Raw genomic sequence first — 450,045 nt, 5'->3', positions numbered from 1 at the left:
CCCGCTGTACCTACGCGAACCGGAAGACTTTACGCTCCGGTGACCTCAGGTCTGGTTCGGTCAGTGACCACACGGCTACGGTCGGTCCATGGGAGCGAACGCCATCCTGAAGAGCCGGATGGAGGAACTCGGGCTCACTCAGGAAGAATTAGCCGGTCGGATGAACGCTGCGCTGGCAGAGATCACCGGCAGGCCCGGTGACGTCTCCGACCGCACAGTCCGCAACCTCCTCAACGGGACCTGCCGCCGCCCCATCGGACGTACCTGTGTGGCACTGGAGAGGGTGTTCGAGTGCCCTGTCGAGGACTTAGGGTTCACGGCGCCACGCACCATGCAGCATCCGCAGGAGGACCCCGTGCGGCGCCGCTCCTTCATCGCCTCTGCCACCGGAACCGCAGCCGCGGCGGTTCCCTTGATGGCGCAACGCCGTACGGTCGGCATGTCGGACGTGGCACGGGTCGCTGCCGGAATGAACGCCCTAGTCGAAGCTGACGACCGCCAGGGCGGGCATACCGAACTGGAAAGGGCTGCCGTCCAGGGCCGCGACGGCGCGCTGGAGCTACAACAGCGGAACGCCAGTGAACGCGTCCGCCGAGCCCTGTACGCCTTGGCCTCCGAATACACCGCCATAGCCGCCTGGTCCTGCGTCGACGCCCGTAACCTGGACCAGGCGCAGAGGTACCTGAACGAATCCGCCACCTACGCCGGGCTCTCTCAGGACGGCCCCACGGAGGCGCGGGTATGGGTCACCATGTCGATGCTCGCCTCCCAGCGTCGCAACTGGCCCGAAGCCCTCGCGGCAGCGCAGGTTGCACAAGCCTCCTCGGCCGCTCGTAGAGATCCGTTCTTCGACTCGCTGGGGCGGGTTCGAGCCGCGCTGGCGTACGCGGCCCTCGGCGAGGGGCGTGACGCCCTGCGGCATCTCGGGTCCGCCCAGGACACCTTCGCCAGGGCGCCCGCATACGAGCGCCCCCGCTGGACGGCCTTCTACGGGCAGGCCGAACTCGACCACCTCGGTGCGATCGTCCACAACCGCAGTGGACGCCATGCCCACGCAGAGGCGATGGCGCACCGTGCACTGGCCAGGATTCCGCCCGTCTTCCGCCGCAACCGGGCGTTGGCGACCGCTCAACTCGCCTTAGCGCAACTCCACCAAGGAGATATCGAACAGGCCACGGCCACCGCTGCCGCAGTCTTCTCCATCATGGACGGCGCCCCCCTCCCCGGACGTATGCGCACGCTCATCGGCGACTTCCACCGCGACCTGCTCGTCCTGGCCCCCTCCACCACGTACGCACGCGAATGGGCAGACCGCCTACGTGCCGATTGGAGCTGAACGTGATCGACCTGCGTCACTTCCAGCACGGAAACCTCCCCGAGAGCTTTCGGCAACTGCTCATCGACATACACGATGACGCCTACGCCGACGCCATGGACGACCCTTTCAACCAACGTTTCCCCTGGTTCGTCGACCACTGGTCAGGCATGGAGGGCTTCACATGCGTCGTGGCGTACGACGGAGATGAGCCGACCGGCTTCGCCTACGGCGGCCCGCTCACCCCCGGCCGCGAGTGGTGGCGATCCACCGACTACGAGCCGAACAACGGCTACACCTCCACCTACGCGGTGTCCGAGCTCATGGTGCGGCCTCATTGGCGCAAAAAGGGCGTCTCCGAACGCCTCCACGAAGCACTGCTGAAGGAACGCACAGAGGACCTCGCTGTACTCCTGGTCGACGTGACCCACCCCAAGGTGCAGGCGCTCTACGAATCGTGGGGATACACCAAGGTCGGCGAGCAGCGGCCATTCGCCGACGCTCCACTGCTCGCCGTCATGATCAAGGACCTCCGAAGCTGACCGCTCTCCGTGGCCACCACCAAGGCCGCCCAGACTTCGGGGTCATCCAGGGTCACGGCGACGACGAGGACTCCGAAGGAGGCCGGGGCACATGGAGCTGGGTGGGGGTGGCCCGTCGTCATTGTCCTCCTCGGCTTCCTCACGCGCGGGCGGTCCCCGTCATGCCCCCTCGGCGGTGAGGCGGCCGATGGCTCGGATGACCTGGCGGCGGGTGGCCAGGCGGCGGGCGAGGAAGGCCATCACCCGGTTCATGCGGCCCGCGATGACGCTGGGCGGCGGGTTCCTGCGGTCCAGGGCGGTCAGCGCGGTGCGGACGACGTCGACGGGTGAGGCGAGCCTGGTCCCTCCGGCGGCCTGTGGGGTGCCCACGACGTCGAAGAACTCGGTCCGGGTCGCGCCGGGGGACAGGGCCAGCACCCGCAGACCGGTACCGCGCGACTCCTCCCACAGCGCCTCGGTGAGGCTGAGCACGAACGCCTTGGTCGCCCCGTAGAGCGCCATGCGCGGGTTGGGCTGGTAGGCGGCCATGCTCGCCACGTTGACCAGTACCCCGCGGCCCGCGGTGCGCAGTGGGTCGATGAAGGCGCGGCTGATGTCGGCGACCGCGGTCACGTCGACCGCGATCTCCCGGCGCAGCCGGTCCGGGTCGGCCTGGTGGAAGGGGCCGAAGGTGGCGAACCCGGCGTTGTTGACCAGGCTCGTGACGTGCTGGCCGAGCTGGGCCACCCGCGCGGCCAGCGCCTGCCCGGGGTGTTCCGTGGCCAGGTCCATCTCGATCACGTGCACCTGGATGCGGTGCTGTGGGCGCAGTTCGGTGGCCAGCTCCTCCAGGCGGTCCCTGCGGCGGGCGACCAGCACCAGGTCGGAGCCGCGGGCGGCGAGCTGGCGGGCGAACTCGGCGCCGAGGCCCGCGCTGGCCCCGGTGATGAGGGTGGTCTGTCCGTGGTAGTCGACGGCGGGCATATTGATCCTTCTTTCAGTCGCTGCCTTCCTGGCAGTTAATGCCAAGTAGGCGGTCGCTGTCCAGAGGGGTAGCCTGATGTCCATGACGACCTTGTGGGACCGTTCGCGGCAGGTCGCCGTCCAGGCGATCCTGGATACAGCGGTACGCCTGTTCGCCGAGCAGGGCTACGAGCGGACGACGATCGCGCAGATCGCGCGGGAGGCGGGGATCTCGCAGCGCTCCCTGTTCCGCTACTTCGGGACGAAGGAGGACCTGGTCTGCGGCGACCAGGAGGCGCTGGGCGAACTGCTGAAACGGACCGTCGAGCGGCAACCGGCCGACGTGTCCGCCTGGGACGCCCTGCGCACCGGCTTCGAGGCCATCCTCACCGCCAACCACCCCCCTGAGCGTGCGCTGGAGCTGTCCCGCCTCATCTTCGCCACGCCCTCGCTGCACGCCCGCTACATCGAGAAACGACTGCGCTGGCAGGCCGAACTCGTCCCCGTCGTCCGGGCGCGACTGGGCCACGATCCCGGCCACCCGGCCTCCGAGACGCAGGCCAGGGCGATCGTCGCGACGGTCTTCGCCTGCGTCGACACGGCAACCGGACTCTGGGCCGAACACGACGGACGACTCGACCTGGCGGACCTCTACGACCAGTGCCTCACGGCGGTGCGGGGTCCCGAACCCCAGTGACCGCCCTTTGCGACCAGCCGGGTGCGGTTGCGAACGTTCCCGACCACGCCCGGGCCCGTGGCGAGGTAGACCGTGCCAGCTTCGGGGCTCCGATCAGACCGGCGAACCGGTGGACGACGTCCGGATCTCCCGGTTCAGGTAGATGGTGATTCTGTGCTCCAACTCCCCAGCAGCGTGCGGCGGGTGAACCAGGTGCGTGGTCGCCGCACTCGTCGCCCCCGCGTGGCCCGGGCGACCGCCCGCCCCACCCCGGGCAGACTGTCCGCCAACGCGCCCGCCCCGCCCGACCGGCGGGCCGCAAGGAGGGAGTCCACCGCCATGCCCACCGCCATGCCCACCACCGTGCCCGCACCGACCGGCGTGACCATCGCCCCGATGACCGACGCGCACGCCGACGAGGTGCTGGCGATCTACCAGGCCAGTATCGACGAGGGCGACGCCACCTTCGAGACGTCCGTCCCGACCTGGCGGGCGTTCGACGCGGCCAAGCTGCCCGACCACCGCTTCGTCGCCCTGGACGCGGGGGGCGCCGTCCTCGGCTGGGTGGCCGCGACCCCGGTCTCCGACCGGTGCGCGTACGCCGGTGTCGTCGAGCACTCCGTGTACGTCCATCCCGGCGCCCGCGGTCGCGGCGTGGCGTCCGCCCTGCTCGCGGCGTTGATCGAGTCGACGGAGGCGGCCGGGATCTGGACCGTGCAGTCCGGTGTCTTCCCGGAGAACGCCGCCAGCCTCGCCGTACACCGGCGCGCGGGCTTCCGCGTCATCGGCACCCGGGAGCGCATCGGCCGCCACCACGGGCGCTGGCGGGACGTGGTGCTCGTGGAACGCCGCAGCGGCACGATCGACTGACCAGTGACGCCGTAGCGGCACACCTCCCACTGACCGTGACGCCGCGGCGGCACACCTCCCACTGACCGTGACGCCGCGGCGGCACACCTCCCACTGACCGTGATGCCGCGGCGGCACACCATCCACCGCCCCCGACGCCGGACCGGACCCCTCACCCCGCCCGGCGCCCCACCGTGAACCCGAGCACCGACCCCCCGCCCTCCCGCCGGTAGGCGAACGGCCCGCCGCCGTGCGCCAGGGCCACCTCCCGCACGATGGACAGCCCGAGGCCGGAACCGGGCAGGGAGCGGGCGTCGGCGGCGCGGTAGAAGCGGTCGAAGACGCGGGTCAGATCGTCGGCGGCGATCCCGGGCCCTCGGTCGAGCACCTCGACGCGCACGGGTCCCGCACCCGCCGCCCCGTCCGGCCCGCACACGCTGATCTCGATCGGCCCGGTGCCGCCCGCGTCGAACTTGGCCGCGTTCTCCACGAGGTTCGTCAGCGCCCGCGTCAGCATCACCGGCCGCCCCTGCGTCACCGTCTCCCCGCCCGCCCGCACCAGGACGCGCCGCCCGGTACGGCGCCGGGCCAGCACGGCGACGTCCTCGGCGAGGTCGGCGAGGTCCACCCGCTGCGGCGGCTCGGTGTCCGACTGCCCGGCGGCGAGGTCGACCAGCTCGTTGACCAGGTCGGTCAGCTCCCGGGCCTCCTGCCCGAGGTCCGCGACCAGTTCCTCCCGGGCGTCGGGCGGCAGCTCGTCGATGCGGCTCAGCAGGGAGATGTTGGTCCGCAGCGAGGTCAGCGGCGTCCGCAGCTCGTGCCCGGCGTCCTGCACCAGGCGCCGCTGGTCCTCCTCCGACTGGGCGAGGCGCCCCAGCATCCGGTCGAAGGCCCGGCCAAGGCGTCCCACCTCGTCGTACCCGGTCACCGGCACCTGGATGCCGAGCCGCCGGGTCCGCGCGACGGCCTCCGCGGCGTCGGTGAGGACGACCAGCCGCCGGGTGATCCGCCGCGCCAGCCACCAGCCGAACAGCCCCGCCGCGACCACCACCGCCCCCATCAGCACCCAGGTGCGCTGCTGGAGGGTGCGCAGCAGGTCCTCGGTGTCGCTGAACTCCTGCGCCACCTGCACCGCGCCCCGCCCGGCGCCGAGCGCGACGGTGGCGACCCGGTACACGTCGCTGCCGACGTCGACGCCCTGGTGCTGCACCACCGTCCCGGCCGCCGCCGCCCCCGCCACCTCCCGGTCGGCGCCGGTCACCGGCAGCCCCGGGCTGCCCGGGTCGACGACGTCACCGTCGGGACCGAGCACCTGCACGTCCGTACGGGCCGGGCGGACGAAGTCATGACCGGGCCCGGAGGAGAAGTCCCCCGGCTCCATCCGGTTGGCCCGCACCTCCGCCCGCAGGTCCTGCACGACCTCCGCGAACACCGACTGCTGGTCCACCCGCACCAGCCGCGCCGCCGCGTTGTACGACAGGATGCCGACGATCACCGTGACGGCGGCCGTCACCGCCGCGAACGACACCGCGAACGTGGTCCGCAGCGACAGCAGCCGCAGCCGACGGCCACGGCCCATCACTGCTCCCGCAGGACGTAGCCCACGCCCCGCACGGTGTGGATCAGTTGCGGCGCGCCCGGCTCGTCGAGCTTGCGGCGCAGGTAGCCGACGTACACGGCGAGGTTCTTGGAGCCTGGCCCGAAGTCGTAGCCCCAGATGCGGTCGTAGATGGTGGCGTGGTCGAGGACGGTGCCCGCGTTGCGCACCAGCAGTTCGAGCAGCTCGAACTCGGTGCGGGTCAGCTCCAGTTCCCGGGCGCCGCGCCAGGCGCGTCGGGCGCGCGGGTCCATGCGGATTCCGGCGGCCCCGATGAGCCGCGGGCCGGACAGCGGCGCCCGTCCGGCGGTGTCCGGCGCGTCGCTGGTCAGGGGACCGCCGTCGGCGCTGGTGCGGCGCAGCAGGGCGCGCAGCCGGGCGAAGACCTCGTCGACGTCGAACGGCTTGACGACGTAGTCGTCCGCGCCCGCGTCCAGACCGGCGATCCGGTCCTGGGTCTCCACCAGCGCGGTCAGCATCAGGATGGGGGTGCGGTCGCCCTCGGCGCGCAGCACCCGGCAGACCTGGAGCCCGTCTATGCCGGGCATCATCACGTCCAGGACGAGCACGTCGGGCGGGGTGCGGTGGGCGCTGGCGAGGGCTTCGACGCCGTCGGCGACCGCGGTGACGTCGTAGCCCTCCAGCGTCAGGGCGCGCTCCAGGGCGTGCCGGATCGCGCGGTCGTCCTCGGCGAGCAGAACAGTGGGGGCCACGCGTCCAGTGTGGCAAAGCGCCCCGACCGTACGACCGGGGGTGTGACGTACGACCGGGCTTCTTACCGCCGTCTCACCGCCGTCTCACCCGGTGGGCCGGAGCGCGGCGAGCTGCTGCTCGAAGGGGACGACGTCGGGCTCGGCGGCCTGGTCGGCCGCGGGGGCGGCGCTGGCGGCCAGCCCGGTCATCAGCCGGGCCAGCTCCCCGGCCGCCCGCTCGATCCGGCCGTCCAGGCCCTCGGCGCCCCAGTCCTCGGAGGCGGCGTACACCCCGGTCGGCACGACCACGGCGTGCAGGTAGGCGAAGAGCGGACGCAGCGCGTGTTCGAGCACCAGCGAGTGCCGCGCGGTCCCGCCGGTCGCGGCGATCAGCACCGGCTTCCCGGCGAGCGCGTCGGGTTCGATCACGTCGAAGAACGACTTGAACAGCCCGCTGTACGACGCCGAGAACACCGGCGTGACGACGATCAGCCCGTCCGCCCCGGTCACCGCCTCGATGGCGGCGGCCAGCGACGGCCCGGCGAACCCGTTGGTGAAGTGGTGCGCGATCTCCACGGCCAGCTCGCGCAGCTCCACGACCCGTACCTCGGCGGCCGGGGCCCGCGCGCTGGTGGCGGCGGCCAGCCGGTCGGCGAGCAGCCGGGTGGACGAGGGCACGCTCAGCCCCGCGGACACGACGACGAGCTTCACAGGGCGGCTCCTTCCTTTTCCTTGGCGGCGAGCAGGGACGCGTGGGTCGGCGCGTCCGGCACGCTCGCGGGCCGCCCGGCGGCGAACTCCTTGCGCAGCACCGGCACGACCTCCTCACCGAGGATGTCGAGCTGCTCCAAAACGGTCTTCAGCGGCAGCCCGGCGTGGTCCATCAGGAACAACTGGCGCTGGTAGTCACCGGCGTACTCCCTGAAGCCGAGCGTCTTCTCGATGACCTGCTGCGGGGAGCCCACGGTCAGCGGCGTCTGCGCGGTGAAGTCCTCCAGGGAGGGCCCGTGCCCGTACACCGGCGCGTTGTCGAAGTACGGCCGGAACTCGCGCACGGCGTCCTGCGAGTTGCGCCGCATGAACACCTGCCCACCGAGACCGACGATGGCCTGCTCGGCGGTGCCGTGCCCGTAGTGGGCGTAGCGGGTGCGGTACAGCTCGACCCTGCGCTTGGTGTGGTCGGCGGGCCAGAAGATGTTGTTGTGGAAGAAGCCGTCACCGTAGTAGGCGGCCTGCTCGGCGATCTCCGGCGACCGGATGGAGCCGTGCCAGACGAACGGCGGTACGCCGTCCAGCGGCCGGGGCGTCGAGGTGAAGCCCTGCAACGGTGTGCGGAACTTGCCCTCCCAGTTGACGACGTCCTCGCGCCAGAGCCGGTGCAGCAGGGCGTAGTTCTCGATGGCGAGGTTGATGCCCTGCCGGATGTCCTGCCCGAACCAGGGGTAGACCGGGCCGGTGTTGCCGCGGCCCATCATGAGGTCCACCCGGCCGTCGGCCAGGTGCTGGAGCATCGCGTAGTCCTCGGCGATCTTCACCGGGTCGTTGGTGGTGATGAGCGTGGTCGAGGTGGAGAGGACCAGCCGCTCGGTGCGCGCGGCGACGTACCCGAGCATGGTGGTGGGCGAGGAGGGCACGAACGGCGGGTTGTGGTGCTCACCCGTGGCGAACACATCAAGGCCCACCTCCTCCGCCTTGAGCGCGATGGCGACCATCGCCTTGATCCGCTCACGCTCGGTGGGCGTCCGGCCCGTCGTGGGGTCCGGGGTGACGTCCCCGACGCTGAAGATCCCGAACTGCGTGGACTGCATGGCCGCTCACCCTCCAAGTGGTTGACCGTTCAACTATACGGCCAAACGGACCGGCGCCACCCGTTATTCCACCCAGCCCCCCGTGCGAAGCTGCCCCATGCTCATCCTCCGCTCCGCCGCCCTCTTCGTCCTCGCCGCCCTCTTCGAGATCGGCGGCGCCTGGCTGGTCTGGCAGGGCGTGCGCGAACACCGCGGCTGGCTGTGGATCGGCGCCGGGGTGCTGGCCCTCGGCGCCTACGGCTTCGCCGCCACGCTCCAGCCGGACGCCCACTTCGGCCGCATCCTCGCCGCGTACGGCGGCGTGTTCGTCGCGGGCTCGCTGGCCTGGGGCGCGGTGGCGGACGGCTACCGCCCGGACCGCTGGGACATCGCGGGCGCGCTGGTCTGCCTGGCGGGCATGGCCCTGATCATGTGGGCCCCCCGCGACGCCTCCTGATCATGTGGGCCCCGCGACGCCTGACGCCTGAGGCCGCACCCCGCCCACCTATCCTGACGGGGTCTGCTTTCGCCCGCCGTCCGAGGAGCACGCCATGGCCCCCGCCGCCCCGCCCGCCGCCTCCCGCATCGCCGTCGTCACCGGTGCGAGCAGCGGCATCGGCGCCGCCACCGCACGGCAGCTCGCCGCGGCGGGCTACCGGGTCGTCCTGACCGCCCGCCGCAAGGACCGCATCGAGGCGCTCGCGGAGGAGATCAACGCGGCGGGCCACTCGGCGGCGGCCTACCAGCTCGACGTCACCGACCGCGCCGCGGTCGACGAGTTCGCGACCGCCTTCCAGACCATCGGCGTGCTGGTCAACAACGCGGGCGGCGCGCTCGGCGCCGACCCGGTGGCCACCGGCGACCCGGCCGACTGGCGCACGATGTACGAGACCAACGTCCTCGGCACCCTCAACGTCACCCAGGCCCTCCTGCCCAAGCTGGAGGCCAGCGGCGACGGCACGGTGGTCGTCCTCTCCTCCACCGCGGGCCACGGCACCTACGAGGGCGGCGCGGGCTACGTCGCCGCCAAGCACGGCGCCCACGTCCTCGCCGAGACCCTCCGCCTGGAGATCGTCGGCCGCCCGGTGCGCGTCATCGAGATCGCGCCCGGCATGGTCAAGACCGACGAGTTCGCCCTCACCCGCTTCGGCGGCGACACGGAGAAGGCGGCCAAGGTCTACGAGGGCGTCGCCGAGCCCCTGACCGCCGACGACGTCGCCGACACCATCACCTGGGCGGTCACCCGCCCCTCCCACGTCAACATCGACCTCCTGATCGTCCGCCCCCGAGCCCAGGCGTCGAACACGAAGGTGCACCGCGAGCGCTGAGCCGCGCCGGGCGGCTCAGCCCTTCACACAGACGACCTGCTTCAGCTTCGCCACCACCGCGACGAGGTCCCGCTGCTGGTCGATGACCTGCTCGATCGGCTTGTAGGCGCCGGGGATCTCGTCGACGACCCCGGAGTCCTTGCGGCACTCCACCCCGCGCGTCTGCTCCTCCAGGTCCTTGGTGGAGAAGCGGCGCTTGGCGGCGTTGCGGCTCATCCGCCGACCCGCGCCGTGCGAGGCGGAGTTGAAGGACTTCTCGTTGCCGAGGCCCTTCACGATGTACGAGCCGGTACCCATGGACCCGGGGATGATGCCGTACTCCCCGGAGCCCGCCCGGATCGCGCCCTTGCGGGTCACGAGCAGGTCCATGCCGTCGTACCGCTCCTCCGCCACGTAGTTGTGGTGGCAGGAGATCTCCGGCTCGAAGGTCGGCTTCGCCTTCTTGAACTCCTTGCGGACGACGTCCTTCAGCAGCGCCATCATGATCGTGCGGTTGTGCCTGGCGTACTCCTGCGCCCAGAACAGGTCGTTGCGGTACGCCGCCATCTGCGGGGTGTCCGCGACGAAGACGGCGAGGTCGCGGTCGACGAGGCCCTGGTTGTGCGGCAGCTTCTGCGCGATGCCGATGTGGTGCTCGGCCAGCTCCTTGCCGATGTTCCGGGACCCGGAGTGCAGCATGAGCCACACCGAACCGGACATATCGACACAAACTTCCACAAAATGGTTGCCGCCGCCAAGCGTCCCCATCTGGTGGGTCGCCCGGTCCTGACGGAACCTCACCGCCTCCGCCACCCCACCGAACCGCCCCCAGAAGTCGTCCCACCCCGCCGTGGCCAGCCCGTGCAGGCGTCCGGGATCGACCGGGGTGTCATGCATCCCCCGCCCCACCGGAATGGCCTGCTCGATGCGCGAGCGCAGTCGGGACAGGTCGCCGGGCAGGTCGTTGGCGGTCAGGGAGGTGCGGACCGCCGACATCCCGCACCCGATGTCCACACCCACCGCCGCCGGACACACCGCGCCCCGCATCGCGATCACGGAGCCGACCGTCGCGCCCTTGCCGTAGTGCACGTCCGGCATCACGGCCAGGCCCTCGATCCAGGGCAGCGTGGACACGTTCCGCAGTTGCTGGAGCGCGCCCTCCTCCACCGACGCCGGGTCGGTCCACATCCGGATCGGCACCTTCGCGCCCGGCATCTCCACGTACGACATAGAGCCCCATCCCCCAAAGCCACAGGAAAAGCAACAAACACCAGTAGAAGTCAGGAACCGCAAAACCGGCGCCAAGGTCAACGAAAGGGACAGCAGACCGGCGTCCACGGCAGCGCGTGCGATACACATTGTCTTCTGGACACACCCCCGCCCGGCAACCCATTAACCAGCGGGGACACACCGAGAGGAGCCTGACCGTGCAGCGGAAGGCGTACGTATCCGGCGTCGCCGCGCTCCTCGCGGCCCTGCTCGCGGGCTGCACCGGCGCCTCCGACTCCGGCGGCCCGGCCGACGGCTCCAACCCCGAGGACGCCGGTACCACCAGAACCACCGCCCAGCCCGGCCGCTACCGCACCCTCCCCGAACCCTGCGGCGCGGTCAGCGAGGACACCCTCGACTCCCTGCTCCCCGGCATCACCCAGCTCACCGACGAGGACCAGCGCGAGAAGGCGTACGCGGGCGAGGCCACCCTCACCTACGACAACGACCGCAAGGTCGGCTGCCGCTGGAAGGTCGAGTCCAGCACCGCCACCGACCGCCTGCACATCGACCTCGAACGCGTGGTGTCGTACGACGACACGGTCAGCGACGACAGCCAGGCCGAGCAGCTCTTCGCCACGCTGCGGGACACGGCGGACCTCCCCGCCCCCACCACGACGGAAACGGAGACGGAGACGGACACGGATACGGAGACGGAGGGGACCGGAGCCAGGGAGACGGCCACGGCCTCCGCCTCCCCGAGCCCCTCCGCCTCCACCACCACCGCCCCCGACCTCCAGCCCCGCCTCCTCGACGACCTCGGCGACGAGGCGTTCCTCGACGACGAGCTGAGCAGCGCCGGTTCCACGGCCCAGCAGCGCACGGTGACTGTGGCGTTCCGCACGTCGAACGTCATCGTGACCATCGAGTACGAGGAGCAGGCGGCGGCCGTCGGAGTCGTACCGGACAGCGAGGAAATGCAGGACAGGGCACGGAAACTGGCCTCCCGACTGGCCGACTCCCTCTCCGGATAAGGCCGTACGGCCACCCCCCGCGCCCCTCCACCGCCCCTCCACAAAGACGCCGAAGCCCGTTCGCGCCCACCCCGCACCGCGTACCGTGGCCCCTCGGACCCGATCCGACCGCAGGGAATCACGAAGCGTCATGAGTGAAGGAACCATGCAGCGACGAGCACAGCGAGCCGAGGACCAGCGTGACCAGCGTGCGGGGCGGTCGTCCCGTCTGAGCCGTGCCCTCGTCGGCGCGGCCACCGTGCCCGTGCTGCTGGTCGCCGCGGGCTGCTCCTCGGACTCCGGCTCCGGCGACGACGCCAAAAGGGCCTCCGAGAGCGCCGCGAGCACCTCCGCGAGCCCCTCCCCCACCGTCCAGGCGGCGGTGTACGAGACGCTGCCCGAGCCGTGCGCGATGCTGGCGAAGAAGACCCTGGAGGACCTGGTGCCCAAGGGCACCAAGGGCAAGGAGGGCAGCTCCGACGACACCTCCACCCGCGCCAACTGCTCCTGGGACAGCCTGGACAACAACGGCGTCAAGGGCTCCCAGTTCCGCTGGCTGAACGTCGCCCTGCTCCGCTTCGACTCCGACGTCAGCCGCGGCGCGGGCGACGAGCGCGCCCAGCAGTACTACGCCAAGCAGGTCGCGGACGCGCAGGCGGCGGAAGGCGCCAAGAACACCAGGACGGAGCAGCTCAGCGGCACCGGCGAGGAGGCGACCCTGATCCGCTACGACCTGAGGAAGAAGGAGGGCACCTTCCGCCAGCAGACGGTCGTCACCCGGATCGAGAACGTCGTCATCACCCTCGACTACAACGGCGCGGGCCTCGCGGGCGACAAGACCCCCGACGCCGACGACCTGGCGAAGGCGGCGACGAAGGCGGCGAAGGAGGCGGCGACGGCCCTGACGGCGACGAAGGACACCGCAGACACCACGGACGCGGAGAGCCCCACCGCGTCCGCGTCAAAGTCGGCGTCTCCTGCCAAGAAGGACTGAGAGCCGTACCGGCCACTCGTCCCCCGCACACATGTGCCACTCTGTTGGGCGCGCAACAACACGCAGTGGGAGGGGAGTACGGGTGGCCGCGCCACTTCAGCTGACACGGATGCACCGCGTCCTCATAGGCGTGGTCGTCTTCGGTGCCCTCATCATCGCGGGCATCGGCTTCGCGGGGTCGTACGCAGCCGTACGCGAACTCGCCATCGAGAAGGGCTTCGGGAACTTCTCCTACGTCTTCCCGATCGGCATCGACGCGGGCATCTGCGTCCTGCTCGCCCTGGACCTGCTCCTCACCTGGATCAGAATCCCCTTCCCGCTGCTGCGCCAGACGGCCTGGCTGCTGACCGCGGCGACGATCGCGTTCAACGGCGCCGCCGCCTGGCCGGACCCGCTGGGCGTCGGGATGCACGGCGTGATCCCGATCCTGTTCGTGGTCTCCGTCGAGGCCGCCCGGCACGCCATCGGCCGCATCGCCGACATCACCGCCGACAAGCACATGGAGGGCGTCCGCCTCACCCGCTGGCTGCTCTCCCCCGTCCCCACCTTCCTCCTGTGGCGCCGGATGAAGCTGTGGGAACTGCGCTCCTACGAGCAGGTCATCAAGCTGGAGCAGGAACGTCTCGTCTACCAGGCCCGCCTGCGCTCCCGCTTCGGCCGCGCCTGGCGCCGCAAGGCCCCGGTGGAGTCCCTGATGCCACTGCGCCTGGCCCGCTACGGCGTCCCCCTCGCGGAAACGGCCCCCGCGGGCCTGGCAGCGGCGGGAATCGAACCGGCCCTGCTGCCTCCGGCCCCGGCCCCCTCCCCGGCCCCGGAGGTGCCCGCGTTCACCGAGCAGCGCCCGCAGCTCACCGGCACCCCGGACCCCGCACCGCGGCAGCAGCCCTCCCGCCCCGAACCCGAGCCCTTCCCTGAGGAGCCGCAGAACCCCTGGCTGCACGCCCGAGACCCCCGGGCCACCGAGTACCACGGCGGCTACGACCCCACCTACGACCCGGACGCCGCCTACGCCCAGTGGTACGAGGAGCAGCAGCAGGCCGAGGAGTACGGCGCCCAGTACGAGGAGCCCTACGAGGAGTCGTACGAGGCACCGCCGTCGATGGAGGACACCGGCAGCTTCCCCATCCCGGTGGGCCCCAACCGCACCCGGGAACTGGGCGAGGGCGGCGGGACGCCGACGCCGGAGCCGGACGAGGAAGCCCTCTACCTGGTCTTCAAGCAGTCCATTAGCGGCAGCGGCTACCCGACGCCGCGCGAGTTCAGCGACAACGTCGAGGCGACGTACGGGGTCCCGGTCCCCGACGCCGAGGCCAAGCGCATGGTCATGCGCTTCACCAACCGCCACAACGCGGAACTGGAAGCCGACCACATCGCCTGACCGGCGGGCGGTACGAGGATGAGGGGCACCCTCGTCCTCGTACCACCGGAGCCGGTCCGCACTACTCCCCGAGCAGCCTCCGCACCCTCTCCTGCCCCACCGCCATCAGCAGCGTGGGCAGCCGGGGCCCGGTGTCCCGCCCGACGAGCAGGTGGTACAGCAGCGCGAAGAACGTCCGCTGGGCCGTCTTGATCTCCGGCGGCAGCTCCTTGGGCGTGGCGTCCGCGGAGAACCCGGCCTGCACCTTGGGCACGCCGTAGACGAGGTGGGTCAGCCCGTCCAGCGACCAGTGGTCCGCGAGGCCGTCGAGGAGCAGCCGCAGCGAGCCCTGGGCCTGCTCGTCCAGGGACTTCAGCAGCTCGGCGTCGGGCTCGTCGCGCACGATGGTCCGCTGGTCGGCGGGGACCTGGGTGTTGATCCACGCCTCGGCCTTGTCGAGCCGGGGCCGCACCTCGTCGAGCGAGCGCACGGGCCGCTCGGGGTCCAGCTCGCTCAGGATGCGCAGCGCCTGGTCCTCGTGCCCGGCGGTGATGTCGGCGACGGACGCGAGCGTCCGGTACGGCATCGGCCGCGGCGTGCGCGGCAGCTCACCGGCGGCGGTGCGGACGGCACGGGAGTGCGCGGCCACGTCGGCCGGGAGGGCCGAGCCGTCGGCGACCTTGGCGTCCAGGCGGTCCCACTCGTCGTAGAGCCGCTGGATCTCCTGGTCGAAGGCGACCTTGAAGGACTGGTTGGGGCGACGGCGGGCGTACAGCCAGCGCAGGAGCTGCGGCTCCATGATCTTCAGCGCGTCGGCGGGGGTGGGCACGCCGCCCTTGGAGGACGACATCTTGGCCATCCCGCTGATGCCGACGAAGGCGTACATGGGCCCGATGGGCTGCTGCCCCCCGAAGATGCCCACGATCTGCCCCCCGACCTGGAAGGACGACCCGGGAGAGGAGTGGTCGACCCCGCTGGGCTCGAACACGACACCTTCGTACGCCCACCGCATGGGCCAGTCGACCTTCCAGACCAGCTTGCCCCGGTTGAACTCGCTCAGCCGGACGGTCTCGGAGAAGCCGCACGCCGTGCAGGCGTAGGTCAGCTCGGTGGTCTCGTCGTCGTAGCCGGTGACGGTGGTGAGGTCCTTCTCGCAGTTGCCGCAGTACGGCTTGTACGGGAAGTACCCGGCGGTACCGGAGCTGCCGTCGTCCTCGCTGGCCGCGCCGGACCCCTCGGCGGCCTCCAGCTCGGCCTCGTCGACGGGCTTCTGCGACGCCTTCTTGGCCGGGGCCTTCTTCGTCCGGTACTGGTCGAGGATGGCGTCGATGTCCCCGCGGTGCCGCATCGCGTGCAGGATCTGCTCGCGGTAGACACCGGAGGTGTACTGCTCGGTCTGGCTGATCCCGTCGAACTCGACGCCCAGCTCGGCCAGCGACTCGACCATGGCCGCCTTGAAGTGCTCGGCCCAGTTCGGGTACGGGGACCCCTCGGGCGCGGGCACGGAGGTCAGCGGCTTGCCGATGTGCGCGGCCCAGGACCCGTCGACTCCCGGCACGCCCGCGGGCACCTTGCGGTACCGGTCGTAGTCGTCCCAGGAGATCAGGTGGCGGACCTGGTACCCCCGGCGGCGGATCTCGTCGGCGACGAGGTGCGGGGTCATGACCTCGCGGAGGTTCCCCAGGTGGATGGGCCCGGACGGCGACAGCCCGGACGCGACGACGACCGGTTTGCCCGGGGCCCGACGCTCCGACTCGGCGATGACCTCATCCGCGAAACGGGAGACCCAGTCGGTGGTCTCGGCACTCTGAGCCACGATCGGCACGTCCTCTTTGTCCAGGAGTTTCCACAACCCAGCCGCGACATCCCACGACTGCCACCGCCATTCTCCCAGCTCCCCCCGCTACGAAGAAAACGCGTTACGCCCCACCCCCTTAGCTGCGGGCAGTCGTGCCGCCGGGGCGGCGCCCGTCCCACAGAGAGCGGCACCCCGCACACCGGAAAACCCCTTTCACCCCCGTGGGATACTGGCCACATCCACCCGCACCCACGAGGAGAACGGCACCCACCCCATGGCCCCGGTCACGTCCCTCACCGCCACCGTCCACCAGCACCTCGCCGCCGCCCTCACTTCCGCCCTCCCGGAAGCCGACGGAGTCGACCCGCTGCTGCGACGTAGCGACCGGGCCGACTTCCAGGCCAACGGCATCCTCGCGCTGGCGAAGAAGGCCAAGGCTAACCCCCGCGAGCTCGCGACCCAGGTCGTCGCGCAGGTCACCACCGGCGACGTGATCAAGGACATCGAGGTCTCGGGCCCCGGCTTCCTCAACATCACCGTCACCGACCGGGCGATCACCGACAACCTGGCCGCCCGCGCCACCGACCCGGACGCCCGCCTCGGCGTGCCCACCACCGCCGCCCCCGGCACCACGGTCATCGACTACGCCCAGCCGAACGTGGCGAAGGAGATGCACGTCGGCCACCTCCGTTCGGCGGTGATCGGGGACTCGGTCGTCCAGCTCCTTGAGTTCACCGGCGAGAACGTGATCCGCCGCCACCACATCGGCGACTGGGGCACGCAGTTCGGCATGTTGATCCAGTACCTGGACGAGCACCCGCACGAGCTGGACCACAAGGACACCGAGGTCACCGGCGAGGAGGCGATGTCGAACCTGGACCGCCTCTACAAGGCGGCCCGCAGGCTGTTCGACTCGGACGACGCGTTCAAGACGCGGGCCCGCCGCAGGGTGGTCGACCTCCAGGCGGGCGACCCGCACACGCTCGCGACCTGGCAGAAGTTCGTCGACGAGTCGAAGATCTACTTCTTCTCGGTCTTCGAGAAGCTGGACATGGAGGTCCGGGACCCGGACATCGTCGGGGAGTCCGGCTACAACGACATGCTCGCGGAGACCTGCCGCCTGCTGGAGGAGTCGGGCGTGGCGGTCCGCTCGGAGGGCGCGCTGTGCGTGTTCTTCGACGACGTCAAGGGCCCGGACGGCAACCCGGTCCCGCTGATCGTGCAGAAGTCGGACGGCGGCTACGGCTACGCGGCCACGGACCTCTCCGCGATCCGCGACCGGGTCTTCAACCTGAAGGCGAACACGCTGCTCTACGTCGTGGACGCCCGCCAGTCCCTGCACTTCAAGATGGTGTTCGAGACGGCCCGCAGGGCGGGCTGGCTGAACGAGGACGTGAAGGCGCACCAGCTCGCCTTCGGCACGGTCCTCGGCAAGGACGGCAAGCCGTTCAAGACGCGTGAGGGCGAGACGGTGCGCCTGGTGGACCTCCTCGACGAGGCGATCGACCGCGCGACGGCGGTGGTCCGCGAGAAGGACACCCAGCACCAGCTCACGGACGCCGACATCACGGACCGCGGCACCCAGGTCGGCATCGGCGCGGTGAAGTACGCCGACCTGTCGACGTCCGCGAACCGCGACTACAAGTTCGACCTGGACCAGATGGTCTCGCTGAACGGCGACACGTCCGTGTACCTCCAGTACGCGTACGCCCGTATCCAGTCCATCCTGCGCAAGGCGGGCGAGGTCCGCCCGGCCCCGCACCCGGAGCTGGCCCTGCACGAGGCGGAACGCGCCCTGGGCCTGCACATCGACGCGTTCGCGGAGACGGTCGGGGAGGCGGCGGCGGAGTACGCCCCGCACAAGATGGCGGCGTACCTGTACCAGCTCGCCTCGCTGTACACGTCGTTCTACGACAAGTGCCCGGTCCTGAAGGCGGAGACCTCCGCCCAGGTGGAGAACCGCCTGTTCCTCTGCGACATCACGGCCCGCACCCTCCAGCAGGGCATGGCCCTCCTGGGCATCCGCACCCCCGAGCGCCTGTAAGGACGTACGCCGCCGCGCCCGGGGGAGTTCAGCGTCCCTCAGGCGCGACGGCGGCCGAGCAGCTTCCGCGCCCGGCGCCGCAGTGCCGGGCCCAGGCGGACCAGGGCGCGCTTCTCGATGCCGTTGATCCGGCGTTCCAGGGCGGCGAGTTGCTCGCGGGTGGTGTCGAGGCGGTGGGCCGTTTCCGTGGCCCGCCGCTCGGCGGCGCTGAGCTTGGCCCGCAGTTCCCTGTTCTCCTTGGCCCGCTGGTCCAGCCGCGCGTCGGCGCTGGCGAGCCGTTCCCGCAGCCGGGCGACGCGGTACCGCATGTGGCCGTCGTCGGAGCCGTCCCACACGGGCAGGGAGGCGGGCAGGTCGAGCGTGGCGAGGCGGGCGTCGAAGGCGGCGCCGCCGTCGCCGTGGGTGTAGGTGTTCTGCAGGCCGTTGCGGTCGAGGAAGGCGACGACCCGCTCGAAGCGCTCGCCGTGCCCCTTGCGCAGGGCGGAGAAGTCGGCGCCCTCGTACAGCTCCCGCGGGTCGGTGTCGGCGGGCAGCCCGGTCAGGTCGCGGTACGGCAGGTCGAAGTACCGGCACAGTTCGAGGGTGCGCGAGTCATGGCTGAGCAGGACCGCGGGCGTCCCGGCGAGCAGGGCGGCGATGGTGCCGTGCAGGCGGGTGCCGTAGGCGAAGTCGTAGCCGCGCAGCTCGTCGATCCAGGTGGCCGGGTCGAGCGGCATCCGCACCTTGTTCTCGCGCAGCAGGGCGTGGCTGAGCTGGAGCGGGAAGGGGTCCTCGTACCCGGACTCGGGGGTGGTGTCGCCCCACAGCAGCAGTTCCGCGTCGGTGAGGTTCTGCGCGTAGTAGGTGAGGTGGGGGTAGCGCTCCCAGGCGGTGCGGGCGAGGCCGGAGACGTCCCCCACGGGCACGGCGTCCGGGGAGAGGCTGAGGGCGATCCGGGAGTCCCCGGTCAGCTCGGCCCGGCGGATCTCCGGGAACGTGCCGCCGTACAGGAACATCGACGGGCAGCCGATGATGTCGATCCGGTCGGCGGGGAAGCCCAGGTCGCGGAGGTAGGCGGCGGTCAGTTCGCCGCGCACGCCGATGGACGCGGACCGCTCCAGCACGGCGGAGACGAAACGCTTCGCGGAGTCCTCCATCGGCTTCAGCCACCCGGTGTCGTAGTCGTCGGGTGCCTGCGCTCCGACGCCGAAGACGACGACCGGGATGGTGAGTTGCTCGATCAGCGTGGAGAGCCGGTCGAGCGAGGCGTGGAAGCTGGGCCGGAAGGCGTTGGCGAGGGGGACGACGAAGACGTCGTACCGCTCGTTGATCTCCGCGGCGCGCCGGGCGGACGGGTCGGTGCGGATGCCGTTGGAGGTGACCTCGGTGTCCGGGGCCGACAGCATCTTGTGGGCGGAGTCGCTGAAGAGGAGGTTGCCGGTGTTGGTCCCGATCAGGTCCTGGTGGATGAACTCAGTCGGGGTCGCGACGCGGAAGGGGCTCTTCCCGGACCGGATCAGGATGCGCTTCACGCGACGACACCCTACAGACCGGTAAAGGTTGGGTGAAGGATGGCCGCCCGGCCGGTATCCGGCGGGGCGGCCTCACTCCCGGCCGTCGTCTCGTCTGGTCTGGTCTCGTCTCAGACGAAGGCCGGGATCTCCTTGGGGTTGGGCCCGTGCTTGTTCACGCCGGGCTGGCTGTCCAGGCAGCTGAACACCAGCAGCACGATGTCGCCGACGATCGGGATCACTCCGACCAGCAGCCACCAGCCGGTGCGGCCGATGTCGTGCAGACGGCGTACCGCCACAGCCAGCCCGGGGACCAGCATGGCGATGCCGAAGATGCCGGGGATCCAGACCGCCTCGGCGCCCCCGACCGCGAGTCCCACCACGATCAGCACGACGTAGATGAGGGCGGCGATCAGCATGAACATCCAGTACTCCTTGCGGCGCGCGCGCCCACTGAACTCGGCGTACTTCTTGAGCGCCGCGATGAACCACTGCATGGCTTTTCCCCAGAGATCGACGTGAGACCTGACCGAGAAGATCAGGCCAGACGCAGAACCTAGAAAGCCTGACAAGAACCCGTCAACAGGACGGACCCAACCGAGGCCCCACCGATCCCCAACCGTTGCCAAGATCGTCAGCGCAGCAGTCGCGCCGCCTCGACCGCCCAGTACGTCAGGATGTTCCGCGCCCCGGCCCGCCGGATGCCGGTCAGCGTCTCCAGGATGGCCCGCTCCCGGTCGACCCAGCCCTTCTCGGCGGCGGCCTCGACCATCGAGTACTCGCCGGAGATCTGGTACGCCGCCACCGGCACGTCCACCGCGTCCGCGACCCGCGCCAGGATGTCGAGGTAGGGCCCGGCGGGCTTCACCATCACCATGTCGGCCCCCTCCTCCAGGTCGAGGGCCAGCTCCCGCATCGACTCCCGGAAGTTGGCGGGATCCTGCTGGTAGGTCCTGCGGTCCCCCTTCAGCGAGGACCCGACGGCCTCCCGGAAGGGCCCGTAGAAGGCGGACGAGTACTTGGCGGTGTACGCCAGGATCGCCACGTCCTCCCGCCCGATCTGGTCCAGCGCGTCCCGGACGACGCCGATCTGCCCGTCCATCATGCCGCTCGGCCCGACCACGTGCGCCCCGGCGTCGGCCTGCACCTGCGCCATCTCGGCGTACCGCTCCAGGGTCGCGTCGTTGTCGACCCGGCCCTGGTCGTCGAGCACGCCACAGTGCCCGTGATCGGTCGTCTCATCGAGACACAGGTCGGACATGACCAGCAGGTCGTCCCCGACCTCGGCCCGCACGTCCCGCAGGGCCACCTGGAGGATGCCGTCCGGGTCGGTCCCCGGCGTCCCCACCGCGTCCTTCTTCTCCTCCTCCGGCACCCCGAACAGCATGATCCCGGAGATCCCGGCGGCCACCGCCTCCGCCGCGGCCTTCTTCAGGCTGTCACGGGTGTGCTGCACGACCCCCGGCATCGCGGCGATCGGCACCGGCTCGCGCACGCCCTCGCGCACGAACGCGGGCAGGATGAAGTCGGCGGGGTGCAGCCGCGTCTCGGCGACCATGCGCCGCATCACGGGCGTGGTACGCAGCCGCCGGGGGCGCGTACCCGGAAAGGATCCGTACGTCGTCGTCATACGCCCTAAGCTACGCCCGCCCCCTCCCCCCGTTTGCCGACGCCGCGTCGGCCCCGCGCGCGGCTGCGCGGCCCCCCGCCCGGGTCCACCCTGGAAGGGAGAGCCCAGGACCCCGACGGCCACCCCAGAGCCCGCAAGCCCAGCCGAACCGACCCGGACCGAGCCCGCCAGCGCCGCCGCCGTCCCTCCGTACCGCACCCACCGCGGAGGACGCGATGACCTCCCTCGACCACACGCCCGACCTCTTCGCCCTGTCCACGATCCACGGCCCCGTACTGCGCCCCACCGACGAGGGCTACGAAGCCGAAGCCCGCGGGTTCAACCTGGCGGTACGGCACACCCCCGACGTCATCGTCGCCGCGACCGGCGAGGACGACGTCGTCACGGCGATGCGCTGGGCCGCCGCCACCGGCACGCCCGTCGCCGTCCAGTCCACGGGCCACGGCGCCAACGCCGCGGTCCCCGAGGGCCTGCTGATCACCACGTCCCGTATGACGGAGGTGACGGTCGACCCGCGGGCCCGCACCGCGACGATCGCCGCGGGCGCGAAGTGGCGCCACGTCCTGGAGGCCGCCCTCCCGCACGGCCTCTCCGCCCTGACCGGCACCTCCACCGACGTGGGCGCCGTCGGCTACACGGTCGGCGGCGGCCTGCCCGTCCTCGGCCGCGCCTACGGCTACGCCGCCGACCTGGTCCGCTCCTTCCGCGTCGTCACCGCCGACGGCACCCTGCACACCGCGAGCGCCACCGAGGACCCGGACCTCTTCTGGGCCCTGCGCGGCGGCAAGGGCAACGTGGGCGTGGTCACGGGGATGACGACGGACCTGATCCCGGTCCCCCGCCTCCTCGGCGGCGGCATCCACTGCGCGGGCGAGCACGCCGGGCACCTCCTCGCGACCTGGACGGCGTGGACGCAGACCGTCCCCGACGAGATGTGCAGCGCGTTCCACGTCCTGCGCCTGCCGCCCGTCCCGGAGATACCGGAACCCCTGCGTGGCGGCTTCTGGTCCCGCGTGGCGGTCGCCTGGCCCGGCGACCCGGCACGGGGCGAGGAGATCCTCGCGCCCCTCCGCGCGTCGGTCCCGGTGGAGGTCGACACGGTCGCGGAGATGCCGTCCACCGCCGTCGACTTCATCCACATGGAACCCCAGGACCCCCTCCCGGCCCGCGAGTCCTGCGCCCTCCTGCGCGACCTGCCCCCGGCGGCCCAGGACGCCTTCCTGCGCGCCTGCGGCCCCGCCGCCCCACCGGACTACCCCCTCCCCCAGGTCGGCCTGCGCCACATGGGCGCCGCCCTCGCCCGCCCCCCGGCCCACGAGGACGCCCTGTCGGCGGCCCGCGCGGCGACCCACTTCCTGGAGGCGGTCGGCGTGGTCCCCACCCCCGAGGCGGCGACGGCCACGGAAGCGGCCCTGGCGACCCTGCACGGGGCGATGACCCCCTACGCCACCGGCCACACCATGGTCAACATCCACGGCCGCCCCGGCGACGCCGAGGACCGGGCCCGCGCCTGGACCCCGGAGACGTACGCCCGCCTGCGCCGCGCCAAGTCCGCCCACGACCCGGCGAACCTGCTCCGCTTCGGCCACGCCGTCCCACCGGCGCCCGGTCAGCCGACGGCGTAGTGCCGGGCGAAGAGGGCGGCCACCAGGTCACGCCGACTGCGGACGCCGGTCTTGTCGAACACGGCCTTGAGGTGGTCCTGCACGGTGTGCGGCGACACCCCGGCCCGCCTGCTGATGTCGGCCGTGGAGCACCCGCGCAGCACCAGGGCGGTGATCTCCCGCTCCCTGGGGGTGAGCCCGTACGCCGCGACGATCAGCGCGAAGTGCTCGCTGGGACCGGCCCGTTCGACCACGACCGCCGTCCGCGCCCGGGTCGGCGTGGGCTCGTCGAGCCGCCAGGCGTGCAGCCGTACCCGGCCGTGGGTACGGCTGTGCATCCACGAGGTGTGTGAGGCGTCGGCACCCGGCGCCCACACCGCCGCCGCGACGGCGTACACGGCGGGCGGCAGACCGCCCTTGGCGTCCCCGGCGTCGGCCAGGTCGTCGCACCACATGGCCACCGTCGGCGTGACGTGGACGACCTCGTGGTCGCCGTCCAGCAGCACCAGCCCCGGCGCCGCGGCCGTCGCCCCCTCCTCGGCGAGCCGTGTCAGGTGCAGACGGCGTAGTACGGATCCCAGCGGCCGGGCCAGTGAGGCCGCCACGGCGAGGTCCGGGGCCTCGAAGGGCGGCGCGTCGTCGCCCCGCCCCATGATCAGGGCGCCCCAGGCGCCGTGCCGGTCCCGCAGCAGCACCCGTAACTCGTCCCGGAACCCCAGGGGCCGCATGATGTCCCGGTAGCGTGGGCTGCGTTCCAGGCAGCCGCCCGTCTCCCGGCTGAGCAACCCCACCGGCGTCGCCCTGGCCGCCAGGTCCGACAGGGCGTTGGCGTCGCCCTCCCGGTACTCGATGTCGAGCATCCGCGGCAGCCGGTCGGGCGGCAGACCGTCGCGGTAGTCGCCCCCGGTGTTCATCAGCGTCTGCGGGTCCACGGTCACGCCCGCGCAGATGTCGAACCGCAGGGCCGGGCGCGTGGCCCGCTTCACCGTGCCGAAGAACTCCTCGACGCTCCGCGCGGACTGCGCCGCCCGCACCGCCGCGTCGGCGATCCGGGCAGCGCGACGCGACGCTTCCCCCTGTCCCCCCACGGCCCCAGGCTAACCCCCCGTCGCCCCGGCGGTCGTGCCTAACGGTCGTTGTGCAGCGTGAGGTTGAGCTTGGCCCAGTCCTTGCCGCTGTTCTCCGTGCTGTCCAGCGCGATCTCGCTGAGCACGGAGACCTGCCCCGCGGGGACGTAGCGTTCGATGTGGCGCTCGGCGTCGAGGTCGTTGTTGGTGACGTTCGTGCCCTCGTAGAGCCGCAGCGTCACGTAGATCATGACGCCGCCGTTGCTGTCCGTCACGGCGGAGACGTGCTTCTCCAGCCGGATCTCGCCCCCGCAGGTGGTCTGCCACCACAGCGACGGCGACCTGACCTCGTTCACCCACCCCTCCGAGGCGACGTTCCCCGAGCAGTAGGTGCCGGGCGAGAAGATGCCCTCGTCGTCGCGGATCGTGAAGGTCCCGGTCAACGCGATGTTCCGCCACACGGATGCGGTGGCGACGGCCCCCGCCCCCGCCGGAGCCGCGGTGGCCACGGGCGCCCCCAGCACCCCCACCCCGACCACAGCAGCGACCAACGCCCCGACGCTTCTCCCTCGCAGGCCCATTTTTCTTTCTCCCTCGTTGTGGTCTCGAATTCCCGAAGACAAAGGGTGCTTCGGCCGCGCGGGAGATCCCATCCCAGAAAGGTGGGGGGGCAGGGGGCGCCACCCCGCGCGAGGGACGTGACGGTGCGGTCAGCCGCCGGTGCGTCCGCCGACCAGGTCTGCCCCCGGGCCTCGGTCAGACCCGAAGCCCGACCTCCGCCCACACGGTCTTGCAGGGCACCGGCCCCACCCGCACACCCCAGCGGTCGGCCAGTTCCTCGACCATCGCCAGCCCGTACCCGCCCTCAGCGAGCCCACCACCGGACGCCGCCGCTGGCAGCCGATCCCCACGGGGATCGGTGACCTCGACCCGAAGAACATCAGGCTGGGTGACGGAAAGCGTGAGCCGAAAGCCCCGCCCCGGCACCCGCCCATGCAGCACGGCGTTCGCCGCGAGCTCGGCCACCACCACCCGCGCCGGGTCCAGCGGCACCCCCCACTCACTCAGTTGCTGGACAGCGAGCAGCCGGGCGAGCCGGGCACCCCGGCGGGTGGCGGAGAGCGGCACCGTGAAGTGGTGCAGCGGGGGCGCGGTGAGCGGGAGGGAAGTTCGCTGATTCACATCACCCAGCGTGTTCACTTGTGCGTAGCCTGTGAAGTCGAGCAGCCCGTGCGGCCGTTGGACGTCCGCCTGGCGTCCGGTCCCGTCCGGGCGGTACGGGGCGACCGAGGGAGAGGTGACGAACGTGAACGAGTGGAACGCGGGACCGGACGACGAGGAGGCCGGGGGCGTGATGCGCACGGTCATCCGGCAACTGAAGCTGTGGCGGGAGTCGGCGGGCCTCACCCAGGCGGAGTTCGGCGCGGCGATCGGGTACACGGAGGAGTCGGTCTCGTCCGTGGAACGGGGACGACGGATTCCCCGCCCGGAGTACCTGGAGGCGGCGGACAAGGCGTTGGAGGCGGGCGGCAAGATCGCGGCGTTCAAGAAGGACGTGGCGGAGATCCGGTACCCGAAGAAGGTACGGGACCTGAAGAACCTGGAGGCGGAGGCGGTTGAGTTGTGCGCCTACAACAACTCCGTCATCCATGGGCTGTTGCAGACGGAGGAGTACGCGCGGGCGGTACTCGGCGCACGCCGCCCGCCCTTCTCCGCCGACCAGTTGGAACAGCAGGTGTCGGCCCGCATGGCGCGGCAGGAGATCGTCGGCGACACAACAGCCCGCGCCCTCTTCAATTTCGTCCAGTGTGAGTCGACGCTCCTCCGGCCCATCGGAGGCAAGATGGTGATGCGCGCGCAACTCGAACGGCTGTTGGAGGTTGGCGCCTTCCGCAACGTCGACCTTCAGGTACTGCCTCTGAACCGCGAGGAGAACTCAGGACTCGACGGCTCGTTCAGGTTGGTCAGGCTCGGGGACGGCACCACGGTCGGTCATGTCGAGGTGGCGCACATCAGCCGCGTGATCACGGAGCCGAAAGAGGTGCAGCTCCTGGACATCCAGTATGGAATCATCCGGGCACAGGCTCTCAGCCCACGGGAGTCGATGGCCCTCATCGAGAAAGTGCTTGGAGAAACATGAAGCTGGAGTGGATAAAAAGCAGTTACAGCACGTCCAGCGGCCCCGACTGCGTCGAGGTGGCCACACCGGACGAGAATCACGTCCTCGTCCGCGACTCCAAGAACCCGACCGGCCCCCGCCTCACCCTCGCCCCCACCACCTGGGCGACCTTCCTGCCCTACGCCTCGGCCTCCGCACGCTGAGACGAAGACGCGGGGCGCCTGTCACAGGCGCCCCGCGTCACCTCACGTCGTCGACCGGCGTCGTCTGGCGCCCGGCCGCCGTTCGCTCGGCCGCGTCACCGGGTCCCCGGCCTCCACCGCCGCGGCCCGCCGACGGGCACCGAACTCGGCGAGGGCCTCCGCCAGCTTCAGGACGGACGGCTCGGGGGCCATCACGTCCACCCGCAGCCCGTGCTCCTCGGCCGTCTTGGCCGTCGCCGGACCGATGCAGGCGATCACCGTCACGTTGTGCGGCTTCCCGGCGATGCCCACCAGGTTCCGTACCGTGGACGACGAGGTGAAGAGGACCGCGTCGAAGCCGCCGCCCTTGATCGCCTCCCGGGTCTCCGCGGGCGGCGGCGACGCGCGGACCGTCCGGTAGGCGGTGACGTCGTCGACCTCCCAGCCCAGCTCGATCAGCCCGGCGACCAGCGTCTCGGTCGCGATGTCGGCACGCGGCAGGAAGACCCTGTCGATCGGGTCGAAGACCGGGTCGTACGGGGGCCAGTCCTCCAGCAGGCCCGCCGCCGACTGCTCGCCGCTCGGGACGAGGTCCGGCTTCACGCCGAAGGCGACCAGTGCCTTCGCCGTCTGCTCGCCCACCGCCGCGACCTTGATCCCCGCGAAGGCGCGCGCGTCGAGCCCGTACTCCTCGAACTTCTCCCGCACCGCCTTCACCGCGTTGACGGACGTGAAGGCGATCCACTCGTAGCGGCCCGTCACCAGGCCCTTCACCGCCCGCTCCATCTGCTGCGGCGTGCGCGGCGGCTCGACGGCGATCGTCGGGACCTCGTGCGGTACGGCGCCGTAGGAGCGCAGTTGGTCGGAGAGGGACGCCGCCTGCTCCTTGGTCCGCGGTACGAGGACCTTCCAGCCGAACAGCGGCTTGGACTCGAACCAGGAGAGCTGGTCGCGCTGGGCGGCGGCGGACCGCTCACCGACCACGGCTATCACGGGCCGCCCACCGTCCGGCGACGGCAGCACCTTGGCCTGCTTCAGCGTCTGCGCGATCGTGCCGAGGGTGGCGCTCCAGGTGCGCTGCCGGGTCGTCGTACCGGCGACGGTGACGCTCAGCGGGGTGTCGGGCTTACGTCCGGCGGACACCAGTTCGCCAGCGGCGGCGGCCACGGAGTCCAGCGTGGTCGAGACGACCACGGTCCCGTCGGACGCCCCGACCTCGGTCCAGCACCGGTCGGACGCGGTACGGGCGTCCACGAAGCGGACGTCCGCGCCCTGGGCGTCCCGCAGCGGGACACCGGCGTACGCGGGCACGCCGACCGCCGCCGCGATGCCGGGGACGACCTCGAAGGGCACCCCGGCGGCGGCGCAGGCGAGCATCTCCTCCGCGGCGCACGTGTCGAGCCCGGGGTCACCGGACACCGCACGCACGACCCGCCTGCCGCCCCGCGCGGCCTCCATGACAAGATGTGCGGCATCCCGTTCCGCGGGGGCACCAACGGTTGTTGACGTGCCGTCAACGACCGTGAGCTGAGGCGTGCCCGTGCCCGGCACCGGGTCCGAAGAGGAACCCGGGTCGGTGTTCACGACGGCGACGCCCGCCCTGGCGTGGGCGCGGACGACGTCGAGCACCTCGTGCCCGGCGACGAGGACATCCGCGTTCGCCAGCGCCTCCACGGCGCGCAGAGTCAGTAGTCCCGGATCTCCGGGTCCGGCACCGAGGAAGGTGACGTGCCCGTGTTCCGGACCGGCGGGAAGGGTGGTGGGGCTCAATGTGCTCGCTCCCCCATCAGACCGGCCGCGCCCAGGGCGAGCATCTCGGTGGCGAGTTCACGACCGAGCGCCACGGCGCCCTCGTGCGTCTCGGGCACGGGACCGGTGGTGGACAACTGCACCAGCGTCTGGCCGTCGGTCGTGCCGACGACGCCGCGCAGGCGCATTTCCTTGACAGTCTGCCCGTCGGCCAGGAGGTCGGCCAAGGCACCCACGGGGGCGCTGCAACCGGCCTCCAGGGCGGCGAGCAGTGAGCGCTCGGCCGTCACGGCGGCCCGCGTGAACGGGTCGTCGAGTTCGGCGAGCGCGGCGACGAGGTCCGCGTTGTCCGCGGTGCACTCGATCGCCAGGGCCCCCTGGCCGGGGGCGGGCAGAACCGTGTCGACCGACAGGAAGTCGGTCACCTCGTCGCTGCGGCCGATCCGGTTCAGACCGGCGGCGGCCAGGACGACGGCGTCCAGCTCCCCGGAGCGGACGTATCCGATCCGGGTGTCGACGTTGCCCCGGATCGGGACCGTCTCGATGTCCAGCCCGTGCGTCCGGGCGTACCCGTTGAGCTGCGCCATCCGGCGCGGCGAACCGGTGCCGACGCGCGCGCCGCGCGGCAGGTCGGTGAACTTCAGCGCGTCCCGGGCGACGATCACGTCGCGCGGGTCCTCCCGCTCCGGGACCGCGGCCAGCACCAGCTCGTCGGGCTGGGTGGTCGGCAGGTCCTTCAGCGAGTGCACCGCGAAGTCGACCTCGCCCCGCAGCAGCGCGTCGCGCAGCGCGGTCACGAAGACGCCGGTGCCGCCGATCTGGGCGAGCGCCTCGCGGGAGACGTCGCCGTACGTCGTGATCTCCACGAGTTCCACGGACCGGCCGGTCACCTGGCTCACGGCGTCCGCCACCTGCCCGGACTGGGCCATGGCGAGCTTGCTCCGCCTGGTCCCGAGCCGTAGTGCCTTGTCACTCATGCTGGCCCTCGGTTCTTGACGTTCTGGTGTTGCACGTCTTGCTGGTTCTGCTGGTCGCGGTGCTCGGCGCGCGACACGGCCGCCACCGCCTCCTGGTCGAGGTCGAACAGCGTGCGCAACGCGTCCGCGTACCCCGCGCCGCCCGGTTCGGCGGCGAGCTGTTTGACCCGGACGGTCGGCGCGTGCAGCAGCTTGTCGACCACGCGGTGCACGGCCTGCCGGATCTCCCCGCGCTGCTTGTCGTCCAGACCGGGCAGCCGCCCGTGCAGCCGCGCCAGCTCACTGGCGACGACGTCCGCGGCCATCGTCCGCAGCGCCACCACGGTCGGCGTGATGTGCGCCGCCCGCTGCGCCGCGCCGAACGCCGCGACCTCGTCCGAAACGATACGGCGGACCTGGTCCACGTCGGCCGCCATCGGCGCGTCCGCGGACGCCTCCGCCAGCGACTCGATGTCCACCAGGCGCACCCCGGCCAGCCGGTGCGCGGCGGCGTCGATGTCGCGCGGCATCGCCAGGTCCAGCAGGAACAGCACCGGCTCGGGGCGCGGCAGCTCGACGACCGGCTCGGGCCGCCGCCGCTCGGGAATCCGGCCGACGGCCGCCGCGGTCGCGGCGAGCGCGCCGATCAGCTCGGCGTCGGCCTCGGGGCCACGGCGCTCGGCCTCCCGGCGCTCCACCGCGCCGCCCGCCGCCCACGCGGCGTGCTGCTCCAGCGTCGCCGCGTCCATCCCGGCGACGGCGGCCTCGCCCAGCACGGAGAACCCGGGCGCGGTCAGCCCCGGCGCGGACACGTCCAGCGGGCAGCCGTCCTCGGTGCCCACGCTCGTCGGCGGCAGCGGGGTTCGCGCCTCGGCCGCCTTCTCCGTACGACGCCCAGGGGCGACGTCGGCGGCGGGCTCCCCGGCGCGGCCCTCGAACGCGGCGGCGACCGCCTCCGCGGTGAGGACGAGACCCGTCGCTCCGGTGCAGGACACGGCGATGTCGGCACGTGTCAGTTCATCGGCGACGGCGTCCATCGGCACCGCGCGGGCCCGTACGGCGTGGTCGTCGGCCTCGGTGAGGATCTGCGCGAGCCGCTCGGCCCGCTCCTCGGTGCGGTTGGCGACCACGACCTCGGCGACCCCGGCCCGCGCGAGCGTGGCGGCGGCCAGCGAGGACATCGAGCCCGCGCCGATCACCAGCGCCCGCTTGCCCCGCGCCCAGTCCTCGACCGGGGTGTCCAGGGCGAGCTGCTCCAGGCCGAAGGTGACCAGGGACTGCCCGGCGCGGTCGATGCCGGTCTCGGAGTGGGCGCGCTTGCCGACCCGCAGCGCCTGCTGGAACAGGTCGTTCAGCAGCCGTCCGGCGGTGTGCCGCTCCTGCGCCCGGGCCAGCGAGTCCTTTATCTGGCCGAGGATCTGCCCCTCGCCGACGACCATCGAGTCCAGGCCGCAGGCCACCGAGAACAGGTGGTGGACGGCGCGGTCCTCGTAGTGGACGTACAGGTAGGGCGTCAGCTCCTCCAGGCCCACCCCGCTGTGCTGGGCGAGCAGCGTGGACAGCTCGGCGACCCCGGCGTGGAACTTGTCCACGTCGGCGTACAGCTCGATGCGGTTGCAGGTGGCCAGCAGCGCGGCCTCGGTGGCCGGTTCGGCGGCGACCGTGTCCTGCGCCAGCTTGGCCTGGGCGTCCGCGTTCAGCGCCGCCCGCTCCAGCACGCTGACCGGGGCGCTGCGGTGGCTCAGGCCGACGACGAGGAGACTCATGCTGGCATCACGGCGGGTACGTCCCCGTCGGGTCCCTGGTCGGCGGCGGCCTCGGTGCCGGACGCGGTGACCGCGGCGGCGGCGGCCGTCGCGGCGCTCTCCTCACCGGCCTTGCGCTGCTCGTGGAAGGCGAGGATCTGCAGTTCGATGGAGAGGTCGACCTTGCGCACGTCGACGCCGTCCGGGACGGTCAGCACGGTCGGCGCGAAGTTCAGGATGGACGTCACCCCGGCCGCCACGAGCCGGTCGCAGACCTGCTGCGCGGCACCGGCGGGGGTGGCGATGACGCCGATCGACACGCCGTTGTCCTGGATGATCCGCTCCAGGTCGTCGGTGTGCTGCACCGGGATACCGGCGACGGGCTTGCCCGCGAGCTGCGGGTCGGCGTCGATGAGGGCCGCGACCCGGAAGCCACGGGAGGCGAACCCGCCGTAGTTGGCGAGCGCGGCGCCGAGGTTACCGATACCGACGATCACGACCGGCCAGTCCTGGGTGAGCCCCAGTTCCCGCGAGATCTGGTAGACGAGATACTCGACGTCGTAGCCGACGCCCCGCGTGCCGTACGAACCGAGGTACGAGAAGTCCTTGCGCAGCTTCGCGGAGTTGACGCCCGCCGCCGCGGCCAGCTCCTCGGAGGAGACCGTGGGCACCGAACGCTCGGAGAGCGCCGTGAGGGCTCGGAGGTACAGCGGAAGCCTGGCGACGGTGGCCTCGGGAATCCCTCGGCTGCGGGTCGCCGGTCGGTGAGTTCGGCCAGTTGCCACGGTGCTCCTGCGGGTAGAGCGGGGCTGTGGGCGGTCATACGTCCCCGGACCGCCCCGTCGGATGCAGGCTATGTCTTTGTGAACGCGTGCACAAAGATGGTGTCCGATTTGCCCGCCCAACGTGACACGGGTCACGACCGAACACACACTCCACTCTCCCTGGTCGGCTAGGGGTCTTCCGGCCCCCGCGAGGGCCTACTGGACCAGCGCCCGACGGAGGCGTTCCGCGTCCACGCGCCAGAAGGTGTGCTGCTCCCCGTCGACGAGGACGACGGGGATCTGCTCCCAGTACGCGTCGTGGAGCGCCTGGTCCTGGGTGATGTCCTTCTCCTCCCACGGCACGCCGAGATCGCCGCAGACCTTCTCGACCACGGCCTGGGCGTCGTCGCAGAGGTGGCAGCCGGGCTTGCGGACGAGGGTGACGAGACGTTCCCGCGGGACACGGGGGACAGCAGCCGCCGTACGGCGGAAGATGGGACTCATACGAGCCATTCTCGCGCCGCGCGGCCCAATGGTTAACCCGTCGGCCCCAACGGGCGGGTCTTTGGCGGGCGGGTCTTGACCGGCTGGGTCTTTAACGGGTGGGTCTTTAACGGGTGGGTCGCGGAGAGTTCACACCCTCCAAACCTCTCGACTCCGGAACCACCGAACAGACTGGCTATGCTCACGGGCATGGCCGCTCTCGGATGGCTCACTCCCCGTAGGCGCTCCGCCACGGCGCGGAGCGTGTTGGCAGGCGAGGCCTCGGCGGAGGCCGCGCGCAAGTCGGTCCCCGAGGAGGAACCGGAGTTCCCGGTCCTCGGCGACGACAGGGCAGCCGCGTTCTTCGACCTCGACAACACCGTGATGCAGGGTGCCGCGCTGTTCCACTTCGGCCGCGGCCTGTACAAGCGGAAGTTCTTCGAGACCCGCGACCTGGCGAGGTTCGCCTGGCAGCAGGCGTGGTTCCGGCTGGCGGGCGTCGAGGACCCCGAGCACATGCAGGAGGCCCGCGACTCGGCCCTGTCCATCGTGCAGGGCCACCGGGTCTCCGAGCTGATGTCGATCGGCGAGGAGATCTACGACGAGTACATGGCCGAGCGCATCTGGCCCGGGACACGGGCGCTGGCGCAGGCCCACCTGGACGCGGGGCAGAAGGTGTGGCTGGTCACGGCGGCGCCGGTGGAGATCGCGCGCGTGATCGCCCGCCGCCTGGGCCTGACCGGCGCGCTGGGCACGGTCGCGGAGTCGGTGGACGGCGTCTACACCGGCAAGCTGGTCGGTGAGCCGCTGCACGGCCCGGCGAAGGCGGAGGCGGTGCGCGCGCTGGCCGTCGCGGAGGGCCTGGACCTCTCCCGCTGCGCGGCCTACAGCGACTCGCACAACGACATCCCGATGCTCTCCCTCGTCGGGCACCCGTACGCCATCAACCCCGACAGCAAGCTGCGCCGCCACGCCCGTGACATGGACTGGCGCCTGCGCGACTACCGCACCGGCCGCAAGGCCGCCAAGGTCGGCATCCCCGCCGCCGCGGGCGTCGGCGCGGTAGCGGGCGGCACGGCGGCCGCCATCGCCCTCCACCGCCGCCGCCGCTAGGGCCTGGGTGGGCCCAGTCGCCCCCACCGAACAAACACGCCCAATCCGCATTCCGTACCCACCCAACCCCCCGACCAGTCCCGTTGGCTGGACACGGCCACAACACGCCCCGTACCGACCCGGAATCCGAACTCAACCGATCAACAATCGGTCACTCCTCGCAAGTTGATAGACCGTCAATCGGTTACAGAAGCGACGTAATCGATGATTTGAGCAACCGGGTGTAGCAGCGCCTGTACGAAGCGTTATTCTCCTCAGACGCAAACCGGTACCCCTCCGTCGCTACGACGGGTGAACGGTCCCGCACTGCACGTGATGGAAGCTCTGCCTCTGGGAGTCCCGTGTACCCACACGTCGGGGTTGACGCCTCGGGCCTGGCTACGCTGCGCGCAACGGTCCTGGACCTGTTGCGCGGCTTCGTCCCCACCGCGTACGCCGTCCCCGCCTTCGCCACCGCCGCACCGCTCGGCCCGTGCTACGCACTGGCCGACGGCAGCGCCGCGGTCGGCGGCAGACGAGGCCGCTCGTCGGGGTCGTCGGCGGCCACCGCCCGCCGACCGGCCGCCGACAGCGACAGCGCCCGGATGATGGACCTGGTGGAGCGCGCCCAGGCGGGCGAGGCCGAGGCGTTCGGCCGTCTGTACGACCAGTACAGCGACACCGTCTACCGCTACATCTACTACCGCGTCGGCGGCAAGGCCACCGCCGAGGACCTCACCAGCGAGACCTTTCTGCGCGCGCTCAGAAGGATCGGCACCTTCACCTGGCAGGGCCGCGACTTCGGCGCCTGGCTGGTCACCATCGCCCGCAACCTCGTCGCCGACCACTTCAAGTCCAGCCGCTTCCGCCTGGAGGTCACCACCGGCGAGATGCTCGACGCCAACGAGGTCGAGCGCTCCCCGGAGGACTCCGTCCTGGAGTCCCTCTCCAACGCCGCCCTCCTCGACGCCGTACGCCGTCTCAACCCCCAGCAACAGGAATGCGTCACGCTCCGCTTCCTCCAGGGCCTCTCCGTCGCCGAGACGGCCCGCGTGATGGGCAAGAACGAGGGCGCCATCAAGACCCTCCAGTACCGCGCCGTCCGCACCCTCGCCCGGCTCCTCCCGGACGACGCGCGCTGAGACCCGTACGCTCCGCAGTCCTCAACTCGCCCTCAGTGAGCATCCGTTGGCTTCGCGGTCCGATCATCCGCCGTCCGTAACCCAAGTGCCGCGCCGCTCGTTGTGCGGGATGCAGGCTCCCTGTGGTCACTCCCTGACCGACTCCGATCGCTCGATCGTGTGGTCCGGCGCGGGGCGTGCAACCCTCAGGACCCCCTGGGGAGTCGACCGTCATGACGAGAGGAGGTGCCGCCAGTGATCGCGCACGTATCGGCGCACCGGCGGGCGAACGCCTTCGCCGCGGCCCTGGAGGAGCAGTCCGAGCCGGGCACGGCGGCCGAGCAGTCCGAGGGTTCGGCTCCGGCTGCCGCGGAACGGACTGAGCAGGGCCGTCTGCTGGCCCTCGCCACGGGCCTCGGCGAGCTGCCCAAGCCGCAGCTTGACCCCGAGGTCAAGGTCGTCCAGCGGGCCCAACTGGTGGCCGCGATGGAGGCCATGCTCCGCGAGGGCACCGCGAGCGGCGGGGCGACGGACCCAGCGGTGCCGGAGCAGCGCGCCCCCCGGGGCCGCGGCGCGCACCGCGCGTCCCCGCTGGGCAGGCTGCGACCGCGCACCCGGCTCGCCAAGGGCCTCACGGCGGGCGGGCTCAGCGTCAGCGTCGCCGCGGGCGCCTTCGGCGGGGTGGCCGCCGCCAGCTCCGACGCCCTCCCCGGCGACTCCCTCTACGGCCTCAAGCGCGGCATAGAGGATTTCAAGCTGGGACTGGCGGACGGCGACCGCGAGCGCGGACAGGCCTACCTCGACCTGGCCTCCACCCGGCTCAACGAGGCCCGCCGACTGATGGAGCGCGGCCGGGGCGGCCACCTCGACCACGAGTCCGTCGGCGAGATCCGCCGCGCCCTGTCCGGCATGGGCCACGACGCCTCCGAGGGCCACCGCCTCCTCACCTCGGCGTACCAGCGCGACCCGGACTCCATCGGCCCCATGCAGGCCCTCTCGGCCTTCTCCCGCTCCCACCGCGACACCTGGGGCGACCTCCGCGAGCGACTGCCCGCCCAACTGGGGGACGTGAGTGAGCAGGTGTCGTCGGTCTTCGACGCCATAGACCAGGACGTCGCCCCGCTCAAGGACCTGCTCCCCGAGCCCCCCGCCCAGGGCGGCGGCGGCAGCGGTGAGCGCGGCGAGCGCACCGGCCCCGGCCCGGCCGCCCCCGGCCGTCCCGACGCCGACCGCTCCCCCGCCCCCGGCACGGGCACCGACACCGGCGGCGACACCTCCGACGGCAGCCGACCCGGCGGCGGCGCCCCGAGCGGCAGCGCCAGCTCCGGCACCGAGGGCGACGGCCTGCTCGGCGGCGGCACCGGCGGCCTGCTGGAACCCCCGCAGGACAGCACCGGCAGCGCCTCCCCGTCCCAGAGCGGCAAGACCCCGACCAGCGAACCCGACGTCACCCTCCCGCCCCTCCTCCCCGGCCTGCTGCCCGGCCTGGGCATCGAGGCGGAGGACGCGGGCTGACCCGGGGCTACGGCGGTGGGGTGCCCTTCCCGCAGAAGGGCACCCCACCGCCGTACGACCGTTCACCCGGTCAGAAGAACACCGACCGGCGCTGCACCAGCAGCTTGTACAGCGTGTGCTGGATCTGCTCGCGCACCTGGTCGGTCAGGTTGAACATCAGCATCGGGTCCTCGGCCGCCTCCGGCGGATAGCCGTCCGTCGCGATCGGCTCACCGAACTGGATCGTCCACTTCGTCGGCAACGGCACCGCCCCGAGCGGCCCCAGCCACGGGAACGTCGGCGTCAGCGGGAAGTACGGGAAGCCCAGCAGCCGCGCCAGCGTCTTGGCGTTGCCGATCATCGGGTAGATCTCCTCCGCCCCGACGATCGAGCACGGGATGATCGGCGCCCCCTGCCGCAGCGCCGTCGAGACGAACCCGCCCCGCCCGAACCGCTGGAGCTTGTACCGCTCGCTGAACGGCTTCCCGATGCCCTTGAACCCCTCCGGCATCACCCCGACCAGCTCCCCCTGCCCGAGCAGCCGCTCCGCGTCCTCCGCGCAGGCGAGGGTGTGGCCCAGCTTGCGGGCGAGTTCGTTGACGACCGGCAGGACGAAGACCAGGTCCGCCGCGAGCAGCCGCAGATGGCGGCCGTCGGGATGGTGGTCGTGCACGGCGACCTGCATCATCAGGCCGTCCAGCGGCAGCGTCCCGGAGTGGTTGGCGACGATCAGCGCCCCGCCGTCGGACGGGATGTTCTCGACGCCCTTCACCTCGACCCGGAAGTACTTCTCGTACACCGGCCGCAGCAGCGACATCAGCACCTGGTCGGTCAGCTCGGCGTCGTAGCCGAAGTCGTCGACCTCGTAGTCACCGGTGATACGGCGGCGCAGGAAGGACAGGCCGCTCGCGATGCGCCGCTCAAGACCGCCGCCGTGCGCTCCGGCCCCGTGCGCTCCGGCTCCGTGCGCTCCGGCTCCGTCCGGGGGCGCCGCCTCGTGGTCGCCGTCCCGCTGCGGGGGCTGGGCTTCCTCACCGGTGGTCACCTGGACATCATCCTGCGCGGCGGCCCCCGAGGGCAGGGGCGTGACCGGATGGACCGCCTCCGCGCCGCCCGGCGTGCCCTCCCGCACGTCCCGGACGGCCGCGGACGTCTTCTCGCCCCCCTTGCGTCGGCTCCCCGCCCCCCGGCGTCGCGGCGACCGCTGCGTGGCGCCCCCGCGGGAGCGGTCGTCGTCGAACGGAATGACCTTGGCGTCCGCCATCGTTGCTGCGCTCCTCAGTTGGCGCTCTGCGTCGGGTGACCGCCGCCCGCGAGGGGCAGCGCCGCGATCCGGTCGACGGCCTGGGCGAGGGCCTGCGGCGGCAGCAGCCCGGGGCCGTGGCCGCGCGCGAAGTCCGCGAACGTCTCCGCGGTCGTGTACTTCGGCTCGAAGCCCAGCGTCTCGCGCATCTGGGTCGTGTCCACCACCCGGCCGTGGGTGAGCAGCCGGATCTGCTCGGGTGAGAAGTCCGTCATCCCCAGCGTACGCACCAGCGAACCGGCCCAGGTCACGGCGGGCAGCAGCAACGGCACGGTGGGACGGCCGAGCCGCCGCGAGCACTGCGACAGCAGCAGCACCCCGTCCCCGGCGACGTTGAACGTGCCGCTGTTGAGGGTGCCGCGCTCCGGCTCGTGCGAGGCGATCCGCAGCACCTCGACGACGTCGTCCTCGTGCACGAACTGCAGCCGCGGGTCGTAGCCGAAGACGGTCGGCAGCACCGGCAGCGAGAAGTACGCGGCGAGCGGCGAATCGGCGCTCGGACCGAGGATGTTGGCGAACCGCAATACGCACACCGCCACGTCCGGCCGCCGCCGCGCGAAGCCGCGCACATAGCCCTCGACCTCGACGGTGTCCTTGGCGAAGCCGCCGCTCGGCAGCGACTTCGGCGGGGTGGTCTCGGTGAACACGGCCGGATCGCGGGGCGCGGACCCGTACACGTTCGTACTGGACTTCACCACCAGCCGCTTCACCGTGGGCGACTTCTGGCAGGCACCGAGCAGTTGCATGGTGCCGATGACGTTGGTCTCCTTCACCGTCGCCCGGCTGCCGCTGCCCGGGGCGGTGGCGGTGACGTCCATGTGGACGACCGTGTCCACGCCCGTCTCGGCCAGCACGCGCGCGATGGTCGGCTGCCGGATGTCGGCCTGGATGAAGTCCGCGCCGCCCAGGTGGTGCTCGGGCGGTACCGCGTCGACGGCGATGACCCGTTGCACCTGCGGATCGCGCTGGACGCGCCGCACGAAACGGCCTCCCAGCGGACGGGCCACTCCGGTCACCAGCACGACCTTGCCCAAGATCAGCGCCTTCCTTCCGCGTCCCTCTGCTGCCGGGTTCCCCGTTACCGGGCCAACTTAGCGGTTCGTCGTCGCGCTGTGATGACGCACGTGGCCCCCCACCGCATCCGGTGGGGGGCCACAGCGTCAGAGTCGCCTACTCGGCGTCGCCCCCTTCTGGTGACGACACCTGTGGTGACGACTACTTCTTGTTACGACGCTGAACGCGCGTGCGCTTGAGCAGCTTGCGGTGCTTCTTCTTGGCCATCCGCTTGCGCCGCTTCTTGATAACAGAGCCCACGACTACCCTCGCTCACTTCTCATCACTCGGTGTTTGGGCGCCATGGGCCCACACGACCTACGAGGGGCTAGCCTAACCCGCCCGAGCGCTGAGGTTGTAATCGAGGGCGCCGGAAGGTGCTGGAGGGGCGGCGAACTGCCCAGTAGCGCGCCCCTCCGGCCCTCACGGCCTCAGGCTGTTTCCACCCCCACGTAGCTGTCGCGGAGGTACTCGTGAACCGCATTCTCCGGGACGCGGAATGACCTCCCGACCCGGATCGCGGGCAGATGACCGCTGTGCACCAACCGGTACACGGTCATCTTCGACACTCGCATCACCGAGGCGACCTCCGCCACGGTAAGGAACTGGACCTCGCTCAGAGGCCTCTCGTCAGCAGCCATGACACACCTGAACCTTCCGCACTCGACGGCCACCGGCTTCCCCTTCCGGTGACTCTTCGTCGCTGCGTGCTCACTCCCCAGACTAGGGGCGGGTGATGCGAGTGGGGAAGAGGTGCACCCATCGGCGGCCTACTGTGACAGACACGCTCGATTGAGTACGTAGCGGGTAAGCGGCCGGTAGTAATCAGACCGCACAGCGTCATCAAGTGGAACGGCCACGGACACGGACCCCTCCGCCTCCCCCACGAAGAGCGCCGGGTCGTCGGTGTCGGCCAGACCCATCGCCGGAAACCCCAGCTGACCTGCCCCGCAGACCCAGCCGTGGTCGCCGACCACCAGCTCCGGGAGCGGACCGCCGCCGTCGGCGAGCGCGGCGAGCGCGAGTCGAACCGGGAGCGGCGAGTGGGTGTGCGCGCCGGTCTCACAACCGGAGCCGGGGACCCCGGCCCGCCGCACGAACGCGACTCCCCGTACGTAGTCAAGGTTGTGCGTACGTAGGCCGAACCGGGTCGTTATGTCGACACGGCGACCCTGCGCTGGGGTGAGGACAGCACATCCCGCCGCCGACATCGCGTCCGCGAGATCGGCGTAGAAGCCCAGGAGCCGATGTGGGTGCCCGGTACCGAACAGCACCGCCGCGCGCCTGCGGGCAGCCGCGCCCAACCGCTCCGCGAAGGCGTCCAGCGCGAGCAGCGTCCGTTCCGGGTCGATCACATCATGCCCTGAAGTGTGCCGAGGATCGGCCGAAACCCCACACTTGGCCGCCATCAATTCAATCAACTCCCGCTCGCTCCACTCCCCTTGTGGATCAATCCCGATCAACACCCGAGGATCCCGAGCGGCGAACAGCCGATAACTCCGCAGACTCTCCTCCCGCAGGGTCCCCACCACCCCCGCGAGCCCCACGTCCACCAGATAACCCCGCAACCCCATCCCCCGATGCTGACCCACACCCCGGGCCCCCACCCCCCGAACCGGGGAACACCGCACGGTCGGCGTAACGGCACGACGAGCGGACATGCGCTCTGACTCAGCTGGAAGCACCCTCACCACGCAGCCCCACCACCACTGCGGGCAGCCGTACCGCCGCCTTAGCTGCGGGCAGCCGATCCACCGTCGCCGTCTTGGCTGCAGGCAGTCGGACCGCTGGGGCAGAGCCCACCCGGCAGCGACCTGGCGGTGGGCTGCCGGGCGCCTTCGCTGCGGGCAGCCGCGCCGCTGTAGCTGCCGTAGCTGCGGGCAGTCGTGCCGCTGGGGCGGCACGGGTGGGCGCAGCGGCACCCCGTTAGCGCCGGGCCGCGCGACGCACCCCGCGGTACGGGCATCCGCGGCACCCCCACCAGCGCCGGGCCGCACACCCACCCCACGGCACCCACACCCCGGGCACCTCACCCGCACCGGCACCGGCACCGGCACCGGCACCGGCACCCAAACCCAGCCCCCCGCACCCCCCTACGCCAACAACCCCCGCAACGGAAACACCGCCCGCCGCGCCCCCACCACCGCCTGATCCAACCGATCCGCAGGGTCGTACCCCGCCTCCCACCCCACCCACTCCACAGGCCACCGCCCATCAGTCATCCGCCCCGGCCCCAACTCCCGAGTCCGCGCGAACACCTCCCGACGCCAGGACTCCGGAATCACCGCCCCCGGCTCCACCGCCCGCCCCGCCGCGATCCCCACCAGATGCGTCCACGACCGCGGCACCACATCCACCACGGCGTACCCCCCACCCCCCAGGGCCACCCACCGCCCCCCGGCGTACTCATGAGCCAGCTCATGACAGGCAACCTGCACGGCCCGCTGCGCATCCAACGACACCGCCAGATGCGCCAACGGATCCTCGAAATGCGTATCGGCCCCATGCTGAGTCACCAGCACCTCCGGCCGAAAATCCGCCACCAGCTCCGGCACCACCGCATGGAACGCCCGCAACCACCCCGCGTCCCCCGTCCCCGCGGGCAACGCGACGTTCACCGCCGACCCCTCCGCCCCCGCACCCCCGGTCTCCTCCGGCCACCCGGTCTGCGGGAACAACGTCCGAGGATGCTCGTGCAACGAGATCGTCAGCACGCGCGGATCCTCCCAGAACGCCGCCTGCACCCCGTCCCCGTGATGCACGTCGACATCCACGTACGCCACCCGCTCCGCACCCAGCTCCAACAACCGCGCGATCGCCAACGCCGCGTCGTTGTAGATGCAGAACCCCGCCGCACCCCCCGGCATCGCATGGTGCAGCCCACCCGCGAAGTTCACCGCGTGCAGCGCGTCCCCCCGCCACACGGCCTCCGCCGCCCCCACCGACTGCCCGGCGATCAACGCCGACACCTCGTGCATCCCGGCGAAGGCGGGATCGTCCAGCGTCCCCAGCCCGTACGACACGTCCGCCGCCCCCGGATTCACCGACGCCGCCTTCACCGCGTCGATGTAGTCCCCCCGGTGCACCAACCGCAGCGTCGACTCCCCGGCAGGCTTGGCGGCGACCACCTCCACCTCCCGGTCGAGCCCGAACGCCTCGACGAGTTTCCAGGTCAGCGCCAGCCGGACCGGGTCCATCGGGTGCTCAGGACCGAAGTCGTAGCCCGTTACTGCCTCATCCCACATCAACTGTGCGCGGCCGCTCATGCCCGCCACCGTATCGGTCCGCCCGACCCTCGAACGAGCGGGCGTACACCACGGTCACCAGCACCAACACCATCGGTACGAGCATCGCCCCCCGATAGCTCCAGGCGTCCCCCAACGCCCCCACCAACGGCGACCCCACCAGGAACCCCACGTAGTTGAAGACGTTCAGCCGGGCGATCGCCACATCCGAGGCCCCGGGAAACATCCGCCCCGCCGCCGCGAACGTCTGCGGCACGATCACACACAACCCCAGCCCCAGCAACGTGAACCCGAGCATCCCCACCCACGCCCCCGGCGCCCCCGCCACCACGGCGAACCCCACCGCCGCGACCACCGCCCCACCCCGTACGACGGCCACGGCCCCGAACCTCCGCACCCCGAGGTCCCCCACGGCCCGCCCCACGAGCGTGGTCACCATGTACACGTTGTACGGCACGGTGGCGAGCTGCTCACTGCTCCCCAACACGTCCTGCAAGTACTTGGCACTCCAGTTAGAGACTGTCGCGTCCCCGATATAGGCAAAGGTCATCACCAGACAGAGCGGCAACAACACCCGAAAGACAACGGCACCGTCACCCCCACCACTGCCGCCGCCCCCACCCTCACTCCCGCCAGCACCCCCATCGACGTACCACCGGCTCCCCACCAGCGCCAACGGCACCAGCACGACCACCACCGGCAGGTACGCCACGACCAACGCCAGATCCCAGTGCGCCCCCACCCAGGCCAGCGACGCCCCCACGATCCCGCCCAGGCTGTACGCCGCATGGAACCCGAGCATGATGCTGCGCCCGTACGCCCGCTGGAGGCTCACCCCGAGCATGTTCATCGAGGCGTCCAACGCCCCCACGGCCAACCCGAACGCGGCGAGCGCGACCCCCAGCTCGACCATCCGCTCCCCGGCCCCCACCCCGAGCAGCGCCACCAGCACCACCGGCTGGGACCACCGCAGCACCCGACTGGGCCGCACCCGCTTCACCAGCCACTCGGTCCCCACACTCCCCACCCCGGCCAGCACGGGCACGGCAGCCAGGAAGGCGGGCAGCAACGCGTCGGACACGCCGTACCGGTCCTGGATCGCCGGGATGCGCGTCACGAGCAGCGCGAACGCCACCCCCTGGGCGAAGAAGCCGAACGCCAACGAAGCCCTACCGCGCCGCAGCACATCAGTCATGGCGGCGAGCGTAGGCCCCCGGCCTACCGACCGGTATGCCAAAGCTGAATTTTCCTCAGCTTCACCTAGGCGGTCACCTCGACGGTCACCTCAGCGATCAGCTCAGCAGATCGAGCAGCTCCCCCATGTCCCCGAACAACCCGTTGGCCCCCGCCAGCTTCTCCGCCGCCGTCATCGCCGTGAACCCGAAGACGTCCATCCCGGCCGCCACAGCGGCCCGCACCCCCAGCGGACTGTCCTCCACGACCACACACCGCTCCGGGGCAACCCCCATCCGTTCCGCCGCGTAGAGGAACAGATCAGGCGCGGGCTTCCCCCGCCCCACGTCCTGCGAGCTGAAGATCCGCCCCTCGTCGAACCACCGGTCCAGCCCGGTCGTCCGGTGCCCCACCCGAATCCGCTCATGACTCCCCGACGAGGCCACGCAGTACGGCACCCCGTCCGCCACCAGCTTCTCCAAGACCTCCCCCACCCCGGCAACGGGCTTCAACTCCCGCTCGAACGCGGCGAAGACCCGCCCGTGGAAGACATCGTCGAAGTCCTCAGGCAACCGCCGCCCGGTCCGCTCCTCGACCAGATCATGGACGCGGTGCATGGCGGCCCCCATGTAGTCACGCAGGGAGTCCTCGTACGAGGTCGGATGCCCCAGCTCGGTCAGGTACCCGGCCAGCAGCCGGTTGGAGATGGGCTCGCTGTCCACCAGGACGCCGTCGTTGTCAAAGATGACCAGGTCATAACGCATACCGTCGAGCCTAAATGACCCGAAACGCAGAAAGCCCCGCATCCGAAGATGCGGGGCTTTCCCTGAATAATTGTTCGGCGGCGTCCTACTCTCCCACAGGGTCCCCCCTGCAGTACCATCGGCGCTGTAAGGCTTAGCTTCCGGGTTCGGAATGTAACCGGGCGTTTCCCTCACGCTATAACCACCGAAACACTATGAAACTGTCAGCCACACCACGCCTGCAATAACGTGGGGCTGTTCGTGGTTTCAGAACCAACACAGTGGACGCGAGCAACTGAGGACAAGCCCTCGGCCTATTAGTACCGGTCACCTCCACACGTTACCGTGCTTCCAGATCCGGCCTATCAACCCAGTCGTCTACTGGGAGCCTTACCCCATCAAGTGGGTGGGAGTCCTCATCTCGAAGCAGGCTTCCCGCTTAGATGCTTTCAGCGGTTATCCCTCCCGAACGTAGCCAACCAGCCATGCCCTTGGCAGAACAACTGGCACACCAGAGGTTCGTCCGTCCCGGTCCTCTCGTACTAGGGACAGCCCTTCTCAAGACTCCTACGCGCACAGCGGATAGGGACCGAACTGTCTCACGACGTTCTAAACCCAGCTCGCGTACCGCTTTAATGGGCGAACAGCCCAACCCTTGGGACCGACTCCAGCCCCAGGATGCGACGAGCCGACATCGAGGTGCCAAACCATCCCGTCGATATGGACTCTTGGGGAAGATCAGCCTGTTATCCCCGGGGTACCTTTTATCCGTTGAGCGACGGCGCTTCCACAAGCCACCGCCGGATCACTAGTCCCGACTTTCGTCCCTGCTCGACCCGTCGGTCTCACAGTCAAGCTCCCTTGTGCACTTACACTCAACACCTGATTACCAACCAGGCTGAGGGAACCTTTGGGCGCCTCCGTTACCCTTTAGGAGGCAACCGCCCCAGTTAAACTACCCATCAGACACTGTCCCTGATCCGGATCACGGACCCAGGTTAGACATCCAGCACGACCAGACTGGTATTTCAACGACGACTCCACAACCACTGGCGTGGCTGCTTCAAAGTCTCCCAGCTATCCTACACAAGCCGAACCGAACACCAATATCAAACTGTAGTAAAGGTCCCGGGGTCTTTCCGTCCTGCTGCGCGAAACGAGCATCTTTACTCGTAGTGCAATTTCACCGGGCCTATGGTTGAGACAGTCGAGAAGTCGTTACGCCATTCGTGCAGGTCGGAACTTACCCGACAAGGAATTTCGCTACCTTAGGATGGTTATAGTTACCACCGCCGTTTACTGGCGCTTAAGTTCTCAGCTTCGCCTGGACGAATCCAAGCTAACCGGTCCCCTTAACGTTCCAGCACCGGGCAGGCGTCAGTCCGTATACATCGCCTTACGGCTTCGCACGGACCTGTGTTTTTAGTAAACAGTCGCTTCTCGCTGGTCTCTGCGGCCACCCCCAGCTCAGGAAGCAAGTTCCCTCACCAGAAATGGCCCCCCTTCTCCCGAAGTTACGGGGGCATTTTGCCGAGTTCCTTAACCATAGTTCACCCGAACGCCTCGGTATTCTCTACCTGACCACCTGAGTCGGTTTAGGGTACGGGCCGCCATGAAACTCGCTAGAGGCTTTTCTCGACAGCATAGGATCATCCACTTCGCCACAATCGGCTCGGCATCAGGTCTCAGACACGTGGTGTGCGGATTTACCTACACACCGTCCTACACCCTTACCCCGGGACAACCACCGCCCGGGATGGACTACCTTCCTGCGTCACCCCATCACTCACCTACTAACCGCTTGGTTCAGCGGCTCCACCACTCCGTGCTTGTCCGAAGACGCACACGACGGCTTCACGGCCTTAGCATCACGATGCTCGATGTTTGACGCTTCACAGCGGGTACCGGAATATCAACCGGTTATCCATCGACTACGCCTGTCGGCCTCGCCTTAGGTCCCGACTTACCCTGGGCAGATCAGCTTGACCCAGGAACCCTTAGTCAATCGGCGCACACGTTTCTCACGTGTGAATCGCTACTCATGCCTGCATTCTCACTCGTCAACCGTCCACAACTCGCTTCCACGGCTGCTTCACCCGGCAGACGACGCTCCCCTACCCATCACAGCGGGCGTTAGCCCTCATGCTGCAATGACACGACTTCGGCGGTACGCTTGAGCCCCGCTACATTGTCGGCGCGGAATCACTAGACCAGTGAGCTATTACGCACTCTTTCAAGGGTGGCTGCTTCTAAGCCAACCTCCTGGTTGTCTCTGCGACTCCACATCCTTTCCCACTTAGCGTACGCTTAGGGGCCTTAGTCGATGCTCTGGGCTGTTTCCCTCTCGACCATGGAGCTTATCCCCCACAGTCTCACTGCCGCGCTCTCACTTACCGGCATTCGGAGTTTGGCTAAGGTCAGTAACCCGGTAGGGCCCATCGCCTATCCAGTGCTCTACCTCCGGCAAGAAACACACGACGCTGCACCTAAATGCATTTCGGGGAGAACCAGCTATCACGGAGTTTGATTGGCCTTTCACCCCTAACCACAGGTCATCCCCCAGGTTTTCAACCCTGGTGGGTTCGGTCCTCCACGAAGTCTTACCTCCGCTTCAACCTGCCCATGGCTAGATCACTCCGCTTCGGGTCTTGAGCGCGCTACTAAACCGCCCTATTCGGACTCGCTTTCGCTACGGCTTCCCCACACGGGTTAACCTCGCAACACACCGCAAACTCGCAGGCTCATTCTTCAAAAGGCACGCAGTCACGAGAGTGAAGCAAGCTCCACTCCGACGCTCCCACGGCTTGTAGGCACACGGTTTCAGGTACTATTTCACTCCCCTCCCGGGGTACTTTTCACCATTCCCTCACGGTACTATCCGCTATCGGTCACCAGGGAATATTTAGGCTTAGCGGGTGGTCCCGCCAGATTCACACGGGATTTCTCGGGCCCCGTGCTACTTGGGTGTCGCACAAGCAAGCCGCTAATGTTTCGACTACGGGGGTCTTACCCTCTACGCCGGACCTTTCGCATGTCCTTCGCCTACATCAACGGTTTCTGACTCACCTCACGACCGGCAGATCATGAAAGTGCGATCCCACAACCCCGTATGCGCAACCCCTGCCGGGTCTCACACACATACGGTTTAGCCTCATCCAGTTTCGCTCGCCACTACTCCCGGAATCACGGTTGTTTTCTCTTCCTGCGGGTACTGAGATGTTTCACTTCCCCGCGTTCCCTCCACACTGCCTATGTGTTCAGCAGCGGGTGACAGCCCATGACGACTGCCGGGTTTCCCCATTCGGAAACCCCCGGATCAAAGCCTGGTTGACGACTCCCCGGGGACTATCGCGGCCTCCCACGTCCTTCATCGGTTCCTGGTGCCAAGGCATCCACCGTGCGCCCTTAAAAACTTGGCCACAGATGCTCGCGTCCACTGTGCAGTTCTCAAACAACGACCAGCCACCCACCACCCCGCCACTCAGGCGAGTTCACTGGGACCGGCACTGAAGGAAAGTTCATTCCCTCAGACACCCAACAGCGTGCCCGACACAGTCAGCCCATGACCTTCACGTTCCACGCCGAAGCAGTACTAGCGAAACCCATCAGAGCCGTCCGTGCCGAGTAGTCAACGTTCCACCCATGAGCAACCGTGCAAGACATGCGCTTGCAGTCGGCTATGTGCTCCTTAGAAAGGAGGTGATCCAGCCGCACCTTCCGGTACGGCTACCTTGTTACGACTTCGTCCCAATCGCCAGTCCCACCTTCGACAGCTCCCTCCCCGCAAGGGGGTTGGGCCACCGGCTTCGGGTGTTACCGACTTTCGTGACGTGACGGGCGGTGTGTACAAGGCCCGGGAACGTATTCACCGCAGCAATGCTGATCTGCGATTACTAGCGACTCCGACTTCATGGGGTCGAGTTGCAGACCCCAATCCGAACTGAGACCGGCTTTTTGAGATTCGCTCCACCTCACGGTATCGCAGCTCATTGTACCGGCCATTGTAGCACGTGTGCAGCCCAAGACATAAGGGGCATGATGACTTGACGTCGTCCCCACCTTCCTCCGAGTTGACCCCGGCGGTCTCCTGTGAGTCCCCATCATCCCGAAGGACATGCTGGCAACACAGAACAAGGGTTGCGCTCGTTGCGGGACTTAACCCAACATCTCACGACACGAGCTGACGACAGCCATGCACCACCTGTACACCGACCACAAGGGGGCACCCATCTCTGGATGTTTCCGGTGTATGTCAAGCCTTGGTAAGGTTCTTCGCGTTGCGTCGAATTAAGCCACATGCTCCGCCGCTTGTGCGGGCCCCCGTCAATTCCTTTGAGTTTTAGCCTTGCGGCCGTACTCCCCAGGCGGGGAACTTAATGCGTTAGCTGCGGCACCGACGACGTGGAATGTCGCCAACACCTAGTTCCCACCGTTTACGGCGTGGACTACCAGGGTATCTAATCCTGTTCGCTCCCCACGCTTTCGCTCCTCAGCGTCAGTAATGGCCCAGAGATCCGCCTTCGCCACCGGTGTTCCTCCTGATATCTGCGCATTTCACCGCTACACCAGGAATTCCGATCTCCCCTACCACACTCTAGCCAGCCCGTATCGACTGCAGACTCGGAGTTAAGCCCCGAGCTTTCACAATCGACGTGACAAGCCGCCTACGAGCTCTTTACGCCCAATAATTCCGGACAACGCTTGCGCCCTACGTATTACCGCGGCTGCTGGCACGTAGTTAGCCGGCGCTTCTTCTGCAGGTACCGTCACTTTCGCTTCTTCCCTGCTGAAAGAGGTTTACAACCCGAAGGCCGTCATCCCTCACGCGGCGTCGCTGCATCAGGCTTTCGCCCATTGTGCAATATTCCCCACTGCTGCCTCCCGTAGGAGTCTGGGCCGTGTCTCAGTCCCAGTGTGGCCGGTCGCCCTCTCAGGTCGGCTACCCGTCGTCGCCTTGGTGAGCCGTTACCTCACCAACAAGCTGATAGGCCGCGGGCTCATCCTTCACCGCCGGAGCTTTCCACCATCAAAGATGCCCAAGATGGTCGTATCCGGTATTAGACCCCGTTTCCAGGGCTTGTCCCAGAGTGAAGGGCAGATTGCCCACGTGTTACTCACCCGTTCGCCACTAATCCACCCCGAAGGGCTTCATCGTTCGACTTGCATGTGTTAAGCACGCCGCCAGCGTTCGTCCTGAGCCAGGATCAAACTCTCCGTGAATGTTTACCCGTTATCGGGTGCAACACCACGAGAGCGGTGCAAGAGGAGGAATGATCCTCTCGCACACAGCGTCCTCGCTGTGTTTTTTCAAAGGAACCTCGCCCCAACTCATACGAGTCGGAGACGGGGTATCAACATATCTGGCGTTGACTTTTGGCACGCTGTTGAGTTCTCAAGGAACGGTCGCTTCCTTTGTACTCACCCTCTCGGGCTTTCCTCCGGGCGCTTCCCTTCGGTCTTGCGTTTCCGACTCTATCAGATCCTTTTCTCGACCTGACCCCCAGTCAGCGGGGTTTGTCTTCCCGGCTGTTGGGCCGTTCCGACGTCTCAAACCTTAGCGGATTCTCCCGGCGATTCCCAATCGGGCCGCCGAGCCCCTATCGGAATTGAATTCGGGCACGCCGAAATCAACCCCGCAGGGAGATCGTGCTGATGGTTTGGTTTCCGCTGTCCGGGGGCCGACCGGAGTCAGTGCTCGCGCCGGACAACTCGGAGAACAGTACGGACGCGGCCGGGTCGTGTCAACTTCGGTGCGCTGGGCACCCTGCGGGCGTAGTGTTGGGGGCGTGATGACGCGTACGTGCAACCAGCAGTGGTGGCCCGCCTGACGGCGGCCACTGTCACGTACACACCCAACGGCCGCCGCCTCGGCGGCCGTTCTTGTTTCTCCCTCCAGGAGAGTCGGCCGACGGGCTCGGTGGTCTCGACCAGGAGGTGGAGAGATGAAGCGGGTCTTCAGCGGGGTCAAGCCCACGGGGCATCTGACGCTGGGGAACTATCTGGGGGCCATGCGGCGGTGGGCCGAGGTGGACCAGCACCAGGCCGACGCGTTGTTCTGTGTCGTCGACCTGCACGCGCTGACCGTGGAGCACGATCCGGGGCGGGTGCGGCGGCTCAGTCGGCAGGGGGCGACGCTGTTGCTCGCGTCGGGACTGGACCCGCGGTTGTGCACGTTGTTCGTGCAGAGCCATGTGGATGAGCACGCGCGGCTGTCGTACCTGCTGGAGTGCGTGGCCACCGACGGCGAGATGCGGCGGATGATCCAGTACAAGGAGAAGGCCGTACGGGAGCGGGAGCGCGGGGGGAGTGTGCGGCTGTCGCTGCTGACGTACCCGGTGCTGATGGCGGCGGACATCCTGGCGTACGGGACGGATGAGGTTCCGGTGGGGGACGACCAGACGCAGCACGTGGAGCTGGCGCGGGATCTGGCGGTGCGGTTCAACCAACGGTACGGGCAGGCGTTCGTGGTGCCGCGGGCCACGCGTCCTCGGGTGGGGGCGCGGGTCATGAACCTCCAGGAGCCGACGTCGAAGATGGGGAAGAGCGACGACGTCGGGCCGGGGATCGTGTACCTGCTGGATGAGCCGGACGTGGTGCGGAAGAAGGTCATGCGGGCCGTGACCGACAGTGGGCGGGATGTCGTCTACGACCGGGAGGGGCGGCCGGGGGTCGCGAACCTGCTGGAGATCCTGGCCGCGTGCACGGGTGGGAACCCCGAGGCGTTGAGCGGTGTATATGAGTCGTACGGCGCCTTGAAGAAGGACACCGCGGAGGCCGTGGTCGAGGTGTTGAGGCCCGTGCAGGAGAGGCACAGGGAGCTGTGCGCGGATCCTGGATATGTGGAGGGGGTGCTGCGGGATGGTGCGGAGCGGGCGCGGGCGATGGCTCGGCCGAGAGTGGATGCCGCCTATCGGGCGATCGGGTTGCTGCCGGGTGGTGATACCGGCGATACCGGCGCCGTGCGGGATGCCCGGGATACACGGGATGCGCGGGATACCGGTGGCTTCGGGGTGCTGAGTTCCGCTCGGTAGGGGGCAGCGGGGTCCGCTGGTGAGCGCCGCCCCCGGGGTCTGGTTGCGGGGGCGGCGTGCCGGGGCGGTCAGTTGTTGTTGCCGGAGGCGAGTTCGCGGCTGCGGTCGCGGGCGGCTTCGAGGGCGGCGATGAGGGCGGCCCGTACGCCGTGGTTCTCCAGTTCGCGGATGGCGTTGATCGTCGTGCCCGCGGGGGAGGTGACGTTCTCGCGGAGCTTGACGGGGTGCTCGCCGCTGTCGCGGAGCATGGTGGCGGCGCCGATGGCGGACTGGACGATGAGGTCGTGGGCCTTGTCCCGGGGCAGGCCGAGGAGGATGCCCGCGTCGGTCATGGCCTCGACCAGGTAGAAGAAGTACGCCGGTCCGGAGCCGGAGAGGGCGGTGCAGGCGTCCTGCTGGGACTCGGGGACGCGGAGGGTCTTGCCGACGGCGCCGAAGATCTCCTCGGTGTGCGTGAGGTCGGCCTCGGTGGCGTGGGTGCCCGCGGAGATGACGGACATGGCCTCGTCGACGAGGGCGGGGGTGTTCGTCATGACGCGGACGACCGGGGTGCCGGGGGCGAGGCGCTCCTCGAAGAAGGAGGTGGGGATGCCCGCGGCGCCGCTGATGACTAGGCGGTCGGCGGGGATGTGCGGGGCGAGTTCGTCGAGGAGGGTGCCCATGTCCTGGGGTTTGACCGTGAGGATCAGGGTGTCGGCGGTCTTGGCGGCCTCCGGGTTGCTGACCGGGGTGACGCCGTGGCGGGCGCGGAGTTCTGCTGCCCGTTCCGGGCGGCGGGCCGTGACCAGGAGGTCGGCGGGGCTCCAGCCCGCGCGGATCATTCCACTGAGCAGGGCTTCGCCGATCTTGCCGGTGCCGAGGACTGCGACTTTCTGGCTCATGGTGCGGGTGCCCTCCGGGGGTTGCGTCGTCCGGGTTCATCCTCGCACCGGGGGTGGTGGGTGTGCGTGGGTTGTCCGCTGGGCGGGACGTTGGCCTCGCGGGCGGGTGGTCAGGTCGTGCGGCGGCGGAGGGTGGCGGCTCCGAGGCCCAGGACGAGGAGGGCGCAGCCCGCGACGATCAGGACGTCACGGAGGAAGGTCGTGGTCATGTCGGTGTGCTTGAGGACCTCGTTCATGCCGTCGACGGCGTAGGACATGGGGAGGACGTCGGAGATGGCTTCCAGGACCGGGTGCATGTTGTCCCTCGGGGTGAAGAGACCGCAGAGGAGGAGTTGGGGGAAGATCACGGCCGGCATGAACTGGACGGCCTGGAACTCGGAGGCCGCGAAGGCGGAGACGAAGAGACCGAGGGCCGTGCCGAGCAGGGCGTCGAGCAGGGCGACCAGGAGGAGCAGCCAGGGCGAGCCGGTGACGTCGAGGCCCAGGAACCACAGGGCGAGACCGGTGGCGAGGGCGGACTGGATGATCGCGAGGGTGCCGAAGGCGAGGGCGTAACCGGCGATCAGGTCGCCCTTGCCGAGGGGCATGGCGAGGAGGCGTTCGAGGGTGCCGGAGGTGCGTTCGCGGAGGGTGGCTATCGAGGTCACCAGGAACATGGTGACCATCGGGAAGATCCCGAGGAGTGAGGCGCCGATGCTGTCGAAGGTGCGCGGGTCGCCGTCGAAGACGTAGCGCAGCAGGAACAGCAGCAGGCAGGGGATCAGGATCATCAGCGCGATGGTGCGCGGGTCGTGGCGGAGCTGGCCGAGGACGCGGAGTGCCGTGGCGAGGGTGCGGGAGGCGTTCAGGGCGGTGGGCGGCGCGAGGGCGGGCCGTGGGGTCGGCTCCCCGGCTGTCCGGCTGGTCCCGTGGGGTGTGGTGGTGCCGCTGGTCGTGGTGGGGCCGGTGGTGGCGGGGCCGTTGGGCTCGGTCATCGCGTGGACTCCTTGGTGCGGGCTGCGGCGGTCGCCTGGTCCACGAGGGTCAGGAAGGCCGCTTCGACGGTGTCGGAGCCAGTGCGGTCGCGGAGGGCGTCCGGGGTGTCGTCGGCGAGGATCTCGCCCTCGCGCATCAGGAGGAGGCGGTGGCAGCGCTCGGCCTCGTCCATGACGTGGGAGGAGATGAGGAGGGTGGCGCCGCGGGTGGCGGCGATGTCGTGGAAGAGGCGCCAGAGGTCGCGGCGGAGGACGGGGTCGAGGCCGACGGTGGGTTCGTCGAGGACGAGGAGTTCGGGGGCGCCGAGGAGGGCCACGGCGAGGGAGACGCGGCTGCGCTGGCCGCCGGAGAGGTTTCCGGCGAGGGCGTCGGTGTGGGTGGTGAGGTCAACGTCCTCGATGGCGCGGGTGACGTCCTCGTGGCGGCGGTCGGCGGCGGCGCGGCCGGGTTCGAGGATGGCGGCGAAGTAGTCGAGGTTCTGGCGGACGGTGAGGTCGTCGTAGACGGAGGGGGCTTGGGTGACGTAGCCGATGCGGGTGCGCAGGGTGGGGTGGCCCGCGGGGTGGCCGAGGACTTCCAGGGTGCCGGTGACCTTGGCCTGGGTGCCGACGATCGCGCGCATCAGGGTCGACTTGCCGCAGCCGGAGGGTCCGAGCAGGCCGGTGACCTGGCCGCGGGGGACGGCGAAGTCGAGGGTGCGCAGGACCGTGCGGGGGCCGCGTAGGACGGTGAGGTGCTCGGCGCGGACGGCGGGGGTGCCGCCCGCGTCGGGAGGATCGCTGACGTAATTCATCATGTGATGAATAATCCTCCTGGTGCGTTGGGGTCGTCAAGCGAGGAGGTCAGGGCGACGAGGCGAGCAGCAGTTGGACGACGTAGGTCTCCTCGACGATCCCGTCGGGGAAGCGCTCCAGCAGGTGGGCGCGCTCCGCGGTGAGGAAGGCGGCGGCGCGGTCCGGGCCGTGGATGAGGAAGAGGGAGTGGCTGGTGATGTTGGCGAGGTGGGTGTCCAGCGGGACGCGGCGGCTCCAGGGGAGTTCGCGACTGGTGAAGCGCAGACGGCCGGTCGGGTCGGCGGGGCGGACGGGGCGACCGCTCTTGTCGAAGGTGGCGTCGGCGCCGTAGTGGCGGGCGATGCGGTCCGCCTGGTCGGCGATCCAGGGCACGTCGGGGGCGTCGGTGTTCCACCACAGGGCGAGCGCGCCGCCGGGGCGCAGCACGCGGAGGGCCTCCGGGACCGAGCGTTCCGGGTCGGTCCAGTGCCAGGACTGGGCGTAGGTGAGGAGGTCGACGGAGCGGTCCGCGAGGGGCAGGGCGTTGCCGTCGCCCAGGACGAGGGGGACGTCGGGGAGGGCGCGGCGGAACTCGGCGGCCATGCCGGTGCCGGGCTCCACGGCGATGACCTCGGCGCCGCGCGCGTGGAGGAGGGCGGTCGCCAGTCCCGTACCGGCGCCTATGTCCGCGACGCGGGTGCCGGTCAGGGGGTTGCCGGAGAGTTCCTCGATGGCGTCGAGGAGGGTCGGGGGGTAGGAGGGGCGGTTGGCGGCGTACTGGGACGCGGCGGTGTCGAAGGAGAGGGCTCGGGGAGTGAGGGGGGCGGTGGTGTCGGGGGCCGTGCCGGGTGAGGTCATACGGCCATGGTGGACCTGGGTTCCGGCGTGGGCGAAGGCGTTTTCTGTGCGCCGGGGCTTTCGCTGGTGGGGCTGCTGGCTAGGGGCGGCGGCGCTTCTTCGACGGGTTGCCGGTGCGGCGGGCCGTGCGCTTCTCGTACTGCGCGCGGGCGGCCTCGTACTCCTCGCGGTGGAGCCTCTCGCCGGGGCCTCGGTGAGGGCGCGGAAGAAGTAGGCGAGGAGGGAGCCGACGAAGCCGATGGTCAGCAGGCCGCGCAGGGACGCCTGGCGGTCGGGGTCGGGGCGCTTGCTGAAGCCGTCCCAGGTGTGGCGGAAGGCCAGGGCGCTGCACACCGCGAACATCACGACGACGAGGAGGGTGACGAAGCTGCCGGTGTCGGCGAGCTGGAGGCCGTCGTAGGCGAAGCGGAGGACGAGGCAGGCGGCGGTGGCCGCGGCGAGGGAGCCGACGGCGACGCCGACGCGGCGGGCCGTGTAGCCGCGGCTGTGGTCGACCCAGGTGGTGCCGAAGAAGCGGATGGGGTCGGGGCGGGGGCCCGCGGCCGGGGTGGGGGTGCCGTTGTCGTCGCTCACGCGTCGATTATGGCTCCGGACGGCCGCGGGCTCCGCGCGAGGTTCACACCTGGCAGCGTGGACGGATGTAGCCGTCGCTGCCGGTGTAGACGTACGCGTCCGAGACGAACTCGGCGTTGGCGATGTTGTCCCAGATGTTCGTGGTGCCGTAGGGGCCGGTCACCGTCGTACCCGGTGTCTGGCAGTAGATCGGGACCTTGGCACCCTCGCTCAGTACCCGGGTGATCGGGTAGTTGGTGCCGGGGCCGCCGCGGACGTTGAGGCGGACACCGGGTGCGACGTCGTAGTAGCGCACGGCTTCCGCGCTGGCGGCGGAAGCCGTTCCCACGACGGTGATGAGGGCGCCGGTCCCGGCGCCCGCGAGCAGGATGGATCTACGGCTGGGTAAGGACATCGAGCCCTCCAGTGGATGGTTCACCCGCAGCGTGAGGCCACGTAGCCGTCGCTGCCGGTGTAGACGTAGGCGTCCGAGACGAACTCGCCGTTGCTGATGTTGTCCCAGAGCTTGGTGGTGCCGTAGGGGCCGGTCACCGTCGTACCCGGTGTCTGGCAGTAGATCGGGACGCGGCTGCCCTCGGGCAGGACGCGGATGATGCTGTAGCCCGTCCCGGGGCCGCTGCGGACGTTGAGACGGACGCCCGGAGCGACCGGATAGGTACGGAAGGTCGCTTCGGTGGTGAGCGCCTCCGCCTCGTCCCCGTCTTCGACCTCTGTGGCACGGTCAACTGACATGTCAGACCTCCCCCGTTGATCCCCATGATTCTCATGGGCCCCGTTGATTCCCCTGAAGCACGACACGCACGCATGTGTGCGTGTGGAACACGGAGGCTAGCAAGCCGCCTCTGTGTCGTACGAGTCATCGACTAAGCTCCGTGCGTCGCGCGCGCGGACGAACAGCACGGGGGTGGTCCCATGGCGCCACAGCGGAACATCGGAGCGGGCGCGGAAGCGGAACTTCCCGAGTACGCCGGGCACTACCGGCTGGAGTCGACGCTCGGCTCTGGTGGCATGGGGGTCGTGCATCTGGCGCGGAGTACCTCGGGCATGAAGCTCGCGGTGAAGGTCGTCCACGCCGAGTTCGCCAGGGACCCCGAGTTCCGGGGGCGGTTCCGGCAGGAGGTGGCGGCGGCGCGGCGGGTGAGCGGTGCCTTCACCGCGCCCGTCGTCGACGCCGATCCGGAGGCCGCGCGGCCGTGGATGGCCACGCTGTTCATTCCCGGGCCGACGCTGGCCGAGCAGGTGAAGCGGAACGGTTCGCTGGCTCCGGAGCAGTTGCGGCGGCTGATGGCCGGGCTGGCGGAGGCGCTGCGGGACATCCATCGGGTCGGGGTCGTGCACCGGGATCTGAAGCCGAGCAACGTGCTGCTCGCCGATGACGGGCCGAAGGTCATCGACTTCGGGATCTCGCGGCCCAAGGACAGCGAACTGCGGACCGAGACGGGGAAGTTGATCGGGACGCCGCCGTTCATGGCGCCGGAGCAGTTCCGGCGGCCCCGGGAGGTGGGGCCCGCCGCGGACGTCTTCGCGCTGGGGTCGGTCATGGTGCACGCGGCGACGGGGCGGGGGCCGTTCGACTCGGACAGTCCGTATGTCGTCGCCTACCAGGTCGTGCACGACGAGCCGGATGTGACGGGGGTACCGGAGGGACTGGCGCCGCTGATCCTGCGGTGTCTCGCCAAGGAGCCCGAGGAGCGGCCGACGCCGGACGAGTTGATGCGGGAGCTGAGGTCGGTTGCGGCCTCGTATGACACGCAGGTGTTCATACCCGCCCAGCGGGACGGCGGTGACTCCGGGGCGACCGGTTCTGAGCCCCGCCCCGCCGAAGGGCCAGGAAAGGACGCGAAGCGGTCGCCCTCCGGGAGATCGCGGTGGTGGCGGGCCGCTCTGGTCGCCGCGGTGCTGGGACTGGTGACCGTTGGGGGCCTCGTGTCGGTTCGCCTGACGGACAGTGGCGATCCGGCGCCGACACGAAGCGGTACCCGGACGGCACCGGCCGCGTTCAGCGGGTGGGAGACCGGATCGGTCTCTGGGGCGGCGTCCATGCCGCAGTGCTCCTACGGCGCCGGGAAGCTGCTCTGCGCGCAGCCCGGGGTGGTCTTCGCCATCGACCCGTCGGACGGCGCCGTGCTGTGGCGGCACTCCGTCGAGGAGACCGACTGGAGTGGGGCACCGATCCTGTCGGGGGGCCTCGTACAGCCGTTGACGGGGACGGCCACGCGTCTGGAAGGGCTCGACCCGGCCTCGGGGAAGGCACGCTGGGAGCGGCGGGCCCCCGCGTCCAGCAGTACGGCCGCCGCCGGGGGGATGCTCCTGTTCACCGCGTCCGACGGAACTGTCACGGGCGTCGACAGTTCCTCGGGCGACACCCAGTGGAGCCGTCGGATCCCTGGTCTGAAGGCGCCGTACTTCTCGTCGTTCGCCGGAGACCGGTTGGCGTACGCGACAAGCACGTCCTACGACGGCGCGAACACCGTCGTCACTGCGGTGGATCCGGTCACGGGCGACGTCCGGTGGGAAGAGGAGTTGGAAGGAACGCTGGAGCCGGTCGGGGCCGAGGACGGTTCCGTCTTCTTCCTCTCCGTGACCGTGAGCCGGGAAGCGGTCGCCGTCGTCCGGTACACCCCTGGCAGCCGGGAGCCGCAGAGCGTGGCGCTGCCCGTCCAGCGGCTGGACGCGGCGGCCACCGTGCGGGGTGACGTCGTCTACCTTCTGTCCGCGGGCGGCGCGCTGGAGGCCGTGGACATGGCGCGGGGGAAGCGGCTGTGGTCCCTTGAAACCTCTGCCGCGCGGGGGTCGGTCCCGGTCGCCGACGGACGGCATGTCTACGCCTCGTTCGCCGATGGGCGGCTGCTCGCCGCCGACGCCCGCAACGGCGAACTCGTCGGCCAGACCCGCCCCCGTCTCGCCAAGCAGGCGAACCGGGTCGCGGCCGGGCTGCCCGCCCCCGTCCTAGCCCAGGGCCGCGTCTACGCGGGCGCCCCCGACGGCACCGTCTTCGCCGTGGACGCCCGTGAGCCGAGCCGCTGGTAGGAGGGTCAGGTCAGCTTGGTGACGTCGCGGACCGCGCCCTTGTCGGCGCTCGTCGCCATCGCGGCGTAGGCGCGGAGGGCGGCGGAGACCTTGCGGTCGCGGGACCTGGGGGCGTACGTGCCGTCGCGGGACGCGGCGCGGCGGGCGAGTTCCCCGGCGTCGACGAGGAGCTCGATGGTGCGGCCCGGGATGTCGATGCGGATGCGGTCGCCGTCCTCGACGAGGGCGATGGTGCCGCCGGACGCCGCCTCCGGGGAGGCGTGGCCGATGGAGAGGCCGGAGGTGCCGCCGGAGAACCGGCCGTCCGTGACCAGGGCGCAGGTCTTGCCCAGGCCGCGGCCCTTGAGGAAGGACGTCGGGTAGAGCATCTCCTGCATACCCGGGCCGCCCTTGGGACCCTCGTAGCGGATGACGACCACGTCGCCGTGGGTGATCTGCTTGTTGAGGATCTTCTCGACGGCTTCCTCCTGGGACTCGCAGACGACCGCCGGGCCCTCGAAGGTCCAGATCGACTCGTCGACGCCCGCCGTCTTCACCACGCAGCCGTCGACCGCGAGGTTGCCCTTGAGGACCGCGAGGCCGCCGTCCTTGGAGTACGCGTGCTCGACGCTGCGGATGCAGCCGCCCTCGGCGTCGGTGTCCAGGGCCTCCCAGCGCTCGGACTGGGAGAACGCCTCGGCGGAGCGGACGCAGCCGGGGGCCGCGTGCCACAGCTCGACCGCCTCGGGGGACGGGGAGCCGCCGCGGACGTCCCAGGTCTTCAGCCAGTCGGAGAGGGACGGGCTGTGGACCGCGTGGACGTCCTCGTTGAGGAGACCGGCTCGGTGGAGTTCGCCGAGCAGGGCCGGGATGCCGCCCGCGCGGTGGACGTCCTCCATGTAGTACGTGCGGTCCTTGGCGACGTTCGGGGCGACCTTGGCCAGGCAGGGGACGCGGCGGCTGACCTCGTCGATCTGCTCCAGGCCGAAGTCGACGCCCGCCTCCTGGGCGGCGGCCAGCAGGTGCAGGATCGTGTTCGTGGAGCCGCCCATCGCGATGTCCAGCGCCATGGCGTTCTCGAACGCCTGGAACGTGGCGACGTTGCGGGGCAGGACCGTCGCGTCGTCCTCGTCGTAGTAGCGGCGGGTGATGTCCATGACCGTCCGCGCGGCGGCGACGTAGAGCTGCTTGCGGGCCGTGTGGGTGGCGAGGACCGAGCCGTTGCCGGGGAGGGAGAGGCCGATGGCCTCGGTGAGGCAGTTCATCGAGTTGGCGGTGAACATGCCGGAGCAGGACCCGCAGGTCGGACAGGCGTTCTCCTCGATACGGAGGATGTCCTCGTCCGAGATCTTGTCGTTCACGGCGTCGGAGATCGCGTCGACCAGGTCGAGCGTGCGGACCGTGCCGTCGACCAGCGTGGCGCGGCCGGACTCCATCGGGCCGCCGGAGACGAAGACCGTGGGGATGTTCAGGCGCAGCGCGGCCATCAACATGCCCGGGGTGATCTTGTCGCAGTTGGAGATGCAGACCAGGGCGTCGGCGCAGTGCGCCTCGACCATGTACTCGACCGAGTCGGCGATCAGGTCGCGGGACGGCAGGGAGTAGAGCATTCCGCCGTGGCCCATCGCGATGCCGTCGTCCACGGCGATCGTGTTGAACTCGCGCGGGATGCCGCCCGCCTCCGTGATCGCCTCGCTGACGATCCTGCCGACCGGCTGGAGGTGGGTGTGGCCCGGCACGAACTCCGTGAAGCTGTTGGCGACGGCGATGATCGGCTTCCGGCCGATGTCCGCACCGGGTACACCGGAGGCGCGCATAAGGGCGCGGGCGCCCGCCATGTTGCGGCCGTGGGTGACTGTGCGGGACCTCAGCTCGGGCATCGTCGCTCGCTCCTTCAGAGACTGCCGCCAGAGTTTTCTGACTGACGTCGAGCGTACGCCGGTGCTCCGAGGGGTGGACATGGTGTCCGGTATCCGGGATGGGTGTCTCAGGGGGCTGACGGGGGCGTGAGCGGGGCTTCCGGGTTTTCGGGGGCCTGTGGAGGCGCGTGGGGCTCGGTCAGGGGTTGGTCAGGTGGCCCTGTACCACCGGCGCCACCCGCTGGATGATCTGCTCGATGTCCGCCGACGCCAGCGGCTCCGCCTTGATCACGTAGCGGATCATCATGATGCCCACCAGTTGCGCCGCCGCCAGCTCCACCCGCAGTTCCGCGTCCGGCGCTTCCATCCGGGCGGCGACGCGGCGCATCAACTGCGAGGTGATCAGACGGCGGAAGACCGTGGCGGCGGCCTCGTTGTTCACCGCCGAGCGGACGATCGCGAGCAGCGGCGCCCGGGTCACCGGGTTCTCCCAGAGCCCGAGGATCATGCGGGCGAGACGTTCGCCTACGTCGTCCAGGGGGCCGTCCAGGGCGGTGTCCCGGGCGTCCAGGGCGGGCGCCAGCGCCTTCTCCACGGCGGCCTCGAAGACCTGTTCCTTGGTGCCGAAGTAGTGGTGGACCAGCGCCGAGTCCACGCCCGCGGCCTTGGCGATGCCGCGCACCGACGTCTTGTCGTAGCCGCGCTGGGAGAACTCCTCGCGGGCCGCGCTGAGGATCCGGTCGCGGGTCGCGGGGGCGTCGGCGGCCTCCGCGCGCGGGGGGCGTCCGCGGCGGCGCGGGGCGGGTGTCGTACTGGTCATGGCCGCGGGACCCGGGACGCCGAGGCGAGGTGGAGGCGGGTGAAGGCCAGGGCCTCCGCGAGGTCGGCCTCACGTTCCGCGCTGGACATCGCGCGGCGGGTGTTGACCTCGATGACCACATGGCCGTCGAAGCCGGTGCGGGCGAGGCGTTCCAGCAGTTCGGCGCAGGGCTGGTGGCCGCGTCCGGGGACGAGGTGCTCGTCCTTCGCGGAGCCCTTGCCGTCCGCGAGGTGGACGTGGCCGAGACGGTCGCCCATGCGGTCGACCATGTCGAGGGCGTCGTTGCGGGCGGTCGCGGCGTGGCTGAGGTCGATCGTGAAGTGCCGGTAGTCGTCCTTGGTGACGTCCCAGTCGGGGGCGTAGGCGAGCATCTCGCGGTCGCGGTAGCGCCAGGGGTACATGTTCTCCACGGCGAACCGTACGTCCGTCTCGTCCGCCATGCGCCAGATCCCGTCGACGAAGTCCCGCGCGTACTGGCGCTGCCAGCGGAAGGGGGGGTGTACGACGACGGTGGACGCGCCCAGCTTCTCCGCCGCCGCGCGGGCGCGCTGGAGTTTGACCCAGGGGTCGGTGGACCACACGCGCTGGGTGATCAGCAGGCAGGGGGCGTGGACGGCGAGGATCGGCATCCGGTGGTAGTCGGAGAGGCGGCGCAGGGCCTCGATGTCCTGGCTGACCGGGTCGGTCCAGACCATCACCTCGACGCCGTCGTAGCCGAGGCGCGCGGCGATCTCGAAGGCCGTCGCCGTCGACTCCGGGTAGACGGAGGCCGTCGACAGGGCGACCTTCGCATCCGGGACGCGTACGACTGGGTTGGCCACGGGGACAGGGTAACGGGGTGGGGGGAGTCGGGGGTGGGGGGCTGTGGGGGGCCGGGAGTGGGGGCGCGTGTGTGGGGTTGCGTGCGCTGGGGAGTGCGCGCCGGGGGCGGGGGGTTTCTGTCGTTTGCGGGTGCGGGTGGTCGGGGGCTGGTCGCGCAGTTCCCCGCGCCCCTGGGTGGGTGCGGTCCCGTCCGCCTCAGCGGTGCCCTCTGGGGTGAGTGCGGTCCCGTCCGCCTCAGCGGGGCCCTCTGGGGTGAGTGCGGTCCCGTCCGCCTCAGCGGTGCCCTCTGGGGTGAGTGCGGTCCCGTCCGCCTCAGCGGTGCCCTCTGGGGTGAGTGCGGTCCCGTCCGCCTCAGCGGGGCCCTCTGGGTGGGGGCGGTCCCCAAGGCCTCAGCCGTGCTCCCTGGGCCGCGCGGCCAGCGCGAAGGTGTGGTCGCTCACTCCGGTGGCATGTGGTCCAGGCGGCGCAGGATGATGCCCTCGCGGAGGGCCCAGGGGCAGATCTCCAGGGTCTCCACGCCGAAGAGGTCCATCGCGCCCTCGGCGACCAGCGCCCCGGCGAGGAGCTGGCCCGCGCGGCCCTCGGAGACGCCCGGCAGTTCGGCGCGCTCGTCGGCGGTCATCCCGGCCAGCCTGGGCACCCAGGACTCCAGGGACTGCCGCTTCAGCTCGCGCTGGACGTAGAGGCCCTCGGCGGAGCGGGCGGCGCCGCCGATGCGGGCGAGCTGCTTGAAGGTCTTGGACGTCGCCACCACGTGGTCCGGCGCCCCGAAGCGGCTGAACTCGCCCACCGTACGCGCGATCTCGGCGCGGACATGGCGGCGCAGGGCACGCACGGACTCGGCGGTCGGCGGGTCGCCCGGCAGCCAGCCAGCGGTGAGGCGACCGGCGCCGAGCGGCAGGGACACCGCGGCGTCGGGTTCCTCGTCCATGCCGTAGGCGATCTCCAGGGAACCGCCGCCGATGTCGAGGACCAGCAGTTTCCCCGCCGACCAGCCGAACCAGCGGCGGGCGGCGAGGAAGGTGAGCCGGGCCTCCTCGGCGCCGGTGAGGACCTGGAGCTGGACGCCGGTCTCGTCCCGCACGCGCGCGAGGACCTCGTCGGCGTTGCTCGCCTCGCGTATGGCGGACGTGGCGAACGGCAGCAGTTCCTCGACGCCCTTGTCCTCGGCGGCCTGGAGGGCGTCCTGGACGACGCCGACGAGCCTGCTGACGCCGTCCGGGCGGACGGCCCCGGCGTCGTCGAGGAGTTCGGCGAGCCGCAGCTCCTCCTTGTGCGAGTGCGCGGGCAGCGGGCGCGCGCCCGGGTGCGCGTCCACGACCAGCAGATGCACCGTGTTGCTTCCCACGTCCAGGACACCGAGTCTCATGTACGGAACGCTACTGCCAGCGCGGACGGCTGCGGCCCCCGCGGCGGTCCCGGAAGTGGAGCCCGACCTCTTACCCTTGACCCGTGCCAAAGACGAAAAAGGCGAAGGACAGAAAGCCGACGAAGACGACGAAGGCGGTGAAAGCGGCCAAGCGGGATGAAGGCTCCCGTCAGGCTGGGGCCGTCGTGGCTCAGGAGCCGGATGAGAAAGGGCTCGACTTCGCGCGTGCCTGGGTGGAGTTCCCGGATCCGGCGGACGACGAGCAGGTCTTCCGGTGCGATCTGACATGGCTGACCTCTCGCTGGAACTGCGTCTTCGGCAGCGGCTGCCAGGGCATCCAAGCAGGTCGCGCGGACGACGGGTGCTGCACGCTGGGCGCGCACTTCTCCGACGAGGACGACGAGAAGCGCGTCGCCGGTCATGTGGCGAGGCTCACGCCGGACATCTGGCAGCACCACGCCGAGGGCACGAGGAACGGCTGGGTCTCCGAGGACGAGGACGGCGACCGGCAGACCCGACCCTTCCAGGGCTCCTGCATCTTCCAGAACCGGCCCGGCTTCGCGGGCGGCGCGGGCTGCTCGCTGCACATCCTCGCCCTGAGGGAGGGCCGCGAGCCGCTGGAGACCAAGCCGGACGTCTGCTGGCAGTTGCCCATCCGGCGCACCTACGACTGGATCGACCGGCCCGACGACACCCGCGTCCTCCAGGTGTCCATCGGGGAGTACGACCGCCGCGGCTGGGGTCCCGGCGGGCATGACCTGCACTGGTGGTGCACCTCGGCCACCTCGGCGCACGGCGCGGGCGACCCGGTGTACGTCTCCTACCGGGCGGAGCTGACCGAGCTGATGGGCAAGGCGGGCTACGACCGGCTCGTGGAGCTGTGCGAGGAGCGGCTGGCGTCCGGGCTGCCGCTGCTGGCACCGCATCCGGCGGATCCGGCGAGGCCGACGGGGGCGGGGCCGAAGACGGTCGTCTGACCGACGGCGCGCTGTCTCCGGCTCCCCGGCCGCCCGGCCCGCGGTAGCCGCCCGCCCCTTCCGTCCCATCGCCCTTACGGCGCCCCGCTCGCGCTCGGCGGTGAGCCGGTGTCCTGCGAGCTGGACGGCGGCGGGTCGCTCGGCGGGGGCTCCGGATCGGGTGTCGGGTCGGGGTCCTGGGACGTGGGCGGTGGGTCGCTCGGGGCCGGGTCCGAGGGGTTGGTCGGCGGTGTCGTCGGCGGCCGGGTCGGCTCGGTGGGCGGCGTCGGCGGCTTCGGGGTGCCGGGGCGGCCGGTCGGGCGCGGGTCGGGTCGGGGGGCGGGGCGCGGGTCGGAGGGGCGGGGCGCGGTGCCGTAGCCGTGGATGGAGACGACGGCGCCCGCGGGCGCGATCGCCACGCGTGCCGTCCAGTGCCCGGACGGCTCGCGCAGATGGTCGACGTACACCTTGACCGTGAACGTCTCGCCGGGCCGGAGGGTTCCCGAGGAGCGGCTCGCGTAGAGCCAGGAGCCCTGGGTGGCCAGGGACCAGCGGACCGGCGCGGGGCCCGACGCCGTGAGGGTGATCAGCGTGGTGTCGCCGATGCTGTCGGCGCGCACGTCGAGGTGGCCCGCGCCCCTGCTCCCGGCGCCGGTGACGCCGTAGACCTCCACGGAGACGTCGGAGGCGGGCGGGCCGGGCGTGGTGGCGTTGCCGGTGTTCTCGTAGCCGTAGTCGTCGCCGCTGGCCGTGCCCCTGCCGTCGGCCGGGTCGTCCTCGCGGCTGGCGGCGGTCGCGCGGCCCTCTCCCGCCTCACCCGCGACCGGGGTGCCCCGGTAGGCGGACCACAGGGCGATCACGGGGGCGGCGACGACGGTGGCGACGACCGTCGTCGTGACGGCACGCGCGCGTAGCCGGTCCCGCCGGGCCGCGCGGTCCTTGGGGTCCATGGGGAAGCCGCGCCGGTCGAAGCGGGGGGCACCGCCCCGCACGCGCGGGTGGTGGACCATCGCCAGGTGCAGGGCCGCGCGGGGCGCCGCCAGGACGGGCAGCTCGGCGGGGGTCACGGTGGCGCCGGGCCAGCGGCCGGGGACGGCGCGCTGGGCGGTGCGGCGGCAGCGCGGGCAGTCGTCGACGTGCCGGACGAGTTCCTTGCGCACGGCGGAGCTGAGCACCAGTTGGCCGTCGCCGGTGAGCCGGGCGACGCCGGGGCAACTGCCGGTCTCCACGACGGCGAGGGCCGCGCGCGTGCGCTCCACCTCGCAGGCGGCGGAGGCCAGCAGCTCACGGGCGGCGGCGAGGTCCATGCCCAGCACCGCGGCGACCTCGTGGGCGGCGAGGTGGTGGCGCACGGCGAGTTCGAGGGCCTCGCGCTGCTCCGGCGTGGTGCCCGCGGCCTCCGGCCAGGCGAGCCGGGCGAGTTCACGGCGCCGCCGCTGCCGCTCCTCCTCCGAGACGGGCGCCACGGCGGGCTGGGCCGAGCCGTGCCGGGCGGTCGCGGGACGGCCCACGGCGTGGTGGGCCTGACGTTTCTGCTTGGCCTCGGCCAGCTTCCGCAGGCACGACCAGCGGGCCAGCGCGTACAGCCAGGCCCTGCGGTCCCCGACGGCCTCGGGGGCGCGCTGACCGCGCCGTTCGGCGAGGACGAGCACGTCGCCGAGGGCGGCGGTCGCGGCGTCGTGGTCGCAGAGCACCGAGAGGCAGTACGTGAACAGTCCGTCCAGGTAGGGCTCGTAGCGCGCGGGGGATCGCTGGGCCAGCGTGCGCGCCGCGGCACGGTCGCGCGCCTCGCGGTGCGCGCGGTGCGCGGCGGGGCGCGCGCCGGTGGTGCGGGTCGAGGTCTCCGGGCTGCTGCTCATCACCCGGCGACCGTAGGGGCCGTGGGAGTGTCCGTTCGCGCCCCTTGAGGGCTTTTAATCCGTACGGGTGAAACGATCCCTCATAAGGGGACAGGAATGCCGCATTCCGTGACCCGTTCGTGGCGGTGGTGGATGATTCCGCCGGATTGCGGCCCGTTATGGCGAGTTGCGGCACTCATGCATCGGCCAAGGGGCGAGCGGGCGGGGCGTTGTCAGTGGGGGCGGCTACGGTTTCGTGCATGGCTGCCCGTACGAAGACCACCAAGGACCGGCCGTCCTACCGCTGCACCGAGTGCGGCTGGCAGACGGCCAAGTGGCTCGGCCGCTGCCCCGAGTGCCAGGCGTGGGGGACGGTCGAGGAGTACGGCGCGCCCGCCGTGCGGACCACCACCCCGGGCCGCGTCACCACCTCCGCGCTGCCCATCGGCCAGGTCGACGGCCGCCAGGCCACCGCCCGCTCCACCGGCGTCCCCGAGCTGGACCGGGTCCTCGGCGGCGGGCTCGTCCCCGGCGCGGTGGTGCTGCTCGCGGGGGAACCGGGCGTCGGCAAGTCCACGCTGCTGCTCGACGTGGCGGCCAAGGCGGCCAGCGACGACCACCGCACGCTCTACGTCACCGGTGAGGAGTCCGCGAGCCAGGTCCGGCTGCGCGCCGACCGCATCGGCGCCATCGACGACCACCTCTACCTGGCCGCCGAGACCGATCTCGCCGCCGTCCTCGGCCACTTGGACGCGGTGAAGCCGTCCCTTTTGATCATGGACTCGGTGCAGACGGTCGCCTCCCCGGAGATCGACGGCGCCCCCGGCGGCATGGCCCAGGTCCGGGAGGTCGCGGGCGCCCTGATCCGCGCCTCCAAGGAACGCGGCATGTCCACGCTCCTGGTGGGCCACGTCACCAAGGACGGCGCGATCGCCGGACCCCGCCTGCTGGAGCACCTGGTCGACGTCGTGCTGCACTTCGAGGGCGACCGGCACGCGCGCCTGCGCCTCGTCCGCGGCGTCAAGAACCGCTACGGCGCCACCGACGAGGTCGGCTGCTTCGAACTGCACGACGAGGGCATCGTCGGCCTCGCCGACCCCAGCGGCCTGTTCCTGACCCGGCGTGCCGAGCCCGTCCCCGGCACCTGCCTGACGGTCACCCTGGAGGGCCGCCGCCCGCTGGTCGCGGAGGTGCAGGCGCTCACCGTCGACTCCCAGATCCCCTCCCCGCGCCGCACGACCTCCGGCTTGGAGACCTCCCGCGTGTCGATGATGCTGGCCGTCCTGGAACAGCGCGGCCGGATCAGCGCCTTGGGCAAGCGGGACATCTACTCCGCGACGGTCGGCGGCGTGAAGCTCTCCGAGCCCGCCGCCGACCTCGCCGTGGCCCTCGCCCTCGCCTCCGCCGCCAGCGACACCCCGCTGCCGAAGAACCTGGTCGCCATCGGCGAGGTCGGCCTCGCGGGCGAGGTGAGACGGGTCACGGGCGTACAGCGCAGGCTCGCCGAAGCACACCGCCTGGGCTTCACGCACGCCCTGGTACCGGGCGATCCCGGCAAGGTCCCGCCCGGCATGAAGGTGCTGGAAGTCGCGGACATAGGGGACGCCCTGAGGGTGCTGCCGCGCTCCCGTCGTCGAGACGCCCCCCGGGAGACGGAGGAGCGCCGGTAGACTTTGCCCTGGTCTCGCCCGTCCGTACGAACAGTGTGCGCCTGACGGGAGCGCCCCAGAACCTGCGACCGGAGGAGTGCAGTGGCAGCCAACGACCGGGCAGCAGCTCCCGGAAAGTCCGGTGGGAGTGCCGGTTCCGATGGCCTGATGCGCGCCTCGCTGAGCGCCGTGGCGCCCGGCACCGCCCTGCGTGACGGCCTTGAGCGGGTCCTGCGCGGCAACACCGGCGGCCTGATCGTGCTCGGCTCGGACAAGACCGTCGAGGCGATGTGCACGGGCGGCTTCGTGCTGGACGTCGAGTTCACCGCGACCCGGCTGCGGGAGCTGTGCAAGCTGGACGGCGGCATCGTGCTCTCCTCCGACCTGTCGAAGATCCTCCGCGCGGGCGTGCAGTTCGTGCCCGACGCGACGATCCCGACGGAGGAGACCGGCACCCGGCACCGCACCGCGGACCGGGTCAGCAAGCAGGTCGGCTTCCCGGTGGTCTCCGTCTCCCAGTCGATGCGGCTGATCGCCCTCTACGTCTCCGGGCAGCGCCGCGTCCTGGAGGACTCCGCGGCGATCCTGTCCCGCGCCAACCAGGCCCTCGCCACCCTGGAGCGCTACAAGCTCCGCCTCGACGAGGTCGCGGGAACGTTGTCAGCGCTGGAGATCGAGGACCTGGTGACGGTCCGCGACGTCTCCGCGGTCGCGCAGCGCCTGGAGATGGTCCGCCGGATCGCCACCGAGATCGCCGAGTACGTGGTGGAGCTGGGCACCGACGGGCGGCTGCTCGCCCTCCAGCTCGACGAGCTGATCGCGGGCGTCGAACCCGAGCGTGAGCTGGTCGTGCGGGACTACGTGCCCGAGCCCACCGCCAAGCGCTCCCGCACGGTCGAGGAGGCCCTCGCCGAGCTGGACGCCCTCACCCACGCCGAGCTGCTCGAACTGCCCACGGTCGCCCGCGCCCTGGGGTACACCGGCTCGCCCGAGACCCTCGACTCCGCGGTGTCGCCGCGCGGCTTCCGGCTGCTGGCCAAGGTGCCGCGGCTGCCGGGCGCGATCATCGACCGCCTGGTGGAGCACTTCGGCGGCCTCCAGAAGCTGCTCGCCGCCAGCGTCGACGACCTCCAGACCGTGGACGGCGTGGGCGAGGCCCGGGCGCGCAGCGTACGGGAGGGTCTGTCGCGGCTGGCGGAGTCGTCGATCCTGGAGCGGTACGTCTGACGACGGCGCCAGCGCCGGGTGCCCAGCGTGTACCGGGTGCCTGTACCCGGCGGGTACCGGGTGCCAGTACCCGGCGACCGCCCGGACGCCCTAGTCGGCGTCCAGCACGAACGACGTCCGCGCCTTCGGGAACCCCGGGGCCTTGGCCTCCACCAGGTACGTCCCGGGCGAGGCCGTGCCCGCCGGGGGCGTCCCGCAGGACGGGGCGCTCGGCTTGCGGTCCCACTCCACGGGGTAGGTGATGCTGCTCCCGGCGGGCACCCGGAAGAACAGGCTCCCCGCGCCCTTGGGGCAGTCGTCCGACGACCAGTACGCGTCGTCGTCCGTGGCCTGAGTGATCGTCAACACCGCGGTCTTCGGGCCGAGATCGACCTTGCAGTCACCGCTGGAGGAGTTCTTCGCCGTCAGCCGGAAGGCGGGCCGCTCGCCGGGCGCGTACGAGTTGCGCACGCTGCTCAGGCTCAACGTCACCGCGTCGGCGGAGCAGTTGGGGATCGAGGACCCCGCGGGCAGCGCGTCGCCACTGCCCACCCCGGTGCCCGCGGAACCGTTACCGCCACCGGACCCGGCGGCACCCCCGCTCCCGCCGCTGCCGCCGTCCCCGGAACCGTCACCGGAGCCGCCGTCCCCCGAGCCCGTGCCCGAACCGCCCCCGGAACCACCACCGTTGGAGTTCCCGCTGGAGTCCCCGCCGCTCGACTCGTCGCGCCCGCCCGGCGCTTGGCTGATCGCCGGTCCCGACCCGGAGGGACCCGGCGTGATGGTCGAGACGGTCGGCGAGGGACTCTCCCCGTTGGAGCCGTCGGCGCCGTTGTCGCTTCCCCCGCCGCCGGACACCATGATCCAGAGGATCAGCAAGGCCAACAGGGCGAGCACGGACAGCAGGACGACCCTCCGTCGCCAGTAGATGGAGGAGGGAAGCGGCCCAACCGGATTGCGCAGAGATCCCACGGCGCAAACTGTACGAGAGATCGGCGCGTTCGCTTGCCACACCCGCCGCCCCGGGCGCCAATCTTTACGGATCATCATCCCGCGCGGGCGTGTTCGACGCCGTACGCCACCGTGACGCCGACGTCACTGCCCGCTCCCGCGGTGTCCGGCATGGCAGGATCGGAAGGGCCATGACTGCGCCAACGAAGCCCCAGCCGCTCTCCGAACCCCAGCCACCGCACGAGCCGAAGCCCTCGCACGAGCCGACGTCCTCCCACGCGTCGCCGCCCTCGAACACGTCGACGCCCTCGCACGAGCCCACGTCCCCGCACCCGTCGACGCCCTCGCACGAGCCCACGTCCCCGCACCCGTCGACGCCCGCCCCCACGTCGATGCCCCAGCCCCTCTCCGAGCCCCGGCCCGCGTACGAGGAGCCGCCGCACGGACCCGGCGGCGAGGACCTGCACGCCCCCGTCATCACGTGGTTCGACGAGCACGCGCGTGACCTGCCCTGGCGGCACCCCGAGGCGGGACCGTGGGGCGTCATGGTCAGCGAGTTCATGTTGCAGCAGACGCCGGTCAGCCGCGTCCTGCCCGTCTACGAGCAGTGGCTGGCCCGCTGGCCCCGCCCTGCCGACCTCGCCCGCGAGGCACCCGGCGAGGCGGTACGCGCCTGGGGCCGCCTCGGCTACCCGCGCCGCGCGCTGCGGCTGCACGGCGCCGCGGTCGCCATAGCGGAACGGCACGGCGGGGACGTACCCACCGACCACGGCCAGTTGCTGGCGCTGCCCGGCATCGGGGAGTACACGGCGGCGGCCGTGGCGTCGTTCGCCTACGGGCAGCGGCACGCCGTACTCGACACCAATGTGCGCCGGGTCCTCGCGCGGGCGGTGACCGGGGTGCGGTACCCGCCGAACGCCACGACCGCCGCCGAACGCAGGCTCGCGCGTGCGCTGCTGCCCGAGGACGAGCGGACCGCCGCGCGCTGGGCCGCCGCCTCGATGGAGCTGGGCGCGCTGGTGTGCACGGCGAAGAACGAGTCCTGCCACCGCTGTCCGATCGCCGCGCGCTGCGCCTGGCGGCTCGCGGGCAAGCCGGAACACGAGGGACCGCCGCGCCGCGGCCAGACGTACGCCGGGACGGACCGTCAGGTGCGCGGCAAGCTGCTGGCCGTCCTGCGCGAGGCGCACGCGCCGGTGTCGCAGGCGGCGCTTGACCGGGTGTGGCACGAACCGGTGCAGCGGGCGCGGGCGTTGGACGGGCTGGTCGCGGACGGCCTGGTGGAACCACTGCCGGGCGGCCTGTACCGGCTGCCGATGACCTGACGCCCGCCTCCCCCACCACAAAGGGGAGATATCCACACGTATCGGCCCTCGCTCTTATCCCCCGCCTACATCCGTTACACAACCGACGGACAGCCGAGCGTTTCCCGCAGGATCCTTCGCACAGCGCCGTGACAAGTGATCCGTAGCTTCTCTTCCGTGGCCCGCAGGGTGGCGCGGCCACGGCGGAGCGACACCACGGGGAAGCGGGAGGCGGTTGATCATGGCGCAGGAAGAGGTGCTCGAGTTCGAGGAGTACGTCCGCACGCGGCAGGACGCGCTGCTGCGCAGCGCCCGCCGCCTGGTCCCCGACCCGATCGACGCCCAGGACCTGCTCCAGACGGCGCTGGTGCGGACGTACGGCCGCTGGGACGGCATCGCGGACAAGCGGCTCGCGGACGCCTATCTGCGCCGAGTCATGATCAACACGCGGACCGAGTGGTGGCGGGCGCGGAAGCTGGAGGAGGTGCCGACGGAGCAGCTCCCGGACGCCTCCGTCGACGACGCCACCGAACAGCAGGCGGACCGGGCCCTGTTGATGGACGTACTGAAGGTGCTCGCCCCGAAGCAGCGCAGTGTCGTGGTGCTGCGACACTGGGAGCAGATGTCCACCGAGGAGACCGCCGCCGCGCTTGGCATGTCGGCCGGAACGGTCAAGAGCACGCTGCACCGGGCGCTCGCCCGCCTCCGCGAGGAGCTGGAGGCCCGCGACCTCGACGCACGCGCGCTGGAGCGTGAGGAGCGGGAGCGTTGCGCGGCCTGACCGACGCGGGGCCCGGACCGGCCCGATCCACCCTGCGGGCGGTGAGCGCGGCAGCCGCCGCCCTCACCGCCTTCGCGCTGCTGGTCTCGGCCTGCGGCAGCGACGGCACCGGCGCGCGGGACGAGGGCCCCGCCGGGTCGGACTCGGTGGCGGGGGCGGCGTCCCCGTCGATGGTGGTGCCGTCCGCCGCCCCGCGGCGGGTGGACGCGGTCCGGCTGGTCAGGACGGACCCGCTGGTCTCGGCGGCGGTCAAGCGCGAGCTGAAGCCGTGCGCCGCCGACGACTACCCCGTCGACGTCTCCTACGGCGAGCTGACCGGCCGCGCCCCGAGCGAGGTCGTCGTCAACGTGCTGACCTGCGGGGACGCGGTCGGCGTCGGCTCGTACGTGTACCGCGAGACGGACGGCCGGTACCTGAACGTGTTCCGGGCGGAGGAGCCGCCGGTCTACGCCGAGATAGACCGCGGCGACCTGGTGGTGACCAAGCAGGTGTACGGGCGTGGCGACCCGGTGTCGAACCCGTCCGGCGAGAACGTGATCACGTACCACTGGACGGGGGGCCGTTTCACCGAGCGGTACCGCACGCACAACGAGTACGGCACCGTCGCGGGCGAACCGACCCCGGTCCCGGGCGACACCTGAGGCCAGGACCACGGAAGAGACGAACCGAGTCACCACGCCACGAGAACTGAGAGCACCTGGATGGCAGAGCAGACGCACGTCCTGTTCGTCGAGGACGACGACGTCATCCGCGAGGCGACCCAACTCGCCCTGGAGCGGGTCGGTTTCGCGGTGACGGCGATGCCGGACGGCCTGTCCGGCCTGGAGGCGTTCCGCTGCGACCGGCCCGACATCGCCCTGCTGGACGTCATGGTCCCGGGGCTCGACGGGGTCAGCCTGTGCCGTCGTATCCGGGACGAGTCGACCGTGCCGGTGATCATGCTGTCCGCGCGGGCCGACGCCATCGACGTGGTGCTGGGGCTTGAGGCGGGCGCCGACGACTACGTGACCAAGCCGTTCGACGGCGCCGTCCTGGTCGCCCGGATCCGCGCGGTGCTGCGCCGCTTCGGGCACGCGGGCGGCGGGGCGCGGCAGGAGGAGGCCGCCGCACCGGCCGAGGGCGGGGTGCTCACCTTCGGCGAGCTGGAGATCGACACGGACGGCATGGAGGTACGGCGGTCCGGGCGGCCGGTGGCGCTGACGCCGACGGAGATGCGGCTGCTGCTGGAGTTCTCCACCGCGCCGGGCACGGTGCTCTCCCGCGACAAGCTCCTCGAACGCGTCTGGGACTACGGCTGGGGCGGGGACACCCGCGTCGTCGACGTGCATGTGCAGCGGCTGCGAACGAAGATCGGCCAGGACCGCATCGAGACGGTCCGCGGCTTCGGCTACAAGCTCAAGCCCTGACGGCCGGAGGTCCGGGACATGCGGGGGAAGAACGACGACGCACCCGAGCGCCGTGCGGACGGTGGCGGGCGGATACGGCGCCTGGTGCCCGCGCTGGTGGCGCGCACGGGCATCCGCACGGGGCTGCGCTGGAAGCTCAGTACGGCGATCGCGCTGGTCGGCGCGCTGGTGGCGGTCGCGCTCAGTCTCGTCGTGCACAACGCCGCGCGGGTGTCGATGCTGGACAACTCCCGTGACCTCGCGGACGCGCGGCTGCGGATAGCGCAGCGCAACTACGAGCTGTCCAGCCGCCCGAACTTCCCCAGCGTCAAGATCGACGACCCGGAGCTGCCCGCGGAGCTGCGCAGCAAGGTCGAGCAGGGCCGCCGGGCGACGTACGTCGGGGACGGCGGGGACGTACCGGACATCTGGGCGGCGGTGCCGCTCAAGGACGGGCACGTGATGTCGCTGCACACGGGGTTCCCTGACCGCAGTACGGACATCCTCAACGACCTCGACCAGGCGCTGGTGATCGGGTCCATCGCGGTCGTCCTCGGCGGCAGCGCCCTCGGGGTGCTGATCGGCGCGCAGTTGTCGCGTCGGCTGCGGAAGGCGGCGGCCGCCGCGAACCGGGTCGCCAAGGGTGAGACGGACGTGCGGGTGCGGGAGGCGATCGGCGGGGTGGTCCGGGACGAGACGGACGACCTCGCGCGGGCCGTCGACGCGATGGCGGACGCGCTCCAGCAGCGGCTGGAGGCGGAGCGCCGGGTCACCGCCGACATCGCGCACGAGCTGCGCACGCCGGTGACGGGCCTGCTCACCGCGGCCGAGCTGCTGCCGCCGGGGCGGCCGACGGAGCTGGTGCTCGACCGGGCGAAGGCGATGCGCACGCTGGTCGAGGACGTCCTGGAGGTCGCCCGGCTCGACGGGGCGTCGGAGCGGGCGGAGCTGCAGGACATCCTGCTGGGCGAGTTCGTCGCCCGGCGGGTGGCGGCGAAGGACCCCGGGGCCGGGGTGGTCGTCGTCCATGAGTCGGAGGTCACCACGGACCCGCGGCGGCTGGAGCGGGTGCTGTTCAACCTGCTCGCCAACGCCGCCCGGCACGGCCGACCGCCGATCGAGGTGACCGTGGAGGGGCGGGTGATCCGGGTCCGCGACCACGGCCCGGGGTTCCCGGAGGACCTGCTCGCGGAGGGCCCGAGCCGGTTCCGCACCGGCAGCAGGGACCGCGCCGGACGCGGTCACGGCCTGGGCCTGACCATCGCCGCGGGTCAGGCGCGGGTGCTCGGCGCCCGGCTGACCTTCCGCAACGTACGGCCCCCGGGTGCGCCGCGCGGCAACCCCGAGGGCGCGGTCGCGGTCCTGTGGCTCCCGGAACACGCGCCGACGAACACGGGGAGCTATCCGATGCTGCCGCTGGGAGAGGGGCCGAGGTAAGGGACCAGGGGGACCAGGGGGCGGGCCGCCTTGTCAGGCGCCCGCCCCCTGGTTGCCCCTACGGCGTCGGTCAGACCGGCTCCGCCACCGCCGCCGGAGCCGCCGGAGCCGTGTCGTCGTCGTCCGTCCTCTGCGGGCCGCGCCCTTCAGCGGGACCTCCTTCACGAAGACCGCCGCGACCAGCGCCACCACGGCCACGCACGCGCCCAGCAGGAAGGCGCCGTGGGTGCCCGAGGAGACCGCGTGCTGGTACGCCTCCCGGGCCACCGCGGGCAGCTTGGCCAGGCTGGCCGCGTCGAGCTGGGCGGACTGCTCGGTCACCTGGCCGACCTGGGAGCCCCCCGCACCGGCCGCCCGCTCGGCCATGACGTCCTGGACGCGGTGGTTGAACAGCGCGCCCATGATCGCGACACCGAAGGAGGAGCCGAGGGTGCGGAAGAGCGTGGTCGAGGAGGAGGCGACGCCCATGTCCTTCATCTCCACGCTGTTCTGCGCGACCAGCATGGTGATCTGCATCAGACAGCCCATGCCGAGACCGAGTACGGCCATGTAGAGGCCGGAGGTCAGCCGCGAGGTCCCGGTGTCCATGAGGGACAGCAGCCACAGCCCGGTGACCAGCAGGGCGCCGCCCACCAGCGGGAAGACCTTGTAGCGCCCGGTGCTGGTGGTGACCCGCCCGGCGACCATCGAGGTGACCAGCATCGCGCCCAGCATCGGCAGCAGCAGGATTCCGGAGTTGGTCGCGGACGCGCCCTGCACCGACTGCTGGTACAGCGGCAGGAAGAGCACCGCGCCGAACATCACGAAGCCGGTGATGAAGCCGATGACGGCCATCAGCGTGAAGTTGCGGCTGCGGAAGATGTGCAGCGGCATGATCGGCTCGGCGGCCCGCTGCTCCCACAGAACGAAGCCGACCAGGGCGACGACCCCGATGGCGGTCAGCTCCATGATCCGCGCGGACGTCCAGGCGTACTCGGTGCCGCCCCAGGTGGTGACGAGCACGATCGAGGTGATGCCGACGGTCAGCAGCGCGGCGCCGACGTAGTCGATACGGGTCCGCGCGAGCTTCTTCGGCAGGTGCAGGACGACACTGATGGCGACGAGCGCGACGGCGCCGAGCGGCAGGTTGATGTAGAAGGCCCAGCGCCAGCCCCAGTTGTCGGTGATGGTGCCGCCGACGAGCGGCCCGCCGATCATCGCGAGCGCCATCACGGCGGCCATCATGCCCTGGTACTTGCCGCGCTCGCGGGGCGGGATCAGATCGCCGATGATGGCCATCACGCCGACCATCAGACCGCCCGCGCCGAGGCCCTGCACCGCGCGGAAGCCGATGAGCTGGCCCATGTCCTGGGCCATGCCGCTGAGCGCGGAACCGATCAGGAAGAGCACGATGGACGTCATGAACGAGCCCTTGCGCCCGTACATGTCACCGATCTTGCCCCAGATGGGCGTGGACGCGGCGGTGGCCAGCGTGTACGCCGTGACCACCCACGACAGGTGCTCCAGGCCGCCGAGTTCCCCGACGATCGTCGGCATCGCGGTGCCGATGATCATGTTGTCGAGCATCGCGAGCATCATCGCGATCATCAGCGCGAGCAGGACCACCCGTATGCTCTTCGGCTGTTTCCCGGTCTCCGCGGCCTCTTCGACCGCTGGCCGTGCGTCGGTCATGGCTTCCGCCCCCAGCTACCCACGAGATTGCTTACTTACTTGCCGTCCGGCTAGTAAACTCCGCTAGGTAAGGTAGGAGCGGAACTAGCCGGTCGTCAAGTAAGTTCTGGGGAAAGTACGATCGGGGGCGGGCGACGAGGAGCGACAGCATGGATGCCACGGACGGCACGGGCGGCACGAGCGGCGCCAGCGGCACGGCCAGCGCGGGCGAGACCAGGCAGCGACGCCGCGGGAACACCCGCCAGCGCATCCAGGACGTCGCCCTGGAACTCTTCGCCGAGCAGGGCTACGAGAAGACCTCGCTGCGCGAGATCGCCGAGCGCCTCGACGTCACCAAGGCGGCGCTCTACTACCACTTCAAGACCAAGGAAGAGATCATCGTCAGCCTCTTCGAGGACCTGACGCGGCCGATCGAGGACCTGATCGAGTGGGGCCGTCAGCAGCCGCACACCGTGGAGACCAAGCGGGAGATCATCCACCGCTACAGCGACGCGCTCAGCGCCGCGTCCCCGCTGTTCCGCTTCATGCAGGAGAACCAGGCGACGGTACGGGACCTGCGCATCGGCCAGATGTTCAAGAGCCGGATGCTCGGTATGCGGGACATCATCGTCGACCCGGACGCCGATCTGGTGGACCAGGTCCGCTGCGTCAGCGCCCTGTTCACGCTGCACGCCGGGATGTTCGTCCTGCGGGAGATGGACGTCGACCCCAAGGACGCGCGCGATGCGGTCCTTGAGGTCGCGGTCGATCTGGTGACCCAGGCGCACGGGGGCTCGAAGGAGTCCGGCGCCTGAGCGCGGGGCGCCCGGGTGGGGCGCGTCAGCGGGACGGCGTCAGAGGCTGACACCCTTGCCGTGCAGGAAGCGCACCGGGTCGATGGCGGTGCCGTAGTTGGCGGTCGTACGGATCTCGAAGTGCAGGTGCGGACCGCTGGAGTTGCCGGTGTTGCCGGACAGGGCGATGCGCTGGCCGGTCTTGACGACCTGGCCGACCTTCACGTTGATCTTCGACAGGTGGGCGTACTGCGAGTACGTGCCGTTGCCGTGCTTGATCACGATGGCGTTGCCGTACGCGGGACCGTCACCGGCGCCGTTGCCACCGGCCTTGACGACCGTACCGCCGTGGGCGGCGACGACCCGGGTGCCGGAGGGCACCGCGTAGTCCTGACCGCTGTGGGTGGACTGCCACATGCCGCCCGCCTGGGCGAAGCTGGCGGACAGCTTGTAGTGGCTCACCGGGTTCACCCAGGACGCGGCCTTCTTGGCCGGGGCCTTCTTCGCCGCGGCCTTCTTGGCGGCGGCGGCCTTGGCCTGCGCGGCCTTGACCTGGGCGGCCTTGGCGGCCTTGGCCTTGGCAGCCGCCGCGGCCTGCGCCTTGGCGGCCTTCGCCTGGGCGGCGGCCTGGGCCTGCACGGCGCTCGCCGCGCTGGTGGCGGAGGTGGCCGCGCTCGCTTCGGCGGCGGCCGCGACCCCGGTCCCCAGCACGACCGTGGCTCCCATACCGGCGGCCAGGACGGCGGCGCGGGTGCGGAGCGAGGACGTACGGGCGGAACGGGACGTGACGCGCTGGATCATCTCAACCTCAGGGGTGGGGGACAGAGAAGCACCCGGCGAATCGGACGTCCGCCGGATGGCTCATCCTTGGTAACCCCCGAGGTACGAATCTCCCAAACGTGTGATCTACGACGGAAGCTAGTAATTGATGAGGAAACTTCCCACTTGTTGACAGGTGCGGCGTTGGGAACGAACGGCGCAAGTTAGCCACTATTCCGCCTAGTAACGGACAAATCGCCTGTGCGGCATGTCACCGCCGACCCCCGGCGACCACCCCCGGAATGTGACCCGCACTACGCTGCTGACCTGCACTTCGGACGGCCTCAGGGGGAGGGCGGATGGAACCGTCAGTGATCGGCGTGAAGGTGGCCTCGGGGGTAGTAGGCCCGCTCATCAGGAAGCTGTTCGTCGCGGAGGGGCCGGGCGCCGGGCTCGTGGACCAGCCCGTCCGGATCTCCGGCCTCGTGTCGTTCAGGGGCGAGAAGCGCACGCTGACCATCGACGACCTGCACAAGCTCGCCGCCGAGCTGGTGCGGCGGGCGCTGCGGGACGGGGAGCGCCCCGTCGCACCCGACGAGGAGACGGCCGTACAGGTCGCGCTGGCCCGCAGCCTGCACGCCCTCGGCGACCTCACCATGACCGACGTACAGGCCGTGGAACTCGGCCACGAGGCACTGGCCCGGCGCCTGCGCGCCATGTGCCCCGAGCACGCCGCGATCCTCTCCCTGGACGCCTCCCTCTTCTACGAGAACCTCCTGGACACCGCCTGCCTGCACATCCTGCACTTCTTCACCCAGCGGTCCACCTTCGTCCCCCGCACCCTCGTCGAGCAGACCCGGCGGCAGCGCGAGCTGATCGCCAAGGTCGACGCGCTGATCGCCCGTACCCCGGCCACCGGCGGCACCGACACCGCCTTCGAACAGCGCTACCAGGCGTACGTCCCCACCCGGCACGGTCACCTCACCATCTACGGCATCGACCTGCACCACTCCCCCGACCGCTGGCCCCTGGACGCCGCCTACCTCAGCCTCCAGGCCCTCGGTCCCGCCGAGGACGCCGTCGCCGGGCAGCACGCCGCCACCGCCCTCCCCGCCGAACAGGCCCTCGCCGACCACGACCGGGTGCTGCTGCGCGGCGTCGCCGGGTCCGGCAAGACGACGCTCGTGCAGTGGCTCGCGGTGACGGCGGCCCGCGGTGAGCGCGGGGACGTGATCCCGTTCGTCCTGCCGCTGCGCACCCTCGTCCGCCACCCCGGCGGGCTGCCCTCCCCCGACGCCTTCCTGGCCGCCGTCCGCGTCCCGTTCCACGCCAGCCAGCCGGAGGGCTGGGCGGACCGCGTCCTCACGGCCCGCCGCGGGCTGCTCCTCGTGGACGGCATCGACGAGATCCCGGAGCGCGAGCGCGAACGCACCCGGCGCTGGCTGCGCGAACTGCTGGACGTCTACCCCGGCAACCGCTGGCTGGTGACCTCCCGCCCCTCCGCCGTCCGCGAGGACTGGCTCGCCGCCGACGGCTTCACGGAACTCGCCCTCGCCCCGATGAGCCAGGACGACATCGCCGCGTTCATCGCCCGCTGGCACACGGCCGCCCGTGCCGACGCGCCCGACCCCGACCGCCTCGACGACTACGAACGCTCACTCCTCGACGCCGTCCGCACCAAGCCCGACCTCGGCCGACTCGCCACCAACCCGCTGATGTGCGGGCTGGTCTGCGCCCTGCACCGCGACCGGCGCGGCTACCTCCCGCACGGCAGGCAGGAGTTGTACGACGCCGCCCTGTCGATGCTGCTCGCGCGGCGCGACGAGGAGCGGGACATGACCGGCCAGGACGACGTCCGGCTCAGCGAACTGCCGCAGATCCAGCTCCTCCAGCGGCTCGCGTACTGGCTGATCCGCAACAACCAGTCCGAGATGGACCGCGAACGCGCCGAGCGGATCATCGCCGAGGTGCTCCCGTCCCTCCCCTCGGCGGCGGCGCAGGGAGACGCCGGTACGATCCTCCGCCACCTCCTGGTCCGCAGCGGGCTGCTCCGCGAACCCGCCGTCGGCACGGTCGAGTTCGTCCACCGCACCTTCCAGGACTACCTGGGCGCCAAGGCCGCCGTGGAGGACGGCGACTTCGGGCTGCTGGTCCGGGGCGCGTCGGACGAGCAGTGGGCCGACGTCATCCGCATGGCCATGGCCCACGCCCGGCCACGGGAGCGGGCCGACCTGCTGCGTGACCTGACGCGGGCCGCGGACCGGGCGGAGGGCCCCGCGAGCACCCGGATACGGCTGCTCGCACTGGCCTCGCTGGAACACGCGACGGAACTGGACCCGACGGTCCGGGCGGAGGTCGAGCGGGGAGCGGCGGCCCTGATCCCACCCCGGACCACGGAGGAGGCCCGCGCACTGGCGGAGGTGGGCCCCCTGGTGCTGGAGCTGCTGCCGGGTCCTGAGGGGCTGACGGACGCGGAGGCCCGGGCGGTGGTGGTGACGGCCTCGCTGATCGGGACGGAGGCGGCGGTGCCGGTGTTGGCACGGTTCCGGTCGCATCGGGCGGTGGAGGTGCGGGCGCAGTTGGCGTGGACGTGGTACCGGTTCCCGGCGCGGTGGTACGGGGAGGAGGTCGTCACCCGGCTGCCTGAGGACGATCTCTTCTTCGCCGTGCACTCCGAGGACCACCTGCGCGTTCTTCGGGAAGCGGGCGGGCGCTCCTCCCTCCAGCTCGTCGGTGAGGTGGACCCGGACGGGCTGCCGTCAGAGACGGTGACCAGACTGATGATCCGCGGCAACGGCCGCCTGAGGGATCTGCGCTGCCTCGCCGAGTTGCACCGGCTCACCTGGCTCTCCCTCGATGCGCTGCCCGGCCTGGAACGGCCGGACGCGCTGGCCCCGCTCGCCAGGGCACGGACCCTGGACGCGCTCGACCTGGGTATCCGGCTGAAGGCCGCCTCCCTCGACGAAGCCCTGCCCCACGAGCTGCCGCTGCGGTATCTGCGCTTCGCCAAGAAGGCGCTTGTGGAGACCGGGCTGAGCGGGCTGCGCCGGTTCGGTTCACTGAGGCGGCTCAGCCTCGCCGCCCTCCCCCCGCTGTCCCCCGAGGACTACGAGGAGATCGCCAGCCATCCGACCTTGGAGCAGTTGCAGCTCGACTGGAAGTCCTTCGACTGGGACGGCCTGATGCCCCACATCACCCGCCTCCGTCTCAACAACGTCGACAAGGACCAGGGGCTGTCGGCGCTCCCTGAGGTGTTCCCGAACCTGCGTGAGCTGGACCTCGTCCTGAACCCGGGCACCACCAACGTGCCGAGTGACGTCCTGTCCGCCCTGCCGGTACCGCCGACCGTCATGAACGTCGGAGAGGTGCTGTAAGCAAGGGGCTGCCCCGGAACCCAGCCGGGTTCCGGGGCAGCCCCTTCTGCACTGCTCAGGCCGAGCGCAGCGGCTACGCGTCCTTGCTCAGGTTAGGACCCGCGCCACCAGCCGCCTGCTCGATCGGGGGAACGTCCGGCAGGGCGGACTTCTCCTCGCCGCGGAAGGTGAAGGTCTTGGCCTCGCCCTCGCCCTCCGTGTCGACGACCACGATGTGACCGGGGCGCAGCTCGCCGAAGAGGATCTTCTCCGACAGCGAGTCCTCGATCTCGCGCTGGATGGTCCGGCGCAGCGGCCGGGCGCCCAGCACGGGGTCGTAGCCCTTCTTGGACAGCAGCTCCTTGGCGGACTGGGACAGCTCGATGCCCATGTCCCGGTCCTTCAGGCGCTCGTCGACCTTGCCGATCATCAGGTCGACGATCCGCAGGATGTCCTCCTGCGAGAGCTGCGGGAAGACGACCACGTCGTCGACGCGGTTGAGGAACTCGGGCCGGAAGTGCTGCTTCAGCTCGTCCGAGACCTTGTTCTTCATGCGCTCGTAGTTGGTCTTCGTGTCACCCGCGGCGGCGAAGCCGAGGTTGAAGCCCTTGGAGATGTCCCGGGTGCCGAGGTTGGTCGTCATGATGATGACCGTGTTCTTGAAGTCCACGACCCGGCCCTGGGAGTCGGTCAGCCGACCGTCCTCCAGGATCTGCAGCAGCGAGTTGAAGATGTCCGGGTGGGCCTTCTCGACCTCGTCGAAGAGGACGACGGAGAACGGCTTGCGGCGCACCTTCTCGGTGAGCTGGCCACCCTCCTCGTACCCGACGTAGCCGGGGGGCGAGCCGAAGAGCCGCGAGACCGTGTGCTTCTCGCTGAACTCCGACATGTCGAGGGAGATCAGCGCGTCCTCGTCGCCGAAGAGGAACTCCGCGAGCGCCTTGGACAGCTCGGTCTTACCGACACCGGACGGACCGGCGAAGATGAACGAGCCACCGGGACGCTTCGGGTCCTTCAGACCCGCACGGGTACGGCGGATCGCCTTCGACAGCGCCTTGACGGCGTCGTTCTGGCCGATGACCCGCTTGTGCAGCTCGTCCTCCATGCGGAGCAGACGGCTGGACTCCTCCTCCGTGAGCTTGAAGACCGGGATGCCGGTGGCGGTGGCGAGGACCTCGGCGATCAGGTCGCCGTCGACCTCGGCCACGACATCCATGTCACCGGCCTTCCACTCCTTCTCCCGCTTCGCCTTCGCGGCCAGGAGCTGCTTCTCCTTGTCGCGCAGCGAGGCGGCCTTCTCGAAGTCCTGCGAGTCGATCGCGGACTCCTTGTCACGGCGGACACCGGCGATCTTCTCGTCGAACTCGCGCAGGTCCGGCGGCGCGGTCATCCGGCGGATGCGCATCCGGGAACCGGCCTCGTCGATCAGGTCGATCGCCTTGTCCGGCAGGAAGCGGTCCGAGATGTACCGGTCGGCCAGGGTGGCGGCCTGGACGAGGGCCTCGTCGGTGATCGAGACGCGGTGGTGCGCCTCGTACCGGTCGCGCAGGCCCTTGAGGATCTCGATGGTGTGCGGCAGGGACGGCTCCGCGACCTGGATGGGCTGGAAGCGGCGCTCCAGGGCCGCGTCCTTCTCCAGATGCTTGCGGTACTCGTCCAGCGTGGTGGCGCCGATGGTCTGCAGCTCACCGCGGGCCAGCATCGGCTTGAGGATGCTCGCCGCGTCGATGGCGCCCTCGGCGGCACCCGCACCGACCAGCGTGTGCAGCTCGTCGATGAACAGGATGATGTCGCCGCGGGTGCGGATCTCCTTGAGCACCTTCTTCAGGCGCTCCTCGAAGTCACCGCGGTAGCGGGAGCCCGCGACCAGGGCACCGAGGTCGAGCGTGTAGAGGTGCTTGTCCTTCAGCGTCTCGGGCACCTCGCCCTTGACGATGGCCTGGGCGAGGCCCTCCACGACGGCGGTCTTGCCGACGCCGGGCTCACCGATCAGCACCGGGTTGTTCTTGGTACGGCGGGACAGCACCTGCATGACCCGCTCGATCTCCTTCTCGCGCCCGATGACCGGGTCGAGCTTGGACTCACGAGCGGCCTGGGTGAGGTTCCGGCCGAACTGGTCGAGGACCAGGGACGTCGAGGGGGTGCCCTCCGCAGGGCCGCCAGCGGTGGCGGTCTCCTTGCCCTGGTAACCGGAGAGCAGCTGGATGACCTGCTGCCGCACGCGGTTCAGATCTGCGCCCAGCTTGACCAGGACCTGGGCGGCGACGCCCTCGCCCTCACGGATCAGGCCGAGCAGGATGTGCTCCGTGCCGATGTAGTTGTGGCCCAGTTGAAGGGCCTCGCGGAGCGACAGCTCCAGGACCTTCTTGGCACGGGGGGTGAAGGGGATGTGCCCGGACGGGGCCTGCTGGCCCTGGCCGATGATCTCCTCCACCTGCTGGCGGACCGCCTCGAGCGAAATCCCGAGGCTCTCAAGGGCCTTGGCGGCGACACCTTCACCCTCGTGGATCAAGCCCAGGAGGATGTGCTCGGTGCCGATGTAGTTGTGGTTGAGCATCCGGGCTTCTTCCTGAGCCAGGACGACAACCCGCCGCGCGCGGTCGGTGAACCTCTCGAACATCGTTAATCGCTCCTCAGAGCGGTCAGGCAGTGGGGGGAACTTCCCCTCCCTGTCCTTCCGCAGCTTAGTCCCGCAAGCGGGGACCGCTCATTCCAACTGCCGACACCGTCGATGGCCTCCTGACCCGTGACGCCGACATCTGCTCCAACCCGATGGTGCGAGACGATGTTCCCGCAGGCCAGGCAGTTACCCCCTTCGCCAGTACGCCGATGGCGAACGTGAGACGTCCTGTCCTGCGTGTCGCCCCCTCCCACTAGGGATGTCTTACCCGGGAGGACGGACAGTCCATGCCGCGCGCACCCCGTCCCTCCGCTACGGGCGAACAACCTTGCGCCTCCCCGCACCCCCGCACGCCCCCCGTTTCGACACTCTGCGCGTTCGTGGCGGCACCCAGCGTAACCCGGGTGTGCTTCCGGCTGTTGCTCTTGTCATGGTTGGCGCCCCTCCCACGGTCCCACTTCCCCGCCCTCCGCTCGACCCGGGCGATCCCGGCCGACGGCTCCGGCTGTATTACGAGAACGATCTGGGGTGGCCCACAGTGCCCGGGCCGCCCCTGGGACTCGTCGTGGGGCCGCGTTTCGACGTCCTGGACGTCCCCGCGGAGGCGGGCCGCGCCGCCCTGCGCCATCTCGCGCCGTCCTCTCCGGTGGCCGTGCAGGGCGACCGGATGCGGCTGCTGGTGGCGCCGGGGAGCGCCGAGGAGCTGCCCGGGCTGCTGGAGTGGCTGGAGTGGGGGGCGCTGCTGCCGGAGCTGGATCTCACCGTGGTGGGGGCGGGTGGGGGTGCTGATGAGGCCGCGGGTGCGGGTGCCGGGGCGGTGATGGAAGCGCCGGGGGCACCGGAGCGGGGGGAGGGCGACGCGCGGGGCGGTCTTCCGCAGGGGGCCGCCGTGTGGCTGCGGCCCCCTTCGCCCGGGTGCGAGGTCGAGGCCTCGCTGCCGACCTTGTCGGCGGTGGGGGGTGCCGGAGGTGCGGGGCGAGCCCCGGATCTCGTACGGCTGGTGGACACGGTGGCAGCAGCGTGCCACCGGGTCCGGTTGAGGCGCGCCCGTGCTCAGGCGTTGGCCTTCTCGTAAGCCTCGCGAATGGTCGCCGGAACACGGCCACGGTCGTTGACGTCGTAACCGTTCTCCTTCGCCCACGCACGGATCGCAGCGGTGTCCTGGCTGCCGCCGGAAGCGGCGCGCGCCTTTCCACGTCCGCCCGAGGCGCGGCCTCCGGTGCGACGACCGCCCTTCACATAGGGGTCGAGAAGGCTGCGCAGCTTGTCCGCATTCGCAGTCGTGAGATCGATCTCGTATGACTTGCCGTCCAGTGCGAACGTTACGGTCTCGTCCGCCTCGCCGCCGTCGAGGTCGTCGACAAGAAGGACCTGAACCTTCTGTGCCACCGGATTTCCTTTCATCGATAACGTGAGGGCCTGGGAGCCGCGGCGTCCGCCGTTTCGCCGTCCCCCTGTTATATGCAGTACTGCACTACGTCGGAAAGCAAACCGCTTTTGCGGGAAAAACACAAACCCCCGGGAGAGACCCACTGCCCACCCACTGCCCACCCCGGTCCGGAAACGTGCGCGTTTCGGACATAGGGAACCTGGGCAGGGGTGCGCGACCGAATACCCGGCGGTGATCGCTACGCCGTCACAAGGCTTCGGTAGGTCACAGATGCAGAAGCATCCGGCTGTTGCCCAAGGTGTTCGGTTTCACTCGTTCGAGCCCGAGGAACTCCGCGACGCCCTCGTCGTAAGAACGCAGCAACTCTGCGTAGACATCGGTGTCGACGGGGGTCTCACCGATCTCGACGAAGCCGTGCCGACCGAAGAAGTCCACTTCGAAGGTGAGACAGAAAACCCGGCGAACGCCGAGCCAGCGGGCGGTCTGGAGCAACTTCTCCAGCAACTGGTGTCCGACGCCCGCGCCCTTGAGGCCGGGCTTCACCGCGAGAGTACGGACTTCCGCGAGGTCTTCCCACATGACGTGGAGTGCGCCGCAGCCGACGACCTCGGCGTTGTCGTCCCGTTCCGCGACCCAGAACTCCTGGATGTCCTCGTAAAGCGTCACCGTCGCTTTGTCGAGGAGGATGCCGCCGCGGACGTAGGCGTCAAGCAGTCGGCGTACGACCGGGACATCGCTGGTCCGGGCCCGCCGGACGGTGATGGCTTTTGCGGTGGCTTCAGGGCTCTCTGCGGACATGAGCGGGACGCTATCGCCCGGGGGTCTCCGGTGCGGAGCCGGGGTTCTCTGGGGCCGGGTTCTCTGGCGGCGGGTTCTCTGGGGGCGTTTCGGGGGGGCGGGTTTCCGGGGCGGGGGTTTCCGGGCCCTGGACGATGCGGATGGCGTCGCTGAGCGCCTGGCGCTGTTCGTCGCTCATCATGCCGAAGAAGGCGACGAGGGCGGCTGCGGGGTTGTCGCTCTGCGACCACGCGTCGTTCATCAGCGCGGCGGCGTAGGCGGCGCGGGTGGAGACCGCCTCATATCGATAGGCCCGGCCTTCGGCTTCGCGGCGCACCCAGCCCTTCTGATGGAGATTGTCCAAAACGGTCATCACCGTCGTGTAGGCGATCGAGCGTTCCTGTTGGAGATCTTCGAGGACTTCTCGAACGGTCACGGGGCGGTTCCACTTCCAGACCCGCGTCATGACCGCGTCTTCGAGTTCTCCCAATGGGCGAGGCACCCTCAGCACAATAGTGGGGGATCTGGGTAATCGCGTGCGGGACGGGCGCTTTGTGGGGCAAAGGGCGACAAAAAGGGCGTACGGCTGGTTCGCCGTACGCCGGGGTGGGGCTGGAGTGGCGCCGCGGTGGGGCGCCGGGGGGTGTGCGGGGGTGTGCAGGGGGTGTCAGGACCCGGTGGCCGGGGGCTGCGAGGTCTGGTGGGCGGTCTCGGCGCGCTTGAGGGCCGCGTCGACCGCCGCGTCCTCCTTGGCCTTGTTCGTGCCGCCCTGGGTCTTCACGATCACCCGGATCACGGCGATGAAGAGCACGGCCATGACGACCGGGGGCACGAGCGCGGAGACGTAGTCCATGGCTCCCAGGGTAGCCAGGTCAGCCCGCGGCCAGTTGCTGTGGGGGGCTCGCGGGGCGCTGGGGCGGTTTGCGGCGGGGGAAGACCTCGCCCGGGGTGGGGACGGGGCGGCGGCCGGGGGCTGGTTTCTCCGCGGGCTTCTTCGCCGGTTGGGCGGGCTTGGGGGGTGCGGGTGCGGGTGCCGGTTTCTCGGCGGGGGTGTCGGCGGCGCGACCGCCGGGGAGGGCGAGGAGGGGGGTGCGGCAGGCGGGGACGGTCGCGGGGCGGTGGGTGCGGGCGAGGAGGGCGGCGGCTCTGGGGTTGCCGCGCAGGGCGCGTAGGGCGGCGAGGTCGTCGGGGGTGGGGTGGTAACCCGCGTGGAGGACCTCTTCCAGGAGGGCGAGGTAGCCGACCGCGGTGCCGGGGAGGGCGGCGCGGTAGCGGGCCAGGTCGGCCACGAGGAAGGCCCGCAGCCGGGTGCCCTCGCGGGTCGCCTCGTCTAGGGACTCGGCGAGACTCAGGCAGTCCTGGACGTCCTCGGCCGAGGCGCGACCTGGGTGGAGGGCGAGGGCGAGAGCACGGCGGAGCACACGCAGCTCCTCCACACCGAACGCCATGCCGCCGCGGGATCCGTAGGGCGTAGGCATATGCCGACAATACGCGCTAATCAGACAAACTCGCCGCAATGCCTGGTTGTGGCGCGGCTCGCCTCCACCGGGTGGGGGGTCGGGGCCGCGCCGGGGGGTGTCCGTCCTCGGAACCGCGCGGACTGTACATCGTGGGGTGGACGGGGCCTTGCGCGCGAACCACTGCGGGCGGACACCCCCCGACACGTCCCCTTCCGTCGTACGGCGACTGCGGCCCGTCGCCAGCTAGCGCCCTAACTGCGGGCAGTCGTGCCCCTGGAGCGGGAGCCCACCCAGCAGCGGCTTGGCGGTGGGGCTGCCACCTGCCGTAACTGCGGGCAGTCGTGCCGCTGGGGCGGCACGGGTGGGCGCGGCGGCACCCCGTCGCGCCGGGCCGCGCGACCCACCCCGCGGTACGGGCATCCGCGGCACCCCCACCAACGCCGGGCCGCGCACCTCCGCGCTCACGCCGGGTGCCCCGGGTCACATGCGGGACACGTTGCGTTCGTAGACCAGGCGGAGGCCGATCAGCGTCAGCCACGGCTCGTGTTCATCGATCACCGAGGACTCGCCCAGCACCATCGGCGCCAAGCCCCCCGTCGCGATCACCGTCACGTCGTCAGGGTCGTCGGCCAGTTCACGGGCCATCCGGGAGACGACCCCGTCCACCTGCCCGGCGAAGCCGTACACGATGCCCGCCTGCATCGCCTCGACCGTGTTCTTGCCGATCACGCTGCGCGGGCGGGCCACCTCGATCTTGCGGAGCTGCGCGCCCTTGACGCCGAGCGCGTCGACGGAGATCTCGATGCCGGGGGCGATGACCCCGCCGATGTACTCCCCGCGCGCGCTCACCGCGTCGAACGTGGTCGCCGTACCGAAGTCGACGACGATCGCGGGACCGCCGTAGAGGTCGACCGCGGCGACCGCGTTGATGATGCGGTCCGCGCCGACCTCCTTGGGGTTGTCGGTGAGGATGGGCACGCCCGTCTTGACGCCCGGTTCGACGAGGACCGCGGGCACGTCGCCGTAGTAGCGGCGGGTGACCTCGCGGAGTTCGTGCAGGACCGAGGGGACGGTCGCGCAGATGGCGATGCCGTCGATGCCGTCGCCCAGCTCGTCGCCGAGGAGCGGGTGCATTCCCATCAAGCCCTGGAGGAGGACGGCCAGTTCGTCGGCGGTGCGGCGGGCGTCCGTGGAGATGCGCCAGTGCTCGACGATGTCCTCGCCGTCGAACAGGCCCAGGACGGTCTGGGTGTTGCCTACGTCGATCGTCAGCAGCATGGCCCTACTCCGCGGCCCGCAGGTCCAGGCCGATGTCCAGGATCGGCGAGGAGTGGGTGAGGGCGCCCACGGCGAGGTAGTCGACGCCGGTCTCGGCGTACGCCCTGGCGTTGGCCAGGGTGAGGCGGCCGGAGGCTTCGAGGGCGGCCCGGCCGTGGACCAGCGTCACCGCCTCCTCGCACTCGCCGGGCGTGAAGTTGTCCAGCAGGATCAGGTCGGCGCCCGCGTCCACCACCTCGCGGAGCTGGTGCAGGGTGTCGACCTCCACCTCGATGGGGACGTCCGGGAAGGCCTCCCGTACCGCCTTGAACGCCTGGGCGACGCCGCCCGCGGCGACCACGTGGTTGTCCTTGACCAGGGCCGCGTCCGAGAGGGACATGCGGTGGTTGACGCCGCCGCCGCAGCGGACCGCGAACTTCTCCAGGGAGCGCAGGCCCGGCGTCGTCTTGCGGGTGTCGCGGACCTTGGCCTTGGTGCCCTCCAGGGCGTCCGCCCACGCGCGCGTGGCGGTCGCGATGCCGGAGAGGCGGCACAGGATGTTGAGCGCGCTGCGCTCGGCGGTCAGCAGGTCGCGGGTGCGGGTGGTGACGGAGAGGAGCTTCTGGCCCTCGGTCACGCGGTCGCCGTCGTCGATGTGGCGTTCCACCTCGAACTCGTCCGTGCAGACGATGGAGATCACCGCCTCGGCGACCCTCAGGCCCGCCACCACGCCCGCCTCGCGCGCGACGAAGTCGGCGGTCGCCACCGCCTCGTCGGGGATGGTCGCGACCGTCGTGACGTCCACGCCGCCCGCCAGGTCCTCCTGGATGGCCACGTTGGCGATGTCCTCGACCTCCACGGGGTCGAGCCCGGCCTCGGCCAGGAGCTGGGCGAGGGAGGGGTCGAGGCCGGTCTCCGGGTAGGACTCGTCGGCGCCGCAGGCGCAGCCGTCGCCGCAGCCGCCGCTCTGGGCGAGGGGAAGGTCGGGGGTGGTCACTGCTGTCACTGCTCCTGGGGCCGGTGGTGCGGGAGGGTAGGGGGGAAGTCTGCGGTGTCGGTGGTGTGCACGGCCAGCGAGCGGTCCGGATTCAGCCGTACGACGATGTGGCGGCGCCAGGTGTCGTCGTCGCGGTCGGCGTGGTCCTCCCGCCAGTGGCAGCCGCGGGTCTCCGCGCGCCGCTCGGCGGCGGCCACCAGGACGCGGGCCACGCACAGCAGGTTGGTGCTCTCCCAGGTGTCGACGCCGGGCTCGGCCGTCTTGCCGTTCTCGGCGAGGGCGTCCTTGGCCTCGGCGTGCAGGTGCTGTAGCTGCTCGGACGCGCGCGCGAGGGAGGCGGCGGAGCGCAGGACGCCCGCGCCCTGCGTCATGATCCGCTGGATGGTGAAGCGGGCCTCGGGGGCGAGGAGCGGGTGGGCCGGGTGCCGCGGCTGGGGCACGGGCTGGGGCACGCGCGCGTGCAGGGCCTGCTGGCGGTGGGCCACGGCGATGTCGTGGGCGATGCGCTCGGCGTAGACCAGGCCCTCCAGGAGGCTGTTGGAGGCGAGGCGGTTGGCGCCGTGGACGCCCGTGCAGGCGACCTCTCCACACGCGTACAGGCCGGGGACGGTCGTCCGGCCGTGGGAGTCGGTGCGGACGCCGCCGGAGGCGTAGTGGGCGGCCGGGGCGATCGGGATGGGCTCGGTGACCGGGTCGATGCCGTGGGCGCGGCAGGCGGCGAGGATCGTGGGGAAGCGGTGCTCCCACATGTCGGCGCCGAAGTGCCGCGCGTCGAGGTACATGTGCTCGGCGTCCTGCTCCTGCATCCGGCGCGTGATGCCCTTGGCGACGATGTCGCGCGGGGCCAGCTCGGCCAGTTCGTGCTGGCCGACCATGAAGCGCACGCCGTCGGCGTCGACCAGGTGGGCGCCCTCGCCGCGGACCGCCTCGGAGACGAGGGGCTGCTGGCCCTCGGCGTCGGCGCCGAGGAAGAGCACGGTGGGGTGGAACTGGACGAACTCCAGGTCGCTGACCTCCGCCCCGGCGCGCAGCGCCAGGGCCACGCCGTCGCCCGTGGAGACGGACGGGTTGGTGGTCGCGGAGAAGACCTGGCCCATGCCGCCGGTCGCCAGGACCACGGCGGGGGCGTGCACGGCGCCCACGCCGTCGTGCTGGCCCTCGCCCATGACGTGCAGGGTCACGCCCGCGGTGCGGCCGTCGGCGTCGGTGAGCAGGTCCAGGACGAGCGCGTTCTCGATGGTGCGCAGGGCACGCGCGCGTACCGCCTCCACGAGGGCGCGGGAGATCTCCGCGCCGGTGGCGTCACCGCCCGCGTGGGCGATGCGGCGCCGGTGGTGGCCGCCCTCGCGGGTGAGTTCGAGGGCGCCCTCGGCGGACTCGTCGAAGTGCGCGCCGGTCTCCATCAGGCGGCGTACGGCGCCGGGGCCCTCGGTGACGAGGATGCGGACCGCCTCCACGTCGCACAGGCCCGCGCCCGCGACCAGGGTGTCGTCGAGGTGCTGTTCGGGGGTGTCGCCCTCGCCGAGGGCCGCGGCGATGCCGCCCTGCGCCCAGCGGGTGGAGCCGTCGTCGAGGCGGCCTTGGTGACGACGACCGTCCGCAGCCCGGCCGCCTCGCAGCGCAGCGCGGCGGTCAGGCCCGCGACGCCGGAGCCGACGACCACGACGTCAGCGCTGATGGACCAGCCCGGGGCGGGGGCGTGCAGTCGTATCCCTGTGCTGGTCACAAGGCGGCTCCGAAGGTGAGGGGGATGTTGTCGATCAGCCGGGTCGTGCCGACCCGGGCGGCGACGGCGAGGACGGCGTCGCCGGTGAAGTCGTCGCCGATCTCGGTGAAGTCGGACGGGTCGACCAGGGCCAGGTAGTCCAGGGCGAGCGGCGGGTCGAGGCGGGCGGCGTCGTCGAGGACGAGGCGGGCCGCCGCGCGGACCGCGGCCGGGCCGCCGGGCACGGCCTTGGCGACGGCGTGCGCGTCGGCCGCGGCGCGGGACTCCCCTATCGCGCTGAGCGCCTCGGCACGCGCGCGCGTGGAGGGCACTTCGCGGGCCCGCGCGCGCAGCGCCTCCAGGGCCGCGTGCCGGTCCTGGCCCGCGAACAGGGCTCGCGACAGGGCGAGGGCGGTACGGCGTTCCTGCGGCGACAGATAGCGGTTTCTGCTGGACAGCGCCAGGCCGTCCTCCTCCCGGACCGTGGGGACGGCGACGATCTCCACGCCGAAGTTCAGGTCCCGCACCATGCGGCGGATCAGCGCGAGCTGCTGGGCGTCCTTCTGGCCGTACAGGGCGAGGTCGGGGCGGGTGAGGTGGAGCAGCTTGGCGACGACGGTGAGCATCCCGTCGAAGTGGCCGGGGCGTGAGGCGCCCTCCAGGCGTTCGCCCATCGGGCCCGCGCTGATCCGCACCTGGGGTTCGCCGCCGGGGTAGACCTCGTCGACGGACGGCGCGAAGACCACGTCGGCGCCCGCCTGCTCGGCGAGCTTGACGTCGGCCTCCAGGGTGCGCGGGTAGCGGTCGAGGTCCTCGCCCGCGCCGAACTGGAGGGGGTTCACGAAGACGGTGACGACGACCTCGCCGTCCGGTCCGGCGATCTCGCGGGCGGTGCGGATCAGGGTGGCGTGGCCCTCGTGCAGGGCGCCCATGGTCATCACGACGGCGCGGCGTCCGCCACGCGCGCGTGCCCGCAGCTCCTCGGCGGTGTGCAGCAGGGCGGTGGTCATCCGGCGTCCCCTTCGGTGCCGTGGGCGAGTACCCCGAGGAGGTCCTCGGCGAGTTCCGGCTTGAGCAGGCCGTGCGCGAGGGCGCGGTCGGCGGTGGCGCGGGCCATCGCCAGGTACCCGGCGACGGCCCCCGGGGCGTGCGTACGCAGCTCTGCGACGTGCGCGGCGACGGTGCCCGCGTCGCCCCGCGCGACCGGGCCGGTGAGGGCGGCGTCGCCGGAGCGCAGGGCGTTGTCGAGGGCGGCGCCGAGCAGCGGGCCGAGCATCCGGTCGGGAGCCCCGACGCCCGCCGCGCGCAGCAGTTCCATGGCCTGGGCGACCAGTGTGACCAGGTGGTTGGCGCCGAGCGCGAGGGCCGCGTGGTACAGCGGGCGGCTCTCCTCGGCGATCCACTCGGGTTCGCCGCCCATCTCGATGACGAGCGCCTCGGCGGCGAGCCGCAGTTCGTCGGGTGCGGTGACGCCGAACGAGCACCCGGCGAGCCGCTGCACGTCGACGGGCGTGCCGGTGAAGGTCATCGCCGGGTGGAGGGCGAGCGGCAGCGCGCCGACGCGCAGGGCGGGGTCGAGCACTCTCGCGCCGTACCGGCCGGAGGTGTGCACGAGGAGCTGGCCCTGCCGTACCGCCCCGGTGGCGGCGAGGCCCTCCACGAGGTCCGGCAGGGCGTCGTCGGGGACGGTGAGCAGGACCAGCTCGGAGCGCTCCAGCACCTCGGCCGGGGTGAGCACGGGGACGTCGGGCAGCAGTTGCGCGGCCCGCTTCCTGGAGGCGTCGGACACCGCGGAGACGGCGACCGGCCGGTGCCCGGCGAGCTGGAGTGACGCGGCGAGTGCGGGGCCCACGCGACCGGCGCCGACGACGCCGACGGTGAGCCGCGCGGGGCGGTCCTTGGGGTCTGGTTGCTGGACTGTACTCACGCGACGGCGGCCTTCCCGTTCCAGTCCGCTCTGGGTACCGGACGATTTCTCGTCATGTTAACGCGATTGGTTCGAGCGGCGTTCGGTTGTCCACAGGCTGTGGGTTTCCGCGGCGCCAGGATCCCGTGAAATGCGGGTGCCCGCGCGGGGTGCCGCCCGGCATGATTCCGGACCATGGCTGACATGGCTGACACGCGCGAGGGCACGGCTGGGACGGCTCCGGTGGAGGGCGCTCCTACGGAGGCGGCTCCTACGGAGGAGGCGCCTCCGACGCTGGAGGAGCGGCGGGAGCAGCGCTACCGGCGGCGCAAGGCGGCCCAGCGCGCCGCCAAGCGCACGCTCGCGCGTCTCGGCGTCCACGAGACCCTCCGGGACCGGCTGGCCGTACTGGACGCCGCCGACGGGGTGTACGACCTGGACCAGCCCGTCGACCTCTACGGCGGCGGCGTGGTGGAGGACCTGGAGCGCAGGGTCGCTCAGGTGCTCGGCACCGAGGCCGCCGCGTTCTTCCCGACCGGCACGATGGCCCAGCAGGTGGCCCTGCGCTGCTGGGCGGGCCGCACCGGCGACCCGGCCGTCGCGCTGCACGGCCTGTCCCACCCGGTGGTGCACGAGCGGAACGCGTTCAGCGAGGTCAGCGGGTTGCGTCCGCTCCAGCTCACCAGTGAGCCACGGCTGCCGACCGCCGCCGAGGTACGGGACTTCCCGGAGCCCTTCGGGGCGCTGATGCTGGAGCTGCCGCTGGTCGCGCCGGGCTATCTGCTGCCGACCTGGGAGGAGCTCACGGAGGTCGTGGCGGCGGCCCGGGAGCGGGACGCGGTGGTGCACTTCGACGGCGCGCGGCTGTGGGAGACCACCGTCCACTTCGGCCGCCCGCTGGACGAGATAGCGGGCCTCGCGGACAGCGTGTACGTCTCGTTCTACAAGTCCCTCAACGGCTTCTCCGGGGCCGCGCTGGCCGGACCGGCGGCGCTCGTCGCGGAGGCGAAGGTCTGGCGGCACCGGTACGGCGGCCAGTTGTTCCAGCAGTTCCCCGCCGCGCTGTCGGCGCTGGTCGGCCTGGAGCGGGAGCTGCCCCGGCTGCCGGAGTACGTACGGCACGCGCGCGTGGTGGCCGCCGCGCTGCGCGAGGGGTTCGCGGCGGCCGAGCTGCCGTGGGCGCGCGTGGCGCCCGAGGTGCCCGCCACCCACGACTTCCAGGTCTGGCTGCCGTACGACCCCGACGTGGTCGCCGAGGCCGCGGTGCGGGCCGCCGAGGACACCGGTGTGCTCCTCTTCGCCGGGCCGTGGGACCCGAAGGGGCAGGGCATCGCCTACACCGAGGTGCACGTGCGGGCCGCGGGCCTGGAGTGGACGGCGGACGACGTGCGGGCGGCGGTGGCGGAGTTCGCGGCGCGGCTGCGGGAGGTGGCGGCGGAAGGGGACGACGGGGGGGTGTAGGCGGGGGCGTGTAGGCGGGGGCGTGTAGGCGGGGGCGTGTAGGCGGGGCCGTTCGGCTGTTCCTCTGTTCCTCAGTCGAAGCGGATGTGGCGGACCCCTACGGCCGCCTGCCGCAGCCGGGTCCGCAGCGCGCCCTCGTTGTTCGGCTTCAGGGTGAGACCGGCCAGGACGGCGATGCGGTCGGCCGTCTTCGGCACGGTCGTGTCGTCGGTCCACAGGTGCTCGGCGAACTCCGGCTCGCGCAGCCGCTCCAGGCAGTGGTCGAGTCGCCGTACCGCCCAGGTCTCGGCGCGTGCGCCAGGCTTGCGGCCGGTGACGCGCTGGAGGAGGTGGCCGACGCCGCGTTCCCTGAGCCGTCTGAGGACGGTCTCGCGCCGCGCGAGCAGGGTGAAGTGGCGCACGTCGTGGCCGAGGTCGCCGAGGCGTCCGACGGTCTCCGCGAAGTAGTCCGGGTCGGTGACCGTCATCGGCGCGATCACCACGCCGTCGTGCTTGCCCAGCACGAGGTCGAGGACCTCCACGACCCCCTGCCGCCAGGCCGCCAGGTCCTGGAAGTCGCCGCGCAGCTCGGGCGGCACCATGCGGTTGAGGCCGAACCCGGCGTGCTCGGGGTCGCAGATGACGCTGCCGGGCAGCCGACGGCGTATCTCGTGTGCGGTCTGTGTCTTGCCGCCCCCGTAGGGGCCGTTGATCCACAGGAGCATGGGCGGAGCCTACCGACGGCGGCGTGCCCGCGCGGGAGAGTCCCGTCAGCCGTGCCCGCCCGCGCGGACGAGTCCCGTCTCATACGCGAGGACGACGACCTGGACCCGGTCGCGGAGCCCCAGCTTGGTGAGGATGCGGCCCACGTGGGTCTTCACGGTCGCCTCCGACAGCACCAGCCGGGCCGCGATCTCGCCGTTGGACAGGCCCTGCGCGACCAGCACCATGACCTCGCGTTCCCGCTCGGTGAGCCGCTCCAGCGCCGCGTGCTGGGGCTGGCCGCCGGGGCTGGGCAGCATCGGCGCGAACCGGTCGAGCAGGCGCCGGGTCGTCGACGGGGCGACGACGGCGTCACCGCTGTGCACGGAGCGGATCGCGGCGAGGAGTTCGCCGGGCGGCACGTCCTTGAGCATGAAGCCGGAGGCGCCCGCCTTCAGCGCGGAGAAGGCGTACTCGTCGAGGTCGAAGGTGGTCAGGATCAGCACCTTCGGCGCACTGGGGTCCGCGCAGATGCGGCGGGTGGCCTCGACGCCGTCGAGCTTGGGCATCCGGACGTCCATCAGCACCACGTCGACGGAGGTGGCGCGCAGCACCTGGAGGGCCTCCACGCCGTCGCCCGCCTCCGCCACGACGTCCATGTCCGGCTGCGCGGCGAGCACCATCCGGAACCCGGTGCGCAGCAGCACCTGGTCGTCGACGAGCATCACGCGGATCGTCATCGGGCTTCTTCTTCCTGGTCGGCGGGCGGGGGTGGTGGGCGGGTGCGGGTTACAGCTCGGCGAGTGGGAGTGACAGGTGTCAACGGGGCACGCGCGTCAGCGTCAGTGTGCCGCTTTGAGCGGCAGCAGGGCGCTGATCCGGAAACCCCCGCCGGGGCGCGGCCCGGCGTCGAGGGTGCCGCCAACCATGCCGACCCGCTCCCGCATACCGATCAGGCCGTGCCCGCGGCCGTCCGCGCCGCCCTCCTCGTACAGCTCGTGGGGGGCGCCCTTGCCGTCGTCCTCGACGAGCAGTCCGAGGCCGTCGTCGAAGTAGACCAGGCGGACGCTGGCGCCCGCGTTGGGGCCGCCGTGCTTGCGGGTGTTGGTGAGCGCCTCCTGCACGATGCGGTACGCGGTCAGCTCGACGCCGCTGGGCAGCGGGCGGGGGGTGCCCTCTATCTTGAAGTCGACGGGCAGGCCCGCGCCGCGGCACTGCTCGACGAGGTCCTCGATCTGCTCGACGTCGGGCTGGGGGACGTACTCGCCGCTCTCCTGGTGCTCGCCGGTGCGCAGGACGCCCAGCAGGCGGCGCATCTCGGCGAGGGCCTGGCGGCCGGTGGAGGAGATCGTCTCCAGGGCCTTCTTGGCCTGGTCGGGGGCGGCGTCGAGGACGTAGGCGGCGCCGTCGGCCTGCACCACCATCACCGACACGTTGTGCGCGACGACGTCGTGCAGCTCGCGCGCGATGCGGGCGCGCTCGGCGGCCACCGCGACCTTCGACTGCGCCTCGCGCTCCCGCTCCAGACGGGCCGCGCGCTCCTCCAACTGCGCGAAGTACGCGCGCCGGGTGCGGATCGAGTCACCGAGCACCCACGCGAGCGCGAACGGCACCGCCTGGAGGATCGCCAGCGCCAGGTTGGCCAGCGGGCTGGCGTCGTCCTGCGGCCAGCGCAACTGCGCCAGGGGTGCCGCGCACATCCCGCCGATCAGCGCGAACCGCGAGGCCCACCGGGCGCCGTTCGCGGCGACGGTGTAGACGATCACCAGCAGGGCGAAGTCGGCGGGCAGGGTGGCCACGTCCAGGACGAGCTGGGCGACGCCGATGACGGCGCCGAGCAGCAGCATCCGCTCCGGCATCCGTCGGCGCAGCGCGATGACCAGGCACAGCAGCAGCGTGACCGGGACCATCAGGGCCATGCTCTGGGTGCCGGGCCCCTCGGGGTTGACCGCTCCGCCCACGACCGACATCCCGAACAGGACGAGGGCCCAGAAGCCGTCGACCCAGGTCGGGTGTCTGCGGAGGAAGTCATAAAGGCGCTGCACGTAACCCAGCGTAGGGAAGCGTGAAGCGTGCCGGAGTCAACCGGAGGACCGATCCGCACCCGCCCCGCGTACTCCGCAAGGTGGAGGCTCCCCTCCACTGCCCGCTTCCCGGTGCGCTTAGTGTTGCCGCGTGACCGACGACGGGACGGGCGGCGTGACGGGTGGGGTGACGGGTGGGGTGACGGGTGGGGTGACGGGCGGTACGGCGGGTGCCGGGCGGGGCTGGCGGGTGGCGGCTCGGGACGCGCTGTACGGGCCTGGGGGGTTCTACCGCAGGCCCGAGGGCCCGGGCGGGCACTTCCGCACCTCCGTGCACGCCTCGGCGCTGTTCGCGCGGGCGGTGGCGGAGCTGCTGTGCCGGGTCGACGAGGTGCTCGGCGCGCCGGACGCGCTGGACTTCGTGGACATGGCGGCGGGCCGCGGCGAGCTGGCGGGCGGGGTGCTCGCGGCGCTGCCCGAGGAGGTGGCGGCCCGCACGCGCGCGTGTGTCGTCGAGGTGGCCGACCGCCCGGCGGGTCTTGACCCGCGGATCGAGTGGCTGGCCGAGCCCCCGCGCGGGATCACGGGGCTGCTGTTCGCCAACGAGTGGCTGGACAACGTACCCGTGGACGTCGCGGAGGTGGACGCCGCGGGGGTGCCACGGCTGGTCCTGGTGGACGGCGCCGGGGCGGAGCGGCTCGGGGAGCCGGTGTCCGGCGCCGCGGCGCGCTGGCTGGACCGGTGGTGGCCGCTGGCCGGGGAGCCGGGGCTGCGGGCCGAAATCGGGGCGCCCCGGGACGAGGCGTGGGAGGACGTCGTCGCCGGTGTGGAGCGCGGGCTGGCCGTCGCGGTGGACTACTGGCACACGGCGGACACCCGGCCGCCCTTCGGCACGCTGACGGGCTTCCGGCAGGGCCGGGAGACGGCGCCGGTGCCGGACGGGTCGTGTGACATCACCGCGCACGTCGCGCTGGACGCGTGCGCGCTGCCCGGCGGGCGCCTGCTCCCCCAGCGGGCGGCGCTGCGCTCCCTGGGCATCACCGGCGCGCGCCCCCCGCTCACGCTCGCCTCCACCCATCCGGTGGCCTACGTGCGCGCCCTCGCGAGCGCCGGGGAGGCCGCCGAGCTGACCGCGGCGGGCGGGCTCGGCGACTTCGGCTGGCTGCTCCAGCCGGTGGGCGTGGAGCTGGACGACGTACTCCCCGCTGACTGACGGCCCGCGGAGAGGGGGCGCGCGCTACTTGTCGATGTCCCCGACCACGAAGAACAGCGACCCCAGGATCGCCACCATGTCCGCGACCAGCGTCCCCGGCAGCAGCTCCGTCAGCGCCTGGATGTTGTTGTACGAGGCCGACCGCAGCTTCAGCCGGTACGGCGTCTTGTCGCCCTTGCTGACCAGGTAGTAGCCGTTGATGCCGAGCGGGTTCTCGGTCCACGCGTAGGTGTGCCCCTCGGGCGCCTTCAGCACCTTGGGGAGCCGCTGGTTGACCGGCCCCGGCGGCAGCTCGGCGAGCCGGTCGAGGCAGGCGTCGGCGAGGTCGAGGGAGTTGTGCGTCTGCTCCAGCAGGCACTCGAAGCGGGCGAGGCAGTCGCCCTCCCGCCGGGTGACCACGCGCAGGGTGTCCTGGAGCTCCCCGTAGGCGAGGTACGGCTCGTCGCGGCGCAGGTCGAAGTCGACGCCGGAGGCGCGCGCGATGGGCCCGCTCACGCCGTACGCGTGCGCGGTCTCGGGGGTGAGGACGCCCACGCCCCGGGTGCGCCCCCGGAAGATCTCGTTGCCGAGGACCAGGTCGTCGAAGACGTCCATCCGCGAGCGCACGGCGGCGACGGCGGCACGCGCGCGTGTGGTCCATCCCGCGGGGAGGTCCTCCTTGAGGCCGCCGACGCGGTTGAACATGTAGTGCATCCGCCCGCCGGAGACCTCCTCCATCACGTTCTGGAGGGTCTCGCGCTCCCGGAACGCGTAGAACATCGGCGTGATCCCGCCCAGCTCCAGCGGGTAGGAGCCCAGGAACATCAGGTGGTTCAGCGTCCGGTTCAGCTCGGCCAGCAGGGTGCGCAGCCACACCGCGCGCGTGGGCACCTCCATGCCGAGCATCCGCTCCACGGCGATGACCACGCCCAGCTCGTTGGAGAACGCCGACAGCCAGTCGTGGCGGTTGGCGAGCATGATGATCTGCCGGTAGTCGCGGGCCTCGAAGAGCTTCTCCGCGCCGCGGTGCATATAGCCGATCACCGGCTCCGCGTGCGTGATGCGCTCGCCGTCCAGCAGCAGCCGCAGCCGCAGCACCCCGTGCGTCGACGGGTGCTGGGGTCCGATGTTGAGCACCATGTCGGTGCTCTCCGCGGCGCCGCCGATCCCGACCATGGTCTCCGTCGTAGGAGTCATGGAGACAGTCTCCCCTACGTACGCTTGCGTCATGGAGACGGGGAGCCCGGACAGCGGTGCGAAGAGCCTGGCGGCACGGGCCGAGCCGGAGTGGACCGGGCTGCCGCCGGGCCTGCTGCGGATGCGGCGGCTGTTGCTGGTGGTGTGGCTGGGGCTGCTGACCCTGGCCACCGCGCTGCTGACCGGCCTGCTGGCGGGCCCCGCGTGGGCCCTGCTCGCGCTGCTGCCGCTGGCGCTGGCGGCCTGGGGCTGGGTCATGCTCGGCCGCAACTGGCGCTCCTGGCGGTACGCCGAGCGCGCCGACGACCTGCTGATCAGCCGCGGCGTGCTGTGGCGGGCGACGACGGTGGTGCCGTACGGGCGGATGCAGCTCGTGGAGGTCACCTCCGGGCCCGTCGAGCGGCACTTCGGGCTGGCCAGCGTGCAACTGCACACCGCCGCCGCCGCGACCGACGCGACCATCCCCGGCCTCGACCCGGCCGAGGCGGAGCGGCTCCGCGACCGGCTCACCGAGCTGGGCGAGGCCCGATCGGCGGGGCTGTGACGACGCCGACGACGGAGCACCCGGCCCGCGAGGTGACCGAGCGGCGGCTGCACCCCGTGACGCCGCTCAGGCGGGCCTGGGCGCCCGTGGCGGTGCTCATCGGGTGGGCCCTGCACGACCCCGACCAGGCGCAGCGCCAGCTCACCCGGCTGACGACGACCACCCTGCTGATCGCGCTCGCGGCGCTGCTCCCGGCCGCCGCCCTGTACGGCTTCCTGACCTGGTGGTTCACCCACTTCGCGGTCACCGACACCGAACTGCGCATCCGTACGGGCCTGTTGTTCCGGCGCACCGCGCACATCCGGATCGAGCGGATCCAGGCCGTGGACGTCACCCAGCCGCTGCTCGCGCGGGTCGCCGGTGTCGCCAAGCTCAAGCTGGACGTCGTCGGCACGGACAAGAAGGACGAACTCGCGTTCCTGGGCGAGCGGGAGGCCCGCGCGCTGCGCGCCGAACTGCTCGCGCGTGCGGCCGGTTTCGCGCCGGAGACCGCGCACGAGGTCGGTGAGGCGCCGGTCGAGCAGTTGCTGCGGGTGCCCCCGCGCGTGCTCGCCGTCTCCCTGGTGCTGACCGGCGCCACCTGGGCGACGCTGGTCGCCGCCGTCGTCGTACCGCCGCTGCTGTGGCTGGCCACCGGCAGCGTGTGGACGGTCCTCGCGACGGGTCTGCCGCTGCTGGGCGCGGCGGGCGCGAGCAGTGTGGGGCGGTTCGTCGCCGAGTACGACTGGACGGTGGGCGACTCGCCGGACGGGCTGCGCATCGACCGGGGGCTGCTGGACCGGGTGCACGAGACGGTGCCGCCGGGGCGGGTGCAGACAGTGCGGATCGTGGAACCGCTGCTGTGGCGGCGGCGAGGCTGGGTGCGGGTGGAGCTGGACGTGGCCGGGTCGTCCAACTCGCTGCTCGTGCCGGTCGCCCCGCGCGAGGTCGCCGAGTCCGTCGTCGCGCGGGTGCTGCCCGGGGTGACGGTGCCGCCGCGGTCGGCGCTGTCCCGGCCGCCACGGCGCGCGGGGCGGTGCGTGCCGCTGTGGTGGCGGGGGTACGGCTTCGCGGCGACCGACGCCGTGTTCGCCGCCCGGCGCGGGGTGCTGCGCCGCAGCGTCGCGCTCGTGCCGCACGCGAAGGTGCAGAGCGTGCGCCTCACGCAGGGCCCCTGGAAGCGCCTGTGGGGCCTTGCTGATGTGCAGGTGGACACGGGGGCCAACGGGACCGTCACGGCCCGTCTGCGGGGCGCTCAGGAGGCCGCGGAGATCCTCCACCGTCAGGCCGAGCGGTCCCGCACCGGGCGCCGGGACGCCCGGCCGGACCGCTGGATGGCCTGAATCCGCTGAGGGCCCTGGTCAGGACGCCGCGGTGCGCAGGCCCTGGAGGTTGATCTGCTCGGTCTCGTCGTGCTCGGTCAGGTCGATGACCTGACCGGCGGCGGCGCGGGCGTTCTCGTCGGCGGGCTTGAACCCGGCCTCGGTCTCCGCCTTGTGCAGATCCAGGGCCTCCTGGCCGACGACGTCGGCGAGGTCCTCGTTCTGCACGGCGGCCTCCAGCGCGTCGGCCCCGGACTTCTTCGTACCGAAGAAGTCGAAGCCGCCCTCGGTGGTGGGACGGCGCACGGGCGCGCTCGCCGGTACGACGGCCACGGCGGTCGGCACGGTGAAGTGGGCGCCGGGCTGCCGCACGGGCGGGGCGGGGCGGGTCTCCTTCGTGCTGTCGCCGTCCGCGGGTCCGGCCGGGGTGTGGGGGGCGGCGACCGCGCGCTGGTGCCCGTCGGCCGCCTCGGGCTTCCCCTGGCCCTCTTCGGCCTCCTGGGCCTCGGCCTGGTCCGCCGCGGTGGTCGGCCGTGCTCCCGCCTCGCCCGCGGGGGCGCTCGCCTCCGGGGCGGAGGAACCGTCCTTCCGCGCGGGTGCGTCGCTCTTGCGCGCGGGCGGGTCGCCGTCGAGCCGCGCGAGTGCCGCGCCAGCCCGGGCGAACAGCCGCGTGCCCTCCGGCGAGAACAGCCCCGACGCCGCGGGCGCCTCCTCGACGGGCTCCGGCTCGACCACGGGGGCGGGGGCGGGCGGCAGCGCGGGCGCCGGGACGGCGGCCTCGATCTCCAGCAGACGGCGGCCTTCCAGGGCGCTCGCGCGCTCCGACTCGGCGGTGGCGTACCGCCGCAGCAGCGCCGCGTGTTCATTTCGCAGGCCCTGCAACTCGGCGCGCTTGGAGCGCAGTCGCTGCTCCAGTTTGACGCGCAGTTCGCGGGATTCGTCGAGGTCGGTCTCCAGTTCGGCGATCCGTTCCTCGAAACGCCACTCGTCACTCGCCCGCGCGCGCGTGAGGTCGGCCACCTGTTTACCGGCCTGGGTATCCCAGCGGCGCATGACCACCGCGCCGGTCACCGCGGTCACCGCGGCGGCGGCGGCCAGTCCGCGGAGCGGGGACGGATCGGTGAACACCCAGGGACCAAGGGCGCAGACAAGGGAGACGCCTGCGATCGCCGAGGGAGGCAGCAGCCTGTGCAAAGGCGGGGAATGGCGGTGACGTCCACGTGGCATGGCCAGAAACTTACCGCGCGTAGGCGAATCGTGGTGGCCGGGGCCGTAAAAACAAAGCCATCACGACGACTTCGAACGATCCGTGAATTTCACAGGAGATCAATCAAGATCATTTATCCCGGTCATCCGGTCACCTTTGATCATGCCGCTGGTGATCGGCGGCCCCGTCGGGCCTACGCTGAATGTATGAGCGAGCAGAGCGGACGCGGACATGTCGCGGGCCTTCCGGAGTGGGACCGCTGCGCGGTGATGGGGGTCGTCAACGTCACCCCCGACTCCTTCTCCGACGGAGGCCGCTGGTTTGACACGACCGCCGCCGTGAAGCACGGCCTCGACCTGGTCTCCGAGGGCGCCGACCTGGTCGACGTCGGCGGCGAGTCCACCCGCCCCGGCGCCACCCGGGTCGACGAGGCCGAGGAACTGCGCCGGGTCGTCCCCGTCGTCCGCGGGCTCGCCTCCGAGGGCGTGGTGATCTCCGTCGACACCATGCGCGCCTCCGTCGCCGAACAGGCCCTCGCGGCCGGTGCCGCACTGGTCAACGACGTCAGCGGCGGCCTCGCCGACCCCGCGATGATCCCGGTCGTGGCCGAGGCGGGCGCCCCCTTCGTGGTCATGCACTGGCGGGGCTTCCTCAGCGGCGGCAACATCAAGGGCGTCTACGACGACGTGGTCACCGAGGTCGTCGACGAACTGCACGCGCGCGTGGAGGCCGTCCTCGCGGGCGGCATCGCCCCCGACCGCGTCATCGTCGACCCCGGCCTCGGCTTCTCCAAGGGCGGTGACCACGACCTCGCCCTCCTCGCCGCGCTGGACCGGCTGCGCGCCCTGGGCCATCCGCTGCTCGTCGCCGCCTCCCGCAAGCGCTTCCTCGGCCGCGTGCTGGCCGGACCCCAGGGCGCCCCGCCACCCGCGCGCGAGCGCGACGCCGCGACCGCCGCCGTCTCCGCGCTCGCGGCGCACGCCGGGGCGTGGGCGGTCCGCGTCCACGAGGTGCGCGCGACGGCGGACGCGGTACGGGTCGCGCGCGCCATCGAAGGAGCCCGCGCCAGCGAAGGAGCCCGAGCCAGCGAAGAGGCACGCGCCACCGAGGCCGCTTCGTGAGCGCCCCGCACACCGACGTCGAGCAGGTCGAACAGGCCAACACCGCCTTCTACGAGGCCCTGGAGCGCGGCGACTTCGAAGAGGTGTCCGCGCTCTGGCTCACCCCCGCCGACCTGGGCGTCGACGAGACGTACCACGACCCGGCGGACACCGGCGTGATCTCCTGCGTGCACCCGGGCTGGCCGGTGCTGACCGGCCGCGGCGAGGTCCTGCGGTCGTACGCGCTGATCATGGCGAACACCGACTACATCCAGTTCTTCCTCACCGACGTGCACGTCTCCGTCACCGGCGACACCGCCGTGGTGACCTGCACCGAGAACATCCTCAGCGGCGGCCCCGCCCCCGAGGGCGGCGACGAGCTGGGGCCGCTCGTGGGCCAGCTCGTGGTCGCCACCAACGTGTTCCGGCGCACGCCCGAGGGCTGGAAGCTCTGGTCGCACCACGCCTCCCCGGTCCTGGCCGAAAACGACGAGTCCGAGGACGACGACCCGCCCTCCTGAGTGGGTAGGCGGACCACAAGGGCCCGGACGTGGCGCCGCGAGAGCCAGGACGTGGGACCGCGAGGGCCAGAAGATGGTTGGGATCACCGCCTCTCGGGTAGGGGCGGCTACCAGCCCGTGAGCCGCCGGGTTCCCCGGGGGAAACACCCAGTGAATCCTGTCGGCCCCGGCCCGGCCCGCGCCCCCGTGGCCCGGCGCTGTCAGTGCCCGCAGGTAGATTCGTTCCCGGCTGGGGTACCGACCGCACCCGGTGCCGACCGGCCGCACCCGACGATTGCAGGAGTGATTCGCGTGGATCGTGTCGCGCTGCGCGGCCTGAAGGCCCGCGGGCACCACGGCGTGTTCCCCCGGGAACGCGAGGAGGGCCAGATCTTCATCGTGGACCTCGTCCTGGGCCTGGACACCCGACCGGCCGCAGCCGACGACGACCTGGCGAAGACCGTGCACTACGGCATCGTGGCCGAGGAGGTCGTGGCCGTCGTCGAGGGCGAGCCCGTCAACCTCATCGAGACGCTCGCCGAGCGCATCGCCCGGACCTGTCTGAAGCACCAAGGGGTCGAGGAGGTCGAGGTCCGCGTCCACAAACCGGACGCGCCGATCACGGTGCCCTTCGACGACGTGACCGTCACGATCACCCGGAGCCGAGTATGACCGCGTTCTTCACCGAGGGGCAGAGCGACCCGACCGTCCAGCCGGTGCCCGCGTCCGTCGTCGAGAAGGTGGACGCCGCCGACACCACCCTGCACAACCCCCAGCGCGCGGTGGTCTCCCTCGGCTCCAACCTCGGCAACCGCCTGGAGAACCTGCAGGGCGCCGTCGACGCCCTGGAGGACACCCCGGGGCTGCGCATCAAGGCGGTCTCCCCCGTCTACGAGACCGAGCCGTGGGGCGTCGAGCCCGGCAGCCAGCCCTCGTACTTCAACGCGGTCGTCGTCCTGAAGACCACGCTCCCGCCGTCGTCCCTGCTGGAGCGGGCGCACGCGGTCGAGGAGGCCTTCCACCGGGTCCGCGACGAGCACTGGGGCCCGCGCACCCTCGACGTCGACATCGTCGCCTACGCCGACGTGGTCTCCGACGACCCGCAGCTCACCCTCCCCCACCCGCGCGCCCACGAGCGCGCCTTCGTCCTCGCCCCCTGGCACGACGTCGACCCCGACGCCCAACTGCCTGGCCGCGGTCCCGTCGCCGACCTGCTCGGCACGGTCACGCGGGAGGGCGTCGCCGCGCGGGCCGACCTGGAACTCCGGCTGCCCGAGTAGTCGTTAAGGTCGACACGACCACCGTCCGGGTCACCGGACACCAGGGAGCCGAAGGGACACCGTGAGAGAGCTGCGCATCAGGACGCTGGCCGGAGTGTTCGTCGTGGCCGGAATCCTGTCCTGGGCGGGCGCCCGCCTGTGGAACTCGGTCGGGACCCTGCCCAGCGTCCCCCTGGCCGCCCCCATCGTCCTCGCCCTGATCGCCGCGGTGCTGCTCTCCACGGCGCTCTCGCTGCGCGCCCGCCTCAAGGCCCAGCGCGAGCGGCGCCCCGACGCCAAGGGCGTCGACCCGATGATGGCGGCCCGCGCGGTGGTCTTCGGCCAGGCCAGCGCCCTGGTCGCCGCCCTCGTCGCCGGGATGTACGGTGGCACGGGCGTCTTCCTGCTGGAGTACCTCGACGTCCCCGCCCGCCGCGACCAGGCCATCTACGCGGGCACCTCGGTCGTCGCGGGCATCGCCGTCATAGCGGCGGCCCTGTTCCTGGAACGCGTCTGCAAGCTCCCCGAGGACGACGACCAGAACGGCCCGTCAGCGGCCCCAGCAGCCTGACCCACGCCCGCCCAACGACCCAGCGGCTGACCTGGCCCGGGACCGGCAGCCTGGCCCACGCCCGCCCATCCAACGACCCGGCGGCCTGACGCGGCCCCCGGGACCGGCGGCCTGACCCACCCCCGTCAGCGCCCCAGCGGCCCGACCCGGCCCTGCAACGGCCCCGACGGACTGCCACAAGCGCCCCAAGCCCGTCAGCCGCCCAGCGGCCCGGCCCCTCAGCCCCCGGCAGTCTGGCCGAAAACCGCCGTGTGCCCGCCCCCGCTCCGCTGCCGTCGCCTCAGCGCGCCATGATCAGGCTCATCGCCTCGTTGCGCGTCGCCGCGTCGCGCAGTTGCCCGCGCACCGCCGAGGTGATGGTCATCGCGCCCGGCTTGCGGATGCCCCGCATCGACATGCACATGTGCTCGCACTCCACGACCACGATCACCCCGCGCGGCTCCAGGATCTCCATCAGGGAGTCCGCGATCTGCGTGGTGAGTCGTTCCTGCACCTGCGGCCGACGGGCGTAGACGTCCACCAGCCGGGCCAGCTTCGACAGCCCGGTGATCTTGCCGCTGGTGGCCGGGATGTACCCGACGTGCGCGACACCGCGGAACGGGACCAGGTGGTGCTCACAGGTCGAGTACACCTCGATGTCCTTCACCAGCACCATCTCGTCGTGGCCGATGTCGAACGTCGTCGTCAGCACGTCCTCCGGCTTCTGCCACAGCCCGGCGAATATCTCCTTGTAGGCCCGCGCCACCCGCGCCGGAGTCTCCTTCAACCCCTCGCGGTCCGGGTCCTCGCCGACCGCGATCAGGAGTTCGCGTACGGCGTTCTCGGCGCGCTTCTCGTCGAACTCACCGATGGCGCCCTCGCCGTCCAGCGTCACGGGGTCGGTCATGTGGTGCCTCGTTCCTGTGCCTGTCGTGCGTGGGGGCCACGCGTCCGAACTGCGGGTATACGAAATGCCGCGCCCCCCAGGCTAGAACCTGGGGGGCGCGGCATCCATTCCTGGGCAGGTGAGGTACTCCTCACCCCGCCTGGGAAGGGTGTCAGCTCTCGGAGCGGTCCTCGGGGGCCGGTTCGGCCACCGGGGTGGGCTCCGTGGCGGTGCTCTTGGCGGTGCTGATCGCCGCCGTCGCGCCGTTGGCGCCGTTGGTCAGTGCCAGCTCCTTGGGGGAGAGCACCGGCGGGCGGGTGGACGGCGTACGCCGGGACGAGCCGGTCCACGCGGGCCGCGGCGGGCGCTTGACGATCGGGGCGAAGATCTCGGCGATCTCCTCCTTGCCCAGGGTCTCCCGCTCAAGCAGGGCCAGAACGAGGTTGTCGAGGACGTCGCGGTTCTCGACCAGGATCTCCCACGCCTCGTTGTGCGCGGTCTCGATGAGCTTCTTGACCTCTTCGTCGACCAGCGCGGCGATCTCCTCGGAGTAGTCGCGCTGGTGGGCCATCTCACGCCCGAGGAACGGCTCGCTGTTGTCGCCGCCGAACTTGATGGCGCCGAGCCGCTCGGTCATGCCGTACTGCGTGACCATCGCGCGGGCCAGGTTGGTGGCCTTCTCGATGTCGTTCGCCGCGCCCGTCGTCGGGTCGTGGAAGACCAGTTCCTCGGCCGCGCGGCCACCCAGCATGTAGGCGAGCTGGTCGAGCATCTCGTTGCGCGTGGTCGAGTACTTGTCCTCGTCCGGCAGGACCATGGTGTAGCCGAGGGCACGGCCACGGGACAGGATCGTGATCTTGTGGACCGGGTCGGAGTTCGGGGAGGCCGCCGCGACCAGGGCGTGTCCGCCCTCGTGGTACGCGGTGATCTTCTTCTCCTTGTCCGACATGATCCGGGTCCGCTTCTGCGGACCGGCCACGACGCGGTCGATCGCCTCGTCGAGCATCTTGTTGTCGACGAGCTTCTGGTCGCTGCGGGCCGTCAGCAGCGCGGCCTCGTTGAGCACGTTCGCCAGGTCGGCGCCGGTCATGCCCGGCGTGCGGCGGGCGACGGCCGCGAGGTCGACGTCGGGGGCGACCGGCTTGCCCTTCTGGTGGACCTTGAGGATCTCCAGACGGCCCTGCATGTCCGGGCGGTCGACCGCGATCTGCCGGTCGAAGCGGCCGGGGCGCAGCAGCGCCGGGTCGAGGATGTCGGGCCGGTTCGTCGCGGCGATGAGGATCACGCCGCCCTTGACGTCGAAGCCGTCCATCTCGACGAGGAGCTGGTTCAGGGTCTGCTCGCGCTCGTCGTGACCGCCGCCGAGCCCGGCGCCGCGGTGACGGCCGACCGCGTCGATCTCGTCGACGAAGACGATCGCCGGGGCGTTCGCCTTGGCCTGCTCGAACAGGTCGCGGACGCGGGAGGCACCGACACCGACGAACATCTCGACGAAGTCGGAACCGGAGATCGAGTAGAAGGGGACGCCCGCCTCGCCCGCGACGGCGCGCGCGAGCAGCGTCTTGCCGGTGCCGGGAGGACCGTAGAGCAGGACGCCCTTGGGGATCTTGGCGCCGACGGCCTGGAACTTCGCCGGTTCCTGGAGGAACTCCTTGATCTCGTGGAGTTCCTCGACGGCCTCGTCCGACCCGGCGACGTCCGCGAAGGTCGTCTTCGGGGTGTCCTTGGTGATGAGCTTGGCCTTCGACTTGCCGAAGTTCATCACCCGGGAGCCGCCGCCCTGCATCTGGTTCATCAGGAACAGGAAGACGACCACGATGAGGACGAAGGGGAGCAGCGAGAGCAGCACGCCGACGAACGGGTTCTGCTTGGACGGCGAGACCGTGTAGCCGTCCGGAATCTGCTTGTCCTGGAACTTGGCTTGCAGCGTGCTGGCGAGGGTCACGCCCTGGTCGCCGATGTAGCTCGCCTGGATCTTCGAGCTGTCCTCGATCTTTACGCCGTCCTTGAGCTGGACCTTGATGGTCTGCTCGTCGCCGGTGGTCAGCTTGGCCGATTCGACCTTGTTGTCATTGATCGCCTGGACGACCTGGCCGGTGTCCACCGTCTTGTAGCCGCCGGACGAGCCGACGACCTGCATCAACACGACCACGGCAAGGACGGCCAGCACGATCCACATGACCGGCCCACGGAAGTATCGCTTCACGTCCATCCATACGGAGCGGTGCCGCCCCGTCCCTCCTGCCATAGTGAGTTTGATAAGACAGTTCTTCTGACGGTACCCCAGCATTGTGGCCCCAAGCGGCGCGGGACTGCTGGCGAACCCGTCTGCATGGTCCAACGGCGCGAGGCCCGCCGGGGTTCCCGATCTTCGTACGGGGCTGGGCCCTTCGGGTCAGCCCCGTGCCCGTGGGCGGGGTCAGCCGCCGTACACGTGGGGCGCGAGCGTACCGACGAAGGGGAGGTTTCGGTACTTCTCGGCGTAGTCGAGGCCGTAGCCCACGACGAACTCGTTGGGGATGTCGAAGCCGACCCACTCCACGTCGATGGCGACCTTGGCGGCGTCCGGCTTGCGCAGCAGGGTGCACACCTTCAGCGTCTCCGGCTCACGCGAGCCGAGGTTGGACAGCAGCCAGGACAGCGTCAGCCCGGAGTCGATGATGTCCTCGACGATCAGGACGTGCCTGCCCTTGATGTCGGTGTCCAGGTCCTTGAGGATCCGCACCACGCCGGAGGACTGGGTGCCCGCGCCGTAGGAGGACACGGCCATCCAGTCCATGGTGACGGGGGTGGACAGCGCTCGGGCGAGGTCGGCCATGACCATCACCGCGCCCTTGAGGACGCCGACGATCAGCAGGTCCTTGCCCGCGTACTCGGCGTCGATCTTCGCGGCCAGCTCGACCAGTTTGGCGTCGATCTCTTCTTTGGTGATGAGCACCTGCTGGAGGTCGGCACCCATGTCTTTCGCGTCCACCCGCATCACTTTCGGTCGTCCCACCGGCCGTCCGGCCGCTCCCCGAGGTCTGCTCGTCGAGGGGCGACCGGTCGCCTCCCCAGGGGAGAGGTTTTCAGCCTTGCCGAATCACCAGTCTGCCACCCTGGCGCCAGGCGACGACTTTGCCGGGGAGGTTGATGGCTCCCTGGCCGTGCCAGCCGGTGATCAGCTTGTCGACTTCCTCGACGTGCCGGGCGAAGAGCGAACCGGCCGGGGCGCCCGCCTCGATGACCGCGCGCCGCAGGATCCGGCGGCGTACGGCGGACGGCAGGGTGTGGAGCCTGGCGCACACCAGCAGGCCCGCGGTGTCGCGGACGGTGGGCTCGGCCTGGCGGGCCCAGGTGTCGAGGGCGTCGGCGTCGTCGCGGGAGAGCTGGGCCGTCCGGGCGAGGGCCTCGACGACGCCCTTGCCGAGGGCCTTCTCCAGCGCGGGCAGGCCCTCGTGGCGGAGCCTTGACCGGGTGTAGGCGGGGTCGGTGTTGTGGGGGTCGTCCCAGACGGGGAGGGACTGGACCATGCACGCCTTGCGGGCGGTCTGCCGGTCGAGCCCGAGGAAGGGCCGCCGGTAACGGCCGTCGGCCCCCGAGACCGCGGCCATCCCGGACAGGGAGCGGATGCCGGAGCCGCGGGCGAGGCCCAGCAGGACGGTTTCGGCTTGGTCGTCGCGGGTGTGGCCGAGCAGGACCGCGCAGGCCGCGTGGCGTTCGGCGGCGGCGTCGAGGGCGGCGTACCGGGCGTCGCGGGCGGCGGCTTCCGGGCCGCCGCCGCGGCCGACGGTGACGGCGGTGGACTCGACGGGGTCGAGGCCGAGTTCACGCAGTCGCTGGACGACCTCGGCGGCGCGCGCGTCGGACTCGCTCTGGAGGCCGTGGTCGACGGTGACGCCGCCCGCGCGGATGCCGAGCTTGGGGGCCTCGAAGGCGAGTGCGGAGGCCAGGGCCATGGAGTCGGCGCCGCCGGAGCACGCCACGAGCACGAGCGGCGAGGGGGAGCGCTCGTGGGACGGGGGCGCGGGGGGACGGCCGTATTCGGTGAGGATGTCGTGGAGGACGCGGCGGACCGCCAGGCGTATCGCCGCGACCGCAGGATGGGGACCCATGTCCGGTTCCCTTCATGAAGTTGTCGGGGGGTGAACCCGAGGTTCGGTCACGCAGAGTGTGTAGATGGTGACAGAACCGGGCCGTGACCCGAGCATTGCACGCCTGCCCATGCCTCACGGTCCCTCGGACGGGTGATTGAAGGGGCGTTCGCCTGCCGTCGGCGGGATTCGGTTCACGACCCGGCCGTCTGGTTCACCCCTCCGCCTTCCGGTGCACCCGTGCGACCCAGTCCGCCGGTTTGGCGATCTCCGCCTTGGTGGGGAGGGTGTTCGGGGACGTCCACACGCGGTTGAAGCCGTCCATGCCGACCTCCTCGACCACGGCCCGTACGAAGCGCTCACCGTCACGGTACTGCCGGAGCTTGGCGTCCAGGCCGAGCAGTTTGCGCAGGGCGAGGTCGAGGCGGGAGGCGCCCTTCGCGCGGCGCTGCTGGAACTTCTCGCGGATCTCCGCCACCGACGGCACGACCGCGGGTCCGACGCCGTCCATCACGAAGTCGGCGTGCCCCTCAAGGAGGGACATCACGGCGGTGAGGCGGCCGAGGATCTCCCGCTGGGCCGGGGTCTGCACGATCTCGACGAGGGACCGGCCGCCGTCGTCCTCCTCGGCCTCGGGGCGCCCTCCGGCGAGGCTCTGGGCGGCCTCCCGGATGCGCTCCAGGACGGTCATGGGGTCGACGTCGGTCTCCCCCAGGAACGCCTGGATCTCGCTCTCCAGGTGGTCCCGCAGCCAGGGCACGGCGGTGAACTGGGTGCGGTGGGTCTCCTCGTGCAGGCAGACCCAGAGGCGGAAGTCGTGGGGCAGTACGTCGAGTTCGCGCTCCACGTGCACGATGTTCGGGGCGACGAGGAGCAGCCGTCCGCCGCCGTTGGCACCGGCCGGGAGGTCGCGGCTGGCGGGGGCGAAGGTCTCGTACTGGCCGAGGACGCGGGAGGCGAGGAACGACAGCAACATGCCCAGCTCCACGCCGGTGACCTTGCCGCCGACGGCGCCGAGGACCGCGCCGCCTGGGGTGCTGCCGCGCCGTTCCTGCATCTTGTCGAGCAGGGGCTTGAGGATCTCGCGGAACCCGGCGACGTTGGCCTTGACCCAGCCGGGCCGGTCGACCACGAGGACGGGTGTGTCGTGGGTGTCCTCGGTGCCCATCCGGGTGAAGCCCCGGACGTGTTCCTCGGAGGACTTGGCGTGGCGGCGGAGTTCCGCGACGACGGCGCGCGCCTCGTCACGGCTGACCTCGGGGCCCGGACGGACCAGCCGGGTCGCGGTCGCCACCGCGAGGTTCCAGTCGACCATCCCAGAAGAAGCGGCACCACCGATGCTCGTCATGCGTCAACCGTACGTGAGCGCTACCACTTGGGGCAGGCCGTACGGGGCGGCGGGGGTACGACGCCCCGCCACAACCCCCGCCGCGGCCCCGCCGGGACGGCTACCGGCAGCCGCACGCCGCCAGCGCCGTGGCCGCCCGGTCCAGCGCCGTCTGGGCCGCCGTCGGGTCGGTGGTGCCCTCGGCGAGGAAGGCGAAGCCCAGCAGGCGGCCGTCCGCGGCGACGACGGTGCCCGCGAGCGTGTTGACGCCGGTGAGCGTGCCGGTCTTGGCGCGTACGACGCCGGCGGCGCCGTCCGTGTAGCGGCCGCTCAGCGTGCCGGTGAACCCGGCGACCGGGAGCCCGGTGAGGGCGGGCCGCAGCTCGGGGTGGCCGGGGTCGGCGGCGGTGGCGAGCAGGGCGGTCAGCAGGCTGGCGGAGAGCCGGTCCTCGCGGTTGAGGCCGCTGCCGTCCTTGAAGACGGCGCCGGTGAGCGGCAGGCCGAGCTTCGCCAGCCGGGCGTGGATCGCGCGCGCGGCGCCGTCGAAGTCGGGGCGTTCGCCGCTGGCGAGGGCGGTGTGCCGGGCGAGGGCCTCGGCGAGGTCGTTGTCGCTGTTGGTCAGCATCCGCTCGACGAGGGCGGACAGCGGCGGTGAGGAGACGGTGGCGAGGGTGTCCGCGCGGGTGGTGGCCTTGGAGGGGCCGGGGGCGCTGGTCGTGACGCCGTGGTCCTTGAGGAAGCCCGCGAAGGCGCGGGTGGCGTCGGCGGCCGGGTCCGGCACGCGGTAGACGGGCCCGCGCGTGGAGTCGTCGGTGCGGGCCTCGTCGGCCATGAGGGCCGTCACGCGCGCGAGGTTGTCGTTGACGCCGATGGGGTGCAGGTCGGAACCGGCGTACAGGGTGGTGTCGTAGGAGAGCGTGACCTCGCGGACGTCGCGTTCGGCGAGGGCGGCGGCGGTGTCGGCGGCGAGGGTGCGCAGGCTGGCCCAGCCGTCGGCGTCCTCGCGGGCGGTGAGGGTGGGGTCGCCGCCGCCGACGAGGACGAGTTCGCCGGTGTCGGGTTCGTAGGCGGCGCGGGTGGTGAGGCGGTGGTCGGGGCCGAGGGCGGCGAGGGCGGCGACGGCGGTGGCGATCTTGGTGGTGGAGGCGGGGGTGAAGGTGTCGCCGGTGGCGGAGCCGTAGAGCTGTCCGCCGGTGGCCAGGTCGACGACGGAGGCGGCGCGGCGGGTGCCGAGGGCGGGGTCGCTGACGACCGGGTCGAGGACCGAGGCGAGGGCGGGTCCGTTCGGCGCCGCCCTGACGGTCTCGGCGCCGAGGCCGGTGAGCACGGAGGCGGCGCTGGGCGCGGGGCGCGGCGCCCCGGCCGCGCTGCCGGACCTGCCGGGCGCGCGCTCGTGACGTACGCCACCCGCCCGCTCGGCGGCGGCGGCGCGGTCCCGCTCCGCCGTACGCTGGCCTGAGGAGTCCCACGGGCCCGCGACGGTCACCGCACCGGCGGCCAGCGCCAGCCCGACGACGGTGGCTCCGGCCGTGTACGGCCAGGTCCGCACCCCCGTGACCTGCGCTGTCGCCGCCCGGACCAGTCGCGTGACCCGCGGCCGGGCGGCTGCCGCGACCCGGGTGAGCCGGGGGCGCACGGTGTCCGCGACCCGCGCTATCCGCGGTCTCACGGCCCGCCAGGACCTCAGCTCAGGCACGACCACCAGCCCCTTTCGCGATCACACACCTGCGTAGGGGACACTTAACCACCAGAACTGTGTGTTGATCATGGAGGAGCCACCGGTGGAGTTCGACGTCACGATCGAGATCCCGAAGGGTTCGCGCAACAAGTACGAGGTGGACCACGAGACCGGTCGTATCCGCCTGGACCGCCGACTCTTCACCTCGACGACCTACCCGGCCGACTACGGCTTCGTCGAGAACACGCTGGGTGAGGACGGTGACCCGTTGGACGCGCTCGTCATCCTGGACGAGCCGACCTTCCCGGGCTGCCTCATCAAGTGCCGCGCGGTGGGGATGTTCCGGATGACCGACGAGGCGGGCGGCGACGACAAGCTGCTGTGCGTCCCGACGTCGGACCCGCGCATGGAGCACCTGCGGGACATCCACCACGTCCCGGAGTTCGACCGCCTGGAGATCCAGCACTTCTTCGAGGTCTACAAGGACCTGGAGCCCGGCAAGTCCGTGGAGGGCGCCGACTGGGTCGGCCGTACCGAGGCGGAGGCCGAGCTGGAGAAGTCGTACAAGCGCTTCCAGGAGCAGGGCGGTCACTGAGACCCGCGCCCTGCCGCCCGCGGACGGGCCGTGCCACCCCGGTCGGGGGTGGCGCGGCCCGTCCGCGTATCCATGGGTGTGTCCACGCGCGCGTGTGCGCATACTGAGGCTGTCGTAGCTGGGCACACGAGTGGTGACGGAGTCGTACGTCGTACAGGGAGCGCTGCGCAGGTGACGGACGCGGAGGACCGCAAGCCGCATTCGGACGAGGCGCGGAGCGCGTTCGTCCCGTCGTCGACGGACGGCGAGTCGTCGACGACGTCGGAGTTCGCGCTGCCGCGCGGGCTTGAGGTGCCCCGGCCCGCGCCCGAGCCGGAGACGACGTCGGAGTTCGCCGTTCCGGAAGGGCTCGACGTACGCCCCGCGGTGGACCAGGAGGGCTCCGCGTTCAACCCACCGAGCACCTACAGCTCGCGCAGCGCGCCGCCCGCGTTCACGCCGCCGACCGGTGTGCCGGTCGTCAGCCTCACGAAGGACGCGCCGTGGCAGGTGCGGATGCGCACGATGCTGCGGCTGCCGGTGACGGAGCGGCCCGCTCTGGAGCCGGGGCCGAAAGCGGAGGAGGGCGGACCGGCCGTCCCGCGCGTGCTCGACCTGACGCTGCGCATCGGGGAGCTGCTGCTGGCGGGCGGGGAGGGCGCCGAGGACGTGGAGGCGGCGATGTTCGCCGTGTGCCGGTCCTACGGCCTGGACCGCTGCGAGCCGAACGTCACCTTCACGCTGCTGTCGATCTCCTACCAGCCGTCCCTGGTGGACGACCCGGTCACCGCGTCCCGGACGGTACGGCGCCGGGGCACCGACTACACGCGGCTCGCGGCGGTGTTCCGGCTCGTGGACGACCTGTCCGACCCGGAGGCGCACCTCTCCCTGGAGGAGGCGTACCGGCGGCTGGCGGAGATCCGCCGCAACCGGCACCCCTATCCGACGTGGGTACTGACCTCGGCGAGCGGGCTGCTGGCGGGCGCGGCGTCGGTGCTGGTCGGCGGTGGTGTGCTGGTGTTCGTCGCCGCCGCGCTCGGCGCGATGCTCGGGGACCGGCTGGCGTGGCTGTGCGCGGGGCGCGGGCTGCCGGAGTTCTACCAGTTCACGGTGGCGGCGATGCCCCCGGCGGCGATAGGGGTGGCGCTGACGCTGGCGCACGCCGACGTGCGGGCCTCCGCGGTCATCACCGGTGGGCTGTTCGCGCTGCTGCCCGGACGGGCGCTGGTGGCGGGCGTGCAGGACGGTCTGACGGGCTTCTACATCACCGCCGCGGCCCGGCTCCTGGAGGTCATGTACTTCTTCGTGGGCATCGTCGTCGGGGTGCTGGTGGTGCTGTACTTCGGGGTCCAGCTCGGCGCCCAGCTCAACCCGGACGCGGCGCTGAGCATCGACGAGCGGCCGGTGCTCCAGCTCGCGGCGTCGATGCTGCTGTCGCTGACGTTCGCGGTGCTGCTCCAGCAGGAACGGTCCACCGTGCTCGCGGTCACCCTCAACGGCGGTGTCGCGTGGGCGGTGTACGGCGCCATGCGCTACGCGGGCGACCTCTCCCCCGTGGCCTCCACCGCCGTGGCGGCGGGTCTTGTGGGCCTCTTCGGGCAGTTGCTGTCCCGCTACCGGTACGCGTCCGCGCTGCCCTACACGACGGCCGCGATCGGCCCGCTGCTGCCGGGCTCCGCGACGTACTTCGGGCTGCTGTCGATCGCCCAGAACGACGTCGACAGCGGTCTGGACTCGCTCACCAAGGCTGGCGCGCTCGCCATCGCCATCGCGATCGGCGTCAACCTGGGGTCGGAGATCTCGCGGCTCTTCCTGCGGGTGGGCTCGGTGGAGGGCCGCAAGGGCGCGAAGCGCACGCGCGGGTTCTAGCAGCCGGAGCCGAGGCACACGCGCGGGTTCCAGTCGGAGCCTGGGGCGGGCCCCGCGCGGGCGGGTCATAACCTGGTCGGCATGTCAGCGATCCGTCTCCTGGTGCTCGGCGCGGTGCGCCAGCACGGGCGGGCCCACGGCTACCAGGTCCGCAACGACCTGGAGTACTGGGGCGCGCACGAGTGGTCCAACGCCAAGCCCGGCTCGATCTACCACGCCCTGAAGCAGATGGCGAAGCAGGGCCTGCTGCACGCGCACGAGATCGCCCCGTCGACGGCGGGCGGCCCGCCGCGCACCGAGTACGAGATCACCCCGGCGGGCGACGAGGAGTACTTCTCGCTGCTGCGCGAGGCGCTCGTCGCCTACGACCAGAAGATGGACGTCAAGTCCGCCGCCATCGGCTTCATCGTCGACCTCACCAGGGACGAGGCCGTGGCGCTCCTGAAGGAGCGCACCCGGCGCATCGAGGAGTGGCGGGCGGCGGTCACCGAGCACTACGTGCCCGAGTCGGGGCCCGAGCAGTTGGGCCACATCGGCGAGATCATGAACCTGTGGGTGCACACGGCCGACGCCGAGGCCGAGTGGACCCGGGGGCTGATCGGACGCGTCGAGGGCGGCGCGTACACCTTCGCCGGTGAGGGCGAGCCGTTCGTCGGGGTGCTGGCGGAGGGCGAGGAGAACCCGTACGCGACGGGCGAGCGGCACCCGGGGGACGCCATCTAATCAAGTTTGACCAACGCTCTGCCCAGGGTTACCCTCTGAGCAAGTGGTCAAATTTGACTAGCGAGGGGGTCATCGTGGCCGACACGGCCATCACCGTCGTAGGGGCACACAAGAAGTACGGCGGCAGGAACGGCAAGCCCGCGCTGGCGGGGCTCGACCTGACCGTGGCGCGCGGCACGGTGCACGGCGTGCTCGGGCCCAACGGGGCGGGCAAGACGACCCTGGTCCGCGTCCTGGCCACGCTGCTGCGGCCGGACTCCGGCCGGGTCGAGGTCGCCGGGTACGACGTCGTGGCACAGGCCCGCGCGGTGCGCTTCCGCATCGGCCTGCTGGGCCAGCACGCGGCGCTCGACGAGGGGCTCGGCGGCCACCAGAACCTGGAGATGTTCGGCCGCCTCTACCACCTCGGCGCCCGCCGGGCCCGCGCCCGCGCGGACGAGCTGCTGGAGCGCTTCGGCCTCGCCGACACCGGCCGCAAGGCGGTGCGGCAGTACAGCGGCGGGATGCGGCGCCGCCTTGACCTCGCCGCGTCCCTGATCACCGAACCGGAGGTGCTCTTCCTGGACGAGCCCACCACCGGACTCGACCCGCGCGGGCGCGCCGAGGTGTGGAGCGCCGTCCGCTCCCTGGTCGGCGGCGGTACGACGGTGCTGCTCACCACCCAGTACCTGGAGGAGGCCGACCAGCTCGCGGACCGCATCTCGGTCGTCGACCGGGGCCGGGTCGTCGCCGAGGGCACCGCGGGCGAGCTGAAGGCGCTGACGGGGGGCGACCGCATCGACGTCGTCCTGCGCGACGCCGGGCAGCTCGGCGCCGCCGTCGCGCTGCTGCCGGTGCCGAAGGACACCGTGTCGGTCGACACCGACCGGCGGCTGCTCAGCGCGCCGGTCACGGACCGGATGGCGGCGCTCTCCGCCGTCGTACGGGCGCTGGAGGAGGGCGGTGTCGACGCCGAGGACATCGCGTTGCGGCGCCCGACGCTGGACGAGGTCTTCCTCCACCTCACGGAGGACGTCAAGCGAGCGGAGGAGGCCGCGTGAGCGTGCACGCACTGACCGATTCCTGGACCATGACCCGGCGGGAGCTGGCCCACTGGGCCCGGCAGCCCGTGCAACTGACCGTGAACCTGCTCTTCGCGGTGATGCTGCTGCTGATGTTCGGCTACCTGATCGGCGGCGGCCGGGGCGTGGACGGGGCGTACGTCGACTACCTGGTGCCCGGCATGTTGGCGCTCACCATGGCGTTCGGCCTGGAGAGCACGCTGCTGGCCGTCACGCAGGACCTCAACAAGGGCGTCATCGACCGGTTCCGCTCGATGCCCATGGCCAACGGCGCGGTGCTGGTCGGCCGGTCCGCCGCCGACATGCTCCTGTCGGCGCTCACGCTGGCCGTGCTGGTCGGCGTCGGCCACGCGCTGGGCTGGCGGACCCAGGGCGGCGTCGGGGCGTTCCTCGGCGCGGTCGGCCTGCTGCTGCTGTTCCGGTTCGCGATGCTGTGGATCGGCATCGAGCTGGCGCTGGTGGCGGGGAAGCCGGAGCTGGTGCAGGCCGTGCAGATCCTGGTCTGGCCGGTCGGCTTCCTCTCCAACGCGATCGCCGAGCCCGGCTCGATGCCGGACTGGCTGGGCACGGTCGTCGAGTGGAACCCGATGTCCCAGACCGCGACGGCCGTGCGCGACCTGTTCGGCAACCCGGGCGGGGAACCGGGCCACGTGTGGGCCGCCGTCGCCTGGCCACTGGCCCTGCTGGCGCTGTTCTTCCCGCTGGCGGTACGGCGGTTCGGGCGCCTGAGCAAGTAGCGCGGCGGAACACGGCTTGCACCTCACGCCGCGTGAGGGCCCATCGTGGGGCGCGTACCGAGAAGGGAGCGGAAGTGGGCTACTCCGTGGGACAGGTCGCCGGTTTCGCCGGAGTGACGGTGCGCACCCTGCACCACTACGACGACGTCGGTCTGCTCGTGCCGAGCGAACGCACCCGCGCGGGTCACCGGCGCTACGGCGAGGCCGACCTCGACCGGCTGCAGCAGATCCTGTTCTACCGGGAGCTGGGCTTCCCCCTCGACGAGGTCGCCGTCCTGCTGGACGACCCGGACGCGGACCCGCGCGCGCACCTGCGCCGCCAGCACGAGCTGCTGACCGCCCGGATCGAGCGGCTGCGGAAGATGGCGGCGGCCGTGGAGCACGCCATGGAGGCACGCAAGATGGGGATCAACCTCACACCTGAGGAGCGGTTCGAGGTCTTCGGGGACAAGGACCCCGAGCAGTACGCGGAGGAGGCGGAGCGGCGCTGGGGCGGCACCGAGGCGTACGCGGAGTCGCAGCGCCGCGCCGCGGGCTACACCAAGGAGGACTGGCAGCGGATGCAGGCCGAGGTGGCCGACTGGGGCGAGCGCTACGACGCCCTGATGGCCGCCGGGGAGCCGCCGACCGGCGAGCGCGCCATGGACATGGCCGAGGAGCACCGGCGGCACATCTGCACCTGGTTCTACGAGTGCCCGTACGACGTCCACCAGGGCCTCGGCGAGATGTACGTCGCCGACGAGCGCTTCAAGGCGTTCTACGACTCCATGCGGCCTGGCCTGGCCGAACACCTCCGGGACGCGATCGCGGCGAACGCCTCCCGGCACTCCTCCTGAGGCACCGCGGGCCGGGCCGACCGGGGGCGACCCGGCCCGCGGTGCGTCCTGGGGGCACCGGTGGAACCCGGGGCGGGCGCGATGCGTTGATAGCTTTGTCCGGCCGTACTGGACGCCGTACTTCCCAACCCCTCAGGAGCCCGGAACCGTGACGACGCTTGCCCTCGGACCGAGCTGGCTGGATCCGAACTACCTACTGGACACCTTCGGCATCTGGGGCCTGCTCCTCATCGTGTTCGCCGAGTCCGGTCTCCTGATCGGTTTCTTCCTGCCGGGCGACTCCCTGCTGTTCACCGCTGGCCTGCTGATCACCTCGAACCAGCTCGACTTCCCGCTGTGGGCGGCGATCGTCCTGATCTGCGTCGCCGCGATCCTGGGCGACCAGGCGGGCTACATGTTCGGCAAGAAGGTCGGCCCGGCGCTCTTCACCCGCCCGGACTCCCGCCTGTTCAAACAGGAGAACGTGGTCAAGGCGCACGACTTCTTCGAGAAGTACGGCCCGAAGTCCCTGGTCCTGGCCCGCTTCGTGCCCATCGTGCGCACGTTCACCCCGATCATCGCGGGCGTCAGCGGGATGCGGTACCGCTCGTTCCTGACCTTCAACGTGATCGGCGGCATCCTGTGGGGCGCCGGTGTGACCATGCTCGGCGCCTGGCTGGGCAACATCGACTTCGTCAAGAAGAACATCGAGGCGATCCTGATCCTGATCGTCCTCATCTCGGTCGTCCCGATCATCATCGAGCTGCTGCGGGCCCGCGCGCAGAACAAGAGGAACCCCCAGGCCCCCGAGCAGGCCACCGCGTCCCCCGCCGCCCCGCGGGCCCCCCACCAGCCCGCCTACCAGCAGCAGCCGGTCATGGACGACGCCACCACCCAGCTCCGCCGCATCCCGCCGACCCACCAGAACCAGCCGTACGGCGACCAGGGCTACGGCAACCAGAACCACGGCCACCCCGACCAGGGCTACGGCGACCAGGGCTACGGCGAGCAGGGGTACGACAACCAGCAGGGCGCGTACCCGCAGGGGCCGGGTCAGGGGCAGTACCAGGGCTACGACCCCCGCTACGACCAGGGGTACGGCGGCCAGGGGTACGACCAGCAGCAGTACGACCAGCGGCAGCCCTACCCGTACGACCAGGGCGGCTACCCGCAGCACCCCCAGCACCCGCAGCGCTGACCCGCGCCCGGCGCCCGTACGGCGGGCGGCCGGGGCCGCTTCCGGTCAGCCCCCGCTCAGCCCCCGCTCAGAACGGGAACCCGCTCCGCCCGTGCTGTACCGAGATCCACTTCAGGCTGGTGAAGGCGTCCAGGGTCGTCTCCCCGTTGAGGCGGCCGACGCCGGAGTTCTTCTCCCCGCCGAAGGGGACGAGGGGCTCGTCGTGCACGGTGCCGTCGTTCACATGGAACATGCCGGTGTCGATCCGCTGCGCGAACCGCACCCCGCGCTCCACGTCCCCGGTGTGCACGGCACCGCTGAGGCCGTAGGGGGTGTCGTTGACGAGGCGTACGGCCTCCTCCTCACCGTCGAAGGGGAGGAGGAAGACGACGGGGCCGAAGACCTCCTGCCTCAGCAGCGGCGAGTCGGCGGGCAGGCCGGTCAGGACGGACGGCTCGACCAGGTTGCCCGTGGTGGTGCCGCGCACCAGGGCGGTGGCGCCCTCCGCGAGCGCCTGCTCGACGGTGGCGGAGACCGACTCGGCCTGCGAGGAGTTGATCAGCGGGCCGACGACGGTCAGCGGGTCGCTCGGGTCCCCCGCCTTGAGCGACCTGACCTTGGCCACGAACTTGTCGGTGAACTCCTCCGCGATCGACCGGTCCACCAGCACCCGGTTGGCGGCCATGCAGACCTGCCCCTGGTGCACGTACCGGCTGAAGACGGCGGCGTCGACGGCGTAGTCGATGTCGGCGTCGTCGAGGACGACGAGCGCGCTGTTGCCGCCGAGTTCGAGGATGACCCGCTTGAACTGCCCGGCGCAGACGGTGGCGACATGGCGGCCGATCTTGTCGGAGCCGGTGAAGGAGATCACCTTGGGCACGGGGTGCTCGATGAACGCGTCACCGACCTCCGCTATGTCCGTGACGATCACGTTGAGCAGCCCGGCCGGGAGGCCCGCGTCCTCGAAGATCTTCGCGATCAGGGTGCCGCCGGTGAGGGGCGTGTCCTGGTGTGGCTTGATGACGACGCCGTTGCCGAGGGCGAGCGCCGGGGCGACCGACTTCAGGGAGAGCAGGAAGGGGAAGTTGAAGGGGCTGATCACGCCGACGACGCCGACGGGGACGCGGTAGAGGCGGTTCTCCTTGCCGGGGTCCGGGGACGGCAGGATCTTGGTCTCCGGGCGCGTCGTCAGGTTGACGGCCTCGCGCAGGAACTCCTTGGCGAGGTGGAGTTCGAAGGCGGCCTTCAGTCGGGTGCCGCCCAACTCCGCGACGATCACGTCGGCTATCTCCGGCTCGCGCTCCTCCACCAGGCGCAGCGCCTTCTCCAGCACGGCCCGCCGGGCGAACGCGCCCGCGGAGGCCCACTCCCGCTGGGCGCGGGCGGCGGCGCGGTACGCCTGATCTATCTCGTCGACCGTGGCTATCGTGATCGAGGCCAGCTTCTCGCCGTCGTACGGGTTGCAGTCGATGATGTCCCAGTTACCGGTCCCCGGGCGCCACTCACCGTCGATGTACTGCTGAGCCAGGTCGGTGAAGTACGACGACATGTGATCCCTCAATCCCCTGCCGCGCGAAGCCGCGCAAAGATGGCGGAAAGATGATCGACTTGACAGCCTGATCGTTCGTCATCGTACTTGTGTTGCCGCCCAGTTGGAGCGGTTGTTTCAGGAGAGTTGGAGCAGCCCGCGCAGCAGGTCCCGGCTGGCGTCCGGCCCCGGACTGTCCCTCTGGAGTTCCTTCAGGGCCTTTTCGTACTGCGCCACGTCCTCCGGCTTGTCGAGGTACAGCGCGCTGGTGAGCTGCTCCAGGTAGACGACGTCCGACAGGTCGGACTCGGGGAAGCTGAGGATGGTGAAGGCGCCGCTCTCCCCGGAGTGCCCACCGAAGGTGAACGGCATGACCTGGAGCCGTACGTTGGGCCGCTCGGAGATCTCGATCAGGTGCTGGAGCTGGCCGCGCATCACCTCGCGGTCGCCGTAGGGGCGGCGCAGGGCGGCCTCGTCGAGGACGATGTGGAAGTCGGGGGCGTTCTCGGAGACGAGGTGCTTCTGCCGTTCCAGCCGCAGCGTCACCCGCCGCTCCACGTCCGCCTCGCTCGCGCCCTCCATACCGCGCCGGACGACCGCGCGGGCGTACGCCTCGGTCTGGAGCAGCCCGTGCACGAACTGCACCTCGTACGCCCGGATGACCGCCGCCGCCCCCTCCAGACCCACGTAGGTGGGGAACCAGCTCGGCAGGACGTCCGAGTAACTGTGCCACCAGCCCGCCACGTTGGCCTCGCGGGCGAGGGAGAGCAGTGAGTTGCGCTCCGCGTCGTCCGTGATGCCGTACAGCGTCAGCAGATCCTCTACGTCCCGTGTCTTGAAGCTCACCCGGCCCAACTCCATCCGGCTGATCTTCGACTCGGAGGCGCGGATCGAGTATCCCGCCGCCTCGCGCGTGATGCCGCGCGCCTCCCGGAGTCGCCTGAGTTGCGAGCCGAGCAGCATCCGCCGCACCACCGATCCGGGCTCTCCCGCACTCACGTTCGCCAGCCTCCCCAACCGTCCTTCAGGGCCCGCAGTCTGCCACTAAAACACTCCGAGCAGTACTCGCCCGGTTACAGAGATGGAAAGAAGCCAAAGATTCCGCTCGGATTCCGGGTCAGTCAAGGGGCTGAAGGGGGGTAGGGGAAGGTGAGTCGGGCAAGAAAGCGACGCCAAGATGGCGGAAAAAATGGCCAAGAAGCGGTACGGGAGGGTCCAATTCGGTCGCGTGCACGTGCATCTGCCCTTGCATCTGCTGTACGCATCCGAAACCATGGTCCCGCACCACCGCCGCCTCGCACCGTCCGCGAATTCCCGGGAGTGCCTCGCATGGGGACGAATGGATCGACCATGCTCGAGCCGTTAAGGCAGGGCCTTCCGCCGCTGGACCCCGCGGCCGTTTCCTCAGCCTCCTCCTGCGCCCTGTCCGCCCGCTACGAAGCGGTGCGCGAGGCACGGCAGTTCACCCGGGTCACGCTCGAACAGTGGGGGATCGACGAACGGTTCGACGATGTCTGCCTCGTGGTGTCGGAACTGGTCACCAACGCGCTGCGGCACGCGGTGCCCGCGACGGCCATGGAACGTGGCGGAAACGGGTCCACGGGCCAGCACGAGGGACAGTACGGCGGCCAGTTCGCGGGTCAGTTCGGGGGTCAGTTCGGGGGGCACGAGCCTCCGGTGCGACTGCACCTGATGCGCTGGACCGAGCGGTTGGTGTGCGCGGTGCGCGATCCCAGCGACGGCACGCCGGTCGCCCGGGACGCCGACGACTTCTCGGCGGAGTCCGGGCGCGGGCTGTTCCTCGTCGACTCCTTCTGCGACAGCTGGGGCTGGCACCCGCTGGCGGGCACCCTCACCGGCAAGGTCGTCTGGGCGCTGTTCCGGCTCCAGGAGACGTAAGGCGTCGCGCGCACGCGTCACACGCTGCCGCTGAAACGTTACAGCGCGTGGCAGCGGTGTGCCGGTGGGCGCGTCGGCGCCCTCACCCCGCTATCAGGTGGTCGAACTCGCCGTCCTTGATCCCCAGGAGCATCGCCTCGATCTCCGCGCGCGTGTAGACGAGCGCCGGACCGTCGGGGAAGCGGCTGTTGCGCACCGCCACCTCCCCTCCGGGCAGCCGCGCGAACTCCACGCAGGAACCCTGAGAGTTGCTGTACCGGCTCTTCTGCCAGGCCACGCCGCTCAGTTCGGTGGCGGCCATGCCGTTGTACACGTCGTGATCCACAGGTCGCTCCCCGGTGGTGCACTGGCTGGTGTGGCCATTGATGCAGTGGTCAACTGACCCGGATCATAACCTCGTTCATGTGCAGCCGCATGAGCATATGCAAGCGCATACGCACGAGCAGATGCACGTGCACGAGGGGTGTTCTCGCGATTACAGGATGCCGGTGTTCCGGTGAGGCCGCCCGACCGCCTCACCGCACCTTTTCCAGCGTCTGCCCCAGACTTCGCAGGACATGCGAGCGCCAGCCCCCGTCCATGATCTTCCGCGCCATCATCTGCGCGGGGTCGTCCGGATCGAATCCTTCGTGCACTAGGAACAGACGCGTACCGCGGCCTTCCTGTTCCAACGTCCACGTGATCGTCCAGTCCACGGGATTGGCCGGATCGGCGTCGGCCCAGCGGAGCCGGAGCATCCGCGGGGTGTCGTAGGCGAGCACCTGCACGTCGATCGTGCCGGAGAAGTGGGTACGGGGGCGCGGGACGGAGGTCATCCGGTACCGGTGCCCGACCTCGAGCCGGAAGTCCGCGGCACCCGGCATCTGCCATTGCGCGAGCAATTCGGGCTCGGTGAGAGCGCGCCAGACCTTGGCGGGCGGGTGGGGGAGGAACTGGTCCACGCGGATGGTGGTGGGGTCGGGGTCGGATACGGCATCACGGCCGCCCCCGGGGGTGGGGGCGGGCGCGGGGTCAGCGCCGGGTCGCGGGCCGGGGCCGGGGTGAGGTTCAGGTTCGCGGTTCATGCCCGGTCGCGGGCCGGGGCCGGGGTGAGGTTCAGGTTCGCGGTTCATGCCCGGTCGCGGGCCGGGGCCGGGGCCAGGTTCAGGTTCGCGGTTCATGCCGGGTCATCGTCGGGCATGTGGTCCAGGAGGTGGCCGAGGCTCCTGAGTTGGTCGCGCCAGAACCGCTCGTACGGGTGGAGCCAGTCCTGCACCTCGGCGAGCGGCGCCGCCTCCAGGCGGTAGATGCGCTGGCGGCCGACGCGCTGCTCGGAGACGAGACCGGCCTCCCGGAGCACCTTGAGGTGTTCCGAGAGGCTGGGGCGCCGCATGTCGAAGTGGTCGGCCAGGGCCTGGACCGGCTGGGGCCCGCCGTCGCGCAGCAGTCGCAGCACCTCACGGCGGGTGGCGTTGGCGAGCGCGGCGAAGACACGGTCCTCGACGGCGGTGCCGGTTCCGGCACCGGTGGCGGCGGCCCCGGTGGTGGTCATGGTGCGGTCAGAAGCCTTCCTTCTCCGCGTTCTCCGTCAACAGCATCAGACCGTTGCCGTCCGGATCGCGGAAGGAGGCCATCCGGCCCCACGGCTGCTCGTCCGGGCCCTGCACGGTGACCCCGGCCGCCGCGAGCCGCGCGCAGTCGGCGTCGACATCGGTCGTGACCAACATGATCCCCCGCGCGGAGCCGGGCGCGAAACCGCCCATGCCGGGTCCCGAGAGCGTGAACACGGTCTGCGCGCCCCGGGGCGCGACCTGGAGCCACCGGCCGGTCGGCAGGTCGAGGTCGGCGGTGACCTCGAAGCCGAGCGCGTCCGTGTAGAAGCGCAGGGCACGGTCCTGGTCGGCGACCGGGAGGGTGACGAACGAGGCGTGGGTGATGTGGGTGCGGGCGGTGGTGCCGCCGCTGTCCGTGGTGGTCATAGGGACGACGATAGGTAGGCGTTTCCCTACCTGTCAAACGTAGGGAAACGCCTACCTATCGTCGGTGCTCGCGGCTCAGCGCGTCCCGTACGGCAGCAGCGCCATCTCCCGGGCGTTCTTGATGCCCCGCGCGAGCAGCCGCTGCTGCTGGGCGGTCACCCGCGTGACCCGGCGGCTGCGGATCTTGCCGCGGTCGGAGATGAACTTCCGCAGCAGGTCGGTGTCCTTGTAGTCGATATAGGTGACCCCCGCCTGGAGCAGCGGGTTGGGGCGGCTCTTGACGGGCTTGCGGTCGACCTTGCGGGGCATGGCGGTTCAGACCTCCAGGAGGGTGTCGAAGGCGGACGGCAGGCGCTCCCACGCCTCGCGTCCGGCGGCGTACTCGGCATCGGTGAGCAGGCAGGACTCCAGCAGCCCGGCGAGCCCCTCCCGGTCAAGACCGGGGGACGTGAAGACCAGGTGCTGGCAGCGGTCGCCGTGCTCGGGGTGCCAGTCCAGCGCGGCGGCGGCCCGGCGCACGGGCGGGACCATCTCCCAGGCCGCGTCGGGCAGCGAGGCGAGCCAGGGGCCCGCGCTCTCCACGCACAGCGCGCCCCCGGCGGCGTCCCAGTGCAGCAGCGTGTCCGGCTTCTCGGCGAGCCAGAACCGCCCCCGGCTGCGGGCGGCTGCGCAGGTCAGGTCCTCCAGCGCCGCGTACAGCCGCCCCGGGTGGAAGGGTCGGCGCCGGTGCCAGACCAGCGTCGTCACCCCGCGGGCGTCGGCCTCGGTGGGCAGCAGCGCGCACGCCGGGTGCTGGGCCGCGGCGGCGGCCTCCACGTCGAACCCGGCGAGCGCCGCGCCCACCAGGTCACCGTGGCCGATGGCCACCTGACGGGCCGTGGGGTGCAGTTGGGCGAGCAGTTCGCGGTCCTCGTCGTCGGCCTCCGGAGAGTCGACGAGGGCCAGGACGGGGGCGTACTCCAGTTGCCGCGCGAAGGTGTCCGCGACGGTGCGCTGGTCGCTGGCCGCCGCGGCGAGGCCGCCCTCGGCGAGGTCGTCACCGTTTCCGAGGTACGGCAGCACCAGCGCCGGGTCGACGGCGGTGATCACGCCGGTGACGGTGAGCCCGCCGCCGGTGACCACCTCGGCCATCGCCTTGGGCTCGACGGAGTCCCACAGTTCGACGACCGCGAGCCGGGTCTCCCCCGCCTCCGCCAGCCGCTCCAGCTCCGGCACCAGGTCCTCGCGCAGCGCGCAGCACGCGCAGTCGTTCACCAGCGGCGCCTCACCGGCGGACCGCACCCCGGTGGCGTCCCGGACGGTCCGTACGACGGTCCCGGCCGCCGCCGTGGCCAGGTCGTGGTGGAGTACGACGCTCCCGGGCACGTCGGTGAGCAGCCGCTCGACGGCGGCCTTGCGGGCGTCGGCGTGCAGCCCGCCGACGATGACGACGGGGAGGTCGCCGGGGACGACGGGGAGGTCGGCGGGCGGCTCGGGCACATCGGTCACCCGCTCAGCCCCGCTTCCCGTACCGGCGCTCGAAGCGCTCGACGCGCCCGGCGGTGTCCAGGACGCGGGCGGTGCCCGTGTAGAAGGGGTGGCTGACGTTGGAGATCTCGACGTCGACGACGGGGTAGGTGTTGCCGTCCTCCCACTCGATCGTCTTCTCCGTGGGCACCCCGGCGAGCGTGGAGCGGGTCAGGAAGGCGTGGTTGGCGGCACGGTCGCGGAAGACGACGGGGCCGTACTCCGGGTGGATTCCCTCGCGCATGACGGTGTTCAGCGCTCCTCTCGGAAGTCGACGTGACGGCCGACGACGGGGTCGAACTTGCGCAGGGTCAGCCGGTCGGGGTCGTTGCGGCGGTTCTTGCGGGTGACGTAGGTGAAGCCGGTCCCGGCCGTGGACCGGAGCTTGATGACCGGGCGGAGTTCGTTGCGTGCCATGCTGCTATCTTACTGAAAACGATTCCCATTTACGAAACAGTCATCCGAGAGAGGTACGTCACCTTGTCCGCCCACTGCATGTTGACCGGGGCCCAGCCCGGCTTCGGTAACCGCGTCTCGCACTCCCACCGGCGCACCTCGCGCCGCTTCGACCCCAACATCCAGTCCAAGCGCTACTGGCTGCCGAGCGAGGGCCGTCATGTGCGGCTGCGGCTGAGCGCCAAGGGGATCAAGACCGTCGACGCGATCGGCGTCGAGGCGGCCGTGGCCCGCATCCGCGCGCGGGGGGTGCGGGTCTGATGGCGAAGAAGAGCAAGATCGCCAAGAACGAGCAGCGGCAGCGGACCGTCGAGCGGTACGCGGCCCGCCGGGCCGAGCTGAAGGAGATCATCCGCCGCCCGTCGACGGGAGCGGCCGAACGTCTCGCCGCCCAGCGGGAACTGCGGCGCCAGCCGCGCGACGCCAGCGCCACCCGGGTCCGCAACAGGGACCAGGTGGACGGGCGCCCGCGCGGGTACTTCCGCTCGTTCGGGCTGTCGCGGGTGAACCTGCGGGGGCAGGCGCACGCGGGGTATCTGCCCGGGGTGCGGAAGTCGTCCTGGTAGGGCGGTCCCTGTTTGGGTTACGCCCTGGTAGCTTCTGCCGTCGTACGGGCTGACCGGCTCAGGTTGGGGGATGCAGTGACTCTGGGGACGGCAGGGGCGGGGAGGGCGTCGGCTTTCGGCGGTTCGGGGGTGGACGCGCGCGTGGATGGTGCGGAGGCGCACCCGTGCGTGGGCGAGGCGGGAGTGCACGCGCGTGTGGGCGAGGCGACGGTGCACGCGCGCGTGGGTCGGGCCAAGGTGCACGCGCGTGTGGTGCGTCGGCGGTTGGCCGTCGCGGCGGCGGGGCTGGCGGGTGTGTTCCTGCTGGGCGCGTGCGGTGACGACGGCGGCTCCGACGCCGACGACGGCACGCCGAGCCCCAGCGCGTCCGCCTCCACGACCAGTACGGCGGACACGGGCGGCGGCACCGGCGGGAGCAGCCCGACGGCCTCCGGCGACCTGGAGGGCAGTTGGCTCGCCACCACCGGCGGCGACGCGGTCGCGCTGGTCGTCACCGGCGACAAGGCCGGGCTCTTCGCGACCGGCGGGACCGTGTGCAGCGGCACGGCGGGCGAGGCGTCCGGCGCCCAGACGATCCGCCTCACCTGCACGGACGGCAGCGACGACCGGAAGACGGGGCGGGTCGACTCCGTCGACGGGACGACGCTGAAGGTCACCTGGGAGGGCGGCCTCGGCACGGAGACCTACACCAAGGCCGAGGGCGGACAACTGCCGACGGGGTTGCCCACGAAGGGGCTCGGGTCCTGACCCCGCCGCCGGACGGCGAGGTGCCGGGGGAGGCGGAGGCGACCAGGGGTCATGCCGCGTGCATGATGATCCGGACGCTGCTCGGCCCCCGGCCCGCTCCGGTACTCACCCCAAGGACTCCCCCATGCGCTCCACCCCACTCACCGTCGCGGCCCTGACCGCCGCCGCCCTCCTGCTCACCGCCTGCTCCGGGGACGGGGACGACGGCGGTGACGCCAAGGGAAGCAACACCGCCGCCGGTACGGCCTGCTCCGTCGACGGGATGACCATCGAGGTGGGCCCCGCCAACGCCGCGCCCGCGGCCGGGGACACCGGCAACGTGCCCGTCACCCTCACCAACAGCGGCGACGCCGCCTGCGTCCTGGAGGGCTTCCCCGGCGTGGAACTCCACGCGGAGGGCGACTCGGCCGTCGTACCTGAGGAGGAGGGCGCCCGGCCGCAGCAGCTCACCCTCGCGAAGGACACGGCCGCGACCTTCACGATCACGTACGTACGGGGTGAGGAGGGCGGCGCCGGTGCGCTGGACGTGGCGAAGCTCGGCATCAGCCTGCCGGGCGGCTCGGACGAGCAGAGCTTCCCGTGGTCGTACGGACCCGTGCCCGTCGACGGGAAGGGCGTGCCGGACGCGTCGGTGAGCGCGTTCCAGCAGGCGGGGGACTGAGACCGAGTTCGAGCCGGGGACTGAGGAGTAAGTAGGGCGTCTGAGGCGCGGGTCGGGGCCGTCAGTTGAGTGGGCGGTGGGGGGTGACCTGGGCGCGGTCGGCCGCGCGGGAGCCCTCCGTCCAGCCCGCCGCGTCGCTCACGCCGCGCAGCCGGGCCGTGGTGGTCTCCGGGAACAGCCGGTCCGTCGCCGCCGTGACCGCGACCTCGCGCGAGGCGAGGACGGGGAGCAGGTCGGCCGCCTGCGACTCCGCCGTCCGCGCCGTGGCCTCCTCGGCGGCGGTGGCGAGCCGGGTGCCGATGCGGTGCGCGTAGGCGGCGAGGAACGACTGCCGGAAGGTCTTGGTCCGCTTGCGGCCACCGGCCCGCTGGGCGGCCTCCGCCTTCGTCATCGCCGTGGTGGCCTGCACGAGGAGTGAGGTGTAGAGGAGTTCGACGGCTTCGAGGTCGGGTTCGAAGCCGACGACCGTGGAGAAGCCGAAGGGTTCGTTCCACACGGCTCGGCAGTGGTTGGCGGTGGCGACCGCGTCCAGCAGCACCGCCTTGGCCTGCTCGTACGGCGCGTCGACGCCGATCCGGCAGGCGCCGGGGGCGTCGGCGTCGGGCGTCCGGGCGGCGAGCAGCGCCTCGTCGACGCTGTGCCGGGCCATCAGTTCCTGCGCCTTGGCGCTGAGCGCCTCCGCCTCGTCCGGGTAGCCGGTCGCCTCGGCCTTGGCCAGCAGCGCCCGGATGCGGGCCAGCGCGCGCGGCTCGGAGGAACGCGGCGTGGGCCGCGCCCGCGCGGGTTCGTCGAGGGGCTGAAGGGCGGGCAGCCGCAGCAGCAGGCGGTACAGCTCCAGCACGGCGGTGGCGTGCGAGAAACGGTCGCTCCGGGGCGCCGGTGCCGGGGCCGCCGTATCGCCGTAGCGCCGTTCGAGATCCGCGAGCTGGTCGGTCCAACGGCGCCCGCGCGGGCGGTCGTCGCCCGCCGCCTGCGCGAGGACCAGCTCCGAGACGAGCCGTACGTGCACCTCGTCCAACTCCCGCCGCACCATCCGTACGACGTCGGCGGGCTGCCACCCCCGCCGCCAGGCCACCGCCAGGAACTCCTCCCCGCGCCTGACCAGTTCGCCGTCGGCCCCCGGATCGGCGGCGAGCAGCGACGCGGCGGTGTCGAGGACGGCGGCGCCAGGATCGGCGTACAGGGCGATCTGGAAGGCGCGCTCTACGGTGCGGCTGCCGTCGCTCGGAGTCCTGGGGTCGTTGGGGGTGCTCACCTGGCGATGGTGCCACGAGCGTCGGCGGAGCCGAGGCGGCTGCCCCCGTCAACCAAGGGTTGCGATGACTGTCAACCCAGGGTTGACGACGGCAGGCTGTCAACCTACGGTTGACGCATGACCTCTGACCCCGCCATCACATCCTCCGTACGTCTGGACGACCTCATCGCGGCCATCAAGAAGGTCCACCCCGAACCGCTCGCCCAACTCCAGGACGCGGTGATCGCCGGGGAGCACCTCGGGGATGTCGCCGACCACCTGATCGGCCACTTCGTGGACCAGGCCCGTCGCTCGGGTGCCTCCTGGACGGACATCGGCAAGAGCATGGGCGTCACCCGCCAGGCCGCGCAGAAGCGCTTCGTGCCGAAGGAGTCGGCCGACCTGGACCCGAGCCAGGGCTTCAGCCGGTACACCCCGCGCGCGCGGAACGCCGTCATGGCCGCCCACAACGCGGCGATCGCCGCCCGCAACCCCGAGGGCCGCCCCGAGCACCTGGTCCTCGGTCTGCTGGCCGAGCCGGACGGCCTGGCCGCCAAGGCGATCACCACGCAGGGGGTGCTCCTGGACGCCGTACGCCAGGACGCCACCGCGGCGCTGCCGCCCGCCGCCGACGACGTCCCCGAACTCGTCCCGTACGGCCCCGACGCCAAGAAGGTGCTGGAGCTGACCTTCCGGGAGGCCCTGCGCCTCGGCCACAACTACATCGGCACCGAGCACATCCTCCTGGCCCTGCTGGAGTTCGAGAACGGCGAGGGGGTGCTGTCCGGCCTCGGCATCACGAAGGAGGCCACCGAGCGGTACGTGGCGGAGGCGCTCGCGAAGATCGTGGCGGCGCAGGCCACCGAGACCGCCGACGACCAGGGCTGACGCACCCCTCACTCCCCGTAAAAGGGCAGGTCAGGACCGATTGTCAGACCCTCCTGCGAGACTTCTCGCATGGCCGACCGATGGGCACTCGCTCTGGCCGAGGACGGTGGCGTGCAGCTCGCCCCCCTCGGCCAGGACGGGCTGCCCGCAGGACCGGTGCGGTGGGAGGCGGACCTGGCGCGGGCCGTGCGCGAGCGGCCCGACGTGACGCGCTGGGTGTGGCGCTCGACGTCCGAGGTGTACCCGGCCCTGCTCGCCACGGGGGTGCGAGTGGAGCGGTGCTACGACATCGAGGACGCCGAGACCCTCCTCCTCGGCCACGAGGGGCGGTACGGCGAGCCCCGCTCCGCGGCGGCGGCCCTGGCGCGGCTGCGCGGCGGCCCCGTACCGCCCGACCCACCCCAGCGCTCAGCCGAGCCGGGCGCACAGTCCTCCCTCTTCGAACCCCAGGTCACCCACCTCCCGCTGACCGACCTGCTCGACATCTACGCCGAGCAGCAGCGGCGGCACGACCGCGCCGAACACCCGGACCGGATGCGGCTGCTGACCGCCGCCGAGTCGGCGGGGATGCTGGTGGCCGCGGAGATGAACGCGACGGGGCTGCCGTGGCGCGCGGACGTCCACCGCGAGGTGCTGCACGACCTGCTCGGCGAGCGGTACGCGGGCGGGGGCGAGCCGCGCCGACTGGCCGAGCTGACGGACGAGATCTCCGCCGCGTTCGGCCGCCGGGTCCGCCCCGACCTGCCCGCCGACGTGGTCAAGGCGTTCGCGCAGGCCGGTATCAAGGTGACCTCGACGCGCCGCTGGGAGCTGGAGTCCGTCGACCACCCGGCGGTGAAGCCCCTGATCGAGTACAAGAAGCTGTACCGGATCTGGACCGCCCACGGCTGGTCCTGGCTCCAGGACTGGGTGCGGGACGGCCGCTTCCGGCCGGAGTTCCTCGCGGGCGGCACGGTCTCCGGCCGGTGGGTGACCAACGGCGGTGGCGGGCTCCAGATCCCCAAGGTCATCCGCCGCGCGGTCGTCGCCGACCCCGGCTGGCGGCTGGTGGTGGCCGACGCCGACCAGATGGAGCCGCGCGTCCTCGCCGCGATCTCCCGCGACCCCGGTCTGATGGAGGTGGCGGGGCGGGGGACCGACCTGTACCAGTCCGTCTCCGAGCGGGCCTTCTCCGGCGACCGCGACCAGGCCAAACTCGCCGTCCTGGGCGCGATCTACGGCCAGACCTCCGGCGACGGCCTGAAGAACCTGGCCGCGCTCAGACGCCGCTTCCCGCGGGCGGTGGCCTACGTCGACGAGGCGGCCCGCGCGGGCGAGGAGGGCCGCCTGGTCCGCACCTGGCTGGGCCGCACCTGCCCACCGGCGGCGGGCGCGAGCGACGACGCCCCCGAGGAGGCGGGCATCCCTCAGGACCCCGACCACCCGTACCACACGTCCACCAACTCCCGCGCCCGCGGGCGCTTCGCCCGCAACTTCGTCGTCCAGGGCAGCGCGGCCGACTGGACCCTGCTCCTGCTCGCCGCCCTGCGCCAAAATCTGTCCTCCCTCGCCGCGGAACTGGTCTTCTTCCAGCACGACGAGGTCATCGTCCACTGCCCCACCGAGGAAACCGACAAGGTCACCACAGCCATCCACCACTCCGCCGCCCTGGCCGCCCACCTGACGTTCGGCGACACCCCGGTCCGCTTCCCGTTCACGACGGCGGCGGTGGAGTGCTACGCGGACGCCAAATAGCACTCCGAGCCCTCGCAGCCGTTTCTCCCCTGGTCAGCCGACGAGTTCGCTCATCACACCTGACGGTGAATCAACGCACCATCATGTAACTGATCACTACGCACTGTGGTTGTCCCCACACCCAGCATGTGATCATCAGAGAGGGAACGCCTCGGTCATGCAGTGCATCACGCGCCTCGCTACGGCTCTGACCGCAACAGCCGCGCTCGTCCTTGCAAACCAGACCACCGCACACGCCGGAGCGATCGGGTCGACACCTGTACGCACTTTCGAGTACAGCGTGGGTGGGGTCACGATGAAGGTTCCGACCGGGTGCATGTTCACGCACATCATCAGAGGCGGCGGCAAGAAGATCACGTACCAGAACGCGGGCGTCGACTGCGCCTTCGTTGGAGCGCTGAGCAGCGGCTTCTGCAACTGGCGCATCGATTTCACCTACGCCGACACGAGGAACCGAACGTATCGCACATCACGTGGCAGGACTCATGTCGAGTGCAAGAACGACCCCATGCGGAACAACTCTCCTCAGACGTTGCCTCGTTACGGCAAGGCGTGCGCCCATCTCCACGTCAACGGTGTGCGGCGCGTGAGCCAGTGCCACCACATCACGAAGTGAGTTGTTCATGCCCCAGCAGCAGAGGGGACCGAAGCCGGTCCCGCCACCCACACCACGGCAGCGCCATGCCGGAACCGCCGCGTTTCTCACGGGTGTCGTAGCCGCCCTGGCCTTCTTCGCCTTCTTCCCCGGCCTGCCACACGTCATCGACTGGGGAGCCATCCTGGTATCCCTCGCCGTGGGTGGCCTCGCTCGATGGGGATGCCAGACCTGGATGACAAGCAAGACCAAGAACCGGTCCGAGCACCCCTGACGAACGCATAAGGGCCCCGGCCCGAAGAAGCCGGGGCCACGTCACCACCGCATCACCACCAGCCTCCCCGCACGCCCCTCCCTTCAGGTCGCCCGCTGGGACGGCGCGGCTCCACCGCCAGCCAACTGGGGATAAGCGGTTCTCTACGACCCCCCGCCCCCCGGCGCCACAAGTCCCGTCTCATACGCCAGGACGACCGCCTGGACTCGGTCGCGTAGGTCCAGTTTGGACAGGATTCGGCCGATGTGGGTCTTGATGGTGGTGGGGCTGAGGCACAGGTGGGTGGCGAGTTCGGCGTTGCTCAGGCCGGTGGCGAGGAGGCGGAGGACCTCCAGTTCGCGTGGGGTGAGGCCGGAGAGGTCGCGGTGGGTGGTGGGCGGGCGGTTCTCCTCACGTGGGGCGAAGCGTTCGATCAGGCGGCGGGTGATCGTCGGGGCGAGCAGCGCGTCGCCGGACTGCACCAGCCGTACGGCCGCGACGAGGTGCTCGGGGCTGACGTCCTTGAGCAGGAAGCCGCTGGCGCCCGCGGTGAGCGCGGCGTAGACGTAGTGGTCGATGTCGTAGGTGGTCAGGATGATGACGCGGGTGCCGTCGCCCCGGCCGCCGTCGGCGAGGATGCGCCGGGTGGCCTCGATGCCGTCCATCCCCGGCATCCGGATGTCCATGAGCACGACGTCGGGCCGGGTGCGTCTCACCGCCGCGACCGCCTCGGCGCCGTCGGCCGCCTCCGCCGTCACCTCGATGCCGTCCGCGGCCAGGATCATGCCGAAGCCGGTGCGGACCAGGGCCTGGTCGTCGGCGATGACGGCGCGCAGCGTCGGCGGCCGGTGCAAAGCGTCCGCGGCGTTCACGGCGTCCGCCACGGGACTCTGGCCGTGATCCGGTAGCCCCCGGCGAGGGTGGGACCGGCCGCCAGTTCGCCGCCGTACACCGCGAGTCGTTCGCGCAGGCCGATCAGTCCGCGGCCGGTGCCCTCCCGCGCGGGGGCGTCGTGCGCGGCTCCGGTGTCGGTGACCTCGATCTCCAGCACGTCGTCGGTGTGCCCGACGGTCACGGAGGCGGCGGCGCCGGGCGCGTGCTTGATGGTGTTGGTCAGCGCCTCCTGCACGACCCGGTAGGCCGCCAGCTCCACCCCGGGCGGCAACGGGCCGGGCGGCGGCGACATCGTGACCGTGACCGGGGTCCCGGCGGCACGCACCCGCTCCACCAGCGCGTCGAGCTGGCCGATTCCGGGCTGGGGTTCGAGGCCGTCGGCGGGGGTGTCGGACAGCACACGGGCCAGGCCGCCAGGTCCAACGGACCCACCGGGCCCAAGGAGCCCACCGACCCCAACGGGTCCACGGGGTCCGTCAGATCCACCGAGCCCACCGGACCCACCAAGCTGACCGAAGTGTCCAGCGTGACCGGCGTGCCCAGCGTGACCGGCGTGCCCAACGTGACCGGCATGGCCGGTGTCCGGACCCGCCAACAACCCCATCACATTCCGCAGTTCCGCCATCGCCGCCCGCCCCCCGGCCTCCACCGCCAGCAGCGCCTCCTTCGACCGCTCCGGCGCCGTGTCCATCACCTTCCGGGCCGCTCCCGCCTGGATGACCATCACGCTCACATTGTGGGTCACGACGTCATGCAACTCGGCGGCGATCCGCGCCCGTTCCACCTCCGCCGCCCGCCGCAGGCTCTCCTCCTGCGCCTCCTGGAGCCGGGCGAACCGGTCCCGGCTGGCCGCCAGCCGCCGCTGCCAGAAACGGACCGTACTGGCCAGCACCCCGGAGAGCAGCAGCACGACCGCCGGGCTCGACCACCCCGGCAGAATCGGTTCCGTACTCCGGAACGCGACCCCGGCGAGTACGGCGGCGACGATCAGCCCGGTCGTCGCCCGGACCCGGTAACGGCTGTACCGCGCCGCGCTGTACGCGCCGATGACGCAGGTCAGCACGTTGATCCAGGACGCGTCGTCGATCATGACCAGCATCGCGCCCATCACCACCGCGAACGCGGCCAGCGGATACCGGCGCCGGACCGCCAGCGGCAACGCCGACAGCACGACCAGCGGCCAGGCCACCGACGTGGACTCGTACCCCTCCCCCACCCGCACCCGCGCGTCCGGCCCGGGGAGGGGCGGCGGTGCCGGAACCCCGCGCTCCACCGACGAGCTGACGAAGTTCGGCCCGTCGCCGGGATAGCGCGCCGCCACGACCAGCGCGACGACGGTCAGCAGCACCGCCAGCACCACATCGGCGCACACCGCCCACCGCGACAACGGAACCCGCTCCGCCTCCGGCCGCAGGGCTTCGCGCAGGTACTGGCGCCAGCCCTGCCGGTCGCCAGGCCCCCGCCGCGCACCCTCCCCGCCCCGCTCCGTCTCCATCGGCTCATTGTGCGGGGCGCGCGCCCTCCCCCGCGTCCGCCTGAACGACCAAGCCCCCGTCCGTCAGACGTACTTCGCAGGGATGACCCCCCGCCTCCCTCCTCCGCGCGGAGGTCCGGAAGTCGGTGCCGCGGCCGACGCGCCCCCGCGGGCCCCGCCCCTAGGTTCACCGGACCGGCACAAACACCCCCACCCCCACCCCCGACCCCACCCCCGACCCCAACCTCCGACAACGGAAACGGAGCAAGTCCCCATGACCCAAGTGATCGAACTGACGGGCGTGGCCAAGCGCTACGACAGCGCGGGCGCACCCGCGCTCGGACCGCTGGACCTCAGCGTCGCCCAGGGCGAGGCGCTCGCCGTGACCGGCCCCTCCGGCAGCGGCAAGTCCACGCTGCTGAACCTCGTCGCGGGCCTCGACAAGCCGACCGAGGGCGCCGTGACCGTGGCCGGGCAGCGGATCGACCAGCTCGGCGAGCACGCGCTGGCCCGGTTCCGGCGCGAACGGATCGGCATGGTCTTCCAGTTCTTCAACCTGCTGGACGACCTCACCGTCACCGACAACATCCAGCTCCCCGCCCAGCTCACCGGCACCACCCGGCGCAAGACGGCGGCCCGCGCGGGCGAGCTGATGGAACTCCTCGGCATCGCCAGACACGCCCGCGCCTACCCCGGCCGCCTGTCCGGTGGTGAACGCCAGCGGGTCGCGGTCGCCCGCGCGCTGGTCAACCGCCCCGCGCTGCTGCTCGCCGACGAGCCGACCGGCGCCCTCGACACCGCCTCGGGCCACGACGTACGGGAACTCCTGGTGGACCTGCACCGCGGCGGCCAGACCCTCGTCCTGGTCACGCACGACCTGGCGCTCGCGGAGGCGTGCGCGAGCCGCACCATCCACCTGGTCGACGGCCGCCTCGCCACCGACTCCCGCGCGGAGGCCGTCCGATGAGCGCCTTCAGCGGCCGCCCATTCGGGGGAGGCGGGGGCGGCGCGCTGCGCCGCGTCGTCCGTTCCGGGGTGAACCGGCGCCGGGTGCAGACGGTGGTGATCGCCGTGGCCACCATGATGGCCGTCGCCGCGACCGTCGTCGCCGGGGCGCTCCTCGTCGCCACGAACGCCCCCTTCGACCGCGCCTTCGCCGAGCAGAACGGCGCACACCTCACCGCGCAGTACGACCCGGCCAAGGTGAGCGCGGACCGGCTCGCGGCGACCGGGCGCCTGGACGGCGTCACGGCGAGCGCGGGACCGTACCCGTACACGACGATCAGCCCAGTGGACGCGGGCGGCGGGCACCTGCCGCAACTGAGCCTCGTCGGACGTTCCGGACCGCACGGTGACGTGGACGACCTGGACCTGAGGTCCGGCCGGTGGGCGAGGCAACCGGGCGAGATCGTGCTCGACACCTCGTTCGAGGGCCCCGCCCTGGCCATCGGTTCGGAACTGCGCACCTCGGACACCGCCGACAGCCCGACCCTGACGATCGTCGGCTTCGCCATGTCCGCCAGCAGGACCGCCGACGCCTGGACGACCCCCGCGCAGGTCGAGGCGCTGTCCTCGCGGGACCGCCCCGTCACCCACCAGATGCTCTACCGCTTCACCGCCGCTGACACCAAGGACCAGCTCGCCGCCGACCGCGCGACGCTGGCCGCCGCCGTACCGTCCGGGGCGCTGCTGGGCACCCAGTCCTACCTGGACACCAAGCGCGCCGCCGACCAGGGCGCGGCGGCGACCATCCCGTTCATGGTGGCCTTCGGCGTGCTCGGCATCGTCATGTCGGTGATCATCATCAGCAGCGTGATCAGCGGCGCGGTCGGCACCAGCCTGCGCCGGATCGGCGTACTCAAGGCCATCGGCTTCACACCGCGCGAGGTCGTACGGGCCTACGTCGCCCAGGCGTTGATCCCGGCGGCCCTCGGGATCGCGCTCGGGGTGGTGCTGGGCAACCTGCTGGCCGCACCGCTGCTGTCGATGACCGCCCAGGCGTACGGCGGTGTCACGCTGTCCGTCACCTGGTGGGTGGACCTCGTCGTACCGGCCGTCGCGCTGCTGGTCGTCGGCGTCGCGGCGCTGGTCCCCGCGCTGCGGGCCGGGCGGCTGCGGACGGTCGAGGCGATCGCGGTCGGCCGGGCGCCCCGCACGGGCCGCGGCCAGTGGGCACACCGCGCCCTCGGCCGACTCCCGTTGCCGCGCGCGGTGACGTACGGCCTGGCGAGCCCCTTCGCGCACCCGGTCCGTACGGCGGCGATGCTGCTCGCCGTCGCCTTCGGCACGGTCGCGGCGACCTTCGCGCTGGGCCTCACCCAGTCCCTCAACGCGATCGGCCGCGCGGCGGACCCGGAGGAGAGCGCGGCGGTAACGGCGATCAACGGCGCCCCAGCCGCCCCCGACGCCACAGCGCAGAGCGCCAACTCCGCCGAAATCCGCGCCGCCATCGCAGCCCAGCCGGGCACAGCGTCGTACTACGGCATGACGCACGCCGACGTCACCGTGGCCGGGCTCTCCACACCGGTCAGGGCGACCCTCTTCCAGGGCGACACCAGCTCCGGCCGCTACGAGATGATCGCCGGGCACTGGTTCACCGGCGCCGGACAGGCCGTCGTACCCACCGGCCTCCTGGAACGGACCGGCACCAGCATCGGCGACCCGATCCGGGTGACCCTCGGAAAGGACACCCGCACCCTGCGCATCGTCGGCGAGGCCTTCGACACCTCCAACGACGGCCTCACGGTCCACACGGACCTCGCCAGCTTCCCCGGCACCACGCCGGAGGTCTTCCAGATCGACGTCGAGCCGAACGTCTCCCCCGCCGCGTACGCCGAGCGCCTCAACACGGTGGTACGACCCTTGGGCGGCGACGTGATAGCCAACTCCGCCTCCCGACAAGAGAACACGATCATCCTCCTGGACGCGATCGCCGTACTGCTCACCCTCATGCTGCTCTCCGTCGCGGGCCTCGGCGTCCTCAACTCCGTCGTTCTCGACACCCGCGAACGCGTCCATGACCTGGGCGTCTGCAAGGCCCTCGGCATGACCCCCCGGCAGACCGTGAGCCTCGTACTCGCCTCGGTCACCGGCATCGGCCTCCTCGGCGGCCTGATCGGCGTACCCGCCGGATACGCACTACACGGCCTCGTCCTCCCCCTGATGGGCCACTCCGCGGGCACCAACCTGCCCCCATCGATCCTCGACGTGTACGACACCCCGCAACTGGCGCTCCTGGGCGCGGCCGGCATCACCATCGCCGTCCTGGGCGCGCTCCTCCCAGCCAGTTGGGCGTCGAAGACCCGCACGGCTACCGCACTGCGAACGGAGTAGCCACCAGCGCATACGTGATCGACAACAGGTATCCCAGGGCGGAGGCCGGGCGTTCGCCAGCTCCGCCGACCTGACGTCACCACCCCTTCAAGGTGACCGAATGTTGGCCTTCTACATCAGCTCGTCGTGAGAGGGGCATCGCTCGACCAGAAGGTCGACTCCACGTTCGGCGCTGGCAACTTCCGCTTCGAGTAGTCGGGCCCGCTCGGCCTGCTGGTCAGCTAAGCAACGTCGGACTTCTCCACACAAGGGCTGGTAACACTCAGGTGGGCCCGGCCATTCGGACTCGCGGCGACGAGCTCGTAGCCCTGGCTCTTCCAGTGGCGTTCGAGCACGCCGAGGAAGTTCTGCCACGCCGTTCGGCAGAGATGATCACTGAACCGGGGGCTCGATCGCCGCCGAGGATGGATCAAACCTCTGCGCGCCCTGGGCCGGATCTGGGCGTAGGGGAAGTTCTCCGACAGCTTCCTCAAGCGCTCACCCATAGCACAAAAGCCCAGGTCACGGGACATGTGACCTGGGCTTCCTCAGAGCCGCCTTCGGGATTCGAACCCGAGACCTACGCATTACGAGTGCGTTGCTCTGGCCATCTGAGCTAAGGCGGCGTGCTGCCAGCACTATCGTGCGATCGGCAACGTCGGTAAGTCTACACAGTTTCCGGGGGTGCTCCGCACCAGCCCGGAGGGGTGCGGAGGGCCGGGGTCAGGAGCAGCGCTTGCCGTCGGTGGGAGGGGTGCCGCGGAGGAGGTAGGTGTTGATCGTGGAGTCGATGCAGTCGCTGCCGCGGCCGTAGGCGGTGTGGCCGTCGCCCTCGTAGGTGAGGAGGCGGCCCGAGGAGAGCTGGTCGGCGAGGGACTGGGCCCAGCGGTACGGCGTCGCCGGGTCGCGGGTGGTGCCGACGACGACGATCGGAGCGGCGCCCTCCGCCTCGATGCGGTGGGGTTCGCCGGACGCCGCGACCGGCCAGTACGCGCAGTTCAGGGAGGCCCAGGCGAGGCCCTCACCGAAGACCGGGGACGCCTTCTGGAAGTCGGGGAGCGCCTCGCGGACCTGGTCGGGGGTGTCGAAGGCGGCCGGGAGGTCGAGGCAGTTCACGGCGGCGTTGGCGGACATCAGGTTGGAGTAGGTGCCGTCTGCCTCGCGCTCGTAGTAGCTGTCCGAGAGGACGAGCAGGCCCGCGCCGTCGTTCTCCCGCATCGCCGCGGTCAGCGCCTCCCGCAACTGCGGCCAGGCCGACTGGTCGTACATCGCCGCGATGACGCCGGTGGTGGCCAGCGACTCGCCCAGCTTGCGGCCGTCCGCGTCCCCGGTCGGGACGGGCCGGGCGTCCAGCTTGTCGAAGAACGCCTTCAGGTTCCGTCCGACCTGCCGCGGTGTCGTGTTCGCGCCGCCGAGCGGGCAGTCCCGCTGCCGTACGCAGTCCTCGGCGAACGCCTTGAACGCCGTCTCGAAGCCCGCCGTCTGGTCCATGTTGAGCTTCCGCGCGGGCAGCGAGGGGTCCATCGCCCCGTCCAGGACCAGCCGACCCGCCCGGTCCGGGAAGAGGCCCGCGTACGTCGCGCCCAGGAACGTCCCGTACGACGCCCCCACGTACGTCAGCCGCTCGTCTCCCAGCACCGCCCGCAGGATGTCCATGTCACGCGCCGCCTCCTCGGTGGAGACGTGCCGCAGCAGTTCCGGCGCGTTGGCTCCGCAGCTCTCCGCGAACTTCTTGTACGAGTCGACCAGCGCGTCCGTCTCCCGGCTGTCGTCGGGTGTCGTGTCCGTCTGGGTGTACGTGTCCATGTCCGGCCCGTCGAGACACTCGACGGGCTCGCTGCGGGCGACCCCGCGCGGGTCGATCGCCACCATGTCGTACCGGGCCCGCACCGGCGCCGGATAGCCCAGCGCCGCGTACGACTGGAGGTAGCCCACCGCCGAACCGCCCGGTCCGCCCGGGTTCACCAGCAGGGAGCCGATCCGCTTGCCGGGACCCGTGGCCCGTTTGCGGGCGACGGCCAGGCGGATGTCGCCCTCGCCGGGCTCGGCGTAGTCGAGCGGCGCCCGCATCGTGGCGCACTCGAAGCCCTCGACACCGCACTCGCGCCAGCGGAGCTTCTGCCCGTAGTACGACGCGAGAGCGGACGGCGTGGCCTTCGGCAGCGCCGCCAGCGCCACCGCCGCGTCGGCCGATTCCGCCGCGGATCTGGCGGAGCCCGTCGCGCTCCCGGCGGAGCAGGCCGAGACGAGCAGCGCGGCGACGGCGAGGAGCGTGGCTCCCTTACGGGACCTGGGCCTGCGGTGGAGACGCCTTGTGTGCATTCACCGAGCGTAACGCTGAGCGATGGATCAACAGCTCTCCGTGCGTGAAATCGCCTGTATGAGTGATCGCTCACGGTGAGCGGTCAGCACGCCCCGGTCCTCGCTCAGCACGCCCCCATCCGCGCTCAGCACGCTCCCGCCCGCGCTCAGCCCGCCCCCGTCCGCGCTCAGCCCGCTCTCAGCGCCATCGTCATCGCCTCCACCGCCAGCAGCGGCGCCACATTGCGGTCGAGCGCCTCCCGGCACGCGGCGATCGCCTCTATCCGGCGCAGCGTCGACTCCGGTGAGCTGCCGCGCGCCAGCCGCTCCAGTGCGTCCTCGGCGTCCGTGTTGGCCAGCGCGACCCTGGAGCCGAGCTGGAGGGCGAGGACGTCGCGGTAGAAGGCGGTGAGGTCGGTCAGGGCGAGGTCGAGGCTGTCGCGCTGGGTGCGGGTGCGGCGGCGCTTCTGCTTGTCCTCCAGCTCCTTCACCACACCCGCCGTGCCGCGCGGCAGCCGACCGCCCTGGGCCGCGCCCAGCGCCGCCTTCAGCTCCTCGGTCTCCTTGCCGTCCATCTCCTCCGCGAGTTGCTTGGCGTCCTCCGCCGCGGCGTCGACCAGTTCCTGCGCGGCCTTCAGGCAGCCGCCCACGTCGTCGACCCGCAGCGGCAGCTTGAGTACGGCCGCCCGGCGCTCACGGGCCGCCGGGTCGGTGGCGAGGCGGCGGCCCGGTCGACGTGGCCCTGGGTGGCGCGGGCCGCCGCGGCGGCGACCTCCGGTTCGACGCCCTCCCGGCGGACGAGCATGTCGGCCACGGCGTCGACCGCGGGCGTCCGCAGGTTCAGGTGGCGGCAGCGGGAGCGGATCGTGGGCAGGACGTCCTCCAGCGAGGGGGCGCACAGCAGCCACACCGTGCGCGGCGCGGGCTCCTCCACCGCCTTGAGGACGGCGTTGGCCGACTTCTCGTTCAGCCGCTCGGCGTCCTCCACGAGGATGACCTGCCAGCGGCCGTTCGCCGGGGACGTGAACGACTTGCGGACGGTGTCCCGCATGTCGTCCGCGAGGATCTGGGTGCCGACCGCGGCGACCGTGGAGACGTCGGCGTGGGTGCCGACCAGCGCGGTGTGGCAGCCGTCGCAGAAGCCGCAGCCGGGGGCGCCGCCCAGGGCGCGGTCGGGGCTGACGCACTGGAGCGCGGCGGCGAAGGCCCGCGCCGTCTGCGTACGCCCCGCTCCGGGCGGGCCGGTGAACAGCCAGGCGTGCGTCATCTTCGACGTCTCGGGCAGCGGCTGGTCCGTGGCGACGGCGGTGACCAGGGCGTCAGCGTCCCGAGCGGCGGCGGCGAGCTGCTCGCACACCTTCTCCTGGCCCACCAGGTCGTCCCACACGGTCATGGGTCACGCCGCCTTTCCCTCACCACACAGCACCTCGTACGCGGTGCGTTCCGCGTCGCTAATTCCTCGCGGCTTCCATTGTGCGGGCGACCACTGACAACGCCCGGCAGCCCGGTCTCAGCGCCGACGGCCCCGGCCGCCCCTCCCGGCTCCGCCGTCCTCCTCGTGCCCCTCGTCCTCGTACGAACCCAGCAGTTCGTCCGCCAGGCTCGGCAGGTCGTCCAGCGGGGTCTCCTCGGCCCAGTCGGAGCGCGGGCGGCGGCGCGGGGTGCCGTCGGGGTCGACCTGGGGCAGCTCGCGCGTGCGGTCCTCGCCGCGGTCCGGCCGGGGCTCAGGCTCCGGCTTGCGGAAGAAGTCCGACGGCACCCGGTCCGCGGGGTCCTCCTCCCGCACCTGCGGCAGTACGGCGGTCTCGTCCGCCGCGCCCGGCGGCACCGGCGGCAGCACCGCCGTCTCGTCGGCGGCCCCGGGGGCGACCTGCGGCAGTACCGCCGTCTCGTCCGACGCGCCCGAGGGCACCCCCGGCTGCGGCAGTTCGGTGGTCACCTCGGCGTCGGAGCCGCGGTCCCCGGCGGTCGGCCCGGCGTCGGGGGACGTGATCACCGGTGTCGGCTCGGTCACCGCCTCCGGCGGCACGACGGGCGGCGTCGGCTGCCGGGGGCCGGTCGCCGCGGCGGCAGCGGCCTGCTCGGCCGCCCGGCGCGCTTCCTCGGCGCGCAGCAGCGCCTCCTCGGCCTTGCGCTGCTTCTCCAGGCGCCGCGCCTCCGCCTCGGCGTGCAGCCGGGCCTCTTCCTCGGCCTGCTGGCGGCGGCGTTCCTCCTCGGCCTTGCGGCGGGCCTCCTCCTCGGCGCGCGCCTTCTCCTCGGCGAGCAGCCGCTGCCGCTCCTCCTCGGCCCGTCGACGTGCTTCCTCGGCCCGCTGCCGGGCCTCCTCCGCCTGCCGTTCGGCCTCGCGGCGCTGCGCCTCCTCCAGCTCGCGCTGCTTGCGCTCCTCCTCCTCGGCGCGCAGCCGCGCGAGCTGTTCCTGGCGCTCACGCTCCAGGCGCTCCTCCTCGGCCTTCCGCGCGGCCTCTTCCTCCGCCTTGCGCCGGGCTTCTTCCTCGGCCTTGCGGCGGGCCTCCTCGCGGGCCTGGATCTCGGCCTCGGAGAGCGGTAGCAACTGGTCGAGCCGGTGCCGGATCACCGTTGTGACGGCCTCGGCCTCCTGCCCGGCGTCGACGACGAGGTACCGCCCGGGGTCGGCGGCGGCCAGCGTCAGGAAACCGGACCGCACGCGCGCGTGGAACTCCGCAGGCTCCGACTCCAGGCGGTCCGGCGCCTCGGTGAACCGCTCACGCGCGGCCTCGGGGGAGACGTCCAGCAGGACCGTCAGGTGCGGCACCAGCCCGTTGGTCGCCCAGCGGGAGATCCGCGCGATCTCGGTCGGGGACAGGTCGCGGCCCGCGCCCTGGTAGGCCACCGACGAGTCGATGTACCGGTCGGAGATCACCACGGCGCCGCGCTCCAGGGCGGGCCGTACGACGGTGTCGACGTGCTCGGCGCGGTCCGCGGCGTACAGCAGCGCCTCCGCGCGGTGCGACAGTCCCGCCGACGACACGTCCAGCAGGATGGAGCGCAGCCGCTTGCCGACCGGCGTGGCGCCCGGCTCGCGCGTGAGGACGACCTCGTGGCCCTTGGCCCGGATCCACTCCGCGAGCGCCTCGGCCTGGGTGGACTTGCCCGCGCCGTCGCCGCCCTCCAGGGCGATGAAGAAGCCGGACGCGGCGGGCACCGTCGCCGGTTCGTCGCCGCCGAGCAGCGCGTCCCGCAGGTCGCTGCGCAGGGGCACGCCGGAGCGGTCGTCGAGCTTGGCGAGCACCAGCGCGGCCACCGGCAGCAGCAGCGCGCCGACCAGCATCAGGGTGAAGGCCGCCCCGCCGTGCGCGAAGACGAACTTGCCGTTCTCCAGCCGGTGCGGCCCGATGAGCGCGGCGACCAGGGGCGCGACGAGCACGCCGAGCGCCACCAGGACGCGGACCACCGCGTGCAGGTGCTCGGTCGTCCGCGCCCGGCGGAAGTCCTCGGCCTCCTGGTCGAGCAGGGTGTGCCCGGTGTTGGCGGCGACGCCCGCGCCGACCCCGGCCAGCGCGACGACGAGCAGCACGGTGGTGACGTCGGGGACGAGCCCGGCGGCCAGCAGCGCGACGCCGGTGAAGGCGATCGCCAGCGCCAGCAGACGGCGCCGCGACAGCGACACCAGCACCTTCGGCGCCGTACGGATGCCGACGACGACACCGCCGGTCAGGGCGAGCACCAGCAGGCCGTACAGGACGGGGCCGCCGCCGAGGTCCTTGGCGTGCAGTACGGACACGGCGACGACGGCGGCGACCGCCCCGGCGACGGAGGCGCTGGCGAGCACCAGCAGCGTGACGGCGCCGGTGCGGCCCTTGTCCAGGCCGGTACCGGTCTTGGGGCGGCGCAGGCCCTCCAGCGGGGACCGCGCGCGCGGGGTGCGCGTGTCGGGCAGTTCCAGGAACGTCAGCACGGACAGCGACGCGGCGAACAGTCCGGCCGCGACGTACGAGGCGAGGGCCGCCTGGTGCTCCGCGAACCAGTCGATCCCGGCACCCAGCAGATTGTTGAACAATCCCGCGATAACCAGGACGGCGCCCGCGAGCGGGACCGACACGAACGTCGTCCGCAGGGACAGCCGGCGCAGCGCGTCCATGTGGTCCGGCAGCGGTCGTACCGTCGCGCCCTCGGGGGGCGGGGCGGGCAGCAGCGCGGGCGCCGCGCTCTCCCGGCACACCGTCCAGAACCGCTCGGCGACGCCCGTCACGAACGCGGTCACCAGCAGGAAGGCCAGCGCGTCGTCCGGCGTCCAGTCGATCCACAGCGGCGCGATGATCAGCAGCACGGCCCGCAGCCCGTCCGCGCCGACCATCGTCCAGCGGCGGTCGAGCGGACCGTCCTGCGAGGTGAGCGAGGTGAGCGGGCCGAGGAGTACGGCGCCGAAGAGCAGCGTCGCCAGCACGCGCGCCGCGAAGACGGTCGCCACTGCGAACGCCACGCCCCGGTAGCCGCCCCCGAAGGAGCCCTCGACGATCGCCGCCTGGAGGGCCAGCAGGACCAGCACCAGCAGAACGAGGGTGTCACCGACCCCGCTCACCAACTGTGCGCTCCACAACCGCCGCAACTGCGGGCGGCGCAACAGGGCGCGGACGGCGCGCTCGCGGGAGTCCGCGACCAGGGCGTCGTCGGGGGCCGGGTGGTGGGCCGTGGGCTGCTCGGCTCGCGTCATGCTTTCAGCCTATCGGCCCGCACCGACACGCCAGTGCGCTCACCCGAACGTTCGCACGCCCCGGCATCGAAGCGATGCCGGGGCGTTCGTTCTGCGAACCGGAAGCCACGAGCTACGAGAGCCACGAGCCACAAGCTACGAGCTACGAGCTACGAGCTACGAGGTCAGTCGTCGGACGTCGCCTTGGAGGCGGTCGCCTTCTTCGCCGTCGTGGTCTTCTTGGCCGCCGTCGTGGTCTTCTTCGCGGCGGTCGTCTTCTTGGCGGCCGTCTTCTTCGCCACCGTCTTCTTGGCCGGGGCCTTCTTCGCCGGTGCCTTCTTCGCCGTCTTCTTGGCGGGCCCCTTCGCCCGCTTCTCGGCGAGCAGCTCGAAGCCGCGCTCCGAGGTGATCGTCTCGACGCTGTCGCCGGACCGCAGGGTCGCGTTGGTCTCGCCGTCGGTGACGTACGGGCCGAAGCGGCCGTCCTTCACCACCACGGGCTTGCCGCTGACCGGGTCCTCGCCCAGCTCCTTCAGCGGTGGCTTGGCGGCGGCGCGGCCCCGCTGCTTGGGCTGCGCGTAGATCGCCAGCGCCTCCTCCAGCGTGATCGTGAAGAGCTGCTCCTCGGACTGGAGGGACCGCGAGTCCGTGCCCTTCTTCAGGTACGGGCCGTAGCGGCCGTTCTGCGCGGTGATCTCCACGCCCTCGGCGTCCGTGCCGACGACCCGGGGCAGCGACATCAGCTTCAGCGCGTCGTCGAGCGTGACCGTGTCCAGCGACATCGACTTGAACAGCGAGGCCGTCCGCGGCTTGACCGCGTTCTTGCCGGTCTTCGGGGTGCCCTCGGGGAGCACCTCGGTGACGTACGGGCCGTAGCGGCCGTCCTTGGCGACGATCGTGTGGCCGGTCGCCGGGTCCGTGCCCAGCTCGAAGTCGCCGCTGGGCTTGGCCAGCAGTTCCTCCGCCAGCTCCACGTTCAGCTCGTCCGGCGCCAGGTCCTCGGGGATGTCGGCGCGCTGGTGCTGCTCCGTGTCCTTCTCGCCGCGCTCGATGTACGGGCCGTAGCGGCCGACGCGCAGCACGATGCCGTTCCCGACCGGGAACGAGGAGACCTCGCGGGCGTCGATGGCGCCCAGGTCGGTGACGAGTTCCTTGAGGCCGCCGAGGTGGTCGCCGTCGCCGTTGCCCGCGTCGGCCGCGCCGCCGTTACCGGTGCCCTCGCCGAAGTAGAAGCGCCGCAGCCACGGCACGGCCTGCGCCTCGCCGCGGGCGATGGCGTCGAGGTCGTCCTCCATCTTGGCGGTGAAGTCGTAGTCGACGAGCCGCCCGAAGTGCTTCTCCAGGAGGTTGACCACGGCGAAGGAGAGGAAGGAGGGCACGAGCGCCGTGCCCTTCTTGAACACGTAGCCGCGGTCGAGGATCGTGCCGATGATCGACGCGTACGTCGACGGGCGGCCGATCTCGCGCTCTTCCAGCTCCTTGACCAGCGACGCCTCGGTGTAGCGGGCGGGCGGCTTGGTGGCGTGCCCGTCGGCGGTGATCTCCTCGGCGGTGAGCCGGTCGCCCTCGCTGACCTGCGGCAGCCTGCGCTCGCGGTCGTCCAGCTCGGCGTTCGGGTCGTCGGCGCCCTCGACGTACGCCTTCAGGAAGCCGTGGAAGGTGATCGTCTTGCCGGAGGCGCTGAACTCGACGTCCCGGCCGTCGGCCGCGGTGCCGCCGATCTTGACCGTGACGCTGTTGCCTGTCGCGTCCTTCATCTGGGAGGCGACCGTCCGCTTCCAGATCAGCTCGTAGAGCCGGAACTGGTCGCCGGTCAGCCCGGTCTCCGCGGGGGTGCGGAAACGATCACCCGAGGGGCGGATCGCCTCGTGCGCCTCCTGCGCGTTCTTGACCTTCCCGGCGTACGTCCTCGGCTGCGGCGGCAGGTAGTCGGCGCCGTAGAGCTGGGTGACCTGGGCGCGGGCGGCGGCGACCGCCGTCTCGCTCAGCGTCGTGGAGTCCGTACGCATGTACGTGATGTAGCCGTTCTCGTACAGCTTCTGCGCGATCTGCATGGTGGCCTTCGCGCCGAAGCCGAGCTTGCGGGAGGCCTCCTGCTGGAGCGTCGTCGTACGGAACGGGGCGTACGGCGAGCGGCGGTACGGCTTGGACTCGACCGAGCGCACGGAGAACTGGGTGTTCTCCAGCGCGGTGACGAGGGCGCGGGCGTTCGCCTCGTCGAGGTGGAGGGTGTTCGCGCTCTTCAGTTGTCCCAGGGAGTCGAAGTCGCGGCCCTGCGCGACCCGCCTGCCGTCGACGGTCTGGAGGCGGGCGACCAGCGACGACGGGTCCGACGCGTCCCCCGCGCGGCCGGTCGCGAAGGTGCCCGTCAGGTCCCAGTACTCAGCAGAACGAAAGGCGATGCGCTCGCGTTCCCGCTCCACCACGAGCCGGGTGGCGACCGACTGGACACGGCCCGCCGACAGCCGCGGCATGACCTTCTTCCACAGCACCGGCGAGACCTCGTAGCCGTAGAGGCGGTCGAGGATGCGGCGGGTCTCCTGGGCGTCGACGAGCTTCTGGTTGAGCTGGCGCGGGTTGGCCACGGCGGCCCGGATCGCGTCCTTGGTGATCTCGTGGAACACCATGCGCTTGACCGGGATCTTCGGCTTGAGGACTTCCTGCAGGTGCCAGGCGATGGCCTCGCCCTCGCGGTCCTCATCGGTGGCGAGGAAGAGTTCGTCGGAGTCCTTCAGCAGGTCCTTGAGCTTCTTGACCTGGGCCCTCTTATCGGCGTTCACCACATAGATGGGCTGGAAGTCGTGTTCGACGTCCACACCGAGGCGGCGGACCTCACCGGTGTACTTCTCGGGCACCTCGGCGGCGCCGTTGGGAAGGTCGCGAATGTGCCCGACGCTCGCCTCGACGACGTAGCCAGGGCCGAGATAGCCCTTGATCGTCTTCGCCTTGGCAGGCGACTCGACGATGACGAGTCGGCGGCCGCCGTTCGCGGTCTCGCTGGTCGGGGACAACTTCGCTCTTCTCTCCGGTCGAGGCTGGGGCCTCCCCAGGTGTTCGTCCCGGGGGTGGGTACGGGTGACGCTGCGGAGTGTGACGGTACATCCCGCCCCCGTGTCAAACGGGAAAAGCCCGCAACGGCCACTCGAACGGTAACCCGACTCCCGCCATTCCTGCCGCCCAGCGTCGACACCGGCGCCTTCAGGTCGTTCCGGAGCGTGATCTCCCAGTTACCCGGGGAGCTGTGCTTCCGCGCCCGGGGAGCAGCGCGTCGGACGTCTTCAGAGGCGGGTGAGGCACCACGCGCCGACGGCCAGCGCGATCACTCCGGCGACGCTCGCGACGGCCGCCGATGCGATGGGGCTCACACCGTGGGCGACGGACTGGCGGCGCCGCACCCGGGCCGCCGTCCACACCAACAGGCCACTCCCGAACAGGGCGAACACCACGCCCGCGAAGATCGCCGGTCCGCTCTCCATGGCCGCGTGCGCCCCTTCTCTCCGGTCCCGAGTGCCCAGTCCACCGGAGGTTGACACGCGCGGACTGCGCCCAGGCGAACCTGAGGTGAACGCGGGGGCGACGGCCACGAGAGGGCGGCACCGCGAAGGCCACTGCCGACCCCGCGGGCGCCGGGGCGGCGGCGGGAGCGCGCGTGGCCGAATCAGTCACGTCCAGCCGAATTGGTCACATTCGCAGGAGGGCCGCACGCCGACCGGTCGCCCCCCCCCTCACTCCGCCAGTTCCAGGAACCCCTGCTCCACCAGCAACCGGATCTGCGCCGGGGTGCGGTCCCGCAGCAGCACCGGGTCCTCGCCCACCAACTGCGCGATGGCGTCCAGAATCCGCCCCGCGGTCAGCGTGCCGTCGCAGACGCCCGCGAAGCCCGCGCCGACCGTGTCGACCTTGGTGGCCCGGCGCATCCCGCGGTTCTGACGCAGCAGCACATGCTCCGGATCCTCCGCCCCGGGCAGCCCGACCTGCTCCTGGACGACCTCCGCGGCCAGCCGGAACCGCTCCTCCAGCAGGGCGGCGTCATCCCGCGTGCGCAGGTGGTCGAGCCGTTCGAAGTGCGCCCGGATCGTGTCCCCGAGCGGCTGTTCGACCGGATGCGGCCATTCCTCGACCGTCACCGAGGGCACTGCGGCCCCCGTCCTGCGCAGGGTGATCCAGCCGAATCCGACCCCCTTCACCTTCCGTGCCTCGAACTCGTCCAGCCAGGCGTCGTACCGCGCCTGGTACTCGGCTACGTCGCCCCGGTGGTCACCGGCGTCCCGCAGCCACAACTCCGCGTACTGCGTGACGTCCTGAACCTCACGCTGCACGATCCAGGCGTCGCAGCCGCGCGGCACCCACGACCGCACCCTGTCCTGCCAGTCCTCCCCCTCCACGTGCTGCCAGTTGGCGAGGAACTGCGCGAACCCGCCCACGTTCAGCCGTTCCCCCGACTGCTGAACGAGCGAGCGGCACAGATCGTCCCCGCCCATCCCACCGTCCCGGTAGGTCAGCCGCGCGCCGGGCGAGATCACGAACGGCGGGTTCGACACGATCAGGTCGTACGTCTCCCCTTCCGCGACCGGCTCGAACAGCGACCCCTCGCGCAGTTCCGCGCCGGGCGCCCCGGACAGCGCGAGCGTCAGCGCGGTGATGTGCAGCGCGCGCGGGTTGACGTCGGTCGCCGTCACGCGCGTGGCGTGCTGGGCGGCGTGCAGGGCCTGGATGCCGGACCCGGTGCCGAGGTCGAGGGCGGCGGTGACGGGCGTGCGCACGGTGATCCCGGCGAGCGTGGTCGACGCACCGCCGACGCCGAGGACGACGCCCTCGTCCCGCCTGCCGATGCCGCCCGCCCCGCCGACCGCGCAGCCCAGGTCGGACACGATGAACCAGTCCTCGCCGCCGGGCCCGCCGTAGGGCCGTACGTCCACGGTCGCGGCCACCTCGTCCCCGCCGGGTCCGCCGACGCGCACCAGCCAGCCGCTCTCCAGGCACCCGTCGACGGGCAGCACGTCCGCCACGCGCGCGTGGGGCACCGGCTGCTGCAAGAGGAAGAGCCGTACGAGCGTCTCCAGCGGCGTGTCGCCGCGGGTCGCCCGGAGCGCGGGCACCGTTTCACTACGGGCCAGCGCCGCGTACGCGGGCGCACCGAGCAGTTCGAGCAGCCCGTCGGCGGTGAAGGCGGCGCCGAGCAGGGCGTCCCGCAGCCGGGCGGTGACATCGGGACGGTCGGTTGCGGGCAGCGGAGGCAGGGTGGCGTTACTCACGCCCCCCATTGTGACGCGCGCCCCCAGTCCCGTACCGCCACGCACGCGGGACGGCGAGGTGCTCGCGCGGGGCGGCAGGCTACTCGCGCGGGACGGCGAGGTGCTCGCGCGGGGCGGCAGGCTACTCGCGCGGAGCGGCGGGGCGCACACGCAGGACGGCGAGGCACCCACGTGGAGCGGCCACATGCTCACGCCGAGCGGCCACGTGCGCGCCGAGCGGCCACGTGCTCACGCGGGGCAGCCAGGTACTCACGCGGGACGGCGAGGCACCCACGCGGGGCAGCCAGGTGCTCACGCGGAGCGGCCACGTGCTCGCGCCGAGCGGCGAGGTGCTCACGCGGGACGGCAAGGCACCCACGCGGGCCGCCCGCCGCAGCCGGAACCCCGGATCAGCCCTGCGTCGCGGGTGCCGACGCCGAGGCGGTGGCGCTCTTGCAGCTCTCCTGGCGGTTCATCGCCTGCCCGACCTCGCCTTCCTCCAGCGTCCTGAGGGCGTCGTTGCCGCTCTTGCTGAGCTTCTCCAGCTCGGTGGCGATGTCCTTGAGGCCGTCCGCGAACTTGGCCTGGTCCTTGGTGTCGAGCGCGTCGACCTGCTTCTGGAGGGAGGCGTAGGAGGAGGAGATGCCGTTGAGTTCCTTGACGGCGTCCTGCTGCTTCTTCTCGCCGTCCTCGACGTCCGGGGCCCCGGCCTTCTCCACGGTCGCGCCGATCGCCTTGTACGCCTCGGACATGTCCTGGAACGCCTGGGAGTCGGTCTTCTGGACGTCCTCCGGTTTGCTGTTGTCCGAGGTCTCCTTCTGGATCGCGGCGTTGGCGTCAGCGATCTTCTTGGCCTGCGGCTGCACGCCGTCGCAGACCTCCTTGGCCCAGGCGTCCAGCTTCTCGTTGGTGTCGTCCCCGCCGCATCCCGTCAGCGCCAGTACCAGTACCGCACCGCCGGACAGTGCGACCGCGAGCTTCTTGTTCACCGGATTGGCCCCTTCCATGGCTCTCGGCCCCGGAACATACACGCCATGTGGGAGACAAATGTGCGGCGAGCGTCCGATATGACCATCATTACAGCCTTTTGCGCCAGGCGAGAGAAGGCTCACGGAGAAGGCGTGAACATCATGGGGCGGGCGGGTGACGCGCCAACACGCGCCACCCGCCCGCCCCTTGGAGCCGAGCCGACCGGACCTCCTTACGAAACCGCCGCGGGATCGGCCGACTTGGGCGAGGGATCGGCCGAACCGGCGTCATCCTCGTCCTCGTCCATGGCGATGCCGCGCCGCTTGGAGACGTACACCGCGCCGACGATCACCACGAAGGCGAGCGCCGCGATCAGGACCCGTACGCCGATGTTCTCGTCCTCGCCGTAGGAGAACTTGATCACAGCCGGTGCGATCAGCAGCGCCACCAGGTTCATCACCTTCAGCAGCGGGTTGATCGCGGGACCGGCCGTGTCCTTGAAGGGGTCGCCGACCGTGTCACCGATGACGGTCGCGGCATGGGCCTCGCTGCCCTTGCCGCCGTGGTGACCGTCCTCCACCAGCTTCTTGGCGTTGTCCCACGCGCCACCGGAGTTGGCGAGGAACACCGCCATCAGCGTCCCCGCCCCGATCGCGCCCGCCAGGAACGCGCCCAGCGCGCCCACGCCGAGGGTGAACCCGACGAAGATCGGCGCCATCACCGCGAGCAGGCCGGGCGTGGCCAGCTCCCGCAGCGCGTCCCTCGTACAGATGTCGACGACCTTGCCGTACTCCGGCTTCTCGCTGTAGTCCATGATCCCCGGCCGCTCGCGGAACTGCCGCCGCACCTCGAAGACCACCGCGCCCGCCGACCGCGACACCGCGTTGATGGCGAGCCCGGAGAAGAGGAAGACGACCGCCGCGCCCGCGATCAGCCCGACCAGGTTGTTGGGCTGCGAGATGTCCATCGCCAGCGTCAGGGGCGCGCCCTCGCCGGTGAGCTTCTCGCCCACGTCGCGCGCGCCGGTGGTGATGGCGTCCCGGTACGACCCGAAGAGCGCCGACGCCGCGAGGACGGCGGTGGCGATGGCGATGCCCTTGGTGATGGCCTTGGTGGTGTTGCCCACCGCGTCCAGGTTGGTGAGCACCTGCGCGCCCGCGCCCTCGACGTCGCCGGACATCTCCGCGATGCCCTGCGCGTTGTCGGAGACCGGCCCGAAGGTGTCCATCGCGACGATCACACCGACCGTGGTGAGCAGACCGGTCCCGGCCAGCGCCACCGCGAACAGCGCCAGCATGATCGACGTACCGCCGAGCAGGAACGCCCCGTACACCCCGAGCCCGATCAGCAGCGCGGTGTAGACGGCCGACTCCAGACCCACCGAGATACCGGCGAGTACGACGGTGGCGGGGCCGGTGAGCGAGGTCTTGCCGATGTCCCGCACCGGGCGCCGGTTGGTCTCGGTGAAGTACCCGGTGAGCTGCTGGATCACCGCGGCGAGCAGGATGCCGATGCCCACCGCGACCAGCGCGAGCAGCCGCGGGTCGCCGTCCTTGGCCCGGATGGCGGCGTCGGTGACGCCGTCCAGCTCGCCGTACGTCCCCGGCAGGTAGACGAAGGCGGCCAGCGCCACCAGCACCAGGGAGATCACCGCGGAGATGAAGAACCCGCGGTTGATCGCGCTCATCCCGCTGCGGTCGGCGCGCCGCGGGGCGACCGCGAAGATGCCGACCATCGCGGTGAGCACCCCGATGGCGGGGACGAGCAGCGGGAACGCCAGCCCCGAGTCACCGAAGGCCGCCGTGCCGAGGATCAGCGCGGCGACCAGGGTCACGGCGTACGACTCGAAGAGGTCGGCCGCCATGCCCGCGCAGTCACCGACGTTGTCGCCCACGTTGTCCGCGATGGTCGCGGCGTTGCGCGGGTCGTCCTCCGGGATGCCCTGCTCGACCTTGCCGACCAGGTCCGCGCCGACGTCGGCGACCTGGTGAAGATGCCGCCGCCGACCCTCATGAACATGGCGATGAGGGCGGCGCCGAGACCGAAGCCCTCCAGCACCTTCGGCGCGTCGGCGGCGTACACCAGCACCACGCAGGAGGCGCCGAGCAGGCCGAGGCCCACCGTGAACATGCCGACCACACCGCCCGTACGAAAAGCGATCTTCATCGCTTTGTGCGAGACCTCGGTGAGATCCTTTTCCGGCTCACCCTCCGCCGGAGTGGCCTCACGGGCCGCCGCGGCGACCCGCACATTGCTGCGTACGGCGAGCCACATGCCGATATAGCCGGTGGCCGCCGAGAACGCCGCGCCGATCAAGAAGAACACCGACCGTCCGGCGCGCTGATTCCAGTCGTCCGCGGGCAGGAGCATGAGCAGGAAGAAGACGATCACGGCGAATACGCCGAGTGTGCGCAACTGCCGGGCCAGATAGGCGTTCGCGCCTTCCTGGACCGCCGCCGCGATCTTCTTCATGCTGTCGGTGCCCTCGCCCGCGGCGAGCACCTGCCGCAGCAGCACACCGGCGACCACCAGCGCGGCCAGCGCGACGGCCGCGATGACCATCACGATGACACGGTTGTCGTCGGTCAGCACTGCGGCCGCGAAGGTAGTGGGGTCGTCCAGCTGATGAGGGGTAGAAAGCCCCGCCATTCGTCCTCCTTGACGCTTGGGCTGAGCTCAAGATGTGGACGGATTCTAGGGATCTTAGCCTGATCAAAACAGTGCGCGGTAAGCGGAATTCGCCTTCACTTGTTCCTCAGTCGTTCCTCGGCTGTTCCTCGGCAAAAGATCGCGACAACTCACCGAACCCTTTTGGCGTAATGCCTTTGAAGCATGTGGATGAGATCAGGCCGCAGTTCGTGAATTGCTTCACGAATTACCGTGCGCTTTCACTCTAGGCACAGTCATCACCGGCCGCACATGCCGAAGGGCCCCACACCGGTGGGGCCCTTCGGGGTAGTGATCGGTGGGAGCGCCGCGCGCGAGCCCTTGGCTCAGGGCACGCGGCAGCCCTTGGTCAGGGCAGTACGGCGGTCGCCGGGGGCGTCGTCGGCCAGGTCATCCTGATCGACCCGCCCTGCTCCCCGGCGGTGACCTCGACGTCGTCGACGAGGCCGCTGATGACCGCGAGGCCCATCTCGTCCTCCTCGGCCTCCGCGTCCGGCACCTCGGCTCCGGCCGCGCGCTCGGCGGGGGTCACGTGGGGCGCCTCGTCGCCGACCTCGATGGAGAACTGCTTCTCCTCCTCGATCAGCAGCACCTTCACCGGCGCCGTGATGCCACCGGTCTGGTGCAGCCCCACCGCACGCGTGCACGCCTCACCGACGGCGAGCCGGACCTCGTCGAGGACGGCCTCGTCCACCCCGGCCCTGCGTGCCACCGCGGCGGCCACCAGACGGGCGGTCCGCACATGCTCGGGCAGCGCGCTGAAGCGGAGTTCGACGGTGGCCATGCATCCCCCTCGGAGCTCTGGGCGTGCTGTCGGGGGGCCGGGCCGCCGAGAGCCCGCCCCCCGTCTTGCGTTCCACGTCTTGCGTTCCACCGCCCGGACACCGTCCGGGCCGCGGGTCAGTCGGTGGCCGCCACCGCTTCCTCGACCGAGGTGTGAATCGGGAACACCTTGGTGAGGCCGGTGATGCGGAAGATCTTCAGAATGCGCTCCTGGTTGCAGACCAGGCGCAGGGAGCCCTCATGGGCACGCACCCGCTTCAGGCCGCCGACCAGCACGCCGAGCCCGGTGGAGTCGAGGAAGTCCACGCCCTCCATGTCGACGACGAGGTGGAAATTCCCGTCGTTCACCAGCTCGACCAGCTGCTCGCGCAGCTTGGGCGCGGTATATACGTCGATTTCGCCACCGACCTCGACGACCGTACGATCGCCGACGGTACGGGTCGACAGGGACAGGTCCACGGATCCTCCAGCACCTTGCTATCGAGCGGTCGCCCCTTGTGAGACCTCGGCGAAGCCCCCGGGACGGTTCGCCAGCCGCGATGGCATTCAATCACTTACCGGCAGGCGTGCACGACGCCTTGGGCCCATTGTCCGTCACGCCAGTGACACACTCGGTGCCGATGGCCAAGAATCACCGATCCGATCGACACCCCGCGGACCTCGTGCCCCGCCCCGCGCCGGGCACTGTCCTGGACCGGCTCGCCGCCGGGCCGAGCCGGGCTTCGCGCATCACTCATACGGAGCACTTGCCCCCGCGCGCGGGCCGCCATGCCGTCTGGCCCGACCGGATCCGACCGGAAGTCATCGCCGCCGTGCAGGCGGCCGGTATCGAGCACCCCTGGGCCCACCAGGCACGGGCCGCCGAACACGCCCTCGACGGCGAGTCGGTGGTCGTCGCCACCGGCACCGCCTCCGGCAAGTCCCTGGCCTACCTCGTCCCGGTCTTCTCCACCCTCCTGGACGGCGCCGAGGCCCCCAACGGCCGGGGCGCCACCGCCCTCTACCTGGCGCCCACCAAGGCCCTCGCCGCCGACCAGTGCCGTTCCGTGAAGGAACTCTCACATCCGCTCGGCCATGCGGTACGCGCATCTGTGTACGACGGCGATACTCCGTTCGAGGAACGCGAGTGGGTCCGCCAGTACGCCACCTACGTCCTGACCAACCCCGACATGCTGCACCGGGGCATACTCCCGTCCCACCCCCGCTGGTCCTCCTTCCTGAAGTCGCTGAAGTACGTCGTCATCGACGAGTGCCACACCTACCGCGGCGTGTTCGGCTCGCACGTCGCCCAGGTACTGCGCAGACTCCGCCGCCTCTGCGCCCGCTACGGCTCCTCCCCCGTCTTCCTGCTGGCCTCCGCCACCGCCGCCCAGCCCGCCGTCGCCGCCGAGCGCCTGACCGGCCTGCCCGTCGTCGAGGTCGCTGACGACGCCTCCCCGCGCGGGGAGCTGGTCTTCGCCCTCTGGGAGCCCCCGCTCACCGAGCTGCAGGGCGAGAAGGGCTCCCCCGTCCGCCGCACCGCCACCGCCGAGACCGCCGACCTGCTCACCGACCTCACCCTCCAGGGCGTCCGCAGCGTCGCCTTCGTGCGCTCCCGGCGCGGCGCCGAGCTGATCTCCGTGATCGCCCAGGAACGGCTCGCGGAGATCGACCGCTCACTCGTCGGGCGTGTCGCGGCCTACCGCGGCGGCTACCTCCCCGAGGAACGCCGCGCCCTCGAACGCGCCCTGCACTCCGGCGACCTCCTCGGCCTCGCCGCCACGACCGCGCTGGAGCTGGGCGTGGACGTCTCCGGCCTCGACGCCGTCGTGATCGCCGGATATCCGGGCACGCGCGCCTCCCTCTGGCAGCAGGCGGGCCGCGCCGGACGCTCCGGGCAGGGCGCGCTGGCCGTCCTCGTCGCCCGCGACGACCCGCTGGACACGTATCTCGTCCACCATCCGGAGGCCCTCTTCGCCCAGCCGGTGGAATCCACCGTGCTCGATCCCGACAACCCCTACGTCCTCGCCCCGCACCTGTGCGCGGCGGCCGCCGAACTCCCCCTCACCGACGCCGACCTGCCCCTCTTCGGCCCCGCCTGCGCGGAGCTGCTGCCGCAACTGGAGGCCGCGAAGCTGCTGCGCCGCCGGACCAGGGCCTGGCACTGGACGCGCCGGGAACGGGCCGCCGACCTCACCGACATCCGCGGCGAGGGCGGGCGGCCGGTGCAGATCGTGGAGAGCGGCACCGGGCGCCTGCTCGGCACGGTCGACGCGGGCTCCGCGCACACCACCGTCCACGAAGGCGCCGTCCACCTCCACCAGGGCCGCACCTATCTGGTCCGCTCCCTCGACCTGGACGACTCGGTCGCCCTGGTCGAGGAGGCCAACCCGCCGTACTCCACCGTCGCCCGCGACACCACCGCCATCTCCGTCCTGGAGACGGACACCGAGATCCCGTGGGGCGACGGCCGCCTCTGCTACGGCTCCGTCGAGGTCACCAACCAGGTCGTCTCCTTCCTCCGCCGCCGACTCATCACCGGCGAGGTGCTCGGCGAGTCCAAACTCGACCTCCCTCCTCGTACGCTGCGCACCCGCGCGGTGTGGTGGACGGTCACGGAGGACCAGCTCGACGAGGCCCGGATCAACCCCGAGATCCTCGGCGGCGCCCTGCACGCCGCCGAGCACGCCTCGATCGGCATGTTGCCTCTGTTCGCCACCTGCGACCGCTGGGACATCGGCGGCGTCTCCGTCCCACTCCACCCCGACACCCTCCTCCCGACGGTCTTCGTCTACGACGGCCATCCCGGCGGCGCGGGCTTCGCCGAGCGGGCCTTCCACACCGCCCGCGCCTGGCTCACGGCCACCCGCGAGGCCATCGCCTCCTGCGAGTGCGACGCGGGCTGCCCGTCCTGCATCCAGTCCCCCAAGTGCGGCAACGGCAACGATCCGCTGCACAAGCGGGGGGCTGTGCGGCTTCTTACGGTGTTGCTGCGGGGGGCTGCGGCTGCGGGGGAGACGGCGGGAGTAAGCGCGGAGGAGTGTGCGAGAGGTACGGCGGGCGGGGGTGCGGTAGGAACGGCGGGCGCGGGCTCCTGACCGCTCCTGGGTCTCCCGCCGCGGCAACCTCCTGCCCTCACCGAAGCCCATTTCCGGTGGGATCCGAGCGCGCAGATCCCACCGCGCCCGCAGAGTCCGCGAAGGCGGCAGCCGGTCCCGCCGGTCCCGCCCGTGCCCTCACCTCCGCTCTGAACGGTCCCGCCCCCGACGCCGCCGTCACCTCCGACGTCTCGCCGACGATCGCGCACCGCACCAGCCGGGTGCCCTGCCCGCGGGCCACCCGGTCGGCCAGGGCGCAGGCCGCGGTGGTGCCCTCCGTCCAGTGGTCCGCCGCCGCGAGCGCCGCGAGATCGGCGCCACCGGCCGCACGGTGCCGGGCCACGACGGCCTGCCCCAGGGCGAGCGCCACGCCGAACACCACACACAGCACGGCGACCAGACAGACGCTCCAGACGGTGGCGGACCCCCGGTCCCGCCCACCCTTCGTCGCCGTCACGGCACCTCCCCCACCGTCTCCTCCGCCAGTGCGACGGCCTCCTCCCTGACCTCGACGGGCAGCCCGGACAGCAACGGCGGCCGGGCAACGACCGTCACCCGGACGTGGTCACCCTCCCGGCCGACACTGACCTCGGCCCCGCGGGGCGCCGCCGCGCGGGTCACCTCCAGGACGGTGTCCGCCGGGTCCTGCCGGGCCGCCGCGCGGGCGCCCGTCCTGGCCGCGTCCACGCACTGGATCTGCGCGGCCACCACCAGCAACCCGCACACCAGCGCCATCGCGAACATCACCAGCACCGGCAGCACCACCGCCGTCTCCGCCGTCACGAACCCCCGGTCATCACGTCGCTCACATCCGCGCATCGAGTGCCCGCTTCACGATGGAGTGCAGCTCCGCGCTGACCTCTCCGCTGGTCACCACCTTGTAGAGCACCACCGCGAAGGCAGCCGCCGCGATCAGGCCGACCGCGTACTCCGAGGTGGCCATCCCCGCGTCCCGCCGCGCTCCCCGCGCCCCGCACACCAGCGCCCGCAGCCGCGCGCGCACCAACTTCCCCATGTCCCGTCCCTCTCCTCACCGATCCGTTGACCGCGTCTCCCGTGCCCCGCATGACGACCGCTCTCATCCACCACCCCCGCCCAGCACCTCACCGGCGAGCCCGATCACCACGGGCAGCACGCCGACCGCGATGAACGCGGGCAGGAAGCACAGCCCCACCGGCGCGGTGACCATGACGGCCGCCCGGCGCGCCCGAGTCGTCGCGTCGCGGGCCCACTGCGCGCGGGCGTCGGCGGCGAGGCGTACGGCGGGTTCGGCGGCGGGGAGGCCGGAGACGTCGGCCCGCTCCAGCAGCCGCGCCAAGGGAGCAGCACCAGGCGTTGAGGTCAGCCCGTCCCACGCGGCGGCGGGTTCGCCGCCGAGCCGCACTTCCGCGGCCCCGCGCGCGAGGGCCTTCCCGACGGGGCCTCCCAGGGCCTCGCCCACGGCCTGGGCGGCGATCACCGGACCGGCGCCCGCCGAGATACAGGCGGCCAGGAGGTCCGCGGCGAGGGGCAACTGCCGGGCGGCCTCTCGCGCTTCACCGCCGTCCTCCGCCCTGTCGGCCACCGCGGCCCGCGGCTGCCGCCGACGCCACTTCCACAGCCCCGCCGCGCCAGCACCACCCACCAGGGCACCGAGCGCCCCGCCGACGAGCACCCACCCGGCACACCCCACCGCGATCAGGGGCAGCCACGACCGCACCGCACTCCGTGCCCTGGTCCCCAGACCCGCCGCGGTGGACGCTCTGCGCACGCCCAGCAGCCCGGCCAGTCGCCGCCGGACGCGCCGCTCGCGCCGCACCCCCGTCAGCCACCACGCCAGCCACCCGAGGACCAGCCCGACCCCGTACGCCATCCCCAGCCTGTGGACGACCGCCTCGGTCATGCCGCCTCCGCCCCGCGCACGATCCGCAGGACCCACCACACCCCGACGCCCTCCAGCAGCCCTCCGACCAGCAGGCAGCCCAGCCCCGCACCGGTGTGCAGGAGGACGTGCAGTGGATCGGCCCCGAGGGCGGCGCCGAGGAGCAGGCCCACGGCGGGCAGTCCGGCGAGCATCACGGCTGTCGCGCGGGCGCCCGACAACTGGGCGCGCAACTCGGCGCGTTGGTCGCGTTCGGCGCGGAGTGCCGCTTCCAGCCGGTCGAGACCGGCGGCAAGCCCGGCTCCCTGGTCCACGGCGACCCGCCAGCACGCGGCGAGCCCCAGCAGCCCGTCGGCCCCCGGCTGCCGGGCCGCCCCCGTGAGGGCCTCCGGCACATCGCCACCGAACCGCGCCGCCGCCAGCACGGCCGCCTGCGCCTCACCGAGGCCCCCGCTGTCCCGCGCGGCCGTCGGCAGCGCCGCACCGGGCTGGCGCCCGGCCCGCACCTCACCGGCGAGCGCACCGCAGAGCGCGATCACCGCGTCACCCTGGCGCTCCCGCTCCCGCCGTTCCTGCCGGGCCAGCCGCACCCGGCGCAGCAGCGGCACCCCGGCCGCCCCCGCGACGACCGGCACCACCGAGGCACCCAGCAGCCCGAGCACCATCCCGGCGACGAGGGCCCACCACTCCGGCCGTAACCGCCCGCGGATCCGACGCACCGCATCCGTGCACCACTCCCAGCCAGGCGGTCCTGTCCCCACGGCTCCGCCGCCCGCGAGCAGCAACCGCGCCCGCCGCGCCCCGGAGTGCCAGCCGCCCATCAGCCAGGCCGCCGCTCCGGCGCACACGAGGGCAGCGCCCATCGACATCTCCGCCACGCTGTTCACCACTTCGGTTCCTCCTCACGCTCGCTCTCCCTGTGGAGCAGCCCACGCAGCCGCTCCCACCCCCGCTCACGGGCGAAGGCGTCCTCCGCCCACCGCAGCGCTGGCACCGTCCGCACCAGCCCGGAGGCGTCCCGCTCCAGGACGTGCACCTCGGCGATCCGGCGCCGCCCCGCCCGGTCCCGTACGAGGTGCAGCACCACCGACAGGGCCGCCGCCAACTGGCTGTGCAGCGCGGCCCGGTCGAGCCCGGCCGCCGTACCGAGCGCCTCCAACCGGGCCGGGACGTCCGCGGCGGCGTTGGCGTGGACGGTGCCGCAGCCGCCCTCGTGGCCGGTGTTCAGGGCGGCCAGCAGATGCACCACCTCAGGGCCGCGCACCTCGCCCACGACCAGCCGGTCCGGCCGCATCCGCAGCGCCTGGCGCACCAGGTCCTCCAGCGTCACAAGGCCCGCGCCCTCCTGGTTGGCGGGTCTGGTCTCCAGCCGTACGACGTGCGGGTGATCCGGCCGAAGCTCCGCCGAGTCCTCCGCGAGGACGATGCGCTCACCCGGTCCGACCAGCCCGAGCAAGGCGCTCAGCAGGGTCGTCTTGCCGCTGCCGGTGCCGCCGCTGACCAGGAAGGACAGCCGGGCGTCGAGCAGCGCCCGCAGCACCTGGTCACCGCCTGGCGGCACGGTGCCCGCCCTCACCAGCTCGTCGAGGGTGAACGCGCGCGGCCGTACGACACGCAGCGACAGGAGAGTTGACCCGACCGCGACCGGCGGCAGCACCGCGTGCAGCCGGGTGCCGTCGGGCAGCCGGGCGTCGGCCCAGGGGCGGGCGTCGTCGAGTCTGCGTCCGGCCACGGCGGCGAGGCGCTGGGCGAGACGCCGTACGGCAGCCGCGTCCGGGAAAGTGACGGCGGTCAGTTGCAGGCCGCCGCCGCGGTCCACCCAGACCCGGTCCGGAGCCGAGACCAGCACGTCGGTCACCGAGGCATCGGCGAGCAGCGGCTCCAGTGGCCCGGTGCCGACCAGCTCGGACCGCAACCGCGCCGCCGCCCCGAGCACTTCGGCGTCCCCGAGGACCCGCCCCTGCTCACGCAGCGCCTGGGCGACCCGCGCGGGCGTCGGTTCGGCACCGCTTTCGGCCAGTCTGCGCCGCACGCCGTCCAACAGCGCCGGACCGCCAGACGGCCAGGAAGACGCCCTCATGGGGCAGCACCCCTTCCCCACGCCGTCGCGAGGAACGCCCTCATGCGGCAGCACCCCTCTCCGCCCCCGCCATAGACCTCGCTGCAGGCGCCCTCATGCCGCACCCGCCTCGATCAACGCCCGCTCCCAGAAGTCGGTGCAGAACCGCGCCAGTGGCCCCCGGCCGCTCCCCGGCGGCTCCTTGCCGCCGTCCGGGCGGAGCAGCGCCGACTCGACAGGCACCTCACCGGCCAGCGGCAGCCCGAGCAGCCGGGCCATCTCGCGGTCGTCAAGACCGGGCGGGTACGGCCCGCGCACCGCGAGCCGCAGATCGCGCAGGACCATGCCCACGGCGGAGGCGACCCGTCCGGCCGCCGCCACGGCGCGCAGCTCGGCGGGGACCACCAGGAGCCCGACGTCGATCTGGGCGAGGGCCTCGGCGACACCGTCGTCGATCCGGCGCGGCAGGTCGACGACGACCGTCCCGCCGCGCCTCCTGGCCGCGGCGAGCACCGCCCGTACGGCCTGGGGCGGGACGGCGACGCGGTCGCCGCGGTCCCAGCTCAGCACCCGCAGCGAGTGCAGTTGGGGCAGCGACTCCTCCAGGGCGCCGCTGCCGACCCGTCCGCGTGAGCCCGCGAAGGCGGGCCAGCGCAGGCCCTCCGCGCCTTCACCGCCGAGGAGCACGTCGAGTCCGCCGCCCAGTGGGTCGGCGTCCACCAGCAGGGTCCGCAGCCCCTCCCGCGCGGAGGTCACGGCGAGGGCACAGGCGAGCGTGGACGCTCCGGCTCCGCCCCGGCCGCCGATCACACCGACGGTGAGCGCGGGGCGGCCGACGCCCTCGGCGACGTCCGCGATGCGGTCGACCAGCCACTGCTCGCCGTCGGGCAGCATCAGGACGTGGTCGGCGCCGATCACGACGGCGCGCTGCCAGACGCCGGGGTCGTCCTGGTCACGCCCGACGAGCACCACGCCGCGGCGGCGTGTGGCCCCACGGACGCGCCGCGCCGCGTCGTCACCGACCAGGACGAGCGGTGCGCTCTCCCAGCCGCCGCCGCGCTCCGGCACCGAGTGGTACACCTCGGGTGTGGCACCGGCCGCGGCGCACAGGCGCAGTAGATCGTCGAGCAGGTCGGCGTCCTCGGTGACGATCAGTGGTCCGCCCTGCCTGCCTTCAGCGGTGGACGGTGGTTCCTGGGTGTCGGCTCCGGCCACTGTGTGCTCCCCCTTCGCTGCTTCTTACGCGTGGCCCTGTGACCCCGCGATTCCCGAACCTGCGGAGAACCGGCGACCGGCCTCCATATGAACGGCCGATAGGAACCGGCCAAGCGCGCCCCGGAAACAGAACCGGCCATGAACTCGCCACGAGCCGCGCTGGAATCACGGTGCAGCGATCCCGGAAATCATGTGGATCTTGGTGGAAAACTGTGGACACCCAGACGGTTGTGAATATCGCCATCACCCATACCGGTGACGCCTGCGCCACCCCCGCGCAACTCCCGCAGAGGAGTCCCGTCGATACGGAGAGTTACATATCATGGTCATGACAAGACGCCGCGCGTCAACCAGCCAGGCGGCCCAGCAGCCATACAGAGAAAGGAAAAACCCCTCCGGACATGCGACGACCCCCGCCGGGGGGGAGAGCGGGGGTCGTCCCCACGGCCGACTCGGGGGGGAGGAGTCGGACCGGGTTAGCACGGTCGCGAACGATCCGTGACTTCCATGGTGTACCCGAGAGCCTTCTCAGGCAAACCCACACGCCCCACCTTACGCCGAATGGGCTGCGCCTATGCTCAGGCTTGTGGAAAACCACTCCTTGCCCCGCACAGCGGCCTTCTTTGACCTGGACAAGACGGTCATTGCGAAGTCGAGCACGCTCACCTTCAGCAAGTCGTTCTACCAAGGCGGGCTGATCAACCGCAGGGCCGTCTTGCGTACCGCATACGCCCAGTTCGTCTTCCTCGCCGGAGACGCCGACCATGACCAGATCGAGCGGATGCGGGAGTATCTCTCCGCGCTCTGCCGCGGCTGGAATGTCCAGCAGGTGAGGGAGATCGTCGCCGAGACCCTGCACGACATCATCGACCCGATCATCTACGACGAGGCCGCCTCCCTCATCGAGGAACACCACACCGCCGGACGCGACGTGGTGATCGTCTCCACCTCCGGCTCCGAGGTGGTCGAGCCGATCGGCGAGCTGCTCGGCGCCGACCGCGTGGTCGCCACCCGCATGGTCGTGGGCGAGGACGGCTGCTACACGGGGGAGGTGGAGTACTACGCCTACGGTCCCACGAAGGCCGAGGCGATCAGGGAACTGGCGAAGTCCGAGGGATACGACCTCTCCCGCTGCTACGCCTACAGCGACTCGGCCACCGACCTGCCGATGCTGGAGTCCGTCGGCCATCCGCACGCCGTCAACCCGGACCGGGCGCTGCGCCGGGAAGCCGTCTCGCGCGGGTGGCCGATCCTCGACTTCCACCGGCCGGTCCGCCTCAAGCAACGGCTTCCCCGGCTCTCCGTACCGCCCCGCCCGGCCCTCGTCGCGGCGGCGGCCATAGGAGCGGCGGCGGCCACGGCTGGCCTCGTCTGGTACGCCAGCCGACGCCGCTCGGTGTCCGCCTGAAGAACGACGCCGGAGCGACGCCAGAACGACGCCCGAATAATGTCTCTTTGAACCTAAAAGTAAAGAACCGCAGGCGGCACTTCCACTCGCTCCACGCCTGGAGTACAAAGGGGTTAACGGCCCGCGAGACCAAAGGAACATCCGAAGGGATCACCTTTAAGAACGCAGGATTGGCCCCACGGACCGAGCATGGACATCGAGCACCCACGCGACGTCGACCCGTCGATTACGGGCCAGCCGCACCAGGTGACGGGCAAAGCACCCCACCTGATGGGCACATATCGAGGACGCTTGGTAACCCGGTGGACGTGCCAGCGGCGGTACGAGAACTCGTACCGCCGCAACCCTTCTCCAGGCCCCTACGACCGCTGGCGTACTTACGCCGCGCCCCGCTGAAGGGCCTCGCACACCGCCGTCGACTCGCGCGCGCCGAGCGCGACCGCCTTGCCGCAGTGCGCGATCCAGGCCGCCATCCCCTCGGCCGTGCCGGACAGATAGCCGTCGAAGGCGGTCAGGTACGCCTCGCGGCCCAGCTCCGCGTGTCCCACCTCCGCGGGGCACACCGACTTCGGGTCGAGGCCGCTGCCGACCAGCACGATCCGCTCGGCCGTCCGCGCGACCAGGCCGTTGTGGGAGACGAAGGGTCGCAGCGCCAGCAGCTCACCGTGCACCACGGCGGCCGTGACCAGCGCGGGAGCGGAACTTCCCGCGATGACCAACTCGGACAGGCCCTCCAGACGACCCGACACCTCGGCGGCGCTCGGCAGCGGCTGGGTGATCAGCGGCTCGTCGACGGGTTCGCCCTGCTGCCGGGGCCGCCCCACCTCGTCGCCCTTGTCCGCCGCCGCCACCAGGTGCAGCCGGGCCAGCACCCGCAGGGGCGACTGCCGCCAGATGGACAGCAACTGTCCCGCCTCCGCGGTCAGCCGCAGGGCCGCGCCCACGACGCGGGCCTCGTCGTCGCCGCTGAAGTCACTGCGCCTGCGCACCTCCTCCAGCGCCCAGTCGGCGCCGGACAGCGCGGCGGACCCGCGCGCGCCGCGCAGCGCCGCCTCGGAGGTGATCTCGTTGCTACGGCGCCGCATGATCCGGTGTCCGTACACCCGGTCCACGGCCTTGCGCACGGACTCCACGGAGTCGGCCACGCCGGGCAGGGCACCCAGGGCGGCGAGCGGATCGGCGGTCGCTCCGCCTGTCGTACTCATGAGTACGACCCTAGGGCCTGTGCGACCCCGGCCACCCCGGGCGCACGCCCCACTATTGAGTGGTCTTCTTCACGTTCGCGCAGCTACGGCGTCCCGACCGCGACTACGCTTACTGAACATGAAAATTGCTTTCGTTGGGAAGGGCGGCAGTGGCAAGACCACGCTGTCGTCCCTTTTCATCCGCCACCTGGCGGCCATCGGCGCGCCGGTCATCGCCGTGGACGCGGACATCAACCAGCACCTCGGTGCCGCACTCGGCCTCGACGAGGCGGTGGCGGCGGCACTGCCCGCGATGGGCGACCGGCTGCCGCTGATCAAGGACTACCTGCGCGGCAGCAACCCGCGCATCGCCTCCGCCGAGACGATGATCAAGACCACTCCGCCCGGCGCGGGCTCCCGGCTGCTGCGGGTGTGCGAGAACAACCCGGTCTACGACGCCTGCGCCCGACCGGTGGAACTCGACGGCGGCGCCGTCCGTTTGATGGTCACGGGCCCCTTCACGGACGCCGACCTGGGGGTGGCCTGCTACCACTCCAAGACGGGAGCGGTGGAGCTGTGCCTGAACCACCTCGTCGACGGCCCCGACGAGTACGTGGTCGTCGACATGACCGCGGGTTCGGACTCCTTCGCCTCCGGCATGTTCACCCGCTTCGACATCACCTACCTCGTCGCCGAACCCACCCGGAGGGGGGTCTCCGTGTACCGCCAGTACAAGGAGTACGCCCGCGACTACGGCGTGACCCTGAAGGTCGTCGGCAACAAGGTGCTGGGCCAGGACGACCTCGACTTCCTCCGCGCCGAGGTCGGGGAGGACCTGCTCGTCACGGTCGGCCACTCCGACTGGGTGCGCGCGATGGAGAAGGGCCGCCCGCCCCGCTTCGACCTCCTGGAGGAGGCCAACCGCGACGCCCTGCACACCCTGCGCGCCACCGCCGACGCCACCTACCCGCGGCGCGACTGGGAGCACTACACGCGCCAGATGGTGCACTTCCACCTGAAGAACGCCCGGTCCTGGGGCAACGAGCGCACCGGAGCCGACCTGGCCGCGCAGGTCGACCCCGGCTTCGTCCTCAGCGAGCGCGTCGTCGCGGCCACCGCCTGACGCACCCGCAGCCGGAACGGCCGACCGCTGCCGTCGCCGCAGACCAGCAGACCAGCAGACCCGCAGACCACAGGCGCCGCACCGGCACGGGGGTCGCCGGTCGCGGTGGCCACCCGTCACGGCGGCTACCTGTCACGCGGCTACCGCCCGCAGTGGCTGCCGACCGCGCTCTACCGGTCACGGTGGCTACCGGTCACGGCAGCTACCGCCCGCCCGCCGGTGCCCCGGGCACGCCCTTAGGGGCCGGGGCCGGGTGGGCGGACAGGAAGGACGCCCAGCCCTGCCGGGGCGCCTCGCCGACCTTCAGGGTGCGCAGCTTGGCCAGGACCCGCGGGTCCTGGGCGTCCAGCCAGTCGACGAGCTGCCGGAAGGACACACAGCGCACGTCCTCCTTGGTGCACACCCGCTCGATGACCTCCTCGACGGCCCGCATATAGGTGCCGCCGTTCCAGGACTCGAAGTGGTTGCCGATGATCAAGGGCGCGCGATTGCCGTCGTAGGCGCGCTGGAAGCCCTGGAGCAGGCCGTCGCGCATCTCGTTGCCCCAGCGCTGGTGCTTGGCGGGATCGCCCTGGCTGGTGCTGCCCGACTGGTTGACCATGAAGTTGTAGTCCATGGCCAGTTGCTCGAAGGAATGGCCGGGGAAGGGCACCAACTGCATCGACAGGTCCCACAGGCCCTCCTTCTTCCCGGGCCAGACCTGGTTGTTGACGCCGCTGGTGTCATAGCGGAAGCCCAGTTCGCGGGCGGCCTTCGTGAAGTTGCGCTGGCCTTCGAGACAGGGGGTGCGGGCGCCGATCAGCTCCTTGTCGTAGTCGAAGGGCAGCGGCGCGGAGTTCCTCATGCCCGTGTTGGTCTTCCAGGACTTCACGAACGCCTTGGCCTGGGCGATCTCGTCCTTCCACTCCTCGACCGACCACTGGCCGACGCCTCCGCCACGGCCGCAGAAGTGACCGTTGAAGTGGGTCCCGATCTCGTTGCCCTCCAGCCAGGCCAGCCGTAGCTGCTGCACGGTGTCGGTGATGCCCTGCCGGTCGTTGAAGCCGATGTCGGAGCGGCCGGGCGAGTGCTGCGGGGGCCGGTAGAGATCACGCTTGTCCTCCGGCAGCAGGTACACGCCGCTGAGGAAGTACGTCATGGTCGCGTTGTTCTCCTTGGCGATCTGACGGAAGCGGGAGAACAGCTTCTGACTGTCCTCACCCGCGCCGTCCCAGGAGAACACCACGAACTGCGGCGGCTTCTCGCCGGGGCCCAGCCGCTCGGGTCTGGGCAGGTGCGGCTGCGCCCCAGTGAACGCGGTGGAACCGTCGCCGATCAGGCGCACCGCGCTCCTGGGCGCCGGGGCGGGCTTGGCCTTCTGCGGTCCGGCGGCCCCCTCCCCCGCACCGTCGGAGCCGGTCCCGCAACCGGCGAGTGACCCGGCACAGACCGCGGCGACCACGGCGCCCACGGCGATCCTCTGGGTGGCGACCATGTCCGCCCACCTTCTTCCTTCTCTCACGAACCCTGGCGAACTCGGTGACGGCGTCGCCAAGGTCGCACGAAAGGAAGAAAGGATTTATATGACAAGCCGATGAAATGCCCGCTTCACTCTTCAGAGTGATTGACTAGCCCGTTTGCCCGAAATATCCATGCTTGAGCTTTACTCTGCATTACGATTCATTTACTGATTGTTGATGCATCCCGCCGCTGTACGCCGTGACCCACGGCCGCGACCCGCCCCCGCCGTCGAGCGGGGACCACCTGTTCCGCGACCGCGCTGCCCCGGAGGAGACGGGAAACCATGTCAGCCTGCGCCCCCACCCGCCGCACCGCCGACGACTCACAGCAGTCGAAGCCCGTACGGCAGTCTCACAGCCCCCCGCCCGCCCGGCGCCGCCGCTTCCACGTGGCGGGTGCCGACGTCTCGGCGTCCATCGCCGTCTTCCTGATCGCCCTTCCCCTGTCCCTCGGCATCGCCCTCGCCACCGGAGCGCCGCTCCAGGCGGGCCTGGTCGCGGCGGCCGTCGGCGGCATCGTCGCCGGATGGCTCGGTGGCTCCCCGCTCCAGGTGAGCGGCCCCGCCGCCGGGCTCACCGTCGTCACCGCCGACCTCATCCAGCGCTACGGATGGCGGACGACCTGCGCCATCACCGTCCTCGCCGGTCTCGCCCAACTCGGCCTGGGCTGCCTGCGGGTGGCGCGCGGCGCGCTCGCCGTCAGCCCCGCCATCGTGCACGGAATGCTCGCCGGGATCGGCGTCACCATCGCCGTGGCCCAGTTGCACATCGTCCTCGGCGGCACCCCGCAGAGTTCCGTGCCCGACAACCTCGCCGCGCTGCCCGCGCAGTTGGCGGATCTCCAGCCCGCCGCGATCGTGGTCAGCGCGCTCACCCTGGCCCTGCTGCTGCTCTGGCCGCGGATCCCCGGCCGGGCCGGACGGCTGCTGCGGAAGGTGCCGCCCGCGCTGGTCGCCGTCGCCGGAGCCACCGCCGCCGCCTCGCTCGCCGGGCTGCGGCTGCCCAAGGTCGACCTGCCGACCTGGAGCAGCCACGCCCTGGCCGGGCTGCCCGAGGGACCGGTGCTCGGCCTCGTCACCGCCGTGATCACCACCACGCTGGTGTGCAGCGTGCAGTCGCTGCTCGGCGCGGTCGCCGTGGACAAGCTGACCGCGACCCGCGAGGCCGCCCGCCGGACCGCCAGCGACCAGACCAAGCCCAGTGCCCGCCCGGCCGCCCCCTCCGCGCCAACGGCCGCCCATACGGCCACCGCTGATACCCACGGCCCGGATCAGCCAGCCGCACGCCAGCCCTCCGCCGACCATCCCGCACCGGCCCCCCGCATCGGCCGGTCCGATCTCGACCGTGAACTCCTCGGCCAGGGCGCCGCGAACATCGTCTCCGGCACCCTCGGCGGACTGCCGGTCGCGGGCGTCGCGGTGCGCAGTACCGCGAATGTTCACGCGGGTGCCGTCAGCCGGAACTCCACGATGCTGCACGGCGTTCTCGTAGTAGTCGCCGCGCTGCTGATGGTCCCGATCCTGGAGCTGATCCCGCTCGCCTCGCTCGCCGCCCTGGTGATGGCCGTCGGCATCCAGATGGTGTCCCTGCACCACATCCGCACGGTGACCCGCCACCGAGAAGTGCTGGTGTACATCGTCACCACCCTCGGCGTGGTGCTCCTCGGCGTCCTGGAGGGCGTGGCGCTGGGCATCGCCGCCGCGGTCGGTGTCGCGCTGCACCGGCTCACCCGCACCCGTATCACCCATGAAGTGGAGGAGGGAGTCCATCACGTCCATGTGAGAGGGCAGTTGACGTTCCTCGCGGTGCCCCGGCTCAGCCGGACCCTGCACCACGTACCCCACGGGGCCGACGTGGTCGTCGAACTGGACGGCTCGTTCATGGACCACGCGGCGTACGAGACCCTGCAGGACTGGCAGAACACGCACACCGCGCAGGGCGGCAGCGTCGAACTGACCGGCCGCCGCGCCGGTACCCAGGCCGCCGAGCCCCTTGCCTCCCCGGCTCCAGGCCCCGAGCGGTCCGGAGTGACGGGTCAAACGCCCGTCGCCGACTGCCGCTGCCGCCCCTGGACGCCCTGGCGCAACCACCAGTGCGAGATCGTCACGTCCTCGGTGCCACCGGTGCCGTCGGCCTCGTCCGCGGGGACGTCCGGCGGGACCGGTGAGCCGACCAGCGACCCGTCCGTCGGGACCTCACAGGCGCCCGGGGCGGAGGAACGCCAGGAGACCGCCGCGAAAGGGAAGGAGGAGGAGGAGAGGAAGGGTGTGCCCGGGAGACCGGACACGTCCGCCGCCAAGAACCCCACGCACGACACCAGCAGCACCTACGGCCATTGCGACACCTACGGCACACACACCAACCCGGTCGGCCTGACCCCAAGCGGCACCCCCTCCGCGAACAACGGCTCGGACAACGACCCCGGCGGCCACGAGGGCCACGACGGCCACGACGGCCCCAGCAGGCTCGGCGCCCCCGGCGGCCTCGGCGGCGACCCCGGCGACAGCCCCGGCGGGCGTCACCTCCTCCGCGGCATCACCGCCTTCCAGCGCAACACCGCACCCCATGTCCGCGGTGAGCTGGCGCGGCTCGCGCGGGAGGGGCAGCGGCCGGTGCAGTTGTTCCTGACCTGCGCGGACTCCCGGGTCGTCACCTCGATGATCACCTCCAGTGGTCCGGGCGACCTGTTCGTGGTGCGCAACGTGGGCAACCTGGTCCCCCTGCCGGGCGAGGAGAGCGGTGACGACTCGGTGGCCGCGGCGATCGAGTACGCGGTGGACGTGCTCAAGGTGCGGTCCATCACGGTGTGCGGACACTCCGGGTGCGGAGCGATGCAGGCGCTGCTCAACTCCGGTGCGAGCAGCACCCGTACGCCGCTCGGGCGGTGGCTGCGGCACGGACTGCCGAGCCTGGAGCGCATGGCCGACGACAGCGGCACCTGGGCGCGGCTCGCGGTGCGCAGACCCGCTGACGCGGTGGAGCAGTTGTGCCTGACCAACGTGGTCCAGCAGTTGGAGCACCTGCGGGCCCACCCCTCGGTGGCGCGGGCGCTGCGGGAGAACGCTCTGGAACTGCACGGCATGTACTTCCACGTCGGTGAGGCCCAGGCGTATCTGCTCACCGAGGCGGAGGGCGGGGAGCACGTCTTCGATCATGTGCAGGGGCATACGGAAGGGGTGGATGAGCTGCGCAGTCCGGCGTGAGGACCGGACCTGGGTGAGGCTGCGGGCGGGGGCGCGGTGTGAGGGGCGTTACAGCCCCGAACGGTCCTGAACCCGGTCGGCGTGCCGTCCGTGGGAAGGGGCAACCGGTCCTAGCCCGCACCACCCCGTAGAGGTCCGCCCCCGTCCACCCCTCGTCCGTCCCCAGACTCCCCAGTTTTCGATCAAGGCCCGATCACCCGACGACAGGTCTAAACCAATTTCCCGTCGACCCTTGTCATCGGCCCCCCGGGTCTGATGAGCTGTGGCCTGGGACACAACGGACACCCTGGGAAAGGGAGATGTCGTGAGCAACGAAAGCCTGGCCAACCTGCTCAAGGAAGAGCGCAGGTTCGCACCCCCCGCTGACCTGGCCGCGGATGCCAACGTCACGGCGGAGGCGTATGAACAGGCCAAGGCTGACAGGCTCGGTTTCTGGGCCGCGCAGGCCCGGCGGCTGACCTGGGCCAAGGAGCCGACCGAGACGCTGGACTGGTCGAACCCGCCGTTCGCCAAGTGGTTCAAGGACGGCCAGCTCAACGTGGCCTACAACTGCGTCGACCGGCACGTGGAGGCCGGACACGGCGACCGGGTCGCCATCCACTTCGAGGGCGAGCCCGGCGACAGCCGCGCCCTCACCTACGCCCAGCTCAAGGACGAGGTGTCCAGGGCCGCCAACGCCCTGCTCGAACTCGGCGTGCAGAAGGGCGACCGGGTCGCCGTCTACATGCCGATGATCCCCGAGACCGCGATCGCGATGCTGGCCTGCGCCCGGATCGGCGCCGCGCACTCGGTGGTCTTCGGCGGGTTCTCCTCCGACGCCCTCGCCACCCGCATCCAGGACGCGGACGCCAAGGTCGTCATCACCTCCGACGGCGGCTACCGGCGCGGCAAGCCCTCCGCGCTCAAGCCCGCCGTCGACGAGGCCGCCGAGAAGGCGGGCACGATCGAGCACGTCCTGGTGGTGCGCCGCACCGGGCAGGACGTCGCCTGGCACGACGGCCGGGACGTGTGGTGGCACGAGCTCGTGGACCGCCAGTCCGCCGAGCACACCCCGGAGGCGTTCGAGGCCGAGCAGCCGCTGTTCATCCTCTACACCTCGGGCACGACGGGGAAGCCGAAGGGCATCCTGCACACCTCCGGCGGCTACCTCACCCAGGCCGCCTACACCCACCACGCGGTCTTCGACCTCAAGCCGGAGACGGACGTGTACTGGTGCACGGCCGACGTCGGCTGGGTCACCGGGCACTCCTACATCGTCTACGGCCCGCTGGCCAACGGCGCGACCCAGGTCATGTACGAGGGCACGCCCGACACCCCGCACCAGGGCCGCTTCTGGGAGATCATCCAGAAGTACAAGGTGTCGATCCTCTACACCGCGCCCACCGCGATCCGCACGTTCATGAAGTGGGGGGACGACATCCCCGCCAAGTTCGACCTGAGCTCCCTGCGCGTCCTGGGCTCCGTCGGTGAGCCGATCAACCCCGAGGCGTGGATCTGGTACCGCAAGCACATCGGCGCCGACCGCACCCCGATCGTGGACACCTGGTGGCAGACCGAGACCGGCGCCATGATGATCTCCCCGCTGCCCGGCGTCACCCACACCAAGCCCGGCTCCGCCCAGCGCCCCCTGCCCGGCATCTCCGCCACCGTCGTCGACGACGAGGCGAACGAGGTACCCAACGGAGGCGGCGGCTACCTGGTCCTGACCGAGCCGTGGCCGTCCATGCTGCGCACCATCTGGGGCGACGACCAGCGCTTCCTGGACACCTACTGGTCCCGCTTCCAGAACATGTACTTCGCCGGTGACGGCGCCAAGAAGGACGACGACGGCGACATCTGGCTCCTCGGCCGGGTCGACGACGTCATGCTCGTCTCCGGCCACAACATCTCCACCACCGAGGTCGAGTCCGCCCTGGTCTCGCACCCCTCGGTCGCCGAGGCGGCCGTGGTCGGCGCGGCGGACGAGACGACCGGCCAGGCGATCGTCGCCTTCGTCATCCTGCGCGGCACCGCCGCCGAGACCGCCGACCTCGTCTCCGACCTGCGCAACCACGTCGGCGCCACCCTCGGCCCCATCGCCAAGCCGAAGCGCATCCTGCCGGTGGCCGAGCTGCCCAAGACCCGCTCCGGCAAGATCATGCGCCGTCTGCTCCGCGACGTAGCGGAGAACCGGCAGCTCGGTGACGTCACCACCCTCACCGACTCCACCGTGATGGACCTCATCCAGGCCAAGCTCCCCGCGGCACCCAGCGAGGACTGATCCCGATCTCAGACCTGGAAAAGGGGGCACCCGGCGTGAACGCGCCGGGTGCCCCCTTTGTGCATAACATGAGGATCATCACGTTTACCCCACCACCCGGGGCACCTTAGGTAAAGTAAACAAAGTCCACTTAGGTAAACTAAGCAAAACCCCACTGCCAACCCCTCATGACAAGGTGCGCCGGGAAGTCTGGTCGGCATGTGCTCTGCCCTGCCCACCGACCGGAGGTCTCCCTTGCCCGCGCCCAGCACCACCGCCACCCGCAAGGCCCTCGGCCGCCTCTCCCTTACCGAGCGGAACTTCGTCGCCGAAGCGCTGCGCGCTGAAACGGTCGGCGGCGTGCTGCTGCTCCTCGCCGCGATCGCCTCACTCGTCTGGGCGAACATCCCGGCGCTGCACGACAGCTACGAGACGGTCAGCCACTTCCACATCGGCCCCTCCGCCCTCGGCCTGAACCTCTCCATCGAGCACTGGGCGGCCGACGGACTCCTGGCGGTCTTCTTCTTCGTCGCCGGTATCGAGCTGAAGCGCGAGCTGGTCGCCGGTGACCTGCGCGACCCGAAGGCCGCCGTGCTGCCGGTCGTGGCCGCCCTGGCCGGTATGGCCGTACCCGCGCTCGTCTATGCGCTGACCAACGTCGCCGGGGGCGGGTCGATGGACGGCTGGGCCGTGCCCACCGCCACCGACATCGCCTTCGCGCTCGCCGTGCTCGCCGTCATCGGCACCTCACTCCCGAGCGCGCTGCGCGCCTTCCTGCTCACCCTGGCCGTCGTCGACGACCTCTTCGCGATCCTGATCATCGCGGTCTTCTTCACCGACAGCCTCGACTTCGCCGCGCTCGGCGGCGCCGCGCTCGGCCTCGCGCTCTTCTGGCTGCTGCTGCGCAAGGGCGTACGCGGGTGGTACGTCTACGTCCCGCTCGCCCTCGTGATCTGGGCGCTGATGTACAACAGCGGCGTCCACGCCACCATCGCCGGTGTCGCCATGGGCCTGATGCTGCGCTGCACCACCCACAAGGGCGAGGCGCACTCCCCCGGCGAGCACATCGAGCACCTGGTGCGGCCCATCTCCGCCGGTCTCGCCGTCCCGCTGTTCGCGCTGTTCAGCGCGGGTGTCTCGGTGTCGGGCAGCGCGGTGCGCGACGTGTTCGAGCGGCCCGAGACCCTCGGCGTCGTCCTCGGCCTCGTCGTCGGCAAGACGGTCGGCATCTTCGGCGGCACCTGGCTGACCGCCCGCTTCACCCGGGCCTCCCTCAGCGACGACCTGGCCTGGGCCGATGTCTTCGCCGTCGCCTCGCTCGCCGGTATCGGCTTCACCGTCTCCCTGCTCATCGGCGAACTGGCCTTCGAGGGTGACACCGTACTGACCGACGAGGTCAAGGCCGCCGTACTGATCGGCTCCCTGATATCGGCGCTGCTGGCGTCCGTGCTGCTGAAGCTGCGCAACGCCAAGTACCGGCGGCTGTGCGACGCCGAGGACCGGGACGAGGACGAGGACGGCATCCCGGACATCTACGAGGAGGACAACCCGGCGTACCACCTGCGGATGGCCGAGATCTACGAGCGGAAGGCGGCCGAGCACCGCAGGATCGCCCACGTCAAGGACGAGGAGCGACGCGCGCTTGCCGAAGTGTCGGCCGGGGCAAGCGAGGAGGGGAACCGTCCGGCATGATCTGACGAGACGGTACAAAAGACGGGACCGTACGCAGTCAGGCACAGACGGAACCGCCCGCAGATGAGGGAGACAGCGATGAGCGCACCCGACGGCAGCCCGGTCGGCGCCGAACGCAGCATCGGAGAGCTGTTCGCCTCGGCGACAACGGACTTGTCGGCGCTGGTGCACGACGAGATCGCGCTCGCGAAGGCCCAGCTCAGGCAGGACGTCAAGCGCGGCGCGACCAGCGGCGGCGCGTTCACCGCGGCCGGTGTGCTGCTGGTGTTCTCGCTGCCGATGCTGAACTTCGCCCTGGCCTACGGCATTCACACCTGGAGCGACTGGAACCTCGCCCTCTGCTTCCTGCTGTCCTTCCTCGCGAACGCCCTCGTCGCGGTCGTCCTCGGCCTGATCGGCGTGGTGTTCGCCAAGAAGGCCAGCAAGAGCAAGGGCCCGCAGAAGGTGGCGGCGTCCATGAAGGAGTCGGCGGGCGTGCTCCAGAAGGCCAAGCCGCACCCGCGGCCCGAGCGGCGGGAGCTGACCGAGCTGCCGGGGGAACGCACCCCCGAGGCCATCGAGGCTGTGGCACGCTCATCGTCATGACGGATCCCGCCACCCCCGCGTCACCACCCGCCTCCGTGGTACGGCTCGACCTCCCCGGCGGGCGGGAGGTGACCCACCGCGATGTGGCCGCCAACGGCGCCCGCTTCCACATCGCCGAACTGGGCGACGGGCCGCTGGTGCTGCTGCTGCACGGCTTCCCGCAGTTCTGGTGGGCGTGGCGGCACCAGATGACCGCGCTCGCCGACGCCGGTTTCCGCGCCGTCGCCATGGACCTGCGCGGCGTCGGCGGCAGCGACCGCACTCCGCGCGGGTACGACCCCGCCAACCTCGCCCTCGACATCACCGGCGTGATCCGCTCCCTGGGCGAGCCGGACGCCGCGCTGGTCGGTCATGACCTCGGCGGCTATCTGGCGTGGACGGCCGCCGCGATGCGGCCCAAGCTGGTCCGGCGGCTCGCGGTCGCCTCCATGCCGCACCCCCGGCGCTGGCGGTCGGCGATGCTCACCGACCTCAGGCAGACCAGCGCGGGCTCCTACATCTGGGGGTTCCAGCGGCCCTGGCTGCCGGAGCGGCAACTCGTCGCGGACGACGGCGCGCTGGTCGCCCGGCTGATCCGGGAGTGGTCCGGGCCGCGGCTGCCCGACGACGCGGCGGTGGAGACGTACCGGCGGGCGATGTGCATCCCGTCGACGGCGCACTGCTCGATCGAGCCGTACCGCTGGATGGTCCGGTCCATGGCCCGGCCCGACGGCATCCAGTTCAACCGGCGGATGAAGCGGCCGGTGCGGGTGCCCACGCTGCATCTGCACGGCTCCCTCGACCCGGTGATGCGCACCCGCAGCGCGGCGGGCTCCGGGGAGTACGTCGAAGCGCCGTACCGCTGGCGGCTGTTCGACGGCCTCGGGCACTTCCCGCACGAGGAGGACCCCGTCGCCTTCTCCACCGAGCTGGTCAACTGGCTGAAGGACCCCGAGCCCGACCGGTGAAGACCTGGGTCCGGCCGCCGAGCACCCGGACACCCCGGCCCGACCCCTGTCGGTGACCGGCCCGACGCGCCCGGTACAAGGCCCGCGGAACACCTGTCCGGCGACTGCCAATTGCCCGGCGCATAGGCCAATTGAGGGCGCCGGAGGCGGTTATCGACCTTGGGCCAGGGGCAGACGTCGGGGTATGGGCTGGACGCACGACTTCAGTGACACAGCACGCAACCGCCGCTCGGGCCGCGCCCTGAGCACCCACCAGCGGGGCGGCACACCCCAGCTAGCGGGCACCGATCCGGGGGTGGGCATTCCGCGCATCCTGCGCCGCCGCGCCCGCTGGGTCTCCGTGCGCCTGCGTCACCCGCGCGGCTGACGACTCCCGGCCCCCGGCACCCGCCGCCTCACAGGGCGCAGCTATCGCTGTCCACCTGCTGGTTGGCGGTACGGCCCTCGGCGATGTCCTCCCGGATCTCGTCCGCGGTGAGGGCGTACCCGGTCTCGGCGTCGTCGAGGGACTTGGCGAAGACCACGCCGTAGACCTCACCCTCAGGGGTGAGCAGCGGACCGCCGGAGTTGCCCTGGCGGACGACGGCGTACAGCGAGTACACATCGCGGCGCACGGTGCCGCGGTGGTAGATGTCCGGGCCGTTGGCCGTGATCCGGCCGCGCACGCGCGCCGAACGCACGTCGTACGACCCGTTCTCCGGGAAGCCCGCGACGATCGCGCTGTCCCCACTGGCCGCGTCCTGCGAGGTGAAGCGGAGCGCGGGCGCGGACAGGTCCGGTACGTCGAGTACGGCGATGTCGCGCTTCCAGTCGTAGAGGACCACCGTGGCGTCGTACCGGCGCCCCTCGCCGCCTATCTGCACGGTGGGTTCGTCGACGCCGCCGACGACATGGGCGTTGGTCATGACGCGGCGGTCGTCGAAGACGAAGCCGGTGCCCTCCAGGACCTTGCCGCAACTCGTGGCGGTGCCCACGACCTTGACGATGGAGCGCTGGGCGCGGGCGGCGACCTCGCTGCCCGCGAGGGCCGGGTCGGGCGGCTGGACGTCCGTGATGGGCTCGTTGGAGAACGGGCTGAAGACCTGCGGGAAGCCGTTCTGCGCGAGGACCGAGGAGAAGTCCGCGAACCAGGTGTCGGCCTGGTCGGGCAGGGCCCTGGACACCCCGAGGAGCACCTTGGAGTTGCGGACCTCCTTGCCGAGCGTCGGCAGCGTGGTCCCGGCCAGGGCGGAACCGATCAGCCAGGCGACCAGCAGCATCGCCACGACGTTGACGAGGGCACCGCCGGTCGCGTCCAGCGCGCGGGCCGGGGACCAGGTGATGTGGCGGCGCAGCTTGTTGCCCAGGTGGGTGGTGAGCGCCTGGCCGACCGAGGCGCAGACGATCACGACGACGACCGCGACGACGGCGGCGGTCGTGCTCACCTCGGCGTTGTCCGTCAGGGCGTCCCAGATGACGGGCAGCAGGTATACGGCGACGAGGCCGCCGCCCAGGAAGCCGATCACCGACAGGATGCCGACGACGAAGCCCTGGCGGTAGCCGACGATCGCGAACCAGACGGCGGCGACCAGCAACAGGATGTCCAGCACGTTCACCGCTTCACGCCTCGCCTCGTCACTTCCGTCGCTTCGATCGCCGGGATCGTCGGTTCCAGCTCGGCGCCCACCCTGTCATGACCGCAGGTCGAGCGTGACCAGCCGGTCGCGGTCCCAGGGGCGCTCCCACCCCGCGTAGTGCAGCAGACGGTCGATCACTCCGGCGGTGAACCCCCACACCAGGGTCGATTCGACCAGGAATGCCGGGCCCTTGTGGCCCAGGGGGTGGATGGCCATCGCGCGGTTCGCCGGGTCAGTGAGATCCGCCACGGGGACGGTGAACACCCGCGCGGTCTCGTTCGGGTCGACGACGCCGACCGGGCTCGGCTCGCGCCACCAGCCCAGCACCGGGGTGACCACGAAGCCGCTGACCGGGATGTAGAGCTTGGGCAGCACGCCGAAGAGCTGTACGCCCGAGGGGTCGAGGCCGGTCTCCTCCTCGGACTCCCGCAGCGCGCACCACAGCGGGCCGTCGGCCAGCGGATCGCCGTCCTCCGGGTCGAGGGCGCCGCCAGGGAACGACGGCTGGCCCGCGTGGGAGCGCAGCGAGCTGGCCCGTTCCATCAGCAGCAGCTCGGGCCCGCGCTCACCCTCGCCGAAGAGGATCAGCACGGCGGACTGCCGACCCGCGCCGTCGTCCGGTGGCAGGAAGCGGCTGAGCTGTATCGGCTCGACCGTCTCCACCGCGTGCACCACCGGGTCGAGCCAGCCCGGCAGCCCCTCCTTGCTGAGCGTCACCTGACCGCCCCGCGTCTCACTCGCCCGCGTCATCGCCACCCCCGTTCTGCCCATTCCAACGCCCCGGTCCTCCGAGATCGTTCCAGCGGAGCGCACGGGATGTGCGGAATCCGGGAGATCATCCTGTCCCCAGCGGCGGCGCGGGCCTGCCCCCGGCGTCCAGGTACGCCTGCGGGGGGTTGAGCCGCTGGCCCGGCAGGCCGCCCTTCTCGTACTTCAGGAGCTTCTTCGCCTTCTCCGGGTCGGTCTCGCCCTCGCCGTACGCCGGGCAGAGCGGGGCGATGGGGCAGGCGCCGCAGGCGGGCTTGCGGGCGTGGCAGATGCGGCGGCCGTGCCAGATCACGTGGTGCGACAGGTCCGTCCAGTCGCCCTTGGGGAACAGCGCGCCGATCGCCGCCTCGATCTTGTCGGGGTCGGTCTCGTCGGTCCACTGCCAGCGCCGGACCAGCCGCTGGAAGTGCGTGTCGACGGTGATGCCGGGTCGGCCGTAGGCGTTGCCGAGCACGACGAACGCGGTCTTGCGGCCTACGCCGGGCAGCTTGACGAGGTCTTCGAGCCTGCTGGGGACCTCGCCGCCGAAGTCGGCCACCAGGGCCTTCGACAGCCCTATGACGGACTTGGTCTTGGCGCGGAAGAACCCGGTGGGCCGCAGGATCTCCTCGACCTCCTCCGGGTTGGCGGCGGCCAGGTCCTCCGGCGTCGGGTACTTCGCGAACAGCGCCGGGGTGGTCTGGTTGACGCGCAGGTCCGTGGTCTGGGCGGACAGCACCGTGGCGACGAGGAGTTGGAAGGGGTTCTCGAAGTCCAGCTCCGGGTGGGCGTACGGGTAGACCTCGGCGAGTTCCCGGTTGATACGGCGGCCCGGCGGACCAGCGCCGTACGGGACTCGCCCTGGGGCGGGTGCGCGGCGACGGTGCGGACGGGGGCGGCGCCCTTGACGGCCGCGTCGGCCTTCTTCGGGACGACGGCCACCTTCTTGGGCGGGGCGGCCTTCTTGAGGGGGGCGGAGGACTTCTTGGCTGGCGCCTTCTTGGCTGGCGCCTTCTTGGCTGGCGCCTTCTTGGCTGCGGTCTTCTTCGCTGCGGTCTTCGTGGCCGCCGTCTTCTCGGCTGCCGTCTTCTTGGCTGCCGCCTTCTTCGTCTTCGCCGCCTTCGTCGGCTTCATCGGATTCGCCGCTTCCTTCGCTTTCTTACCGCCATCAGGGCCCTGTTCGCCCACAGCGGAATCGCGACGTACACCCATCCGCGCAGCCCCCTAGCCCTGTGCTCTCACCGGCGATTTGGACACCCGGCAAGCGTACGGCCACCCACTGACATCCGCCCCGGACCCCGTGGATCAGCCCCCAATTGGACCCCTGCCGCTTACCAGGCGACACACGTGCGGCATCCTTGTGACAGATCACACTGTTTGGACCGTCCGGCAAAATGGGCACCACGGTCCCCTGGTACCAAGGGGGAGAAAGATCCCCTGAGCAGGTCGACAAGGAGAGAACTCGTGGACGACGTTCTGCGGCGTAATCCGCTCTTCGCGGCGCTCGACGACGAGCAGGCCGCGGAGCTGCGCGCCTCCATGAGTGAGGTGACCCTCGCACGGGGCGACTCCCTGTTCCACGAGGGCGACCCGGGCGACCGGCTCTACGTGGTCACCGAGGGCAAGGTCAAGCTCCACCGCACGTCCCCCGACGGCCGCGAGAACATGCTGGCCGTCGTCGGTCCCAGCGAACTCATCGGGGAGCTGTCGCTCTTCGACCCGGGCCCGCGCACCGCGACCGCCACCGCGCTCACCGAGGTCAAGCTGCTGGGCCTCGGCCACGGCGACCTCCAGCCCTGGCTGAACGCCCGCCCCGAGGTGGCCACCGCGCTGCTGCGCGCGGTCGCCCGGCGGCTGCGCAAGACCAACGACGCGATGTCCGACCTCGTCTTCTCGGACGTCCCGGGGCGCGTCGCGCGCGCCCTGCTGGACCTCTCCCGCCGCTTCGGCGTGCAGTCCGAGGAGGGCATCCACGTCGTGCACGACCTCACGCAGGAGGAGCTGGCCCAGCTCGTCGGCGCCTCGCGCGAGACGGTCAACAAGGCGCTCGCGGACTTCGCCCAGCGCGGCTGGCTGCGCCTGGAGGCGCGCGCCGTGATCCTGCTGGACGTGGAGCGGCTGGCCAAGCGGTCCCGCTGAACCGGAGTCCCGCTGAGCCGGAGTCCGCTGAACCGGGCGGCCCGCGCGGGCTCTAGATGAGCCCGTGCTCCGTCAGGTAGTCGAGCTGTGCCCGGACGGACAGTTCCGCCGCGGGCCACAGGGAGCGGTCCACGTCGGCGTAGACGTGGGCGACGACCTCGCGCGGGGTGCGGTAGCCGTCCTCGACCGCCGTCTCGACCTGGGCGAGCCGGGTGGCGCGGTGGGCGAGGTAGTACTCGACGGCGCCCTGGGCGTCCTCCAGGACCGGCCCGTGGCCCGGGAGCACGGTGTGCACGCCGTCGTCGACCGTGAGGGACCTCAGACGGCGCAGGGAGTCCAGGTAGTCGCCGAGACGGCCGTCAGGGTGCGCCACCATCGTCGTACCGCGCCCCAGGATCGTGTCGCCGGTCAGGACGGCCTGGTCGGCGGGCAGGTGGAAGCAGAGCGAGTCCGCGGTGTGCCCCGGCGTCGGGACGACGCGCAGCTCCAGACCGCCCACCCTGACCGTGTCCCCGGCCGCCAGGCCCTCGTCGCCGAGGCGCAGCGCCGGGTCCAGGGCCCGCACCTTCGTGCCGGTCAGCTCGGCGAAGCGGGCGGCGCCCTCGGCGTGGTCGGGGTGGCCGTGGGTGAGCAGGGTCAGGGCGACGCGGCGGCCCGCGGCCTGTGCCGTCCCGACGACGTGCCGCAGGTGCCCCTCGTCCAGCGGGCCCGGGTCGACGACGACGGCGAGGTCGGAGTCGGGTTCCGCCAGGATCCAGGTGTTGGTGCCGTCCAGGGTCATCGCGGAGGCGTTGGGCGCTAGGACGTTGACGGCCCGCTCGGTGGCGGGGCCCGTGCGGACACCGCCCCGAGGCTGGCCGGGCAGGGTGCTTGCGTCCGTCATGCGGGGGCTCCACCGGTCGGGATGTGCTTGGTGAACTCGTCGTGGCCTGGCCAGGACAGCACGATCTCGTCGCCGTCCAGCCGCGCCGTCGCCAGCACCGGCGTCAGATCACGCTCCGGCGCCGCGGCGAGGGCGTCGGCGGCCGTGGTGTACGGCGCGAGCTGGCGCAGGGTGGCGATGGTGGGCGGCATCATCAGCAGCTCGCCCTTGTCGTACGAGGCGGCCGCCGCTGAGGGTCGTATCCACACCGTGCGGTCCGCCTCCGTGGAGGCGTTGCGGGTGCGCTGGCCTTCGGGGAGGGCGGCCACGAAGAACCAGGTGTCGTAGCGGCGCGACTCAAACTCGGGGGTGATCCAGCGGGTCCAGGCGCCGAGCAGGTCCGAGCGCAGGACCAGGCCGCGGCGGTCCAGGAACTCCGCGAAGGACAGCTCCCGGGCGACCAGGGCGGCGCGGTCGGCCTCCCAGTCGGCGCCCGTCGTGTCGCCCACCACGGCGTCGGGCGTCGGTCCGGCAAGCAGGACGCCCGCCTCCTCGTACGTCTCCCGGACCGCCGCGCAGACGATCGCCTGTGCCGCCGCCTCGTCGACGCCGAGCCGGTCGGCCCACCACGCGCGCGTGGGGCCCGCCCAGCGGACGCCTCGGTCGTCGTCGCGCGGGTCGACGCCGCCGCCCGGGTACGCGTACGCGCCCGCGGCGAAGGCCATGGAGGCGCGTCTGCGCAGCATGTGGACGACGGGTCCGGCGTCACCGTCTCTGAGCAGCATGACGGTGGCCGCGCGCTTCGGGGTCACCGGTGTGAGGGTGCCGTCCGCCAGCGCGCGGATCCGGTCCGGCCACTCCGGGGGGTACCACTGACCGTTCGCCATGGCCGGAGGCTATCCCGTAGTGCGCGGATGTTCGAGAGCCGACGATCATCCGCCCGACGTGCGGCCCACCCGACGCAGGGGCGGCGATCCGCCCCACGCGCGCGGAAGGCACCCGCTTTAGGAGAGCGGTGCTCTACGCGCGGCCCGCGTGCCGGGCCACGCTCCGTACGTCATCGCGCTACGTGCGGGGAGCGGCGATCCGCCCCTACGCGTGCGTGGGTGACGCCTACCCCTCCGTCACCTCCACCTGGATCTCCACCTCCACGGGGGCGTCCAGCGGCAGCACCGCCACGCCGACCGCGCTGCGCGCGTGCACGCCCTTGTCGCCGAGGACCTCGGCGAGGAGTTCGCTGGCGCCGTTGAGGACGCCGGGCTGGCCGGTGAAGTCGGCGGCCGAGGCCACGAAGCCGACGACCTTCACGACGCGCACCACGCGGTCCAGGTCACCGACGACGGACTTCACCGCGGCCAGCGCGTTCAGCGCGCAGGTGCGGGCGAGCTGCTTGGCCTCGTCCGCGGTGACCTCGGCGCCCACCTTGCCGGTGACCGGCAGCTTGCCGTCCACCATGGGCAACTGGCCCGCCGTGTAGACGTACGGGCCGGTCCGCACGGCGGGCTGGTAGGCCGCCAGCGGCGGCACGACGTCCGGGAGCGTCAGGCCCAGCTCGCCGAGGCGCGCCTCGACCGCGCTCATGCCTGCTTCTCCCGCTTCAGGTAGGCCACCAACTGCTCGGGGTTGTTCGGGCCCGGCACCACCTGGACGAGTTCCCAGCCGTCCTCGCCCCAGGTGTCCAGGATCTGCTTCGTGGCGTGGACGAGCAGCGGCACGGTTGCGTATTCCCACTTGGTCATGGGGCCGACTGTATCCGCTGCCGACCAGCGGTCCCGCAGGTCCCACACGCCTGGCGCCGGAACGATTGTCGTACCGGGTGGGCAGTTATCCACAGCCTCCGGCGTAGGCCGGGCGGGAACTGGTTACGCTCGAAGATGTGAGCAGGCTCCAAGTCGTCAGCGGCAAGGGCGGGACCGGTAAGACCACGGTCGCCGCCGCTCTCGCGCTGGCCCTGGCCACGGAGGGGAAGCGGACGCTCCTCGTCGAGGTCGAGGGTCGGCAGGGCATCGCCCAGCTCTTTGAAACGGAGGCGCTGCCCTATGAGGAACGGAAGATCGCGGTGGCTCCCGGCGGCGGGGAGGTGTACGCCCTCGCCATCGACCCCGAACTGGCCCTTCTGGACTACCTCCAGATGTTCTACAAGCTGGGGGGCGCCGGACGGGCCCTGAGGAAGCTCGGCGCGATCGACTTCGCCACCACCATCGCGCCCGGCCTGCGCGACGTCCTGCTGACCGGCAAGGCGTGCGAGGCGGTCCGCCGCAAGGACAAGCAGGGCCGCTTCGTCTACGACTACGTCGTCATGGACGCACCCCCGACGGGCCGCATCACCCGCTTCCTGAACGTCAACGACGAGGTCGCCGGGCTCGCCAAGATCGGCCCGATACACAACCAGGCGCAGGCCGTGATGCGGGTGCTGAAGTCACGGGAGACGGAGGTGCACCTGGTGACGCTGCTGGAGGAGATGCCCGTCCAGGAGACCGCCGACGGCATCGCCGAACTCCGCGCGGCACGGCTCCCGGTGGGCCGGATCATCGTGAACATGGTGCGTCCGGACGTCCTGGACGCCGACGAGCTGGAGCTGCTGCGGATGGTGCCGCGGGCCGCGGTGGCCCGCTCCCTGTCGGCCGCCGGGCTGGGCGGTTCGCGCCGCGGACAGCACGCGGAGCGCCTGGTGGACCCGCTGCTGACCCAGGCCGAGGAGTACGCCGAGCGGTACGCGCTGGAGCACGAGCAGCGCACCGCCCTGGCCGAACTGGGCCTGCCGCTGCACGAGCTGCCGCTGCTCACCGAGGGCATCGACCTGGCGGCCTGTACGAACTGGCCACCGAGCTGCGGAAGCAGGGGATGTCATGAGCCCGGACCCGGCCGAGCACACCGCGAACCCGTACGACCCCGACCGCCCGGTCCCGCCCGGGCACACCCCCCACCCCCACGACCCGGGCCGCCCGCACCCCCACCACCTGTCCCCCATGCGCACCCTCGACGTCGACCCCCTGCTGGACGACCCGGCCACCCGCATCGTCGTCTGCTGCGGCGCGGGCGGCGTCGGCAAGACGACCACGGCGGCGGCGCTGGGGCTGCGCGCCGCCGAGCGGGGCCGCAAGGTGGTCGTCCTGACCATCGACCCCGCGCGCAGGCTCGCCCAGTCCATGGGCATCGACTCGCTGGACAACACCCCGCGCCGGGTGAAGGGCGTCGAGGGCGACGGCGAGCTGCACGCGATGATGCTCGACATGAAGCGCACCTTCGACGAGATCGTCGAGGCGCACGCGGACGGCGAGCGGGCGGCGGCGATCCTCTCGAACCCCTTCTACCAGTCACTCTCGGCGGGCTTCGCGGGCACGCAGGAGTACATGGCGATGGAGAAGCTGGGCCAGCTCCGGGCGACGGACGAGTGGGACCTGATCGTCGTCGACACCCCGCCGTCCCGGTCGGCGCTGGACTTCCTGGACGCGCCCAAGCGGCTCGGCTCGTTCCTCGACGGCAAGCTGATCCGCGTACTGCTGGCACCGGCGAAGGTCGGCGGTCGCGCGGGCATGAAGTTCCTGAACGTCGGGATGTCGATGATGACCGGCGCGCTGGGCAAGCTGCTGGGCGGTCAGCTACTGAAGGACGTACAGACCTTCGTGGCGGCGATGGACTCGATGTTCGGCGGCTTCCGCACCCGCGCGGACGCGACGTACAAGCTCCTCCAGGCGCCCGGCACGGCGTTCCTGGTCGTCGCGGCGCCGGAGCGGGACGCGCTGCGTGAGGCGGCGTACTTCGTGGAGCGGCTGGCCGCGGAGGACATGCCGCTGGCCGGTCTCGTACTCAACCGGGTGCACGGCAGCGGCGCCGCCCAGCTTTCCGCCGAGCGGGCACTCGCCGCCGCGGAGGAGCTGGAGCTCGACGGTCCCGCCGCCGAGGAAATTTTTGCGGAGCCCCGCATTGTCGATCAGTTGGACGGGAAAGCTGGACTTCGTAACTCCCCCGACACGTCCGGCAGTTCAGCTTCCGAGCCGGGTCCCGACGGAGGCTCCCCCGCCGCCAGGGACACGGAGAGCAGGGATCCAGCCGCCGACACCGAGCGATCCGTCGACCAGCTCGCCGCGGGCCTGCTGAGGCTGCACGCCGAGCGGATGCGGCTGCTCTCGCGTGAGCAGCGCACGCGTGACCGCTTCACCGCGCTGCACCCCGAGGTGGCGGTGGCCGAGGTGGCCGCGCTGCCCGGCGACGTCCATGACCTCGCGGGACTGCGCGACATCGGCGACCGGCTCGCGGACAACAGGCCGGAGCTACCCGAGCCGTCCGCGTAGCGCCGACCTACATAAGGCGGTTGACGTGGGCGTGCGGGAGAAGTGCCTGAGCCCGACTGCCTGAGCTAGACACCAGGTGGGTGAGGTGAGCCTGTAGGTGAGGGGCCGGAGACCCTCAACTCACCGCCGCATAGTTCTCGTACACCTCGTCGCTGTCGAGGGGAACCAGCCCGGCTCCCCGCTCGTACTCCAAACGCGCGGTCTCCAGCAGTCGGCGCCAGGAGGTCACGGTGGGCCGCCTGCGCAGCAGTGCGCGGCGCTCCCGTTCCGTCATGCCTCCCCACACGCCGAACTCGACGCGGTTGTCGAGCGCGTCGGCCAGGCACTCCGTCCGCACCGGACACCCGGTGCACACCGCCTTGGCTCTGTTCTGCGCTGCTCCCTGAACAAACAGTTCATCCGGATCGGTAGTGCGGCAGGCCGCCTGCGCACTCCAGTCGGTTACCCAGCCCATACCGGCGCCGTCCTCTCCCGAATCGAGGCTCCCCCACGGCGGCAGCGGCATATTCACCGCCGCCAGTTGAGGACGTTACGGAAGGTGGGCACAGCGCAACACCCCCTTCGGGCCCAATCTTGGATGGCCCGAACGGACTATGGGTAAGCGGCAGATCACCCGCGGGAGTGAGCTGGCGACATGCGCGGCAATCCCGACGTAGCGGGATGTTTCTGTTGGGCCACAACGGACGCCAGATGACACACAAGGCCGATTCGGACACGGCTCCCACACGCCCCCAGTGCGCCCCGACACACCCCAGACGGCGGAAACCGAAGAACGCACGGGCCCCGGGGCGACCCGGCGAGGCCCGGGAGACCCGAGGGGAGCCATGGATTCCGAGAAACCCGTGGAGATCCGGAACGATTCGGGGTCGCCGGACGTATTGATACATGACCGCACTGCTGTGACAGTTGAGAGCAGCTTAGGCCAAGGCCTGCGTGCGTGTCCGGCGAATGGGGAACGCGGCCCGTTCCGCTTTGCCGTGCCGTGACTTGTCCTGCCCCCACCCAGCGTGATCCGGGAAGGCGGGCGGGCGGATCTCCGCGCGCGAGGGCTTCACCGTGCCGAGACCGACCGCTCCCGCGGATCGCTCATCTCTACGGATTAGGCTGCCCTCATGCCAAAGAAGCGCTCGGGCGGTGGTCTGTCGCCAACGCAGCAGGCCGCGAAGTTCCTCGGTGTCAGTGTCCTCGCGGGAGCCCTCATGGCGGGCATCGCCTTGCCCGCCGTAGGGGCGCTCGGCCTTGCCGCGAAGGGCTCGGTCGAGAGCTTCGACGAGCTTCCGGCCAACATGAAGACCCCGCCGCTGAGCCAGCGCACCACGATCCTCGACGCCGACGGCGGCCAGATCGCCACCGTCTACTCCCGCGACCGTACGGTGGTCGAGCTCGAGGACATCTCGCCGTACATGCAGAAGGCGATCGTCGCGATCGAGGACTCCCGCTTCTACGAGCACGGCGCGGTCGACCTGAAGGGTGTCCTGCGCGCGCTCAACAAGAACGCGCAGAGCGGTGGCGTGGCCGAGGGCGCCTCGACCCTCACCCAGCAGTACGTGAAGAACGTCTTCGTGGAGGAGGCGGGCGACGACCCGACGAAGGTCGCGCAGGCCACCCAGCAGACCATCGGCCGCAAGATCCGCGAGCTGAAGTACGCGATCCAGGTCGAGGAGGAGCTGGGCAAGAAGAAGATCCTGGAGAACTACCTCAACATCACGTTCTTCGGCCAGCAGGCGTACGGCGTCGAGGCCGCCGCCCGCCGCTACTTCTCCAAGTCCGCCAAGGACCTCAACCTCCAGGAGTCGGCCCTGCTGGCGGGCATCGTCCAGTCGCCCAGCCGGTACGACCCCGTCAACGACGAGGCCGAGGCCACCAAGCGGCGCAACACCGTGCTGCGGCGCATGGCCGACGTCGGCAACATCTCGAAGGCCGAGGCCGAGAAGGCCGCGGGGAAGCCCCTGGGCCTGAAGATCAGCAACCCCAAGAACGGCTGCATCACGGCGGTCAAGAACGCGAGCTTCTTCTGCGACTACGTGCGTGAGGTGTTCCTGAGCGACCCGGTCTTCGGCAAGACCAAGGAGGCCCGGGCCAAGATCTGGAACCAGGGCGGCCTGACGATCCGCACGACCCTCACCCCGCAGGCGCAGAAGTCGGTCCAGCAGTCGCTGGAGAGCCACATCAACAAGGACGACTCGGTCGCCGCGGCGGTCACCCTGGTCGAGCCGGGCACCGGCAAGATCCTCGGCATGGGCCAGTCGAAGCCGTACGGCTACGGCAAGAACGAGACCGAGATCAACTACTCGGTCAACCACAGCGTGGGCGGCTCCAACTTCGGCTTCCCGACCGGTTCGACGTTCAAGCCGTTCGTCGCGGCGGCGGCGCTGGAGGAGGGGCGGCCGGTCACCCAGGAGTACTCGTCGCCGTACGAGATGCCCTACCCGGAGCCGGTGCAGACGTGCAGCGGCAAGCCGTGGACGAACGAGAGCAACGAGACGGTCCCCAACGAGAGCGAGTCGGAGGTCGGTCCGTACCGGCTGAAGGAGGCGATGGCGCTCTCCGTCAACACCTACTTCGTGCAGATGGTCGCCGACATCGGCCTGTGCCCGGTGATGAACATGACCGACGGCCTGCACGTCGTCCAGGGCAACGGCGACAAGCTGCCCGAGGTGCCCGCCATCTCCCTCGGCTCCAAGGGCATCTCCCCGCTGACGATGGCCAGCGCGTACGCCGCCTTCGCCTCCCGGGGCATGTACTGCACGCCGGTCGCCATCACCTCGATCACCCAGAAGATCGGTGACAAGGCGAAGTCGCTGGAGGTGCCGAAGTCGACGTGCTCGCGCGCCATGAGCGAGAAGACCGCGGACACGGTGAACACCCTGCTCCAGGGCGTGGTCGACTCCGGTACGGGTCAGGAGGCCGGTCTCACGGACCGCGCCAACGCCGGTAAGACGGGTACGACGGACGAGCGCAAGAACGCCTGGTTCGTCGGCTACACGCCCAACCTGTCGGGCGCGGTCTGGGTCGGCAGCGCCAGCCAGCAGGTCAAGATGACCAACCTGAGCATCGGCGGCGTCTACCACGCCCAGGTCTACGGCGGCTCGGTCCCGGGTCCCATCTGGCGCGACGCGATGACCGGTGCGCTGGAGGGCAAGGAGGCGCCGCCCTTCAACCTCGTCGACATCCCGAACCCCGACAAGGACAAGGACAAGGACCGGGACGACGACGGTGATGACGACGGCGACAACGGTGACAACGGCAACGGCAACGGCGGTCTCATCGGCGGCCTGATCGGCGGCGGCGACGGGGGCGGCGGCGACGCGACCGGGGGCGGCGACGGCGGCACCGAGCCGGACCCGACCTTCTCCATCCCGGAGAACTTCGTGCAGGGGCAGGGCGGCAACGGCATCGGGGGGCGGGACTGAGTCTCGTAGACGACCGGACTCATGGAGACGACTGACCGGCGGCCGTGAGCCGAGGTGGTGCCCCTGGGTGCGCGGAAGCGCGTTACCAGGGGCATCGCCATTACCGACATGATCACGCCAACGTGTCGGTAAGGGCTTTCCCGGCTCCTTGGGCAGATGACATGATCACGACCGGCGCCCCACCAGGGCGCTTTCGTCTGCTGTCGCCCATGGAGGACACGTGAGATTCCGGTCACGGATCGGTGTGATGTTCGGTGCCCTGCTCAGCTCCCTCGCCCTGGCCCTCATGATCCCGAGCTCCGCGTCAGCGGCGGCGCTCGCCTGTGACAACTTCGGCTGCGACGGTCACGACCCGAACATCCAGACCTGGCAGACCGGACCGGTCTCCCCGTACGGCCCCTACCAGCTCGGCGGATCGTTCCTCTACGAGCTGCGCTGGGGCCAGACGGACGGCGACCAGTACAGCTGGGCGCGGCTGCACTACATCAGCGGCTCCAACGAGGGCGACTGGACGGTGTACGTCCAGCGCTGCACCAAGGACCAGTCGACCTGCTACTGGCGGCTCGGCGCGAAGTCGGGCGGCGCCTCGGGCTGGACCGCCAAGATCCCCGGCGGCACCAACTACTACTGGACGCGCACCCCGATGTACTACAACCCCTCGACCCACATGATGCGGGCCTGCGTCGAGGACCCGTCGGGCAAGCAGAGCTGCACCCCCTGGTATTAGTCGGGCCCGGGGCCGTCCCTTCGACGGCCCCGACCGACCACGGGCGGGACGACGCGACAGCGCCGTCCCGCCCGTTCTTCCCGTGCCGCGCGGCCTCAGCCGTACGGGGGTGAAGCCACCGGCCTCAGCTATAGCGGGCCGCCCGGCGGCGGCGCGAGGCTTCGGTCACGTCCGGGACCACTCCGGCCCCGGCGCCCGGGGTCAGATTCCAGCCACGGATCTTGGCGGCGACCTGCGACAGACGCGCGTCGCCGGGACGTACGCCGAGGTAGAAGAGCCCTTCCTGCGGACGGCGGTCGTCCCCGCCCCAGCGGACGACGCCCTCGGTGTCGGCCAGGATGTCGCGGATGGCCAGTTCCTGCCCCGCGGAGAACGCGCCCCGCACGCCCGCCGGGTAGGAGCCCGGCCGGATGACGACGGCGGTGCCGGACGCCTGGTTCGACTCGGGGCGCCGACTGTCCCGTACGCCGGAGGGCGCCACCCAGCCCAGCAACGGCCGCGGTTGCTCGTCCGCGCCCAGGGCGTCCACCTCGTAGTGGAAGCGGCGGATGACATGGACCAGGACCGTCTCCACGTCGCCCATGCGCAGCGCGACGGTCAGTCCCGTACCGGCCACGGGACAGGTGACGATGTCACCGTCGTCGTCCACGGCCTTCTGCATCTCCCAACCGTTGGCGGACGGACGGCCGGTGGCCAGACGTCGGCGGCGGGCCTCGGCGCGGCGTATCGCCTCCTTCAGCTCCTCGTTGGTCGGCGGCTTCGCGGACGGCTTCGGTGTGGCGTCCTTGAGCGCCGTCGGCGCGGCTGCCGCGGGCGTCGACAGGAAACCGGTGGTGGTGAGGCTCGCGGCGGCGATGACACCGGTGGCGAGGGTGGCTCTGCGGGTGATGCCGGAGTTGCTCAACGACTCGACCTTTCTTCCCTGTTGTCGTGCGTTGCTGTCATGCGTTGCTGTCGTGCGTTGCTGTCGTGCGTTGCTGTCGTGCGTTCCAGTGGTGCGTGCCACGACTGACTGCGTGAGTGCCATGACCGACTGCGTGCGTGCCATGACCGACTGCGTGCGTGCCATGGCTGACTGCGGATCCGTCAGAGCCCGCGGATCGCGAAGTTGTACTTCTCGAAGATGGCGTAGAGCGGCATACGCTCCGCCGCGTGCGCCTCCGCCTCGGAGCCGAAGCCCTGGTACCGGCGCAGGACCTCGTAGATCTCCGTCTCGGTGTAGTCGAGGGCCGGGCGCCGGATCGGCGTCTCCTCGTGGTCACCCGCCTTTCCGTCGGCCCCCCAGATGTGCATGTGCGGCACCGTGCTCAGGTTGAAGACGTTGTCCTGGTTGACCTTCTGCCACATGGCCCAGCGGTCGCTCTCGGACGTCGCGTCGAGGATGGTGCCCTCAAGCAGCCCCGACCGGATCGAGTTGTTGCGCGCCAGAATGCAGGTACGACCGGAAATCTTGGCGATACCGGTGCTGCTGTCGACCAGTCGCTCGACGACGGGAAAGTCCTGGGCCCAGTCCGGAAGGTATCCGGAGTGGTAGAACCAGACCCCGGCGTCCTCGATCAGGTCCTTCTGGCTGTAGTGGCAGAACTCCCAGAAGGCCGAGGTCTGGATGAGCGCCTTGCGCATACGGTACCTACGCGCCGCCGAGGTGATCAGGGCGTCGTAGCTGATGATCGTCTCCAGGCATTCCTGGAGGGTGTAGATGCGCTCTCCCCCGGGCTTGCCGATCGACGCCATATAGTCCTGGACTTCCTGTAGCAGGGAAGGCCACAGGTCGATGTCGAAGCCGATGTCGAGTTTCGTGGTGGACGAGGGGTAGAAGTCGCCCTGTCCGGTGTCCCGCCCCGAGGCGATGTTGTTGTCGATCTCGATCTGTCCGTCACCGGAGCCGACCGTCTTGGTCACGATCTGGTCGAAGGACCAGTTCTCGGGCATCGGATAACCGAGGTTCCCGGAGAACCCGGACGACATGTCCGAAACGAAGCTGGCGTCCGCGTAGCCCGCCTCGGAAATACGTGAACAGGCGTTACGAGGCCCGTAGACCCCGATTTTGTACGGGCTGCCCAGCTTGTCCATCTGCTGCCTGACGCTCTGGAAGTACGGCAGGATGTACGACGTGACTTCCTCGTCCACGGCGTCGTAGTCGACGGCGAAATAGATACGCGCGCCCGGCTTGAACCCGTGTTCCTCCGCTTTGTACGAGGCGGTCAGACAGTCCGTGACCCCTTGCTCGGGACTGTAGTAGTCGACCGAACGCGCCCACGTCTGGTAGATGGGGAAACAGCGCAGCCCGTATTCCTTGATGGTCGCGAGTTCGCCCGGCTGGATCTCCTTCTCCGGCAGGGAGGTGGAGGAGGGGTTGTAGAGGTACCGCCCCACGTACTTGTAGCCAGCCGCCTTCAGGGCCTGCGCCCGCGCGGGCGTGATTTTCGTGACGCCGTCACACGCCTCGCCCTGCCGGGTCTGGTCCCCGTACGACACGAGCAGCGCGGCCCAGGTCGGGAAGTCCCCCTGCCCGGTCACACCGAGCTTCATGAACGACTGGAACGTGCTGACGCTGCTGGCCAGCGACGAGGTGAAGGTGCTGGTGAACGAGACGGGGCGCTTGTTGAGCACCATCGCACCGCTGAACAACTGCACCCACACCCCGGACGACCCGGTCGACACCGTGTGGCTCTTCAGCCCGGACTGGGTTCCCGGGCCGAATACCCCGTTGGCGACGCCGTCGGCCATACCCAGCTCGTACTGAATGGCGAAGAGCATCGACTTCGCGACGTCACGGGAGTGGTGGCCGTCGCAGGGAATGATGTAGTAGTCCTTGCGCAGGACATAGCGCCCGTTCAGCCACTGCTGAATGGAGCGGATGGTCTCCGAGCCGTTGTTGACGGTGACATAGGCGTCCATGTTCAGCAGGCCCTTGACCACCTTCGGCCACAGGGAAGTGCCGGGATAGGTGCCGCTGACGCCCATGTTCGCGTTGAGCTGCGCCACCGCCGCCTTGACGCGGTCGTTGTAGGTGCCGTCGATCTCGCCGCCGTCGTAGCCCTTGCAGTAGAGCGCCGACTGGATGATGCGGCAGAAGTTCGCCGACGGGATCGTGGTCTCGTCGAGCTTTCCGTACTTCTCCTGGAGGGTGGCGAGCGTGGTCGGGCCGAAGTTGTTCGACAGGGAGGAGATGCCCATCTCGTACTGCAGGGCTCGCGTTAGCGCATACATGACAACCCAACCGGTACGACCGTTCTCCTCCAGCTTCGAGATACCGAGCGTGGCGCCATTCCCGTAGGTGGTGTTGATGAATCTCTGAGCACGCAGCACCATCTCGTCAGCCATCGGTTTCCTTCCTCTCAGATGGAATTCATCACCAAGAGGAGGGCATGGGAAACGCCCGGTGACGGCCATAACGGCCCACCGAGTCAGCCTGGATGACTGGATTCCCGGATCACTGGATTGCTGGATCACTGGATCTGGATCAAAATTCAGGGATATGGGAAACCCCGAGCCCCCCTCGCGGTCAGTAAAAACCTAGATCATCTAGGGGTGGCACGAGAAGAACCCCAGTCCACCGAAAAAACAAAGGCCGAATCCCGTCGACGGCGACGACCCACAGGAATACTTCTCCGAGGTGCGTGTACTGTGTACGTACCGGACGAATTCCCCACCAGTACATCACCACGCATCACTGTGCACTACCGCGCGGTCACCCAAAGCGCACGGCGTTCGGGGCCGTAAAAGCCCCGTGGGCCGCCGCGTATACCGCGGCGACCCACGAGATCACGCCAGTTGTGCTGACGCACTCAGCGAGCCAGCAGCCTCTTCACGGTCGCCGCGACCCTGCCGCCCTCGGCCAGACCGGCCACCTTCGGGTTCACGATCTTCATGACCGCACCCATGGCCCGCGGCCCCTCGGCGCCCCCGGCCTTGGCCTCCTCGACGGCCTGGGCGACGATCCGCTCCAACTCCTCGTCGCTGAGCTGCTTGGGCAGGTACGCGGCGAGCACCTCGCCCTCCGCCTTCTCCCGCTCGGCGCTCTCGGCACGACCACCCTGCGCGAAGGCGTCCGCGGCCTCCCGCCGCTTCTTCGCCTCCTTGGTGATCACCTTGAGGACCTCGTCGTCGGACAGCTCCCGCTTCTCCTTGCCCGCGACCTCCTCCTTGGTGATCGCGGCGAGCGTCAGCCGCAGCGTCGAGGAGCGCAGCTCGTCACGCTCCTTGATCGCGGCGTTGAGGTCATCGTGCAGCTTCGACTTGAGCGTGGTCATGGGGTCGATTGTCGCAGGTGTGGACGTCCGTACGCCCGCTGGTTTTCGCACTGGTGGCCGGGCATGTGCCGGAGTGCCCCTAGGGGTCAGCGGGGGAAACATCGGGGGACCGCCGGACGCGGCACGGCGACCCGGTCTGACACGATGGAGACATGCGCGCGCGATACAAGGTTCCCCTGGGCATCACGGCGGTCGCAGCCGCCGGTCTCGTCTACTCCGCGGGTTTCGAAACCCGCTCGTTCCGCCTCCGCCGGGTCACGGTCCCGGTGCTGCCCTCGGGTATGCGCCCGCTGCGCGTACTGCACGTCTCGGACATCCACATGGTCAGCGGCCAGCGCAAGAAGCAGCGGTGGCTGCGCTCGCTGGCCGGGCTGCGCCCCGACTTCGTGGTCAACACCGGCGACAACCTGTCCGACCCCGAGGGCGTGCCGGAGGTCCTGGACGCCCTCGGCCCCCTGATGGACTTCCCGGGCGCCTACGTCTTCGGCTCCAACGACTACTACGGCCCCACCCTGCGCAACCCCGCCCGCTACCTCCTCGAGAAGGTCCAGGGCCGCCACGGGCTGAACGGCAACCCGCCCGTCGTAGGCGCCGTCCACAACCCGTGGGAGGACCTGCGGGACGGCTTCGACGCGGCGGGCTGGCTGAACCTGACGAACACCCGCGGCACGCTGAAGATCGAGGGTGTCTCGGTCGAGCTGACGGGCGTGGATGACCCGCACATCAAGCGGGACCGCTACGAGGAGGTGGCCGGAGGCCCGTCATCCTCCTCGGACTTCTCCATGGGCGTGGTCCACGCCCCGTACCTCCGCGCCCTGGACGCCTTCACGGCCGACGGCTACCCCCTGATCCTCGCCGGTCACACCCACGGCGGTCAGCTCTGCATCCCCTTCTACGGCGCCCTGGTCACCAACTGCGACCTGGACACGGACCGGGTGAAGGGCCTGTCCACGCACACGGCGGAGAACCGCACGTCGAACCTGTACGTCTCGGCAGGCTGCGGCACGAGCCGCTACACCCCGGTCCGCTTCGCCTGCCCACCGGAGGCGACACTGCTGACGCTGGTCGGCGCGGAGTAGCCGGGCTGCGGGAGCTGGTGACTGGGGAGTGGCACGTTGCGGAAGCTGGTCGCCGGGGAGTGGCACGCTGCGGGAGCTGGCCGCCGGGGAGTGGCCACGTAGCTGACGTAGATCGTCAGGTACTTAACCTGAACAGCCCGCCCACATCGCCAAAAACACCCATTCTCCCTACTTTGGGGGCATGACCGCCCCCATCCCCAGGGACATGCCGGACATCCCCGCGATCCCGGGCGTGCCCGGCCTGCTCCCCGCCCCAGTCCCCGCCTCGGCGGTGATACCCCCGGTACGCCGCCCGGTGACGGCCACCCTCCGCCTACTGACGGCCTTGACGGCGGCAGCGGCGCTAGTGCTGTCGCTCCTGCACGGCACGCCGCTGACGGTACTGAGCCTGTTCTCCGTCCAGAGCACGGTCCTGCTGGCCCTGGTTCTCGCCCTGTCGGCCCGCCGCTCCTGGACCGCCCGGCGCCCCCTCCCCGCCGCCCTCACCGGCGCGACGCTCCTCTACGTCACGATCGGCGCCCTGGCCCACCACCTGCTGCCGACCCCGACGCTGACGATCACCGCCCCGACGTCCTGGCAGTCCACTCTCGCCGACCACCTGATCCACACGGCCCTCCCCTTGGCGGCCCTCCTGGACTGGCTCCTGCTCACACCCCCGGCCCGCCTGCACCTCCGCAAGGCCAGCACCTGGCTCCTGTACCCCTTGGCCTACCTGGCCTTCACCGTCGTACGCGGAGAACTGCTCCCGGTCCCCACCCCCGACCGCTACCTCTACCCCTTCCTCGACATCGCCGCGCACGGCTACAAGAGCACCCTCGGCAACGCCCTCCTCCTGGGCCTCGCCTGTTACGCCCTCGCCGTCCTCCTCGTCGCCCTCGACCATCTCCGCCCGAACCCGATCCGCTCCCCCGCCAAAACCGGATTTCGTCTCCAGCCACCGGTGGGCTAAAGTAAACGTCGTCGCCGCGACAGCAGCGACGATCGGGGTGTAGCGCAGCTTGGCAGCGCGCTTCGTTCGGGACGAAGAGGTCGTGGGTTCAAATCCCGCCACCCCGACGCTGGTCAGAGGGCCAATCGCGTGATCGCGGTTGGCCCTTTGTCGTGTTTGGGGGCCGGCGCGATCCGGCGTCGGGACTCGCAGTCGCCTCGGGAACAGTCGGTGCGGTCGGTGCTGTTGGGTCAGTGAGGGACCGGTGTTGTACGGGTGGGGGCTCGGGGGTTATGGGGTCGTCTGCCCGGCGGGGACCGGGTCCCGGGAGCGCGGTATGTGTGCCGCGGGCTCGGAACACGACGTACTTCTGCAGGAGGACTGCTTGATGACTGACCGGCCCTTGACGCTCATGGCGGTGCACGCTCACCCCGATGACGAGGCGACCGGGACTGGAGGGGTGCTCGCGCGGTATGCGGCGGAGGGCATCCGGACGGTTCTCGTGACGTGTACCGACGGGGGGTGCGGTGACGGTCCGGGGGGCGTCAAGCCGGGTGAGCCCGGGCACGATCCCGCGGCCGTCGCCTTGATGCGTCGTCAGGAGCTGGAGGCCAGCTGTGGTGTGCTGAAGGTCAGCGATCTGGAGATGTTGGACTATGCCGACTCCGGGATGATGGGGTGGGCGAGTAACGACGCGCCCGGGGCCTTCTGGCAGACGCCCGTGGAGGAAGGTGCCGCCCGGCTCGCGGAACTCATGCGGCACTACCGGCCCGATGTGGTCGTCACCTATGACGAGAACGGCTTCTACGGACATCCCGACCACATCCAGGCGCACCGCATCACGATGGCGGCGCTGGAGATGATCACGCTGACGCCGAAGGTCTACTGGACCACGGTGCCCCGCTCGGGGATGCGGCGGTTCGGGGAGATCATGCGCGAGTTCCAACCGGACATGCCGGAGCCGGATCCCGCGGAGGTCGCCGCGATGGCCGAGATCGGGCTCCCCGACGACGAGATCACCACGTGGGTGGACACCACCGCCTTCAGCGACCAGAAGTTCGACGCCCTCGCCGCGCACGCCAGCCAGGGCGAGAACATCTTCTTCCTCAGGATGGGCAAGGAGAGGTTCGGCGAGTTGATGGGCGTGGAGACCTTCCTACGGGTCCAGGACCCCACCGGCGCGGCCGTACCGGAGAACGACCTCTTCGCCGGGTTGCGCTGACTCGCCCCCTGTTCTGACTCGGTTGTTCTGAATCGGTTGTTCTGAGTCGCCTGTTCAGGCTTACTCCTCCGGCTCCCAGTCCCGCAGGAGGTCGATCACCCCTGCGTCGCCGGTGATCTGGATCGCGGACGCTGGGAGGCGGCCGTACATGAAGAGGACCAGGTCGCTGGCGGTGCCGTGGAGGGTGGCGCCGGGGGTGGTCGGGGGAGTGGTGGTGAGGGGGGTGGGGTGGGCGCCGGTGGGGTCGAGGGTGAGGCGCCAGGCGCGGGGGGTGGGGGTGTGGAAGTCCAGGGTGGTGGGGGTGTGGGGCCAGGCCGCTGGGGTCGCGCAGCAGGTGGACAGGAACTCGTCCATGCCGTCCAGGGCCAGGGCGTCCGGCAGGGGGCGCGGGGCGTTGAGGGTGAGCTGGGTGTCGTAGGTGTGGACCGCGGTCTCCTGGACGCGGTGGCGGGCCACCGCGCCGGAGGTCTGGGGGGAGCGGGAGGCCGCCCACCACGTCCAGCAGCCGCGGTCCGGGCCTGACTGGCGCAGGGCGGCCAGCAGTGCGTTCGTCGACTCCGTCAGCCAGGAGAGCAGGGCCTCGCGGTCGCGGGGGGCGGAGACCGCGGCGCGGGCCGCCACGGCGGCGGGCTGTGGGACGTCCGCCGGGCCCGCGTCGACTATCGCGGCCCAGAAGCGGTCTCCCCCGCCCAGGTGCTGGACCAGGTCGAACAGCGTCCAGTCGGGGCAGGTCGGCACCTGGGCGTCGAGGTCGGGCGCGGCGGCGACCGCGGCGCGGAAGGCGGTCGACCGCTCGTCCAGCATCCGCAGCAGGTCGGAGAACTCAAGTGTTGTGGCCACACCGGGTGTCTATCACCGTGCCCCGGCGGGCCGACAGCGATTTCGGGGCCCCCAGGCGCGGGTGCCCGCGGTGGACTTGAGGGTGGGCTGCCGAGGCGGACTCGGGGGTGGGCTGAGCGTGCGAAGCTGTCTTGGCCGGAGCAGGTATTCGGGTGGGTGGGGCGTTAGGGTTGCTGGTGGGTTCCTCGCTGTGTCTCCCTTTCGAAGGTCTTATGCCTGAGCAGAAATCTCCTGGTGCCGGAAGTCTCGATGACGACGACTACCCCGCCTACACCATGGGGCGCGCCGCCGACGTCCTCGGGGCCACGCCCGCGTTCCTGCGGGCCGTGGGGGAGGCCGGGCTGATCACTCCGCTGCGGTCGGAGGGCGGGCACCGGCGCTATTCGCGTCGGCAACTGCGGATCGCCGCGCGGGCCCGGGAACTCGTCAACCAGGGCACGCCCATCGAGGCCGCCTGCCGCATCCTCTCCCTGGAGGACCGGCTCGGGGAGGCCCTCCGCGAGAACGACGAGATGCGGCGGAAACTGGGCGACGGGGACCACGAAAACTAGTTTCGCTGGTGTAGGAATTCCTGTCGCCCACGCGTGAGGTATTTGATTGGCGTGGGGGTTTCCGTGGCGCTGTGTTAGCGTGATAGCAGTTGCAGTTTTGGTTACGTCTTTCTCTCTGGAGGGGTGATCAACGCGGCGACTCGGTGTTCGCAAAGTGCGGATTCCGGCAGGCCCCAAAGGGAGATTCAATATGGCATCTGGCACCGTGAAGTGGTTCAACGCGGAAAAGGGCTTCGGCTTCATCGAGCAGGACGGCGGCGGCGCTGACGTGTTCGCCCACTACTCGAACATCGCCACCTCCGGCTTCCGCGAGCTTCAGGAGGGCCAGAAGGTGAACTTCGACGTCACGCAGGGCCAGAAGGGCCCGCAGGCCGAGAACATCGTTCCCGCCTGACGCTGACGCAGCCGGGGCTCGCGCTTTGTAGCGCGGGCCCCGGTTTTGTTTTTCCGCCCACCCCGCTGTACCACCCACCCCGCTGTACCGCCCACCCCGCTGTACCGCCCGCCCCACCTCACGCGCGGCGCGGCAGTCTGATCTCGTCCAGGGACACCCGCATCGCCGCCCTCGCGCGCGTGAACCAGTCCGCCAGTACGGCGATCTCGTCGTCCGTGTAGTCGGCGAAAAGGGCGCCCAGACGCTCGTAGAGAGGGCCGTAGACCTCGCAGACGCGTAACTGGGCGGCGTCCTCCAGGACCGCCCAGACGCGGCGGCGGTCGCTGGGGTCGTGCTCGCGGCGGATGTAGCCCGCCTTCTCCAGGCGGTTGAGTACGCCGGTCACCGCGCCGGTCGTCAGGCGGGCGCGGGCCGCCAGTTCGCCCGCGCCGAGGCGGTCGCCCGCCGTGCGCGCCTCGAAGAGGAGCCCGAGGCAGGTGAGGTCCGTGACGTTCAGACCGAAGCGGGCCGCGATGTCCTGCTGGCCGAACTGGGCCAGCGCGATCATCCGGTCCATCGCGTACAGCGTCTCCTCGGGCGTCGCCGCCGGGCGGGTCCTGCTCTTCATCATCGCGCGCTCACCGCACCTCACACACCAGACGGAACCGCACCTTCCGGCACCGGTCCCTCCCCTCGTGGGGACCGGTACCGAAAGGTGCGGGTGTTGGGGTCCGTACCGGGTCGGCGTCACGGCACGGACCATCGGAGGGGCGCGGGCGCCCCGGACGGGGACACGGTGATCGATTTCTCGTCACCGTGCCGTCACTCGGTGCTACTACGTTCGGATCCTGCCACCCGGTGGCTTGGATGAGGAGGTTCCGGTGTCCGGAACCCCGTTTCGGCGCAGGTCAGGCGTATAGGGTGAGTTTTCCGGTCCGGATACTCGGGTGCAGGTGCAGATGCCGAGAAAGTGAGGGGTGGGGGCCTTGGGTTCCGACTCGGGGGCACGTTCGGTCTTCGCGGAGCGTCTCGCGCTGCTCTACAAGGAGGCCGGAAACCCTCCCCTCAAGCGGGTTTCCGAGGCCGTCGGCCGGTTACAACGCGTCGACGAGCGGGGGCGTCCCGTACGGGTCTCGGCGCAGCGGATCAGTGACTGGCGGCGGGCGCGGAACGTACCGGCCCAGTTCGCCGCGCTCACCGCGGTGCTGCAGGTCCTCATCCCCGACGCGCGTCGGCTGCGGCCCACGCCCGTGGCGCCGGGGCTGTACGACCTCGGGCAGTGGCAGCGGCTGTGGGAGGCCGCCGTCGGGAACCCGACCGCCGCCGACGTCACCGCCGAGGAGGGCGACCAGGAGCGGGACGCCCCCGCCGTACCCGCGGGGGTCTGCCCCTACCGCGGGCTCGCCTGCTACCGGCAGGAGGACGCCCGGTGGTTCTTCGGGCGGGCCCGCGCCACCGGGTCGCTGCTGCGCCAACTGTGCGCGGCCGAGGGCGACGGCGGGCTCGTGATGCTCGTCGGGGCGTCCGGCGCCGGGAAGTCCTCCCTGCTGAACGCCGGGCTGGTGCCCGCCCTGCGGGACGCCGGACGGGACTTCGTGCAGTTCGTGCCCGGCGGGGACCCCATCAAGGAGCTGACCCGGCGCATACCCGGCTTCGGGGACATACCCGAGATCGCTGACGTAGCCGAACTCGTGGAGATATCCGACCTCACCGGTTTCGCGGAGGCGTCCGAGACCGGCCTCGCGGAGCGGGCGTCCGAAGCCCCCGGCGCTCCCAGTCCGCTCGTCGAGGACATCGAGCGGCGCGCCCGTGCCGCCGTCGCCGCCCTCTCCCCCACTTCCCCCCATCCGCCCGTCCTCATCGTCGACCAGTTCGAGGAAACCTTCACCCTCTGCTCCGACGAGGACGAGCGCCGCGCCTTCATCCGGCTGCTGCACACCGTCAGCACCCCCGGCGCCGGGGACCGCGCCGCCCCCGCCCTCGTCGTCCTCGGCATCCGCGCCGACTTCTACGAGCAGTGCCTGCGCTACCCCGAGCTGGCCGACGCGTTGCAGCACCGGCACATGGTCCTCGGCCCCCTGACCACCACCGAACTGCGCGAGGCGGTCACCGGCCCCGCCAAGGCGGTGGGCCTGGAGCTGGAGCCGGGCCTCGCCGAGCTGATCGTCCGCGAGGTCAGCGCCGACGGCCCGCGCGGCGCCCACGACGCCGGTGTGCTGCCGCTGCTGTCGCACGCGCTGCTCGCCACCTGGCAGCGCCGCAAGGCGGGACGCCTCACGCTCGCCGGTTACCGGGCGGCTGGCGGCATCCAGGGCGCCGTGGCGGCGACCGCCGAACGGGCCTGGTCCAGCCTCGACCCCGCCGCCCGCACCGCCGCCCGGCAACTGCTGCTCCGCCTGGTCAGGCTCGGTGAGGACACCCAGGCCACCCGCAGGCGCGGCACCCGGCGGCAGTTGGCGGCGGAGTCGACGGACCCGGGCAAGACGGAGGAGTCGCTGGAGGCGCTGGTCAGGGCGCGGCTGGTGACGCTGGACGCGGAGACCGTGGAGATCACCCACGAGGCGCTGCTGCACGCCTGGCCCCGGCTGCGGGGCTGGATCGACGAGGACCGCGGCGGCCACCTGCTGCGACAGCGGCTCGAGGAGGACGGCCGGTCCTGGGAGGACGGCGGCCGGGACAGCGCCCTGCTGTACCGGGGCTCCCGGCTTGAGCAGGCGCACGCGTGGGCCAGGTCCGCCGGGGACACCTCCCTGACCCGCAGCGCCGGGGAGTTCCTGGCCGCGTCGGTACGGCACCGGCGCCGCACCCTGGTGATCACCCGGGCGGCGGTGGCGGCCCTGGTGGTGCTGTCGGTGCTCGCGGTGAGCGCGGCGGTGATGGCCTGGCGGGAACGGGACGACGCGGTGTTCGAGCAGGTCGTCGCGGAGGCGGACCGGGTGCAGGACTCCGACCCGTCGCTGTCCGCGCAGATCGACCTGGTGGCGCACCGGCTGCGGCCCGGCGACGCGGGCACCCGCAACCGCCTGGTCTCGATCGTCAACGCGCCCCTGGCCACCCCGCTGCTCGGCCACACCGGCGCCGTCTACCTCACCTCCTTCAGCCCCGACGGACGGCTGCTGGCCACCGCCAGCTACGACCGGACCGTACGGCTGTGGGACGTCGCCGACCCGAGCCGTCCGCGCGCCCTGGGCGCACCGCTCACCGGGCACCGCAGTTGGGTCAGCACCGCCGTGTTCAGCCCGGACGGCCACACCCTCGCCAGCGCCTCCGACGACGGGACGATCCGGCTGTGGGACGTGACCGACCCCGCGCACCCGCGTCCGCTCGGGGAGCCGCTGACCGGGCACGAGGGCACGGTGTACCTGCTGGCGTTCGGCCCGGACGGGCGCACCCTGGCCTCCGCCAGCGAGGACCGCACCGTACGGCTGTGGGACGTCACCGACCCCCGCGACGTCACGCCGCTCGGGGAGCCGCTCACCGGGCACACCGCCGCCGTCCGCTCGGTCGCGTTCAGCCCGCGGGGCGGGACGCTGGTCGCCGGGGACGACGACGGCGCCCTGCGGCTGTGGGACGTCCGTGAGCCGCGCCGCCCGCGGGCGCTGCCCGAGCCGCCCGCCGGGCACACCGACACCGTGCACTCGGTGGCGTTCAGCCCGGACGGCCGCACCCTCGCCACCGGCGGCTCCGACGACACCGTACGGCTGTGGGACGTGACCGACCGGCGGGAGCTACGGCCCCTGGGGGCGCCCCTGATGGGGCACCACGGGCCGATCTGGTCGGTGGCGTTCAGCCCGGACGGCGCCATGCTCGCCGCGGCCAGCGCGGACAGCACGGCGTCGCTGTGGAACGTGAGCGACCCGGGCTACCCCTCGCAGGTCGGCGAGCCCCTCGCGGGCAGCAGCGGGGAGATGTACGCCCTCGGCTTCAGCCCCGACGGGCGCACCCTCGCCACCGGCAGCGGGGACGGCAAGGTCCGGCTGTGGTCGATACCGACCACGGACATGATCGGCCGCGGCGGGGTGTTCCGGCCGGACGGGCAGGTGCTCGCCACGGCGGCGCGCGACGGGCGGCTGCGGCTGTGGGACGTCCGGGTCCCGCACCGGCCGCGGTCGCTGAGCGGGCCGTTCATGTCCGGCGACGGCGGCTGGCGGGCGCTGGCCTACTCCCCCAACGGCCGGATCCTCGCCGTACTGATCGACAACCGCGCCATCCAACTGTGGAACGTCACCGATCCCCGCCGTCCCGTCCCCTACGGGTCGCCGGTCGCCCTGAGGACCCGGTTCTCCGGCCCCGACGCGCTCGCCTTCAGCCCGGACGGCCACACCCTGGCGACCGCCTGGACCGACCGCACCGTACGGCTGTGGAACGTCACCGACCCGACCCGGCCGCGTCCCCTCGGCACGCCCCTTACGGGACACAAGGGCTTCGTGAACGCGCTGGTGTTCAGCTCCGACGGGCGCACCCTGGCCAGCGGCGGCGCCGACCACACCGTACGGCTGTGGAGCGTCGCCGACCCGCGCCGCGCCGGGCCGCTCAGCGCGCCGCTCCGCGGGCACCGGGGGCCCGTCAACGCGCTCGCGTTCAGCCCGGACGGGCGCACCCTCGCCAGCGGCAGCGACGACAGCACCGTACGGCTGTGGGACGTCGACACGCCCGAGCCGCTCACCACCCTTACGGGGCACACCGAGGCCCTGGTCTCGCTGACCTTCAGCCGGGACGGGCGGACCCTCGCCAGCGGCGGCAACGACAACACGGTGCGCCTGTGGAACGTCGCCAGCCCCGCCCACGCCGGGCCCATCGGGCGGTCGATGAGCCCGAACGCCCGCACCGGCAACTTCCTTTCCTTCAGCCCCAAGACCGACATGCTGGGGGTGTCCAGCGGCACCGACACCGTGCGGCTGTGGGACCTCGACGTCGACGAGGCCGTCCGCCGCGTCTGCGCCACGACCCGGGGCGTGCTCACCAAGGAGAAGTGGGAGGAGTACCTGCCCCGCCTCTCCTACGACCCGCCGTGTGACGGGTGACGCGTCCGGGCTCCCACGCGGCACGCCGCCTTGTTAGTCTTGGTTCAGCCCGATCGCTGGTGTATCCCCCGTCGCCAGCGATCGGGCGCTTTCGTGCCCGGCACCCTAGGGTGATCACGAAGGTGACCGTCCGAGGGATCGGAGCGCCCGTGACCCAGCAACCTGACGAGCGGCGCACCCGCAGCATCCGTGACAACCGCCGCCACCAGTGGGAGAAGGACCGGGCCCGGCAGCCGGAGGCCCTGCGCAGACGCACCGGGGCGACCGAGCGGGAGACCGGGCTCACCTCCCAGGACCTCGTCTTCCACGCCGCCTACCGGCGGGTCGAGGCGGACGGCGATCTCGCCGACGTCTTCGGGGTGCCCCCGGGAACTCCCCTACTGGAGCGCACCCACCGCACCCGGTGCGCCGTCGAGTGCTCCCCCCTCAGCCTCATCACGTCGTACCTGCGCCACGACCTGATCGCCGCCAACCCCGCCCTCCTGGACGCGGCCAACGAGCCGTGGCCGGGCGGCACGCAGAGCCAGTTGCACACGGTCGGCATCGAACTCGACCGCATCGAGGAGCGCCTCACCGCCCGCTCCCCGACCCCCGGCGAGACCCAGCGGCTCAGGCTCCCGCCCGGCACACCGGTCATCGCGCTCCGCAAGATCTCCTACGACGTCCAGGACCGCGTCGTCGACGTCACCGACGTGACGCTGCCCGGGGACCGGGTGGAGCTGCGCTTCACGACGCCGCTGGAGAGGTGGTGAGCGGCTCGGGCTCCGCGCCCTCGGGTGCCTCCGCCGCCGTCTCGTCGTCGTCCCGTGCCAGCGACGGGTCCGTCGCGCCCTCCGGCTTGATGCGGATGATGACGCCAGGGTAGGTGATGGCCGGGAGGATGTTGTGCCACAGGATGGCGACCCGGCCGCGCAGGTCGGTGCGCTTGGTGATGGCCTCCGAGACCAACTGCACGCCGGTGAAGGCGGAGACGATGAACTCGGCCGTCTCCTCCGAGTTCACCTGCGGCAGCACCTCGCCCGCCTCCTTGGCCTCCGTCAGCAGCCGCGCCACCAGGTCGAACCACTCGCCCCAGGGGTGCACGCCGTTCAGGAAGACGCCCTCGATCGACAGCCGGGTACCGGCGCGGGCGAGCGGGTCGTGGGCCAGGGAGTACGCGAACTGGTGGGTGATGTCCACCAGGGCCTGGAGCCGTGAACCGCTCTCCGGCACCCGCACCCGTGTGGTCTGTTCGTCCATGATCGCCTGGGCCAGCGACTCCTTGGACGGGAAGTGGAAGTACAGGGCGCCCTTGGTGACCTCGGCGCGGCGGAGGATCTCCGAGAGGGCGGCACGCTCGTAGCCGTAGTCGTCGAAGACGCTCGCCGCCGCCTCCACGATCGCGCGGCGCGTCTGGACAGCGCGGGCCTGCTTCGCCATTTCTCGTCCTCCACCGTCTCAAAGCTGTGCACCCGGGAGCTTACGCGACTACCCGGTTTGTTTTATCAGGAAACGATATTCGCTCCTTGCCGCCGACCCCCTCGACGTCTCGCGGGTTCCCACGGATATTCGTGACTTAAATCACACTATCGCGTCCCGCCATAAGAAACCGTTCGGCTGGTTTTTTGGCAGACTCCGTCTCCGAGAGCCTCCTCAAACGACCGCTCTTCACTGAGGGATACCGTATGACCGTGCTCAGTAGCGCCGTCCCGATCGTCACCGACCGGATCGTCCCGCCGCCGCAGATGACCATCCCTCAGCAGTACGTCCACCGCAGCGACGAGGCGGACGTGCTGCTCTCCCACTTCACCGCCGAGCGCGACGGCACCTTCCGGATAGCTGTGCGCTGGCCGCGCACCCACGCCCTGTTCGCACCCACCGGCGGCGGCCGGGGCAACCCGCTGCTGATGGCCGAGACCGTCCGCCAGTCCGGCGCCGTCGTCTCCCACGCGGTCTACGACGCCCCGCTCGACCAGCACTTCCTGCTGTGGAACCTGCGCTACGAGGTGCCCGACGACGTCTACGCCGCCGCCCTGCCGCTCTCCCCCACCGAGGCCGTCGTGCGCTGTGTCGACGTCCGGCTGCGCGGGCGCAAGCTGGCCGAGTTCGGGCTTGAGGTGAAGCTCTACCGGCGGTCCCTGCTGATCGGCCGCGGCGCCCTGCGCGCGACCTGTGTCACCGACGCCGCCTACCGCAGGCTGCGCCCGCCCCGGCCCCGGCCCCCCGCGACGGACCCGCTGCCCGCGCCCGTGCCGCCCGCCAGCGTCGGACGCGACCGCCCCGAGGACGTACTGATCGCCCCCACCGGCCGCCCCGGCGCCTGGTTACTGCGGGTCGACCGGGAGCACCCCGTCATCTTCGACAGCCAGTCCGACCACGTGCCCGGCCGCGCCCTCATCGAGGCGATGCGGCAGACGGCCACCGCGTTCACCGGCCGCGAGCGCGCCATCGCGCCCGCGCTGCACGCCGACTTCCACCACTACGTCGAACTCGACGCCCCCTGCGAACTCCTCGCCGAACCCGGCCCCACCGACCTCTCCCACGGCCGCACCTCGGTCCTCGTCACCCTGCGCCAGTCCGGCCAGACCGCCGCGACGGGCCTGGTCACCCTGGGCGCCGCCGACCGGGTGCCCGCGCCGTGACGGCCGACGGTCCCGTCGGCCCGGGCGGCGGCTCCCACGGGTCGACGGTCCCTGTGAGCGGGGGTGCGGGTTCCGCCGGGCAGGCCGTCCTCGTCAGCGGGGGCACCGGGTTCGTCGGTACGGCTGTGCTGCGTGCGCTGGCCGCCGACGCGCGGCTCGCCCCGGGCGCCGTCCGGGCGCTGGTGCGCCGGGTGCCCGCGCCGGAGCGGCGGGTCGCCGGGGTGACCTACCTGACCGGTGACCTCACCGACCCGCGCACCCTGCGCGGCACGTGCGACGGCGTACGGTCCCTGGTGCACTGCGCCTCCCTCATCAGCGGCGACGAGGCCGCCTGCACCGCCGTCAACGTCGACGGCACCCGGGCACTGCTGGCGGAGGCGGACCGGGCCGGGGTGCGGCGGACCGTCCAGCTCAGCACCACCGCCGTCTACGGCGCCGGACCCCACCGCGACCTGGCCGAGGACGCCGCGCCGACCGCGCCCGCCTCGCCCACCAGCCGGACCCGGCTGCTCGCCGAGAGCGCCGTGCGCGCCGCCGGAGGGGTCGTCGTCCGGCCGCCGCTCGTGTACGGGCCCGGTGACGTGTGGGTCGTGCCGCTCCTCGCCGAACTGCTGCGCCGGGTCCCCGCGTTGGTGGGCCACGGGCGGGCGCGGCTGTCCGTCGTCGCCGTGGCCGACCTCGGCCGGTTGCTCGCCACCCTCGCCCTCGACCCCGCCGCCGTACCGGAGGGGAGCGTGCACCACGCCGGGCATCCCGACCCCGTCACCCTGCGCGACCTGGTGCGGGAACTGGGGCGGACGGTGGGGCTGCCGGTGCCGGAGGACGGGCTCGACGTGGCGCCCTACCTGGAACGGCTGGCCGCGGTGCCGGGGCGGGCCAGCGCCCACCAGGCGCGGCTCCTCGCCGAGGACCGGTGGTACCGGTCGGACGTCTGGGCGCTTGCCGGGTGCCCGGTCGGCCCCGGCCTCGCGACCCGGCTGCGGGAGGCGGCGCCGTGGTACCGGGAGCGGCTCGCCGCCGCGGTGACGCCGGTCTAGGGGGCCTGGCCCGTCAGTCGCCGCCGCTCTCGTCGTACGGCTGGTCCGGCTCCGGCGTCGGCTCCGCCCGGATCACCCTCAGGAACGGGATCGGGCCGCCGTTCACGGGGTCCTCGGCGCGCTCGGGCGTGTAGGTGCCGGTGACCGTGAGCCAGGTGTCCGGTTGCAGCACCGGGGGAACGCCGCCCGTCAGCCCGACCTTGACCGGACGGGCGTCCGCCGCGCAGCAGTTGAGGGTCATGCGCACCAGGTACGGGGTGCCCGCGCCGTCCAGCGCCACGAACCCGGTGACCTCCACCGTGCGGCCCCGCAGGGTGCGGCCCCGGTCGTAGGCGGCGCGGCCCGCGTAGTCGGTCAGGCCGAGGCGCAGCGGGTCGGCGCCCTCGGGGAGGGCGGCGTAGCCGTGCGGTTCCTGGAGGGCCGTACCACTGTGCGTCGCGCTGTACGAGCCCAGCGCGGGCGGCGCTATGAGGATGAGGGTGAGCAGGGGAAGCAGCAGGAGCCAGGCGACCCGGGGCGCATGACCGTCAGGGGCGGCCTCCCGGCGGCCGTACCACACCGTCGCCACCGCCGCCGCGACGAGGACGGCGCCGCAGGCCAGCAGCAGCGGGCGCAGCCCCTCCCGCACGTACCGCAGGGCGAGGTCGGTGACGGCCGCGTGCGCCACCGCCGCGCCGAGCAGGAACAGCACCGCCGCCTGCGCGTGCCGGTTCACAGCAGCACCGCCCCGGTCAGCACCGACACCGCCACGGCGACGGCGAACGTGGCGGGCGCGAAGCGCAGCGCGAAGGCGCGGCCGAACGTGCCCGCCTGCATCGCGAACAGCTTCAGGTCGACCATCGGCCCCACCACCAGGAACGCCAGCCGCGCGGTCAGCGAGAACTGCGTCAGCGACGCCGCGACGAACGCGTCCGCCTCCGAGCAGATCGACAGCAGCACCGCCAGCACCGCGAGCGCCAGCACGGACACCACCGGATCACCGGCCGCCAGCCGCAGCCAGCCCTCCGGCACCACCGCCTTCAGCGTCGCCGCCGCGCCCGCCCCGACCACCAGGAAACCCCCCGCGTGCAGCACGTCATGCCGCACCGAACCCCAGAACGCCGCGCCCCTGCCCTGCCCCTCGTGGGCGTCCCGGGTCGGCAGCCGCAGCCACTCCGCGCGGCCCACCCGCTGCCACAGCCAGCCCATCACGCACGCCGCGACCAGCCCGGCGCCGAACCTGGCCAGCACCATCCGCGGCTCACCGGCGAACGCCACCGCCGTCGCCGTCAGCACCACCGGGTTGATCGCGGGCGCCGACAGCAGGAACGCCAGCGCCGCCGCCGGTCTCACCCCGCGCCGCACCAGCGCCCCCGCCACCGGCACCGACGCGCACTCACAGCCCGGCAGCACCGCGCCCGCCACGCCCGCCACCGGCACCGCCAGCGCCGTACGCCCCGGCAGGGCGCGGGCGAAGAACGACGGCGGCACGAACACCGCCAGCGCCGCCGACAGCAGCACCCCGAACACCAGGAACGGCAGCGCCTGCACCACCACCGCCACGAACACCGTCAGCCAGCTCTGCAGCACCGGCGCGGCCAGCGCCCGCCGCACCGGCGACTGGACCAGCAGCACCAGCAGCAGCGCGAGGACGAGCAGCAGGGAGGAGTCGACGCGCCGCTCCCCGCGCTGGGTTGCTTCCCGCTCGCTGACAGCCATGGTCCCGGCTCCTCCTGGATCGCCTCACCTCCCTTACGGCGGTCCACCGGCCGACGTTCAGTCAGCTCCTGGAACCATTGCCGCAGTTGGGGCAGTCTTTGCCGATGTGGGGAGCGTTCCGTATCAGGCAGGGCCGGGTGACACCGCCGCGCACATGGTGGTGTGCGGCGACGACGGGCTGGCGCACCGGCTCGCGGCCGAACTGCGCGGGGTCTACGGCGAGCAGGTGACGCTCGTCGTGCCGCCCTCCGGGCGCCGGGTGCGGCAGCCGGTGGTGGGCAGGGCGCGGGCCGCCTCCGCGGCGCTCCTCGACCGGATGGTCAGCGCCGCCGTCAGCCGGGCCGCGGGCACCAACGGCGCCGTCGTCCCGCCGGGCGAGGGCGCCGGGAACGAGCGGGTGCTGGAGGCCACCGAGCCCACCGAGGCCGTGCTCGCCGACGCGGGCGTGGAACGCGCCGCCGCGCTGGCCCTGGTGTACGACGACGACGAGACCAACATCCGCGCCGCGCTCACCGCCCGCCGCCTCAACCCCCGGCTGCGGCTGGTCCTGCGGCTGTACAACCGCCGCCTCGGCCAGCACATCGAAGCCCTGCTCGACCAGTCCGCCGCGCTCGCCACCGGCGACATGTCGGCGGCGGAACTCGACGCCTCCACCACCGTGCTCTCCGACGCCGACACCGCCGCGCCCGCGCTGGCCGCGACCGCCGTCGTCGGCACCAGCAAGGTCGTCCAGACCGACGGGCTGCTGCTGCGGGCGGTGGAGCGCACCCCGCCCGCGCCCGGCCAGGTCGCCGACCCCGGGCTGTGCACGCTGGCCCTGCTGTCGGCGACCAGCAGCGACCCGGCCGGTGCGGACGGCTCGGAGGGGAGCGGCGAGGGCGGGCCCCGGCTGCTGCCCGACGAGGACGAGATCGCCGCGGCCACCGGACGCGGCACGGTCGTCCTTGAGCAGGTCTCCTACACCGGCCCGCCGCAGTCGACGGGGCGCGGCCGGGGCGTCAGTGTCGTACCGCCCTTCGCCTCGCTGTTCTCGCGGCGGCTGCGCTGGTCGCTGGCGGGGCTCGCGGGCGCGGTGGGCGCGCTCACCGTGGCGCTGTCCCTGGTCACCGGCGACCACTTCCTGCACTCCGCCTACGAGACCCTGCTCGACCTGTTCTCCATCAACGACCCCGCCCTGAACGAGTCGCCGGGCCGTCAGGTCCTCCAACTCCTCGCGGGTCTCCTCGGACTGCTGCTGCTCCCCGTGCTGCTGGCCGCCGTACTGGAGGCGCTCGGCACCTTCCGCAGCGCCTCCGCCCTGCGCAAGCCGCCGCGCGGGCTCGCCGGGCACGTCGTGCTGCTCGGGCTCGGCAAGATCGGCACGCGGGTGCTGACCCGGCTGAAGGAACTCGACATCCCCGTGGTCTGCGTGGAGTCCGACGACGACGCCCGCGGTCTGGCCACCGCGCGGCGGCTGCGGGTGCCGGTCGTGCTCGGCGACGCCACCGAGGAAGGCGTCCTGGAGGCCGCCAAGATCCATCGTGCCCACTCCCTCCTCGCCCTGACGAGCGTCGACACCACCAACCTGGAGGCGGTGCTGTACGCCCGGTCGATCCGCCCCGACCTGCGCGTCGTGCTCCGCCTGTACGACGACGACTTCGCCACCGCCGTGTACCGCACCCTGCGGGCCGCGCACCCCGCGGCGCTCACCCGCAGCCGCAGCGTCACCCATCTCGCGGCGCCCGCGTTCGCCGGGGCGATGATGGGCCGCCAGGTGCTGGGCGCCATACCGGTCGAGCGGCGGGTGCTGGTCTTCGCCGCCCTCCAGGTGCGGGGCATCCCGCAGTTGGAGGGCAGGACCGTCGCCGACGCCTTCCGTGCCGGGCACTGGCGGGTGCTGGCCCTGGACGCGCTGGCCCCGGAGGACCGCCGCCCCGACCTGGCGAGCGCGCCGCCGCCCGACGCGCCCCGCGCCCACCCGCCCGCCTCCGGCCTGATCTGGGACCTCCCGTCCACCTACGTGCTGCGCGCCGAGGACCGCGTCGTCCTCGCCGCGACCCGCCAGGGCCTCGCCCAGCTAACGGGACGGCACCGGACGGCCCGCTGACGGGCGCGGGGCGCTCGGGCACACTGGCCGCATGGGCTTCGCCGTCGCCGTCACGCTTCCCGGGCTGGTGATCCTGCTCACCGCCATCGCCCTCGTCGACCAGTTGCTGCTGCACCTGGGCCGCGCCGGACTGCTGCCCTGGCGCAACGGCGCCCGGACCGGCCAGGTCTCCGCCACCGGCTTCGAGCAGTTGCACGGCGCGCTCTCCCCGGGCAAGCAGCACGAACTGAAGGAACGGCAGTCCGCGCTGCTGCTGCGCGACGACGACGAGGACGGGGCGCCGCCGCACCGCACGCGGGTGGACCTGGAGGGCGGGGTGGCGGTGGTCCGGCTGCCTCCCGCGTCCCCCGGACCCTCCGCGTCTCCCGTGCCTCCTGTGCCTCCCGCGTCCCCAGCACCCTGACGTGTCAGGGTGCTCAGCCCCGCGCGGCGGCCGTCCTGCCCAGGTGCCGCTCGGCGAACTCCAGCTCAAGGCGGACCTGCTTGATCCGCTCGTCGACGACCAGTGAGCCGTGCCCGGCGTCGTACCGGTACACCTCGTGGACGGCGTCGCGGGCCTGGAGGCGCTTGACGTAGTTCTCGATCTGGCGGATGGGACAGCGCGGGTCGTTGACCCCGGCGGAGATGTAGACCGGCGCCTTGACCTGGTCGACGTAGGTCAGCGGCGACGACGCCTCGAACCGCTCGGGGACCTCCTCGGGGGTGCCGCCGAGGAGCGTGCGGTCCATGGCCTTCAGCGCCTCCATCTCGTCGTGGTACGCGGTGACGTAGTCCGCGACCGGGACGACGGCGATGCCCAGCGCCCACGCCTCGGGCTGGGTACCGAGGCCGAGCAGGGTGAGGTAGCCGCCCCAGGAACCGCCGGTGAGGACCAGCCGCTCGGGGTCGGCGAGCCCGGAGCTGACCGCCCACTCCCGCACCGCCGCGATGTCCTCCAGCTCGATCAGACCGACCCGGTGCTTCAGCGCGTCCGTCCACGCGCGTCCGTACCCGGTGGAGCCGCGGTAGTTGACGCGGACCACCGCGTACCCGTGGTCCACCCAGGCGGCCGGGCCCGCGGCGAAGGAGTCGCTGTCGTGCCAGGTCGGGCCGCCGTGGATGTCGAACACCGTCGGCAGCGGTCCGCTCGCGCCCGCGGGCCGCTGCACCAGCGCGTGGATCCGGCCGCCCGGACCCTCCACCCACACGTCCTCCACCGGCACCGAGCCCGGTGACCGCATCCCCGGCGGGTCGAGCACCACACGGCCGGTCGTGGAGCGCACCGCCGACGGCTCGGCCGCCGACGACCACAGGTACTCCACGCTGCCGTCCGGACGGGCCGTCGCCCCCGACACCGTGCCGGGCGGGGTGTCGATCCGCTCCAGCGCGCCCGCCGCCAGGTCGTAGCGGAACAGCTCGCTGCGGGCCTCGAAGCCGTGCACGATCAGCAGGCCCGAGCCGTCCGGGTACCACTCGGCGCTCACGTCGCCGGGCAGGTCCAGGGCGAGGTCCGTCTCCGTGCCCGTCGCCACGTCCCACACCAGGGGCTCCCAACGGCCCCGCCGCTGGTGCCCGATGAGCAGCCGGGTGTCGCCCTCGACCGGCGCGAAGCCCAGCACCTCAAGGCCCAGCTCGACCGCGCCGCCCTTGGTGTCGTCCAGCTCCGCCACCGCCGTACCGTCCGGGCGGAGCACGCGCAGCGCCGAGTGCATCGCGTCGCCGTGCTCGGTGTGCTCGATCGCGATCAGCGAGCCGTCGTACGACAGACCGCCGACGCCCGCCGACTCACGGTGCCGGTAGATCTCCACCGGGGCCTCGCCCGCGCGGGCCAGGTGGATCGTCGTACCGTCCTCGTCCGTGGAGCGGCCCACCACCGCCGTGCGGCCGTCACGGGCGAGGGCGAGGCCCGCCGGGTAGGACGCGTCGAGGCCGGGCACCGCCAGCTCGTCGGGGCCGCCCGCGAAGGGCTGGCGGCGCCAGACGCCGAACTCGTCGCCGTCCTTGTCGTCGAACCACCAGATCCACGCGCCGTCCGGGGAGAGCACGCCGTCCGTCGTGCCGTTCGGCCGGTCGGTCACCTGGCGCTGCTCGCCCGTGGCGCGGTCCCACGCGTACAGCTCGTACGTGCCCGTCGCGTTCGACACGAACAGGGAGCGGTCCGGTGCGTCCTCCGCCCAGTCGGGCAGGGACACCCGGGGCGCCCGGAACCGCTTCTCCCAGTCGGGCACCTCCTCCCGCTGTCCGTCTGGTCCGACCGGTCCGTCGTGCCTCGCCTGCCCCTCCTGCCCGCTCGATCCGTACTCTTCCCGCTGGTCCGGCGCCGCCGCCCCGTTGCTCTCAGTCATGACCCCATACTGCCCGCACCGACCGACACCCCGCTGGCGAGACCCCCAGCCTGTGGAAAACTCCCACAGCGGACCACCCCGTCACACCCACCCTGTGGATAACTTCTTCACACTCTCCGGGCATCCCCGTACCCCGCGGCCCGCTCCCGAGCCCTCGCCCCGTACCGTTGAGGCGTGTACCGGTTTCTGCTGACGCCCCGCTGGTGGGGGATCAACGTCTTCGTCCTGCTCGCCATCCCCTTCTGTGTGTTCATGGGGTCCTGGCAGCTCGGCCGGTTCGAGGAGCGCGTCGACAACCACCGCGGCGCCAGCCAGGAGACCGCCGCCGACCAGCACAAGGCGGCCCGCCCGCTCGCCGAGCTGCTGCCCGTGGACAAGGAGACCTCCGGCGACCGCACCACGGCCACCGGCAGGTACGCCGACCAGTTCCTCGTCCCCGACCGGGACCTCGACGGCAAGCGCGGCTACTACGTCCTGACCATGCTGCGCACCGACTCCGGCAAGGCCCTCCCGGTCGTCCGCGGCTGGCTCCCCGGCACCGCCGACCCGGCGCAGGCCCCCGCCCCGCCGACCGGCGAGACCACCGTCACCGGCGCGCTCCAGGCGTCCGAGAACCCGGGTGAGAACGGCGTCAGCGGGCGCGGCGGCCTGCCCACCGGCCAGACCGCCGCGATCAGCACGGCCTCGCTGGTCAACCTCGTGCCGTACGACCTCTACGACGCCTGGGTCACCCTCGACGAGGCGGACTCCGGCATGACGGCCGTCCCCGCGACGGCGCCCCAGGACACCGGCCTCGACCTCAAGGCGTTCCAGAACCTCGGCTACACCGGGGAGTGGTTCGTCTTCGCGGGCTTCGTCGTCTTCATGTGGTTCCGGCTGTTCCGCCGCGAGGTGGAGTTCGCCAGGGACGCGGAGCTGGGCCTGATACCGGAGGAACCAGCGGAACCAGAGAAGGAACAGGGCCAGGGCCCGCAGTCGGAGACGACGGTCACCGTCTGACGCGACCGGCGCCGTCTCAGACGGTCGGCAGCACCCCGGTCCTGAACACCGTCCCGGCGCAGGCGTTGGAGACCGTCGCGGACACCGCGGGCGCCCCGGCCACCGACGTGTACGACACCGTCACGCTGCCGTCCGCCGTGCCCTCCGCCCCCAGCAACTGCGTGGCCGTCCCGGTGTCACCGCCGGTGGAGCTGCCCTGGGTGCCGGTGCTCTGCGTCGGGCTCGGGTCGGCCGACGGGTCGGTGCCGCCGGTCTCGCCGCCGGTGTCACCACCGGTGCCGCCGCTGGAACTGCCGCCGTTGCTGGGGCAGGTCTCGGAGGGCACCCAGGCGAACTTCACCTCGTAGGCGTCCCCCGACTTCAGCAGCAGCGAGGAGACCTCCAGGGACGGGTCGGGCAGGTTGCCCGCCGCGTCGCCCGCGGTGTGGCTGACCACGCTGATCCGCGTGGCGTCGGCGGCGCCCTGCGCGAGGGTGTCGACGGTGCCCGGGGCGTCGACGGTGCAGCCGTTGCCGGAGATGTTGGTGATCCGGAAGGTGCCGTAGACCGCGCCCACGGAGTCGGGCGGGTCGACCGAGGAGGTGCTGTTGAGCTGGGCCGAGGTGCACGCGGGCGTGTCGGCCTCGGTGCTCGCCGAGGGGCCCGTGCTGCCGCTGGGTCCGTCGCCGCCGCTGCCGCCGCTGTTCTTGGCGCCCTGGTCGGAGCCGCCACCGCCCTGGTTCTCGGTCTGCCCGGACGATCCGCCGGTGCCCTCGGAGCCGCCCTTGTCCTTGCCCTCGCTCGCCCCGCCCTGCGCCTCGGAGCCGTGCCCGGCGATGGAGGGGTTGGCGTCGCCGCCGGAGGAGTTGGAGACGTGCAGTACGGCGGGGATGGCGGTGCCGACGAACAGCGCGGCGGCGGCGAGCCCGACGGCGGCCTGCCGCTTGCGGGCGCGGCGCGCGGGCACGGCACGGCGCAGGTGCTCCAGCGTGCCGTCGCTGGGCTCGATCTCCCGTACGGCCTGCTGGAGCATCCGCCGCAGCGCCAGCTCGTCGGAGAGCAGGTCGTCCGCGATCAGCTCGTCCGAAGCCAGCTCGGCTGAGGTCAGCCCGTCAGAACCGGGCGCGGGGTGCTTCTCGGATCGCTGGTCATGGGGGCCGTGGTTCACAGTTCGGTTCCCGGTGTGCGTGTCCTGCTGCTGCGGCTCATCATCTCCCCGGCCCGGCGGCACGGGCCGCACCGGACGATCGTCGTCGTGCCGCTCGCTCATGCCGAGGCCCCCATGGCGACCCGCAGGGCCGCGATCCCGCGGGAGCCGTACGCCTTCACCGAGCCCAGCGATATGCCGAGCGTCTCGGCGACCTGGGCCTCGGTCATGTCCGCGAAGTAGCGCAGCACGAGCACCTCGCGCTGGCGGCGCTGGAGCCCCTTCATCGCCCGGATGAGGGAGTCGCGCTCCAACTGGTCGTACGCGCCCTCCTCGGCGCTCGCCATGTCCGGCATCGGCTTGGACAGCAGCTTCAGCCCGAGGATGCGGCGGCGCAGCGCGGAGCGGGAGAGGTTGACGACCGTCTGCCGCAGATAGGCCAGGGTCTTCTCCGGGTCGCGGACGCGTTTGCGCGCGGAGTGGACGCGGATGAACGCCTCCTGGACGACGTCCTCGCAGGACGCGGTGTCGTCGAGGAGGAGGGCCGCGAGGCCGAGCAGGGAGCGGTAGTGGGCGCGGTAGGTCTCGGTGAGGTGGTCGACCGTCGTACCGACGGCCGCGGCCTCGACCTGGTCGGCACCGTCACGCTGGCTTGGGATGCGGGCGGGCCGCGCTGCGGGCATCGGCGCGATCACCGGTAGGCCGCCGGGCGCGCCGGCCAGGCCGGGACGGAAGGGCCTGGGGGCGGGCCGGAGTGCCGTGCCGCGCGTCGCCGCTGTGTAGTCGAGTACCTCTGCCACGTCTGTTGGACACGTCTCCCCCCGTAGGGGTTGTACGCGCCAGGCGTCACTTTCCCGCCGGACGACTCACCCGGCGCCGTTGTGGTGGAAGTCGCCCTTGTCGTCGTTCTCGCGTCAGGCAGCACGACCGACGGTGTGTCACTTGCCCTCATGCGTCCCGCTCTTCCCCTATGTCCAGTGAAACGGGCGTCCCCACGCCCGCGAGCACGGCGTCCCCACGCCGTGTAGAGCACGTCCTCAGGCCCCGGAAGGGCGTCCGCAAAGACGCTTCCCGCCAGCCGCGCGGTTGCGGAGGGCGGGGAGCAAATACTCAAACGCCAAGGGGGTTCGGTTCAAGTGGTCCGGACCACCAACCGGATCACATGTGGCCCACACTTGTCATGCCCAGATGATCTTACGCATCGATCCGGACATGGCCAGGTGTTAACCGGCCACCGCGGCGGCGTACCGCGTCCGGACGCCCTCGGCGGCGGACCGCACCCGGGACGCCCTCACATCCGTTCCGCCGCGACCAGTTCCGCGATCTGCGCGGTGTTGAGGGCCGCGCCTTTGCGTACGTTGTCCCCGCAGACGAAGAGTTCGAGCGCCGTGGGGTCGTCGAGGGCCCGCCGCACCCGGCCCACCCAGGTCGGGTCGGTGCCCACGACGTCGGCGGGGGTGGGGAACTCCCCGGCGGCCGGGTCGTCGCACAGCACCACGCCGGGCGCGGTGGCGAGGATTTCGCGGGCCCGGTCCACCGTGACCTCGCCCTCGAAGCGGGCGTGGACGGTCAGCGAGTGCCCGGTGACGACGGGGACCCGTACACACGTGACGGCGACGGGCAGGCCAGGCAGCGAGAGAATCTTCCTGGACTCGTCGCGGACCTTCATCTCCTCCGACGACCAGCCGTCCTCGCGCAGCGACCCGGCCCACGGTACGACGTTCAGCGCGACGGGCTCGGGGAACGGCCCGGTGTTGTCGCCGACGGCCCGCCGTACGTCACCGGGGCTGGTCCCCAGTTCCGTCCCGGCGACGAGGGCGATCTGCTGCCGCAGGGTCTCCACCCCGGCGCGTCCGGCCCCGCTCACCGCCTGGTACGAGGAGACGACCAGCTCGCGCAGCCCGAACTCGGCGTGCAGCGCGCCCAGGGCGACGATCATCGACAGGGTGGTGCAGTTCGGGCTGGCGACGATGGAGCGCGGCCGGTTGCGGAGGGCGTGCGGATTGACCTCGGGCACGACCAGCGGCACCTCGGGGTCCATCCGGAAGGCGCCGGAGTTGTCGACGACCACCGCGCCCTTGGCGGCGGCGATGGGCGCCCAGTGCGCGGAGACCTCGTCGGGGACGTCGAACATGGCGATGTCGACGCCGTCGAGAGCCTCCTCGCTCAGCGCCACCACCTCGACCTCGGCACCGCGCACGGCCAGCTTGCGGCCAGCCGAGCGCGGCGACGCGATCAGGCGGATCTCGCCCCAGATGTCCGCGTGCTGGGACAGGATCTGGAGCATGACGGTGCCGACGGCCCCGGTCGCTCCCACGACCGCGAGCGTCGGTCGGCCGGTCATCGCCCGGTGCCTCCGTAGACGACGGCCTCGTCGCTGTCGGAGTCGAGCCCGAAGGCGGTGTGCACGGCGCGGACGGCCTCGTTGACGTCGTCGGCGCGGGTGACGACCGAGATGCGGATCTCGGAGGTCGAGATCAGCTCGATGTTCACCCCCGCGTCGCTGAGCGCCTCGAAGAACGCGGCGGTGACGCCCGGGTTGGTCTTCATACCCGCCCCGACCAGCGAGATCTTGCCGATCTGGTCGTCGTACCGGAGCGAGTCGAAGCCGATGCCGGCCCGGTTCTTCTCCAGGGCGTCGATGGCCTTGCGGCCCTCGGTCTTGGGCAGGGTGAAGGAAATATCGGTCAGCCCTGTCGAGGCGGCCGACACGTTCTGCACGACCATGTCGATGTTGATCTCGGCGTCGGCGATCGTGCGGAAGATGGCGGCAGCCTCGCCCGGCTTGTCCGGCACACCGACGACCGTGATCTTGGCCTCGGAGGTGTCGTGCGCGACACCGGAGATGATGGCCTGCTCCACCTGCTGTTCCCCTCGCGTAATCGGCTCACTGCTGACCCAGGTGCCCTGGAGCCCACTGAAGCTGGACCGGACGTGGATCGGGATGTTGTACCGGCGGGCGTACTCCACACACCGGTGGAGCAGCACCTTGGACCCCGAGGCGGCCAGCTCCAGCATGTCCTCGAACGAGATCCAGTCGATCTTCCGCGCCTTCTTCACCACGCGCGGGTCGGCGGTGAAGACGCCGTCGACGTCGGTGTAGATCTCGCAGACCTCCGCGTCGAGGGCGGCGGCCAGCGCGACGGCGGTGGTGTCGGACCCACCGCGGCCCAGCGTGGTGATGTCCTTCTTGTCCTGCGAGACGCCCTGGAAACCGGCGACGATGGCGATGTTGCCCTCGTCCACCGAGGCCCGGATGCGGCCCGGTGTGACGTCGATGATCCGGGCTTTGTTGTGGACCGAGTCGGTGATGACCCCGGCCTGGCTGCCGGTGAACGACTGGGCGTTGTGCCCCAGGTTTTTGATCGCCATGGCCAGCAGGGCCATGGAGATCCGCTCTCCGGCGGTCAGCAGCATGTCGAGTTCCCGCCCGGCAGGCATCGGGGAAACCTGCTCGGCGAGATCGATCAGCTCGTCCGTCGTGTCGCCCATCGCGGAAACGACGGCGACCACCTGGTTGCCGTTCTTCTTCGCTTCCACGATCCGCTTGGCGACGCGCTTGATGCCCTCGGCATCGGCTACGGAGGAGCCTCCGTACTTCTGCACGACAAGGCCCACGTGCGCTCCTCGCTCAATCCGTCTCTTTCCGCACGTACGTAGATGTACTGCGGTCGGCTCAGTCTATCGAGCACCCGAAATTCACCCTCCCGGTACCACATGGCGAGACGTCCCGCTCACCCTGCGATCACCGTGGGTTCCTCTCAGTTGCCCGGGGTGCTCGCCTTGGCACATGCCCATCGGGGGCGGGGGCATCCGCAAAGTGGGGGAGGTCACCTTGCCTACGTGGCGAAGTCCTTCAGCGGCTCGGTGTCGAGGGTGAAGCCCACGGGCTCCGGAAGCGCCACCTCGGCGCCGAACGGCTTGTTCACCTTCGACGACCATGAGTACGTCCGCCGTCTCGGACCAATCACCGTGTTCTGTCAGGAACCCGAACGGAGCGAGCACCCCGTCCGGGCGCGCCCGCCCCTTGCGGTACCGCTCGACCTTCACACCACGGTCCCCGTAAAGCCACAGCTCAGGCCGGTGCTGCATGGTGAGCCGCTGCAACCAGGCGATGATGTGATCGTGCTTGTCGTCGGTCACCGGCTTGACCTGGACCTTCCCTTTGAGGAACTCCAGCCGCACGGTCTCCGGAGCATGGCGTTCCAGTTCCTCGAACTCCTCGACGGACATCTGCGGCTGGTGCTCGGTCCTGGGGGTCATGGCGTCGCCTCCTCGGCACCATGGTGCCGTGCGGCAGGATCAGGGGCGCTCGACGCGGATGTGTCGACGGTTCGCTGCCTCGGTGAGGGCGCGGATGTCGCCCGGGTCGTCGGTGATGATCGGCACCCCGCCGTAGGCGATGGACGCGAGGACGACGCTGGCGTCGATGACGTCCGAGGTCTTGCCCTCCTGGCACAGCACCGCCGCCGCCCTCGCCAGACTCTCGGTGAAGGACAGCACCTCACAGCCCCGCAGCACACGGTGGAGAGCAGCCGCCTTCGGACGGGAGTCCCACCCCTGGGCGAGGACACCCGCCGGGACGAGCGGGGTGCTCCCCCTGTCGAGCAGACGGAGGTGCCGCCGGAGGAAGCGCTGGTCGTTCTTGACGGCAGCGATCAGGGCACCGGTGTCGTAGACGACGTGGCTCATGCGCTCCGGCGCTCCTCTCGCGTCTCACCGAAGAGGTCGTCGACCCACGCGTCGGCCTCCGCCAGTTCCTCGGACGTGGGCCATCCGTGCTCCTCGAAGTGCTCCTCCATCGCCCGCCGCCCCTCACGGAGGCGGCGACGCTTGCCGAGGTACTCCTCCAGTGCCCGGCTGACCACTGCCGAGATCTGCTCGTCCTCCTCTTCGGCGCACCGCCGCAGGGCCTCTCCGAGGGCGGCATCCACACTCACGCTGAACTTCACCTTCTCCGCCATATTACGAACGTAATCCGCCGCTTGGGCTGCGGCAACAGCGCCTCGCCGCCGCCCCCCGTCACGGGCGGAACGTGGCCGGGATCGCCCTCTTCTCCTCCTCTTCGATCTCCTTGCGGCACTCGACGCAGATGCCCCTCACCAGCCACACCGTGCGTTCGTCCTGGCCGCAGAAGCCGCAGGCCATCAGGGCACGGGTGACTCGGCCGCCGGTCGGGCGGGGCGTGGCGGTCTTGTCGGTTCGCTTCGGGGGCATCTTGGTCTCCAGTCGGTTGCGGGCGAGTCCGCCCGGGTTGGTCACGGTCGCGGGCAGCCCTTCAGCGCCATACGCCGGTCCGCCGCCCGCAGCTCTACGAGGGTCAGGTGGGCGATGCTGGGCTCGTCGGGGGTGGGTTCCGGCTCCGGCTGCTGTGCGGGCTCGGGCTTCGGCTCGGGCTCCTCCGCGCGGGCCAGGCCGGGGGCGTGGTTCCTCGTCACGTCCTTGCCGTGGCGCTCCCGCGTGAACTCCGCCCACCACTCCTCTGACCTGGGCGTACGCGACCAGTACGTGCGCGTCACCCAGCGCATGGTGTTGTCGTCGAGGGTGATGTGTTCCTTGATCCAGCGCAGGTGACCGGCGTCGATGAGCTGGTTCAGCGCGGTGCGGATGGCCTGTTGGCCATACCGGGGGTGTTCGTCCGCGAGCACCTTGTGGGCCATCGAGTGGCCCTCGTCGAGGTGGTCGACGAAGACGGCTACCTCGCGGGCGCGGAGGCTCAGGTGTGCGAACACCGGGTCCGCGTGCGGGTCTTCGTCACCCGTTGAGCGTTTCCCGTACCCCGTTTTGGCCATGGGGTGGGACGGGGAGGGAAGGACGGGATTAGGGTAGGCGTAAGCCACCATCGATGAGGGTTCCATTCGATGTGTAGGTCCAGGCCCCGGAGCCGGTGTTGGCGCACCGACCGGGGCCGATCTATTGCCGCGAACCTAGAGCGGCTTTACGTTCCGAAGCAAGTCGAGCACGGAACGTCACCCTTTCGAGCTACGAGCCTTCAACTCACGTACAGGCTTGGTTAGTTGGTTGGATTTCAACCAAACCAACCACCCAAAAACCCATGGGAAGGGCTCGGTTCCCGGAGCTCAAGCTCCGGGCTGAACTGCGGCGACGAACGCCTTCCAGGCGGGGGCGGTGATGGTTATCTCCGGGCCGGTGGGGTTCTTGGAGTCGCGGATGTGGGTGGTGGTGCGGGTTTCGAGGGCTACTTCGACGCAGGCACCGCCCTCGCCATCGCTGTGGGTCGACTTCAACCACTTCAGCTCGTCGTTCACTGGTCCGCCACCATCCGCTCGATGAAGTGCGCCGACTCGTACGGGTCGAGGGCCATGCCGCGGATCATGCTAAGCCGTTCGATCTGCGCGCTCACGATTTTCGGATCAGCGGTTAGCTGGCTGACCGAGGGCGCTTCCGTGTAGGCCAGCCGCTCGTGGTCCTTCGTCTCCAGCAGCACCATCTCACCGTGCAGTGCGGCGGTCGTGGCCCGCTTGTACGGAAGCACGTGGATCGAGACGTTGCGCAGCCTGCCCACGCTCAACAGGTGCAGGAGCTGGTTCTCATCCACGTACGAGCCACGTAGGGCTGCCTCGTACAGGATGTAGCTGCACGCCACCATCGGCTTACGGGTGTGGATCTGCTGGCGTTCCACTCGGGCCTTGACCCGCTGCTCAACCGTCTCGTCGTCAAGGGTCGGGACGTGATCCCCGATCAACAACCGTGCGTACGCCTCCGTTTGCAGCGGCCCGGGGATGAGCAAGGGCTCGTACCACCAGAGGCTGATGGCCTCCTTCTCTCGGTCCATGAAGTCCTGGGCCCGCGCGGGGAACTTCTCCCTCTGGAGGTACTCCTTCGCCGCGCTCAGTAAGCCCTCCGCCCGGCACAACTCGTCCGCTACGTCGAGCACTCGCGACGTGGGCATCCGTACTCCCTGCTCCATGGACTTGATGGTGTCCGGGGAGTAGTTGGAAGCGGCAGCGAGTTCCTCGCGGCTCACATTCGCCTTCGTGCGCCAGCGCTTCAACTGGTTGCCGCCGTAGCGCCACGCAGCCGGGGACGAGTGGGAGTTGCACTGGACTGACACTGCGCGCACCTCCGACCGATACACCCCGGCGTGTATCACCCGGGTCACTACCGAGCGTAGCCCGCACCGGACACCGTGTGACCATGAACAACGTGATTCACGCGCCCGACTGGGTGCCCGCCTCCGGTCACCAACTGCGCGTCACCGGCGTGTACTCCGACGCCGTACGGATCGAGGGTGTGCGTGGGGAGGTCGTCGCCGAGCGGCTGATCGAAGCGACGGACGGGGACGCCGGGCCCGTCGTGTGTGAGGTGAGCGGGTTCCGGTGGATGTACTTCCTGCTCGCGCCCGGCGAGGTGCGGCGGCACTCGTGGCCGCTCGGCGTGCAGCAGTTCGGCGGGCGCGGCGCGCGGACCGTCACCTACATCGGCATCCCCGCGCTCGACGGCAACACCTGGCCCCTGCGGTGGTACAGCGAACCGACGGCCACCGCGCCGTACGTCGATCCGGAGCACCTGCGCCAGGCGACGACCCTCACCGAGAGGGAGGCGCGGCGGGGTACGGCCTGACCGTCATGTCGCGCAGGTGGTAGCCCGCGACGTACGCCTCGGTCGCCGTGCGCGCCGCCTGCCTGCGGGACTCCCAGTCGGCGTCTGGGGATCAGCGCTCGCCTTTACTGGGGAGCCGAAGAGCGGAGGCCCAGGGGGCCTGCGATTTCTTCTGCCATGACCGCGCCCGCTTCGATCTCCAGGGTGTCGTCGCCCATGCCCTGGTCGGTGTCCAGGCCGTCCAGTTCCGCGAGGGGCTGGTTGAGGCGGACGTGGGCCAGGACCGAGTGGAGGGCGCGGAGGGTGGCGGAGGCCGTGGAGCCCCAGTTGGAGAAGTAGGAGAACTGCCACCACCACAGGGCCTCCGTGGTGCGGCCCGCGCGGTAGTGGACCATGCCGTGGCGGAGGTCGGCGATCACGTCGGCCAGGTCGTCGGAGATGCGGGCCGGGACCGGGGCCTTGCGGGGCTCGTACGGGTCGAAGACCTCGGAGTAGACGTCGACCGGTTCGAGGAGGCGGGCGAGGTTCTCGCGGAGGCTGTCCACGTCCTGCTCCGGGCCCGGGTCGGGCTCGTAGCGGTCGTCGGGGACGATGTCCTCGTGGGCGCCGAGGCGACCACCCGCCAGGAGGAGCTGGGAGACCTCAAGGAGGAGGAAGGGGACCGCCGAGTCCGGTTCGTCGCCCTTCGCGACCTCCGTCACGGCGACCAGGAAGCTGCCGATCTGGTCCGCGATCTGGACCGCGAAGTCGTCGGGGTTCTGGTTCTTCGCGTGCAGCGTGGCGTCAGACATCTAGGAGTCGTCTCCCCTCGAAGGCGCGGCCGAGGGTGACCTCGTCCGCGTATTCCAGGTCGCCGCCCACCGGGAGGCCGCTGGCCAGGCGGGTGACCTTCAGGCCCATGGGCTTGATCATGCGGGCGAGGTACGTCGCTGTCGCCTCGCCCTCCAGGTTCGGGTCCGTCGCCAGGATGAGTTCCGTGACGGTCCCGTCGGCCAACCGCGCGAGAAGTTCCCGTATCCGCAGGTCGTCCGGGCCGACGCCCTCGATCGGGCTGATCGCGCCGCCCAGGACGTGGTACCGGCCCCGGAACTCACGCGTGCGCTCGATCGCGACGACGTCCTTCGGCTCCTCCACGACGCAGATCACCGAGGCGTCGCGGCGGGCGTCACGGCAGATGCCGCACAGTTCCTCCTGCGCGACGTTGCCGCAGGTCGCGCAGAAGCGGACCTTCGCCTTCACTTCCATCAGTGCCTGGGCGAGCCGCCGTACGTCCGTCGGTTCCGCCTGGAGGATGTGGAAGGCGATCCGCTGCGCGCTCTTGGGACCGACGCCGGGCAGCCGCCCCAGTTCGTCGATGAGGTCCTGGACCACGCCTTCGTACAACGGACTGCCGTCCCTTCCACTGGTCTTTCGGTACGTACGGTAGTTGGCCCGCGCCCGCTTAGAAAGGCAGGCCCGGGATACCGCCGCCGCCCAGGCCCTGGGCCAGCGGGCCGAGCTTCTGCTGCTGGAGCGCCTGCGCGTTCTCGTTGGCGGCGTGGACGGCGGCGACGATCAGGTCCGCGAGGGTCTCGGTGTCCTCCGGGTCCACCGCCTTCGGGTCGATCGCGAGGGCGCGCAGCTCTCCGGCGCCGGTCACCGTGGCCTTCACCAGGCCGCCGCCCGCCTGACCGTCGACCTCGGTCCGCGCCAGTTCCTCCTGCGCCTTCGCCAGGTCCTGCTGCATCTTCTGGGCCTGCTGAAGCAACTGCTGCATGTTGGGCTGGCCACCACCGGGGATCACGATCGGCTCCCTCGCCTTCGGGTCGTCCTGTCCTGCGTACTTCCTGCCTACTTCCTGGGTCGAGCCTACGTGGTCCTTGCGGGGCTCGCCCCGCCACTCTTTCGAGTGAGTCTCGGGTGTGGCCTATACCTGATCAACGCCCTCTTCCGGGCGGAAAAGCGGTGATACCGGCGTCTTCGCCACCCATTGGGCGGTAGGAAGGGTCCCACGTACGTGCCGGACACACCGGACACCGTTGACTTTTTGACCAGTAGGGAGTGCCGGGTGGGTCAGCCGGAGATGCAGCCCGAGAGGCCGCCGCGGGACGGGCGGGACGAGGGTGCGGCCGGGCTGCGGCCGGGCGATCTGGCCGGGCGGGCGTTTCCGCTCGGTGACTGGGGGGAGCCCGCGGAGCGGCTGGACGAGCTGTACCGGTGGGTGGAGCGGGGGGCGCTCCAGACCGTGGCCTGGTACCTCGTCGGGCGGGTGTGGAAGCGGCGGTGTGCGCGGGCGCTGCGGGGTGGGGCCGCGGGTGGGGGTGTCGTGGGGGCCGTGTTGCCGTTGCTGGATCTGGCGGGGGTGCTGGGTGGGGCGGCGGTGTGGGGGTATCTGGCGCTGGTGGTGGCGGGGGCGTGTGTGGGGGTGGACCGGTTCTTCGGGGTGACGTCCGGGTGGATGCGGGACGTGGCCACGGCGCAGGCGGTGCAGCGGCGGTTGCTGGCGTTGCAGTTCGACTGGGCGGCGGAGAGTGTGCGGGAGGTGTTGGGGCCCGCGGAGGGGACGGCGGGGGAGGCGGCGGAGCGGTGTCTTGGGGTGTTGCGGCGGTTCTCGGAGGACGTGGGGGAGTTGGTGCGGGGGGAGACGGGGGACTGGGTGGTGGAGTTTCGGGTGGGGGGAGCTGTGCCGTGGGGGGTGCGGGTGGGGGGTGGGGCTGCCTGTGCTTGTGGGGGGCGGGAGGCCGGGGTGGGGGTGGGGCGGTTCTCTTTGCCGACGTCCGGGAACGGGGCTCGGCCCAACATGCCTCGGCAGCGGCCGCCGGAGCCGCGGTGAGCCTGGCGGCTGGCCTGGGGGTTCTTGGTGCCCGGCGTTAGTGGGGGGCGTTGCGCGCTCCGGCGCCGACCGGAGCCGTCGGTGTGCGCTGGCCGGGGGTGGGGCGCGGAGCCCGGCGCTGCGGGGTGCCGCTGCGCCCACCCGTGCCGCCCCAGCGGCACGACTGCCCGCAGCTAGGAAGGCTTACGGCTGCCCGCAGCCAGGAAGGGGCGCGACCGCCCGCGGCTGAGACGGAAGCCGCTGCCCGTAGCTACGGCGGCGCGGCTGCTCGCCGCTCGCCGCACCTCCGTCACCGCTTGCGGTACGTCAGCCGCTCCCCCGTGCTCGTGTTCACCCGCTCCAGGCCGCCGTCCGGGAGCAGGGTGACCTGGGTGGCCTCGCCGGGGCTGCACGCGGTGGCCGGTTCTCCGACGGTGACCGTGGAGGGGCCGATGCGCAGGGGGCCGTCGGGGTCCTCCGGTGCCGCGGTCAGGGTCGCCTCGAACACGCAGTGGTAGTTGCCGCCGCCCTCTATGGGGCCGTCCGCGACCAGGCTCAGCACCGTGTCGCCGACCTCGCCCTGGCGGAGGGTGAGACGGCGGGGGTGGGTACCGGCCGCGTTGTCGATCGTCGTCGTCCAGGTGCCGAGGTAGGCGGTGGGGACCGCGCCCTCGTCGTCGGCGGGGGAGGGGGAGGCCGAGTCGGACGGGGTGGGCGAAGGGGCCTCGGAGGTCGGGGTCGGGTCCGTCGTCGCGGAGCGGGTGGGGTCCGCCGTCGTGCTGGACTGGTCGTCGCCCCGGCTCATCAGCGCGTACACCGATCCCCCGGCCGCCAGCGCCACCACCAGCGCGACCGTGACGAGCAGCGCGGTGGTACGGCTGTTGCGGCGCGGCGGCTCGTCCGGCGTGCCGTAGGGCGCGGTGACCATGGGGCCGACGGGCGGCGGGCCGTACGGCGGGGTGGAGCCGTAGGCGTGCTGGGGGGCGTGGGGGTAGCCGTAGGCCGGGGGGTGCGGGTGGCCGTACGCCGCGGGCTGCTGGGCGGGCGGGGGCGGCGGGGGCGCGGCCGTGGCGCCCGGTCCCACGACGATCGTGGGGAGGCGGTCGGTGGGGGCGCTGTCGCCGTGCGGCCGGTCGGGCGCGGCGCCCTCGTCGGCGGTGGGGGCGTGCTCGGGGGACGGCACCGGGCCGCCCGCGCGAGGGGCGGTCGCCCCTTCCGGCGCCTCCGTCTCCAGCAGCCGCACCGCGTGCCGTCCGAGCTGGGCGACGAGGGCGCCCGGCAGCCACGGTTCGCGGGAGCGGCCGTCGGCGAGGGTGTCCTCGGCGCCGGTGCGTTCCAGGATCTCGGCGAGGGTGGGGCGGGCGGCGGGGTCCTTGCGCAGGCACTCCTCGACGAGTTCGAGCAGGCCCTCGGGGACCGTGCCGAGGTCGGGGTCCCCCTGGGCGATGCGGAACATCAGCGCGTGCACCCCGCTGTCGGCGCCGCCGAAGGGCAGCAGGCCGGTCGCCGCGTACGCCAGGACCGAGCCGAGGCAGAAGACGTCGCAGGCCGGGGTGATGCGGTCGCCGCGCACCTGTTCCGGCGCCATGAAGCCGGGCGAGCCGACCAGCGCGCCGGTGCGGGTGAGGCCGCCGTCGGTCACCGTCTCCAGGGCCCGCGCGATCCCGAAGTCGATGACGCGGGGACCGTCGATGGTGACGAGCACGTTGGACGGCTTGAGGTCCCGGTGCACGATCCCGGCGGCGTGGATGTCGGTCAGCGCCTGCGCCAGCCCGGCCGCGAGGATGCGCACCGAGCGCTCGGGCAGCGGACCGTGGTCCCGGCTGACGACCTGCTGGAGGCTGGGCCCGGCGACGTAGCCGGTGGCGACCCAGGGCACGGCGGCCTCGGTGTCGGCGTCCAGGACGGGCGCGGTCCAGGCGCCGCCGACCCGCTGCGCGGCCCGCACCTCCTGCCGGAAGCGGGCCCGGAACTCCTCCTGCGCGGCCAGTTCACGCCGGACCAGCTTCACGGCGACCGTGCGTCCCCGGTCGGAACGGGCCAGGTAGACCTGCCCCATGCCCCCGGCGCCGAGCCGCGCCAGCAACCGGTACGCGCCAATCCGCTCCGGCTCCCCGGGCCCCAGCTTCTCCATGCCGCACCGCCCTCCCCCTCCGTACACCCCCGCCTTGACGTGAGAATAGTGCGGCGGCGCGGGCGATCGGACGCGGTGCCTGCACGGTTCCGTAACGGCCCGCCACGCACGCCCCGCGCGTCCCCACCTCCACGGTTCCGCACCGCCCGCCACGCACGCCCCGCGCGTCCCCACCTCCACGGTTCCGCACCGGCCCGCCACACCCGTCCACCCGGCCCCGGTCGTCGACAACCTGTCGCGTATTCCCCCACCCCGCGCAACAGGACGCCGATACCGCTTCCGCATCGCGGACATCTACCCTCGCCCGCATGACCCCTCAGCCAGCGCCCGAGGTCGGCGCCGCAGTGAAGGCCGCGGACCGCGCGCACGTGTTCCACTCCTGGTCCGCGCAGGAACTCATCGACCCGCTCGCCGTCGCGGGCGCGGAGGGCTCCCGCTTCTGGGACTACGACGGCAACCGCTACCTGGACTTCACCAGCGGGCTCGTCTACACCAACATCGGCTACCAGCACCCCAAGGTCGTCGCCGCGATCCAGGAGCAGGCCGCGCGGATGACGACCTTCGCGCCCGCCTTCGCGATCGAGGCGCGGTCGGAGGCGGCCCGGCTGATCGCCGAGCGCACCCCCGGCGACCTGGACAGGATCTTCTTCACCAACGGCGGCGCGGACGCCGTGGAGCACGCCCTACGCATGGCCCGGCTGCACACCGGCCGCCCCAAGGTGCTCTCCGCGTACCGCTCCTACCACGGCGGCACCCAGCAGGCCATCAACGTCACCGGCGACCCGCGCCGCTGGGCCAACGACAGCGGCACCGCGGGCGTGGTGCACTTCTGGGCGCCGTTCCTCTACCGCTCCCGCTTCTACGCCGAGACCGAGGAGCAGGAGTGCGCGCGGGCGCTCGAACACCTGGAGACGACGATCGCCTTCGAGGGGCCGCAGACCGTCGCCGCGGTCATCCTGGAGACGATCCCGGGAACGGCGGGGATCATGGTGCCGCCGCCGGGCTATCTGACCGGGGTGCGGGAGATCTGCGACAAGTACGGCGTCGTCCTCGTGCTCGACGAGGTGATGGCCGGGTTCGGGCGGACGGGTGAGTGGTTCGCGGCCGACCTGTACGGCGTCACGCCCGACCTCATGACCTTCGCCAAGGGCGTGAACTCCGGGTACGTGCCGCTCGGCGGTGTCGCCATCTCCGGCGCGATCGCGGAGACGTTCGCGCGGCGGCCGTACCCGGGCGGGCTGACGTACTCCGGGCACCCGCTGGCCTGCGCCGCCGCCGTCGCCACGATCAACGTGATGGCGGAGGAGGGCGTCGTGGAGAACGCCGCCCGGCTCGGCGCCGACGTCCTCGGACCGGCGCTGCGCGAGCTGGCCGAGCGGCACCCGAGCGTCGGCGACGTGCGCGGCGTCGGCATGTTCTGGGCGCTGGAGCTGGTGCGCAGCCGGGAGACCCGGGAGCCGCTGGTGCCGTACAACGCGACCGGGGAGGCCAACGCCCCGATGGCGGCGTTCGCGGCGGCGGCCAAGGCGGGCGGGATCTGGCCGTTCGTGAACATGAACCGCACGCATGTCGTCCCGCCGTGCAACGTCACCGAGGCCGAGCTGAAGGAGGGCCTCGCGGCGCTGGACGCGGCGCTCTCGGTGGCCGACGAGTACACGGAGTGAGACGGCGACCACAGGGAGCAATACGTCGGTAACGGGCAAACCGTCGTCGTCGTGAACGCGTAAGGTGGCGTGCTCGAAGACCTGAACGAAACGAGCACGCCATCGCGCGCGACGAGGGGAGACACCCCACCATGCCCGGCACCCCCGGCAACGGCGCCGTGACCCGCAGCACCCTGCGCCAGCAGATCGCGGACGCGCTACGGGACGAGGTGCTGGCCGGACGGCTCCAGCCGGGGCAGGAGTTCACGGTCAAGGAGATCGCGGAGCAGTACGGCGTCTCGGCCACGCCGGTCCGCGAGGCGCTCGTCGACCTGTCCGCGCAGGGGCTCCTGGAGGCGGACCAGCACCGCGGCTTCCACGTCCGCGAGTACTCCGTCACCGACTTCCGCAGCCTCGTCGAGGCCCGCAGCCTGGTCATCGACGGGATGTTCCACGCGCTCGGCCGCGGGCAGGGCGCCGTCGGCCAGGACCCCGGGGACCCGCGCACCGCCGCCGCGCTGGCGGGCGTACGGCGGCGCGGCGAGGAGGCGCAGCGCGCGGCGCGGTGCGGCGACCTGACCGTGCTGATCGGCTATGACCTGCGGTTCTGGCGTGAGTTGAGCGCCCTGTTCGGCAACACGTACCTCGTGGACTTCCTGCACCGGCTGCGCGTGCAGTCCTGGGTGTGCACCGTGCAGCGGCTGCGGCGGCTGACCGATCTGCGCGGACGGCTGTGGGCCGGGCACACCGAACTCGTCGACGCGCTGGTGCTCCGCGATATGGAGCGGGCCCGCGCGGTGATCGCCGAGTGCAACGCGCACGCGCTCTCCCTCGTCGAGGAACTGGCGAACGACTGAGGCCTCACCCAGGAACCGGCGAACGGCTGAGGAGCGTTTCCAGTCGTGGGGCGGTGCGGTGCGGGTATGGGACCTGCACGAGGGGAGCCGACCCCCTGCCGTACCGACTACCCTTCCCTGACCACCGTCTTCGCGAGGAGCCTCTTTTGGCCTGTGACCTGTGGCTGGTACCGCTCGTCGACGTGTTGTGCCACACGCCCGACAACCCGTTCGCCGAGGAACTCGCGCAATACAACAAGGTCCTGGCGGAGGCCGGGCTGCCACCGGTGCCGGTCTACCAGTACATGCCGGGGCTCTCCGGTGACGTCGCCCCGGTCGCCGGGTTCGACTACGACGCGCTGCACTTCCTGCGCCGCGCCTACCTGTTGCAGGTCTGCGGACTGCCGGTGACGCCGGTGGACGCGCTCGGCGGTGACTACGAGCAGTTGCTGGAGATGTTCGAGGCGACGGCGCAGCAGTCCCACCTCGTCTGGCACTACGACCACGCGGGCGCGTACGTGCCCGTCGACTTCCCGCACCCGCTCTCCAACGACGAACTCCTCGCGGGCGGCGGCCCGTTGGGCTCCTCGCAGGCCCTGCTGCGGGAACTGGAGCTGGTGGCCCCGTCGATCGGCATCGACCCGGCCAACCCCCCGGCGGCCCCCGACGCCCCGCACGCCCCCACCGCGCTGGAGGAACCCGCCGTACCCGCGCCCTACGACCCCAGCCCGTTCGCCCGCGAGCGGCACGTCTGGCTGGGCCTGCACGCGGCGGCGACGCGCAGCCTGGCGCAGGGCTCGATGATCGTCTTCAGCTGACCAGGGCCATGCCGCGGAGATCGCCGGGCGGGCGAACCCCGGCCGCGCACAGAGCCGACCGGGGCTACCTCATGGACGTGCGGGGACCGCACGGACTCCGGGACCTACGGGGACCGCACGGACTCCGGGGCCTACAGGAACGAGTTGATCTCGATCGTCTCGTCGCGGCCCGGACCCACGCCGATCGCGGAGATCGGGGCGCCGGACATCTCCTCCAGGGCCTTCACGTACGCCTGCGCGTTCTTCGGCAGGTCGGCGAAGGACTTCGCGCCGGTGATGTCCTCGGACCAGCCCGGCAGCGTCTCGTAGACCGGCTTGGCGTGGTGGAAGTCCGACTGCGAGTACGGCAGCTCCTCGACGCGCTTGCCGTCGATCTCGTACGCGACGCAGACCGGGATCTGCTCCCAGCCGGTGAGCACGTCGAGCTTGGTGAGGAAGAAGTCCGTCAGGCCGTTCACGCGGGTCGCGTAGCGGGCGATGACCGCGTCGAACCAGCCGCAGCGGCGGTCCCGGCCGGTCGTCACGCCCCGCTCGCCGCCGATCCGGCGCAGCGCCTCGCCGTCCTCGTCGAACAGCTCCGTCGGGAACGGGCCCGCGCCGACGCGGGTGGTGTACGCCTTCAGGATGCCGATGACGCGGCTGATCTTCGTCGGCCCGACGCCGGTGCCCGTGCAGGCGCCGCCCGCGGTCGGGTTGGAGGAGGTGACGAAGGGGTACGTGCCGTGGTCGATGTCGAGGAGCGTGCCCTGGCCGCCCTCGAAGAGGACGACCTTGTCCTGCTCCAGGGCCTGGTTGAGGACGAGCACGGTGTCGGCGACGTACGGGCGGAGCTGCTCCGCGTAGCCCAGCAGCTCCTCCACGACCTGGTCCACGGCGATCGCGCGGCGGTTGTAGAGCTTGGTGAGGAGCTGGTTCTTGACGTCGAGGGCCGCCTCCACCTTCTGGGTGAGGATCGACTCGTCGTACAGGTCCTGCACCCGGATGCCGACGCGGTTGATCTTGTCCGCGTACGTCGGTCCGATGCCGCGCCCGGTCGTGCCGATCTTCCGCTTGCCGAGGAAGCGCTCCGTCACCTTGTCGACGGTGACGTTGTACGGCGTGATGATGTGCGCGTTGCCGCTGAGGAGGAGTTTGGAGGTGTCGACGCCGCGGTCGTTCAGTCCGCTCAGCTCGGAGAGCAGGACCGACGGGTCGACGACGACGCCGTTGCCGATGACCGGCGTGCAGCCGGGGGACAGGATTCCGGAAGGGAGGAGGTGGAGGGCGTACTTCTGATCGCCCACGACCACCGTGTGGCCAGCGTTGTTACCGCCCTGGTAACGCACCACGTAGTCCACCGAGCCACCGAGCAGGTCGGTGGCCTTTCCCTTGCCTTCGTCACCCCACTGAGCACCGAGCAGCACAAGTGCGGGCACGCGCGTACACCCCTTCCGGGCGGGGCATGTCCAAGGTCGGGGGCGTACACGGCACGGAGCGTGCCCTGTACCCCGGCAACCCTCGTCGGCCACCGACGGCCGTCGTCGGCCGTGTACCCGTCAGACCCGGATGCCCCGGAAATAGACGAAGCCCCTGGCGCAATCGCGATAGGGGCTCTTGCACAAAGATGCTACCCGAGGAAGCGAGGCATGACCGAGGTGGCGACCCCCGACCAGTTGCTGGTGCTCATCGATCCGGTCGCCCGACGGGCCGACGGCGAGTCCGTACGGATCGCGAAGGACGTACTCAGCGCGGGTGCCACCGCCAAGGTGAGCCTGCCCGAGGGGCCCGAGGAATTCGCCCGCGCGCTACGGCGGCGCGGCTCCCGGCGGCCCGTCCTCGTCGGGGACGACCGGGCGCTGCTGCGGGCGGTGTCCGTGCTGCACCGGCACCGCGAGCTGACCGGGTGCGCGCTGTCCGTGGTGCCGGTCGGGCGGGCGCTGGGGCTGGCCCGGTCGCTGGGCGTGCCGACCGGGGCGGTGGCGGCGGCGCGGGCCGTCCTGGACGGGGCCGAGCGGCGCCTGGACCTGCTGGTGGACGACAGTGACGGGGTGGTGCTCGGGACGGTGGGCATCCCGCCGCTCGGGCCGCGGCAGCAGGACGCCTCAGCGGAGGCGAAGGAGGCCGAGGGGGACCCGGTCGCCGGGGCGGTGGGCCACCCGAGCCTGGTCGCCCGGCCCTGGCTGCGGCACTGCCAGTCCCTCGTGCGCACCCTCGTCCCCGCCCGCCCGTCGCGCGGTACGGCGCCCGAGCCGGGCCCGGCGCGGCTGCGGGTGGAGGTCGACGGGGTGACGCTGGTCGACCTGGACCAGCCCGTGCAGGGCGTCTCCCTCACGCCGGGCGCGCTGGGGGTCGCGGCCGTCGAGGTGCGCCCGGCGTCGGTGGGCGCGGAGGCGTCGCCGCTGCGCGCGGAGGGCCGGACGGTGACCGTGTCGGGCGCCCACTTCCGCTACCGCGCGGACGCGGTGGTCTCGGGCCCGGTACGGACCCGGACGTGGACGGTGCGGGAGGGGGCGTGGGGGTTGATGCTGCCGGTGGCGGCGGGGTGACGTACGGGTCCGCACGTCGGTGAGCCCTCACCGGTCGCCGAAGAGCGTCTCCCGGTGGGCGCGCCAGCGCTCCATCATGCCCTCGACCTCCGTCTCGACGAACTCGAAGAACGCGAGGGTCTCGCTGAGGCGGCGGCCCGCCGGGCTGTCCGGGCCGAGGCTGGTGACGCCGTCGCGGACGGCGTCCTCCCACCGCTTGAGGATCGCGCCGCGGTTGGTCAGGGACTCGTACCACTGGTCGCTGTGCACCCGGTACCGCTCCCGCCGTGACCCCGGCTCGCGCTCCCGTGAGACCAGGTGGACCTGGGCGAGGTAGCGCACCGCTCCGGAGACGGCGGCGGGGCTGACCTTGAGCTGTTCGCCCAGTTCGGCGGAGGTCAGGACGCCGGTGTCGGAGGCGAGCAGCGCCGTGAAGACGCGGGCGGGCATCCGCGGGATACCGGCCTCCACGAGCTGGGCGGCGAAGTGCTCGACGAACCTCGACAGGGACTCCGCGTCCGGGCCCAACGCCTCCGTATCCGCCATGGCCGCATCATCTCCCCAGGTCGTACGCCTGCCCCCAAGTGTACGGGCGATTTATACGGTTCCTTAACTTCACAAGTTTGTGAAGATGACGGTACGTTCGGACCATGACCAAGGCCATCACCGTCTCCGGACTCCACAAGTCCTTCGGGCGGACACACGCGCTGGACGGACTCGACCTGGACGTCGAGACCGGCGAGGTCCACGGCTTCCTCGGCCCCAACGGCGCCGGGAAGTCCACCACGATCCGGGTCCTGCTGGGCCTGCTGCGCGCCGACTCCGGCGCCGCCCAGGTGCTCGGCCACGACCCGTGGGCCGACGCGGTCGAACTGCACCGCCGCCTCGCCTACGTCCCCGGCGACGTCGAACTGTGGCCCAACCTCACCGGCGGCGAGGCCATCGACCTGCTCGCCCGGCTGCGCGGCGGCCTGAACAAGCAGCGCCGGGCCGACCTGATCGAGCGCTTCGACCTGGACCCGACCAAGAAGGGCCGCGCCTACTCCAAGGGCAACCGGCAGAAGGTCGCCATCGTCGCCGCGCTCGCCTCCGACGCCGAACTGCTGCTGCTCGACGAGCCGACGGCGGGCCTCGACCCGCTGATGGAGGTCGTCTTCCAGGACGTCATCGTCGAGGCCAAGGCCGCCGGGAAGACCGTCCTGCTCTCCAGCCACATCCTGGCCCAGGTCGAGAAGCTCGCCGACCGGGTGAGCATCATCCGGCTCGGCAAGGCCGTGCAGTCCGGCACCCTCACCGAGATGCGGCACCTGACCCGCACCACCATCGAGGCGGAGACGGTACGCCCCGCCGACGGCCTCGACGCCCTCCCCGGCGTGCACAACTTCCAGACCGTCGACGGCCGGGTCCGCTTCGACGTCGACGGCGCCCAGGTCGACGGCGCGGTCCGCAAGCTCACCGAGTTCGGCATCCGCAGCCTGATCAGCCACCCGCCGACCCTGGAGGAGCTGATGCTGCGCCACTACGGCGACGAACTCGCCGCCAACGGACACGGCGGCGCGTCCGCCGACACCCGCTCCGCCGACGGGGCCGTGCGATGAGCACCTCGACCGCGACCCCCGCCGCCGAGGCGCCCACCCGGCCGGTGACCGGCGGCAACGCCCTCGCCGGGACCGGCACCCTGATCCGGTTCGCGCTGCGCCGGGACCGGGTCCGGCTGCCGGTGTGGATCCTCGCGCTGTTCCTCGGCACCGCGATGACGGCGCAGAACTTCAAGACCCTCTACCCGGACGCCGAGGACCGCGCCAACATCGCCGACAGCATGGGCAGCCCCGCCGGGCTCGCCCTGTCCGGCCCGCGCCACTACCTCGACGACTACACCTTCGGCTCCATGCTGGGCCACCAGATGATCGGCTTCACGGCCGTCCTCGTCGGCCTGATGAGCGTCCTGGTCATCACCCGGCACACCCGCGCCGAGGAGGAGACCAACCGCGCCGAGCTGCTGCGCTCCACCGTCGTCGGACGGCACGCGCACCTCGCCGCCGCGCTGTCGGTCGCCGTCCTCGCCAACCTCGCCCTCGCCCTGCTGTTCGCCCTCGCGCTGCCCGGCCTCGGCATCGACGGCGTCGACGCCGCCGGATCGCTGCTCTTCGGCGCCGACCACGCCGCCGTCGGCATCGTCTTCGCCGCCGTCGCCACGGTCACCGTGCAGTTCACGGCGCACACCCGGGGCGCGAGCGGCATGGCGATGGCGGTCATCGGCGTGGCGTACGTACTGCGCGCGGCGGGCGACAGCGGCTCCAGCAGCGCGCTGTCCTGGCTCTCCCCCATCGGCTGGGCGCAGCGCACCTACCCCTACGTGGACGACAACTGGGCGCCACTGCTGCTCTGCGTGGCGCTCGCCGTGGGCTGCGCGGCGACGGGGTTCGTGCTGTCCACCCGACGGGACGTCGGCGCCGGACTGCGCCCGGAGAAGCTGGGCAGCCCGGTCGCCTCCGACGCGCTCGCGACCCCGCTCGGCTTCGCGCTGCGGCTGCACCGGGGGATGCTGGTCGGCTTCGGCGTCGGCCTGTTCCTGATGGGCGCGATGTACGGCTCGATCCTCGGGGACGCCGAGGACATGCTGAAGGACGTCGACCAGATCCAGGACGCCCTGGACCGCATCGGCGGCGCCACCATCGCCGAGTCGTTCGCGTCGATGGTGATGGTCGTGATCACGGTGGTGGCGGCGGTGTACGTCGTCATGGCGGCGCTGCGCCCCCGCTCCGAGGAGACCGCTGGCCGCGCCGAACCGCTCCTCGCCACGGGCCTGTCCCGCACCCACTGGGTCGGCGCCCACCTGGCGGTGGCGATGGGCGGCGGCACGCTGGTGCTGCTGCTCGCCGGGCTCGGCTTCGGCATCTCCGGCGCGGCGTCCCTCGGTGACGCCGGGATGCTGTGGGAGCTGGTGGGCGCGGCCGTCGCCTACGCGCCCGCGCTGTGGGTGACCGTCGGGGTCGCGGTGGTGCTGTTCGGCTGGTTCCCGGGGGCCAGCTCGGTGGCGTGGGTGGTGCCGGTGTACGCCTTCGTCGTCGGCTACCTCGGGCAGATCCTCCAGTTCCCGGACTGGATGAACAACCTCTCGCCCTTCGGCCACGTCCCGCAGCTCCCCGCCGAGGAGATGTCCTGGACGCCGATGCTGTCGCTGACGCTGGTCGCGGCGGGCCTGGTGTGGCTGGGTCTGGCGGGCTTCCGACGCCGTGACCTGGAGACGAAGTAGCACCGTCGTCCTTCGCCACGGAACCTCCGGCGGCCCGCGCACGTCCCTACCGGGTATGGGAGAACGTGCGCGGGCCGCGGGAGGCTGCCTGCTCGGCGTCGTGGGCGCGGCCACCGGCCTGGCGCTGTGGTCGTGGGACTTCCGGGGCCGCTTCTTCCGCTTCGAGCAGTCCCCCGACTGGAGCGTCCTCTACGCCGAGCTGCCGCTGGCCGTCCTGGGCGGCACCGCCCTGGCCCTCGCCGCCTGGGCCCTGACCCGCCGCCTCGCCCTCAGACGGAGACGCTGAGCCCTTCGAGCCCCCGGATCACGAAGTTCGGCTTCCGCGTCGGCTCCTCGACGAGCGCGAGGGTCGGCGCCTTGCTGAGCAGGGCGCTCATCGACGCGGCCAGCTCGATACGGGCGAGGGGCGCGCCGATGCAGTAGTGAATCCCGGCGCTGAAGGAGATGTGCGGGTTGTCCACCCGGCCGAGGTCGAGCGTCTCCGGCTCCCGGAACACGTCCGGATCGTGGTTGGCGGCCCCGAAGAGCATGGCGATCTCGGCCCCGCGCGGAATGGTGACCCCGTCGATCTCGATCTCGTCCAGCACCCACCGCTCGAAGAGCTGGAGCGGGGTGTCGTACCGCATCAGCTCCTCGACGGCACTGGGCACGAGGGAGTGGTCGGCACGCAGGGCGGCGAGCTGCCCGGGGTTGCGGAACAGGGCGTACCACCCGTTGACGGTGGCGTTGACGGTCGCCTCGTGCCCCGCGTTCAGCAGCAGCACGCACGTGGAGATCATCTCCTGCTCGGTGAGCCGGTCCCCTTCGTCGTGCGCCGCGATGAGCCCGGAGATGAGGTCCTCGCCGGGTTCCTCGCGCCGTACGGCGATCAGGTCCCGCAGGTAGTCGGTGAACTCGACGGAGGCCCGCACGGCGTTGGCCGCCGTCTCCTCGGACGGGTTCAGCTCGTACATCCCGCAGATATCCGCCGACCAGGGCCGCAGCGGCGCCCGGTCGCTCTCCGGAATACCCAGCATCTCCGCGATGACGGCGACGGGCAGCGGCTCGGCGACGTCGGTGAGCAGGTCCCCGCCGCCCGCCTCGACGAGCCGGTCCACCAGCTCCCCGGCCAGCCGGGTCACGTACGGCTTCAGCCGCTCCACCGTGCGCGGCGTGAACGCCTTCGACACCAGTCGCCGGATGCGGGTGTGGTCCGGCGGTTCCAGGTCCAGCATCCCGTGGTCGTTGAGCGTGTGGAACGGCTCCTGCTCGGGGGGCGGCGGGGTCCGCCCGAACTCCTCGTCCGTGAACCGGTGCCGGTACGTCCGCCCCAGCCGCCGTTCCCGCAACAGCGCCGAGACGTCAGCGTGCCGCGGCACCAGCCACTGATCGGTGGCCTCGAAGTACCGCACCCTCCCCCCAGCCCGCAGCTCGGCGTAGGCGGGGTAGGGGTCGTCGACGAACGCGGGGTCCCAGGGGTCGAAGGCAGCCATGAACGGACGTTAGCCGCACGTCCCCCCTGGTGACCAGGGGGAACTTCGCTCAGGTCCTGGTGAGGGTGCAGGTGCCGTCCGTGCAGGTGCGGCGGAGGCGGCCTTGGGTGATGGTCTGGGTGAGGCCGATCAGCCAGCAGGTGGGGCAGCCGCGGAAGGCCGGCAGGGCCAGCGGGGCCGCCAGCAGGGTGAGCGGGCCGAGGGTGGGGACGAGGGCGATCGAGCCGACGACCAGGCCGACGCCGAGGGCGCCGCGTGCCAGGTGGCGGGGGACGGACTTGCTGGCGTGGTTCACGACTGGTGGGTCCGTTCCAGTGAGTGGCGTAGCGCCGCGCGCGCTCGGTGCAGGCGCGACTTCATCGCGGCGGTGCTGAGGCCCAGACACCGGGCGACGGTGCTGCCGGGCAGGCCCTGGACGTCCCGCATGACCAGGACCTGGCGCTGGTCTCGGGGGAGCGCGCTGACCGCGGTCGCGATCCGCTCCACCTCCCACCTGCGCAGCGCCTCCTCCTCGGCGGACGCCTCCGGTTCCGCCGTCACCTCGTCGCTCCGCGACGCGAGCAGCCGTAGCTGCCGGAGGCATTCGTTCCGCACGATCCGGAACATCCACGAGGCGAGCGCGCCGGTCGCCCGGAGCGTGCCGATCTTCCGGTACAGGATGATCAACGCCTCCTGCGCCGCGTCCTCCGCGTCCTGCGGTGACGCGCACAGCGACAGGGCGAACCTGCGCACGTGGGGCTGTGACTCCATGACGACGGTCGTGAGCGACGTGACGTCGCCGTCCTGCGCCGCCCTGATCAGCCGGTCGTCGGGCCAACGGAAGCGCCGCGTCACGAGCTACGGCCCTTCTTCCAGCGCCGCGCGAGGTGCGCCCCGCACGCGGCCACCAACACCACGCCGATCACTATGCCGCCAACGACCATGGGGTCCCTCCTGCGTTCCGTCGGCCCACGCGGCCGGTCCACGGACAAGAGGCGGGCCGTGCGGAAAAGGATTCACCTCCTGGGGTCGTGGTGTGGTGTCAGCTCACCGCGGCGTGACCAGCCGCGCCTCGTACGCGAACACCGCCGCCTGCGTGCGGTCCCGCAGGCCCAGCTTCACCAGGACCCGGCTCACGTGGGTCTTGATCGTCGACTCCGCCACCACCAGCCGCTCCGCGATCTCCGCGTTCGACAGGCCCTGCGCGATCAGCACCAGCACCTCCGTCTCCCGCTCGGTGAGGTCGCCGTAGGCCGCCTGGGCCGTCGCCGGGATGCGGGGGGTGTCGGAGGAGAGCTTGGCGAACTCCGTGATCAGGCGTCGGGTGACCGACGGGGCCAGGAGCGCCTCGCCCGAGGCCACCACCCGTACGCCCTCCGCGAGTTGGCGGGCCGACGCGTCCTTCAGGAGGAAGCCCGAGGCCCCGGCACGTAGGGCCTGGTAGACGTACTCGTCGAGGTCGAACGTGGTCAGCACCAGCACCTTCGCCGTGCCGTCCGACGCCGCGATCTCGCGCGTCGCCTCGATGCCGTTCAGGTCCGGCATCCGGATGTCCATCAGAACCACGTCCGGACCCAGCTCCCGTACCCGCTCCACCGCCTCGCGCCCGTTCACCGCCTCGCCGACGACCTCGATGTCCGGCATCGCGTTCAACAACACGGAGAAGCCCTCGCGCACCATCATCTGGTCGTCCGCGATCAGCACGCGGATCGGTGTCATGCCTCGTCCTCGCTCACCGTCACCGTGGCGACCGGCAGGAACACCGTCACCTCGTAGCCGCCCTCGGGCGTCGGCGCCGCCGTCATCTCACCGCCCAGCATCGACACCCGCTCCCGCATCCCGGTGATGCCGTGCCCCGCGCCCGGCGACGGCTTCACCAACGACGGCGCCGGTGGCGGGGTGTTGAGCACCCGCAGGCCCAGCCCGCCGAGGACGTAGCCGATCTCCACGCGGGCGCTCGCGCCGGGCGCGTGGCGCAGGGTGTTGCTCAGCGCCTCCTGCACGATCCGGTACGCCGACAGCTCCACCCCCTGCGGCAGCTCCCGCACCGCGCCGGTCACCACCTTCTCCACCGCCAGGCCCGCGTCCCGCACGTTGGCGAGGAGGGCGTCCAGGTCGGCCAGCGTGGGTTGCGGGGCGTCGGGGGCCTCGTAGTCCTCGGCGCGTACGACGCCCAGGACCCGGCGCAGCTCCGTCAGCGCCGCCACCGCGTTCTCCCGGATCGTGGCGAACGCCCGCTCCAGCTCCGGCGGCGGGTTCTCCACCCGGTACGGTGCCGCCTCCGCCTGGATCGCCACGACCGACATGTGGTGCGCGACCACGTCGTGCAGCTCACGGGCGATCGTCGTCCGCTCCTCAAGCAGGGTGCGCCGGGACCGCTCGTGCGCGGTCACCGTCAGCTGCGCGGTCACCTCGCGCTCCGCCGTACGCCGGATGTGCCACACCGTCACCGCCAGCAGCGACAGCGCCGACACCACCAGCATCGGCGCCGTGTTGGTGCCGAGGTGCCCCCAGCCGAACACCGTCTCCGCGACGAAGCCGTACGCCGCCGTCAGCACCCACATCCACCCCGCCGTACGCGGCCGGGTCCGTATCGCCACCACCGTCAGCACCGTCAGGTGGGAGGCGAAACTGCCGGGCAGCCAGGGCCAGTCGTTCCAGGTGGTGCCGACCACGGCGACCGCCGCCGTCGACGCGAAGGACAGCCACAGGGCGCCCACGGGCCGGACCAGCGTCACCAGCACCGGCACCAGCGCGAGGAACCCGCACAGCACCGCCACGACGGGATCGGCGCTGTTGGCCCACGCGATGAGCATCGCCAGCACCCCGGCCGCCGTCACCAGCGCGTGCGGGAGCAGTCCGGCCTGCCTCCGCAGCCTGTCGGGCAGCCGCCTGACCAGCGGTCCGTCGGTCTCCCTGCGCGGCAGCGGGCGGTACGCGAAGGCGTCGTCGAAGAGGTCCTGCCGCAGGCCCCGCAAGGCATCCATGGCCAGCCGGAACTCGGGGCTGCGCGCAACCCCGCCGCCCGGTGGCGTCATCCCCGTCTGGGTGGTCGTCGTCTCGGTCACGGTACGACGGTAGGCCCGGACCCGCGGTCCGGTCGTCACCAGTGAGACGGGTCCTTCCGGGTCCGTCTCAGGTACTACCAGGCCAACTGCGCTATCTCCTCCGCCACCACCGCGCACGCGTCCGCCGCGGGGTCGATCAGCGGGAAGTGGCCGACGTCCTCCAGCAGCGTCAGGCCGACGACCTCGCCCGCCTTCGCCGCCGCGTCCGCGTAGGACTCGCTGACGGCGGGTGGCACCACCACGTCCGTGCGGCCCTGGACGAGGGTGGTGGCGATGCCGGTGGGCAGGAGCAGCGCCGGGTCGGCGTACGGGCGGCGGGCCTCGAACTCCGTACCCGGACCCAGCAGTTGGCCCGCCGCGCCGCCGCAGACCGCGAGCTTCTCCGCCACCTCCAGGTCCGCGATCGGGGCCAGCGCGACGACCCCGCGCAGGGGTGCGGGCCGGTCGGTGCGCCAGGGGGCGTCGGCGGGCAGCAGGTGCCGGGCCGCCGCCCACAGGGCGAGGTGCCCGCCCGCGGAGTGCCCGGTGAGGACCGTACGGCGCGGGTCGGCGCCCGGTACCGCCTGCCGGGCCAGCGCGGGCAACGCGTCCAGCGCGGCGGCGACGTCGTCGAACGTCTCCGGCCACCGCCCGGCGGCGCCGTCCTCCGTACCGCCGCGCCGGTACTCCACGGTGGCCACCGCGAACCCCCGTCGCGCCAGGAAGTCCGCGAACGGCGTGACGTGCCGCCGGTCGTACGCCGCCCGCCAGGCGCCGCCGTGCAGGACGACGACCAGCGGCACGACGGCGCCCTCGGGGACGCCGCCGCGCGGGAGGTAGAAGTCCACCACCTGGTCCGGATGGTCGCCGTACGCCGCCGTACCGTCCGGGTCGACGGGCGCGTGTGCGAACGCCGACGCCTCCTCCGCGGCGGCGGCGTCTCTGGCGGCGTCGGCGTCAGGCATGGTCAACCTCTTAGCGGTACGGCGGAATTCGGCGGTTGGCCGGGACGGTATCAGCCCGCCGCCACCACCTCCGCCAGCACCCGGGCCGCCCGCTCCACCTCCGCGAAGCTCACGTACAGCGGGGTGAACCCGAACCGCAGGACGTCCGGGTGCCGGAAGTCCCCGACGACCCCCCGCTCGATGAGCCGCCCCATCACCGCACCCGCGTCCGCGCAGCGCAGCGCGATCTGACTGCCGCGCTCCGCGTGCGCCACCGGCGTCACGCACTCCACGCGCCCGGCGGGGACGTACTCCGCCACGCACTCCAGGAAGAAGTCGGTGAGGGCGAGGGACTTGGCGCGTACGGCGTCCACGGAGACCCCGTCCCAGACGTCGAGGGCCGCCTCCAGGGCCAGCATGGACAGGATGTCCGGCGTGCCCACGCGCCCCCGCGCCGCACCCGAGGTGGGCTCGTAGTCGCCGCGCATCCCGAAGGGCTCGGCGTGCGAGTTCCAGCCGGGCAGGGGGGAGTCGAAGCGGTCCTGGTGCTCGCGGCGGACGTACAGGTACGCCGGGGCGCCCGGACCGCCGTTGAGGTACTTGTACGTGCAGCCAACCGCGAGGTCCACGCCGTGCTCGTCGAGCCCGACCGGCAGCGCGCCCGCGCTGTGGCACAGGTCCCACACCGACACCGCGCCCGCCGCCCGCACCGCGGCGGTGAGGGAGGGCAGGTCGTGCAGGCGTCCGGTGCGGTAGTCGACGTGGTTGAGCAGCACGGCGGCGGTACGGTCGCCCAGCGCGTCCGGCACCTCGGCGGGCTGCACCGGGCGCAGCGTACGGCCGGTCATGCGGGCGGCGGACTCGGCGATGTAGCCGTCCGTGGGGAAGGTGGTGGCGTCGACGAGGATCTCGTCCCGCTCCTGACCCGCGAGGCGTACGGCGCCCACGACCGCCTTGAACACGTTCACGCTCGTCGAGTCGCCGACGACGATCTGCCCGGCCGCCGCCCCCACCAGCGGGGCGATCCGGTCACCGATCCGCTCGGGCGCGGTCCACCAGCCGCTCTCGGTCCAGGACCGGATGCGCAGCTCGCCCCACTGCCGCCGCACGGCGTCGTCGACGCGGGCGGGGACGGCGGCGGGCAGGGCACCCAGCGAGTTGCCGTCCAAGTAGACCACGTCGTCGAGGACGAAGCGGGAGCGGCACGCGGCCAGGTCGTCCCCGGCGTCCAGCTTCTCCGCCCTCAGCATCTGCTCAGACATACGACCGTGCCGTCCACAGCTCGGGGAAGACGTTCTTCCGGGCCCGCTTCTCCAACCACGCCACCCCGGCCGAGCCGCCCGTGCCGGGCTTGGCGCCCATCGCGCGGCGCGTCGCCACCAAGTGGTCGTTGCGCCAGCGCCACACCAGCTCCGCGACGTCGGACAGCGCCTCGCCCAGACGGGCCAGCTCGTCGGCCGGGTCGCCGGAGTACACCGCCGCCCAGGCCGCCTCCACGGCGTCCGACGGCTCGTAGCGCTGGGAGACGTCGCGCCGCAGCACCGAGTCCGGGATCGCGTACCCGCGCCGGGCGAGCAGCCGCAGCACCTCGTCGTAGAGGCTCGGCTCGTGCAGCGCCTTCTCCAGCTCCGCGTGGGCGCGCGGGGCGCCGCGGTGCGGGACGAGCATCGACGCGGACTTCTCACCGAGCAGGAACTCCAGCCGCCGGTACATCGCGGACTGGAAGCCGGAGCCCTCGCCGAGGGCGGACCGGTAGGAGTTGAACTGCTGCGGGGTGAGCTGGCCGAGCGGCTTCCAGGAGGCGTTCAGCGCCTCCAGCTCCCGTACGGACCGCTTCAGCGCGGCCACCGCCACCGGTACCCGGTCCTCGCGCAACGCGTCCGCCGCCGTCTGCCACTCGTGGACGATGACGGTGAACCACAGCTCCATCACCTGGGTCGTGACCAGGAAGACCATCTCTCCGGGATCGTCGGAGAGGGTGTGCTGGAGGTGGGTGAGCACGTCCGCCTTGACGTAGTCCTCGTACGGCGTCGTGCCCTGGAAATCGAGATGCGGGGTCTCGGGCTCGTGCGCCTGCTGAGCCTCATGGGACATCGCTGTCTCCTGCTGTGTACTCCGGGTAGCGGTCCGCCCCTGCCGATTCCGGCACGGGGGCCCCGGTCCCCACCAGCATCCTGCGGGGTGGGCCCGGCCGCCGCAAGGCCCGTCTGATCACACCGGACGGGCCGGGGCCCGCCGGGTCAGCCCAGGGTCTGGGCGGCCGTCGCGGAGGAGTCCTTCAGGAACTGGGTGCAGCGCTCGTACTCCTCCTGCTCCCCGATCGCGCCCGCGGCGCGGGCCAGGGCGTGCAGGGCGCGCAGGAAGCCGCGGTTCGGCTCGTGCTCCCACGGCACCGGGCCGTGGCCCTTCCAGCCGCTGCGGCGCAGGGCGTCCAGACCGCGGTGGTAGCCGGTACGGGCGTAGGCGTACGACTCCACGACGCTGCCCCGCTCGAACGCCTCGTCCGCCAACTGGGCCCAGGCCAGCGAGGAGGTCGGGTACTTCGCGGCGACCTCGGCGGGCGCGGCACCGCTCGCGAGCAGCTCGCGCGGCTCGGGGTCGTCGGGGAGGTGGGTCGGGGGCGGGCCCCCGAGGAGGTTCTCGTGAATCGTCATGTCCCCAGTCTGCTGCATCCCGTGGGGGCGGGCGGGCCCCCGGTACGCACGTCCCGGGGTCGGGCGGCGCCGCGCACCCGCCGCTCACAGTCGCCCGCCCCGCCGCCCCTCCAACGGTGGCACCGCCACCGAGCCGTGCGTGTGGCACTCGGGGCGGGCGCAGCCCGGGGGCGGGCGGCGTACCGTCGCGAAGGCGAGGGCCGAGCCCGCCGCCAGGACGGCCGCGCAGATCAGCATCGCCCGGCCGAACGCGGCGTCGAAGGCGGCCGGTGAGCGGTACGCGTCCGGCCCCATCCCGGCGAGCAGCGGCAGCGCCGCCACCGCGACCAGGCCCGCCGCCCGTGCCGCCGCGTTGTTGATGCCGCTGGCCAGCCCGGCGCGCCCGGTGTCCACCGAGGCCAGCACGGTCGCGGTGAGCGGCGCGACCAGCGTCACCATGCCGGTGCCAAGCACCAGGACGGCGGGCAGCACGTCCGCCACGTACGACGCGTCCCCACCGACCCGCAGCATCAGCAGCAGGCCCGCCGCGCACAGCAGCGGGCCCACCGTCAGCGGCACGCGCGGGCCGATCCGGTCGCTCAGCTCGCCCGACCGCGCGGAGAACAGCAGCATCAGCAGCGTCGCGGGCAGCAGCGCCGTCCCCGCGCGGAGCGCCGAGTAGCCGGAGACGACCTGCAACTGCACCACGCCGAGGAAGAAGAACCCGCCGAACGCCGCGTACACGCACAGCGTGACCAGGTTGACCGCCGTGAACTGCCGGGAGGCGAAGATCTCCGGCGGCAGCATCGGGTCCGGACGCCGCCGCTCCACCACGACGAACGCGACCCCGGCCGCCAGCCCCAGCACCGCCGCGCCCACCACGACCGCCCCCGGCTCGCCCTCCCCGGCCTCGATCAGGGCGTACGTCACCAGCGCGAGCGCCACCGCGCCGAGCGCCGCGCCCAGCACGTCGAACCGGCCGTGCGCCTTCCGGCCGTCCCCCGACTCGGGCACGTGCCGCAGCGCCACCGGCACGCACACCAGCGCCAGCGGCACGTTCAGCAGGAACACCCACCGCCAGCCGGGACCGTCCACCAGCCAGCCGCCCAGGAACGGCCCCACCGCCGCCCCGATGCCGCCGAACCCGGACCACAGGCCCACCGCCCGCCCCCGGTCGTCGGGGTGGAACGACGCCTGGATCAGCGCCAGCGACCCGGGCGTCAGCAGCGCCCCGCCCACACCCTGGAGCGCCCGCGCCGCGATCAGCACGCCCGCGTTCGGCGCGATCCCGCACAACAGCGACGCCACCGCGAACCACACCACCCCCACCACGAACACCCGGCGCCGCCCGTACCGGTCCCCGAGCGCGCCGCCCAGCAGGATCAGCCCGGCCAGCGTCAGCATGTACGCGTTGACGGTCCACTGGAGCGCCGCGAGGTCGGTGTCCAGGTCGCGGCCGATGCGCGGCAGGGCGACGTTGACGACGGTCGAGTCCAGCAGGGCCATGCTGGAGCCGAGCACCGTGGTGAACAGGACCCACTTGCCTTGCGGTGACGCCAGCCGCACATCGGAGGACATGCCCCACATATACAACGAGCCCGGCGCCGTGGCGCCGGGCTCGTCGGGCTCGTGGGGAAAGCCGTGCCGACTACTTCAGCTTCGTACCGGCCGACCGCAGGCTCTGGCACGCCTCGACGACGCGCGCCGCCATGCCCGCCTCGGCCAGCTTGCCCCAGGTCCGCGGGTCGTACGTCTTCTTGGAGCCGACCTCGCCGTCGACCTTCAGGACGCCGTCGTAGTTGCGGAACATGTGGTCCGCGACGGGGCGCGTGAAGGCGTACTGCGTGTCGGTGTCGAGGTTCATCTTCACCACGCCGTTCTCCAGCGCGGTGGCGATCTCCTCCGGCGTGGAGCCGGAACCGCCGTGGAAGACGAAGTCGAAGACCTTGTCACCGGCGGGGCGGCCGTACTTCGCGGCGACGCCCTCGTTCAGTTCCTTGAGCAGCTCGGGACGGAGGACGACGTTGCCCGGCTTGTACACGCCGTGCACGTTGCCGAAGGACGCGGCCAGCAGGTAGCGGCCCTTCTCGCCCAGGCCGAGGGCCTCGGCCGTGCGCAGCGCGTCGTCGACGGTCGTGTACAGCTCGTCGTTGATCTCGTGGCTGACGCCGTCCTCCTCACCGCCGGTGGGGGTGATCTCCACCTCCAGGATGATCTTGGCGGCGGCGGCGCGGGCGAGCAGTTCCTGGCCGATGGCCAGGTTGTCGGCGAGGGTCTCCGCGGAGCCGTCCCACATGTGGGACTGGAACAGCGGGTTCTCGCCGCGGGCGACGCGCTCCTCGGAGACGGCGAGCAGCGGACGGACGTACCCGTCGAGCTTGTCCTTGGGGCAGTGGTCGGTGTGCAGGGCGACCGTCACGTCGTACTTCCTGGCGACGACGTGCGCGAACTCGGCGAGGGCCACGGCGCCCGTCACCATGTCCTTGTTGTGCTGGCCGCCCAGGAACTCGGCGCCACCGGTCGAGATCTGGACGATGCCGTCGCTCTCGGCCTCGGCGAAGCCACGCAGCGCCGCGTGCAGGGTCTGGGTCGAGGTGACGTTGATGGCCGGGTAGGCGAACTTGCCTGCCTTCGCCCGGTCGAGCATCTCGTTGTAGACCTCGGGGGTTGCGATGGGCATCTGTCCGCTCCTTGTATGTGCGGGTTGGCGTACTGCGTGATTCGGCCCTGACCTAGACCTTGAGGGTGACGTCGTCGTCGCCCTCATCTTTCCAGACGGGTCCGCCTCCCGGACAACCGGAAGCTCAGTCCAGACCCAGCTCGTCCTTGGAGAAGGCGTACAGGTACGGCACCCCCGCGCCCTCCTGGATCTTCTCCGCGGCGCCGGTCGCCCGGTCGACGATGGTCGCGACGGCGACGACCTCCGCCCCGGCCTCCCGCACCGCCTCCACGGCGGCGAGCGGGGAGCCGCCGGTCGTCGAGGTGTCCTCGACGACGAGCACCCGCCGCCCGGCGATGTCCGGACCCTCGACCCGGCGCTGCAACCCGTGCGCCTTGGCGGCCTTGCGGACCACGAACGCGTCGAGCCGCCGCCCGCGCCCGGCGGCGGCGTGCAGCATGGCCGCGGCGACCGGGTCGGCGCCCATGGTCAGCCCGCCCACCGCGTCGAACTCCAGCCCGTCGGTGAGGTCGAGGAGCACCTGCCCCACCAGCGGGGCGGCCTGACCGTCGAGGGTGACGCGGCGCAGGTCCACGTAGTAGTCGGCCTCGATGCCCGACGACAGGGTCACCTTGCCGTGCACCACGGCCTTGTCCTTGATCTGCTGAAGCAGCGCAGCACGCACGTCCGTCATGCCTGCCAGCTTAAGGGGACCTTCTGCCGGTCAGAGCCGCCGCCAGCGCCAGGTCGTCGTCGCCTCCAGCGGCTCCAGCGGCGTCACGAGGCGGGGCGCGGTGTTCAGCCCGTTGGGCGGTCCGGTCTGCGGCTCCACGCAGACGGCGGCGTCCTGCTCGTCGTAGACGACGACCCACTGCTCGGGGCTGGTCACCCTCACCTCAAGCTGTCCCGGCCAGGTGAGCGTGACGTCGACGCCGTCGGGCATCCCGAAGCAGTCGTCCCAGGGGCCGGGCTTGGGGTCGATGCGGCGGCCGGTGGGCAGGTGGTCGTCGCCGCGCTCCTCCTGCCACTGCGCGGCGAAGCCGATCTCCACCGACGCCCCGCCGATCTCCCGGTTGAACCACGGGTGCCAGCCGATCTGCGCCGGGAAGGAGGACGCGTACGTCTCCACGGCCATGGTCAGCGTCAGCGCGTCCGGCGCCAGCGCGAACACCTGGGTGACCCGGCCCGAGTAGGGCCACGGCTGGCCGAGGTCGTACGTCAGGACCGCCTCGTCGCCGGTGTGCCGGGCGAGGGTCCAGGCGCCGTCGCGGGCGGTGCCGTGGATGGCGTGGGGCGGGGCGTTGAGCGGCATCTGGTGCGTGGTCGCGCCGTCCCTGAACCGCCCGTCGCGAATCCGGCCGCACCAGGGGACCATCGGGAAGCACCCGAACCGCTCCCCCTGCCGCAGCAGCTCCACACCGCCGACGCGGACCCCTCCGACCCGGCCGCCGTTCGCCACCCGCACGGTCGCTTCCGCGTCTCCCGCGGTCAACGTGATCTCTTCGTCACTCACGGGACGACCCTACTGTCCCGCTCCGACGGCCCCTTCGGGATCGCGTCACCGCCGCTTGCGCAGCACCCGGCCGACGACGATCGACGCCAGCACGACCGCCGCGGCGGGGGCGGCCCAGCGCAGGGCGGCGCCGCCGGGGCTGCTGGGCTGCGGGGCGGGGACGGGGGCGTAGCGGCCCCGGGGCGGGGCGTGGTCGACCTCTTCCGCGCTGCGCCCGATCATCGTGCGCCGGGCGTGGGCGGCTTCGGCGGGGGGTTCGGTGTCGGCGTCGGTGGGCGGCTCGTCCGGTTCGTCGTCGGGTTCGTCGTCGGGTTCGTCGTCCGGTTCGTCGTCCGGTTCCAGGGACGAGGGCGGCACCTCCGCCTCGTACAGGGACCCGGTCCGCTCCGCGGGCGGCACCGCCGCGTCGTCGGCGTCCGGGGCGGCCTCGAAGTCGCCGGACGCGGATGGCTCGAAGTCCTCGGTGGCTACGGACCCGACGGGCTCGGCGGAGTCGGCGGGCTCGGCCGGTTCGACGGATTCGACGGACCCGGCGGCCGCCGTGCTCTCTGCGGCCTCGGTGCCGAGGTGTTCCGCGAACCGGTTGAGGAGCCGGGTCACGGCGGTGTGGACGGGGCCCTCGGACAGTTCGGTGACCCGCCCGTCCGCGTCGGCGGTCCCGGTGACGGCGAGGACGGCGCCGCCCTCGGCCGACCGCACCCTGAGGGTCAGCTCGACCTTGACCGAGCCGCTGCCGCGGGCCTCGCTGGCGTCACCCTCGACGGCGTACGCGCCGTCCTCCCGCGGGGTGATCCGCAGGGCGCCGCGGTAGGTGATGCTGGTCGAGCCGATCCGCACCTTCAGGCGCCCGGCGACGGGCTCGGCGCCCGCCTCCTGCTGGAGCCCGGGAACGGCCCGCGCCACCCGCGCGGGGTCGGCCAGCGCCTCCCGCAACCGCTCGGCCGGAACCGGAACGAAGACCTCATGCTCCATGTCGACGGAGCCTACCCAGCGGGGGCGAATTTACGCCGGAAGCGCCGGAGCGGGACGGCGCCCGACCCTCACCTCGTGTACCGCGGGTGCACCAGCGTCGAGGCCGCCAGCCCCGGCACCCGGGTCCGCACCGCCGCCCGCGCGTCCCCCGTCAGCATCTCCTGGGTGAGGGTGCCCAGTCGCGGGGCGCCCGGCAGCCGTAGCGGTGGGCGGTCGTCGCGGCCCGCGAGGAGGAAACCCCAGTCGTGTCCCACGGGCGACGGGCTGGCGGTGCGGTCGGGTCCGGCGCCGAACCCGGTGACGTCGCCGCCGACCCGGTAGGGGGCGGGGCGCAGCCCGGCGGCGCGCAGGGTCGCCTCGACGGTCCAGAAGACGCGGGGGCGCGTCCGCACGGGCCCGGCGTGCACGGCGAGCCGCCCGCCGTCGGTGAGGACCTGCCGGGTGAGGCCGTAAAACTCCTGTGAGTACAGCTTGGCGCTGGCGGTGATGCCGGGGTCCGGCAGGTCGGAGATGACCACGTCGTACGAGGCGGTGGGCGCCCGGCGCAGCCAGTGGAAGGCGTCGCCGGTGGAGACGCGCACGCGCGGGTCGGCGTAGACGTGCCCGTTGAGCGCGGCGAGCGCCGGGTCCTGGCGGGCGAGCCGGACGACGGCCGGGTCCAGGTCGACGATGTGCACGCGGCGCACGCCGGGGTGGCGCAGCACCTCGCGGGCGGCGAGCCCGTCGCCGCCGCCGAGGACGAGCACGCGCGCGTGCGGGCCGTTCATCGCGGGGTGGACGAGGGCCTCGTGGTAGCGCCGCTCGTCGCGCCCGCTGATCCGCAGCCGTCCGTCGAGGAAGAGGTCGAGGGGGCGGCCGTGGGTGCCGCCGGTGAGGACGATCTCCTGCACGTCGCTCTGGAGGGCGACGCGGACGCCCTTGCCGTAGACCGCCTGCCGGGCGGCGCGTTCGAAGTCGTCAACGAGTACGGCGGTGGCGGCGAGGACGCCGAGCACGGCGACGTTGGCGACCATCAGCAGCCAGCGGGCGCGGCGGGTGAGGTCGCCGCGGAACAGGCCGAGCACGAGGGCGCCGCCCGCGACGACGTTGACCGCGCCGGTGAGCAGCGCGCCGGTCAACTGGCCCAGGAACGGCAGCAGGAGGAAGGGGAAGGCGAGGCCGCCGACGAGCGCGCCGACGTAGTCCGCGGCGAACAGGTCGGCCACCGCGCGGCCCGCGTCCTGCCGCCGGATGCGCTGGATCAGCTCCATCAGCAGCGGGACCTCGGCGCCGATCAGCAGACCTATCGCGAGCGAGAACGCGACCAGCAGACAGCGCGGGCCGTACCCCCACACGCCGCCCCAGTCGCCGGTCCAGGCGAACACGGCGTACAGGGCGAGCGCGCTGCACCCACCGACGAGGGCGAGCACGACCTCGACGGCGCCGAACCCGGCGGCGGCGTGGCGGCGCAGCCGTTTGGCGGCGAGCGAGCCGACGCCCATGGCGAAGACCATCACGGAGAGGATGACGGACGCCTGGGTGACCGAGTCGCCGATCAGGTACGAGGCGAGGGCGACCAGTTCGAGTTCGTAGACGAGTCCGCAGGCCGCGCAGACGAAGACGCACGCGAGGACCAGGAGCCGTCCGGTGTCCGGCCGGACGGGGAGCCGCGCGGGGCCACGCCAGGACGGCGGGGCTGCGGGGCGTGACGGCGCGTGCGGGTCGATCACAACAGGGACGTTACGTCACGGATGTGCAGCGGCTCGTCACCCACACGTGTGGAGACGCACGTTCTAGTGGGGTGGGGCGTTTCAGACGGCGGACGGGTCGAGCCGCCCCGGTCCGGCGTCCGCGGACGGTCTCGCCGCCGCCGTCGTGTGCCGCACGCCCACCCTCGTCCGGGTCGCCACCAACTGCCCGTCCTGCGGGTAGGCGTGCCAGGTGCGCCAGTGCACCTGGCCCTCGTGGCGCTGGGCGAGCATCGCGGTGAAGGCGTGCGGGCTGCCGGGGAAGACCCCGGCGAGGCCGTGCGGGTGGTCGGAGACGAGGGCGAGCAACTCCTGGGCGCGGCCCGCGAAGGAGCCCGGGGAGAGGACCTCGACGCGCGCGGCGAACTCGTACTCCCAGTCCCCGACGCGCTTGGCGACGCCGAGCGGCAGCGGGGTGCTGCTGCCGGGGATGCAGGCGACCGTCTCCGAGCAGTGCACCTCGCCCTCCTCCAGGAGGACCTGGTGGGACGCGCCGAGCAGCCGCAACTGGAGTCTGGCGCCGGTCAGTTCGAGGTCGAGGGTGGCGAGGGCGGGCAGCGGCTCACGGCCCAGTGCCCAGGCGAGGTCGGCCGCGCGCGTATCGGTATAGGAGGTGGTGAGGGTCGTGAGCATGGATCGGCTCCGCTGGCACGCAAAGATAAGGCGGTGTGGGATGTCGGAGTACCCGGTCGGCGCCGGTGTACCCCGGTCACCGGGGAGATGGCCCGGTCAGCCCGGACAGCCGGGACAGCCCGCTCAGGAGTCATGAATGTGTCCGAGGGACGTCCACGGGCTGCGTTGGCGTTTTAGAGGGAATCATGAACTGTGGCGTCGCCACAGCGTTTTTACCCAACTTCGTGGGGTTTCCATCCCACCGAGGGCTCCACAGCTCATCAGTTCAACTCCGGCGCACGACTGTCCGGTTGGAGTGCGCGCCGGGGCGCTCCACGACGACGGGGCGCCCGCCGGTCGGAGTGAACCGGCGGGCGCCCGTACGGTGGTGGTCCCCCGTGACGACAGGTGTCAGCTACCGCCCCCACAACCGCCCCCACCCCCGCAGGACGACCCTCCCCCGCAGGACGATCCCCCGCCGCCCCCACAGGAACTGCCGCCCCCCGAGTCCCCGCCGCCGCTCCCGAAGTCGACCCACCAGCTCGCCTGGTGGCCGGAGCCGCCGGAACCGCCCCGCCCCCCGGACCGGGCCCGCACCGGCCGCCGCCGCGAGAACACCGCGAACACCCCGGTGACCAGCAGCGCCAGCGCCAGCACGGTCATCACCCCGACCACGACACCACCCGCACCGACAGCGATCATGCCGCCCCCACTTCCTGAGTCCCCCGAAGCGGCCCCCCGTGGGCGCCTCGTACGTTGTGCCCGGGGGATGCCCGGCCCGCCGTCGGCCCAAAGCACAGTTGAGGAACCTCAGAGGGTTCTCTCATCGCAATGGCTCCTGACCTGCACAAAAGGAAGTCCAGGGGCCGACTGTAGGCAAGTGGGCCGCCTCTGGGCCGTGAGCTTCTCGGCCGGGCAGCGATCCCAGGCGAAGGACCGTGCAAAGACAACTGAAACCGCCACCCTCCGCCACCCTTCGCAAGACTTCCCGCCACCCTGGCAGCGCACTGACCTGCGTGAATGGTGAGCACCAGAAAAATTCGCATGGACTTCGCCACGGACCGCCAGACCTTTGCGCCACCCCCTGACCTGCAATAACGCGCATCGGCAAAGGTAATTGCAGGTGGGGCGGCTGTAGTATCGAGGCCATATCAAGAGCAACCGCCATGGGCTCTTGGATGACCGCTGTGCGTCAACGTCTGGCCCAAGACTCCCGCGTGAATCACGAGTGCCTGGCTCCGGATGTGCCCGGAGCCAGACCTCGCGCGCGGGGAACGTGAGCCCGGCCGACTAGGGTCCGTCTTCAAACGGATCTTGCCCAGAGTAGGAGCGATGCGAGGGTGACCGCCGCTTCGTAGGAGGTGGCGGTCTTGTCGTATCGGGTGGCGATGCCGCGGAAGCCCTTGAGCCGGTTGAAGCAGCGCTCGATCACGTTGCGCCGCCGGTAGGTCTCCCGGTCGAACCCTGGCGGTCGGCCGCCTTGGCAACCGCGCCTCAGCCGGTGCCGTCGCTGGTCGGTTTTCTCCGGAATGGTGTGCGCAATGCCGCGTTTTCGCAGGTAGGCGCGGAAGCTGCGGGAGCTGTAAGCCTTGTCTGCGATGACCTGGTCGGGCCTGCACCGAGGCCGGCCCAGGCCGGTGCGGGGAACACGGATCCGTTCCAGCAGAGGGCGTGCACAGACACTGTCGTGGCGTTGGCCGGGCGTCACCAGGATCGCGAGCGGGCGGCCCTTGCCGTCGCAGGCGAGGTGGACTTTGGTGGTCAGTCCGCCGCGGGATCGGCCGAGGGCGTGATCGTCCGGTTCGTCCTGCTGGTGCCGCCCCCTTTTCGGCCCGTGGCGGCGGCGTGCTGGTGAGCGCGGACGATGGTGGAGTCGATCTGGACCAGCCAGTCGATGTCGCCGGCCGCGTCCGCCTGGGCCTGGATCTGCTGCAGAGCCCGGGTGAACACCCCGTCCAGGGCGTAGCGGCGGAAGCGGGTGTAGACGGTCTTCCACGGCCCGTAGCGTTCCGGCAGGTCACGCCAGGAGATCCCGGTGCGGATCTTGTAGACCATCCCGTTGATGACCTGCCGGTCCTCCACTCGAGGCCGCCCCGTCGCGGCCCGGGGTATCAGCGGAACGAGCAACTCCCACTCCCGGTCGGTGAGTTCATGACGACGTACCACAACACCATGATCTACCACCCAGATGATCTTTGAAGACAGCCCCTAGATCCCGGCCGGGCTCACTCAGCCCTTCCGTATCGGCCGGAGCACCCGGCACCTCACTGGGTCAGTGAAGGAACCGCTCAGCGCATCCCGCGATGGCAGTGACCGCTCCGAGAATCACCACCGCCAACTCCAGCCAGTCCCTCTTCGGGCGTTGGCGGCGCTTCCTCTGCTTGGGTCGCCCCATCGTGCCAGCTCCTGTCTCTCGTTACCTCCAACTAGAGCGCGGGAGCGCCGTAGTTGGCCCCCGGCCGCGTCGAGCCAGGGAGTCGTGCGGAGACAAGTGCCGTTCTCGCAACCTACCTGGGGTGAGGGTGGCGGGCGACTATTCGCCATGGTTCGCCAGGGCTCGCCAGATGCTCTGCCACTGCCTTGGACAACTTGACTACGACTTGCTGAGCTGCGCGATGAGCCGTATCAAGAACCGTTGAGACCACGCTGGAACACGGAATCGATGGCACGCCGGGCCCGCTCGCGGCTGTCGGGCATCAGGTGGGCGTACACCCGCAGCGTCAACGCCGGATCGGCGTGCCCCATGTACTCGCTGACAGCCTTGATATTCTCGCCCGCGTCCAACAACGCAGAGGCGTAGAAGTGCCTCAGGGCGTGCATACCGTGCTCGCGGGCCGACTCGTACTTACCATCCTCATCCGCTTCCGGGATGAGCCCAGCGACCGCCAGGGCAGGCTTCCACTCCTTGCCGTTGAAGTTGCTGCGCCACACCATGCCCCCTTGTTCAGCCGTGAAGATCAGCCGGGCGGACACCTTCGGGCCCTCCGGCACGTCCCACGGCAACGTGATCTCAACGGGCTTGAAGGCGTCCATGTGGGCCCGGAGCGCTTCCGCCACGGAGTTGGGTAACGGCACGTCCCGCGTCTTGCCGCCCTTGGGCAGAGCGAACACCGGGTGCCCTTCCACTTGCTTGATCTGCCGGACCACGTGGAGCGTGCGCCCGTCGGCGTCGATGGCGTCCTCAGCGAGCCCGAACACCTCGCCCTGGCGCAGGCCGCATCCGGCCCCGACGTCGACCATTGCCCGATACCGCTCCAGAAGAGCCGCCCGAACGGCAGACACCTGAGCGGGCACCCACGGGACCACCGGACGCGGATCGGGCTTGGGGCGCCGGACGCTCCGCGCACCGCACGGGTTGCGCGACAACAGCCCGTCATCGACAGCGGCGGACAGGACCGACTGAACATCCGCGAAGATGTTCCGGGCGTAGGACGGGCCGACACCGGGCTTCGCTTCCAGGACGGCAACGAACTCCCGGATGTGCTCCGGACGGAACGTCCCGATCGGCCGGGAACCGAGCACCGGGTAGGCGTGCAGCCGCAGCCGCCGACCGAGTTCCTTCCGGGTCATCACGCTGGGCGTCTTGGTGTCCAACCACTTCTCGGCGTACTGCCGGAACGTGATCTGCATGGACTTGGGGTCGGTGTACTGCCCCCGCGTCATGTCCGTCTCGATGGCGCTGAGCCACTTCTCAGCGAGCCGCTTCTTGCCGTCGGGGAAGCTCTTGGACTTCTCGGTGCCGTCGGGGCCGACGTAGCGGGCCCGGTAGCGGAGACCCTTGCCGTAACGGTCGGTCTTGACGCGGGTGGTCTTGCCGTTGGCGCCGGTATCGGTCTTGTACCAGCGGTCTTGGATGTGGCCAGCCATGAGGGGCTGTGTCCCTTCTCGGTAGCAGGGCGCGGCGGGGCTGGTTGGGTCCCGTCGGGCCGGTTTTGGGGTGTGCTGGGCCTGGCCCGCTACTTGCTACGGGCCTGATCACTGGGGGTTTGGACTGCTAGCGGGGGTGCTACCGGTAGCGGGTGGGGCTGCTACCGGTAGCAGCGCTGCGGCGGGTCTCAGGGAGGCTGAGGCAGGGGGTGTTGGGTGCCGTTCTGAGGGGGGTTTCGTGGGTGCTGGGGGTGTGCCTCCCTGCGTCCCTGAGAGGCCATTTGCGCTGATCAGGTAGAGGGAGGTGGGTCAGGGAGCCGGTCAGGGAGTTCTCCCTGTCTCCCTGGCCCGGCGGGCGGCGCCTCCCTGCCGTTCACGGTGTCCGCCGGGCCCGGCGGGGGAGGCACCAGCAGGGGTGCCGAAAGGCTTCCCGAGGGGGTTTTCCGGGTGCTTCCGGGGGCGCCTCCCCGCCTCCCCGAAGTGCTGTTTGCGCTGATCGGCGCGGGGGATGCGGGCCGGGGAGACGGTTGGGGAGTTCTCCCCGCCTCCCCGGCCCGGCGGGTGGTGCCTCCCTCGCCGGGCCGGGCCGGTTGGCGTGACGAAACCCGTGCCAGCTACGCCCGGTTTCGTCACGTCCCGGGGCCCGGGGTCGGACGGTTCAGGCCGCGTCGTCGAGGGCGGTACGTTCGGCCTCCCACGCCCTCACTGCGGCCGGGTTGAAGCGGAGGTAGCGGCCGACGCGGAAGCCGGGCGGGCCGATGCGCTTGCGGCGCCACTGGTAGACGGTCTCGACGCTGGGGAGGCTGAACATGGTGACCAGGTCCTCGGGGGTGAGGTAGCGGTCCGGGAGGCCCCCGCGCAGGATGGCGCGCGGGTCGGTGGGCTCTTCGGTGGCCATGGCGGTGGTGACTCCTCGTGTCCGTCGGGCGGTGCGTGGGAGTGGTGCCGGTTGCCGTCCTAGAGAGTTGGTGTATTTCAGCGTCCGCAGCGCCCCAGCGTCCGCACGCCCGCGTTCTCGCAGGTCAGCGGGAGTGTGGGGTGTGGACGCTAGTGCGGACGCTGTGGACGCTGGACGGCTGTAGCGTCCGCAACGCTGGACGTGTCCGGGCCGCTGGTGTGCGGCCCGGCCCGGCGGGACCTCCGGTGACGTCAGGTCTGGTCAGGCTCGGTTCTGCCGCGCCCCGGTGGGGCCACCTCCGGCCAGAGCGGGCCCTGTTCGGGTGCGGACGCTGCCCCGTCGTCGTCGGGTGCGCGGGAGAGAGTGAGGAGTCGGTGGCGGTGCCGGTCGCGGCTACGCTGCGTGTCGTCCACCATGATTCCGATGGACCGCAGCAGCGGGGCGAGCCGCTTGACGCGTCCGCTCGCGCGGGTGGCGTCCTTGGGCCAGTTCGGCGGCCGGATCAACGGTGCGGGCAGCGCTTCGAGCAACTGGCCCGCGGTGCCCTGCCAGATGCCCGCCTGTTCGACCAGGTGGGCAATGGCCATGGCGAACGGGTCGCCTTCCATCGCGTCCGTGGCGACGTTCGCTGAGGTGGCCAGGTAGTCCTCCAGAGTGTTCCAGCCCTGCGTCTGGTCCACAGCGGCGAGAACGCGGGCGAAGTCGGCCATGCGCGGCATGGACTCCAGCCGCACCGAGGGCAGCACCGCGAGCACGCACGCCAACACATCGAACAGGGCCCCGAGCACGGCCGGGCGGACCGCTTCAAAGGTGGCGTCCAACTCCTCTTCGGAGCGTCGCCGGTCGGAGTCGATGAGCTGCAAGTCGAGCATGAGCACCCGTTCGGCCAAGTCCCCAGCGAGAGCTCCCGCGTCAATGGTGGTCAGGGCCAGCACCCGTTTGAAGGTGAGGACGACCACGTCGTCGTCGGTGTAGAGGGCGCGGTCGACCACTCCGTCCCCGGTCACGGCCTTGCACAGGGTGTCCGACAGCCACGGCGGTATCGTGGAGATGTTGTCCAGGCACAGCGCCCATGAGCTGAACGCCTGCCGCGACCACGCCTTTTCGTCGCGCGGCTGACTGCGCTTGGCGGCCGGGGACGGATCAATGAGGTTGATGAACATCTGCGCGGCCTTGGACTTCCCGGTGCCCTGCTCTCCCTTGCACACCACGGCCGGGTGCGGGATGTCGGGAATCCAGGCCGCAACGAGCCACGCCACAAGCTGATGAAACGCCGACTCATCCATGTTCAGCAGGGCGTGGAGCTTGGCCAGCCCGTCCCCGTCCAGGACCGGTTCCGGCATCGGGGCCATGGCCCCGGAACGGCGGAACAGCACCGGGGCCCGGTCCACCACGTTCCACCCGGTCCCGCTGACCACGACCGCGCGCCCGTCGGCGCCACCGAGGTCGACCACGATCGCACCGGACGGAGCGCGCCCCACCCGTAGGTGGACCGGTTCGGGGTCGGTGTCCTCAGCGATGCCTTCCAGCACGGTCATGGCGTCCGCGAGCGCGGACTGTGAGGCCACCTCGCCGGGGTAGGCGTCCGCGAACTGGCGAGCCAGCCGCTGACGCAGCCCGCCCTTGTTCCGCAGCGGCAGCGCGATGTTCGGCCCGTCCAAGGCGACCGCGTAGGGGCGTCCGTCGGGCGACATGACGAACCGGTACTGCTCACGCGCCATGGCCACGATCCGGGCGGCGGCAGGCGGCTGCTTACCACCTCCGTCGGCGCCGTGGTCCCGTCGGCGCGCAGCCGACCGGGCCGGGCCGGTCGTCGCCCGACTCCCGCCCGATCCGGCCGGACCGTTCACGGAGTCGGTCGACTCGTTCACGGTGGGGTTCACCGTGTTCACGGGATCGACCGTGGCGTTCACGGACCCGTTGACGGTGTTCACGGGTCGGGTCGATCCGTTCACGCGACCGTTCAGGGCGCTCACGCGAACACCACCTCCCCGGCCGGGCCCGCGCACGCCCGCGCCGGACGGGGTGCGCGCAGGCAGTCGGGCCGCACGATCGAAGTGGACACCAGGGCGTGACACGGGGTGTGACGCGACTCGTCACGCAGGTCAGGGGTCGACTCTTCGCCGGTCGGGTCGACCGACCGGACCGGCGACCACGCGCCCGTGAACGCGGACCGGTTGGCGTAGGCGAGTCGGGCCAGCAACGGCCACACGGTCGGGTCGACCACCGGCCGACCCGGGTCGACCCACGCCAACAGGAACAGCGCGATCGAGAGCGGGAACCGGTCGGCCTTGGCGCCGTTGCAGTCGACGCAGGCCAGCATGAGCGAGGTCACCGACCACGACCGCCACAGCGAGCACGGCGCCACGTGGTCCAAGGTCGCCTCACGCAGGTCCGCGAACGGGCAGCGGCAGTAGGCGCAGCGCTGCCCGTGGCGGCGGGCAAGCTGTTCCTTGCGCACGCGCCGCCGCGCAGAGTTGAGCGGGTGCCCGCGCCTCATGCCGCCCGTCCCAGGGGACCCACGGTGTTGGGGATGGTCCACGTGATCGGCTGACCGGTCAGCCGGGCCCGCAGCTCGGCCACAGCCGCGCGGTGGATCTTCCCGACCTGGATCACGGACAGGTTCATGACGCGCGCGATCTGCTCTCGCGAGAGGTCGTCGAAGATGGTGAGGGCGATCACCTGTCGCTGCCGGTCCGGCATGGTGGCCAGCACGCGGTTCAGGTCGATCGTGAGCCGAACGGACTCCTCCGGACGCGAGTGGTCGTCGCGCGCGGCCATGTCGGCGGTGAGGTCGTCGTAGCCCTCCGGCGTCGTCTCGCGCCAGCTCCGGGAGCTCTGCCGGTACAGACCCAGCGTCCACCGCGCCTGCTGCGCGACGAACCCGTACAGCTTGTCTTCCGACTTGCTCGGGTTGATCTTGTGCAGCGTCTTGCCGAGCTCGATCCACGTGTCCTGCGCCAGGTCGCGGGCCAACTCGCGGTCATGGACGCGGTTCCAGATGAACTTGACGGTCCAGTCGAAGTAGCGGGCGTACAGCCGCTCCCAGCGCTCCGAGTCGATCGGCGGGATGCTCCGGTCCGGCAGACCGAGTTCCGGAGCGGTCTTGCCGTAGACGGCCGTCAGGACCTCCGCGTACCGGGCCTGCGGAACGCTCTCACCGCGCTCCCACTTGCCGATGTGCACCAAAAGAGTGCGGTCCTGCGGCGGCATCTTGGCGTCCTGCGCCTTGGCCTCCACACGCATCCGGTGGATCACCTCAGCCACGTCCCACCCGCGCTCCATACGCGCCGCGTACAGGGCGGTGTACTGCTGAGTGGGCTGTTCCGTGACAGTTCCAGGCATGATGGATGTACCCCTTCGAGGGTCGGGGAGCGGCTGACTGCTTGGCGGTAGGGAGCCGCTCCCTGCTTCTCCTGGCCTTGACCAGGACTTCTCGTGCTCAGCGCACGCCAGATAGACGGTCTCGATCGACCAGTCCCACCGGCAGGCACATCCCTAAGGTTCCCTAGGGCACCCTAGGGTGTCGAGGGGTACAGTAGGGATGGCGTCCACTGAGACAAGGGAGCTACCGAGATGCCGGATCAGGCCGACAATCGAGCGCCGTACGCGCAGATTGCAGCCCACTACACGGAACTGATCACGTCCGGGGAACTAGCACCGGGCTCCCTCCTGCCGAGTATCAAAAACCTCGCGCAGGACTGGAAAGTCAGTACCGCGACTGCCGAAAAAGCGCTTCGCAAGCTCCGCACTGAAGGGCTCGTCAGAGGGATTCACGGCATCGGGACAGAGGTGTTGGATCGCCCTTCTCCGATGTCTTCCGGATCTCAGCGGCAGGATCGAGGCCGACGCAGCGGGTCCAGTTGGGGGTCCGGCGAAAGGTCCGATTCCCATCAGGCCACTGTGTTGTCAGCACCCGCAGACGTGGCGCGAGCCTTGGACATTGATCCGGGCTCGGACGTAATCAGGCGGCGCCGGGTGTACCGCGACAGGCACGGGATCGTCGCGCATTCCACATCATGGATTCCCGTACGGTACGGAAGATTGATCCCCGAGTTGATGAAAAGCGAGCGTTTGACTGGCGGGACCTCGCTACAGCTCATCGCGCAAGCCACGGGGCGACCGATTACTCATCGGATCGACACGGCTTCGGCGCGTCTTCTCTCTGCAGAAGACGCAGAACTTCTAGAGTTGGACCCTGCAAATCCGCCGAGGCAACCAGTAGTCGTGATGACCGCAAAGTTCATCGACAGCGAGAGCAACGTCGTGGAGTACGGCGTTGACCTTGGCGGCCCTGGTCGCACTTGGAGCACCGAATCGGAAGTAGCCCAGTGACGGGGGTTAACGACACCTCCCGGCCGTTCTGCGTGCTGATGGCAGGGCTTCCAGGTTCAGGTAAGACGACGCTTTCCCGAGCACTTACGGCGCGAGGATTCGTCAGGCTTTGTCCCGATGAAGAGATGTTCCGCCGACATGGCGTATACGGCGTTGACTTCCCCCGTGGTGTCTTTCCGACCCTCGAACGCCCCGTTCTCGAAGAGATCTCTGAACAACTCCGAGAGCACATCCGTGCCGGGAATGACGTGGTAGTTGACCACGGTTTCTGGACGCCAGACGACCGTGATCGTTGGCGCTCTATCGCTACCGAGGCAGGCGCCAACACGATGCTTGTCTATCTAGAGGCAAGTCACGAAGAACTCTGGGCCCGCGTGAGTGCAAGAAATGTGCGGCATCAAGACGACCCCAATTCAATCTACTTCTCAGAAAGCGACCTGCTGCGCTACCGGAGGCGATTCGTACCACCGGAACCGGGAGAGCTGCATATCGTGTACGACGGTAACCCCGATTCCGTATTCAAAGCGCTGGACGAAGCCGCTGAGTAGACACTCAAAGGTGCGGCCTTTGGCCGCACGACCTCTAGCAGCTCGCTGCGCTCGCGCGCGACGACGCTTGGGAGCTCCAGCAGAGCGTCGCGCGCTTCCGGTAGGTCGCGACTTAACCGAAGAGACCACCGACACTTCGGAGGGCTGGTGGTCTCTTCGGCATTCCGAGACGTTCAGTTGCGGCACGAGCAAGAAGAGCACCCGGCGGCGCGTGCTCTTCTTGCTCGCACACGGCGTTCAGAGTCCGCAGCGTCCGCAACCCTGCCCCCCCTAAGAGCCGCCCTGACCAGCGAAGAGAGGCTCTTAGTAACGGAGCGCACCCGGACGCTGCGGACACTAGCGGACGCTAAACAGTTTGTTTAGCGTCCACAGCAACAGTGCAGGTCAGAGGGGGACAGCGATGCCCGGCGGACTCTGCGGACGCTGTCTTCCCTCAACTCTCTAGTAAGAGAAGGAAGGCTCTTCAGAAGGGGGCGTCACGGTACGGGCGGCGCCTCCCCCTCCTGAAGAGCCTTGGTGAGCGGCACGGAACGGAAGCGGCCCGGCGGTGTGCGCCCACGCCTACCGCCTGCCTCCTGGAAGGCGTACAGGGGGCCTTCCAAGGGAGGCGGTGCTCAACCCCCGCCGACAGCTCCCGCGCGAGCGCAGCGAGCCGCCAAGGGACGCGCGGCCATAGGCCGCTCCCTCTCGCCCCTTCCCGCGGGCATCGAGGCGTCACGGCCCCTGGTGTGATGGGGCGTGACGGGCCGCTGTTCGGGTGCGTCACACGTGCGTTTGCCTAGGGGTTTGGGTGTGACGCGACCATCACACTTCGGCACTGTGACGGGTCCGCTCCAAGGGCTACGGAGGAAGTGTCAGGAGGTGTCAGGGGCCCGGGGCCCGTATCCCGCGCTTAGGGCTCGCCCCCAACGGGCGTCGGCGCGCGAGCGCCAGCGAGCCACTAGCAGTCGCGCGGCCGAAGGCCGCACCTTGCTGCTCTTCCCGATAGCGACCCGGCCGGGCCTCACAGAGCCCTCCGACGAGGCAATGCCGGGGTCTGCCCAGCCGGGCCGCTATCCGCTAACGTGCTGGTCACCAGGGGTTTCAGCCGCTAGCGGTGCCGCTAGCGTTAGCACCTCTTGCCGCTATCGCTAGCGGCAGATCGGGACCCGTGGCCGGGCCGTCCGTGGGCCGTCCGAGGGCGACCAACGACGACAGACAACGACAGTTGCCGACAACTCAACCCCTGCTCAGAGCTGGTTTGGTGGGTTCCTTCTCAGGTGCCCATCCCCGAAGGTGAGTTGAGGAACTCCAGAGCTTGGGCGCAGGATGGCCGCCATGACGTCCACCACGCGCCCCTTCCTCAACCGACGACTGGCCGAGTTCGGGACGACGATCTTCGCGGAGATGTCCGCGCTGGCGTCGCGCACCGGGTCGATCAACCTGGGCCAGGGCTTCCCCGACACGGACGGCCCCGAGGAGATCAGGGAGGCGGCGGTCCGGGCGCTGCGCGACGGCCGCGGCAACCAGTACCCGCCGGGCCCTGGCGTCCCCGAGCTGCGGACGGCCGTCGCCGCGCACCAGGAGCGGCGCTACGGGCTGTCGTACGACCCCGACACGGAGGTACTGGTCACCGCGGGCGCGACGGAGGCGATCGCGGCGTCGCTGCTGGGGCTGCTTGAGCCGGGGGACGAGGTGGTCGCCCTGGAGCCGTACTACGACTCCTACGCGGCCTGTATCGCCATGGCGGGCGGCAGGCGCGTGCCGGTGACGCTGCGCCCGCACGAGGGGGCGTTCCGGCTGGACCTGGACGAGCTGCGGGCCGCGGTCACCGACCGCACCCGGCTGCTGCTGCTCAACACCCCGCACAACCCGACGGGCACGGTGCTGACGCGGGCGGAGCTGGCGGCGGTGGCGGAGCTGGCGGTGGAGCGGGACCTGCTCGTCGTCACGGACGAGGTCTACGAGCACCTGGTCTTCGACCCGGCCGAGCACATCCCGCTGGCGACGTTCCCGGGGATGCGCGACCGCACGATCACGATCTCCTCAAGCGGGAAGACGTTCTCGTACACGGGTTGGAAGGTCGGCTGGGTGACGGCGGCTCCCGCGCTGGTCACGGCGGTGCGGTCGGCGAAGCAGTACCTGACGTACGTCTCCGCGGGCCCCTTCCAGTACGCCGTGGCCGAGGCGCTGGCCCTTCCCGACAGCTACTTCAGCGCCTTCCGCGCGGACATGCGGGCCAAGCGGGACCTGCTGGCGGACGGTCTGACGGAGGCGGGCTTCGGCGTCTTCCGCCCGTCCGGCACGTACTTCATCACCACCGACATCCGCCCCCTCGGCGAGACGGACGGCTTCGCCTTCTGCCGCACCCTCCCAAAACGCGCGGGCATCGTCGCCATCCCCAACGCGGTCTTCTACGACCACCGGGAGGCGGGGGCCCCGTTCGTACGGTTCGCGTTCTGCAAGCGGGCGGAGGTGCTGACCGAGGCGGCGGGGCGGTTGAAGGCGCTCAGGGGGTGACGCGGTGAGGGGGCGCGCGTGCGCCCCCTCACCGTGGTCACCGTGGCGCTGCGGGGCGCCGGGGCGGTGGTGCTACTCCTCGCCCTCGGGCTTCTCCGACTCGTTGACCTCCTGCTCCAGGCCGAGCTGCTCGACCAGCCAGCGGTCGAACTCGATGGCCGCGCGCACCCAGCTCACCGTCGACGAGACGAAGAACTCCAGGTTCACGCCGGTGCCGACCAGCATCTGGGCCTCGCCGATCAGGCGGACGGTGCCGTCGTCGTGGGTGTGGCTGTAGACCTTCGGCCACAGCGTGCGACGGTTCCAGTCGTCGATCGACTCCAGCAACTGCGGCTTCTCGTCGATCTTGTGGGGGCGGTCGTAGAACGTCCGCACCGAGTAGACCTGCTGGTCACCCTCGCCGCGGAACATGAAGTACGTACGGAACTGCTCCCACGGCGCGGCGAGGTCGCCCTCTTCGTCGACGACGTACTTCAGCTCCATCTGGTCGAGGAGCTGCTTCACAAGGTCCTGATCCGGGACGACGGGGCCCGCCGGTCCTTGGGACTGCGGCTGGGGCTGGCCCCCGAAGTTCGGAATCGAGGACGGGTCGATGGTCACCGTGAATTTCCCTTCGTACGGATTCCGCCATCCTCTCCCAGGAGGGGAGGGGGGTGGCAAGCCCCGACAGGGCCTGTCAGCCTTGGGCTGACATGATCCGGCCGGTTGGGTGCGGGGTGTCCTTCCTGCTCCCCATCGTCGTCGTCTTCCCGGGTCCCGGCTTCTCGGACTCCGGGTACCCGCTCGCCGTCCTACAGGGTCTTGCCGGTCGCCGGGCCCACCAGGAGGCCCTCGCCGAACGTGTCCACGCGGACCGTGTCGCCGTCCTTGATCTCGCCGGAGAGGATCTCCTTGGCGAGTCGGTCGCCGATGGCGGTCTGGACGAGGCGGCGCAGCGGGCGGGCGCCGTACGCCGGGTCCATGCCCTCCGTCGCGAGCCAGGCCAGCGCGTCGGGCGTGACGTCGAGGGTGAGGCGGCGTTCGGCCAGGCGGCGGGCCAGGCGGTCGATCTGGAGGCGGGCGATGCGGCTCAGCTCGTCCTTGGTGAGCGCCGAGAAGACCACCAGGTCGTCCAGGCGGTTGAGGAACTCCGGCTTGAAGGACGTCCGGACGACCTCCAGGACCTGCTCCTTCTTCTCCGTCTCGGTCGTGATCGGGTCGACCAGGAACTGGCTGCCCAGGTTCGACGTCAGCACCAGGATCGTGTTGCGGAAGTCGACCGTGCGCCCCTGCCCGTCGGTGAGGCGGCCGTCGTCCAGGACCTGGAGCAGGATGTCGAAGACCTCCGGGTGCGCCTTCTCCACCTCGTCGAGGAGGACGACGCTGTACGGCCGCCGCCGCACCGCCTCCGTGAGCTGGCCGCCCTCCTCGTAGCCGACGTACCCGGGCGGCGCGCCGACCAGCCGGGCCACGGAGTGCTTCTCGCTGTACTCGCTCATGTCGATGCGGACCATCGCCCGCTCGTCGTCGAAGAGGAAGTCCGCGAGCGCCTTGGCCAGCTCGGTCTTGCCGACACCGGTCGGGCCGAGGAAGAGGAACGACCCGGTGGGGCGGTCGGGGTCGGCGATCCCGGCGCGCGAGCGGCGTACCGCGTCGGAGACCGCCTGTACGGCCTCCCGCTGCCCGATCAGCCGCTTGCCCAGCTCGTCCTCCATGCGCAGCAGCTTCTGCGTCTCGCCCTCCATCAGCCGCCCGGCCGGGATGCCGGTCCAGGAGGCGACGACGTCCGCGATGTCGTCGGCGCCGACCTCCTCCTTGACCATGGTGTCCCGGGCAACTTCCTCCTCGGCCTCGGAGGCGGCCTCCAGGTCCCGCTCCAGGGCGGGGATCTCGCCGTACAGCAGCTTGGACGCGGTGTCGAAGTCGCCGTCGCGCTGGGCGCGTTCGGCCTGCCCGCGCAGGTCGTCGAGCCGCTCCTTCAGCTCACCGACCCGGTTGAGGGACTGCTTCTCCTTCTCCCAGCGGGCGTTGAGGCCGCGCAGCTCCTCCTCCTTGTCGGCGAGGTCGCGGCGCAGCTTCTCCAGCCGCTCCCGCGAGGGCGCGTCGGTCTCCTTGCTGAGCGCCAGCTCCTCCATCCGCAACCGGTCGACGGCACGCTGGAGTTCGTCGATCTCGACGGGCGAGGAGTCGATCTCCATACGGAGCCGGGACGCGGCCTCGTCGACGAGGTCGATGGCCTTGTCGGGGAGGAACCGGGAGGTGATGTACCGGTCGGACAGCGTGGCCGCGGCGACCAGCGCGCTGTCCGCGATCTGCACCTTGTGGTGGGCCTCGTACCGCCCCTTGAGCCCGCGCAGGATCGCGATGGAGTCCTCGACGCTCGGCTCGGCCACCAGCACCTGCTGGAAGCGCCGCTCAAGGGCGGGGTCCTTCTCGATCCGCTCCCGGTACTCGTCGAGGGTCGTCGCGCCGACCATGCGCAGCTCACCGCGCGCGAGCATCGGCTTGAGCATGTTGCCCGCGTCCATGGCGGAGTCCCCGCCAGCCCCGGCGCCGACGACGGTGTGCAGCTCGTCGATGAAGGTGATGACCTGCCCGTCGGAGTCCTTGATCTCCGCGAGGACGGTCTTCAGCCGCTCCTCGAACTCCCCGCGGTACTTGGCCCCGGCGACCATCGCGCCCAGGTCCAGCGCCACCAGCCGCTTGTCCTTCAGCGACTCGGGCACGTCGCCCTTGACGATCCGCTGGGCGAGCCCCTCGACGACGGCGGTCTTGCCGACGCCGGGCTCACCGATGAGCACGGGGTTGTTCTTGGTCCGGCGGCTGAGCACCTGCACGACCCGCCGGATCTCCTGGTCCCGCCCGATGACGGGGTCCAGCTTGCCCTCCCGGGCGGCCTCGGTGAAGTCGGTGCCGAACTTCTCCAGCGCCTTGTACTGCCCCTCGGGGTCGGCGGTGGTGACGCGGCGCGCGCCGCGGGTCTTCTGGAAGGCGGCGAGCAGCTTCCTGTCGGTGGCCCCCTGCTGCTTCAGTACGTCACCGGCGGCGCCGCCCTTCGCGGCGATGCCGATCAGCAGGTGCTCGGTCGACAGGTACTCGTCGCCGAGTTCCTTGGCGCGGGCCTGCGCGTCCGCGATCACGGCGAGCAGCTCGCGGTTGGGCTGCGGCGGCGCGACGGTCGACCCGGTGACGCTGGGCAGCCCGGCGAGGACCTTCTCCGCGCCGGAGCGTACGGCGGCCTGGTCGGCGTCCACGGCGGCGAGCAGGTCGGTGATGTTCTCGTTCTCCTGGCCCTGGAGCAGAGCGAGGAGCAGATGGGCGGGGGTGAGGTCGGGGTGCCCCTCGGTCACGGCCCGGTTCCCGGCCGCGTTGATCGCTTCCCGGCTCCGGTTGGTCAGCTCGGCGTCCACTGTCCCGTTCTCCTCCTTGCGTCAGCGCTCAGTGCCAGGTGTTGCCAGATGGTGGCTGACTCCTACAACTTATACAAAGTTGAGTCTATTCCACTCAAGGCTGTTCCGGGAGGCCGAAGGGGTTAGGTTTCGCAGTCATGGCCACCTCCTACTCCCAGGACCCCGGCGCCCCGGACCCCGCCTACCTCAGCTTCTGGCGGGAACGGCACCTGTGCACCCTGACGACGCCCCGCCCGGACGGCACCCCGCACGTGGTACCCGTCGGCGTCACCTACGATCCCGACGCCCGGCTCGCCCGCGTCATCGCCGACAAGGCGAGCGCCAAGGTGGCCAACGTGCTGGCCGCGGGGGCGGACGGCGCGGCGGTCGCGGTCTGCCAGGTGGACGGGCGGCGGTGGGCCACCCTGGAGGGCCGGGCGACCGTCCACACCGACCGGGCGCGGGTCGCGGAGGCGGAGCGGCGGTACGCCGAGCGGTACGGCCGAATTCCGACCCCCAAGCCGACGCGGGTCGTGATCGAGATCGCGCTGACGAGTGCGATGGGGCGCGGTTGATACCGGGCGCCGACGGATTCCGGCCGCGTCCGCGATCACTGGATACCCGCGCATACCCGCCCAAACGCCAGCGGCGTCACCGTGTTCAGGTCACGGTGACGCCGCTGCGGGGGGAAGCACCTGAGCGATCTTTTACGACGGGGGAATCGCGTCAGGCACTGCGGGGGGTGGCTGAGATGGTCCGGGGGGTGGGGACCTCCGGTTCTGCCAGCCTGTGGTCTCGCTGGTCGAGGTTCACAAAGATCATTCCGTACCGGATGGCACACCGCACGGGCTGCGGCGCCCCTCGCGGCTTCCGCAGACACCGGTACGCCCGTACGTCGCCTTCCTCGTCCCGGGTGACGACGACCGGCTCACCGAAGACCGTCACCATCAGGGAGTCACCGTTGTGGGGGAGAGCGGTGACCAGGTCGATGAAGTGCCAGCCGGAGCGGTAGGCGGTGGCCATTTCGCGGCGGAAGGAGCGGTCGTCAGGAGGAGTCGTCATCGTTATCAGTCCCACCTGCTGTCTGCAGGAAAGTACAAAGGCTGATCAGCGGCGACTGCGACAACGGCGACCTGTCCATCCGCCTCGTGCACGTCGCCCTTCGCGCCGGAGAGGCCTGCCAGCGTTCCGAAGGCCACAACAGCGGAGAAGGCGGCAACAAGCACCGAGCGAAGCATTCTCTTGTGCATAGTCGGCTTCGTCCTCACTTGAAGGTCCCCTCACTCCCCCGTCGGATAAGACGATGGCTCATTCAGGTACGTCATGGCCACACGAACGGTGCATCATGTTCCTGCACGTTCAGGACCCTGGGGGGTGGAGTTTTGGGTAATAACGGGACAAGGGCGGCACATCCCCATGCGGTCACAGAGCTGTGCGAGGAGGGAAGCCGTCTCTACGCAAACGCCCTGCGCACCGGGCGGATCCCGAGGACCGATGCCGAGTCGGCTCCGTGCCTGACTGACTTCGCCCTCCTCCACCCCGATCCCGATGATCCCAACTGGCTCCGGCCCGTTCTGCCGTCAGTCGCCCTGGCGCAGCGTCTCACCCCCATCGAACGTGAGATCTCCGAGCACCGACGGTTGACCATCGCGCTCACCGAGGCCTTCGAGCCGTTCATGACCCTCAGCACCCAGGAAACCGGATCCGGTCACTCGATCACAGTGGTGGAGGGGCTCGACCGCATCAACGCGGCGCTCGACCTTGCGACTGCCGAGTGCAAGGTCGAAATGCTCACGGTCCAGCCGAGCGGACGGAGTACGGAGAAGCGGCTCCTGGAGGCTCTTGAGCGCGACAAGACCCTGATCGAAAGGGGCGTGCGGATCCGCACCCTCTATCAGCACACGGCGAGGTACAGCCCAGAGCGACTCGCCTACGTGGACCGGTTCGCCAACGGTAGGGCCGAGTACCGCACCATCGACGAACTGGTGGAGCGGCTCATCATCTGCGACGAGACAGTGGCCTTCATTCCGGTCCGCGACGACCGGCAGATCGCGTTGGAGCTGCGGCACCGAGGGCTGGTCCGGTACCTGATCAAGGTCTTCGAGTTCATGTGGAACCGTGCCGTGCCGCTCAGCGCGGGCGCACCCTACGAGACTGCGCCTGACGGCATCACAGAAATCCAACACTCCATAGCCAAGCTCCTCGTGGAAGGCCACGTCGACGAGGCCATCGCCCGGCGCCTCGGCATGAACGTCCGTACCTGCCGCGCCCACATCGCCAAGCTGGCCTCCGCCCTCGGCAGTGGCAGCCGCGCCCAACTCGGCTACCTCATCGCGCAGTCGGGCATCCTCAAGCAGGAGGGAGCCAGCGAGTGACCGCGCCGCCGCACCCCGCGCACGGCGTCGAGGACCTGTGCGACGCGGGTACGCAGCTCTACGACCGCACACTGGACGAAGGCCGCATCCGCGCCGAGGAGGCCGCAGGGGCGCCCTGCCTGCTGGACCTCGGGCTGCTCTCCCCCGCCCTCGACGACCCGGGCCTGCTGGAACCCGTACCGCCCGCCCTCGCCCTGCACCGCCTGCTGCGCACCTCCGCGCACCGCGTCGCCGACGAACGTGAGCGGGAGGCGAGGCTGGCCCGGACCTTCGAGCCGCTGATGCGGGGGGAAGGGCGACTGACCTCCGCCGTGGACGGCCCCGTCCGGATGCTGGTCGGCACGGTGCAGATCAACCAGGCCATCACCGAGGCCATGCGGGAGGCCACGGAGGAGTTGCTCTGCGTCCAGCCCAGCGTGCACCGCGGCGCCGCGCGGGTCGAACGGGCCAGGGCCATCTCCCACGTCCGCGACCAGGACCTGCTCGACCGCGGCGGCCGTATCCGCACCCTCTACCAGCACACCCAGCGGCACGTGCCCTCGGTCATCGCCCACCACGAACAGCTCACCGGCAACGCCGAGGCCCGCACGCTCGACGAGATCACCGACCGCCTCATCATCGTCGACCGCAAGGTCGCCTTCGTGCCCGGCGACAAGGACGCCGCCACGGCCCTGGAGGTCCGCGTCCCGGCCCTCGTCACCTACTTCGCCACCACCTTCGACCGCCTCTGGCGCCTCGCCACCCCCATGTACCCCCAGGCCGTCGCCCCGCCCGCCCTCAACGGCGTCACGCACCGCCAACGCGCCATAGCCGCCCTCCTCGTCGAAGGCCACACCGACGCCGTCATCGCGGAACGCCTCGGCATGAACGTCCGCACCGCACGCGAACACATCGCCAAACTCTCCGCCAGCCTCGGCAGTGAGAGCCGCGCGCAGCTCGGCTACCTCATCGCGCGGTCGGGCATCCTCGAGCCGGACGGGACCGACCCGTGAGTGCGTCGCACCCCGAGCACGGCCCTGAGGCCCTGTGCGCCCCCGGCAGGGCGCTGTACGAGCGGGCGCTGCGGGAGGGCGCCGTAGGAGCCGCGGAGGCCGTCGCAACGCCCTGTCTGGTCGACTTCGGGCTGCTCCAGCCGTCCGTCACGGACCTCGACCGACTGGAGCCCGTCACCCCGGCGCTCGCCCTGCACCGACTGCTGCGCACCTCCGCGGAGCGCGTCGCCGAGGAACGCCGCCGGGAGGCGCGGCTGGCGGAGGCGTACGCGGAGCTGATGCGGGTCGGTGAGCACGTCGCGCACACCGCGGACGAGCCCGCGCTCACGATGCTCAGCGGCCTGCCGCAGATCAACCGGGTCATCGGCCAGGCCATGGCCGACGCGTCCCACGAACTGCTCGCCATCCAGCCGCACAGCGGCCAGATCAGCACCACGCCCGAGCTCCACGCCACGGCCATGGCCCGCGACCAGGCGCTCCTCGACCGTGGGGGCCGTATCCGCACCCTGTACCAGCACACCACCCGCCACCTGCCCAGGATCCTGGCCCGGTACGAGCAGTTGGAGGGCGATGTCGAGGCGCGCACCCTGGACGAGGTGAGCGAGCGGCTCGTCGTCATCGACCGGTCGGTGGCGTTCATCCCGGCCACGCCACCGGACCGTACCGTCGCCGTCGAGATCCGCCACTCCCCCGTGGTCACCTACCTGGCCACCACCTTCGACCGCCTCTGGCGCCTCGCCACCCCCATGTACCCCCAGGCCGTCGCCCCGCCCGCCCTCAACGGCGTCACGCACCGCCAACGCGCCATAGCCGCCCTCCTCGTCGAAGGCCACACCGACGCCGTCATCGCGGAACGCCTCGGCATGAACGTCCGCACCGCACGCGAACACATCGCCAAACTCTCCGCCAGCCTCGGCAGTGAGAGCCGCGCACAGCTCGGCTACCTCATCGGACGGGCCGGGATTCTGGATCAGGGACGCTGAGGGGCGCGGGCGGCCCGTCAAGGCCGACCTGGGCGATGCGGACGCCGAGTTGGGTGCGGCTGGCCGCGCCGAGGGTCTCGGAGAGGCGGGCGATGTGGGCGCGGCAGGTGCGCACGCTGATGCCGAGGCGCTCGGCGATCACCGCGTCCTGGTGGCCCTCCGCGAGCAGCGCGGCGATGGACTGCTCGCGGTGGGAGATGCCCTCGATGCGGGTGTCGGGGAGGGGCGCCGTCAGGGGGACGGCGAGGCGCCAGAGGCGTTCGAAGACCGTCACCAGGTACTCCACCAGGCCGGGGTGGCGTAGCTCCAGGGCCATCGTGCGGTCGGCGTTGGCGGGGATGAAGGCCACCGTGCGGTCGAAGAGGATCAGCCGGTCGATGACCTCGTCCAGGGTGCGTGCCTCCACCGTGTCGCCCATCAGCTCCAGGTAGTTGAGCAGGCCCTGCCCGTGCCGGGCGACGTGGTTGTACAGGTCGCGCATCCGCACGCCCCGGCTGCGCAGGGCGAGGGCGCGGTGCAGGCCCTCGGAGAGCTCGTGTTCGCGCCGGATGCCGCCGGGCTGGACGGTCAGCACCTCCGTCGTGCACGCGTCCGTCGCCTCGTCCAGCGCCGCCTGGATGCGGGACGGGCCGTCCAGGACGCGCAGCGCCGACGTGCCCTCGGCGTGCGGCAGCCCGGGGCCCTTGCCGCCGAGGCCCGCGTACCAGTCGAAGGCGGCGACCGCCGACCCCACCCGCCGGTGGCTGGCGCTGATCTCGTCGTACACCCCGCGCAGCAGCCGGGTCATGACCTCCTGCGGGGAGGTCGGCACCAGCCAGTCCATGTCGTCGGGGTCGGGGTGCAGCAGCGCGAGTTCGAGCAGACAGGGCACCGGCTCGGCGTCGTGGCGCGGTACCCGCCCGCGCCGTACGGCTCGGGAGTACACCCGGTCCGCCGCCTCGCACAGTCGGTCAGCACCGTGTGGATGCTCGTCCGTCCTGTGCCCGGCCATCGCCCATCCCACCCCCGGTTGCAGCGCTCTTCGCAGCGCAACTATGCGCGGATGAGGACTGCTCCGCAACACGGCTCTTTCCACTGTGACCCTGGGAAACCACCGCTATGCCCCGGTTTTTCCCGGCCCCCGTCCGGCGCGTTGCAACAACATGACGGTGGCGTGGGGGGGCTCACGGGGGTGCGTCGCGGGAGCCGCTTCCCTCCGGGTCCGAGCTGCGACCTCCCCCTGGCCGCCGACCGGACACCGGCAGGGCGTCCGGCATCCCCCTGCTGGGCGCCGGACGCCTCGGAGGACCGCTCCAGCACGGCTCCGGGAAATCCCGAGCGGCAGCGCCGCGAGGGGTTCGGTCCCGTACGGTCAAGACGGCCGGAACGAGCCGCCGAAGCGCACCGTGATTGGCGTGAAACCGACGGTCAGCCCTTCAGGCCGATGTCCGCGCAGGCGTCCGCGTACTTGCCCGCGCAGATGTCCGACACCTTGTAGATGCCGTCCGCGACGACGGTCTCCTTGATGTTCTCCTGGGTCAGCGCGGTCACCGTCACGAGCTGGGCCGGGATGTCCTTGTCGGTGGGGCTGTCGACCCGGTCGCGGGTGAGGGCGTCGAACTGGATGTCCTTGCCCTGGACCCGGGCGACGGCCATCTCCGCGGCGGCCTCGGCCTCCTGCGGGTAGGACTTGTAGACGCTCATGTACTGGTCGCCGAGGACGATCCGCTGTACGGCGTCCAGCTCCGCGTCCTGACCGGTGACCGGCGGCAGCTCGCTGACGCCCGCGGTCTGGAGGGCCTTGATGACGGCGCCCGCCATGCCGTCGTTGGCGGAGTACACCGCGGCGATGTTGTCCGCGCCGATCTCGTTGATCGCCTCGGCCATGTTGGCCTCGGCGTTCTCCGGCTTCCAGTCCTTGGTGTCGAAGGACTTGGCGATCGTCACCTTGCCGGTCAGCTCGGAGAGCGCGCCCTGCTTGAACTGGCCCGCGTTGGGGTCGGTGGGCGAGCCGTTCATCATCACGACCTTGTCGGACGTGTCGATGTCGGAGCCCAGCGCCTCGATGAGGGAACGCCCCTGCACCTCGCCCACGAGGGCGTTGTCGAAGGAGATGTACGCGTCGATCGGGCCCTCGGCGAGCCGGTCGTAGGCGATGACGGGGATACCGGCGTCCTTCGCCTTCTGCACGGTGTCCGCGATGCCGTGCGAGTCGACGGCGTCGAGCAGGATGACGTCCACCGCGTCGTCGATCATCCGCTCCATCTGCGCGACCTGCTTGTCCGCGTTCGCCTCGGCGTTGGCGTACTCGACCTTGCCGCGCTTGCTGGTGAGGGAGGCGATGCGCTCCTTGATGATCGGGTAGTCGAACTTCTCGTAGCGGGAGTTCGCCGTCTCGGGCAGCAGCAGCCCCACCGTGATGTCGTCACCCTTGGTCGGAGAGGCGTCGGCGCCGTCCTCCGCCGCGCCCAGCACACCGCATCCGGCGAGCGAGAGAGTCAACGAGGACAAAGCGACGGATATGGCGATACGACGCATACGGGTGCTCACTTCTGATGTCTTCCGGACGTGGGCGCAGCCTTGCTACCCAGGTGTCTGAAAAGCCAACGCGTCGACGGCACCCAGCGTCAAGCTGAATCACTTAACGAGATGACAACATCACGTTCCGTTTTGGCTGTGGAGACGGAGCGGAATCGCCTGCGCAGCGGCCTCACCGGACCTTCACCGCAAGCGATTTCACGTGAGGACCAAGATCCGTACAACCAATCCCATTCCTCACCAGTCGGGGTGTGCGCGACGGGCTGCCCTTCCGCGCTTCCCGTCGCTTCCCCGACGTCTCTCCGACGCTTCTCGATCAGAGGACCGAATGATCCCAGCCAGACGCAGCACGACCGCCGGTCTGTCCACCGCGGTCGTGCTCGCCACCGCGGGCGGCCTGCTCACCGCCGTGACGGCGCCCGCCAGCGCCGCGACGAGCTGCGCCTCCCCCGTGTTCAAGCGGCAGTTCTACGCGAACACGTCGTTCTCCGGCACTCCGAAGAAGACGGACTGCGACGGCACCATCGACCAGAACTGGGGCACCGGCGCGCCCGCCACCGGCCTGCCGAGGAACGACTTCGGCGTCCGCTGGACCGTCACCCGCGACTTCGGCTCCGGCGGCCCCTTCGCCTTCGGCGCCGCCGCGCAGGACGGCGTCCGCGTCTACCTCGACGGCGTGCGCAAGGTGAACCTCTGGAAGAACGTCTCCACGACGGCCCGTACGCAGGTCAACCTCACCATCCCGCCCGGCAAGCACACCCTGCGCGTCGACTTCGTCAACTGGACCGGCACGGCCAACGTCAGGTTCTCCTACGCCCCCCGCACGTCGGCGTCGGTCGACACGGTCAGACCCCTCGCGCCGACCGGCACGGCGGCGACCTACGACCCGGCCACGGGCAAGGCCCGCCTCACCTGGGCGAAGAACAAGGAGATGGACCTCGCGGGGTACCGCGTGTACCGGCGGGTGAAGGGCGACGACTTCGCTGTCCCAGTGGCGACGACCACCTCGACGTCGTACACGGACACCGGCCTGCCGTACAGCGGCGAGGTCTTCTCCTACGAGGTGCGCGCCTACGACCGGGCGGGCAACGTGTCCCGTGGCAGCGCCGACCAGGATGTGACGAGCGTCGACCGCATACCGCCCGATGTCCCACGGCCCCCGGAAGTCACCGACGCGACGGAACTGGGTGGGCTGCGCCTCGGCTGGAAGCAGGTCGACGAGGCGGCGTCGTACCGGGTGTACCGGTCATCGAGCAAGGACGGCACCTACACCCGGATCGCCAGCACGTCGCTGCTCTCCTACCGGGACACCTCCGCCGCGACCGAGACCACGTACTACTACCGCCTCAGCGCCGTCGACGCGGCGGGCAACGAGTCCGACAAGTCCCCGTGGGTCATCGCCCGCCGCCACAACGACTCCCCGCCGTCCGCCGTCACCGGGCTGACCGTCACCCCGACCGGCTACGGCTTCGAACTGAACTGGGAGGCCAACCCGACCCCCGACCTCCACCGTTACGTCGTCTACGGCGGCGAGGTGGTCACCATCGGGGGCAAGCGGTACTGCGACGCGTGGGAGCTGGAGTGGCTGTCGGCCGACACCACCTCCTACGCGCACGTCGTCAGCCGCCCGGACGGCGAGGAGCGCTGCTTCTACGTCGACGCCGTCGACACCAGTTGGAACTCCTCGTACGACTGGACGCGTTCCGCCCAGATCGTGGCGGCGACGGAGCTGGACACGGTGCCGAAGGTGGGGTCCCCAGTGACCTCCCCGCTGTCGCTCATCGTCTGGCCAGCGGCGGGCGACGAGGGCAATCGGCTGGCGTGGGACGGCACCGAGGTGGACGCCACGGGCGGCTACCGGTTGTACCGCTACGACCCGGCCACCGAACGCTACGAGCGGATCGCCGAGGTCGGCCCCGGCTCCTACCTCTACTTCGACACCGGCGTCCCGCGCGGCACCACGTCCTACTACTGGGTGACGGCGGTGGACGCCGACGGCAACGAGTCGGCCCCCGCGGGCGACTGGGCGGTCACGGGCCCCTGAACGCGACGATGGGGTCCCGCGTCCGCGGGACCCCTCTCACGTGTCGTGCGCGTCAGTCCGACTGCTGCTGCCGCTTCGGCCGCCACACCACCAGCGCGCTCGTCTGCTGGACCTCCTGGTACGGGACCAGGTCGCGGCGGTAGGACGCGTGGACGGCCGCCTCGCGTTGGCGCATGGTGGCCGCCGCGCCGTCCAGGGCCGACTGCAGCTCCGCCACGCGGGACTGGAGCGCGGCGACCTGGTTCTCCAGTTCGATGATGCGCTTGATGCCCGCGAGGTTGATGCCCTCGTCCTGCGAGAGCTGCTGCACCTGGCGGAGCAGCTCGATGTCCCGGGCGGAGTACCGGCGCCCCCGGCCCGCGGTGCGGTCGGGGGAGACCAGGCCCAGGCGGTCGTACTGGCGCAGCGTCTGCGGGTGCAGTCCGGAGAGCTGGGCCGCCACCGAGATGACGTAGACCGGGGTCTCCTCGGTCAGTTCATACGGGTTGCGTCGACGGCCGTCCATCTTCGTCAAGCTCCCTTCGCCGCCTGGAACAGCTCCGCCCGCGGATCCTCACCCGCGGTCGCCTCGCGATACGCCTCCAGCGCGTCACGAGCCTTCCCCGTGACGTCCTTCGGCACACTCACCTCCACGGTGACCAGCAGGTCCCCGCGGGTGCCGTCCTTGCGGACCGCGCCCTTGCCCCGCGCCCGCATGGTGCGGCCGTTGGGCGTGCCGGGCGGCAGCTTCAGGGTGACGGCGGGCCCGCCCAGCGTGGGCACCCGCACCTCCCCGCCGAGCGCCGCCTCCGCGAAGGTCACGGGGACGGTGACGGTGAGGTTGTCGTCCTTGCGCCCGAAGACGGGGTGGTCCTTGACGTGCACGACCACGTACAGGTCGCCCGCCGGGCCGCCCCGCTCACCGGGCGCGCCCTTGCCGCGCAGCCGGATCCGCTGCCCGTCGCTCACCCCGGCCGGGATGCGCACCTGCATCGTCCGCGAGGACTTGGCGCGCCCGGAGCCCTTGCAGACCTCGCAGGCGTCCTCCGCGATCAGCCCGCGCCCCTTGCAGTCCGGGCACGGGTCGGTCAGCGAGAAGCCGCCGCCCGAGCCGCGCGCGACCTGCCCGGTGCCGACGCAGGTCGGGCACACGCGCGGCGTGCCGTTCTTGTCGCCGGTGCCGGAGCACGCCTTGCACGGGGACTGCGACGACATCCGCAGCGGGACCGTCGCGCCCTCGATCGCCTCGTTGAAGCTCAGCGTGACCTCGGACTCGATGTCCTGGCCGCGGCGCGGCTGGGTGCGCGTGCCGGTGCCCGCGCCACCCCGGTTGAACAGGCCCCCGAAGACGTCACCGATGCCGCCGCCGAAGCCGCCGCCGCTCTGCTGCGCGCCGCCCCCGAAGAGGTCACCGAGGTCGAAGTTGAACGATCCGCCACCCGCGCCCGGCCCCGGGCGGAAGCCGCCGTTGCCGAACAGGGCGCGCGCCTCGTCGTACTCCTTGCGCTTCTTGGGGTCCCCGAGGACGTCGTTCGCCTCGGAGATCTCCTTGAACCGCTCCTCGGCCTTGGCGTTGCCCTTGTTGGCGTCCGGGTGGAACTCGCGGGCGAGCTTCCGGTACGCCTTCTTGATCTCGGCCTCGGTGGCGTCCTTGGGGACGCCGAGGACCTTGTAGTAGTCCTTCTCGATGAAGTCCTTGGTGCTCATCCCCGACGTCCCTCCTTCCTCGTCATCCGGTCAAGCTCAGCCCTCGTCCGGGCCACCGCTCTCCTTGTCGTCGCCTTCAGGGGACTCCTCGCCCTTGACGGTCTGCGCGCCGGGCTGCGGCTCGGCCACGGCCACCCGCGCGGGGCGGATGGTGCGCTCGCCGATGCGATACCCGGGCTGGAGAATCGCCACGCACGTCGTCTCGGTGACGTCCGGCGCGTAGCTGTGCATCAGCGCCTCGTGGACCGTCGGGTCGAAGGGCTCGCCCTCCTTGCCGAACTGCTGGAGGCCCATCTTCGCGGCCACGGTCTCCAGCGACTCCGCAACGGACTTGAAGCCGCCGACGAGTTCGCCGTGTTCCCGGGCGCGGCCGATGTCGTCGAGCACGGGCAGCAGCTCGGTCAGGAGGTTCGCGACGGCGATCTCCTTGACCGCGATGCGGTCGCGCTCCACGCGGCGGCGGTAGTTCTGGTACTCGGCCTGGAGCCGCTGGAGGTCCGCGGTGCGCTCACCGAGCGCGGTGCGCACCTGGTCCAACTGGGCCAGCAGACCGGGGTCTGTGCTGGTGGCGTCCCCGGCCGGGGCCGCCCCCTCCTCGGAGGCGGCCTTCGGCTCGGCGTCGTCAGGGGCGGCGCCGGAGGGGACGTCGGGCTTTTCCTCGAAGCCCGGGGTCTCCTCCGTCACGCGGCACCGTCCTTCCGCTCGTCGTCGACGATCTCGGCGTCCACCACGTCGTCGTCGGCCTTGGCGCCACCGGCGGTCGCGCCCTCGGGGCCGCCCGCCGCCTGCGCGGCGTTCGCGTCGGCGTACATGGCCTGGCCGAGCTTCTGGGAGACGGCGGCGACCTTCTCCGTGGCCGTGCGGATCTCCGCGGTGTCCTCGCCCTTGAGCTTCTCCTTCAGCTCGCCGACGGCGGCCTCGACCTCGGACTTGATCTCGCCGGGGACCTTGTCCTCGTTGTCCTTGAGGAACTTCTCGGTCTGGTAGACGAGCTGCTCGCCCTGGTTGCGGGCCTCGGCGGCCTCGCGGCGGGCGTGGTCCTCCTCGGCGTACTTCTCGGCCTCCTGGCGCATCCGGTCGACCTCGTCCTTCGGCAGCGAGGAGCCGCCGGTGACGGTCATCTTCTGCTCCTTGCCCGTGCCCAGGTCCTTCGCGGTCACGTGCATGATGCCGTTGGCGTCGATGTCGAAGGAGACCTCGATCTGCGGGACGCCGCGGGGCGCCGGGGGCAGACCGGTCAGCTCGAACATCCCGAGCTTCTTGTTGTACGCCGCGATCTCGCGCTCGCCCTGGTAGACCTGGATCTGCACGGACGGCTGGTTGTCCTCGGCCGTGGTGAAGATCTCGGAGCGCTTGGTCGGGATCGTGGTGTTGCGCTCGATCAGCTTGGTCATGATGCCGCCCTTGGTCTCGATGCCGAGGGACAGCGGGGTGACGTCGAGCAGCAGGACGTCCTTGACCTCGCCCTTGAGGACACCGGCCTGGAGCGAGGCGCCGATCGCGACGACCTCGTCCGGGTTGACGCCCTTGTTGGCCTCCTTGCCGCCGGTCAGCTCCTTGACCAGTTCGGCGACGGCGGGCATACGGGTCGAGCCACCCACCAGGACGACGTGGTCGATCTCGCCGAGGGCGATGCCGGCGTCCTTGATGACGTTGTGGAACGGCGTCTTGCAGCGCTCCAGGAGGTCCGCGGTGAGCTGCTGGAACTGGGCGCGGGTGAGCTTCTCGTCGAGGTGCAGGGGGCCCTCGGCGGAGGCGGTGATGTAGGGCAGGTTGATCGAGGTCTCGGTGGACGAGGACAGCTCGATCTTGGCCTTCTCGGCGGCCTCGCGGAGGCGCTGGAGGGCCATCTTGTCCTTGCTCAGGTCCACGCCGTGACCGGACTGGAACTGCTTGACCAGGAAGTCGACGATGCGCTGGTCCCAGTCGTCACCACCGAGGTGGTTGTCACCGTTGGTGGCCTTCACCTCGACGACGCCGTCACCGATCTCGAGCAGCGACACGTCGAAGGTGCCGCCACCGAGGTCGAAGACGAGGATCGTCTGGTCGTCCTTGTCGAGGCCGTAGGCCAGGGCCGCCGCGGTCGGCTCGTTCACGATCCGCAGCACGTTCAGACCGGCGATCTCACCGGCCTCCTTGGTGGCCTGGCGCTCGGCGTCGTTGAAGTACGCCGGGACGGTGATGACCGCGTCGGTCACCTTCTCGCCCAGGTACGCCTCGGCGTCCCGCTTCAGCTTCTGCAGCACGAAGGCGCTGATCTGCTGCGGGTTGAAGTCCTTGCCGTCCAGGTTGATCTTCCAGTCGGTGCCCATGTGGCGCTTGACCGACCGGATGGTCCTGTCGACGTTGGTGACGGCCTGGCGCTTGGCCACCTCGCCGACCAGCACCTCACCGTTCTTGGCGAAGGCGACGACGGACGGCGTGGTCCTGGCACCCTCGGCGTTGGTGATGACGGTGGGCTCGCCGCCCTCCAGAACGCTGACGACGGAGTTAGTCGTGCCCAGGTCGATGCCGACCGCACGTGCCATGGTTGATTCCTCCAGCGACTTGAGTGGAACGGACTCAAGTGTGCATGACGGCCAGGCATGGGTCAACAGACCTGAGCCAAGTGGGCTCAACTCTTATCCGTTCCTTACACGCAAGGGCCGCCGCACATCCCCTCTGACCTGCACCGACGCCCGTGCGGCCGGTACCGCGCGCGCCCCCGCCCCCTTGACGCACACCAGCCCGAGTACGGCCACCACGCCGCCCCCTGCCACCCACCACACGGCACCCGCGTCCGCCCACCCGCCGTGCACGAGCACCCCCACCAGCACGCTCGCGAACGCCCCGGCCCCCACCACCACCGTCGCACCCCGCGAGGTGAGCCCGAGCCGCCGCAGCCGGTGCCCGAGGTGGTCGGGACCGCGCCGCGTCACCGGCCGCCCGGCCAGCCGCCGCGCCAGCACCACCAGGACGGCGTCCACGCTCACCACGGCGGTCAGCGCGAACAGCACCCCGGCCGACGGCACCGCGTCGTACCCGGTGCGCGCCAGCACCGCCGCCGACGCCAGCACGAACCCCGTGAACAGCGCGCCGCAGCCGCCGAACGCGACCCGCGCGGGATGCCAGTTGTGCATCAGGAACCCGGTCAGCGCCGCCGCGAGCACGCTCAGCAGCACCGCCAGCCCGTCCAGCACCTCCACCGCCGCGCAGGCGCCCACCCCGAAGGCGGTCACCACCCCGACGGTCCCCGCCAGCCCGTCCGCGTGGTCCAGCGCCCGGAACGCCCCGGCCACCCCGGTGACCCACGCCGCCGCCAGCACCCCGCCGACCACCCCGGTGTCCTCATACGGCACCACGCACAGCGCCGCCACCGCCGTACCGGCGAGCGGCACCCGCGCCCGCAGCCGCCACACGTCGGCCACCAGACCCAGCGCGGCGACCCCGGCCGCGGCGCCGAGCAGCGCCCCCACGCCCGCGCCGAGCGGCGCCACGCCGGTCCACTCGCCCACCCCCGCCACCAGCACCGTCGCCAGCACCACCGCCATACCGCCGACCACCGGCACCGGCCGGGCGCGCCGCCGGTCGACGAGGCCGAGCCGCAGTCCGGGCACCCGGAGGAGCCCCGCGAGCAGGGCGGCGAGGAGCAGGGCGGCGATGGCGGCGGCGATCCCGTAGAGCACGGGCCTAAGCTAAGTCCGAACGTCATGTTTTGGGATGAACGGCACGATAGCCTCGGCGCGCCGCACCTGTTCCGACCAGCCCCGGCCCGCGGAGCGGTCAGGCGAGCCTCAGCGACACAGATCACCGCCCCGCTGACTACAGTGCGGAGCAGGATGCGGGTACTCTCGAACGAACTGCATTAAGTTACCGCTTAGTAATCTCCCTCGCAGGCCCGAGGAGCCCCGGAATGCAACTCGCCTCGATCATCGTGTCGATGATCCTGACAGTGGTCGGCTCGGCCCTGTTCGCCCGCGTCATCGCCCAGTTCGTCACGTTCTTCAGGCTCGGCCAGCCACTGCCGGCCGGGGTGCGGACCGACAACCCCTACCAGCGCAGTGTGACGCTGACGAAGGAGTTCCTCGGCCACACGCGGATGAACCGGTGGGGAGTCATCGGCCTCGCGCACTGGTTCGTGGCGATCGGCTTCCTGACCCTGATCCCCATCCTGGTGCAGGCCATCGGCCAGCTCTACGTCGCCGACTTCACGCTGCCGATCGTCGGCGGCTGGCTGCCCTGGGAGATGTACGTCGAGTTCATCACCGTGATGACCACGGTGGGCATCGCCGTCCTCATCGTCATCCGGCTGCTCAACCTGCCCCTGCGGGCGGGCCGCAAGTCGCGGTTCGCGGGCTCGACGGCCTGGCAGGCGTACTTCGTCGAGTACGTCATCCTGACCATCGGCACCGTGATCTACGTCCTGCGCGGACTGGAAGGCGCGATCCACCACGTCGACCACTACCAGGCCGCGTTCTTCGCCTCGTACCCGCTGGTCACGGTCTTCGACGACCTGAGCCTGTCCACGCTCCAGAACCTGGTCTACCTGTTCGCCGGGATCAAGGTCAGCGTCTCCTTCATCTGGATGATCGTCGTCTCGCTGAACGCCGACATGAGCGTGGCCTGGCACCGCTTCCTGGCCTTCCCCAACATCTGGTTCAAGCGCAACGCGAACGGGGCGAGCGCGCTGGGCGCCCTCCAGCCGATGACCTCCGGCGGCAAGCCGATCGACTTCACCGACCCCGGTGAGGACGACGTGTTCGGCGTCTCGCAGGTCGAGCAGTTCTCCTGGAAGGGCCTGCTGGACTTCTCCACGTGCACCGAGTGCGGTCGCTGCCAGTCGCAGTGCCCCGCCTGGAACACCGGCAAGCCGCTCTCCCCCAAGCTGCTGATCATGTCCCTGCGCGACCACTCGCACGCCAAGGCGCCCTACCTGCTCGCCGGGGAGACGGGCCCGGAGACCGAACGGCCGCTCGTCGGCACGGTCGAGGAGAACGGCGTCATCGACCCGGACGTGCTGTGGTCCTGCACCACCTGCGGCGCCTGCGTCGAGCAGTGCCCGGTCGACATCGAGCACATCGACCACATCGTCGACATGCGCCGCTACCAGGTGATGATCGAGTCGGCGTTCCCGTCCGAGGCCGGGACGATGCTGAAGAACCTGGAGAAGAAGGGCAACCCCTGGGGCCTGGCGAAGAAGCAGCGCCTCGCCTGGACCAAGGAGGTCGACTTCGAGGTCCCCGTCGTCGGCAAGGACATCGAGGACCTCTCCGAGGTCGAGTACCTGTACTGGGTGGGCTGCGCGGGCGCCCTGGAGGACCGCGCGAAGAAGACCACCAAGGCGTTCGCGGAGCTGCTGCACATGGCGGGCGTCAAGTTCGCCATCATGGGCGGCGACGAGAAGTGCACCGGCGACTCCGCCCGCCGCCTGGGCAACGAGCCGCTGTTCCAGGAACTCGGCATGGAGAACGTCGCCGCGCTGAACATGGCGTTCGGCGAGTCCCTCGACGAGGAGGGCGAGGTGGATTCCTCGACGAAGAAGCCCAAGTCGGCGAAGAAGATCGTCGCCACCTGCCCGCACTGCCTGAACACCCTCGGCAACGAGTACCCGCAGCTCGGCGGCGACTACGAGGTCATCCACCACACCCAGTTGCTCCAGCACCTCGTGGACGAGGGCAAGCTGATCCCCGTCACGCCGGTCGAGGGCATCATCACCTACCACGACCCGTGCTACCTGGGCCGCCACAACAAGATCTACACGCCCCCGCGCGAGATCATCGCCAACGTGCCCGGCCTGCGGAACGAGGAGATGCACCGGCACAAGGAGCGCGGCTTCTGCTGCGGCGCCGGTGGTGCGCGGATGTGGATGGAAGAGCGCATCGGCAAGCGCATCAACAACGAACGCGTCGACGAGGCGCTGTCGTTGAACCCGGACATCGTCTCCACCGCCTGCCCGTTCTGCCTGGTCATGCTGACCGACTCGGTCAACGGCAAGAAGAACGACGGCCAGGCCAAGGAGTCCGTCCAGGTCGTCGACGTCGCCCAGCTCCTGCTGGAGTCCGTCAAGACGCCCGCCGACCCGCAGGACGCGGCGGAGTCGGAGAGCGAGCCGGAGCCCGAACCGGTGAAGTGACGGTCGTACGACGCCCCGCCCGCCCGGCAGTCGAAGCCGGGCGGGCGGGGCGTCGGCCGTGTGGCGGTCGGCTACGACTGCCGCCTGACCCTCGCGGCTACGACTGCCGCCTGACCCTCGCGGCTACGACTGCCGCCTGACCCTCGCGGCTACTTCGGCGCCGCCTGCTGGACCACCTCGAAGGACCACAGCGTCGACCCGGACGCCGCGGGCTTCGGCCGCTCGCCGCCACCCTCGCCGCCCTGGTGGGCCGACTTCATCGGCCCCTCCATCCACGCCTGGAACGACTCCTCGTCCCGCCAGCGCGTGTAGACGAGGTACTGGTCGGTCCCCTCGACCGGCCGCAGCAACTCGAACCACTCGAACCCGTCGGAGCCCTCGACGGCGTGCGCGCGCGAGGCGAACCGCTTCTCCAGCACCTCCCGCTGCTCGGCGGGAACGGTCAGCACGTTGATCTTCACTACGCTCATGCCCCCATCCTGCCCGGCACGGGGCGAGGACCGGACGGGACACCCCAAGTCGGCGCGAGTCGGGGACCGGAGGCCGCCGCGGGAGGCACCCTCCCTGTTCTCGGGTTCCCGGGGGTTTCTGGGGGACGGGAGACTCAACCCCCGTAAGGGATGTCACAGCTCGGCCGCAAAGCCGGGCCGGTGGACCCGGGCCCGGCACACCACTCTCCCGGCTCAGGTACGTTCGAAGACGTGGCTGGATTCAGGATCGGACGCGGCGGCAGGGACGACCGCGCCCCGCAAGCGCACCCCCCGTACGGACAGCAGGCACCCCAGGGACCGTCGTACGGCTACCCGCCCGCGGCCCCGCAGCCCCCGGGCTACGGCGGCCACGGCGGGCATGGCGGCCACGGCGGCGGCGCACACGGCGAGCCGGAGTACTTCGGGGACGGCGGCTACCCACACGGCGGCCCCGGCGGCCCGCACGGACCGGTGGGCCCCGTCGGCCCGGACCCGTACGCGGCCAACAACCCGGGCCACACCCAGGCGTTCTCGATCGGTGAGGACCCGTACTCCCAGGGCGAGACGTACCGCGCGGGCACGGTGAACCAGCCCCCGCCCGGTCCGATCGGCCCCCGGCTGCACTGGAAGGACCTGCTGCGCGGCATCGTGCTGTCGCCGAACCAGACCTTCCTCCAGATGCGCGACTACACGATGTGGGTCCCGGCCCTCGTCGTGACCTTCCTCTACGGCCTGCTGGCCGTCTTCGGCTTCGACGGCGCCCGCGACGACGCGATCAACGCCACGCTGTCGAACGCCGTCCCGATCGTCCTGACCACCGCGGTCGCGATGGTGATCAGCTCCTTCATCCTGGGCGTGGTCACCCACACCCTGGCCCGCCAGCTCGGCGGCGACGGGGCGTGGCAGCCCACGGTCGGCCTCTCCATGCTGATCATGTCCCTGTCGGACGCGCCCCGCCTGGTCGTGGCGATGTTCCTCGGCGGCGACGCCCCCTTCGTCCAGATCCTCGGCTGGGCGACCTGGGTCGCGGGCGGCGCCCTCCTCACCCTGATGGTCTCCCGCTCCCACGACCTGCCCTGGCCGAAGGCGCTGGGCGCGTCGGCGATCCAACTGATCGCGCTGCTGTCGATCGTGAAGCTCGGCACGTTCTGACCCCACTACGGACGAAGGGAGGGCCCCGGCAGACGCCGGGGCCCTCCCTTCGTCCGTAGTGGCCGTCCGTAGTGGCGTGCGCGGGGAGCTGGGGACGGCAGGGGGAAGCGGCAGGTGTGCCTGTGCGGCAGACCAGGCGAGGCGGGAGCTTCATGACGGGGCAGCGGAGGTGGGCTCCGGGCGTTGTCAGTGGCGGGTGTTAGGTTCCCGCACGTGCTGCCGAGGAGATCACTAGCCGCCCCCCTCAGTCCGATTTGATCGGTACCTGACATTCGGTAGTCGTGTGAGTGAGTGACACAGCCCGGTCGGTCAGGACTGGGCCCGCTCTATGAAGGAGACCTGATGAGAAGCAGCGTGCTGGGCCGCAGCCTGGCCCGTATGGCGGCCGTGCTCACGGCGGCCGTGACCCTGGCGGTGACGGCGGCCCCGCTGACGGGGACGGCGCAGGCCCACGAGGCGGTGACGGGGTCGCTCAGCTTCAGCGGCGAGCCGGGCGAGTACGTCTCCGGCGGCCAGTCCTACTCCTACGCCCCCGAGACGACCGAGATGTTCGACATCTCAGGGCCGGTCTCCGAGTCCGCCGTGGGCGCGACGGTCGTCACGCCAGAGGGCGAGCGCTGGTCCCTGCACATGGAAGCCCCCTACGGCCAGAAGCTGACCGCCGGCGCCACCTACGCCAACGCCTCCAACTGGCCCAACGCCCGGCCTGAGGACCCCAAGCTGCAGTTCAGCTCGACCGACCGATACTGCGAGAGCGGCACCGGCTCCTTCACCATCTCCCACATCGCTTACGGCCCTTACGGCTACATCAGTGAGGTCGACGCCACCTTCGAGCGGTTCTGCGGCGGCTCCACGCTGCCCGTGCGCGGCGAGCTGCACGCCCGTATGCCGGAGCCGCCGACAGAGCTCGTCGTCGGCATGAACCTGAACACCACGGGCACGGTCGACACCCACTCTGGCGAGATCACCGTCGGCGGGGCGGTGACCTGCAACAAGCCGGCCCGCATCACCCTCACCGCCAGCGCCTACCAGGCGCAGAGGCGTGGAACCGCGTCCGGCTCGTACGAGAACCTGGTCGTCGTCTGCGAGCCCGGGGCCCCGGTCCCGTGGACCGTCTCCTTCCCCAGCAACATCGACCCCACCGCCTCCTTCCAGCCCGGCGCCGCCGTACTCCGGGGCATCGGCAGGGCGGACGACCGCGACTACCCGGTGACCGTCGACACCGGCTTCCAGAGCACCGACATCACTCTCGTCAAGTCCTGATCCCGACGCGGGCCCGGCTGCGCGTAGCAGCCGGGCCCGCCTGACACACTCACGTGAGGAGCCTCGGGCACGAGCAGCGGCGGTTGACGCCGACCACCAGGTCTCCTAGAGAGCCTCCCTGTTCACCTTGGCCGCCTCGCCCGACCTGTGTACTGGAGGCAGGACACTCCACGGGAAGTTGATCCACTCGTCGGTCCGCTTCCACACGTACTCGCACTGGACGAGGGAGTGGGACTTCTCGTAGATCACGGCACTGCGCACCTCGGCGACGGCGTCGAGGCAGAAGTCACGCACGAGCTTGAGCGTCTTCCCGGTATCGGCGACGTCGTCGGCGATAAGAACCTTCTTCTCCGAGAAATCAACGACATTGGGAACGGGAGCGAGCATGACGGGCATGTCGAGAGTGGTCCCGACCCCGGTATAGAACTCCACATTCACCAGATGAATGTTCTTGCACCCCAACGCATAAGCAAGACCACCCGCGACGAAAACCCCGCCCCGGGCAATGCTCAACACTATGTCCGGCTCATACCCGTCATCGGCGATGGCCTGCGCCAACTCCCTTACGGCAACACCAAATTGCTCGTAACTGAGGTTCTCGCGCACGCTCACACCTGGGTCCGGTGGAAGTTGAGGAAGGACCGGGAGGCGGTGGGCCCGCGCTGCCCCTGGTACCGGGACCCGTACCGCTCACTGCCGTACGGCGACTCGGCGGGCGAAGTGAGCCGGAACATGCATAGCTGTCCGATCTTCATCCCCGGCCACAGCTTGATGGGAAGCGTGGCGAGGTTGGACAACTCCAAGGTCACATGCCCGGAGAACCCCGGATCAATGAATCCGGCGGTGGAATGGGTAACGAGCCCGAGCCGCCCGAGGGAACTCTTCCCCTCCAACCGCGAGGCGAGATCATCAGGCAGCGAGATCACTTCGTACGTGGAGGCGAGAACGAACTCCCCGGGATGCAGGATGAACGGCTCGTCCCCCTCGGGCTCCACCAGCCGCGTCAGGTCGACCTGCTCCACGGAGGGGTCGATATGCGGGTACCGGTGATTCTCGAACACCCGGAAATACCGGTCCAGCCGCACGTCGATGCTCGACGGCTGCACCATGGATTCGTCGTAGGGATCGATCCGTACCCGCCCGGCATCGATCTCGGCCCGGATGTCCTTGTCAGAGAGAAGCACGCCCCGAGGATACGCAAGAGGCGCGGACCCCTACGCATAGGGACCCGCGCCAGACCTTCTACTCCCGCTCGTTCCCGCTCGCTACCGCTTCTCGAAGCTGACCGGCACGACACTGCGAAGCCGCGCACACCGCGGACAACGCATGAGCCGACCAGGCCCAAGCCGCTCGGCCTGCTGCATCGGGAACGAAGCGGTGCTGAACACGTGCCCATCGGCACAACGGACGACGGTGCGCTCCATCAAGTCCAAGAGTCCCTTCCCCAAGAGCCGCGTCTGGCTGCCACTGCCGTGACGACGAACCCCCACATTACGGGACGAACCGAACGCCCTTCCAGGCGGCACTCCGAGCCCCGCCGCCCCCCGCCCAACCCCTGCGACGCCCCGCCCGGAACTCCCCACAACCCCCTCCGCAACACCCCCACCGTACGCCCCAACTCCCGCCCCCCGCAGCCCCGACCCCACCCCTGAAACATCCTCAGGCCCCACGGCTTGAGCACCGGGGGCCTGACATGAGGTAGAGTGAGCGAGCATTCAGACACCGACTCGGTCGGCGTCTTACGCGGGTGTAGTTTAATGGTAGAACATCAGCTTCCCAAGCTGAGAGCGCGAGTTCGATTCTCGTCACCCGCTCCATGATTAAGGCCCAGGTCATCGACCCGGGCCTTTTTGCTGTCCGCTGTGATCAGCGTCGCGTCCATCGGGACGACCCCGCACGGTGGCCCTGTAGCCCTGCCTCGACTCCAGCGAAGGAGACCAGGGTGCCGCCGAAGCGACTGGGGCCCGCGTACCAGGACTCGGCGAGGGCATCCACCAGGAGCAGCCCCCGCCCGTGGGCGTCATTGGCATCCGGGCGTCGCATCCGCACGTTCGCCGAGAAGCCGGGATTGTGCACGTCTACTCGCAGTGAAGCCCCCCTGCGGAACCACTCCACACGTACAACCCACGTCTCGTCGGCCCGCCCATAGACGATGGCATTGGTGACCAACTCCGAGATCATCAAGGCACAGTCGTCGACCGAGCAGGCCGGGTCGTACGGCTCGATGAACTTCCGGAACCACCGCCGAGCCAGCGGCACCGATTCCGGCAGAGGGTGCAGGGTCATCGCTCCGAGTGGTGCCGAGTCACTGGGCCCGTTGCGGCCTGCGGGGATGTTGCCCATCCGTGCTCACTCCTTGCCGCTGCCGTCGCAGTCCAGGCAGCGCCGCTTCGATGTGGCACGGGCACGATCGTTGGCCGTGGACAGCGCCAGAGCCGTACGGGAGCCGACGCGCTTCCAACCGCGTCCCCGGCATCCCCGGCAAGTGGACTGCGCGCCCGCATCCGGCCGCTGACTCATCACGCCGTGCCTCCTTCCAGCAAGTGGCCTTAGCCACTTACTGGATGGTGGCATTGGCCACCTGCGGGATGCAGGCGGTAAGTCACACCTGACAACCCATCAGATGAGCGGGTACCCCTGCTCGAAGACCCACCGGTGGGGCGGGTAAGTCGCCTCGGCGAACTTCAACGGCCGGTCCTGAAGGTCGTAGACGACGTGATGGACGACCAGGACTGCCGAGCCGGGTTCAAGCCGAAGGTCGGCCGCCTCCTCCTCGGTGGCCTGCCGGGCGCACATCCGATCCTCGGCGTAACTCCCCTGCCGCCCGGTCATCTTCTCCACGTACATCAACGTGCCCTCTTGAATGCGCTCAGGGTCGGTGAGCTTCGGCGCCCGCTGCCCGACATCCGGGGCGAACCAAGAGGTCGAGAGCGTGATGGGCCCGTCCTGGTTGTTGGTCACCCGTCGCCGATGCACCGCGTGCCGGTCCTTGGCCAGCCCCAACGCCTCAGCGACATAGTCCGGAGCCTCAAGCCACCCCGCCGAGGTGATGACCGCGTACTCACCAGGCGTGTAGCTCTTGCCTGTCTGCCGAGCCCGCCCATACAACTCGCGTGCCCGCTTGTTGACTTCCAGGCTCCGCACGTACGTGCCCGAGCCCTGCCGCTTCTCGACCAGGCCCTGGTGACTCAGCGCCTCAAGCGACCGTGCAGCCGTGGGCCGGGATACCTTCCAGGTCGCGGCGAGCTGCCGTTCCGACGGCACCTCGTCGCCCGGCCGCAGGTCGCCCCGAAGGATCTGATCGCGGATGTAGTGCGCGATCTGGAGATACTTCGGCTGAGCCTCCTCAATCTGGGGCATCCGCCCTCCTTGTCCAAGTGGCTACGGCCTCTAGCCACTATAGGGTGAATGTCCAATGGCCAACCCCGTAGGCTGACCGCATGACGCGGTTGATCGTCGCAGCAGGAGGAGGGGGCGACGCGGTCGCCGCCGCAATGCTTCACGCCGCCCTCTACGGCGACGAGGACCAGGCGGTGATCCTCACGTACGCATGGGACCGCCTCCTGATCGACCCGCTCCCAGGCCCCCGAGGACCACAGGACTTCACCGGCCTCGAACAGCTCACCCCAGCGGTATGGACAGCCCCAGCCGAGGCCCGCCCAATCGCACCAGCAGGCTCCACGCTCCCCCGCCTAGCCGCAGAACTCCCCCACACCTTCGCACTGATCGACCCGCACCACGGCGCCCAGGGCATCACACGCCAACTGGAGCAACTGGTGGAGCACTTGGCGCCAACGTCCATCGACCTCCTGGACGTAGGCGGCGACATCCTGGCCCGAGGCGACGAACCAACCCTCAAGAGCCCACTCGCCGACGCCCTCACACTGGCAGCGTGCTGCCAGGTGAACGCCCCGGTCCGCCTCCTGGTGGCAGGCCCCGGCCTGGACGGCGAGTTGCCCCCCGAAGACGTACTCAGCGCGGTCGGCCCGGTGGCTCACACCTTCACGGCGAAGGACGTAAAGCCCATCAGCTCAGTCCTGGAGTGGCACCCGTCCGAGGCCACCGCGATGCTCGCAGCGACAGCACGAGGAGTACGAGGCACCTGCGAGGTACGCGACGCAGGACTACCCGTACCCCTGACAGACGAAGGCCCGGCAGTCCACAAGGCCGACATGGACGAGGCCCTGAGCCGCAACCAGTTGGCGCGCGCGATCCTGCACACCGCCAGTCTCTCCGAGGCGGAAGCACACAGCCGCGAAATTTGCGGCTACTCCGAGATCGACTACGAGCGCAACAAGGCGGCATGGCTCACCGAACAGCCACCGTTGGACCTGAACCCGGAGACGGTCTTGGTCAGGCTGGACGATTTCGAGGCCGAGGCCCGCAGCCGCGGAGTCACCCACACGACGTTCCGGCACCTCACCGAGGCCCTGAACCTCAACGGCACCCAACGCCAAGACCTACGCGAGCTACTGACCAACAGCCGCCCAGAGCAGTACGACGCCCCCTTGTGGCGCATCACAACCACTCCTGAGTAACAACCTTCTTCACGGGTTCAAGGCGGCTCGCTCCGCTCCCCGCGCGGCCCGGCCCCCGGCCGGGCCTGCGCTCCTGTCTCCGCCCCGCTCCAGCCCGGCCGGTGCCCGCGCCGCGCGCACAGCAATCAGCTACCTGACGCCCGAGAAGGGGCACGTCGCGGCTGGGGCGGTCGGCTCCGCGGCTTTACGCAGCCACTTTGGCGCGAGCCTCGAAGATCATGGCTCCAACGTCGTGCCTTATCGCGCAGGTCCACTACCTGCCCGACGCGCCGCAAGCTTACGGGGCCATGATCACTCGCGCCAAAGCAGCTCCAGCCCAAAGCCGCTCCACCGACCGCGTGTCTGGCTGACCATCTACACTGGCTCTCCGGCAAACGCCCTTCTGCACGTGACAAAGAGCCGTACTCCACACCAAGAGGGAGAAATGGAATTCGCGTATTTTGACGGGGATGACATTGGGGGACCTCTTGAACTTCTCCTCCTTGAGGACAAGGTGAGTGATGCCTCTAATTACAGCAAACTAGTTAGCGTCGCAATGGGGCAACTGATCTCAGATCTGAAGAGCAACCCCGAAGTTGATGTTCTCTTCAGTGGCGGTGACGACCTCCTAGCTGTATGGCGGCAGGATGGTATCGACGTCAGTGAGATTGAAAGAATCAGGAGGCGTTTTGCTGGCCTGTGCGGAAGAACCATCAGCGTGGGAGTCGGATCATCAGCACCCGAGGCACTTGGAAATCTGCGGAAGGCTAAGCTGTCGGGTAAGGATCGCACAGTCGCGCCAGTGGTGATCCACGAATGATTAGCAGAGGACAGCGGTCCGATGGCGGGTCTCGTAATATCTATCTGCTTGCCACGTCGCACATTCCCGACCCATACATTAACGTTCTCGCGCATCTGTTTCAGCACAAAAATCCCGCATCGGTCAATTTCGTCAAGATTATCGAGAGGGGTGGTGCTCGTGCGGATGCTAATGAGCAGATCCATTCCATTTATGCGCAAATTGTAAAGCTCATGGAAGCGCTGGCCAGCGGCACCTACCCCAGAAAAGTGGATGGTGAGGTCCAGCCTCACAGTATCGGACAACAAGCCGCTGACCGATACAGCAGCCTCCTTGAGAAGCTGCTACGGGTGGAAACCCGGATGGTAACTGTTGACTGGGGTGACCTGGACAGGGAACTGGGGAAGTTCCTTGCTGACGACCAAGCAATTTTCGACGTCACAACACTCAAGAAGAATCTTCTCGTCGATGTAATTTCTCTTCTCATCTCTCGAGATTGCCTGGAATTCTACTCTTTCGACTTGGGGAAGGTTCCTCAGTATTTCGACGACCGTGAGTTGATTCACTCGTTGGACCCCGACAGCTACAGCTACCGGAGAATTTCAGACAGTCCCCACGTTGCGGCAGCGAGAAAGCGGATGGTGGCGAGGTCGGCGACCCTAAGGTCCCTGCTGTTTTCTGCTTCTGTGGTTGGCGTGTCGGTAATCCTTATTCAGTTCTTTCTTTCGAATTCCTGGGTCGACAAGTTGGTGGTGGCAATTGCAACGGCGGCCAGCATCGTTAGCCTGATTTTCGTCCTACGAAGAGAAGACCGTTGAAGCCCTCGCGCAGGCCGTGCGGTCAGGAGTCCAAGCGGGGATCAGAGCTCAGCAGGTCGGCCGTCGTGGCTTGCTCTGGTCGAGGGTGCCAGCAGCGTGGCTGAGGTCGGTGGGGGTGCAGCGAGGCATACGCGTGCGTGGTAGGTCGGCGTTCTCGCCGTCGTGGCTGACTGTCGTCGGCTGAGGTTCGGACGGGGCGCATCGAGGGTGTCAGCCGTCGGTCGAGTGCTGCGAAGCTGGGCCGTCTCTGGGCCGTCCGAGGCCGCTCGATAGTGGCCAAGGACGACCAACGATGACCACCAGGCACACCAACGTCCCTGACCAGCAAAAACCCAGCCTACCAAGATCCCCGGCAACACCCAGGGCAAGAAGACAGGTCATCCCTGGGTCATGGAGACTCCGCCGACCGTGCTGTTGTCTCCGCCTATTGAGCTCGCCGCGCCCGCGCCCATGCTCCCTCATAAGCGCGCGGACCCCGCAGGGGGTGCAGATTCACTGGAGTCTGCGAAGCCGCAACGCTGCCTCGCATCACCTCTGCTGCATCTTCTCCGGCTCCGCTCAGCTTGATGCGAGGCAGGTTGAACGACAGGAAGGTGTCACGGCTGAGAGGCTGCGGTGTGTCCGCTCGCAGGATGGTCAGTCGGGGCTCACTCCCGTTGAGCGCCAGCAGTACGGACGCGGTCAAGCTGCAACCGGCCCAGGTCGTCACCCCATCCAAGAGGATCGTTCCGGTGAGTTGCCATGTAACGACAGCGGCGCACCACTCCTGTTGGCCGAAGCGGTAAGAGTGCATCGACTGGATCTCAGAGACTGATACACGGCCCCCGCTTAGCCAGCCGTGAGCAGCGACGATCAGCGGCTCAGAGCCTGGGACGCCGCTGATTGTGCACTCGAATGAGCCGTCCATCGGAAGCCAGCCGTACCGGGTCGCATCGTCTACCAACTGAGACCCTGTCGAAGGCTGTTCCAGGAGGGCCCGTACCGCAGCTTCGTCGGTCGTCGTCTCGGTGGCGAACTCAGCCACGACATCGGCCATGGAGGGCAGGAGTCGAAACCGGTCAGTCATGCCATCAACGTCCTTGTCCATCGGGGCGGGATACGACGTGCCGTCACCGAAGTCCTTGTTGTTGCCACTGACGAAGTAGACGCGCTCCTCCGAATGTGCTTGAGCGTACTCCACAGCAGTGAGCCAAATTGCTGCATCTCGGCTGCCGATCTTTTGCCCCTTCACCACCCTGCAGGGCCGGAGCTGGTTCGCTTCACGGAACGCTGCCTCTTGGAAGGCCTGTGGGCTGGTAGGGATCACTTCCACGACTGTGCCCCACTGCCGCCGCCAGTGCTTGCGCACCTCTTCGGGTTCGCATGGGCCGAGCGGCACGTCGAGCCCCCACGGAGTTACCTCGCGCAGTGCCTTGACTGCTTCCGCGGCCCGCGCGTGCTGCTCCTGGTACTTGAGCGCCTGTTGGGCCGCCAGCTCTTCCATAACCATCCACGGCACCGCAACACGCTCGCCACTCACGGCCCGGATAGCGCGCAGCAGATCGGTGCTGCCGCCCTCGGGAGTGAGGCCCCACAAGATATTCGTGTCAAGGATGATCAACTCTCTGCTCCAGTCGCCCGTCGAGGTGATCTCCTAGGGTTTCAGGCAGGGCCCGCGGGCGCACACGAATTGGCCGGAACAACCGGCATCGGGCTGGGGTCGACACACTGGTTCGCGTGAAGATGCCTTGTCGTCGGCACCAGCCGGGCTGACTGTCGTCGGCTGGGGCTCGTGCCACAACCGTGCCAGATGCAGGGGTCAGCCACGGTCAATGCCGGTGCTCCGCGGTCGAGTAGCCGCCCGCTGCCTCGACCGACGAAGCCGCAGCTCAGGATTGAGATCACCCAGCCTCTCTCCTAAAGTGGTGCTCAGCTCCCGCCGTGCAGTGCGCTGCTGATCTCCAGAAGGCGCCCATCGGGCAGAGCAAACGCGTTGCTTGGGTTTCGGTACGAGTGCCCACCGTCATTGGTCCAGAGGCCGCCTGCCGACCTCCACCGAGCGGGAGCCCACTGGCCCTGATTCTCAAGGAGCATCCTTGCTACCTCAGCGGGCTCTTCGATCAGGGTGAGAGCAGCGAGCGCAGGGGTGAGAGCAGCGGCTGCATCGTCGGGAAGCAGCGCGTCGCCGAGTGTGGGGAAGAGCAGCAGGAGACGGGCGTCAGCATCTCTAACACCTTCTGTTACTGACTGCCGAGCAGCAGACAGCAGTTCCGGCCAGGCCATGCCGGGTCCCATGAAGTGACCGTCGTCCACAGCGAGGGTTTCCGCTTCGGACCAAGCTGGCTGATGGATCAGATAGTCCATGCCCCATTCGTCCACGAAGTTGCGGTAGACGACGTAGATGGTGTGACCGGAGCGCAGCGGCACACTGAACACCGGCCACTCATGCTCGGCGGACAGTGTGCGATACAGCTCCCTGGCCGTATCCCAGTCGGCGCCGAATGCGGCTCGTTGTGCGTCCTCCCCGCGCAGGCAGGAGCCGAGGTGCACGGGCCAGAACAACGGGTCGTTCAGGTAGGCGTCGCCCCGAACCAAGGGGCCGCCTTCGTATCCGGGGATCTTGAGCACGTGCAGATGATGGCACGTGGGGCAGTCACCGCGTCAGGAGCGAGGCTACGCCCTCTTCCGCCCCAGTTTCCGTCTCATTCAGCGTCGTTCACGGACGTTCAGACGTGACCGAATTCCCCATCCGCTCCGGCGACCAGCCGACCGTGAACGCAGGTGAACAGCCCTACACGCGGCCCCGCGAGGCACCACCACAGTTGGAAAGCGTGCGAATGCTGCGGAGGCCGCTGACCGCCGCGCGGGTGTTCAGCCGTCGCTGTCAGTACCGAGCTGTACGGTCCCGCCCATGGCTGAGAGACCGACTACGAGCTGGCGTCACGGCATAGCTGAGGAAGCCGAGAAGCTTGCCGCCGACACCCTGGACCCGGAGTGCGCCTGCATGGGAGTGCTGTTCCCCGAGGAACTGCTTACGGCGACCGACGCAGTCCTTGACGCGTTCGAGAGCGAGCTTCCTGGACTTGGCGAGGCCCCCGACGAACAGGTCTTTGCTGTGGTGGAACGCGTGGTCCTGGCCCTCAACGCGGTGGACGACGCCCACAACGGCAGCGCCTTCGAAACTGTCGAACGCGAAGAGCTGTGCGACTACATCGACGAGTCGCTCACCGGGCACGGCGTCGATGTTGTCGCTCTGACCGCCCGCCATGGCCTCGGCCGGTACCAGCTCACGGACAAGTGGCGGAAGTGGTAAGGCGGCTCACGAACACGATCCGCCGGACATCACACGACTGCGCACCACAAGCGCACCAGATCGAGCGGGAAACAGCGGGGAATCACGGTGAAAGTGGCCAGGCCCGACGAGACCGCTCACCGGCAGTCCGCCCAGGTCAGCGACCGAACCGGCCCCAAGTGAACGCAGCTTCCCAAGCTGAGAGCTCAGCTCGACTAGCAGATCGCGCCCTCTGGGCCGTGGTGCCCCCGGCTTCTACCATCAGACCGTGGACTGGGGGACTTTGGCAGGTACAGCGCTTGGCGCGATCTTGGGTGTCGGTACCACCCTCATCGCCGAACGGTCGCGGTGGCAACGCGAGAGCACAGCCCGGGAACAGGCTGTCAGGCAGCAGCTCTACGCCGAGTACCTTGGCGCGCTCTCGCTCACTACGCATCGCCTCCGAGATCTCAAGCGCAGCACTGGGCTCACCAGGGAGGAACGCATAGAGCAGGCGGGCGAGATCTTGGGATCGACCAACGCCTACCACCTCCGCTACCAGATGCTGATCATCGCTCCTGCGCAGCTCGGTGACGCGGCCGACCAGGCGTTCGCGCGTGTCCGAGATCTACGAGACCGCTTCGACGGGCCCGACATAAGCGCAGACCCCGACTGGCCTACAACAATGAGCGCGGTCAGCGAAGCGCTCGACTCCCTCCGTAGGGCCATGCGAGCCGACCTGACCACAAGCTGATGACTGTGTTGGGCCAGAAACGATCAGCTGATTCCTGGCCGGCCAAGACTCCCTCGAATGGCCACGCCCGCCGACGGCTCCAGAAGTACGGACGACACGAGAGGAGAGCCCATGGCAGAGGAGGCAACGGCCATCCGTTCCCTGGCGCAGCTCGCTGACCACGTGCATTGGGTGCGGGAGTGGCCGGACAAGCCGACTTGGCGCGACCGGCTACGCCGATGGGCATACCCCGAGTCTTACCGCTTCGACCGGAGCGCCACCCCGCCAATGCCCTGGGTCGACAGGCCCGCGGGACACTATGAGCGGTCCGGCTGGCGCATCCGAGCGGCGTACTTCAGATCGGACCTGGCCTTCGAGGTCGAGTACGTGGTCTGCGATCTATGCGAGATCGGCTGGGTGGAATCACCCCACTCCTATGAGGGTTACAAGCGCTGCGGCCTCGCCTCAGCCGCACTCCGGTCCCTGCGTCGCGCCTACCCCGGAGTCCAGTGGCACACAGGTGGCGGGCACTTCCGCGAGGCCGAGCCCTTCTGGAGTTTTGTCAGCGCGGGCATTCCCGGCGGCTACACCCAGCGGGAGAGGTGTCATCACGTCGAGCCGTGGCGAGTGCGGCGAGCATGAAGATGCGGCACCGGTGCACCGTGACCAGGCACCCTGCGATAGTTTCCGTCTCATTCAGCCCCGTTCACGGCCGTTCAGGCGAGACCCGGAGCCATCCCAGCATCGGCGGCCAGCCGTCCATGAACCCAGGTGAACGCCCCCGCACACACCCCACCACTCGACCAACACAGTTGGAAAGCGTGTTGGTCTCTACGGCAGCGCCGGCCCACGACACCGCCAGTCGCGGCAGCTAGGTTGAGGGCGTGGACGAGGAAGCGATCACCATCAAGCTCACGCGCGATCAAGCGTTCGTACTGTCGGACTGGCTCTACCAAGTCATGCTCCAGTCCGACGACCTTGAAGGGATCGTGCACGACCGAGCGGTCTGGTCACCGATCTACGCGATCTCAGGAACGCTGGACAAGACGCTGAGCGAGATCTTCATGCCCGACTACGGCCCACGTCTCGAAGCGGCCAAGGAGCGTCTCCACGCCGATCTGTACGAGCGAGCAGACGAGCCGACGACGCCAGGCCAGAACACGTCCGACGCACCACAAGCGCACCAGATAGAGCGGAGAACAGCGGGGAACCACGGTGAAAGCGACTGAGGGCAATGAGACCCGGTGCCAGGTAGAAGACCAGTTCAGCGGCCCTTTCAGCCGCAAATGCCCGCAGCTTCCCAAGCTGATGTTGCCTCGTGAAGTCGGGTCTTGTTGTCAGACCTGCGCTGTACGGTCCGCTCCATGGCTGAGAGACCGACGACGAACTGGCGCAGGGGCATAGCCAAGGAGGCCGCGGAGCTTGCCGCCGGTACTCTGGACCCCGACTGCGCGTGCATGGTCGATTTGTTCCCTGAAGAGCTCTTGCTGGAGTCCGATACCGTCCTCGACGTGTTCGAAGCCGAGTTGCCCACGCTCGCCGAAGGCGACGACGCACGGATCTTCGCGGCAGTGGAGCATCTCGTCCTGGCCCTGAACGCCGTGAACGAGGTTCACGGCGAGTCCGCCTTCGAAACTGATGAACGCGAGCAGTTGTGCGCCTACATCGATGAGGCGCTCACCGAGCAGGGGGTCGACGTCGCGGCCCTGACCGCGAGGCACGGGCTCGGTCGGCACGAGCTCACGGACCGGTGGCGGGACTGGTGAGCACCCTTCGCCATGAGAATTCAGGTCGACTGTGGCAAGCGAGAGGAGTGTCTACGATCGCGCGGTGAGTTATGACATCTACTTCTTGAGCCGGAAGGACGGGCAGTCCTGGGAAGAGGTCTTAGAGGCGATGGAGGACGCAGCTGGTGACAGCGAGCCGATCCCTGCCCGCCTCCTTGAAGCCTGGGACCGAATAGTCCCGCAGGCCCGGACGCTGCTAGGCGAAGTGGACATCACGGAGTACGAGCAGGAGTCGCGGGACCTGAGCCACTCGGGCACGGGCATCGACCTGTCCGTCTTCGGTGACGAGGTGACCATCACCGTGCCCTACTGGCATGCGGGGGACGAGGCTGCGGTCGTGCTCGGCAAGGTCTTCGCCCTTTCATCCATCGTCGAGAACGAGACCGGGCTGACTGCCTACGACCCCCAGGCGGAGCGTCCGTTGGCGGAGATACAACCGCTAGGCCAGATCGGGCTGCTGTCGAGGATCACTAAGGATTTGCGCAGTCGCTGCGGTGGTTGATAGCAGGACGCGGTCAGCCGCGTAGTCGCACGCGATAAACCCGGTGATGTCGGCGAGCCGGCTCGGGATACTGGTCGCCCATGGATGAGGTCAAAGTCGTCGCCGCCCATTCCGAGCGTGCGACGCTGCGTGTCGGGGACGTGTTCCTGAAGGTGGACGCCGATCAGGCGCGCATCGACGTCGAGGTCGAGGCGATGTCCCTCGCGCCGGTCCCGACTCCACAGGTCCTGTGGCGCAAGCCGCCCGTGCTCGCGATCACCGCACTCCCGGGGGCAACGCTCGGGCGCCTCGGCGGGCCGTCGACCGGGTCGCCGACGGCGTGGGCCGCAGCGGGCGCAGCCATCCGGAAGCTGCACGACGCGCCCGTGCCACCCTGGCTGGGACGGGCCGGCCGAAGCATCGTCGCGCTGGCGGCGGAACTCGACGCCGAGTGCGAGTTGCTCGTGACGAACGGTCTCCTGCCCGCCGACCTGGTCACCCGCAACCGCCAGGTCGCCGAGGCCGCCCTCCGGCCGTGGACCCCGGCGTTCACGCACGGCGACCTGCAGATCGCGCACGTCTTCGTCGACGGCGACAAGGTCACGGGCATCATCGACTGGTCCGAGGCGGGCCAAGGTGATGCCCTGTACGACCTCGCCACCTTCACGCTCGGACACGAGGAGCACCTTGACGACGTCATCGCCGGCTACGGCACCGACATCGACCTTGACGTGATCCACGCGTGGTGGTCCTTGCGCAGCCTGCTGATAGTTCGCTGGCTGGTCAAGCACGGCTTCGACCCCTTCGCGCCGGGTTGCGAGGTCGACGTACTGAGATCCCGCATGTGAGGCCGCGCACCCGGCCATACATGTGCTGCCGCAATGCCACGTCGCCGCGCACCCTGGCGCAGCCCTCCTCCCGAGCCTGGCGAGGCTACGGGGCATGCTGAGCGTCCCTTCCTGGAGCTGCGTGCCCATGGCGTGCCCGTCAGAGGGGAAGACAGTGGTCAACAGCGGCGCATCCAGGGCCAACCGGCCACTCGATGGATCAGGCATCTGCGCTGGTCAAAGCATTGCAGCTTACTCAAGCGTCGTCGCTTCCCAAGCTGAGAGCGCGAGTTCGATTCTCGTCACCCGCTCCATGACTGAGGCCCAGGTCAGAGACCTGGGCCTTTTTGCTGTCCGCTGTGGTCAGTGGTCACGTTGTAGATTCGCGGCAGAACGCTGAGCAGCGGGGTGTGAGGAGGCGGAAACAACCAGCACGGTCAACTTCCGGGCAACCCCGTGCGCAGCGAGCGCCGTTCTCCAAGGTGCCTCGTCTCAGACCTTCTCCGCGCTCACGCGCGGATGCTCGGCAGTGAGCAACCCGATGTCTTCCACGTCCGAGGTCAGGATCGTCACCCGGCCGGGATGGTGCAGGGCGGTCGCGCACAGCATGGCGTCGATGGCGTACTTGTGGCCGTGCAGCCCCGCCGCACGCAGCAAGGCAGCGGCGGACTGCGCGAGGGTCTGGGTCACCGGCTCGACGCTCAGGCGGGAGAGGGTCCACTTGAGTGCGGCGTCATTGATCTTCGGGTGGGTCACCTCGACCAGTACGGCGGCCGAGGTGATCACTGGCAGGTCCGCGTCGCGCGCCGCCGTCAGCCACTCGTGAATTTCCCGATCCCTCTGCACGGCCTTTGCCAGGCCCTCGCTGTCCAGGACCAGGGCACCGCTCACTCGGCCACCCCGGCGTTCGAGGCGCCTCCAATCAGCCGGGCGCGCTTGGCCGCCACGGCTGCGGGGTCGGCCGGGCCGTGTACCTCGTCGAAGTCCGCGATCAGCTCGTCCAGGTTGTCGCGCTCGATCTGGCGCTGGGCCGCCTTCTCCAGGTAGGCCGAGACGCCTCGCTTGCCGACCCGCTCTCGGATCGCCTGCAGCGTTCCTGCGGTCAAGGTGACGGAGATACCACTGGTGGGGCCGTCGCCGGGCGGGAAGCCAACGTCGTCATCAGTCACACGGCGAGTGTGCCATTCAATATGGTATAGCGCACAGTGCGTGTACGGGCCGGGCCTATGGTCTGATAACGAAAGCGCGGAGGGCGGTGGGCTGTGCAGCAGCAACGCCACTGCACGGCATTCCGCGCTCACTGGCCTGGGACCACCCGGACCCGCCCGGCGCCGCCGTCGACCGCCTCGACGCCGCCATGCCGGTCATCACCACCGTCCCGCTAGCCACCCTGATTTTCGCCCGCGTCGAGGGCCACCCGAAGCACGGGGCTGTGGACGCTCCGCTGGACAGGCTGTGCGGAAAGGTCCTCGCCTACCTGCCGCCCGGCAGCACCGACGACGTGGCCCTGCTGGAGCAGATGCGTGGGGAACTCAGGGGAGCCGCCCGATCCGCCCTGTCCGCCAGAAGACCGGCAACATCTGGCGCGCATAGGGCCGTCGCCCGCGCCTTGATCTCAAGCACTTCCTGCGGTATGTCACTCTCTCCGACGACGAGGAGCCCGAAGAAGGCGACTCGGACGACGCCGACGCCCAGTACGAGGACGAGGACGAGGAGGAGCAAGGCCGGTAGGCGGGCCGCAAGGCGCGGGCGTGCCGACGGAGCCCAGTGGGGCCGGGCGCGCGAGGGGGAGTTCGGACCGCTCAGGGACATGGTGTGCAACCCGTCTCCCGGACGTCGGCCTGTGCAGGGTCCGCCCAGCGCTGCTCACCAGGGAGGCACCGGCAGCGGGGGCGGTGCGCGAAGGCCGCCGGTGCCCTCAAGCCACTCCGGTAGGCGGCCACGTCCCCACTACAGGTGCGATGCGTGCGGTGATCGAGAGTGATCGAGAGTGATCGTCCGGGCGGGAGCCCGGACGATCACCCCGGGCTCGGTCCCGAATTCGGCTCGCGGGTGTCCGCAACCAAGCACATCACTTTGCCGACACGGCAGAATCCTCGACGAGGTTTCGGCACTCCCCAGGAGAACCGACCGCGACCGCCGCGCTCGGCGACGGTGCGCCGACTGGAGTACGTTGGGAGGCCGAGGGGGTCTCGAACAGGCGGGTGAGCGCATTGGCTGGTCCCCCGAGTCCGATGGGTGTCCTGGCGGACGGCGGTCACGACTCGGCGACGCCCTTCTCACGTTCCGGATCAGTTTCGCTGCGGCCGTTCACGACGTACCTGCGCGACGGCGCGTGGTGGCCGCGTCGCAGAGTTCTCGCCGCCGAGTCGCTCGCCCTGATCCCTGCGCTCACCGAGCGCCTCGGGCCGGTCACCCGGATCGGCCTGGACCGGGCGGCGCGGGACGAGATGACGACGCGGGTGACCGTCGACGGCCGTGTGGTGCACGTCGACTCCTTTTCCGTGGGAGACGACACCGTGCTCGTATCCCGAGGGCACCAGGACGGGCCTCTCCCTGCCCGTGGTCCCACCGGACCCCCTGCGAGACGGCGCGGGCGGTGATGACCGAGGCGGTGCGTGCGGAAGACCCCGGGCAGGCGCGGCAGATCCTGAGGGACGCCGGCACGGAACAGGTCCTCCGTCCCGGCCGACGGGCCGCGGACGAGGCCCGGCACCGGGACCGTCCACCCGCCTGACCGACCCGTGCGGATACGCACCGATGACGGACCCGATGGCTTGGAGGACGCACCGCATGGACGTGCGCGACAGGAACCACGTGACAGTGACCGGACGGGCCGACGGGCCTGTGGTGATGCTGGCGCACGGTTTCGGGTGCGACCAGAACCTGTGGCGTCTGGTCGTACCGACGCTCGAACGCGACTTCACCGTTGTCCTCTTCGATCACGTGGGCTCCGGAAACTCGAACCTGTCGGCGTGGGACCCGGAGCGCTACGGCTCACTCGACGGTTACGTGGACGACGTGCTGGAGCTGTGCCGGGAGCTGGCGCTGGGGCCCGTCACGTTCGTGGGACATTCGGTGAGCGCGATGATGGGCGTGCTGGCCGCCGTACGGGAGCCCGAGGCGTTCGCCGGATTGGTGCTGCTCGCACCGTCGCCGTGCTTCGTCGACGACCCGGACACCGGCTACCGGGGTGGTTTCAGTGCCGCGGACATCGAGGAGCTGCTCGATTCCCTGGACGCGAACTATCTGGGCTGGTCGGGGGCGATGGCACCGGTGATCATGGGGAACCCCGAGCGGCCGGAACTGGGCGAGGAACTGACCAACAGCTTCTGCCGCACCGACCCGGACATCGCGCGCGTCTTCGCCCGGGTGACGTTCCTGTCCGACAACCGCGCCGACCTAGCCCAGGTGCGGGTGCCGACGCTGGTCGCACAGTGCTCCAGCGACGCGATCGCCCCACCGGAGGTGGGCGCGTTCGTCCACGCGCAGATACCAGTGAGCCGCTTGGTGACGCTGAACGCGACCGGGCACTGCCCCCAGCTCTCCGCACCGCAGGAGACCGCCGCGGCCATAGCCGCGTTCGCGGGTGGTGCGGATTGATGCGCGGGGCCGGTGACCAGGGCGAGAACCGTGGACGCGGGGAGATTCAGGGACCTCTTGACGAGCAGGCTCGACTCTCCGCTCTGCTGGAGGACAGCGCCGAGGACCTGTACGAGCGTGCGCCCTGCGGCTACCTCTCCACGCTGCCGGACGGACGGATCGTGAGGATCAACACCACTCTGCTGGACTGGCTGGGATACGAGCGCGGGGACCTGGTGGGGCGCAGACACTTCTCCGACCTGCTGACCGTGGGCGGCCGGCTCTACCACGAAACGCACTTCGCCCCGCTCCTGCGTATGCAGGGCGAGGTCAAGGGCATCGCCCTGGAGCTGAAGGCCGCGGACGGCTCCCGTCTGCCCGTGATGGTCACCTCAACGGTGAAAGGCGGCGACGACGGGCAGCCCATGCTGATCCGCACCACCGTCCTCGACGCCCGCGATCGACGCGCCTACGAGATCGAACTACTGCGCGCACGCAAGGAGGCCGACCTCGAACGGGACCGCCTCAAGGACCTGAACACCACCCTGCAGAAGACCCTGCTGCCACCGGAGCTGGTGAACGTCCCCGGCCTGGAAGTCTCCGCGCACTACCACGTCGCGTCCGTCGACGAGGTCGGCGGCGACTTCTACGACCTCTTCCCCCTCGCGGCCGGCACCTGGGGGCTGTTCCTGGGCGACGTGTGCGGCAAGGGCGCCGCCGCAGCGGCCGTCACCTCCCTGGCCCGCTACACGCTGCGCGCCGCCGCCGTGTACGACTCCGACCCCGCCGCCGTCCTCGCCAACCTCAACACCGTCCTCAACCACGAGTACAACGGCACCGACCCCCGCTTCTGCACCGTCGTCTTCGGCCTCCTCACCCCCGACGAAGACCGAGGCGGTTTCCACATCACCCTGGCCAGCGGTGGTCACCCACCGGCCATACTGATGCGCTCCGACGGCACCGCCGTCTTCCTGCACACCCCCGGCGGCCAGCTCATCGGCGTACTCGCTGACGCCGACATCGCCACCACCAGCGTCCACCTCGCCCCCGGTGACACCCTGCTCCTGCACACCGACGGCCTCACCGAGGCCCACACCGCGGCCACCGGTGGAAAACGCTACGGTGACGACGCCCTCCTCGACTTCTGCCACGACCTGGCCCCCACCACCGCCTCCGCGGTCATCGACGCGATCCGCGACCTGCTCGACACCTTCGGTGCCGGTGTGGACGACGACACCGCCGTCCTCGCCATCCACGTGCTCCGGTCCCCAAGTGAAGAGCGGAAATGAGCACGCATCCAACGCTTGTGGACCCCGGGAGCACGTCCCGCGCACGGCCGCCGTCCACCCGACCGAGTCGTGCCCCTGGCGTGCCCTTCGCGGGGGGGCAGGCACAGTCGCCAAGGGTTTCCCCGCACCCTCACCACGATGCCGGGGCATCGGCCGTTCCCAGGTCAGGGCCATGAGCCGCCCCAAGCGCCGTCGCTTGGCGACCTCCCATTGCCGCTCCTCGTCGGGATGCCGTTGGACTGGCGCGGCCTCCCCGCACGGGCCGAGGGACCCACACCATCGATCCCCTGAGCTGCTGATGCACGCGCTCACACTTCAGTGGGGCAACACACGCCTCGCCCGTTGCCCGAGGGACGCGATGGCCCTGACACTCAACCGTCTCGCGCTGCTCGAAGGCAACCGATCGCGGAGCTGGGCATGGGAGCACCGCGGGACTTCGAGTGCATCACCGCCGTCACCGGCCAGGCACTCCAGTGGTACGGCCCTGAAGCCAGCAGGTGAGGCAGGTGCAGACGGGACGCCTCGCCGGATGACTCCGCACTCGCGAAGCGCCCCCGATCCGGACATGCGAGCCGGCGAGTGGAGAAGCCCGTCGCCTAAGCCGAGGCCGACATCACCGTCCACGTGCTCATCGACCGTGATCGCGACACCCGCGCCTCGGCATCACTCTGGAGACGGAGATCTTCAGGCAGTACGTGCGCCGAGCCGCCCGTCCACCGGCGGAGCGGACATGGGTCAGAGCGCCTGTCGGCGGGCCCGAGCCGTCTCGATGTCCGGGACGTGCTCTTCGGCCCAGAGCCGCACGGCCCGCAGGGGCACGAGCAGGGAGCGGCCCAGCGGTGTCAGGGCGTACTCGACGCGAGGCGGGTTCTCGTCGTACTCGTGACGGCTGATCAGGCCGTCGGCCTCCAGGGAGCGCAGGGTCTCGGTCAGGGCCTTCGATGTGATGCCCCTGATGTGCCCCTTCAGTTCGCTGAAGCGGCGAGGCCCTTCCTCCAGGGCGTTGACGACGAACACGGTCCAACGGGCGCCGATTCGGTGCAGCACCGTGCGGCTCGGGCAGGACGCCGCCATCACGTCGTACGCCTTGCCCATGACTGCCCCCGGTTTCGTTGAAGATACCGGTATCAAATCTATACCGTTCACCCGATCCTACGAGAGGACGGGGAAGCACATGGAGCGGATCCTGGTCATCGGCGGCGCACGGGCACTCGGTGCGGCCGTCGCGAGGCGTGCGGCGAAGGACGGGTACGAGGTGGTGATCGGTGCCCGCGACCTGGCCTCGGCCGAGGCGCAGGCAGGCGAGATCGGCGCCACGGCGGTGCGGATCGATCTGCAGGACGAGTCGACGATCGCGGCCGCGGCGGAGCGCTTGGGGGAGGGAGTCGACCACATCGTGACGACCGGTTCGGCGCCGCACGACGTGCGCGCCACCGAGCTGGACCGCGACAGCCTGCTGGCCGCGTTCACGGCGAAGGTGGTGGGCCCGATGCTGGTGGCCAAGCACTTCGCGCCGGTACTGCGGCCTACCGGGTCGATGGTGCTCTTCTCCGGTGTGGTCGGCTGGCGTCCCGGGCCGGGATCACTGGTCAAGGGGGTCACCAACGGCGCGGTCGAGTATGCCGCGCGCCATCTGGCGGCGGATCTGGCGCCGGTGCGGGTCAACGCCGTCTCGCCCGGTGTCGTGGACTCCGGCGCGTGGGACCGGCTCGGGGAGAAGAAGGCCGATGTGCTGGGCAGGAGCGCGGCCAGGACCTTCGTGGGACGTCACGGCAGCACGGACGATGTCGTCGACACGGTGATGTGGCTCCTGCGAGCGGGCTTCGTCTCCGGCGAGACGATCCACGTCGAGGGCGGCGCCCGCCACCACTCGGCCTGACGCCCTGCCGAGAGGCGGCGTCGGCACCCCGCCGGAACGTGACGGGCCGTGACGGTCCCAGCGGACATGGCGGGGCACCCGGGGTCCGACGGTCCCGGGTGCCCCGTGGGGGCCGACCGCCGCTTCTCAGTCCTCGTCGTCGCCGTCGCAGTCACGGCAGAGCTGTTCAGCCGGGACGTGCCCGGTCCCGTTGGTGCTCGGGCACCGGCCCCTGACGGCGTTCGTAGTCGGCCAGATAGTCGGCCAGATACTCGTCGAGGATCTGGCCAGGCAGCTCACGCTCCACCGCTTCGGTGATGAACGCGGAGAACTGGTCCCGGGCGGCACCACGACCAGAGAGCCGACGGCTCCATGCGCGACCGCGACTCGGGTCGAAGGCCGCCTCCATACATCCAGGTGGGGGTACCGGAGGCCGTTCTTCCCGTTTCCCCGCAGGCCCCCTTGGGCGGCGCGCCCTCCGTGTGCCCTATGTCGAGGTCGGGGCCCCACCAGACTCATTTCAGGTGATCGGGGTTTTCCGCCCCCGGTCCGAACCGGTGATTCACCATGCACGGCGCCCTCGCGTGCCCTCTACGTACGGTGTCTCGGGCACCGAGTCTCTCGGGCCTGCCCCTCTACAGCCGCCCAGGGACAGCCCCGCTGTCCGTCGACGCCCCAGGCTGCGCCGCTGAACAGGCAAGCACATCGTCGGTGAGGCCGAGCCGTGTGCGCAGCGCGGCATGGCCCGCATCGGTGAGGATGACCACCCGGGTCGTGCTCCGGCGCACCAGCCAGGATGATTCCAGCGCGTGTCGGAAGAGCGTCGCGCCCACTGCGCCGGCCAGGTGCGGTCGGTGTTCCGTCCAGTCCAGGCACGTACGGACATGGGGTCGCCAGGAGCCGTTCGGGTGGTCGTCGGCGATACCGAGCTCGCGCAGCCAGTCCCGGCCCTCCGCGGTGAGGATCGGCCCGTAGTCCCAGGCCAGCAGCCCGAGTTCCGTCATCGCGTCGGTGATTGCCACGGCCAGCGCGCCCGCCAGATGGTCGTAACAGATACGGGCGTGTGCCAGGGCGCGGCGGCGGTTGAAATCAGTCAGCGAGCGCACCGGGGCTGGTCGGTGACGGGGCTCGGGCGGCCAGGCTCTCGATCATCTCGGCGGTGTCCGCGGTCGCCAGTCGCAGCAGCCGGTTCCGTCCCTGCCGCTCCTCGGCCAGGATGCCGCCCCGCACCAGCCGGTCGAGGTGCGCGCTGGCGGTGGACTGTGCGACGCCCGCGGTGCCTGCCAGCTCCGACGCGGTCCAGGAACGGCCGTCGAGCAACGCCAGACAGAACGCCGCGCGGGTACGGTCCGCCAGCAGCCCCGCGAACTCGGCGAGGTCGGGGACGTCTGCGGAGGTTCCGTTGGAGCTGGTCACCCGTACAGTCTCGCCCGGCGACAGTTCGGCCGCTGACGAAGAGTCCGGACTCTAGGGTGCCAGTCCATGACGACAGCGACACACGCGCCCTCGCACATCGCGATAACCCCGAGCATCCTCTATTTCGGTACTCCCGTCGCTCTGCTGACGACCGAGAATGAGGGCGGCTCGGCCAACCTGGCCCCGGTCTCCTCGGCCTGGGCGCTCGGGCAGACCGTGGTGCTCGGCCTTGGCGCCGACAGCCAGACCGCAGCCAACCTGGCCATCCGACCGGAACTCGTGATCAACCTTCCGTCGCCCGGCCTATGGGGCGCGGTGGAGCGGCTCGCCCCCCTCACCGGAGCATCCCCCGTCCCCGCCGCCAAGCGGGCACGCGGCTACCGCTACGAGCCCGACAAGTTCGCCGCGGCTGGCCTCACGCCCGTACCGTCCGAGACGGTACGCGCTCCGCGCGTCGCCGAGTGCCCGCTGCAGCTTGAGGCCCGGGTCCGGCGCGACTCACCGGACGCGCAGGGCCACTTCCTGATCGTGGAGTGCGCGGTCGCACGGGTCCACGCCGACCGGCGCATCGTCGTGCCCGGCACCCAGCACATCAACCCCACCCTCTGGAGCCCGCTCATCTTCAATTTCCGCCACTACCAGGGCCTCGCCCCCGAACTCGGCCACTGTTTCACCTCGGAGACACCCACCGAGCGATGACGGGCAGGTACGGCTCCGACCCGATCACCCGCAAGCGGATGACCAGCACCTATGACCATGAACATCGCAATGCTGTCCTGGCGAGAGACCTGGCGCCTCCCAAACTCATCACCACCAAGTGACGTCACAACTGCTCGACAAGGCCAGGCGCGAGGCCGCACGCGTCCCGTGCCGGGCTGGTCGATGTCACGGAGCCAGCCGTGGGCCGTAACGGCGTCGAGGACCAGCTCTGGGCCACCGCACGGCATGGTGGGCTGATCGCGGACGTCAAGCGCGGCAGGAAGTCGGCGAGAACCTCCCCCGGGACCTCGGAGGTGAAATAGGCCGACCCATGGGCGAGCGGACTGCTCAGGTCCGTACGAGCGGACACGTGCCAGGCGATCGGCAGGTCCCCCAGGTGGAACGGCTCATCCGGCAGGACCCACTGCGCCCACCGCAGGGAGTCGGGGCTGATGTGCAGGACGGTGCTACGTGGCTCCCGGGGACCTTGATGCCCACCGGACCTTGATGCCCGCCGCCCTTGACCGCGGACCTCGAAGGTTCTCTGACCGGTCTCTCTCCACCAGGCGACGCAGCAAGTGGCACTGACAACGGTCCGGGCCCAGGAGGAGCGACGGTGCCTCGCCGCTGTACAGCAACGAAGTACAGCGACATCAGCCTAGCGGGAACAGGAGAAGTGCCCTTCGCCTGCACCAAGCTGAGAGCGCGGGTTCGGCTCTCGTCACCCGCTCCATGTGAACCCCAGGTCAGCAGCCTGGGGTTTATTTGTTGTCTTGTCCGACTCAGCGATCGCTCGCCGTGTGCCAGGTGCGTGCCAGGTGTGTGCCGCAGGGCTCGTCGGTGTTCCTCTTCGCGGCGGTGTCGTGTTCCCAGTTCGACGGGTCGGTCCGAGACACCCGACCACAGGTGCCTCAACAGGCACACCTGTGCGATCATTCGCCTGATTTCGCCGTGCGCCGCCCCGACCCGCGGTCAGCTGGGGCCCCGGCATTCACCTGCGTCGCTCGACGCCGTCCCGGGGGAACACCATGCCCTACCGCCTGTGTGTACGCGAGAGACCCGCGGCGTACACCGCGCTCCTGTTCACGCTCACGCTGTCGGTCCTGCTGACGGCCCTTCTCCCGGTCGGCGCGGCACAGGCGTCCGACGGCACCGGGATCACGGCCGCGTCCGATGCCACCACATCCGCCACCAGTACCGCGTCGTCCGGCCCGGCCGCCACCGCCGCCACCGCCACCGAAGACTGCGCCACCCTGGCGCTCGCCCCCTTCGGCGACCCGGGCTCCGCGGTGGGCAAGGCGACGGTCGCCGCCGACGGCAGTGCCTGCTTCGTCTTCACCGCCGAACAGCCGGGCCTGCACCGCGTGTTGACGGAGCGGAGCGCGACGACCGCCGAGGTCTTCGACGGTGAGACCCCGCTGGACTGCTACGACCCCGCGTGGGGCAGCGGCTGGTGCGTGCTGCCGCGTGCCGGCGCCTTCACCCTGAGGCTGACCAACACCAGCTGGGGGACCGGGAGTCGCGAGATCCCCGTGACCGTCACCCCGCTGGCCAGCACCGTGGGCTGCGCGCAGGAGACCGGCACCTCGTGGGACCTGCCCCCGGTCACCGGCTCCGCGGTCTCCCCGTACGGCCTCGTGTGCCATCCGTTCACGGGAAGGTCCGGCGAGCGGATCACGGTCGACTTCCGCACCGACACGTACGGCGAGAGCGTCAAGTGGATCACCGATGAGACGGGTGCCCCTATCTGTCCGCTCTTCAACGAGGACGACAGCGACGGATGTGTGCTGCCCGGTGACGGGCCGTACCGGGTGCTGGGGCACGTCAGCCGCGCCGAGCGCGGCTTCCCCGCCCCGTACACCCTGAAGGTCCGCCGGTTGTCCGACCCCGCGGGCTGTGCGCGGGTCCCCGTGAACGCGTACAACTCCGCGCCCACCACGGTGGATCCGGCCACCGGCTGCAAGGTCTTCACCGCCGTGGCGGCGGGACGGTACAGGGTGTACGGGGTGACGGACGAAATCCGTTCCTCCCTCACCGTGTACGACCGTGAGGGGAAGACCGTATGCCCTGGCTGCGGTATCCCCGCCGGGGACTACACCATCCTCACCGACCGGGCCACCCTCATCCTCGACCGCGCCAGCACCGCCGGCTGCGAGCCGGTCGAACTCGGCCTCTACCAGGGCACCTTCGCCACGGTGGGTGAGATCGACTGCCTGACGCTGCCGCTGCCCGAGGGTGCCCGGATGGCCGCGCTGACTCCCCTGAGCGGTGCCGCTCCGCAGCCGGAGGTCGTGGTCGTTGACGCCGACGGCGTCCAGCGGTGCGACGGGGAGTCCCTCGGCACGGGCACCTGCGCGCTCACCGGCTCCGCCCCGTTCCGCGCCCTGGTGTCCACCGACGACGACGACGCGGTGACCGGCTCGTACCGCATCGGCCTGCACCGCACCGACGCGGCGAGCGGCTGCCCGGCCATCCCCGCAGGCGACTTCACCACTGGCGGCGCCACGGCCCGGTTCGGCACCGGCGGCGGCGTCTTCTCACACTGCCTGTCCATCCCGGCGGACGACCACAGCGCGTCGGAGAACCTCCAGCTACGGGCCGTCTCCGGTACCTCCACCGCCAAGTTCTCGGTGGTGGACGCCGACGGCGAGCTGGTCTGCGACGTCTGGCCCTCCCAGTCCACCTGGACCACCTGTGCCCTCGCCCCGGGCGTCGCGCACACGGTGCTGGTCACCGGCCGCAACACCGCCGCCGAGTACACCCTCGCCCGGCGTGACGTCACCGCCACCGCCAAGGGCTGCGCGGCGAACCCGGCGACCGCGGTGGGCGGCCCGTCCTCGGGCGGCACTCCGGCCGCACCCGGCCTGCTGCTCTGCCGTCAGGTGACCACCGCCGACGCCGGCGACGCCCTGCACCTCGACGTCCGCGACCCGCTGGGCACGGCCAACACCCTGGTGTACGACGCGGAGGGCGACGCCGTCTGCTCGTACCGCAACAAGGCGTGCGCGGTCACCGGCTCGACCAGCTACCAGGTCCTCGTCACCGTCCCGCCGACCTTGCAGGCCGCCGAGTCCTACCGGTTCGACGCCCTGCGGATCGCGACGTCCGCGGGGCCCGCCGCCGAGTGTGCCAAGGTCCCGAACGTCAGCTACGGGTACGGGCCGGTCACCGGCACCCTGGACGAGCAGCACACCGCGGTCTGCGCCGCGCTGCCCACCGCGTACAGCGACCGCTTCGACTTCGTGGTCAGCGACACCGCAGGCGGCACCCAGACGGCCGTGCCCGCGCTGTACGACTCCGGCCTGGGCAACACCTGCCTGCTGTACATGCCGACCGGCTACAAGTGCTCCCTGAAGGAGCCGTACACGACGGGTGTCACCCCGAGCATCCTGGTCGTCGGGCTGCCCGAGAAGGCATCGCAGACCGCGTACAAGGCGGAACTCGTCTGTGCGTCCGTACTCTGCGGCACCGAGAAGATCACCATTGGCACGGTCACCCCGACCAGCGGCGCCAGCGGCACCAAGGCCACGGTGACCGTGACGGGCACCGCCCTGCACGAGGGCGACAAGGTACGGATCAGCAGGTCCGGCAAGACCGTCGAGTCCACCACCACCTCGGTGGCCGCCGACCGGAAGTCCCTGAAGGCCGTTCTGGACCTGACCGGACTCACCCCGGGCGACTGGTACCTCAGCGTCATCACCCACAACAACTGGGAGTACCCGCGCGGCTCCTTCACGGTCACTCCGGCCCCGCTGAAGAACACCACGGCCCCGGCCGTCACCGGCACCGCCCGGGTCGGCTCCAGGCTCACCGCCGCGCCCGGCTCCTGGACGCCGGCCCCGGACTCGTACACCTACCAGTGGAAGGCCAACGGCCAGGCGATCTCGGGGGCCACCGCCTCCACCTACCTGGTGCCCGCCTCGCTGCGCGGCAAGAAGGTGACCGTTGCCGTCACCGCACGCAGGAGCGGCTGGGCGAGCACGACTGCCGAGTCCTCCGCACGCGTCATCACGGCGGCGGCCCGCGACCACGTCGGGGCCGGTTCCGTGCCGGACGGCCGCGGCGACCTGCTGACCCTGAGTTCCAGCGGTTCGCTCACCTTCCACCACGGAACCGGTACGGGGACCTTCTCCGGCAAGACCAGCGGCTCGGGCTGGCCGACCTCCATCAAGGCGGTTCCGTTCGGGGACGTCAACGGCGACCGGTGCAACGACGTCCTGGTGCGCACGTCCAGCGGCGCCCTGCGGGCGTACCGGCCGGGCTGCGGCAAGGCGGTCACCCCGTCGACGCCGTACGTCTCCCTCGGCACCGGCTGGAACCAGTACGACCTGCTCACCTCACCCGGCGACCTCACCGGCGACGGGCGGGCCGACCTGATCACCCGCAACTCCAGCACCGGCGCGGTGTACCTGCACAAGGGCACCAGCGACGGGAAACTGTCGGCGCGGGTGAAGCTCTACGACAACTGGAAGAAGTACAAGAAGATCATCGGCGCCGGTGACCTCAACGGCGACGGGATCGGCGATCTGCTCGCCCAGGACACCTCGAACGAGCTGTGGCGCTACGACGGCACGGGCGGCGGGAAGTTCACCGCCCGCACGAAGGTCTTCGACGACTGGGGCACGTCGTACAACGCCGTCGTCGGCGTGGGCGACATCACCGGCGACGGCAAGGCGGACCTCGTCTGCCGCGACACCAGCGGCAACCTGTACCGGCAGAGCGGCAAGGGCAACGGCTCGTTCTACGGCCGGGTGAAGATCGCCACCGGATGGCAGGGCTACAAGGCACTCTTCTGATCCGACGCCGTGAGAGGACGAGGAAGGCCCCGACCACATCCGGTCGGGGCCTTCCTCGTCCTCAGTGGCGGAGACGTTCGCAGCCGACTGCTCCACGCACATGGATGCCCCGATCCGGCCGTCAGACAGGGCACGTCACCGCACCACGGTCGGAGGTCCGTCCCAAGTCGTGCCCAAGGCGTGCCCATAAGACCGGTAACCCATGGTCCACAGCGGTGCGGTCCTGCGCTCACCAGCGCCACACGTCAGAGCGGGAGATCGTCGGGGAGTACCCGGAACGCCTTGTGGTGGCCCAAGGGGCGTACGGTCCGGAAGTCACGTCGGTCGAGGGTCAGGATCGCGTCCGTGTCGTAGTCGGCAGCGAGCGCCACGTTGACCGCGTCAGTGAGGTCGAGGTCCAGCGCACGGTAGCGGACACGGACGGACTGGGCGGCGCCCAGGTGGTCCTCCGTGATCTCCGGCATGACGACACGACCCCGGCTCATCCAGCGCCGCAGGTCGTCTACTGCGCTGAGCGCCGCCTCCCTGCCGAACTCGCGGGTCGCCACGTGATCCAGTTCGGCCAGCAGCAGCGGGGACATGACGAGGAGGCCGGCCGCCATGATCGCCTCGTTCGCCGCCTGATGTTCCGGGTGAGCCGAGTCCAGGGCCGCCAGGAGGCCGGACGTGTCGGCGATGACAATGATCACGCGGCGGTTCCGGAATCCGAGTCGGTCTCATGGCGGACAGCGTCGGCGACCGTGTCACGCACCTCCGACTTGGAGGGCGTGCGGCCCGTCCCCTCGAAGGTGCGCGAGAACAGCGGCTCGTCCCACACCCTGTTCGCCATGGCCGCGAGGTGGATGCCCTGGCGGATGATCTCGGCCTCGCTTATCCCCCGGCGCTTCGCGGCCTCTTTGATGATCGCCAGGTCTTCGGGGTCGGCGTAGACGTTCGTGCGCTTCATGGGCATGTACCAAGAGTAGTCCATGTGCCAGACTGACACACGTGGGCGCCTCGTCCTTCGGCTCGTCGGATGCCGCGATCGCAAACGACAGAGCTGGTCGCGCCCACCATGAGTGGGAGGAGCGGACACTTACGGTCAACAGCGGTGCCACAGGACGCCCACGCCTACCGCAGCACCATGAATTAACGCAGGTCAGCAGCTACACGCTCGCGCAAGCGCCGGCGCTTCCCGGGCTGAGAGCGCGAGTTCGATTGTCGTCACCCGCTCCGCTTCGAACCCCCAGGCATTCCGTAGCATGAGGGTCGTGGCAGTCGGTACGCAGTCGTGTCGAGCGCGATCGTCCCTTGGGGGGCGGCGGGCCTGGCTGTTGTTCGGGCTGTTGGTCGGGCTGTTCGCCATGCACGTTCTCGCTCCTGTCGGGGTGGTCGCGGCAGGCGGCCATGGTTCTCCTCACTCTTCGCACTCCGCCGTCGCCTCGGCAGACGTGGGCATGGGGCCGGGCGGCGTCGCGTTCGTCTGTCATGACGACGGCGGCGGCACCGGCGGGCACACGCAGCACGCCGATGCGGTGTGCGCCTCCGCCGCTCTCGGCACGGGGCCCGTTCTGCTGCACGCGCCGTTGCCCGATCCGGCCGGTGCGGCCTCTCCCGCCGAGCATCTGCACGGTGCGTACGCCGCCGCGTCCGAGGGTGGCCGTGCCCCGCCCACTCTCGCCGAACTGCAACTCCTGCGGATCTAGGACAAGACCGAGCCGTGCCCGCCCCGTCGTCGAGGGCGGCTACGGCACCCAGTCATGTCCCGCGCCGAACGGCGCCCCCTCCCTCGTACATCGCAGGAGTACACCCATGAACAGCACCCGTTCCCTCGTCCGCCGTATCGCACTGGGCGCCACGGCCGTGGCCGCCGCCCTCGTTCTCGCCGCGTGCGGCAGCGACGACGGTTCCTCCGACACCGGCTCCGGTGCGCGGCCGTCGCCCTCGGCCAGCGCCGAGGACACCGCTGGCGCCCACAACGACCAGGACGTCGACTTCGCCCAGGGCATGATTCCCCACCACCAGCAGGCCCTGCGGATGGCGGAGATGGCCAAGAGCCAGGCCTCCTCCGCCGAGGTCAAGGACCTCGCCTCCCGGATCGAGAAGGCCCAGGACCCGGAGATCGAGACGATGTCCGGATGGCTGGAGGCGTGGGGCGAGGACGTGCCCTCCGCCATGCCCGGCATGGGCCACGGCGACCACGGCTCCTCCCACATGCCCGGGATGATGGACACCGAGGACATGGACGGGCTCATGGACGCGTCCGGTAAGGACTTCGACACCATGTTCCTGACCATGATGGTCGAGCATCACGAGGGCGCCGTGGACATGGCGAACATCGAGAAGGACAAGGGGCAGTACGGTCCGGCCAAGCGGCTGGCTGACGACGTCATCACCGCGCAGACCGCCGAGATCGAGGAGATGAACACGCTCCTCGGCAAGAGCTGACCGTCCGATCAGCCAGGCGGCGGGTGTCCGGTCCGACATCCCGCCGCCCGCCCGCTCGCCGCCGACCAGGCATCGCCCGGCCGTTCGACCGAGGTGGGTGGCCAGGGCCCGCAACAGGGCGGCGGCCGTCACACGGGTGATTGGATCGTCCCTTCCCCAGTCGTCCCTTCCACAGTGATGACGGCGTCCGCCGTCCCCGGGGGACGACGGACCCGTCCGGGATTCTCCGGTCTCAGACGCCGACCTGGTCACTCACCGCCGTGCGCGGCTGTTCGGTCGCGGCGGGCGTCTCGCCCCGCATGGCGAGGAGCGTGACGATCCCGCCGACCGCCGCGACGATCGCGGCGCCGAGGAACGCCGCGCTGAAGCCGTCCGTGAGCGCGGGCAGGTCACCCAGTCGGTCGGCCCCCTGGGTCGTGGCCAGGGCGGTGAGGGCGGCCAGCCCCAGGGCGGAACCCACCTGGTAGGTCGTGTTGACGATGCCGGAGGCCAGCCCGGCCTGCTCCTGCGGGGCACCGGACAGAGCCGCCATCATCACCGGAATGTAGGCCAGCGACATGCCGAGCGCGGCGACCAGCGAGGCGGGCAGCACGTCCACGGCGAAGGTGCCGGTCGGCTCCACGGCCGACAGCCACAGCAGACCAGCCGCGAGGACGAGCAGGCCGCCGCCGATCAGTGGCTTGGCGCCGAAGCGGCCCAGCAGGCGTGCCGTGACCGCGGTCATGAAGACCATCAGCAGACCGGTCATCGGCAGCAGCGCGGCGCCCGAGGCGAACGCCCCGTACCCGAGGACCTGCTGGAGATAGAGGTTGAGGAAGTACCACATCGGGATCCACGCGGCGCCCAGCAGCGTCATCGCCAGGTTGGCCGAGCCCAGCCGCGGCACCCGCCAGACGCCCAGCGGCATCAGCGGTTCGCGCCCGGTCCTCTGGATCACCAGGAACAGGGCCAGCAGCGCCGCCGCCCCGCCGAGTTCGAGCAGGGTCTGCGCCGCACCCCACCCGGCCTGCGGCGCTCGTACGACGGCGAAGACGGCCAGCGCCAGTCCGGCGGTGACGGTCGCGGCCCCGAGGACGTCGACGCCGCCGCGCCGGGGGGCCACCGCCGGGAGCAGACCGGTGGCCGCGAGGGTGGCGAGGCCGATGGGGACGTAGACGATGAAGACCCAGGGCCAACTGAGCCACTCGGTGAACACGCCACCGAGGAAGACGCCCGCCGTGCCGCCCGCGGGGGCCGCGGCGCCGTACAGGGCCATGGCCTTGCCGAGCTCCTTCGGGTCGTGCGCGAAGAGGATCATCAGCAGGGTCATGGCGGACGGGGCGATGAGCGCGCCACCCACGCCCTGGACGGCGCGGCCGAGCACTTCCACCCAGGCGGTCTGCGCGGCGGCCGCGACGACCGAACCCGCGATCAGCACCGTCCACCCGGCCGTGAACACCCTGCGGGCGCCGAGCAGGTCCGACAGCCGACCCCCGAGCAGCAGCAGACCGCCGAACGCGATGACGTAGGCGTTGAAGACCCATTGCAGGTCCCCCGGCGAGAAGCCCAGATCTCTCTGCATCTCGGGCAGGGCCACCCCGATGATCGACGTGTCCATGATGACCATGAACTGGGCCGCGGCGAGGACCCAGGTATGAAGCGCAAGGGTCAGGGTGTGATCAGGAGCCGCGTCGGCGGAGAGCAATATCTGTGCTCGTGGAATAAGAAATAGGTTCGGCGTGCGACGAGTATTCCTCCGCTGGGCAGCGGAGCGCAATCGCCCATCACGCGAGGGTGACCGTACCGTGCTACTGTCGATGACAGTTGCGGGTGTGGTTGCCAGAAGGTTTTTCCGACGGCTGATCATCACGGCGACACGGAATGCGCACACGGCGCATTCCCGTACACCGCCTCCGGAGGAGAAAACAATGGCTACGGGCACTGTGAAGTGGTTCAACGCGGAAAAGGGCTTCGGCTTCATCGAGCAGGACGGCGGCGGCGCCGACGTCTTCGCCCACTACTCGAACATCGCCGCCCAGGGCTTCCGCGAGCTGCTGGAGGGCCAGAAGGTGTCGTTCGACATCGCGCAGGGCCAGAAGGGCCTGACGGCCGAGAACATCGTTCCCGCCTGACGCACCAGCACTGACGCGTACTTCGTAGCTGGGGCCCGCACCTTGGGGTGCGGGCCCCAGCTCGCTTCGTTCCCAGGGTGATTCACCCCTGTCGTTTCCCGGCTCGTTCTCGCGATTCTCCGCGCCGCTCATTCTGCTGCGGAATCCCTTGATACGTGCCCGCATCGAGGAAGGTTCCGCATGAACCGCACAGGTACCCATCGCGCACGAACCAATCGCACAAGCACCAATCGCGCACGAACCAATCGCACATTCGACCGCTCCGGCGTTCCGCGCCAATCCGGCGGTGCCGGAAAGCGGCAGCCGGTGCGGGGCGAGTTCGCCCTGCCGAAGACGGTCACGCCCGCGTTGCCCGCTGTCGAGTCGTTCGCCGATCTCGCCATGCCCGCTCCGCTGCTGGCCACGCTCGGCCATGAGGGCGTGACGACGCCGTTCCCGATCCAGGCGGCGACCCTGCCCAACTCCCTGGCTGGCCGTGACGTACTCGGTCGCGGCCGTACCGGGTCGGGCAAGACCCTCGCCTTCGGCCTCGCGGTGCTGGCCCGTACGGCGGGACGGCGAGCCGAGCCGCGTCAGCCGCTGGCCCTGGTCCTCGTACCCACCCGTGAGCTGGCCCAGCAGGTCACCGACGCGCTCGCCCCCTACGCCCGCTCCGTGAGCCTCAGGCTCGCCACCGTCGTCGGTGGCATGTCCATCGGACGGCAGGCCGGTGCGCTGCGGGCCGGTGCGGAGGTGGTCGTCGCGACGCCCGGTCGCCTCAAGGACCTCATCGAGCGGGGCGACTGCCGACTCGCCGACGTCGACGTCACGGTTCTCGACGAGGCCGACCAGATGACCGACATGGGGTTCATGCCCCAGGTCACCGCCCTGCTCGACCAGGTGCGCCCCGAGGGTCAGCGGCTGTTGTTCTCGGCCACCCTGGACCGCAACGTCGACCTGCTGGTCCGCCGCTACCTGACCGACCCGGTGGTGCACTCCGTCGACCCGTCGGCCGGTGCCGTCACCACGATGGAACACCACGTACTCCACGTGCACGACACGGACAAGCACCGCACGACCACCGAGATCGCGGCCCGGGACGGCCGGGTCATCATGTTCCTGGACACCAAGCACGCCGTGGACCGGCTGACGAAGCACCTGCTGAAGAGCGGTGTGCGCGCCGCCGCCCTGCACGGCGGCCGGTCCCAGCCGCAACGCACCCGCACCCTCGCACAGTTCAAGGACGGTCACGTCAACGTCCTGGTGGCCACCAACGTCGCGGCCCGCGGCATCCACGTCGACAGCCTCGACCTGGTCGTCAACGTGGACCCGCCCACCGACCACAAGGACTATCTCCACCGTGGCGGCCGTACGGCCCGTGCCGGGGAGTCCGGCAGCGTCGTCACCCTGGTGACGCCCGGCCAACGCCGCGACGTGACCCGGCTGATGGCCCTGGCCGGCATCAGCCCGCGCGTCACCCCGGTCCGCTCCGGCGAGGCGGAGTTGAGCCGCATCACCGGCGCCCAGGCGCCCTCCGGCATCCCCGTGGTCATCACCGCGCCGGTCGTGGAACGCCCCCGGCGCGCGTCTTCGCCGTCCCGGGACCGCCAGGGCCGCACCGGTCAGGGCAGGCCCGGCGGCTCGCGGGCGCGCCGCAGGGCACAGCCGCGGCGGTCCGGCAACAACTCGGCTGCCTAGCCCGCGCGGCCCGCGCGGCCCGCGCGGCCCGCGCGGCCCGCGCGGCCCCTCGGCTCGGGTCGGTGCGCACGGCCGGGTTCCAGGCGTGCCCGCGCACACCCGCCCTCTCGTGCTGATCCGTCCTGCTCCGGGTGGCCCGTCCCCCTTCTCCCCGACTTCTTCCGCGACTCCTCCCCCGGCTCCTCCCCCGACTTCTCCCCTGTGAGGCATCATGCGCTGTGTCATCGCCCGCTACCCGTTCGACCTGACCAAGGTCGGGGTGCTGGACTCGATGAAGGGCATCAAGCCCGAACTCGTCACGGGTGAGTCCGTGACCATCGGCCGCCGTCGCTACCCGGTCAAGCAGGTCGGCCAGGTCATCACGCGACAGGACCCCCGTGACTTCACCGCTGGCGAAGTCGTGCGGGCCATGACGCGTCTCGGCTTCACCTGCCACGACCGCCCCGCGGAAGCGCCCGTGGGCGAGGGCGAACCCGCTCTGCTCCCCACCGCGTCCGCACTGGTCGGAGGCGCCGACGCCACGACCGTGTGAGGACGGGCGGACGGCACAGGGTTTCTCCTCCACCGGAAGAGTGAAACCTCTCCTTGCCGGAGTAGATTTTCACTCATTCCGTGGGTATGCTTTTTCTCGTAGACACGGTCCACGAGATCCGCCAGACACGAACTGGCGGGTGCCTGAACACGAAGTACGCAGGTCAGTGCGGCTCAGAGCCTCGAAGCCCGAGCGTTACCAGAACGGTGACGGGGCCGCGAGCCGCACTGGGAGAAACGGAGGAGTAGACGCCATCAGGATCGCCCGGCCCGAGGGGCACTCGGCCCGGGTACCGCAAGACCCCAGAATGGATGGTGGTCCCCGGTCAAGCAGTTTCGATCCCCCCGCACCCCCCTCTGCCGGGCCGGGTAGCGGAAACAGAAGGTCGGCACAGCAGTAGGGCCGACAGATGGTGTTCAATTTCCTTCGGGGCCCTGGTGCCGTACGGCGCCAGGGCCCCTCGACGCGTTGCACAGCGAGGTGACATGACATCGGACAACCCCCTGAATGATCGTCTGGACGACGACGACTACCCCGCCTACTCGATGGGCCGGGCAGCCGAGATGCTCGGCACCACCCCGGCCTTCCTCCGCGCCATCGGTGAGGCTCGACTGATCACTCCGCTCCGCTCGGAGGGAGGGCATCGCCGGTACTCCCGCTACCAACTGCGGATCGCCGCGCGCGCCCGGGAGCTCGTCGACAAGGGGACTCCGATCGAGGCCGCGTGCCGCATCGTCATCCTTGAGGACCAGCTTGAGGAAGCGCAGCGCATCAACGCCGAGTACCGCCGCGCCGCCGCCGAAGCGGCGGAACGCGCGGGCTCCAGCTCCGCCTGAACACGCGGGCGCGTGCCGGAGAGCGCGGCGCGGAAAGCCCCAGGTCCCCTGCTGCCGAACCGAAGCCGCCCTCGCCCGGAGACGCACCCTTCCGGAAGCCAAGCGACCCGTGCGATCGAGCACCCGCGCACGGCAGGACGGTGGCGTCAGGCAGGGGTGCCGAGCGGGGGGTGGTCGAGTACGCGGGGCTTGTACTCGACGAGCTGGATGCGGCCGTCGAAGGTGCGGTGGTCGGTCATGTCGAGGGCGACATCCGGATAGCCGTCGTAGACGCGTTCCTCGCCCGTGACGCCGGTGATCACCGGGAACATCACGACCCGGAAGCGGTCGACGAGGCCAGCTCGCAGCAGGGACCGGGACAGGCTGAGGCTGCCGATCGTGCTGAGGAGCCCCGAGCCGCCCGACTTCATCGCGCGGACCGCTTCTACGGCGTCGTCGCGGACGAGTGTGCAGTTGGCCCACGCCAGGGGGTCCTTGAGGGTGGAGGAGAACACCACCTTGGGCGCTTGCGTGAGTTCGTCGAGGGACGCCTCTTCCTCGGGCCTGAAGTCGTCCTGGCCAGCGGGGACCTCGCCCGCGGCGAAGCCCGACATCAGGCGGTAGGTGTTCGCTCCCATCAGGTACGTGGCCTTGGGCTGCTCTCCGAGCCATGCGAGGTACTCCGGGCCTTCGAGGCCCCAGAAGCCGGGCCAGCCCTCTCCCGACGCGTAGCCGTCGAGGGAGGTGATGAAGTCGACGAGAAGCTCCGACATGGTGGTGTCCTTCTCTCGCGTGTCGGTGTCATGAGTGTGGACCGGGCGGGAGCCGCGAACTCATCGGTCACGATCCACCGACCTGACGGCCTGCCTCGCGCGCGGTCGCGGGCGGCGACCTTGACCATGGCTCGGTTGACGTGGGTCTTGACGGTGGCGGGGCTGAGGACGAGGCGGGCGGCGATCTCGTCGTTGGACAGTCCGTTCTGGTCGAGGGCCTCGTCTGCTGCCCCGCTGGGGCGGCGGCGCCGTCCTCGCCGCCTGCACCCTCGCGTTCGCGACACTCGCCGTCACGACGAGCGCGCGCCGCGACGTGTCCTGACCCGGTGGCGGAGGGCTACTTGGGTGGCAAGGTCGACGCGAAGGTGTGGCCCTGGTTGATCCAGGCGGTCAGGGCCTCGTCCTCCGACAGGGCGGGTGCGGAGACGACGATCCAGCCGCGCATAGGGCGGCCGGTCATGTCGAAGAGGCGGGTGCCGGGGTGCGAGAGGGCGGTTTCGGTGGCGGTGGGGCCCACCCTGACCAGCAGTTCGTCGCCGGTCACGCAGACCGCGAGGTTGCCCTCGTACAGGAACGCGAGGCCGCCGAACATCCGCTTCTCCGTGATGCCGGGGTCCCCGGCCAGCCGGGTGCGGACGCGTTCCGCGAGGCCCTCGTCGAACGCCATGGTCGTGTTCCTTCCGTTTCAGGGGTGGCCCGGCGTGACCAGTCCCGTCTCGTAGGCGACGACTACCGCCTGGGCCCGGTCGCGGAGGGTGAGCTTGGCGAAGATGCGGGCCACGTGGGACTTCACCGTCGCCTCGCTCAGGGTCAGCTCGGTCGCGAGTTCCGTGTTGGAGAGGCCCTTGCCGAGGAGGGTCAGGACCTCCCGTTCGCGGGGGGTGAGGGCCGAGAGGCGCTCGGGGGTGGGCTGCTGGTCGGTGTCCGGCACCGCGAAGCGTTCCACCAGGCGGCGGGTGATCGACGGGGCGAGCAGGGCGTCGCCGGTGCCGACCAGCCGTACCGCCGCCGCGAGGTGCTGCGGGGTGACGTCCTTGAGGAGGAAGCCGCTGGCTCCGAGGGACAGGGCCCGGTACACGTACTGGTCCAGGTCGAAGGTGGTCAGCATGAGGACGCGGCAGTCCGGGGCGTCGTCCAGGATGCGGCGGGTCGCCTCCAGGCCGTCCATGGTCGGCATCCGGATGTCCATCAGGACGACGTCCGGGCGGAGCCTGCGGGCCTCCGCCACCGCCTCCGCGCCGTCGGCCGCCTCGCCCACGACGTCGATGCCGCGTGCGGTGAGGATCAGCCGGAAGCCGGTCCTGATCAGGGTCTGGTCGTCGGCGATGAGGACGCGGGGAGCCGCCGCCGCCGTCGTCACGAGGGGGCCACGAGAGTCGTCATGAGGGGTCCCGAGAGTCGTCATGCGCGGTCCAAGGGGATGCGGGCGCGGACCCGGTATCCGCCGCCCAGGCGGCGGCGGGCGTCCAGGTCGCCGCCGTAGAGCGCGACCCGTTCGCGGAGGCCCGGCAGGCCGCGGCCGGTTCCCAGGGCGGTCGGGCGGGCCGGGGTGCCGGTGAGGACGCTGGGGCCGGTGGTGAGGATCTCCACCCGGAGGCGGGTGTCGGCGTAGCGGACGGTCACCTCCGCCCTGGTGTCGCCGTCGCCGTGCTTGAGGGCGTTGGTCAGGGCCTCCTGGACGACGCGGTACGCGGTCACCTCGATCCCCCGGGGCAGCGGGCGCGGTTCGCCCAGGACCCGCACCTCGACGGGCAGTCCGGCGAAGGACACGCGGTCCACCAGGGGGCTGAGGCGGTCCAGGCCGGGCTGCGGTTCCGCCACGGGCGCGGCGCCGCCGGTGTCCCCCGACTCGGTGTCCTCGCCGGTCGGGGACGGGGCCAGCACGCCCAGCAGGTGCCGTAGGTCGGTCATCGCGCCCCGGCCCGCGTCCTCCACGGCACGCAGGGCGGTCGCGGCCTCGTCCGGCAGGGTGCCCATCACCTCGCGGGCGGCGCTGGCCTGGACGACCATCAGGCTCACGTTGTGGCTGACGATGTCGTGCAGCTCGCGGGCGATGCGGTCGCGTTCGGCGACGACCGCGGCCCGCGCGGCGCTCTCCCGTTCCCGCTCCACGAGCCAGCCGCGCTCCCCCACCGCCGCCTGCCAGCGGCGCCGCGTCCGCACCAGTGCCACGACCAGGCACACGACGGCCGCGCACGCCACCACGAGCGCCACCACGGTCATCGGTACGTCGTCCCCCACGGGTGCACTGTCGCAGACCCGTCCCCGCGTCCGCATCCGTCTGGGGGTCCAGGGTCCTGCATCCGTGGGATGAGGGGGCCGCCCAGGTGCCATCCGGGGGCGGATGTCCGCGGGCGCCCGCCGCCGTAGCGTCCTGGGCATGGTCACGGAGGACAGCAGGGGAGAGGTCGTCGTACGACTCGACGGCGTGCGCAAGGAGTACGGGGAGACGACCGCGTTGGACGGGGTCTCCCTGGAGATCAGGGCGGGGGAGGCGGTCGCCGTGATGGGGCCCTCGGGGTGCGGGAAGTCCACGCTGCTCAACATGGTCGCCGGTCTGGACCGGCCGACGGCGGGGACGGTCGTCGTCCGCGGGGAGAACGTGGGGGAACTGGGGGAGAAGGGGCTCGCCCTGTACCGGCGGCGTCACATCGGCATGGTCTTCCAGTTCTTCAACCTCATCGACGACCTGTCGGCGCTCGACAACGTCGCCCTCGCCGGGCAGCTCACCGGCACGCCCGCGCGGCAGGCCCGGCGGCGCGCGCTCGAACTGTTCGAGGAGCTGGAGATCGCCGACCGGGCCCGCGCCTACCCGGCGGTGCTCAGCGGGGGCGAGCGGCAACGCGTCGCCGTGGCGCGGGCGTTGATGAACCGGCCCGCGCTGCTGCTGGCGGACGAGCCGACCGGCGCGCTGGACAGCCGTACCGGCGAGCAGGTCATGGACCTGCTGCTCGACCTCAACCAGATCGGCCAGACGCTGGTCCTGGTCACGCACGACGAACGTCTCGCGCGGCGCTGCGCGAGTCGGCTCGTCCTGCTCGCGGACGGCAGGGTGTCCGGCGAGCACACCCTGGAGCCCGCCGTATGAGGGCGGTGTGGCGGGCGGCGCGCGCGGCGGTGCGGCGGCGCAGGCTCCAGACGCTGGTCATCGGGCTGGTCACCCTGGTCTCCACCGTGGCGATGGTGCTGGCGCTCGGCCTGCTCGACGCCGCGTCCGCGCCGTTCGACAAGGCGTTCGCGGAGCAGCGCGGGCCGCACGTCGTCGCCGTGTTCGACCCGGGCCGGGTCTCGGACGCGCGGCTGGCGCGGGCGGCCCGGGGGCCGGGGGTCGCGGACGCCGCCGGGCCGTTCCGGCAGGCGACGGTCGAACTGCCGCGGGAGGCGGCGGACTTCGGGCTCGGCGGCAACCTCACCGTCGTGGGGCGTCCCGGTCCCGGTGGGCCGGTCGGCCGGGTGGACCTGTGGGCCGGGCGCTGGGCCACCCGGCCGGGCGAGGTCGTCGTCAACCGGCGGTCGGACTGGACCGCCGACGACCTGGCCAAGCGGATCGAGGTGCCGTCCGGTCCCGACCTCACGATCGTCGGGTTCGGCTTCGACCTCAGCCGTACGGCGGACGCGTGGGTCGCGCCCGCCCAGATCACGGCGCTGCGCCCTACGGCCACGCAGATGCTGTTCCGTTTCGAGGACGCGGCGTCGGACGGGCGGCTGCGCGCCCAGTTGGCCGCCGTGACCGAGGAACTGCCGGGGGACGCGCTGACCGGCTCGCGGTCGTACCTCGCCCTGAAGGACCAGATCGGCGGGTCGGCGCGGGCGTACGCGCCGTACCTGCTGGCCTTCGGGGTGCTGGGCGTCGTCGTGGCGGTGCTCATCGTCGCCAACGTGGTCAGCGGCTCCGTCATCTCCGGGTTCCGGCACATCGGGGTGCTCAAGGCGCTCGGGTTCACCCCGGGACAGGTGCTCGCCGTGTACCTGACGATGATCTGCGTTCCGGCGCTGCTGGGCTGTGCGCTGGGGGCGGTGATCGGCAACGTGGTGGCGAAGTTCTTCTTCGACTTCGTGTTCACGGGGCCGGAGGCGGGGGTGTTCCACGGCAGCGTCGGCATCGCGGCGTGGGTGAACGTGGTCGCGCTGCTGGGGATGCCGGTCGTCTGCGTGCTCGCGGCGCTGGCGCCGGGGGTGCGGGCCCACCGGCTCTCCGCGGCGCGGGCGATCAGCGCGGGGGGCGCCGGGAGCGCGCCGCGCGCGGGCCGGGCGCTGGGTGTGCAGCGCCGGTTGGCGGGCAGCGGGTTGCCGCGGGCGGTGAGCCTGGGGGTGGGGCTGCCGTTCGCGCGGCCGGGGCGCAGTGCGCTGACGCTGGCCGCCGTGGTGCTGGGGGTGACCACGGTGACGTTCGCGACCGGGCTGGCCACGACGATGACCAGGTTCGGTGAGGCGGGCCGGGACGCCTACCAGGTCACGGTGTACGCGGGCCGGTACCAGGACGGCAGGGAGGTCCGGCCCGAGCACTCCGACCGGGAGCTCCAGGCGCTGCTCCGCGCCCTGCCCGGCGCGCGCGGGGTGACGGCGCGGGCGGACGCCGAGGTGCGGCTGGCGGGCACCGGCCAGAAGGTGTGGTTCGAGGGTCGCCGCGGGGACGCGCCCCAGTTGGACGGCGTCCTCACCGAGGGCCGCTGGACGCGCCGCACGGGCGAGGTCGTCGCGTCCTCCGCGTTCCTGCGCCAGCAGGGGCTGCGCGTCGGTGACCGCGTACGGCTGGAGAAGGGGGACCGGCGGGTGACGGTGACCGTCGTCGGCACGTTCATGGACAGCAACGCCGAGCGCGTCGCGACCGACTGGTCGACCCTGACCAGGCTCGCGCCCAAGGAGGAGCCCATCGCGTACCACGTCAGGCTCCGCGACGGCGCCGACCCGGTGGCGTACGCCCGCGCCGCGAGGGCCGCCGATCCCGGCATCAGCCCGACGCCGAACGGCGCGAACACCGTGACCCAGACGATCGTCGGCTCCGCCACCGCGCTCACCCTGCTGCTCACCGTGGTCGCCGCGCTCGGCGTCTTCCACACGGCGGTCCTCAACACCCACGACCGGCGCCGGGACCTGGGCATGTTCAAGTCCATCGGCATGACGCCCGGTCAGGTCACCGTGATGACGATGACGTCGATGGCGGTCCTCGGCGCGACCGGCTCCGTCGTCGGCGTCCCCCTGGGCATGGCCGCCCACCACCTGGTCGTCCCCGCGATGGCCGACGCCGTGGACATCGACCTCCCCCGGTACATGACCGACGTCTGGCACCTCCCCACCCTCACCGCCGTGGCCCTGACCGGCCTGGCGATAGCCCTCCTCGGCACCTTCATCCCGGCCCGCCGCGCGGCCCGGCTCACGGTGGCCCAGGTGCTGCACAGCGAGTGAGGCCCCGAGACCCGGGCCACGGGCCTCGGGGCAGGTGGAGTCGGTGTGCGTCCGTCGGGTCGGGTCAGTGGTCGATGTAGCTGAAGTCGCCCACCGTCCAGGCGCTGACGTCCTCGATGGCCACGCGGTACATGCCGCCCGTCTCGGGGATGCCGAGGCTGCCCTGGAGGATGCGGGCGAGGTGGAAGTGGAGGTGGGTGGGCTTCTCGGGGCGGGGGCCTGGGTGCCGCTGGCGAAGACGTCGGAGAACGGGCCGAGTCGGTCGGAGTCCTTCAGGACCTCCGCCACCCGCTCCCGCCACACCGCCTCGGGAGCCAGTCGGCCGGTGATGACGGCGCCGCCGACGACCACGGTCAGCGACATCTGATTGCTTCGCTCGGATTCCACCGCGGCGGAGATGGCGACGAGCAACTCATCGGGGTTCGACATGAGTGCACATCCTATTCGGCGCCCGCCCCGCTGCCCCGGTCTCCCCTAACGTGACCGCTGTGGCGGGCCCGCGACCGTCCCCCACAGCGCCGCCGACAGCCACACCAGGGTCGTGCCGACGGCCAGGTGCAGGAGGCTGGTGAGCAGGGACTCCGGCAGGGCCGTCAGGAACGCGAACACCGGCAGGACGACGGCGTACCCCCAGGCCGGGAGCCTCGGCACCCGGCGGGCGCGGATCGTCGCCGCGCCGAACAGGGCGCAGCCCACCGCGAAGACGACCGCCGAGCCGAGGAGCGCGGGGACCGTCGGGCCGGTCAGCTCCGCCTCGATGGTGTCGTCGTCCAGGAAGAACAGGACCAGGTTCGCCGTGAACGCCGCGCCGCCGAACAGGCCCACGCCGATCAGGTTCACCACGTAGGCGGTCTCGCCGAAGCGGCCCGTCGCGGGGCCCTGGTGCAGGTGGAGCGCGGTGAGGAAGGGCAGCGCGAACGCCGGGGAGAGGGCCAGCAGCACGCTGGTCGGCGCCGTCTCGCCGGTGAACGCCTCCACCAGCGCGGGCAGCCCGATCAGCAGGCCGGACAGCGTCCCGCAGAGGGCGCCCAGGCGGGTGAGGCGGGCGGAGACCGGGGGCGGGGCGGTGCCGAGGGATGTGGACATGGGCACTCCGGTTGGTTGAGGGGGTGCGTTGAGTAGGTGCACGGTAGGGAGGCGTGCGGTCGCGCCGGGAGGTGTGGGAAGGGGAGACCCGGGGGCGGTGGTCACGGTCCTCGCGGGGGGCGGGTGTGCCGTTCGGCATGTGCCGGGTGGCCACCGTCGGCCCGGGTGCGCACCGAATTCCAGCGACCGTGTCGACCCGTCCACAGGGCCCGCCTAGCCTGGGCGGCAACGGGACTTCGGGCGGGTGGGGGGTGCGCATGGGGGCGGCGTACGTGCCGGTGCCGTGGGTCTCGCCGCTGCTGTACGGCGCGGTCCTCCTCGGTGGGCTGTACTACCTGGGCGCCGGGCTCGGTGACGGGGCCCCGCTCGCGTCCTGGCGCACCGCTGGCTTCGTCGCCGGGCTCGTGGCGCTGTTCGCCGTGGAGGTCGCCGGGCGGCGAACACCGGCTCCCTGGGTGCCGCCGCTGGTCGCGCAGGGCGCGCTGACGGCGGCCGTCGTCGCCCTGGACGTCTCGGGGCTCGCCCAGGTGCTGTTCGTCCTGCTGCCGTTCACCGCCTACTTCGCGTACGGCCGGACGGTCGCCCTCGTGCTGGCGGCGCTGTGCGTGGGCGGGCTGCTCGGCGGCTGGCTGCTCACGGCGCCGGGCTGGTACCGCGACATGGAGTACGTCTCCGACCTGCTGATGCTCGGCATCGGGCTGCTGCTGGCGCTCTCCATGGCCGCCGTGGCCGTCGGGGAGCAGCGGGCGCGGCACGCGCTCCAGGAGTACGCCGCCCGGGTCGCGGAACTGTCCGCCACGGCCGAGCGCAACCGGGTGGCCCGGGACCTCCACGACAGCCTCGGCCACCATCTCACCGCGATCTCCGTGCAGTTGGAGATCGCCGCCGAGTTCCGCGAGCTGGACCCCGACGCCGCCGGGCGGGCGATGACGGAGGCCAGGCGGTCGGTGAAGCTCGCGCTGGGCGACGTACGGCAGTCGGTGCGCGCGCTGCGCGGGGAGCGCCGTCCGTCGCTGGCGGCGGCCCTCGCGGAGTGGGCGCGCGACGACGGCGCGGGACCGCGGGTCACCGTCGAGGTGCGCGGCGACGAGGACGGCTACGGCGCCGCGGAGCTGACCGCGCTGTACCGGGCCGCGCAGGAGGCGCTGACCAACGCGCTGCGGCACGCCCGCGCCTCCCGGGTGTCGGTGGCGGTCCGGCTGGACGAGGAGGCCGCGCGGCTCGCCGTCGCCGACGACGGCTGCGGCTTCGTACCCCAGCAGGTCACGGCCGGGTTCGGGCTGACCGGGATGCGGGAGCGGGTGCACCTCGTGGCGGGCAGCGTGGACGTCGACAGCCGTCCCGGCGGGGGCACCCGGCTCACCGTCGTCGTACCGCGCGGGGGTGGTGAGCGGTGAGCGGGGAGCCGGGCTCGGTCGTGCGGGTGCTCATCGTGGACGACCAGCAGCTCATCCGCGACGGCATCGCCGCGCTGCTCTCCATCCGGCCGGGCATCCGGGTCGTCGGTACGGCGGCCAACGGGCGGGAGGCCGTCGCGAAGGCGCCCGAACTGCGGCCCGACGTCGTGCTGATGGACGTACGGATGCCGGAACTCGACGGCGTCGAGGCCGTCGCCGTGCTGCGCGGGCGGGCGCCGGAGTGCCGGGTCGTGATGCTGACCACCTTCGACGACGAGGAGTACGTCGTACGGGCGTTGCGGGCGGGCGCCAGCGGCTATCTGCTCAAGGACCTGCCCGCCGACGAACTCGCCCAGGCGATCCGGCTGGCGCACTCCGGGGTCACCCAGCTCGACTCGTCCGTGGCCGGGCGGCTCGCCGCCGCGCTGCCGCCGCCCGCGCCCGACCCGGTGACCGGCGTCGCGCTCAGCCCGCGCGAGATCGACATCCTGCGGCTGGTGGCGCGGGGCCGGACCAACCGGGAGATCGCCAGCACGCTGTACCTCAGCGAGGGCACCGTCAAGAACCACGTCTCCCGCATCCTCAGCCGCCTCGCCCTGCGCGACCGCACCCAGGCCGCGCTCCGCGCTCGCGACCTCGGACTGCTGTGAACGCCCCCACTCCCCACCCCCGGCCCTACCGCCGCCCCGCGTGGCCACCCGGACCTACGGTGCCGTAAGTTACGGTACCGAAGGTTGCGTTCCGCGACCCCTGGCACGACGTTTGCGAGGATCCATGCGCACTGTCCGGACGGCGACGAAGACCGCTGACCTGCCATGGCTGATACAGGGCGGCATGGGTGTGGGCGTGTCCGGGTGGCGGCTGGCCCAAGCGGTCGCGCGCACCGGGCAGTTGGGCGTCGTCTCCGGCACCGCGCTCGACACCCTGCTGATCCGGGTACTCCAGAGCGGCGACCCCGGCGGCCACCTGCGGCGCGCGCTGGCCGCCTTCCCCGTACCGGAGACGGCCGAGGCGGTGCTGGCCCGCTACTACGTCGAGGGCGGCATCGGCGCCGGGGAACTGTACGCCGCCACGCCCCTGCTCACCGTCGACCCGGCGTGCCCGGCCCGGGAGCTGACCGTCGTCGCCAACTTCTGCGAGGTGTGGCTGGCCAAGGAGGGACACGGCGGCCCGGTCGGCGTCAACTACCTGGAGAAGGTCCAACTGGCCACCGTACCTGCGATGTTCGGGGCCGTCCTGGCGGGCGTGGACTACGTCCTGGTCGGCGCGGGCGTGCCCGGGCAGATACCCAGGATCGCCCGGGGGCTCGCCCGGTGCGAGCCGGTCACCGCGCGGGTGGACGTGGAGGGCGACGACCGGCCCTTCGAGCTGGACTTCGACCCCGCCTCGGTGCTGCGCGGCGCCGACCCGGGCCCGCTGCGCCGACCCCGGGTCCTGGCGATCGTCTCGCTGCCCGCCCTGGCCACCTACCTGAACCGGGACGACGAGACCCGCCCGGACGGGTTCGTCGTCGAGGGCCACCTCGCGGGCGGGCACAGCGCCCCGCCGCGCGGACCGATGCGCCTGGACGAGCGGGGCGACCCCCTCTACGGCCCCCGCGACACCCCCGACCTCGCCAAGATGGCCGCGCTCGGCCTGCCGTTCTGGATCGCCGGGGGCCAGTGCGGGCCCGAGCGGCTCCGCGAGGCCAGGGCGGCGGGCGCGGCGGGCGTGCAGCTCGGCAGCGTCTTCGCGCTGTGCGAGGAGTCCGGCATGGCGGAAGGGCTGCGGCGGCAGGTCGTCGAGCGGGAACTCGCCCGCGAGCTGACGGTCCGCAACGACCCGGCCGCCTCCCCGACCTCGTTCCCCTTCAAGGTCGCCGACCTGCCCGGCACCCTCGCCGACCCCGGTACGAGCGCGGGGCGCGCCCGCGTCTGCGACCTCGGCTACCTGCGCACCCCGTACCGGACCGAGCGCGGGGACATCGACTACCGCTGCCCGGCGGAACCCCTCACGGCGTACGTCCGCAAGGGCGGGGCCGCCGAGCAGACGGAGGGGCGGCAGTGCCTGTGCAACGGGCTGATGTCCGCCGTCGGGTTCGGCCAGCGTCGGCCGCGGCGCGGGGTGGAGCCGCCCGTCGTCACCATCGGGCAGGACCTGGACTTCCTCCGCGAGATCGCGCCGGACGGAGGGCCGTACGACGTCGAGACGGTGGTGCGGTGGCTGTCGGCCGGGTTGACGGAGACGGCGTCCGTGTGAGGCCGGTCCGCTCAGCGGCTCCTGCGCGGCGTCTGCGCCGACTTCGCCGCCTCGGCCTCCGCCTTGGCGTCGTTCACCGCGGCGGCGGCCTGCTTCCCCGCCTCGTCGGCGGCCGTGGCGGCGTCGAGGGAGACGGCGGCGCCCGCCGCGCTGGCCGCGTCGAGCTGCGGGACCTGGGGCTCCCCGGGGGCCGCGGCGGTCGGCTCCTCAGGTTCTCGTGAGGGAGCGGTGGTCGTCGACTGGTCGCCGAACGCGCTGGTGACCGTGCGGATCGCCTCCGTCAGCTCCCCCGGGATCACCCAGAACGTGTTGTTGTCGCTGCCCGCCAGGTGCGGGAGGGTCTCCAGGTACTTGTAGGCCAGCACCTTCGCGTCCGCGTTGTTGCGGTGCACGGCCTGGAAGACCAGCTCCACCGCCTTCGCCTCGCCGTCCGCGCGCAGGATCATCGCCTGCTGGGTGCCCTGTGCCTCCAGGATGTCCTTCTGCTTGGTGCCCTCCGCGGTGAGGATCTTGGCCTGCCGCTCGCCCTCGGCGTGCAGGATGGCCGCGCGCTTGTCCCGCTCGGCGCGCATCTGCTTCTCCATCGCCTCCTTGATGGTGGCCGGGGGGTCGATGGCCTTGATCTCGACGCGGTTGACGCGGATGCCCCACTTGCCGGTGGCGTCGTCGAGGACCGCGCGCAGCCGGGAGTTGATCTCCTCGCGCGAGGTGAGGGTCTCCTCCAGGTCCATGCTGCCGATGACGTTGCGGAGCGTGGTCACGGTGAGCTGGTCGATCGCCTGGAGGTAGTCGGCGACCTCGTACGCCGCCGCCCTCGGGTCGGTGATCTGGTAGTAGAGGACGGTGTCGATGTTCACCACGAGGTTGTCCTCGGTGATCACCGGCCGGGGGTCGGAGGAGTACACCTGCTCGCGCACGTCGAGCTTGGTGTTGATGCGGTCGGCCACCGGCAGCACCAGGTTCAGACCGGGCTGGAGCGTACGGCGGTACCGGCCGAACCGCTCGATGTTGTAGCGGCGCGCCTGCGGCACGATCCGCACGGTGGAGGCCACGAGGAAGACGACCACGAGGGCCGCCACGACGATGGGGATGACGACGGGATCCACAGTGCCTCCGTTGCTGGGTCGCTCAGACGTTGCGCTGTCGCTCGGTCGTTGCCGTGTCGCTCAGGGCAGGAGTTCGCGCGGGTAGACGATCGCCGTGGCCCCCTCGATCTCCATCACGTCCACCAGGGCTCCCACCGGGATCACCAGGCTCTCGTCGTAGGCGCGGGCTGACCACTCCTCGCCGGAGAGCTTGACCAGGCCGCGGGTCGCGGTGACCTCCTGCATGACCTCGGCCCGCCTGCCGACCAGCGCGTCGCTGCCGTCCCGGACGAGGGGCTGCTCCGCGAGCTGCCGCAGCGCGACCGGGCGGACGAGGAGGACCCCCGCCACCGTCGCCGCCCCGAGGGCCAGCAGTTGGCCGAGCAGGCCGACGCCCAGACCGGCGACCACCGCCGCGACCAGCGCGGCGCCCGCCAGCAGTCCGAAGAACAGGGTCAGGGTGAAGAACTCCGCGACGCCCAGCGCCGCGGCGGCGAGCAGCCAGAGGAACCACGGCATCTGATCGCCCTCCTTCAGGGGCCTTCCCCACCAAGCTACCTCTCGGGAGGCCGGGCAGACAGGGACCGCAACCCCCTCATTGCGGGCCGTAGTTGAAAATGACTATCATTAACTTGTCAGCGCGCCGTCACGTTGCGCGCCTTCCTCCATGCCTTCGAAGGGATCACCTTGCGTACCCTCGCCCGCACCCTGACCATCTCCGGCACCGTCGCCGCGGCCGTCGCCGTCGGCGCCCTCACGGCCACCCCCGCGCTCGCCGCCACCACGCTCAGCAGCGGCCACGTCGACGTCCTCGACGCCGAGTGGGACGGCACCAACCTGCACCTGCACGTCCACGACGAGGAAGCCGACGCCGAGTACGACCCGGCCGACGTGACGCTCTCCGTGCCCAGAGCCGCCCAGGTCGCCAACCCCGGCTACGGGTTCCTCGGCACCGGCGCCCGGATATGGCTGCTGCCGGACACCGAGGTCGAGGCCGACGCCGCCGGGGTGCTCTTCCCCGGCGTCTCGACCGAGCACCTGACCAGCGGCGTCTTCGCCAACAACACGGTCACCTACGCCCTCACCGGCGCCACCCGCAACGGCGCCGCCACCGACGACTTCAGCGTCTACGCGGGCAGCGGCAGCCGCTGGTACGACAGCAACCCGGCCACCACCAGCTACAAGTCCAAGTCCTTCGCCGTGGCCACCCACAACCACGCCAACTGGGCCTTCGAGGAGGCGGGCACCTACAAGCTGACCTTCCGGGTCTCCGGCACGGTGGGCGGCGTCACCAAGTCCACCACCGCGACGTACACCGTCGTCGTCAGCTCGTGACGGGCGCCCTGACGCGCGGCAGACGCGCCCTCACGGCCGCCGCCGTCACCGCGGCGGTCGCCGTACCGGCGCTCCTGGGCGCGGCAGGGCTGGTCGTCGGCGGCAGCGGGGCAGCCCGCGCCGTCGGCGGCGCCGTCGTGCTCGACGAGGGAGAGCTGGACCTCACGCCCCGGCTGGTCGACGGCGAACTCCGGTTGCAGATCGACGACCGCAGTGGGGGTACGACGGTGGTGCGCGAGCCGTCGGCGGTCGTGCTGCACGTCGTCCCGGAGTCGTTGCAGACCACGCTCAGCCCCGTCGCCCTCGCCCTCGGGACCACCGACCTCGACACCTGGCAGCTCAACGGCTGGGAGTCCGCCGACCTGTTCGCGCCCGAGCCCGGCTGGAACGGCACCGCCGCGGGCGGCGCCGACACCGAGGTGACGCTCTCGGCGTACGAGGGCCCCGGCGACTTCGGCCTGGTCACCTACACCCGGGACATGGACTTCTCCGACCTCCCGCCGGAGACCCACCTCGGCAGCACCGACACCGCCCCGCGCTCCTTCACCCTCCCCGGCGACCAGCGACGCGCCCTGCCCACCTGGCTGTTCACGGCCGAGGGCGTCCACCGGCTCACCTTCACCGTGACCAGCGGCGGCGCCAGCGACACCGAGACGCTCGCCGTGGTCGTGGGGGACGACGTCGACCCGGCCGACGTCGTACCGGGCGACGGCACCACCACGCCGACGGCCAGCCCCTCCTCACCCTCAGCCTCACCGTCGACGACCTCCCCGCCACCGACCACGGCGCACGTCATCGGCGAGGGACACGTCGACATGGCCGCCCGGCCGGTGGACGGCGGGCTGGAGTTCCAGTTCAAGGAGGGCACCGAGACCCGGCACACCTGGCACGAGCCCGGCGAGGTCGTCCTGCACGTACGGCCCGCCGCCAAGCGGAAGATCCCGCGCGGCTACGACTTCCTCGGCACCGCGGGTGACGCGGTGTGGTGGCTGCCCCTCCAGCAGAAGGCCGGTCTGCTGTGGCCCGGCTGGAACACCCAGGAGTTCGCCACCGGCGACGTCGACGGCCGGATCACCTTCCGGCTCGACTCCGTGCGGGGCCCCGGGAACGTGGCCATGTTCTACGACGACTCGCTGGGCGCCCCCGTCGTCTCGCTGAACAGCGGTGACGGCCTGCCCGACGCGCACACCCTCAAGCCCGGCACGCACAGCCACTTCAACTGGGCGTTCGCCGCGGAGGGCGTCTACCGCACCACCTTCACCGTCAGCGCCACGCTGGCCGACGGCCGGAAGGTACGGGACACGGAGACGGTCGCCTGGGTCGTCGGGGACGACGTCGATCCGGGGGCGGTGGCGCCGGGGGCCGGGACCGAGCCGACGGCCACTCCGACGGCGAGTCCGACGGCGGGTCCGAGCACCACGCCGACCACCGGTCCGACCGCCGGTCCCACGGCGGCCCCGACGGACACGGCCTCACCCACGGCTACGGCCTCCCCCTCGGCCCCGGTGTCCAGCGGCACCGGCACCACCACCCCCACCGGCGCCCTGGCCACCACCGGCACCGCCGGTGCCGCCGTGCTCGCCGGGTGCGCCGGGGCGGCGCTGCTGGCGGGCGGTGGGGCCGTGCTCGCGGTGCGCCGCCGACGCCGTACCGGCCCCTAGGCACCTGTGAAGCACCCTCGGAGAAGAAGGAGGAGCCCCATGCGGGGCCACCCCAGAAGCACCACGAGAGCCACGCTCGCGGCGGGCTGCTGCGCGCTGCTCGTCGGCGCGGCGGCGGCCGGGTGCGGCGGGCCGCGCACCGGCGGCTCGGACGCCGCGCTGACCGTCTCGACGACCACGGCGATCGTCGCGGACCTGGTCGGACAGGTGGGCGGCGAACGCGTCGACGTGACGTCGATCGTGCCGCACCACGGCGACCCGCACTCCTACGAGCCCAGCCCCAAGGACGCGGCCAGGGTCACCGAGGCGGACCTGGTGTTCAGCAACGGGCTGCTCCTGGAGGAGCCCGGGATCATGAAGATGGTCCACACGAACGCCCCCGGGGACACCCCGAAGATCGCCCTCGCCGAGGAGCTGGAGCAGTACGGCGGCACGGTCATCAAGCTGGAGGAGAACCTCGGCCTGGACGTGCTGTGGCTGGGGTGGGCCGTCGAGGGCGAGGTCGCCGGGGCGGGCTCCGAGGTCCGGACGACCGTCACCCGGCTGGAGGGCCCCGGCGAACTGCGCGTCTACCTCACCGACACGCTCGGCAGGCCGCGGGTGTACGTCGACTCGGCGGACGGGCTCGACGCCGAGGACTCCTTCACCCTGCCGCCCGAGGCGCACACGCACGTCAACTGGGCGTTCAGCGCGCCCGGCACCTACCGGCTGACCGTCGAGGGCCGCACCGAGACCCTGGACGGCGCGGGCGCTGAGTTCGGCGGCGGCACCTTCACCTTCACCGTCGGCGACGGCACCGCGCCGCCCCCGGGGACGACCGTCCTCGACGGCGGGCACGCCGACGTCACCCTCAACGCGCAGAGCGGCGTCGTCGACGTGCGCGCGGAGGACGCGGAGACCGGCGCCCGCACCCGGCACCCGGCCGACCGGGTCGTCCTCAACGTGCCCGACCGGGCGAGGGAGTCGGTGCCGAAGGAGAAGCCGTACGCCTTCCTCGGGCGGCCCGGTGACCCGGTGTGGGTGCTGCCGCAGGCCGTCATCGGCCAGCACGTCCACGGCGACCTCGACCCGCACGCCTGGGAGGACGTCGCCAACGCCCAGGCGTACGTCCGCCGCATCGAGGCCGAGCTGATCGAGGCCGACCCGGACGGCAGGGCGACGTACGAGAAGAACGCGGCCTCGTACCTGAGGAAGCTCGACGCGCTCGACCAGGAGGTCGCCCGCACGCTCGCGGCCGTCCCCGCGGCGAACCGCGAACTGATCACCACGCACGACGCCTTCGGCTACCTCGCCAGGGCGTACGGCATGGAGGTCGCCGGTTTCGTCGTCCCGGTGCCGAACCGGGAGCCGAGCGCGGCCGAGGTGGAGGAACTCGGCGCCACCATCCGCGAGAAGCGGGTCCCCGCGGTGTTCCTGGAACCCAACCTCGCGGCCCGCGCCGACGTGCTCAGACGGGTCGCCCGGGACCAGGGCGTCGACGTCTGCACGATCTACGGCGACTCCTTCGACGACCGGGTCCACGACTACGTAGCGATGATGCGGCACAACGCGACCGAACTCGCCGCGTGCCTGGGGAAGGAGGCCCGGTGAGGGCCAGGGTCATAGGCAAAGCGCGGCGGGAGCGGGTCGCCGTCGCGGTGGCGCTCGTCGGCGCGCTCACGGGCGGCGGCGGGGTCGCGGTGGCGGACGACGAGCCCGCGGTCGTACCGGGGCGGATCGGGTACGCGGACGGCGCCTTGCGTCTCGGCGCCGACGAATCGGTGGCGCGGGACGGCGGGGCCTCGGCGCCCGTCCTGCGCCTGCCCGGCGCCGCGCCCGGGTGGGACACCACCGGGGTGCCCGCGGGCCTGGTGGACCAGGAGACCGTGCGGTGGTCGCTGACCGGGCTCGACGGGCCGGGCGACCTGAGGGTGTACGCGGACGACGGGACCGGTGCGCTGCTCTTCGACAGCGCGGACGGGCTGCCCGACGGGTACGAGCTGCCGGTCGGGGAAGCGGGCGCCACCCGCTGGGAGTTCACCGCGGAGGGCACCTACCAGGCCGTCTTCGGCGTGGAGGCCATGACGGTCGACGGGCGGGAACTGTCGACCGGGGGCGTCTACAGCGTGCTGGTGGGTGAGGAGGAGACGGCGGAGGCCGCCGTCGAGGCGGTGCCGGAGGCCCCGTCCCTCCGGGCCGCCGCCCCCTCCCCCACGGCCAGCGCCTCCCGTAGCGCCGTCCCGCTCTCCGCGCCCGCCGCCGTGCGGGCCGAGGCCCCGGTCGTCTCGACGCCGAAGGTCATCGACGAGGGGCACGTCGACATCGCCGCCCGGGTCGTGGACCGGCGGATGCAGATCCACGTCAAGGACGGCACGGTCTCCGGGAAGACCACCTGGCGGGAGCCGTCGTCCGTCGTCCTGCACGTCAGGCCCGCCGCCCGGAACACCCTCCCGGACAGCGACGACTTCGCCTTCCTCGGTGACCCCGGCGACCCCGTGTGGCTGCTCGACCAGGTGCAGCAGGACGGGCTGCTGTGGCCGGGCTGGTCCACCGACAACATCGACGCGGGGGTCACGAAGGGCGGGGTCACCTTCTCCCTGACCGACGTCAAGGGTCCCGGCACCGTCGCGCTCTACACGTACGACGCGATGTCGGGGGCGACGGTCCTGTTCAACAGCGGGGACGGGGTGCCGGACGGCTTCGACGTCCCGGCGAACACCCACGCGCACGGCGGCTGGGCGTTCACCGCGGAGGGCACGTACCGGCTCACGGTGCGGATGAGCGGCAAGCTCGCCGACGGGACGGCGGTCAGTGACACGGAGACCCTGACGTTCGTGGTGGGCGACGAGGACCCGGGGGCGGTGGAACCAGGGGGCGGGTCTGGCGGTGCGTCGTCCGCCCCCGGCTCAGTGGCCTCCGGTGACGGCGGCTCCCCGGCCGCCGCCCCCGCCGACGGCTCCATGGCCTCGACCGGCGCCGGTGACGCGCCCCTGGTCGGCGGGGTCGCCGCCGCGCTCGCCGCGCTCGGGGCGGTCTTCGTCACCGTCGCCCGCAGGCGCCGGGGCCGTGGCCGTACGGCGGGGAGGTCCCCCGCGTGACCGGCTCCGAACCGCTGCTGCGGGCGCGGGACGTGGACGTCGTCCTCGGCGGCAGGCACGCCGTCCAGGGCACGCGGCTGACCGTGCGCCGGGGTGAGCTGCTGGGGCTGCTCGGGCCGAACGGGGCCGGGAAGACGACGCTGCTGCGCGCCGTACTCGGGCTGGTGCCGCTGGCGGGCGGTGAGGTGCTGGTCGACGGCCGGGCCCCGGCCCGCGCCCGGCACCTCGTCGGGTACGTGCCGCAACGGCACGAGTTCGCCTGGGACTTCCCCATCGACGTCACGGGGGCGGTGCTGTCCGGCCGTACCCGGGCCATCGGCTGGCTGCGCCGGGCGCGGGCGGCCGACCGTGCCGCCGTCGACGAGGCGCTGGAGCTGGTCGGCCTCACCGGGCTGCGCCGCCGCCCGGTCGGGGAGCTGTCGGGCGGGCAGCGGCAGCGGGTGCTGGTGGCCCGCGCGCTGGCCAGCGACCCGCGGCTGCTGCTCCTGGACGAGCCGTTCACCGGCGTGGACGTGCCCACCCAGGAGCTGCTGAACGACCTGTTCCGCCGACTCGCCGCCGAGGGCAGGGCGCTGCTGATGACCACCCACGACCTGGCCGCAGCCGCCCGCACCTGTACGCGGGTGGCGCTGCTCAACCGCACGGTCGTCGCGGAGGGCGGCCCCGAGCTGCTCGCCGATCCGGAGCTGATGCTGCGGGCGTTCGGCCTGGACACCGCGATCGGAGCCACCGCGTGACGTTCCTCGACTTCCTGCTCGATCCGTGGCAACTGCCGTTCATGCAGCGGGCGTTCGCGGTCGCCGTGCTCACCGGGCTGGTGTGCGGGGTCGTCGGGGTGTTCGTCGTGCTGCGCGGGATGGCGTTCATCGGGGAGGCCGTGTCGCACTCGGCGTTCCCCGGGGTCGCGCTCGCGTACGCCTTCCAGGGCAACCTGCTCCTCGGCGGCGCGCTCGCCGGGCTGACGACCTCCCTGCTCATCGCACTGGTCTCGCAGAACCGGCGGCTGAAGGAGGACACCGTCATCGGGGTGTTCTTCTCCTGCGCGTTCGGGCTCGGGATCGTGCTGGTGTCGACGCAGGACAGTTGGTCGACCGACCTGTCGTCCTTCCTGTTCGGGCAGGTCCTCGCGGTCGGTCCGGAGGACGTGTGGACGGCGGCGGTGCTGGGCGCGGTCCTGGTCACGGTGGTCCTGCTGCTCAGCAAGGAACTGGTCGCCGTCAGCCTCGACCGGGAGACGGCGCGGGCGGCCGGGCTGCCCGTCATGCGGCTCGACCTCGTGCTCTACGGCGTGGTGACGGCCACGATCGTGATGTCCCTGGAGGCGGTCGGCAACATCCTCGTCCTGTCCCTGCTCATCACCCCGGCCGCGGCGGCCCGGATGCTCACCGAGCGGCTGTGGGCCATGACGCTGCTGGCCTCACTGCTGGGCGGCACGGGCGCGTTGGCCGGGCTGTATGTGTCGTACTCCTATGACCTGGCGGCGGGGGGCTCGATCGTCTGTGTGCTGACGCTGCTGTTCGCGGTGATCTGGTGCCTGGCGCCCCGGCACGGGCTGCTCGCCCGGCGGCGGGGCGTCGTGGTGGAGGCGACCCTCACGGGCAGTCGTACGTGAAGCGGGCGGTGGCCGTGCGCGGGGTCGGGGCGAGGACGCGCAGCTCGGCGCGGGCGGCGTGGTGGCCCGCGCCCTCGAAGGTCCACCGCAGGTGCAGGCGGGCCCGGTCCTGGCCCCGGCCCAGCACCTCGGTCAGCACCCCCGACGCCGTGCCGTCGCTGCGGACCCAGCGGTAGGTGAGCGTGCCGCCCCGGCCGTTGGTGGCGAGGACGCCGACGACGTGCGCGGTGCCGTCGCACTCCAGCGCCGTGGGGCGGGCCGTGACCGTGACCGCGTCCACCGCGAGGGGCGGCCCGGGGCGCTGCCAGGCGAGGAACGCGAGGACGCAGAGCACGACCAGGGCGGGCAGGGTGTGCCTGCGCAGTCGGCGGAGCCGGGGTCGGCGGGGCGCGGGCGGCGGCTGCACGACGGGCAGGGTGCGGTGGGCGAGGGCGGCGGCGGTGACGCCGGGGCCGAAGCGGAGCACCGTGCCGTCGACGCGGTCGGGGGGCGTCGGCTGGATCTCGGACGCGGGGCCCTGTATCCAGTGGCTGGCCAGCACGGTGGCGCTGTAGTCGTCGTCCCTCTCCTGGTCCCGGCCCTGGCCCTGGTCCCGGCCCTGGTCCCGGTCTCTCGCGGTCACCGGAGGTCACACTGCCTGGTCAGGAGTTGCTGGGAGGCGCCGCCGTCGGCGGGGGCGGGGGTGGTCGTGGCCCGCACCGTCCAGTAGCAGCCGCGGGTCTGGAAGGCGTGGTCGACGGTGAGCGTGTACTGGGTGGCGCCGCTCCGCTCGAAGGTCTGGGACGCGCCGTCCTGGGCGCCGGGCTGTCCGGCGGTGTCGCCCACGTACCAGGAGAGGGTGACGGAGACCGGTCCGGTGCCGTCCGTGGTGACGGTGATGGTGGCGGTGGCGGTCGTGGTGCCGGTCTGCTGGAACGCCGAGACGGCGACGTCCTTGACGGCGGGGGCGACGGGGGCGTCCGGCGTCGTCGGCGGGGCGGCGGGCGTGGTGGTCGGGGGCGTCGTGGTGGCGGGCTCCCCGGGCGCGTCCGGGGAGGGCGGGATGGTCGGGGTGTCCGGGTCCGGGGGCGCGGCGGTGCCGGAGGACGAGTCGCCGGGGGACGGTGACAGGTCGTCCGCCGTGGCCGGTGCGGAGGGCTCGGCGGCGGTCGCGCTCCCGGTCGGGCTCGCTTCGGGCGGGGCGTCGCCGCCCCCGCCCGCTACGGCGCTGGTGGTGGCCAGCGCCAGGGCAGCCTGGGGAGTGGCGGTCCCCGGGTCGTCGTTCCGCAGGCCGTAGGCCAGCAGCAGCCCGAGGAGTACGGCGACCCCGGCGACGGCGAGGCCCGGACGGCCCGGCAGCCACGACCGGCCCCCGCCCCAGCCGGGCTCCGCGCCCAGGACCGTGCGCGCGGTGGCCGTGGTGGTCCGGGGCGCCGCGCCGCGGCCCGAGGGCAGCAGCAGCGGCAGCAGCGCCACCAGCGCGGCGAGCCGACCGCGTCCGCGTTCCTCCCAGTCGAGCCCGTAGGCGCCGCCCGCCACCGCCTCCAGTTCGCGTACGAAGTCGTCGGCGCGGGCGGGCCGCCGCGCCGGGTCCTTGGCGAGCCCGCGGCGCACCAGGTCCCGTACCGGCTCGGGGGCCTCGTCGGCGGGGACGGGCGCGTCGACGTGCTGGAGGGCGAGTTCCGCGAGGTTGTCGCCCGTGTACGGCTTGCGGCCGGTGAGGCACTCGAAGAAGGTGGCCGTGGCCGCGTACACGTCGGCGGCGGGCGAGGCGGGCGCGCCGGTCCACTGCTCGGGGGCCATGTAGGCGGGGGTGCCCGCGACGCCGGGGCTGGTGCCCGCGTCCACGGCGATGCCGAAGTCGACGAGCCTGGACGAACCGTCCGGCGCGACCAGCACGTTCTCCGGCTTGTAGTCGCGGTGCACGACACCGACGCGGTGGGCGTCGGCCAGGCCGAGCAGCGAGCCCTTGAGGAGGGTGAGCGCGGCCTCGGGACCGAGCGGGCCCTCGCGCCGCAGCAGGGTCCGCAGGGAGACGCCGTCCACCAGCTCCATGACGATGGCGGCGCCGTGGGTGCTCTCGACGTACTCGAAGAGCCTGGCGACGTACGGGCTGTCAAGCCCGCCGAGCAGCCGCGCCTCGGCCCGGAAGCCGTGGACGAAGCCCGGCCGGGTGCGCAGGGACTCGCTGAGGTACTTCACCGCCACCGGGACGTCGGTCTCCTCGTGCACGGCGAGCACGACCCGCCCGCTCGCCCCCGACCCCAGTTCCTCCGACTCGGCGTATCCGGGTACCGCCCATGTGTTCATTCCAGCCCCCCAGCTGACGGCCGCCGCCCCCGTGGCGGAGCGATGTCCGGGCCGCGCGGTGAGAGACACGTTTCCGGCCACCGCGGTTGCGGAAGCCCACCACCCGCTCAGCCGCCCTCCGCGCCCCGGCGGGGGCTGGCACCGAGGAACGCGGCCACGACACCCGCCCCCACCAGCAGGACGACGCCGGACACCACGAGCGCGCTGCGGGCGCCGGACTCCGCCGCCGTACCGCCGCCGGGGGTGCGGCGCGGTGGGACGGACGTGGCGCTCACCTTCGGCCCGCCGCCGCGGGACGAGCGCCTCACCAGCGAGGCCCTCACCACGGACCGGCTGATGGTGGTCACCCCGGTCGGCCACCGCCTCGCGTCGTACGACGAGGTGGACGGCGCCGACCTGCGCGGTGGGCCGTTCCTCGCCACGCCCGAGAGCTGTGGCTTCCGGGAGATGCTGGACGGCCTGATCGCGAGCCTCGGCGCGGACGCCCCGGTCATCGACGCCGAGCTGGCGAGCATGGCGGCGCTGTGCCAGTGCGCGGCGGCGGGGATGGGCTGCGCCCTGCTGCCGGAGACGGCGGCGGCCGGTCCGGCGGCCCGCGGCGAGGTGGCCGCGGTCCCGCTGACGGGCCCCACCCCGCACACCGACGTCACGATGACGTGGCTGCGCGGGGCGGAGCGGCGGCCGAGCGTGTCGGCGTTCCTGACGACGGCACGCGCGCACTTCGCGCCCGCGGCCCCGGCTCCGGACCCGGGTTCGCTCAGATCAGCTCGGGCTGCGCCTCGGGACGCCGTGGGAGGGGCGTGACCCCCCGCCCCCACGCCCCGGTGGTGCGGACGTACCCGTAGACCACCGACCCCATCGCCAGCAGCAGCAACGGCCCGGCGATCCACCGGTGGTGGGCCATCTGGAGCGGCAGCCAGCGGTACGACAGCAGGAACGCCGTGAAGACCGCGGCGCCGTAGCCGACCAGCCGGACGCCGGACCGGTCCCAGCCGTGGTCGTAGGCGCGCAGGGCCGCCTCGATGGTGAGCGTGAACACCACACCGGCGACGAGGTCGGCGCCGTAGTGGTAGCCGAAGCCGAGGGTCGCGCAGAGGGTGGCGACCAGCCAGAACGTCCCGGCGTGGCGCAGCGGCCGGGGGGCCTCGCGGGTGTGGATGAAGATGGCGGTGGCCCAGGCGGTGTGCAGGCTGGGCATACAGTTCCGCGGGGTGATCGCGTCGAAGGGCATGGCGTGCGGGACGCCGATCGTCGGCAGCGTCTCCGGCCACAGGGTGGCCACGGCCCAGGGCGCGGTGGGCGGCATGTCCGGCGCCCACAGGCTGACGGCGGCCCACTGCTCGGTGCCGGTGCCGTAGGCGAAGACCGGGCCGACCACCGGGAAGATCATGTAGAAGGCGGGTCCGATGAGCCCGATCACCAGGAACGTACGGACCAGGTGGTGGCGCGGGAAGCGGCGGTCGGCCGCCACGTGCCGGAGCTGGTACAGCGCGGCGATGACCGCGGCGACGGGGAGCTGGCCGTAGACGAAGTCGAGGACGTTGAACCCGACCGGTCCGCTGGCCGCCACGACCCGCCCGACCAGCCAGGACGGGTTGCCGAGGGCCTGGTCGGCGGTGGCCACGTACTGGTCGAGCACGCCGGGCCGGGTCTGCGCCGTGATGAACAGCCAGGTGTCACCGGTCTTGCGCCCCGCCATCAGCAGCAGCCCGAGCCCGACGCCCTTCAGCAGCAGGACCCGCTCGGCCCCCGCACGCCGGGTGACGGCGACGACGGCACACCCCAGGACGACCCACAGGGCCCCGTTCCCGAAGGGATGCCCCCCGCCGGTCCCGATCCCGAACCCCGCCCGCACCGCCAGGAAGACGAGATCGATCCCGACCGCCGCCCCCAACGCGATGAAACGTTCCCGCCTGGTCAGCACCACCATCATCAACGCCATGGAGGCGTACAGCAGCCCACCCGACTTGGGCGCGTACACCACCTCCCGCACCTGGTTGGTGAGCGGCCCCGGTACGCCGTAGTGCCGCGCGGCGAACTCCAGCGCGACGAGGAACCCGAGCCCTACGACGACGGCCGCGACGGCGACGGCTGCCCTCCCCGGTATTCGGGGCATCCGAGGTATTCGCGGTACCCGGGGTATTCGGGCCGGGCCCGAGGGCGATGGCACATGTCTCAATTTGGTCAGCTTTGCTAGATGTTGCCCGTGCGGGGGCGGATACCGAGAGGAGAAGCAACCCGCCGCAAGCAAGACGGAAAGCCCACACCTTGCGTTCCGACAGCTCCCCCACAGCTTCCGGCGCAGAGCGAAGCACAGGGCGTCTACGCAGGTCAATCCTGCAGGGCGCACGGGCCCAGCCCGGCGTCGCCGTCGCCGGGCTGGGGGAGGTGGCCGGGGGTGCGGCTCAGGCCGTGGTGGTCTGCGGGCGTCGGGAGGGCGGGCTGTCCAGGTGGGCCACGACCGTGGCGTAGAAGCGGTGTACCGCGTCGTCGACGCTGCGGATGAAGCCGGACTCGGCGTTGCCCCGGCTGCTGCCCATGCCCTTGAGGAGGGACAGCCGGAAGCCGGTGATCTGGGTGCCGTTCTTCGGCAGCAGGTCCGCGGGCTCGGGGCGCAGCCGCTCCAGCGTGCCGCGCGGTCCTCCCGTCCCGCCGTCGACCAGGGTCTCGACGTGCAGGTCCGCGGGCGCCTCCGCGAGCCGTCGCACGAGCCGTTTCGCCCAGGTGAGGGGGTAGCCCTGCTCGGGCGCCGGGATCTCGACGGAGGTACGGAGCTTGCTCGTCCGCAGGTCCGCCGTGATCGCGACGAGGCCGGGCGTGCCCTCGATGCGCAGCTCGGACTGGAGGCGGCCTTCGAGGCAGAGCTGGTCGGCCTGGAGGGTGCGGCGGACCCCGGGATCGGTGCCGCGCTTCGCGCGCTGGACGGGCAGCACCTTCTGCCCGAGTTCGCCGCCGAGCCTGAGACAGACCTGGCGGATGAGGCGCTCCCAGCTCTCCACCACCTCAAGGGCCCGTGGGTCCCCCTGGCACAGGGTCTCGTCGTCGATCCCGTTGCGTACCGGGACCCAGGCCGCGCCCATGTTCTGGAAGCCGTGGCATCCGGAGTTCTCGTGCTGGAGGTAGTGCAGCAGTTCCTGGAGCAGCCAGGCGTGCGCCATGTTGCCCACGCCCTCGTGCCGGATCAGCATCTGGGCCTGGTGGGCCACCTCGGCCCAGGACAGGTGCCAGAGGGCCACCTTGTGCTTGCGCCGTCTGTCGATCCTGACGTCCACGAGGGGACTGCCCTCCAGCGCGACGTCGTTCGAGAGGGTGATCACGGCCTCGTAGCCCCGTCGGGCGGCGATGTCCATGTACGCCTGCACCTGCTCCGCCTTGAGGGCGTTCCCGTTGGTCTTGGTCTCGACGAGTGCCGTCCACAGCTTCCCGGCCCGCTCGACGCGGATCACGCCGTCGGGCCGTCGCGGGGTGTCGCCGTGCGGCAGGGAGACCTCGGTGAACGTCTCCATGCGGCCCGCGGGCGCGCCGAACGCGGCGGTGAGCCTGCGGCCGAACTCCGGGATCTGCGCCATCACCGACAACAGCACCGACGTGGCACGCATCTCACGGTCCCGGTCGCTCTTGAGCGCGGAGACCGGGAAGAGCCTGGCCCCCTTCCAGGAGTCGTTCTCCGCCAGCGACTTCTTGGCCGCCTTGGGCAGCGTGACCTTCTTCCTGGCGGTGCGGGGCCGCGTGGACGCCTTCCTCGGTTCGGCGGCCTGGGCGCCCTCGGTGCCGTCGGCGGCCTCGTCGGGCTTGCGGGGGGCCGGAATGGCTTCCAGGGGTGCCACCTGTGGTGCGGGGGCCGCGCGGTCGTCGGCGGGGGAAGTGAGGGGTGCCCCCTCCGCCCCTTCCTCTCCCGCCACCTCGTCTCCCGCCGCGGGGTCCAGTGCCTCCTCCGTGGCCGCGTCGTCCTCGATGTCGACACCGAAGTCCGTCGCCAGACCCGCCAGACCGGCGTCGTAGCCCTGTCCGACGGCCCGCAGCTTCCACTCCCCGCCCCGGCGGTAGAACTCACCGAAGATGAACGCGCTCACCTGACCGGCGTCCTCGATCGCGAAGCGGAGCAGGCTCTCGCCGGAGGCGTCGGCCAACGTGAGCTGGAGGTCGTCCAACTCCCCGAAGTGGGCCCCGCGGTAGCGGCTCGCGGCGACCACGATCCGGTCGACGTCGTCCGGGATCGCGGTCAGGTCGAAGCTGATCCGGTCCTGGTTACCGCTCCCGGTGGGCGTCTTGCCCAGGAGCTGCACGCTCCCGTCCGGCGCGACCGGATGGTTGTAGAAGTAGAAGTCGGCGTCACTGCGCACCTTGCCGTCCGCGTTCAGCAGCAGGACGGAGACGTCCGCGTCGCCCTCACCCGTCGGACTCGTCCAGTCCAGACTCACGATCACGGAGTCGACGCTCTCGCTGAGCGTCGTCAGACCTACGTTGGCACCCTTGATCAACTCGTGCATAATCCCCACCCCGGTAGCGCACGCCCGCCACGAGTGGCCGCCGTTCGTCGCCCGTCGACCAACCCGCGTGACGCGCCTCACACTTGATGCATCCGGAACCCTAGTACCGCCTGGGCACCTCTTGGGGCGGTTGCGTCACCTCTGCACTGAATCAGGGCGGCTTCGGTCGCGACAACCGCCGGTCCCTCGCGGGGCTACCGAGGCGGGTCCCGTGCATGGCATCGTCGGTGCATGTGTCTGGACCCGTCGCTCGGCCCGGGCGGGTGCGCCGGGCGGGGCCTCGACGGCGGCTGGTGAGACGTTCGTGGGCAACGTGCTCGCCACCGTCTGGGGGCTCATCACCTTCGCGGGGTTCGTCGTCGCGCTGCTCATCCCCAAGGCGGAGGAGTACGTGCGGGCGTACTGGGAGACCGCGGAGGAGGGTGCGCGGGCGCGGGCGCGCAAGTGGTCCTCGGCCGCGCGGACCGCGCCGCTGATCGTCTGTGGCGCGGTGGCCGTCCTGTGCGTGGTGTCGGCGCTGGCGCTGCGCGGGTCGGGGGAGCCGACCCGGGTCGACGTCGGGATGCTGGCGGTCGCCTGGCTGACCCAGGCCGGGTTCGCCGTGGCCGTGCGGTACCTGGTCGTGGGGGTGCCGCGGGCGATGCCGGTCGTGCTGCCCGCCCACGTGCCCGACCTCTCCGTGCTCCGGTCCCGGGACGGTCCGCGCACGGCGCTGCGGTTCGCCAACGAGAGCCATACGGCGCTGCGGGTGCTCTGGGTCGACCACGGCGGCTCCGAGCACGCGATGGACGAGCTGCCGCCGGGCACTGAGCGGGTCCAGCTCACGTACGCCGGGCATCCGTTCGTGGTCCGGACGGCCGCCGGGGGCCAGTTCCTCGCCGTCTACCTGCCGCTGCCGGTGCCGGGCACCGCGACCCTCAGCGACACCATGACGGCGGCGCTGCGGCCCTGACCGGGTGGGAGGCCGGGTGGCCGTTCAGGGCCATGCTCCGGAGAGGGTGCGGGTGACGACCGCGCCCAGGACCCGCACCCCGTGCGTGGAGCCGGGGTCGACGCCGGTCAGTTCGCGTACCCGGCGCAGGCGGTAGTCCAGGGTGCGGGGGTGCACGTTGAGGGCCGTGGCCGTGGCGCCGCGGTTCATGTCGTGGCCGTAGTACGCGTCGAGGGTGACGAGCAGGTCGGGGCCGGGTGCGAGGCGCCGGGCGACGGTACGCAGCCAGTGGTCGACGGACGGCACGTCGGTGACCGCCAGTTCGACGAAGACGTCCGCCAGGGTGTACGGCCGCAGCCGTGCCGACGCCCGCCGCAACGGGGCCGCCGCGCTGATCCGCCGGGCCCGGTCGAGCGCGTCGGCCAGCCCGCCGAGCGGGGCGGTGGCGGTGCCCGCGGCGCAGGGGCGGCCGAGGCCGTGCGCAAAGTCCTGGAGGAGGTCGCGGGCGGGGGGTGGCGGTACGGCGTCGGGGGCGGAGACGGAGGCGAGGCCGACGTCAGCGGGTTGTCGTACCGGTCCCTCGGTGGCGTACGGGACCAGCGCCACCAGCTCGCCCCCGCCACCGCCTTCGCCGCCCGCACCCCCCGCACACCACATCACCGGCACCTGATGGGCCTTCACCAGCGCCTCCACCTCCCCCTCCCACTCCCGCTCGTCACCGGGACGCCCCGGCACCCGGACCACCGTCACCGCGTACCGTTCGGCCACCTCCATGTCCACCAGCCGGGCCAGCTCCCCCGCCGCCGGGTCGCCGGAGAGCAGGGCGCGGGTGAGCAGGGCCACCTGGGCGACGTACGGCATACGGCGGTTCAGGGCTGTCAGGAAGCCGCGGCGGTAGGCGCCGATGCCGCGTTCGCCCTGGGCGGTGAACCAGGCCATGATCCGCATGAGTTCGTCGATGCCGCCGCCGGGCTGGGCCTCCGCCGCCTCGTTCAGCTCGCGCAGCATCAGCGCCGTGTGCACCCGCAGGATGCGGCGCGGGGAGGCGGGGGACATCCCGGCGCCCGACCGGGACGCGCCCATCGCGGTGATGTGGTCGAGGTCGTCGTCGGTGAGCTGGGCGTTGTCGGGGGCGAGTTCGAGGGTGCGGTGTCTGAGCCAGCGCGCGTGTTCGAGCGTCTCGGCCCGGGCCCGGGAGTTCACGTCGAGGAACGCGAACTCCGGGATCTCCCGCACGTAGGTGTCGACCTCCCGGCGCGCGTTGGCCGCCGCCTGCCGGGCCAGTTCGGCGAACAGGCTACTCATGGGCGCGAGCATGTCATCAGCTTCCGGAGGGTGCACAGATGAAAACCGGACGGCTGGTTATCACTCAGGGTGAAGTGGTGGAAGGTGTGCGGGTGGTGCGTTTGTCATCATGCGCAAACTTCCCGGACCAGGGCGTTCCGCTCGGCTGATTCGCTTGTAGGCCCCCTGCCGCCTGGGCTTAATGGGTACCGCACGCCGCCCCACGCGCCACCCACAAGCCATACGTTCATTCGCTCTGGCAAATCAACGGGAGGGAAAGCGACGATGAAACTCGGGACGACGAAGCTCGGGACGAGGAAGCTCGGGACGAGGAAGAGAGCCGCGGCGTCGGTCGCCGTCATGTCCGCGGTGGCCGCGCTCCTGGTGAGCGCCCCCGGCGCCAGCTCCGCCGCGCCCGCGGCCCCCACCGCCGTACCCAGCCTGCGGGCGTTCGGGATCACCGGCGACGGCACCCTGATGGCCACCTTCACCACCGACCGGCCGAACCAGCTCGACTGGGTCCGGGAGGTCGTCGGGCTGGTCGGCGACACCAGGCTGGTCGGCATCGACGCCCGGCCGCAGAACAGCCTGCTGTACGGACTCGGTGAGAAGGGCGGCGTCTACACCGTCAGGATTCCCGCCACGCCCACCGACGACGTGGTCGTCACCAAGGTGTCCCAACTCCAGGTCGCCCTCTACGGCACGACCTTCGACATCGACTTCAACCCGGCGGCCGACCGGCTGCGCGTGATCAGCGACCGCGGCCAGAACCTGCGGCACAACGTCAACGACCACACCACGGTCACTGACGGCACCCTCAACAGCCCGCCCGCGACGACCGCGGCGCTGGGCGTCACCGCCGCCGGGTACACCAACAACGACCTGGTCGGCTCCACCGCGACGACCCTGTTCGACATCGACACCTACAACGACCAGGTCGTCATCCAGTCGCCGCCGAACGCGGGCAACCTGGTCGCCACCGGACTGCTCGGCTTCGACGCCGGTCTCGACGCGGGCCTGGACGTCTTCGCCACGGTGACCAACGGCAAGACGACCGCCAACGCCGCCTTCGCCAGCCTCACGCCGTACGGCGCCACCAACCCGTCCCTCTACAGCCTCAACGTCCTCACGGGCGAGCCGACCCTGATCGGCAGGTTCCCCCTGAACATCACGGACCTGGCCATCACCATCAGCGGTAGCTGACCCGGCAGGGAGGAGTCCCGGGCCCGGCACCCACCCGTGCCGGGCCCGGTGGCTTTCAGCGGAGGGCGAGGAGGCCGCCCGCCGGGGTGGTGGTCAGGAGGACGGTGGCGGTGGTCACCGCCGCGGCCAGCGCGACCGCGAGTACGGCGGCGGACCGGCGTCGGCCGCGCAGCCGCTCCGCGTCCAGGTTCCGCCGCCCGCGCGAGAGTTGGGCCCACGCGCGGGCCGTCTCGCGCCGCAGCCGCCGGTGCTCGACGGCCGCCCCGGCCCACAGCGCGGCCGACGCCACCGCCCCCGCCCCGGCCGCCGTCGCCGGGAGCCGCCAGTCGGGCGCCAGCAGCAGGAGTACGGCGACCAGGGCGGCGGTGCCCCAGCCGGTGACGCACGCCGTCGCCGAGGTGCGGCGGGCCCGCGGGCGGTCGGCACCCGCGCGCAGGTCGGCCACGGCGGGGACGTACCAGACGGAACCGGCGAGGGTGAGGACCGCGGTGCCGAGGGCGAGGACGGGGTGGGACACGTCAGCGCACCGCCTTCGCCACCGGCGCCGGTGCCGTGAGCGCCTCGCCCGTCTCCAGGGCGGCGATCTCCGGGTGGTGGGCGTCGAACGCCGGGGACTCGGAGCGGATGCGGGGCAGGGTGGTGAAGTTGTGGCGCGGGGGCGGGCAGGAGGTCGCCCACTCCAGGGAGCGGCCGTAGCCCCAGGGATCGTCGGTGTCGACCTTCTCGCCGTACTTGGCCGTCTTCCAGACGTTGTAGAAGAACGGCAGGACCGACAGGCCGAGGAGGAAGGAGCCGATGCTGGAGAGGGTGTTGAGGGCGGTGAAGCCGTCGGCGGCGAGGTAGTCGGCGTAGCGGCGCGGCATCCCCTCGGTGCCCAGCCAGTGCTGGACGAGGAAGGTGAGGTGGAAGCCGACGGTCAGCGTCCAGAAGGTCATCTTGCCGAGGCGCTCGTCGAGCATCTTGCCGGTGAACTTGGGCCACCAGAAGTGGAAGCCCGCGAACATGGCGTACACGACCGTGCCGAAGACCGTGTAGTGGAAGTGCGCCACGACGAAGTACGAGTCGGAGAGGTGGAAGTCCAGCGGGGGCGAGGCGAGGATGACGCCGGTGAGGCCGCCGAAGAGGAAGGTGATCAGGAAGCCCGTCGTCCACAGCATCGGCGTCTCGAAGGACAGGCTGCCCTTCCACATCGTGCCGAGCCAGTTGAAGAACTTCACGCCCGTCGGGACCGCGATCAGGAACGTCATGAAGGAGAAGAAGGGGAGCAGCACCCCGCCCGTGGTGTACATGTGGTGCGCCCACACCGTCACCGACAGGCCCGCGATCGCGATCGTCGCGGCGATCAGGCCCGAGTAGCCGAACATCGGCTTGCGGGAGAAGACCGGGATCACCTCGGAGACGATGCCGAAGAACGGCAGCGCGAGGATGTAGACCTCGGGATGGCCGAAGAACCAGAACAGGTGCTGCCACAGCAGCGCGCCGCCGTTGGACGGGTCGAAGATGTGGCTGCCGAACTTGCGGTCGCACTCCAGCGCGAACAGCGCCGCCGCGAGCACCGGGAAGACGATCAGGACGAGCAGCGAGGTCAGCAGCACGTTCCAGGTGAAGATCGACATCCGGAACATGGTCATGCCGGGGGCGCGCATACAGACGATCGTGGTGATGAAGTTGACCGCGCCCAGGATCGACCCGAACCCGGACAGCGCGACGCCCATGATCCACAGGTCGGCGCCGATGCCCGGTGAGTACACCGAGTTGGACAGCGGCGCGTACAGGAACCAGCCGAAGTCGGCGGCGCCGCCGGGTGTCAGGAAGCCGAACGCCGCGATCGACGAACCGAACAGGAACAGCCAGTAGGCGAGCATGTTCAGCCGCGGGAACGCCACGTCCGGGGCGCCGATCTGCAACGGCATGATCCAGTTGGCGAACCCGGTGAACAGCGGCATGGCGAACATGAGCAGCATGATCGATCCGTGCATGGTGAAACTTTGGTTGAACTGCTCGTTCGACATGACCTGGAGACCCGGACGGGCCAGCTCGGCGCGCATCAGCAGCGCCAGCGCGCCGCCCACGACGAAGAACACCAGCGCGGTGACGAGGTACATCGACCCGATCTTCTTGTGGTCGGTGGTCGTCAGCCAGTCCACCCACGACGCCCGCGGCGCCGGAACCGCCTGCGCGGTCCCCACCTGCTGTATGTGCCCCTCGTCCACCGCTACCCGTTCCCATCCGCCGATCTCCTGCGTGCCGCGCACATGATCGTCGCTGGGGTACGGGGCCCGACCAGGGCCGAACAGCCCTGTTCGAGTCCCGAACGGGAGGGACCAACGGCCCTCCCGTCCAAGGGGAGCCCGTTACACGGCTATGCCTGAGCCTGGGGAGATGTATGCCATGGCAATCCAGTAGGGCAAACAGGTTCCGGCAACACCGAAAAACAGGGGAGCGCAGAATTTGAGCACTTCGATATGGGCCTTTCAAGGTGCGATGAAACTCGTATTGCAGCGCCGAGGCGCGGACGGGCACGCTCCACCCATGAGGGTCAACGCCGGGCCGTCGGTGATCTCACACTAGCGCAGAGTGATGGCCGTTCAGCAACGCCACTGAAGGATCTTCACATCACAACTTCGTTACCGACGCTGGGCAAGTACCCCTCGCATCTCAGCGAGCGATCGGGCGGCCCGAGCCTCCTCAACTGGCGCTCCCAAGCGCTTGCTCACCGCGAGGCTTTCCTCCATGTGAGCCACGGCCTGGAGCATACGGCCCGTGGCGCGCTCCGTGAGGGCCAAGTCGTACAACACGTCGGCTTCTTCGCTCGCGGCATGGATGCGGCGGATCACCGAGAGGGCACTCACATGCCAGGGCAGAGCCTCCTCGGCTCGACCCGCCGTGCGGTGCGCCCTGCCGGTGCCGTTGAGGGCGATAGCCTCGGCCCTGCGGTCTCCCACCTCCCGCAAGACGGGAAGCACCTGTTCATAAATGGAGAGGGCCTCTTCGGTATTTCCTCGGGCATCCAGGACGCTGGCCAGATTCATATGCAGGGTGGCCTTCTCTCGCCTATACCCCATTCCCTCCGCCACACTTATAGCCTCTCGGTAAGCGTGCTCCGCGGTCTCCGTGTCCCCCATTCTCTCCGAGAGGCTGGCAATGTTATTCAAGGCACTGTAGCGCCCTCGCCCGTCACCTAGTTCCGTGAAGTCCGCGAGCGCCATACTGAAGCATTCCAGCGCCTCCTGGTTCTCCCCCAGGTGCAGGTGGGCTATTCCCAGCATGTTTCGACTGCGCGCGGCCTGACGCTTGTCATCAATTTGCGTAAGTAAATTCAATGAGTGTTGCTGGAGCGTCCGGACCTGCTTGAACTGGCCGGTCTGCCAGAGGGTGATCGACAGTTGGTGGATGCACTCGCTCTCCAGCCGCAGGTCACCCACGGTGCGTGCGAGTTCCAGCGCCTCGTTGGCTACCGAGATGCCCTCGGCGTAGCGGGCGCTGTGGTTGTAGACGGAGCTGAGGTCGAGCAGGGCGCGGACCTGGGCCGCGCTGTCGCCCGCCGTCTGCCAGTGGGCGACCGCCCGCCGCAGCAGGGGCTCGGCGGTGACGAGGTGTCCCTCCATCTCCAGGAAACCCACCAACACGTGGACGCCACAGGCGAGTTGGCGAGAAGTGCCGTGTTCCGCGAGCCAGTCCAGCGTGTTCAGGAGATTGGCGCGCTCGGTGATCAGCCACTGTTCGGCCGCGTGCGCGTCGGCCAGTTCCGGACCTGTCAGTTCCGGACTTTCCACGCCGATATCGATACGGGAGCGGACAGGATAAGCCAGTCTGTCCGCCCGGTCCGCGGCCTGGACATAGTGGTCCATGAGGCGGCGTACCGCTTGGCGGGAATCCTCCGCGGAATCGGAGTCACCGGTTTCCACCAACGAGCGGGCGTAGCCGCGCAGAAGGTCATGCATGGTGAATCGGTAAGGTGATTTTTCGATCACAAGATGATGTGTCTGGAGTTCCTCCAGGACCCGCTCAGCCGCGTCACCGGTCAGACCGGTGAGCGCTGCCACCGCACACGCGTCGAACTCGATGCCCGTGTGCAGTCCGATGCGCCGGAACACCAGTTGCTGTTCCGGCGTCAGCGCCCGGTACGACAGTGAGAAGACGTGCGTCATCGCACGTTCGCCGTCGTGCAGTTGGGCCAGCCGGGCCCTGCGCAACTGGCGCAGCAGGTCGGCCGTCGTCCAGGAGGGGCGGGCGAGCAGGCGGCTCGCGGCGATCTCGATGGCGAGCGGCAGATAGCCGCAGATCCGGACGATGTCCGCCACGTCCGCCTCGTCGACACCGCCCCGCGCACCCAGCCGTCGGGTGAAGAGCGCCACCGCGTCGTGCGGCGGCAGCACGTTGAGGGAGAGCGGCCGTACGCCGGGCAGACCAGGGAGCCGTCGGCGGCTGGTGACGATGACGGCGGTCGGGGAGGCGCCCGGAAGCAGCGGAGCGACCTGCTCGGAGGAGATGGCGTCGTCGAGGATCACCAGCATCCGGCGGTCGCGGGCCGCCGTACGCCAGAGCGCGATCAGTTCGTCGGTCTTGTGGGGGAGTTCCTGGGACTCCGTGCCGAGCAGCCGCAGCAGTTCGGTCAGGGCGCGGTCCGGGGACGTGGCCGTCCGGTCGGGGGAGCCGCCGCCGAGGGAGACGAAGAGACGCCCATCGGGGAACCTTTCCCGCAATCGGTGCGCAACGTGCGTGACCAGGCTGGTCTTGCCCACCCCAGGCATTCCGTCGATCGCCTCGACCGTGACCACCACCGCCGACGCCCCCTGTCCCTCGCAGAGTGCCGACGTCAGCTGTCGCACCTCGTCGCGGCGGCCGATCCAGGGGATGTCCCGGGGCAGGTTGTCCGGGGGCTGGCGCGTCGGGCGGGCCGGATGCACACCCTCGCCGCCTTCCTGCCGGAAGAGGGCCCCCGCCGGGGTGCCGGAGAGGATGCCCTGGTGGACGCGGTGCAGTCCGCGGCCCGCGTCGAGGCCGATGTCGCGGACGACGCGCTGCCGGGTCCGCTGGAGCAGCCGGGTCGCCTCGGCCGTACGGTTGCTGCCGTACAGCGCGACGGCCAGCCGCTCGGCGAGCGCCTCGTCGAGGGGATGGTCCGCCGCCAGCGGCAGCAGGACGGGCACCGCGTCGGTGAACCTTCCCTCGCCGAGGAGGATCTCGGCACGCGTCATCGCGGCGGCGAGCCTGGTCTCACCGACGGTGGCACGCAGGTGCTCGGCCCAGGAGCCGTTGATCCCGGCCAGCGGCTCGCCGTGCCAGCACCGGTCCGCCCGGTCCAGCAGCCGCAGGGCCGCCTCCCCGTCGCCGCTGGCCCGCAGGGACCGGGCCTGTTCCACGCAGCTCGTGTAGCAGCGCAGGTCCACCCGGTCCGGGTCGACGTACATGACGTAGGAGTTGGTGCGGCTGGCGATCCGGGGCGCGTCCTCCCCGGCGATGCGCAGGGCGGCGCGGATGCGGGAGACGTGGGTGTGCAGGGCCTCGCGCGGCTTGCCGGGCGGGTGGTCGTCCCATATGCGGTGAATGAGGGTGTCCACACTGACGGTTCGGCCCGCGTCCCAGGCGAGGGACGCCAGGGTGATTCTGGTCTTTGTGGAGCCGAGGTCGCTGCGTTCGTCGGCAGCCCGTACTTCGACCGCTCCTGAGAGCCGTATCTCGAACTCCACCAGCGTCCTCCCGCCGGTAGGGCCTGCTGTCCCCGGGAACGGGAGCGTGTCATGAACCCCGCACGATGGACCAGATGGCTACTCCATGAGTCTCAAATTGACCGATAAACAATTAATTCAGTTCGCATCGGGTCGAGAACGGGGAGTGACCTTCCAGGCGGCGAGAGGAGTTACGCACGTGGGAGCGTTTCCTTACGGCGAGCTGGAGGTGTTGTTGTCGGCCATGGTCGCCCGCGGTGCGTATCAGGAGTCGTCCGCCTGGGAGGAGTTGGGCGGGGTGGTGGGCGTCGCGGCCCGTGTGGACGCGGCGGTGGGGCGGCTGTGGCCGCTCGATCCGGACGCCGGGCCGCCCCGGGAGCGGGGGCAGGAGCTGGCGCGGGCGCTCACCGCCATCGCCGCCCGCGACGCGGCCACCGCGAGCGCGCTGACGGAGTGGTTACGGCGGCACGCGCCGCCCGCCTCCTCCGGGACGACGACGGCGAGCACCGCGAACGCCATCGGCGGGGCCGCCGTGCTCCACGGGCCCACTGTCCAGGCCGGGAACATCCACGGTGGTGTGCACTTCCACCCGCCGTCCGCGCCGCCCCCGCCCCCGCCCCGGCCTCCCGTGCCCCGGCAACTGCCCCCGGTGACCGCCCGGTTCCTCGACCGTGAGGCCGACCGGGAGGCGCTGGACGCGGTGCGGGCCCGGCATCCCGCGCACGTGCCCCAGGTCCTGGTCGTGAGCGGGCTCGCGGGCGCCGGGAAGACCACCTTCGCCTGCCACTGGCTGCGCGAGCACGCGGACGGCTTCCCCGACGGGCAGCTCTACGCCGACCTGTCCTGGCAGGCCGCGCACGGCGAGGACGGGCCCACCTCCCCCGCCACCGTCCTGGAGGCGTTCCTGATCGCGCTGGGCGCACCCTCGGTACCGGCCGGGATCGCCCAGCGCGCCGCGCTCTGGCGCTCGATGACCGCGGAGCTACGGCTCGCCGTCCTGCTGGACAGCGCCGTCACCGCCGCCCAGGTACGCCCGCTGCTGCCCGCCTCACCGACCGGGCTCACCCTCGTGACCAGCAGGAACAACCTCACCGGGCTCCGGGTCGACGGCGCCTACCTGCACCGGCTCGAAGGGCTGCCGACCGAGTCCGCCGTCGAGTTGCTGGCCCTCGGCGGCGGGGCGCGCGTGGCGCGGGAGCCCGACGCCGCGCACGAGGTGGTCCGGCTGTGCGGCCGACTCCCGCTGGCCGTCGGCCTGGCCTCCGCACAGCTCGCCGTACGCCCGCACCGGTCCATGTCCGCCCTGGCCGAGAGCCTGTCCCGGGGGCAGGGGGCGGTCGGGCAGTTGCACGTCGACGGGGAGGCCGTGATGCGTACCGCGCTGGACATGTCGTACGACGTGCTGCCGGAGGAGAGCGCCAGGCTGTACCGGCGGATGGGCCTGCTGCCGACCGACCGCTACGACCTCATGATGCTGGCCGCGATCACGACGGCCGACGAGGCGGAGGCGGCCGACGAGGCGGAGGCGCCCCACGCGGACGTGGTCGACACCGCCGTCCACGCCCTCGTCGAGGCCAACCTGCTGGAGGAGACGGGACCGGGCACCTACCGCTTCCATGACCTCGTACAGCCGCACGCCCGGCGGCTCGGGGCGGAGCGGGAGGACGGCGAGCGGCGGGAGCGCACACTGCGGCGGTTCGTCGACTGGTGCCTGTCCACCGCCGCCTCGGCGGAGCGGATTCTCACCCCGAGCCATCCCCTGCCCGGCCATGACCTCCCCGCCGACATCACCGCGCCCACTCCCCTCACCACCCCGGAGGAGGCCCTGACCTGGCTGGACACCTACCGCAACGCGCTGATGGGCGCGGTACGGCTCTGCGCCAGCGCGGGCTGGGACACCTCCTGCTGGCGTCTGACCGATCTCGCCTGGCCGCTGTTCCAGCGGTTCCACGTCTCGGCGTTCGCGATCGAGTCGCACCGCCTCGGGCTCGACGCCGCCCGCCGGAGCGGTTCACGGGCGGGTGAGGGCCGGATGCTCACCTCCGGCGCGATCAGCCTGCGCGCGGCCGGGCGGTACGAGGAGGCGGCCGACTGGTACCGGCAGGCGTGGGAGATGGCGACGGGCGACGGGGACGCCCGGCAGCAGGCGCAGGCCGTGAACGGGCTCGGCCACCTCAGCCTCCTCACCGGCCGACTCGACGACGCCCGCGCCCAGTTCGAGGAGGCGCTGCGGCTGCGCGAGGCGATCGGCTACCGCCGCGGGGCCGCCCTCAGTCGGCTGCGCCTCGGCGAGACCGCCCTGGCCACGGGCGACCTCACCACCGCCGCCGCTCAGCTCCGCCGGGCGGGCGACGAGCTGGCGGCGATGGGGGAGACGTACGAGGCCACCCGGGCCCTGGCGCTCCTCGGCCATGTCCTTGACCGTGCCGGGGACCGGGCGGACGGCGTACGGCGGTTGCGGGAGGCGTTGGCGCGCTTCCGGTCGGGCGGCACCAAGGCGGCGTTATGGGAGGCGCGTTGCCTGGAATGGCTCGGCATGGCCGCCGAGTCGGACGGCGACCAGGAGGCGTCCGTCCGCCACTACACGGCCGCCCGCGACCTCTTCCGCCGCCTGAGCCCGACGGACGCCGACCGCCTGGACGACCGGCTGCGGCAGCCGTGAACACCGGCCACCGCAACCCACCGCCCGGACGACCAGCCGCGGCAGCCACGGCAGCCAGCCACCGCAGCCAACCGCGCCCCCATCACAGATCACGCCGGGAGCGCCTCCGTCACCCCCCAGAGCGCACCCGGCGCGCCCCCGGCCGCCGCCCACGCGTGGGCCACCGAGGCGACCACCCGGGGTGGGACCGGCTCGGCCTTCTCCACCCACGCCCACCGCACTCCCAGTACGGCGTTCCGCACCCCCACGACACACCCCGTGGCGGCACCCGGCACCACGGCGACGAGGCACCCCGGATGGCCGTCGAGCAGGTCCCGCACCCGGCGACAGGCCGCCGGGAGCGGAAGCGGCGCCCGGCTCACGAGCACGTCGGCCTGTTCCCGGAGGCTGGCCACCGGGAAGGCACCCTCCGGCGTGCCCCGGGCGTCCGCGTCGGCCCAGAGGTGCGCGTCGCACGGCAGCCAGCCGGGCGGGTGCGCGCACGGGTCGCCCGGCGACGGCAGCGGCAGCGGCAGCGGCAGCGGCAGCGGCACGTCGGTACGGACGACCGCCGGGCCCGAACCAGCCCGCCAGCCGACCCGGACCCGCTGACCCCCGCCGTCGGCCACCGCACCCGGCACCGCGAAGCACACCGTGCACCACCCGGCCCCGGCCGCCCCCAGGTCCGCCACGAGCGCGGACCTGGACGTCGGCCGCCCCCGGCCGCTCGTCGCACCGCCCCCGGAGCCGCTCATCGCACCGCCCCCCGGTCCACCGACGACGCCTCCCACCAGGACAGCGGCGGCGGCGACGGAGGCGGCCCCACGAACGGCGGACGAGCGGGTTCGCCCAGGTCGAGGAGGCGGTAGACGACCGAGCGGATACGGCGGTGGAACTGGCCCGGCACCGACGACAGCGAGGCCGTCACCTCGTCGTACTGCCCCGGCTGGCGCGAGCGCGCCGCGTACTCCAGTTGCTCGGCCAGCGGGTACCCCGGCGAGACCACGGGCGCGACCGCCGCCAGCAGCGCCGCCGGGGACGAGGCCGACACCTCGCGCCGGAGATCGGCCGTCAGCAGCAGCGTCGCGTCCGTGAGCGTTCCGTACGCGGTCAGTGACCCGTGGTCACCGATGATCCAGTCCGCCGCGATCAGCACCGCCTGCCAGTCGGCCTCCGGCAGCACCACCGCGACGCCCCCCGCTTGGAAGTCGGCGAGCCAGCCGCGCACCTGCCAGGTGCCGTGGCCCGCGAAGACGTTGGGGTGGACGAGCAGCGCGATCCGGTAGCGGTCGCCCGGCAACTGGCTCAGCAACTGCGGCAGCAGCGAGTCGAGCCGCTCGAACGTCGAGCCCGGACCCCAGGTGGAGGCGACGGCCACGAGCCGCTCCCCCGGTTCGAGGCCCAGGGCCTGGCGGTAGTGCTCGCGCCGCGGCCTGCCCACCGTGATCCGGTCGACGCACGGGTCCCCGACGACGTGCGCCACCTCCAGCGCCTCGGGACAGCTCCGGGCCAGTTCCGCCACGTCCCGTTCGTGGGCGTAGCCGACCGCGGCCGGGAACAGGCGGCCGTCGTGCAGCAGGTGCTGGCGGCTCAGCATCCCCGGCACCCGGGGCTCCCCCGGCGCCAGCAGGGTGACGTCGGTGAGCGGTTTGATGTGCCCGGCGCCGTGCGAGACGCGGACGACCGGCGCGCGCAGTTCGTGCACGCCCCGGAAGCTCGCGGCCAGCGCCAGGTCGAACTCGCCCCGCAGGGCCTCGTCCCACGGCACGGTGGTGATGCCGAGGCCCTGGAGGAACTGCTCGGCGCCGCCGCCGAAGGCGTGCGGTGCCACGGTGAAGACCAGTTGGACGCGCCGGTCGGCCTCCAGCAGTTCGAAGACCTCCCGCAGGCGCTGGGCGAACGTGACCGTGTGCACGACCACCAACACCCTCTTGCAGTCCCGTACGGTCAGCCAGTGCCCCTGCTCGATCAGCGCTGGCCTCGTGGTTCTGACGGACATGCGATCCCCCATCGCTCGTCGCTGCGTTCAGCAGTCGGATGGGGGATTGCCCGACGGGCACGGCACTTTCCTTGCAGGCTTCTTGCAACTCCCTTGCGCGGCCCGGCCCCGGCCCCGGTGCGCCCCGCCCCGCGCCCCGGCGCACCCCTGCCGGGCCCCTGGGTGAGCCCGCTCCCCGGTGCGCAGGGGTGCCTACGGCGGATGCGGCGACGTCAGTTGGTGAACGCCATGTACTTCCAGGCGCCGTGCGTCGTGGAGTTGACGGTGTCGCCGGAGGAGCCGTTGATGTACGACGACCTCATGCGGGCCCGGACGCCGGACTGACCGGGGGCCTCCAGGCGTACGACGGACTGGCCGTTGGGGGCCAGGGCGAAGTACTCGTAGCCCGCGTCGTACCACGTGCCCTGGTAGTAGACCTGGAGCTGGAAGCGCTGGTGACGGCCCTGGTAGTAGTTCATGGTCGTGGTGAACACCGGGTCGGTGCTCTTGCGGAAGTAGTAGTACGTGGTGGAGCCGATCTTGCCCGTCTTGTAGTGCTTGGCGACGCTGGTCGAGACCTTGGCACGGGCGAAGGCGGTCGACTTCACGGTCTTCGGCGCGTAGCGCGCGTCACCCGTGAAGACGGCGCTGACGGTGGTGTCGCGCTTCATGTCGACCAGCACCGACAGGTTGCCGTAGGAGTTGACCTTGGCCTGCTTGAGCAGCTTCTTGGGCTTGTCGGCGCCGAACGGGTCCACGTAGATGGCGACCGTACGGTTCTTGTACGTGGTGCCGAGGTGCGCGGTGAACTTGACGTCCTTGCCGTACGAGTACAGCTTGCCGTTGTTGTTCAGGGTGAGCGAGGTCGCCTTGCGGGAGACCGCGACCGAGTCGTAGCCGAGGGCGGAGGCGTGGGTGGCGTCGCCCGCGTACCAGACCTTGTACGTCACCTTGCCCCCGGCGGGCGGGGTGTCGGTGAAGGAGAAGGTGCCGTCGGACCGGGTGGTGACGGACGGCAGCGTCTTGCCGTCCGGCGACTCCAGGTCCTTGCGGACCACCCGCAGGCTGGTGCCCGCCGGGATGCGCGTCCGCGACGTCAGCTTGCCGGTGACGGTGAGCGGCTTGGCGCGCTCGGCGCTGCTGGGCGCCGACACCTTCAGGGTGGGCAGTTCCTTGGTGGGGTCGGTCAGCACCCGCAGGGTGTAGGTGCCGTAGGTGTTGGCCGAGACGGCGAAGACCCGGCTGGAGTCCGGCGCCCAGGCCAGCCCGCCGTCGACGAGGAGGTCGCCGCCGCTGCTGTTGCCCGTGTTGGGGAAGTCGTACTCGCGGACCGGGACCGGGTCACCGGGGCGGTGAATGTGGACGTCGGGGTCGTACGAGGAGTCGCTGCCGCCCGCGACGGAGCCGTCCGGCGCGACCTGCACCGCGTTCGGGTACGGGTCGATCGGGTAGCCCGTCAGCGTGCCGAGGTCGGCGGTCGAGTAGGCGCCGAGGCCGTAGCCGGAGTTCGAGCCCGCCCAGGAGGTGAGGACCTGGCTGCCGTCAGGGGTCAGGTCGAGCTGCTTCACGGCGGTGTTCATGCTGCCCTTGACGCGCAGCACCGCCCCCTCGGACGTGAGGTCGTACACCGCGAGCGTGCCGCCGCCGCCCGCCACCAGGACGCCGGGCACGGCCGGGTCGGCAGCCAACATGCCGTCGGCGCCGTAGAAGGTGACGTCGCCGCGCTGGGCGAGCTGGACGACGGGTTCGGCGCCGGAGACGTCGAGCGAGCCGAAGTCGGCGTCGTGGGCGAACCAGACCTTGCCGTCCACCACCTCCAGCTCGCCGGGGGCCACGCCCACCGGGTAACTGGCGGTCTGGGTGTACGTCGCCGTCTCCACCGAGACGATCCGCTGGCCGCCGGTCACGGCCGCGTACACCTGCCCGGAGTCCTCGGACAGGGCCAGGCCGCTCACGCCGGTCAGGCCGGTCAGGGTCGCCTTGACGGCGCCCGCGTAGTCGGTGACGACGATCTTGCCGCTGGTCGGGTCGGAGAGATAGACACGCCGGTGCGCGCCGTCGACGAGGAGGTCGCCGAACGACCTGACCGGGAGGACCTTCGCGGAGTCGGCCGCGGCCGGACCCGCCGTGCCCGCGACGATGGCCACGGAGCTGAGGAGTACCGCGAGGGTGGTCGCGGTGGAAATGCTGCGCCTGCGCACAGTGATGTAACCCCCACAAGGAAGCCCGGTCCCAACCGGGCGGAGTGAATGGCCGCGCATCCCCCCTCGCACCTGTCACGGGTGCGTGGACGCGACCAGAACGCAGGGTATGGCATGGCAGCGACAACGAGATACCGGGTTACGGCGGTGCGACGGGTCGCGCGCCTGCGCGCGTTACGCCCCCTGCGTCTGATTCGTTCCCGGGAATTAACCTCCTCCCTCTTGGCGACACCCCCTCTACGCGCGTAACTTGAGCCGACTCCCCCACTGAGCCGACTCCCCCACTGAGCCGACTCCCCCCACACCCCGACGTCCTGATGTACGAGGAGACCCCGAGCGTGGCCAGAAACGTAGGAAGTGGACGGCGTCCGCGCCGTGCCGTCTATCCGGTGATATCCGTCGCCGTGGCGGGGGCGTTCGCCCTCACCGCGCTGCCCGCCGCGTACGCCGCGCCGTCCGCCACCGTCGTCATCTCCGAGGTGTACGGCGGCGGCGGCAACTCGGGGGCCACCCTCGTCAAGGACTTCATCGAGCTGGGCAACGCCGGGACCGCCGCCCACGACCTGGCCGGGTACAGCGTGCAGTACCTGCCCGGTTCGCCGTCCGCGTCCTCGCTGTGGCAGGTCACCGCGCTCAGCGGCTCCGTCGCGCCCGGTGGCCGCTACCTGGTCGCGGAGGCGGCGGGCAGCGGCGGTACGGCCGAACTGCCCACGCCCGACGCCAGCGGCTCCATCGCGATGAGCGCCACCAACGGAACCATCGCGCTGGTCTCCGGCACCACCGCCCTGACCTGCAAGACCGCCGCGGACTGCGCCGCCGACAGCCGGATCGTCGACCTCGTCGGCTACGGCAGCGCGGTCGTCCGCGAGGGCGGCGGCCCCGCCACCGGCGCCTCCAACACCGCGTCCGTCGCCCGCGCGGCCACGCTCGCGGACACCGACGACAACGCGGCCGACCTCGCGGCCGGTACGCCGACCCCCGTCAACTCCGGCGGCGGCTCCACCGACCCGGGCGACGGCGGCGGTGACGGCGGCGGCTCCACCGAGCCCGGCACCGTCCGCGTGCACGACCTCCAGGGCACCACCCGGCTCTCCCCGCTCAACGGGCAGACGGTCACCCGCGTCCCCGGCGTCGTCACCGGCGTCCGCGCCACCGGTTCGCGCGGCTACTGGATCCAGGACCCGCGGGCCGACGCCGACCCGCGCACCAGCGAGGCCGTCTTCGTCTACACCGGCTCGGCCACGCCCACCGTCGCCGTCGGTGACGCGGTGCTGGTCAGCGGCAAGGTCACCGAGTACTACCCGAGCAGCACCAGCCAGTCGGTCACCGAGATCACCGGCCCCACCGAGACCGTGCTGTCCAGCGGCAACCCGGTGCCCGACGCCGTCGTCCTGGACTCCGCGAGCGTCCCGGACGCCTACGTGCCCACCGCGGGCGGCGGCAGCGTCGACGCCCTCCCGCTCCAGCCGGACACCTACGCCCTCGACTTCTACGAGTCCCTTGAGGGAATGCGCGTCGAGCTGTCCGACGCCCGCGTCGTCGGCGGCACCACCGCGTACGACGAGGTGTGGGTGACCGTCAAGCCGGGCGAGAACCCCAGCGCCCGCGGCGGCACCCTGTACTCCTCCTACGACCAGCCCAACACCGGCCGCATGAAGGTGATGTCCCTCGACGGCACCGTCGCGTTCCCGAAGGCGGACGTCGGCGACGAGCTGACCGGCACCACCAGCGGCCCCCTCGACTACGCCACCTACGGCGGCTACAACGTCCAGGCCACCCGCCTCGGCACCCTCGCCGACCACGACCTCACCCGTGAGGTGACCCGCCGCCAGAAGGGCAGGGAGCTGGCGGTCGCCACGTACAACGTGGAGAACCTGGACGCGCTCGACGCGCAGGAGAAGTTCGACCGGCTCGCCGAGGGCGTCGCCGTCAACCTCAGCTCGCCCGACATCGTGGCCCTGGAGGAGATCCAGGACGACAACGGCGCCGTCAACGACGGCACCGTCACCGCCGAGGCGACGCTGACCCGCTTCACCGAGGCGATCCGCGCGGCCGGTGGCCCCAGCTACTCCTGGCGCTACGTCTCCCCCGAGAACAACCGGGACGGCGGCGAGCCCGGCGGCAACATCCGGCTGGCCTTCCTCTACAACCCCGAGCGGGTCTCCTTCACCGACCGGCCCGGCGGTGACGCCACCACCGCGACCAGCGTGGTGAAGACGAAGAAGGGCGCGCGGCTGACGTACTCGCCCGGCCGGATCAACCCCGCCAGCGATGCCTGGGACAGCAGCCGCAAGCCGCTGGTGGGCGAGTTCCGCTTCCAGGGCGAGAGCGTCTTCGTGATCGCCAACCACTTCGGCTCCAAGGGCGGCGACCAGCCCCTGCACGGCCGCTACCAGGAGCCGACCCGCGGCAGCGAGACCAAGCGGCACCAGCAGGCCGCCGAGGTCAACACCTTCGTCAAGTCGCTGCTCGCGGCGGACAAGGACGCCAAGGCCGTCGTCCTCGGCGACCTCAACGACTTCGAGTTCTCGCAGACCGTCAACACCCTGACCGACGGCCGGGTCCTCACCCCGCTGGTCAAGACCCTGCCCGCCGCCGAGCGCTACACCTACGTCTACGACGGCAACTCCCAGGCCCTGGACCACACCCTGACCAGCCCGGCCATCACCCACTTCGACTACGACATCGTGCACATCAACGCCGAGTTCGCGGACCAGGCGAGCGACCACGACCCGCAGATCGTGCGGATCGACGTGAGCAAGTGCCGTAAGTAGCCCGGCACACGGACGGTGCGGAGGGGACGGCGGGCGCCCGCCGTCCCCTCCCGCTGGTCAGGACGGCGCCGACATCGACATGTCCGCCATGTCCAGTCCGGGCAGCAGCCAGTCCTGGAACGGCTGGAACGGGGCGAGGACGGCGAGCACGAGGAAGACGCCGCCGACCGCCCGGCCCAGCCACGGCCCGCCCCTCCACAGCTTCTCCAGGAAGATGACGGACGCCAGACCGGCCATCGCCGCGACGTTCATGGCGCCGAGCGGGATCAGCACGATCATCAGGCCCCAGCAGCAGCCGACGCAGTACAGGCCGTGGTGGGCGCCGACCCGCAGGTCCCTGGCCCACGGCCGGAACCTCCCGTACCGCATGAGCTGGGCCAGCGGGCTGCGGCAGTGCCGCAGGCACACGGTCTTCAGCGGCCCGAACTGCTGCGCCCCGGCGAGCAGGTAGACGCCCGCGCCGACCCAGCGCGCGGCGCCGGGACGGGCGTCCACCAGGTCGCCCGCCGCCGCGAGGAGGCCGTACGCGAGCAGCCCGAACGCGGTCCAGGCGAGCAGGTAGCCGCCGACGAAGGCGCCGGTGCGCAGGGCGCGGGCCGCCCCCGAGGTGGTGCGGCCGATCGCCCGCACCCAGGTGAGGGCGACGGGCGCCACCGACGGCAGCATCATCGCCGCCATCATCACCACCCACAGCGCCAGGAAGAGCGGCAGCGCCAGCCCCATGGTGCCGGGCTCCATCGCCATGTCCCGGGACTGGGCGACCGTGAGCACCCAGGCGAGGGCGGCGATCAGCACCATCAGCGCCCAGCCGACGGCGAGTTCGCGGGCGGGGGGCCGGGCGACGGGCGGGGCGGAGACGGAAGCGGACGCTCTCACGTCGTGCATACGACGCTCAGTCCGGCCCGGCCCAGTCGAAGGTGATGTGCTTGCTGGACTGTCCCTCCCGGCTCCACTGGAAACCGAACGCGTCGGCGCGGTCGGCCGTGGACCGCCCCCAGGTGGCGACCTGGCCGGGCCCGGTCTCCGAGCCGGGCAGGTTGGTCGTCTGCACCCGCGCCCCCTCGGGCGTGGTCGGCCCGCTCAGCGCCTCCGCGCTGGCCGTGACCCGGTCGGGAACGCTGGCCCGCCAACTGCCGAGGTCGTCGTCGATCTCGAACTGGATCGGCGCGAAGTCCATGCCGCGCATCTCCGCGCCCAGCATGGCGATCATCTCCCGGGGCCAGCTCCCCGCCTGCCCACCGAAGATCATCTGGAGCGCCTCGCGCTGGGCGTCGTCGGCCCGCTCGTCGAGGAAGACCGCGGCGTACGCGTCGGAGTGCTCGGCCCAGACGTTGCCGACGAAGGAGCCCAGCATCAGCACGTTCAGCCCGTCGAGGGTGACGTCGCCGTAGCGCCCCTCGCGGATGTGCCACACCAGCACGCCGTCGCACTCGCCGTAGGTCGGGGTCTGCGCGAACGAGCAGGGGCACGGGACGTCACACCTGCAGGTGTCGAACCAGTCACCGGAAGCGTGCCATCGCGGAATGGTCGGCGTCGTCGTCTCGGACATGGTCGCCGCCTCCTTGGAAGCTGACTAGAGCCTCATCTTCCGAAGCTCACCTTTCATCGTCCCACCAGCACCTTCCGCTGTCCTGCGGGGCCGGGCGCGGCCAGCGCCGCCTACGGGTTGAGTACGACCCGACGCCTACGGGTTGAGTACGACCTTCCCCGCGACCGTCCCCGACTCCGCGAGGCGCAGTGCCTCCGCCGCCCGGGTCAGCGGGAGCCGGGCGGCGACGCGGGGGGTGAGGTCGCCGCGCTGGAGGGCCGTGAAGACCTGGGTGAGGTCGGCGCGCAGCCGGGCCCGGAAGCGGGCCTTGGACAGGGCGCGTCCGGCCCAGACGTTGTAGAAGTGGGCCCGGCGCCGGTTGGGCAGGGCGTTCCACAGCCAGACCCGGCCCAGCAGCTTCAGCACCGGCCACTGCTTGGAACCCGTGGCGTCCCGGGTGGCGGCGGTGCCGTAGGCGACGAGGGTGCCGCCGGGGGCGAGCAGCCGCCAGGAGTCGACGATGCCGGGGCCGCCGACGTGGTCGAAGACCGCGTCGACCCCGCCGGGCGCCAGGGCGCGGACGCGGGCGGGGACGTCCTCGGTGCGGTAGTCGACGGGGACGACGCCGTGGGCGCGCAGGGCGTCGTGGTGCCGGGCGGAGGCGGTGCCGATGACCTGGACGCCCGCGGCACGGGCGAGCTGGACGAGGACCGTGCCGACGCCGCCGTTGGCGCCGTGCACCAGGACGGTCTGACCGGGGCGGACGCGTGCCGTGCGGTGCAGCATCTGCCAGGCGGTGACGCCGTTGACGACGAGCGTCTCGGCCTCGGCGGCGTCGATGCCGTCCGGCACCGGGACGACGTCCGCGGCGTCGACGACGACGTGCGTGGCCCAGCCGCCGGTCTTCAGCAGGGCGGCGACCCGGGTGCCGACCAGGCCGGGCGCGACGCCCTCGCCGCCGGTCAGGACGGTGCCGACCAGGTCGTAGCCGGGGACGAAGGGGAAGGGCGGCTGGTCGTAGTAGCGCCCGCGGCGCATCTGCTGCTCGGCGAAGGACACCCCGGTCGCCTCCATCCGCACCACGACCTGCCCGGGGCCGGGCGTGGGCACGGCGCCGCCGCGCCGGATCTGGAGCCCCTCGGGCTCGACCTGTCCCGGCAGGACGACTTCCACCAGCTCGTTCATGGCTACTACCTCCACGCGTTCGTTATGTGGCATCGCTTTCGTTAGAGGCTATAACTCATGGGCAGCGAGAGTCAATCACGAAGCTGATAGCCTCTAACGAAACTGATGGTGGTGTGGAGTGGAGGAGGTGGCGGCCGGTGCCGCGACAAGGCAGCACGGAGACCCCGCGCGAGCGCTACCGCGCCCAGGTGCGGGCGGAGATCAAGGACCGCGCGTGGGAACAGCTCGCCACGGCGGGCGCGTCCGCGCTCTCCCTGAACGCGATCGCCAAGCAACTGGGCATGAGCGGCCCCGCGCTGTACCGGTACTACGCCAGCCGCGACGAGCTGATCACCGACCTCATCAGGGACGCCTACCGCAGCCTCGCCGACGCCTTCCACGCCGCCGCCCACGGCGGCCCCGACCTGCGCGCCCTGGGCCACGCCCTACGCGACTGGGCCCTCGCCGACCCGCAGCGCTACTTCCTGGTGTACGGCACGCCCGTCCCCGGCTACCACGCCCCGCAGGACACCACCACCGTCGCCGCCGAGATCATGACGACCCTGCTGGACGCCTGCGCCGCGCTGCCCGCCCGCACGGACACCCCCAGCGCGGTCCGGCTGGCGGCCCACCTCTCGGCGCACCGCGACTGGGCCGCCGACCACCCCGCCCCGCCGGGCGCCCTGCACCGCGCCCTGACCTTCTGGACCCGGCTGCACGGCACGCTGTCCCTGGAACTCGCGGGGCAGTTCACGGGCATGGGCTTCGACGCGGAGCAGCTCTTCGCCGCCGAGCTGGACGACCTGCTGGCGTAACGTCGGCCCGCCGCCGCGCCCGTCGGCCCGCCGCCGCGCGTATCAGTCCGCCGCCGCGCGTATCAGTCCGCCGCCGCGCGTATCAGTCCGACGCCCCCGTCAGCTTCGCCATCTGGGCGTCGATCACCTCGTCCGGGGCGGCGCCCGCGTTCTTGTGGGCGTTCAGGCTCTTCCAGCCGAAGACGGCGACGGTGGGGCCGCTGCGGACCACCCGGTACCAGTGGATCGTGCCGGACACCTCGCTCTGGTACGCCACGGCCTCGTCGGCCGCCGGGCCCGGGTCGGGGTCGTCGAGGGCGGTGACCACGGCCTTCAGGCCCATGTCGTCCTCGTACCCGGCCGAGCAGTCCTTGGCGGCCGTGCGGACGCGGGTGAGGAGTTCCTCAGCGTCGGACGGGGAGCCGTAGGCGTACAGCTCGATCGTCGTCGACTCGCCGGGGGACGTCTCCGGGTGGACCGAGCGGGCCGACGCGGCGGTGGGCGCCGGTTCGGGGGAGCGCAGGCGGATGTCCTCGATGGGCTGGCAGACGGCCGGGTCGGCCGGTTCGCCCTTGCTGCCGAGGGCGTCGCCCTGCTGGAAGACGGTGAGGTTGTAGGCGGGCAGGTCCTCCGCCGCGAGGGCGGCCGCCTCCAGCCCGGCGGCGTCCAGCGGCCCGCCACCGCCCGCCTCGGACGAGCCTCCGGAGCCCCGCCCCGTGGAACTCACCGAGTCACCGGAGTCATCCGAGCCACCGGAATCCCCGCAGCCCGCCAGCAGTGCCGCCGTCGCCAGCAGCGTCACGACCGCCGCCGGAAACCGTCGCCGTCCGTCCATCCGCCGATCACTCCCCCAGAAACCAAGGTCACTACAGGAATGACGGTGGCAGAATTCGAACAGGGCGGGCGTCGGTGAAATTACGTAAACGAAAGGTCCCGGCGATGGCTGAACCGGCTGAAACCGACACCCTCGTGCGCAGACGCGGCGGCTGGGCCCGCACCGTCCCGACCGCCGAGGGCCACCGGGTCACGACGTTCGAGCTGTTCTTCGACCTGGTCTACGTCTTCGCCGTCACCCGGATCACCGGGTACATGGCGCACGAGCACTCCGCGCACGGCGTCGTCCAGGGGATGCTGCTGCTCGCCCTGCTGTGGTGGACCTGGTCGGCGTACACCTGGCTCGGCAACCAGGCGCGGGCCGACGAGGGGCTGCTGCGGGCCGGGATGGGCACGGCGATGGCGGCCATCTTCGTCGTCGCGCTCACCGTGCCGGAAGCCTGGCACGACATGGACGGCGGGCTCGACGGGCCGGTGGTGCTGGTCTGCGCCTACCTCGTCGTCCGCGCCCTCCACCTGGTCGTCTACAGCGCCGCCGCGACCGCCGTCAAGGACACCGGGCTGCGCCGCCAGGTCATGGTGGCCTGGCCGCCGCTGCTGGTCAGCGCGGCGCTGCTGGTCTCCGGGGCGCTGGTGGGCGGTACGGCGCAGACGCTGCTGTTCGCGGGCGCGCTGGCGGTGGACTGGGGCATCGTCTACCTCACCTCGCGGCGCGGCAACTGGCGGGTGCACAGCGCCAGTCACTGGTCGGAGCGGTACGGGCTGTTCATGATCCTGGCGATCGGGGAGTCCATCGCCGCGATCGGCGTCGGCGCGGCGCAACATCCGATCAGCGGCCAGCTCATCGTCGGCGCGGCGGTCGGCATCGCCATCGCGATCGGCCTGTGGTGGCTGTACTTCGACATCCTCGCCCTGGAGGCGGAGCACCGGCTCGCCCGGGTGCGCGGCAGGTCGCGGGCGCGGCTGGCGCTGGTGGCGTACTCGTACGGGCACTACGTGATCGTCGCCGGGATCGTGCTGACGGCGCTCGGCGTCGAGGGCGTCCTCGAACACGCCGAGGACGGCAAGGGGCTCGGCGGCTTCTACGCGACCGCGCTGTGCGGCGGGGCCGCGCTGTACCTGGCGGGGCTGCTGCTGTTCAAGGGCCTGACCGGGATCGGCCTGAGCCTGCCCCGGCTGGCGGCGGCCGTGCTGCTGCTCGCGCTCATCCCCGCGTTGGCCGTACTGCCCCCGCTGGCGGGCCTGGCGGGCGTCGCCGTGGTGCTGGCCGGACTGACCGTGGTGGAGGGCGCGCACTACGCGGACGTACGCCGGGAACTGCGCGGCGCCTAGGGTGCGTTGCGGCGCTCGCGGTGCCTAGGGTGCGTCGCGGCGCTCGCGGCGCCTAGGGTGCGTTGCGGCGCTCGCGGTGCCTAGGGTGCGTCGCGGCGCTCGTGGACCCACGCCGCCACCTGGGAGCGGGAGGTCAGGCCCAGCTTGGTGAGGACGCGGCCGACGTGGGTCTCCGCCGTGCGGCGGGCGATGACCAGCCGGGCCGCGATCTCCTCGTTGCCGAGGCCCGCCGCGACCAGGTCGGCGACCTCCCGCTCCCGCCGGGTCAGCGAGGTGCGCGCGTACGGCTCCGGGAGCGGCGCGGCGGGCGCGGGCTCCTCCAGGACGTACGCCAACGCCTCCGGGAGGGCGAGGGACGCGCCCCAGCGCACGGCGCGGTCGAAGTCCCGCTCGGACAGGGCCGCGCGGGTGTCCCGTTCACACCGCTCGTGCGAGACCCGCATGAACGGCGCCACGAACAGGGCGCCGCCCACCGACTCCCACAGCGCGCGCAGCACCCCGAGCAGCCGGGCGGCCCGCTCCGGGTCGGCGTCGTCCGCCGCGCTCCACGCCAGCACCTCCACACACAGCGCGATGCCCCAGCGGTCGCCGAGCGGACGCAGCAGCCGTACGGCGTCCCGGGCGAGGGCGTCGGCGCGGCACCGGTCGCCGGTCCGGCGGCGGACCAGGGCCTCGGCGAACAGGGCGTCCGCGCGGATCCAGGACTCGCCGTGCGCCGCGGTGACCGTCTGGGACTCCTGGCACAGCGCGAGGGCGAGGTCGGTGTGGCCGAGCAGCGTCTCCACGACGGCCCGTTTGAACGTGCACTCGGCCACGCCGGTCAGGTCACCGGCCGCCCGGTGCCGCTCCACCGCCTCCGCCAGCAGGGCCGTGCCGCGCTCCGGCGCGCCGCCGAAGAACGCCAGCAGGGCGCGGTGGTGCCGGGCCCACGCCAGCGCCGGGGCGTCCTGGAGCCGCTCCGCCAGCTCCTCGTACCCGTCGACGGCCGGGACGGCCTCCGCGCCCGCGCCCTGCATGACGCCCAGGTACGCGTAGGTGCCCAGGGCGACGAGGCGGACGCGGGCGTCACCGTCCTCGGTCTCCAGCAGCCGTCCCAGCCAGTGGCGGCCCTCGCTGAGCGCGCCGTGGCTGATCCAGTAGTGGTGGGGCAGCGACGCCAGCTCCCGGCCCGCGTCCCGCTCACCGGGGGTGGTGAGGCAGAAGTCCAGCGCCGCGCGGAGGTTGGCGTGGTCGCGGCGCAGCCGGGTCAGCCAGGGGACCTGGCCGGGGCCGAACCACTCCCGCTGGGCGCGGCGGGCGAGGTCCAGGCAGTGGTCGCGGTGGCGGCGGCGGTAGGCGCTGCCGTCGGCGGCCAGCCGTTCGAGGCCGTACTCCCGCACGGTCTCCAGCATCCGGTAGCGGGCCCGGTCGTCCTCCTCGCCGGGCGGGCAGCGGGTGAGGACCGACTTCTCCACCAGGGCGTGCACCAGGTCGGCCACCGCGGCCCGGGACAGTCCGGGCCCGGCGCACACGGCCTCGGCGGCCTCCAGGTCGAAGCCCCCGGCGAAGACGGCGGCGCGCGCCCACAGGGTGCGCTCGGGTGCCGAGCAGAGGTCGTAGCTCCAGTCCATCAGCTCCCGCAGGCTCCGCTGCCGGGGCGGCGCGGCGCTGCTGCCGCCGGTGAGCAGGGCGAAGCGGTCGTCGAGCCGGTCGAGGAGTTCGCGTGGGGTGAGGGTGCGCAGCCGCGCGGCGGCGAGTTCCAGGGCGAGCGGCAGTCCGTCGAGGCGGTGCAGCAGTTGGGCCACGGCCGCCGCGTTGCCGGGGTCGATGCGGAAGCCGGGGCGGACGGCGGCGGCGCGCTGCTGGAAGAGGACCGCGGAGTGGCAGTCGGTGAGTTCGGCGGCGGTCGGCTCGTGGCCGGGCGCCGGGACCGGTAACGGGGCGACCGGGTAGGTCTGTTCGCCGGTGAGGCCGAGGACGTGCCTGCTGGTGGCGAGGGCGCGCAGTCCGGGCGCGGCCCGCAGCAGGGTGTCCAGCGTGGCCGCGCACTCCGGGGCGAGGTGCTCGCAGTTGTCGACGACGAGCAGCGCCCGTTTCCCGCCGAGGTGGTCGGCGAGGACGTCGAGGGTGAGGCGGGCGCTCGGGTCGTGCAGGCCGAGCGCCGCGGCGACGGTCTCCACCAGCAGGCCCGGGTCGCGCAGCCCGGCCAGCTCGACGACGTGCACGCCGTCCCGGAAGGCGCGGGTGAGGGTGGCGGCGACCTGGTACGCCAGCCGTGTCTTGCCCACGCCGCCGACGCCGGTCAGCGTGACCAGGCGGGACTCCGACAGCAGGGCGCGTACGTCGGCCAGTTCGCCGCGCCGTCCGACGAACGGCGTCAGGTCGGCGGGTACGCCGGTCCGCGCCCGCCCCGACGGCTCCGCAGCTCGCATACGCCCCAACCTATCGGCCGTGGGGTCACGCCCCCATGTGCAGGTGCGCGGCCCACACCCTCGGGTACGCCGGGTACCGGTCGCGGACCATCCGCAGCGCGGCGTGCACACAGGCGCCGGTGCGGGTGGCGTCGTAGCCGGTGGCGGCGAGGTGGGCGTAGACGCGGTCGGCGATCTCCACGGCGACGGCGTCGTTGACCTGCCACAGCGCGCCGACGACCTGCGGGAACCCGGCGAGTTGGAAGGCGGTGACGACGTGCAGGGCCTCGTCGGCGAGGTCGCGGCGGGTGACGGCGGTGCCGCACGCGGAGAGGTAGGCGAACTCGGGGTCCGCCAGCCGCAGCCGGGAGACCGCCCGCACGCTGAGCGGTTCGCTGGCGTGGTCGTGGACCAGCAGTCGGCTGCGGTAGGGGTCCTCGGGGTCGGCGCCCGCGTGGCAGGCGAAGTGCGCCCACGGGTGGCCGGGGAGCCGGTCGAGGACGGCCCGGCAGGTGGCGTCGGCGCCGACGAGCCGCTCGGCCTCCGGGAAGAAGCGGGCGAGCCGTGCCAACTCGGCGCGGGCGCCGGGCAGGTCGGCCTGCCCCGGCGTCTCGGGCATGGCGACGGCGAGCATCCGGGGCCGCCGCCCGGACCGCTCGCCGCCACTTTGCCGGGCGCGGGCGTGGGCGAGGGCGCGCACGGTGGGGGCGTACGAGGAAACGACGCGGTCCATGACCGTACGCCGGGGCGTCTGCAGGTGCCGTCCGGCGGCGTGCAGCGGGAAGTGGGCGAGGGGCCCGCAGGGAATCCACCACAGGCGGGGCGCGTCGGCGGGGTGCGCGGGGAGGGGGCCGGTGAGCCCGAGCCGGTCGAGGACGGGCTCCGCGACGGTGTCCCACAGCCAGGGGAGCAGGTCCTCGGCCAGCGCGGCGTCGTCCTCCGCGCCGTCGTCGAGGGCGGCCCGCAGGTCGGTGAGCCGGTCGTGGACGGTGCCGGGGTCGAGGCCGGGCAGCGCGCACACGTCGACGGTGCCGTGTGGGGTGAGGATGAGGGCGTCGCTCCGGTACCGGCTGACGTTGACCATGACGACCGGCCCGGAGTGCGCCTCGGCGGCGAGCCGGGCGGCGGGGGGCGGCAGCAGGAACCCCTCAAGCCCGGGCAGCGCGCGGACACGTTCGAGCAGGGCGTCGAGTTCGTGGGCGAGCCTGCGGCGCAGGTCGGGGTCCTGATCGTCGGCGTGCGGCCCGGCGTTGTCGGCGATGGGGGCGGCGTGCGGCCCGGCGGTCCCGGTGGTGGAGGCGGCGTGCGACCCGACGGGCCCGGCCGTGGAGGCGGCGTGCGACCCGACGGGCCCGGCCGTGGAGGCGGCATACGGCCCGACAGCCCCGGCCGCCGCGGCGGCATACGGCCCGACAGCCCCGGCCGCCGCGGCAGCGTGCGGCCCGACAGCCCCGGCCATGGCGGCGGCATACGGCCCCACGGACCCGGCCGTGGCGGCGGCATACGGCCCCGCGGACCCGGCCGTGGAGGCGTCGAGGCGGGTGCAGAGCTGGTCGAACCGGTCCGCGAGGGCGGGCTCGCGCTCGCGTAGCTCGGTGAGGTCGGTACGGGACTCAAGGGCCTGCGCCAGCAGCACACCGCGCCCCATCTCCAGCATCTCCACGGCCTGTTCGGGGCGCCCCGCGGCCAGGGCGCAGGCCGCGGCGTCGCTCGCGAGGCGGGAGTGCCCGGCGAGCCAGCGGGCGGCGTCCGTGCGCAGCAACCCGCGCGCGGCGAGCCGGGGCAGCAGCCCCACCCCGAGCGCGAAGGCGTCCGCGGCCTCGCCGGGACGGCCCGCCGCCATCGCCAACTCACCCCACTCCCGGGCGGCGCCGACCCGTACCTCCGTGGGCGCGCTGGCCCGGGACGCGGCGGCCCGCAGCAGCGCGGTCGCCTCCGCCGCGTGCGCGCCCCCGGCGGTCCGCAGCGTCAGCGCGAGGTTGACCTCGCACGTGGCCCGCGCCAGGTGGTCCTCGGCGGTCCCGGCGACGGCGTCCCGGCCCACCGCCACCGCCTCGGCGAGCGCGTCGGCGTCGCCGGTGAGGTCGTGGTACAGCCGCAGGGTGTTGCCGAGGTTGGTCAGAGCGGCGGCGTCGTGTCCGATGCGGGCCATCTCCCGCTCATGGCCGAGGGCGGCCCGCACGCCGTCGACGTCGCCGGTCAGCCGGGCCCTGGTCTTCAGGACGACGGCGAGGTTGGCCAGGTGCATCCAGCGCTCGGGGTGCTCCCGCGGGGTCGCCGCGAGCGCCTCCCCGGCGACGGTGACGGCCCGGTCCAGGGCCTCCGGGTCGCCGGTGCGGTCGTGCCGCTCGGTGAGCATCCCCACCAGGGTGGCGCGGTAGCGGGGCCCGTCGGGGTGCTCGGCGGGGGTGGCCCGTACGACGGTGTCGGCGACGGCGAGGGCCTCGTCCAGGGCGGTCAGGTCGCCGGTGCGGGCGGCCAGGGTGTGCAACATGCCGCCGAGGTTGTAGAGGGCGGCCAGCCGGGTGGGCGTGCCGTGCGGCGCGGCGGCGACGGCACGCCGCATGACGCGGATCGCCTCCTCCAGGTCGCCGGGGTCGCCGGTGCGCTCGAACCGGTGCCGCAGCAGGACGGTGGCGTTGACCAGCACCGCCGCGGGCACGTCGGCGTCCCCCGGTACGGCGGCCAGCGCGGCGTCGCTCAGCCGCAGGGCCTCGTCAAGCAGCGCGGGCGCGCCGGTGCGCTCGTACAGCATCCGCAGGGAGTCCGCGAGCCCCCCGAGGGCGATGTACCGCTTGCCGCCGCCCTCACCGGCCCCCGCCTCCTCCCGCACCGCGGCCCGCCCGGCGTCGACGGCCTCCTGGAGGACGGCGAGGTCCCCACCACCGCCGTACCGCGCCCGCAGCGCCTCGGCGAGGTTGTGCAGCGACATCGCCCGGTCGACGCCCGGGTCCGCGTGCCGCACCGCGCGCCGGGCGACGGCGACGGCCTGCTCGATGGCGGCGGGTTCCCCGGTGTGCTCGTACAGCCGCTGCCAGCCGATCCCGAGGACCCGCAGCCGCCCCGCCACCCCCGAACCGTCACCGCCTTGACCGCCTTGACCGCCCTGGGCGACCGCCTGGCGCGCGGCGCCGATCGCGAGCCGGGCGGTGTGCGCGTCGGCGCCGTCGTCCAGTCTGAGCGCCAGCACATGGAGCAGGTCGTCCCACGTGGGCGTGCGCTGCGGCGCGTATGGACCGCCGGGCGCCGCCCCGCACGACCGGCGCACCGGTTCCGGCACCGGCAGCGCGGGCGCCCACAGGGCGACCAGCGTGAGCAGGGCCGCCGCCGTGCGCATCTCCGGCACCGCGGCCTCGTCGGCGCGGGCGACGGCGCGCTGCCAGTGCAGCCGCCCGACGAGATGGCAGGTCTCGACGATGTCCGCCGTCCGCGCCGTGTGCCGGAACAGCTCCACCGCCTCGGTCAGCGCGTCCTCGCCGAGCAGCCCGTAGGGCCCGGCGGAACCCTCCACCCGCCCCCGCACGGCCGCCGCCCAGCGGGCACGTTCCCCGCCCAACTCCCCCACGCGATCCCCCACTTCACTCCCGCCGTTCTCACCCGCACGATATGGCCCACCCCGTAGCGTGACCATATGACCGATCTTGTCGAGGCCCTGTCCCGAGCGATCCTGGAGACCGGCGAGGAGCTGATGCGCGAGCACGGCGCCTGTCTGCGCCCGCAGGTCCACATCCTGGCCGAGGACATGGACCAGCCCTACGTCGGCTTCATCACCTGCCGCCCCTTCTACCGCGGCGCGGACGCGGCGACCGCGCTCACCGGCCTCGGCCTGTTCCCGTCGGTGCTGATGGCGACCCGGCTCCTCGTCGCCTGGGACGACCGCGACCTGCGCACCGGCCTGGAGATGCCGGGCGAGCCGTACGACCGCGGCCTGGTGATCCTCGACGCGACCTTCGAGGACCACACCCTCCACTGGCACCCGTACGACTACGAGGTGCTCGGCGACACCGACTACGGCACGACCCGGATCAAGCCGCTGTGGAACCCCCCGGCCCACTACCGCGACGTCCCCCTCCTCCCCCCGATCAGCGACCTCCTCGCCCTCTGGAAGGAGTTCCGCCGCGACGACATCCAGGAGACGGCGATCGAACTACAGCGCGCGGGCTACGAGTTCGACATGGTCAGCCGCTGACGTCGGAGTGCCCCGATAATGCCGAACGGCCGAGGGACGGCCGGGAGGGGCGGAAGACCATCATGACGACCATGCCGACAAAGCCGACGACGGAGACGAGGGTGGGCGTGTACGTCGCCCACCCCCGCCGGAACAGCTTCAACCACGCGCTGTACGAGGCGGTCGTGTCCGAACTGCGCGCCCGGGGCTGCCAGGTGACAGCACACGACCTCTACGCGGAGGGCTTCGACCCGCTCCTGTCGGCGACGGAGACGGACACGGTGGGAACGACGGCGACGGCGGGGGAGGCGCCCGACCCTCTGCTGGCCCGGCACCGCGCCGAGGTCGCCACCCTCGACGCGCTGGTCCTCATCCACCCCAACTGGTGGGGAATGCCGCCCGCCGTCCTCACCGGCTGGGTGCAGCGCGTCCTCGTCCCCGGCGTCGCCTACAAGCTGGGCACGGCGGACGGCGAGCCCGCGGGCCTGCTGAAGGCGGGCCGCGCCCTGGTCCTGAACACCTCCGACACCCCCGCCGACCGCGAGGAGCACGAGTTCGGCGACCCCCTGCACCGCGTCTGGACGGCCTGCGTCCTGCCGTACGTCGGCGTCCAGGACGTCCGCCGCACGGTCTTCCGCACGGTGACGGACGCCCCCTCGGAGACCCGGAAGGCGTGGCTCACCCAGGCCCGCCAGGAGGCGGCGGCGCTGCTGGACTGACCGGACGGTCACACCCCGCTACGCGGGCGTCGGCGGGGCCGCGCTGCTCGCCACCGCCGTGGTGATGGGGTGGCTGTGGGCGCGGTTCGGGCGGGAGCGGTGGCTCGGGTCGCCGACACCGTCCCCACGGACCGGCGGGGCGGAAGCCGGGGGCGTTTGTGAGGGCGGTCTGAAGCCTTGCGACAGGGCGGTTTCGGTCGGCCCGGCCGGGGTAGTCGGGCCTCGTTTCCGGGCGGGTGCGCCCCCGCGGCACGTCTCCTGTCCCCGTTCCGCTTCGGGCGCGTCCGTCCGGACTCCCGGGGGGACGAGCAGGACGACCAGCGGAGGAGGACGTGAGCGTGCGGCTCACGGGAGAGCCCGGCGGACCCGACGGCGACGGCCCCCGCCGACGGGGCGGCCCACGCGGGGACGACGCCGTCGACGCGATCGCCGAGGGGGTCCAGGGCGCCGAACCCGCCCAGGTGCCGCAGCGGCTGTGCGTGGTGGCGTCCCGGGTGCTGCCGGTGACCGGGGCGAGCGTGTCGCTGTGCAGCGACGGGATGCCGGTGCCGCTGAGCGCGAGCGACCCCCGGGCGGCGTACCTGATGGAGATCCAGGCCACCCTCGGCGACGGGCCCTGCCTGCACGCCGCCCGCACCGGCGCGCCCGTCCTCGCCCCCGACCTGACGAGCGCGCCGGACGCGCACCGCTGGCCGGTCTTCGCCCAGCAGGCCACGGAGGCGGGCATCCGCGCGGTGTACGCCCTTCCCCTGGGCACCGGGGACCGCTGCCTCGGCACCCTCGACCTGTACCGCGACGCCCCCGGCGAACTCCCGCCGCGCGAGCTGCACACCGCGCACGTCATGGCCGGTGTGATGACGGTGGCGCTGATGGAGCTGCCGTACGGGGAGGAGAACGGCGGGCACGGCGACGGCCCGTGGCTGAGCGAGCTGGCCGCCGACCACGACGAGGTCTACCAGGCCACCGGCATGATCATGGCGCAGCTCAGGATCGGCGCGGACGAGGCGCTGGCGCGGCTGCGGGCGCACGCGTTCGCGCAGGGTCGCACGGTGCTGGACGCGGCCCACGAGGTGGTGACCCACCGCAAACGCTTCGACGAGGACGCCCCGTAACGTCCCTCACCGGGTCACACCTGCGCCCGCCCCTGCTTCCGCACCGCCGCCAGCCGCTCGGCACCCAGCTCGGCGACGGCCTGGGTGATCTCCGACCATACGACGTCCAGCCCGCCGTTGGTGAGGGCGAGCGCGTCCTCCCCGACCCGGACGGCGGCGACGTCGAGGGTGAGCGGGGCGCCACCCTCGGGACGGTCGGGCTCGTCGGGCTCCCCGGCCTCCCCGGCCTCCGGTGTCACCGTCAGCCGAAGGCCCTGCCGGGCGTCCCCGGCGTCCGGGAGGGCGGCGTCGTACACCTGCACCCGCTCCGTGCCGCCGCTCGCGGTGGTCGCCGTGAACTCCCCGCACCGCTCAGGCATGTCGGCCAGCCAGGCCAGGGTCCGGTCGACGTCGGCGGGGCGCCGGGTGGTGACCTGGTAGCGGAGCTGGGCCCCGGTGTAGGCGTCGTCCAGACCGGTCACCGCGCGCGGGGGAGCGCCGAGGAGTTCGTCGGTGTAGAGGACGTCGAGGAGGCGCTGGCAGTCGCGGGGGGTGCCGGGGGAGGTCCGGGCCTTGAGGTAGCCGTCCCGCCAGCTCGCGGCGCCCTCGGTGGGCACCCAGGGTTCGCCCAGGTCGGCGTCCGTGACGAGGGCGGCGCGGGCCTGCCCGGTGCTGAGGGCGGGCGCGGTGGCCGGGGCGGTGGGGGCGGAGGTGCGGGGCGCGGGGGAGACGGGCGACGGGGACACCCGCACGGGCCGCGCCGGGGCGGTCTCCCCCAGACCGGAACAGCCACCGGCGCCCAGCACCACGGCCACCGGCAGCACTAGGGCCACCGGCACACGGACGACAGCGGCGGCGACGGCGGCCGGGGGACGGATCATCGGAGTGCCTCCAGGGGAACGGGACGTACCGGTGGAGCGCCTGTCGGTGCGGGCGGGGACGCCGGACGCGGGTCCCTGCTCACACGGCACCACCGTCCCCGCCCGGCCACCAGCGCGACGGTCCGTCCGGGTGAGCCGCGCCGGGTGCGTAGGGTCGGCTCGTAGCCGAGGAGAGGACCCCGCCGTGACCGGTCAGCCCATCCCCGTGATCATCGACTGCGACACCGGCGTCGACGACGCCCTGGCCCTGCTGTTCGCCGTACGGCACCCAGGGCTCGACGTGCGCGCGATCACCTGTGTCGCCGGGAACACCGACGTCGACGGCGTCGTCCGCAACACGCTCACCGTGCTGGAGCAGGCCGGGGCGCCCGGCATCCCGGTGGCCCGGGGCGCGGAACGCCCGCTGATCGAGCCGGTACGGGTGGCCCGGCACGTGCACGGCGCGGACGGCATGGGCGACCTGGGCCTGCCCGCGCCGACGCGCAGACCGGTGGACGTCGACGCGGTGACCCTCCTGCGCCGCGAGATCCTCGCCTCCCCCCGTCCCGTGACCCTGGTCCCGACCGCCCCGCTCACCAACATCGCCCTGCTGCTGCGCACCCACCCGGAGGTGGTCGGCAACATCGAGCGGATCGTGTTCATGGGCGGCGCGGTGGAGACCGGCAACGCCACGCCGGTCGCGGAGTTCAACGTCTGGCACGACCCGGAGGCGGCGGCGGTCCTGCTCACCGCTGGCGTACCGATCACCATGTACGGCCTCGACGTGTTCCGCCGCGTCCTCGTCCCGGCCGCCGACGTGGCCCGCCTGCGCGCCAGCCCCGAACCCAGCCTCCGCATGGCGGGCGCCCTGCTGGCCCACCGCGACCCGGCCACGTCCGGCGACCCCACCCCCACCGGCGGCCTCGGCGACGCGGGCGCGGTCTGCGCGGTCATCGACCCGGCGGGCCTGACGACGGCCCCCCTCCCCGTGGAGGTCGCCCTGGCCCCCGGCCCCACCCGGGGCCAGACGATCGTCGACCGCCGCCCCCGCCCCGGCGAGTCCGAACACCACCACGGCCCCCGCGCCCAGCCCCTCGTGGACGTGGCCCTCGACGTGGACGCGGACCGCTACACCCACCTGTGGCTGACGACGGTCGAGGGCGCCTAGCGTCCCGCCTCAAGTGTGAGGACTACACCCCTACGGACCCGTCCTCCTCACCTTTCTTAGCGCCGCGAGACCGCGTAAGTCCCCGTCCGGCAAAGGACTTCAGGCGCCGCCGTCTCCTTCGGTGTACGGCAGGCTGCACACGATCTGCTTACCGACCGGTGTGGAGCGGACCTGCCAGCCGGGGGCGAGAAGGTCGATCAGCCCCAGTCCCCGGCCGGATTCGGCCTCCGCGTCGTCAAGCGCGACAGGCCGACGGCGGGGCAGTCGGCCCGGCTCAGGGTCATGGACCCTTACCGACACCCCCGCCTGTCCAGCGTCGACTTCCACGACCAGGGGCACGTGGTCACCGCAGGCCCGCACCGAGTTCCCGATCAGCTCGGAGGCGACCAACAGCACGGTCTCACTGATCCCGGGGTCCACCCCGGCCTCATACAGCGTCTTCTCCGCCAGCTCGCGCACCCTGCGCAAGTGCGCCGCTGAGGCGTTTATGTGGACGGCGAAGCCTGTGGGCCGAGTCCGTAAGTAGAACCCGGGGCTTGCTACGGCGTGCTCTTGCGTCTCCACGACCACGGCAGCCTCCCAACCACGGCTCGACGGCCGCACGACACAACGGGCAGGTAGCGGAACGCGACAAGTGCTTGACGGAGCGTCACCGCTTGCTTGAGGATGCACTTTTCTTCTGCGGGCCGCAACCTTTCTACCTCGTTTGGTGACGAGTCCCAGAAAAGTGGCTCGGTTTGCGGCCTGGCAAGGTGTCAGACTGCGGATATGCCGCACTCCCCTTTGGTACCGACCGTCCGCCGCCGACGCCTCGGCCAGACACTGAAGAAGCTGCGCAACGACGCCGGAATGACGCTGGAGAACGCCGCTGTCGCGATGGGCTGGCAGGTCCCGAAGTTGTCGAAGATCGAGAACGCGCGACAGCAGATCCGCCCGACGGAGGTCACCGGCCTGCTGAAGGCGTACGGCGTGGACGACCCGGAGGTGTTCGCCGCCCTGCAGAACCTGGCCAAGGACGCTGGCAAGAGGGGCTGGTGGCAGACCTACAGCGGTGTCGTCTCCCCGGCGTACGCCGACTACATCTCGCTGGAGGACGACGCGGAGCGCATCTGCGAGTGGGCGCCCCTCGCGGTACCCGGCCTGTTGCAGACCGCCGCCTACGCGCGCGAGACGATGTTGGCGACCAGCCAGTCCCGTACGCCCGAAGAGATCGCGGCGCTCGCTGAGGTCCGACAGGCCCGCCAGGCCGTGCTGACCAGGCCCGGAAATTCCCTGGAACTGTGGGCGATCATCCACGAAGCGGCTCTGCACACGCGGTTCGAGGTGCGACCGACCACCATGCGCGAGCAGTTGCGCAAGCTGCTGGACGCCGCCGAACTCCCCAACGTGACCGTGCAGCTCATGCCGCTGGACTCCACCGCGCACCCGGGGATCTTCGGCGGCTTCGGTCTGGTCAGTTTTCCAGGCCCGACCCCGGACGTCGTGCTGTTGGAGAACCTCAGTGGAGCTACCTATGTTGAGGGCGACGGCACGCGACCCTTCACAGGCGCGGTCGACCGCATCCGTGCCGCGGCCCTGTCGGTGGAGGACTCACTCGCACGCATCACACAGATGGAAGAAGGGCACCGGAAGTGAACGATCCCAGGGCCGAGTTGTACGCGTACGACCTCTCCGCCGCTCGCTGGCGCAAGGCCAGGGCCAGCGGGCCGGAACACAACTGCGTCGAGATCGCCGACCTCCCCGGAGGCGGCGTCGCCGTGCGGGACTCGAAGAACGCCCACGTCAAGCCGCTGCGGTTCGGGGCGGCGGAATGGAGCGCGTTCCGGCGGAACATAGCCAGCGGAAGTATCTGATCAGCGCGGCCAGCGCACCGCCACGGGGTGACGTCCGTATCAGTTCACGTCCTCGACACGGAGAAGCAGCAGGTCGAAAGCGGGGCCGTCGGGTGTGTTCCGGTACTCGCCCGCACGCTGGTAGCCGAGACGCGCGTAGAGGTCATGGCCGCGCTGGTTTGACGGCAGGGCGAGCAGTGAGGACCACTTCGGATCGATGGCCTGGAGAAGGGCGACGTGCAGCCGTGTGCCGATGCCCTGGGACTGCCACGGTGGGCGCACGGCCAGTTCGCACAGCCCCATCAGGCGCTCCGTTCGGGCGCCCGCGGGAACCTGGTCGATCAGGCCGGGGCCGAACCAGTAGGCGGCGGAGCAGGGAAAGGCGTAGCCGAAGCCCACGGGAGTACCGCCCGCGTACGCGACGGCGAGGGTGAAGCCCGGGTGCTTGAGGTGGCCGCCGACCTGGCGGCGCAGGGCGGGTACGGACAGGCCGAGTGTCTCCGCACCTGGGTTGTCGACCAGCTCGGGGTGGGCGTCCGCCCATATGTCGGCCAGCACGTCGAGCATCGGCGGCACCTCGCCGGGCCCGTACGTGCGGATCACCACGGTGATACGCGTGGACGGGGTGGTCACCGTCTCCTCCTCAGCTCACACCGGACAGGGTGCGGTACTCGTCCAGCCAGTCAGCGACCACCGGGACGGCGGCGTGCCGCTGGAGCGCGCTCTCGACGTGGTGCAGTTGCTTCAGCAGCCGGTCCGAGCGCACCTCGGGAAGGCAGGCAAGGGCGCGGCTGGCGGCCTCTGCCGCGACTTCCGGTTCGGGCCGCTCCCGCACCGCGTGCTGGATCGCGATGTCCGCGGTGTACAGGGCGCGGTTGCGCGCGAAGGCGTCGCCGTACAGCAGCACGGCCTGCTCGGCTCCGGCCGCGGCCCGTTCATGCTGGTGGAGGTCGGCGCGCGCCAGAGCCTCGAGTCCGGCCAGCTCGGCGGGCGTGTAGAACTCCAGCCACGCGGGGTCCACATCGCTCGGCCCCTCGGCGTAGAGGCGGTGGGCACGCACGATCGCCTGATCCGTGGCGCTGACGTCGCCGAGCAGGGCCCAGCCGCCAGCCTCCCGCATCGCCATGAGGGAGAGCATCCGTGCCGAACCGTACGACTTCACTACCGTCTGCGCGCCCTGGGCCGCTGAGATCGCCTCGCGGGGACGACCCGATGCCTTGGCCAGCAGGGAGAGGCAGCCGAAGGCGTGCCCTTCGAGGGCCGGGTCGTCGGCGATCCGGGCGGCGGCCAGCGCCTCGTGGTACAGGCTGCGGGCGTCACCGGGCCGACCGGAGTCATACGACAGCCACCCGGCCGCGATCGACAGATGCCCGGTCGCCGAGCGCAGCCGCCTGCCGGTCCGCTCCGTGTACGTCCCCCGCTGTAGCCACTGGTAGGCGGTGTGCAGTGCCTCGGAGGCATCGCGGCGCAGGGCGGCGGAGCCGTGGTCGTGGTCGTGCGCGTAGAGCTGGCTGACGGCTCGGTCGACGGCCCGCACCTCACCGACCCCGATCCGACCTGGCGGGTTCTCCCGGACGCCCCCGAGCGGAACGAGCGACAAGGCAGCGCCCGCACTCTCCCTCACGAAGGCACGGCGGTCCACGCCCCCCTCCTGTGCTGACGCGTCCGCAACGGATGTCTGAGGGACGTGCCGCGCCGGGTTGCTGAGACGGAATCCCAACTCGCCCACGGGGCGCCCTGTCAGCCGGGTGAGCACACGGCGGTACACAGGGCGCGGAAGCTGAACGTCCCCGTCCTCCCATGCCGCCACCAGGCGCGCCGTACAGGCGACGGTGTCGCCCGCCTCCTCACCAGTCGCCACGATGAGCTTCGCGAACTCCTGGCGTGACATCTGGAACTCGTTCTCGCGCACCGCGCGTAAGACGGTGTTGGGAATCTTGCGGCGGTCAGCCATACCGGCTCCGGGCAGCATCCGATGTGACGGGACGGGCACGGTGGACCGTACCGTCCCCGCCTTGTTCGTGCCCCGGCGTCGACGGAGATCACTCCACCAGTGGCCCGTTCTTTCATCGCTCTCACATCGCTCCGGCGTCGCAGCCGCTCCCATGATGCTGGTTGCGTGGACGGTGACGAGACGACTCACCAACTCGGCGACGCCAGCACCACCGAGGGACGCGACGATGACCATGACCGCTGCACACGTGGGAACACAGCGCTATCACGAGCGCTATCCGGCGAAGTCGGAGGCTGCCCGGCGGGCGCGGCGGGACATAGCCCTCGCTCTGGAGAGCTGGGGCCTGCCTCACCTGGTCCACGTCGCGCAGCAGGTCGTCACGGAGCTGGTGGCCAATGCGGTGGAGCACACGGACGCGGCGACCGTCGGTGCTTCGATCACCCGCACGAGCCCTCTGTCCGCGCGAATCGTCGTGACGGACACCTCCCACACCAGACCCGTCCCGGGCACGCCGCCCCCGGATGCCGAACACGGCCGCGGGCTCCTTCTCGTCGACACGCTCGCACACGCCTGGGGCACTGAGCTGGTGCACGGGGGGAAACGTGTGTGGGCCGAGCTACGCGCGGACGAGGCGGAGAACAGTTCGAGCACCATCACGACAAGGAGGCACCTCATGCCCACGGCAACCATCGTTCCGTTCGGCGCGCGCGCCGAGCGCACCCCGTACACCGTGACCCTGGAGGCGGGCTCGTTCGCGTACGACCCGGCACGGCAGGTCAACGTGCTGACCGATGGCTCCGGCGCCCTGTGGAGCCGCTCCACGTCCCTGGCCGGGAGCTGCACGAACACCAACTGGGACAGCAAGAACGACGACACCTCCGACCCCTATCTGATGCGGTGACCGCGCTCCTGTCCGGGGGTCCGGTGCTGGTCGTCACCAGGGAACTGGACCCCGCTGCGGACCTGGTGGTCGACGAGCTGAGAATCCGGGGCGTGCCGGTGATGCGGTTCGACATGGGCGACTTCCCGCTCGCCGTCTCCCTGTCCGCCGAACACGCCGCGGCACCCTGGGCGGGGGTCCTGGCCGACGAGTACCGTTCCGTGCGGCTGGAGGAGGTGAGGGCCGTCTACTACCGGCGGCCCCGCCTTCCCGCCGTCTCCGAGCGCCTGGAGGAACCCCACCGGTCGTGGGCCGACGAACAGGCCCTCGCCGGTCTCCTCGGCACGCTGTACGCACTGCCGGTGACGTGGGTCAACCGGCCCGACGTGGACGGCATGGCCTCCCACAAGCCGGGGCAGCTCCCGGTGGCGACGGCGTGCGGGCTCCGTACACCGCGCTCGCTGATCACCACGGACCCGACGGCGGCCCGGAAGTTCTGCCACGAGGCGGGTGGTCGGGTCATCTGCAAGCCGCTCATGGGCGGCCCGCTCCAGTACCCGGACGGCCGCCGCACCGGGGTCCCGACTCACCTGGTGGACCCGGACACCATCGACGACTCCGTGTCCCTGACGGCGCACCTGTTCCAGGAATGGATCACCAAGAGCCACGAAGTACGGCTGACCGTCGTCGGCACGGAGATGTTCGCCGCCGAGATCCACGCGGCCAGCGACGCGGCCCGGGTGGACTGGCGCAGCGACTACGACGCACTCACCTACGACGTGGGCGACGTGCCGGACGGCGTACGGGCGGGCGTGCTGAGCTGGATGGCGCACTTCCGGCTGAACTTCGGTGCGTTCGACTTCGCCGTCACTCCAGCGGGCGACTGGGTGATGTTCGAGTGCAACCCGTCCGGAGAGTGGTCCTGGATCCAGAGCCGCACGGGCCTGCCCATCGCCGCCCGCATCGCCGACCTGCTCATTGAGGAACGACCATGACCCCGCACACCGAGGAACGAGCCAGGCGCCTACGCGCGGGGCTCGCGGACGGTCTGGAGGCCAGCGGCCACCTCACCGACCCGACATGGCGCAAGCTGTTCGAGACCGTTCCGCGCCACCCCTTCGTACCCGAGTTCTGGACGCTGGCCAGCGAGGAACTGCGACGGGTGACGTCCGCTGACCCGGACTGGCTTGACCTGGTCTACACGGATGACGCGCTGGCAACACAACTTGTCGACGGTGTGGCCACCTCGTCGTCCACGGCCCCGGGCCTGATGCTCACCATGCTCCAGGCCCTCGACATCGCCGACGGTCACCGCGTGCTGGAGATCGCGACCGGCTCCGGCTACAACGCGGCCCTGCTGTCAGAGCGGCTGGGCAGTCGCCACGTCGTGACCGTGGAAGTCGATCCGGTGCTGGCGCGGCTGGCGGAGTCCCGGCTGCTGCGCTTCGGCTACACCCCGCTCGTCCATGCCGGAGATGGCCGCGCGGGATACCCGGAGGGGGCCCCGTACGACCGGCTCATCGCCACCTGTGGCTTCAGCACGATCCCGGCCGCCTGGCTGGAACAGGTACGGCCCGCCGGTCTGATCGTGTGCCCACTCGGCTGGGGCACGGTGCGCCTGGTGGTGACCGACGACGGCCAGGCCGAGGGCCGGTTCCTGTCCGCCGCCTCCTACTTCATGGCCGTGCGCGACGCCGGAACCACCGGCACCCCGGTCCACCCCGGCAGACCAGAGCCGACAAGCTGCCGACGCACCAGCCTGGACCTGGCCGCGGTCGCCGAGGACGAGACGTTCCGCTTCGTCCTGTCCCTCGTCGCCCCGGACACCGCGTTCGCCCTCGAACGGGCCGCGCGAGGCAGCGTGACGGCCGTGGAGCTGTGGGCCGCTGACGGCGCCTGGGCCCGTGCGGAGCACGGCAGGGCCAGCCAGGCCGGACCCCGGCTGCTGTGGGACGCGGCCGAAGCCGCCTACCAGTGGTACGTCGAGCACGACCGCCCCACCCGCGAACGCTTCGGGGTCACCGTGACCACCGGGGCGCAGCGCCTCTGGCTGGACACCCCCAGCCGTCCTCTTCCCCTCGTCCCCACACCCGACCAGGCACGGCGCTGACCGCTTCGGCGGCATGTCGAAAACGGGGCGACGTACGGCAGTCCGCCGTGCGTCGCCCCGCTTCAGGCTTCGTGCGTGGGCGTCAGCCCTGGGCCTTCCGGCGGCGCGTCACGACGACGATCGCCGCGCCGCCCGCCAGGAGGGCCGCCGCGCCGAGGGCGATCGGGCCGGTGGCGCTGCTGGAGCCGGTCTCGGCGAGGTCGCCGCCCGAGTCACCGTTGGTGGTGGGGGCCGGGGCCGCGGAGGACTCGTCGGTCGCCGGGGACGACTCCGACTCGGCCGGGGCGGGCGAGGTGGACTCGTCCGTCGCGGGCGGGGTGGAGGAGTCGGCGGGCGGGGTGGAGGAGTCCGCGGGCGGCGTCGAGGAGTCGGCGGGCGGAGTGGAGGAGTCCGCGGGCGGGGTGGAGGGCGTCTCGGGCTCCTCCTTCTCCGTGCAGTCCTTCGTGCCGCCGTTCCACGCGGCGATCAGCTTGTCCTTGATGACCGCGCCGTCCGGGCCCTTGGGCAGGTTGCCGTGCTCGAAGCCGTCGTTGGCGTCGAGCAGGCCGTCGTACTTGACGGCGCCCCGGTACAGGTCGATCTGCGCGAAGCAGCCCGCGTCGGGCACCGCGATGTCGAGGGTGTCGGTCTCGCCGGTCTTGACCGTCACGGTGTCGAAGTCGACGAAGACCTGCTCGCCGGAGGTGGCGAACGTCGGGCCGTGGGCCAGGTAGGAGGCGAGGGAGGCGGTGCAGGTGGCGTTCTTGCCAGCGGCCCGCACCGTGATGTGGACCTTGCCGTCCTCGCCGGGCTTCAGGTTCTGGTCGTCGACCCTGACCGACTCGTAGAAGTTGGTGCCGTCGAGCGAGAACTCGCAGCGTTCGGCGGGGGTCTCCGTGCCCGCGCCGGAGCCGGGCTTGTAGTGGCCGCCGGAGCCCCAGCCGTCGCCGCCGCCGTGCGAGCCGGTGGCCCAGGCGGTGGCGGACGCGGAGGCGGCGCAGAGGGCGAGGGTCGCGACGCCCGTCCCCAGCAGGCGGCGCATGGTGACACGTCTCGCTATGGACATGCGGATCCCATCTGAAGCTGTGCGACACCCGGCCGACGGCAGCGGGCGACGACAGCGGGAGAGGTCACCGCTGCGGCTCCGGCTGGTCGGGCCGGGAACGTTTGGTCTGAGAAATGGAAACACGGGGCCCATAGGTCACATGGGTCACCGTGGGCCCCATCGTCGTCCCGCCCCCGACTACCTGTCAACCTGCGGGAACATAACCGGACTTCACTATTCCTCCACATATCACGCTCACTTACACCACATTGGGCTCCATCTCCGCCGCAAGGGGGTCAGGTTCACTTTTCCGGCTTTGTGGACAGAGTTCTTCCTGTCGCCCGCAGACAGCGCACCCGTCAAGAGGAGACCGATCGCGTGACCGTACGGACCCCCGACCTCTCCCCCCAGAACCCGGACTGGTGGCGGCAGGCCGTCATCTACCAGGTCTATCCCCGCAGCTTCACCGACGCCGACGGCGACGGGCTCGGCGACCTCAAGGGCGTCACCCAGCGCCTCACCCACCTCGCCGCCCTCGGCGTGGACGCCCTGTGGCTGAGCCCCTTCTACCCCTCCGAACTCGCGGACGGCGGCTACGACGTGGCCGACCACCGCGATGTCGACCCCCGGCTCGGCACCCTCGACGACTTCGACGCGCTCACCGCCGAGGCGCACCGGCTCGGGCTGAAGGTCATCGTCGACCTCGTGCCCAACCACACCTCCCACCAGCACGCCTGGTTCCAGGAGGCGCTGCGCGCCGGGCCCGGGTCCGCCGCCCGCGACCGGTACGTCTTCCGCGACGGGCGCGGCGCGCACGGGGAACTGCCGCCCACCGACTGGCAGTCCGTCTTCGGCGGCAGCGCCTGGCAGCGCGTCCCCGACGGACAGTGGTACCTGCACCTCTTCGCCCCCGAGCAGCCCGACCTCAACTGGGCCAACGAGGAGGTCCGCGCCGACTTCCGGACCACCCTGCGGTTCTGGTCCGACCGCGGCGCCGACGGCTTCCGCGTCGACGTCGCCCACGCCCTCGCCAAGGACCTCGACGAACCCCTGCGCGACCTCGGCGCCCCCGAACTCAGCAGCGAGGCCGCGCTCACCGAGTTCGCCCCCGGCACCCACCCCTTCTACGACCGCGACGAGGTGCACGAGATCTACCGCGACTGGCGCAAGATCCTCGACGCCTACACCCCACCCCGCACCGCCGTCGCCGAGGCCTGGGTCCCCGGCGCCCGCCGCACCCTCTACGCCCGCCCCGACGAACTCGGCCAGGCGTTCAACTTCGAGTACCTCCAGGCGGCCTGGGACGCCGACGCGCTGCGCGCCCTGATCACCTCCTCCCTCGCCGACGCCCGCGCCGCCGGGGCCTCCGCCACCTGGGTGCTCTCCAACCACGACGTCGTCCGGCACGCCTCCCGCCTGATGCTGCCGCCCGGCACCGACGACAACGCCTGGCTGCTCTCCGGCGGCCACGCGCCCGAGGTCGACGAGGCGGCGGGCCTGCGCCGGGCCCGCGCCGCGACACTGCTGATGCTGGCGCTGCCCGGGTCGTCGTACCTCTACCAGGGCGAGGAACTCGGCCTCCCCGAGGTCGCGGACCTGCCCACCGAGGTGCTCCAGGACCCGATCTGGGAGCAGACCGGCCGGGTCCGCAAGGGCCGCGACGGCTGCCGGGTGCCGCTGCCGTGGACGACCAGCGGACCCTCGTACGGCTTCGGGCCCGGCGGCGCCTGGCTGCCGCAGCCGCGGTCGTTCGCGGCGTACGCCGTCGAGGCGCAGGACGGCGTCGACGGCTCGACCCTGGAGCTGTACCGCGCCGCGCTGAAACTGCGCCGCAAGCTCCTCGACGGCGAGACGCTGACCTGGGAGGACGACACCCCGCCCGGTGTCCTGCAGTTCACCCGCCACGACGGCTGGCGCTGCGTCACCAACCTGTCGGACACCGCCGTACCGCCGCCCGCGGGGGAGCTGCTGCTGAGCAGCGCGCCGTTGGCGGCGGGCGGGCTGATCGGGCCCGACACCACGGCGTGGCTGGCCTGAACCCCCCGCACCCGGCGCCTACGCCACCACCGCCAGCGTCTGCGGTGCCCGGGTCAGCGGGCGGGCGCCCGTCGCCGTGCAGGCCACGGTGGTCTCCAGGCGGGCGCCGAAGCGGCCGGGCAGGCCCAGGGACGGTACGACGGCCAGGCACATGCCCGTCAGCAGGGGCTGCGGCTCCTCCGCCGTCAGGTAGGGCGGCTCGTCGACCGTGATGCCGACGCCGTGGCCGGTGCAGGGGACGCGGTAGGCGCCGTACCCCGCCTCCTCGATGACCGTACGGGCCGCGCGGTCCACCTCCTGGCACGGCACCCCGGGCCGCACCGCCGCCACGGCGGCCCGGTGGGCGGCGCGGACCACCTCGTGCAGCTCGCGTTCCTGCGCGGTGGGCTCGCCCACGTGGACGGTCCGGGTGGCGTCGGAGCCGTAGCCGTCGCGCAGCCCGCCGAAGCCGAGGACGACCATGTCGCCGGGCCCGATGACCCGCTCCCCGGCGGTGTGCGCGGGGTCGGCGCCGTTGGGTCCGGAGCCCACCACGGTCACGTCGACCCGGCCGTACCCGTGCGCCCGCAGCCGCCGGGCCAGCTCGGCGGCCACCTCCGTCTCCGTGCGGCCGGTGAAGCGGGCGGCGAGGATCTCCTCGTACACGGCGTCCGAGGCCGCGCCCGCCGCGGCCATCCTGGCGACCTCGTGGGCGTCCTTCACCGCCCGCAGCAGCGGCAGTACGGCGTCCAGCGGCCGGAAGGTGGTGAGCGGCAGCGTCTCCCGCAGGGCCGTGAGGTGGGTCGCCCAGGTCACCTCGCAGACGCCGTAGTGGCCGCTGGGGCGGAGCAGTCCGGCCGCCGCGGAGTACGGGTTCTGGCCGTCGCGCCAGTCGGTGATCCGTACGGCGCCCGCGCCCGGGGACGCCTCCGCGGCGGCGCGTTCGGTCTCCGGGACGAGCAGCCGGGGCTCCGCCTCGGGGACGAGGAGGAGCAGCGTGAGACGGCCGGTGCCGGGCCGGGGCCGGTGACCGCAGAGCCGGACCAGGTCGGGACCGGCGGTCAGCAGCAGCCCGGCGAGCCCGGCCACGACGGCGTCGTGGGCGGCCCTCGCCATCCGGGCGGCGTAGTCCGCCTCGGTGAAGGCCGTGGTGTCGGAGGTGTCGGGGGTGGCAGTCGTGGCCATGTCCTCTCACCGGTCCCGCGTCCCGCGTCGCGTGTGCCGCGTCGCACGTCCCGCGTCGCATGTCCCGCGTCCCTCGTCAGTAGCGCACCGCCCGTGCCGTCCTCGCCGTCGCCCCGGCGGGCAGGTCGTGGGTGCTGCGGGCGGTGGCCGTGCCCGTCCCCCCGGCCGGTACGTCGGGGACGTTGACGACGACGGCGTCCTGGAACCCGCCGTCCGCGTCCGTGAAGTCGACCTGGACGGCGAAGGACTTCCGCGCGTCGGCGGTGTTCCGCACGGTGATCTCGACGGTGGTCCGGCCGTCGTCGTCCGTGGCCGGGGTGCCGAGCCGGACGTCGTCCTTGACGTCGATGCCCTCGCGGATCTCGTCCAACTGGCGTCCGGCCTCCGCGGTGGCCGACGCCCACAGGTCCCCGATGCCGGACGCGGCCGACTCCACGGCGGACGCGGCGTCGCTGACGGACCGGGCGGGGGTGTCCTCGTCGCCGCCGTCGCCGTCGCCTGAGCAGCCGGTCAGGGCCGGGCCCGCGAGGACCACGGCGGCCAGCGCGGCACCCGCGGCCCAGTGCCGTCCGTACGCCATGTCGCCTCCATCGCCGTCCCGTGCCGTGCCATACGTGTTCGGGTCCCGTCTCCAGTGAAGTCCCGCGCGCCCCCGGCCGCACCTCGGGGGACCCGTACGGCGGGCACGGGAGCGGTGTGCCCCGGAACGCCACCGTCCGCCGGTCGTTCACTCGCGCGCGGCATGGCGCGGGCATTCACGCTCAGGAACCGACTCCCTACGCTGTGATGGTCAGATGGACGGCAACGGGGGTCACATGGGTTACGGCTTCGGGCAGCGACGCGGCGGTCAGCTCCCCGTCGATCTCACCAGCTTCGTCGGCCGCGGCGAGGAACTCGCCCTGATCGACGCCGCGTTGGAGCGGTCGAGGCTGGTGACGCTGGTCGGCCCGGGCGGCGTGGGCAAGAGCCGGACGGCGCTGCGGGCGGCGGGCGCGCTCGCCGAGCGGGACCGGTTCGCGGACGGCGTGCGGCTGGTCGAGCTGTCGGCGCTGCACGACCCGGAGCTGGTCCCGGCGACGCTCGCGGGCGTCCTCGAACTGCCGGAGCAGTCGGGCATGACGTCGCTGGACGCGGTGGTGGAGCACCTGCGGGGCCGTGGGCTGCTGCTGGTCCTCGACACCTGCGAGCACCTGCTCGACGCCTGCGCCATGCTCTGCGACGTGCTGCTGCGCGAGGCGCCCGGGCTGAGCGTCCTCGCGACCAGCCGCCAGCCCCTCGACGTGCCCGGCGAGCACTGCGTGCCGCTGGCCCCGCTGCCCGGCGAGGACGCGGCCGAGCTGTTCCTCCAGCGGGCGGCGGCGGTCACCGGCGGGAGCGGGCCGACGGGCCCGGACCGGGACCGGGTGCTGGCCCTCGTCGACCGGCTCGACGGCATCCCGCTGGCCCTGGAGCTGGCGGCGGTGCGGCTGCGGGCGGTGCCGCTGGCGGAGCTGGTGGACCGGCTGGAGAGCCGCTTCGAGGTGCTCACCGGCGGCCGTCGCACCGTACTGACCCGGCACCAGACCCTCCGTACGGCCATCGACTGGTCGTACGACCTGTGCACCCCGCGCGAGCGGCTGCTGTGGGCGCGGCTGTCGGTGTTCGCGGGGTCGTTCGGGCTGACGGCGGCCGAGAGGGTGTGCGCGGACGGGGCGCTGTCGGCGGAGCAGGTGGTGGCCGCGCTGATCGGCCTGGTGGACAAGTCGGTCGTGCAGCGCGTCGGGGAGGACGGCGGCCGGGGCCGCTACCGGATGCTCGACACCATCCGCGAGTACGGCGCCGCCCGGCTGCCCGAGGAGACCGCCACCGCCGTACGCCGTCGGCACTTCGCCTACTACGAGGCGCTGGGCGCCCGCTTCTGGGACGGGCTGCTCACCGGCGCGCAGACCGGGCTGCACCGGGCGGTGCGGGAGGACGTCGCGGATCTGCGGGCGGCGCTGGAGCACGGCCTGTCGGCGCCGGAGACCGGGCCGGAGGCGCTCTGGCTGGCGGCGCGGCTCGGGCCGTACTGGCGGGCCGCGGGCACGATATCGGAGGGCCGGTACTGGCTCGCCAAGGGCCTGGAGCGCACCCCGCACGACTGTCCGCAGCGGGCGTGGGGCCTGTTCATGACCGGCGTGCTCGGCATCTGGACGGCCGACCTCACGGCGGCGGCGGAGAGCTTCCCCGAGGCGCGGGAGGTGGCGGCGCGGGTCGGGGAGCGGCGGGTGGAGATGTTCGCGGACGCCTATCTGGGCGCCCTGCGGGCCCTCGGCGGCGACATCGAGGGCGGTCTGGCGGACCTGGAGCGGGCCCGGCTGCGCATCGTCGCCGCCGCCGACGGCCTCGGCATCGCCGTCGTGCACTACGAGGGCGCCCTGCTGCGGGCGGTCCTCGGTGACCCGGCCGGTGCGCTGGAACTCTGCGAGATGGGCCTGGACCACCTCGCGGACACCGGCGAGCGCCAGTTGTACGCGTCCACGCTCGCCGTGCAGGGCATGGTCCGCTGGCTCTCCGGCGACCACGACGCCAGCACGGGGTCGTTCCGGCAGGCCCTGGAGGCGGCGAGCGAGGTCGGGGAGGTGCTGGTCGCGGCGCTGGCCTGCCTCGGCCTCGGCTGGGACGCGGCCCGGCGCGGGCGCCCGGCGCGGGCCTGCTGGCTGCTGGGGTACGCCGAGCACGCCCGGCGTCTCACGGGCGACCCGGTGGCGATGCTGCCGCGGCTGCTTGAGGAGCAGGAGGCGGCGCAGCGGGCGGTGCGGGAGGCCCTGGGTGACGCCGACTTCGAGCGGTGGCGGGAGGCGGGGGCGCGGATGTCGGGCCGACAGGTGCTGGACGCGGTCCGCGCCGAGGTCGACGAGCCGACCCCCGGGACCACCGCCCAGGTGCCGCCGCCCGCCGGGCCGCCGCCCGCCCGGTCGCGGACGGTGGCGAGTCTGACCCGGCGGGAGCGGGAGGTCGCCACGCTGGTCAGGAGCGGGCTGTCCAACCGGGAGATCGCGGAGCGTCTTGTCATCTCCAAGCGCACGGTGGACGCCCACGTGGAGCACATCCTCGCCAAGCTGGGCATCGGCTCCCGCACGGAGATACCGGTGGTGGCGGGGCCGTAGTACCTACGTGTGCCCGGGCGTACGGAGAGAGGGGCGGTCGTACGGAGTTAGGTGTACGCATCTCCGCCGCGTCGCCCCCCACGCCCCGCCCCGGCACGGCAGGCTGGTGCCGCCGTCGGTGGGAGCCCGGGGGCCTGCCGGGCGCCGACAGCCGGTGTATCCCCCACGGTTGTCATGGCACGGCGCCCGCCCGCCGCCCCCGCGCCTCCCCCGGCGGCACTCCGGCGGGGGCTGCCCTGGTCGGCGGGGCAGCCCCCATCCCCCGCTCCTGCGTGACGCAGGTCACGCGGCAAAATCGGACCCGGACATTCCGGGCCGGGTTGCGGTTCCCGCACCCCCGCGACCGCGTAAGTGACCTTGCACCAACAGGCGACAGCCGCCCCATCCCGTGAATTCCACGGTAATTGGACGCGCCAACCCGGCGAATATAAGGTGAGCCCGCACCGCGATCGGCACCCGTCCCATGGAAATCGCAGCATTTACTGTCCCGTGTCATGACACACACGGCGATACGGCCACCCCAGGCCGACGGCAGCACCCAGGACGTGCGGGGCAAGGGCCTCGGTGGCAACTCCGTCGGTCTGCTCGGCAGCGCGGTCATCGGTGTGTCCACCGTCGCCCCCGTCTACTGCCTCACCTCCACGCTCGGCTCCACCGCGGGCGAGGTCGGCCTCCAGATGCCCGCCGTCTTCCTCGCGGGCTTCCTGCCGATGCTGCTGGTGGCCTTCGCCTACCGGGAGCTGAACCGGGCCGTGCCCGACTGCGGCACCTCGTTCACCTGGACGGTGAAGGCGTTCGGCCCGCACGTCGGCTGGATGTGCGGCTGGGGACTGGTCATCGCCACGGTGATCGTGCTGTCGAACCTGGCGGGCGTGGCGACGTCGTACTTCTGGCTGCTGGCCGGTGAGGTGACCGGCAGCGAGTCGGTCGCGGCCCTCGACGGCAACAAGGCCGCGCACATCGCCACCTGCCTCCTCCTCATCGCGGCGGCGACGGCGATCAGCTACCGCGGCATGACGACGACGAAGGGCGTGCAGTACGCGCTCGTCGGCCTCCAGCTCCTGGTCCTCGCCGTGTTCGTCGCGATGGCCGTGAACAAGGCGAGCGGCCCGGACGCCGTGCTCCCCGGCGGCGTGGACTTCTCCTGGTCCTGGCTGAACCCCTTCGAGGTGGACTCGTTCGCGGCGTTCACGGCGGGCCTCTCCCTCTCGATCTTCATGTACTGGGGCTGGGACACCTGCCTCACCACCAACGAGGAGACGATCGGCAGCGACCGCACCCCCGGCCGCGCCGCGCTCGTCGCGATGGTCGTGCTGGTCGGCTCCTACCTGCTGACCGGCGTCGCCGCCCAGATGGCCGTCGGCACCGGGACCGAGGGCCTGGGCCTCGCCAACCCGGAGACCTCCGACAACGTCTTCGCCGCCCTCGCGGGCCCCGTGATGGGCGACACCCTCGGCATCCTGCTCTTCGTCGCCGTCCTCGCCTCGGCCGCGGCCAGCCTCCAGACGACGTTCATCCCGGTGGCGCGCACGGTCCTCGCCATGTCGACGTACGAGGCGCTGCCGCCGTCGTACGCCCGCGTCCACGAGCGCTTCAGGACCCCCGGCCGGGCCACGGTCGCGGCGGGCGTCGCGACCGGCGTCTTCTACACCGTGATGACCCTGGTCAGCGAGCACGTCCTGATCGACACGATCTACGCGCTCGGCCTGATGATCTGCTTCTACTACGCGCTGACCGCCTTCGCCTGCGCCTGGTACTTCCGCGCCGAGCTGACCCGCTCCCCGCGCGACACCCTCTTCAAGGGCGTCTTCCCGGTCCTCGGCGGCATCCTGCTCACCGCCGTCTTCGGCAAGACCCTGTACGACATGTGGGACCCGGCCTACGGCAGCGGCTCCGCCGTCCTCGGCGTCGGCTCGGTCTTCGTCATCGGCGTCGGGCTGCTGCTGCTCGGCGTGGTCCTGATGGTGGCGATGCGGCGGCGCAGCCCGGCGTTCTTCCGCAGCGAGGTGCTGACGACGGGGACGCCGGCGCTGGTGGTGGAGGACTGACGGGAGCCTCTGGCTACCCGAGGACGAAGGGCAGCCGGTCCGCGAGCCCGGGGCCCAGCGCGGCCCGCTCCTCCTCGGTGGGCGCCCGCCGCCCGGTCCCGACGAGCAGGGCGTCCCGGTCGCTGAAGGAGCCGGGGAACGGGGCACCGGCGATCTCCTCGACCACCGCACGCGTCCGGGCCAGCCCCGCCGGCCCGGCCCGGCAAGGCCGGTCAGGTGGGCGACCAGATCGAGGTGGTGCAGGGTCCACTCGACGACGTACGCGGACAGGTAGTCCCCGGCGGTGAGGACCTGCCCCTTGGTCGCGACCCGCAGTGCCGGGTCGGCGAGGCGGGCGGCGCGACCGGCGGCGGAGTCGACGTCGTCGAGGTGGAACCTGAGCAGCCCCGGTTCCTGGTAGGCGGCGGCCAGCCGCACGGTGAGGGCGTCCAGCGGATCGTCGCCGGAGGGCGGGGCGTGGGACACCTCCCAGTAGGTCACCGCGTTGTGGGTGGGCGCCGCGCTGGTCGGGGTGGCCAGGGTGATGAGCACGTCCTGCGCGTCGATGACGAGGTGGCACACCAGGTCCCGCACCAGCCAGCCCGCGCAGCCGGAGGGCCGCGCGAAGTCGGCGTCGGGGACCCGCTCCACGGCGGCGAGCAGCTCGGCCCAGGCGGAGGAGAAGAGACCGTCGTCCATGCGGGGCAGGCTACCGAGGCCGTCCCGTGTGTGCGTGCCGTCAGACCGGCGGCTGGGCGGGGGCGGGTCCGAGGGTGGTGTGTCCGGGGGCGGTGCGGTGCCCGAGGCCGGTGCGGTAGGCGTCCAGGGCCGCCTCCACCCGCCCCGTGCGCCGGAACAGGTCGCCCAGCAGTCGGCACAGGTCGGCGAGGTCGGCGGCGGCGCCCGCGCGTTCCAGGAGGCTGAGGGCGCGGACGTAGTGCTCCTCGGCGGACTCGGTGTCGCGGGCGTCCTCCGCGATGATGCCGAGGAGGCGGTGCGCGGCGGCGGAGTGCAGGGCGCCGCGCTCCGGGCTGAGGTCGGTGAGGACCTCGTGCAGCAGGGCGGCGGCCTCCTCGGACTTGCCGCGCCGGTGCAGGACGTCGGCGAGTTCGACGGTGGCCTGGCTGTGGTAGAGGGCGGCGCGCTTGGCGGAGAGCATCCGGCGGGCCTCGCGCAGCTCCGTCTCGGCGCGCTCGTAGGCGCCGTTCTGGGCGTGCAGATAGCCGCGCATCCAGTGGCAGTTGGCGAGTTCGGTCCGTATCTGGAGGCGCCGGTACAGCTCGGACGCCTTGGCGAGGGAGGCGTCGGCCTCGTCGGTGCGGCCCTCGGCGATCATCGTGCGGGCGACGGAGCGGTGCATCCGGGCGACGAGCGCGAGGTCCCCGGACTGCGGGGCGAGCGCGAGGGCCAGCTCGGCGGCCTGGGCGGCGCGGGCGTGGGCGCCCATGTCCATGTACGGGGCGATGACGCCGCTGTAGAGCAGCAGGAGCGCGTCGGGATCGTGCATCCCGGTGCGGTTCAGCTCGTCGAGGGTCGACTCGAACAGGTAACAGGAGTACCGCAGCTCACCGGCGAGGTAGTGGGCGACGGCGCGGCCACGCCGGGCGGGGACGCGGGCGGGCAGCGGGGCGTCCTCGCCGAGCGCGTCCTCGGCCTCGGCGAACCGGCGCTGGGCGGTCTCCAGGTCGCCGGTCTCCAGGGCGCACTCCCCGAGCCCGAGCAGCGCGTCGGCCCGCTCGGCGGTCAGCCCGTGCCGCTCGGCGTCCGCGAGCAGCTTGGCGAACTCGGCGGCGGCGGTCTCGCTCTCGCCGGTGGCGAGGGTGCGCTGCGCGCCGGTGAGCCGCAGCCGCAGCTCGGTGGCGAACCCGGTGGGCCGCCCGGTGGCCAGCTCCTCGTACCCGACGCCCAGCCGCTGGGCGATGTGCCGCAGCGCGGGTTCGGAGGGCCGGACGCGACCGGCCTCCAGGGTGGAGATGTAGGCGGGGGTGTAGGCGGGCTCGGCCAACTGCCGCTGAGTCAGCCCGAGTTCCGTCCGCAGTTGCTGCACCCTACGCCCGATGATCTCCGGGTCGTCACGCTCGGCCATGCGGTAAGGATGCCAGTAAGCCGACTTACGCCGACCGTTTTACTTGAACTCCCCAAGCATCTCTTGCGGTTGACGGGCGGAGCCCCTACGTTAAGCGACACGTTAAACCCGCTTAATCACCTGCTGTCACCCCCCGCTGCCGTCGCCGTGCGAGGTCCCCGTGCTCCGACACCTACTCGCCCGCCACGCCCGCCCGGTCACCGCCGCCCTCCTGGCGGTCACGGCCCTGATGACCGCGGCGAACGCCCTGCCGTTGCGCTGAGCCTGTCCCCGGGCCCGTCGCGTGGGCCAAGATGCCGCGCATGGCTGGTTCGGGGGACGCGTGGTGGCGGCTGGTGCGTGGGGTCGTGGTCGGACTCTCACTCGTCGCTGGGGGCGCGATCGGGGCGTGGGTGGTCGCGGCCGGGGTGAGCGGGACGCCGGTCGCGGTGGTGGCGGTGGTCCTCCTCGTGGGGAGCGTCGTGGTCCTCGCTTCGCGCGGGGGCAGGGCGGGACATCAGCGCACCGCTTCCGTCGACGTTCTCGCGCGGCGGGTCGAGGAGGTCGAGGCCGGGCGGCTGCGGCGGCTGGGGGAGTTGCTGATCCCGGGGCTCAACGGTGACCTCGTGCGCCGGTACCGGGAGGTGCGGGGTCGGCGGGCCGTCATCCTCGGTGCCCCGGGGTCGGGACGGTCGACCGCCGCGTGCAGGCTGGTGCTCGGGCTGGTCGCCGCGCGGGCGGTGGAGGACGAGGGGCCCGTGCCGGTGCTGGTGTCACTCGCCTCGTGGGACCCGGCGGCAAGGGAGGGCGTCGAGGAGTGGTTCGTCGCGCGGGTCGTCGACCGGTACGAGACCGACCCGGCCACCGTTCGGGAGCTGCTCGGCAACGGGCTGGTCATCCCCGTACTAGACGGGCTCGACGAGCTGCCCGCCTCGCGTCGGGCCGCCGCCGTCCGGCTGCTGCTGCGGTGGCTCGACGGGCTGCCCCGGTCCGTGCTGACCTGCACCGACACCCTCCACGAGGAGCTGGTCGGTCAGCTCGACCAGCCCTTGGGGACGCCGCTGCCGTTGCTGCCCCTCACCCCCGACGCCGTCGCCGAATACCTGCGCCAGGTCGGCGGGGAGCTGTGGGAGCCGGTCGTACGCGCCGTCGAGGCCGAGCCGGACGGGCCGTTGGCCGAGGCGTTCTCCTCCCCCTGGCTCCTCGCCCACGCCGTCAGCGGCTACGGCGCCTCCCGGCACCGGCGCCCCGAGGAGCTGGCCGATCGCGCCGCCCTGCCCGACGCCGCGGCGGTCCGGGACCGCGTGCTGAACACCTCCGACCCGACGGCGACCATCGACGGACCGAGCGGTACGGACCGCAGGCGCCGCCTGGTGCTGCTCACCGACGCCATGGGGGACGAGGACGACGGGCTGCTGCTGTGGTGGCGGCTGGCCGAGCGGCACTGGTCGTGGCGGACGACGGCGCTGGTGGGCTCCGTACTGCTGGGGCTGCCGCTGGTGGCCGTCGCCCAGGTCAGCCGGGAACAGGGCATCCGGGTGCTGCTCGTCTTCCTGTTCGTCGCGATCGTGACCGCGGTACCCCTGCTGCTGCCCGACCAGGGTGAACCGCCCCACCTCAACCGGCCCCTGCGGCTGTGGCGGCCCCGCGACGGCAACCGCTGGCGGCGCGCTGGCGCCGCGCTGGCCGGGGGGCTGTCGGGGCTGGCCTTCGCGGTGCCGCCGCTGATCTCCGACGAGCACCAGAGCTACCAGCCCCTGGATGCCTCCGCCCTCAACCTCGTCACGCTGACCGCCGCCTTCCTCGCGGGGGCGTCCATCACCCTGGTGACGAGAGGGCTCGCCCCACCAGTGTTCTACGGACAGGCCGGGGACCTGCGCTCCGATCTGCGTGCCGCCCTCGTCGTCGCCAGCGTGGTCACCGTCGTCTTCCTGATCTGCGTGGTCCACTACACCGGCTTCGCCTCCTCGGTCCCGTACACCTGGACACCGTCGGCCGCCGTGGCCGTACCGGCGGCGGGTGTCTTCGGCGCGACGCTGCTGCTCGGCAGCGCCTGGGGGCGCTACCGCCTCACCCATCTGACCCTCTGCCTCCAAGGTGAACTGCCGCTGCGGCTCGGCCGCTTCCTCGCCGAGGCCCAGCGGCAGGGGCTGCTCGTGCCCGCCGACGGGTTCGGCCGCGGCTGCTACGCCTTCCGCAACGACCTCGTCCGGCAGGCCCTCGCCGCCCGCGGCACCCACCGGCGCGACCACGTCCGCGCCGTCGTGCGCTTCCGGCACGAGATCCGCGCCGAGGCGCTCGCCCTGCCGGAGTCCGTCGCCTACCTGTCCTACGTCTCCGACGACGACCCGGAGGCGTACGAGCGGGAGAAGGACCGCGTCGCCGACCTCGTCGACACCCTGGTCGCCGAGGAGCCGCGGGCCGTCGCGGACCCCGCCCGCGGCGCCTACGAGCGCTACCGGCGCGCCCGCGACCGGCTGGCGGACGCCGTGCGGATGCCCCCGTGGGCGGGGCCCTGGCTGACCCGGGTCTACGCGGGCGTGGCGTTGGTGACCGGCAGCGTCAGCCTCTGGGCCGGACAGATCCTGACCGGCGTGGAGACGGTGAGGGACGAGACCGCGGTCATCGGGCTCCTGATCGGCGTGACCGTGATCGTCACCTCCCTGGACCTGCCGGGCCTGGTGCTGTCCACGCCCGTCGCCGGGTACTTCACCGCCGTCGTCGTCTACAGCTCCTGGATCCTGCTCTTCGCCCCCCTCATCCCCGGCTCCCGCGTCACCCCCGTCGCCGTCACCGCCGTCACCCTCACCTTCGTCTCCCTCCTCCTCTACCTCTACGCCCGCCCGCACGCCGCCCGCGCCCGTGCCGTCCGGCAGGACGACCCCGGGGAGTGGCCCGAGCCGCCGCCGTCCCGTTCCCGGCACCGGGACGCCGCGCTGCAGGCCCGGCAGGACTGGCTCACGACCGTCGCGCGGGACGGGGTCATGCCGCAGATCCGCGGTGGGCTGCGGCTGGGGGAGGAGAGCGGGCCGACGCCCGCGCTGCCCGCGATCGACCCGTCCCGGCTGACCGGCACCCACCGCGCCGACCAGTTCGTCCAGTCCGGCGCCGCCGACGAGATCGAGTACCAGCTCGGCAGGATGGACAGCGCCAGCATCGGTGTGAGCGGGCCGCGCGGCGCGGGCAAGTCCGGGCTGATGCAGTGGTTCTGCACGCCGGGGCCGCACTCCTCCCCCGACGACCTGCTCGTCCTCGTCCCGGCGCCGACCTCCTACGACCCCCGCGAGTTCCTCATCCACCTGTTCGCCGAGGTGTGCCGCCGCATCACCGGGGACGGGCCGGGCGACGACGGGCGTCCCGGGCCCGTGCCCGGCGGCCCGGGGCGGGCCGTGGTGCACCGGGTCGGCGCCCTGCTCACCACCGTCGCGGGTGTCCTCACCGTCCTCGCCACCCTGCTGTGGCCGCACCTCACGGCGGCCGGTCGGGCGGCGACCAGCGACCCGGCGCGGCTGGTGACCGGCGCCGGTGTGGCCCTCATCGTCACCGGCACCCTCTGGTCCCTGCTGCTGCCGGTCCGCGCCGCCCGCCACCCCGCGGGCGGCACCCAGGCCGGTGCCGAGGCCGCCGCGGCCCAGCACCTGCGCGCCCTGCACTACCAGCTCATGGTGATGAGCAGCCGCAGCGCCCAGCTCGCGCTGCCCGGCGGGCTCGGCGTCCAGCTCGCCGGGGGCACGCAGGTCCAGCACACCCAGCAGGTGCTGACGTACCCGGAACTCGTCAGCCGGTTCCGGGCGTTGCTCGACCAGGTGGCGTTGGAGCGGCGGGCGCTGGGCGGGCGGGTCGTCCTCGGGATAGACGAACTCGACAAGCTCGGCAGCGCCCAGGAGACGGAGCGGTTCCTCAACGACCTCAAGGTCGTCTTCGGCGTCCGCGGCTGCCACTTCCTCGTCGCCGTCTCCGAGGACGCGCTGACCGCGTTCGGGCGGCACGTCCTCGACGTCCGCACCGTCTTCGACAGCGCCTTCGACCGGGTGGTCGCCGTCCGGCCGCTCCGCCTCGACCAGTCCCGCGAGCTGCTGCGGCGGCGCGGCGTGTGGCTGCCCGAGCCCTACCTCGCGCTGTGCCAGGTGCTGTCCGGCGGGCTGCCGCGCGAACTGCTGCGCACGGTGATGAGCCTGGCCACCGCGCGTGCCCTGCGCGGCACCACCGACCTGCCGACCCTCACCCGCGGGCTGCTGGAGGACGACGCCCGCTCCGTGCTCTCCGCGCAGACCCGGTACGCCGCCACCCTCGGGGGCGACCTCGCCCCGGTCGCCACCCGCTGGATCGCCGCCGTCTCCCAGGCGCCGGTCACGGCGGCCGAGTGGCAACGGCTCGCGCACGACGCGCCGTTCATCGATCCCGACCAGTACGACACCGCGCACGCCGTCACCCAGGTCCGCGCCTATCTGGCGCTGGGCACCGTGCTGCTGGGCGCCGATGCGCTGACCGGCCCCCAGGTCGACCTGCTCACCACCGCCCGCGCCAAGCTCGCCACCGAACCGGAGGCGTCCCTGGCGGCGGTGGAGCGCTACCGGCGCTGGTCCTGAAGCTGCCGCAACTGCCGTCGTACGTGGTCCAGGGCGCCCTTGCGGCTGCCCGGCACCCGGCCCCGCAACTCCGCGAGCGCCGGGCCCAGTTCGCGGGCGTGCGCCGGGTCGGTGACGCGTCCCCACTGGTGGTGGGCGCGGTCGACGGCCGTCTCCACGGCGGGCGCGTCCGGGGCCTGCCCGGCGGCGAGCCGGGCGGTGGCCACCGTCAGCCAGGTACGGCAGCTACGGGCCGCGTCGCCCGCGAACATCGCCAGGTCCGCCCGGACCTCCGTCCAGTGCAGCACCTCCTCCGCGCCGGGTCCGTGCGCCCGTACGGCGGCCTGCTCGCAGCGCGCCGCGAGCGCGTCGGCGTCCGCGTGCCGCCCGGCCCGCACGGCGGCGCTGATCGCGGCGTGCGGGTCGGCGGGCAGCGGCGGCGCGCTGGCCAGCGGCAGGCAGGCGGCGAAGTCCGGCTCGTCCGCCAGCCGGGACAGCGCCTGCTGGTGCAACTGCTCCACCGGCGGGCGGTGACCACTGCGGAGGATGGTGGCGACGGCCCGCATGTACGACGGTGGCGCGGGCGTACGGCGGTGCGGCGGGGGCGGCGCGACACGACCGTAGACGGCGGTGTGCGGGCCGCAGTCGAGCGGCGCGGGCCGCCCAGAGCCGTGGGAGTCGAGCGGCGCGGCCCGCCCAGGACCCCAGGGCGCCGCGCTGCGCAGCAGTTCCCACGCGTCCGCGTCCGCGTGCAGGTCGGCGACGAGCGTCGTCGTGCCCGGCGCGCGCAGCCGGAGTTCCTCCCGGAACCACGGCCAGGGGAACGCCGTATAGCGGACCGTCGGCGGTGTGGTGCGGGCCAGCGCCAGGTGCGGCAGGCGCTGGCGGCGGTCGAGGTGGAGCTGCCCGGTGACGAACACGGTCAGCGGGCCCGGCGCGGCGGCGGCCGCCCGCAGCCGGGTGAGGACGGCCTGCGGCTCCAGCGGGTCGGCCAGCTCGACGACGTTCGCGGTGTCCGCCCCGGCCAGCACCCCGGGCGCCACCGCCGCCAGCACGGGAAGCACCGACGCGGCGTCCACCAGCCGCCCCCGGCCCACCGGCGCGGCGGCGATCAGCAGCACGGTTCCCGGCATGGTCCCCTCCCCCTGTCGATTCCCCCTGTCGATCACCTACAGCAGCACGGTAACCGGTGCGCCCGTCAGCCGGGACGGCGGCGGACCGCGAACACCGTGGTGTCGTCGGCGAGATGACCGCCGGTGTGCCGCAGTGTGCCGTCCCGTACGAAGGTCACCAACCGGCGCGGACGGGCCACCCGGGGGTCGGCGGCGACGGCCCGCGCGACCTCCTCGGCCAGCGGGTAGAAGACGTCGCCCCCGTCCCGGGCCTCGGTCACCCCGTCCGTCGTCAGCAGCAGCGTCTCCGTGGCGGTGACCCGCACCCGCCGCACCGGAGGCGCCGGGCCGCCGCCGAGGAGGTCGCAGAGACCGAGCGGCAGCCCGTGCCCCGGCGGCAGGGGCCGTACCGTCCCGTCGTCCCCGACGACCAGCGGCGGGTCGTGGCCGAAGTTGACGACGTCCACGGCGTCGACGTCGTCCGGGGGGCTGGGCGGGAAGTCCAGCAGCACCGCCGTGGCGAACCGGTCGCCGTCCGGGTAGCCGAGGGCGGTCATGTGGTCGCGGTGCCGCCGCATCCGCACCTCCAGGCGCCCGGCGACCGTCGTGAGGTCGGGCTCGTGGTACGCCGCCTCCCGGAACGTGCCCAGCAGCGCGGCGGCCGTCTCCACCGCGCGCAGCCCCTTGCCCTGCACGTCGCCGACGAGGACGCGGGTGCCGTGCGGGCCGGGCTGGATGTCGTAGAAGTCGCCGCCCACCCGGGCGTCGGTGTCGGCGGCGAGGTAGACCGCCGCGTGGTCGAGGCCGCCCCAGACCGGCGGCAGCGGACGCAGCACCGTACGGCGGATCGTGTCGGTGATGTCGGCCATGTGCACGACCCGGGCCTCCCCGCGCACCCGCACCACGCACGCCGACGTCGCCAGCGCCCCGCCGAGCGCGGCGAGCACCAGGTCGGCGGCACCGGCCTGGTGCTGCGGCGGCAGACTGCTGTCCACGGCGACGTACGTCAGCGGCGACAGGACCGCGAAGACGACCGTCCCCCACACCCCGCAGATCGCGGCGGCGATCCCCGGCACCAGCACCAGCCAGGAGATCATCCGGAAGCTGGCGGTGGTGTTCAGGTCGACCGTCACGATGGCCACGAGCAGCGCCAGCGGCGGCACCCAGGCCACGCTGCGCCCGCGCACGCGCAGCAGTTGCTGGCGACGCAGGGAGTCCCGCCGCCCGGCGTGCGGGTACCGGTCCAGCAGGCCCTGACCCCCGCCGCTCCCGCTCACGGGCCTGGGACTGGTCATGCACCTCAGCGAAGCACGGGGGCGCGCGCCCCGCATCCGGTCCCGACTTGCCGGTGGCTGTCGGCAGGTGTGCCCTGGAAGCCGGGGGCAACCCGGGGTGTGCACAGGAAGGAGTGCTCCCATGGCGCACGCGGCACCCAGGTCCGGACGGCTGACGCCCGGCAAGCGCGACCGGAAACCCGACACGGACGGCTCCCCGCGGGTCTCCACCGACGTCTTCAGCGAGCGCACCCACCTGGTCGTCCGGTGGGTCCTGCCCGTCCTCGCGGGCCTGGTCGTCGGCTACTGGGCGGCGGCCAACCGGCGCTCCGGCGGCCCCGTCACCGGCTGGAACCTGCTGTTCGGCTTCACCACCGCGCTCGCGTTCATGGTGCTGTGCGTGGCCGTGCGCGTCGCGGCCTCCCGGATGAAACGCGAACTGCACGCGCTGACCTGGGCGGTCTTCCTCGGCGGCACGTTCGGCTTCGTGTACGCGCAGACGGACAAGACCGCGCTGCGGTCGGCCGTCATGGCGGCGGCGGTCGGCGCGGTGGTCTTCGCGGTGCTGTTCTACCGCTACTACACGCACGAGGACGCGGAGGGGCACCGGGTGCCCTGACCCGCTCGGGAAGCCGCCCAGGGAGCGGTGCGCGGGTCCCGGCCGGTCGGGCCGGGACCCGCGCTCTCCCTCATCCCTCCACTCACCGGGCGCCGGAGACCCACCGGTTTCCGGCCACCCGACGAGGTCGGTGGCGTCGCCCCCCGGCACCGTCGCCCCCCGGCACCGCGCTCCCCCACGACCAGGAAACACCCGTTCGGGTGAAGCCTCCACCGGAGCGCGGAAACCCCAGGTGGGGCGTGCGGGCGGGGCGCGCCACCCCCCATTCGCACCGCTCCGCTGGCCCCGCCCGCCGCCCGGCACTTGCCTGAGGGGATGCCGGTACGTCTGCGCAACGCCCTGTCCGCCGTCCTCATCACGGTGTCCTGTCTCCTCGCCCCGTTCGGCACGCTGGCCGCCTGGGCCGCGTACGGCCTCGCCGACACCGGCCGCTATGTGCGCGCGATGGCGCCGCTGGCCAGCGACCCGGCGGTGCGGGCGGCGGTCGCGGACACCCTCGGCGGCGGCATCGAGCGGCGCGTCGACCTCGGCCCCATGGCGCCCCTCGTCCAGGACGCGGTGCGTTCCTTCACCCACACCGACGCCTACCGAGCGGGCTGGGACGCGGCGAACCGCGCCACCCACGCCGCGGTGCTGGACGCCGTACGCGACGAGCGCGGCGGACGGCCCGTCACCGTGGACCTCGCCCCGGTCGCCGACCGGGTGCGGCGCCAGCTCGTCCACGACGGACTGCCGCTGGCCGACCGCGTCCCGGTCACGCACACCCGGGTCGCCGTGCTCCCGGCGCGGGACGTGGGGCGGCTGCGGAAGGGGTACGACGTGCTGGAGGTCGCCGCGGTCTGGCTGCCGACGGCGGCGGTCGTGCTCGCCCTCGCCGGGATCGCGCTGGCCGCCTGCCGCCGCCGCGCGGTCACCGCGACCGGCCTCGGCACGGCGCTCGGCGGCGCGCTGCTCGGCGTGGCGGTCGCGGTGGGCCGCCACCTCACCGTCGCCGGGGTCGCGGACGAGCTGCACCGCCCGGCCGCGGGCGCGGTCTACGACGCCCTGACCGCCACGCTCCGTACGACGTCCTGGCTGCTCCTCGCGCTGGGCCTGACGGCGGCCCTCACCGCGTGGCTCACCCGCTTCGCCGCCGTACGGAACCTGCCGCACCGCCTCCGCGGGCGCCCGGCGGCACCAGCGCCCACACCCGCCCCAGAGGCATCACAGGCCCAAGCCTGACCCGGGAACCGGCCCCCTTCACGCCGCGGCCGAACCCGCCAGCGCGGCGAGCGTCCCCAGCGCCCGCGCCAGCTCCTCCTCCCCGGCCGACGCGAGGCCGAGCCGGACCGCGTCCGGGGTGCGGTGCGGGTCCACGGCGAAGGCGGGGCCCGGGGTGACGGCGATGCCCCGGCGGGCCGCGGCGGCGGCGAAGGTGTCGGCCCGCCACGGCGACGGCAGCTCCCACCAGGCGTAATAGGCGCGCGGGTCGGTCCGCAGCGCCCCGACTCCGGCCAGCGCCCGCGCCACCAGTCGCTGCCGCCGGGCCGCGTCCGCCCGCTTGGCCGCCACCAGCCGCGCGACGGTCCCGTCCGCCGTCCACCGCACGGCCGCCTCCAGCGCGAACCGCCCCGCGCTCCACCCACCGGAGCGGATCGCCGCGGCCACGGCGTCGACCCGGTCCTCCGGTACGACGAGGAAGCCCACGGTGAGTCCCGGCGCGACGCGCTTGGAGAGCCCGTCGACGAGGTGGGTGAGGCCGGGCGCGTACCGGGCGAACGGCGCGGGCCCGTCGTCGTACAGGAAGGACCAGATGCGGTCCTCGACGACGGGCAGCCCCAACCCCTCCACCACCTCCGCGAGGTCCCGCCGCCGCCCCTCGCCCATCGTCACCGACGTCGGGTTGTGCAGCGTGGGCTGGAGGTAGAGCGCGGAGAGGGCGGCGGCCCGGTGGACGGCGACCAGGGCGTCCGGACGCATCCCGCCCCCGTCCATGGCGACCGGCACCAGCGTCACCCCCAGCCGCCCGGCGATCTCCTTGACCAGCGGGTACGTCAGCTCGTCCACGCCGACCCGGCCACCGGGCCTGACCAGCGAGGCGAGCGCGGCGGCGATGGCCTGCCGGGCGTTGCCGGTGAACAGCACCCGCGCCGGGTCGGGCACGCCGAGCAGCCCGGCGGCGGCCTCCCGCGCGGCACCGGTACCGGTGGCGGCGGCGGGCCGCAGCGCCTCGGTGAGGACGTCGGGGCGCAGCAGCGGCGCGAGGGCGGGCGCGAGCAGCGCCGACTGCCCCGGCACGGAGGGGTAGTTGAGCTGGAGGTCCACCGGCACGGGCGTGCCCGCCGGTTCGACGAGCGACCGCCCGTCCCCCGCCGCGTCCCGATGGGCCCGGACGAAGGTGCCCCGGCCGACCTCCCCGACGACGAGCCCGCGCCGCACGAGTTCGCCGTACACCCGCTCCGCGGTGGACGCGGCGATCCCGTGCCGCCGGGCGAAGGCCCGCTGCGGGGGCAGCCGCTGGCCGGGGCTGAGCCGTCCGGAGGCGATGTCGGCGGCGATGCGGTCCGCGATCCGCAGGTAGTCGCGCACAGGACCCCTCCCGAATGGATTGCACCGAGGACAAAGATTTTATTGCCCCGAGGAGAGGTCTGTTCCTAAGGTCGCTCCCATGACCCCGTTCCTCGCATACGACGACAAAGGCGACGCATCCGCCCTCCCCCTGCTCCTCATCCACGGCCACCCCTTCGACCGCACGATGTGGGCGCCGCAGATCGCCGCCTTCGCCCCCGAGCGCCGGGTCATCGCCCCCGACCTGCGCGGCTACGGCGCCTCCCCGGTCACCCCCGGTGTCACGCCGCTCTCCCGCTTCGCGGCCGACGTCGAGGAGTTGCTGGACGCCCTGGCGGTCGACGGCTTCGTCCTCGCCGGTCTGTCGATGGGCGGCCAGATCGCGATGGAGTGCGTCGCCCGCCTCGGGGACCGCGTCCGCGGCCTGGTCCTCGCCGACACCTTCGCCGCCCCGGAGACCGAGCAGGGCAAGCGCGCCCGCAACGCCCTGGCCGACCGCCTGCTGCGCGAGGGGATGCGCGGGTACGCCGACGAGGTGCTCGACAAGATGGTCGCGCCGTACGCCGACCCGGCCGTCCGCGCGCACGTGCACCGCATGATGACGGCCACCCCGCCCGAGGGCGCCGCCGCCGCGCTCCGGGGCCGCGCCGAACGCCCCGACTACCGCCCGCTGCTGCCCCGTGTCGAGGTCCCGGCCCTGGTCGTCGTGGGCGCCGACGACGCGTACACGCCGGTCTCCGACGCCGAGTCCCTGCACGCGGCGCTCCCGCACTCCACCCTGCACGTCGTCGAGGGCGCCGCGCACATGCCGAACCTGGAACGCCCGGCGGAGTTCAACGCGGTACTGGGGACGTTCCTGACGGCGCTGGACGGCTGAACAACCCGCGCCGCGCGCCCGCCGTCTTCGGGGGAGGATGCGGGTGGCGGTGGACGGAGGCGGGTACGGACGTGCGGCGGCGGTGGGCGGGATGGAGCGCGGGGACGCTGTTCGCCGGGGTGAGCGTGGTCGTCGGCTGCCGGATGGCGGACACGGACGCGATCACGCCGGTGGCGCAGTTGCTGTCCTTCCTGCCGTGGCTGCTGGCGCCGGTGGCGGCCGGGCTGCTGCTCGCGCTGGTCGCGCGGTGGTGGGTGGGGGCGGTGTGGGGGATCGTCGTCCTCGGCCTGCTGGCGTGGTTCATCGAGCCGTACGGCAAGACGGTCTCGCCCACGGGCGCGCCGGTGGCCTCGTTCCGGGTGCTGACGGCGAACGTGGAGTTCGGGCGGGCCACGGAGGCGCTGGTCGGGACGGTACGGACGCACCGGCCGGACGTCGTCTTCGTACCGGAGTGCGAGGACACCTGCGACGCGCGGCTCGCCGAGGCCCTCGACGCGGACTACCCCTACCGGCAGGCCGTCGCGGGCGGTGGCTCCGACGGTTCGGTGCTGCTCAGCCGGTTCCCGCTGCGGGGCACGCCCGGCGTCGCCGGTGACCTGGGGATGCCGGGCGCGGTCGCCCAGGTGCGCGGGCACTCGGTACGGCTCCAGCTCGCGCATCCGATGCCGCCGCTGCCGGGGCACCTGGACCGCTGGCGGCGCGACCTGGCCGCCCTGCGCGACTTCGCCGCCGACAGCGGGGACGTCCCGGTGATCCTCGCCGGGGACTTCAACGCCTCCCAGGACCACGCGGCCTTCCGCCGACTGATCGACACCGGCCTGTACGACGCCGCCCGGCTCGCGGGCGCCGACCGGGTGCCGACCTGGCCCGCGCGGACGGCACCGGCGTTCGGGGTGCAGATCGACCACGTGCTCGTCAGCCGGGACTTCTCGGTGCGCGGGGCCCGCTTCCTCGACCTGGCCCGCACGGACCACCGGGCGCTGCTGGTGGACGTGACGCTGCACGCCCGGGAATGAGGCGTGGGCCGCCCCGCTGAGGGGACGGCCCACGCCAGGCGATGTGCTTACACGCCGATGTCGCGCCCGTCCGCGCGCCAGACGGCGACGACGGCCGGGCGGACGATCTTCCCGGGTCCGTCGGGCCAGACGCTGGCGGGGTTGTCGACGGTGGCGCCGTCGATCTCGCCGGGGTGCTGGACGGCGACGAGGACGCGCCGGTCCTGCACGATCGGGCCGCAGGTCTCGGCGCCGTTCGGCATGGTCAGGAACTGCTTCAGCTCACCGCGCCGGTCACCGCGGGTGGCGACGCCGAAGAGGCCGTCGTGGGTGCCGAGGGCGTTGCCGTCGGTGGAGATCCACAGGTTGCCGTGCGGGTCGAAGGCCACGTTGTCCGGGCAGGAGATCGGGCTGACCTGGTCCTTCGGGAACCCGGCGAAGTAGGTGGACGGGTCGGCGGGGTCGCCCGCGACGAGGAACAGGGTCCAGGCGAAGCGGGTGCTGTCGGCGCGGTTCCAGCGCTCGGTCAGCTCCAGGACCTGCCCGTGCTTGTTGCCGATGCGCGGGTTGGCCTCGTCGACGGGGGCGTTGCCGGTGGTGCCGCGGCGGGAGTTGTTCGTCAGGGCGACGTACACCTTGCCGGTGGCCGGGTTGGGCTCGATGTCCTCGGGGCGGTCCATCTTGGTGGCGCCGACCTTGTCACCGGCGAGCCGGGTGAAGACGAACACCTCCTCGGCGGTCATGCCCTCGACGTGCGAGACGGCGCCCTTGGCGGTGGCGGTGGCCAGCGGAATCCACTCACCGCTGCCGTCGAACTCCCCGTCGGAGGGCAGCTTGCCGGTCCCGTCGATCTCGATGGCGGGAGAGTCACCGGTCAGCTTGGCGACGTAGAGCGTCCCTTCGTCGAGCAGCGAGAGATTGTGCTCCCGCGCGGCCCGGGACTGGCCCTTCATCATCCGCTTGCTGCCGACGAACTTGTAGAAGTAGTCGAAGCGCTCGTCGTCACCGGTGTAGACGACGGGGCGGCCGTCGTCGGTGAGCCGCACGGTGGCGCCCTCGTGCTTGAAGCGGCCGAGCGCGGTGTGCTTGCGGGGCGTGGAGGTGGGGTCGTACGGGTCGAACTCGACGACGTAGCCGAAGCGGTGCGGCTCGTTCGGCTCCTGGGCGACGTCGAACCGCTTGTCGAACCGTTCCCACTTGCGCTCGGAGGCGCCGGTGGGCAGGCCGTAGCGGGCGTCGGTGGGGCGGCTGGCGTTGGCGAAGTACTGGTTGAAGTTCTCCTCGCCGTGCAGCGTGGTGCCCCACGGGGTGGTGCCGCCGGAGCAGTTGTTGAGGGTGCCGAGCACCTTGCGGCCGGTCGGGTCGGCGGAGGTCTTCAGCAGGTCGGACCCGGCGGCGGGGCCGGTGACGCGGAACTCGGTGGTGGCGGTGACGCGCCGGTTCAGCGGGTGCCGGGGTACGGCCACCAGCTTGCCGGTCCTGCGGTCGCCCTCGACGACGACGGCGGCCAGACCGTGCGCGGCCCAGGCGATCTCGACCTGCTCACGGGTCGGGTTGGCGGCGTCGTAGCCACGGAACATCAGCACTTCGTCGGTGTACTCGTGGTTGGCGACGAGGATCTGCCGTCCGTGCTCGCCCGGGAGGGGCAGCAGGGAGAGGAAGTCACAGTTGTACCCGAACTGTCCGGCCTGCGCCTTGGCCGACTGGTTCTCCGGGTCGAAGGCGGGGGCGCCGCGCAGGATGGGCTCGCCCCAGCGGATGACGACGTTCTGCTCGTACCCGGCCGGGACGGTGACGGCGTCGTGGGTGTTGGGCGCGACGGGCTCGAACCGCAGCCCACGGGCGGCCTTGGCGCCCGGCTTCTTCCCCGCCGCGGGGGCGGCCTCGGCCTCGGGCGCGGCGGCCACGGAGACGGCGGTACCGGCCGCGGCGGCGGCGGTGACCACGGCCGCGGCACGCATCACGGAGCGGCGGCTGAGGGCTCCGGCGATGACGTCGCCGACGTACGGGTTGGCCGAGGTGTTCGGCACCTCGTGGAAACAGGCGTCACCGCAGCGGAACCGGCAGGTGAGGGCGGAGCGACCGCCCGGATGTGACGCGGACGACGACGTGGTGATGATGGGCAGCGGCTTGCGCACTTCGTTCTCCCCTAGCTTCCCCTGGAATCCAGCCAGACGGACGGTAGGAGGACGTATGTGCGGGAGCGGGGCGCCGGAGTGAACGCAGGGTGAACCTGGAGCATCCGTCGCGGAGTTGCCGGAACGGCCGGGACACGCCTTGACGAACGGCGGTCCCGCGGCCCTCCCACGCCCAAGATCACTGCCCCGGACCGCTAACCTTACGTGTCCGTCCTGGCCAGGGATCGGCGGGCTACAACTCATGCGAAGGGTTGCGCACATGGGCATTCTCTCTCTTTTGCGGAACGCGTTCAGCCGCTCACGCAAGACCCACGACACGACGACACCAACGCCCGAGCCGACGCCCACGCCGGAAACGCCGACCCCTGAGCAGCCCAAGGTGACGGCGCCCCCGACGATCCCGTCCCCGTCCCCGGAGCCGACTCCGTCCCCGTCGGTGGTGGACGAACTGGTCTCGGCGGCGTTCGACAACGTAACGGTCCAGAAGCCAACGGTCCCGTCGGCGCGGGAGGCGGAGCCGGGGGGGCAGCCGACGGAGGCGGAGAAGCCCGCGGCGGAGAAGGAGCCCGCGCAGGCGGAGGAGAAGCCTGCCGAGGCAGAGAAGCCCGCGGCGGAGAAGGAGCCCACGCAGGCGGAGGAGAAGCCTGCCGAGGCAGAGAAGCCCGCGCAGGCTGAGGCGGAGCCCGCGGAAGCGGAGGCGAAGCCCGCGGAAGCGGAGGCGAAGCCCGCGGAAGCGGAGGCGAAGCCCGCGGAAGCGGAGGCGAAGCCCGCGGAAGCGGAGGCGAAGCCCGCGGAAGCGGAGGCGAAGCCCGCGGAAGCGGAGGCGGAGCAGGCCGCGGAGCCTGAGACCCCCGTAGAGCCGGAAGCGCCCGCTGAGCCGGAAACGCCCGCTGAGCCCGCCGTACCCGAGACGACGCCGGAGGCGGAGGCGCCGGCAGAGCCTGCGGCGGCCGAACCGACGACGCCGGACCCGGAACCGGAACCGGACCCCGAGCCGGAGCCCGAGCCGGAAGAGGCGACCGCTTCAGAGACACCCACGGAGCCCGAGCCGACGCCGGAGGCGGAGGCGGAGGCGGAGGAACCGACCTCTGAGCCGGAGGCCCCCGAACCCGCAGCCGCCGACGGCGAGCCCGCCCCACAGGGGCCACCCGCACCCGACAACGAAAGCAGCACGGGTGGTGCGGGTGGGAACCCCACCGAGGCCGAAGGCGAAGCCGAGGCCGAAACCACACCCCCCGCACCCACCACTCCCGCCACCCCCTCCACCACCATCCCCCCCACCCTCACCACCGCCTACACCACCGCCGCCACCACCCTCACCACCCACAACCTCACCACCACCCCCGCCAAGACCTACCTCGTCCTCGACCGCTCCGCCTCCATGCGCCCGTACTACAAGGACGGCTCCGCCCAGGCCCTCGCCGAGCAGACCCTCGCCCTGGCCGCCCACCTCGACCCCGCGGGCCCGGCGGACACCACCGTCCACGTCGTCTTCTTCTCCACCGAACTCGACGGCACCGGCGACCTCACCCTCACCGACCACGAGGACAAGATCGACACCCTCCACGCGTCCCTCGGCCGCATGGGCCGTACGAGCTACCACGCCGCCGTCGAGGAGGTCGTAGCCCACTACGAGAAGTCGGGCACGGACGCCCCCGCCCTGGTCATCTTCCAGACGGACGGCGCCCCCGACGCGAAGACCCCCGCCACCCAGTCCCTCACGGACGCGGCGAAGAAGCACCCCAACATCCACTTCGCCTTCGTCGCCTTCGGAGAGCACGACAACAAGGCGTTCGACTACCTCCGCAAGCTCAAGACGGGCAACACGTCGTTCTTCCACGCGGGCCCGACCCCGAAGGAACTCACGGACGCGGAACTCTACGAGGGCATCCTCTCGGGCTGGCGCCCGTAGACAGCCACCCCGCAAGCCCTCCCGACCGCCCCTTCCCACCCCGCAAAACGGGAAGCGGGCGGTCGCCCCATGTCGGCTACGATTTCAAGGTTCACAAAACGACCGACCTGGGAGCAGCCGAGATGGCTCGACACCTCATCACCAGCGCCCTTCCGTACATCAACGGGATCAAGCACCTGGGCAACATGGTGGGGTCCATGCTCCCGGCGGACGTGTACTCCCGGTACCTCCGCCAGCGCGGCCACGACGTCCTCTACATCTGCGCCACCGACGAGCACGGCACCCCCGCCGAACTCGCCGCGAAGGAGCAGGGCATCCCGGTCGCGGACTTCTGCGCGCAGGCGCACGACGCCCAGAAGGCGATCTACGACGGCTTCGCGCTCGCCTTCGACTACTTCGGCCGCTCCAGCTCCCCCCAGAACCGCGAGATCACCCAGGAGATCGCACGGGAGCTGAAGGCGAACGGCTTCATCGAGGAACGAGCCATCCGCCAGGTCTACTCGATCACCGACGGCCGCTTCCTCCCCGACCGGTACATCATCGGCACCTGCCCGCACTGCGGCTACGACAAGGCCCGCGGCGACCAGTGCGAGAACTGCACGCGCGTGCTCGACCCCACCGACCTCATCGAGCCGCGCTCCGCGATCAGCGGCAGCAGCGACCTGGAGGTCCGCGAGACGAAGCACCTGTTCCTGCTCCAGTCCGCACTCGCGGGCGAGGTGGAGAGCTGGGTCGACGAGCGCGCCGACAACTGGCCGGTGCTCGCCTCCTCCATCGCCCGCAAGTGGCTCACGGAGGGCCTGCACGACCGCGCGATCACGCGTGACCTCGACTGGGGCGTCCCGGTCCCGGCGGACACCTGGCCGGACCTCGCCGCCGAGGGGAAGGTCTTCTACGTCTGGTTCGACGCCCCGATCGAGTACATCGGCGCGACGAAGGAGTGGGCGGACCAGGACCCGGAGCACCGCGACTGGCGTTCGTGGTGGTGGGAGTCGGACGCGGACGTCCACTACACGCAGTTCATGGGCAAGGACAACGTCCCCTTCCACAGCGTGATGTTCCCGGCGACGCAGCTCGGCACCCGCGCCCCGTGGAAGAAGGTCGACGTCATCAAGGCGTTCAACTGGCTGAACTACTACGGCGGCAAGTTCTCCACCTCGCAGCGGCGAGGCGTCTTCACCCACGACGCCCTCGAAGTCCTCCCCGCCGACTACTGGCGCTACTTCATGATGGCGAACGCCCCGGAGTCGGACGACGCGTCGTTCACCTGGGAGCACTTCACGGCCACGGTGAACAAGGACCTCGCCGACACCCTCGGCAACTTCGTCAACCGCGTCCTGTCCTTCTCCAAGAAGCGCTTCGGCGAGGAGGTCCCGGCGGGCGCGGAGCCCGGCGAGGCGGAGGAGAAGCTGGGCGAGGAGATCGCGCGCCTGCTGACCGAGTACGAGCAGCAGATGGACGCCCTCCAGTTCCGCAAGGCGGCCTCGGCGCTGCGCGCGCTGTGGTCGGCGGGCAACTCCTACCTGGAGGAGAAGGCCCCCTGGCTGGAGATCAAGACGAACAAGGAGGGCGCGGCCCTCACCCTGCGCACGGCGATGAACCTGATCCACCTCTACGCGATCGTCTCGGAGCCGTTCATCCCGACCACGGCGGCAGCGATGCGCCAGGTCTTCACCCTCCCCGACGACACCGCGACCTGGGTCGCCCAGCCCGAGGCCAGGTCCCTGACCACGGTCCCCGCGGGCGCCCCCTTCACAGTCCCCCCGGTCCTCTTCGCCAAGCTCACCGACGAGGACCTGGAAGCGTACAAGGAGCGCTTCGGCGGGGAAGAGGCGTAACGAAGTGCGGCCCCAGACGCCCGCTGCCAAGGCGATCTGGGGCCCATAGCCGCCCCGACATCACCCTTCCGAGGGAAAAACGCTCAACTGAACCATTTCTGCACGTCGTTGACCTCATATCGTCGCCCCAGTCAACGCCGTCCACCCCCCTCGGGCCCCCCTCGGGAACATTCATGGTCAGCGCGCCCCACGAGGCGATGCACCGCATCTTCCAGGAGTACCCGGATCTGTTCTCCCGGGTCTCCGAGGTGCTGGGCATCGACTTCGCCCCGCCCACCTCGGTCACCGTCCTGTCCTGCGACCTCACCGAGACCCGGCCCCTCGAACGCCGCGTCGACACGTTACTCAGGCTGGAGTCGGAGAACGAGGAACCGCTGCTGCTCGCCGTTGAGGCGCAGGGCAGCAAGAACCCGGACAAGCCCGCGAGCTGGGCGTACTACGCGTCGTACCTGCTGGCGAAGTACCGCGTGCAGCCGTTGCTGCTCGTCGTCTGCCAGGACCGCGCGACGGCCGAGTGGGCAGCGCAGCCGGTCACCTTCGGACCGCCCCAGTGGCCCTTGCTGACTCTGCGCCCCCTGGTCGCCGGACCGCACAACATGCCGGTGATCACCGACCCCGCCGAGGCCCGCAAGGACCTTGCGCTCGCCACCCTGTCGGCGATCACGCATGTGGCCAACCGGGACATCGGCGCCATACTTAAAGCGGTAACCACCGTCCTGCGGGACACCCCGCACCCTCTGGCCGACCCGATCATCGAACTCATCGCCCAAGGCATGGGCACCAGCCCCGCCGCAGAACTGTGGAGGAACCTAGTGGCCGTGGACCTTTCCTTCTACAAGTCGCCCCTTTCCCAGGAACTCCGCGAGGCAGGCCGAGAGGCAGGCCGCGAAGAAGGCCGCGAAGAAGGCCGCGCTGAGCGCGCCGCACTGGACATCTTGAAGGTCCTGGCGAAGCGCGGCATCGAGGTCTCGGAAGAGGTGCAGGACCGGATCACCAGCTGCGACGACCTCGAAACCCTCGACCGCTGGCTCTTGGAGGCCGTCGTCGCCCCCACCGCCGAAGCGGTCTTCGCCGCCGACGAAGCCTGAGGCCATCCGGCCCTGGACAGCCCCTCACCAGCCATGATCCTCTGTGGGCAGCAACCAAGTGGGGGGACCACACATGGCACTCTTCGGCAACGCGCACGCCATCGATCCGGCGCAGGCGCAGCAGGAATACGCCCGTCTGCTGGGGCAGGGTGAGCAGGTGCACGCCGCGTATCTGTTGATCCGCGACACCATCCTGTTCACCGACCGGCGGCTGATCCTGATCGACAAGCAGGGCATCACCGGGAAGAAGACGGAGTACCACTCCATCCCGTACCGCAGCATCACGCACTTCGCGGTGGAGACCGCGGGCACCTTCGACCTCGACGCGGAGCTGAAGATCTGGCTCTCCGGCTCCGCGACGCCGCTCCAGAAGACGTTCACCAAGGGCGTCGACATTTATGAGGTGCAGGCGATACTGACGCAGTTCGTGGCCCGGTAGCGGAGCACTCCTCACCGCACCGGATACGACGACACCAGGTACGACGACGGAAGGCGCCCGGGACATCCACGTCCCGGGCGCCTTCCGTCTCAACCGGTCACTACTTCGGCTGCGGCTTCCGCACCGACAGGTGCAGTTCCCTCAGGCGCGTCTCGTCCAGCTCGGTCGGCGCGCCCATCATCAGGTCCTGGGCGTTGCCGTTGAGCGGGAAGGCGATGGTCTCGCGGATGTTGGGCTCGTCGGCGAGGAGCATGACGATGCGGTCGACGCCGGGGGCGATGCCGCCGTGCGGGGGGGCGCCGAAGCGGAAGGCGCGGAGCATTCCGGCGAACTGCTCCTCGACGGTCTCCCGGTCGTAGCCCGCGATCTCGAACGCCTTGAGCATGATCTCGGGCTCGTGGTTCCGGATCGCGCCGGAGGACAGCTCGACGCCGTTGCAGACGATGTCGTACTGCCAGCCGAGGATGTCCAGCGGGTCCTGGGTCTCCAGGGCCTCCAGGCCGCCCTGCGGCATCGAGAAGGGGTTGTGCGAGAAGTCGATCTTGCCGGTCTCCTCGTCCTTCTCGTACATCGGGAAGTCGACGATCCAGCAGAAGCGGAAGACGCCCTCCTCGAAGTGCCCGGCGCGCTTCGCGGCCTCCACCCGCACGCCGCCCATGATCTTCGAGACCTCGTCGAACTCGCCCGCGCCGAAGAACACGGCGTGCCCGGCGGCCAGCGACAGCCGCTTGGTCAGCTCGGCGACGTTCTCCTCGGTGAGGAACTTGGCGATCGGGCCGGACAGCGCACCGTCCTCGCCCACCCGCACCCAGGCCAGGCCCTTGGCGCCCAGCGAGACGGCGTACTCACCGAGCTGGTCGAAGAACTTCCGGGGCTGGCCGGAGACGTCCGGCACCGGCAGCGCGCGCACGTGCTTGCCCGCGAACGCCTTGAACTCCGAGCCCTCGAAGATGTCGGTGATGTCGACCAGCTCAAGCTGGGCGCGCAGGTCCGGCTTGTCGGAGCCGTACTTCAGCATCGCCTCGCGGAACGGGATGCGGGGGAACGGGGAGGTGACGTGGCGGCCACCGCCGAACTCCTCGAACAGCTCCGTCATGAGCTGCTCGATGGGCTGGAAGACGTCCTCCTGCTCGACGAAACTCATCTCGACGTCAAGCTGGTAGAACTCGCCCGGCGAGCGGTCCGCGCGGGCGTCCTCGTCGCGGAAGCAGGGCGCGATCTGGAAGTACCGGTCGAAGCCGGAGATCATCAGGAGCTGCTTGAACTGCTGCGGCGCCTGCGGCAGGGCGTAGAACTTGCCCGGGTTCAGGCGGGAGGGCACGACGAAGTCGCGGGCGCCCTCGGGGGAGGTGGCCGAAAGGATCGGGGTCGCCATCTCGTTGAAGCCGAGGGCCGTCATCTTGTGGCGGATGGCGGAGATGACCGCCGTACGCAGCATGATGTTGCGGTGCATCCGCTCGCGGCGCAGGTCCAGGAAGCGGTACTCCAGGCGCCGCTCCTCGTTGACCCCGTCCTCGGTGTTGATGGTGAAGGGCAGCGGGGCGGCGGCGCCCAGCAGCTCGACCTCGCCGACCTCGACCTCGATCTCACCGGTCGGCAGGTCGGGGTTGATGTTCTCGGTGCCCCGGGAGACGACCTTGCCGTCGACGCGGACCGTGGACTCCTTGGAGAGCTTGTCGAGCGCCTCGTAGGCGGCGGTGCCGGGGCGGGCGACGAGCTGCGTGATGCCGTAGTGGTCGCGCAGATCGATGAAGAGGATGCCGCCCAGGTCGCGCCTATTGTGCAGCCAGCCACTCAGCCGGACGTCGGTGCCGACGTCAGAGGCGCGGAGCTGCCCGCAGGTGTGGGACCTGTACCGATGCATCGTCGTTCATCCAGTCTTCGCGGATCGGGGGCGTGTTTCACGTGAAACACCCCCAGGGTACCGGGCAGCCGAAGATCAACTCTCATCCATAACAGCCGGGTCCCGTACGACTTCAGTGGCATCGTCCAATCACCTCTTCTTACAGTGGGGCCATGCGCACTGGTGAGCCCCTGCCCGCCGTGGGGCAGGTTCTCGCCGCCCTCGCGACCGGCCTCTGGCACTGGAACACCGCGACCGGGCAGGTCACGGTGGATGCCGAGGCCGCACGGCTGCTCGGCCTGCCCGCCGAACCGACGACGCTGACCGAGGCCCAGGTGCGGGCCCGGCTGCACCCCGTCGACTGGAACGAGATCACCGGCGTCGTCCAGCTCGCCGTCGCCGAGGGCACCCTCGCCGAGGTCCGAATCCGGGTGATGGACGACCGAGGGCGGGTCGTGCGCGTCGTACGGTCCCGGTCCAAGCCCACCTTCGACCGGGAGAAACGGGCCTACGAGCTGATCGGCACCCTCCAGGAGGTGACCGAACCGGCGCCGGGCACCCCCGCCGGGCGCAGAGCGGTCACCGGCGACTGGCGGCGCTCCCGGGAGGCGTTCCTGCTGGACGCGGGCCGGGCGCTGGCCGAGGCGCGGTCCACGGAGGAGGTGCTGCGGGTCGCCGCGGGGCTGTCGATGCCGGGGTTCTCACCGGACGGGCTGGCGGTGTTCGGGGTGGACGGCGACCGGCTGACGATCATCGGCCACCACGGTCAGCAGGACGGTGACGAGGGACCCTTCGCGGCGATGGCCGTGGACACCGACTATCCGGCGGCGGAGGTCGTGCGCAGTGGGCGGGCGGTGTACCTGTCGTCGCCGGAGCAGTACAAGGAGCGCTATCCGCTGACCTGGCCGCTGGCCCAGCACTTCGGCCGCCGCTCCTGGGCGTTCCTCCCGCTGATCGTGGCCGGGCGGACGATGGGCGCCTGGATGGCGGCGTTCACCTACCCGGTGGCGTTCACGCCGGACGAGCGGTCGGTGCTGACGACGGTGGCCCGGATGCTCGCCCAGGCCCTGTCCCGCGCCGGTGCCGCAGAGTCGGAGCGGGAGCTGACCGACGGCCTCCAGCGCTCCATGCTGCCCACGCTGATCCCCCGCATCCCCGGGATGAGCGTCGCCGCCCGCTACATCCCGACCGGCGGCGGGCTCCAGGTCGGCGGTGACTGGTACGACATGATCCCGCTGCCGAGCGGCCGGTTCGCGCTGGTCATCGGCGATGTGCAGGGGCATGACGTGCGGGCGGCGGGCCTGATGGGGCAGCTTAGGACGGCCCTGCGGGCGTATGCCTCCGAGGGGCACCGGCCCGACGCGGTGCTCTCCCGCGCCTCCCGCTTCCTGCACGGCATCAGCGTCGCCGCCGATGACGACCTCGCGGACCTGCGCTTCGCGACCTGCCTGTACGTCGAGGCCGACCCGGCGACCGGGGCGCTGGACATCGCCCGCGCCGGGCACCCGGACCCGGCGATCCGGATGGCCGACGGCACGGTGCTGAAGCGGCACACGGCGGGCGGGCTGCCGCTCGGCATCGACCCGGACGCCGACTACCCCACCACCCGGGTCCACCTGGAGCCCGGCGAGACGCTGCTGATCTGCACGGACGGCCTGATCGAGACCGGCGGGCACGACCTGGACACCGGCTGGCTGCGCATCCGCACCACGCTGGAGGAGCACAAGGGCGATCTGGAGGAGCTGGCCGACGCCCTGGTGCAGGCGGTGCACGGGCCGACCTCGTACTACACCACCGGCCCGCTCGTGGACCGGCGCGAGGACGACATCGCCCTGCTGCTGCTCTCCCGGGAGAACGGGGACGGCGCCCGCGGCGACTCGGTCACGGCCCGGCCGTCGGTGCGCCGGACGATGATGACGGTGGCGCAGGCCGAGCCGGAGCGGATCGGCGTGGCCCGGCAGCAACTGCGGGAGCTGCTGCACGACTGGGCCTCGCCCGACCAGGTCGACTCGGCGGTGCTGCTGCTCTCGGAGATGCTCACCAACGTGCTCGTGCACACCGACACGGACGCGCTGTTCACCGCCGAGGTGCTGGGCGGGCCGGGCGAGCGGCGGCTGCGGGTGGAGGTCACCGACGCCAGCGACGACCTGCCGCACAAGCGGCGCCCGGGGGAGCTGGCGTCCTCGGGGCGCGGTCTGATGCTGGTCGAGCTGCTGGCCGACGCCTGGGGCGTCGACCCGCGCGGCGAGGGCAAGAGCACCTGGGTGGAGCTGGCCGAGCGCCACGACCCGGCGGCCCCCTGAGCGTCGTAACGGCGCGGCGCGGTGCTACGACCCCGCGGGGCCCTGGGCGTCCGCTGCCTGGGCGTCGGCGGGCCCCTGGTCGCCGTACCGGTCCCGCAGTTCGTGGACGACGCCGAAGGCGGCGGCGGTCAGCGGCACGGCGAGCAACATGCCGAGGACCCCGGCGACGGAGGCGCCCGCGGTGATGGTGACCATGACGACCGCCGGGTGCATCTGCACGGTGCGGCTCTGGATCACCGGCTGGAGCACGTGCCCCTCCAGAAGCTGCACCGCCAGCACCACCCCGAGCACCCACAGCGCGATCACGAAGCCCCGGTCGGCGAGCGCCACCAGCACCGCCACCGCGCCGGAGACGAAGGCGCCCAGGTAGGGGACGTACGCGCCGACGAACACGAGCGCGCCCAGGCCGAGCGCGCCCGGCACGTCGAGGACGAGCAGCCCCACGGTGATGCACAGGGCGTCGATGAGCGCGATGAAGGTGGTGCCGCGCATGAAGCCCTCGACGGCGCGGAACGCCCGCCGCGCCATCGCCTCCAGCATCCCGGCGCTGCCGCGCGGCGCCACGGCGTGCAGCAGCCCGGCGGCCCGGTCGGAGTCGCGCAGGAAGAAGAAGACCAGCAGCAGGGCGAGTACGGCCATGGCGAGGGTCTCGCCGACGACGCTCACCCCGCTGATCACCCCGGAGGCGGCCGTCCCGCCGAACTTGTCCAGCAGCTCCCGCGCGTTGGAGGCCATGTCGTCCAGCGAGGTCCCGGCCGCCCCGAAGTGGTCGGCGAGGTCCTGCGCGGCGGTCTTCAGCGAGGCGAGGATCTGGTCGCCGGTGTCGATGAGCGCGGCGACGATGATGTAGACGGCGCCGCCGACCACGGCGACCACGGCGACACAGGTCAGCCCCGCCGCGACGGACCGGTTGACGTGCGCCTTGACCAGCCGCCGGTGCAGCGGCCCGAGCAGTGCGGTGCCCAGCAGCGCCAGCAGCACCGGCACGACGGCCGTCCGCAGCTCCGCGCAGAGCCGGATGCCGACCCACGCCACCCCCGCGACGAGCAGCAGCACCGCGCACCAGGCGGCGAGGCGGCGGACGGGTTCCGGGAGGAGCTGCACCCCTCCACCCGAACACGCCGCGGCCGGGCTGTCCTGCGTGGACTGCCCGGCCGGGTGATGTGCGGTGGTCAGGACGGGGGCGGGATCAGAAGCCGTCCTCGGTCATCCCGTGCACGGCGGGGACGGAGCCGAGGCGGCCCTTCTGGAAGTCCTCGAACGCCTGCTGGAGTTCGTCCTTGGTGTTCATGACGAACGGGCCGTAGTGGGCCATGGGCTCCCGGATCGGCTGGCCGCCGAGGAGGACGACCTCCAGGTCCGGGGTGTGGGAGTCCTGCCGCTCGTCCGCGCGGACCGTCAGCGAACCGCCCTCACCGAAGACCGCCGTCTGGCCCATGTGGACCGGACGCCGCTCCGCGCCGACCGAGCCGCGCCCGGCGAGGACGTACGCGAGGCCGTTGAAGTCCTCCCGCCAGGGCAGGGTGATCTCCGCGCCCGGCGCCAGGGTGGCGTGGATCATCGTGATCGGGGTGTGGGTGATCCCGGGGCCCGCGTGGCCGTCCAGCTCACCGGCGATGACGCGGAGCAGCGCGCCACCGTCGGGGGAGGTGAGGAGCTGCACGCTGCCGCCGCGGATGTCCTGGTAGCGGGGGGCCATCATCTTGTCCTTGGCCGGGAGGTTCACCCAGAGCTGGAGCCCGTGGAAGAGACCGCCGGAGACGACCAGGTGCTCCGGCGGCGCCTCGATGTGCAGCAGGCCCGCGCCCGCCGTCATCCACTGGGTGTCACCGTTGGTGATGGTGCCGCCACCGCCGTGGCTGTCCTGGTGGTCGAAGATGCCGTCGATGATGTAGGTGACGGTCTCGAAGCCGCGGTGGGGGTGCCAGGGGGTGCCCTTGGGCTCACCCGGCGCGTACTCCACCTCTCCCATCTGGTCCATCATGATGAACGGGTCGAGATAGCGGTAGTTGATCCCGGCGAACGCCCGGCGCACCGGGAAGCCCTCGCCCTCGAAGCCGCTCGGCGCGGTGGTGACGGCGAGCACGGGACGTGCCACGGCGTCTGCGGTGGCGTTCACGCGGGGCAGCGTCAGCGGGTTCTCGACGGTCACTGCGGGCATGTCGGTACCTCCTTGTGCGACCAGTTTAGTTGAGCGTTGAACTTTCTGCCACCCCCAACAGAGAAAGCCCGGAGGGCATTCCCTCCGGGCTCCTCACGTCACGGCGGTCAGCCGTACATCCGGCGCATGGCGAAGTCGACCATCTCCTCCACCGCCTTGGCGTCGAACACCATCCGGTGCTCGCCCTCCATGTCGAGGACGAAGCCGTAGCCGGTCGGCAGCAGGTCGATCACCTCGGCGCCGGTGATCACGAAGTACTTGGACTCCTTGCCCGCGTACCGGCGCAGTTCCTTCAGCGAGGTGAACATCGGGATCACCGGCTGCTGGGTGTTGTGCAGGGCGAGGAAGCCGGGGTTGTCACCGCGCGGGCAGTACACCTTGGAGGTGGCGAAGACCTGCTGGAAGTCCTCGGCGATCATCTGCCCGGTGGTGAACGCCCGCACCGCGTCCGCGAGCGAGGGCGGCGACGGCTCGGGGTACAGCGGCGGCTGCTGCCCGTAGCCGCCGCTCATCGGCTGCTGCGGAGGGGCGTACTGCTGCTGGGGGCCCACGTTCTGGTCGTAGCCGTACATGAGCGCAAGCGTACCGAGCGCGGCGGCCCGCCAGACGGGGGTCGCCCGGACGGTTCCGGTGTGCCCTGTCACAGATGACGGGAACGGGGTTGCTTCTTATTACCGACGGGTAGCATCATGCGTAACCACTTATCGGTACGTGAACTAGGTGCGAGGAGTCAGTGCCTCGCCGACTCTCTAACGGAGCCAGACGCCATGGGGCACTACAAGTCGAATCTCCGCGACATCGAGTTCAACCTCTTCGAAGTACTCGGGCGCGACAAGCTGTACGGCACCGGCCCGTTCGAGGAGATGGACGTCGACACCGCGAAGAGCGTCCTGGAGGAACTGACGCGGCTCGCCGAGAACGAGCTGGCGGAGTCCTTCACGGACGCCGACCGCAATCCTCCCGTCTTCGACCCGGAGACCAACACCGCGCCGGTCCCGGAGTCCTTCAAGAAGAGCTACCAGGCCTTCATGGACTCCGAGTACTGGCGGCTCGGCCTGCCCGAGGCCATCGGCGGTACGACGGCCCCGCCGTCGCTGATCTGGTCGTACGCGGAGCTGATCCTCGGCGCCAACCCGGCCGTGTGGATGTACTCCTCCGGTCCGGCCTTCGCCGGAATCCTCTACGACGAGGGCAACGACGTCCAGAAGAAGATCGCCGAGATCGCCGTCGAGAAGCAGTGGGGCTCGACGATGGTGCTCACCGAGCCGGACGCCGGTTCCGACGTGGGCGCCGGGCGCACCAAGGCCGTCGAGCAGGAGGACGGCTCCTGGCACATCGAGGGCGTGAAGCGGTTCATCACCTCGGGTGAGCACGACATGTCGGAGAACATCCTCCACTACGTGCTGGCCCGTCCCGAGGGCGCCGGTCCCGGCACCAAGGGCCTGTCCCTCTTCCTCGTCCCGAAGTACCTGTTCGACTTCGAGACCGGCGAGCTGGGCGAGCGCAACGGCGTCTACGCCACCAACGTCGAGCACAAGATGGGCCTGAAGGCGTCCAACACCTGCGAGATGACGTTCGGCGACCGGCACCCGGCCAAGGGCTGGCTGATCGGTGACAAGCACGACGGCATCCGCCAGATGTTCCGGATCATCGAGTTCGCGCGGATGATGGTCGGCACGAAGGCGATCTCCACGCTGTCGACCGGCTACCTGAACGCGCTGGAGTACGCCAAGGAGCGCGTCCAGGGCCCCGACCTGGCGAACTTCATGGACAAGACCGCGCCCAAGGTCACCATCACCCACCACCCCGACGTGCGCCGCTCGCTGCTGACGCAGAAGGCGTACGCGGAGGGGATGCGCGCCCTCGTCCTCTACACCGCCTCCGTCCAGGACACGATCGCCGTCAAGGAGGCCGCGGGCGAGGACGCCAAGGCCGAGCACGCGCTGAACGACCTGCTCCTGCCGATCGTCAAGGGCTACGGCTCCGAGAAGGGCTACGAGCAGCTCGCCCAGTCGCTGCAGACCTTCGGCGGCTCCGGGTTCCTCCAGGAGTACCCGATCGAGCAGTACATCCGGGACTCCAAGATCGACACCCTCTACGAGGGCACCACGGCGATCCAGGGCCAGGACTACTTCTTCCGGAAGATCGTCCGCAACCAGGGCGCCGCGCTGAACGTGCTCGCCGAGGACATCAAGAAGTTCCTCGCCCTCGGCACCGGCGGCGAGGAGCTGTCCGCGGCCCGCGAGCACCTGGCCAAGGCCGCCGTGGAGCTGGAGGCGATCGTCGGCCTGATGCTGACCGACCTCGCCGCCACCGAGCAGGACGTCAAGAACATCTACAAGGTGGGCCTGAACACCACCCGCCTGCTGATGGCCTCCGGTGACGTCGTCGTCGGCTACCTGCTCCTCAAGGGCGCCGCGATCGCCGCCGAGAAGCTCCAGTCGGCCTCCGCCAAGGACAAGGCGTTCTACACCGGCAAGATCGCCGCGGCGAAGTTCTTCGCGGCGACCGTGCTGCCGGGCGTCACCCTGGCCCGCAAGGTGGCCGAGGGCGTCGACCTGGACGTCATGGAGCTGGACGAGGACGCGTTCTAGCCCCTCTCCCGGAGGTGCTGGTCCCTCTCCTGGAGGTGCTGGTCCCTCTCCCGGAGGTGCTGGTCCCTCTCCCGCGGGTGCCGAGCGGGCCGTATCCGGACACAGCGTCCGGTACGGCCCGCTTCGTGCGCCCCGGCGCCGCCGCGACCCGTGAGGCGACCGTTCCCACGTCGTTAAGGTGAACTCCATGAGCGAACCCTCCCGCTTCGACCGCGGCCACACCGACGACCTCATGTCCTTCCTGGCGGCCAGTCCGTCGCCGTACCACGCCGTGGCGAACACCGCCGAACGGCTGGAGAAGGCGGGCTTCCGGCAGGTCGCCGAGACGGACGCCTGGGACGGGGCGAGCGGCGGCAGGTACGTGCTGCGCGGGGGCGCGATCGTGGCCTGGTACGTCCCCGAGGGAGCCGCGCCGCACACCCCGTTCCGGATCGTCGGCGCGCACACCGACTCCCCCAACCTGCGGGTCAAGCCGCTGCCGGACGCCGGGGCGCACGGCTGGCGGCAGATCGCCGTGGAGATCTACGGCGGCCCGCTGCTGAACTCCTGGCTCGACCGCGACCTCGGCCTCGCCGGACGGCTCAGCCTGCGCGACGGCTCCACCCGGCTGGTCAACGTGGACCGGCCGCTGCTGCGGGTGCCGCAGCTCGCCATCCACCTGGACCGCGCGGTCTCCTCCGAGGGCCTCAAGCTCGACAAGCAGCGCCACCTCCAGCCGGTCTGGGGGCTCGGCGACACCGTCCGCGACGGCGACCTGATCGCCTTCCTGGAGGCGGAGTCGGGGCTCGCGGCGGGCGAGGTCTCGGGCTGGGACCTCATGGTGCACTCCGTGGAGCCGCCCGCCCACCTGGGCCGCGACAGGGAGCTGGTGGCGGGCCCCCGGATGGACAACCTGCTCTCCGTGCACGCCGGTACGGCCGCCCTGGCGGCGGTCGCGACAGCCGACGCGGACCTGCCCTACATCCCCGTCCTCGCCGCCTTCGACCACGAGGAGAACGGCTCCCAGTCCGACACCGGCGCCGACGGGCCGCTGCTCGGCGGGGTGCTGGAGCGCTCGGTGTTCGCGCGGGGCGGTACGTACGAGGACCGGGCGCGCGCCTTCGCCGGGACCGTCTGCCTGTCCTCCGACACCGGGCACGCCGTGCACCCCAACTACGCCGAGCGGCACGACCCGACGCACCACCCGCGCGTCAACGGCGGCCCGATCCTGAAGGTCAACGTCAACAACCGCTACGCCACCGACGGTTCGGGGCGCGCGGTGTGGGTGGCGGCCTGCGAGAAGGCGGGCGTGCCGTTCCAGTCGTTCGTCTCCAACAACTCCATGCCCTGCGGCACCACGATCGGCCCGATCACCGCCGCCCGGCACGGCATCAAGACCGTCGACATCGGTGTGGCGATCCTGTCCATGCACAGCGCGCGGGAGTTGTGTGGCGTGGACGACCCGCACCTGCTGGCGAACGCGCTGGTGGCGTTCCTCCAGGGCTGACCCGAAGGGGTGAGGACTGGCCGCCGGGGCTCCGGGTACCCGGTCCCGACCGGAAGCACGGAAGTACCGGACCGGGCAGGGAGGCGACAACCATGGGCCTCGGCGGGTGCATCATCCTCATCGCCGCGGGAGCCATCCTCACGTTCGCGACCGACTGGGACATGGAGGGAGTCAATCTCGACCTCGTCGGGATCATCCTCATGATCGTCGGGCTGATCGGCGTCACGACCTTCAGCAGCATCGCCAGGCGCAGGCGCGTGGTGGTACCCCCCTCGACGCCGGTCATCGACGAGGAACCGCACCACTCACGGCGGGACGGCTACAGCGACGGGTACGGGGTGTAAGTGGCAGTTGATGTGAGGCGCCGTCAGGCGTCCAGAGCGGCCAGGACCAGCGCCAGCCGATCCGTGCCGGAGTCCGTCAGCCGGACGGGGACGCCCCAGTCCCGCTGATGGACGTGGCAGGCGGGGTATGGGTTGGCCGGGTCGGCGTCACAGGACGCGGCCGTCGCGGACACGTGCAGCACCCCCTCCGCGACGGCCGGGTCGAGTTCCAGGGCGCGGGAGAGACCGTCTCCCGCGCCCTCGCCGTGCCACAGCAGCTCCGGCGGGGTCGCGGAGACCAGCAGCCGCGTCGAGGGGCCCTCTCTGGTGTCGAGCCGCTGGCCGGGCGGCGGTTGGAAGACCACCTCAAGGCGGAGCTTCCCGGCGACCTCGGTGACCGCGCGCCGCGTGGGGTGGGCGACGGCCGCCTCGCGGACCGCCTCCTCCGGCAGCCGCAGCCGGGTCAGCCGGTGCCGCGCGGACTCCACGACCACGATGTCCGCGCCGACCACCACGGCGGCACTGGGCTCGCGCAGGTCGGTGGCGAGGGTGGTGACCTCGCCGGTCGCCGGGTCGTAGCGGCGCAGGGCGTGGTTGTAGGTGTCGCTGACGGCGACCGAGCCGTCCGGCAGCGCGGTGACGCCCAACGGGTGCTGGAACAGCGCCTGTTCGGCGGCGCTGTCGCGGTGCCCGAAGTCGAACAGGCCGCTGCCCACGGCGGTGTGCACGGCGCCCTCCGGGTCCACCCAGCGCAGGGCGCTGGTCTCGGAGTCGGCCAGCCAGAGCCGGTCCGGCGTGGCCGCGAGGCCGGACGGCTGGGCGAACAACGCCTCGGCGCCCGGCCCGTCGAGCAGGCCCTCGTCCCTGGTGCCCGCGGCGACGGCGACGGTGCCGTCCTCCGGGTCGTAGGTCCATAGCTGGTGGACACCGGCCATGGCGATCCACACCCGGCCCCGCCACCAGGCCACGTCCCACGGCGAGGACAGGCTGACCTCGCGGGCCGGTCCCGACGTGGCGTCCCCGGGCCACCACTGCCGCCCCGTTCCGGCGAGCGTCGTCGTACGGCCCGTGGCCGGGTCGTAGCGGCGCAGGGCGTGGTTGACGGTGTCGGCGACCACCACCGAGCCGTCGGGCAGCGCGGCGAGCCCCTGCGGCTCCTGGAAGCGGGCGCGGCCCGCGGGGCCGTCGGTCAGGCCACGGGTGCCCTGGCCGATCCGCCGTACGACGGTCTCGCCGTCCGCCGCCAGCTCCACGAGCTGGTGCCGGGTGGTGTCGCTGACCAGGAGGTGCCCCGAGGGCAGCGCGACCGCCTTGCCGGGGAAGCGCAGTTCCGTCGGCTCCGGCTCCGGCGGCACGTACGGTCCGTCGCCGCGCCGCAGGGTGCCCTTCGCGGCGTGCTCGGCCACCAGCTCCGTCACCAGCCGGTCGATGGCGTGCACATGGCCCTCACCGGCGTGCTGCGCGACGACGTACCCCTCCGGGTCGATCACGACGAGCGTCGGCCAGGCGCGCACCGCGTACTGCTTCCAGGTGGCCAGCTCGGGGTCGTCGAGCACGGGGTGCCGCACCTCGTACCGCTCGACCGCGTCGACGACCGCCCGGTGGTCGGCCTCGTGGGCGAACTTGGGTGAGTGCACCCCGATCACGACCACCGTGTCCCGGTGCCGCTCCTCCAGCTCGCGCAGTTCGTCCAGGACGTGCAGGCAGTTGACGCAGCAGAACGTCCAGAAGTCCAGCACGACGATGCGTCCGCGCAGGTCGGCGAGGCGGTACTGGCTGCCGCCGGTGTTCAGCCAGCCGCCGCTGCCGGTCAGCTCGGGGGCGCGGACGCGGACGCGGCGGGGGGCCGGTGCCGGGGTGGAAGCGGTCATGGATCAAGCGTGCCACCCGCCACTGACAACGGCACCGGCCCGCTGATCGGCCCGCCGATCGGCCCGCTGACCGGCCGCCGATCGGCCCGCTGACCCGCCGCCGATCGGTCAGGCCAGCCGGTGCCCGGTCGTCGCGTCCACGTGGTCCGGCACGTCGTCGTGGCGGTCGCCCACGGTCAGGGTGCCGGTCGGCTCCAGGAGCAGGATCTGCGTCGGGACGGGCGCGTACGGCTTGTGCTCGGTCCCGCGCGGGACGGTGAACACGGCGTCCTTCCCCAGGACGACGGTGCGCTCCCCGTCCGCCTCGCGCAGGGCGATGTGCAGCTCCCCCTCAAGGACGAGGAAGAACTCGTCGGTGTGGTCGTGCACGTGCCAGACGTGCTCGCCCTCGACGTGGGTGACGCGCACGTCGTAGTCGTTGACGGTGGTGACGATGCGGGGGCTCCACTGCTCGGAGAAGGACGCGAGCGCGGAGGGGAGGTGGATGGGTTCCTGTGCCATGCGTCCATCCTGGGGTGGGCCGGAGCGCCGTACGAGTGCTAGAAATCGCATATGCCGCAAGATTCCTCTCAGCCCTCCGCGCGGGCGCCGCACCGGGTCGCCGTGATCGTGGACGAGGGCACCAACCCGTTCGAGGTCGGGGTCGCCACGGAGCTGTTCGGGCTGCCCCGGCCCGAACTGGGGCTGCCGGGCCCGCTGTACGAGGTGACGCTGTGCACGCCCACGCGGGAGGTGCGGATGAACCACGGCTTCTTCTCGATGGCGGGGGTGCCCGGCCTGGACGCGGTCGACGACGCCGACACCCTGGTGGTGCCGGGCCGCCCCGACAACGTCGTCCCGCGCGGGGCGGACGTCCTGGACGCCGTCCGGCGCACCCACGCGCGCGGGGCACGCGTCCTGAGCTTCTGCACGGGCACCTTCGCGCTCGCGGAGGCCGGTCTCCTCGACGGGCGCCGGGCCACCACCCACTGGATGTGGGCCGACTCCTTCCGCGAGCTGCACCCGCGCGTGCGGCTCGAACCCGACGTGCTCTTCATCGACGAGGGGGACGTCCTCACCGCCGCGGGGAGCGCCGCCGCGCTCGACCTCGGGCTGTACGTCATCCGGCGCGACCACGGCGCCGAGATCGCCAACGCCGTCTCGCGGCGGCTGGTCTTCGCCGCGCACCGGGACGGCGGGCAGCGGCAGTTCGTGGAGCGCCCGCTGCCCGACGTGCCCGACGCGTCGCTGGCGCCGCTGCTGGCGTGGGCGCGCGAGCGCCTCGGCGACCCGCTGACGGTGACGGACCTCGCGGAGCGGGCGGCGCTCTCCCCGGCCACCCTGCACCGGCGCTTCCGCGCCCAGCTCGGCACCACCCCGCTGGCGTGGCTGACCGGCGAGCGGGTGGCGCTGGCCTGCCGTCTGATCGAACGCGGCGAGGAGCGCCTCGACGTGGTGGCGGCCCGCAGCGGCCTGGGCACCGCGGCCAACCTGCGCGCCCTGGTGCGCCGCGAGACCGGACTCAGCCCGTCGGCCTACCGGCGGCGTTTCGGAACGGCCGCCGGGGAACCGGTGGTCCCATGAGATACCTCGTGCGCGACCGGCTGATCGGCTTCGGCGACGACTACTGGATCGAGGACCAGCAGGGCAACAAGGCGTTCCTCGTGGACGGCAAGGCGATGCGGCTGCGGGACACCTTCGAGCTGAAGGACCCCGAGGGCCGGGTGCTGATCGACATCCGGCAGAAACTGCTGTCCCTGCGGGACACCATGCTCATCGAACGCGACGGCGAGCCGCTGGCCACCATCCGCCGCAAACGCCTCTCACTCCTGCGCAACCACTACCGGGTGACCCTCGCCGAGGGCACCGAGCTGGACGTCAGCGGCAAGCTCCTGGACCGTGAGTTCGCCATCGAGTACGACGACGAACTCCTCGCGGTCGTCTCCCGCCGCTGGTTCCACCTGCGCGACACCTACGGGGTCGACATCGTCCGGGACGACGCCGACCCCGCCCTGCTCATCGCGGTGGCGGTCTGCGCGATCCACCTGGCGGAGAAGGAGCACGAGAACGCCTGAGAGGTGCCTCGTCGCGCCGGTTACCCCAGCCGGGCGAACCCGTAGTTGAGGATGCTCTTCGCGTCCGTCTCGCGCTGGCTGGCGGACGGCGCGGTGAGGACCGTGCCGATGACGGTCTTGCCGTTGCGGGTGGCGGCGAAGACCAGGCAGTACTTGGCCTGGCTGCCGGAGCCGGTCTTCACGCCGGTGGCGCCCGAGTAGTTGCTGAGCAGCGTGTTGGTGTTGGACCAGTTGTAGTACCGGTAGCCACCGCTGGCGGTGGTGACCTTCTGCTGGGTCGACTTGGTCTTGACGATCGTCCGGAAGTTCGGGCTCGTCATCGCGCTGCGGGCCAGCTTGGTCAGGTCGCGCGGCGTCGAGTAGTTCGAGCCGTTGCTGATGCCGTCGAACGAGTCGAAGTGCGTGTTCGTCATGCCGAGCTGGGCGGCCTTGCGGTTCATCTTGCCGATGAACGACTTCACGCGCGCCGCCCGCGTGTCACCCGTGCCGAACTTGTCCGCGAGGGCGTACGCCGCGTCGCAGCCGGACGGCAGCATCAGGCCGTACAGGAGCTGGCGGACGGTGACCTTGTCACCGACGATCAGCCGGGCGGAGGAGGCGTTCTTCGACACGATGTAGTCGCTGTACGCCTTCTTGATGGTGACCTTGGCGTCGAGGTTCAGGTTCGCCTGGGTCAGCACGACCTTCGCGGTCATGATCTTCGTGGTGGAACCGGTGGCGCGCTTGGTGTCCGCGGCCTTGGTGTAGAGCGTGGTGCCGTTGGAGCCGTCCATCGCGTAGCCGCCGAGGGCCGAGATGGTGGGCTTGGTGAGCGCCTGGGCGGGCGTCGCGGTGACGGCCCCGGCCGCGAGCATGGCGCCGGTGGTCATGGCGACCGCGGCGGCTCGGCGAAGACGGACGCCCTGAATGCCGGTTATCAAGTCGATTACCCCGATTGCTTGAATGCCCCTGCGGTGCGGCCGAGTTGGGGCGACAGGGTTGGGCCGCACGTATGTGACACGTAAGTACCAGGGAAGGTTGTGCGGCGGCTGTCGGAATCTTCGCCACCCGGGGCGCGGGGTCCGCATAGTGGACCGGCGCCCTCATGCGTACGTGATGTATCTATCCTGTGGGCATGACCTTGGCCGCCGTGAAGCAACCGCCCGCCGCAGACCGCGTCTACACGCACGTCAAAGAAGGGGTACTGGAGCGCCGCTACGAGGGCGGCACGCTCCTCACCGAAGGCGAGCTGGCCGAGGCCGTCGGCGTCTCCCGGACCCCGGTGCGCGAGGCGCTGCTGCGGCTGGAGGTCGAGGGACTGATCAGGCTCTACCCGAAGAAGGGCGCCCTGGTCCTGCCGGTCTCCGCGCAGGAGATCAAGGACGTCGTGGAGACCCGGCTGCTGGTCGAGGAGCACGCCGCGCGCAAGGCCGTACCGGCCCCGCCGGGCCTGCTGGAGCGGCTCGCGGAGCTGCTGGAGAAGCAGCAGCGGCAGGCCGCCGCCGGTGATCTCGCCGGGGCCGCCGTCACCGACCGCTGCTTCCACGCCGAGATCGTCCGCAGCGGCGGCAACGAGATCCTCTCCCGCCTCTACGACCAGTTGCGCGACCGGCAGCTCCGGATGGGCGTCGCCGTGATGCACTCGCACCCCGACCGGATCGCCAAGACCCTCGCCGAGCACGGGGAGATCCTCGAAGCGCTGCGCTCCGGCGACGCCGAGCGGGCCGTCGGGGTCGTCCACCGGCACATCGGCTGGTTCTCGCACCTGGCCCGGGGTGAGGTCCGATGAGCCGGACCGCCGCGCTGCCCGGTGACCCTCCCGGCGGCCGACGCGCCGTCGCCGTCTGGTCCATCGGCGTCTCGGTCTACTTCGTCGCCGTCATCTTCCGCACCTCCCTCGGCGTCGCGGGCCTCGACGCCGCCGACCGGTTCGGCGTCAACGCCTCGGCGCTGTCCACCTTCTCCATCCTCCAGTTGCTGGTCTACGCGGGGATGCAGATACCCGTCGGCCTGCTGGTGGACCGGCTCGGCACCAAGCGGGTGCTGACCATCGGCGTGGTGCTGTTCACGGCCGGACAGCTCGGCTTCGCGCTCTCCCCGTCGTACGGCATGGCGCTGGCGTCGCGGGCGCTGCTGGGCTGCGGGGACGCGATGACGTTCATCAGCGTGCTGCGTCTTGGCACCCGCTGGTTCCCGGCCCGGCGCGGGCCGCAGATCGCACAGCTCGCGGGGCTCGCCGGGATGGCGGGCAACCTGGTCTCCACGCTGCTCCTGGCCCGGCTGCTGCACGGCGTCGGCTGGACGGCGGCGTTCGGCGGCAGCGCGCTCGCCGGGGTCGTGGTCCTGGTGCTGTTGCTGCTCTTCCTGCGCGACCACCCCGAGGGCCACGAACCGGAGCCGTTCCCGCACCACGGCGCGGCCTACGTACGGCGCCAGATCGCCGCCTCCTGGCGGGAACCGGGCACCCGGCTCGGCCTGTGGGTGCACTTCACCACCCAGTTCCCGGCGATGGTGTTCCTGCTGCTGTGGGGGCTGCCGTTCCTGGTCGAGGCACAGGGCCTGTCCCGCGCCACCGCCGGTGAACTGCTCACCCTCGTCGTGCTGTCGAACATGGTCGTCGGCCTGGTCTACGGCCAGCTCGTCGCCCGGCACCACGGCGCCCGGCTGCCGCTCGCGCTGGGCACGGTGGGCGTCACGGCGGTGGTGTGGGCGTCGACCGTCTTCTACCCGGCGCTCACCGGGGCGGACCGGGCGCCGATGTGGCTGCTGATCGTGCTGTGCGCGGTGCTCGGGGCGTGCGGGCCCGCCTCCATGCTGGGCTTCGACTTCGCGCGCCCCGCGAACCCGCCGGAGCGTCAGGGCACGGCGTCCGGCATCACCAACATGGGCGGTTTCGTGGCGTCGATGACGACCCTGTTCGCGGTGGGCGTGCTGCTGGACGCGACCGGTGACGACTACACCGTCGCCTTGTCCTCCGTCTTCGTCCTCCAGGCCCTCGGCGTCAGCCAGATCCTCCGGCTGCGCCGCCGCGCCGCCCGCCGCGAGCGGGAACGGCTGGTGGCGAGCCGGGTGGAGACGGTGCACGTGCCCGCGTGAGACCCGGGGTCCAGGGCCCGGGCGGCCCCGGGCCTGCCCCGCGTCCGGCTACGGCGTGACCGTGAAGTTCCGCAGGATGGCCGTCGTCAGCTCCGGATCGCCGTCCGTCTTGACCCGGTCCTTCACGGCCTCCGGGGTGACCCGCCCGCAGGCCAGCCGCACGTACGTCTCCCAGTCGAGGGTGAGGGTGGCGGCCGGACCGAGCGCCGGGGTGGCCTCCACCGTGCCCCGCCCCTGGATGTCCACCCGCACCGTCCGCAGGAACTCCACCGGCCCGTGCACGTCGAAGACGATCGCCGAGCTGCGGGGCGCGTCCGCGCGGACGGCGACGACCTCGGGGAGCAGGTCGAGCAGCACGTCCCGGGCTATGTGGGCGCCGGGCGAGTCGAGGTTGCCGGGGCGGCCGAGGGCGGCGCGCAGGTCCTGTTCGTGCACCCACACGTTGAACGCGTGGCCCCGCATGGCCTCTTCCAGGGTCAGCTCGGCGCCGAGCGGCCCGCGCACCTTGCTGCCGGGGTCACGGGACTCGTTGCGAAGCTGGCGGTTGCGGCGGATGACCGTGTACTCCAGCTCGGAGGTCATCTCGGGGGCCGTGTGGTGGCGTCGGACGTCCACCTGCATCTCCATGTAACGCTGGTGATCGTTCGTCACATGGAACAGGTCGCGCGGGAGGGTGTGGATGGGGCGCGGGTCGCCGAGCATCTCGCAGTCGAGGCCGATGACATGGGAGACGACGTCGCGGACGGACCAGCCGGGGCACGGCGTACGCCGGTTCCAGTCGGCCTCCACGAGGGGAGTCACCAGCTCGGATATCGCTTCGATGGAGTGGGTCCAGGCGTCGGCGTAGGGCTGGAGAGTGGGATGCAGACTCACGGGAACGGGACCCCTCGGCGGTCGGTACACGGGCGGTTGGTGGCGGCGTTGCCAGCGGGAGGTGGCGGCTGTCGGCGGCTGTCAGCGGGTGTCGTGGAACGCTAAGTTACGCTGCTGAGCGGCACCCCGGCAGTGCTTTCGTGTGACGATCGTAGGCCCGTATGAACGGCTCGAATGCCAGGACGGTGGTAGTGTGCGCGCCTCCCTTCTCCAAATCGCCGTAGACGACACTGAATCGGTCGATTCACGTCGGCAACGCGTCGCCTCCCTGGTACGGGAGCAGGCCGGGGCCGACCTGGTCGTGCTGCCGGAACTGTGGACCACCGGCGCCTTCGCCTACCCCGACTTCGCGACCGAGGCGGAGCCGCTGGAGGGCCCCACCTACGAGGCGATGGCCAAGGCGGCGAGCGACGCGGGCGTCTGGCTGCACGCGGGCTCCATCCCGGAACGGGACCCTGACGGACCGCTCTACAACACCTCCCTCCTCTTCTCCCCCGCCGGTGAACTGACCGCCACCTACCGCAAGATCCACCGCTTCGGCTTCGACAAGGGCGAGGCCGTGCTGATGGGGGCAGGGCGGGACCTGGTGACGGCGCGTCTGCCGAACGCGACGGTGGGTCTGGCCACCTGCTACGACCTCCGTTTCCCGGAACTCTTCCGCGGACTCGTCGACGCGGGCGCGGACGTCCTCGTCATCCCGGCCGGGTGGCCGGAGCGCCGACGTGAGCACTGGACACTCCTGGCTCGGGCGCGGGCGGTGGAGAACCAGTCGTTCGTACTCGCTTGTGGAACGGCTGGCACCCACGCCGGGGTTCCGCAGGCGGGTCACTCGATCGTGGTAGATCCGTGGGGAGACGTCCTCGCGGAGGCCGGCCCCGGCGAGGAGACGCTCACGGTCTCGATCGACGTGGGGAAGGTCGCGGCCACCCGGGAGCAGTTCCCGGCGTTGAAGGACCGGGTGCTGGGGCTGGCCGAGCCGCGGCGGTGAACGCCGAACGGCCCCTGACCCCGGGAGCGCCGGGATCAGGGGCCGTCACGGGTGTCACGCCCAGGTGATCAGCCGCTTCGGCTGTTCCAGGATCGCGGCGATGTCCGCCAGCACCTTGGAGCCCAGTTCGCCGTCGACCAGGCGGTGGTCGAAGCTCAGGGCGAGGGTGGTGACCTGGCGCGGCTTGACCTTGCCCTTGTGGACCCACGGCTGGGGCTTGATCGCGCCGACCGCGAGGATCGCCGACTCGCCGGGGTTGAGGATCGGCGTGCCGGTGTCGACGCCGAAGACGCCGACGTTGGTGATCGTCACCGTGCCGCCCTGCATCGCCGCCGGGGACGTCCTGCCCTCGCGGGCGGTCGACACCAGCTCGCCCAGGGACTCCGCCAGCTGCGGCAGCGTCTTGGCGTGCGCGTCCTTGATGTTGGGGACGAGCAGCCCGCGCGGGGTGGCCGCGGCGATGCCCAGGTTGACGTAGTGCTTGACCACGATCTCCTGGTTGGCCTCGTCCCAGGCGGCGTTGATGTCGGGGTTGCGTCTGATGGCGACCAGCAGGGCCTTGGCGATCAGCAGCAGGGGGTTCACCCGCAGGCCGGTGAACTCCTTGTCCTGCTTCAGCTCCTCGACCAGCTTCATCGTGCGCGTGACGTCGACCGTCACGAACTCGGTGACGTGCGGCGCGGTGAACGCGGAGCCGACCATCGCCGCCGCGGTCGCCTTGCGGACGCCCTTGACGGGGATGCGGGTCTCCCGCGCCGTGTCGTACGCCGGAACGGCCGCGGGTGCCGCCGCCGGTTCCGCCGCCGGGGTCGCCACCGGCTCGGGCGCCTGCCGCGGGGCCGCCGCCGCGTGCACGTCCTCGCGGGTGATGATGCCGTCGGGGCCGGTCGGGGTGACCGTCGTCAGGTCGACGCCCAGGTCCTTGGCCAGCTTGCGCACCGGCGGCTTCGCCAGCGGGCGCTCCCCCGTGGGGGCGGCGGGCGCCGCGGGCGCGGTGCCGTGGCCGTTCAGCTCGGACTGGATCGCCGTCGACGCCTGCTCCACCTGGACCTCGGGGCCCTTGCGGGGACGGCGCTTGGTGGACGTCGTCGCCACTCCGTAGCCCACGAGGACCGGCTGGCGGCCCTCCGGCCTGGGCTCCTCGGCCGCTGGCTGCGGCTCCGGCTGGGCGGGCGCGGCCTGGGGCGCCGGGGCCGCGCCGCCGCTGACGTCCACCGCGATGATGGACGTGCCCACGTCGACCGTGGTGCCCTCGGGGAAGTGCAGGGCGCGGACCACGCCGTCGTACGGGATGGGCAGCTCCACCGCCGCCTTCGCCGTCTCGACCTCGCAGACCACCTGTCCGTCGGTGACCTTGTCACCGGGCTGGACGTACCACTTGAGGATCTCGGCCTCGGTGAGCCCCTCGCCCACGTCGGGCATCTTGAACTCGCGCACGGACGCTTCGGTCATCGTCGTCATGCCCCTCTCCTCAGTACGCCAGGGCACGGTCGACGGCGTCGAGTACCCGGTCCAGGCCCGGCAGGTACTCCTCCTCCAGGCGCGCGGGCGGGTACGGCGCGTGGTAGCCGCCGACCCGGAGCACCGGGGCCTCCAGGTGGTAGAAGCAGCGCTCGGTGATCCGGGCGGCGATCTCCGCGCCGGAACCGAAGAACACCGGGGCCTCGTGGACCACGACCAGGCGGCGCGTCCTCTCCACGGACGCCTGGAGGGAGTCGAAGTCGAGCGGGGAGACCGACCGCAGGTCGAGGACCTCCAGGGACCTGCCCTCCTCGGCCGCCGCGTCGGCGGCCTCCAGGCACGTCTTCACCATCGGGCCGTAGGCGGCCAGGGTGAGGTCGGTGCCCTCGCGGACCACGCGCGCCTTGTGCAGCGGGCCGGGGATCGCCTCGGTGTTGACCTCGGCCTTGTCCCAGTACCGCCGCTTGGGCTCGAAGAAGATCACCGGGTCGTCGCTCTGGATGGCCTGCTGCATCATCCAGTACGCGTCGGACGCGTTGGACGGGCTGACGATCTTCAGGCCCGCGACGTGCGCGAACAGCGACTCCGGGGACTCGGAGTGGTGCTCGACCGCGCCGATGCCGCCGCCGTAGGGGATGCGCACGACGACGGGCAGCTTGACCTTGCCCAGCGAGCGGGCGTGCATCTTCGCGAGCTGGGTGACGATCTGGTCGTACGCCGGGAAGACGAAGCCGTCGAACTGGATCTCGACGACGGGCCGGTAGCCGCGCAGGGCGAGGCCGATGGCCGTGCCGACGATGCCGGACTCGGCGAGCGGGGTGTCGATGACGCGGCTCTCGCCGAAGTCCTTCTGGAGGCCGTCGGTGACGCGGAAGACGCCGCCGAGCTTGCCGACGTCCTCGCCCATGACGAGGACCTTGGGATCGGAGTCCAGGGCACGGCGCAGCGACTCGTTGATCGCCTTGGCCATGGCCATCTTCTCTGCCGCCATGTCAGACCCCCTGCCCCTCTGCGTCCGCGAACGACGCCTGGTAGGCGGCGAACTGGGCGCGCTCCTCGTCGACGAGCGCGTGCCCGTCCGCGTAGACGTTCTCGAAGATGGCGAAGTGGTCCGGGTCGGGCATGGCGCGGACCGCTTCGCGCACTCGTCTGCCCAACGCCTCGCTCTCGGCCTCCAGTTCCGCGAAGAATCCCTCGTCCGCGTGGTTTGCGGCCTCCAGATAGCGGCGCAGGCGCAGGATAGGGTCCTTCGCCTCCCAGGCGAGCCGCTCCTCGTCCCCGCGGTAGCGGGTGGGGTCGTCGGAGGTGGTGTGGGCGCCCATGCGGTACGTGAACGCCTCGACCAGCGTCGGGCCCTCACCGCCGCGGGCGCGCTCCAGCGCCCACTTCGTCACGGCGAGGCAGGCCAGCACGTCGTTGCCGTCGACGCGGACGCCGGGGAAGCCGTAGCCCTGCGCGCGCTGGTAGAGCGGGACGCGGGTCTGCTTCTCGGTGGGCTCGGAGATCGCCCACTGGTTGTTCTGGCAGAAGAACACCACGGGGGCGTTGTAGACCGCGGAGAAGGTGAAGGACTCCGCCACGTCGCCCTGGCTGGAGGCGCCGTCGCCGAAGTAGGCGATCACCGCGCTGTCCGCGCCGTCCTTGGCGATGCCCATGGCGTAGCCGGTGGCGTGCAGCGTCTGGGAGCCGATGACGATCGTGTACAGGTGGAAGTTGTTGCTGTTCGGGTCCCAGCCGCCGTGGTTCACGCCGCGGAACATGCCGAGCAGGTTCGTCGGGTCGACCCCGCGGCACCAGGCGACGCCGTGCTCGCGGTAGGTCGGGAAGACGTAGTCGTCGCCGCGCAGGGCCCGGCCCGAGCCGATCTGGGCGGCCTCCTGGCCGAGCAGCGAGGCCCACAGGCCCAGCTCGCCCTGGCGCTGGAGCGCGGTCGCCTCGGCGTCGAAACGGCGGGTGAGGACCATGTCGCGGTACAGGCCGCGCAGCTCCTCGGGGGTGATGCCGGTGACGTACTTGTCGTACTCGGCGTTCTTGACGCGCTTGCCCTCGGGCGTCAGTAGCTGCACCAGTTGGGGCTCGCCGCCGGGCGTCTTCCTCGTTGTCGTGCGCTTACCGGCCGTGCTCTTGCCACCGGCGCTGCTTCGCGGCTTGCGCGCTGCAGTGCTCTCCACGGTCACGTGTGCTCCTCCGTCGGTCCGGCCCCCGGGTTCGCCGGGTGCCTGGGGTTCCCCCCGCTCCCTTTAGGAGCTGTGGGGGAGCGGCTCACCTGAAGCCCTGCGGACGCACGGGGTGGGTGCGGCTCGGTCGGGAACAGGTGTGACAGGTGCCCCGGCGAGCGCCCTGCAAAAGGCACGTTACCCAGTGCCGCACATTTCTGTGAAACCCCATCTGACCTGCGTTTTTGCTTGGATTTCCAAGTAAATGCGGGGGACGGGGTACAGCCGCTGGTCACAGCCTTGCAGAGGGCCGGAACAACGGCACGTTAACCCGGTGACCGAGGTCTCGTGAAGAGTTAGCCCTCGACGAAAAATCAAGCCGATCGGCCGTACTGAATGGAGCGGCACCGGTCGTGACCGAAAGTGACTGAGTGCGACGTTCTGTGATTAGGACCAGCTCAGCGGCCGTTTTTCGTGCCCTAGCATCTGCCGCGTGTCGCGCCCGTGTGTACCACCCCTCATGCCCCACGCGCCCCCGCTGGGCGCCCTGCTCCGCCACTACGCCGCCGGTTCGGCGCTCGCCTGCGAACCCGTCGACCAAGGGCTGCTGAACCGCGGCTACCGGCTCCGCACCACCCGCGGTCGCTACTTCCTCAAGCACCACTTCGACCCCGAGACCGCCGACCCCGCCGCCCTGGAACGCCGCCACCGCGCCACCGCCCGCCTGGCCGCCCTGGGCGTCCCGGTGGCCCCGCCGCTGGCCGCGCGGGACGGCCGTACCGTCGCCGTCGTCGGCGGCCACACCTACGCCCTGCATCCGTGGATCGACGGCCGCCACCGGCACGGCGGCCAGCTCACCACCGGGCAGTGCACCCGGCTGGGGGCGCTCCTGGGCGCCGTCCACGCGGGTCTGGAGCAGGTGATGCCGCCGAAGGGGCGCACCCGGCCCGCCACCAGCCCGCACCCCGTGCGCAGCGCCGACCCGGCCGACACCTTCGCCCTGATCGACGACCTGCTCGCGCGGGTGCGCCGCCACCGCCCCGCCGACTCCTTCGACGAACTCGCCCGCCACCGCCTCCTGGAACGCCGCGCCCTGCTGGAGCGGCACGCGGACCGGCGTCCCCCGCGCGGGGGCTCGGTGGGCTGGGTGCACGGCGACTTCCACCCGTTCAACCTGCTGTACCGGGGGGACGCCCCGGCCGCGATCGTCGACTGGGACCGGCTCGGGGTACAGCCCCGCGCGGAGGAGGCCGTACGCGCCGCCGCGATCTTCTTCGTACGGCCCGACGGCAGGCTCGACCTGCCCAAGGCGAGGGCCTACGCGCGCGCGTACCGGCGCGCCGCCCAGGCCACGCCCTCGCAGCTCGCGGCGGCCGTGCACCGGGTGTGGTGGGAGCGGCTGAACGACTTCTGGATGCTGCGCTGGCACTACGAGCGCGGCGACACCCGCGCGGACCCCCAGTTCCCGGCGACGTCCGCGCTGGCGGTGTGGTGGACGCGCGAGTACGACGCGGTGTGCGACGCGTTCGTGGAGTGAGGGGGACTGAGGGGGACTGAGGGGCGAGTGAGGGCCGCTCCCCGGGGATCAGCTCGCCGGTCAGCCCTCGCGGTCAGCCCCCCAGCGCGCCTTCCAGGCTCCCCGTGCCACCCTCCGTGCCGCCCGTCTCCTCACCGGTCGGCTCGCCCTCCGTCGGCTCGGTGTCCGTCGGCTCGGTCTCCGTGGGCTCCGTGTCGGTCGGCGCGGTGTTCGTCGGCTCGGTGTCCGTCGGGTCGTTGGTGGGCGTCCACGACGGCGTCCACGACGGCGTCGGCGTCGGCGTGTAGTCCCAGTCGCCGCCGGTTCCGGTGCCCTCCTCCGTGCCGGTCTCCGTCTCCTCCTCGGTGGCGTCCTCGGTCGGCGTCGGGCTGGCCTCGTCCTTGGTCGCGGACTTCGAGGTGGTCGGCGACTGGGTGGTGCCGGGGCCGCCCTTCTCGTCGTTGCCGTTGTTCAGCGCCAGCGCCACCCCGGCGGCGATGGCGATCACCGCGAGGACGGCGAGGATCCACAGCTTGCCGCGCCCGCTGCCCCGGTTGCCGTGGCCCTCGAAGCCGCCGTCGTCACCGCCGCCGTACCCGGCGGGCAGGATCGGCTGCGGGATCTGGGTGGTGCCGGAGGCGTCGGGATGCGGCATGACGGAGGTGCCCGCCACGCCCAGCGCGGGCGTGCCGCGGCCCTCGTGGCCGGTGACCGGGCCGGTGTTCCAGGTGCCGGTGTGGCCGCCCTGGTCGTACAGCATCTGGAGGGCGTACTGGACCAGGCCGCGCATCTCCTCGGCGGTCTGGAAGCGGTCGTCGGGGTCCTTGGCGAGCGAGCGCATCACCAGGCCGTCCAGCTCCGGCGGCACGGCGTCGGAGACCTCGGACGGCGGCGTGGGGATGTCCTGGACGTGCTGGTAGACCACCGACAGCGGGGTCTCCCCGACGAACGGCGGGCGCAGCGCGAGCAGTTCGTAGAGCAGGCAGCCCGTCGCGTACAGGTCGGAGCGGTGGTCGACGGCCTTGCCGAGCGCCTGCTCCGGGGAGAGGTACTGCGGGGTGCCCATGACCATGCCGGTCTGCGTCATCGTCGTGGACGCGCCGTGCAGGGCACGCGCGATGCCGAAGTCCATCACCTTCACGGCGCCGTTGTGCGTGATGATCACGTTGGCGGGCTTGATGTCGCGGTGCACGATGCCGTGCTGGTGCGAGTAAGCGAGCGCCTCAAGCACGCCAGAGGCGATGATCAGGGCCTGCTCCGGGCCGGGCGCCTCCGCGTTGAGCAGCAGGTCGCGGATGGTGCGGCCCTCGACGATCTCCATGACG

At 71.5% G+C, this 450,045-nt stretch carries 390 protein-coding genes, 3 tRNA genes, 3 rRNA genes and 15 pseudogenes (1 of these 411 running past the window's edge); 176 read left to right on the top strand and 235 right to left on the bottom strand.

All coding sequences use genetic code 11. The annotated features are described in order from the left end of the window. The first annotated feature begins 88 nt into the window (after positions 1-88). Together ACFQZ6_RS20685 and ACFQZ6_RS20680 are read left to right on the top strand one after the other, a co-directional pair. The gene (locus ACFQZ6_RS20685; protein ID WP_381611289.1) at positions 89-1,336 is read left to right on the top strand and encodes a helix-turn-helix domain-containing protein; all 1,248 of its coding nucleotides are present in this window, start codon (positions 89-91) and stop codon (positions 1,334-1,336) included. After that, positions 1,303-1,857, top strand: a complete 555-nt coding sequence (locus ACFQZ6_RS20680; RefSeq protein WP_381611288.1) for a GNAT family N-acetyltransferase — start codon at positions 1,303-1,305, stop codon at positions 1,855-1,857. Before ACFQZ6_RS20685 ends, ACFQZ6_RS20680 begins: the two co-directional genes overlap by 34 nt. Before the next feature lie 159 nt (positions 1,858-2,016). Here ACFQZ6_RS20680 and ACFQZ6_RS20675 read toward each other — a convergent pair whose 3' ends face one another. Beyond that, a complete protein-coding gene (locus ACFQZ6_RS20675; protein ID WP_381611287.1) occupies positions 2,017-2,820 on the bottom strand; it encodes an SDR family NAD(P)-dependent oxidoreductase in 804 nt (267 codons plus the stop codon). A gap of 82 nt (positions 2,821-2,902) precedes the next feature. On the opposite strand from ACFQZ6_RS20675, the gene ACFQZ6_RS20670 reads away from it, so the two are divergent. Further along, positions 2,903-3,496: a TetR/AcrR family transcriptional regulator gene (locus ACFQZ6_RS20670; protein ID WP_381611285.1), complete on the top strand. Its 594-nt coding sequence runs from the start codon at positions 2,903-2,905 to the stop codon at positions 3,494-3,496. A 330-nt stretch (positions 3,497-3,826) separates the two neighbouring features. Next, positions 3,827-4,345: a GNAT family N-acetyltransferase gene (locus ACFQZ6_RS20665; protein ID WP_381618494.1), complete on the top strand. Its 519-nt coding sequence runs from the start codon at positions 3,827-3,829 to the stop codon at positions 4,343-4,345. Between the two features lie 151 nt (positions 4,346-4,496). On the opposite strand, the gene ACFQZ6_RS20660 is transcribed toward ACFQZ6_RS20665, so the two are convergent. The 4 genes from ACFQZ6_RS20660 to ACFQZ6_RS20645 all read right to left on the bottom strand — a co-directional run bounded on the left by ACFQZ6_RS20660 (position 4,497) and on the right by ACFQZ6_RS20645 (position 8,421). Further along, positions 4,497-5,903 (bottom strand): HAMP domain-containing sensor histidine kinase, encoded by a 1,407-nt coding sequence (locus ACFQZ6_RS20660; protein WP_381611283.1) that lies wholly within the window; start codon positions 5,901-5,903, stop codon positions 4,497-4,499. Beyond that, positions 5,903-6,634 (bottom strand): response regulator transcription factor, encoded by a 732-nt coding sequence (locus ACFQZ6_RS20655; protein WP_381611281.1) that lies wholly within the window; start codon positions 6,632-6,634, stop codon positions 5,903-5,905. The genes ACFQZ6_RS20660 and ACFQZ6_RS20655 overlap by 1 nt, the downstream gene beginning before the upstream one ends. A gap of 84 nt (positions 6,635-6,718) precedes the next feature. Further along, positions 6,719-7,324 carry an FMN reductase gene (locus ACFQZ6_RS20650; protein ID WP_381611279.1) on the bottom strand — a complete coding sequence of 202 codons (606 nt, stop codon included), beginning with the start codon at positions 7,322-7,324 and terminating at the stop codon, positions 6,719-6,721. Beyond that, positions 7,321-8,421, bottom strand: coding sequence for an LLM class flavin-dependent oxidoreductase (locus tag ACFQZ6_RS20645; RefSeq protein WP_381611277.1), 1,101 nt, complete (start codon positions 8,419-8,421; stop codon positions 7,321-7,323). The genes ACFQZ6_RS20650 and ACFQZ6_RS20645 overlap by 4 nt, the downstream gene beginning before the upstream one ends. 97 nt (positions 8,422-8,518) lie before the next feature. Between ACFQZ6_RS20645 and ACFQZ6_RS20640 the strand changes: the two genes are divergently transcribed. After that, the gene (locus tag ACFQZ6_RS20640) at positions 8,519-8,857 is read left to right on the top strand and encodes a YnfA family protein (protein ID WP_381611275.1); all 339 of its coding nucleotides are present in this window, start codon (positions 8,519-8,521) and stop codon (positions 8,855-8,857) included. A 94-nt stretch (positions 8,858-8,951) separates the two neighbouring features. Then, the gene (locus tag ACFQZ6_RS20635; RefSeq protein ID WP_381611273.1) at positions 8,952-9,728 is read left to right on the top strand and encodes an SDR family NAD(P)-dependent oxidoreductase; all 777 of its coding nucleotides are present in this window, start codon (positions 8,952-8,954) and stop codon (positions 9,726-9,728) included. A 15-nt stretch (positions 9,729-9,743) separates the two neighbouring features. Here ACFQZ6_RS20635 and ACFQZ6_RS20630 read toward each other — a convergent pair whose 3' ends face one another. After that, on the bottom strand, positions 9,744-10,937 hold the full coding sequence (locus tag ACFQZ6_RS20630; RefSeq protein WP_381611271.1) for an RtcB family protein: 1,194 nt from the start codon (positions 10,935-10,937) through the stop codon (positions 9,744-9,746). Between the two features lie 197 nt (positions 10,938-11,134). On the opposite strand from ACFQZ6_RS20630, the gene ACFQZ6_RS20625 reads away from it, so the two are divergent. The 3 genes from ACFQZ6_RS20625 to ACFQZ6_RS20615 all read left to right on the top strand — a co-directional run bounded on the left by ACFQZ6_RS20625 (position 11,135) and on the right by ACFQZ6_RS20615 (position 14,301). Beyond that, the gene (locus tag ACFQZ6_RS20625) at positions 11,135-11,950 is read left to right on the top strand and encodes a DUF3558 domain-containing protein (RefSeq protein ID WP_381611269.1); all 816 of its coding nucleotides are present in this window, start codon (positions 11,135-11,137) and stop codon (positions 11,948-11,950) included. Positions 11,951-12,095: 145 nt separating this feature from the next. Beyond that, the gene (locus ACFQZ6_RS20620; protein ID WP_381611267.1) at positions 12,096-12,923 is read left to right on the top strand and encodes a DUF3558 family protein; all 828 of its coding nucleotides are present in this window, start codon (positions 12,096-12,098) and stop codon (positions 12,921-12,923) included. Positions 12,924-13,005: 82 nt separating this feature from the next. Next, on the top strand, positions 13,006-14,301 hold the full coding sequence (locus tag ACFQZ6_RS20615; protein ID WP_381611265.1) for a DUF2637 domain-containing protein: 1,296 nt from the start codon (positions 13,006-13,008) through the stop codon (positions 14,299-14,301). A 61-nt stretch (positions 14,302-14,362) separates the two neighbouring features. Here the strand turns inward: ACFQZ6_RS20615 and lysS are convergent, their stop codons facing one another. Continuing rightward, complete coding sequence (gene lysS, locus ACFQZ6_RS20610) at positions 14,363-16,105, bottom strand: lysine--tRNA ligase (protein WP_381611263.1); 1,743 nt, start codon at positions 16,103-16,105, stop codon at positions 14,363-14,365. Between the two features lie 247 nt (positions 16,106-16,352). Here lysS and argS point away from each other — a divergent pair, with 247 nt between their 5' ends. Continuing rightward, on the top strand, positions 16,353-18,122 hold the full coding sequence (gene argS / locus ACFQZ6_RS20605; protein ID WP_381611261.1) for an arginine--tRNA ligase: 1,770 nt from the start codon (positions 16,353-16,355) through the stop codon (positions 18,120-18,122). A 38-nt stretch (positions 18,123-18,160) separates the two neighbouring features. Here argS and ACFQZ6_RS20600 read toward each other — a convergent pair whose 3' ends face one another. The 3 genes from ACFQZ6_RS20600 to hemB all read right to left on the bottom strand — a co-directional run bounded on the left by ACFQZ6_RS20600 (position 18,161) and on the right by hemB (position 21,242). Next, positions 18,161-19,633, bottom strand: a complete 1,473-nt coding sequence (locus tag ACFQZ6_RS20600; RefSeq protein WP_381611259.1) for a polysaccharide pyruvyl transferase family protein — start codon at positions 19,631-19,633, stop codon at positions 18,161-18,163. Between the two features lie 110 nt (positions 19,634-19,743). After that, positions 19,744-20,109, bottom strand: coding sequence for a DUF805 domain-containing protein (locus ACFQZ6_RS20595; protein ID WP_381611257.1), 366 nt, complete (start codon positions 20,107-20,109; stop codon positions 19,744-19,746). 137 nt (positions 20,110-20,246) lie between these two features. Next, complete coding sequence (hemB, locus tag ACFQZ6_RS20590; protein WP_381611255.1) at positions 20,247-21,242, bottom strand: porphobilinogen synthase; 996 nt, start codon at positions 21,240-21,242, stop codon at positions 20,247-20,249. A 215-nt stretch (positions 21,243-21,457) separates the two neighbouring features. On the opposite strand from hemB, the gene ACFQZ6_RS20585 reads away from it, so the two are divergent. After that, positions 21,458-22,867: an FAD-binding oxidoreductase gene (locus tag ACFQZ6_RS20585; RefSeq protein WP_381611253.1), complete on the top strand. Its 1,410-nt coding sequence runs from the start codon at positions 21,458-21,460 to the stop codon at positions 22,865-22,867. On the opposite strand, the gene ACFQZ6_RS20580 is transcribed toward ACFQZ6_RS20585, so the two are convergent. From ACFQZ6_RS20580 to ACFQZ6_RS20570, 3 genes are all read right to left on the bottom strand, one after another. After that, positions 22,852-23,934, bottom strand: a complete 1,083-nt coding sequence (locus ACFQZ6_RS20580; RefSeq protein ID WP_381611251.1) for a helix-turn-helix transcriptional regulator — start codon at positions 23,932-23,934, stop codon at positions 22,852-22,854. The two genes, ACFQZ6_RS20585 and ACFQZ6_RS20580, sit on opposite strands and share 16 nt — an antisense overlap. Positions 23,935-23,972: 38 nt before the next feature. Continuing rightward, the gene (locus tag ACFQZ6_RS20575) at positions 23,973-24,464 is read right to left on the bottom strand and encodes a hypothetical protein (RefSeq protein WP_381611250.1); all 492 of its coding nucleotides are present in this window, start codon (positions 24,462-24,464) and stop codon (positions 23,973-23,975) included. Positions 24,465-24,669: 205 nt separating this feature from the next. Beyond that, positions 24,670-25,104 (bottom strand): ATP-binding protein, encoded by a 435-nt coding sequence (locus ACFQZ6_RS20570; protein ID WP_381618491.1) that lies wholly within the window; start codon positions 25,102-25,104, stop codon positions 24,670-24,672. 115 nt (positions 25,105-25,219) lie between these two features. On the opposite strand from ACFQZ6_RS20570, the gene ACFQZ6_RS20565 reads away from it, so the two are divergent. Further along, positions 25,220-26,053 carry a helix-turn-helix domain-containing protein gene (locus tag ACFQZ6_RS20565; protein WP_381618488.1) on the top strand — a complete coding sequence of 278 codons (834 nt, stop codon included), beginning with the start codon at positions 25,220-25,222 and terminating at the stop codon, positions 26,051-26,053. After that, positions 26,050-26,235 (top strand): DUF397 domain-containing protein, encoded by a 186-nt coding sequence (locus ACFQZ6_RS20560; protein WP_381611248.1) that lies wholly within the window; start codon positions 26,050-26,052, stop codon positions 26,233-26,235. Before ACFQZ6_RS20565 ends, ACFQZ6_RS20560 begins: the two co-directional genes overlap by 4 nt. A 42-nt stretch (positions 26,236-26,277) precedes the next feature. Here the strand turns inward: ACFQZ6_RS20560 and ACFQZ6_RS20555 are convergent, their stop codons facing one another. The 5 genes from ACFQZ6_RS20555 to ACFQZ6_RS20535 all read right to left on the bottom strand — a co-directional run bounded on the left by ACFQZ6_RS20555 (position 26,278) and on the right by ACFQZ6_RS20535 (position 31,941). After that, on the bottom strand, positions 26,278-27,984 hold the full coding sequence (locus ACFQZ6_RS20555; protein ID WP_381611246.1) for a bifunctional uroporphyrinogen-III C-methyltransferase/uroporphyrinogen-III synthase: 1,707 nt from the start codon (positions 27,982-27,984) through the stop codon (positions 26,278-26,280). Further along, on the bottom strand, positions 27,981-28,940 hold the full coding sequence (hemC, locus tag ACFQZ6_RS20550; protein WP_381611244.1) for a hydroxymethylbilane synthase: 960 nt from the start codon (positions 28,938-28,940) through the stop codon (positions 27,981-27,983). Before hemC ends, ACFQZ6_RS20555 begins: the two co-directional genes overlap by 4 nt. Continuing rightward, a complete protein-coding gene (locus tag ACFQZ6_RS20545; RefSeq protein ID WP_381611242.1) occupies positions 28,937-30,685 on the bottom strand; it encodes a glutamyl-tRNA reductase in 1,749 nt (582 codons plus the stop codon). Before ACFQZ6_RS20545 ends, hemC begins: the two co-directional genes overlap by 4 nt. Further along, positions 30,682-31,449 (bottom strand): redox-sensing transcriptional repressor Rex, encoded by a 768-nt coding sequence (locus ACFQZ6_RS20540; protein ID WP_381611240.1) that lies wholly within the window; start codon positions 31,447-31,449, stop codon positions 30,682-30,684. Before ACFQZ6_RS20540 ends, ACFQZ6_RS20545 begins: the two co-directional genes overlap by 4 nt. Before the next feature lie 195 nt (positions 31,450-31,644). After that, the gene (locus tag ACFQZ6_RS20535; RefSeq protein ID WP_381611239.1) at positions 31,645-31,941 is read right to left on the bottom strand and encodes a glutaredoxin family protein; all 297 of its coding nucleotides are present in this window, start codon (positions 31,939-31,941) and stop codon (positions 31,645-31,647) included. A 180-nt stretch (positions 31,942-32,121) separates the two neighbouring features. Between ACFQZ6_RS20535 and ACFQZ6_RS20530 the strand changes: the two genes are divergently transcribed. The 3 genes from ACFQZ6_RS20530 (at position 32,122) to ACFQZ6_RS20520 (ending at position 35,639) form a co-directional block, all read left to right on the top strand. Beyond that, a complete protein-coding gene (locus tag ACFQZ6_RS20530; RefSeq protein ID WP_381611237.1) occupies positions 32,122-33,024 on the top strand; it encodes an HAD family hydrolase in 903 nt (300 codons plus the stop codon). A gap of 341 nt (positions 33,025-33,365) precedes the next feature. After that, the gene (locus ACFQZ6_RS20525; RefSeq protein WP_381611236.1) at positions 33,366-34,145 is read left to right on the top strand and encodes an ECF subfamily RNA polymerase sigma factor, BldN family; all 780 of its coding nucleotides are present in this window, start codon (positions 33,366-33,368) and stop codon (positions 34,143-34,145) included. 234 nt (positions 34,146-34,379) lie between these two features. Continuing rightward, positions 34,380-35,639: a DUF5667 domain-containing protein gene (locus tag ACFQZ6_RS20520; protein WP_381611234.1), complete on the top strand. Its 1,260-nt coding sequence runs from the start codon at positions 34,380-34,382 to the stop codon at positions 35,637-35,639. Between the two features lie 70 nt (positions 35,640-35,709). Here the strand turns inward: ACFQZ6_RS20520 and ACFQZ6_RS20515 are convergent, their stop codons facing one another. From ACFQZ6_RS20515 to ACFQZ6_RS20465, 11 genes are all read right to left on the bottom strand, one after another. Next, positions 35,710-36,882, bottom strand: coding sequence for a lysophospholipid acyltransferase family protein (locus tag ACFQZ6_RS20515; protein WP_381611232.1), 1,173 nt, complete (start codon positions 36,880-36,882; stop codon positions 35,710-35,712). Positions 36,883-36,896: 14 nt separating this feature from the next. Beyond that, the gene (locus tag ACFQZ6_RS20510; RefSeq protein ID WP_381611230.1) at positions 36,897-37,955 is read right to left on the bottom strand and encodes an NAD-dependent epimerase/dehydratase family protein; all 1,059 of its coding nucleotides are present in this window, start codon (positions 37,953-37,955) and stop codon (positions 36,897-36,899) included. Positions 37,956-38,136: 181 nt separating this feature from the next. Continuing rightward, positions 38,137-38,235 (bottom strand): 30S ribosomal protein bS22, encoded by a 99-nt coding sequence (locus ACFQZ6_RS20505; RefSeq protein WP_003948845.1) that lies wholly within the window; start codon positions 38,233-38,235, stop codon positions 38,137-38,139. Positions 38,236-38,405: 170 nt separating this feature from the next. After that, positions 38,406-38,615: a helix-turn-helix domain-containing protein gene (locus ACFQZ6_RS20500; RefSeq protein ID WP_360222741.1), complete on the bottom strand. Its 210-nt coding sequence runs from the start codon at positions 38,613-38,615 to the stop codon at positions 38,406-38,408. Positions 38,616-38,744: 129 nt separating this feature from the next. After that, positions 38,745-39,548: a phosphatase gene (locus tag ACFQZ6_RS20495; protein WP_381611228.1), complete on the bottom strand. Its 804-nt coding sequence runs from the start codon at positions 39,546-39,548 to the stop codon at positions 38,745-38,747. 519 nt (positions 39,549-40,067) lie between these two features. After that, complete coding sequence (locus tag ACFQZ6_RS20490) at positions 40,068-41,240, bottom strand: acetoin utilization protein AcuC (RefSeq protein WP_381611226.1); 1,173 nt, start codon at positions 41,238-41,240, stop codon at positions 40,068-40,070. Next, on the bottom strand, positions 41,209-42,414 hold the full coding sequence (locus ACFQZ6_RS20485) for an MFS transporter (protein WP_381611224.1): 1,206 nt from the start codon (positions 42,412-42,414) through the stop codon (positions 41,209-41,211). The genes ACFQZ6_RS20490 and ACFQZ6_RS20485 overlap by 32 nt, the downstream gene beginning before the upstream one ends. A gap of 97 nt (positions 42,415-42,511) precedes the next feature. Continuing rightward, positions 42,512-43,156 (bottom strand): HAD family hydrolase, encoded by a 645-nt coding sequence (locus ACFQZ6_RS20480; RefSeq protein ID WP_381611222.1) that lies wholly within the window; start codon positions 43,154-43,156, stop codon positions 42,512-42,514. Positions 43,157-43,228: 72 nt separating this feature from the next. Next, positions 43,229-43,345, bottom strand: a 5S ribosomal RNA gene (rrf, locus tag ACFQZ6_RS20475). 87 nt (positions 43,346-43,432) lie between these two features. Next, positions 43,433-46,554 (bottom strand): 23S ribosomal RNA (locus ACFQZ6_RS20470). A gap of 273 nt (positions 46,555-46,827) precedes the next feature. Next, positions 46,828-48,355 (bottom strand): 16S ribosomal RNA (locus tag ACFQZ6_RS20465). Together the 16S, 23S and 5S rRNA genes form the textbook arrangement of a ribosomal RNA operon. 722 nt (positions 48,356-49,077) lie before the next feature. Between ACFQZ6_RS20465 and trpS the strand changes: the two genes are divergently transcribed. Beyond that, positions 49,078-50,166 (top strand): tryptophan--tRNA ligase, encoded by a 1,089-nt coding sequence (trpS, locus tag ACFQZ6_RS20460; RefSeq protein WP_381611220.1) that lies wholly within the window; start codon positions 49,078-49,080, stop codon positions 50,164-50,166. A 68-nt stretch (positions 50,167-50,234) separates the two neighbouring features. Here trpS and proC read toward each other — a convergent pair whose 3' ends face one another. From proC to ACFQZ6_RS20425, 7 genes and pseudogenes are all read right to left on the bottom strand, one after another. Then, positions 50,235-51,047 carry a pyrroline-5-carboxylate reductase gene (proC, locus tag ACFQZ6_RS20455; protein ID WP_381611218.1) on the bottom strand — a complete coding sequence of 271 codons (813 nt, stop codon included), beginning with the start codon at positions 51,045-51,047 and terminating at the stop codon, positions 50,235-50,237. Positions 51,048-51,157: 110 nt separating this feature from the next. After that, positions 51,158-52,021, bottom strand: coding sequence for an ABC transporter permease (locus ACFQZ6_RS20450; protein ID WP_381611216.1), 864 nt, complete (start codon positions 52,019-52,021; stop codon positions 51,158-51,160). Further along, positions 52,018-52,818 (bottom strand): ABC transporter ATP-binding protein, encoded by an 801-nt coding sequence (locus ACFQZ6_RS20445; RefSeq protein WP_381611214.1) that lies wholly within the window; start codon positions 52,816-52,818, stop codon positions 52,018-52,020. Before ACFQZ6_RS20445 ends, ACFQZ6_RS20450 begins: the two co-directional genes overlap by 4 nt. Before the next feature lie 46 nt (positions 52,819-52,864). Next, complete coding sequence (locus tag ACFQZ6_RS20440; RefSeq protein ID WP_381611212.1) at positions 52,865-53,653, bottom strand: class I SAM-dependent methyltransferase; 789 nt, start codon at positions 53,651-53,653, stop codon at positions 52,865-52,867. 79 nt (positions 53,654-53,732) lie between these two features. Next, positions 53,733-54,226 (bottom strand): annotated as a pseudogene (locus ACFQZ6_RS20435) (EamA/RhaT family transporter). A gap of 43 nt (positions 54,227-54,269) precedes the next feature. After that, entirely contained in the window at positions 54,270-54,620 is a 351-nt protein-coding gene (locus ACFQZ6_RS20430) for an SH3 domain-containing protein (RefSeq protein ID WP_381611210.1), read from the bottom strand. Positions 54,621-54,640: 20 nt separating this feature from the next. Then, complete coding sequence (locus ACFQZ6_RS20425; RefSeq protein ID WP_381611208.1) at positions 54,641-54,958, bottom strand: SH3 domain-containing protein; 318 nt, start codon at positions 54,956-54,958, stop codon at positions 54,641-54,643. A 180-nt stretch (positions 54,959-55,138) separates the two neighbouring features. Here ACFQZ6_RS20425 and ACFQZ6_RS20420 point away from each other — a divergent pair, with 180 nt between their 5' ends. Beyond that, positions 55,139-57,256, top strand: coding sequence for a serine/threonine-protein kinase (locus ACFQZ6_RS20420; RefSeq protein WP_381611206.1), 2,118 nt, complete (start codon positions 55,139-55,141; stop codon positions 57,254-57,256). A gap of 5 nt (positions 57,257-57,261) precedes the next feature. On the opposite strand, the gene ilvD is transcribed toward ACFQZ6_RS20420, so the two are convergent. The 4 genes from ilvD to ACFQZ6_RS20400 form a co-directional block, all read right to left on the bottom strand. Further along, complete coding sequence (gene ilvD, locus ACFQZ6_RS20415) at positions 57,262-59,115, bottom strand: dihydroxy-acid dehydratase (protein ID WP_381611204.1); 1,854 nt, start codon at positions 59,113-59,115, stop codon at positions 57,262-57,264. A 178-nt stretch (positions 59,116-59,293) separates the two neighbouring features. Next, complete coding sequence (locus ACFQZ6_RS20410) at positions 59,294-59,914, bottom strand: TetR/AcrR family transcriptional regulator (protein WP_381611202.1); 621 nt, start codon at positions 59,912-59,914, stop codon at positions 59,294-59,296. Continuing rightward, complete coding sequence (locus ACFQZ6_RS20405) at positions 59,911-60,735, bottom strand: sugar phosphate isomerase/epimerase family protein (RefSeq protein WP_381611200.1); 825 nt, start codon at positions 60,733-60,735, stop codon at positions 59,911-59,913. The genes ACFQZ6_RS20410 and ACFQZ6_RS20405 overlap by 4 nt, the downstream gene beginning before the upstream one ends. 437 nt (positions 60,736-61,172) lie before the next feature. Then, positions 61,173-62,105, bottom strand: a complete 933-nt coding sequence (locus tag ACFQZ6_RS20400; protein WP_381611199.1) for a Ppx/GppA phosphatase family protein — start codon at positions 62,103-62,105, stop codon at positions 61,173-61,175. Between the two features lie 83 nt (positions 62,106-62,188). Here ACFQZ6_RS20400 and ACFQZ6_RS20395 point away from each other — a divergent pair, with 83 nt between their 5' ends. Then, the gene (locus ACFQZ6_RS20395; protein ID WP_381611197.1) at positions 62,189-63,082 is read left to right on the top strand and encodes a hypothetical protein; all 894 of its coding nucleotides are present in this window, start codon (positions 62,189-62,191) and stop codon (positions 63,080-63,082) included. A gap of 74 nt (positions 63,083-63,156) precedes the next feature. Here the strand turns inward: ACFQZ6_RS20395 and ACFQZ6_RS20390 are convergent, their stop codons facing one another. Continuing rightward, a complete protein-coding gene (locus tag ACFQZ6_RS20390) occupies positions 63,157-64,920 on the bottom strand; it encodes a hypothetical protein (protein ID WP_381611195.1) in 1,764 nt (587 codons plus the stop codon). A 239-nt stretch (positions 64,921-65,159) separates the two neighbouring features. Here ACFQZ6_RS20390 and radA point away from each other — a divergent pair, with 239 nt between their 5' ends. After that, a complete protein-coding gene (gene radA, locus ACFQZ6_RS20385) occupies positions 65,160-66,569 on the top strand; it encodes a DNA repair protein RadA (protein WP_381611193.1) in 1,410 nt (469 codons plus the stop codon). Positions 66,570-66,650: 81 nt separating this feature from the next. Beyond that, positions 66,651-67,775: a DNA integrity scanning diadenylate cyclase DisA gene (gene disA / locus ACFQZ6_RS20380; protein WP_381611191.1), complete on the top strand. Its 1,125-nt coding sequence runs from the start codon at positions 66,651-66,653 to the stop codon at positions 67,773-67,775. A gap of 90 nt (positions 67,776-67,865) precedes the next feature. Here disA and ACFQZ6_RS20375 read toward each other — a convergent pair whose 3' ends face one another. Further along, complete coding sequence (locus tag ACFQZ6_RS20375; protein WP_381611189.1) at positions 67,866-68,726, bottom strand: hypothetical protein; 861 nt, start codon at positions 68,724-68,726, stop codon at positions 67,866-67,868. A gap of 371 nt (positions 68,727-69,097) precedes the next feature. Between ACFQZ6_RS20375 and ACFQZ6_RS20370 the strand changes: the two genes are divergently transcribed. The 5 genes from ACFQZ6_RS20370 (at position 69,098) to cseC (ending at position 73,612) form a co-directional block, all read left to right on the top strand. Next, a complete protein-coding gene (locus tag ACFQZ6_RS20370; RefSeq protein ID WP_381618485.1) occupies positions 69,098-70,030 on the top strand; it encodes an A/G-specific adenine glycosylase in 933 nt (310 codons plus the stop codon). Between the two features lie 220 nt (positions 70,031-70,250). After that, a complete protein-coding gene (locus tag ACFQZ6_RS20365; protein ID WP_381611187.1) occupies positions 70,251-70,790 on the top strand; it encodes a SigE family RNA polymerase sigma factor in 540 nt (179 codons plus the stop codon). Beyond that, complete coding sequence (locus ACFQZ6_RS20360; protein ID WP_381611185.1) at positions 70,778-71,431, top strand: hypothetical protein; 654 nt, start codon at positions 70,778-70,780, stop codon at positions 71,429-71,431. The genes ACFQZ6_RS20365 and ACFQZ6_RS20360 overlap by 13 nt, the downstream gene beginning before the upstream one ends. A gap of 60 nt (positions 71,432-71,491) precedes the next feature. Beyond that, the gene (gene cseB, locus ACFQZ6_RS20355; RefSeq protein WP_381611183.1) at positions 71,492-72,196 is read left to right on the top strand and encodes a two-component system response regulator CseB; all 705 of its coding nucleotides are present in this window, start codon (positions 71,492-71,494) and stop codon (positions 72,194-72,196) included. A gap of 18 nt (positions 72,197-72,214) precedes the next feature. Beyond that, positions 72,215-73,612 carry a two-component system sensor histidine kinase CseC gene (gene cseC / locus ACFQZ6_RS20350; protein ID WP_381611181.1) on the top strand — a complete coding sequence of 466 codons (1,398 nt, stop codon included), beginning with the start codon at positions 72,215-72,217 and terminating at the stop codon, positions 73,610-73,612. Between the two features lie 70 nt (positions 73,613-73,682). On the opposite strand, the pseudogene ACFQZ6_RS20345 reads toward cseC, so the two are convergent. Continuing rightward, positions 73,683-75,283, bottom strand: a pseudogene (locus tag ACFQZ6_RS20345) (MDR family MFS transporter). A gap of 149 nt (positions 75,284-75,432) precedes the next feature. Between ACFQZ6_RS20345 and ACFQZ6_RS20340 the strand changes: the two are divergent. After that, complete coding sequence (locus ACFQZ6_RS20340; protein WP_381611179.1) at positions 75,433-76,077, top strand: TetR/AcrR family transcriptional regulator; 645 nt, start codon at positions 75,433-75,435, stop codon at positions 76,075-76,077. A gap of 39 nt (positions 76,078-76,116) precedes the next feature. Here ACFQZ6_RS20340 and ACFQZ6_RS20335 read toward each other — a convergent pair whose 3' ends face one another. Further along, positions 76,117-76,857 carry a M23 family metallopeptidase gene (locus tag ACFQZ6_RS20335; protein ID WP_381611177.1) on the bottom strand — a complete coding sequence of 247 codons (741 nt, stop codon included), beginning with the start codon at positions 76,855-76,857 and terminating at the stop codon, positions 76,117-76,119. A 317-nt stretch (positions 76,858-77,174) separates the two neighbouring features. Here ACFQZ6_RS20335 and ACFQZ6_RS20330 point away from each other — a divergent pair, with 317 nt between their 5' ends. Next, positions 77,175-80,189, top strand: coding sequence for an NACHT domain-containing protein (locus ACFQZ6_RS20330; RefSeq protein ID WP_381611175.1), 3,015 nt, complete (start codon positions 77,175-77,177; stop codon positions 80,187-80,189). A 73-nt stretch (positions 80,190-80,262) separates the two neighbouring features. Here the strand turns inward: ACFQZ6_RS20330 and ACFQZ6_RS20325 are convergent, their stop codons facing one another. After that, positions 80,263-82,788, bottom strand: coding sequence for an ATP-dependent Clp protease ATP-binding subunit (locus ACFQZ6_RS20325; RefSeq protein ID WP_360223915.1), 2,526 nt, complete (start codon positions 82,786-82,788; stop codon positions 80,263-80,265). A gap of 430 nt (positions 82,789-83,218) precedes the next feature. Between ACFQZ6_RS20325 and ACFQZ6_RS20320 the strand changes: the two genes are divergently transcribed. Continuing rightward, positions 83,219-83,863 (top strand): SCO3374 family protein, encoded by a 645-nt coding sequence (locus ACFQZ6_RS20320; protein ID WP_381611172.1) that lies wholly within the window; start codon positions 83,219-83,221, stop codon positions 83,861-83,863. On the opposite strand, the gene ACFQZ6_RS20315 is transcribed toward ACFQZ6_RS20320, so the two are convergent. From ACFQZ6_RS20315 to ACFQZ6_RS20270, 10 genes and pseudogenes are all read right to left on the bottom strand, one after another. Then, positions 83,842-84,177 carry a histone-like nucleoid-structuring protein Lsr2 gene (locus ACFQZ6_RS20315; protein ID WP_360223917.1) on the bottom strand — a complete coding sequence of 112 codons (336 nt, stop codon included), beginning with the start codon at positions 84,175-84,177 and terminating at the stop codon, positions 83,842-83,844. The two genes, ACFQZ6_RS20320 and ACFQZ6_RS20315, sit on opposite strands and share 22 nt — an antisense overlap. Before the next feature lie 265 nt (positions 84,178-84,442). Further along, entirely contained in the window at positions 84,443-84,976 is a 534-nt protein-coding gene (locus tag ACFQZ6_RS20310; protein WP_381611170.1) for an amino-acid N-acetyltransferase, read from the bottom strand. A gap of 10 nt (positions 84,977-84,986) precedes the next feature. Then, complete coding sequence (locus tag ACFQZ6_RS20305; RefSeq protein WP_381618482.1) at positions 84,987-85,421, bottom strand: BlaI/MecI/CopY family transcriptional regulator; 435 nt, start codon at positions 85,419-85,421, stop codon at positions 84,987-84,989. Between the two features lie 201 nt (positions 85,422-85,622). Further along, positions 85,623-85,808 (bottom strand): hypothetical protein, encoded by a 186-nt coding sequence (locus ACFQZ6_RS20300; protein WP_381611168.1) that lies wholly within the window; start codon positions 85,806-85,808, stop codon positions 85,623-85,625. Positions 85,809-85,827: 19 nt separating this feature from the next. Continuing rightward, positions 85,828-86,433, bottom strand: coding sequence for a hypothetical protein (locus tag ACFQZ6_RS20295; RefSeq protein WP_381611166.1), 606 nt, complete (start codon positions 86,431-86,433; stop codon positions 85,828-85,830). 462 nt (positions 86,434-86,895) lie between these two features. Beyond that, positions 86,896-87,693: a type III pantothenate kinase gene (locus tag ACFQZ6_RS20290; protein WP_210926525.1), complete on the bottom strand. Its 798-nt coding sequence runs from the start codon at positions 87,691-87,693 to the stop codon at positions 86,896-86,898. Between the two features lie 4 nt (positions 87,694-87,697). Next, positions 87,698-88,669: a carboxylating nicotinate-nucleotide diphosphorylase gene (gene nadC, locus ACFQZ6_RS20285; protein ID WP_381618480.1), complete on the bottom strand. Its 972-nt coding sequence runs from the start codon at positions 88,667-88,669 to the stop codon at positions 87,698-87,700. A 5-nt stretch (positions 88,670-88,674) separates the two neighbouring features. Continuing rightward, positions 88,675-90,395, bottom strand: a pseudogene (locus ACFQZ6_RS20280) (L-aspartate oxidase). Beyond that, entirely contained in the window at positions 90,392-91,384 is a 993-nt protein-coding gene (gene panC / locus ACFQZ6_RS20275) for a pantoate--beta-alanine ligase (protein WP_381611164.1), read from the bottom strand. The pseudogene ACFQZ6_RS20280 and the gene panC overlap by 4 nt, the downstream one beginning before the upstream one ends. Continuing rightward, positions 91,381-92,301 (bottom strand): Rossmann-like and DUF2520 domain-containing protein, encoded by a 921-nt coding sequence (locus ACFQZ6_RS20270; protein ID WP_381611162.1) that lies wholly within the window; start codon positions 92,299-92,301, stop codon positions 91,381-91,383. The genes panC and ACFQZ6_RS20270 overlap by 4 nt, the downstream gene beginning before the upstream one ends. A 183-nt stretch (positions 92,302-92,484) precedes the next feature. Here ACFQZ6_RS20270 and ACFQZ6_RS20265 point away from each other — a divergent pair, with 183 nt between their 5' ends. Further along, entirely contained in the window at positions 92,485-93,741 is a 1,257-nt protein-coding gene (locus tag ACFQZ6_RS20265) for a threonine aldolase family protein (RefSeq protein WP_381611160.1), read from the top strand. A 71-nt stretch (positions 93,742-93,812) separates the two neighbouring features. Here the strand turns inward: ACFQZ6_RS20265 and ACFQZ6_RS20260 are convergent, their stop codons facing one another. The 3 genes from ACFQZ6_RS20260 to ACFQZ6_RS20250 all read right to left on the bottom strand — a co-directional run bounded on the left by ACFQZ6_RS20260 (position 93,813) and on the right by ACFQZ6_RS20250 (position 96,467). Continuing rightward, positions 93,813-94,445 (bottom strand): AAA family ATPase, encoded by a 633-nt coding sequence (locus ACFQZ6_RS20260; RefSeq protein WP_381611158.1) that lies wholly within the window; start codon positions 94,443-94,445, stop codon positions 93,813-93,815. Between the two features lie 45 nt (positions 94,446-94,490). Then, positions 94,491-95,162 carry a response regulator gene (locus ACFQZ6_RS20255; protein ID WP_381611156.1) on the bottom strand — a complete coding sequence of 224 codons (672 nt, stop codon included), beginning with the start codon at positions 95,160-95,162 and terminating at the stop codon, positions 94,491-94,493. 102 nt (positions 95,163-95,264) lie between these two features. Beyond that, the gene (locus ACFQZ6_RS20250) at positions 95,265-96,467 is read right to left on the bottom strand and encodes a sensor histidine kinase (RefSeq protein ID WP_381611154.1); all 1,203 of its coding nucleotides are present in this window, start codon (positions 96,465-96,467) and stop codon (positions 95,265-95,267) included. Positions 96,468-96,657: 190 nt separating this feature from the next. On the opposite strand from ACFQZ6_RS20250, the gene ACFQZ6_RS20245 reads away from it, so the two are divergent. Then, positions 96,658-97,659 (top strand): SAM-dependent methyltransferase, encoded by a 1,002-nt coding sequence (locus ACFQZ6_RS20245; protein WP_381618477.1) that lies wholly within the window; start codon positions 96,658-96,660, stop codon positions 97,657-97,659. A 24-nt stretch (positions 97,660-97,683) separates the two neighbouring features. On the opposite strand, the gene ACFQZ6_RS20240 is transcribed toward ACFQZ6_RS20245, so the two are convergent. Beyond that, positions 97,684-98,835, bottom strand: a complete 1,152-nt coding sequence (locus tag ACFQZ6_RS20240) for an NADH-quinone oxidoreductase subunit D (RefSeq protein ID WP_381611153.1) — start codon at positions 98,833-98,835, stop codon at positions 97,684-97,686. Between the two features lie 31 nt (positions 98,836-98,866). Here ACFQZ6_RS20240 and ACFQZ6_RS20235 point away from each other — a divergent pair, with 31 nt between their 5' ends. Both ACFQZ6_RS20235 and ACFQZ6_RS20230 read left to right on the top strand, forming a co-directional pair. Beyond that, complete coding sequence (locus ACFQZ6_RS20235) at positions 98,867-99,379, top strand: PH domain-containing protein (protein ID WP_381611151.1); 513 nt, start codon at positions 98,867-98,869, stop codon at positions 99,377-99,379. Beyond that, positions 99,376-100,701, top strand: a complete 1,326-nt coding sequence (locus ACFQZ6_RS20230) for a PH domain-containing protein (protein WP_381611150.1) — start codon at positions 99,376-99,378, stop codon at positions 100,699-100,701. Before ACFQZ6_RS20235 ends, ACFQZ6_RS20230 begins: the two co-directional genes overlap by 4 nt. Positions 100,702-100,719: 18 nt before the next feature. Here ACFQZ6_RS20230 and ACFQZ6_RS20225 read toward each other — a convergent pair whose 3' ends face one another. Next, positions 100,720-101,907, bottom strand: a complete 1,188-nt coding sequence (locus tag ACFQZ6_RS20225; protein WP_381611148.1) for a hypothetical protein — start codon at positions 101,905-101,907, stop codon at positions 100,720-100,722. A gap of 186 nt (positions 101,908-102,093) precedes the next feature. Between ACFQZ6_RS20225 and folP the strand changes: the two genes are divergently transcribed. The 5 genes from folP (at position 102,094) to ACFQZ6_RS20200 (ending at position 105,317) form a co-directional block, all read left to right on the top strand. Continuing rightward, entirely contained in the window at positions 102,094-103,008 is a 915-nt protein-coding gene (folP, locus tag ACFQZ6_RS20220; protein WP_381611147.1) for a dihydropteroate synthase, read from the top strand. Further along, positions 103,005-103,508 carry a nuclear transport factor 2 family protein gene (locus ACFQZ6_RS20215; RefSeq protein WP_381611145.1) on the top strand — a complete coding sequence of 168 codons (504 nt, stop codon included), beginning with the start codon at positions 103,005-103,007 and terminating at the stop codon, positions 103,506-103,508. Before folP ends, ACFQZ6_RS20215 begins: the two co-directional genes overlap by 4 nt. Positions 103,509-103,799: 291 nt before the next feature. After that, on the top strand, positions 103,800-104,159 hold the full coding sequence (gene folB / locus ACFQZ6_RS20210) for a dihydroneopterin aldolase (RefSeq protein WP_360223953.1): 360 nt from the start codon (positions 103,800-103,802) through the stop codon (positions 104,157-104,159). Beyond that, on the top strand, positions 104,156-104,767 hold the full coding sequence (folK, locus tag ACFQZ6_RS20205; RefSeq protein ID WP_381611143.1) for a 2-amino-4-hydroxy-6-hydroxymethyldihydropteridine diphosphokinase: 612 nt from the start codon (positions 104,156-104,158) through the stop codon (positions 104,765-104,767). Before folB ends, folK begins: the two co-directional genes overlap by 4 nt. Positions 104,768-104,828: 61 nt before the next feature. After that, on the top strand, positions 104,829-105,317 hold the full coding sequence (locus tag ACFQZ6_RS20200) for a DUF3180 domain-containing protein (protein WP_381611141.1): 489 nt from the start codon (positions 104,829-104,831) through the stop codon (positions 105,315-105,317). Between the two features lie 280 nt (positions 105,318-105,597). On the opposite strand, the gene folE is transcribed toward ACFQZ6_RS20200, so the two are convergent. The 6 genes from folE to dacB all read right to left on the bottom strand — a co-directional run bounded on the left by folE (position 105,598) and on the right by dacB (position 113,284). Further along, the gene (gene folE, locus ACFQZ6_RS20195) at positions 105,598-106,203 is read right to left on the bottom strand and encodes a GTP cyclohydrolase I FolE (protein ID WP_381611139.1); all 606 of its coding nucleotides are present in this window, start codon (positions 106,201-106,203) and stop codon (positions 105,598-105,600) included. A 151-nt stretch (positions 106,204-106,354) separates the two neighbouring features. Further along, positions 106,355-108,394 (bottom strand): ATP-dependent zinc metalloprotease FtsH, encoded by a 2,040-nt coding sequence (ftsH, locus tag ACFQZ6_RS20190; RefSeq protein WP_381611137.1) that lies wholly within the window; start codon positions 108,392-108,394, stop codon positions 106,355-106,357. 207 nt (positions 108,395-108,601) lie between these two features. Continuing rightward, entirely contained in the window at positions 108,602-109,162 is a 561-nt protein-coding gene (hpt, locus tag ACFQZ6_RS20185) for a hypoxanthine phosphoribosyltransferase (RefSeq protein WP_381618474.1), read from the bottom strand. Between the two features lie 88 nt (positions 109,163-109,250). Further along, the gene (gene tilS / locus ACFQZ6_RS20180) at positions 109,251-110,276 is read right to left on the bottom strand and encodes a tRNA lysidine(34) synthetase TilS (protein WP_381611136.1); all 1,026 of its coding nucleotides are present in this window, start codon (positions 110,274-110,276) and stop codon (positions 109,251-109,253) included. A 193-nt stretch (positions 110,277-110,469) separates the two neighbouring features. Then, entirely contained in the window at positions 110,470-111,603 is a 1,134-nt protein-coding gene (locus ACFQZ6_RS20175) for a zinc-dependent metalloprotease (protein WP_381611134.1), read from the bottom strand. Between the two features lie 100 nt (positions 111,604-111,703). Further along, a complete protein-coding gene (dacB, locus tag ACFQZ6_RS20170; protein ID WP_381611132.1) occupies positions 111,704-113,284 on the bottom strand; it encodes a D-alanyl-D-alanine carboxypeptidase/D-alanyl-D-alanine endopeptidase in 1,581 nt (526 codons plus the stop codon). A gap of 79 nt (positions 113,285-113,363) precedes the next feature. On the opposite strand from dacB, the gene ACFQZ6_RS20165 reads away from it, so the two are divergent. The 7 genes from ACFQZ6_RS20165 (at position 113,364) to ACFQZ6_RS20135 (ending at position 120,237) form a co-directional block, all read left to right on the top strand. Further along, positions 113,364-113,855: an inorganic diphosphatase gene (locus ACFQZ6_RS20165; protein ID WP_381611131.1), complete on the top strand. Its 492-nt coding sequence runs from the start codon at positions 113,364-113,366 to the stop codon at positions 113,853-113,855. Positions 113,856-114,026: 171 nt separating this feature from the next. Further along, complete coding sequence (locus tag ACFQZ6_RS20160; RefSeq protein WP_381611129.1) at positions 114,027-115,703, top strand: threonine/serine exporter family protein; 1,677 nt, start codon at positions 114,027-114,029, stop codon at positions 115,701-115,703. Positions 115,704-115,784: 81 nt separating this feature from the next. Beyond that, the gene (locus tag ACFQZ6_RS20155) at positions 115,785-116,426 is read left to right on the top strand and encodes a PadR family transcriptional regulator (RefSeq protein ID WP_381611127.1); all 642 of its coding nucleotides are present in this window, start codon (positions 115,785-115,787) and stop codon (positions 116,424-116,426) included. 74 nt (positions 116,427-116,500) lie between these two features. Beyond that, on the top strand, positions 116,501-117,466 hold the full coding sequence (locus ACFQZ6_RS20150; protein ID WP_381611125.1) for an ATP-binding cassette domain-containing protein: 966 nt from the start codon (positions 116,501-116,503) through the stop codon (positions 117,464-117,466). Then, positions 117,463-118,224: an ABC transporter permease gene (locus ACFQZ6_RS20145; protein ID WP_381611123.1), complete on the top strand. Its 762-nt coding sequence runs from the start codon at positions 117,463-117,465 to the stop codon at positions 118,222-118,224. Before ACFQZ6_RS20150 ends, ACFQZ6_RS20145 begins: the two co-directional genes overlap by 4 nt. A gap of 74 nt (positions 118,225-118,298) precedes the next feature. Then, on the top strand, positions 118,299-119,060 hold the full coding sequence (locus tag ACFQZ6_RS20140; protein WP_381611121.1) for a MerR family transcriptional regulator: 762 nt from the start codon (positions 118,299-118,301) through the stop codon (positions 119,058-119,060). 148 nt (positions 119,061-119,208) lie between these two features. Beyond that, positions 119,209-120,237, top strand: coding sequence for a DedA family protein (locus tag ACFQZ6_RS20135; RefSeq protein WP_381611119.1), 1,029 nt, complete (start codon positions 119,209-119,211; stop codon positions 120,235-120,237). A gap of 67 nt (positions 120,238-120,304) precedes the next feature. Here ACFQZ6_RS20135 and ACFQZ6_RS20130 read toward each other — a convergent pair whose 3' ends face one another. Together ACFQZ6_RS20130 and ACFQZ6_RS20125 are read right to left on the bottom strand one after the other, a co-directional pair. After that, a complete protein-coding gene (locus tag ACFQZ6_RS20130; protein ID WP_381611117.1) occupies positions 120,305-121,765 on the bottom strand; it encodes an aldehyde dehydrogenase family protein in 1,461 nt (486 codons plus the stop codon). 117 nt (positions 121,766-121,882) lie between these two features. Next, positions 121,883-122,707, bottom strand: coding sequence for a helix-turn-helix domain-containing protein (locus ACFQZ6_RS20125; protein ID WP_381618471.1), 825 nt, complete (start codon positions 122,705-122,707; stop codon positions 121,883-121,885). Positions 122,708-123,094: 387 nt separating this feature from the next. On the opposite strand from ACFQZ6_RS20125, the gene ACFQZ6_RS20120 reads away from it, so the two are divergent. After that, positions 123,095-123,643 carry an ATP-binding protein gene (locus ACFQZ6_RS20120; protein ID WP_381611115.1) on the top strand — a complete coding sequence of 183 codons (549 nt, stop codon included), beginning with the start codon at positions 123,095-123,097 and terminating at the stop codon, positions 123,641-123,643. 82 nt (positions 123,644-123,725) lie between these two features. Here the strand turns inward: ACFQZ6_RS20120 and ACFQZ6_RS20115 are convergent, their stop codons facing one another. The 8 genes from ACFQZ6_RS20115 to rpmG form a co-directional block, all read right to left on the bottom strand. Next, positions 123,726-123,944 (bottom strand): DUF397 domain-containing protein, encoded by a 219-nt coding sequence (locus tag ACFQZ6_RS20115; RefSeq protein ID WP_381618468.1) that lies wholly within the window; start codon positions 123,942-123,944, stop codon positions 123,726-123,728. 214 nt (positions 123,945-124,158) lie between these two features. Beyond that, positions 124,159-124,584 (bottom strand): SRPBCC family protein, encoded by a 426-nt coding sequence (locus tag ACFQZ6_RS20110; protein ID WP_381611113.1) that lies wholly within the window; start codon positions 124,582-124,584, stop codon positions 124,159-124,161. Positions 124,585-124,799: 215 nt separating this feature from the next. Continuing rightward, positions 124,800-125,174 (bottom strand): ArsR/SmtB family transcription factor, encoded by a 375-nt coding sequence (locus ACFQZ6_RS20105; protein WP_381611111.1) that lies wholly within the window; start codon positions 125,172-125,174, stop codon positions 124,800-124,802. Positions 125,175-125,181: 7 nt separating this feature from the next. Then, on the bottom strand, positions 125,182-125,601 hold the full coding sequence (locus ACFQZ6_RS20100) for a VOC family protein (protein ID WP_381611109.1): 420 nt from the start codon (positions 125,599-125,601) through the stop codon (positions 125,182-125,184). A 75-nt stretch (positions 125,602-125,676) separates the two neighbouring features. Further along, positions 125,677-125,910: a 30S ribosomal protein S18 gene (rpsR, locus tag ACFQZ6_RS20095; protein ID WP_381611108.1), complete on the bottom strand. Its 234-nt coding sequence runs from the start codon at positions 125,908-125,910 to the stop codon at positions 125,677-125,679. A 6-nt stretch (positions 125,911-125,916) separates the two neighbouring features. Beyond that, positions 125,917-127,089, bottom strand: a complete 1,173-nt coding sequence (locus ACFQZ6_RS20090; protein ID WP_381611106.1) for a CobW family GTP-binding protein — start codon at positions 127,087-127,089, stop codon at positions 125,917-125,919. A gap of 4 nt (positions 127,090-127,093) precedes the next feature. Further along, positions 127,094-127,351, bottom strand: coding sequence for a type B 50S ribosomal protein L31 (locus ACFQZ6_RS20085; RefSeq protein ID WP_381611104.1), 258 nt, complete (start codon positions 127,349-127,351; stop codon positions 127,094-127,096). Positions 127,352-127,359: 8 nt separating this feature from the next. Beyond that, the gene (gene rpmG, locus ACFQZ6_RS20080) at positions 127,360-127,524 is read right to left on the bottom strand and encodes a 50S ribosomal protein L33 (protein ID WP_030235952.1); all 165 of its coding nucleotides are present in this window, start codon (positions 127,522-127,524) and stop codon (positions 127,360-127,362) included. A 63-nt stretch (positions 127,525-127,587) separates the two neighbouring features. Here rpmG and rpmB point away from each other — a divergent pair, with 63 nt between their 5' ends. The 4 genes from rpmB (at position 127,588) to ACFQZ6_RS20060 (ending at position 129,537) form a co-directional block, all read left to right on the top strand. Next, the gene (gene rpmB, locus ACFQZ6_RS20075) at positions 127,588-127,824 is read left to right on the top strand and encodes a 50S ribosomal protein L28 (RefSeq protein WP_381611102.1); all 237 of its coding nucleotides are present in this window, start codon (positions 127,588-127,590) and stop codon (positions 127,822-127,824) included. Then, a complete protein-coding gene (gene rpsN, locus ACFQZ6_RS20070) occupies positions 127,824-128,129 on the top strand; it encodes a 30S ribosomal protein S14 (protein WP_381611100.1) in 306 nt (101 codons plus the stop codon). The genes rpmB and rpsN overlap by 1 nt, the downstream gene beginning before the upstream one ends. Before the next feature lie 237 nt (positions 128,130-128,366). Next, the gene (locus ACFQZ6_RS20065) at positions 128,367-128,876 is read left to right on the top strand and encodes a hypothetical protein (protein ID WP_381618465.1); all 510 of its coding nucleotides are present in this window, start codon (positions 128,367-128,369) and stop codon (positions 128,874-128,876) included. A 124-nt stretch (positions 128,877-129,000) separates the two neighbouring features. Then, positions 129,001-129,537, top strand: coding sequence for a DUF4232 domain-containing protein (locus ACFQZ6_RS20060; RefSeq protein WP_381611098.1), 537 nt, complete (start codon positions 129,001-129,003; stop codon positions 129,535-129,537). A gap of 61 nt (positions 129,538-129,598) precedes the next feature. On the opposite strand, the gene ACFQZ6_RS20055 is transcribed toward ACFQZ6_RS20060, so the two are convergent. Then, a complete protein-coding gene (locus tag ACFQZ6_RS20055) occupies positions 129,599-130,792 on the bottom strand; it encodes a DUF2786 domain-containing protein (protein ID WP_381611097.1) in 1,194 nt (397 codons plus the stop codon). A 117-nt stretch (positions 130,793-130,909) separates the two neighbouring features. On the opposite strand from ACFQZ6_RS20055, the gene ACFQZ6_RS20050 reads away from it, so the two are divergent. From ACFQZ6_RS20050 to ACFQZ6_RS20040, 3 genes are all read left to right on the top strand, one after another. After that, positions 130,910-131,659 (top strand): Clp protease N-terminal domain-containing protein, encoded by a 750-nt coding sequence (locus ACFQZ6_RS20050; protein ID WP_381611095.1) that lies wholly within the window; start codon positions 130,910-130,912, stop codon positions 131,657-131,659. Positions 131,660-131,728: 69 nt separating this feature from the next. Beyond that, on the top strand, positions 131,729-133,393 hold the full coding sequence (locus tag ACFQZ6_RS20045) for a bifunctional 3'-5' exonuclease/DNA polymerase (RefSeq protein ID WP_381611093.1): 1,665 nt from the start codon (positions 131,729-131,731) through the stop codon (positions 133,391-133,393). Between the two features lie 157 nt (positions 133,394-133,550). Then, on the top strand, positions 133,551-134,009 hold the full coding sequence (locus ACFQZ6_RS20040) for a hypothetical protein (RefSeq protein WP_381611091.1): 459 nt from the start codon (positions 133,551-133,553) through the stop codon (positions 134,007-134,009). Between the two features lie 396 nt (positions 134,010-134,405). Here the strand turns inward: ACFQZ6_RS20040 and ACFQZ6_RS20035 are convergent, their stop codons facing one another. Both ACFQZ6_RS20035 and ACFQZ6_RS20030 read right to left on the bottom strand, forming a co-directional pair. Then, positions 134,406-135,125: a response regulator gene (locus ACFQZ6_RS20035; RefSeq protein ID WP_381611089.1), complete on the bottom strand. Its 720-nt coding sequence runs from the start codon at positions 135,123-135,125 to the stop codon at positions 134,406-134,408. Next, entirely contained in the window at positions 135,110-136,630 is a 1,521-nt protein-coding gene (locus ACFQZ6_RS20030; protein ID WP_381611087.1) for a sensor histidine kinase, read from the bottom strand. The genes ACFQZ6_RS20035 and ACFQZ6_RS20030 overlap by 16 nt, the downstream gene beginning before the upstream one ends. Before the next feature lie 253 nt (positions 136,631-136,883). Between ACFQZ6_RS20030 and ACFQZ6_RS20025 the strand changes: the two genes are divergently transcribed. Both ACFQZ6_RS20025 and ACFQZ6_RS20020 read left to right on the top strand, forming a co-directional pair. After that, positions 136,884-137,576 (top strand): ABC transporter ATP-binding protein, encoded by a 693-nt coding sequence (locus ACFQZ6_RS20025; protein WP_381611085.1) that lies wholly within the window; start codon positions 136,884-136,886, stop codon positions 137,574-137,576. Then, a complete protein-coding gene (locus tag ACFQZ6_RS20020; RefSeq protein WP_381611083.1) occupies positions 137,573-139,942 on the top strand; it encodes an ABC transporter permease in 2,370 nt (789 codons plus the stop codon). Before ACFQZ6_RS20025 ends, ACFQZ6_RS20020 begins: the two co-directional genes overlap by 4 nt. 531 nt (positions 139,943-140,473) lie before the next feature. Here the strand turns inward: ACFQZ6_RS20020 and ACFQZ6_RS20015 are convergent. From ACFQZ6_RS20015 to bldG, 11 genes and pseudogenes are all read right to left on the bottom strand, one after another. After that, a tRNA-Thr gene (locus tag ACFQZ6_RS20015) sits at positions 140,474-140,547 on the bottom strand. 97 nt (positions 140,548-140,644) lie between these two features. Further along, on the bottom strand, positions 140,645-142,243 hold the full coding sequence (locus ACFQZ6_RS20010; RefSeq protein ID WP_381611081.1) for an alpha/beta hydrolase: 1,599 nt from the start codon (positions 142,241-142,243) through the stop codon (positions 140,645-140,647). 167 nt (positions 142,244-142,410) lie between these two features. After that, positions 142,411-143,615, bottom strand: a pseudogene (locus tag ACFQZ6_RS20005) (DNA polymerase III subunit delta'). Between the two features lie 117 nt (positions 143,616-143,732). Next, positions 143,733-146,894 carry a dTMP kinase gene (tmk, locus tag ACFQZ6_RS20000; protein ID WP_381611079.1) on the bottom strand — a complete coding sequence of 1,054 codons (3,162 nt, stop codon included), beginning with the start codon at positions 146,892-146,894 and terminating at the stop codon, positions 143,733-143,735. 164 nt (positions 146,895-147,058) lie between these two features. Next, positions 147,059-149,884: a type I DNA topoisomerase gene (topA, locus tag ACFQZ6_RS19995; protein WP_381611077.1), complete on the bottom strand. Its 2,826-nt coding sequence runs from the start codon at positions 149,882-149,884 to the stop codon at positions 147,059-147,061. A 267-nt stretch (positions 149,885-150,151) separates the two neighbouring features. Further along, positions 150,152-150,349, bottom strand: coding sequence for a hypothetical protein (locus ACFQZ6_RS19990; protein ID WP_381611075.1), 198 nt, complete (start codon positions 150,347-150,349; stop codon positions 150,152-150,154). Positions 150,350-150,598: 249 nt separating this feature from the next. Then, on the bottom strand, positions 150,599-152,137 hold the full coding sequence (locus ACFQZ6_RS19985) for a DUF7059 domain-containing protein (protein WP_449334077.1): 1,539 nt from the start codon (positions 152,135-152,137) through the stop codon (positions 150,599-150,601). 380 nt (positions 152,138-152,517) lie between these two features. Then, entirely contained in the window at positions 152,518-153,114 is a 597-nt protein-coding gene (locus tag ACFQZ6_RS19980; RefSeq protein WP_381611071.1) for a small secreted protein, read from the bottom strand. A gap of 194 nt (positions 153,115-153,308) precedes the next feature. Then, positions 153,309-155,725: pseudogene (locus ACFQZ6_RS19975) on the bottom strand (sodium-translocating pyrophosphatase). Positions 155,726-156,092: 367 nt separating this feature from the next. Next, a complete protein-coding gene (locus ACFQZ6_RS19970) occupies positions 156,093-156,527 on the bottom strand; it encodes an ATP-binding protein (RefSeq protein WP_381611069.1) in 435 nt (144 codons plus the stop codon). A gap of 116 nt (positions 156,528-156,643) precedes the next feature. Beyond that, a complete protein-coding gene (bldG, locus tag ACFQZ6_RS19965) occupies positions 156,644-156,985 on the bottom strand; it encodes an anti-sigma factor antagonist BldG (RefSeq protein ID WP_010986038.1) in 342 nt (113 codons plus the stop codon). An 80-nt stretch (positions 156,986-157,065) separates the two neighbouring features. Between bldG and ACFQZ6_RS19960 the strand changes: the two genes are divergently transcribed. Then, positions 157,066-159,603, top strand: coding sequence for a DEAD/DEAH box helicase (locus ACFQZ6_RS19960; protein WP_381611068.1), 2,538 nt, complete (start codon positions 157,066-157,068; stop codon positions 159,601-159,603). Between the two features lie 37 nt (positions 159,604-159,640). On the opposite strand, the gene ACFQZ6_RS19955 is transcribed toward ACFQZ6_RS19960, so the two are convergent. The 7 genes from ACFQZ6_RS19955 to ssd all read right to left on the bottom strand — a co-directional run bounded on the left by ACFQZ6_RS19955 (position 159,641) and on the right by ssd (position 164,738). Continuing rightward, complete coding sequence (locus ACFQZ6_RS19955) at positions 159,641-160,060, bottom strand: Rv3654c family TadE-like protein (RefSeq protein WP_381611066.1); 420 nt, start codon at positions 160,058-160,060, stop codon at positions 159,641-159,643. Continuing rightward, the gene (locus ACFQZ6_RS19950) at positions 160,057-160,422 is read right to left on the bottom strand and encodes a TadE family type IV pilus minor pilin (protein ID WP_381611064.1); all 366 of its coding nucleotides are present in this window, start codon (positions 160,420-160,422) and stop codon (positions 160,057-160,059) included. The genes ACFQZ6_RS19955 and ACFQZ6_RS19950 overlap by 4 nt, the downstream gene beginning before the upstream one ends. Further along, complete coding sequence (locus tag ACFQZ6_RS19945; RefSeq protein WP_381611062.1) at positions 160,409-160,618, bottom strand: DUF4244 domain-containing protein; 210 nt, start codon at positions 160,616-160,618, stop codon at positions 160,409-160,411. Before ACFQZ6_RS19945 ends, ACFQZ6_RS19950 begins: the two co-directional genes overlap by 14 nt. A gap of 63 nt (positions 160,619-160,681) precedes the next feature. Next, entirely contained in the window at positions 160,682-161,485 is an 804-nt protein-coding gene (locus tag ACFQZ6_RS19940) for a type II secretion system F family protein (RefSeq protein WP_381611060.1), read from the bottom strand. Continuing rightward, complete coding sequence (locus tag ACFQZ6_RS19935; protein ID WP_381618462.1) at positions 161,482-162,327, bottom strand: type II secretion system F family protein; 846 nt, start codon at positions 162,325-162,327, stop codon at positions 161,482-161,484. The genes ACFQZ6_RS19940 and ACFQZ6_RS19935 overlap by 4 nt, the downstream gene beginning before the upstream one ends. 20 nt (positions 162,328-162,347) lie before the next feature. Next, the gene (locus ACFQZ6_RS19930; protein ID WP_381611058.1) at positions 162,348-163,544 is read right to left on the bottom strand and encodes a TadA family conjugal transfer-associated ATPase; all 1,197 of its coding nucleotides are present in this window, start codon (positions 163,542-163,544) and stop codon (positions 162,348-162,350) included. 93 nt (positions 163,545-163,637) lie between these two features. Then, positions 163,638-164,738 carry a septum site-determining protein Ssd gene (gene ssd / locus ACFQZ6_RS19925; RefSeq protein ID WP_381611056.1) on the bottom strand — a complete coding sequence of 367 codons (1,101 nt, stop codon included), beginning with the start codon at positions 164,736-164,738 and terminating at the stop codon, positions 163,638-163,640. Positions 164,739-165,312: 574 nt separating this feature from the next. Between ssd and ACFQZ6_RS19920 the strand changes: the two genes are divergently transcribed. Next, positions 165,313-166,146 (top strand): HAD family hydrolase, encoded by an 834-nt coding sequence (locus tag ACFQZ6_RS19920; RefSeq protein ID WP_381611054.1) that lies wholly within the window; start codon positions 165,313-165,315, stop codon positions 166,144-166,146. Between the two features lie 377 nt (positions 166,147-166,523). Here the strand turns inward: ACFQZ6_RS19920 and ACFQZ6_RS19915 are convergent, their stop codons facing one another. Beyond that, positions 166,524-167,351 (bottom strand): oxidoreductase, encoded by an 828-nt coding sequence (locus ACFQZ6_RS19915; RefSeq protein ID WP_381611052.1) that lies wholly within the window; start codon positions 167,349-167,351, stop codon positions 166,524-166,526. Positions 167,352-167,469: 118 nt separating this feature from the next. On the opposite strand from ACFQZ6_RS19915, the gene ACFQZ6_RS19910 reads away from it, so the two are divergent. Continuing rightward, positions 167,470-168,453, top strand: a complete 984-nt coding sequence (locus tag ACFQZ6_RS19910; RefSeq protein WP_381611050.1) for an ATP-binding protein — start codon at positions 167,470-167,472, stop codon at positions 168,451-168,453. Positions 168,454-168,655: 202 nt separating this feature from the next. Here the strand turns inward: ACFQZ6_RS19910 and ACFQZ6_RS19905 are convergent, their stop codons facing one another. Further along, the gene (locus ACFQZ6_RS19905) at positions 168,656-169,927 is read right to left on the bottom strand and encodes a hypothetical protein (protein WP_381611048.1); all 1,272 of its coding nucleotides are present in this window, start codon (positions 169,925-169,927) and stop codon (positions 168,656-168,658) included. A 309-nt stretch (positions 169,928-170,236) separates the two neighbouring features. On the opposite strand from ACFQZ6_RS19905, the gene ACFQZ6_RS19900 reads away from it, so the two are divergent. The 6 genes from ACFQZ6_RS19900 (at position 170,237) to ACFQZ6_RS19875 (ending at position 178,985) form a co-directional block, all read left to right on the top strand. Then, positions 170,237-173,155 carry a SulP family inorganic anion transporter gene (locus tag ACFQZ6_RS19900; protein WP_381611046.1) on the top strand — a complete coding sequence of 973 codons (2,919 nt, stop codon included), beginning with the start codon at positions 170,237-170,239 and terminating at the stop codon, positions 173,153-173,155. 304 nt (positions 173,156-173,459) lie between these two features. Further along, positions 173,460-175,415 (top strand): acetate--CoA ligase, encoded by a 1,956-nt coding sequence (gene acs / locus ACFQZ6_RS19895; RefSeq protein ID WP_381611044.1) that lies wholly within the window; start codon positions 173,460-173,462, stop codon positions 175,413-175,415. Positions 175,416-175,613: 198 nt separating this feature from the next. Further along, positions 175,614-177,086 carry a Na+/H+ antiporter NhaA gene (nhaA, locus tag ACFQZ6_RS19890; protein WP_381611043.1) on the top strand — a complete coding sequence of 491 codons (1,473 nt, stop codon included), beginning with the start codon at positions 175,614-175,616 and terminating at the stop codon, positions 177,084-177,086. Between the two features lie 78 nt (positions 177,087-177,164). Further along, positions 177,165-177,671, top strand: a complete 507-nt coding sequence (locus ACFQZ6_RS19885; protein WP_381611041.1) for a phage holin family protein — start codon at positions 177,165-177,167, stop codon at positions 177,669-177,671. Beyond that, a complete protein-coding gene (locus ACFQZ6_RS19880; RefSeq protein ID WP_381611039.1) occupies positions 177,668-178,618 on the top strand; it encodes an alpha/beta fold hydrolase in 951 nt (316 codons plus the stop codon). Before ACFQZ6_RS19885 ends, ACFQZ6_RS19880 begins: the two co-directional genes overlap by 4 nt. Before the next feature lie 184 nt (positions 178,619-178,802). Continuing rightward, positions 178,803-178,985 carry a hypothetical protein gene (locus ACFQZ6_RS19875; RefSeq protein ID WP_381611037.1) on the top strand — a complete coding sequence of 61 codons (183 nt, stop codon included), beginning with the start codon at positions 178,803-178,805 and terminating at the stop codon, positions 178,983-178,985. A 28-nt stretch (positions 178,986-179,013) separates the two neighbouring features. Here the strand turns inward: ACFQZ6_RS19875 and ACFQZ6_RS19870 are convergent, their stop codons facing one another. The 3 genes and pseudogenes from ACFQZ6_RS19870 to nth all read right to left on the bottom strand — a co-directional run bounded on the left by ACFQZ6_RS19870 (position 179,014) and on the right by nth (position 182,193). Further along, the gene (locus ACFQZ6_RS19870) at positions 179,014-180,213 is read right to left on the bottom strand and encodes a MarP family serine protease (protein WP_381611035.1); all 1,200 of its coding nucleotides are present in this window, start codon (positions 180,211-180,213) and stop codon (positions 179,014-179,016) included. Between the two features lie 75 nt (positions 180,214-180,288). Beyond that, entirely contained in the window at positions 180,289-180,984 is a 696-nt protein-coding gene (locus tag ACFQZ6_RS19865; RefSeq protein WP_381611033.1) for an NUDIX hydrolase, read from the bottom strand. 85 nt (positions 180,985-181,069) lie between these two features. Continuing rightward, positions 181,070-182,193: pseudogene (nth, locus tag ACFQZ6_RS19860) on the bottom strand (endonuclease III). Between the two features lie 252 nt (positions 182,194-182,445). On the opposite strand from nth, the gene ACFQZ6_RS19855 reads away from it, so the two are divergent. Beyond that, positions 182,446-183,120: a Crp/Fnr family transcriptional regulator gene (locus ACFQZ6_RS19855; protein WP_020129286.1), complete on the top strand. Its 675-nt coding sequence runs from the start codon at positions 182,446-182,448 to the stop codon at positions 183,118-183,120. Positions 183,121-183,172: 52 nt separating this feature from the next. Here the strand turns inward: ACFQZ6_RS19855 and ACFQZ6_RS19850 are convergent, their stop codons facing one another. The 4 genes from ACFQZ6_RS19850 to ACFQZ6_RS19835 form a co-directional block, all read right to left on the bottom strand. Beyond that, positions 183,173-184,003, bottom strand: coding sequence for an MBL fold metallo-hydrolase (locus ACFQZ6_RS19850; RefSeq protein ID WP_381611031.1), 831 nt, complete (start codon positions 184,001-184,003; stop codon positions 183,173-183,175). Continuing rightward, entirely contained in the window at positions 184,000-184,869 is an 870-nt protein-coding gene (locus ACFQZ6_RS19845; protein WP_381611030.1) for an NUDIX hydrolase, read from the bottom strand. The genes ACFQZ6_RS19850 and ACFQZ6_RS19845 overlap by 4 nt, the downstream gene beginning before the upstream one ends. 226 nt (positions 184,870-185,095) lie before the next feature. Then, entirely contained in the window at positions 185,096-185,563 is a 468-nt protein-coding gene (locus ACFQZ6_RS19840) for a RidA family protein (protein WP_381611028.1), read from the bottom strand. Continuing rightward, the gene (locus ACFQZ6_RS19835) at positions 185,560-185,721 is read right to left on the bottom strand and encodes a DUF4177 domain-containing protein (RefSeq protein ID WP_003975360.1); all 162 of its coding nucleotides are present in this window, start codon (positions 185,719-185,721) and stop codon (positions 185,560-185,562) included. The genes ACFQZ6_RS19840 and ACFQZ6_RS19835 overlap by 4 nt, the downstream gene beginning before the upstream one ends. Before the next feature lie 137 nt (positions 185,722-185,858). On the opposite strand from ACFQZ6_RS19835, the pseudogene ACFQZ6_RS19830 reads away from it, so the two are divergent. After that, positions 185,859-186,835, top strand: a pseudogene (locus ACFQZ6_RS19830) (ArsA family ATPase). After that, entirely contained in the window at positions 186,832-188,277 is a 1,446-nt protein-coding gene (locus tag ACFQZ6_RS19825) for an ArsA family ATPase (RefSeq protein WP_381611026.1), read from the top strand. Before ACFQZ6_RS19830 ends, ACFQZ6_RS19825 begins: the two are co-directional and overlap by 4 nt. A gap of 115 nt (positions 188,278-188,392) precedes the next feature. Here ACFQZ6_RS19825 and wblA read toward each other — a convergent pair whose 3' ends face one another. Next, positions 188,393-188,731, bottom strand: a complete 339-nt coding sequence (gene wblA / locus ACFQZ6_RS19820) for a transcriptional regulator WblA (protein WP_210923016.1) — start codon at positions 188,729-188,731, stop codon at positions 188,393-188,395. A 658-nt stretch (positions 188,732-189,389) separates the two neighbouring features. Here wblA and ACFQZ6_RS19815 point away from each other — a divergent pair. Both ACFQZ6_RS19815 and ACFQZ6_RS19810 read left to right on the top strand, forming a co-directional pair. Beyond that, complete coding sequence (locus tag ACFQZ6_RS19815; protein ID WP_381611024.1) at positions 189,390-191,690, top strand: transglycosylase domain-containing protein; 2,301 nt, start codon at positions 189,390-189,392, stop codon at positions 191,688-191,690. 220 nt (positions 191,691-191,910) lie between these two features. Next, positions 191,911-192,417, top strand: a complete 507-nt coding sequence (locus ACFQZ6_RS19810) for a hypothetical protein (RefSeq protein ID WP_381611022.1) — start codon at positions 191,911-191,913, stop codon at positions 192,415-192,417. 124 nt (positions 192,418-192,541) lie between these two features. Here the strand turns inward: ACFQZ6_RS19810 and ACFQZ6_RS19805 are convergent, their stop codons facing one another. The 3 genes from ACFQZ6_RS19805 to ACFQZ6_RS19795 form a co-directional block, all read right to left on the bottom strand. Then, a complete protein-coding gene (locus ACFQZ6_RS19805) occupies positions 192,542-193,321 on the bottom strand; it encodes a hypothetical protein (RefSeq protein WP_381611020.1) in 780 nt (259 codons plus the stop codon). A 182-nt stretch (positions 193,322-193,503) separates the two neighbouring features. Continuing rightward, a complete protein-coding gene (locus tag ACFQZ6_RS19800; protein WP_381611018.1) occupies positions 193,504-195,744 on the bottom strand; it encodes a glycoside hydrolase domain-containing protein in 2,241 nt (746 codons plus the stop codon). Between the two features lie 464 nt (positions 195,745-196,208). Beyond that, positions 196,209-196,673 carry a GatB/YqeY domain-containing protein gene (locus ACFQZ6_RS19795; protein WP_381611016.1) on the bottom strand — a complete coding sequence of 155 codons (465 nt, stop codon included), beginning with the start codon at positions 196,671-196,673 and terminating at the stop codon, positions 196,209-196,211. 152 nt (positions 196,674-196,825) lie between these two features. On the opposite strand from ACFQZ6_RS19795, the gene ACFQZ6_RS19790 reads away from it, so the two are divergent. The 4 genes from ACFQZ6_RS19790 to ACFQZ6_RS19775 all read left to right on the top strand — a co-directional run bounded on the left by ACFQZ6_RS19790 (position 196,826) and on the right by ACFQZ6_RS19775 (position 199,902). After that, on the top strand, positions 196,826-197,752 hold the full coding sequence (locus tag ACFQZ6_RS19790; protein ID WP_381611014.1) for a metallophosphoesterase: 927 nt from the start codon (positions 196,826-196,828) through the stop codon (positions 197,750-197,752). A gap of 181 nt (positions 197,753-197,933) precedes the next feature. Then, positions 197,934-198,701 carry a Pr6Pr family membrane protein gene (locus tag ACFQZ6_RS19785; protein ID WP_381611012.1) on the top strand — a complete coding sequence of 256 codons (768 nt, stop codon included), beginning with the start codon at positions 197,934-197,936 and terminating at the stop codon, positions 198,699-198,701. A gap of 33 nt (positions 198,702-198,734) precedes the next feature. Then, positions 198,735-198,808, top strand: a tRNA-Pro gene (locus tag ACFQZ6_RS19780). 260 nt (positions 198,809-199,068) lie between these two features. After that, positions 199,069-199,902 (top strand): PIG-L family deacetylase, encoded by an 834-nt coding sequence (locus ACFQZ6_RS19775; protein WP_381611010.1) that lies wholly within the window; start codon positions 199,069-199,071, stop codon positions 199,900-199,902. Between the two features lie 60 nt (positions 199,903-199,962). Here ACFQZ6_RS19775 and ACFQZ6_RS19770 read toward each other — a convergent pair whose 3' ends face one another. Then, positions 199,963-200,742, bottom strand: coding sequence for a maleylpyruvate isomerase family mycothiol-dependent enzyme (locus ACFQZ6_RS19770; RefSeq protein ID WP_381611008.1), 780 nt, complete (start codon positions 200,740-200,742; stop codon positions 199,963-199,965). A gap of 212 nt (positions 200,743-200,954) precedes the next feature. Here ACFQZ6_RS19770 and ACFQZ6_RS19765 point away from each other — a divergent pair, with 212 nt between their 5' ends. Beyond that, the gene (locus ACFQZ6_RS19765) at positions 200,955-201,293 is read left to right on the top strand and encodes a MerR family transcriptional regulator (protein WP_381611006.1); all 339 of its coding nucleotides are present in this window, start codon (positions 200,955-200,957) and stop codon (positions 201,291-201,293) included. Between the two features lie 190 nt (positions 201,294-201,483). Further along, positions 201,484-201,687: a cold-shock protein gene (locus tag ACFQZ6_RS19760; RefSeq protein ID WP_010985872.1), complete on the top strand. Its 204-nt coding sequence runs from the start codon at positions 201,484-201,486 to the stop codon at positions 201,685-201,687. A 118-nt stretch (positions 201,688-201,805) separates the two neighbouring features. Here ACFQZ6_RS19760 and ACFQZ6_RS19755 read toward each other — a convergent pair whose 3' ends face one another. Next, a complete protein-coding gene (locus ACFQZ6_RS19755; protein WP_381611003.1) occupies positions 201,806-202,297 on the bottom strand; it encodes a MarR family transcriptional regulator in 492 nt (163 codons plus the stop codon). 346 nt (positions 202,298-202,643) lie between these two features. Here ACFQZ6_RS19755 and ACFQZ6_RS19750 point away from each other — a divergent pair, with 346 nt between their 5' ends. Together ACFQZ6_RS19750 and ACFQZ6_RS19745 are read left to right on the top strand one after the other, a co-directional pair. Continuing rightward, positions 202,644-206,690, top strand: a complete 4,047-nt coding sequence (locus ACFQZ6_RS19750; protein ID WP_449334076.1) for an nSTAND1 domain-containing NTPase — start codon at positions 202,644-202,646, stop codon at positions 206,688-206,690. Between the two features lie 113 nt (positions 206,691-206,803). Further along, positions 206,804-207,442 carry a UTRA domain-containing protein gene (locus ACFQZ6_RS19745; protein ID WP_381618458.1) on the top strand — a complete coding sequence of 213 codons (639 nt, stop codon included), beginning with the start codon at positions 206,804-206,806 and terminating at the stop codon, positions 207,440-207,442. Here ACFQZ6_RS19745 and ACFQZ6_RS19740 read toward each other — a convergent pair. Then, positions 207,417-208,109: a ScbR family autoregulator-binding transcription factor gene (locus tag ACFQZ6_RS19740; RefSeq protein WP_381610999.1), complete on the bottom strand. Its 693-nt coding sequence runs from the start codon at positions 208,107-208,109 to the stop codon at positions 207,417-207,419. The genes ACFQZ6_RS19745 and ACFQZ6_RS19740 overlap by 26 nt on opposite strands. A 245-nt stretch (positions 208,110-208,354) precedes the next feature. On the opposite strand from ACFQZ6_RS19740, the gene ACFQZ6_RS19735 reads away from it, so the two are divergent. Together ACFQZ6_RS19735 and ACFQZ6_RS19730 are read left to right on the top strand one after the other, a co-directional pair. Continuing rightward, positions 208,355-209,311, top strand: a complete 957-nt coding sequence (locus ACFQZ6_RS19735) for a ScbA/BarX family gamma-butyrolactone biosynthesis protein (protein WP_381610997.1) — start codon at positions 208,355-208,357, stop codon at positions 209,309-209,311. Then, positions 209,308-210,348, top strand: a complete 1,041-nt coding sequence (locus ACFQZ6_RS19730; RefSeq protein ID WP_381610995.1) for an NAD-dependent epimerase/dehydratase family protein — start codon at positions 209,308-209,310, stop codon at positions 210,346-210,348. The genes ACFQZ6_RS19735 and ACFQZ6_RS19730 overlap by 4 nt, the downstream gene beginning before the upstream one ends. Positions 210,349-210,361: 13 nt before the next feature. Here ACFQZ6_RS19730 and ACFQZ6_RS19725 read toward each other — a convergent pair whose 3' ends face one another. Both ACFQZ6_RS19725 and ACFQZ6_RS19720 read right to left on the bottom strand, forming a co-directional pair. Next, positions 210,362-211,063 (bottom strand): TIGR03943 family putative permease subunit, encoded by a 702-nt coding sequence (locus ACFQZ6_RS19725; RefSeq protein WP_381610994.1) that lies wholly within the window; start codon positions 211,061-211,063, stop codon positions 210,362-210,364. Beyond that, positions 211,060-212,046 carry a permease gene (locus ACFQZ6_RS19720; RefSeq protein WP_381610993.1) on the bottom strand — a complete coding sequence of 329 codons (987 nt, stop codon included), beginning with the start codon at positions 212,044-212,046 and terminating at the stop codon, positions 211,060-211,062. Before ACFQZ6_RS19720 ends, ACFQZ6_RS19725 begins: the two co-directional genes overlap by 4 nt. Before the next feature lie 154 nt (positions 212,047-212,200). On the opposite strand from ACFQZ6_RS19720, the gene ACFQZ6_RS19715 reads away from it, so the two are divergent. Beyond that, positions 212,201-214,132 carry an NAD-binding protein gene (locus ACFQZ6_RS19715; RefSeq protein ID WP_381610991.1) on the top strand — a complete coding sequence of 644 codons (1,932 nt, stop codon included), beginning with the start codon at positions 212,201-212,203 and terminating at the stop codon, positions 214,130-214,132. A 31-nt stretch (positions 214,133-214,163) separates the two neighbouring features. After that, positions 214,164-214,535: a DUF6191 domain-containing protein gene (locus tag ACFQZ6_RS19710; RefSeq protein WP_381610989.1), complete on the top strand. Its 372-nt coding sequence runs from the start codon at positions 214,164-214,166 to the stop codon at positions 214,533-214,535. A gap of 13 nt (positions 214,536-214,548) precedes the next feature. Here ACFQZ6_RS19710 and ACFQZ6_RS19705 read toward each other — a convergent pair whose 3' ends face one another. Continuing rightward, positions 214,549-216,456, bottom strand: coding sequence for a S9 family peptidase (locus tag ACFQZ6_RS19705; protein ID WP_381610987.1), 1,908 nt, complete (start codon positions 216,454-216,456; stop codon positions 214,549-214,551). Positions 216,457-216,630: 174 nt separating this feature from the next. On the opposite strand from ACFQZ6_RS19705, the gene ACFQZ6_RS19700 reads away from it, so the two are divergent. Continuing rightward, positions 216,631-217,455, top strand: a complete 825-nt coding sequence (locus tag ACFQZ6_RS19700; RefSeq protein ID WP_381610985.1) for an SURF1 family protein — start codon at positions 216,631-216,633, stop codon at positions 217,453-217,455. A gap of 16 nt (positions 217,456-217,471) precedes the next feature. Here the strand turns inward: ACFQZ6_RS19700 and ACFQZ6_RS19695 are convergent, their stop codons facing one another. The 11 genes and pseudogenes from ACFQZ6_RS19695 to ACFQZ6_RS19645 all read right to left on the bottom strand — a co-directional run bounded on the left by ACFQZ6_RS19695 (position 217,472) and on the right by ACFQZ6_RS19645 (position 225,656). Then, on the bottom strand, positions 217,472-218,704 hold the full coding sequence (locus ACFQZ6_RS19695) for a hypothetical protein (protein WP_381610983.1): 1,233 nt from the start codon (positions 218,702-218,704) through the stop codon (positions 217,472-217,474). Then, a complete protein-coding gene (locus tag ACFQZ6_RS19690; protein ID WP_381610981.1) occupies positions 218,701-219,381 on the bottom strand; it encodes a SigE family RNA polymerase sigma factor in 681 nt (226 codons plus the stop codon). Before ACFQZ6_RS19690 ends, ACFQZ6_RS19695 begins: the two co-directional genes overlap by 4 nt. A gap of 491 nt (positions 219,382-219,872) precedes the next feature. Next, the gene (locus tag ACFQZ6_RS19685) at positions 219,873-220,925 is read right to left on the bottom strand and encodes an aspartate-semialdehyde dehydrogenase (protein ID WP_381610979.1); all 1,053 of its coding nucleotides are present in this window, start codon (positions 220,923-220,925) and stop codon (positions 219,873-219,875) included. Next, entirely contained in the window at positions 220,922-222,199 is a 1,278-nt protein-coding gene (locus ACFQZ6_RS19680) for an aspartate kinase (RefSeq protein ID WP_381610977.1), read from the bottom strand. The genes ACFQZ6_RS19685 and ACFQZ6_RS19680 overlap by 4 nt, the downstream gene beginning before the upstream one ends. A gap of 372 nt (positions 222,200-222,571) precedes the next feature. Beyond that, positions 222,572-222,814, bottom strand: a pseudogene (locus ACFQZ6_RS19675) (Uma2 family endonuclease); the annotation flags it as partial. A gap of 69 nt (positions 222,815-222,883) precedes the next feature. Further along, positions 222,884-223,273 (bottom strand): hypothetical protein, encoded by a 390-nt coding sequence (locus tag ACFQZ6_RS19670; RefSeq protein WP_381610975.1) that lies wholly within the window; start codon positions 223,271-223,273, stop codon positions 222,884-222,886. After that, positions 223,270-223,545, bottom strand: a complete 276-nt coding sequence (locus ACFQZ6_RS19665; RefSeq protein WP_381610973.1) for a hypothetical protein — start codon at positions 223,543-223,545, stop codon at positions 223,270-223,272. Before ACFQZ6_RS19665 ends, ACFQZ6_RS19670 begins: the two co-directional genes overlap by 4 nt. Positions 223,546-223,603: 58 nt before the next feature. Beyond that, positions 223,604-223,798: a hypothetical protein gene (locus ACFQZ6_RS19660; protein ID WP_381610971.1), complete on the bottom strand. Its 195-nt coding sequence runs from the start codon at positions 223,796-223,798 to the stop codon at positions 223,604-223,606. Between the two features lie 41 nt (positions 223,799-223,839). Beyond that, positions 223,840-224,313 (bottom strand): hypothetical protein, encoded by a 474-nt coding sequence (locus ACFQZ6_RS19655; protein WP_381610969.1) that lies wholly within the window; start codon positions 224,311-224,313, stop codon positions 223,840-223,842. Positions 224,314-224,661: 348 nt separating this feature from the next. Continuing rightward, the gene (locus ACFQZ6_RS19650; RefSeq protein WP_381610967.1) at positions 224,662-224,850 is read right to left on the bottom strand and encodes a DUF397 domain-containing protein; all 189 of its coding nucleotides are present in this window, start codon (positions 224,848-224,850) and stop codon (positions 224,662-224,664) included. Continuing rightward, positions 224,847-225,656 (bottom strand): helix-turn-helix domain-containing protein, encoded by an 810-nt coding sequence (locus ACFQZ6_RS19645; RefSeq protein WP_381618456.1) that lies wholly within the window; start codon positions 225,654-225,656, stop codon positions 224,847-224,849. Before ACFQZ6_RS19645 ends, ACFQZ6_RS19650 begins: the two co-directional genes overlap by 4 nt. A gap of 77 nt (positions 225,657-225,733) precedes the next feature. Here ACFQZ6_RS19645 and ACFQZ6_RS19640 point away from each other — a divergent pair, with 77 nt between their 5' ends. Beyond that, on the top strand, positions 225,734-226,165 hold the full coding sequence (locus ACFQZ6_RS19640; RefSeq protein WP_381610965.1) for a hypothetical protein: 432 nt from the start codon (positions 225,734-225,736) through the stop codon (positions 226,163-226,165). A gap of 104 nt (positions 226,166-226,269) precedes the next feature. Here ACFQZ6_RS19640 and ACFQZ6_RS19635 read toward each other — a convergent pair whose 3' ends face one another. From ACFQZ6_RS19635 to ACFQZ6_RS19625, 3 genes are read right to left on the bottom strand one after another with little or no spacing between them, the layout of a single operon-like run. Next, positions 226,270-226,935: a DUF5063 domain-containing protein gene (locus tag ACFQZ6_RS19635; protein WP_381610964.1), complete on the bottom strand. Its 666-nt coding sequence runs from the start codon at positions 226,933-226,935 to the stop codon at positions 226,270-226,272. Continuing rightward, positions 226,928-227,527 (bottom strand): recombination mediator RecR, encoded by a 600-nt coding sequence (recR, locus tag ACFQZ6_RS19630; protein WP_093721911.1) that lies wholly within the window; start codon positions 227,525-227,527, stop codon positions 226,928-226,930. The genes ACFQZ6_RS19635 and recR overlap by 8 nt, the downstream gene beginning before the upstream one ends. Positions 227,528-227,585: 58 nt before the next feature. Beyond that, positions 227,586-227,927 carry a YbaB/EbfC family nucleoid-associated protein gene (locus tag ACFQZ6_RS19625; RefSeq protein ID WP_381610962.1) on the bottom strand — a complete coding sequence of 114 codons (342 nt, stop codon included), beginning with the start codon at positions 227,925-227,927 and terminating at the stop codon, positions 227,586-227,588. A gap of 264 nt (positions 227,928-228,191) precedes the next feature. Here ACFQZ6_RS19625 and ACFQZ6_RS19620 point away from each other — a divergent pair, with 264 nt between their 5' ends. Next, the gene (locus tag ACFQZ6_RS19620; RefSeq protein ID WP_381610960.1) at positions 228,192-228,956 is read left to right on the top strand and encodes an SLATT domain-containing protein; all 765 of its coding nucleotides are present in this window, start codon (positions 228,192-228,194) and stop codon (positions 228,954-228,956) included. A 289-nt stretch (positions 228,957-229,245) separates the two neighbouring features. On the opposite strand, the gene ACFQZ6_RS19615 is transcribed toward ACFQZ6_RS19620, so the two are convergent. Further along, a complete protein-coding gene (locus ACFQZ6_RS19615; protein ID WP_381610958.1) occupies positions 229,246-231,069 on the bottom strand; it encodes a serine/threonine-protein kinase in 1,824 nt (607 codons plus the stop codon). 308 nt (positions 231,070-231,377) lie between these two features. Here ACFQZ6_RS19615 and ACFQZ6_RS19610 point away from each other — a divergent pair, with 308 nt between their 5' ends. The 3 genes from ACFQZ6_RS19610 to ACFQZ6_RS19600 all read left to right on the top strand — a co-directional run bounded on the left by ACFQZ6_RS19610 (position 231,378) and on the right by ACFQZ6_RS19600 (position 234,366). Next, positions 231,378-232,733, top strand: coding sequence for an aspartate aminotransferase family protein (locus ACFQZ6_RS19610; RefSeq protein ID WP_381610957.1), 1,356 nt, complete (start codon positions 231,378-231,380; stop codon positions 232,731-232,733). A 131-nt stretch (positions 232,734-232,864) separates the two neighbouring features. Continuing rightward, entirely contained in the window at positions 232,865-233,569 is a 705-nt protein-coding gene (locus ACFQZ6_RS19605) for a GntR family transcriptional regulator (protein ID WP_381610955.1), read from the top strand. Between the two features lie 146 nt (positions 233,570-233,715). Then, positions 233,716-234,366, top strand: coding sequence for a hypothetical protein (locus ACFQZ6_RS19600; protein ID WP_381610953.1), 651 nt, complete (start codon positions 233,716-233,718; stop codon positions 234,364-234,366). Positions 234,367-234,497: 131 nt separating this feature from the next. Here ACFQZ6_RS19600 and ACFQZ6_RS19595 read toward each other — a convergent pair whose 3' ends face one another. After that, positions 234,498-235,781, bottom strand: a complete 1,284-nt coding sequence (locus ACFQZ6_RS19595) for an adenylosuccinate synthase (protein ID WP_381610951.1) — start codon at positions 235,779-235,781, stop codon at positions 234,498-234,500. A gap of 210 nt (positions 235,782-235,991) precedes the next feature. Here ACFQZ6_RS19595 and ACFQZ6_RS19590 point away from each other — a divergent pair, with 210 nt between their 5' ends. Then, entirely contained in the window at positions 235,992-236,891 is a 900-nt protein-coding gene (locus ACFQZ6_RS19590) for a diacylglycerol kinase family protein (protein WP_381610949.1), read from the top strand. A 27-nt stretch (positions 236,892-236,918) separates the two neighbouring features. Here ACFQZ6_RS19590 and ACFQZ6_RS19585 read toward each other — a convergent pair whose 3' ends face one another. Continuing rightward, the gene (locus ACFQZ6_RS19585; RefSeq protein ID WP_381610947.1) at positions 236,919-237,416 is read right to left on the bottom strand and encodes a GbsR/MarR family transcriptional regulator; all 498 of its coding nucleotides are present in this window, start codon (positions 237,414-237,416) and stop codon (positions 236,919-236,921) included. A gap of 104 nt (positions 237,417-237,520) precedes the next feature. Here ACFQZ6_RS19585 and ACFQZ6_RS19580 point away from each other — a divergent pair, with 104 nt between their 5' ends. Genes ACFQZ6_RS19580 through ACFQZ6_RS19570 form a run of 3 tightly spaced genes read left to right on the top strand, consistent with a single transcriptional unit; the run spans position 237,521 to position 240,412 of the window. Further along, complete coding sequence (locus ACFQZ6_RS19580; protein WP_381610945.1) at positions 237,521-238,468, top strand: ABC transporter ATP-binding protein; 948 nt, start codon at positions 237,521-237,523, stop codon at positions 238,466-238,468. Continuing rightward, positions 238,465-240,126, top strand: coding sequence for an ABC transporter permease (locus ACFQZ6_RS19575; RefSeq protein ID WP_381610943.1), 1,662 nt, complete (start codon positions 238,465-238,467; stop codon positions 240,124-240,126). Before ACFQZ6_RS19580 ends, ACFQZ6_RS19575 begins: the two co-directional genes overlap by 4 nt. Positions 240,127-240,181: 55 nt before the next feature. Continuing rightward, positions 240,182-240,412 carry a hypothetical protein gene (locus tag ACFQZ6_RS19570; protein ID WP_381610941.1) on the top strand — a complete coding sequence of 77 codons (231 nt, stop codon included), beginning with the start codon at positions 240,182-240,184 and terminating at the stop codon, positions 240,410-240,412. Here ACFQZ6_RS19570 and ACFQZ6_RS19565 read toward each other — a convergent pair. From ACFQZ6_RS19565 to ACFQZ6_RS19455, 23 genes are all read right to left on the bottom strand, one after another. Then, positions 240,396-241,598, bottom strand: a complete 1,203-nt coding sequence (locus ACFQZ6_RS19565; protein WP_381610939.1) for a cytochrome P450 — start codon at positions 241,596-241,598, stop codon at positions 240,396-240,398. The two genes, ACFQZ6_RS19570 and ACFQZ6_RS19565, sit on opposite strands and share 17 nt — an antisense overlap. Positions 241,599-241,647: 49 nt before the next feature. Beyond that, the gene (locus ACFQZ6_RS19560; RefSeq protein ID WP_381610937.1) at positions 241,648-241,893 is read right to left on the bottom strand and encodes a hypothetical protein; all 246 of its coding nucleotides are present in this window, start codon (positions 241,891-241,893) and stop codon (positions 241,648-241,650) included. Beyond that, positions 241,890-242,330: an RNA polymerase sigma factor gene (locus ACFQZ6_RS19555; protein ID WP_381618453.1), complete on the bottom strand. Its 441-nt coding sequence runs from the start codon at positions 242,328-242,330 to the stop codon at positions 241,890-241,892. Before ACFQZ6_RS19555 ends, ACFQZ6_RS19560 begins: the two co-directional genes overlap by 4 nt. A 294-nt stretch (positions 242,331-242,624) precedes the next feature. After that, a complete protein-coding gene (locus ACFQZ6_RS19550; RefSeq protein ID WP_381610935.1) occupies positions 242,625-243,296 on the bottom strand; it encodes a response regulator in 672 nt (223 codons plus the stop codon). Further along, positions 243,293-244,615 (bottom strand): sensor histidine kinase, encoded by a 1,323-nt coding sequence (locus ACFQZ6_RS19545; protein ID WP_381618451.1) that lies wholly within the window; start codon positions 244,613-244,615, stop codon positions 243,293-243,295. Before ACFQZ6_RS19545 ends, ACFQZ6_RS19550 begins: the two co-directional genes overlap by 4 nt. A gap of 104 nt (positions 244,616-244,719) precedes the next feature. After that, complete coding sequence (locus tag ACFQZ6_RS19540; RefSeq protein WP_381610933.1) at positions 244,720-245,589, bottom strand: alpha/beta hydrolase family protein; 870 nt, start codon at positions 245,587-245,589, stop codon at positions 244,720-244,722. 50 nt (positions 245,590-245,639) lie between these two features. After that, positions 245,640-246,830, bottom strand: a complete 1,191-nt coding sequence (gene kynU / locus ACFQZ6_RS19535; RefSeq protein WP_381610932.1) for a kynureninase — start codon at positions 246,828-246,830, stop codon at positions 245,640-245,642. Next, the gene (locus ACFQZ6_RS19530) at positions 246,823-247,662 is read right to left on the bottom strand and encodes a tryptophan 2,3-dioxygenase family protein (protein ID WP_381610930.1); all 840 of its coding nucleotides are present in this window, start codon (positions 247,660-247,662) and stop codon (positions 246,823-246,825) included. The genes kynU and ACFQZ6_RS19530 overlap by 8 nt, the downstream gene beginning before the upstream one ends. A gap of 146 nt (positions 247,663-247,808) precedes the next feature. Beyond that, on the bottom strand, positions 247,809-248,222 hold the full coding sequence (locus tag ACFQZ6_RS19525) for a DUF3151 domain-containing protein (protein WP_381610928.1): 414 nt from the start codon (positions 248,220-248,222) through the stop codon (positions 247,809-247,811). 84 nt (positions 248,223-248,306) lie between these two features. Continuing rightward, complete coding sequence (locus tag ACFQZ6_RS19520; RefSeq protein WP_381610926.1) at positions 248,307-249,779, bottom strand: MFS transporter; 1,473 nt, start codon at positions 249,777-249,779, stop codon at positions 248,307-248,309. Positions 249,780-249,849: 70 nt separating this feature from the next. Next, positions 249,850-250,881, bottom strand: a complete 1,032-nt coding sequence (fbaA, locus tag ACFQZ6_RS19515) for a class II fructose-bisphosphate aldolase (RefSeq protein WP_381610925.1) — start codon at positions 250,879-250,881, stop codon at positions 249,850-249,852. Positions 250,882-251,005: 124 nt separating this feature from the next. Continuing rightward, positions 251,006-251,554 (bottom strand): orotate phosphoribosyltransferase, encoded by a 549-nt coding sequence (gene pyrE, locus ACFQZ6_RS19510; RefSeq protein ID WP_381610923.1) that lies wholly within the window; start codon positions 251,552-251,554, stop codon positions 251,006-251,008. A 30-nt stretch (positions 251,555-251,584) separates the two neighbouring features. Next, a complete protein-coding gene (locus ACFQZ6_RS19505; RefSeq protein WP_381610921.1) occupies positions 251,585-252,373 on the bottom strand; it encodes an aldose epimerase family protein in 789 nt (262 codons plus the stop codon). A gap of 45 nt (positions 252,374-252,418) precedes the next feature. Next, a complete protein-coding gene (locus ACFQZ6_RS19500) occupies positions 252,419-253,345 on the bottom strand; it encodes an SRPBCC domain-containing protein (RefSeq protein WP_381610920.1) in 927 nt (308 codons plus the stop codon). A gap of 68 nt (positions 253,346-253,413) precedes the next feature. Beyond that, the gene (locus ACFQZ6_RS19495; RefSeq protein ID WP_381610918.1) at positions 253,414-255,054 is read right to left on the bottom strand and encodes a polyamine aminopropyltransferase; all 1,641 of its coding nucleotides are present in this window, start codon (positions 255,052-255,054) and stop codon (positions 253,414-253,416) included. An 81-nt stretch (positions 255,055-255,135) separates the two neighbouring features. Continuing rightward, positions 255,136-255,705, bottom strand: a complete 570-nt coding sequence (locus tag ACFQZ6_RS19490) for a DUF2617 family protein (RefSeq protein WP_381610916.1) — start codon at positions 255,703-255,705, stop codon at positions 255,136-255,138. Positions 255,706-256,095: 390 nt separating this feature from the next. Continuing rightward, the gene (locus ACFQZ6_RS19485; protein ID WP_381610914.1) at positions 256,096-256,386 is read right to left on the bottom strand and encodes a hypothetical protein; all 291 of its coding nucleotides are present in this window, start codon (positions 256,384-256,386) and stop codon (positions 256,096-256,098) included. Between the two features lie 601 nt (positions 256,387-256,987). Beyond that, positions 256,988-257,850, bottom strand: a protein-coding gene (locus ACFQZ6_RS19480; RefSeq protein WP_381607587.1) for an IS5 family transposase whose coding sequence is annotated in 2 segments (ribosomal slippage) — positions 256,988-257,481 and positions 257,481-257,850 — 864 coding nt in all. Because the reading frame shifts where the segments join, the coding sequence is not laid out codon by codon here. Positions 257,851-258,309: 459 nt separating this feature from the next. Continuing rightward, positions 258,310-259,551: a tyrosine-type recombinase/integrase gene (locus ACFQZ6_RS19475; protein WP_381610912.1), complete on the bottom strand. Its 1,242-nt coding sequence runs from the start codon at positions 259,549-259,551 to the stop codon at positions 258,310-258,312. Between the two features lie 658 nt (positions 259,552-260,209). Continuing rightward, positions 260,210-260,449 carry a helix-turn-helix transcriptional regulator gene (locus ACFQZ6_RS19470; protein ID WP_381610910.1) on the bottom strand — a complete coding sequence of 80 codons (240 nt, stop codon included), beginning with the start codon at positions 260,447-260,449 and terminating at the stop codon, positions 260,210-260,212. A 251-nt stretch (positions 260,450-260,700) separates the two neighbouring features. After that, the gene (locus tag ACFQZ6_RS19465; RefSeq protein ID WP_381610908.1) at positions 260,701-262,458 is read right to left on the bottom strand and encodes an ATP-binding protein; all 1,758 of its coding nucleotides are present in this window, start codon (positions 262,456-262,458) and stop codon (positions 260,701-260,703) included. After that, complete coding sequence (locus tag ACFQZ6_RS19460; RefSeq protein ID WP_381610906.1) at positions 262,422-262,949, bottom strand: HNH endonuclease; 528 nt, start codon at positions 262,947-262,949, stop codon at positions 262,422-262,424. The genes ACFQZ6_RS19465 and ACFQZ6_RS19460 overlap by 37 nt, the downstream gene beginning before the upstream one ends. Next, complete coding sequence (locus ACFQZ6_RS19455; protein WP_381610904.1) at positions 262,946-263,794, bottom strand: RNA polymerase sigma factor; 849 nt, start codon at positions 263,792-263,794, stop codon at positions 262,946-262,948. Before ACFQZ6_RS19455 ends, ACFQZ6_RS19460 begins: the two co-directional genes overlap by 4 nt. 231 nt (positions 263,795-264,025) lie before the next feature. Between ACFQZ6_RS19455 and ACFQZ6_RS19450 the strand changes: the two genes are divergently transcribed. The 3 genes from ACFQZ6_RS19450 to ACFQZ6_RS19440 all read left to right on the top strand — a co-directional run bounded on the left by ACFQZ6_RS19450 (position 264,026) and on the right by ACFQZ6_RS19440 (position 267,831). Further along, positions 264,026-264,784: a GntR family transcriptional regulator gene (locus tag ACFQZ6_RS19450; protein WP_381610902.1), complete on the top strand. Its 759-nt coding sequence runs from the start codon at positions 264,026-264,028 to the stop codon at positions 264,782-264,784. Next, positions 264,781-265,332: an AAA family ATPase gene (locus tag ACFQZ6_RS19445; protein ID WP_381610900.1), complete on the top strand. Its 552-nt coding sequence runs from the start codon at positions 264,781-264,783 to the stop codon at positions 265,330-265,332. The genes ACFQZ6_RS19450 and ACFQZ6_RS19445 overlap by 4 nt, the downstream gene beginning before the upstream one ends. A 1,308-nt stretch (positions 265,333-266,640) precedes the next feature. After that, complete coding sequence (locus ACFQZ6_RS19440; protein ID WP_381610898.1) at positions 266,641-267,831, top strand: pyridoxal phosphate-dependent aminotransferase; 1,191 nt, start codon at positions 266,641-266,643, stop codon at positions 267,829-267,831. 72 nt (positions 267,832-267,903) lie between these two features. Here the strand turns inward: ACFQZ6_RS19440 and ACFQZ6_RS19435 are convergent, their stop codons facing one another. Both ACFQZ6_RS19435 and clpB read right to left on the bottom strand, forming a co-directional pair. After that, complete coding sequence (locus ACFQZ6_RS19435; protein WP_360221798.1) at positions 267,904-268,431, bottom strand: YbjN domain-containing protein; 528 nt, start codon at positions 268,429-268,431, stop codon at positions 267,904-267,906. Between the two features lie 191 nt (positions 268,432-268,622). After that, a complete protein-coding gene (clpB, locus tag ACFQZ6_RS19430; RefSeq protein WP_381610896.1) occupies positions 268,623-271,220 on the bottom strand; it encodes an ATP-dependent chaperone ClpB in 2,598 nt (865 codons plus the stop codon). Positions 271,221-271,357: 137 nt separating this feature from the next. Here clpB and ACFQZ6_RS19425 point away from each other — a divergent pair, with 137 nt between their 5' ends. Continuing rightward, a complete protein-coding gene (locus ACFQZ6_RS19425) occupies positions 271,358-271,774 on the top strand; it encodes a pyridoxamine 5'-phosphate oxidase family protein (protein WP_381610894.1) in 417 nt (138 codons plus the stop codon). 151 nt (positions 271,775-271,925) lie between these two features. Here the strand turns inward: ACFQZ6_RS19425 and ACFQZ6_RS19420 are convergent, their stop codons facing one another. Beyond that, the gene (locus ACFQZ6_RS19420; protein ID WP_381610892.1) at positions 271,926-272,261 is read right to left on the bottom strand and encodes a hypothetical protein; all 336 of its coding nucleotides are present in this window, start codon (positions 272,259-272,261) and stop codon (positions 271,926-271,928) included. Between the two features lie 5 nt (positions 272,262-272,266). Beyond that, complete coding sequence (locus ACFQZ6_RS19415; protein WP_381618916.1) at positions 272,267-272,467, bottom strand: hypothetical protein; 201 nt, start codon at positions 272,465-272,467, stop codon at positions 272,267-272,269. 114 nt (positions 272,468-272,581) lie between these two features. Between ACFQZ6_RS19415 and ACFQZ6_RS19410 the strand changes: the two genes are divergently transcribed. From ACFQZ6_RS19410 to ACFQZ6_RS19400, 3 genes are read left to right on the top strand one after another with little or no spacing between them, the layout of a single operon-like run. Continuing rightward, entirely contained in the window at positions 272,582-273,574 is a 993-nt protein-coding gene (locus ACFQZ6_RS19410) for a helix-turn-helix transcriptional regulator (RefSeq protein WP_381610890.1), read from the top strand. Next, positions 273,571-274,566, top strand: a complete 996-nt coding sequence (locus ACFQZ6_RS19405; RefSeq protein ID WP_381610888.1) for a helix-turn-helix transcriptional regulator — start codon at positions 273,571-273,573, stop codon at positions 274,564-274,566. The genes ACFQZ6_RS19410 and ACFQZ6_RS19405 overlap by 4 nt, the downstream gene beginning before the upstream one ends. Further along, positions 274,563-275,549, top strand: coding sequence for a helix-turn-helix transcriptional regulator (locus ACFQZ6_RS19400; protein WP_381610886.1), 987 nt, complete (start codon positions 274,563-274,565; stop codon positions 275,547-275,549). The genes ACFQZ6_RS19405 and ACFQZ6_RS19400 overlap by 4 nt, the downstream gene beginning before the upstream one ends. On the opposite strand, the gene ACFQZ6_RS19395 is transcribed toward ACFQZ6_RS19400, so the two are convergent. Further along, positions 275,512-276,540 (bottom strand): helix-turn-helix transcriptional regulator, encoded by a 1,029-nt coding sequence (locus ACFQZ6_RS19395; RefSeq protein ID WP_381610884.1) that lies wholly within the window; start codon positions 276,538-276,540, stop codon positions 275,512-275,514. The two genes, ACFQZ6_RS19400 and ACFQZ6_RS19395, sit on opposite strands and share 38 nt — an antisense overlap. Before the next feature lie 416 nt (positions 276,541-276,956). Continuing rightward, positions 276,957-278,066, bottom strand: coding sequence for a sugar ABC transporter substrate-binding protein (locus ACFQZ6_RS19390; protein WP_381610882.1), 1,110 nt, complete (start codon positions 278,064-278,066; stop codon positions 276,957-276,959). 328 nt (positions 278,067-278,394) lie between these two features. Here ACFQZ6_RS19390 and ACFQZ6_RS19385 point away from each other — a divergent pair, with 328 nt between their 5' ends. Next, complete coding sequence (locus ACFQZ6_RS19385) at positions 278,395-280,110, top strand: fibronectin type III domain-containing protein (RefSeq protein WP_381610880.1); 1,716 nt, start codon at positions 278,395-278,397, stop codon at positions 280,108-280,110. Positions 280,111-280,162: 52 nt separating this feature from the next. On the opposite strand, the gene ACFQZ6_RS19380 is transcribed toward ACFQZ6_RS19385, so the two are convergent. The 5 genes from ACFQZ6_RS19380 to ACFQZ6_RS19360 all read right to left on the bottom strand — a co-directional run bounded on the left by ACFQZ6_RS19380 (position 280,163) and on the right by ACFQZ6_RS19360 (position 285,461). Beyond that, entirely contained in the window at positions 280,163-280,615 is a 453-nt protein-coding gene (locus ACFQZ6_RS19380) for a heat shock protein transcriptional repressor HspR (RefSeq protein WP_381610878.1), read from the bottom strand. 5 nt (positions 280,616-280,620) lie between these two features. Beyond that, the gene (dnaJ, locus tag ACFQZ6_RS19375; protein WP_381610876.1) at positions 280,621-281,796 is read right to left on the bottom strand and encodes a molecular chaperone DnaJ; all 1,176 of its coding nucleotides are present in this window, start codon (positions 281,794-281,796) and stop codon (positions 280,621-280,623) included. Positions 281,797-281,832: 36 nt separating this feature from the next. Further along, entirely contained in the window at positions 281,833-282,480 is a 648-nt protein-coding gene (gene grpE, locus ACFQZ6_RS19370) for a nucleotide exchange factor GrpE (RefSeq protein WP_381610875.1), read from the bottom strand. After that, positions 282,477-284,324, bottom strand: coding sequence for a molecular chaperone DnaK (dnaK, locus tag ACFQZ6_RS19365; protein WP_381610874.1), 1,848 nt, complete (start codon positions 284,322-284,324; stop codon positions 282,477-282,479). The genes grpE and dnaK overlap by 4 nt, the downstream gene beginning before the upstream one ends. 93 nt (positions 284,325-284,417) lie before the next feature. Next, positions 284,418-285,461, bottom strand: a complete 1,044-nt coding sequence (locus ACFQZ6_RS19360) for an MraY family glycosyltransferase (RefSeq protein ID WP_381610873.1) — start codon at positions 285,459-285,461, stop codon at positions 284,418-284,420. Positions 285,462-285,688: 227 nt separating this feature from the next. Between ACFQZ6_RS19360 and ACFQZ6_RS19355 the strand changes: the two genes are divergently transcribed. Next, entirely contained in the window at positions 285,689-287,908 is a 2,220-nt protein-coding gene (locus ACFQZ6_RS19355; protein ID WP_381610872.1) for a (Fe-S)-binding protein, read from the top strand. Positions 287,909-288,057: 149 nt separating this feature from the next. Here ACFQZ6_RS19355 and ACFQZ6_RS19350 read toward each other — a convergent pair whose 3' ends face one another. Beyond that, positions 288,058-288,378 carry an antibiotic biosynthesis monooxygenase family protein gene (locus tag ACFQZ6_RS19350; protein ID WP_381610870.1) on the bottom strand — a complete coding sequence of 107 codons (321 nt, stop codon included), beginning with the start codon at positions 288,376-288,378 and terminating at the stop codon, positions 288,058-288,060. 150 nt (positions 288,379-288,528) lie between these two features. Here ACFQZ6_RS19350 and ACFQZ6_RS19345 point away from each other — a divergent pair, with 150 nt between their 5' ends. Both ACFQZ6_RS19345 and ACFQZ6_RS19340 read left to right on the top strand, forming a co-directional pair. Further along, entirely contained in the window at positions 288,529-289,530 is a 1,002-nt protein-coding gene (locus tag ACFQZ6_RS19345; RefSeq protein ID WP_381610868.1) for a Yip1 family protein, read from the top strand. 342 nt (positions 289,531-289,872) lie between these two features. Beyond that, positions 289,873-290,793: a hypothetical protein gene (locus tag ACFQZ6_RS19340; RefSeq protein WP_381610866.1), complete on the top strand. Its 921-nt coding sequence runs from the start codon at positions 289,873-289,875 to the stop codon at positions 290,791-290,793. A gap of 105 nt (positions 290,794-290,898) precedes the next feature. Here the strand turns inward: ACFQZ6_RS19340 and ACFQZ6_RS19335 are convergent, their stop codons facing one another. Together ACFQZ6_RS19335 and dcd are read right to left on the bottom strand one after the other, a co-directional pair. Beyond that, positions 290,899-291,405, bottom strand: coding sequence for a phosphoribosyltransferase (locus tag ACFQZ6_RS19335; protein ID WP_381610864.1), 507 nt, complete (start codon positions 291,403-291,405; stop codon positions 290,899-290,901). Continuing rightward, on the bottom strand, positions 291,402-291,977 hold the full coding sequence (gene dcd / locus ACFQZ6_RS19330) for a dCTP deaminase (RefSeq protein ID WP_381610862.1): 576 nt from the start codon (positions 291,975-291,977) through the stop codon (positions 291,402-291,404). The genes ACFQZ6_RS19335 and dcd overlap by 4 nt, the downstream gene beginning before the upstream one ends. A gap of 559 nt (positions 291,978-292,536) precedes the next feature. Between dcd and ACFQZ6_RS19325 the strand changes: the two genes are divergently transcribed. Beyond that, a tRNA-Gly gene (locus ACFQZ6_RS19325) sits at positions 292,537-292,610 on the top strand. A gap of 49 nt (positions 292,611-292,659) precedes the next feature. Here the strand turns inward: ACFQZ6_RS19325 and ACFQZ6_RS19320 are convergent. Next, positions 292,660-293,136, bottom strand: coding sequence for an ATP-binding protein (locus ACFQZ6_RS19320; RefSeq protein WP_381610861.1), 477 nt, complete (start codon positions 293,134-293,136; stop codon positions 292,660-292,662). A gap of 276 nt (positions 293,137-293,412) precedes the next feature. After that, complete coding sequence (locus tag ACFQZ6_RS19315; RefSeq protein WP_381610859.1) at positions 293,413-294,153, bottom strand: GntR family transcriptional regulator; 741 nt, start codon at positions 294,151-294,153, stop codon at positions 293,413-293,415. Between the two features lie 80 nt (positions 294,154-294,233). Between ACFQZ6_RS19315 and ACFQZ6_RS19310 the strand changes: the two genes are divergently transcribed. The 3 genes from ACFQZ6_RS19310 (at position 294,234) to ACFQZ6_RS19300 (ending at position 296,927) form a co-directional block, all read left to right on the top strand. Next, a complete protein-coding gene (locus ACFQZ6_RS19310) occupies positions 294,234-295,331 on the top strand; it encodes a DUF1152 domain-containing protein (protein WP_381610858.1) in 1,098 nt (365 codons plus the stop codon). Positions 295,332-295,755: 424 nt separating this feature from the next. Beyond that, positions 295,756-296,130, top strand: coding sequence for a mCpol domain-containing protein (locus ACFQZ6_RS19305; protein WP_381610856.1), 375 nt, complete (start codon positions 295,756-295,758; stop codon positions 296,128-296,130). Next, a complete protein-coding gene (locus ACFQZ6_RS19300) occupies positions 296,127-296,927 on the top strand; it encodes a hypothetical protein (protein ID WP_381610854.1) in 801 nt (266 codons plus the stop codon). The genes ACFQZ6_RS19305 and ACFQZ6_RS19300 overlap by 4 nt, the downstream gene beginning before the upstream one ends. Before the next feature lie 424 nt (positions 296,928-297,351). Here the strand turns inward: ACFQZ6_RS19300 and ACFQZ6_RS19295 are convergent, their stop codons facing one another. Beyond that, complete coding sequence (locus ACFQZ6_RS19295) at positions 297,352-298,527, bottom strand: PIN domain-containing protein (protein WP_381610853.1); 1,176 nt, start codon at positions 298,525-298,527, stop codon at positions 297,352-297,354. Between the two features lie 308 nt (positions 298,528-298,835). Next, positions 298,836-299,534 carry a hypothetical protein gene (locus ACFQZ6_RS19290; protein WP_381610851.1) on the bottom strand — a complete coding sequence of 233 codons (699 nt, stop codon included), beginning with the start codon at positions 299,532-299,534 and terminating at the stop codon, positions 298,836-298,838. A gap of 283 nt (positions 299,535-299,817) precedes the next feature. Between ACFQZ6_RS19290 and ACFQZ6_RS19285 the strand changes: the two genes are divergently transcribed. The 7 genes from ACFQZ6_RS19285 to ACFQZ6_RS19255 all read left to right on the top strand — a co-directional run bounded on the left by ACFQZ6_RS19285 (position 299,818) and on the right by ACFQZ6_RS19255 (position 304,026). After that, positions 299,818-300,219, top strand: a complete 402-nt coding sequence (locus ACFQZ6_RS19285; RefSeq protein WP_381610850.1) for a hypothetical protein — start codon at positions 299,818-299,820, stop codon at positions 300,217-300,219. A 247-nt stretch (positions 300,220-300,466) separates the two neighbouring features. Next, positions 300,467-300,931: a hypothetical protein gene (locus ACFQZ6_RS19280; protein WP_381610848.1), complete on the top strand. Its 465-nt coding sequence runs from the start codon at positions 300,467-300,469 to the stop codon at positions 300,929-300,931. Between the two features lie 111 nt (positions 300,932-301,042). Continuing rightward, the gene (locus ACFQZ6_RS19275; protein ID WP_381610846.1) at positions 301,043-301,552 is read left to right on the top strand and encodes a hypothetical protein; all 510 of its coding nucleotides are present in this window, start codon (positions 301,043-301,045) and stop codon (positions 301,550-301,552) included. Positions 301,553-301,794: 242 nt separating this feature from the next. Then, a complete protein-coding gene (locus ACFQZ6_RS19270) occupies positions 301,795-302,139 on the top strand; it encodes a hypothetical protein (RefSeq protein ID WP_381610844.1) in 345 nt (114 codons plus the stop codon). A gap of 135 nt (positions 302,140-302,274) precedes the next feature. Then, entirely contained in the window at positions 302,275-302,676 is a 402-nt protein-coding gene (locus ACFQZ6_RS19265; protein WP_381610842.1) for a hypothetical protein, read from the top strand. A 64-nt stretch (positions 302,677-302,740) separates the two neighbouring features. Continuing rightward, a complete protein-coding gene (locus tag ACFQZ6_RS19260; RefSeq protein WP_381610840.1) occupies positions 302,741-303,199 on the top strand; it encodes a hypothetical protein in 459 nt (152 codons plus the stop codon). A gap of 80 nt (positions 303,200-303,279) precedes the next feature. Next, positions 303,280-304,026, top strand: a complete 747-nt coding sequence (locus tag ACFQZ6_RS19255; protein WP_381610838.1) for a phosphotransferase family protein — start codon at positions 303,280-303,282, stop codon at positions 304,024-304,026. 471 nt (positions 304,027-304,497) lie between these two features. Here ACFQZ6_RS19255 and ACFQZ6_RS19250 read toward each other — a convergent pair whose 3' ends face one another. Both ACFQZ6_RS19250 and ACFQZ6_RS19245 read right to left on the bottom strand, forming a co-directional pair. Further along, entirely contained in the window at positions 304,498-304,896 is a 399-nt protein-coding gene (locus ACFQZ6_RS19250; RefSeq protein ID WP_381610836.1) for a PIN domain-containing protein, read from the bottom strand. After that, positions 304,893-305,174, bottom strand: a complete 282-nt coding sequence (locus tag ACFQZ6_RS19245; protein ID WP_381610833.1) for a hypothetical protein — start codon at positions 305,172-305,174, stop codon at positions 304,893-304,895. The genes ACFQZ6_RS19250 and ACFQZ6_RS19245 overlap by 4 nt, the downstream gene beginning before the upstream one ends. A 394-nt stretch (positions 305,175-305,568) precedes the next feature. Here ACFQZ6_RS19245 and ACFQZ6_RS19240 point away from each other — a divergent pair. The 4 genes and pseudogenes from ACFQZ6_RS19240 to ACFQZ6_RS19225 form a co-directional block, all read left to right on the top strand. Further along, positions 305,569-305,736: pseudogene (locus tag ACFQZ6_RS19240) on the top strand (SRPBCC family protein); the annotation flags it as partial. Positions 305,737-306,239: 503 nt separating this feature from the next. Further along, on the top strand, positions 306,240-306,608 hold the full coding sequence (locus ACFQZ6_RS19235) for a DUF5994 family protein (protein ID WP_381610830.1): 369 nt from the start codon (positions 306,240-306,242) through the stop codon (positions 306,606-306,608). A 190-nt stretch (positions 306,609-306,798) separates the two neighbouring features. Next, positions 306,799-307,608 carry an alpha/beta fold hydrolase gene (locus ACFQZ6_RS19230; protein ID WP_381610827.1) on the top strand — a complete coding sequence of 270 codons (810 nt, stop codon included), beginning with the start codon at positions 306,799-306,801 and terminating at the stop codon, positions 307,606-307,608. Then, positions 307,608-308,876: a PP2C family protein-serine/threonine phosphatase gene (locus ACFQZ6_RS19225; protein WP_381610824.1), complete on the top strand. Its 1,269-nt coding sequence runs from the start codon at positions 307,608-307,610 to the stop codon at positions 308,874-308,876. The genes ACFQZ6_RS19230 and ACFQZ6_RS19225 overlap by 1 nt, the downstream gene beginning before the upstream one ends. A gap of 735 nt (positions 308,877-309,611) precedes the next feature. Here the strand turns inward: ACFQZ6_RS19225 and ACFQZ6_RS19220 are convergent. Further along, complete coding sequence (locus tag ACFQZ6_RS19220) at positions 309,612-309,971, bottom strand: winged helix-turn-helix transcriptional regulator (protein WP_381610821.1); 360 nt, start codon at positions 309,969-309,971, stop codon at positions 309,612-309,614. Positions 309,972-310,050: 79 nt separating this feature from the next. Here ACFQZ6_RS19220 and ACFQZ6_RS19215 point away from each other — a divergent pair, with 79 nt between their 5' ends. Then, entirely contained in the window at positions 310,051-310,755 is a 705-nt protein-coding gene (locus ACFQZ6_RS19215) for an SDR family oxidoreductase (protein ID WP_381610818.1), read from the top strand. Between the two features lie 166 nt (positions 310,756-310,921). On the opposite strand, the gene ACFQZ6_RS19210 is transcribed toward ACFQZ6_RS19215, so the two are convergent. Together ACFQZ6_RS19210 and ACFQZ6_RS19205 are read right to left on the bottom strand one after the other, a co-directional pair. After that, positions 310,922-311,143, bottom strand: a complete 222-nt coding sequence (locus ACFQZ6_RS19210) for a hypothetical protein (RefSeq protein ID WP_381610816.1) — start codon at positions 311,141-311,143, stop codon at positions 310,922-310,924. A 226-nt stretch (positions 311,144-311,369) separates the two neighbouring features. Continuing rightward, positions 311,370-312,150: pseudogene (locus tag ACFQZ6_RS19205) on the bottom strand (ArsR/SmtB family transcription factor). A gap of 66 nt (positions 312,151-312,216) precedes the next feature. On the opposite strand from ACFQZ6_RS19205, the gene ACFQZ6_RS19200 reads away from it, so the two are divergent. Next, positions 312,217-312,849, top strand: coding sequence for a flavin reductase family protein (locus ACFQZ6_RS19200; RefSeq protein WP_381610813.1), 633 nt, complete (start codon positions 312,217-312,219; stop codon positions 312,847-312,849). 152 nt (positions 312,850-313,001) lie between these two features. On the opposite strand, the pseudogene ACFQZ6_RS19195 reads toward ACFQZ6_RS19200, so the two are convergent. Next, a pseudogene (locus ACFQZ6_RS19195) lies at positions 313,002-313,321 on the bottom strand (DUF317 domain-containing protein); the annotation flags it as partial. A 556-nt stretch (positions 313,322-313,877) separates the two neighbouring features. On the opposite strand from ACFQZ6_RS19195, the gene ACFQZ6_RS19190 reads away from it, so the two are divergent. After that, complete coding sequence (locus tag ACFQZ6_RS19190) at positions 313,878-317,645, top strand: FG-GAP-like repeat-containing protein (protein WP_381610810.1); 3,768 nt, start codon at positions 313,878-313,880, stop codon at positions 317,643-317,645. A gap of 245 nt (positions 317,646-317,890) precedes the next feature. Here the strand turns inward: ACFQZ6_RS19190 and ACFQZ6_RS19185 are convergent, their stop codons facing one another. Together ACFQZ6_RS19185 and ACFQZ6_RS19180 are read right to left on the bottom strand one after the other, a co-directional pair. Beyond that, positions 317,891-318,334, bottom strand: a complete 444-nt coding sequence (locus ACFQZ6_RS19185; RefSeq protein ID WP_381610807.1) for a PIN domain-containing protein — start codon at positions 318,332-318,334, stop codon at positions 317,891-317,893. Beyond that, entirely contained in the window at positions 318,331-318,597 is a 267-nt protein-coding gene (locus tag ACFQZ6_RS19180; protein ID WP_381610804.1) for a ribbon-helix-helix domain-containing protein, read from the bottom strand. The genes ACFQZ6_RS19185 and ACFQZ6_RS19180 overlap by 4 nt, the downstream gene beginning before the upstream one ends. A gap of 289 nt (positions 318,598-318,886) precedes the next feature. Between ACFQZ6_RS19180 and ACFQZ6_RS19175 the strand changes: the two genes are divergently transcribed. Together ACFQZ6_RS19175 and ACFQZ6_RS19170 are read left to right on the top strand one after the other, a co-directional pair. Continuing rightward, positions 318,887-319,330 carry a DUF6153 family protein gene (locus ACFQZ6_RS19175; protein ID WP_381610801.1) on the top strand — a complete coding sequence of 148 codons (444 nt, stop codon included), beginning with the start codon at positions 318,887-318,889 and terminating at the stop codon, positions 319,328-319,330. A 106-nt stretch (positions 319,331-319,436) separates the two neighbouring features. Next, positions 319,437-320,072 (top strand): DUF305 domain-containing protein, encoded by a 636-nt coding sequence (locus ACFQZ6_RS19170; protein ID WP_381610798.1) that lies wholly within the window; start codon positions 319,437-319,439, stop codon positions 320,070-320,072. 232 nt (positions 320,073-320,304) lie between these two features. Here the strand turns inward: ACFQZ6_RS19170 and ACFQZ6_RS19165 are convergent, their stop codons facing one another. Further along, positions 320,305-321,723: an MFS transporter gene (locus ACFQZ6_RS19165; protein ID WP_381618448.1), complete on the bottom strand. Its 1,419-nt coding sequence runs from the start codon at positions 321,721-321,723 to the stop codon at positions 320,305-320,307. Between the two features lie 256 nt (positions 321,724-321,979). Between ACFQZ6_RS19165 and ACFQZ6_RS19160 the strand changes: the two genes are divergently transcribed. The 4 genes from ACFQZ6_RS19160 to ACFQZ6_RS19145 all read left to right on the top strand — a co-directional run bounded on the left by ACFQZ6_RS19160 (position 321,980) and on the right by ACFQZ6_RS19145 (position 325,228). Then, positions 321,980-322,183: a cold-shock protein gene (locus ACFQZ6_RS19160; RefSeq protein WP_030173817.1), complete on the top strand. Its 204-nt coding sequence runs from the start codon at positions 321,980-321,982 to the stop codon at positions 322,181-322,183. Positions 322,184-322,363: 180 nt separating this feature from the next. Next, a complete protein-coding gene (locus tag ACFQZ6_RS19155) occupies positions 322,364-323,860 on the top strand; it encodes a DEAD/DEAH box helicase (protein WP_381610794.1) in 1,497 nt (498 codons plus the stop codon). A gap of 211 nt (positions 323,861-324,071) precedes the next feature. Continuing rightward, positions 324,072-324,392 (top strand): SCO5918 family protein, encoded by a 321-nt coding sequence (locus ACFQZ6_RS19150; protein ID WP_381610791.1) that lies wholly within the window; start codon positions 324,072-324,074, stop codon positions 324,390-324,392. 485 nt (positions 324,393-324,877) lie between these two features. After that, positions 324,878-325,228: a helix-turn-helix domain-containing protein gene (locus ACFQZ6_RS19145; RefSeq protein ID WP_381610788.1), complete on the top strand. Its 351-nt coding sequence runs from the start codon at positions 324,878-324,880 to the stop codon at positions 325,226-325,228. 146 nt (positions 325,229-325,374) lie between these two features. Here ACFQZ6_RS19145 and ACFQZ6_RS19140 read toward each other — a convergent pair whose 3' ends face one another. From ACFQZ6_RS19140 to ACFQZ6_RS19120, 5 genes and pseudogenes are all read right to left on the bottom strand, one after another. Then, the gene (locus ACFQZ6_RS19140) at positions 325,375-325,980 is read right to left on the bottom strand and encodes a dihydrofolate reductase family protein (RefSeq protein WP_381610785.1); all 606 of its coding nucleotides are present in this window, start codon (positions 325,978-325,980) and stop codon (positions 325,375-325,377) included. Between the two features lie 95 nt (positions 325,981-326,075). Beyond that, positions 326,076-326,183, bottom strand: a pseudogene (locus ACFQZ6_RS19135) (LuxR C-terminal-related transcriptional regulator); the annotation flags it as partial. A gap of 134 nt (positions 326,184-326,317) precedes the next feature. Then, entirely contained in the window at positions 326,318-326,647 is a 330-nt protein-coding gene (locus tag ACFQZ6_RS19130; RefSeq protein WP_381610782.1) for a TfoX/Sxy family protein, read from the bottom strand. 18 nt (positions 326,648-326,665) lie between these two features. Next, positions 326,666-327,385: a response regulator gene (locus ACFQZ6_RS19125; protein ID WP_381610779.1), complete on the bottom strand. Its 720-nt coding sequence runs from the start codon at positions 327,383-327,385 to the stop codon at positions 326,666-326,668. Further along, a complete protein-coding gene (locus tag ACFQZ6_RS19120) occupies positions 327,382-328,221 on the bottom strand; it encodes a sensor histidine kinase (protein WP_381610776.1) in 840 nt (279 codons plus the stop codon). Before ACFQZ6_RS19120 ends, ACFQZ6_RS19125 begins: the two co-directional genes overlap by 4 nt. A 139-nt stretch (positions 328,222-328,360) precedes the next feature. Between ACFQZ6_RS19120 and ACFQZ6_RS19115 the strand changes: the two genes are divergently transcribed. Beyond that, positions 328,361-329,068, top strand: a complete 708-nt coding sequence (locus ACFQZ6_RS19115) for an ABC transporter ATP-binding protein (RefSeq protein WP_381610773.1) — start codon at positions 328,361-328,363, stop codon at positions 329,066-329,068. Then, complete coding sequence (locus ACFQZ6_RS19110) at positions 329,065-331,386, top strand: ABC transporter permease (RefSeq protein ID WP_381610770.1); 2,322 nt, start codon at positions 329,065-329,067, stop codon at positions 331,384-331,386. Before ACFQZ6_RS19115 ends, ACFQZ6_RS19110 begins: the two co-directional genes overlap by 4 nt. Before the next feature lie 64 nt (positions 331,387-331,450). On the opposite strand, the pseudogene ACFQZ6_RS19105 reads toward ACFQZ6_RS19110, so the two are convergent. Next, positions 331,451-331,815 (bottom strand): annotated as a pseudogene (locus tag ACFQZ6_RS19105) (hypothetical protein). Positions 331,816-331,860: 45 nt separating this feature from the next. Continuing rightward, positions 331,861-332,472: a hypothetical protein gene (locus ACFQZ6_RS19100; RefSeq protein ID WP_381610767.1), complete on the bottom strand. Its 612-nt coding sequence runs from the start codon at positions 332,470-332,472 to the stop codon at positions 331,861-331,863. A 257-nt stretch (positions 332,473-332,729) separates the two neighbouring features. Here ACFQZ6_RS19100 and ACFQZ6_RS19095 point away from each other — a divergent pair, with 257 nt between their 5' ends. From ACFQZ6_RS19095 to ACFQZ6_RS19085, 3 genes are all read left to right on the top strand, one after another. Then, complete coding sequence (locus ACFQZ6_RS19095; RefSeq protein WP_381610764.1) at positions 332,730-333,869, top strand: sensor histidine kinase; 1,140 nt, start codon at positions 332,730-332,732, stop codon at positions 333,867-333,869. Beyond that, entirely contained in the window at positions 333,866-334,519 is a 654-nt protein-coding gene (locus ACFQZ6_RS19090) for a response regulator (RefSeq protein WP_381610761.1), read from the top strand. Before ACFQZ6_RS19095 ends, ACFQZ6_RS19090 begins: the two co-directional genes overlap by 4 nt. A 124-nt stretch (positions 334,520-334,643) precedes the next feature. After that, a complete protein-coding gene (locus ACFQZ6_RS19085; RefSeq protein ID WP_381610759.1) occupies positions 334,644-336,107 on the top strand; it encodes a nitronate monooxygenase in 1,464 nt (487 codons plus the stop codon). 11 nt (positions 336,108-336,118) lie between these two features. Here the strand turns inward: ACFQZ6_RS19085 and ACFQZ6_RS19080 are convergent, their stop codons facing one another. Both ACFQZ6_RS19080 and ACFQZ6_RS19075 read right to left on the bottom strand, forming a co-directional pair. Further along, a complete protein-coding gene (locus ACFQZ6_RS19080) occupies positions 336,119-337,213 on the bottom strand; it encodes an SPFH domain-containing protein (RefSeq protein WP_381610756.1) in 1,095 nt (364 codons plus the stop codon). A gap of 60 nt (positions 337,214-337,273) precedes the next feature. Then, positions 337,274-337,711 carry an NfeD family protein gene (locus ACFQZ6_RS19075; RefSeq protein ID WP_381610753.1) on the bottom strand — a complete coding sequence of 146 codons (438 nt, stop codon included), beginning with the start codon at positions 337,709-337,711 and terminating at the stop codon, positions 337,274-337,276. A 168-nt stretch (positions 337,712-337,879) separates the two neighbouring features. On the opposite strand from ACFQZ6_RS19075, the gene ACFQZ6_RS19070 reads away from it, so the two are divergent. From ACFQZ6_RS19070 to ACFQZ6_RS19045, 6 genes are read left to right on the top strand one after another with little or no spacing between them, the layout of a single operon-like run. Next, positions 337,880-338,527: a choice-of-anchor M domain-containing protein gene (locus tag ACFQZ6_RS19070; RefSeq protein WP_381610750.1), complete on the top strand. Its 648-nt coding sequence runs from the start codon at positions 337,880-337,882 to the stop codon at positions 338,525-338,527. Further along, entirely contained in the window at positions 338,524-340,188 is a 1,665-nt protein-coding gene (locus tag ACFQZ6_RS19065; protein WP_381610748.1) for a choice-of-anchor M domain-containing protein, read from the top strand. Before ACFQZ6_RS19070 ends, ACFQZ6_RS19065 begins: the two co-directional genes overlap by 4 nt. Before the next feature lie 39 nt (positions 340,189-340,227). Then, a complete protein-coding gene (locus ACFQZ6_RS19060; RefSeq protein WP_381610745.1) occupies positions 340,228-341,778 on the top strand; it encodes an anchored repeat ABC transporter, substrate-binding protein in 1,551 nt (516 codons plus the stop codon). Continuing rightward, on the top strand, positions 341,775-343,265 hold the full coding sequence (locus tag ACFQZ6_RS19055) for a choice-of-anchor M domain-containing protein (protein WP_381610742.1): 1,491 nt from the start codon (positions 341,775-341,777) through the stop codon (positions 343,263-343,265). Before ACFQZ6_RS19060 ends, ACFQZ6_RS19055 begins: the two co-directional genes overlap by 4 nt. Next, positions 343,262-344,002, top strand: coding sequence for an anchored repeat-type ABC transporter ATP-binding subunit (locus ACFQZ6_RS19050; protein ID WP_381610740.1), 741 nt, complete (start codon positions 343,262-343,264; stop codon positions 344,000-344,002). The genes ACFQZ6_RS19055 and ACFQZ6_RS19050 overlap by 4 nt, the downstream gene beginning before the upstream one ends. Then, positions 343,999-344,877, top strand: a complete 879-nt coding sequence (locus tag ACFQZ6_RS19045; RefSeq protein ID WP_381610738.1) for an anchored repeat-type ABC transporter permease subunit — start codon at positions 343,999-344,001, stop codon at positions 344,875-344,877. Before ACFQZ6_RS19050 ends, ACFQZ6_RS19045 begins: the two co-directional genes overlap by 4 nt. On the opposite strand, the gene ACFQZ6_RS19040 is transcribed toward ACFQZ6_RS19045, so the two are convergent. The 3 genes from ACFQZ6_RS19040 to ACFQZ6_RS19030 form a co-directional block, all read right to left on the bottom strand. Further along, on the bottom strand, positions 344,858-345,499 hold the full coding sequence (locus ACFQZ6_RS19040) for a hypothetical protein (protein ID WP_381610736.1): 642 nt from the start codon (positions 345,497-345,499) through the stop codon (positions 344,858-344,860). The two genes, ACFQZ6_RS19045 and ACFQZ6_RS19040, sit on opposite strands and share 20 nt — an antisense overlap. Next, on the bottom strand, positions 345,496-347,166 hold the full coding sequence (locus ACFQZ6_RS19035) for a serine/threonine-protein kinase (RefSeq protein WP_381610733.1): 1,671 nt from the start codon (positions 347,164-347,166) through the stop codon (positions 345,496-345,498). The genes ACFQZ6_RS19040 and ACFQZ6_RS19035 overlap by 4 nt, the downstream gene beginning before the upstream one ends. Positions 347,167-347,273: 107 nt before the next feature. Next, complete coding sequence (locus tag ACFQZ6_RS19030) at positions 347,274-347,441, bottom strand: hypothetical protein (protein ID WP_381610730.1); 168 nt, start codon at positions 347,439-347,441, stop codon at positions 347,274-347,276. Here ACFQZ6_RS19030 and ACFQZ6_RS19025 point away from each other — a divergent pair. After that, on the top strand, positions 347,431-347,970 hold the full coding sequence (locus ACFQZ6_RS19025) for a LysR family transcriptional regulator substrate-binding protein (RefSeq protein WP_381610727.1): 540 nt from the start codon (positions 347,431-347,433) through the stop codon (positions 347,968-347,970). The genes ACFQZ6_RS19030 and ACFQZ6_RS19025 overlap by 11 nt on opposite strands. Here ACFQZ6_RS19025 and ACFQZ6_RS19020 read toward each other — a convergent pair. Both ACFQZ6_RS19020 and ACFQZ6_RS19015 read right to left on the bottom strand, forming a co-directional pair. Next, positions 347,924-349,282 carry a phosphatase PAP2 family protein gene (locus ACFQZ6_RS19020; RefSeq protein ID WP_381610724.1) on the bottom strand — a complete coding sequence of 453 codons (1,359 nt, stop codon included), beginning with the start codon at positions 349,280-349,282 and terminating at the stop codon, positions 347,924-347,926. The two genes, ACFQZ6_RS19025 and ACFQZ6_RS19020, sit on opposite strands and share 47 nt — an antisense overlap. A 289-nt stretch (positions 349,283-349,571) precedes the next feature. Next, positions 349,572-351,656: a TerD family protein gene (locus ACFQZ6_RS19015; RefSeq protein WP_381610721.1), complete on the bottom strand. Its 2,085-nt coding sequence runs from the start codon at positions 351,654-351,656 to the stop codon at positions 349,572-349,574. A gap of 304 nt (positions 351,657-351,960) precedes the next feature. Between ACFQZ6_RS19015 and ACFQZ6_RS19010 the strand changes: the two genes are divergently transcribed. Continuing rightward, positions 351,961-352,608 (top strand): VHL beta domain-containing protein, encoded by a 648-nt coding sequence (locus tag ACFQZ6_RS19010; RefSeq protein ID WP_381610719.1) that lies wholly within the window; start codon positions 351,961-351,963, stop codon positions 352,606-352,608. A 24-nt stretch (positions 352,609-352,632) separates the two neighbouring features. Here the strand turns inward: ACFQZ6_RS19010 and ACFQZ6_RS19005 are convergent, their stop codons facing one another. Beyond that, positions 352,633-353,892, bottom strand: coding sequence for a PucR family transcriptional regulator (locus tag ACFQZ6_RS19005; RefSeq protein WP_381610717.1), 1,260 nt, complete (start codon positions 353,890-353,892; stop codon positions 352,633-352,635). A gap of 339 nt (positions 353,893-354,231) precedes the next feature. On the opposite strand from ACFQZ6_RS19005, the gene ACFQZ6_RS19000 reads away from it, so the two are divergent. Then, a complete protein-coding gene (locus ACFQZ6_RS19000; RefSeq protein ID WP_381618445.1) occupies positions 354,232-355,074 on the top strand; it encodes a DUF4394 domain-containing protein in 843 nt (280 codons plus the stop codon). Positions 355,075-355,129: 55 nt separating this feature from the next. On the opposite strand, the gene ACFQZ6_RS18995 is transcribed toward ACFQZ6_RS19000, so the two are convergent. The 3 genes from ACFQZ6_RS18995 to ACFQZ6_RS18985 all read right to left on the bottom strand — a co-directional run bounded on the left by ACFQZ6_RS18995 (position 355,130) and on the right by ACFQZ6_RS18985 (position 360,767). Then, on the bottom strand, positions 355,130-355,591 hold the full coding sequence (locus tag ACFQZ6_RS18995; protein ID WP_381610714.1) for a hypothetical protein: 462 nt from the start codon (positions 355,589-355,591) through the stop codon (positions 355,130-355,132). Between the two features lies 1 nt (position 355,592). Then, positions 355,593-357,287: an aa3-type cytochrome oxidase subunit I gene (gene ctaD / locus ACFQZ6_RS18990; protein ID WP_381618442.1), complete on the bottom strand. Its 1,695-nt coding sequence runs from the start codon at positions 357,285-357,287 to the stop codon at positions 355,593-355,595. Between the two features lie 414 nt (positions 357,288-357,701). Further along, positions 357,702-360,767 (bottom strand): AfsR/SARP family transcriptional regulator, encoded by a 3,066-nt coding sequence (locus ACFQZ6_RS18985; protein WP_381610711.1) that lies wholly within the window; start codon positions 360,765-360,767, stop codon positions 357,702-357,704. Between the two features lie 178 nt (positions 360,768-360,945). Between ACFQZ6_RS18985 and ACFQZ6_RS18980 the strand changes: the two genes are divergently transcribed. After that, entirely contained in the window at positions 360,946-363,408 is a 2,463-nt protein-coding gene (locus tag ACFQZ6_RS18980; RefSeq protein ID WP_381610708.1) for a hypothetical protein, read from the top strand. 89 nt (positions 363,409-363,497) lie between these two features. On the opposite strand, the gene ACFQZ6_RS18975 is transcribed toward ACFQZ6_RS18980, so the two are convergent. From ACFQZ6_RS18975 to ACFQZ6_RS18965, 3 genes are all read right to left on the bottom strand, one after another. Beyond that, entirely contained in the window at positions 363,498-364,142 is a 645-nt protein-coding gene (locus ACFQZ6_RS18975) for a hypothetical protein (protein WP_381610705.1), read from the bottom strand. Continuing rightward, positions 364,139-365,386 (bottom strand): hypothetical protein, encoded by a 1,248-nt coding sequence (locus tag ACFQZ6_RS18970; RefSeq protein ID WP_381610702.1) that lies wholly within the window; start codon positions 365,384-365,386, stop codon positions 364,139-364,141. Before ACFQZ6_RS18970 ends, ACFQZ6_RS18975 begins: the two co-directional genes overlap by 4 nt. Positions 365,387-365,598: 212 nt before the next feature. After that, positions 365,599-367,566 (bottom strand): YncE family protein, encoded by a 1,968-nt coding sequence (locus ACFQZ6_RS18965; protein WP_381610699.1) that lies wholly within the window; start codon positions 367,564-367,566, stop codon positions 365,599-365,601. 317 nt (positions 367,567-367,883) lie between these two features. Here ACFQZ6_RS18965 and ACFQZ6_RS18960 point away from each other — a divergent pair, with 317 nt between their 5' ends. Then, a complete protein-coding gene (locus tag ACFQZ6_RS18960) occupies positions 367,884-370,340 on the top strand; it encodes a lamin tail domain-containing protein (RefSeq protein WP_381610697.1) in 2,457 nt (818 codons plus the stop codon). A 57-nt stretch (positions 370,341-370,397) separates the two neighbouring features. Here ACFQZ6_RS18960 and ACFQZ6_RS18955 read toward each other — a convergent pair whose 3' ends face one another. The 3 genes from ACFQZ6_RS18955 to ACFQZ6_RS35840 form a co-directional block, all read right to left on the bottom strand. Further along, complete coding sequence (locus ACFQZ6_RS18955; protein ID WP_381610695.1) at positions 370,398-371,225, bottom strand: DUF2182 domain-containing protein; 828 nt, start codon at positions 371,223-371,225, stop codon at positions 370,398-370,400. Positions 371,226-371,232: 7 nt separating this feature from the next. Continuing rightward, positions 371,233-371,889 carry a DUF1326 domain-containing protein gene (locus ACFQZ6_RS18950; protein WP_381610693.1) on the bottom strand — a complete coding sequence of 219 codons (657 nt, stop codon included), beginning with the start codon at positions 371,887-371,889 and terminating at the stop codon, positions 371,233-371,235. 135 nt (positions 371,890-372,024) lie between these two features. Beyond that, positions 372,025-373,053: a medium chain dehydrogenase/reductase family protein gene (locus tag ACFQZ6_RS35840; protein ID WP_449334075.1), complete on the bottom strand. Its 1,029-nt coding sequence runs from the start codon at positions 373,051-373,053 to the stop codon at positions 372,025-372,027. Between the two features lie 137 nt (positions 373,054-373,190). Between ACFQZ6_RS35840 and ACFQZ6_RS18935 the strand changes: the two genes are divergently transcribed. Continuing rightward, positions 373,191-373,847 (top strand): TetR/AcrR family transcriptional regulator, encoded by a 657-nt coding sequence (locus tag ACFQZ6_RS18935; RefSeq protein WP_381610690.1) that lies wholly within the window; start codon positions 373,191-373,193, stop codon positions 373,845-373,847. 82 nt (positions 373,848-373,929) lie between these two features. Here ACFQZ6_RS18935 and ACFQZ6_RS18930 read toward each other — a convergent pair whose 3' ends face one another. Continuing rightward, positions 373,930-374,661: a hypothetical protein gene (locus ACFQZ6_RS18930; protein WP_381610687.1), complete on the bottom strand. Its 732-nt coding sequence runs from the start codon at positions 374,659-374,661 to the stop codon at positions 373,930-373,932. Between the two features lie 104 nt (positions 374,662-374,765). On the opposite strand from ACFQZ6_RS18930, the gene ACFQZ6_RS18925 reads away from it, so the two are divergent. Further along, complete coding sequence (locus ACFQZ6_RS18925; protein ID WP_381610685.1) at positions 374,766-375,992, top strand: low temperature requirement protein A; 1,227 nt, start codon at positions 374,766-374,768, stop codon at positions 375,990-375,992. 80 nt (positions 375,993-376,072) lie between these two features. On the opposite strand, the gene ACFQZ6_RS18920 is transcribed toward ACFQZ6_RS18925, so the two are convergent. Together ACFQZ6_RS18920 and ACFQZ6_RS18915 are read right to left on the bottom strand one after the other, a co-directional pair. After that, positions 376,073-378,403, bottom strand: a complete 2,331-nt coding sequence (locus ACFQZ6_RS18920; RefSeq protein ID WP_381610682.1) for an ATP-binding protein — start codon at positions 378,401-378,403, stop codon at positions 376,073-376,075. Between the two features lie 25 nt (positions 378,404-378,428). Beyond that, positions 378,429-381,947, bottom strand: a complete 3,519-nt coding sequence (locus tag ACFQZ6_RS18915; RefSeq protein WP_381610680.1) for a CHAT domain-containing protein — start codon at positions 381,945-381,947, stop codon at positions 378,429-378,431. Between the two features lie 66 nt (positions 381,948-382,013). On the opposite strand from ACFQZ6_RS18915, the gene ACFQZ6_RS18910 reads away from it, so the two are divergent. From ACFQZ6_RS18910 to ACFQZ6_RS18900, 3 genes are all read left to right on the top strand, one after another. Then, positions 382,014-382,571 (top strand): hypothetical protein, encoded by a 558-nt coding sequence (locus ACFQZ6_RS18910; RefSeq protein WP_381610678.1) that lies wholly within the window; start codon positions 382,014-382,016, stop codon positions 382,569-382,571. A gap of 71 nt (positions 382,572-382,642) precedes the next feature. Continuing rightward, positions 382,643-383,269 (top strand): NAD(P)H-dependent oxidoreductase, encoded by a 627-nt coding sequence (locus ACFQZ6_RS18905; RefSeq protein ID WP_381610674.1) that lies wholly within the window; start codon positions 382,643-382,645, stop codon positions 383,267-383,269. 338 nt (positions 383,270-383,607) lie between these two features. Beyond that, a complete protein-coding gene (locus ACFQZ6_RS18900) occupies positions 383,608-384,381 on the top strand; it encodes a GAF and ANTAR domain-containing protein (RefSeq protein WP_381610672.1) in 774 nt (257 codons plus the stop codon). Between the two features lie 14 nt (positions 384,382-384,395). Here ACFQZ6_RS18900 and ACFQZ6_RS18895 read toward each other — a convergent pair whose 3' ends face one another. Continuing rightward, positions 384,396-385,241: a hypothetical protein gene (locus ACFQZ6_RS18895; RefSeq protein WP_381610670.1), complete on the bottom strand. Its 846-nt coding sequence runs from the start codon at positions 385,239-385,241 to the stop codon at positions 384,396-384,398. A gap of 184 nt (positions 385,242-385,425) precedes the next feature. On the opposite strand from ACFQZ6_RS18895, the gene ACFQZ6_RS18890 reads away from it, so the two are divergent. Further along, positions 385,426-386,388, top strand: coding sequence for a nucleoside hydrolase (locus tag ACFQZ6_RS18890; protein WP_381610667.1), 963 nt, complete (start codon positions 385,426-385,428; stop codon positions 386,386-386,388). A gap of 99 nt (positions 386,389-386,487) precedes the next feature. On the opposite strand, the gene ACFQZ6_RS18885 is transcribed toward ACFQZ6_RS18890, so the two are convergent. Then, complete coding sequence (locus ACFQZ6_RS18885) at positions 386,488-386,952, bottom strand: ATP-binding protein (RefSeq protein ID WP_381618436.1); 465 nt, start codon at positions 386,950-386,952, stop codon at positions 386,488-386,490. Between the two features lie 204 nt (positions 386,953-387,156). On the opposite strand from ACFQZ6_RS18885, the gene ACFQZ6_RS18880 reads away from it, so the two are divergent. Both ACFQZ6_RS18880 and ACFQZ6_RS18875 read left to right on the top strand, forming a co-directional pair. After that, positions 387,157-388,023, top strand: coding sequence for a helix-turn-helix domain-containing protein (locus ACFQZ6_RS18880; RefSeq protein ID WP_381610664.1), 867 nt, complete (start codon positions 387,157-387,159; stop codon positions 388,021-388,023). Further along, on the top strand, positions 388,020-388,241 hold the full coding sequence (locus ACFQZ6_RS18875; RefSeq protein ID WP_381610661.1) for a DUF397 domain-containing protein: 222 nt from the start codon (positions 388,020-388,022) through the stop codon (positions 388,239-388,241). The genes ACFQZ6_RS18880 and ACFQZ6_RS18875 overlap by 4 nt, the downstream gene beginning before the upstream one ends. A 39-nt stretch (positions 388,242-388,280) precedes the next feature. On the opposite strand, the gene ACFQZ6_RS18870 is transcribed toward ACFQZ6_RS18875, so the two are convergent. Beyond that, a complete protein-coding gene (locus tag ACFQZ6_RS18870) occupies positions 388,281-388,853 on the bottom strand; it encodes a GNAT family N-acetyltransferase (protein WP_381610657.1) in 573 nt (190 codons plus the stop codon). Between the two features lie 10 nt (positions 388,854-388,863). Further along, the gene (locus tag ACFQZ6_RS18865) at positions 388,864-389,820 is read right to left on the bottom strand and encodes a hypothetical protein (RefSeq protein ID WP_381610654.1); all 957 of its coding nucleotides are present in this window, start codon (positions 389,818-389,820) and stop codon (positions 388,864-388,866) included. Positions 389,821-390,082: 262 nt separating this feature from the next. Here ACFQZ6_RS18865 and ACFQZ6_RS18860 point away from each other — a divergent pair. From ACFQZ6_RS18860 to ACFQZ6_RS18845, 4 genes and pseudogenes are all read left to right on the top strand, one after another. Further along, positions 390,083-390,769: pseudogene (locus tag ACFQZ6_RS18860) on the top strand (ATP-binding protein); the annotation flags it as partial. A 78-nt stretch (positions 390,770-390,847) separates the two neighbouring features. After that, positions 390,848-391,075, top strand: coding sequence for a putative ATP-grasp-modified RiPP (gene tgmA / locus ACFQZ6_RS18855; RefSeq protein WP_381618433.1), 228 nt, complete (start codon positions 390,848-390,850; stop codon positions 391,073-391,075). After that, positions 391,072-392,049, top strand: coding sequence for an ATP-grasp ribosomal peptide maturase (gene tgmB / locus ACFQZ6_RS18850; protein ID WP_381610651.1), 978 nt, complete (start codon positions 391,072-391,074; stop codon positions 392,047-392,049). Before tgmA ends, tgmB begins: the two co-directional genes overlap by 4 nt. Beyond that, positions 392,046-393,164: a protein-L-isoaspartate(D-aspartate) O-methyltransferase gene (locus ACFQZ6_RS18845; RefSeq protein ID WP_381610648.1), complete on the top strand. Its 1,119-nt coding sequence runs from the start codon at positions 392,046-392,048 to the stop codon at positions 393,162-393,164. Before tgmB ends, ACFQZ6_RS18845 begins: the two co-directional genes overlap by 4 nt. Positions 393,165-393,246: 82 nt before the next feature. Here ACFQZ6_RS18845 and ACFQZ6_RS18840 read toward each other — a convergent pair whose 3' ends face one another. Continuing rightward, entirely contained in the window at positions 393,247-394,209 is a 963-nt protein-coding gene (locus ACFQZ6_RS18840) for an LAETG motif-containing sortase-dependent surface protein (protein ID WP_381610645.1), read from the bottom strand. 357 nt (positions 394,210-394,566) lie between these two features. On the opposite strand from ACFQZ6_RS18840, the gene ACFQZ6_RS18835 reads away from it, so the two are divergent. Further along, positions 394,567-396,225 carry a glycoside hydrolase family 13 protein gene (locus tag ACFQZ6_RS18835; RefSeq protein WP_381610642.1) on the top strand — a complete coding sequence of 553 codons (1,659 nt, stop codon included), beginning with the start codon at positions 394,567-394,569 and terminating at the stop codon, positions 396,223-396,225. An 18-nt stretch (positions 396,226-396,243) separates the two neighbouring features. On the opposite strand, the gene ACFQZ6_RS18830 is transcribed toward ACFQZ6_RS18835, so the two are convergent. Further along, positions 396,244-397,389, bottom strand: a complete 1,146-nt coding sequence (locus ACFQZ6_RS18830; RefSeq protein WP_381610640.1) for a M24 family metallopeptidase — start codon at positions 397,387-397,389, stop codon at positions 396,244-396,246. Between the two features lie 76 nt (positions 397,390-397,465). Continuing rightward, a complete protein-coding gene (locus tag ACFQZ6_RS18825) occupies positions 397,466-397,969 on the bottom strand; it encodes an FxLYD domain-containing protein (RefSeq protein WP_381610637.1) in 504 nt (167 codons plus the stop codon). A 235-nt stretch (positions 397,970-398,204) separates the two neighbouring features. Here ACFQZ6_RS18825 and ACFQZ6_RS18820 point away from each other — a divergent pair, with 235 nt between their 5' ends. After that, positions 398,205-400,517 (top strand): ATP-binding protein, encoded by a 2,313-nt coding sequence (locus ACFQZ6_RS18820; protein ID WP_381618430.1) that lies wholly within the window; start codon positions 398,205-398,207, stop codon positions 400,515-400,517. 494 nt (positions 400,518-401,011) lie between these two features. Then, positions 401,012-402,565, top strand: a complete 1,554-nt coding sequence (locus tag ACFQZ6_RS18815) for an APC family permease (protein ID WP_381610634.1) — start codon at positions 401,012-401,014, stop codon at positions 402,563-402,565. 13 nt (positions 402,566-402,578) lie between these two features. Here the strand turns inward: ACFQZ6_RS18815 and ACFQZ6_RS18810 are convergent. Continuing rightward, positions 402,579-403,243, bottom strand: a pseudogene (locus ACFQZ6_RS18810) (maleylpyruvate isomerase N-terminal domain-containing protein). 40 nt (positions 403,244-403,283) lie between these two features. Continuing rightward, positions 403,284-404,630 carry a helix-turn-helix domain-containing protein gene (locus tag ACFQZ6_RS18805; protein ID WP_381610631.1) on the bottom strand — a complete coding sequence of 449 codons (1,347 nt, stop codon included), beginning with the start codon at positions 404,628-404,630 and terminating at the stop codon, positions 403,284-403,286. A 302-nt stretch (positions 404,631-404,932) separates the two neighbouring features. On the opposite strand from ACFQZ6_RS18805, the gene ACFQZ6_RS18800 reads away from it, so the two are divergent. After that, positions 404,933-409,198: an NACHT domain-containing protein gene (locus ACFQZ6_RS18800; protein WP_381610627.1), complete on the top strand. Its 4,266-nt coding sequence runs from the start codon at positions 404,933-404,935 to the stop codon at positions 409,196-409,198. On the opposite strand, the gene ACFQZ6_RS18795 is transcribed toward ACFQZ6_RS18800, so the two are convergent. Both ACFQZ6_RS18795 and ACFQZ6_RS18790 read right to left on the bottom strand, forming a co-directional pair. After that, complete coding sequence (locus ACFQZ6_RS18795) at positions 409,180-410,310, bottom strand: hypothetical protein (RefSeq protein WP_381610624.1); 1,131 nt, start codon at positions 410,308-410,310, stop codon at positions 409,180-409,182. The genes ACFQZ6_RS18800 and ACFQZ6_RS18795 overlap by 19 nt on opposite strands. A gap of 65 nt (positions 410,311-410,375) precedes the next feature. Beyond that, the gene (locus tag ACFQZ6_RS18790; RefSeq protein WP_381610621.1) at positions 410,376-411,584 is read right to left on the bottom strand and encodes a PP2C family protein-serine/threonine phosphatase; all 1,209 of its coding nucleotides are present in this window, start codon (positions 411,582-411,584) and stop codon (positions 410,376-410,378) included. Between the two features lie 121 nt (positions 411,585-411,705). Between ACFQZ6_RS18790 and ACFQZ6_RS18785 the strand changes: the two genes are divergently transcribed. Both ACFQZ6_RS18785 and ACFQZ6_RS18780 read left to right on the top strand, forming a co-directional pair. Beyond that, positions 411,706-412,182: a hypothetical protein gene (locus tag ACFQZ6_RS18785; protein WP_381610618.1), complete on the top strand. Its 477-nt coding sequence runs from the start codon at positions 411,706-411,708 to the stop codon at positions 412,180-412,182. A gap of 315 nt (positions 412,183-412,497) precedes the next feature. Then, positions 412,498-413,403: a hypothetical protein gene (locus tag ACFQZ6_RS18780; protein WP_381610616.1), complete on the top strand. Its 906-nt coding sequence runs from the start codon at positions 412,498-412,500 to the stop codon at positions 413,401-413,403. A gap of 18 nt (positions 413,404-413,421) precedes the next feature. On the opposite strand, the gene ACFQZ6_RS18775 is transcribed toward ACFQZ6_RS18780, so the two are convergent. Continuing rightward, positions 413,422-414,750 carry an aminotransferase-like domain-containing protein gene (locus ACFQZ6_RS18775; protein ID WP_381610613.1) on the bottom strand — a complete coding sequence of 443 codons (1,329 nt, stop codon included), beginning with the start codon at positions 414,748-414,750 and terminating at the stop codon, positions 413,422-413,424. Between the two features lie 79 nt (positions 414,751-414,829). Here ACFQZ6_RS18775 and ACFQZ6_RS18770 point away from each other — a divergent pair, with 79 nt between their 5' ends. Both ACFQZ6_RS18770 and ACFQZ6_RS18765 read left to right on the top strand, forming a co-directional pair. Further along, a complete protein-coding gene (locus tag ACFQZ6_RS18770; protein WP_381610610.1) occupies positions 414,830-415,606 on the top strand; it encodes an alpha/beta fold hydrolase in 777 nt (258 codons plus the stop codon). A 71-nt stretch (positions 415,607-415,677) separates the two neighbouring features. After that, the gene (locus tag ACFQZ6_RS18765; RefSeq protein ID WP_381610607.1) at positions 415,678-416,622 is read left to right on the top strand and encodes an endonuclease/exonuclease/phosphatase family protein; all 945 of its coding nucleotides are present in this window, start codon (positions 415,678-415,680) and stop codon (positions 416,620-416,622) included. 47 nt (positions 416,623-416,669) lie between these two features. Here the strand turns inward: ACFQZ6_RS18765 and ACFQZ6_RS18760 are convergent, their stop codons facing one another. Continuing rightward, a complete protein-coding gene (locus ACFQZ6_RS18760) occupies positions 416,670-418,739 on the bottom strand; it encodes a PhoX family protein (RefSeq protein WP_381610604.1) in 2,070 nt (689 codons plus the stop codon). 259 nt (positions 418,740-418,998) lie between these two features. On the opposite strand from ACFQZ6_RS18760, the gene ACFQZ6_RS18755 reads away from it, so the two are divergent. From ACFQZ6_RS18755 to ACFQZ6_RS18740, 4 genes are all read left to right on the top strand, one after another. Further along, positions 418,999-420,651: a VWA domain-containing protein gene (locus tag ACFQZ6_RS18755; RefSeq protein ID WP_381610601.1), complete on the top strand. Its 1,653-nt coding sequence runs from the start codon at positions 418,999-419,001 to the stop codon at positions 420,649-420,651. A 122-nt stretch (positions 420,652-420,773) separates the two neighbouring features. Continuing rightward, positions 420,774-422,489: a methionine--tRNA ligase gene (metG, locus tag ACFQZ6_RS18750; RefSeq protein ID WP_381610598.1), complete on the top strand. Its 1,716-nt coding sequence runs from the start codon at positions 420,774-420,776 to the stop codon at positions 422,487-422,489. Between the two features lie 173 nt (positions 422,490-422,662). Continuing rightward, positions 422,663-423,577, top strand: coding sequence for a hypothetical protein (locus ACFQZ6_RS18745; protein ID WP_381610595.1), 915 nt, complete (start codon positions 422,663-422,665; stop codon positions 423,575-423,577). 73 nt (positions 423,578-423,650) lie between these two features. Further along, positions 423,651-424,016, top strand: coding sequence for a PH domain-containing protein (locus ACFQZ6_RS18740; RefSeq protein WP_381610592.1), 366 nt, complete (start codon positions 423,651-423,653; stop codon positions 424,014-424,016). 100 nt (positions 424,017-424,116) lie between these two features. On the opposite strand, the gene aspS is transcribed toward ACFQZ6_RS18740, so the two are convergent. After that, positions 424,117-425,880 carry an aspartate--tRNA ligase gene (gene aspS, locus ACFQZ6_RS18735; protein ID WP_381610589.1) on the bottom strand — a complete coding sequence of 588 codons (1,764 nt, stop codon included), beginning with the start codon at positions 425,878-425,880 and terminating at the stop codon, positions 424,117-424,119. A 152-nt stretch (positions 425,881-426,032) separates the two neighbouring features. Here aspS and ACFQZ6_RS18730 point away from each other — a divergent pair, with 152 nt between their 5' ends. Further along, complete coding sequence (locus ACFQZ6_RS18730) at positions 426,033-428,162, top strand: ATP-binding SpoIIE family protein phosphatase (protein ID WP_381610586.1); 2,130 nt, start codon at positions 426,033-426,035, stop codon at positions 428,160-428,162. A 24-nt stretch (positions 428,163-428,186) separates the two neighbouring features. On the opposite strand, the gene ACFQZ6_RS18725 is transcribed toward ACFQZ6_RS18730, so the two are convergent. From ACFQZ6_RS18725 to ACFQZ6_RS18715, 3 genes are all read right to left on the bottom strand, one after another. After that, positions 428,187-429,266 (bottom strand): AI-2E family transporter, encoded by a 1,080-nt coding sequence (locus tag ACFQZ6_RS18725; RefSeq protein ID WP_381610584.1) that lies wholly within the window; start codon positions 429,264-429,266, stop codon positions 428,187-428,189. Between the two features lie 85 nt (positions 429,267-429,351). Next, the gene (locus ACFQZ6_RS18720) at positions 429,352-430,323 is read right to left on the bottom strand and encodes a pirin family protein (RefSeq protein WP_381610581.1); all 972 of its coding nucleotides are present in this window, start codon (positions 430,321-430,323) and stop codon (positions 429,352-429,354) included. Positions 430,324-430,430: 107 nt separating this feature from the next. Further along, positions 430,431-430,895, bottom strand: coding sequence for an SseB family protein (locus ACFQZ6_RS18715; protein ID WP_381610578.1), 465 nt, complete (start codon positions 430,893-430,895; stop codon positions 430,431-430,433). Positions 430,896-431,090: 195 nt separating this feature from the next. On the opposite strand from ACFQZ6_RS18715, the gene ACFQZ6_RS18710 reads away from it, so the two are divergent. The 3 genes from ACFQZ6_RS18710 (at position 431,091) to ACFQZ6_RS18700 (ending at position 434,747) form a co-directional block, all read left to right on the top strand. Beyond that, complete coding sequence (locus ACFQZ6_RS18710; RefSeq protein ID WP_381610575.1) at positions 431,091-432,917, top strand: acyl-CoA dehydrogenase; 1,827 nt, start codon at positions 431,091-431,093, stop codon at positions 432,915-432,917. 187 nt (positions 432,918-433,104) lie between these two features. Continuing rightward, a complete protein-coding gene (locus ACFQZ6_RS18705) occupies positions 433,105-434,403 on the top strand; it encodes a M18 family aminopeptidase (RefSeq protein ID WP_381610572.1) in 1,299 nt (432 codons plus the stop codon). Positions 434,404-434,495: 92 nt separating this feature from the next. After that, positions 434,496-434,747, top strand: coding sequence for a DUF6458 family protein (locus ACFQZ6_RS18700; RefSeq protein ID WP_381610570.1), 252 nt, complete (start codon positions 434,496-434,498; stop codon positions 434,745-434,747). A 23-nt stretch (positions 434,748-434,770) separates the two neighbouring features. Here ACFQZ6_RS18700 and ACFQZ6_RS18695 read toward each other — a convergent pair whose 3' ends face one another. Together ACFQZ6_RS18695 and ACFQZ6_RS18690 are read right to left on the bottom strand one after the other, a co-directional pair. Next, a complete protein-coding gene (locus ACFQZ6_RS18695; RefSeq protein WP_381610567.1) occupies positions 434,771-436,597 on the bottom strand; it encodes an NHL domain-containing thioredoxin family protein in 1,827 nt (608 codons plus the stop codon). A 108-nt stretch (positions 436,598-436,705) separates the two neighbouring features. Next, on the bottom strand, positions 436,706-437,098 hold the full coding sequence (locus ACFQZ6_RS18690) for a cupin domain-containing protein (RefSeq protein ID WP_381610564.1): 393 nt from the start codon (positions 437,096-437,098) through the stop codon (positions 436,706-436,708). Between the two features lie 51 nt (positions 437,099-437,149). On the opposite strand from ACFQZ6_RS18690, the gene ACFQZ6_RS18685 reads away from it, so the two are divergent. After that, positions 437,150-438,160 carry a GlxA family transcriptional regulator gene (locus ACFQZ6_RS18685; RefSeq protein ID WP_381610561.1) on the top strand — a complete coding sequence of 337 codons (1,011 nt, stop codon included), beginning with the start codon at positions 437,150-437,152 and terminating at the stop codon, positions 438,158-438,160. Further along, entirely contained in the window at positions 438,157-438,651 is a 495-nt protein-coding gene (locus tag ACFQZ6_RS18680) for an LURP-one-related/scramblase family protein (RefSeq protein ID WP_381610558.1), read from the top strand. The genes ACFQZ6_RS18685 and ACFQZ6_RS18680 overlap by 4 nt, the downstream gene beginning before the upstream one ends. A 20-nt stretch (positions 438,652-438,671) precedes the next feature. Here the strand turns inward: ACFQZ6_RS18680 and ACFQZ6_RS18675 are convergent, their stop codons facing one another. Then, positions 438,672-439,571, bottom strand: a complete 900-nt coding sequence (locus tag ACFQZ6_RS18675) for a D-alanyl-D-alanine carboxypeptidase family protein (RefSeq protein WP_381610555.1) — start codon at positions 439,569-439,571, stop codon at positions 438,672-438,674. A gap of 194 nt (positions 439,572-439,765) precedes the next feature. Between ACFQZ6_RS18675 and ACFQZ6_RS18670 the strand changes: the two genes are divergently transcribed. Beyond that, a complete protein-coding gene (locus ACFQZ6_RS18670; protein ID WP_381610552.1) occupies positions 439,766-440,419 on the top strand; it encodes a GntR family transcriptional regulator in 654 nt (217 codons plus the stop codon). Next, positions 440,416-441,726 carry an MFS transporter gene (locus ACFQZ6_RS18665; RefSeq protein ID WP_381610548.1) on the top strand — a complete coding sequence of 437 codons (1,311 nt, stop codon included), beginning with the start codon at positions 440,416-440,418 and terminating at the stop codon, positions 441,724-441,726. The genes ACFQZ6_RS18670 and ACFQZ6_RS18665 overlap by 4 nt, the downstream gene beginning before the upstream one ends. Positions 441,727-441,774: 48 nt before the next feature. Here the strand turns inward: ACFQZ6_RS18665 and ACFQZ6_RS18660 are convergent, their stop codons facing one another. Next, positions 441,775-442,599 carry a maleylpyruvate isomerase family mycothiol-dependent enzyme gene (locus tag ACFQZ6_RS18660; RefSeq protein WP_381610545.1) on the bottom strand — a complete coding sequence of 275 codons (825 nt, stop codon included), beginning with the start codon at positions 442,597-442,599 and terminating at the stop codon, positions 441,775-441,777. 193 nt (positions 442,600-442,792) lie between these two features. On the opposite strand from ACFQZ6_RS18660, the gene ACFQZ6_RS18655 reads away from it, so the two are divergent. Continuing rightward, complete coding sequence (locus ACFQZ6_RS18655) at positions 442,793-443,587, top strand: carbon-nitrogen family hydrolase (protein ID WP_381610542.1); 795 nt, start codon at positions 442,793-442,795, stop codon at positions 443,585-443,587. Between the two features lie 54 nt (positions 443,588-443,641). On the opposite strand, the gene ACFQZ6_RS18650 is transcribed toward ACFQZ6_RS18655, so the two are convergent. The 3 genes from ACFQZ6_RS18650 to pdhA are packed head-to-tail and all read right to left on the bottom strand — an operon-like array spanning position 443,642 to position 447,225. Continuing rightward, positions 443,642-445,048, bottom strand: coding sequence for a dihydrolipoamide acetyltransferase family protein (locus tag ACFQZ6_RS18650; protein WP_381610540.1), 1,407 nt, complete (start codon positions 445,046-445,048; stop codon positions 443,642-443,644). A 10-nt stretch (positions 445,049-445,058) separates the two neighbouring features. After that, complete coding sequence (locus tag ACFQZ6_RS18645) at positions 445,059-446,039, bottom strand: alpha-ketoacid dehydrogenase subunit beta (protein ID WP_381610537.1); 981 nt, start codon at positions 446,037-446,039, stop codon at positions 445,059-445,061. 1 nt (position 446,040) lies between these two features. Next, positions 446,041-447,225 carry a pyruvate dehydrogenase (acetyl-transferring) E1 component subunit alpha gene (gene pdhA, locus ACFQZ6_RS18640; RefSeq protein ID WP_381610535.1) on the bottom strand — a complete coding sequence of 395 codons (1,185 nt, stop codon included), beginning with the start codon at positions 447,223-447,225 and terminating at the stop codon, positions 446,041-446,043. Positions 447,226-447,724: 499 nt separating this feature from the next. Between pdhA and ACFQZ6_RS18635 the strand changes: the two genes are divergently transcribed. Then, entirely contained in the window at positions 447,725-448,741 is a 1,017-nt protein-coding gene (locus ACFQZ6_RS18635; RefSeq protein WP_381610532.1) for a phosphotransferase, read from the top strand. A 73-nt stretch (positions 448,742-448,814) separates the two neighbouring features. Here the strand turns inward: ACFQZ6_RS18635 and ACFQZ6_RS18630 are convergent, their stop codons facing one another. Continuing rightward, a protein-coding gene (locus ACFQZ6_RS18630; protein ID WP_381610530.1) for a protein kinase domain-containing protein crosses the window boundary here: on the bottom strand, positions 448,815-450,045 show its 3' portion. The gene runs 350 nt beyond the window's last position; only the last 1,231 of its 1,581 coding nucleotides appear in the window; its start codon lies beyond the right edge, outside the window — the gene reads right to left on this strand; it ends in the stop codon at positions 448,815-448,817.

The organism is Streptomyces flavalbus (assembly GCF_042674625.1).
Classification (GTDB): domain Bacteria; phylum Actinomycetota; class Actinomycetes; order Streptomycetales; family Streptomycetaceae; genus Streptomyces; species Streptomyces flavalbus.
This window is presented reverse-complemented; position numbering and strand designations above follow the sequence as displayed.

What these genes read in the sequence shown, in the direction of transcription:
- ACFQZ6_RS19540 (WP_381610933.1), bottom strand. Translation starts at nt 245,589, where the DNA reads ATGCCTGACGCCGACGCCGCCAGAGACGCCGCCGCCGCGGAGGAGGCG.
- tmk (WP_381611079.1), bottom strand. Translation starts at nt 146,894, where the DNA reads ATGACGCGAGCCGAGCAGCCCACGGCCCACCACCCGGCCCCCGACGAC.
- ACFQZ6_RS19265 (WP_381610842.1), top strand. Translation starts at nt 302,275, where the DNA reads ATGGCTGAGAGACCGACGACGAACTGGCGCAGGGGCATAGCCAAGGAG.
- wblA (WP_210923016.1), bottom strand. Translation starts at nt 188,731, where the DNA reads ATGGGCTGGGTAACCGACTGGAGTGCGCAGGCGGCCTGCCGCACTACC.
- ACFQZ6_RS18975 (WP_381610705.1), bottom strand. Translation starts at nt 364,142, where the DNA reads ATGAGCGGCTCCGGGGGCGGTGCGACGAGCGGCCGGGGGCGGCCGACG.
- ACFQZ6_RS35840 (WP_449334075.1), bottom strand. Translation starts at nt 373,053, where the DNA reads ATGAACGAGCTGGTGGAAGTCGTCCTGCCGGGACAGGTCGAGCCCGAG.
- ACFQZ6_RS19395 (WP_381610884.1), bottom strand. Translation starts at nt 276,540, where the DNA reads ATGGCCGGGCACAGGACGGACGAGCATCCACACGGTGCTGACCGACTG.
- cseB (WP_381611183.1), top strand. Translation starts at nt 71,492, where the DNA reads ATGGCAGAGCAGACGCACGTCCTGTTCGTCGAGGACGACGACGTCATC.
- ACFQZ6_RS19500 (WP_381610920.1), bottom strand. Translation starts at nt 253,345, where the DNA reads ATGGAGCATGAGGTCTTCGTTCCGGTTCCGGCCGAGCGGTTGCGGGAG.
- ACFQZ6_RS19635 (WP_381610964.1), bottom strand. Translation starts at nt 226,935, where the DNA reads ATGTCTGACGCCACGCTGCACGCGAAGAACCAGAACCCCGACGACTTC.
- ACFQZ6_RS18710 (WP_381610575.1), top strand. Translation starts at nt 431,091, where the DNA reads ATGGGGCACTACAAGTCGAATCTCCGCGACATCGAGTTCAACCTCTTC.
- ACFQZ6_RS19380 (WP_381610878.1), bottom strand. Translation starts at nt 280,615, where the DNA reads ATGGACGGCCGTCGACGCAACCCGTATGAACTGACCGAGGAGACCCCG.
- ACFQZ6_RS19210 (WP_381610816.1), bottom strand. Translation starts at nt 311,143, where the DNA reads ATGGAGGCGGCCTTCGACCCGAGTCGCGGTCGCGCATGGAGCCGTCGG.
- ACFQZ6_RS20445 (WP_381611214.1), bottom strand. Translation starts at nt 52,818, where the DNA reads ATGATGAATTACGTCAGCGATCCTCCCGACGCGGGCGGCACCCCCGCC.
- ACFQZ6_RS20240 (WP_381611153.1), bottom strand. Translation starts at nt 98,835, where the DNA reads ATGACTCCTACGACGGAGACCATGGTCGGGATCGGCGGCGCCGCGGAG.
- ACFQZ6_RS19765 (WP_381611006.1), top strand. Translation starts at nt 200,955, where the DNA reads ATGCCTGAGCAGAAATCTCCTGGTGCCGGAAGTCTCGATGACGACGAC.
- aspS (WP_381610589.1), bottom strand. Translation starts at nt 425,880, where the DNA reads ATGCATCGGTACAGGTCCCACACCTGCGGGCAGCTCCGCGCCTCTGAC.
- ACFQZ6_RS18780 (WP_381610616.1), top strand. Translation starts at nt 412,498, where the DNA reads ATGCCGGTACGTCTGCGCAACGCCCTGTCCGCCGTCCTCATCACGGTG.
- ACFQZ6_RS20105 (WP_381611111.1), bottom strand. Translation starts at nt 125,174, where the DNA reads ATGACCACCACCGGGGCCGCCGCCACCGGTGCCGGAACCGGCACCGCC.
- ACFQZ6_RS19320 (WP_381610861.1), bottom strand. Translation starts at nt 293,136, where the DNA reads ATGGGCAACATCCCCGCAGGCCGCAACGGGCCCAGTGACTCGGCACCA.
- ACFQZ6_RS20025 (WP_381611085.1), top strand. Translation starts at nt 136,884, where the DNA reads ATGACCCAAGTGATCGAACTGACGGGCGTGGCCAAGCGCTACGACAGC.
- ACFQZ6_RS19450 (WP_381610902.1), top strand. Translation starts at nt 264,026, where the DNA reads ATGCCGGATCAGGCCGACAATCGAGCGCCGTACGCGCAGATTGCAGCC.
- ACFQZ6_RS19005 (WP_381610717.1), bottom strand. Translation starts at nt 353,892, where the DNA reads ATGAGTAGCCTGTTCGCCGAACTGGCCCGGCAGGCGGCGGCCAACGCG.
- ACFQZ6_RS20040 (WP_381611091.1), top strand. Translation starts at nt 133,551, where the DNA reads ATGCAGTGCATCACGCGCCTCGCTACGGCTCTGACCGCAACAGCCGCG.
- ACFQZ6_RS20490 (WP_381611226.1), bottom strand. Translation starts at nt 41,240, where the DNA reads ATGAGCGGCCGCGCACAGTTGATGTGGGATGAGGCAGTAACGGGCTAC.
- ACFQZ6_RS18930 (WP_381610687.1), bottom strand. Translation starts at nt 374,661, where the DNA reads ATGGACGGACGGCGACGGTTTCCGGCGGCGGTCGTGACGCTGCTGGCG.
- radA (WP_381611193.1), top strand. Translation starts at nt 65,160, where the DNA reads ATGGCTGCCCGTACGAAGACCACCAAGGACCGGCCGTCCTACCGCTGC.
- ACFQZ6_RS19390 (WP_381610882.1), bottom strand. Translation starts at nt 278,066, where the DNA reads ATGCGTCGTATCGCCATATCCGTCGCTTTGTCCTCGTTGACTCTCTCG.
- kynU (WP_381610932.1), bottom strand. Translation starts at nt 246,830, where the DNA reads ATGTCTGAGCAGATGCTGAGGGCGGAGAAGCTGGACGCCGGGGACGAC.
- ACFQZ6_RS20630 (WP_381611271.1), bottom strand. Translation starts at nt 10,937, where the DNA reads ATGTCGTACGTGGAGATGCCGGGCGCGAAGGTGCCGATCCGGATGTGG.
- ACFQZ6_RS19795 (WP_381611016.1), bottom strand. Translation starts at nt 196,673, where the DNA reads ATGACCACGCTCAAGTCGAAGCTGCACGATGACCTCAACGCCGCGATC.
- ACFQZ6_RS18695 (WP_381610567.1), bottom strand. Translation starts at nt 436,597, where the DNA reads ATGACCGCTTCCACCCCGGCACCGGCCCCCCGCCGCGTCCGCGTCCGC.
- ACFQZ6_RS19875 (WP_381611037.1), top strand. Translation starts at nt 178,803, where the DNA reads ATGGGCTGGACGCACGACTTCAGTGACACAGCACGCAACCGCCGCTCG.
- ACFQZ6_RS18895 (WP_381610670.1), bottom strand. Translation starts at nt 385,241, where the DNA reads ATGATCCGTCCCCCGGCCGCCGTCGCCGCCGCTGTCGTCCGTGTGCCG.
- ACFQZ6_RS20480 (WP_381611222.1), bottom strand. Translation starts at nt 43,156, where the DNA reads ATGCGTTATGACCTGGTCATCTTTGACAACGACGGCGTCCTGGTGGAC.
- ACFQZ6_RS19175 (WP_381610801.1), top strand. Translation starts at nt 318,887, where the DNA reads ATGAGGGTCGTGGCAGTCGGTACGCAGTCGTGTCGAGCGCGATCGTCC.
- ACFQZ6_RS19225 (WP_381610824.1), top strand. Translation starts at nt 307,608, where the DNA reads ATGCGCGGGGCCGGTGACCAGGGCGAGAACCGTGGACGCGGGGAGATT.
- rpsN (WP_381611100.1), top strand. Translation starts at nt 127,824, where the DNA reads ATGGCGAAGAAGAGCAAGATCGCCAAGAACGAGCAGCGGCAGCGGACC.
- ftsH (WP_381611137.1), bottom strand. Translation starts at nt 108,394, where the DNA reads ATGGACGTGAAGCGATACTTCCGTGGGCCGGTCATGTGGATCGTGCTG.
- ACFQZ6_RS20670 (WP_381611285.1), top strand. Translation starts at nt 2,903, where the DNA reads ATGACGACCTTGTGGGACCGTTCGCGGCAGGTCGCCGTCCAGGCGATC.
- ACFQZ6_RS19530 (WP_381610930.1), bottom strand. Translation starts at nt 247,662, where the DNA reads ATGTCCCATGAGGCTCAGCAGGCGCACGAGCCCGAGACCCCGCATCTC.
- ACFQZ6_RS19385 (WP_381610880.1), top strand. Translation starts at nt 278,395, where the DNA reads ATGATCCCAGCCAGACGCAGCACGACCGCCGGTCTGTCCACCGCGGTC.
- ACFQZ6_RS20400 (WP_381611199.1), bottom strand. Translation starts at nt 62,105, where the DNA reads ATGAGACTCGGTGTCCTGGACGTGGGAAGCAACACGGTGCATCTGCTG.
- ACFQZ6_RS20320 (WP_381611172.1), top strand. Translation starts at nt 83,219, where the DNA reads ATGGTTGGCGCCCCTCCCACGGTCCCACTTCCCCGCCCTCCGCTCGAC.
- ACFQZ6_RS20675 (WP_381611287.1), bottom strand. Translation starts at nt 2,820, where the DNA reads ATGCCCGCCGTCGACTACCACGGACAGACCACCCTCATCACCGGGGCC.
- ACFQZ6_RS18910 (WP_381610678.1), top strand. Translation starts at nt 382,014, where the DNA reads ATGACCGATCTTGTCGAGGCCCTGTCCCGAGCGATCCTGGAGACCGGC.
- ACFQZ6_RS19110 (WP_381610770.1), top strand. Translation starts at nt 329,065, where the DNA reads ATGAGGGCGGTGTGGCGGGCGGCGCGCGCGGCGGTGCGGCGGCGCAGG.
- ACFQZ6_RS20645 (WP_381611277.1), bottom strand. Translation starts at nt 8,421, where the DNA reads ATGCAGTCCACGCAGTTCGGGATCTTCAGCGTCGGGGACGTCACCCCG.
- ACFQZ6_RS19865 (WP_381611033.1), bottom strand. Translation starts at nt 180,984, where the DNA reads ATGACGCGGGCGAGTGAGACGCGGGGCGGTCAGGTGACGCTCAGCAAG.
- ilvD (WP_381611204.1), bottom strand. Translation starts at nt 59,115, where the DNA reads ATGCCCGAGCTGAGGTCCCGCACAGTCACCCACGGCCGCAACATGGCG.
- ACFQZ6_RS20515 (WP_381611232.1), bottom strand. Translation starts at nt 36,882, where the DNA reads ATGGCGGACGCCAAGGTCATTCCGTTCGACGACGACCGCTCCCGCGGG.
- hemC (WP_381611244.1), bottom strand. Translation starts at nt 28,940, where the DNA reads ATGAGTGACAAGGCACTACGGCTCGGGACCAGGCGGAGCAAGCTCGCC.
- nhaA (WP_381611043.1), top strand. Translation starts at nt 175,614, where the DNA reads ATGTGCTCTGCCCTGCCCACCGACCGGAGGTCTCCCTTGCCCGCGCCC.
- ACFQZ6_RS19420 (WP_381610892.1), bottom strand. Translation starts at nt 272,261, where the DNA reads ATGACGACTCCTCCTGACGACCGCTCCTTCCGCCGCGAAATGGCCACC.
- ACFQZ6_RS18970 (WP_381610702.1), bottom strand. Translation starts at nt 365,386, where the DNA reads ATGTCCGTCAGAACCACGAGGCCAGCGCTGATCGAGCAGGGGCACTGG.
- pyrE (WP_381610923.1), bottom strand. Translation starts at nt 251,554, where the DNA reads ATGACGGACGTGCGTGCTGCGCTGCTTCAGCAGATCAAGGACAAGGCC.
- ACFQZ6_RS18905 (WP_381610674.1), top strand. Translation starts at nt 382,643, where the DNA reads ATGCCGACAAAGCCGACGACGGAGACGAGGGTGGGCGTGTACGTCGCC.
- ACFQZ6_RS19145 (WP_381610788.1), top strand. Translation starts at nt 324,878, where the DNA reads ATGACATCGGACAACCCCCTGAATGATCGTCTGGACGACGACGACTAC.
- ACFQZ6_RS19940 (WP_381611060.1), bottom strand. Translation starts at nt 161,485, where the DNA reads ATGACCGAGGCGGTCGTCCACAGGCTGGGGATGGCGTACGGGGTCGGG.
- ACFQZ6_RS19075 (WP_381610753.1), bottom strand. Translation starts at nt 337,711, where the DNA reads ATGCCGTGGTTCCTCTGGCTGCTCGCCGCCGCGGCGCTGGGCGTCGCG.
- ACFQZ6_RS19200 (WP_381610813.1), top strand. Translation starts at nt 312,217, where the DNA reads ATGACGACAGCGACACACGCGCCCTCGCACATCGCGATAACCCCGAGC.
- ACFQZ6_RS19115 (WP_381610773.1), top strand. Translation starts at nt 328,361, where the DNA reads ATGGTCACGGAGGACAGCAGGGGAGAGGTCGTCGTACGACTCGACGGC.
- ACFQZ6_RS18740 (WP_381610592.1), top strand. Translation starts at nt 423,651, where the DNA reads ATGGCACTCTTCGGCAACGCGCACGCCATCGATCCGGCGCAGGCGCAG.
- ACFQZ6_RS19590 (WP_381610949.1), top strand. Translation starts at nt 235,992, where the DNA reads ATGACCGAGGTGGCGACCCCCGACCAGTTGCTGGTGCTCATCGATCCG.
- ACFQZ6_RS19345 (WP_381610868.1), top strand. Translation starts at nt 288,529, where the DNA reads ATGTCACAGCTCGGCCGCAAAGCCGGGCCGGTGGACCCGGGCCCGGCA.
- ACFQZ6_RS19580 (WP_381610945.1), top strand. Translation starts at nt 237,521, where the DNA reads ATGACCAAGGCCATCACCGTCTCCGGACTCCACAAGTCCTTCGGGCGG.
- argS (WP_381611261.1), top strand. Translation starts at nt 16,353, where the DNA reads ATGGCCCCGGTCACGTCCCTCACCGCCACCGTCCACCAGCACCTCGCC.
- ACFQZ6_RS20390 (WP_381611195.1), bottom strand. Translation starts at nt 64,920, where the DNA reads ATGAGCAGCAGCCCGGAGACCTCGACCCGCACCACCGGCGCGCGCCCC.
- ACFQZ6_RS18730 (WP_381610586.1), top strand. Translation starts at nt 426,033, where the DNA reads ATGCGCACTGGTGAGCCCCTGCCCGCCGTGGGGCAGGTTCTCGCCGCC.
- ACFQZ6_RS19685 (WP_381610979.1), bottom strand. Translation starts at nt 220,925, where the DNA reads ATGACCGGCCGACCGACGCTCGCGGTCGTGGGAGCGACCGGGGCCGTC.
- ACFQZ6_RS20535 (WP_381611239.1), bottom strand. Translation starts at nt 31,941, where the DNA reads ATGGCTCGTATGAGTCCCATCTTCCGCCGTACGGCGGCTGCTGTCCCC.
- hpt (WP_381618474.1), bottom strand. Translation starts at nt 109,162, where the DNA reads ATGCGGGTGGACGCGAAAGACATGGGTGCCGACCTCCAGCAGGTGCTC.
- ACFQZ6_RS20300 (WP_381611168.1), bottom strand. Translation starts at nt 85,808, where the DNA reads ATGGACTACGTCTCCGCGCTCGTGCCCCCGGTCGTCATGGCCGTGCTC.
- ACFQZ6_RS20085 (WP_381611104.1), bottom strand. Translation starts at nt 127,351, where the DNA reads ATGCGCGAGGGAATCCACCCGGAGTACGGCCCCGTCGTCTTCCGCGAC.
- ACFQZ6_RS18805 (WP_381610631.1), bottom strand. Translation starts at nt 404,630, where the DNA reads ATGGCCGAGCGTGACGACCCGGAGATCATCGGGCGTAGGGTGCAGCAA.
- ACFQZ6_RS18770 (WP_381610610.1), top strand. Translation starts at nt 414,830, where the DNA reads ATGACCCCGTTCCTCGCATACGACGACAAAGGCGACGCATCCGCCCTC.
- ACFQZ6_RS20640 (WP_381611275.1), top strand. Translation starts at nt 8,519, where the DNA reads ATGCTCATCCTCCGCTCCGCCGCCCTCTTCGTCCTCGCCGCCCTCTTC.
- folP (WP_381611147.1), top strand. Translation starts at nt 102,094, where the DNA reads ATGAGCGAGCAGAGCGGACGCGGACATGTCGCGGGCCTTCCGGAGTGG.
- ACFQZ6_RS19255 (WP_381610838.1), top strand. Translation starts at nt 303,280, where the DNA reads ATGGATGAGGTCAAAGTCGTCGCCGCCCATTCCGAGCGTGCGACGCTG.
- ACFQZ6_RS19885 (WP_381611041.1), top strand. Translation starts at nt 177,165, where the DNA reads ATGAGCGCACCCGACGGCAGCCCGGTCGGCGCCGAACGCAGCATCGGA.
- ACFQZ6_RS18795 (WP_381610624.1), bottom strand. Translation starts at nt 410,310, where the DNA reads ATGCCGGGAACCGTGCTGCTGATCGCCGCCGCGCCGGTGGGCCGGGGG.
- ACFQZ6_RS19760 (WP_010985872.1), top strand. Translation starts at nt 201,484, where the DNA reads ATGGCATCTGGCACCGTGAAGTGGTTCAACGCGGAAAAGGGCTTCGGC.
- ACFQZ6_RS18685 (WP_381610561.1), top strand. Translation starts at nt 437,150, where the DNA reads ATGCCGCAAGATTCCTCTCAGCCCTCCGCGCGGGCGCCGCACCGGGTC.
- ACFQZ6_RS18950 (WP_381610693.1), bottom strand. Translation starts at nt 371,889, where the DNA reads ATGTCCGAGACGACGACGCCGACCATTCCGCGATGGCACGCTTCCGGT.
- ACFQZ6_RS18715 (WP_381610578.1), bottom strand. Translation starts at nt 430,895, where the DNA reads ATGTACGGCTACGACCAGAACGTGGGCCCCCAGCAGCAGTACGCCCCT.
- ACFQZ6_RS19585 (WP_381610947.1), bottom strand. Translation starts at nt 237,416, where the DNA reads ATGGCGGATACGGAGGCGTTGGGCCCGGACGCGGAGTCCCTGTCGAGG.
- dnaK (WP_381610874.1), bottom strand. Translation starts at nt 284,324, where the DNA reads ATGGCACGTGCGGTCGGCATCGACCTGGGCACGACTAACTCCGTCGTC.
- ACFQZ6_RS20330 (WP_381611175.1), top strand. Translation starts at nt 77,175, where the DNA reads ATGGAACCGTCAGTGATCGGCGTGAAGGTGGCCTCGGGGGTAGTAGGC.
- ACFQZ6_RS19130 (WP_381610782.1), bottom strand. Translation starts at nt 326,647, where the DNA reads ATGGCGTTCGACGAGGGCCTCGCGGAACGCGTCCGCACCCGGCTGGCC.
- ACFQZ6_RS20100 (WP_381611109.1), bottom strand. Translation starts at nt 125,601, where the DNA reads ATGACCACCACGGACAGCGGCGGCACCACCGCCCGCACCCACATCACC.
- ACFQZ6_RS19740 (WP_381610999.1), bottom strand. Translation starts at nt 208,109, where the DNA reads ATGGCGAAGCAGGCCCGCGCTGTCCAGACGCGCCGCGCGATCGTGGAG.
- ACFQZ6_RS19845 (WP_381611030.1), bottom strand. Translation starts at nt 184,869, where the DNA reads ATGGCGAACGGTCAGTGGTACCCCCCGGAGTGGCCGGACCGGATCCGC.
- ACFQZ6_RS20295 (WP_381611166.1), bottom strand. Translation starts at nt 86,433, where the DNA reads ATGCCTACGCCCTACGGATCCCGCGGCGGCATGGCGTTCGGTGTGGAG.
- ACFQZ6_RS20020 (WP_381611083.1), top strand. Translation starts at nt 137,573, where the DNA reads ATGAGCGCCTTCAGCGGCCGCCCATTCGGGGGAGGCGGGGGCGGCGCG.
- ACFQZ6_RS19705 (WP_381610987.1), bottom strand. Translation starts at nt 216,456, where the DNA reads ATGACTGAGAGCAACGGGGCGGCGGCGCCGGACCAGCGGGAAGAGTAC.
- ACFQZ6_RS19305 (WP_381610856.1), top strand. Translation starts at nt 295,756, where the DNA reads ATGGAATTCGCGTATTTTGACGGGGATGACATTGGGGGACCTCTTGAA.
- ACFQZ6_RS20155 (WP_381611127.1), top strand. Translation starts at nt 115,785, where the DNA reads ATGTCAGCGATCCGTCTCCTGGTGCTCGGCGCGGTGCGCCAGCACGGG.
- ACFQZ6_RS20680 (WP_381611288.1), top strand. Translation starts at nt 1,303, where the DNA reads ATGGGCAGACCGCCTACGTGCCGATTGGAGCTGAACGTGATCGACCTG.
- ACFQZ6_RS20255 (WP_381611156.1), bottom strand. Translation starts at nt 95,162, where the DNA reads ATGACGATCCGCGTGATGCTCGTCGACGACCAGGTGCTGCTGCGCACC.
- ACFQZ6_RS19835 (WP_003975360.1), bottom strand. Translation starts at nt 185,721, where the DNA reads ATGACCAAGTGGGAATACGCAACCGTGCCGCTGCTCGTCCACGCCACG.
- ACFQZ6_RS19575 (WP_381610943.1), top strand. Translation starts at nt 238,465, where the DNA reads ATGAGCACCTCGACCGCGACCCCCGCCGCCGAGGCGCCCACCCGGCCG.
- ACFQZ6_RS19300 (WP_381610854.1), top strand. Translation starts at nt 296,127, where the DNA reads ATGATTAGCAGAGGACAGCGGTCCGATGGCGGGTCTCGTAATATCTAT.
- ACFQZ6_RS19550 (WP_381610935.1), bottom strand. Translation starts at nt 243,296, where the DNA reads ATGACACCGATCCGCGTGCTGATCGCGGACGACCAGATGATGGTGCGC.
- ACFQZ6_RS19095 (WP_381610764.1), top strand. Translation starts at nt 332,730, where the DNA reads ATGGGGGCGGCGTACGTGCCGGTGCCGTGGGTCTCGCCGCTGCTGTAC.
- ACFQZ6_RS19485 (WP_381610914.1), bottom strand. Translation starts at nt 256,386, where the DNA reads ATGATCGCTGTCGGTGCGGGTGGTGTCGTGGTCGGGGTGATGACCGTG.
- ACFQZ6_RS18790 (WP_381610621.1), bottom strand. Translation starts at nt 411,584, where the DNA reads ATGACCAGTCCCAGGCCCGTGAGCGGGAGCGGCGGGGGTCAGGGCCTG.
- ACFQZ6_RS18840 (WP_381610645.1), bottom strand. Translation starts at nt 394,209, where the DNA reads ATGTCCATAGCGAGACGTGTCACCATGCGCCGCCTGCTGGGGACGGGC.
- ACFQZ6_RS19525 (WP_381610928.1), bottom strand. Translation starts at nt 248,222, where the DNA reads ATGACGATTCACGAGAACCTCCTCGGGGGCCCGCCCCCGACCCACCTC.
- ACFQZ6_RS20010 (WP_381611081.1), bottom strand. Translation starts at nt 142,243, where the DNA reads ATGCACACAAGGCGTCTCCACCGCAGGCCCAGGTCCCGTAAGGGAGCC.
- ACFQZ6_RS20030 (WP_381611087.1), bottom strand. Translation starts at nt 136,630, where the DNA reads ATGGAGACGGAGCGGGGCGGGGAGGGTGCGCGGCGGGGGCCTGGCGAC.
- trpS (WP_381611220.1), top strand. Translation starts at nt 49,078, where the DNA reads ATGAAGCGGGTCTTCAGCGGGGTCAAGCCCACGGGGCATCTGACGCTG.
- ACFQZ6_RS18745 (WP_381610595.1), top strand. Translation starts at nt 422,663, where the DNA reads ATGGTCAGCGCGCCCCACGAGGCGATGCACCGCATCTTCCAGGAGTAC.
- ACFQZ6_RS19140 (WP_381610785.1), bottom strand. Translation starts at nt 325,980, where the DNA reads ATGTCGGAGCTTCTCGTCGACTTCATCACCTCCCTCGACGGCTACGCG.
- ACFQZ6_RS20440 (WP_381611212.1), bottom strand. Translation starts at nt 53,653, where the DNA reads ATGACCTCACCCGGCACGGCCCCCGACACCACCGCCCCCCTCACTCCC.
- rpsR (WP_381611108.1), bottom strand. Translation starts at nt 125,910, where the DNA reads ATGCCCCGCAAGGTCGACCGCAAGCCCGTCAAGAGCCGCCCCAACCCG.
- ACFQZ6_RS19930 (WP_381611058.1), bottom strand. Translation starts at nt 163,544, where the DNA reads ATGAGGGCGTCTTCCTGGCCGTCTGGCGGTCCGGCGCTGTTGGACGGC.
- ACFQZ6_RS18705 (WP_381610572.1), top strand. Translation starts at nt 433,105, where the DNA reads ATGAGCGAACCCTCCCGCTTCGACCGCGGCCACACCGACGACCTCATG.
- ACFQZ6_RS19610 (WP_381610957.1), top strand. Translation starts at nt 231,378, where the DNA reads ATGACCCCTCAGCCAGCGCCCGAGGTCGGCGCCGCAGTGAAGGCCGCG.
- ACFQZ6_RS19060 (WP_381610745.1), top strand. Translation starts at nt 340,228, where the DNA reads ATGCGGGGCCACCCCAGAAGCACCACGAGAGCCACGCTCGCGGCGGGC.
- ACFQZ6_RS18830 (WP_381610640.1), bottom strand. Translation starts at nt 397,389, where the DNA reads ATGGCCACGACTGCCACCCCCGACACCTCCGACACCACGGCCTTCACC.
- ACFQZ6_RS20665 (WP_381618494.1), top strand. Translation starts at nt 3,827, where the DNA reads ATGCCCACCACCGTGCCCGCACCGACCGGCGTGACCATCGCCCCGATG.
- ACFQZ6_RS18635 (WP_381610532.1), top strand. Translation starts at nt 447,725, where the DNA reads ATGCCCCACGCGCCCCCGCTGGGCGCCCTGCTCCGCCACTACGCCGCC.
- panC (WP_381611164.1), bottom strand. Translation starts at nt 91,384, where the DNA reads ATGACCACCGCCCTGCTGCACACCGCCGAGGAGCTGCGGGCACGCGCG.
- ACFQZ6_RS20050 (WP_381611095.1), top strand. Translation starts at nt 130,910, where the DNA reads ATGACCTCTGACCCCGCCATCACATCCTCCGTACGTCTGGACGACCTC.
- ACFQZ6_RS19970 (WP_381611069.1), bottom strand. Translation starts at nt 156,527, where the DNA reads ATGGCCACCGTCGAACTCCGCTTCAGCGCGCTGCCCGAGCATGTGCGG.
- ACFQZ6_RS19015 (WP_381610721.1), bottom strand. Translation starts at nt 351,656, where the DNA reads ATGCACGAGTTGATCAAGGGTGCCAACGTAGGTCTGACGACGCTCAGC.
- ACFQZ6_RS20325 (WP_360223915.1), bottom strand. Translation starts at nt 82,788, where the DNA reads ATGTTCGAGAGGTTCACCGACCGCGCGCGGCGGGTTGTCGTCCTGGCT.
- tilS (WP_381611136.1), bottom strand. Translation starts at nt 110,276, where the DNA reads ATGGGTCCCCATCCTGCGGTCGCGGCGATACGCCTGGCGGTCCGCCGC.
- rpmG (WP_030235952.1), bottom strand. Translation starts at nt 127,524, where the DNA reads ATGGCACGCAACGAACTCCGCCCGGTCATCAAGCTCCGGTCCACGGCC.
- ACFQZ6_RS20585 (WP_381611253.1), top strand. Translation starts at nt 21,458, where the DNA reads ATGACCTCCCTCGACCACACGCCCGACCTCTTCGCCCTGTCCACGATC.
- ACFQZ6_RS20310 (WP_381611170.1), bottom strand. Translation starts at nt 84,976, where the DNA reads ATGTCCGCAGAGAGCCCTGAAGCCACCGCAAAAGCCATCACCGTCCGG.
- ACFQZ6_RS20340 (WP_381611179.1), top strand. Translation starts at nt 75,433, where the DNA reads ATGGATGCCACGGACGGCACGGGCGGCACGAGCGGCGCCAGCGGCACG.
- ACFQZ6_RS18650 (WP_381610540.1), bottom strand. Translation starts at nt 445,048, where the DNA reads ATGACGACGATGACCGAAGCGTCCGTGCGCGAGTTCAAGATGCCCGAC.
- ACFQZ6_RS19715 (WP_381610991.1), top strand. Translation starts at nt 212,201, where the DNA reads ATGGTGGTGTGCGGCGACGACGGGCTGGCGCACCGGCTCGCGGCCGAA.
- ACFQZ6_RS18880 (WP_381610664.1), top strand. Translation starts at nt 387,157, where the DNA reads ATGCCGCACTCCCCTTTGGTACCGACCGTCCGCCGCCGACGCCTCGGC.
- ACFQZ6_RS18920 (WP_381610682.1), bottom strand. Translation starts at nt 378,403, where the DNA reads ATGCGAGCTGCGGAGCCGTCGGGGCGGGCGCGGACCGGCGTACCCGCC.
- ACFQZ6_RS18815 (WP_381610634.1), top strand. Translation starts at nt 401,012, where the DNA reads ATGACACACACGGCGATACGGCCACCCCAGGCCGACGGCAGCACCCAG.
- ACFQZ6_RS20115 (WP_381618468.1), bottom strand. Translation starts at nt 123,944, where the DNA reads ATGGCCGCCACCGAACTGAGCGGCGTGGCCTGGCAGAAGAGCCGGTAC.
- ACFQZ6_RS19695 (WP_381610983.1), bottom strand. Translation starts at nt 218,704, where the DNA reads ATGAGCGAGCGGCACGACGACGATCGTCCGGTGCGGCCCGTGCCGCCG.
- ACFQZ6_RS20120 (WP_381611115.1), top strand. Translation starts at nt 123,095, where the DNA reads ATGCTCGAGCCGTTAAGGCAGGGCCTTCCGCCGCTGGACCCCGCGGCC.
- ACFQZ6_RS18665 (WP_381610548.1), top strand. Translation starts at nt 440,416, where the DNA reads ATGAGCCGGACCGCCGCGCTGCCCGGTGACCCTCCCGGCGGCCGACGC.
- ACFQZ6_RS20175 (WP_381611134.1), bottom strand. Translation starts at nt 111,603, where the DNA reads ATGACGAGCATCGGTGGTGCCGCTTCTTCTGGGATGGTCGACTGGAAC.
- ACFQZ6_RS19915 (WP_381611052.1), bottom strand. Translation starts at nt 167,351, where the DNA reads ATGAGTACGACAGGCGGAGCGACCGCCGATCCGCTCGCCGCCCTGGGT.
- ACFQZ6_RS20685 (WP_381611289.1), top strand. Translation starts at nt 89, where the DNA reads ATGGGAGCGAACGCCATCCTGAAGAGCCGGATGGAGGAACTCGGGCTC.
- ACFQZ6_RS19905 (WP_381611048.1), bottom strand. Translation starts at nt 169,927, where the DNA reads ATGGTCGCCACCCAGAGGATCGCCGTGGGCGCCGTGGTCGCCGCGGTC.
- ACFQZ6_RS19355 (WP_381610872.1), top strand. Translation starts at nt 285,689, where the DNA reads ATGCAACTCGCCTCGATCATCGTGTCGATGATCCTGACAGTGGTCGGC.
- ACFQZ6_RS18820 (WP_381618430.1), top strand. Translation starts at nt 398,205, where the DNA reads ATGGGTTACGGCTTCGGGCAGCGACGCGGCGGTCAGCTCCCCGTCGAT.
- ACFQZ6_RS19470 (WP_381610910.1), bottom strand. Translation starts at nt 260,449, where the DNA reads ATGGCCACCGAAGAGCCCACCGACCCGCGCGCCATCCTGCGCGGGGGC.
- cseC (WP_381611181.1), top strand. Translation starts at nt 72,215, where the DNA reads ATGCGGGGGAAGAACGACGACGCACCCGAGCGCCGTGCGGACGGTGGC.
- ACFQZ6_RS20235 (WP_381611151.1), top strand. Translation starts at nt 98,867, where the DNA reads ATGGAGACGGGGAGCCCGGACAGCGGTGCGAAGAGCCTGGCGGCACGG.
- ACFQZ6_RS20420 (WP_381611206.1), top strand. Translation starts at nt 55,139, where the DNA reads ATGGCGCCACAGCGGAACATCGGAGCGGGCGCGGAAGCGGAACTTCCC.
- ACFQZ6_RS18845 (WP_381610648.1), top strand. Translation starts at nt 392,046, where the DNA reads ATGACCCCGCACACCGAGGAACGAGCCAGGCGCCTACGCGCGGGGCTC.
- ACFQZ6_RS19455 (WP_381610904.1), bottom strand. Translation starts at nt 263,794, where the DNA reads ATGCCTGGAACTGTCACGGAACAGCCCACTCAGCAGTACACCGCCCTG.
- ACFQZ6_RS19170 (WP_381610798.1), top strand. Translation starts at nt 319,437, where the DNA reads ATGAACAGCACCCGTTCCCTCGTCCGCCGTATCGCACTGGGCGCCACG.
- ACFQZ6_RS20425 (WP_381611208.1), bottom strand. Translation starts at nt 54,958, where the DNA reads ATGTCAGTTGACCGTGCCACAGAGGTCGAAGACGGGGACGAGGCGGAG.
- ACFQZ6_RS19615 (WP_381610958.1), bottom strand. Translation starts at nt 231,069, where the DNA reads ATGGAGAAGCTGGGGCCCGGGGAGCCGGAGCGGATTGGCGCGTACCGG.
- ACFQZ6_RS20545 (WP_381611242.1), bottom strand. Translation starts at nt 30,685, where the DNA reads ATGAGTCTCCTCGTCGTCGGCCTGAGCCACCGCAGCGCCCCGGTCAGC.
- ACFQZ6_RS18925 (WP_381610685.1), top strand. Translation starts at nt 374,766, where the DNA reads ATGGCTGAACCGGCTGAAACCGACACCCTCGTGCGCAGACGCGGCGGC.
- ACFQZ6_RS20410 (WP_381611202.1), bottom strand. Translation starts at nt 59,914, where the DNA reads ATGACCAGTACGACACCCGCCCCGCGCCGCCGCGGACGCCCCCCGCGC.
- ACFQZ6_RS18755 (WP_381610601.1), top strand. Translation starts at nt 418,999, where the DNA reads ATGGGCATTCTCTCTCTTTTGCGGAACGCGTTCAGCCGCTCACGCAAG.
- ACFQZ6_RS20430 (WP_381611210.1), bottom strand. Translation starts at nt 54,620, where the DNA reads ATGTCCTTACCCAGCCGTAGATCCATCCTGCTCGCGGGCGCCGGGACC.
- ACFQZ6_RS19035 (WP_381610733.1), bottom strand. Translation starts at nt 347,166, where the DNA reads ATGAACACATGGGCGGTACCCGGATACGCCGAGTCGGAGGAACTGGGG.
- ACFQZ6_RS19900 (WP_381611046.1), top strand. Translation starts at nt 170,237, where the DNA reads ATGTCAGCCTGCGCCCCCACCCGCCGCACCGCCGACGACTCACAGCAG.
- ACFQZ6_RS20045 (WP_381611093.1), top strand. Translation starts at nt 131,729, where the DNA reads ATGGCCGACCGATGGGCACTCGCTCTGGCCGAGGACGGTGGCGTGCAG.
- ACFQZ6_RS20225 (WP_381611148.1), bottom strand. Translation starts at nt 101,907, where the DNA reads ATGCCACGTGGACGTCACCGCCATTCCCCGCCTTTGCACAGGCTGCTG.
- ACFQZ6_RS19840 (WP_381611028.1), bottom strand. Translation starts at nt 185,563, where the DNA reads ATGAGCGCGGTCGAGGCGCGCCTCGGCGAGCTGGGCCTGACGCTCCCG.
- ACFQZ6_RS20260 (WP_381611158.1), bottom strand. Translation starts at nt 94,445, where the DNA reads ATGCTCCTGTGGATCAACGGCCCCTACGGGGGCGGCAAGACACAGACC.
- ACFQZ6_RS20560 (WP_381611248.1), top strand. Translation starts at nt 26,050, where the DNA reads ATGAAGCTGGAGTGGATAAAAAGCAGTTACAGCACGTCCAGCGGCCCC.
- ACFQZ6_RS19735 (WP_381610997.1), top strand. Translation starts at nt 208,355, where the DNA reads ATGACCGTGCTCAGTAGCGCCGTCCCGATCGTCACCGACCGGATCGTC.
- ACFQZ6_RS20370 (WP_381618485.1), top strand. Translation starts at nt 69,098, where the DNA reads ATGCCCCAGCCCCTCTCCGAGCCCCGGCCCGCGTACGAGGAGCCGCCG.
- ACFQZ6_RS20265 (WP_381611160.1), top strand. Translation starts at nt 92,485, where the DNA reads ATGGCTGACACGCGCGAGGGCACGGCTGGGACGGCTCCGGTGGAGGGC.
- ACFQZ6_RS19950 (WP_381611064.1), bottom strand. Translation starts at nt 160,422, where the DNA reads ATGCGCGGATGTGAGCGACGTGATGACCGGGGGTTCGTGACGGCGGAG.
- ACFQZ6_RS19990 (WP_381611075.1), bottom strand. Translation starts at nt 150,349, where the DNA reads ATGGAGAGCGGACCGGCGATCTTCGCGGGCGTGGTGTTCGCCCTGTTC.
- ACFQZ6_RS19790 (WP_381611014.1), top strand. Translation starts at nt 196,826, where the DNA reads ATGCGCGCGCGATACAAGGTTCCCCTGGGCATCACGGCGGTCGCAGCC.
- ACFQZ6_RS19085 (WP_381610759.1), top strand. Translation starts at nt 334,644, where the DNA reads ATGCGCACTGTCCGGACGGCGACGAAGACCGCTGACCTGCCATGGCTG.
- folE (WP_381611139.1), bottom strand. Translation starts at nt 106,203, where the DNA reads ATGACCGACCCCGTGACGCTGGACGGCGAGGGCGCCATCGGTGAGTTC.
- ACFQZ6_RS19910 (WP_381611050.1), top strand. Translation starts at nt 167,470, where the DNA reads ATGAAAATTGCTTTCGTTGGGAAGGGCGGCAGTGGCAAGACCACGCTG.
- ACFQZ6_RS19350 (WP_381610870.1), bottom strand. Translation starts at nt 288,378, where the DNA reads ATGAGCGTAGTGAAGATCAACGTGCTGACCGTTCCCGCCGAGCAGCGG.
- ACFQZ6_RS19340 (WP_381610866.1), top strand. Translation starts at nt 289,873, where the DNA reads ATGAGAAGCAGCGTGCTGGGCCGCAGCCTGGCCCGTATGGCGGCCGTG.
- ACFQZ6_RS19960 (WP_381611068.1), top strand. Translation starts at nt 157,066, where the DNA reads ATGGCATTCAATCACTTACCGGCAGGCGTGCACGACGCCTTGGGCCCA.
- ACFQZ6_RS18960 (WP_381610697.1), top strand. Translation starts at nt 367,884, where the DNA reads ATGTACGAGGAGACCCCGAGCGTGGCCAGAAACGTAGGAAGTGGACGG.
- ACFQZ6_RS19285 (WP_381610850.1), top strand. Translation starts at nt 299,818, where the DNA reads ATGGCTGAGAGACCGACTACGAGCTGGCGTCACGGCATAGCTGAGGAA.
- ACFQZ6_RS18670 (WP_381610552.1), top strand. Translation starts at nt 439,766, where the DNA reads ATGACCTTGGCCGCCGTGAAGCAACCGCCCGCCGCAGACCGCGTCTAC.
- tgmA (WP_381618433.1), top strand. Translation starts at nt 390,848, where the DNA reads ATGCCCACGGCAACCATCGTTCCGTTCGGCGCGCGCGCCGAGCGCACC.
- ACFQZ6_RS20530 (WP_381611237.1), top strand. Translation starts at nt 32,122, where the DNA reads ATGGCCGCTCTCGGATGGCTCACTCCCCGTAGGCGCTCCGCCACGGCG.
- ACFQZ6_RS19490 (WP_381610916.1), bottom strand. Translation starts at nt 255,705, where the DNA reads ATGCTCACGACCCTCACCACCTCCTATACCGATACGCGCGCGGCCGAC.
- ACFQZ6_RS18690 (WP_381610564.1), bottom strand. Translation starts at nt 437,098, where the DNA reads ATGGCACAGGAACCCATCCACCTCCCCTCCGCGCTCGCGTCCTTCTCC.
- ACFQZ6_RS19235 (WP_381610830.1), top strand. Translation starts at nt 306,240, where the DNA reads ATGGGTGTCCTGGCGGACGGCGGTCACGACTCGGCGACGCCCTTCTCA.
- ACFQZ6_RS19980 (WP_381611071.1), bottom strand. Translation starts at nt 153,114, where the DNA reads ATGGAAGGGGCCAATCCGGTGAACAAGAAGCTCGCGGTCGCACTGTCC.
- ACFQZ6_RS19720 (WP_381610993.1), bottom strand. Translation starts at nt 212,046, where the DNA reads ATGGCTGTCAGCGAGCGGGAAGCAACCCAGCGCGGGGAGCGGCGCGTC.
- ACFQZ6_RS19020 (WP_381610724.1), bottom strand. Translation starts at nt 349,282, where the DNA reads ATGCCCCGAATACCGGGGAGGGCAGCCGTCGCCGTCGCGGCCGTCGTC.
- ACFQZ6_RS19425 (WP_381610894.1), top strand. Translation starts at nt 271,358, where the DNA reads ATGGCCACCTCCTACTCCCAGGACCCCGGCGCCCCGGACCCCGCCTAC.
- ACFQZ6_RS19315 (WP_381610859.1), bottom strand. Translation starts at nt 294,153, where the DNA reads ATGCCCCAGATTGAGGAGGCTCAGCCGAAGTATCTCCAGATCGCGCAC.
- fbaA (WP_381610925.1), bottom strand. Translation starts at nt 250,881, where the DNA reads ATGCCCATCGCAACCCCCGAGGTCTACAACGAGATGCTCGACCGGGCG.
- ACFQZ6_RS19460 (WP_381610906.1), bottom strand. Translation starts at nt 262,949, where the DNA reads ATGAGGCGCGGGCACCCGCTCAACTCTGCGCGGCGGCGCGTGCGCAAG.
- ACFQZ6_RS19710 (WP_381610989.1), top strand. Translation starts at nt 214,164, where the DNA reads ATGGGCTTCGCCGTCGCCGTCACGCTTCCCGGGCTGGTGATCCTGCTC.
- ACFQZ6_RS19565 (WP_381610939.1), bottom strand. Translation starts at nt 241,598, where the DNA reads ATGGCTGCCTTCGACCCCTGGGACCCCGCGTTCGTCGACGACCCCTAC.
- proC (WP_381611218.1), bottom strand. Translation starts at nt 51,047, where the DNA reads ATGAGCCAGAAAGTCGCAGTCCTCGGCACCGGCAAGATCGGCGAAGCC.
- ACFQZ6_RS19775 (WP_381611010.1), top strand. Translation starts at nt 199,069, where the DNA reads ATGACTGACCGGCCCTTGACGCTCATGGCGGTGCACGCTCACCCCGAT.
- ACFQZ6_RS20620 (WP_381611267.1), top strand. Translation starts at nt 12,096, where the DNA reads ATGCAGCGACGAGCACAGCGAGCCGAGGACCAGCGTGACCAGCGTGCG.
- ACFQZ6_RS18825 (WP_381610637.1), bottom strand. Translation starts at nt 397,969, where the DNA reads ATGGCGTACGGACGGCACTGGGCCGCGGGTGCCGCGCTGGCCGCCGTG.
- dnaJ (WP_381610876.1), bottom strand. Translation starts at nt 281,796, where the DNA reads ATGAGCACCAAGGACTTCATCGAGAAGGACTACTACAAGGTCCTCGGC.
- ACFQZ6_RS19220 (WP_381610821.1), bottom strand. Translation starts at nt 309,971, where the DNA reads ATGGGCAAGGCGTACGACGTGATGGCGGCGTCCTGCCCGAGCCGCACG.
- ACFQZ6_RS19985 (WP_449334077.1), bottom strand. Translation starts at nt 152,137, where the DNA reads ATGGGGGGCGTGAGTAACGCCACCCTGCCTCCGCTGCCCGCAACCGAC.
- ACFQZ6_RS19000 (WP_381618445.1), top strand. Translation starts at nt 354,232, where the DNA reads ATGTCCGCGGTGGCCGCGCTCCTGGTGAGCGCCCCCGGCGCCAGCTCC.
- ACFQZ6_RS19935 (WP_381618462.1), bottom strand. Translation starts at nt 162,327, where the DNA reads ATGGGCGCTGCCCTCGTGTGCGCCGGAGCGGCGGCCTGGCTGATGGGC.
- ACFQZ6_RS19150 (WP_381610791.1), top strand. Translation starts at nt 324,072, where the DNA reads ATGCGCTGTGTCATCGCCCGCTACCCGTTCGACCTGACCAAGGTCGGG.
- ACFQZ6_RS19880 (WP_381611039.1), top strand. Translation starts at nt 177,668, where the DNA reads ATGACGGATCCCGCCACCCCCGCGTCACCACCCGCCTCCGTGGTACGG.
- ACFQZ6_RS20595 (WP_381611257.1), bottom strand. Translation starts at nt 20,109, where the DNA reads ATGCAGTGGTTCATCGCGGCGCTCAAGAAGTACGCCGAGTTCAGTGGG.
- ACFQZ6_RS20335 (WP_381611177.1), bottom strand. Translation starts at nt 76,857, where the DNA reads ATGATCCAGCGCGTCACGTCCCGTTCCGCCCGTACGTCCTCGCTCCGC.
- ACFQZ6_RS19545 (WP_381618451.1), bottom strand. Translation starts at nt 244,615, where the DNA reads ATGACGCCACCGGGCGGCGGGGTTGCGCGCAGCCCCGAGTTCCGGCTG.
- ACFQZ6_RS19160 (WP_030173817.1), top strand. Translation starts at nt 321,980, where the DNA reads ATGGCTACGGGCACTGTGAAGTGGTTCAACGCGGAAAAGGGCTTCGGC.
- ACFQZ6_RS19920 (WP_381611054.1), top strand. Translation starts at nt 165,313, where the DNA reads ATGCTCAGGCTTGTGGAAAACCACTCCTTGCCCCGCACAGCGGCCTTC.
- ACFQZ6_RS19520 (WP_381610926.1), bottom strand. Translation starts at nt 249,779, where the DNA reads ATGTCCTCCGATGTGCGGCTGGCGTCACCGCAAGGCAAGTGGGTCCTG.
- ACFQZ6_RS19605 (WP_381610955.1), top strand. Translation starts at nt 232,865, where the DNA reads ATGCCCGGCACCCCCGGCAACGGCGCCGTGACCCGCAGCACCCTGCGC.
- ACFQZ6_RS19755 (WP_381611003.1), bottom strand. Translation starts at nt 202,297, where the DNA reads ATGATGAAGAGCAGGACCCGCCCGGCGGCGACGCCCGAGGAGACGCTG.
- ACFQZ6_RS19180 (WP_381610804.1), bottom strand. Translation starts at nt 318,597, where the DNA reads ATGCCCATGAAGCGCACGAACGTCTACGCCGACCCCGAAGACCTGGCG.
- ACFQZ6_RS19215 (WP_381610818.1), top strand. Translation starts at nt 310,051, where the DNA reads ATGGAGCGGATCCTGGTCATCGGCGGCGCACGGGCACTCGGTGCGGCC.
- ACFQZ6_RS20485 (WP_381611224.1), bottom strand. Translation starts at nt 42,414, where the DNA reads ATGACTGATGTGCTGCGGCGCGGTAGGGCTTCGTTGGCGTTCGGCTTC.
- ACFQZ6_RS18785 (WP_381610618.1), top strand. Translation starts at nt 411,706, where the DNA reads ATGGCGCACGCGGCACCCAGGTCCGGACGGCTGACGCCCGGCAAGCGC.
- ACFQZ6_RS20365 (WP_381611187.1), top strand. Translation starts at nt 70,251, where the DNA reads ATGGCGCAGGAAGAGGTGCTCGAGTTCGAGGAGTACGTCCGCACGCGG.
- ACFQZ6_RS19660 (WP_381610971.1), bottom strand. Translation starts at nt 223,798, where the DNA reads ATGCCCCCGAAGCGAACCGACAAGACCGCCACGCCCCGCCCGACCGGC.
- folK (WP_381611143.1), top strand. Translation starts at nt 104,156, where the DNA reads ATGACCGCGTTCTTCACCGAGGGGCAGAGCGACCCGACCGTCCAGCCG.
- ACFQZ6_RS19945 (WP_381611062.1), bottom strand. Translation starts at nt 160,618, where the DNA reads ATGGGGAAGTTGGTGCGCGCGCGGCTGCGGGCGCTGGTGTGCGGGGCG.
- ACFQZ6_RS19275 (WP_381610846.1), top strand. Translation starts at nt 301,043, where the DNA reads ATGGCAGAGGAGGCAACGGCCATCCGTTCCCTGGCGCAGCTCGCTGAC.
- ACFQZ6_RS20290 (WP_210926525.1), bottom strand. Translation starts at nt 87,693, where the DNA reads ATGCTGCTGACGATCGACGTAGGCAACACCCAGACCGTCCTGGGCCTG.
- ACFQZ6_RS19785 (WP_381611012.1), top strand. Translation starts at nt 197,934, where the DNA reads ATGACCGCCCCCATCCCCAGGGACATGCCGGACATCCCCGCGATCCCG.
- ACFQZ6_RS19570 (WP_381610941.1), top strand. Translation starts at nt 240,182, where the DNA reads ATGGGAGAACGTGCGCGGGCCGCGGGAGGCTGCCTGCTCGGCGTCGTG.
- ACFQZ6_RS19665 (WP_381610973.1), bottom strand. Translation starts at nt 223,545, where the DNA reads ATGGCGGAGAAGGTGAAGTTCAGCGTGAGTGTGGATGCCGCCCTCGGA.
- ACFQZ6_RS19800 (WP_381611018.1), bottom strand. Translation starts at nt 195,744, where the DNA reads ATGGCTGACGAGATGGTGCTGCGTGCTCAGAGATTCATCAACACCACC.
- ACFQZ6_RS20125 (WP_381618471.1), bottom strand. Translation starts at nt 122,707, where the DNA reads ATGCTGCTCGGCTCGCAACTCAGGCGACTCCGGGAGGCGCGCGGCATC.
- ACFQZ6_RS19670 (WP_381610975.1), bottom strand. Translation starts at nt 223,273, where the DNA reads ATGAGCCACGTCGTCTACGACACCGGTGCCCTGATCGCTGCCGTCAAG.
- ACFQZ6_RS19825 (WP_381611026.1), top strand. Translation starts at nt 186,832, where the DNA reads ATGAGCCCGGACCCGGCCGAGCACACCGCGAACCCGTACGACCCCGAC.
- ACFQZ6_RS20495 (WP_381611228.1), bottom strand. Translation starts at nt 39,548, where the DNA reads ATGGGGTTGCGGGGTTATCTGGTGGACGTGGGGCTCGCGGGGGTGGTG.
- ACFQZ6_RS19230 (WP_381610827.1), top strand. Translation starts at nt 306,799, where the DNA reads ATGGACGTGCGCGACAGGAACCACGTGACAGTGACCGGACGGGCCGAC.
- ACFQZ6_RS18680 (WP_381610558.1), top strand. Translation starts at nt 438,157, where the DNA reads ATGAGATACCTCGTGCGCGACCGGCTGATCGGCTTCGGCGACGACTAC.
- ACFQZ6_RS20635 (WP_381611273.1), top strand. Translation starts at nt 8,952, where the DNA reads ATGGCCCCCGCCGCCCCGCCCGCCGCCTCCCGCATCGCCGTCGTCACC.
- ACFQZ6_RS19850 (WP_381611031.1), bottom strand. Translation starts at nt 184,003, where the DNA reads ATGACGGACGCAAGCACCCTGCCCGGCCAGCCTCGGGGCGGTGTCCGC.
- ACFQZ6_RS18800 (WP_381610627.1), top strand. Translation starts at nt 404,933, where the DNA reads ATGGCTGGTTCGGGGGACGCGTGGTGGCGGCTGGTGCGTGGGGTCGTG.
- ACFQZ6_RS20060 (WP_381611098.1), top strand. Translation starts at nt 129,001, where the DNA reads ATGCGCTCCACCCCACTCACCGTCGCGGCCCTGACCGCCGCCGCCCTC.
- ACFQZ6_RS19475 (WP_381610912.1), bottom strand. Translation starts at nt 259,551, where the DNA reads ATGGCTGGCCACATCCAAGACCGCTGGTACAAGACCGATACCGGCGCC.
- ACFQZ6_RS19100 (WP_381610767.1), bottom strand. Translation starts at nt 332,472, where the DNA reads ATGTCCACATCCCTCGGCACCGCCCCGCCCCCGGTCTCCGCCCGCCTC.
- ACFQZ6_RS20305 (WP_381618482.1), bottom strand. Translation starts at nt 85,421, where the DNA reads ATGACGCGGGTCTGGAAGTGGAACCGCCCCGTGACCGTTCGAGAAGTC.
- ACFQZ6_RS18720 (WP_381610581.1), bottom strand. Translation starts at nt 430,323, where the DNA reads ATGCCCGCAGTGACCGTCGAGAACCCGCTGACGCTGCCCCGCGTGAAC.
- ACFQZ6_RS19440 (WP_381610898.1), top strand. Translation starts at nt 266,641, where the DNA reads ATGGCCGCCATGACGTCCACCACGCGCCCCTTCCTCAACCGACGACTG.
- ACFQZ6_RS20660 (WP_381611283.1), bottom strand. Translation starts at nt 5,903, where the DNA reads ATGGGCCGTGGCCGTCGGCTGCGGCTGCTGTCGCTGCGGACCACGTTC.
- ACFQZ6_RS20500 (WP_360222741.1), bottom strand. Translation starts at nt 38,615, where the DNA reads ATGGCTGCTGACGAGAGGCCTCTGAGCGAGGTCCAGTTCCTTACCGTG.
- ACFQZ6_RS18645 (WP_381610537.1), bottom strand. Translation starts at nt 446,039, where the DNA reads ATGGCGGCAGAGAAGATGGCCATGGCCAAGGCGATCAACGAGTCGCTG.
- ACFQZ6_RS18955 (WP_381610695.1), bottom strand. Translation starts at nt 371,225, where the DNA reads ATGCACGACGTGAGAGCGTCCGCTTCCGTCTCCGCCCCGCCCGTCGCC.
- metG (WP_381610598.1), top strand. Translation starts at nt 420,774, where the DNA reads ATGGCTCGACACCTCATCACCAGCGCCCTTCCGTACATCAACGGGATC.
- ACFQZ6_RS19125 (WP_381610779.1), bottom strand. Translation starts at nt 327,385, where the DNA reads ATGACGACTCTCGGGACCCCTCATGACGACTCTCGTGGCCCCCTCGTG.
- ACFQZ6_RS19155 (WP_381610794.1), top strand. Translation starts at nt 322,364, where the DNA reads ATGAACCGCACAGGTACCCATCGCGCACGAACCAATCGCACAAGCACC.
- ACFQZ6_RS19190 (WP_381610810.1), top strand. Translation starts at nt 313,878, where the DNA reads ATGCCCTACCGCCTGTGTGTACGCGAGAGACCCGCGGCGTACACCGCG.
- ACFQZ6_RS20130 (WP_381611117.1), bottom strand. Translation starts at nt 121,765, where the DNA reads ATGTCGTCGTACTTCACCGACCTGGCTCAGCAGTACATCGACGGTGAG.
- ACFQZ6_RS19815 (WP_381611024.1), top strand. Translation starts at nt 189,390, where the DNA reads ATGCCAAAGAAGCGCTCGGGCGGTGGTCTGTCGCCAACGCAGCAGGCC.
- ACFQZ6_RS20450 (WP_381611216.1), bottom strand. Translation starts at nt 52,021, where the DNA reads ATGACCGAGCCCAACGGCCCCGCCACCACCGGCCCCACCACGACCAGC.
- ACFQZ6_RS19310 (WP_381610858.1), top strand. Translation starts at nt 294,234, where the DNA reads ATGACGCGGTTGATCGTCGCAGCAGGAGGAGGGGGCGACGCGGTCGCC.
- hemB (WP_381611255.1), bottom strand. Translation starts at nt 21,242, where the DNA reads ATGACGACGACGTACGGATCCTTTCCGGGTACGCGCCCCCGGCGGCTG.
- ACFQZ6_RS18700 (WP_381610570.1), top strand. Translation starts at nt 434,496, where the DNA reads ATGGGCCTCGGCGGGTGCATCATCCTCATCGCCGCGGGAGCCATCCTC.